414 protein-coding genes, 1 tRNA gene, 2 pseudogenes and 1 riboswitch (2 of these 418 running past the window's edge) are annotated in these 461373 nt (G+C 42.1%); of the genes and pseudogenes, 117 read left to right on the top strand and 300 right to left on the bottom strand.

Annotated elements, in window-relative coordinates; genetic code table 11:
• The 4 genes from ACOAOT_RS03955 to ACOAOT_RS03940 form a co-directional block, all read right to left on the bottom strand.
• On the bottom strand, positions 1-7 hold the 5' end (the start) of the coding sequence (locus ACOAOT_RS03955; protein WP_420215786.1) for a carbohydrate ABC transporter permease. Its footprint begins 845 nt before the window's first position; 7 of the gene's 852 nt are visible here — the first part of the coding sequence; it begins with the start codon at positions 5-7; its stop codon lies off the left edge, out of view.
• Positions 8-12: 5 nt separating this feature from the next.
• Complete coding sequence (locus ACOAOT_RS03950) at positions 13-912, bottom strand: carbohydrate ABC transporter permease (RefSeq protein WP_104436998.1); 900 nt, start codon at positions 910-912, stop codon at positions 13-15.
• Positions 913-917: 5 nt separating this feature from the next.
• The gene (locus ACOAOT_RS03945; protein WP_420215785.1) at positions 918-1586 is read right to left on the bottom strand and encodes a hypothetical protein; all 669 of its coding nucleotides are present in this window, start codon (positions 1584-1586) and stop codon (positions 918-920) included.
• A 91-nt stretch (positions 1587-1677) separates the two neighbouring features.
• On the bottom strand, positions 1678-3054 hold the full coding sequence (locus ACOAOT_RS03940; RefSeq protein WP_420215784.1) for an ABC transporter substrate-binding protein: 1377 nt from the start codon (positions 3052-3054) through the stop codon (positions 1678-1680).
• A gap of 235 nt (positions 3055-3289) precedes the next feature.
• On the opposite strand from ACOAOT_RS03940, the gene ACOAOT_RS03935 reads away from it, so the two are divergent.
• Positions 3290-4156 (top strand): helix-turn-helix domain-containing protein, encoded by an 867-nt coding sequence (locus ACOAOT_RS03935; protein WP_420215783.1) that lies wholly within the window; start codon positions 3290-3292, stop codon positions 4154-4156.
• Positions 4157-4191: 35 nt separating this feature from the next.
• Here ACOAOT_RS03935 and ACOAOT_RS03930 read toward each other — a convergent pair whose 3' ends face one another.
• Complete coding sequence (locus ACOAOT_RS03930; protein ID WP_420216651.1) at positions 4192-5328, bottom strand: glycoside hydrolase family 88/105 protein; 1137 nt, start codon at positions 5326-5328, stop codon at positions 4192-4194.
• A gap of 255 nt (positions 5329-5583) precedes the next feature.
• On the opposite strand from ACOAOT_RS03930, the gene ACOAOT_RS03925 reads away from it, so the two are divergent.
• Positions 5584-6420, top strand: coding sequence for an alpha/beta hydrolase (locus ACOAOT_RS03925; RefSeq protein ID WP_420215782.1), 837 nt, complete (start codon positions 5584-5586; stop codon positions 6418-6420).
• 75 nt (positions 6421-6495) lie between these two features.
• Here the strand turns inward: ACOAOT_RS03925 and pfkA are convergent, their stop codons facing one another.
• The 13 genes from pfkA to ACOAOT_RS03860 all read right to left on the bottom strand — a co-directional run bounded on the left by pfkA (position 6496) and on the right by ACOAOT_RS03860 (position 21846).
• On the bottom strand, positions 6496-7470 hold the full coding sequence (pfkA, locus tag ACOAOT_RS03920) for a 6-phosphofructokinase (protein WP_104437004.1): 975 nt from the start codon (positions 7468-7470) through the stop codon (positions 6496-6498).
• A 65-nt stretch (positions 7471-7535) separates the two neighbouring features.
• Positions 7536-11018, bottom strand: coding sequence for a DNA polymerase III subunit alpha (locus ACOAOT_RS03915; protein ID WP_420215781.1), 3483 nt, complete (start codon positions 11016-11018; stop codon positions 7536-7538).
• 544 nt (positions 11019-11562) lie between these two features.
• Complete coding sequence (locus ACOAOT_RS03910; RefSeq protein WP_104437007.1) at positions 11563-11820, bottom strand: HPr family phosphocarrier protein; 258 nt, start codon at positions 11818-11820, stop codon at positions 11563-11565.
• Between the two features lie 11 nt (positions 11821-11831).
• The gene (gene whiA / locus ACOAOT_RS03905; protein WP_170823282.1) at positions 11832-12818 is read right to left on the bottom strand and encodes a DNA-binding protein WhiA; all 987 of its coding nucleotides are present in this window, start codon (positions 12816-12818) and stop codon (positions 11832-11834) included.
• Between the two features lie 2 nt (positions 12819-12820).
• Positions 12821-13702 carry an RNase adapter RapZ gene (gene rapZ / locus ACOAOT_RS03900; RefSeq protein WP_104437009.1) on the bottom strand — a complete coding sequence of 294 codons (882 nt, stop codon included), beginning with the start codon at positions 13700-13702 and terminating at the stop codon, positions 12821-12823.
• A gap of 19 nt (positions 13703-13721) precedes the next feature.
• Entirely contained in the window at positions 13722-14633 is a 912-nt protein-coding gene (gene murB, locus ACOAOT_RS03895) for a UDP-N-acetylmuramate dehydrogenase (protein WP_420215780.1), read from the bottom strand.
• An 8-nt stretch (positions 14634-14641) separates the two neighbouring features.
• Positions 14642-15574: an HPr(Ser) kinase/phosphatase gene (gene hprK, locus ACOAOT_RS03890; RefSeq protein ID WP_420216650.1), complete on the bottom strand. Its 933-nt coding sequence runs from the start codon at positions 15572-15574 to the stop codon at positions 14642-14644.
• Between the two features lie 70 nt (positions 15575-15644).
• Positions 15645-17516: an excinuclease ABC subunit UvrC gene (gene uvrC, locus ACOAOT_RS03885; protein WP_420215779.1), complete on the bottom strand. Its 1872-nt coding sequence runs from the start codon at positions 17514-17516 to the stop codon at positions 15645-15647.
• Between the two features lie 10 nt (positions 17517-17526).
• On the bottom strand, positions 17527-18048 hold the full coding sequence (locus tag ACOAOT_RS03880; protein WP_420215777.1) for a DUF1653 domain-containing protein: 522 nt from the start codon (positions 18046-18048) through the stop codon (positions 17527-17529).
• An 8-nt stretch (positions 18049-18056) separates the two neighbouring features.
• Positions 18057-19505, bottom strand: coding sequence for a putative glycoside hydrolase (locus ACOAOT_RS03875; protein WP_420216649.1), 1449 nt, complete (start codon positions 19503-19505; stop codon positions 18057-18059).
• 126 nt (positions 19506-19631) lie between these two features.
• A complete protein-coding gene (locus ACOAOT_RS03870) occupies positions 19632-20402 on the bottom strand; it encodes a GNAT family N-acetyltransferase (RefSeq protein ID WP_420215776.1) in 771 nt (256 codons plus the stop codon).
• Positions 20403-20416: 14 nt separating this feature from the next.
• Positions 20417-20974 carry a DNA-3-methyladenine glycosylase I gene (locus ACOAOT_RS03865; RefSeq protein WP_420215775.1) on the bottom strand — a complete coding sequence of 186 codons (558 nt, stop codon included), beginning with the start codon at positions 20972-20974 and terminating at the stop codon, positions 20417-20419.
• Complete coding sequence (locus tag ACOAOT_RS03860; protein ID WP_420215774.1) at positions 20974-21846, bottom strand: methionyl aminopeptidase; 873 nt, start codon at positions 21844-21846, stop codon at positions 20974-20976. Before ACOAOT_RS03860 ends, ACOAOT_RS03865 begins: the two co-directional genes overlap by 1 nt.
• 154 nt (positions 21847-22000) lie before the next feature.
• Between ACOAOT_RS03860 and ACOAOT_RS03855 the strand changes: the two genes are divergently transcribed.
• The 4 genes from ACOAOT_RS03855 to ACOAOT_RS03840 all read left to right on the top strand — a co-directional run bounded on the left by ACOAOT_RS03855 (position 22001) and on the right by ACOAOT_RS03840 (position 25674).
• On the top strand, positions 22001-23479 hold the full coding sequence (locus ACOAOT_RS03855; RefSeq protein WP_420215773.1) for a DUF1846 domain-containing protein: 1479 nt from the start codon (positions 22001-22003) through the stop codon (positions 23477-23479).
• 162 nt (positions 23480-23641) lie between these two features.
• On the top strand, positions 23642-24112 hold the full coding sequence (locus tag ACOAOT_RS03850; protein WP_420215772.1) for a MarR family winged helix-turn-helix transcriptional regulator: 471 nt from the start codon (positions 23642-23644) through the stop codon (positions 24110-24112).
• Positions 24109-24294: a cysteine-rich KTR domain-containing protein gene (locus ACOAOT_RS03845; protein ID WP_420215771.1), complete on the top strand. Its 186-nt coding sequence runs from the start codon at positions 24109-24111 to the stop codon at positions 24292-24294. Before ACOAOT_RS03850 ends, ACOAOT_RS03845 begins: the two co-directional genes overlap by 4 nt.
• A 66-nt stretch (positions 24295-24360) precedes the next feature.
• Positions 24361-25674 carry an MATE family efflux transporter gene (locus ACOAOT_RS03840; RefSeq protein ID WP_420215770.1) on the top strand — a complete coding sequence of 438 codons (1314 nt, stop codon included), beginning with the start codon at positions 24361-24363 and terminating at the stop codon, positions 25672-25674.
• Between the two features lie 106 nt (positions 25675-25780).
• Here the strand turns inward: ACOAOT_RS03840 and ACOAOT_RS03835 are convergent, their stop codons facing one another.
• The gene (locus ACOAOT_RS03835) at positions 25781-34417 is read right to left on the bottom strand and encodes a doubled motif LPXTG anchor domain-containing protein (protein ID WP_420215769.1); all 8637 of its coding nucleotides are present in this window, start codon (positions 34415-34417) and stop codon (positions 25781-25783) included.
• A 391-nt stretch (positions 34418-34808) separates the two neighbouring features.
• Here ACOAOT_RS03835 and ACOAOT_RS03830 point away from each other — a divergent pair, with 391 nt between their 5' ends.
• Positions 34809-35192 (top strand): SRPBCC family protein, encoded by a 384-nt coding sequence (locus ACOAOT_RS03830; protein WP_420215768.1) that lies wholly within the window; start codon positions 34809-34811, stop codon positions 35190-35192.
• 38 nt (positions 35193-35230) lie between these two features.
• On the opposite strand, the gene ACOAOT_RS03825 is transcribed toward ACOAOT_RS03830, so the two are convergent.
• The 7 genes from ACOAOT_RS03825 to ACOAOT_RS03795 form a co-directional block, all read right to left on the bottom strand.
• Positions 35231-35749 (bottom strand): CarD family transcriptional regulator, encoded by a 519-nt coding sequence (locus tag ACOAOT_RS03825; protein ID WP_420215767.1) that lies wholly within the window; start codon positions 35747-35749, stop codon positions 35231-35233.
• A 248-nt stretch (positions 35750-35997) separates the two neighbouring features.
• On the bottom strand, positions 35998-36648 hold the full coding sequence (gene deoC, locus ACOAOT_RS03820; protein WP_420215766.1) for a deoxyribose-phosphate aldolase: 651 nt from the start codon (positions 36646-36648) through the stop codon (positions 35998-36000).
• A 13-nt stretch (positions 36649-36661) separates the two neighbouring features.
• The gene (locus ACOAOT_RS03815) at positions 36662-37990 is read right to left on the bottom strand and encodes a pyrimidine-nucleoside phosphorylase (RefSeq protein ID WP_420215765.1); all 1329 of its coding nucleotides are present in this window, start codon (positions 37988-37990) and stop codon (positions 36662-36664) included.
• A 25-nt stretch (positions 37991-38015) separates the two neighbouring features.
• Positions 38016-38438 (bottom strand): cytidine deaminase, encoded by a 423-nt coding sequence (locus ACOAOT_RS03810; RefSeq protein WP_420216648.1) that lies wholly within the window; start codon positions 38436-38438, stop codon positions 38016-38018.
• Positions 38439-38458: 20 nt separating this feature from the next.
• Entirely contained in the window at positions 38459-39634 is a 1176-nt protein-coding gene (locus ACOAOT_RS03805; RefSeq protein WP_420215764.1) for a phosphopentomutase, read from the bottom strand.
• A gap of 54 nt (positions 39635-39688) precedes the next feature.
• Positions 39689-40024, bottom strand: a complete 336-nt coding sequence (locus ACOAOT_RS03800) for a cyclic-di-AMP receptor (RefSeq protein ID WP_277406626.1) — start codon at positions 40022-40024, stop codon at positions 39689-39691.
• A 114-nt stretch (positions 40025-40138) separates the two neighbouring features.
• Positions 40139-40717 carry an NUDIX hydrolase gene (locus ACOAOT_RS03795; protein WP_420215763.1) on the bottom strand — a complete coding sequence of 193 codons (579 nt, stop codon included), beginning with the start codon at positions 40715-40717 and terminating at the stop codon, positions 40139-40141.
• Between the two features lie 95 nt (positions 40718-40812).
• On the opposite strand from ACOAOT_RS03795, the gene ACOAOT_RS03790 reads away from it, so the two are divergent.
• On the top strand, positions 40813-41406 hold the full coding sequence (locus tag ACOAOT_RS03790; RefSeq protein WP_420215762.1) for a ferritin-like domain-containing protein: 594 nt from the start codon (positions 40813-40815) through the stop codon (positions 41404-41406).
• A gap of 2 nt (positions 41407-41408) precedes the next feature.
• On the opposite strand, the gene ACOAOT_RS03785 is transcribed toward ACOAOT_RS03790, so the two are convergent.
• The 16 genes and pseudogenes from ACOAOT_RS03785 to ACOAOT_RS03710 form a co-directional block, all read right to left on the bottom strand.
• Entirely contained in the window at positions 41409-43337 is a 1929-nt protein-coding gene (locus ACOAOT_RS03785; RefSeq protein ID WP_420215761.1) for an endonuclease MutS2, read from the bottom strand.
• A gap of 294 nt (positions 43338-43631) precedes the next feature.
• Positions 43632-44678 carry an NUDIX domain-containing protein gene (locus ACOAOT_RS03780; RefSeq protein WP_420215760.1) on the bottom strand — a complete coding sequence of 349 codons (1047 nt, stop codon included), beginning with the start codon at positions 44676-44678 and terminating at the stop codon, positions 43632-43634.
• A gap of 13 nt (positions 44679-44691) precedes the next feature.
• Complete coding sequence (locus ACOAOT_RS03775) at positions 44692-45087, bottom strand: ty transcription activator TEC1 (RefSeq protein WP_420215759.1); 396 nt, start codon at positions 45085-45087, stop codon at positions 44692-44694.
• 250 nt (positions 45088-45337) lie between these two features.
• The gene (locus ACOAOT_RS03770) at positions 45338-45967 is read right to left on the bottom strand and encodes a GntR family transcriptional regulator (RefSeq protein ID WP_420215758.1); all 630 of its coding nucleotides are present in this window, start codon (positions 45965-45967) and stop codon (positions 45338-45340) included.
• A 49-nt stretch (positions 45968-46016) separates the two neighbouring features.
• Positions 46017-46811, bottom strand: a complete 795-nt coding sequence (locus ACOAOT_RS03765; protein ID WP_420216647.1) for a carbohydrate ABC transporter permease — start codon at positions 46809-46811, stop codon at positions 46017-46019.
• A gap of 57 nt (positions 46812-46868) precedes the next feature.
• Positions 46869-47738: a carbohydrate ABC transporter permease gene (locus tag ACOAOT_RS03760; RefSeq protein ID WP_420215757.1), complete on the bottom strand. Its 870-nt coding sequence runs from the start codon at positions 47736-47738 to the stop codon at positions 46869-46871.
• Positions 47739-47786: 48 nt separating this feature from the next.
• On the bottom strand, positions 47787-49196 hold the full coding sequence (locus ACOAOT_RS03755) for an ABC transporter substrate-binding protein (protein WP_420215756.1): 1410 nt from the start codon (positions 49194-49196) through the stop codon (positions 47787-47789).
• A gap of 29 nt (positions 49197-49225) precedes the next feature.
• Entirely contained in the window at positions 49226-50185 is a 960-nt protein-coding gene (locus ACOAOT_RS03750) for a uroporphyrinogen decarboxylase family protein (protein ID WP_420215755.1), read from the bottom strand.
• 228 nt (positions 50186-50413) lie between these two features.
• Entirely contained in the window at positions 50414-51166 is a 753-nt protein-coding gene (locus ACOAOT_RS03745; RefSeq protein WP_420215754.1) for a MerR family transcriptional regulator, read from the bottom strand.
• 75 nt (positions 51167-51241) lie between these two features.
• Entirely contained in the window at positions 51242-51718 is a 477-nt protein-coding gene (locus ACOAOT_RS03740) for an LURP-one-related/scramblase family protein (RefSeq protein WP_420215752.1), read from the bottom strand.
• A 34-nt stretch (positions 51719-51752) separates the two neighbouring features.
• Complete coding sequence (locus ACOAOT_RS03735; protein ID WP_420215751.1) at positions 51753-52565, bottom strand: aminoglycoside phosphotransferase family protein; 813 nt, start codon at positions 52563-52565, stop codon at positions 51753-51755.
• The gene (nth, locus tag ACOAOT_RS03730; protein WP_420215749.1) at positions 52549-53172 is read right to left on the bottom strand and encodes an endonuclease III; all 624 of its coding nucleotides are present in this window, start codon (positions 53170-53172) and stop codon (positions 52549-52551) included. Before nth ends, ACOAOT_RS03735 begins: the two co-directional genes overlap by 17 nt.
• A gap of 33 nt (positions 53173-53205) precedes the next feature.
• Positions 53206-54441: pseudogene (locus tag ACOAOT_RS03725) on the bottom strand (endonuclease Q family protein); the annotation flags it as partial.
• A gap of 101 nt (positions 54442-54542) precedes the next feature.
• The gene (locus tag ACOAOT_RS03720) at positions 54543-54959 is read right to left on the bottom strand and encodes a YjdF family protein (RefSeq protein ID WP_420215748.1); all 417 of its coding nucleotides are present in this window, start codon (positions 54957-54959) and stop codon (positions 54543-54545) included.
• A gap of 203 nt (positions 54960-55162) precedes the next feature.
• Entirely contained in the window at positions 55163-55891 is a 729-nt protein-coding gene (locus tag ACOAOT_RS03715) for a DUF554 domain-containing protein (protein ID WP_420215747.1), read from the bottom strand.
• Positions 55892-55932: 41 nt separating this feature from the next.
• The gene (locus tag ACOAOT_RS03710; RefSeq protein WP_420215746.1) at positions 55933-57411 is read right to left on the bottom strand and encodes a UbiD family decarboxylase; all 1479 of its coding nucleotides are present in this window, start codon (positions 57409-57411) and stop codon (positions 55933-55935) included.
• A gap of 130 nt (positions 57412-57541) precedes the next feature.
• On the opposite strand from ACOAOT_RS03710, the gene ACOAOT_RS03705 reads away from it, so the two are divergent.
• Entirely contained in the window at positions 57542-58207 is a 666-nt protein-coding gene (locus tag ACOAOT_RS03705) for a CPBP family intramembrane glutamic endopeptidase (RefSeq protein ID WP_420215745.1), read from the top strand.
• On the opposite strand, the gene ACOAOT_RS03700 is transcribed toward ACOAOT_RS03705, so the two are convergent.
• From ACOAOT_RS03700 to ACOAOT_RS03665, 8 genes are all read right to left on the bottom strand, one after another.
• Positions 58200-59036 carry a MerR family transcriptional regulator gene (locus ACOAOT_RS03700; RefSeq protein WP_420215744.1) on the bottom strand — a complete coding sequence of 279 codons (837 nt, stop codon included), beginning with the start codon at positions 59034-59036 and terminating at the stop codon, positions 58200-58202. The two genes, ACOAOT_RS03705 and ACOAOT_RS03700, sit on opposite strands and share 8 nt — an antisense overlap.
• 18 nt (positions 59037-59054) lie before the next feature.
• Positions 59055-59810: a hypothetical protein gene (locus ACOAOT_RS03695; RefSeq protein ID WP_420215743.1), complete on the bottom strand. Its 756-nt coding sequence runs from the start codon at positions 59808-59810 to the stop codon at positions 59055-59057.
• 297 nt (positions 59811-60107) lie between these two features.
• Positions 60108-61808, bottom strand: a complete 1701-nt coding sequence (locus ACOAOT_RS03690) for an ammonium transporter (RefSeq protein WP_420215742.1) — start codon at positions 61806-61808, stop codon at positions 60108-60110.
• Positions 61809-61812: 4 nt separating this feature from the next.
• Positions 61813-62997 (bottom strand): MalY/PatB family protein, encoded by a 1185-nt coding sequence (locus tag ACOAOT_RS03685; protein WP_420215741.1) that lies wholly within the window; start codon positions 62995-62997, stop codon positions 61813-61815.
• 24 nt (positions 62998-63021) lie between these two features.
• Positions 63022-63777, bottom strand: a complete 756-nt coding sequence (locus ACOAOT_RS03680; RefSeq protein ID WP_420216646.1) for an amino acid ABC transporter ATP-binding protein — start codon at positions 63775-63777, stop codon at positions 63022-63024.
• A 43-nt stretch (positions 63778-63820) separates the two neighbouring features.
• A complete protein-coding gene (locus tag ACOAOT_RS03675) occupies positions 63821-64525 on the bottom strand; it encodes an amino acid ABC transporter permease (protein ID WP_420215740.1) in 705 nt (234 codons plus the stop codon).
• An 18-nt stretch (positions 64526-64543) separates the two neighbouring features.
• Complete coding sequence (locus ACOAOT_RS03670; RefSeq protein WP_420215739.1) at positions 64544-65248, bottom strand: amino acid ABC transporter permease; 705 nt, start codon at positions 65246-65248, stop codon at positions 64544-64546.
• Positions 65249-65277: 29 nt separating this feature from the next.
• Positions 65278-66108 (bottom strand): transporter substrate-binding domain-containing protein, encoded by an 831-nt coding sequence (locus tag ACOAOT_RS03665; protein WP_420215738.1) that lies wholly within the window; start codon positions 66106-66108, stop codon positions 65278-65280.
• 335 nt (positions 66109-66443) lie between these two features.
• On the opposite strand from ACOAOT_RS03665, the gene ACOAOT_RS03660 reads away from it, so the two are divergent.
• The 4 genes from ACOAOT_RS03660 (at position 66444) to ACOAOT_RS03645 (ending at position 69838) form a co-directional block, all read left to right on the top strand.
• Positions 66444-67127 carry a helix-turn-helix transcriptional regulator gene (locus ACOAOT_RS03660; protein WP_420215736.1) on the top strand — a complete coding sequence of 228 codons (684 nt, stop codon included), beginning with the start codon at positions 66444-66446 and terminating at the stop codon, positions 67125-67127.
• A gap of 85 nt (positions 67128-67212) precedes the next feature.
• Positions 67213-68424, top strand: a complete 1212-nt coding sequence (locus ACOAOT_RS03655) for a DUF401 family protein (protein ID WP_420216645.1) — start codon at positions 67213-67215, stop codon at positions 68422-68424.
• 61 nt (positions 68425-68485) lie between these two features.
• On the top strand, positions 68486-68713 hold the full coding sequence (locus tag ACOAOT_RS03650) for a hypothetical protein (RefSeq protein ID WP_420215735.1): 228 nt from the start codon (positions 68486-68488) through the stop codon (positions 68711-68713).
• 114 nt (positions 68714-68827) lie between these two features.
• Positions 68828-69838 (top strand): hypothetical protein, encoded by a 1011-nt coding sequence (locus ACOAOT_RS03645; protein WP_420215734.1) that lies wholly within the window; start codon positions 68828-68830, stop codon positions 69836-69838.
• Between the two features lie 48 nt (positions 69839-69886).
• On the opposite strand, the gene ACOAOT_RS03640 is transcribed toward ACOAOT_RS03645, so the two are convergent.
• Together ACOAOT_RS03640 and ACOAOT_RS03635 are read right to left on the bottom strand one after the other, a co-directional pair.
• Complete coding sequence (locus ACOAOT_RS03640; protein ID WP_420215733.1) at positions 69887-70339, bottom strand: GyrI-like domain-containing protein; 453 nt, start codon at positions 70337-70339, stop codon at positions 69887-69889.
• Between the two features lie 69 nt (positions 70340-70408).
• The gene (locus ACOAOT_RS03635; RefSeq protein ID WP_420215732.1) at positions 70409-71587 is read right to left on the bottom strand and encodes an MFS transporter; all 1179 of its coding nucleotides are present in this window, start codon (positions 71585-71587) and stop codon (positions 70409-70411) included.
• Between the two features lie 116 nt (positions 71588-71703).
• Between ACOAOT_RS03635 and ACOAOT_RS03630 the strand changes: the two genes are divergently transcribed.
• A complete protein-coding gene (locus tag ACOAOT_RS03630; protein ID WP_420215731.1) occupies positions 71704-72714 on the top strand; it encodes an AraC family transcriptional regulator in 1011 nt (336 codons plus the stop codon).
• Positions 72715-72885: 171 nt separating this feature from the next.
• Here ACOAOT_RS03630 and ACOAOT_RS03625 read toward each other — a convergent pair whose 3' ends face one another.
• Genes ACOAOT_RS03625 through ACOAOT_RS03615 form a run of 3 tightly spaced genes read right to left on the bottom strand, consistent with a single transcriptional unit; the run spans position 72886 to position 74755 of the window.
• Positions 72886-73533 (bottom strand): ABC-2 transporter permease, encoded by a 648-nt coding sequence (locus tag ACOAOT_RS03625; protein ID WP_420215730.1) that lies wholly within the window; start codon positions 73531-73533, stop codon positions 72886-72888.
• Positions 73530-74378 carry an ABC transporter ATP-binding protein gene (locus ACOAOT_RS03620; RefSeq protein WP_420216644.1) on the bottom strand — a complete coding sequence of 283 codons (849 nt, stop codon included), beginning with the start codon at positions 74376-74378 and terminating at the stop codon, positions 73530-73532. The genes ACOAOT_RS03625 and ACOAOT_RS03620 overlap by 4 nt, the downstream gene beginning before the upstream one ends.
• 5 nt (positions 74379-74383) lie before the next feature.
• The gene (locus tag ACOAOT_RS03615) at positions 74384-74755 is read right to left on the bottom strand and encodes a GntR family transcriptional regulator (protein ID WP_170822140.1); all 372 of its coding nucleotides are present in this window, start codon (positions 74753-74755) and stop codon (positions 74384-74386) included.
• 184 nt (positions 74756-74939) lie between these two features.
• On the opposite strand from ACOAOT_RS03615, the gene ACOAOT_RS03610 reads away from it, so the two are divergent.
• Complete coding sequence (locus ACOAOT_RS03610) at positions 74940-75440, top strand: GNAT family N-acetyltransferase (RefSeq protein WP_420215729.1); 501 nt, start codon at positions 74940-74942, stop codon at positions 75438-75440.
• Between the two features lie 95 nt (positions 75441-75535).
• Here ACOAOT_RS03610 and ACOAOT_RS03605 read toward each other — a convergent pair whose 3' ends face one another.
• The 8 genes from ACOAOT_RS03605 to ACOAOT_RS03570 form a co-directional block, all read right to left on the bottom strand.
• A complete protein-coding gene (locus ACOAOT_RS03605; RefSeq protein WP_420215728.1) occupies positions 75536-77212 on the bottom strand; it encodes a methyl-accepting chemotaxis protein in 1677 nt (558 codons plus the stop codon).
• 134 nt (positions 77213-77346) lie between these two features.
• Complete coding sequence (locus tag ACOAOT_RS03600) at positions 77347-78240, bottom strand: tocopherol cyclase family protein (protein WP_420215727.1); 894 nt, start codon at positions 78238-78240, stop codon at positions 77347-77349.
• Positions 78241-78314: 74 nt separating this feature from the next.
• Positions 78315-79352: a TRAP transporter substrate-binding protein gene (locus tag ACOAOT_RS03595; RefSeq protein ID WP_420215726.1), complete on the bottom strand. Its 1038-nt coding sequence runs from the start codon at positions 79350-79352 to the stop codon at positions 78315-78317.
• A gap of 69 nt (positions 79353-79421) precedes the next feature.
• A complete protein-coding gene (locus ACOAOT_RS03590) occupies positions 79422-80504 on the bottom strand; it encodes an ABC transporter substrate-binding protein (RefSeq protein ID WP_420215724.1) in 1083 nt (360 codons plus the stop codon).
• Positions 80505-80537: 33 nt separating this feature from the next.
• Positions 80538-81587: an ABC transporter permease gene (locus tag ACOAOT_RS03585; RefSeq protein WP_420215722.1), complete on the bottom strand. Its 1050-nt coding sequence runs from the start codon at positions 81585-81587 to the stop codon at positions 80538-80540.
• Positions 81588-81589: 2 nt separating this feature from the next.
• Positions 81590-83131: a sugar ABC transporter ATP-binding protein gene (locus ACOAOT_RS03580; RefSeq protein WP_420215721.1), complete on the bottom strand. Its 1542-nt coding sequence runs from the start codon at positions 83129-83131 to the stop codon at positions 81590-81592.
• 180 nt (positions 83132-83311) lie between these two features.
• Positions 83312-84121, bottom strand: coding sequence for a response regulator transcription factor (locus ACOAOT_RS03575; protein ID WP_420215720.1), 810 nt, complete (start codon positions 84119-84121; stop codon positions 83312-83314).
• Positions 84122-84128: 7 nt separating this feature from the next.
• The gene (locus tag ACOAOT_RS03570) at positions 84129-85610 is read right to left on the bottom strand and encodes a sensor histidine kinase (RefSeq protein WP_420215719.1); all 1482 of its coding nucleotides are present in this window, start codon (positions 85608-85610) and stop codon (positions 84129-84131) included.
• Between the two features lie 266 nt (positions 85611-85876).
• Here ACOAOT_RS03570 and ACOAOT_RS03565 point away from each other — a divergent pair, with 266 nt between their 5' ends.
• The gene (locus ACOAOT_RS03565; RefSeq protein ID WP_420215718.1) at positions 85877-86428 is read left to right on the top strand and encodes an ECF transporter S component; all 552 of its coding nucleotides are present in this window, start codon (positions 85877-85879) and stop codon (positions 86426-86428) included.
• A gap of 56 nt (positions 86429-86484) precedes the next feature.
• Here the strand turns inward: ACOAOT_RS03565 and ACOAOT_RS03560 are convergent, their stop codons facing one another.
• The 8 genes from ACOAOT_RS03560 to ACOAOT_RS03525 all read right to left on the bottom strand — a co-directional run bounded on the left by ACOAOT_RS03560 (position 86485) and on the right by ACOAOT_RS03525 (position 93286).
• Positions 86485-87441, bottom strand: coding sequence for an L-lactate dehydrogenase (locus tag ACOAOT_RS03560; RefSeq protein ID WP_349671604.1), 957 nt, complete (start codon positions 87439-87441; stop codon positions 86485-86487).
• 91 nt (positions 87442-87532) lie between these two features.
• Entirely contained in the window at positions 87533-88366 is an 834-nt protein-coding gene (locus tag ACOAOT_RS03555; protein WP_420215717.1) for a methyl-accepting chemotaxis protein, read from the bottom strand.
• A 148-nt stretch (positions 88367-88514) separates the two neighbouring features.
• Positions 88515-89273 (bottom strand): acyl-CoA dehydratase activase, encoded by a 759-nt coding sequence (locus ACOAOT_RS03550; protein ID WP_420215716.1) that lies wholly within the window; start codon positions 89271-89273, stop codon positions 88515-88517.
• Between the two features lie 3 nt (positions 89274-89276).
• Complete coding sequence (locus ACOAOT_RS03545; protein ID WP_420216643.1) at positions 89277-90431, bottom strand: double-cubane-cluster-containing anaerobic reductase; 1155 nt, start codon at positions 90429-90431, stop codon at positions 89277-89279.
• Positions 90432-90533: 102 nt separating this feature from the next.
• Entirely contained in the window at positions 90534-90989 is a 456-nt protein-coding gene (gene def, locus ACOAOT_RS03540) for a peptide deformylase (protein WP_420215715.1), read from the bottom strand.
• Positions 90964-91224, bottom strand: coding sequence for a helix-turn-helix transcriptional regulator (locus tag ACOAOT_RS03535; protein WP_420215714.1), 261 nt, complete (start codon positions 91222-91224; stop codon positions 90964-90966). Before ACOAOT_RS03535 ends, def begins: the two co-directional genes overlap by 26 nt.
• A 151-nt stretch (positions 91225-91375) precedes the next feature.
• Entirely contained in the window at positions 91376-91900 is a 525-nt protein-coding gene (locus ACOAOT_RS03530) for a PTS sugar transporter subunit IIA (protein ID WP_420215713.1), read from the bottom strand.
• A gap of 27 nt (positions 91901-91927) precedes the next feature.
• Positions 91928-93286 carry a PTS transporter subunit EIIC gene (locus tag ACOAOT_RS03525; protein ID WP_420215712.1) on the bottom strand — a complete coding sequence of 453 codons (1359 nt, stop codon included), beginning with the start codon at positions 93284-93286 and terminating at the stop codon, positions 91928-91930.
• A gap of 261 nt (positions 93287-93547) precedes the next feature.
• On the opposite strand from ACOAOT_RS03525, the gene ACOAOT_RS03520 reads away from it, so the two are divergent.
• Together ACOAOT_RS03520 and ACOAOT_RS03515 are read left to right on the top strand one after the other, a co-directional pair.
• A complete protein-coding gene (locus tag ACOAOT_RS03520; protein ID WP_420215711.1) occupies positions 93548-94747 on the top strand; it encodes an enolase C-terminal domain-like protein in 1200 nt (399 codons plus the stop codon).
• A gap of 26 nt (positions 94748-94773) precedes the next feature.
• On the top strand, positions 94774-95502 hold the full coding sequence (locus ACOAOT_RS03515; protein ID WP_420215710.1) for a GntR family transcriptional regulator: 729 nt from the start codon (positions 94774-94776) through the stop codon (positions 95500-95502).
• Between the two features lie 5 nt (positions 95503-95507).
• Here the strand turns inward: ACOAOT_RS03515 and ACOAOT_RS03510 are convergent, their stop codons facing one another.
• Positions 95508-95984: a VOC family protein gene (locus tag ACOAOT_RS03510; protein WP_420215709.1), complete on the bottom strand. Its 477-nt coding sequence runs from the start codon at positions 95982-95984 to the stop codon at positions 95508-95510.
• Between the two features lie 248 nt (positions 95985-96232).
• Between ACOAOT_RS03510 and ACOAOT_RS03505 the strand changes: the two genes are divergently transcribed.
• Entirely contained in the window at positions 96233-97279 is a 1047-nt protein-coding gene (locus tag ACOAOT_RS03505) for a PocR ligand-binding domain-containing protein (protein ID WP_420215708.1), read from the top strand.
• Between the two features lie 60 nt (positions 97280-97339).
• On the opposite strand, the gene ACOAOT_RS03500 is transcribed toward ACOAOT_RS03505, so the two are convergent.
• From ACOAOT_RS03500 to ACOAOT_RS03475, 6 genes are all read right to left on the bottom strand, one after another.
• Positions 97340-98278: an ArsR/SmtB family transcription factor gene (locus ACOAOT_RS03500; protein WP_420215707.1), complete on the bottom strand. Its 939-nt coding sequence runs from the start codon at positions 98276-98278 to the stop codon at positions 97340-97342.
• 117 nt (positions 98279-98395) lie between these two features.
• Entirely contained in the window at positions 98396-100018 is a 1623-nt protein-coding gene (locus ACOAOT_RS03495; protein ID WP_420215706.1) for a glycoside hydrolase family 43 protein, read from the bottom strand.
• 4 nt (positions 100019-100022) lie between these two features.
• Complete coding sequence (locus tag ACOAOT_RS03490) at positions 100023-100868, bottom strand: carbohydrate ABC transporter permease (protein ID WP_420215705.1); 846 nt, start codon at positions 100866-100868, stop codon at positions 100023-100025.
• A gap of 2 nt (positions 100869-100870) precedes the next feature.
• Positions 100871-101767: a carbohydrate ABC transporter permease gene (locus ACOAOT_RS03485; RefSeq protein WP_420215704.1), complete on the bottom strand. Its 897-nt coding sequence runs from the start codon at positions 101765-101767 to the stop codon at positions 100871-100873.
• 32 nt (positions 101768-101799) lie between these two features.
• On the bottom strand, positions 101800-103176 hold the full coding sequence (locus ACOAOT_RS03480) for an ABC transporter substrate-binding protein (protein ID WP_420215703.1): 1377 nt from the start codon (positions 103174-103176) through the stop codon (positions 101800-101802).
• Positions 103177-103238: 62 nt separating this feature from the next.
• The gene (locus ACOAOT_RS03475; RefSeq protein ID WP_420215701.1) at positions 103239-104207 is read right to left on the bottom strand and encodes a glycoside hydrolase family 43 protein; all 969 of its coding nucleotides are present in this window, start codon (positions 104205-104207) and stop codon (positions 103239-103241) included.
• 284 nt (positions 104208-104491) lie between these two features.
• Between ACOAOT_RS03475 and ACOAOT_RS03470 the strand changes: the two genes are divergently transcribed.
• Positions 104492-106132, top strand: a complete 1641-nt coding sequence (locus ACOAOT_RS03470) for a putative polysaccharide biosynthesis protein (protein ID WP_420215700.1) — start codon at positions 104492-104494, stop codon at positions 106130-106132.
• Positions 106133-106184: 52 nt separating this feature from the next.
• Here ACOAOT_RS03470 and ACOAOT_RS03465 read toward each other — a convergent pair whose 3' ends face one another.
• The 5 genes from ACOAOT_RS03465 to ACOAOT_RS03445 form a co-directional block, all read right to left on the bottom strand.
• Positions 106185-107276 carry a glycosyltransferase family 2 protein gene (locus ACOAOT_RS03465; protein WP_420215699.1) on the bottom strand — a complete coding sequence of 364 codons (1092 nt, stop codon included), beginning with the start codon at positions 107274-107276 and terminating at the stop codon, positions 106185-106187.
• Between the two features lie 133 nt (positions 107277-107409).
• Entirely contained in the window at positions 107410-108306 is an 897-nt protein-coding gene (locus tag ACOAOT_RS03460; protein WP_420215698.1) for an AraC family transcriptional regulator, read from the bottom strand.
• Positions 108307-108585: 279 nt separating this feature from the next.
• The gene (locus ACOAOT_RS03455; RefSeq protein WP_420215697.1) at positions 108586-110229 is read right to left on the bottom strand and encodes a toll/interleukin-1 receptor domain-containing protein; all 1644 of its coding nucleotides are present in this window, start codon (positions 110227-110229) and stop codon (positions 108586-108588) included.
• Between the two features lie 22 nt (positions 110230-110251).
• On the bottom strand, positions 110252-110941 hold the full coding sequence (locus tag ACOAOT_RS03450) for a hypothetical protein (RefSeq protein ID WP_420215696.1): 690 nt from the start codon (positions 110939-110941) through the stop codon (positions 110252-110254).
• Positions 110942-110971: 30 nt separating this feature from the next.
• On the bottom strand, positions 110972-112114 hold the full coding sequence (locus ACOAOT_RS03445; protein WP_420215695.1) for an SPFH domain-containing protein: 1143 nt from the start codon (positions 112112-112114) through the stop codon (positions 110972-110974).
• A gap of 393 nt (positions 112115-112507) precedes the next feature.
• Between ACOAOT_RS03445 and ACOAOT_RS03440 the strand changes: the two genes are divergently transcribed.
• On the top strand, positions 112508-113668 hold the full coding sequence (locus tag ACOAOT_RS03440) for an endo-1,4-beta-xylanase (protein WP_420215694.1): 1161 nt from the start codon (positions 112508-112510) through the stop codon (positions 113666-113668).
• Between the two features lie 92 nt (positions 113669-113760).
• Here ACOAOT_RS03440 and ACOAOT_RS03435 read toward each other — a convergent pair whose 3' ends face one another.
• From ACOAOT_RS03435 to ACOAOT_RS03420, 4 genes are all read right to left on the bottom strand, one after another.
• Positions 113761-115221, bottom strand: coding sequence for an ABC transporter ATP-binding protein (locus tag ACOAOT_RS03435; protein WP_420215693.1), 1461 nt, complete (start codon positions 115219-115221; stop codon positions 113761-113763).
• Positions 115218-115904, bottom strand: coding sequence for an energy-coupling factor transporter transmembrane component T (locus ACOAOT_RS03430; protein ID WP_420215692.1), 687 nt, complete (start codon positions 115902-115904; stop codon positions 115218-115220). Before ACOAOT_RS03430 ends, ACOAOT_RS03435 begins: the two co-directional genes overlap by 4 nt.
• Positions 115901-116515: an MptD family putative ECF transporter S component gene (locus ACOAOT_RS03425; protein ID WP_420215691.1), complete on the bottom strand. Its 615-nt coding sequence runs from the start codon at positions 116513-116515 to the stop codon at positions 115901-115903. The genes ACOAOT_RS03430 and ACOAOT_RS03425 overlap by 4 nt, the downstream gene beginning before the upstream one ends.
• Positions 116516-116717: 202 nt before the next feature.
• Positions 116718-117725 carry a helix-turn-helix domain-containing protein gene (locus ACOAOT_RS03420; RefSeq protein WP_420215690.1) on the bottom strand — a complete coding sequence of 336 codons (1008 nt, stop codon included), beginning with the start codon at positions 117723-117725 and terminating at the stop codon, positions 116718-116720.
• A gap of 236 nt (positions 117726-117961) precedes the next feature.
• Here ACOAOT_RS03420 and ACOAOT_RS03415 point away from each other — a divergent pair, with 236 nt between their 5' ends.
• Entirely contained in the window at positions 117962-118750 is a 789-nt protein-coding gene (locus ACOAOT_RS03415) for an alpha/beta fold hydrolase (RefSeq protein WP_420215689.1), read from the top strand.
• 119 nt (positions 118751-118869) lie between these two features.
• On the opposite strand, the gene ACOAOT_RS03410 is transcribed toward ACOAOT_RS03415, so the two are convergent.
• From ACOAOT_RS03410 to ACOAOT_RS03400, 3 genes are all read right to left on the bottom strand, one after another.
• Positions 118870-121512: a glycoside hydrolase family 9 protein gene (locus ACOAOT_RS03410; protein ID WP_420215688.1), complete on the bottom strand. Its 2643-nt coding sequence runs from the start codon at positions 121510-121512 to the stop codon at positions 118870-118872.
• Between the two features lie 143 nt (positions 121513-121655).
• Positions 121656-124301, bottom strand: a complete 2646-nt coding sequence (locus ACOAOT_RS03405) for a glycoside hydrolase family 48 protein (protein ID WP_420215687.1) — start codon at positions 124299-124301, stop codon at positions 121656-121658.
• 822 nt (positions 124302-125123) lie between these two features.
• Positions 125124-125795 (bottom strand): DUF5680 domain-containing protein, encoded by a 672-nt coding sequence (locus tag ACOAOT_RS03400; protein ID WP_420215685.1) that lies wholly within the window; start codon positions 125793-125795, stop codon positions 125124-125126.
• A gap of 527 nt (positions 125796-126322) precedes the next feature.
• On the opposite strand from ACOAOT_RS03400, the gene ACOAOT_RS03395 reads away from it, so the two are divergent.
• Positions 126323-126910 carry a helix-turn-helix domain-containing protein gene (locus tag ACOAOT_RS03395; protein ID WP_420215684.1) on the top strand — a complete coding sequence of 196 codons (588 nt, stop codon included), beginning with the start codon at positions 126323-126325 and terminating at the stop codon, positions 126908-126910.
• Positions 126911-127349: 439 nt separating this feature from the next.
• Here the strand turns inward: ACOAOT_RS03395 and ACOAOT_RS03390 are convergent, their stop codons facing one another.
• The 7 genes from ACOAOT_RS03390 to ACOAOT_RS03360 form a co-directional block, all read right to left on the bottom strand.
• Positions 127350-128690: an MFS transporter gene (locus ACOAOT_RS03390; RefSeq protein ID WP_420215683.1), complete on the bottom strand. Its 1341-nt coding sequence runs from the start codon at positions 128688-128690 to the stop codon at positions 127350-127352.
• A 17-nt stretch (positions 128691-128707) separates the two neighbouring features.
• On the bottom strand, positions 128708-130774 hold the full coding sequence (locus tag ACOAOT_RS03385) for a beta-glucosidase (RefSeq protein ID WP_420215682.1): 2067 nt from the start codon (positions 130772-130774) through the stop codon (positions 128708-128710).
• A 14-nt stretch (positions 130775-130788) separates the two neighbouring features.
• Positions 130789-131709 (bottom strand): AraC family transcriptional regulator, encoded by a 921-nt coding sequence (locus tag ACOAOT_RS03380; protein ID WP_420215681.1) that lies wholly within the window; start codon positions 131707-131709, stop codon positions 130789-130791.
• Between the two features lie 325 nt (positions 131710-132034).
• Positions 132035-132775 carry a hypothetical protein gene (locus ACOAOT_RS03375; RefSeq protein ID WP_420215680.1) on the bottom strand — a complete coding sequence of 247 codons (741 nt, stop codon included), beginning with the start codon at positions 132773-132775 and terminating at the stop codon, positions 132035-132037.
• A 41-nt stretch (positions 132776-132816) separates the two neighbouring features.
• Positions 132817-133488: a DUF5680 domain-containing protein gene (locus tag ACOAOT_RS03370; protein ID WP_420215679.1), complete on the bottom strand. Its 672-nt coding sequence runs from the start codon at positions 133486-133488 to the stop codon at positions 132817-132819.
• Between the two features lie 5 nt (positions 133489-133493).
• Complete coding sequence (locus ACOAOT_RS03365) at positions 133494-133676, bottom strand: hypothetical protein (protein ID WP_420215678.1); 183 nt, start codon at positions 133674-133676, stop codon at positions 133494-133496.
• A gap of 139 nt (positions 133677-133815) precedes the next feature.
• Positions 133816-134442, bottom strand: a complete 627-nt coding sequence (locus ACOAOT_RS03360) for a hypothetical protein (protein ID WP_420215677.1) — start codon at positions 134440-134442, stop codon at positions 133816-133818.
• Positions 134443-134918: 476 nt separating this feature from the next.
• On the opposite strand from ACOAOT_RS03360, the gene tnpA reads away from it, so the two are divergent.
• The 3 genes from tnpA to tnpC all read left to right on the top strand — a co-directional run bounded on the left by tnpA (position 134919) and on the right by tnpC (position 137291).
• Positions 134919-135254 carry an IS66 family insertion sequence element accessory protein TnpA gene (tnpA, locus tag ACOAOT_RS03355; protein ID WP_420215676.1) on the top strand — a complete coding sequence of 112 codons (336 nt, stop codon included), beginning with the start codon at positions 134919-134921 and terminating at the stop codon, positions 135252-135254.
• A 14-nt stretch (positions 135255-135268) separates the two neighbouring features.
• Positions 135269-135601, top strand: a complete 333-nt coding sequence (tnpB, locus tag ACOAOT_RS03350) for an IS66 family insertion sequence element accessory protein TnpB (protein ID WP_197029642.1) — start codon at positions 135269-135271, stop codon at positions 135599-135601.
• Positions 135602-135695: 94 nt separating this feature from the next.
• Positions 135696-137291, top strand: a complete 1596-nt coding sequence (gene tnpC, locus ACOAOT_RS03345; RefSeq protein ID WP_420215675.1) for an IS66 family transposase — start codon at positions 135696-135698, stop codon at positions 137289-137291.
• A gap of 237 nt (positions 137292-137528) precedes the next feature.
• Here tnpC and ACOAOT_RS03340 read toward each other — a convergent pair whose 3' ends face one another.
• From ACOAOT_RS03340 to ACOAOT_RS03320, 5 genes are all read right to left on the bottom strand, one after another.
• Positions 137529-140081, bottom strand: a complete 2553-nt coding sequence (locus ACOAOT_RS03340; RefSeq protein WP_420215674.1) for a DEAD/DEAH box helicase — start codon at positions 140079-140081, stop codon at positions 137529-137531.
• On the bottom strand, positions 140078-140986 hold the full coding sequence (locus ACOAOT_RS03335; RefSeq protein ID WP_420215673.1) for a HamA C-terminal domain-containing protein: 909 nt from the start codon (positions 140984-140986) through the stop codon (positions 140078-140080). The genes ACOAOT_RS03340 and ACOAOT_RS03335 overlap by 4 nt, the downstream gene beginning before the upstream one ends.
• A gap of 19 nt (positions 140987-141005) precedes the next feature.
• Positions 141006-141407, bottom strand: a complete 402-nt coding sequence (locus tag ACOAOT_RS03330) for a hypothetical protein (RefSeq protein WP_420215672.1) — start codon at positions 141405-141407, stop codon at positions 141006-141008.
• A gap of 292 nt (positions 141408-141699) precedes the next feature.
• Entirely contained in the window at positions 141700-143097 is a 1398-nt protein-coding gene (locus ACOAOT_RS03325) for a hypothetical protein (protein WP_420215671.1), read from the bottom strand.
• Positions 143098-143261: 164 nt separating this feature from the next.
• Positions 143262-143624, bottom strand: coding sequence for a hypothetical protein (locus ACOAOT_RS03320; protein WP_420215670.1), 363 nt, complete (start codon positions 143622-143624; stop codon positions 143262-143264).
• Positions 143625-143711: 87 nt separating this feature from the next.
• Here ACOAOT_RS03320 and ACOAOT_RS03315 point away from each other — a divergent pair, with 87 nt between their 5' ends.
• Entirely contained in the window at positions 143712-144251 is a 540-nt protein-coding gene (locus tag ACOAOT_RS03315) for a tyrosine-type recombinase/integrase (protein WP_420215669.1), read from the top strand.
• Positions 144252-144351: 100 nt separating this feature from the next.
• On the opposite strand, the gene guaA is transcribed toward ACOAOT_RS03315, so the two are convergent.
• Positions 144352-145893 carry a glutamine-hydrolyzing GMP synthase gene (gene guaA / locus ACOAOT_RS03310; RefSeq protein WP_420215668.1) on the bottom strand — a complete coding sequence of 514 codons (1542 nt, stop codon included), beginning with the start codon at positions 145891-145893 and terminating at the stop codon, positions 144352-144354.
• Between the two features lie 287 nt (positions 145894-146180).
• The gene (gene uvrA / locus ACOAOT_RS03305; RefSeq protein WP_420215667.1) at positions 146181-149009 is read right to left on the bottom strand and encodes an excinuclease ABC subunit UvrA; all 2829 of its coding nucleotides are present in this window, start codon (positions 149007-149009) and stop codon (positions 146181-146183) included.
• Positions 149010-149291: 282 nt separating this feature from the next.
• Here uvrA and ACOAOT_RS03300 point away from each other — a divergent pair, with 282 nt between their 5' ends.
• Entirely contained in the window at positions 149292-151265 is a 1974-nt protein-coding gene (locus tag ACOAOT_RS03300; protein ID WP_420215666.1) for a YARHG domain-containing protein, read from the top strand.
• 71 nt (positions 151266-151336) lie between these two features.
• Here the strand turns inward: ACOAOT_RS03300 and ACOAOT_RS03295 are convergent, their stop codons facing one another.
• From ACOAOT_RS03295 to ACOAOT_RS03260, 8 genes are all read right to left on the bottom strand, one after another.
• Positions 151337-154726 carry an ATP-binding protein gene (locus ACOAOT_RS03295; protein WP_420215665.1) on the bottom strand — a complete coding sequence of 1130 codons (3390 nt, stop codon included), beginning with the start codon at positions 154724-154726 and terminating at the stop codon, positions 151337-151339.
• Positions 154707-155357, bottom strand: coding sequence for a DUF4194 domain-containing protein (locus tag ACOAOT_RS03290; RefSeq protein WP_349671644.1), 651 nt, complete (start codon positions 155355-155357; stop codon positions 154707-154709). Before ACOAOT_RS03290 ends, ACOAOT_RS03295 begins: the two co-directional genes overlap by 20 nt.
• Entirely contained in the window at positions 155354-156715 is a 1362-nt protein-coding gene (locus ACOAOT_RS03285) for a Wadjet anti-phage system protein JetA family protein (protein ID WP_104435585.1), read from the bottom strand. Before ACOAOT_RS03285 ends, ACOAOT_RS03290 begins: the two co-directional genes overlap by 4 nt.
• 184 nt (positions 156716-156899) lie before the next feature.
• Entirely contained in the window at positions 156900-158885 is a 1986-nt protein-coding gene (gene ftsH, locus ACOAOT_RS03280; protein WP_420215664.1) for an ATP-dependent zinc metalloprotease FtsH, read from the bottom strand.
• A 142-nt stretch (positions 158886-159027) separates the two neighbouring features.
• Positions 159028-160008 carry an ABC transporter permease gene (locus ACOAOT_RS03275; RefSeq protein WP_420215663.1) on the bottom strand — a complete coding sequence of 327 codons (981 nt, stop codon included), beginning with the start codon at positions 160006-160008 and terminating at the stop codon, positions 159028-159030.
• A 15-nt stretch (positions 160009-160023) separates the two neighbouring features.
• Positions 160024-161127, bottom strand: coding sequence for an ABC transporter permease (locus ACOAOT_RS03270; RefSeq protein WP_420215662.1), 1104 nt, complete (start codon positions 161125-161127; stop codon positions 160024-160026).
• Positions 161124-162653, bottom strand: coding sequence for an ABC transporter ATP-binding protein (locus tag ACOAOT_RS03265; RefSeq protein WP_420215661.1), 1530 nt, complete (start codon positions 162651-162653; stop codon positions 161124-161126). The genes ACOAOT_RS03270 and ACOAOT_RS03265 overlap by 4 nt, the downstream gene beginning before the upstream one ends.
• A gap of 107 nt (positions 162654-162760) precedes the next feature.
• Positions 162761-164038, bottom strand: coding sequence for a BMP family ABC transporter substrate-binding protein (locus ACOAOT_RS03260; RefSeq protein WP_420215660.1), 1278 nt, complete (start codon positions 164036-164038; stop codon positions 162761-162763).
• Positions 164039-164382: 344 nt separating this feature from the next.
• Between ACOAOT_RS03260 and pyrG the strand changes: the two genes are divergently transcribed.
• The 6 genes from pyrG to ACOAOT_RS03230 all read left to right on the top strand — a co-directional run bounded on the left by pyrG (position 164383) and on the right by ACOAOT_RS03230 (position 171196).
• Positions 164383-165984: a CTP synthase gene (gene pyrG, locus ACOAOT_RS03255; protein WP_420215659.1), complete on the top strand. Its 1602-nt coding sequence runs from the start codon at positions 164383-164385 to the stop codon at positions 165982-165984.
• Between the two features lie 348 nt (positions 165985-166332).
• Positions 166333-167511, top strand: coding sequence for an ABC transporter substrate-binding protein (locus tag ACOAOT_RS03250; protein WP_420215658.1), 1179 nt, complete (start codon positions 166333-166335; stop codon positions 167509-167511).
• A gap of 126 nt (positions 167512-167637) precedes the next feature.
• Positions 167638-168519, top strand: coding sequence for a branched-chain amino acid ABC transporter permease (locus ACOAOT_RS03245; RefSeq protein ID WP_420215657.1), 882 nt, complete (start codon positions 167638-167640; stop codon positions 168517-168519).
• 10 nt (positions 168520-168529) lie between these two features.
• On the top strand, positions 168530-169633 hold the full coding sequence (locus tag ACOAOT_RS03240) for a branched-chain amino acid ABC transporter permease (RefSeq protein WP_420215656.1): 1104 nt from the start codon (positions 168530-168532) through the stop codon (positions 169631-169633).
• Positions 169633-170499, top strand: coding sequence for an ABC transporter ATP-binding protein (locus ACOAOT_RS03235; protein WP_420215655.1), 867 nt, complete (start codon positions 169633-169635; stop codon positions 170497-170499). The genes ACOAOT_RS03240 and ACOAOT_RS03235 overlap by 1 nt, the downstream gene beginning before the upstream one ends.
• Positions 170486-171196, top strand: a complete 711-nt coding sequence (locus tag ACOAOT_RS03230) for an ABC transporter ATP-binding protein (RefSeq protein ID WP_420215654.1) — start codon at positions 170486-170488, stop codon at positions 171194-171196. The genes ACOAOT_RS03235 and ACOAOT_RS03230 overlap by 14 nt, the downstream gene beginning before the upstream one ends.
• 51 nt (positions 171197-171247) lie before the next feature.
• On the opposite strand, the gene ACOAOT_RS03225 is transcribed toward ACOAOT_RS03230, so the two are convergent.
• The 10 genes and pseudogenes from ACOAOT_RS03225 to rimP all read right to left on the bottom strand — a co-directional run bounded on the left by ACOAOT_RS03225 (position 171248) and on the right by rimP (position 181154).
• Positions 171248-172294 carry a C40 family peptidase gene (locus tag ACOAOT_RS03225; protein WP_420215653.1) on the bottom strand — a complete coding sequence of 349 codons (1047 nt, stop codon included), beginning with the start codon at positions 172292-172294 and terminating at the stop codon, positions 171248-171250.
• Between the two features lie 58 nt (positions 172295-172352).
• On the bottom strand, positions 172353-173309 hold the full coding sequence (gene ribF, locus ACOAOT_RS03220) for a riboflavin biosynthesis protein RibF (protein WP_420216642.1): 957 nt from the start codon (positions 173307-173309) through the stop codon (positions 172353-172355).
• Positions 173309-174214: a tRNA pseudouridine(55) synthase TruB gene (gene truB, locus ACOAOT_RS03215; protein WP_420215652.1), complete on the bottom strand. Its 906-nt coding sequence runs from the start codon at positions 174212-174214 to the stop codon at positions 173309-173311. The genes ribF and truB overlap by 1 nt, the downstream gene beginning before the upstream one ends.
• A 12-nt stretch (positions 174215-174226) precedes the next feature.
• Complete coding sequence (locus tag ACOAOT_RS03210; protein WP_420215651.1) at positions 174227-175177, bottom strand: DHH family phosphoesterase; 951 nt, start codon at positions 175175-175177, stop codon at positions 174227-174229.
• A 12-nt stretch (positions 175178-175189) separates the two neighbouring features.
• The gene (gene rbfA, locus ACOAOT_RS03205) at positions 175190-175552 is read right to left on the bottom strand and encodes a 30S ribosome-binding factor RbfA (protein WP_104435676.1); all 363 of its coding nucleotides are present in this window, start codon (positions 175550-175552) and stop codon (positions 175190-175192) included.
• Between the two features lie 87 nt (positions 175553-175639).
• On the bottom strand, positions 175640-178828 hold the full coding sequence (gene infB / locus ACOAOT_RS03200; protein WP_420215650.1) for a translation initiation factor IF-2: 3189 nt from the start codon (positions 178826-178828) through the stop codon (positions 175640-175642).
• 52 nt (positions 178829-178880) lie between these two features.
• Positions 178881-179213, bottom strand: a pseudogene (locus ACOAOT_RS03195) (L7Ae/L30e/S12e/Gadd45 family ribosomal protein); the annotation flags it as partial.
• Complete coding sequence (gene rnpM, locus ACOAOT_RS03190) at positions 179206-179475, bottom strand: RNase P modulator RnpM (protein ID WP_104435550.1); 270 nt, start codon at positions 179473-179475, stop codon at positions 179206-179208. The gene rnpM and the pseudogene ACOAOT_RS03195, both read right to left, overlap by 8 nt.
• Before the next feature lie 21 nt (positions 179476-179496).
• Positions 179497-180657, bottom strand: a complete 1161-nt coding sequence (gene nusA, locus ACOAOT_RS03185) for a transcription termination factor NusA (protein WP_104435547.1) — start codon at positions 180655-180657, stop codon at positions 179497-179499.
• A gap of 29 nt (positions 180658-180686) precedes the next feature.
• Entirely contained in the window at positions 180687-181154 is a 468-nt protein-coding gene (gene rimP, locus ACOAOT_RS03180; protein ID WP_420215649.1) for a ribosome maturation factor RimP, read from the bottom strand.
• A 266-nt stretch (positions 181155-181420) separates the two neighbouring features.
• Between rimP and ACOAOT_RS03175 the strand changes: the two genes are divergently transcribed.
• On the top strand, positions 181421-182188 hold the full coding sequence (locus ACOAOT_RS03175) for an ABC transporter ATP-binding protein (RefSeq protein WP_104435543.1): 768 nt from the start codon (positions 181421-181423) through the stop codon (positions 182186-182188).
• Entirely contained in the window at positions 182181-182978 is a 798-nt protein-coding gene (locus tag ACOAOT_RS03170) for an ABC transporter permease (protein WP_104435541.1), read from the top strand. The genes ACOAOT_RS03175 and ACOAOT_RS03170 overlap by 8 nt, the downstream gene beginning before the upstream one ends.
• 67 nt (positions 182979-183045) lie before the next feature.
• On the opposite strand, the gene ACOAOT_RS03165 is transcribed toward ACOAOT_RS03170, so the two are convergent.
• From ACOAOT_RS03165 to ACOAOT_RS03150, 4 genes are all read right to left on the bottom strand, one after another.
• Positions 183046-183663, bottom strand: coding sequence for a helix-turn-helix domain-containing protein (locus ACOAOT_RS03165; RefSeq protein ID WP_420215648.1), 618 nt, complete (start codon positions 183661-183663; stop codon positions 183046-183048).
• 140 nt (positions 183664-183803) lie between these two features.
• Positions 183804-184820 carry a pirin family protein gene (locus ACOAOT_RS03160; RefSeq protein ID WP_420215647.1) on the bottom strand — a complete coding sequence of 339 codons (1017 nt, stop codon included), beginning with the start codon at positions 184818-184820 and terminating at the stop codon, positions 183804-183806.
• Positions 184795-185274, bottom strand: a complete 480-nt coding sequence (locus ACOAOT_RS03155) for a MarR family winged helix-turn-helix transcriptional regulator (protein ID WP_288827731.1) — start codon at positions 185272-185274, stop codon at positions 184795-184797. The genes ACOAOT_RS03160 and ACOAOT_RS03155 overlap by 26 nt, the downstream gene beginning before the upstream one ends.
• Positions 185275-185690: 416 nt before the next feature.
• Positions 185691-185852, bottom strand: coding sequence for a hypothetical protein (locus tag ACOAOT_RS03150; protein ID WP_420215645.1), 162 nt, complete (start codon positions 185850-185852; stop codon positions 185691-185693).
• A gap of 504 nt (positions 185853-186356) precedes the next feature.
• Between ACOAOT_RS03150 and ACOAOT_RS03145 the strand changes: the two genes are divergently transcribed.
• Complete coding sequence (locus ACOAOT_RS03145) at positions 186357-187718, top strand: MATE family efflux transporter (RefSeq protein ID WP_420215644.1); 1362 nt, start codon at positions 186357-186359, stop codon at positions 187716-187718.
• A 74-nt stretch (positions 187719-187792) separates the two neighbouring features.
• Here the strand turns inward: ACOAOT_RS03145 and ACOAOT_RS03140 are convergent, their stop codons facing one another.
• The 8 genes from ACOAOT_RS03140 to ACOAOT_RS03105 form a co-directional block, all read right to left on the bottom strand.
• On the bottom strand, positions 187793-188149 hold the full coding sequence (locus ACOAOT_RS03140) for a hypothetical protein (protein WP_420215643.1): 357 nt from the start codon (positions 188147-188149) through the stop codon (positions 187793-187795).
• A 7-nt stretch (positions 188150-188156) separates the two neighbouring features.
• Positions 188157-189122 carry an ABC transporter ATP-binding protein gene (locus tag ACOAOT_RS03135; RefSeq protein WP_420215642.1) on the bottom strand — a complete coding sequence of 322 codons (966 nt, stop codon included), beginning with the start codon at positions 189120-189122 and terminating at the stop codon, positions 188157-188159.
• 1 nt (position 189123) lies between these two features.
• Entirely contained in the window at positions 189124-190194 is a 1071-nt protein-coding gene (locus ACOAOT_RS03130; RefSeq protein ID WP_420215641.1) for an ABC transporter ATP-binding protein, read from the bottom strand.
• A gap of 12 nt (positions 190195-190206) precedes the next feature.
• Positions 190207-191124 carry an ABC transporter permease gene (locus ACOAOT_RS03125; protein ID WP_104435513.1) on the bottom strand — a complete coding sequence of 306 codons (918 nt, stop codon included), beginning with the start codon at positions 191122-191124 and terminating at the stop codon, positions 190207-190209.
• 17 nt (positions 191125-191141) lie between these two features.
• Positions 191142-192101 carry an ABC transporter permease gene (locus ACOAOT_RS03120; RefSeq protein ID WP_104435511.1) on the bottom strand — a complete coding sequence of 320 codons (960 nt, stop codon included), beginning with the start codon at positions 192099-192101 and terminating at the stop codon, positions 191142-191144.
• An 82-nt stretch (positions 192102-192183) separates the two neighbouring features.
• A complete protein-coding gene (locus ACOAOT_RS03115) occupies positions 192184-193926 on the bottom strand; it encodes a peptide ABC transporter substrate-binding protein (protein ID WP_420215640.1) in 1743 nt (580 codons plus the stop codon).
• Positions 193927-194108: 182 nt separating this feature from the next.
• Positions 194109-195782: a M3 family oligoendopeptidase gene (locus ACOAOT_RS03110; RefSeq protein WP_420215639.1), complete on the bottom strand. Its 1674-nt coding sequence runs from the start codon at positions 195780-195782 to the stop codon at positions 194109-194111.
• A gap of 1 nt (position 195783) precedes the next feature.
• Complete coding sequence (locus ACOAOT_RS03105) at positions 195784-196896, bottom strand: ArsR/SmtB family transcription factor (protein ID WP_420215638.1); 1113 nt, start codon at positions 196894-196896, stop codon at positions 195784-195786.
• 215 nt (positions 196897-197111) lie between these two features.
• On the opposite strand from ACOAOT_RS03105, the gene ACOAOT_RS03100 reads away from it, so the two are divergent.
• Positions 197112-197669, top strand: a complete 558-nt coding sequence (locus ACOAOT_RS03100) for a GNAT family N-acetyltransferase (RefSeq protein WP_420215637.1) — start codon at positions 197112-197114, stop codon at positions 197667-197669.
• Between the two features lie 99 nt (positions 197670-197768).
• On the opposite strand, the gene ACOAOT_RS03095 is transcribed toward ACOAOT_RS03100, so the two are convergent.
• The 4 genes from ACOAOT_RS03095 to ACOAOT_RS03080 form a co-directional block, all read right to left on the bottom strand.
• Positions 197769-198608 carry a MerR family transcriptional regulator gene (locus ACOAOT_RS03095; protein WP_420215636.1) on the bottom strand — a complete coding sequence of 280 codons (840 nt, stop codon included), beginning with the start codon at positions 198606-198608 and terminating at the stop codon, positions 197769-197771.
• 18 nt (positions 198609-198626) lie between these two features.
• The gene (locus tag ACOAOT_RS03090; RefSeq protein WP_420215635.1) at positions 198627-199973 is read right to left on the bottom strand and encodes an MATE family efflux transporter; all 1347 of its coding nucleotides are present in this window, start codon (positions 199971-199973) and stop codon (positions 198627-198629) included.
• A 112-nt stretch (positions 199974-200085) separates the two neighbouring features.
• Complete coding sequence (locus ACOAOT_RS03085; RefSeq protein WP_420215634.1) at positions 200086-201555, bottom strand: glycoside hydrolase family 1 protein; 1470 nt, start codon at positions 201553-201555, stop codon at positions 200086-200088.
• A 41-nt stretch (positions 201556-201596) separates the two neighbouring features.
• A complete protein-coding gene (locus tag ACOAOT_RS03080; protein WP_420215633.1) occupies positions 201597-202991 on the bottom strand; it encodes a PTS transporter subunit EIIC in 1395 nt (464 codons plus the stop codon).
• A 215-nt stretch (positions 202992-203206) separates the two neighbouring features.
• Between ACOAOT_RS03080 and ACOAOT_RS03075 the strand changes: the two genes are divergently transcribed.
• Together ACOAOT_RS03075 and ACOAOT_RS03070 are read left to right on the top strand one after the other, a co-directional pair.
• Positions 203207-204040 (top strand): MurR/RpiR family transcriptional regulator, encoded by an 834-nt coding sequence (locus tag ACOAOT_RS03075; protein ID WP_420215631.1) that lies wholly within the window; start codon positions 203207-203209, stop codon positions 204038-204040.
• 55 nt (positions 204041-204095) lie between these two features.
• Positions 204096-204476 carry a cupin domain-containing protein gene (locus ACOAOT_RS03070; RefSeq protein ID WP_420215630.1) on the top strand — a complete coding sequence of 127 codons (381 nt, stop codon included), beginning with the start codon at positions 204096-204098 and terminating at the stop codon, positions 204474-204476.
• A 73-nt stretch (positions 204477-204549) separates the two neighbouring features.
• Here ACOAOT_RS03070 and ACOAOT_RS03065 read toward each other — a convergent pair whose 3' ends face one another.
• A complete protein-coding gene (locus ACOAOT_RS03065; RefSeq protein WP_420215629.1) occupies positions 204550-206544 on the bottom strand; it encodes an oxidoreductase in 1995 nt (664 codons plus the stop codon).
• 238 nt (positions 206545-206782) lie between these two features.
• Here ACOAOT_RS03065 and ACOAOT_RS03060 point away from each other — a divergent pair, with 238 nt between their 5' ends.
• Positions 206783-208345: a PucR family transcriptional regulator gene (locus tag ACOAOT_RS03060; RefSeq protein ID WP_420215628.1), complete on the top strand. Its 1563-nt coding sequence runs from the start codon at positions 206783-206785 to the stop codon at positions 208343-208345.
• 45 nt (positions 208346-208390) lie between these two features.
• Here ACOAOT_RS03060 and citC read toward each other — a convergent pair whose 3' ends face one another.
• The 8 genes from citC to ACOAOT_RS03020 are packed head-to-tail and all read right to left on the bottom strand — an operon-like array spanning position 208391 to position 217834.
• Positions 208391-209386 (bottom strand): [citrate (pro-3S)-lyase] ligase, encoded by a 996-nt coding sequence (gene citC / locus ACOAOT_RS03055; protein ID WP_420215627.1) that lies wholly within the window; start codon positions 209384-209386, stop codon positions 208391-208393.
• 11 nt (positions 209387-209397) lie between these two features.
• Positions 209398-210288 carry a triphosphoribosyl-dephospho-CoA synthase CitG gene (citG, locus tag ACOAOT_RS03050; RefSeq protein WP_420215626.1) on the bottom strand — a complete coding sequence of 297 codons (891 nt, stop codon included), beginning with the start codon at positions 210286-210288 and terminating at the stop codon, positions 209398-209400.
• Complete coding sequence (citF, locus tag ACOAOT_RS03045) at positions 210289-211851, bottom strand: citrate lyase subunit alpha (RefSeq protein WP_420215625.1); 1563 nt, start codon at positions 211849-211851, stop codon at positions 210289-210291.
• A gap of 1 nt (position 211852) precedes the next feature.
• Positions 211853-212755, bottom strand: coding sequence for an aldolase/citrate lyase family protein (locus ACOAOT_RS03040; RefSeq protein ID WP_420215624.1), 903 nt, complete (start codon positions 212753-212755; stop codon positions 211853-211855).
• Complete coding sequence (gene citD, locus ACOAOT_RS03035) at positions 212752-213051, bottom strand: citrate lyase acyl carrier protein (protein ID WP_420215623.1); 300 nt, start codon at positions 213049-213051, stop codon at positions 212752-212754. Before citD ends, ACOAOT_RS03040 begins: the two co-directional genes overlap by 4 nt.
• Positions 213052-213064: 13 nt before the next feature.
• Positions 213065-215353 (bottom strand): hydratase, encoded by a 2289-nt coding sequence (locus tag ACOAOT_RS03030; protein ID WP_420215622.1) that lies wholly within the window; start codon positions 215351-215353, stop codon positions 213065-213067.
• Between the two features lie 49 nt (positions 215354-215402).
• Positions 215403-216545, bottom strand: a complete 1143-nt coding sequence (locus ACOAOT_RS03025) for a 2-methylaconitate cis-trans isomerase PrpF family protein (protein ID WP_420215621.1) — start codon at positions 216543-216545, stop codon at positions 215403-215405.
• A gap of 14 nt (positions 216546-216559) precedes the next feature.
• Positions 216560-217834 (bottom strand): SLC13 family permease, encoded by a 1275-nt coding sequence (locus tag ACOAOT_RS03020; protein ID WP_420215620.1) that lies wholly within the window; start codon positions 217832-217834, stop codon positions 216560-216562.
• A gap of 192 nt (positions 217835-218026) precedes the next feature.
• Between ACOAOT_RS03020 and ACOAOT_RS03015 the strand changes: the two genes are divergently transcribed.
• Positions 218027-218935 (top strand): LysR family transcriptional regulator, encoded by a 909-nt coding sequence (locus ACOAOT_RS03015; protein ID WP_420215619.1) that lies wholly within the window; start codon positions 218027-218029, stop codon positions 218933-218935.
• A gap of 62 nt (positions 218936-218997) precedes the next feature.
• Here the strand turns inward: ACOAOT_RS03015 and ACOAOT_RS03010 are convergent, their stop codons facing one another.
• The 8 genes from ACOAOT_RS03010 to ACOAOT_RS02975 form a co-directional block, all read right to left on the bottom strand.
• Positions 218998-219573, bottom strand: a complete 576-nt coding sequence (locus ACOAOT_RS03010) for a nitroreductase family protein (protein WP_420215618.1) — start codon at positions 219571-219573, stop codon at positions 218998-219000.
• Positions 219574-219727: 154 nt separating this feature from the next.
• Positions 219728-221260, bottom strand: a complete 1533-nt coding sequence (locus tag ACOAOT_RS03005) for an ABC-F family ATP-binding cassette domain-containing protein (RefSeq protein ID WP_420215617.1) — start codon at positions 221258-221260, stop codon at positions 219728-219730.
• Between the two features lie 396 nt (positions 221261-221656).
• The gene (locus ACOAOT_RS03000; RefSeq protein ID WP_420215616.1) at positions 221657-222844 is read right to left on the bottom strand and encodes an MFS transporter; all 1188 of its coding nucleotides are present in this window, start codon (positions 222842-222844) and stop codon (positions 221657-221659) included.
• A 13-nt stretch (positions 222845-222857) separates the two neighbouring features.
• Complete coding sequence (locus ACOAOT_RS02995; protein ID WP_420215615.1) at positions 222858-224069, bottom strand: HD-GYP domain-containing protein; 1212 nt, start codon at positions 224067-224069, stop codon at positions 222858-222860.
• A 94-nt stretch (positions 224070-224163) separates the two neighbouring features.
• Positions 224164-224973 carry an ABC transporter ATP-binding protein gene (locus ACOAOT_RS02990; RefSeq protein WP_420215614.1) on the bottom strand — a complete coding sequence of 270 codons (810 nt, stop codon included), beginning with the start codon at positions 224971-224973 and terminating at the stop codon, positions 224164-224166.
• Positions 224974-224986: 13 nt separating this feature from the next.
• Positions 224987-226012 (bottom strand): FecCD family ABC transporter permease, encoded by a 1026-nt coding sequence (locus ACOAOT_RS02985; protein WP_420215613.1) that lies wholly within the window; start codon positions 226010-226012, stop codon positions 224987-224989.
• Positions 226009-227022 carry a FecCD family ABC transporter permease gene (locus ACOAOT_RS02980; RefSeq protein ID WP_420215612.1) on the bottom strand — a complete coding sequence of 338 codons (1014 nt, stop codon included), beginning with the start codon at positions 227020-227022 and terminating at the stop codon, positions 226009-226011. Before ACOAOT_RS02980 ends, ACOAOT_RS02985 begins: the two co-directional genes overlap by 4 nt.
• 19 nt (positions 227023-227041) lie before the next feature.
• On the bottom strand, positions 227042-228010 hold the full coding sequence (locus ACOAOT_RS02975; RefSeq protein ID WP_420215611.1) for an ABC transporter substrate-binding protein: 969 nt from the start codon (positions 228008-228010) through the stop codon (positions 227042-227044).
• A gap of 228 nt (positions 228011-228238) precedes the next feature.
• On the opposite strand from ACOAOT_RS02975, the gene ACOAOT_RS02970 reads away from it, so the two are divergent.
• Together ACOAOT_RS02970 and ACOAOT_RS02965 are read left to right on the top strand one after the other, a co-directional pair.
• Positions 228239-228688: a MarR family winged helix-turn-helix transcriptional regulator gene (locus ACOAOT_RS02970; protein WP_420215610.1), complete on the top strand. Its 450-nt coding sequence runs from the start codon at positions 228239-228241 to the stop codon at positions 228686-228688.
• 78 nt (positions 228689-228766) lie between these two features.
• Positions 228767-229465, top strand: coding sequence for a DUF4386 family protein (locus ACOAOT_RS02965; protein WP_420215609.1), 699 nt, complete (start codon positions 228767-228769; stop codon positions 229463-229465).
• A 151-nt stretch (positions 229466-229616) separates the two neighbouring features.
• Here ACOAOT_RS02965 and ACOAOT_RS02960 read toward each other — a convergent pair whose 3' ends face one another.
• Genes ACOAOT_RS02960 through ACOAOT_RS02925 form a run of 8 tightly spaced genes read right to left on the bottom strand, consistent with a single transcriptional unit; the run spans position 229617 to position 236287 of the window.
• The gene (locus ACOAOT_RS02960) at positions 229617-230504 is read right to left on the bottom strand and encodes a TIGR03943 family putative permease subunit (RefSeq protein WP_420215608.1); all 888 of its coding nucleotides are present in this window, start codon (positions 230502-230504) and stop codon (positions 229617-229619) included.
• Positions 230501-232045 (bottom strand): permease, encoded by a 1545-nt coding sequence (locus ACOAOT_RS02955; protein ID WP_420215607.1) that lies wholly within the window; start codon positions 232043-232045, stop codon positions 230501-230503. Before ACOAOT_RS02955 ends, ACOAOT_RS02960 begins: the two co-directional genes overlap by 4 nt.
• Positions 232046-232049: 4 nt before the next feature.
• On the bottom strand, positions 232050-233012 hold the full coding sequence (locus ACOAOT_RS02950; protein ID WP_420215606.1) for a CobW family GTP-binding protein: 963 nt from the start codon (positions 233010-233012) through the stop codon (positions 232050-232052).
• A gap of 21 nt (positions 233013-233033) precedes the next feature.
• On the bottom strand, positions 233034-233840 hold the full coding sequence (locus ACOAOT_RS02945) for a metal ABC transporter permease (protein ID WP_420215605.1): 807 nt from the start codon (positions 233838-233840) through the stop codon (positions 233034-233036).
• Positions 233827-234534, bottom strand: a complete 708-nt coding sequence (locus ACOAOT_RS02940; RefSeq protein WP_420215604.1) for a metal ABC transporter ATP-binding protein — start codon at positions 234532-234534, stop codon at positions 233827-233829. The genes ACOAOT_RS02945 and ACOAOT_RS02940 overlap by 14 nt, the downstream gene beginning before the upstream one ends.
• A gap of 19 nt (positions 234535-234553) precedes the next feature.
• Positions 234554-235486 carry a metal ABC transporter substrate-binding protein gene (locus ACOAOT_RS02935; protein ID WP_420215603.1) on the bottom strand — a complete coding sequence of 311 codons (933 nt, stop codon included), beginning with the start codon at positions 235484-235486 and terminating at the stop codon, positions 234554-234556.
• 56 nt (positions 235487-235542) lie between these two features.
• A complete protein-coding gene (locus ACOAOT_RS02930; protein WP_420215602.1) occupies positions 235543-235854 on the bottom strand; it encodes an AraC family transcriptional regulator in 312 nt (103 codons plus the stop codon).
• A 25-nt stretch (positions 235855-235879) separates the two neighbouring features.
• A complete protein-coding gene (locus ACOAOT_RS02925) occupies positions 235880-236287 on the bottom strand; it encodes a Fur family transcriptional regulator (protein ID WP_420215601.1) in 408 nt (135 codons plus the stop codon).
• Positions 236288-236496: 209 nt separating this feature from the next.
• Here ACOAOT_RS02925 and ACOAOT_RS02920 point away from each other — a divergent pair, with 209 nt between their 5' ends.
• A complete protein-coding gene (locus tag ACOAOT_RS02920) occupies positions 236497-238305 on the top strand; it encodes an aminotransferase class I/II-fold pyridoxal phosphate-dependent enzyme (protein ID WP_420215600.1) in 1809 nt (602 codons plus the stop codon).
• Between the two features lie 18 nt (positions 238306-238323).
• Positions 238324-238905, top strand: a complete 582-nt coding sequence (locus ACOAOT_RS02915; protein ID WP_420215599.1) for a class I SAM-dependent methyltransferase — start codon at positions 238324-238326, stop codon at positions 238903-238905.
• 69 nt (positions 238906-238974) lie between these two features.
• Here the strand turns inward: ACOAOT_RS02915 and aspS are convergent, their stop codons facing one another.
• The 3 genes from aspS to ACOAOT_RS02900 all read right to left on the bottom strand — a co-directional run bounded on the left by aspS (position 238975) and on the right by ACOAOT_RS02900 (position 241095).
• On the bottom strand, positions 238975-240300 hold the full coding sequence (aspS, locus tag ACOAOT_RS02910; protein ID WP_420215598.1) for an aspartate--tRNA(Asn) ligase: 1326 nt from the start codon (positions 240298-240300) through the stop codon (positions 238975-238977).
• Positions 240297-240479 (bottom strand): hypothetical protein, encoded by a 183-nt coding sequence (locus ACOAOT_RS02905; protein ID WP_420215597.1) that lies wholly within the window; start codon positions 240477-240479, stop codon positions 240297-240299. Before ACOAOT_RS02905 ends, aspS begins: the two co-directional genes overlap by 4 nt.
• 163 nt (positions 240480-240642) lie before the next feature.
• Positions 240643-241095, bottom strand: a complete 453-nt coding sequence (locus ACOAOT_RS02900; protein ID WP_420215596.1) for an NUDIX hydrolase — start codon at positions 241093-241095, stop codon at positions 240643-240645.
• 465 nt (positions 241096-241560) lie between these two features.
• Between ACOAOT_RS02900 and ACOAOT_RS02895 the strand changes: the two genes are divergently transcribed.
• The gene (locus tag ACOAOT_RS02895) at positions 241561-242745 is read left to right on the top strand and encodes a tyrosine-type recombinase/integrase (RefSeq protein WP_420215595.1); all 1185 of its coding nucleotides are present in this window, start codon (positions 241561-241563) and stop codon (positions 242743-242745) included.
• A gap of 177 nt (positions 242746-242922) precedes the next feature.
• Positions 242923-244674 carry a methyl-accepting chemotaxis protein gene (locus ACOAOT_RS02890; RefSeq protein WP_420215594.1) on the top strand — a complete coding sequence of 584 codons (1752 nt, stop codon included), beginning with the start codon at positions 242923-242925 and terminating at the stop codon, positions 244672-244674.
• A 57-nt stretch (positions 244675-244731) separates the two neighbouring features.
• Here the strand turns inward: ACOAOT_RS02890 and abc-f are convergent, their stop codons facing one another.
• From abc-f to ACOAOT_RS02875, 3 genes are all read right to left on the bottom strand, one after another.
• Positions 244732-246612 carry a ribosomal protection-like ABC-F family protein gene (gene abc-f / locus ACOAOT_RS02885; RefSeq protein ID WP_420215593.1) on the bottom strand — a complete coding sequence of 627 codons (1881 nt, stop codon included), beginning with the start codon at positions 246610-246612 and terminating at the stop codon, positions 244732-244734.
• A gap of 70 nt (positions 246613-246682) precedes the next feature.
• Positions 246683-247984: a DUF1576 domain-containing protein gene (locus ACOAOT_RS02880; RefSeq protein WP_420215592.1), complete on the bottom strand. Its 1302-nt coding sequence runs from the start codon at positions 247982-247984 to the stop codon at positions 246683-246685.
• A gap of 109 nt (positions 247985-248093) precedes the next feature.
• Positions 248094-250697: a cation-translocating P-type ATPase gene (locus ACOAOT_RS02875; protein ID WP_420215591.1), complete on the bottom strand. Its 2604-nt coding sequence runs from the start codon at positions 250695-250697 to the stop codon at positions 248094-248096.
• 654 nt (positions 250698-251351) lie between these two features.
• Here ACOAOT_RS02875 and ACOAOT_RS02870 point away from each other — a divergent pair.
• Both ACOAOT_RS02870 and ACOAOT_RS02865 read left to right on the top strand, forming a co-directional pair.
• Positions 251352-251990, top strand: coding sequence for a glycoside hydrolase family 11 protein (locus ACOAOT_RS02870; protein WP_420215590.1), 639 nt, complete (start codon positions 251352-251354; stop codon positions 251988-251990).
• Between the two features lie 108 nt (positions 251991-252098).
• Entirely contained in the window at positions 252099-252932 is an 834-nt protein-coding gene (locus tag ACOAOT_RS02865) for a formylglycine-generating enzyme family protein (RefSeq protein WP_420215589.1), read from the top strand.
• Positions 252933-252959: 27 nt separating this feature from the next.
• Here the strand turns inward: ACOAOT_RS02865 and ACOAOT_RS02860 are convergent, their stop codons facing one another.
• The 5 genes from ACOAOT_RS02860 to ACOAOT_RS02840 all read right to left on the bottom strand — a co-directional run bounded on the left by ACOAOT_RS02860 (position 252960) and on the right by ACOAOT_RS02840 (position 256888).
• Positions 252960-253652 (bottom strand): aspartate/glutamate racemase family protein, encoded by a 693-nt coding sequence (locus ACOAOT_RS02860; protein ID WP_420215588.1) that lies wholly within the window; start codon positions 253650-253652, stop codon positions 252960-252962.
• Positions 253653-253667: 15 nt separating this feature from the next.
• Complete coding sequence (locus ACOAOT_RS02855) at positions 253668-254609, bottom strand: VOC family protein (RefSeq protein ID WP_420215587.1); 942 nt, start codon at positions 254607-254609, stop codon at positions 253668-253670.
• Between the two features lie 20 nt (positions 254610-254629).
• Positions 254630-255013 carry an SdpI family protein gene (locus tag ACOAOT_RS02850; RefSeq protein ID WP_420215586.1) on the bottom strand — a complete coding sequence of 128 codons (384 nt, stop codon included), beginning with the start codon at positions 255011-255013 and terminating at the stop codon, positions 254630-254632.
• A gap of 27 nt (positions 255014-255040) precedes the next feature.
• Positions 255041-255793, bottom strand: coding sequence for a DUF3784 domain-containing protein (locus tag ACOAOT_RS02845; protein ID WP_420215585.1), 753 nt, complete (start codon positions 255791-255793; stop codon positions 255041-255043).
• A 168-nt stretch (positions 255794-255961) separates the two neighbouring features.
• Positions 255962-256888 (bottom strand): hypothetical protein, encoded by a 927-nt coding sequence (locus ACOAOT_RS02840; RefSeq protein WP_420215584.1) that lies wholly within the window; start codon positions 256886-256888, stop codon positions 255962-255964.
• A 316-nt stretch (positions 256889-257204) separates the two neighbouring features.
• On the opposite strand from ACOAOT_RS02840, the gene ACOAOT_RS02835 reads away from it, so the two are divergent.
• Together ACOAOT_RS02835 and ACOAOT_RS02830 are read left to right on the top strand one after the other, a co-directional pair.
• The gene (locus ACOAOT_RS02835) at positions 257205-258608 is read left to right on the top strand and encodes an AAA family ATPase (protein WP_420215583.1); all 1404 of its coding nucleotides are present in this window, start codon (positions 257205-257207) and stop codon (positions 258606-258608) included.
• A complete protein-coding gene (locus tag ACOAOT_RS02830; RefSeq protein ID WP_420215582.1) occupies positions 258592-259293 on the top strand; it encodes a hypothetical protein in 702 nt (233 codons plus the stop codon). Before ACOAOT_RS02835 ends, ACOAOT_RS02830 begins: the two co-directional genes overlap by 17 nt.
• A gap of 51 nt (positions 259294-259344) precedes the next feature.
• On the opposite strand, the gene ACOAOT_RS02825 is transcribed toward ACOAOT_RS02830, so the two are convergent.
• From ACOAOT_RS02825 to ACOAOT_RS02790, 8 genes are all read right to left on the bottom strand, one after another.
• Positions 259345-261483 (bottom strand): polyribonucleotide nucleotidyltransferase, encoded by a 2139-nt coding sequence (locus ACOAOT_RS02825; protein WP_420215581.1) that lies wholly within the window; start codon positions 261481-261483, stop codon positions 259345-259347.
• 195 nt (positions 261484-261678) lie between these two features.
• Positions 261679-261945, bottom strand: a complete 267-nt coding sequence (rpsO, locus tag ACOAOT_RS02820; RefSeq protein ID WP_104435364.1) for a 30S ribosomal protein S15 — start codon at positions 261943-261945, stop codon at positions 261679-261681.
• A gap of 188 nt (positions 261946-262133) precedes the next feature.
• Positions 262134-263474 (bottom strand): amidohydrolase, encoded by a 1341-nt coding sequence (locus tag ACOAOT_RS02815; protein ID WP_420215580.1) that lies wholly within the window; start codon positions 263472-263474, stop codon positions 262134-262136.
• A gap of 5 nt (positions 263475-263479) precedes the next feature.
• Entirely contained in the window at positions 263480-265192 is a 1713-nt protein-coding gene (locus ACOAOT_RS02810) for an adenine deaminase C-terminal domain-containing protein (RefSeq protein WP_420215579.1), read from the bottom strand.
• An 11-nt stretch (positions 265193-265203) separates the two neighbouring features.
• On the bottom strand, positions 265204-266310 hold the full coding sequence (locus ACOAOT_RS02805; protein WP_420215578.1) for an ABC transporter substrate-binding protein: 1107 nt from the start codon (positions 266308-266310) through the stop codon (positions 265204-265206).
• 46 nt (positions 266311-266356) lie between these two features.
• Positions 266357-267394, bottom strand: coding sequence for an ABC transporter ATP-binding protein (locus ACOAOT_RS02800; RefSeq protein WP_420215577.1), 1038 nt, complete (start codon positions 267392-267394; stop codon positions 266357-266359).
• 12 nt (positions 267395-267406) lie between these two features.
• Positions 267407-268189: an ABC transporter permease gene (locus tag ACOAOT_RS02795; protein WP_420215576.1), complete on the bottom strand. Its 783-nt coding sequence runs from the start codon at positions 268187-268189 to the stop codon at positions 267407-267409.
• Complete coding sequence (locus ACOAOT_RS02790) at positions 268182-269015, bottom strand: ABC transporter permease (protein WP_420215575.1); 834 nt, start codon at positions 269013-269015, stop codon at positions 268182-268184. The genes ACOAOT_RS02795 and ACOAOT_RS02790 overlap by 8 nt, the downstream gene beginning before the upstream one ends.
• A 181-nt stretch (positions 269016-269196) precedes the next feature.
• Between ACOAOT_RS02790 and ACOAOT_RS02785 the strand changes: the two genes are divergently transcribed.
• Entirely contained in the window at positions 269197-270141 is a 945-nt protein-coding gene (locus ACOAOT_RS02785) for a LysR family transcriptional regulator (protein WP_420215574.1), read from the top strand.
• 37 nt (positions 270142-270178) lie between these two features.
• On the opposite strand, the gene ACOAOT_RS02780 is transcribed toward ACOAOT_RS02785, so the two are convergent.
• From ACOAOT_RS02780 to ACOAOT_RS02765, 4 genes are all read right to left on the bottom strand, one after another.
• Complete coding sequence (locus tag ACOAOT_RS02780; protein WP_420215573.1) at positions 270179-270661, bottom strand: hypothetical protein; 483 nt, start codon at positions 270659-270661, stop codon at positions 270179-270181.
• A 29-nt stretch (positions 270662-270690) separates the two neighbouring features.
• Entirely contained in the window at positions 270691-271533 is an 843-nt protein-coding gene (locus ACOAOT_RS02775; RefSeq protein WP_420215572.1) for an SGNH/GDSL hydrolase family protein, read from the bottom strand.
• Positions 271534-271740: 207 nt separating this feature from the next.
• Complete coding sequence (locus ACOAOT_RS02770) at positions 271741-274164, bottom strand: flavocytochrome c (protein ID WP_420215571.1); 2424 nt, start codon at positions 274162-274164, stop codon at positions 271741-271743.
• Positions 274165-274178: 14 nt separating this feature from the next.
• On the bottom strand, positions 274179-274778 hold the full coding sequence (locus ACOAOT_RS02765; RefSeq protein ID WP_420215570.1) for an NADPH-dependent FMN reductase: 600 nt from the start codon (positions 274776-274778) through the stop codon (positions 274179-274181).
• Between the two features lie 173 nt (positions 274779-274951).
• On the opposite strand from ACOAOT_RS02765, the gene ACOAOT_RS02760 reads away from it, so the two are divergent.
• The 9 genes from ACOAOT_RS02760 to ACOAOT_RS02720 all read left to right on the top strand — a co-directional run bounded on the left by ACOAOT_RS02760 (position 274952) and on the right by ACOAOT_RS02720 (position 285546).
• Positions 274952-275890 (top strand): LysR substrate-binding domain-containing protein, encoded by a 939-nt coding sequence (locus ACOAOT_RS02760; RefSeq protein WP_420215569.1) that lies wholly within the window; start codon positions 274952-274954, stop codon positions 275888-275890.
• Position 275891: 1 nt separating this feature from the next.
• On the top strand, positions 275892-276830 hold the full coding sequence (locus ACOAOT_RS02755; RefSeq protein ID WP_420215568.1) for an FAD:protein FMN transferase: 939 nt from the start codon (positions 275892-275894) through the stop codon (positions 276828-276830).
• 139 nt (positions 276831-276969) lie between these two features.
• Positions 276970-278406, top strand: coding sequence for a methyltransferase (locus ACOAOT_RS02750; RefSeq protein ID WP_420215567.1), 1437 nt, complete (start codon positions 276970-276972; stop codon positions 278404-278406).
• A 21-nt stretch (positions 278407-278427) separates the two neighbouring features.
• Positions 278428-279444: a saccharopine dehydrogenase NADP-binding domain-containing protein gene (locus ACOAOT_RS02745; protein WP_420215566.1), complete on the top strand. Its 1017-nt coding sequence runs from the start codon at positions 278428-278430 to the stop codon at positions 279442-279444.
• Positions 279445-279560: 116 nt separating this feature from the next.
• Complete coding sequence (locus ACOAOT_RS02740) at positions 279561-280484, top strand: ketopantoate reductase family protein (RefSeq protein ID WP_420215565.1); 924 nt, start codon at positions 279561-279563, stop codon at positions 280482-280484.
• 28 nt (positions 280485-280512) lie between these two features.
• A complete protein-coding gene (locus ACOAOT_RS02735) occupies positions 280513-281217 on the top strand; it encodes a response regulator transcription factor (protein WP_420215564.1) in 705 nt (234 codons plus the stop codon).
• The gene (locus ACOAOT_RS02730; protein WP_420215563.1) at positions 281214-282437 is read left to right on the top strand and encodes a sensor histidine kinase; all 1224 of its coding nucleotides are present in this window, start codon (positions 281214-281216) and stop codon (positions 282435-282437) included. The genes ACOAOT_RS02735 and ACOAOT_RS02730 overlap by 4 nt, the downstream gene beginning before the upstream one ends.
• 69 nt (positions 282438-282506) lie before the next feature.
• Positions 282507-283202, top strand: a complete 696-nt coding sequence (locus tag ACOAOT_RS02725; protein WP_420215562.1) for an ABC transporter ATP-binding protein — start codon at positions 282507-282509, stop codon at positions 283200-283202.
• A complete protein-coding gene (locus tag ACOAOT_RS02720; RefSeq protein WP_420215561.1) occupies positions 283186-285546 on the top strand; it encodes an ABC transporter permease in 2361 nt (786 codons plus the stop codon). The genes ACOAOT_RS02725 and ACOAOT_RS02720 overlap by 17 nt, the downstream gene beginning before the upstream one ends.
• 102 nt (positions 285547-285648) lie before the next feature.
• Here ACOAOT_RS02720 and ACOAOT_RS02715 read toward each other — a convergent pair whose 3' ends face one another.
• From ACOAOT_RS02715 to ACOAOT_RS02655, 13 genes are all read right to left on the bottom strand, one after another.
• On the bottom strand, positions 285649-286008 hold the full coding sequence (locus ACOAOT_RS02715; RefSeq protein ID WP_420215560.1) for a cupin domain-containing protein: 360 nt from the start codon (positions 286006-286008) through the stop codon (positions 285649-285651).
• A gap of 206 nt (positions 286009-286214) precedes the next feature.
• Positions 286215-287306: a DUF871 domain-containing protein gene (locus tag ACOAOT_RS02710; RefSeq protein WP_420215559.1), complete on the bottom strand. Its 1092-nt coding sequence runs from the start codon at positions 287304-287306 to the stop codon at positions 286215-286217.
• Between the two features lie 27 nt (positions 287307-287333).
• Complete coding sequence (larE, locus tag ACOAOT_RS02705; RefSeq protein ID WP_420215557.1) at positions 287334-288155, bottom strand: ATP-dependent sacrificial sulfur transferase LarE; 822 nt, start codon at positions 288153-288155, stop codon at positions 287334-287336.
• 6 nt (positions 288156-288161) lie between these two features.
• A complete protein-coding gene (gene larC, locus ACOAOT_RS02700) occupies positions 288162-289478 on the bottom strand; it encodes a nickel pincer cofactor biosynthesis protein LarC (RefSeq protein WP_420215555.1) in 1317 nt (438 codons plus the stop codon).
• Between the two features lies 1 nt (position 289479).
• On the bottom strand, positions 289480-290223 hold the full coding sequence (gene larB / locus ACOAOT_RS02695; RefSeq protein WP_420215554.1) for a nickel pincer cofactor biosynthesis protein LarB: 744 nt from the start codon (positions 290221-290223) through the stop codon (positions 289480-289482).
• Between the two features lie 35 nt (positions 290224-290258).
• Positions 290259-290777 (bottom strand): GNAT family N-acetyltransferase, encoded by a 519-nt coding sequence (locus ACOAOT_RS02690; RefSeq protein ID WP_420215552.1) that lies wholly within the window; start codon positions 290775-290777, stop codon positions 290259-290261.
• A 14-nt stretch (positions 290778-290791) separates the two neighbouring features.
• Positions 290792-290968: a hypothetical protein gene (locus ACOAOT_RS02685; protein WP_420215551.1), complete on the bottom strand. Its 177-nt coding sequence runs from the start codon at positions 290966-290968 to the stop codon at positions 290792-290794.
• Between the two features lie 71 nt (positions 290969-291039).
• On the bottom strand, positions 291040-291708 hold the full coding sequence (locus ACOAOT_RS02680; protein ID WP_420215549.1) for an exonuclease domain-containing protein: 669 nt from the start codon (positions 291706-291708) through the stop codon (positions 291040-291042).
• Positions 291709-292194: 486 nt separating this feature from the next.
• Positions 292195-293037 carry a carbohydrate ABC transporter permease gene (locus ACOAOT_RS02675; RefSeq protein WP_420215548.1) on the bottom strand — a complete coding sequence of 281 codons (843 nt, stop codon included), beginning with the start codon at positions 293035-293037 and terminating at the stop codon, positions 292195-292197.
• Between the two features lies 1 nt (position 293038).
• The gene (locus ACOAOT_RS02670; protein ID WP_420215547.1) at positions 293039-293923 is read right to left on the bottom strand and encodes a carbohydrate ABC transporter permease; all 885 of its coding nucleotides are present in this window, start codon (positions 293921-293923) and stop codon (positions 293039-293041) included.
• 71 nt (positions 293924-293994) lie between these two features.
• Positions 293995-294774, bottom strand: a complete 780-nt coding sequence (locus tag ACOAOT_RS02665; protein ID WP_420215546.1) for an extracellular solute-binding protein — start codon at positions 294772-294774, stop codon at positions 293995-293997.
• A gap of 43 nt (positions 294775-294817) precedes the next feature.
• Positions 294818-295360, bottom strand: a complete 543-nt coding sequence (locus ACOAOT_RS02660) for an ABC transporter substrate-binding protein (protein ID WP_420215545.1) — start codon at positions 295358-295360, stop codon at positions 294818-294820.
• 375 nt (positions 295361-295735) lie between these two features.
• Positions 295736-296776 carry a LacI family DNA-binding transcriptional regulator gene (locus ACOAOT_RS02655; RefSeq protein ID WP_420215544.1) on the bottom strand — a complete coding sequence of 347 codons (1041 nt, stop codon included), beginning with the start codon at positions 296774-296776 and terminating at the stop codon, positions 295736-295738.
• A gap of 189 nt (positions 296777-296965) precedes the next feature.
• Here ACOAOT_RS02655 and ACOAOT_RS02650 point away from each other — a divergent pair, with 189 nt between their 5' ends.
• Entirely contained in the window at positions 296966-297622 is a 657-nt protein-coding gene (locus ACOAOT_RS02650; protein ID WP_420215543.1) for a DUF6709 family protein, read from the top strand.
• 186 nt (positions 297623-297808) lie between these two features.
• Here the strand turns inward: ACOAOT_RS02650 and ACOAOT_RS02645 are convergent, their stop codons facing one another.
• Positions 297809-298252: a LytTR family transcriptional regulator DNA-binding domain-containing protein gene (locus ACOAOT_RS02645; protein WP_420215542.1), complete on the bottom strand. Its 444-nt coding sequence runs from the start codon at positions 298250-298252 to the stop codon at positions 297809-297811.
• A gap of 161 nt (positions 298253-298413) precedes the next feature.
• Between ACOAOT_RS02645 and ACOAOT_RS02640 the strand changes: the two genes are divergently transcribed.
• Positions 298414-298620 carry a hypothetical protein gene (locus tag ACOAOT_RS02640; protein WP_420215541.1) on the top strand — a complete coding sequence of 69 codons (207 nt, stop codon included), beginning with the start codon at positions 298414-298416 and terminating at the stop codon, positions 298618-298620.
• A 54-nt stretch (positions 298621-298674) separates the two neighbouring features.
• Here the strand turns inward: ACOAOT_RS02640 and ACOAOT_RS02635 are convergent, their stop codons facing one another.
• The 6 genes from ACOAOT_RS02635 to ACOAOT_RS02610 all read right to left on the bottom strand — a co-directional run bounded on the left by ACOAOT_RS02635 (position 298675) and on the right by ACOAOT_RS02610 (position 305726).
• A complete protein-coding gene (locus ACOAOT_RS02635) occupies positions 298675-299601 on the bottom strand; it encodes a TRAP transporter substrate-binding protein (RefSeq protein WP_420216641.1) in 927 nt (308 codons plus the stop codon).
• 278 nt (positions 299602-299879) lie between these two features.
• Positions 299880-300680, bottom strand: coding sequence for a response regulator transcription factor (locus ACOAOT_RS02630; RefSeq protein WP_420215540.1), 801 nt, complete (start codon positions 300678-300680; stop codon positions 299880-299882).
• Between the two features lie 14 nt (positions 300681-300694).
• Entirely contained in the window at positions 300695-302206 is a 1512-nt protein-coding gene (locus ACOAOT_RS02625) for a sensor histidine kinase (protein WP_420215539.1), read from the bottom strand.
• Positions 302207-302392: 186 nt separating this feature from the next.
• Complete coding sequence (locus tag ACOAOT_RS02620) at positions 302393-304447, bottom strand: methyl-accepting chemotaxis protein (RefSeq protein ID WP_420215538.1); 2055 nt, start codon at positions 304445-304447, stop codon at positions 302393-302395.
• A gap of 236 nt (positions 304448-304683) precedes the next feature.
• Positions 304684-305019 (bottom strand): branched-chain amino acid transporter permease, encoded by a 336-nt coding sequence (locus tag ACOAOT_RS02615; RefSeq protein ID WP_420215537.1) that lies wholly within the window; start codon positions 305017-305019, stop codon positions 304684-304686.
• Complete coding sequence (locus ACOAOT_RS02610) at positions 305016-305726, bottom strand: AzlC family ABC transporter permease (protein WP_420215536.1); 711 nt, start codon at positions 305724-305726, stop codon at positions 305016-305018. The genes ACOAOT_RS02615 and ACOAOT_RS02610 overlap by 4 nt, the downstream gene beginning before the upstream one ends.
• Before the next feature lie 96 nt (positions 305727-305822).
• Here ACOAOT_RS02610 and ACOAOT_RS02605 point away from each other — a divergent pair, with 96 nt between their 5' ends.
• Positions 305823-306737, top strand: coding sequence for a radical SAM protein (locus ACOAOT_RS02605; protein ID WP_420215535.1), 915 nt, complete (start codon positions 305823-305825; stop codon positions 306735-306737).
• Positions 306738-307333: 596 nt separating this feature from the next.
• Here the strand turns inward: ACOAOT_RS02605 and ACOAOT_RS02600 are convergent.
• The 6 genes from ACOAOT_RS02600 to ACOAOT_RS02575 all read right to left on the bottom strand — a co-directional run bounded on the left by ACOAOT_RS02600 (position 307334) and on the right by ACOAOT_RS02575 (position 316658).
• Positions 307334-309493, bottom strand: a complete 2160-nt coding sequence (locus ACOAOT_RS02600; protein ID WP_420215534.1) for a methyl-accepting chemotaxis protein — start codon at positions 309491-309493, stop codon at positions 307334-307336.
• Between the two features lie 132 nt (positions 309494-309625).
• Positions 309626-311782 (bottom strand): 1,3-beta-galactosyl-N-acetylhexosamine phosphorylase, encoded by a 2157-nt coding sequence (gene gnpA, locus ACOAOT_RS02595; RefSeq protein WP_420215533.1) that lies wholly within the window; start codon positions 311780-311782, stop codon positions 309626-309628.
• On the bottom strand, positions 311775-312992 hold the full coding sequence (locus tag ACOAOT_RS02590) for a rhamnogalacturonan acetylesterase (RefSeq protein WP_420215532.1): 1218 nt from the start codon (positions 312990-312992) through the stop codon (positions 311775-311777). Before ACOAOT_RS02590 ends, gnpA begins: the two co-directional genes overlap by 8 nt.
• 82 nt (positions 312993-313074) lie before the next feature.
• Complete coding sequence (locus tag ACOAOT_RS02585; RefSeq protein ID WP_420215531.1) at positions 313075-314748, bottom strand: extracellular solute-binding protein; 1674 nt, start codon at positions 314746-314748, stop codon at positions 313075-313077.
• Positions 314749-314780: 32 nt separating this feature from the next.
• Positions 314781-315689, bottom strand: coding sequence for a carbohydrate ABC transporter permease (locus ACOAOT_RS02580; RefSeq protein ID WP_420215530.1), 909 nt, complete (start codon positions 315687-315689; stop codon positions 314781-314783).
• Positions 315690-315701: 12 nt separating this feature from the next.
• Positions 315702-316658, bottom strand: a complete 957-nt coding sequence (locus ACOAOT_RS02575) for an ABC transporter permease (protein ID WP_420215529.1) — start codon at positions 316656-316658, stop codon at positions 315702-315704.
• 285 nt (positions 316659-316943) lie between these two features.
• Between ACOAOT_RS02575 and ACOAOT_RS02570 the strand changes: the two genes are divergently transcribed.
• Positions 316944-317891 (top strand): helix-turn-helix domain-containing protein, encoded by a 948-nt coding sequence (locus ACOAOT_RS02570; RefSeq protein WP_420215528.1) that lies wholly within the window; start codon positions 316944-316946, stop codon positions 317889-317891.
• Here the strand turns inward: ACOAOT_RS02570 and ACOAOT_RS02565 are convergent, their stop codons facing one another.
• Positions 317892-318665: a hypothetical protein gene (locus ACOAOT_RS02565; RefSeq protein ID WP_420215527.1), complete on the bottom strand. Its 774-nt coding sequence runs from the start codon at positions 318663-318665 to the stop codon at positions 317892-317894. It lies immediately after the preceding gene.
• Complete coding sequence (locus tag ACOAOT_RS02560) at positions 318658-319275, bottom strand: RNA polymerase sigma factor (protein WP_420215526.1); 618 nt, start codon at positions 319273-319275, stop codon at positions 318658-318660. The genes ACOAOT_RS02565 and ACOAOT_RS02560 overlap by 8 nt, the downstream gene beginning before the upstream one ends.
• A gap of 167 nt (positions 319276-319442) precedes the next feature.
• Between ACOAOT_RS02560 and ACOAOT_RS02555 the strand changes: the two genes are divergently transcribed.
• The 5 genes from ACOAOT_RS02555 to ACOAOT_RS02535 all read left to right on the top strand — a co-directional run bounded on the left by ACOAOT_RS02555 (position 319443) and on the right by ACOAOT_RS02535 (position 325072).
• Complete coding sequence (locus ACOAOT_RS02555) at positions 319443-320129, top strand: response regulator (protein ID WP_420215525.1); 687 nt, start codon at positions 319443-319445, stop codon at positions 320127-320129.
• A complete protein-coding gene (locus ACOAOT_RS02550) occupies positions 320116-321105 on the top strand; it encodes a sensor histidine kinase (RefSeq protein WP_420215524.1) in 990 nt (329 codons plus the stop codon). The genes ACOAOT_RS02555 and ACOAOT_RS02550 overlap by 14 nt, the downstream gene beginning before the upstream one ends.
• 82 nt (positions 321106-321187) lie before the next feature.
• Positions 321188-321874: an ABC transporter ATP-binding protein gene (locus tag ACOAOT_RS02545; protein WP_420215523.1), complete on the top strand. Its 687-nt coding sequence runs from the start codon at positions 321188-321190 to the stop codon at positions 321872-321874.
• Entirely contained in the window at positions 321871-324453 is a 2583-nt protein-coding gene (locus ACOAOT_RS02540) for an ABC transporter permease (protein WP_420215522.1), read from the top strand. Before ACOAOT_RS02545 ends, ACOAOT_RS02540 begins: the two co-directional genes overlap by 4 nt.
• 115 nt (positions 324454-324568) lie before the next feature.
• Complete coding sequence (locus ACOAOT_RS02535; RefSeq protein ID WP_420215521.1) at positions 324569-325072, top strand: GNAT family N-acetyltransferase; 504 nt, start codon at positions 324569-324571, stop codon at positions 325070-325072.
• Between the two features lie 96 nt (positions 325073-325168).
• On the opposite strand, the gene ftsH (ACOAOT_RS02530) is transcribed toward ACOAOT_RS02535, so the two are convergent.
• From ftsH (ACOAOT_RS02530) to hemA, 7 genes are all read right to left on the bottom strand, one after another.
• On the bottom strand, positions 325169-327037 hold the full coding sequence (ftsH, locus tag ACOAOT_RS02530; RefSeq protein ID WP_420215520.1) for an ATP-dependent zinc metalloprotease FtsH: 1869 nt from the start codon (positions 327035-327037) through the stop codon (positions 325169-325171).
• Entirely contained in the window at positions 327021-327563 is a 543-nt protein-coding gene (bilS, locus tag ACOAOT_RS02525) for a flavodoxin family protein BilS (protein WP_420215519.1), read from the bottom strand. Before bilS ends, ftsH (ACOAOT_RS02530) begins: the two co-directional genes overlap by 17 nt.
• Before the next feature lie 173 nt (positions 327564-327736).
• The gene (hemL, locus tag ACOAOT_RS02520; protein WP_420215518.1) at positions 327737-329011 is read right to left on the bottom strand and encodes a glutamate-1-semialdehyde 2,1-aminomutase; all 1275 of its coding nucleotides are present in this window, start codon (positions 329009-329011) and stop codon (positions 327737-327739) included.
• A gap of 6 nt (positions 329012-329017) precedes the next feature.
• Positions 329018-330535, bottom strand: a complete 1518-nt coding sequence (gene cobA / locus ACOAOT_RS02515) for a uroporphyrinogen-III C-methyltransferase (protein WP_420215517.1) — start codon at positions 330533-330535, stop codon at positions 329018-329020.
• 18 nt (positions 330536-330553) lie between these two features.
• Positions 330554-331453 (bottom strand): hydroxymethylbilane synthase, encoded by a 900-nt coding sequence (gene hemC / locus ACOAOT_RS02510; protein WP_420215516.1) that lies wholly within the window; start codon positions 331451-331453, stop codon positions 330554-330556.
• Entirely contained in the window at positions 331443-332084 is a 642-nt protein-coding gene (locus ACOAOT_RS02505) for a precorrin-2 dehydrogenase/sirohydrochlorin ferrochelatase family protein (RefSeq protein ID WP_420215515.1), read from the bottom strand. Before ACOAOT_RS02505 ends, hemC begins: the two co-directional genes overlap by 11 nt.
• A gap of 2 nt (positions 332085-332086) precedes the next feature.
• Positions 332087-333238 (bottom strand): glutamyl-tRNA reductase, encoded by a 1152-nt coding sequence (gene hemA, locus ACOAOT_RS02500; protein WP_420215514.1) that lies wholly within the window; start codon positions 333236-333238, stop codon positions 332087-332089.
• A gap of 167 nt (positions 333239-333405) precedes the next feature.
• Here hemA and ACOAOT_RS02495 point away from each other — a divergent pair, with 167 nt between their 5' ends.
• On the top strand, positions 333406-333900 hold the full coding sequence (locus tag ACOAOT_RS02495; RefSeq protein ID WP_420215513.1) for a GNAT family N-acetyltransferase: 495 nt from the start codon (positions 333406-333408) through the stop codon (positions 333898-333900).
• A gap of 86 nt (positions 333901-333986) precedes the next feature.
• Here the strand turns inward: ACOAOT_RS02495 and ACOAOT_RS02490 are convergent, their stop codons facing one another.
• From ACOAOT_RS02490 to ACOAOT_RS02475, 4 genes are all read right to left on the bottom strand, one after another.
• A complete protein-coding gene (locus tag ACOAOT_RS02490; protein WP_420215512.1) occupies positions 333987-339344 on the bottom strand; it encodes an S-layer homology domain-containing protein in 5358 nt (1785 codons plus the stop codon).
• Positions 339345-339764: 420 nt separating this feature from the next.
• Positions 339765-340499 (bottom strand): amino acid ABC transporter ATP-binding protein, encoded by a 735-nt coding sequence (locus ACOAOT_RS02485; RefSeq protein WP_420216640.1) that lies wholly within the window; start codon positions 340497-340499, stop codon positions 339765-339767.
• A gap of 4 nt (positions 340500-340503) precedes the next feature.
• A complete protein-coding gene (locus tag ACOAOT_RS02480) occupies positions 340504-341196 on the bottom strand; it encodes an amino acid ABC transporter permease (protein WP_420215511.1) in 693 nt (230 codons plus the stop codon).
• An 18-nt stretch (positions 341197-341214) separates the two neighbouring features.
• Positions 341215-342057 (bottom strand): transporter substrate-binding domain-containing protein, encoded by an 843-nt coding sequence (locus ACOAOT_RS02475; RefSeq protein ID WP_420215510.1) that lies wholly within the window; start codon positions 342055-342057, stop codon positions 341215-341217.
• A 181-nt stretch (positions 342058-342238) separates the two neighbouring features.
• On the opposite strand from ACOAOT_RS02475, the gene ACOAOT_RS02470 reads away from it, so the two are divergent.
• Positions 342239-343015: a TMEM164 family acyltransferase gene (locus tag ACOAOT_RS02470; protein WP_420215509.1), complete on the top strand. Its 777-nt coding sequence runs from the start codon at positions 342239-342241 to the stop codon at positions 343013-343015.
• Positions 343016-343059: 44 nt separating this feature from the next.
• Entirely contained in the window at positions 343060-343494 is a 435-nt protein-coding gene (locus ACOAOT_RS02465) for a C-GCAxxG-C-C family protein (protein ID WP_420215507.1), read from the top strand.
• A gap of 10 nt (positions 343495-343504) precedes the next feature.
• Here ACOAOT_RS02465 and ACOAOT_RS02460 read toward each other — a convergent pair whose 3' ends face one another.
• The 6 genes from ACOAOT_RS02460 to ACOAOT_RS02435 form a co-directional block, all read right to left on the bottom strand.
• Positions 343505-344842: a glycoside hydrolase family 30 protein gene (locus ACOAOT_RS02460; RefSeq protein WP_420215506.1), complete on the bottom strand. Its 1338-nt coding sequence runs from the start codon at positions 344840-344842 to the stop codon at positions 343505-343507.
• A 15-nt stretch (positions 344843-344857) separates the two neighbouring features.
• A complete protein-coding gene (locus ACOAOT_RS02455) occupies positions 344858-345646 on the bottom strand; it encodes a carbohydrate ABC transporter permease (RefSeq protein WP_420216639.1) in 789 nt (262 codons plus the stop codon).
• Positions 345647-345713: 67 nt separating this feature from the next.
• Positions 345714-346586 (bottom strand): carbohydrate ABC transporter permease, encoded by an 873-nt coding sequence (locus ACOAOT_RS02450; RefSeq protein WP_420215505.1) that lies wholly within the window; start codon positions 346584-346586, stop codon positions 345714-345716.
• 69 nt (positions 346587-346655) lie between these two features.
• Positions 346656-348017, bottom strand: a complete 1362-nt coding sequence (locus tag ACOAOT_RS02445) for an ABC transporter substrate-binding protein (RefSeq protein ID WP_420215504.1) — start codon at positions 348015-348017, stop codon at positions 346656-346658.
• A gap of 248 nt (positions 348018-348265) precedes the next feature.
• Positions 348266-348553: a Dabb family protein gene (locus tag ACOAOT_RS02440; RefSeq protein ID WP_420215503.1), complete on the bottom strand. Its 288-nt coding sequence runs from the start codon at positions 348551-348553 to the stop codon at positions 348266-348268.
• A 31-nt stretch (positions 348554-348584) separates the two neighbouring features.
• The gene (locus ACOAOT_RS02435; protein WP_420215502.1) at positions 348585-349268 is read right to left on the bottom strand and encodes a nitroreductase; all 684 of its coding nucleotides are present in this window, start codon (positions 349266-349268) and stop codon (positions 348585-348587) included.
• A 134-nt stretch (positions 349269-349402) separates the two neighbouring features.
• Between ACOAOT_RS02435 and ACOAOT_RS02430 the strand changes: the two genes are divergently transcribed.
• Entirely contained in the window at positions 349403-350020 is a 618-nt protein-coding gene (locus ACOAOT_RS02430; RefSeq protein WP_420215501.1) for a TetR/AcrR family transcriptional regulator C-terminal domain-containing protein, read from the top strand.
• A gap of 11 nt (positions 350021-350031) precedes the next feature.
• On the opposite strand, the gene ACOAOT_RS02425 is transcribed toward ACOAOT_RS02430, so the two are convergent.
• From ACOAOT_RS02425 to ACOAOT_RS02405, 5 genes are all read right to left on the bottom strand, one after another.
• Positions 350032-351768 carry a sensor histidine kinase gene (locus ACOAOT_RS02425; RefSeq protein ID WP_420215500.1) on the bottom strand — a complete coding sequence of 579 codons (1737 nt, stop codon included), beginning with the start codon at positions 351766-351768 and terminating at the stop codon, positions 350032-350034.
• Complete coding sequence (locus ACOAOT_RS02420; RefSeq protein ID WP_420215499.1) at positions 351765-352595, bottom strand: response regulator transcription factor; 831 nt, start codon at positions 352593-352595, stop codon at positions 351765-351767. The genes ACOAOT_RS02425 and ACOAOT_RS02420 overlap by 4 nt, the downstream gene beginning before the upstream one ends.
• 24 nt (positions 352596-352619) lie before the next feature.
• Positions 352620-353351, bottom strand: coding sequence for a peptidoglycan recognition protein family protein (locus ACOAOT_RS02415; protein ID WP_420215498.1), 732 nt, complete (start codon positions 353349-353351; stop codon positions 352620-352622).
• A 67-nt stretch (positions 353352-353418) separates the two neighbouring features.
• Entirely contained in the window at positions 353419-355014 is a 1596-nt protein-coding gene (locus ACOAOT_RS02410) for a ClC family H(+)/Cl(-) exchange transporter (protein ID WP_420215497.1), read from the bottom strand.
• Between the two features lie 178 nt (positions 355015-355192).
• Entirely contained in the window at positions 355193-355414 is a 222-nt protein-coding gene (locus ACOAOT_RS02405) for an HPr family phosphocarrier protein (protein ID WP_420215496.1), read from the bottom strand.
• A 205-nt stretch (positions 355415-355619) separates the two neighbouring features.
• Between ACOAOT_RS02405 and ACOAOT_RS02400 the strand changes: the two genes are divergently transcribed.
• A tRNA-Ser gene (locus tag ACOAOT_RS02400) sits at positions 355620-355705 on the top strand.
• A 98-nt stretch (positions 355706-355803) separates the two neighbouring features.
• Here the strand turns inward: ACOAOT_RS02400 and ACOAOT_RS02395 are convergent.
• Positions 355804-357033, bottom strand: a complete 1230-nt coding sequence (locus ACOAOT_RS02395) for an ATP-binding protein (protein WP_420215495.1) — start codon at positions 357031-357033, stop codon at positions 355804-355806.
• 352 nt (positions 357034-357385) lie between these two features.
• Between ACOAOT_RS02395 and ACOAOT_RS02390 the strand changes: the two genes are divergently transcribed.
• Positions 357386-357970: a GNAT family N-acetyltransferase gene (locus ACOAOT_RS02390; RefSeq protein ID WP_420215494.1), complete on the top strand. Its 585-nt coding sequence runs from the start codon at positions 357386-357388 to the stop codon at positions 357968-357970.
• A 141-nt stretch (positions 357971-358111) separates the two neighbouring features.
• Here the strand turns inward: ACOAOT_RS02390 and catA are convergent, their stop codons facing one another.
• Together catA and ACOAOT_RS02380 are read right to left on the bottom strand one after the other, a co-directional pair.
• The gene (gene catA / locus ACOAOT_RS02385) at positions 358112-358768 is read right to left on the bottom strand and encodes a type A chloramphenicol O-acetyltransferase (protein ID WP_420215493.1); all 657 of its coding nucleotides are present in this window, start codon (positions 358766-358768) and stop codon (positions 358112-358114) included.
• A gap of 186 nt (positions 358769-358954) precedes the next feature.
• Positions 358955-359812 carry an effector binding domain-containing protein gene (locus ACOAOT_RS02380; RefSeq protein WP_420215492.1) on the bottom strand — a complete coding sequence of 286 codons (858 nt, stop codon included), beginning with the start codon at positions 359810-359812 and terminating at the stop codon, positions 358955-358957.
• A 308-nt stretch (positions 359813-360120) separates the two neighbouring features.
• Between ACOAOT_RS02380 and ACOAOT_RS02375 the strand changes: the two genes are divergently transcribed.
• From ACOAOT_RS02375 to ACOAOT_RS02360, 4 genes are all read left to right on the top strand, one after another.
• The gene (locus tag ACOAOT_RS02375; protein WP_420215491.1) at positions 360121-360657 is read left to right on the top strand and encodes a GNAT family N-acetyltransferase; all 537 of its coding nucleotides are present in this window, start codon (positions 360121-360123) and stop codon (positions 360655-360657) included.
• 66 nt (positions 360658-360723) lie between these two features.
• Entirely contained in the window at positions 360724-362634 is a 1911-nt protein-coding gene (gene cooS, locus ACOAOT_RS02370) for an anaerobic carbon-monoxide dehydrogenase catalytic subunit (protein ID WP_420215490.1), read from the top strand.
• 401 nt (positions 362635-363035) lie between these two features.
• On the top strand, positions 363036-363689 hold the full coding sequence (locus ACOAOT_RS02365; RefSeq protein WP_420215489.1) for a hypothetical protein: 654 nt from the start codon (positions 363036-363038) through the stop codon (positions 363687-363689).
• A gap of 432 nt (positions 363690-364121) precedes the next feature.
• Complete coding sequence (locus ACOAOT_RS02360; RefSeq protein ID WP_420215488.1) at positions 364122-365219, top strand: SLC13 family permease; 1098 nt, start codon at positions 364122-364124, stop codon at positions 365217-365219.
• A 48-nt stretch (positions 365220-365267) separates the two neighbouring features.
• On the opposite strand, the gene ACOAOT_RS02355 is transcribed toward ACOAOT_RS02360, so the two are convergent.
• Positions 365268-365528, bottom strand: a complete 261-nt coding sequence (locus ACOAOT_RS02355; RefSeq protein WP_420215487.1) for a hypothetical protein — start codon at positions 365526-365528, stop codon at positions 365268-365270.
• A 112-nt stretch (positions 365529-365640) separates the two neighbouring features.
• Positions 365641-366459: a MerR family transcriptional regulator gene (locus ACOAOT_RS02350; protein WP_420215486.1), complete on the bottom strand. Its 819-nt coding sequence runs from the start codon at positions 366457-366459 to the stop codon at positions 365641-365643.
• A 147-nt stretch (positions 366460-366606) separates the two neighbouring features.
• Here ACOAOT_RS02350 and ACOAOT_RS02345 point away from each other — a divergent pair, with 147 nt between their 5' ends.
• Both ACOAOT_RS02345 and ACOAOT_RS02340 read left to right on the top strand, forming a co-directional pair.
• Entirely contained in the window at positions 366607-366918 is a 312-nt protein-coding gene (locus ACOAOT_RS02345; protein WP_104435183.1) for a YbjQ family protein, read from the top strand.
• A 35-nt stretch (positions 366919-366953) separates the two neighbouring features.
• A complete protein-coding gene (locus ACOAOT_RS02340) occupies positions 366954-367163 on the top strand; it encodes a hypothetical protein (protein ID WP_420215485.1) in 210 nt (69 codons plus the stop codon).
• Positions 367164-367204: 41 nt separating this feature from the next.
• Here ACOAOT_RS02340 and ACOAOT_RS02335 read toward each other — a convergent pair whose 3' ends face one another.
• The gene (locus ACOAOT_RS02335; protein ID WP_420215484.1) at positions 367205-367789 is read right to left on the bottom strand and encodes a helix-turn-helix domain-containing protein; all 585 of its coding nucleotides are present in this window, start codon (positions 367787-367789) and stop codon (positions 367205-367207) included.
• Between the two features lie 207 nt (positions 367790-367996).
• Here ACOAOT_RS02335 and ACOAOT_RS02330 point away from each other — a divergent pair, with 207 nt between their 5' ends.
• Positions 367997-368422: an ester cyclase gene (locus ACOAOT_RS02330; RefSeq protein ID WP_420215483.1), complete on the top strand. Its 426-nt coding sequence runs from the start codon at positions 367997-367999 to the stop codon at positions 368420-368422.
• A gap of 48 nt (positions 368423-368470) precedes the next feature.
• Here ACOAOT_RS02330 and ACOAOT_RS02325 read toward each other — a convergent pair whose 3' ends face one another.
• Positions 368471-369889: a LysM peptidoglycan-binding domain-containing protein gene (locus ACOAOT_RS02325; protein WP_420215482.1), complete on the bottom strand. Its 1419-nt coding sequence runs from the start codon at positions 369887-369889 to the stop codon at positions 368471-368473.
• Between the two features lie 284 nt (positions 369890-370173).
• Here ACOAOT_RS02325 and ACOAOT_RS02320 point away from each other — a divergent pair, with 284 nt between their 5' ends.
• The 5 genes from ACOAOT_RS02320 (at position 370174) to ACOAOT_RS02300 (ending at position 377434) form a co-directional block, all read left to right on the top strand.
• Entirely contained in the window at positions 370174-372711 is a 2538-nt protein-coding gene (locus tag ACOAOT_RS02320; protein WP_420215481.1) for a PAS domain S-box protein, read from the top strand.
• A 154-nt stretch (positions 372712-372865) separates the two neighbouring features.
• Entirely contained in the window at positions 372866-373339 is a 474-nt protein-coding gene (locus ACOAOT_RS02315) for a glutathione peroxidase (RefSeq protein ID WP_420215480.1), read from the top strand.
• A gap of 50 nt (positions 373340-373389) precedes the next feature.
• On the top strand, positions 373390-374139 hold the full coding sequence (locus ACOAOT_RS02310; protein ID WP_420215479.1) for an MBL fold metallo-hydrolase: 750 nt from the start codon (positions 373390-373392) through the stop codon (positions 374137-374139).
• Positions 374140-374206: 67 nt separating this feature from the next.
• Positions 374207-375571, top strand: coding sequence for an FAD-binding oxidoreductase (locus ACOAOT_RS02305; RefSeq protein ID WP_420215478.1), 1365 nt, complete (start codon positions 374207-374209; stop codon positions 375569-375571).
• A 180-nt stretch (positions 375572-375751) separates the two neighbouring features.
• Positions 375752-377434 (top strand): methyl-accepting chemotaxis protein, encoded by a 1683-nt coding sequence (locus tag ACOAOT_RS02300; protein WP_420215477.1) that lies wholly within the window; start codon positions 375752-375754, stop codon positions 377432-377434.
• A 47-nt stretch (positions 377435-377481) separates the two neighbouring features.
• Here ACOAOT_RS02300 and ACOAOT_RS02295 read toward each other — a convergent pair whose 3' ends face one another.
• Complete coding sequence (locus ACOAOT_RS02295) at positions 377482-377922, bottom strand: MarR family winged helix-turn-helix transcriptional regulator (RefSeq protein WP_420215476.1); 441 nt, start codon at positions 377920-377922, stop codon at positions 377482-377484.
• Positions 377923-377957: 35 nt separating this feature from the next.
• Positions 377958-378503 carry a glutathione peroxidase gene (locus ACOAOT_RS02290; RefSeq protein ID WP_420215475.1) on the bottom strand — a complete coding sequence of 182 codons (546 nt, stop codon included), beginning with the start codon at positions 378501-378503 and terminating at the stop codon, positions 377958-377960.
• Between the two features lie 193 nt (positions 378504-378696).
• Between ACOAOT_RS02290 and ACOAOT_RS02285 the strand changes: the two genes are divergently transcribed.
• The 7 genes from ACOAOT_RS02285 (at position 378697) to ACOAOT_RS02255 (ending at position 384532) form a co-directional block, all read left to right on the top strand.
• Positions 378697-379146, top strand: a complete 450-nt coding sequence (locus tag ACOAOT_RS02285; protein WP_420215474.1) for a MarR family winged helix-turn-helix transcriptional regulator — start codon at positions 378697-378699, stop codon at positions 379144-379146.
• 13 nt (positions 379147-379159) lie between these two features.
• On the top strand, positions 379160-379666 hold the full coding sequence (locus ACOAOT_RS02280; protein WP_420215473.1) for a nitroreductase family protein: 507 nt from the start codon (positions 379160-379162) through the stop codon (positions 379664-379666).
• A 20-nt stretch (positions 379667-379686) separates the two neighbouring features.
• Positions 379687-379977: a putative quinol monooxygenase gene (locus ACOAOT_RS02275; RefSeq protein WP_420215471.1), complete on the top strand. Its 291-nt coding sequence runs from the start codon at positions 379687-379689 to the stop codon at positions 379975-379977.
• Between the two features lie 18 nt (positions 379978-379995).
• Positions 379996-380838 (top strand): nitroreductase family protein, encoded by an 843-nt coding sequence (locus ACOAOT_RS02270; RefSeq protein ID WP_420215470.1) that lies wholly within the window; start codon positions 379996-379998, stop codon positions 380836-380838.
• A gap of 19 nt (positions 380839-380857) precedes the next feature.
• Positions 380858-381385: a flavodoxin family protein gene (locus ACOAOT_RS02265; RefSeq protein ID WP_420215469.1), complete on the top strand. Its 528-nt coding sequence runs from the start codon at positions 380858-380860 to the stop codon at positions 381383-381385.
• A gap of 135 nt (positions 381386-381520) precedes the next feature.
• The gene (locus ACOAOT_RS02260; RefSeq protein ID WP_420215468.1) at positions 381521-383977 is read left to right on the top strand and encodes a DsrE/DsrF/DrsH-like family protein; all 2457 of its coding nucleotides are present in this window, start codon (positions 381521-381523) and stop codon (positions 383975-383977) included.
• A 132-nt stretch (positions 383978-384109) separates the two neighbouring features.
• Positions 384110-384532 carry a DUF134 domain-containing protein gene (locus ACOAOT_RS02255; protein WP_420215467.1) on the top strand — a complete coding sequence of 141 codons (423 nt, stop codon included), beginning with the start codon at positions 384110-384112 and terminating at the stop codon, positions 384530-384532.
• Positions 384533-384588: 56 nt separating this feature from the next.
• On the opposite strand, the gene ACOAOT_RS02250 is transcribed toward ACOAOT_RS02255, so the two are convergent.
• The 3 genes from ACOAOT_RS02250 to ACOAOT_RS02240 all read right to left on the bottom strand — a co-directional run bounded on the left by ACOAOT_RS02250 (position 384589) and on the right by ACOAOT_RS02240 (position 388586).
• Positions 384589-386439 carry a sensor domain-containing diguanylate cyclase gene (locus ACOAOT_RS02250; RefSeq protein ID WP_420215466.1) on the bottom strand — a complete coding sequence of 617 codons (1851 nt, stop codon included), beginning with the start codon at positions 386437-386439 and terminating at the stop codon, positions 384589-384591.
• Positions 386440-386559: 120 nt separating this feature from the next.
• Positions 386560-387207, bottom strand: coding sequence for a cytidylate kinase-like family protein (locus ACOAOT_RS02245; protein WP_420215465.1), 648 nt, complete (start codon positions 387205-387207; stop codon positions 386560-386562).
• Between the two features lie 83 nt (positions 387208-387290).
• Entirely contained in the window at positions 387291-388586 is a 1296-nt protein-coding gene (locus ACOAOT_RS02240) for a galactokinase (protein ID WP_420215464.1), read from the bottom strand.
• Between the two features lie 170 nt (positions 388587-388756).
• Here ACOAOT_RS02240 and mnmL point away from each other — a divergent pair, with 170 nt between their 5' ends.
• Positions 388757-389701: a tRNA modification radical SAM protein MnmL/YtqA gene (gene mnmL / locus ACOAOT_RS02235; RefSeq protein ID WP_420215463.1), complete on the top strand. Its 945-nt coding sequence runs from the start codon at positions 388757-388759 to the stop codon at positions 389699-389701.
• Between the two features lies 1 nt (position 389702).
• Here the strand turns inward: mnmL and ACOAOT_RS02230 are convergent, their stop codons facing one another.
• The 4 genes from ACOAOT_RS02230 to ACOAOT_RS02215 all read right to left on the bottom strand — a co-directional run bounded on the left by ACOAOT_RS02230 (position 389703) and on the right by ACOAOT_RS02215 (position 394905).
• Positions 389703-390920, bottom strand: a complete 1218-nt coding sequence (locus tag ACOAOT_RS02230; protein ID WP_420215462.1) for a CapA family protein — start codon at positions 390918-390920, stop codon at positions 389703-389705.
• A gap of 310 nt (positions 390921-391230) precedes the next feature.
• Positions 391231-392073 carry a DegV family protein gene (locus ACOAOT_RS02225; RefSeq protein WP_420215461.1) on the bottom strand — a complete coding sequence of 281 codons (843 nt, stop codon included), beginning with the start codon at positions 392071-392073 and terminating at the stop codon, positions 391231-391233.
• Positions 392074-392254: 181 nt separating this feature from the next.
• Entirely contained in the window at positions 392255-394258 is a 2004-nt protein-coding gene (gene htpG, locus ACOAOT_RS02220; RefSeq protein WP_420215459.1) for a molecular chaperone HtpG, read from the bottom strand.
• Positions 394259-394407: 149 nt separating this feature from the next.
• On the bottom strand, positions 394408-394905 hold the full coding sequence (locus ACOAOT_RS02215) for a DUF5721 family protein (RefSeq protein ID WP_420215458.1): 498 nt from the start codon (positions 394903-394905) through the stop codon (positions 394408-394410).
• 176 nt (positions 394906-395081) lie between these two features.
• Between ACOAOT_RS02215 and ACOAOT_RS02210 the strand changes: the two genes are divergently transcribed.
• The gene (locus tag ACOAOT_RS02210) at positions 395082-396368 is read left to right on the top strand and encodes a M18 family aminopeptidase (protein WP_420215457.1); all 1287 of its coding nucleotides are present in this window, start codon (positions 395082-395084) and stop codon (positions 396366-396368) included.
• A 74-nt stretch (positions 396369-396442) separates the two neighbouring features.
• On the opposite strand, the gene ACOAOT_RS02205 is transcribed toward ACOAOT_RS02210, so the two are convergent.
• The 9 genes from ACOAOT_RS02205 to spo0A form a co-directional block, all read right to left on the bottom strand.
• Entirely contained in the window at positions 396443-396694 is a 252-nt protein-coding gene (locus ACOAOT_RS02205) for a hypothetical protein (protein WP_420215456.1), read from the bottom strand.
• 28 nt (positions 396695-396722) lie between these two features.
• Positions 396723-397694 (bottom strand): peptidylprolyl isomerase, encoded by a 972-nt coding sequence (locus tag ACOAOT_RS02200; protein WP_420215455.1) that lies wholly within the window; start codon positions 397692-397694, stop codon positions 396723-396725.
• Positions 397695-397709: 15 nt separating this feature from the next.
• A complete protein-coding gene (locus ACOAOT_RS02195; RefSeq protein WP_420215454.1) occupies positions 397710-398495 on the bottom strand; it encodes an HAD family hydrolase in 786 nt (261 codons plus the stop codon).
• Positions 398492-399088: a Maf family protein gene (locus ACOAOT_RS02190; protein ID WP_420215453.1), complete on the bottom strand. Its 597-nt coding sequence runs from the start codon at positions 399086-399088 to the stop codon at positions 398492-398494. The genes ACOAOT_RS02195 and ACOAOT_RS02190 overlap by 4 nt, the downstream gene beginning before the upstream one ends.
• A 79-nt stretch (positions 399089-399167) precedes the next feature.
• Positions 399168-399725 (bottom strand): putative ABC transporter permease, encoded by a 558-nt coding sequence (locus tag ACOAOT_RS02185; RefSeq protein ID WP_420215452.1) that lies wholly within the window; start codon positions 399723-399725, stop codon positions 399168-399170.
• Between the two features lie 111 nt (positions 399726-399836).
• Entirely contained in the window at positions 399837-400295 is a 459-nt protein-coding gene (locus ACOAOT_RS02180) for a divergent PAP2 family protein (protein ID WP_420215451.1), read from the bottom strand.
• A 13-nt stretch (positions 400296-400308) separates the two neighbouring features.
• A complete protein-coding gene (locus tag ACOAOT_RS02175; RefSeq protein ID WP_420215450.1) occupies positions 400309-400878 on the bottom strand; it encodes an HD domain-containing protein in 570 nt (189 codons plus the stop codon).
• Positions 400879-400917: 39 nt separating this feature from the next.
• Positions 400918-402363, bottom strand: coding sequence for a glycogen synthase GlgA (gene glgA / locus ACOAOT_RS02170; RefSeq protein ID WP_420215449.1), 1446 nt, complete (start codon positions 402361-402363; stop codon positions 400918-400920).
• A gap of 98 nt (positions 402364-402461) precedes the next feature.
• Complete coding sequence (spo0A, locus tag ACOAOT_RS02165) at positions 402462-403268, bottom strand: sporulation transcription factor Spo0A (protein ID WP_314461473.1); 807 nt, start codon at positions 403266-403268, stop codon at positions 402462-402464.
• A 475-nt stretch (positions 403269-403743) separates the two neighbouring features.
• On the opposite strand from spo0A, the gene ACOAOT_RS02160 reads away from it, so the two are divergent.
• A complete protein-coding gene (locus ACOAOT_RS02160) occupies positions 403744-405654 on the top strand; it encodes an OPT family oligopeptide transporter (protein WP_420215448.1) in 1911 nt (636 codons plus the stop codon).
• Positions 405651-406001, top strand: a complete 351-nt coding sequence (locus tag ACOAOT_RS02155) for a PqqD family protein (protein WP_420215447.1) — start codon at positions 405651-405653, stop codon at positions 405999-406001. Before ACOAOT_RS02160 ends, ACOAOT_RS02155 begins: the two co-directional genes overlap by 4 nt.
• 70 nt (positions 406002-406071) lie before the next feature.
• On the opposite strand, the gene spoIVB is transcribed toward ACOAOT_RS02155, so the two are convergent.
• From spoIVB to ACOAOT_RS02045, 22 genes are all read right to left on the bottom strand, one after another.
• The gene (gene spoIVB / locus ACOAOT_RS02150) at positions 406072-407346 is read right to left on the bottom strand and encodes a SpoIVB peptidase (protein WP_420215446.1); all 1275 of its coding nucleotides are present in this window, start codon (positions 407344-407346) and stop codon (positions 406072-406074) included.
• 125 nt (positions 407347-407471) lie between these two features.
• Positions 407472-409142, bottom strand: a complete 1671-nt coding sequence (gene recN / locus ACOAOT_RS02145) for a DNA repair protein RecN (protein ID WP_420215445.1) — start codon at positions 409140-409142, stop codon at positions 407472-407474.
• 12 nt (positions 409143-409154) lie between these two features.
• Positions 409155-409604, bottom strand: a complete 450-nt coding sequence (gene argR, locus ACOAOT_RS02140; protein ID WP_420215444.1) for an arginine repressor — start codon at positions 409602-409604, stop codon at positions 409155-409157.
• Positions 409605-409616: 12 nt separating this feature from the next.
• Positions 409617-410474, bottom strand: coding sequence for an NAD(+)/NADH kinase (locus ACOAOT_RS02135; protein ID WP_420215443.1), 858 nt, complete (start codon positions 410472-410474; stop codon positions 409617-409619).
• Between the two features lie 10 nt (positions 410475-410484).
• Complete coding sequence (locus tag ACOAOT_RS02130) at positions 410485-411300, bottom strand: TlyA family RNA methyltransferase (protein WP_420215442.1); 816 nt, start codon at positions 411298-411300, stop codon at positions 410485-410487.
• 1 nt (position 411301) lies between these two features.
• Positions 411302-413203: a 1-deoxy-D-xylulose-5-phosphate synthase gene (gene dxs / locus ACOAOT_RS02125; protein WP_420215441.1), complete on the bottom strand. Its 1902-nt coding sequence runs from the start codon at positions 413201-413203 to the stop codon at positions 411302-411304.
• A gap of 13 nt (positions 413204-413216) precedes the next feature.
• A complete protein-coding gene (locus ACOAOT_RS02120; RefSeq protein ID WP_420216638.1) occupies positions 413217-414104 on the bottom strand; it encodes a polyprenyl synthetase family protein in 888 nt (295 codons plus the stop codon).
• Positions 414094-414306, bottom strand: coding sequence for an exodeoxyribonuclease VII small subunit (gene xseB, locus ACOAOT_RS02115; RefSeq protein ID WP_104435056.1), 213 nt, complete (start codon positions 414304-414306; stop codon positions 414094-414096). Before xseB ends, ACOAOT_RS02120 begins: the two co-directional genes overlap by 11 nt.
• A gap of 14 nt (positions 414307-414320) precedes the next feature.
• On the bottom strand, positions 414321-415607 hold the full coding sequence (gene xseA, locus ACOAOT_RS02110; protein WP_420215440.1) for an exodeoxyribonuclease VII large subunit: 1287 nt from the start codon (positions 415605-415607) through the stop codon (positions 414321-414323).
• A gap of 2 nt (positions 415608-415609) precedes the next feature.
• Entirely contained in the window at positions 415610-416053 is a 444-nt protein-coding gene (gene nusB / locus ACOAOT_RS02105) for a transcription antitermination factor NusB (protein WP_420215439.1), read from the bottom strand.
• Positions 416054-416156: 103 nt separating this feature from the next.
• Complete coding sequence (locus ACOAOT_RS02100) at positions 416157-417584, bottom strand: sensor domain-containing diguanylate cyclase (protein ID WP_420215438.1); 1428 nt, start codon at positions 417582-417584, stop codon at positions 416157-416159.
• 155 nt (positions 417585-417739) lie between these two features.
• Positions 417740-418168, bottom strand: coding sequence for an Asp23/Gls24 family envelope stress response protein (locus ACOAOT_RS02095; protein ID WP_420216637.1), 429 nt, complete (start codon positions 418166-418168; stop codon positions 417740-417742).
• Positions 418169-418202: 34 nt separating this feature from the next.
• The gene (locus ACOAOT_RS02090) at positions 418203-419060 is read right to left on the bottom strand and encodes a SpoIIIAH-like family protein (protein ID WP_420215437.1); all 858 of its coding nucleotides are present in this window, start codon (positions 419058-419060) and stop codon (positions 418203-418205) included.
• 15 nt (positions 419061-419075) lie between these two features.
• Positions 419076-419708 (bottom strand): SpoIIIAG-related protein, encoded by a 633-nt coding sequence (locus ACOAOT_RS02085; RefSeq protein ID WP_420215436.1) that lies wholly within the window; start codon positions 419706-419708, stop codon positions 419076-419078.
• Positions 419662-420339: a stage III sporulation protein AF gene (locus ACOAOT_RS02080; protein WP_420215435.1), complete on the bottom strand. Its 678-nt coding sequence runs from the start codon at positions 420337-420339 to the stop codon at positions 419662-419664. Before ACOAOT_RS02080 ends, ACOAOT_RS02085 begins: the two co-directional genes overlap by 47 nt.
• A gap of 5 nt (positions 420340-420344) precedes the next feature.
• Positions 420345-421520, bottom strand: a complete 1176-nt coding sequence (locus ACOAOT_RS02075; RefSeq protein WP_420215434.1) for a stage III sporulation protein AE — start codon at positions 421518-421520, stop codon at positions 420345-420347.
• 14 nt (positions 421521-421534) lie between these two features.
• Positions 421535-421921, bottom strand: coding sequence for a stage III sporulation protein AD (spoIIIAD, locus tag ACOAOT_RS02070; RefSeq protein ID WP_420215433.1), 387 nt, complete (start codon positions 421919-421921; stop codon positions 421535-421537).
• Positions 421922-421929: 8 nt separating this feature from the next.
• The gene (spoIIIAC, locus tag ACOAOT_RS02065) at positions 421930-422124 is read right to left on the bottom strand and encodes a stage III sporulation protein AC (RefSeq protein ID WP_013273849.1); all 195 of its coding nucleotides are present in this window, start codon (positions 422122-422124) and stop codon (positions 421930-421932) included.
• A 10-nt stretch (positions 422125-422134) separates the two neighbouring features.
• Entirely contained in the window at positions 422135-422665 is a 531-nt protein-coding gene (locus ACOAOT_RS02060; protein WP_420215432.1) for a stage III sporulation protein AB, read from the bottom strand.
• Entirely contained in the window at positions 422658-423665 is a 1008-nt protein-coding gene (spoIIIAA, locus tag ACOAOT_RS02055) for a stage III sporulation protein AA (protein ID WP_420215431.1), read from the bottom strand. Before spoIIIAA ends, ACOAOT_RS02060 begins: the two co-directional genes overlap by 8 nt.
• A 120-nt stretch (positions 423666-423785) precedes the next feature.
• Positions 423786-425816 carry a methyl-accepting chemotaxis protein gene (locus ACOAOT_RS02050; protein WP_420215430.1) on the bottom strand — a complete coding sequence of 677 codons (2031 nt, stop codon included), beginning with the start codon at positions 425814-425816 and terminating at the stop codon, positions 423786-423788.
• A 16-nt stretch (positions 425817-425832) separates the two neighbouring features.
• The gene (locus tag ACOAOT_RS02045) at positions 425833-427125 is read right to left on the bottom strand and encodes a hypothetical protein (RefSeq protein ID WP_420215429.1); all 1293 of its coding nucleotides are present in this window, start codon (positions 427123-427125) and stop codon (positions 425833-425835) included.
• A 249-nt stretch (positions 427126-427374) separates the two neighbouring features.
• Between ACOAOT_RS02045 and ACOAOT_RS02040 the strand changes: the two genes are divergently transcribed.
• On the top strand, positions 427375-427773 hold the full coding sequence (locus tag ACOAOT_RS02040; protein ID WP_420215428.1) for a PaaI family thioesterase: 399 nt from the start codon (positions 427375-427377) through the stop codon (positions 427771-427773).
• Between the two features lie 47 nt (positions 427774-427820).
• Here ACOAOT_RS02040 and ACOAOT_RS02035 read toward each other — a convergent pair whose 3' ends face one another.
• From ACOAOT_RS02035 to ACOAOT_RS02005, 7 genes are all read right to left on the bottom strand, one after another.
• On the bottom strand, positions 427821-428354 hold the full coding sequence (locus tag ACOAOT_RS02035; protein WP_420215427.1) for a C40 family peptidase: 534 nt from the start codon (positions 428352-428354) through the stop codon (positions 427821-427823).
• A gap of 20 nt (positions 428355-428374) precedes the next feature.
• Positions 428375-428950 (bottom strand): DUF3877 family protein, encoded by a 576-nt coding sequence (locus ACOAOT_RS02030; RefSeq protein WP_420215426.1) that lies wholly within the window; start codon positions 428948-428950, stop codon positions 428375-428377.
• The gene (locus tag ACOAOT_RS02025; protein WP_420215425.1) at positions 428943-429878 is read right to left on the bottom strand and encodes a M14 family metallopeptidase; all 936 of its coding nucleotides are present in this window, start codon (positions 429876-429878) and stop codon (positions 428943-428945) included. The genes ACOAOT_RS02030 and ACOAOT_RS02025 overlap by 8 nt, the downstream gene beginning before the upstream one ends.
• Positions 429875-430813, bottom strand: a complete 939-nt coding sequence (locus ACOAOT_RS02020) for a M14 family metallopeptidase (protein ID WP_420215424.1) — start codon at positions 430811-430813, stop codon at positions 429875-429877. Before ACOAOT_RS02020 ends, ACOAOT_RS02025 begins: the two co-directional genes overlap by 4 nt.
• Positions 430814-430871: 58 nt before the next feature.
• Positions 430872-431486, bottom strand: coding sequence for a DUF1062 domain-containing protein (locus ACOAOT_RS02015; RefSeq protein WP_420215423.1), 615 nt, complete (start codon positions 431484-431486; stop codon positions 430872-430874).
• Positions 431487-431590: 104 nt separating this feature from the next.
• Positions 431591-431884 carry a CD3324 family protein gene (locus tag ACOAOT_RS02010; protein WP_420215422.1) on the bottom strand — a complete coding sequence of 98 codons (294 nt, stop codon included), beginning with the start codon at positions 431882-431884 and terminating at the stop codon, positions 431591-431593.
• Positions 431885-432102: 218 nt separating this feature from the next.
• Positions 432103-432762 (bottom strand): pentapeptide repeat-containing protein, encoded by a 660-nt coding sequence (locus ACOAOT_RS02005; protein WP_420215421.1) that lies wholly within the window; start codon positions 432760-432762, stop codon positions 432103-432105.
• Between the two features lie 221 nt (positions 432763-432983).
• On the opposite strand from ACOAOT_RS02005, the gene ACOAOT_RS02000 reads away from it, so the two are divergent.
• From ACOAOT_RS02000 to ACOAOT_RS01965, 8 genes are all read left to right on the top strand, one after another.
• Positions 432984-434168, top strand: coding sequence for an acyl-CoA dehydrogenase family protein (locus tag ACOAOT_RS02000; protein ID WP_420215420.1), 1185 nt, complete (start codon positions 432984-432986; stop codon positions 434166-434168).
• Positions 434169-434244: 76 nt separating this feature from the next.
• Positions 434245-435468 carry a CaiB/BaiF CoA transferase family protein gene (locus ACOAOT_RS01995; protein WP_420215419.1) on the top strand — a complete coding sequence of 408 codons (1224 nt, stop codon included), beginning with the start codon at positions 434245-434247 and terminating at the stop codon, positions 435466-435468.
• 28 nt (positions 435469-435496) lie between these two features.
• Entirely contained in the window at positions 435497-436639 is a 1143-nt protein-coding gene (locus ACOAOT_RS01990) for an acyl-CoA dehydrogenase family protein (RefSeq protein WP_420215418.1), read from the top strand.
• Positions 436640-436653: 14 nt separating this feature from the next.
• On the top strand, positions 436654-437442 hold the full coding sequence (locus ACOAOT_RS01985; RefSeq protein WP_420215417.1) for an electron transfer flavoprotein subunit beta/FixA family protein: 789 nt from the start codon (positions 436654-436656) through the stop codon (positions 437440-437442).
• A 16-nt stretch (positions 437443-437458) separates the two neighbouring features.
• Positions 437459-438469, top strand: coding sequence for an electron transfer flavoprotein subunit alpha/FixB family protein (locus ACOAOT_RS01980; RefSeq protein WP_420215416.1), 1011 nt, complete (start codon positions 437459-437461; stop codon positions 438467-438469).
• A gap of 41 nt (positions 438470-438510) precedes the next feature.
• Positions 438511-440145, top strand: coding sequence for a medium-chain fatty-acid--CoA ligase (fadK, locus tag ACOAOT_RS01975; RefSeq protein ID WP_420215415.1), 1635 nt, complete (start codon positions 438511-438513; stop codon positions 440143-440145).
• Positions 440146-440151: 6 nt separating this feature from the next.
• Positions 440152-440706: a hypothetical protein gene (locus ACOAOT_RS01970; RefSeq protein ID WP_420215414.1), complete on the top strand. Its 555-nt coding sequence runs from the start codon at positions 440152-440154 to the stop codon at positions 440704-440706.
• A gap of 49 nt (positions 440707-440755) precedes the next feature.
• Positions 440756-442054 carry a GntP family permease gene (locus ACOAOT_RS01965; RefSeq protein WP_349669593.1) on the top strand — a complete coding sequence of 433 codons (1299 nt, stop codon included), beginning with the start codon at positions 440756-440758 and terminating at the stop codon, positions 442052-442054.
• A gap of 73 nt (positions 442055-442127) precedes the next feature.
• Here the strand turns inward: ACOAOT_RS01965 and ACOAOT_RS01960 are convergent, their stop codons facing one another.
• Together ACOAOT_RS01960 and ACOAOT_RS01955 are read right to left on the bottom strand one after the other, a co-directional pair.
• Positions 442128-442328: a hypothetical protein gene (locus ACOAOT_RS01960; protein ID WP_420215413.1), complete on the bottom strand. Its 201-nt coding sequence runs from the start codon at positions 442326-442328 to the stop codon at positions 442128-442130.
• Between the two features lie 126 nt (positions 442329-442454).
• Complete coding sequence (locus ACOAOT_RS01955) at positions 442455-443339, bottom strand: LysR family transcriptional regulator (protein WP_420215412.1); 885 nt, start codon at positions 443337-443339, stop codon at positions 442455-442457.
• Between the two features lie 380 nt (positions 443340-443719).
• Here ACOAOT_RS01955 and ACOAOT_RS01950 point away from each other — a divergent pair, with 380 nt between their 5' ends.
• Entirely contained in the window at positions 443720-444694 is a 975-nt protein-coding gene (locus ACOAOT_RS01950; RefSeq protein WP_420215411.1) for a serine hydrolase domain-containing protein, read from the top strand.
• Positions 444695-444778: 84 nt separating this feature from the next.
• Here ACOAOT_RS01950 and rlmH read toward each other — a convergent pair whose 3' ends face one another.
• The 6 genes from rlmH to ACOAOT_RS01920 all read right to left on the bottom strand — a co-directional run bounded on the left by rlmH (position 444779) and on the right by ACOAOT_RS01920 (position 450126).
• On the bottom strand, positions 444779-445258 hold the full coding sequence (rlmH, locus tag ACOAOT_RS01945; RefSeq protein ID WP_420215410.1) for a 23S rRNA (pseudouridine(1915)-N(3))-methyltransferase RlmH: 480 nt from the start codon (positions 445256-445258) through the stop codon (positions 444779-444781).
• Positions 445259-445269: 11 nt separating this feature from the next.
• Positions 445270-446298: an alpha/beta hydrolase gene (locus ACOAOT_RS01940; RefSeq protein WP_420215409.1), complete on the bottom strand. Its 1029-nt coding sequence runs from the start codon at positions 446296-446298 to the stop codon at positions 445270-445272.
• A gap of 29 nt (positions 446299-446327) precedes the next feature.
• Positions 446328-448184 carry a DUF6320 domain-containing protein gene (locus tag ACOAOT_RS01935; RefSeq protein WP_420215408.1) on the bottom strand — a complete coding sequence of 619 codons (1857 nt, stop codon included), beginning with the start codon at positions 448182-448184 and terminating at the stop codon, positions 446328-446330.
• A gap of 72 nt (positions 448185-448256) precedes the next feature.
• On the bottom strand, positions 448257-448955 hold the full coding sequence (locus tag ACOAOT_RS01930) for a response regulator transcription factor (protein WP_170820179.1): 699 nt from the start codon (positions 448953-448955) through the stop codon (positions 448257-448259).
• Between the two features lie 20 nt (positions 448956-448975).
• Entirely contained in the window at positions 448976-449599 is a 624-nt protein-coding gene (locus ACOAOT_RS01925; RefSeq protein ID WP_420215407.1) for a helix-hairpin-helix domain-containing protein, read from the bottom strand.
• Between the two features lie 101 nt (positions 449600-449700).
• The gene (locus tag ACOAOT_RS01920; RefSeq protein WP_420215406.1) at positions 449701-450126 is read right to left on the bottom strand and encodes a DMT family transporter; all 426 of its coding nucleotides are present in this window, start codon (positions 450124-450126) and stop codon (positions 449701-449703) included.
• 160 nt (positions 450127-450286) lie between these two features.
• A riboswitch (TPP riboswitch) is annotated at positions 450287-450385 on the top strand.
• Between the two features lie 29 nt (positions 450386-450414).
• Between ACOAOT_RS01920 and thiT the strand changes: the two genes are divergently transcribed.
• On the top strand, positions 450415-451086 hold the full coding sequence (thiT, locus tag ACOAOT_RS01915) for an energy-coupled thiamine transporter ThiT (RefSeq protein WP_420215405.1): 672 nt from the start codon (positions 450415-450417) through the stop codon (positions 451084-451086).
• 58 nt (positions 451087-451144) lie between these two features.
• Here thiT and ACOAOT_RS01910 read toward each other — a convergent pair whose 3' ends face one another.
• Positions 451145-451525 (bottom strand): hypothetical protein, encoded by a 381-nt coding sequence (locus tag ACOAOT_RS01910; protein ID WP_420215404.1) that lies wholly within the window; start codon positions 451523-451525, stop codon positions 451145-451147.
• A 148-nt stretch (positions 451526-451673) separates the two neighbouring features.
• A complete protein-coding gene (locus ACOAOT_RS01905) occupies positions 451674-454319 on the bottom strand; it encodes a cation-translocating P-type ATPase (RefSeq protein ID WP_420215403.1) in 2646 nt (881 codons plus the stop codon).
• Between the two features lie 296 nt (positions 454320-454615).
• Here ACOAOT_RS01905 and ACOAOT_RS01900 point away from each other — a divergent pair, with 296 nt between their 5' ends.
• The 6 genes from ACOAOT_RS01900 to ACOAOT_RS01875 all read left to right on the top strand — a co-directional run.
• Positions 454616-455863, top strand: a complete 1248-nt coding sequence (locus ACOAOT_RS01900; RefSeq protein ID WP_420215402.1) for a four-carbon acid sugar kinase family protein — start codon at positions 454616-454618, stop codon at positions 455861-455863.
• A gap of 58 nt (positions 455864-455921) precedes the next feature.
• Entirely contained in the window at positions 455922-457082 is a 1161-nt protein-coding gene (locus ACOAOT_RS01895) for a sialidase family protein (protein WP_420215401.1), read from the top strand.
• Between the two features lie 21 nt (positions 457083-457103).
• The gene (locus tag ACOAOT_RS01890; RefSeq protein WP_420215400.1) at positions 457104-458264 is read left to right on the top strand and encodes an iron-containing alcohol dehydrogenase; all 1161 of its coding nucleotides are present in this window, start codon (positions 457104-457106) and stop codon (positions 458262-458264) included.
• Positions 458265-458282: 18 nt separating this feature from the next.
• The gene (dapA, locus tag ACOAOT_RS01885) at positions 458283-459191 is read left to right on the top strand and encodes a 4-hydroxy-tetrahydrodipicolinate synthase (RefSeq protein ID WP_420215399.1); all 909 of its coding nucleotides are present in this window, start codon (positions 458283-458285) and stop codon (positions 459189-459191) included.
• A 1-nt stretch (position 459192) separates the two neighbouring features.
• Positions 459193-460287: a PdxA family dehydrogenase gene (locus ACOAOT_RS01880; RefSeq protein ID WP_420215398.1), complete on the top strand. Its 1095-nt coding sequence runs from the start codon at positions 459193-459195 to the stop codon at positions 460285-460287.
• A 63-nt stretch (positions 460288-460350) separates the two neighbouring features.
• On the top strand, positions 460351-461373 hold the 5' portion of the coding sequence (locus tag ACOAOT_RS01875) for an SLC13 family permease (protein WP_420215396.1). 258 nt of this gene lie beyond the right edge of the window; 1023 of the gene's 1281 nt are visible here — the first part of the coding sequence; the start codon lies at positions 460351-460353; its stop codon lies off the right edge, out of view.

Below are 461373 nucleotides of genomic sequence, written 5' to 3'. Positions count from 1 at the left end.
TCGTCATGTCATCTACCTCCCGTCTTCATCTGAGTAATATACCCATTTCTTCTGGCTAACAAATGCAACTGCCGTAAATGTCATGACAATCAGGAACAGAATCCATGCCTGGGCACTTGCGATACCCATCTTATGACGAAGGAACGCATTGTTGTAAATAAGAATGGAAATCAGTGTTGTTGCACCGTTTGGTCCGCCCTTTGTTACAAGGAAAGGTCCGTTGAATTCCTGGAAAGCCTGACATAACTGAGTGATCAGGTTGTAGAAAATAACCGGTGTGATTAACGGAACTGTAATTTTAAAGAACTGAGTCCATTTTCCTGCTCCGTCAATGGATGCAGCCTCGTATAAATCTTCCGATACACCTTTTAATGCTGCAAGGAAAATTACCATGGCTGAACCGAACTGCCATACTCGTAACATGATGATAACGAATAAAGCACCGTTGGCAGATGCCATCCAGTTGATTTTTTCTCCGCCAAATGCAACGACTACTGCATTGATCAGACCATCTGTATTAAATACAGCTCTCCACAAGATGGCAATGGCGATGGAACCACCAAGAATAGAGGGAATATAATAAGCAGTTCTGAAAAAATTAACTCCCTTTAATTTAAAGTTCAGAATATAAGCGATAAATAATGCGAAGGTCAGCTTTAAAGGAACGTCAAAAATCGCATATTTAAAAGTTACCATAAATGCTCTTGTAATATCAGAATCCGTAAAAATCTTATTATAGTTCATCATACCTGTTTTCGTTACGCCATTAAACAGATCGTAATTTGTAAAGCTATAGTACAATGAAGAAGCGAATGGATAAACTTTAAAAAGTATAAATCCAATCAGCCACGGCAGGACAAAGAAGAATCCCGCATTATCAGCCAGGAACTTACGTATACCCTTTGACTTCATACTGCTTATACCTCCTGTTTGTTAAAAATTATATGCTGCGCACAGATCATATCTTTTAAACCTGTACATGTATTATTATCAATCCCCGCAATATTTCTCCATACAAGTTCCCCGAAATTACCGTATTTCTCTTTTTGAAGCACGCCAATGTTGCATGCTTTCAGAATGGAATAACCAATTTCCATAATTTCAGAAGAATTGGGGAGGTCTTTCATCTTCTCCTTGATTATAACCTTAAACAAATCCCTTAATTCCCTATAATATTCATAAATTTCTTCCGACATCTGAGCAATCGTATCGATCAGTGACACCAGATCATATCCCGTAAACTGCTGTTTATCCCGAAACATGGCCGCAATCTCATTATAATGCTCTTTTCTTTTATATCTTGTGTCATACGCTGTTATAAACGGCATAAGCTCCAAAGTCCACTCCGGGGTTTTCATGACATCTTCTATCTTTTGACTGTAACTCTCATTACCGGTTTGTTCCAAAGCGAAAAAATAAGCGGAATAATCCTGTGCCGGCAGACTTCCTGCCGTCCCTTCCGGGGCTTCCATACAGCTTAACTGATCCATAACAAATTCTTTGAACGCATCGTCTTTCGTTGCTTCAAACATTTGTACTGCTCCCATGAGCTGGTATGGTTTTAATGTCTCATTTCTGCATTCCATGACGTTTTGTCTGCCCTTTTCTTTATGGGAGCCGCCATAGGACTATGGCGGCTCGTATGAAATATGAATATCTTATCGTTTTAAAAGACAATTAGTTCTCAAGTGTATCAGTAACACCCTTGATCAGTTCTTTTGCAGCTGCAGCAGAATCCAGCTCTTTGGAGCTTAATTTGCCGAATACTTTGTAGTATACGCCGTCTGGGTTAGCCTTTAAGTCATTGTGCTCAAATTTGGCATCCAGAGTGAACTTGCTGTAATTCATAACTTTTGTATTTGCTTCAATGGTAAGAGGATCGCCAAGCTTGTTATCCTGAAGGATCTTTAAGCCTGCTGCAGAACAAGGAATTCCTCTTTCTGTAGAACCGATCTTAACGCCTTCTGGATCATTTAACAGGAAGTTGATCAGCATAGCTGCTTCCTTTGGATGTTTGGAGTTTGCACCAATAGCAAATGCCATGGAGATCTTTGTAAATCCACCGTTGTTGTCGCCCATCTTGATGAACTCGCCAACTACGAATTCCTGACCAGGTTTGTTTACGCTGCCTTCAAGAGCTTTTTTGAACTTGGAAGCTGAGGAATCCCACTCAAAGATACCAGCATACTTTCCATCGATCCATTTTGCATTCTTGTCAAGAGAGTCAGCCATATCGCCGCTGATAGTAGCAAGAGTAGGAATTACATGCTTGTCTTCCAGCCCTGTGATAAAGTCCATACCATCTTTTACTTCTTCTTCTGTGTAGTTGATTGCACCATCTTCTACCCAGTTTTTGCCATACTTGGATTCCAGATAGTAAACCATAAGGATCATACGGTCATACTCGCCAAGTGCAAGTGGATACATATCAGGATCTTTTGCCTTAAATGCTTCACCAGCTTTGTATAAGGAATCAAGATCAGTAGGAAGTGCAACACCAACCTCATCAAATGCAGACTTGTTCCAGTAGAACAGACGGCCTGTTAAAGAAATCGGAACTGCCATTAATTTATTATCTACCTTGCAAAGATCAAGGCTCTCTGGTGTGAACTGCTTTAAATCAAGAACATCGGAGTAATCTTCCAGGTTTGCAAAAGATTTTCCGCCCTGGCTGTAGGATTCAATCCAGTTCCAGTTGATCTGCATAACATCAGCAGCATTGCCGCCTAAGATGTTTAAGGACTGTTTCTCTTCCCAGCCGTTCCATGCACCGTATTCAGGAGTTACAGTGATGTTCGGATATTTTGCCTGGAAAGCTTTGATTGCTTCCTCAGTTGCTGCATGTCTTGTGTCGCCACCCCACCATGAAAATTTCAGTTCTACTGGTTCTGTAGAAGTTGTAGCTCCAGCAGTTGTTGTTTCAGCCGCTGCTGTAGTTGTTTCTGCAGGTGCAGCAGTTGTTGTTTCAGCAGTTTTGCCTGACCCGCATGCAGATAGAGACATTGCCATAACAGTCGCTAACCCCATTGCTGTCCACTGTTTGATTTTTCTCATCTTTTTCTCTCTCCTTTTTCTCTCCCTCATAAATGAGTTCTTTAAAAGTTCCATGTAAATGTTTTCGCATTTTCAATATAGAAATATGTACTTTTGCGTAAGCGCTTACACAACACTTTTTTATTATTATAACACCTATGTCCTTATAATTCATTTCAAATTCGGCACAAAACATTGCATATTTTGACATCCTATGTTATTATTTTAGTAGTATTAGCCAAGGAGAATGCAAATAATGAAAGTACTTACTTCATATTCGGAAGGAATTGACCGGTGTTTTGAAAGCCATTACTTTTCCATTGCACATCTGCACAAGGAAAGCAGTGTTTTAAGCATGCACAGCCACCGGTGCTGTGAGTTCTACTTTTCCATTAGCGGCGGACGTACCTTTTTAATTGAAGATAACAATTACCGCATAGAGCCTGGCGATTTATTTATGATTAATCCCCGGGAGAAGCATCAGATTCTTCAGATGGATTCGTCCATTCCCCATGAACGGTATGCTGTTTTTATTGATCCGGAGTATTTAAAGACTATTTCCACTGATTATACGGATTTAACCTACTGTTTCACCCACCGGCCGGATAACTTTTCCCACAGAATCCACTTAAGCCAGGGTCAGCAGCGGCGGTTTACCTACTATTTTAATAAGATGGCAGTAGAGGAGGGGTTCGGACACGATGTGGAAGAACGCTCTGCTTTTGCAGAGTTTATGGTGTTTTTAACAAAATGTGCCACAGAAGCGGATCTGGGAGAACAGTCAGAAGAACAGAGACAGTATTTTAACAGCAAGGTGGCAGATATTATTACCTATATCCACCATAACATTGATTCTTCCTTAAGCATCGGGGAGATTGCCGCCCATTTTTATTTAAGCACCTCGTACCTTTGCAGACTCTTTAAAAAAGGGACAGGTACTACTATCAACTCCTATATTACCACCAGAAGAATCGAACTGGCACAGACGCTTTTAGCAGGCGGATACAGTGTCAATGAAGTATACAGCATGTGCGGCTTTAATGATTACAGCAATTTCTTTAAAGCCTTTACAAAGAAAACAGGAATTTCACCGAAGAAATTCGCACAAAACAGTTTAAGTTAAAAGGGAATGAGGCCTGCCTCATTCCCTTTTCTTTTCTATGACTGATATTCCCATCCGCACCGCTTCATCTCTGTATATGCAAGAAGGAATGGTCCTACACCCTTTGCATCATCTTTTACAACTGGCTCAGACATATAGTACTGGAAGGTTCCGTCTCTTCTGTCTTTTCCGCCCAGACCTGCCACCAGACAGATTCCGCCTAAGCTCATATTTCCTTCTTCCATATGAAGATAGGTTTTGCAGATCCCTTCAAATGCTTTTTTTCCGTATTCTGCATAGGACCCAGGCAGATAGCCAAGGCGCACGCCTTTTAAGATGGCATAGGAAAAGATTGCGCTTCCGCTGGTTTCCAGATAGTTTTTATCCATTCCTCCCAGATTGACCACCTGATACCACATGCCGCTTGGGTCCTGATATTTTAACATGGCATCAATCAGGGACTGGAATGCTTCCTTCATCTGGTGCAGTTCGTCCTGCTCCTTGTGATTATCTTTGTCCATGGTATCAAGAAGGGCCATGGAGTACCAGCCCAGTGCTCTCAGCCAGAAATTCTGGGAAAGTCCTGTGACTTTATCACACCAGAACATCTCTCTGGAGGAATCATAGGCATGATAGTAAAGTCCTGTTTCACTGTCTTGCATATGTTTTGTTATATTGGCAAACTGGCTGTAAATATCTTCGCATTTCTTTCTGTCATTGAAGCGGGCCTCATATTCCATATAAAATGGCTGGCACATATAAAGACCGTCGAGCCACACCTGGTTGGGATATATATTTTTATGCCAGAAATTTCCCTCTTTTGTTCTTGGCATCTTCTCAATCTGGCTGTAAACCAGATCAATTGCCTTTCTGTACTTTTCCTTGCCAGTCAGATCGTAAAGTTCAAACAGGGTTTTTCCTGCATTTACATTATCAATATTCAGCTCTTCTACATCATAGCCCTCTATGGATCCGTCTTCCTTTACACGGTAATCAATAAACGTATCTGCAAATTCCAGATATTTCGAATCCTTTGTAATGGAATACATCTCCAGGATTGCCTTAATCATGCAGCCGTCAATGTAATTCCATCCGGCTTTCTCTCCCTGAAGAATCTTTTCAATATTCCAGACCGGACGATCCGGAGTACTTTTTTCCATTAGTTCATTGATATATCGCTCAATTACATCCATGTTTCGTTTCCTCTCTTTGTTCATGATCAATTTCTCTTTGTCCATAAAACCCCTGTTTTTTATCATAGCATGGTTTTTCTGACTTGTCACGGATGAGATTGGCAGGTAATCAATGACTGTACAATATCCATAATTTAACCTGCCATTTTTTATGAACTTTTTATCTTACTTCTATTAAAACTTATGATAAGATAATCTGGATTACATCAGTTTCAGATAACGAGAAGCAGTTTAGAAAAGGGAGCATTACATATCATGAAGCAGTTTACAGAACCGATTCGTATTACCAAAAAGCAGACCGGCAAAGAAAAAGTGACCGCTGCCGCATCTTTAAACGCCTACCTCTTAGACCCTGTCTCTGTTGCTCCAAAACGTCTGCGTCCGGCAGTGATTATCTGCCCGGGAGGCGGTTATGAGCACTTATCGGACCGGGAAGGAGAACCCATTGCCATGCAGTTTCTATCCATGGGCTACCATGCATTTGTTCTTAATTACAGCATAGCTCCGGAGGAATTTCCTTATCCACAGATGGAGCTGGCTAAATCCCTCTCAATGGTTCGTTTCCATGCAGATGAATGGCTGATCGATCCTGAAAAGATTATCGTCTGCGGTTTCTCAGCTGGAGGCCATCTTGCCTGTAGCCTGGGGGCATTCTGGAATCAGGAGTTCTTATACGGACCGTTGGAACTTACTCCGGAAGAAATTAAACCAAATGGCATGATACTGGCATATCCGGTGATTTCTTCCGGTCCTTCCTGCCACCAGGGTTCTTTCCTTAATTTATTAGGAGCCGATTGGGCAGACGAAGCTGCGCGCCGCCTGGTTTCTCTTGAGCATCAGGTAGGTTCCCACACTCCGCCTGTGTTCCTTTGGCATACCTCTACTGACGATGCCGTACCGGTAAAAAACAGTTACTTATTGGCTGATGCACTGACGGAGCACGGTGTCAGCGTGGAGATGCATATCTACCCTGCAGGCTGCCACGGACTGTCTTTGGCAAACAGGGAAGTTTCCGGGGAGGATGGCCGCTGTATCGTTCCACAGTGCCAGAACTGGATCTCTCTTGCTAAAACCTGGCTGGAACATCTGTAGGCATCAAAAAGGCGGGGCAATCGGAGTATTCCTACTTCCGGCTGTCCCGCCTGTTCTATCAATTAACTGTTCTTATTAACGAACCAGCATCTTACTGATCTGATACTGATCTTCCGGAATATCCTTGGTCATAGCCAGTGCTTCCTGAATATCGAAATCAACGAATTCTCCGTGCTTATATCCTACAACACGGTTACTCTTTCCTTCGCAAAGCAGTTCTACCGCTCTTGCTCCCATGATGGAAGCATACACACGGTCTTTACAGGTAGGTGCTCCGCCTCTTTGCATATGGCCCAGAATGGTTGCTCTCGTCTCAATACCGGTAGCAGCTTCAATTCTCTTTGCCATGGAGGAGGAATGACCGATTCCTTCTGCATTGATAATAATATGATGCTTCTTTCCCCGCTTTCTGTTCTCGATGATGCGGTTAATCAATGCCTGCTCATCTCCGTCATACCGCTCTGGCAAAAGGATGTCCTCTGCTCCGTTTGCAAAGCCGCACCAAAGTGCAATGTATCCGGCATTTCTTCCCATTACTTCAATAATACTGCAGCGCTCGTGGGAAGTAGATGTATCACGAACCTTATCAATGGCTTCCATGGCAGTGTTCACTGCAGTATCAAAGCCAATGGTATAATCCGTACATGCGATATCTAAATCAATGGTTCCAGGAAGTCCGATGGTGTTAATACCAAGTGCAGAAAGCTTACCGGCACCGCGGAACGAACCGTCTCCACCGATGACTACCATTCCGTCAATGTTGTGTTTTTTACAGATCTCAGCACCCTTTTGCTGGCCTGCAGCTGTGGTAAATTCCTGGCATCTGGCTGTATAAAGAATCGTTCCACCCCTATGAATGATGTCTGATACACTGGTGCTGTTCATATCAACAATCTCTTCCTGCAGAAGGCCCGCGTATCCCCTCATAATTCCCTTTACTACCAATCCTTTATGGATTGCAGTTCTGACAACGGCACGGATCGCAGCATTCATACCTGGTGCGTCGCCGCCGCTGGTTAATACGCCAATGGTTTTCACTTGTTTTGCCATAGTAACTTCCTCCTGATTCACGGATATCTGTTTTTGTAAGTTTTACATTTCGTACACGTTGTATTCTAATTCATTTTGCCAATCTTTTCAAGTTTTTTTTCTACAAGTCTGACATTTATTTCACCAAGTTTTTTGGTTAAAATATCAATAAGTCCATCAGAAGCATTCACATTCCAGTTGGCCGGGAGCACTTTCTTTGCCCGTTCCCGCTCCAGATAGATGATTACGGAATCACTGCCCTCAGATTCCCGCAACAGTTCAAGAACCTCCCGCTCCGATTCTACATAAGTATCCTTGTCAGGGAATTTCAGCCACAGTTCTTTTGGCACCGCCGAAAATGGAATGACTCTCTCACAGATCAGCTTTCCAACCGGATCATCTCCAACGGAAGCTCTGCCCTGGATAAACACCTTGGAATCCTCCACAAACAGCTCTCTCTTGCTTTCATAATCCTTTGGAAATACAATGACCTCTACAGATCCCACCAGATCTTCCAGGGTCAGGAATGCCATCATCTTGTTGTTTCTGGTAGTTTTTACGTTTTTGCCTGTAATCATACCACCAATGGTTACATAGGCACCGTCCTGAACGTTGGTCTTCTGGGTTTCCTCGTCTACGATAAAATCCACAGTCACTGCTGTAATGTGATTTCTCCAGGTCTCCTCATATGCTTCCAGCGGATGGCCGCTTACATAGATGCCAAGAGTCTCCTTTTCAAATGCAAGAAGATCTTCCTTCCCAAACTCACCCACATCAGGAAATGTGATCTGATAGTTGCTTTTCTCTTCCTCACCTGCAAGATCAAACAGTGTAATCTGCCCTTCCATGGTATTCTTTCGTTCCTTGCTCCTCTGATCAAGAAGCTCCGGCGCGATTAAAAGCTTCTGCTTTCTGGTACCGGGAAGAGTGTCAAGAGCTCCTGACTTGATGAAATTCTCAAGGGTTCGCTTATTGACTTCTTTGTTGCTCATTCGGTCGATAAAGTCTTCCATATCGTGATAGAGTCCGTTTGTTATCCTCTCTGCCACAATCTGCTCCACCACGGATTTGCCCACGCTTTTAATAGCAGAAAGGCCATAGCGAATGGACTTGCCTGAAACGGAAAATCCGCTTTCTCCCTCATTGATATCCGGCGGAAGTATGGAAATCCCCATCTGCCTGCAGCTTAGGATATACTCTGAAACCTTAGACACGTTGTCCATAACAGAGGTTAAAAGTGCTGCCATAAACTCCTGGGGATAATAGTATTTTAAAAATGCAGTCTGATAGGATACGACTGCATAAGCAGCTGCATGAGATTTATTAAATGCATATTTGGCAAAATCAATCATCTCATCATAGATCTGATTGGCAGTCTTTTCATCCACTCCATTGGCTATACAGCCGGTTACCCCTTCTTCCGTATTACCATATACGAAATTCTGGCGTTCCTTCTCCATAACATAAGTTTTCTTCTTAGACATGGCACGGCGCACCAGATCGCTTCGGCCCATGGTATATCCGGCAAGGTCGCGGACGATCTGCATAACCTGCTCCTGATATACGATACATCCATGGGTGGGACCCAGTATGTGCTCCAGCTGAGGACAGTCATAGGTGATGGAATTCCGGTCATTCTTGCCCTTTAAATACTTGGGAATAAAATCCATGGGGCCGGGACGGTAAAGAGAAATACCGGCGATAATATCTTCCAGACTCTCCGGCTTTAACTCCTTCATGAAACTCTTCATGCCGGAACTTTCCAGCTGGAATACCCCGTCGTCCTTTCCGGAACCGATGGAATCAAGCACAGCCTTGTCATTGTAATCAATCTGGTCCATATCAAGGACAAGATCCCGGTTCTTCTTTATTGCTTCCACTGCATTCTGAATTACCGTAAGGGTTCTAAGCCCCAGGAAGTCCATCTTTAAAAGTCCCAGCTCTTCCAGTGTAGTCATGGTAAACTGGGTGGTTATGGTTCCGTCCGCCGCTTTTGACAAAGGAACGTATTCATCTACGGAAGTACGGCTGATTACCACTCCAGCCGCATGCATGGAGGTATGTCTTGACAGTCCTTCCAGACGCATGGACATATCAATTAAGTATTTTACTTCGGGGTCATCGTTATAGGCGCTACGCAGGTCAGGGCTTTGTTTCAGCGCCTTTTCCAGTGTCATGCCTAGATCACCCGGTATCATCTTGGCAATGGCGTCACAGCGGGCGTAAGGCATATCCAGCACCCTTCCTACGTCTCTCACCACACCCTTCGCTGCCAGGGTACCAAAGGTAACGATCTGAACCACCTGGTCCTTGCCGTATTTCTCCACTACATAGTCAATGACTTCCTGCCTGCGTTCAAAGCAGAAATCCACGTCAATATCGGGCATGGAGACTCGTTCCGGATTTAAGAAACGCTCAAAAAGAAGGTTGTACCGAATGGGATCTATGTCCGTGATCCCGAGACAGTAGGAGACGATACTTCCTGCAGCAGATCCTCTTCCCGGACCAACCATGATATTCTGGGATCTGGCATAATGAATGAAATCCCATACAATCAGGAAGTAGTCCACATATCCCATGGTATGAATCACATCCAGCTCATATGTGAGGCGATCCTTTAAAGTCCCGTCATCATCGGGATAGTGGCGTAAAAAGCCCTCGGTACAAAGTTTATTTAAATAAGTCCAGGAGTCATAGCCTTCCGGTACATCGTACTTTGGCAGCTTGGTAACTCCGAACTCAATCTCAATATTACACCGCTGTGCAATCTTATGGGTGTTCTCCACCGCCTGGGTTGCATAAGAGAAAAGCTTCTTCATCTCTTCTTCGGATTTGCAGTAATACTGGCCGCCCTCGTAGCGCATCCGGTTTTCGTCTGTCACCTTCTTACCGGTCTGAATGCACAGCAGGATATCGTGGGGTGTTGCATCCTCTGCATAGGTATAATGAATATCATTGGTAGCCACCAACTCAATTCCGGTCTCCGCGCTCATCCGCACCAGTTCATGATTCACAGTCTTCTGCATGGGAATGCCATGATCCTGAAGCTCAAGGAAGAAATTGCCTTCTCCGAAGATCTCCTGATAATGAAGAGCCGCTTCCTTTCCCTTTTCATACTGGCCTCTGCCAATATAGCGCTGCACCTCACCTGCCAGGCAGGCACTGAGAGCGATTACACCCTCATGATATTCTTTTAATATCTCGTAATCCACTCTTGGTTTATAATAAAATCCATCTACAAATCCTTTGGAAACAATCTTCATTAAATTCTGATAGCCCTGATTGTTCTCAGCCAGAAGTACCAGATGGTAGTACCGGTCTTCCCCGCCTGCAAGCTCTCTGTCAAATCTGGAACCGGATGTCACGTACACCTCACAGCCGATTATTGGCTTGATGCCGGCTTCCCTGGCAGCTCTGTAAAAATCAATCACGCCATACATGACGCCATGGTCTGTGATTGCCATACTGTCCATTCCCAGTTCTTTCGCTCTGGCAGTCAGTTCCTTAATTTTGCAGGACCCATCAAGCAGGCTGTATTCTGTATGGACATGCAAATGTGTAAATGCCATCTGTCGTTTCTCCTTCTATCCTCATTTCTTCTATTATAACATAAAAAGACAGCCCCTGAAAATAATTTGCTTTAAAATAAAAGGAATGAAAATGATACATGGTATCTTTAAAACTCCTTCTGACAGCAGTGGAAGGACGGGGCATAGATTACTCTTCTTCCTCCCTCTACCTCACTTCTCCGATTTTGTGACCTTCTCTATCCCAATTTGAGGCATTTCAGCGGCCGGTTCTTTGTTTATGACCCGCCGTTTCTTCACTTGCGGGGCAAGGGTAAAATCTTATTCCTAAAAATTCCCTATTCCTTCTATTTTATGATTCCTTCTATTCCATTTGAGGCATAGCAACAGATAGGTCTCAGCCTATGCCTCTAAATAAGGATACTCAACGCCAACGCTGCCAAACCCTGTTTCGCTTAACCATAGCAGAAATCTTATATTTGTGCGCAAAAGTCTCAGCAACTAAAAAGGGAGATATATAAGAGGCGGAGCTTCCATTGTCAGGCAATGGCAGTCTCCGCCTCAAAAACACGTTATATTCCAGTTATTATTCCTGATTGCTTAAGTATTTCTCAATCTCACTGACCGCATGCTCTTCATCAGTTCCATCTGCTGTAATTGTAATCTGCTCTCCTGCAGCAAGGCCGAGAGTCATCATACCCATAATACTTTTGGCATTCACTCTTTTTGATTCGATTTCAACATAAATGTTGCTTTCATACTGGCTGGCAACCTGAACCAGCATAGCGACTGGTCTCGCCTCCAAACCTGATGCAAGTTCCACGGTGACTGTTTTTCTTACCATAATTATCCTCCTCATTCCTCTGAACGGGTCTGTTCCGTTCCGCTGCCCACGCCTGTCCCGCGCAGCCGCCCTGCCAAATCACAAAGCTTTCTAAGTCGGTGGTTCACTCCTGATTTACCAACAGGAGGGTCCAGAGCTTCTCCAAGCTCTTTTAATGTTGCGTCCGGCCTCTCCAGTCTTTCTCTGGCAATCTCCATTAAATTGTCAGGAAGATTATCAAGTCCGATTGTATCTCTGATATATTCTATATCTTCTATCTGCTTTACCGCAGCTGATACCGTTTTATTAATATTTGCAGTCTCACAGTTGACCTGTCTGTTCACGCTGTTGCGCATATCCTTTAAGATCCTGATGTTCTCAAGCTCCATTAAAGCAACCGGGGCCTCCATAACGTTTAAAATATCAACAATCTGGCTTCCCTCTTTGATATAGACAACAAAATAACGCTTTCTCTTAACTATCTTTGCATCAAGTTCAAACGTTGCAATAATCGATTTCAACTGCTCTGCTTTTTCTTCTGTGGCACATACGATTTCATAATGGTAGAACTTCTCCGGATCACTTAAGGATCCTGACGAGAGAAATGCACCCCGTATAAATGCTCTCCTGCAGCATGACTGCTGGATCACCACGTTCTTTACTACACTAAGATTCTCTCCTACTTCTCCGTTCTCGTCAAGGAGTTTGGTTGCATGAAGTACCCGAATGGCATCTTCATGTTCTCTTATCGTTACCGTATAGGTACGGTTTTTATTCAAGTAGGCATTTCTTCTAATAGAGACATCAGTACTTATATTAAATGTTTTTTTCAATAATGTAAAGTACTTTCTTGCAACTGCTACATTTTCTGTATGGATTTTAATCGTATAGCGGTCATCTTCCGATATGATTATCTTGCCGCAAAGGCTGATGATCGCAGCCATTTCTGCGATCTGACAGTGTCTTGCCGGGCTGATCTGCCTGGAAAGCTCTTCTTTTAATTTGGAAGAAAATGACATATCTAGACCACCCTTTTTCCTGTATTATCCTTCTCTATATCCCGGTGCTCGATCTTAATTCCGAACTCAGCCCTGGACTTAAACTTTTCGTAAACCGCCTTGGCAACGGTTACGGAACGGTGCTTACCGCCGGTACAGCCAATGGCTATTACCAGCTGATTCTTTCCTTCCAGAACATAGTTTGGAAGCAGAAACTCCAGCATATCATAAAGCTTGTTCAAAAACAGATCAGCGGTTCCATGCTGCATCACATAGTCCCGCACTTCTTTTTCTTCCCCTGTCCTGTTTCGTAGTTCTTCTACATAATAGGGATTGGGCAGAAACCTTACATCAAATACCAGATCTGCATCCGATGGAATTCCATATTTAAATCCAAAGGAGAGGATGGTAATGTATAAATTCCGGTAAGATTCATGTTTCATGAAAATCTTTTCCAGTTCCTGCCTCAGCTCTTTAGTGAGAAGCTTGCTGGTATCGATGATATAATCAGCCTCTTCCTTTAGAAAAGCAAGCTTCCCACGCTCTTTTTCAATTCCGCTGTCGATTCTGCCGCCTGCTGCCAGTGGGTGGGCTCTTCTGGTTTCTTTATACCGTTTAATCAGTATTTCATCTCCGGCATCCAGGAAAAGAATCTCAAAAGGAACCCGGTTTCTGGACCATTCATCAAAGATCCTGTTTAAAACCGATAAATCCTCCCCGCTTCTGATATCAATACCCAAAGCAGCGTTCTGGATTCCTTCCGGATTTTTAGAGGTCAGCTCCGCAAACGTCTCAATCAGGGGGATGGGTAGATTATCCACACAGTAGAATCCCATATCCTCCAGCATCTTGAGCGCCTGTGTCTTCCCTGCGCCTGACATGCCTGTCACAATTACAAGCCTCACTGTATACTCCTTTGCACCGTTAAAACTTTCCCAGTGTCTTTACTTCCATCTCAAGCATTACTCCGGTTTTTTCGTATACCCTGTTCTTTATCTCTTCACATAAGGCTATGATGTCTGCCGCAGTTGCCTGATTCTTATTAATCACGAATCCGCAGTGTTTTTCTGAAACCTGGGCACCTCCTACGGAAAATCCCCGAAGTCCTGCGTCTTCGATCAGCTTCCCGGCAAAATGTCCTTCCGGGCGTTTAAAGGTACTTCCCGCACTTGGAAATTCCAAGGGCTGTTTTTCTTTTCTTCTGCGTGCCAGCTCATCCATTCGTTCTTTGATCGAAACAGGATCGCCTTCTTTTAAGCGAATGTTTGCTTCCACCACCACATACTGCTTTGGTATAATGCAGCTGGTCCGGTATCCCAGAGAAAGCTCGCTGGCGGGAATCTCTATAATATCGCCATCCCCTGTTACTACTTTTACACTGCGAAGCACCTCTTTCATTTCCGAACCATATGCACCGGCATTCATGACTACAGCTCCCCCCAGTGTTCCCGGTATTCCGGCAGCAAACTCAAAGCCTGTCAGTGATGCCTTATATGCCTCTTGTGCAATTCTCGCCAGAGAAAGTCCTGCTCCGGCTTTTATCATCCCCGTCTCCTGATTCACATGACAGCCGTTAAAACTGTCCATAGAGATAACCACCCCGTCAAAACCCTGATCCCCCACCAGAAGATTACTTCCATTACCTAAAATGAAGTATGTTTCATTCTCCTGCTTACAAGTCTTAATGACTGCAGCAAGTTCCTTTTCATCTCCAGGAGTTACAAAGCAGGTTGCCGGTCCCCCAACCCGGAAGGATGTATGTCTTTTCATCTCTTCCCCTGCTTTTATATGGTCTTTATCGGCTGCACCAAGAAGTTTTTCATAAATTCCAGTCATCAGACACCTCAATCATCCTGTTTTCTTGATAAGTTTGCCTGGACGCGGTTGTATAATTCCTGTGCCGCGTTGTACCCCATCTTCTTCTGTCTGTAATTGACGGCAGCTGATTCAACGATAATGGCCAGATTACGGCCCGGACGAACGGGAATGGAATGGCATACTACCTGATTGCCTAAGAACTCCGTGTAATTGTCCTCGATCCCCAGTCTGTCGTACTCTTTATCCTTATCCCAGTCTTCCAGCTTAATCACCATATCAATTGCCTGTGTATCCTTTACACTCTCTACACCGAACAATGTCTTCACATCGATAATTCCGATTCCTCGTAATTCGATAAAATGTCTTGTGATCTCCGGCGCGCTTCCGATTAAGGTATCATCACTCACCTTGCGGATCTCAACCACATCATCGGTTACAAGACGGTGGCCTCTCTTAATCAGTTCCAGAGCTGCCTCGCTTTTACCGATGCCGCTCTCTCCCATAATCAGCACTCCCTCACCAAATACGTCAACTAAAACGCCGTGAATGCTGATACATGGCGCCAGCTTTACCTTCAGCCAGCGTATTACCTCTGCCATTAAATCAGACGTGGTTTTATCTGAAACCAGGCAGGGGATTCCGTAATGATTGCAAAGTGCCAGCATATCCTCATCGGGATTCTGGCTGCGGCTGTATACCAGACATGGAATCTGATAGGAAAGCAGCTTATCGTACATCTCCATCTTTCTTTCATAATTCATCTGGTTTATATATTCCTGCTCTACGTATCCGATAATCTGAACCCGTTCATTGTCAAAGTGATCAAAAAAACCGGTCAGCTGAAGAGCCGGACGGTTTACATCCGGATGGCTGAGCACAATTTTCTCCGCATCGATCTCCGGCGTCATATTCCGGAGATTCATTTTTTCAATCAGATCTGTGATTGCTACTCCATGCATGGTGAAATGCTCCTTTTCATCTGTTTTTTTCATACTAACACAGATTTCGTGTTTTGAAAAGCAGTGGATACTAATTATGAAAGAATTCATACACGCTTTTAGCTGAACGGGAATTCATGCCTTCCGTGGCTTCCAGCTCTTCCAGTGTGGCTTCTTTCACGGCTTCCAGCCCCTTAAACCGGCGCATCAAAGCCTTTCTCCGCCCCGGGCCGATATTAGGAATATCATCAAGAATTGATTTTACCTGCCCTTTGCTTCTTAAACTTCTGTGATACTCAATGGCAAACCGGTGGGCTTCATCCTGAATTCTTGTGATCAGTTTAAACCCTTCCGAATGCCGGTCAATGGGAATTTCCACATTGTTATAGTACAGTCCCCTGGTCCGGTGATTGTCATCTTTTACCATTCCGCATACAGGAATGGCAAGCCCCAGCTGCTCTATGACCTCCAGAGCGATGTTCACCTGGCCTTTTCCTCCATCCATCATGATTAAATCAGGGAAACGGGTAAAGCTTCCAAGTTCTTCCTCCACGCCCTTCTCCCTTAAGCTTTCCGCTTCCTGTAACCCATGGGAAAATCTTCTGGTCAGAACCTCATTCATGGAAGCATAGTCATTGGCTCCCTTTACCCATTTTATCTTGAATTTCCTGTAATCATTCCGCTTGGGTCTGCCGTTTTCGTAAACGATCATGGACCCTACCGACTCAAAACCGCTTATATTGGAAATATCAAATGCCTCAATCCGTTTTACACCAGTAAGACCCAGCAGGCTTCCTACCTCATTCATGGCACCGACGGTACGAAGCTCCTCCCGCTTGATCTTTTCTTTATCCTGGGAGAGCACCAGAGCCGCATTTCTCTCCGCCAGCTCCACAAGACGTTCCTTCTGCCCCTTTTTCGGTATAATGAGTTTTACTTTCTGTCCCCGTTTGGCAGACAGCCACTCTCCAATTACCTCTTCTTCCTCAAGCTGGGTCTGAACCCATATCTCTCTTGGAATAAAGGGAGTTCCGGAATAGAACTGTTTTACAAAGCTGGTTAAAATCTGGCCGTTGTCTTCTGCAGTCGCCACATTCACATGGAAATGCTCTCTTCCGATCAGCTTTCCCTCACGCACAAAAAAGACCTGGACCACAGCATCTTTTTCATCTTTTGCCATGGCGATAATATCCCGGTCTTCCATACCGCTGTCTGTGATCTTCTGTTTTTGGGCAATCTGTTTTACACTGGTTAATAAATCTCTGTATTCAATGGCTTTTTCAAAATCCATCTCATCGGATGCGGCCTGCATCTTTTCTTCCAGCATGGCAATGACAGGCGCGTATTTGCCTCCAAGAAAATCAAGAACTAAACCGATGGATTTCCCATAGTCTTCCTGGCTGATATATCCCTGGCAGGGCGCCTGACACTGTTTGATATGATAGTTTAAGCAGGGTCTTTCTTTCCCGATATCTCTGGGCAGATTCCGGTTGCAGGTCCTGATCTGATACAGCTTGTGAATCAGTTCAATGGTATCCTTTACCGCTCCTGCACTGGTATAGGGACCAAAATATCTGCTTTTATCCTTTTTCATATCTCTGGAAAACAGGACTCTTGGAAATTCCTCGTACATGGTAACCTTAATGTAAGGATAAGTTTTATCATCCTTTAACATGGTGTTATAACGGGGGCGGTGCTCCTTGATTAAATTACATTCCAATACAAGTGCTTCCAGTTCCGAGTCTGTTATAATGTATTCAAAACGGGCGATTCTCGATACCATCTGTTCGATCTTTGCCGTTTTATTTCTGCTGCTTTGAAAATACTGCCTGACCCTGTTTTTTAAGCTGATGGCTTTTCCAACATAGATAATTTCGTCCCGCCTGTCGTGCATGATATACACACCAGGCTGGGACGGCAGTTTTTTTAATTCTTCTTCTATATTAAATTCGATGTGGTCCACCTGGTACGAATCACCTCAATCTTGTTCCGTCGTATTTGATCTGCAGTTCCAGATAACGCTCTACTGCGTAGTATTTTTCTTCCGGCTCCGAATCCACTCTTCCAATCTCCATGATTTCACAGATTGCAAGGAGTTCTTCCGCCGTAAATTTGTCTTTATAGGTTCTTAAGACCTCCAGCTTCTCATGATACGTCTCTGCGTCAAGAAATGCAAGCAGATTTTTATTGGGACCGTGGTGTTCTTCTTTCTTTCCCTCTTCTTTTTGTTCCGCCTCCGGCTGGTCCTTAGAATTGGAATCCTTTAAATCCACCCGCTCAAACCGGTACTTTTGAAGAACATCCGGATATTTTTCATGATCCACCTCGCTGATAAACATGGAGAGAGGACGTACATAAACATCAAAGGTTCCGTACAGAGCCTGATAAACTACCATCTTTTCTCTGGTCTCGGAATGAATCGCAACTGCTACAACCTGATACATCTTATCCTTAAAATGTCTGTAAAATTCTCCTGGTCTTGGTGTTCTCTCCATGGCTTTCCTCACTTTTCATTTCTTAAACCGCCTGTGGTCACGATCACAACAGGTGGCTTATTCCTTTTTTCTTTTTTTTCTGAAGCTTCGTCGGACTCCAGCTGCCGCCTGGTTGTCTCTTCTTCCACTGCACCTTCCAGACTCTTCTCCGCCTCACTCTGTACTTTGACTGGAGCCTGTGTGGTTTTAGCCGCAGCAGCTTTTGATTCTTCCTCTTTTGTGGCTCTTTGCTGTGCAATCCTGGCAGCTTCCTTTTTTGCCTCTTCCTCAGATAACAGCGCATCCCAGGTATAACGGTTAGAGGCACTCCAAAGAATCCATTCATCGTAGCCCGCATCGTAAACCGCCTGGATCTGTTCTCTGACTTCTTTCTTTCCATATGAAATATGGTGATCCAGATAAGAAGCGGTAAAGTCCTGAAGCCAGGGACGTACTACCGCCTGGTTACCTGCCTCTCCACGGGTCTTTTCCAAATCTGATTTAGAAAGCTTTAAGGCTGCGCGAATGGTCTTGTAAGGTTCTGTATCCGGATGATCGATTCCGAAATTACCGTCGCCGTAGTGGGACGGATAGATCATCGGGCAGATATAATCCAGATGGTTTGCCATATCACTGTAAACCTGTCCCACTGCCTGGGCATCCACATTGCTGCCGATTATGGTTCCGAACACATCGGCTGAAACCGTGATATTCCTGGCAGAGAGTTTCCCATAGGCGTACTGAATAAATTCTGTTATTATATCGGTTTTCGAACGTCCTTGGGTCTCATCCTCATCAAAAACCACCTGCTTCATGGAGCTGTCCGTAGCAAACCGGATGTAGTCAAACTGTACTTCGTCAAAGCCTGCTCTGGAAGCGGCTTCTCCCACTTCCACAAGATAATCCCAGACTTCAGTGCGGTATGGATTCACCCACGCAAGTCCCTTATTATCCCTGTGCAGACTTCCGTCCTTGTTTTTTAAGCTCCATTCCGGTTTCTGCTCCGCCAGATAGGGATCACGAAATGCGACCACCCTTGCAATGGTATAGATGCCTTTTGCTTTTAACTGTGCCATCATGGCAGGCATATCCTGAATATACTTTTTCTCCGCTCCGATTTCCTTCACTGTGGGAGCACCGTCCATTGCAAACGTAATTCTGCCGTCATCATTCTTAACATCGATTACCACTGCATTGATTTCTGTACCCTCAATCTTGTCAAGAATAGCCTGAAAGCCCTCAGATCCGGCCATATATCCAGAGATATAGATTCCCTTTACCTTCACTGGGGTTTTCTTCGGAAGTACTGACACAGGAAGAGTCTCCTCCTGCTTGTCCGACTCACTGCTCTCACTGGAATCGTCAGTTGCCTCGTCACTGGAAGGACTGTTCTTCTCAGTCTCAGGGATACCTTTATATCTGCTGCATCCGGACGCTACTAATGAGCATACAATTACTGCTAAAAGCCATCGTTTCATCATTTCACTTTCACTTTCTTTATGGTCTTCAGTGTTTTATTGTAATAATTATTTAACATTTTACCACATTTTGTAAAATTTTCCAAATAAAAATTAATATTCCGGATACAGCCTTTGCTTCATAATTTAAAAACCAGTGATTTCATAAACCGGATACTCCCGGTCAAAATGATATCCAAGTTTTTGGGAAAGTGCCACAGAACCTGGGTTTTGGGCATCCCAGCTTGGATAAAGTCCTCTTTTTAAGCATTCCAGGATCAGCTTTGCTCCGCAGGCCAATGCCAGCCCCTGGCGCCTGCAATCTTTTCTGGTATCAATCTCAATTTCAATACCGCCCTGGTAAACCGTGTAGGAGGAAGCACCGGAAACCACCTGATCTCCCAAAAGAGCTGCCACTCCAATTCCCCTTTTTTTATAATCTTCATAGTCTGCAAACTGGGAGCACAGATCTTTGGACCAGTTGTGCTCCATTACCTGACCATAAATCTCTTCATCTATCAGGCGAAGGGTAAATTGGGGTGAAAGACTTTCCACAGCTCTTGTTAATACCTCTTTATCAAAAACATCCGGTTCTTTCCTGATTGCATAACGGATCCGTCTTGTGGCAGATGATTTCCATACTGTCTCGATGGCTTGGGACCATGCCTCATCTTTGGGAACCATAATGATAAAATCAGAATTCCTTCCTGATGGTTTATTTCTAATTAATTCTTCGTCTGGCTTCCCGGAAAAAAAGCAGAAATCCCCAATTACAAGCTGGGCTGACTGGGGGGCTTTCTCCTGGTCAGCAAAGGCCCTGCCCATTACATTTTGCAGGCAGGACCAGATCAGTGTTTCCTCCCAACCGGTAAACAGAGGTTCCAGAATGGATTTGTCCTCAATTTCTATCACTCCCATAGTTTCTCCTCGTCTTATGAATGCTGTCTGCAGACACACCCCAGTTCGTGGTCGTTGACCACCCCTACTGCCTGCAGATAGGAATAAATGGTTACAGATCCCACAAAAGACATTCCTCTTTTTTTCAGATCTTTGGATATCTGATCCGACAGGTCTGTTTTTACCTGGAAATTATCATCCTGATTTACAATGATCGTTCCGCCTGTAAATCCCCACAGATAGTTTGAAAAGGAACCGAATTCCTTTTGTATCTCCATGAATATGCGGGTGTTTTTCACTGCCGCCTCAACTTTTTTTCTGTTTCTGATAATTCCGGGGTTGTTCATAAGCTCATTTAGCTTTTCTTCCTTATATGCCACAACCTTCTCCGGATCAAATCCGTCAAATGCTTCCCGAAACGCTTCCCGCTTATTTAACACGGTAATCCAGGAAAGCCCTGCCTGAAAGGTCTCTAACAGAAACATCTCATATAATTTTTCATCGTCATAAACAGGGACTCCCCACTCCTCATCATGATATTTTACGTAAATGGGCAGTGATTCATTTACCCAAAAGCAGCGTTTTTTATCCATTATCTGGCAAGCACCTCCGGTCCATCTTCTGTAATTAATACGGTATATTCCCATTGGGCAGACAGGCTTCCATCCTTTGTGTAAATGGTCCAGCCATCGTTATCATCCTGAACTACATCAGGCTTTCCTGCATTGACCATAGGCTCAATGGTAAAAATCATTCCAGGTACTAAAAGCATATCCGTTCCCCTGGTTCCGATATGGCTGACCCATGGTTCTTCATGAAATTCCAGACCTACTCCATGTCCGCCGATTTCTCTTACTACGGTAAACCCATTGGCATAAATGTATTCTGAGATTACGGCTCCGATATCCCCTAAATGTCCCCAGGCTCTGGCTTCCTTTAATGCAAGATCCACACTTTCCTTTGTTACACGGACCAGCTTTTCGGCTTCCGCAGACACCGTTCCCATGCAGTACATTCTGGAAGCATCTGCGTAATAGCCATCCACAATGGTGGTCACATCCACGTTAATGATGTCACCTTCTTTTAAAATTCTTTTTGGATCAGGAATTCCATGGCAGACTACTTCGTTGATTGAGGTGCAGACACTTTTAGGATATCCTTCAAAATTAAGGGGTGCCGGGATTCCACCCAGACGGAGGGTGGTTTCGTGAACCAGGGTATTTAAATCCTCTGTACTGATTCCTGGACGGATCTTCTCACCAACCAGATCAAGAATCTGATTGTTAATAACACCGGCGTGGCGTATGCCTTCAATCTGGGCAGGTGTCTTTATCATGGAGTGATCCGGTACCTCATCTCCCATGATTTCATAATTTTCAAGCTTTCTGTCAAATTCCAGATGACAGGTTTTATATTTCTTTCCGCTGCCACACCAGCAGGGGTCGTTTCTTCCTATTTTAAACATATTTCTCCTCCTTCTTACTACAACGTTTTAACACGTTTAGAGCCTGTTGTAAAGTGTTTCGGCCAAATATGGACAGATAAAAGCCATGGTATTTTCCGTTCTTCTATGTTACAATCTTAAGTATTGTAAAAATGAACGCGTTACGGAGGGACAAATGAAACCAGGATTTGATAACAACAAGTATTTAACCATGCAGTCAGAGCACATTAAGGAGCGGATCAGCCAGTTCGGGGACAAGCTCTATCTGGAATTCGGAGGAAAGTTATTTGATGACTACCATGCTTCCAGAGTGCTTCCAGGATTTGAGCCGGACAGCAAGCTTCGTATGCTGATGCAGCTTGCTGATCAGGCAGAAATTGTAATCGCCATCAGCGCTGCTGACATTGAAAAGAACAAGATCCGCCACGATCTTGGCATTACATACGATGTGGATGTATTCCGTCTCATTCAGTCCTTTACGGACAAGGGACTTTATGTGGGAAGTGTTGTTATTACCCAGTACTCCGGTCAGAAAGCAGCAGACGTATTTAAGGGAAAGCTGGAATCAATGGGAATTAAGGTGTACCGCCATTATATCATTGACGGCTATCCTGCCAACATTTCCTTAATTGTCAGTGATGAGGGTTATGGCAGAAATGACTATATTGAAACCTCCAAGCCCCTGGTGATCATCACTGCACCGGGACCTGGCAGCGGAAAGATGGCCACCTGTTTATCCCAGCTTTATCACGAAAACAAGAGAGGCGTAAAGGCTGGTTATGCCAAGTTTGAAACCTTCCCTATCTGGAATATTCCGTTAAAGCATCCGGTGAATCTTGCTTATGAAGCAGCTACTGCTGATTTAAATGATGTGAATATGATTGATCCCTTCCATTTGGAAGCTTATGGGTTAACTACTGTAAATTATAACCGGGATGTGGAAATTTTTCCGGTATTAAGTGCAATCTTTGAGGGAATTTATGGAGAATGTCCTTACAAATCACCTACAGACATGGGTGTGAATATGGCCGGACATTGTATCGTAGATGATGAAATCTGCAAGGAAGCATCACGCCAGGAAATTATCAGACGTTATTATCAGGCATTATCCCGTCTGGCAAAAGACATGGGATCCAAGGATGAGGTATATAAAATCGAACTGTTGATGAAGCAGGCCAAGATTAATACGGAGATGCGAAAAACCGTAGGCGCTGCCAATGAGCTGGCCCAGAAAAACGGTTCTCCTGCTGCTGCACTTTTGCTGGGTGACGAAACCATAGTAACGGGAAAAACCACCAATCTGCTGGGAGCCTCTGCTGCTCTTTTGCTGAATGCAGTCAAGGTTCTGGGAAATATCCCTCACGATGTCCATTTGATTTCTCCTTCCGCCATTGAACCGATTCAGAAATTAAAGGTTAAATATCTGGGAAGCAAAAACCCCAGACTTCATACCGATGAAGTGCTGATCGCCCTGTCCGCTTCTGCCGCCACAGATGTGAATGCACAGATTGCATTAGAGCAGCTTCCCCGGTTAAAAGGCACGGATGCCCACACGTCTGTCCTGCTCTCTGATGTAGATGTGAAAACCTTTAAAAGATTAGGAATCCACCTTACCTGCGAGCCGATCTATGAACAGAAAAAAATATATCATTAAAAGTCCGGAATGATAAACGTACGGGCGGTTGAACCAGTTGTTTCAGAAACTGGCTCAGCCGCCCGTTTCTGGTGTTAGTCTGTTAATTGAAGCCCCTTGACAAAATCCGATTTGGGATTTATAATAAAACCGAAATCGGATTTTATCAAGGAGGAAGTCACCATGAAGAACAATTTTCACGAACAGTACGCCGAATTAACCCGGCAAGAAAGAAAAGCTGATGAATTATATCATCGAATAGCAACACAAATAGGGCTGTCCAATTCAGCGTTTTGGACGTTGTTTTGCCTTTGTGAGGAAGATGAAACCTACACGCAAAACACCCTTGCTGAAACTCTTGGTATTCCAAAACAAACACTCAACTCAACTGTCAACGGCCTTATGCAGAACGGGTATATTTTACTTGAAAAAATGTCAGGTGCGCGCAACAGTAAGTCTATCCATTTAACAGAGAAAGGGCGCAGCTTTTGCAAACGCTTTATTCTTCCTACTCGCAATGCGGAGGAAAGTGCGCTTATGAGAATGACTGAAATCGAAATAGAAAGCTATCTTGTTTTATCTCGAAAGCAAATAAGCTTTTTGCACGAGGAACTTAATGCCTTTCTCGAAGCCATAAGGAGTGAACAGCAATGAAAGAAGAATGGGTTTTATGCCCACAATGTCAAAGTAAAACCAGGTTAAAAATACGGGAGAACACCGAGCTTAAATGGTTCCCTCTGTTTTGTCCGAAGTGTAAGCAAGAAACATTAATAGATGTCAAACAATTTTATGTTACAATTATCAAAGAGCCAGACGCAAAGACGCAGAGCCGATAACGCAAGAAGTTGCCGTTATCGGCTTTTTATTCTATATTGAGAAGACGTGAAGGAGAACACAGAGTTATGTTATCACCCCAATTAAAAAATGTTTTAAAAATTGTTATACCAACGGTTTTTAGCCAATGTGCAATTTTTCTTTTTACTATTATTGATGGTATTTTTGTAGGGCGCGGCGTTGGCACAGACGCTTTGGGCGCTGTTAATATGGCACTGCCCTTTATGATGATTATTGCTGCTGCTTATTTGCTGACAACAATAGGCGGCGTTACGATTGTCGCTATACGAATAGGGCGTAAAGACGTTAGTGGTGCGAATCAGGCATTCATGCATGCATTATGCCTGACCGCACTATTATCCGCGATATTTATGATTATCGGCACCGTATTTAATGAGGTGCTTGTAATGGCGTTAGGTGCTGCCGGCGTGTACCACGATATGGTATCTGAATATATTTTTTGGTGCAGTATCTTTACTATTCCCTCCGCTATGTCAATCACATTGCAAGGTTTTGGTAGAAATGATAATGCGCCCATACTGGTCATGGTTGCTACCATTGCAAGTACCGTATGTAATATCTTTCTTGACTGGCTCTTTGTATTCCCTCTGCAAAAAGGGCTTGCGGGAGCTGCCATCGCAACTGGCATTTCTCAACTACTGTCCTTTCTTATTATTGCAATGCACTTCATTTGGAAGCGTGGTGATTTGAGAATTGGGAAGTTTAAAGTAGAAGGAGCTTTGGTAAAGAAAGTGCTGACCCGCGGTCTGCCGGAAATGCTTTCACAACTGGCTACCCCGATTATGACGATATGTATGAACGCTGTGGTTTTAAGATATATCGGCAACAACGGAATCAATGCATATTCTGTCATAAGCTATATTTCCGCTTTCACCTTTGCCGTTATCCTTGGCGTTGCAGAGGGGATGCAGCCTTTGTTTGGTCATAGCTTTGGTGAGCAGAATGAGCAAGATTTAAAATACTATTTCCGTGTTGGTCGTATTCTCAGCTTTGTCGGAAGCTTACTCGTGTACATTGTGACGTTTTTTGTTGGAGCGAATATATGCAAACTATTTGGTGCGGATGCCGCCGCAACAGAAGTTGCGGTAGAAACACTGCCAAAATACGGTTGGGTATTTCTCTTTGCGGCACTTAATACCATAAATGGTGCCTATCTCTACTCCACTAAGAGAACCAAAGAGTCCGTTTTGTTAAATGTACTGCGCGGATTTGTGATTATACCTGCCTGCGTTTGGAGTATTTCTATCATTTCCAATGGTACACTGATATGGTTTACGGTTGGTATTGGGGAAGTGCTTTCCCTCCTGGTTGGAGCAGTAATAGTCAAACGTTCTGAACGAAACGGTTTGAGATTTAGTTAAGGGTTTACTGAGTATATAGTGGTCCACTGTTTTGCATAAAAAAGCTGTCTGGAGAGCCAATAAAAAATGACTTTCCAGGCAGCCTTCTGCTACTTTGGTCTTACTCTTATCTTTCGTCCCTGCGCCTATGGCTGATTGCCAGGTAGGCTGCCAATAAGATTCCAGATACAATTGCTGCAACGCCCTGAACAGGCGCCCTGTCACCAGTCTTTGGAAGTCCGGCTAAGGGGATGTTGCCGTCGTCAATGGACACAAGGTTGGTTTGTTCCGGCAGGTCTGCTAAAGGAACTGGTACTGGCTCAATGGTAACAGTTGTATCACCAGGGCCTCCTGCCTGACGGGTACCGGTTGCTCTGGGGCCGCCTCCGGAGCTGCCTCCGCTGCTTCCGCCACTGCTACCACCGCCGTTGTAAGTCCACAATGCTGTATAAACTACATTTTCTGATACAGTCTTTGCGATTTCTTTATTCCAGCCAATAAAACTGTAGTTACCGTTTGCTGTAGTCTGCCCTTCAAATGCAGGAACCGCATCTCCATAGCTGAGACCTGTGTTAGTTTGTGCATTAAATGACCCATGCTCTCCTGGATTATAGGTTATTGCAAACTGCTGCTTAAAGTAAACCCGGAGAACCATACCGCCATCGCCTTTGACTGCTGCCTCAAATACATTGGCTGCATTTGAATCAAGTATATACCCGGTTGATGCTGTCTTATCAGAATCGGTTACGGCTGCCAGCGCATCCGTTGTTCCTGCTCTCAATGAAGAGTTGTTCGCCTTCTCCGGATACTTTCCTTTACTCTCGTAATAGAATTCCACTGTATATTTTGTGCTGGTTGAAGAAATCCATTGTGCTACATAAGTGTTGTCGGTTTTAACAACAGGTTCAAGCTTGGGACTCCAGCCTGCGAATACATATCCTGGCTTCCCTGTAGGCGTACCATCATATTCTGGAGTTACTGTGTTGTAATCCAGACCTTCTGCTTTTTGAATCTTAAAGGTTCCCTGGATACCAGGATCATAAGTGACTGTGAACTGCTGTTTGAAGTAAATCTTAAGAACCAGACTTCCGTCTCCGGCAATTGCTCCACTCAATACATTTTCTTTGCCTTCGTCAAACACGTAACCTGGTTTCTTTATTTGCCTGTCGTCAGCTGTCACCTCAGCCTTAGATTCCGTATCCCCATCTCTGGTATACGAATACGTTGGCTGCTCTGCATATTCTCCATTTTCCTGATAATACAGGTCTACCATATAATGAACCTGCACCGGATTATAATAAACATTTATTACATTGTTTTCTCCGGTTATAACCGTAGGCAGTTCTGGACTGTATGGTTTATCTGATAATTTATAGCCAACCTTATCTTTTAATGGTACTTGAGTTACAGTTGGATCAGCTACCAATACCTTTTGATCTTCTGCTGCCCCTGCATCCTCAGTATTATTATAGAAATATTTGATTTTGTAATTCAGGGTCTGATTCTCATCTACTTCATAATATACTGTTTTTTCGTTGGGGCCTGCTGCTGTAATTGACATGCTTTCCGGCTGGTCGGCCATCAGCTTATACCCGGTTGTGGTCGTAGGCTCATTGACCCACTCAAACACTCCTATCGGTCTGCTTCCTGTCCTGGCATCAAGACCTGGTACCTCTTTTTCAGTATCTTTGATATAATAATTTACCTTATAACTGAATTTCTGGTCCACATCAACATCAAACTTGGCGTAGAAAGTGGCACCGTTTACCCAGCTGGTTGCTGGACGTTCCGGTTTATACTCAGCGGAATCAGATAAAATTTTAGTACACGCTTCATCTTCATACCACCCGCTAAATTTATATCCTTTATTGGGGGTTGCTGTAGAACCTTTAGAATCCCCAATGTCTGGATTTAAATTCTCACTGGCTGGAGACACATAGCCTGCCCCAACTGACTTGTAATTAATTTTAATATCATCTTTTAATTTCCATTGTGCCACATATGTGGTGTCCGCGTTGACAACAGATTCAATTTCTGGATTCCAACCTGTAAATTCATATCCCGGCTTACCTGCTGGCGTTCCGCTAAATCCCGGTGTTGTTGCATTATAATCCAGGCCAGCCGCTTTCTGAATATTAAAGTTGCCTTGGGTTCCTGGATCATAAGTGACTGTGAACTGCTGTTTAAAGTAAGCCTTAAGCACCAGGCTTCCATTTCCAGCTACCACTCCATCCAACACATTTTCTTTGGCTGATTCATCAAACACATATCCTGGATCCTTTGGTATCCTGTCATCTGCCGATACCTCAGCCTTAGATTCCGTATAGCCGCTTCTGCTAAATAAATAGGTTGGCTCCTTATCATACTTTCCATTTACCTGATAATACAGATTTACAGCATAATCTACCTGTGCTGGAACATAATAAACATTAATTACATTGTTTTCTCTTGTTATAATCGCAGGTAGTTCTGGATTATATGGTGCAGTTGACAATTCATAGCCAACCTTACCCTTTAATGGTACTTGATTTACAGTCGATTCAGCTACTAATACTTTTAGGTTTTCCTCTGCTACACCATCCTCTTTATTATTATAAAAATATTTAACCTTGTAATCCAGTTTCTGATCCTTATCTACTTCATAATACACATTCGCTGTATTCGGACCATCTACTGTAATTATCATATTGTCCGGCTGTCCAGCCACTATCTTATAACCTGTTGTTGTCTTAGGCTCATTAGCCCACTGGAACGGTCCTATAGATCTTGTTCCTGTCATGGCTTTAAGCCCCGGTACCTCTTTTTCAGTATCTTTGATATAGTAATTTACCTGATAGCCGAACTTCTGATCCTCATCAACTACAAATTTTGCATAGAAAGTGGTACCGTTTACCCAGCCGCCAGCCGGTCGCTCCGGTGCATACTTACCGGAAGTGGATACAAGTTCTTTACAATCTTTATCTTTATACCAGCCACTAAGTTTATAACCCTTGTTTGCGGTTGCAGTAGAACCTTTAGAATCTCCAATGTCTGGGTTTAAATTTTCGCTCACAGGAGATACAGAACCAGGTCCAACTGGCTGGTAATTTATTTTAATATCTCCTTTTAACCTCCATTGTGCCACATATATGGTGTCTGCTTTAACAAAAGGTTTAATTGTCGGGCTCCAACCTGCAAATTCATATCCTGGCTTACCTGTTGGAATTCCGTTAAATATAGGAGTATTCGCGTTGTAATCCAGACCTTCCGCTTTTTGAATCACAAAGTTGCCCTGGGTTCCTGGAGCATAAGTGACTGTGAACTGCTGTTTGAAGTAAGCCTTAAGCACCAGACTTCCATTTCCAGCTACAGTTCCAGACAGCACATTATCTTTGTATGATTCATCAAACACATATCCTGGCCTTTTTGTTTTCCTGTCATCAGCCGTCACCTCAGCCTTAGATTCCGTCAGACCGCTTTTAATATACGAATAGGCGGGCTCTTTCACATACTTTCCATCTACCTGATAATATAAGTTTACAACGTATTTAACCTCAACAGGAACATAATAAACGTTTATTGTATTATTTTTAGTGGTAATGGTAGTTGGCAGACCTGGATTATATGGCCTATCTGACAATTTATATCCAACCTTATCCTTTAATGGTACTTGTTTTACAATTGGATCGGCTACTAATATTTTTAGGTTTTCCTCTGCTGCACCATCCTCTTTATTGTTATAAAAATATTTAACTTTGTAATTAAGTTTCTGATCCTTATCTATTTCATAATACACATTTACTGTATTTGGATCATCTGCTTTAATCATCATGCTATCCGGCTGCCCAGCCACCAGTTTATAACCGGTTGCTGTCTTTGACTCATTGGTCCACATAAACTTTCCTATGGGTTTGCTTCCTGTCCTGGCATTAAGTCCTGGCACCTCTTTTTCAGTACCTTTGATATAGTAATTTACCTGATAGCTGAACTTCTGCGCTTCATCAACTACAAAATTTGCATAGAAAGTGGTGCCATTTATCCAGCCGCCTGCCGGTCGCCCCGGTGTATACTTAACGGAAGTGGATACAGGTACCGTACACTCTTTATCACTATACCAGCCAATAAGTTTATAACCCTTGTTTGCGGTTGCAGTAGAACCTTTAGAAACTCCAATGTCTGGGTTTAAATTTTCGCTCATAGGAGATACAGAACCAGGTCCAACTGGTTGGAAATTAATTTTAATATCTTCTTTTAATTTCCATTGTGCCACATATATGGCGTCTGCTTTGACAGCCGGTTCAACAGTTGGACTCCAACCTGTAAATTCATACCCTGGCTTACCTGCAGGCGTTCCGTTAAATTTTGGAGTTGTTGCGTTGTATTCCAGGTCTTCCGCTTTCTGAATCTCAAAATTCCCCTGGGTTCCTGGAGCATAAGTGACTGTGAATTGCTGTTTGAAGTAGGCCTTAAGCACCAGACTCCCATCTCCAGCGACGGTTCCACTTAGCACATTTTCTTTGGCTGATTCATCAAACACATATCCTGTTTTCTTTGATTTTCTATCAGCATCAGTCACCTCAGCCTTAGATTCCGTCAAACCACTTCTGGTATCCGAAAAGGTTGGCTCCTTGGCGTACTCTCCGTTTACCTGATAATACAGGTTCACAACATAACTAACCTGGTCTGGAACATAATAAACGCTTATTGTATTATTTACAGTGGTGATGGCGGTTGGTAGTGCTGGATTCGTAACTGATAATTTGTATCCAGCCTTCTCCTTTAATGGTACTTGTTTTACAATTGGATCGGCTACTAATATCTTTAAGTTTACCTCAGCTCCACGATCTTCTTTATTATTATAAAAATACTTAATCGTGTAATTAAGTTTCTGATCCTCATCTACTTCATAATAGACATTTACTATATTTGGACCAGCTGCTGTAACTATCATGCTTTCCGGCTGCCCCGCCGCCAGTTTATAACCGGTTGCTGTCTTAGCATCATTTTTCCACTTATACTCTCCTATGGGTCTGCTTCCTGTTATGGCATTAAGTCCTGGTACCTCTTTTTCGGTATCTTTGATATAGTAATTTACTTGATAGCTGAACGTCTGAGCGTTATCAACCTCAAACTTTGCATAAAAAGTTGTATCATTTACCCAGCCGCCAACCGGTCGTTCCGGTTTGAAATTAACGGAAGTAGATATAAGATCCTTGCACCCTGCATCACGATACCAGCCACTAAGTTTGTATCCCCTGTTTGGAGATGCAGCAGCACCTTTTGAATTTCCAATGTCCGGGTTTAAATTTTCACTGGAAGGAGATACATTTCCACCGCCCACTGCCCGATAATTAATCTGGACACTGTTTTTTAATTTCCATTGTGCATATAAAGTTACTGTGTTTGCCGCTGCAGAATGATTTGCAATGATAAATTCCTGTGTAAGATTAAATGAATTTCCTTCATCAAAAGCTACACCGCTTCCATCAGACCTGGTATTCCATCCATTAAATACATATCCTTCTTTCTTTAATGGAATCCAGTTTCCACCTTCATATCCGCCTGCCATTGCTACAGTAACATTCGTGTTCAGTGTATACTTTTGACCATCTGGAGTTAAGCCGCCAGTGTTACCATTTCCGGCATAGTCGACGTAAAAGCTCTTATTATTTCTAATGATACCATCTACATGCCAGCCTTCCGTTCCACAAGCTGATGATTCATATTTTATTACATACCATTCGATATACTCATTACTTTTAAGATGATTTGATTCCCAGTCATCAACAACCTGATAAAACTTATCATTTAAATTTGCCTGAACATTGTCTTTTCCAGTTACTGTTATTAAAGGGTTGATATAGTTTAACAGATTATCACCATATCCTATGGTTTTATATGATGACCCGCTATCTTTATAAATGAATTCATAGTCGCGGTTCGCCTGGTTTCTCGGTTCTGACGGCAAATCTCCGCCATCTTTTAAAACTGCGACCCATAATCGTCCTTTTGCATCCCCTTTATCCTGTGCCCAAACCGCATATAAGGTTTTAGTCTTAGCAGGTTCATTCTCTTTTATTGTGAATGTCTCTGTATAAACTTCATTATACCCTGCATTGCCCTTGGCAGTTATTTTACCTCCGTCTGGCGACTCACTCCAGCCCATAAACCGGTAATTGGCTCTCGTAAAGTTGGTGCCATCTGGTAAATCAATCACTTCTCCTGCTTTTACATTCTTAGTGGGTGCCGTTCCCTTACCACCATTGGGATCAAACTGGACTGTGATACCCTTCTGGGAATACCATAAATAGATATCATTGTTGTCTACTTCTTTCCACTTAGATGATGAGTTTTCATACATTAAACTGTACCAGATAAACCCGCCATATTCGAGAGACTGGACTACCTCCCCTCTCATGTAGTCGCTTCCAATTGTAGCTTTTTCAAAAGTGTATCCGTTTACGTCAGGTGCAATATCTTTTATAGATACAGTTGTATTAGTATCTAAAGCTTCGCGGCGGGCAGAATTTGTTCCAATCGGCACTGCTATTCCATTGTCGTATTTAACAATATTTAGCAGAACAGTTTGACCATAATACTTTCCGAATACGATTGTATAAGTTGAAAAATGCTCCGCTTCAAACGAAATTTCTTTAATTCCCTTATTTTCCAGTACATTTAATTCCTCTGAAACGGGCTCCACAGAAGACACATCTGCCGCTGTCACCTTCGCCTGTGGTTCATCTTCCTTAGTTGTGGCAACATAAACTACCTCAACCGTATTCGCTTCCTTGCTGTGATTCTCCATTGGAGTTCCGGAAAACGTCACTTGAACAGAACCATTCCAGATCTGATTATCCAGTTTGTTGCCATTGCGGTCAAGAAGATCAATGTTATAAGATAAAGAGCTGATTACTTCTTTCGCCTCTCCATCCTCTTTTGACTGAGCCTCAACCTTCTCTTTTACTGCCGCCCCAATACCGCTAACAACGACTGCTGATGCTTTTACGCCTGAGGGTAATACCCCCTCCGGTGCATGCAAACGAATAATAGTTCCATCTTCCATAACAAGTTGGGAAGAAAATTCCGGATGTTCTCCAGTCTCAGTCATATGAACTTCTACTTCCTGATCCTCATATATCTCTGGAACCGAATACCAGGTGGTCTGTGAACCATCCGTATTGTCTGTTGCAGAATCAGAATTTAATATTTGTCCGTTCGCCGTTACACTCTCAATTGCATATCCAATCTGATTCTTAACCCCAAAGGTCAGCTCCTGACCTTCCTCAACTCCTCTTGGCCCTTCGATGATACGGGCACTGGCTTCCGGATTAATTGTATATGAGATCTTATAGCCATCATAGTCTTCCAGGGCTTTTAACTGATTGATTGTAACCGTATATGCCTTAGCCGTGGAGCAGTATCCCATTCCCACCAAATCGGCTGTTCCGGCTGGAGATGCCTTAGTTTCTGAGGGTGGCGTCTCTGGTATCGGCTTGCTTTCTGATGGAGAAGCCGTTCCGGTAGTTGTATTGGTCGTACCCCCTGCTGTGTTCTTACCAGCAGATGAAGTCTGGCTCTCTGCAGGAGCCTGGGTGGTTTCCGCCTGGGTGGTTTCAATCTGAGACGTTTCCGCCTGGGTTGATTCAGCCTTTTGGGACTCAGCCTGTGTTGTCTCAACCTGTTTTGTCTCGCCCTGTGTTGTCTCGACCTGTGTTGTCTCGACCTGTGTTGTCTCGGCCTGTGTCATTTCAGCCTTGGTTGACGCCTCTGTTTCCTTTGATTCTCTCACATTCTCCGGATCAACAGCTGCTGTCTCCTCACTGACTTCTGAAGCTTTTGTTGCCTCACCATTTTCTTTGACAGCAACTATCGGTGCATTGTGGCGAATAATAGAAGCCACTGGCTCAGAGACTTTGCTCTCAGGAACCGTAATCTCTTCCGGCTCAGCTGCTTCTTTGACTGTTTCCTCTGCCGGAGACTCAGTCTGGCTTTCTGCCGGATCAGCTATGGTCTCCTCTGGCAGTTGTGCAGGGATTTCCGGTGGGGCTATTGTGGTTTCCTCCGGCGCTGATGTGACCTCCTCCGGTGCTGATACAGTCTCTTCTGCTGCCGTAGTTTCCTTTACAGGTGCAGTCTCAACTACTTTCCCAGCTTCTGCAGGAGTCGCTGTTTCCGGAACCTTTGTTTCTCCGGTTACAGTTGGTTGTTCTGGCTTTGTAACAACATTTACTTCCTCTTTACCAAATGCTGATTCATAACTCCTTACCGTAATGCGGTTGGTCTTTTTTACCTTTTCGGCGCCGTCATCCATCCTGGTAATTTCTGTGGAACAGCTAATGGTATTTTCTCCGTTATTTACGTACAAGAAAACAATTTCTTCATCGCCGGTTACCATATACATGTCATCAGCATTTTCCGGTATGCGGACAAACACACGTAACTGTGCATCCATACCTTCGCCCTCAACTTCAGGAAAGGCTTCGTAAATCTTACCTTTTCCAAAAAAGAGTTCCTTAAATTCCGCAATCTTACCATTAGTGAAATCCAGATCCTCTGCTGTCACCTCATCCCCATTGACAATCGCATCTTCAATGGCTTTAATAAGCTGCGATCCCCCCATTGAGAAAGTAACGGACTCCGATGAACTGGCTGCATACACCTGATTTGTGTCTGCACCTACATTGGCCAGAATCATGGCCGCAGCAAGCAAAAATGCCAGTACTCGTTTTTGAAAACAGTATAATGTCCGTGACGGTATCCTAGATCTTTTTCTTTTTTTCATACATACACATTTCTCCTCTCATAATATTTTCCCATAATAAGGATAAAATGCCGCGTTACTGCATAAGTATATGAAACGGCATTTTTCCATTGTGGTATGTTCTAAAAAACATATTTTGTAATATTATATGATAGGAATGTCAAATTTAATCCAACTTTGTACAAGGAATGCTAAATAATGCTATATTTTCCATGTACTTTTTATTTGTCTGCATTGTTAAGGGTATGGGTTCATAAAAAAGGACAAGACAGATCCCAAACCCCTCCCCTGGAATCTTTCAGTTTTGACAATGGTAACAAATGATTTGCTTGTATCCATTTCATCTCTATGGTAAACTTTTTAAGAAGTGAATTTTTATAACAAGAAGGTGGAAAAGATAAAGAAGTCTACTATGATAGCAAATTTTTGTAATCCTATCGAAACCGTCTGGAACATTGTTACTGACAATACAGCGTATGCCTGGCGTAGTGATGTAGTAAGAATAGAAGTATCTGATGATGGCAATAACTTTACTGAATTTACGAAAGGTGGATTTGAAACTAAATTTACCATTACGTTGAAAAATCCATATGAACGCTATGAATTTGATATGAAAAACAAGAATATGAACGGACATTGGACTGGGATTTTTTCAAAAGACGGATCTGGCACAAAGATTGAATTTACAGAAGAAATTGAAGTCTCAAATCCCATTATGAATTTATTTGTAAAGTCATATCTTAAAAAACAACAAGAAACCTATGTTATAGATTTGAGAAAATCATTGGGCGAATAAAATGAAAACGTCCTCCCAGTCAAACGGGAGGACGCTCTTTAATTTGTTACATCTGTAAAGACACGGCTCATTACCATATCCTTTATTCCATCTTTATCCACTTCCAAAGCTGCTGCCAGCTCACCATATAAAAGATCCTCTGCCTTATTAAAATAGAAATCATCCTTTGCAGTGTTCTTTTTGCCTTCTGCAAGTCTCTTTCTTTTTTTCAAATACAGTGTCTTTACAATCTGCATCCAGCCGGCACATTCACATTTTAGCATGATGGCTTTAAAAATGCATTCCCGTTCTCTTTCATCCAACACCCAGATTGCTTCAATGCTGGGGATCTGATCGATGAGATCCATTGCTTCCTCCCTGGTAGCAGCGGCTCTGATAGCTGTTTTTCGGTTATCAACAGGTGTGTAAACGGCACTTTGGTGCTCCTCGTAAAGAGGCTTCAAGGTGTAATAGGTCCTCTCCTCATCTGCCTCATACATACGCAGATTCCCGATTTCCTTTACCTCACAGATCCCATGGCTGCCGAATACTACTAAATCATTTACCTGAAACATCATTCATTCCTCCTGTCAGAATACCAACACACTGTTACAATAAAAATTCAAACGCTATACTACTAGTGTAACACTTTTTCAAGTATTTTGTCAGTGTTTTTTGAATTTACCCCTATTTTTGTGAAATATAACCAAGGGTACCCCCTGCGTTATTTGTGCATTTCACTAATTTATCAGAAAATAAGCACCCAAAACTGTCTGTATTTTTTTACTGTCAGATAGTTTTGGGTGCTTCTCCTATTCACGATTCTCTATTTCTTCTGGGCTGCCAGCTTTACAGCTGCACTTGCTCCCACGCGATGACATCCTGCCTCAATAAAGGCTCTTAAATCTTCCAGCGTCCGGACACCACCGGCTGCTTTAATCTTTACATCTGGTCCGATGTGCTTTTTAAATAACTCAATATCTTCCAAAGTCGCTCCGCCAGTTCCAAATCCGGTGGAAGTCTTGATATAATCGGCTCCAGCTGCAGTCACAGCCTTGCACATGGCAATCTTTTCTTCCTCTGTTAAATAGCACGCTTCTATAATCACTTTTAAAACCTGATCGCCAGCGGCTTTCTTCAGTTCTGCTATCTCTTCTTCTACCTTCTTATAATCGCCATTCTTCACATCACTGATATTGACTACCATGTCAACCTCTACAGCTCCGTCTTCAATGGCCTTTTTCGTCTCCAAAACCTTGGATTCTGTTACGGAATATCCAAGAGGAAATCCGACTACGGTACAAATTGCAAGCGTAGGGAATTCCTTGTGTACCCGGCTGATATAGCAGGGGGGAATGCAGACAGTCGCTGTTTTATATTCCACCGCCTCCTTGCACAGTTCTTCAATATCTTCCCATGTGGCAAATGCTTTTAACTGGGTATGATCTACATAACTTAACATTTCTAAATCGGTCATTGTTTTATCCTTTCTATCCTATCAGGTTCTTCACGCCTTCTCTGGTGACTCTGGCATAAATCAGAGGCTCTTCCTCCGGTTTGCCATCGGCAATGGTGACTGCTTTTAAGAATTCCTCTTCTGCGGCATCAAATAATTCCTGCGTTGAGGTGTAGAGCACGGCAATGGTTTCACCTTCCTCCACTTCCTGACCCACCTTTTTCTTCAGAGCAATACCAGCTGTATAATCGATGAGACTTTCCTTGGTAACTCTTCCTGCTCCCAGCATGGATGAAGCAATTCCGCACTGCTCCGTGTTCATATGCACCAGATATCCCTTCTTCACAGCCTTAACTTCTCTTTCATAAGGCGCTTTTGCAAAGAGAGAGGGATCCAAGATCACAGATGGATCTCCGCCCTGTGCCTTTACCATGGCTGCCAGTCGGTTTAAGGCACTTCCGTCCGCTATGGCTTTCTCTGCCAAGGCAAAACATTCTTCTGCGGTTCCCTTACCAGCCAGCCAGAGCATTCCGGAAGCCAGATTTAAGCATACCTCCGTCAGATCCTTTGGTCCTCTGCCCTTTAAGGTTTCTACTGCTTCTATTACCTCCAGGCTGTTGCCGATTAAATTGCCCAGCGGAATATCCATATTGGTAATGAGAGCCATGGTCTTCTTTCCTGCATGTTCTCCGATTGCCACCATCTTCTCTGCCAGAGTGACAGAGTCCTGAAGCGTCTTCATAAATGCACCGCTTCCGGTTTTTACATCAAGAAGGATACAGTCACTTCCTGCTGCCAGCTTCTTGCTCATAATGGAGGCCGCAATCAGTGGAATGCTTTCCACGGTTGCAGTCACATCTCTGAGGGCGTACAGCTTTTTATCTCCAGGTGCCAGATTGCCAGACTGTCCGATGACAGACAAACCTGTGGTATTGACAACTTCGAAAAATTCTTCCTCCGTCAGTGTAGTTCTCATGCCCGGAATGGATTCCAGCTTATCCACAGTCCCGCCTGTATGGCCAAGTCCTCTGCCGGACATCTTTGCCACCTTAACGCCGCAGGCCGCTACAATGGGAGCCACCACCAGAGTGGTTTTATCACCAACACCACCAGTGGAGTGCTTATCCACCTTGATCCCCTGAATGGGAGTTAAATCCACCATATCGCCGGAATGAGCCACTGCATCCGTAAGGATTGCTGTTTCCGTATCGCTCATCCCTTTAAAATAAATTGCCATCAGCATGGCTGACATCTGATAGTCAGGGATCTCTCCGATTACATAGCCATCTATCATGGAACGGATCTCTTCCTCTGTCAGAGTTTCACCATTACGCTTTTTTGCAATTAAATCATACATCCTCATATTACTTAAAACCTCCCTCATTTTTTCAGTCGGAATTTAAATCCTTCTTTGTAAATCCCAGGGGAAGCAGTTCTTTTAATGTATAAATAACAGTCTCATCTTCTGCTGCCAGGATTATCTGGAATTCTTCCGGGTCACAAAATTCTGCCATTACCTGACGACAGACTCCGCAGGGAGCGCAGATGCCTCCCTTTTCCCCCTTTTTATTTCCTACAATGGCAATGGCATCAAATTCCGTCACGCCCTCAGATACTGCTTTAAAAAATGCCGTGCGCTCCGCACAGTTGGTGGGTGAAAAAGATGCATTCTCGATGTTGCACCCAAGATACACAGTTCCGTTCTTCGCAAGAAGTGCAGCACCTACCATAAAACCGGAATAAGGAACATAAGCCCTTTTCTGTGCACGATAAGCTTCCTCTTTCAGCAGCCTGACCGTCGTATCATTCAGCTTCAATCAAACACCTCCTGTTATTTTGCTACTTCACCTAAAAAGCTGGTTCCTGCAATCTCACCCTTTAATCCGAACAAATCCAGTACCGTCGCTGCGATATCAGCAAAGGTATCTCTTGTTCCAATGGAAACTCCGGCTTTAATTCCCTGTCCGTATATTAACATAGGGGTATATTCTCTGGAATGATCGGTGCTTGGAGTTCCAGGATCACAGCCATGATCCGCTGTAATAATTAAAACATCATCCGGTCTCATGGCTTCCATAAACTGGCCAAGCTGAACATCAAATTCAGTGGCTGCTCTTGCATAGCCCTTTACGTCGTTACGATGACCGTAAACCATATCAAAATCCACCAGATTGACAAAGCAAAGGCCATGGAAATCATCCTGCTGTGCTTTTAAGGTCTGAATCATACCATCGTTATTGTTAATGATGGATGTGGTTTTCTGAATGCTTTTTCCCGCAAAAATATCGTAAATTTTTCCCACTCCGATGGTATCAAGACCTGCTTCATTCAGACAGTCAAGCATGGTTTTTGCTGGCGGAAGAAGGGAAAAGTCATGGCGGTGGGGCGTTCTTTTATAATCAGGATATTCGCCGGCAAAAGGTCTGGCAATCACTCTGCCTACACCGTGTTTTCCTGTTAAAATTTCTCTGGCGATCCTGCAGTAACGGTACAGTTCTTCCAACGGCACCACTTCCTCATGGGCAGCGATCTGAAATACACTGTCTGCAGAAGTATAAACAATTAAATCTCCTGTCTCTACATGCTGTTTTCCAAAATCCCGGATTACATCTGTGCCGGAATAAGGTTTATTACAGAGAATTCCTCTTCCTGTCTGCTTCTTAAATTCATCTAAAATCTCATCAGGGAAGCCTTCCGGATAGGTTGGAAGAGGCTCCTCGGAAATAATTCCTGCAATCTCCCAGTGGCCAATGGTGGTATCCTTACCCTGGGACCGCTCGGTCATTCTTCCATAGGAGCCTGCTGGTTCTTTCTCTTTCTCACCGGCTGTTACACCGTCAATATTAAACATACCAAGTTTTTTTAAGTTCGGCGTATCAAACTCCTCTGCTTTTGCGATTGATCCAAGGGTGTTGCTTCCCTCATCGTGGAACTTAGCCGCATCGGGAGCTTCGCCGATTCCGAAACTGTCCAGTACAATGATAAATACTCGTTTGGTTTCTGACATATTCATTCCTCCTGTTACGAAAAGGGATTGCTGTGCAATCCCTTTGTCACTACATCAAATTTTCTCAAAACGCTCTACATCTGTAACAAATATGGTAGCCCCGCCTAGTTCGACTGTCATGGGCATCATCATATATCCCGCCGAAACGGACGCGATATTCGGTGCAGGAACGTTGCATGTAATTTTCTGGCGCTTTCCGCAGGTATCCTTGATCAGATTAATGACTTCTTCTACCTGTCCGTCATCAGTACCGATCATCAATGTTGAGTTGCCTTTTTTTAAGAAACCGCCTGTTGTGGCAAGTTTTGTGACACTGAACTGGTGCTCATTCAGAACGTCGGTCACCCGGTTTCCATCATCGGAACTGACGATTGCATAAACAATTTTCATATCTAACACCTCGCTGTCTTATTTGGCAAAACTTCATCCATTCAGATACCATTATTATAAATCATAATCTCCAAAATAGAAACAGCTAATCATAAAATAAATGCCAATTTTCTGTTAAATTTTCAGTTTTTCCATCTTTTCTATCAGCTTTTTGTAAATACGTTCTTTCATCCAGGGCTCATTTACCGCTTCCAGACAGTCATTTAATGAAAACCAGCCCACTTTACTGTTCTCGTCTTCTTTATTTCTGATCTCCTCCCTGTCATCACCTTTCAGTAAATAAGTCACGTTTAAATGCAGATGGGAAGGGACGTATAACCCCTTCTTTTCGTGACCATCTACGGTTAAAACTTCAAGAGAAAATATCTGGTCCATTACCGGTGTCACTGTTTTAATTCCTGTTTCTTCCCTGGCTTCTCTCATGGCAACAGACAAAAGGTCCTTTTCCCCGTCTGCGTGACCACCGGTCCACGCCCAGGAATGATAAATATTATGATATGCCATTAAAACACGGTCCATGGTCTGGTTTACCACCCAGCCGGAAGCAGAGATATGAGCTTCCTCATTTTCCCGGAAGAAAATACGATCTCCTTCAGATAAGCATTTAAGAATCAGCTTTTTGTCCGCTTCCTCCTGTTTATTTAAGGGCACAAATTCTTCCAGTTCTTTTTTTAACGTTCTTTCGTCCTTCATACAATCACTGCCTCTCTTTTTCCTTTGCTTATTTCAGTCATACTCCCTCTGTCTGATGATATATTTAAATAGAACTACTCTATGGGAGGTAAGAAATGGATCTTTCCGCACTTGTTTTTTCTGACAAATCCCCCTGGCCTGATGTTGAAATCGTAACTGCTAATGAACTTTATGCCACAGCCATGCTTTCCAACATCGGTGCCTGTAATTCGGAAATGTCCGCAATCAGCTTATACGTCTACAACAGCATGATTACGAAACGGTATTTTTACGATATTGCAGAATGTTTTCACAGAATCAGTGTAGTAGAAATGCACCATCTCAATATTTTCGGTGAGCTTTGTATTATGCTGGGAGCAGATCCACGGCTCTGGAGCTGGCAAAACGGCCGCATGAGATACTGGACTCCTGCCTGCAACCGTTATCCCACCAATATCAGCGCTCTTGTCGCCAATTCCTTAAACGGCGAACTGGAGGCAATCAGGAAATACCAGCAGCAGTGCCTGTGGATTAACGACTTCCGCATCAAAGCCATCTTAAACCGGATTATAGCAGATGAATTATGCCATGTACAGATTTTCCGCCTGATTCTCGCCGAACTAAACGATGATCCGTTTGAGCTGCCATACGAATACAGAGTCTGTGAAGAGGACCGCAAGAAACCCTGCGATCCCCCAAAACCATGCTGAAATCATAACTTAGGGAGGGTCTCATCCGCAGCTTTTCGGATCTCCAGACCTTCCTGATATCCCTTTTCCATCTTATGTCTTGCTTTCCTGTTTTCCACGGTATCAAACAGAATGGAAAAATCATAATCTTCCGGGTACAGCTGTTCTGCCGAAACCAAAAGTTTCAGCCGTTTATGGTTAATCCAGATTTTTTTATCCGGCATCTGAACCCGTACTACGCCTTTATCATTGACCGTGGTGCAGACAATCCCTATTTTCTTGTCTGGTAGAGTCATCACACTGTCTCCAAGAGTGAATTTTGTCTGCATTGCGATCTGATTCTCTGTTACTTTCTTTATTTTTTCAATTCTGGGACTACCCGGTCTTTTCTCTGCTTCTCCGTAATTTCCAGACTCTGATTCTGTCTCCGGTAACCCGTAGGCATACTGCTCAGCCCGTCTGATCATACGCTCCGGCATTCCCAGTCTGCCTGCAATATAAAGCGCACAGCTTTCTCCTGCTTCTCCGATTTCCAGTCTGTACAACGGTCTTAAGGATTCCCGGTCAAATGCCATGCGGGCATTGGTGATTCCCTCCGCTTCTTTTGCGTAGGTTTTTACTTCCGGATAATGAGTGGTGGCTAAAAACAGACAGCCGCATCTTCTTAATTCCTCCAGTATGGAGATGGCGATTCCCATACCTTCTGCAGGATCTGTTCCGGAACCCAGCTCATCCAGTATGACAAGGCTTTCCCGGTCTGCCTTACTAAGAATATCCAGTACATTTACAATGTGGGAGGAAAATGTGGATAAGTTTTCTGTAATATTCTGTCCGTCTCCGATGTCACAGAGCACCTGGTTAAACAGGCTGATCTGACCTTCTTTGCATGGGATATGAAGTCCGCACTGAGCCATGAGGGAGAACAGACCTACGGTCTTAATGGAGACAGTCTTGCCTCCTGTATTTGGTCCAGTTATGACAATTCCTCTTCCGTTTTTCCCAAGTTCAAAGTTTAAAGGAACTACCTGTTCCGGATTCATAAACGGGTGGCGCCCCTCAGTGATCTGTATGATACGCTCTGTGGAAATCTCCGGCTCCACTCCCTTCATATCTGCACTGAGCTTTCCCTTGGCAAAAAGAAAATCCAGTTTTTCCAGGACCTTCCTATTCTCTGTGAGGACCGGCAGCTGCTCTTCTACCTGAGCAGTAAGGGTATAAAGAATTCTCCTGGTTTCATTCTCCTCTTCGATTCTTAAACTCTCCAGCTCTCCATTTAACGCAGCGATGGCAGAGGGCTCTATAAATAGTGTGGAACCGGTGGAGGACTGGTCGATCACACTGCCTGGTACTGCCGGCTTATACTCCTTTTTCACTGGGAGACATACTTTGCCGTTTCTGATGGTGATATATGAATCTGAAAAGAACTTTTTATTGGTTCTCAGCATGGATTCCGCCTTGGTCCTCAGTTTCTCTTCCATTCGTACGATTTCCTGACGGACGTTTCTTAAATACTTGCTGGCTGAGTCATCCACCCGTTTGTTTCTGATGCTTTCAAACAGTTCCTTTGCCAGACTCTCCAGGGGATCTAAGTTTTCTTCATAATAGGCAAGGCTCAGCTCTAAATATTTGCATCGGTTCAAGAAATCCTTATACCGTTTTACGCCTGTAAGCATAGTTCCCACTGATTCCAGATCCTCTGGCATCAGAATGCCCTCCTGCATCACTGATTGAAAAATAGCTGTCATACCGTTCATGGCTACTGCGGGAGGCTGACCCATTCGGTCCAGGATCATTCTTGCCTGTGTGGTATCCCGGAGATTTTTCCTTACTTCTGCTTCTTTTAACTCAGGAGTTAAATTCCTGATCCGCTCTTTTGCGCCTTCTGTAAGTGCCAGTTCTTCCAGTTTCTCTATAATCCGGTTAAATTCTAATATTTGAAATGTGTGATTCATGTTATTCTCCTGTCTTATCTTTTTTAAATGATAAAAGATTCATGGAGCGATCAGTCAGACCAGTTCTGATACACAAAAAAGACCTGCAAGACTACAAATCCCAGTCTTACAGGTCTAAAATCCTGTCAGTCAGTTTTGTATCTTCATGGGCTAAACAGGTACACAAAACAAAGGAATGCAAAGACTGCCTTCCTGTCCGGGTTTCCTGTTCACATTATGATTCTGATTTACGCTCCATGATTTGACACAATTAACATAAACACACTTCCTACTTTCTTTAATGCTTCTACTATATCATAAATGCTGTTGTCCGGTCAATCCCTTTTTATGGTACCAGCGGGCAAGCATATGAAGTTCCTTTTCATTTAAACAGTTGACTAAAGTTCCATCTTTCATCCGGTTCAGACATTCCTCATAATCCATCCAGAGTACTGATTCCACCTCTTCCTTCTGAAGTACAAGCTGACGTTCATCCACCGTTTTTTCATAAACATAGACATGACTGATTTCATGATTACGAAACGGCCGTCCGTAAAATACAGCGTCTTCCTGTTCCTCATGAAGCCCTACATAGGTGAGTTCTTCTGGAGCAGCATCAATTCCAAGTTCTTCTGACAGTTCCCTGACAGCCGATAAAAGAAAATCATCACCTGCCGGAATATGTCCTGCAGAAGATATATCATAACAGCCAGGATAGGCATCCTTACCTGCACTGCGTTTTTGTAAAAGTAAGTCAAATCCGCTTTTCTCATTGGGTCTTACTACCCATACGTGGGAAGTTCCATGAAGCATACCGTCACGGTGCATCATAAAGCGTGCACGTACTTTACCGGTAGTGCAGCCATTCAAATCCCGTTCTTCTAAAAGCTCTAACGGTGACCCGTTTAATACAGCAGCCTCTAAACGATCTTTGCAATACTGCAGTTTCAGTGAAAAAAATGGAATCTCATCCTTTAGCAGTTCAAAAAAGATCCGGTCTCCCTCCCATATGGGAAGGCTGTCAATTTTTTCTACCGACACCCATTCAAGAACTCCCTCCTGACAATCGGTAAGTGAACCTTCATAACTGTCAGCTGTATATAAAAACATATATTCATCAGGATACTGATCTGACACAAAAGTGATAAACCCTCTGAGTCGATAAGACAGTAGCGTCAGGCCGGTTTCTTCCTTTACTTCTCTTAAAAGACAATCCTCCGGGCTTTCCCCTTCTTCCAGATGGCCTCCGACTCCCAGCCATTTATCCTGATTGATATCATTTTTCTTCTTAATGCGGTGAAGCATGAGATATTGGTCTTCTTTTTCAATGTAGCAAAGGGTAGTTAAGCTATGACGCTCCATGTGGGTTTTCTCCTTACTTCTTCTCTGTTAAAACTGCATTCTCATTGATGGAAGCGGCCGTCTCCGGTATCTCTTCTATGGAGTTGCGTACCTCCACCTGCACCACACAGTTGGTTTTCTTTCCATCGTAAATTACCGGGACCCGGTATGTACCTGCTTTATTCCAGTCGCACTGGCTGACATCAAAGGTGAAGCCGGAAAGTTCGTAGTTATCCTTATTAAAATACCGTTCTGCCTGCAAATCCGGCGCTGTTCCAAGAACGGTTTTAGCGTAATATGTAGTCATGGTATTGTCATCGAAGATCGGCTCTGCTCTACCCTTTAAGGTCTGGAACAATAAGACAAGAACCAGTACTAAAACGATAGTCCCGAACAATGTTAAGTGTAAGTGAAATTTCCTTTGCTTCATCTAGGCCTCCATACTCATATCTATTTTTTACCTGCGACAGCCTTCAGGAAACCTTTGCTTCATGAAAAAAGCTGCGTTTAAGGCAGCGCAGTCCTATATTATCTTACCATATAATTTCCATCCTGACATCTATTGAATTATTACAATTTCATAAATTTATCGTAAAGAAGTTATTTTCGTGTCACTGTGTTGTGGTAAAGCAAAAAACTCCCCGTCGGTAGTGATAACCGGTGAGGAGTCATAATTCAAATCAAAGTATTTTATTTTTCATTAATTCGATATCATATACAAGAATTTCCTTCGCACGCTCAAAATCCCCGTCTTCAATGGCTTTTACAAGCTTAAAATGATCGTAATCGCTATCCTCTTTGTTCTCCCATACTTTTATAAAATACTGATTGGCAATCAGGGTACATAAGCGTAAGGAATCATTTAATGACTTCTGTAAATACCGGTTCCCACAAAATCCGCAAAGAGCTTTGTGAAATTTCTGATTCTGATCCCAGTGAGCTCTAATATCCTGGCATTCAATAATTTTAGCTGCTTCTTCATTGAGTTCACGGAGTTCATTTAACTGTGCCTCCGATATCTTATCAAAACACCGTTCCAGTGCTCCCACCTCGATTATCTTCCGAAATTCTATGGTTTCAACAATTTCACCTGGGGTGATTAAAGACAGCTGATATCCAAACCGGGGGATATTATTAAGCACACCTTCACCGCACAGCTGAACCAGTGCTTCTCTGACAGGTGTCTTGCTTACCTGATATTTATCTATTAAATTCTTCTCGTTAATAATCTCGTTGGCCTGGTACACACCGTCCAGAATATCCTTTAATATTCCCTCATATACCTGGGTTTTTATCGACTGTCCCTGCATTTTGTTCTATTTCCTTTCCCTTCGCTTCAAAATACAAATGCTTACCCGCTCACCCCTTTACAGCACCAGCCATTGCACCAGCCTTTTGTAAAGTCTGCAGTAATAAATATAGCACAACAATTGGTATAATTACAAGTGTCGTTCCGGAAAGAATAACAGGCCAGGGAGTAGAAAGGCCTTCACTGACCGGAAGCAGCGAAATGGTTACCATGAGAGTATATTTAACCTGCTTTCTTAAATAAAGGACCGGCCAGAAAAAATCATTCCACCTTGCAATTAAAGTAACTGCCGCCCAGGAGGCCAGAGCAGGCTTGATAACCGGAAGAATAATCTTAATAAAGATCATAAAATCCTTACACCCATCTATTTTCGCAGCTTCCACCAATTCATCGGGTACGTCACAGATATACTGGTGCATATAAAAAATACCCACTGCAGTTGCAATCCGGGGAATTACCAGAGACCACAGACTGTTGATTAAATTCAGTTTTTTCATAATTACAAACAATGGAACTGCCCCTGTCTCAGGCGGCACAAGCATTGTTGCTATCACAAAATAAAACAGAAAATCCCTGCCTGGAAACTTGTATTTTGCAAAAGCAAAACCAGCTAGCGAACAAAAGAAAAGGGAGGTTACCGTACCCATAATTGTGGTGAAGATACTGTTAAAAGCATTTTGTAAAACAGGTATGGTTTCAAACAGGCGTCTGTAATTTTCAAACGTAGGGTCAGATACCCATATGGAATGTATTCCGCTCATTGTTTCGGAGGACGGTTTGAGTGAAATCAGGCACATCCACAATATAGGCATGATGCATAAGAATGATATGATAATCAGTATCATATGGATGAGAAATGATACTGTTGTTTGTTTTCTTCTATATACCATGTTTTTATTCTCCTATATTTTTTCCTGTTTTCTTCGGGCTATGAGCTGCACCACAGAGATAGCCGCCAGGATCAGAATGAGAATTACACCGATTGCAGACGCGTATCCCATATTAAAGATATTGAATCCTGACTCATACATATATTGGAACAGTGAAGTATTTGATGTTCCCGGTCCTGGCAGGATATAGGATTCATTAAAGAGTTTCCAGCTGTCAACTGTCAGGGTAATGGAACAGAAAAACAAAATGTTTCCCAAAGATGGCAGTGTAATGCAGCAAAACTGCTTCCACATATTAGCACCATCAACGGTTGCCGCTTCATAATAGTCTCTTGGAATATTTAAAAGACCAGAAAATATGATCATGGTAAACCATGGAGTATTTCTCCACACATTTAAAATAATAACTGGAATCTTTGAAAACATTGTGCTGGTAAGCCAGGGAACCTTTCCTATTCCCATGGCTTTCAGCACTTCGTTAATCAAACCGGCATTCTCGTCAAAGAGCATCCGGAAAATCAAACCCATGGCTATGGCCGCACAGATATTGGGCAGAAATGTGACCGTCTTAAAAAAGGTACTTCCTTTTAAATGCCCGTAATTTAACAGACTTGCGATGGCTACAGCCAGAAACATGATAATAATCAAACCGGAAATCCAGTACACCACAGTATTTTCAAGGGCTGCCCAGAACATATTATCAATGAAGAGCTTTTTATAATTTTCTAACCCGCAAAACTCCGGTGCACCGATTCCTTTCCAGTTGGTAAGGCTGATGTAGAATGTCCAGACTGTGGGGATCAGCTGGAACATCAAAAATAAAAGAAAAAACGGCAGGATAAACAGGTATGGAATTTTATTTTTCCTTATGATCTGCAGCATACTGATTCTCCTTCACTTTCTGGGGAGAGAGAAACTCCCCCCATTCATTTACTTCATTATCTTTGCCTGTCCGATTTTAGCCTTTAGGTTTTTATCCATATTCGCAATTGCCTGTTCCATCGTCTGGTTGCCTGCAACATAGGTTTCTAATTCTGCTGATATGATCTCATCTGCTTCTGCATCCTGTGGTGTAATAACTAAATTGGCAGCACCATTTTCAAGACACTTTCCTTCCATTTCCCTGAAAGACTGTCCTCCGTAGTAGTCAGACGGTGCTTTCCAGAAATCATCCTGAAGCAGTTTTAAACTAATGGGATTGGCATAAGGTGCATTCTGTTTTTCCATGGATTTTACCCAGGTATTTCTGGACTCTGCATCGAACTGGAAATCATGCCACAGCTGTTCCAGCAGGCCGGCATATACATTGTCACCTTTGTTAACAATACAAAAATAAGAAGATACAGGTGCGCCCGCTTTTCCCACTGATTCAAATTCCGGAGATGCCATTACTCTCCATTTTCCAGAAGTGGCTTGGCAGTTCTTTCTTAAGAATTCATCCCAGAAAGCACCGATGTAAAAGGTTGCCACCTGTCCATTATTGATGGCATCATATAATGCAGGCTCCATAATTTCTGATTTTAGCAGAAGTCCCTGCTGATACATGGTGTCCAACGTTCCAAGTGCAAGCTTGGTTCCCTCATCCTGGCCGATCACAACATTTCCTGATTCATCCCAGATTTTAGCGTTTGCCTGGGGCATTAAGCCTCTTCTTCCCCAGTATCTCCATGTTTTGCTTCCGGGGCTGATATAGGACAAGTAAACAGTACCGTTGCTTTTTTCCTTTAGGAGTTTGCCAGCTTCCATGTAACCGTCGAAGGTGCTCATCATGGCAGGATCAATTCCGTACTTATCAAAAATTTCCTTATTGTAGAACAACACATTCGGTCTCACTGACTCGGGCAATCCGTAAGTATGTCCATTTACCGTTGCATCATTGGCAGCACCGTCAACCAGATCTTTTAGATAAGGCTGCAAAAAATCTGTTTCATCCTTCAGTAATCCGCCCTGTGATAATTCCATGATGTTAACGGGGTCTAAATAAGTCGCATCTGGCAGATCATCCACCGCTCCTGATAAAGCAGTCATAGTGATCTTCTCACGGCTCTTGGCATGCCCTTCAGTCTGAACGATGCTGATTTTTACATCCGGCGCAATGTCTTTGTGCCGTTCCAGCCATGCATCAAAATATTCCTGAAGATATTGGGGCTGTCCGGTTCCGTAAATGGTGATTGTACCCGACGGATATACCGTTTCCTTGGAAGCAGCTTCTGTTCCTGCCTCCGTCTTCTTGGTTTCCTGTGCCTTCTCTTCTTTTGGAGCATTGCTTCCGCCACAGCCTGCAAGTATTGACAGAACCATGGTACCTGTTAATAGTGCTGCAATCATTTTCTTTCGCATAACAAACCCTCCCAAATTGTTAGTTTTTTCTACACTTCTCTGGCTGCAACTGTAATTGCTTTGATTCTTTCATAAGGTATCTCAGTTGGTAATGTACAGTCTGCCCCCAGTATAAATGCCGTCTTTCCATATTCCCTTATTACATTCTTTGCTTCTGCCTTCAGCTCTTCTATGGTACCCTCAACCATAACTCCACTTCTGTTTTTCAATCCCCCCATTACAGTTGTACCCGGAAATAACTCTCTTCCCTGCTCCAGACTGAAATCAGTTTCATAAACTCCCCAGTTTACTACATCTGCCAGTTCGTTGTAGGATGCATAACGGATCATGTTTAAATGATCCTTACACATATGAAGAAAATTAATACCTCCTGCCTCCTTTGAAGCCTTGAGAATCTGCTTGTCAAATGGTTGGATAAACTCTGCAAATTCTTCATCTGTAAAATAATGTCGTTCTCCTCCTAATGCTGCATAATAAATACCATCTAATCCCAAATCATGATACTTAACTGCCAACTGGCATAATACATCTGTAATTCTTTTAAAAGCTTGTACCACCGGCGCAGGATTTTCTCTTAAATGGGTACAAATTAATTCTCTCGTCTTCTCATATCCATATCGGCTTTCGTTGGGGTGAATCGCAGAGGCACAGATTCCATGAAGCGTGCCCAGTGAAAAAGCTTCCCCATCCGCCTTCTCCATTATTCTTTTTACCAGTTCTATCTGTTTTAGCATAAATGTATCATTCATGGAAAAAACCGGAATCTGATTCCAGTCATCTGGTGTTTTAATTACACCTGCGTCAGGAATGAGGTTTTCATTCATAATTTTAATGATGTCAGTATCTGTTTCTGTAAAGTACTTCAGATGAGATGAAATCCCTCTTTCTCCATGTTCTTCTCCTGCCGGAAAATGCAGAGAAAAGCCGGTAGGTACATGATCCACCTCATTTCCCTGAATTGCCGCAACTACACGTTCTCTTTTTTTCATCTAGATTTCCCTAGCCTTTCTTCTGTTCATATTACTGATAATACCAGTAATGCTACCAGTTGTCAATAGATGCTCTTATTTATCTATATTTTCGGTATTAACCACAATATCCTCTTGTGTTTTTGTTTATATTGCACAATATTTTCACTATTTTTTTTTAAGTATAAGGGTAAAAAAAACACCGCTTTCCCTTTTTTTAATACAGGAAAAGCGGTGTTTCATCTCTTGTTATTTAATTGTTTTTCTGCTTTCAGCATAATATGCCATAGCTTCACTTAAAAATACTGATAACCCTTGTGCATACTGATCTATATTCTGAGTAAAGCGTGAATCTGATATATAAAGCTGTCCCAGCCCTGCAAAGGCTTCCAAAGAATAGGTAACACCAAAATTTTCATTGAAAAACCGGAACATATTGTTTATTGCAGCTTGAACCGCTTCTGATTCAGGTGGTTTTCTGCAAAGCTTTGCCAGCTCACGAAACATCTGATCCATATTTTCAAATACCTGATTTTGTTCCTCTTCCGTCAGGGATCCCAGCTTTTCATTGCTTTTGTCCACAGCTTCATTTCCCCAAAGGCGTCTGGCCTCTTCTTCATAGGGGTTATTTTGTTTCCCCAGACCGTAAAATTTTTCCGACTGCGTCATTGTCTTATCTCCCTTCCATGTTTTAATCGTCCGATCAAGAGTTTTCAGCATGATATTGATACGCTCCCGTTCCTGCAGCAGGCAGTCCCTTTGCAGTACAAAAGCTTTTTCCCTGTCAAAACCGGGATTCGCAAGAAAAACCTTGATTTCAGCAAGAGAAAATCCACATTCCCTGAAAAATAAAATCTGCTGCAGCTGATCTAAATTTTCATCGGAATAATTCCTGTAACCGTTATCCGGATCACGGTTTGGGCACAGCAAACCAATCTTATCATAGTGCTGCAGCGTTCGCACACTGACTCCGGTTATACCGGCTGCTTCCCTGGTATTCATAACAGATTCCTCCTGACAATTATTATCATAGAGTATGACGCAGCGTAGTAGTCAATTCTTTTTTATAATATTTTTTCAACTATTATTCTGACTGCATTTAACAGCATCAATGGCAAGTACCACCATCAATGATAACAAAGCATTCCGTTCTTCCTCTACATCAATAATATACGTATCCGTAAAGCGGAGCAGCTGTTTTTCTATCTGCGCTACAACACGACCCTCTCCTGAATATATGGAATAATCCCATTCAAAAAAATCGCCTTTTACTTCCCAGCCATTGCAGTCGATGTGAAAGGACGGTCTGAAAAAAGTAAACTCCTTTGTTATTGTGCCTACTGTCTCACCGTTTATAATAATATAAAACCGGGGAAGAAACGTAAATATCTGCTCTTTTAAAGTAGCCAGATGACTCCCGTTTCTATCATAGATTTCCAGCTTGTGCCCCCAGGCAGGTTTTCCGCTGACTGTGAAAACGCAGCCGCCTTCTTCATTATAAATATCATAACTGTCAAACCAGGAAAAAAAGCGTTGTTTAAACATTAACCTCATTGTCTATTCTCCTTTTATACTTTCTCAATCCCTACTATATCCAATCAGCCATATTCTCTTTTATAAACGCTATCTCACGGATATAAAACTGCTGATGTCCTGATTCTTTCATTTTAATAAACGGCTCACTTCCTTTTTTGCATTCCTCATCAAAAAGCAATACAAGATCCTGTAGCCGTTGAATCAGAGTCTGCAAAACCTCTAAGGTATTCTTCATGCCATAGCTGTCAAGAAATTCATGAAGCAGAAGTTTCCTCTCCAGACGGTCTGTTGATTTGCTGTAACTGCGATATTGTCTTATATTTATATCATATACTTCTTCACTAAGAGACACAAAACGGTAAGCTGCATAAGCAACATCCCAGATCCTTGGAGCGGGGCATGCGGTATCAAAATCAATTAACCCTACGGGCTTTAAATCTTGAAATGTAACATTATACGGTGCAAAATCGTTATGGCAGATCACTTCTTTCTGTAATTCGCCTTTATATTCTAAAAACCAGATATCATCCGGATTCTGTATAAAATCAACAGTTCCATTGTGGAATTTTCTAAGCATTTCCGCTGCCAGCCGAACCGTTGTAATTTTCTTACTGATCTCGTTTTGTATGGGATAATCATCAATTGTTTCACCCTCTACAAAGCTTAACATCTCCATATTATTCTTATTCATTCCAAGAAAGCGAGGTGTAAACCCGATGCCCTTTTCTTCCAGATGCAATAACAGTCTGTGAACGGATTTACTTTGTGGCTTTAAGTCTCTGTAAACCACCTTGCCATCACTGAATACTTCTGAAACATTTCCCTTTTTCAAAGCGATCTTTTCATGATTAAATTCTTCTCTCACACCAATCCCCCAAAATACATTCTTCGCACTTGGCCTTTCTGGCTGTGCAGGCCTCTCTTCCATGATAAATCAGCTGAAAGTTAATCCGGTTCCAGTGTTCCTCAGGTAATACCTTTTGAAGTTCCTGTTCCACAATTACCGGATTTTTCCCCTCTGCCCAGCCTAGCCGCCTGGATATCCGGAAAACATGGGTATCTACCGTAACTCCCGGAATTTCATACGCATCGGCAAGAAACAAAGTGGCTGTTTTCCGCCCCACTCCCGCCAGTTTTAACAGTTCCTCTATTTCTGATGGAACCTCACCATCATATTCATTTACAATCTGAGCACAGCATTTTTTTAAATTCTTCGCTTTATTCTTATAAAGACCGATGGAACGGATGGAAGCCTCTATCTCCTCCAGAGGCGAATCTGCCAGCTGGGCAGCAGTCTGAAACCGCCTGCAAAAGTCAGGCAGTACCTCTTCTACCTGCTTATCTGTACTCTGTGCACTAAGCATAATCCCTGCAAGCAGCTGCCAGGGCTGATCATGATAAAAACCTTCTTTTGTAACTCCGTATACGTCATCCAGCTTTTTAAGAATTGCGCCAATGTTATCTTCTGTCATCAGTTATAGTCCTTTCCTCTTTTTTCCAGGGGAAATTTCATCAGGATCAAACAGCTTTATGATTCCGTATTCCCCGTCATAACCTGGTATTCGTTCCACTTTTCCTTCCCGCAGCCGGCTCACCCCTTCTGCGATCATGGGATCTGATCTCTTTTTGATGTCTTCCAGGGGAACCTCTCTTAATATATCAAATTCTGATCCCAGCCCACGCAGCAGTTCAAAGTACTGATTTTGAACCTTTTTACTGGCTGCAGAATAGCCAAGGCAGGCAGCGATCACCTCCGGCAGCGGAACCAGGCTCTCAAACGGCTTTCCCTGGGGTAACACAAAGCCCTCACCCCGGTCAGACAGCTGCTTAATCCGGTTAGATACTCCCATGGTCAGTTTCCCGCCACACACCGGACACCTGCCGGAATGCGCTTCTGCTTCGGAAGGTGAAAAGCAGATCCCGCATTTTCTGTGACCGTCGTGGTGGTATTTTCCTTCTTCGGGGAAGAATTCTATGGTTCCCATTAATCCACTGCCACTGGTTAAAGCATGAGAAATTCCGTCAAAGGACAGTTCGATGTCCAAAAGGCTGGCTTCTCTGCCAAGCTTTGCAGGAGAATGGGCATCGGAGTTGGAGATCAGCTGAAAACGGTCCAGCGCCGATATACTCCAGATCATGGAGGGATCGGAAGAAAGTCCGGTTTCCAATGTATGGATATGAGGAGTCAGATCTTCAAAACACTCTTCTATGGTATCAAAGCCGGAACATGCCCCGAACAGGGAGAAATGAGGGGTCCAGATATGTGCGGGGATATAAACCGCTCTGGGATCTGCTTCCAGCATCATTTCCAGAAGATCGTGGCAGTCAAGACCTAAGATGGGTCTGCCGTCCGAACGGATATTGCCCACAGCCTCAAGTTTACTGGAGAGCTGCTCTGCCGCATGAAGTCCTGGCAGAAGAAGAAGGCTGTGTACCTTTCTCGTCTTTCCGTTCTTTTTATAAATGGAACTGATTTCTCCGGAAATAACAAAGCGGGGAATCAGGGAACCGAAGGTGTTTTCTCCCTCCAGACGATACTCTTCCTTTAACACATAAAGCCCTTCCTCTGCCGGAATCAGTTTCTCTTTTAACTCATCTCTCCATGCCGGATGAGTAAAATCACCGGTGCCAAGAATCCCGATTCCTTTTCGTCTCGCCCAGAGATCCAGCTGCTCCGGTGTACAGTCCTTACTGGTTGCCATGGAATACCTGGAGTGGATATGTAAATCTGCTATGTACATTCTTTCACCTGCTTTTGTCAGTATAGAATCGATTATACCCTGCTTCCCAGCCCCATGCAAGAAGCAATCTCTTCCTGATTTTTTCCATAGAGAAAGGGGCATTATCTGCCCCTGTGCTTCTCCTTTTTCTTTTGCTGTTTCTGTTCAAACTTTTGCTGTGCTTTTGCCTCCCTTACTTCCCGGGATAAAAGCTTCCGCTCCAGTTTTCCTTCTTCCTGCTGCAATTTCAGCGCCTGCTGGGATTTTGTACTGATTCCTGTGTTTTGGATCTGCCTGCGGACTTCCCGCAAAATCCGTTTTGGATTCTTACTACTTACTTTTACAGCAGCTTCAACAGCCGGACTAAACCTCAGCCTGTAGTAATTCTTAAGAAGGAACTCATTTACCTCATAATCCCTGGGCTCTGGGCCGAATGTAACTTTGCTTACAAACAGTTTTCCATCCACTTCCCGCTCCAGAATACCTACCCAAAAGGGCTCCTCAAAAAATACTGAAAATTCAACCGAAACCTTGTCCATAACAATTCCTCCTATTCTTGTTTACACAAAGAACGGACGACCAGGAGGAGGGCTACTTAGAAACGGAGGTAAACCGTTTCCGTCCGGACTACCAACCGGATCTCCATGACAGATGCCATGGGCTGTGTTTTTATCTTTGCTTTTTTAATTATATCATTTCTGTGAAGATAACATCAAGTATTATCCGTTTCTTCTCCCAGGACTTATAACAGACTCAAAATTACATGAGACCAGAAATAGGAAAACGGCATGACAAGTACCATGGCAGGCAGCATATTTGCTATGGGAAATGATTTGATCCCTGAAATTCGAAGGCCGGTAGCCAGCATTAAAATGCCGCCGCATGCGGTAAAATCGTTTAGCATTTCCTTTGTTGTCATCGGCATGATGAAAGAAGCGCTGAGAAACAAAGTCAAAAGTACAATAAACTGTGGAACACATACGGTGCACGTAATAAATCCAAGGCTTGCTGCAAAAATTCCTGCTGTAAAAAAGTCAAGAATGGACTTGGAGAACAGAATCGTATGATCCCCAGTCATTCCCGCCTGCAACGCACCAAATATACCGGTTCCGCTTGCGCAAAACAGGACGACGATGCTGACAAGTCTCTGCATAAACTCCTCCTGGCTTAACCCGGTCCCTTTTCCGGAAAACATTTTTGAAATAGGAGCCTGCACCTTCTGGGCTGCAGCTGTAATGCCCCATTCCAGATGAATCAGTTCACCAATTGCAGTTCCAATGATTACCGCAAACACAACGGCAGGAAGATAAGTCAGTTTTACGATTGAAGCGATTCCCATGGACATGGAAGCGACTCCGAAGATCAACGTGAGGTTATCACGAAGATGACCAGGTATTTTATTTCCTAATAAAGCTCCGGCAGCGCCGCCTGTCAGCACTGCCAGACTGTTAACAATTACTCCGATTGGCATATGTATCCCTCTTATGTATTTAGTAAAAATCCAGTAACTAACTAGTTAATATCCGGTACCCAGCGGGACGGATCTACATCCATAAACTTCGCTCGTTTGAAACGGCTCTTCTGGTCAAATGGAACGGTACAGTCAAAAATGGTTTTGCAGGCAATTCCATGATCTCTGATGGAAGGTGAGATTGAGGGATCGTTGGAGGGATCCAGTGGATGACAGCGTACTCCAGGAATACATACAATGCCGGAATCTCCCTGCATACGGGTATTCATCGCCCAGATAACATCATTGATATCAAAGGGATCCACATCCTCATCAACAAGAAAAACATGCTTTAATTCACTGAATGCTGAGAACGCAAGCAGTGCCGCCTGTCGTTGTCTTCCTTCATCACTGGGAATCTTTTTACAAAACTGAAGAACAGCCATATATTTACCGCCGCCGCTTGACGCACAGTATACATTTAACAGCTTACCAGGCATGGCCTTTTCCACCATCTGAAGAATGCTGGCTTCTGTTGGTATTCCGGCCATGCTTACATGCTCCTCGCTAGGTCCGATACAGGTCTGCATGATAGGATTGATTCTGTGAGTGACTGCCTTTACCTTAATAACAGGAAGTTCCGGGTTGGCAGGACCTGTATAACCAGGAAATTCCGGCATGGCTTTTCCTGTGTTGGTATTCTGATCCTCTCTTACCCGTACTCCGGGGAGCAGTTCACCTTCTATTACATATTCTGCATTGGCAATGCATTTTTCATCTATGGTAATACAGGGTGTCAGTTCCACCGGCTCCTTGCGGATCGCTCCGGCAATCTCCAGCTCATTAAATCCCAGTGGTGTTGTAGGCGGTTCAAAACAGGAAGCGATTTCAATGGCAGGGTCCACACCGATGCTGATGGAAATGGGAAGGGGTTTGCCTGCTGCCTCTGCCTTCTCACGGAAAACGTTTAAATGTCTGGCACCCGGTACGAAGTACATGGAAATCTCGTCCTTACTCTGAATGCACAGGCGGTGAATGGTAACATCAGAAATCTTTGTTTCCGGATCTGAAGCGTAGCACATTCCCAATGTAATATAAGGTCCTGCGTCTTCTTCTGTGTTGGTTGGAGCTGGAACCAATTTACGTAAATCGAAATCAGGGTCGGTGGCATAATGAACCACTTCCTGGCATTTTGCCTCTTTCTGATCAATAACCACTGGTTTTATGGGATGATTTACCGCATCGTTCAACATATGACCCAGGCGCTCCGGCGCTTCATGAAACAGATATCCCACTCGTTTTCTGCTTGCCAGTAAACCAATTGCCACTCTTGCTCCTTCATGACCTGTTACCTGATTAAATACCATAGCGGGGCCTTCTTTCGTGGGTCGCATAACTGTGCCTCCGGCACCCACATGGCGGTAAACGCCGGAAAGTTGGGCATGAGGATGAACTTCAACATCTGTTTCAATGAGCTGCCCCGGAATTGATGCTAAAAGTTCTAAGGCTGAACGTAAATCATTTACTTTTATTTCTGACATAATAAATCCCCCTTCTTTTTGATAATAGCCTGTTAAATTAACTATGCACTATATTGTGGCTATACAGTCAAGTGGATTTATACTATAATTGGACATATAAATTTAAATAATAATGACAGCGTGAGGAAATATGATGAAAACTATGAGTAAAAAGCAATGGGTTCTGATTGGGAGTGCCCCCTTTCTTTGCATTTCCATGTTATTATTGATCCCTTATCTAACCGTTAAAGTAGGAAAAACAGCCGGATACGTCACAGGATTTTGTATCTACTGGTTTCTCTTCTGCCTGCCTGTTTCTGCATATTGTTCTGGTGGTTTCAACAGGTTGAAAGAGATTTACCGTCAAAAATCAAATATAACATCAAGAATGAAAACTATTTATTATTTTTTAGCATTAATCCCCTGTATTGCCACCTTTTTTGCAGTATTTAAAAACATTGCTCCAATAGCCGGTTTTCAGGTTTTAATCCTTGCTCTTTTATTTGGAATGATAAACGGGACATTAGAAGAGATGTTCTGGAGGGGGATTTTTAATAAGATTTTTGATGATCATATGATTTGGGCTTATCTTTACCCATCGTTATTTTTTGGAATGTGGCATATTGCATTATACTTAGCAAAGGGTATCGTATACCAGGGCGGAGGTGGTTCCCTGGTTGGAGGTTCTCTTTTCATGGGACTCTTATGGGGGCTTGCTGCCTATAAAACAAAATCTGTTAAAATTGTGACAGCAGCCCATATTATAACTAATTTTTTTGCTTTTACAGGTCTTATTTATCAGAACTGGTTTATGTAAGGGGTACTTTTTTCTTTACAGGAATCTGCAGACAGCAGTAATCCACCTCATGTTCCGAATTATAAAATGTGGTATCCAACAGGCATAGATCCAGTGCATCACCAATGATTTCGTATCCCTGAGACATTACCCATTCTTTGAGACTAAAAAAATAATCTTTATAATATGGAAAGGCGTATTTATACATGCAGGCATAGGTACCTCCCGGAATCTCCTCAATACCCGGAAGATTATTCTCCTGTTCCGGGACCACCACGAAAATTCCTGCTTCTCTGTATAGATCCTCGGATTCAAACTGGCTGCACCTGATCAGAGTTCCAAACCCGCTGGACGGTACCATACCCCAGTCAAAAATCTGATTCCACGCTTTCATCAAGGTAAGATGAAGAACATTTTTACACGGTTCCCCGTGAAAGGGCACAAAAAGAACCTTTCTTGGGCCAATCTCCTTTATATGGGGAGTATTAATGGGATGTTCTTCATGAAGCGCTTCATAAAACCGGATTCTGTGCTCCAGATGATTCTTCGTTTTATTCAGTTCCTGTATTTGCTTTTCTACTGATTCTTTCTGCAATTCCAGAAGATTAATTACGGTATCCGGATTGCGGTTTTCAAAGCTTTTCTTAATATCTTCCAGCTTCACTCCAAGCTTTTTTAACAGACAGATTTCCCTTAAAACAGGGATCTGAAAAACACTGTAAAACCGGTAACCATGTTCATTGATGGAAACAGGCTTTAAAAGCCCGATATGATCATAATAAATAAGCGTCTGACGGGTAAGGTGATGCAGTTTCGCCATCTCACTGATTGTGACAATTTCATCTCCCATAATGCGCTCCCCCCTCTATTACAATGAATCAATTATTAAGGAATCCAGCTTGTCCACACCATCCTTCCATGCCATGGAAATATCATTATGTAAGGATAAGGAAGGGCCTGACTTGGAGTAAAAATTCAGGGTACAGGTAAAATGTGTTCTGCAATTATGCATGACCCACCTGCATTTATGGCTGTTTCCCAGCACTCTGCCATAAAACGCGGATAATTCCAAAATCGTATTGCGGCATTGTTCAAAGGATTCTCCCTGCTTTTCCAAAATAATTTTCTTTATTATCTGAATCGCATCTTCCGCTTTCATTTGAGATATATTCAGCTGATTCTCTGTTAAAAATTTTTCAGCCAGCAAATCGTGTTCTTTAAACAGCCTGAAATCATCTTCTTCCCTGAAATAATCATTTTCCAATGGCGGTTTGGAAATCTTCTTAAAAAAATCCCGTCCATATTGTTTCAATAGATCCGCATATGCTTCAATAGCAAGCTTATATTCTTTTAAAGTTGCACATGGTAAGCCATTCTCACTGCTGTCTGGCACAATATCCCCAATCCCATAACTGCTGCATCTGCCTGAATAAGAGTTAATGACCATAAACAGCCTCTTATCCCATCCCCTGGTGTAAAACTCAACGACCAGCCTAGCTGTCTCACCCTTACTGTTTTTAAATTTTCTTATGAACCAGCAGCTATTTATATTTTCACCAGAGACAAATCCCATGGGTATTAAAACATTTCCGATAATCTCTCTTGTTATTTCCTTTTTAGTCATAAATATATTCTCCTTTGAAATAAGCAAAACAGCGCAAGTATACGTTTAGAGAATGTTACTTTGGCTTTTATTATATAATACTTATCCTGGCAAACACAAGGGAATGCCGTTGAAAAAGTTACAATTATTAATAATTATATCCTTTAAGCTTATACCATGTTTCCTGCAAATACTCAACCAATAGGACGAAATTATACAAGTTAGGTTCCAAAATTAGCATGATGGTACGAAAAAAGGAGCCTGGGGGGTTGAAAAATATCCATACCCTCAGGCTCCTACAATATTACAATTTGATATTTATATATCGTCCACTCCCTGCATGGCATCGTAACCTGTCTCACCGGTTCGAACCTTTACCGCATCCCGTACATCGTAGATAAATATCTTTCCATCTCCAATATGTCCGGTATAAAGTACCTTTCTGGCAGTCTTTACCACTTCCTCCACAGGAACCTTGGCAACAACAATTTCAACCTGTACTTTGGGCAGAAGCATCATATCCACAGGAATTCCCCTGTAATACTCTGCTGCACCTTTTTGCATTCCGCAGCCAAGAACCTGTGTCACTGTCATACCAGTTACTCCGATTTCATTCATGGCAGATTTCAGTTCTTCAAACTTAGACTGTTTTGCCAGAATTTCAACCTTAGTCAGTACGGACTTCGAATTGCCTGCCGGGGAAAAATCTGCAGATTTCACAGGAATGGCTTCTTCCACAGGGACATCCTGTCTGACTGCGTGAATACCAGCCACACTTTCCACCCGGCTCCCCAGATCTTCCATGGGCACAACAGGCAGAAAGTCTGCATAGGCATTTGCAAGTCCATGCTCTGTACTGTCCAGACCTTCAATTTCCTCTCTGGAGGTAACCCGCAGGCCGATGGTCTGGTCAATTATTTTAAATACTGCAAACATTACAATTCCAACCCATGCCGCTACGGAAATAACTCCGAGAAGCTGAATTCCAAGAAGCTTTACGCCTCCACCATACAAAAGACCACCCTCTTTTGCAAAAATTCCTACCAGAATAGTACCCAGCGCTCCGCATACGCCATGCACGCCGATTGCTCCTACCGGATCATCAATCTTTAATCTGGAGTCAATGAACTCGATTGACAGCACCACAGTCAGTCCTGTACAGATTCCAATGATAGCCGCCCCTCCCGGAGTCACGGTATCACATCCGGCTGTTATGCCCACAAGACCTGCAAGGGTGCCGTTTAAAGTCATGGAAACATCCGGCTTTTTATAACGGATCCAGGTAAATATCATGGTGGTACAGGTGGATACTGCAGCTGCCAGATTGGTTGTCATAAAAATTCTTCCAGCTGCTTCAATGCTATCCCCTTCCATGGATACGGTGGATGCGCCGTTAAACCCGAACCAGCAGAACCATAAGATGAAAACGCCAAGAGCTCCCAGTGTAATGCTGTGTCCCAGTATGGCCTTGGGCTTTCCATCCTTTGTGTATTTACCGATTCTCGGGCCAAGAAGATAAGCCCCCAGAAAGGCCGCTACGCCGCCCACCATATGTACCGCTGTTGAACCTGCAAAATCGTGGAATCCTAAAGATGACAGCCAGCCTCCTCCCCAGATCCAATGACCCGATACCGGATAAACCACACAGGATATGACTGCACTGTAAACACAGTAGGCGGAGAATTTCGTCCTCTCTGCCATGGCTCCCGACACAATTGTGGCTGCCGTGGCACAAAATACAGTCTGGAATATTACAAAGGACCAGAGAGAAACACCGGAGGGAAGGATCTTGCTGTAATCGCCGTGTATGAAAAAATCAATTCCTCCTCCAAACATAATTCCAAATCCAACAAACCAGTAAATGGGGGTTCCGATGCAGAAATCCATCAGATTTTTCATGATAATATTTCCGGAATTCTTCGCTCTGGTAAATCCTGCCTCTACCATGGCGAAACCTGCCTGCATAAAAAATACCAGCGCAGCTCCAAACAAAACCCAGATTGTATTGACCGCTGACATATGACTACCTCCGTTCCTTATATCGATTTACCGCCTCCAAAAGCCGTTCCATTGCTTCTTTTAAGACCCATAAAGGACAAGCTATATTAATCCGTTCAAATCCTCTTCCACCCTCTCCGAAGATATATCCCTCGTCTAAGAACAGCTGAGCTTCCATCTGCATGAATTTTTCCAGCTCCTGATAATCCATACCCAGTTTATTAAAATCCAGCCACTGCAGATAGGTTCCCTGAAGATCGTAAACCTTTACCTCCGGCAGATTGTCTGCAACGAATTTCTCAACGAATTTCTTATTTTCCTCCAGGTGCAATAGCAGTTCCTCAAGCCATGACTCACACTGGGTATAGGCAATCTCACATGCCTGATAGCCCATTAAATTTAAAGAATGATAACCTCTTGCAGCAGTCACCTTTTCCCGCATTTCCTCATTGGCAATAAAATGATTGGAGGTCTGAAATCCTGCCAGATTAAAGGTTTTGCTGGGAGCTGTGGAAATGACACAGTTATTTACATATTTGTCTTCCAGCGTTCCCATGGAGATATGGTGGTAACCTGGAAGAATCAGATCAAAATGGATTTCATCAGAAATGATAAAAACTCCGTTTCTTAGACAAATATCCGCGATCTTTGTAAGCTCCTCCTCTGTCCATATCCGGCCTATGGGATTATGGGGACTGCATAATATAAGAAGCGTTACATCTTTTCTCGCCGCTTTTTCCTCGAAATCGGCAAAATTGATCTCATAAGTATCCCCGGTATTAATTAGTTCTGTGGTTACCAGCGTCCGTTTATTGTTCTCCACTGACATGCGGAATGGATAGTAGACCGGAGTCATAATTAAAACTGCATCTTCCGGCTTGGTAAATGCCGCCACCATCTGGCCCAGGCCAGGCACCACTCCTGCTGTCTCCACAATCCATTCCCGTTTGGGAGAAAAACCATGACGTTTTTCCATCCACCCGATTACGCTTTCATAATAGGCATCCGTAGCTCCTGTATATCCAAGGATGGACTTGTCTAAATAGGCTTTTAATCCTTCAATGATTTCCGGTGGATTTTTCCACTCCATATCAGCTACGGAAAGAGGCACCACATTGTCCTTCACATCCGGATTTTTCACCTTCATATCATTCCATTTAAATGAACCTGCCTGGTCTCTTCTTACCAGGGTTTCAAAATCATAATGCATTTGGCTTCCTCCGTTTTGCTTTTCTTATTCTTCCCCTGCAGCCTGGGGATCTGTAATCCGCTTTAAAAACTGCTGTGTTCTTGGTTCTTTTGGATTCACCAGAATTTCAGAGGGTTTTCCTTCCTCAACAATGCTGCCGCCTTCCATAAATATGATTCTTGATGCCACCTCTCTGGCAAATGAGATTTCGTGTGTTACAACGATCATGGTAATTCCTGTCTGTGCCACCGTTTTAATGGTGTTTAAAACCTCTCCCACCAGCTCCGGATCCAATGCAGAGGTAGGTTCGTCAAACAGAATTACATCCGGATCCAGAATCAGCGCCCTTGCGATACCGGCCCTCTGCTGCTGACCGCCGGATAACTGGGAAGGATAAAAATCACACCGTTCTGACAATCCCACTTTAGCCAGGATGTCACGGCTCATTTTTTCCGCATCTGTCTTTGCTATTTTCTTAACTGTCACCAGGCCTTCCATAACATTTTCCAGAATGGTTTTATTCTGAAATAAGTTATAGTTCTGAAATACCATAGCAGTCTTTCTTCTCAGCTCAATGACCTGGGTTTTGGAATGCTTTTTGCAGTCTAGGCAAAAGCCATTTACGGTTACACTGCCGTCATCTGCACTGTCTAAGAAATTGACCGTACGAAGGAGTGTTGTTTTACCGGAACCGCTGGGTCCCAGAATTACCACAACTTCCCCTTTTTCAATGTTTAAATTTACTCCCTTTAAAATGTGGTTTTTCCCAAATGACTTATGGATATTATTCAGTTCCACCATATTTGCCATAATATCTGCTCCTTCCTCATATTCGTGTCCCCGCTCAGGCAGATGCGCCTGCCCGGAACTTTTTAAGCCGGTCCTCACAGATGCGGAATAATTTATTCAGTACAAAGCTGATTGCTTCATAAATCAGTGTTGTCATGATATAGGCTTCAATGAAATTAAGTGCCGGCATAGCCAGTAAGTTTGCAGTTGCTGTTATCTCATAAACCCCTACATAATAAGCCAGAGACGTTCCCTTCACCAGTCCCACAAATATGCCGCCTAAGTTTGGAATGGCAATGGCAAGCGCCTGGGGAAAGATAATCCGGATCAGCGCCTGGGTTCTGGTCATTCCCACACTGAATGCTGCTTCCATCTGCCCCTCATCAACGGCTGATAACGCAGAGCGGAATATTTCCGAGGAATAGGCCGCCTGGTCAAGAGCCAGGGCGATGATTGCATATACGATGGGGGGAACTGCATTGATATCAATGGTAATTCCGATGCTCAGACCATAGCTGTATAGAAGAATGGGCAGTGCATAGTAAGAGATGTATAATAAAATCACCATGGGCACGCCTCTCATAAAGGAAACGAACACAGCTGAAAACTGGGATAAAACCGGAACCCTGTGTTTTCTGATCAACGCGATGAAAAGACCAAGCAGCCAGCCTGCAGCAGCCGATACAAGAGACATGAAGAGCGTGATGGGAACTGCAAGCATGATCTTTGGCAGCGCTTCTATGATAAATTTAAAATCCATCCTGTTTTCCTCTTTTCTTTAACTTGTCGCCTTTTTCCGGCCCTTTGTATAGATTTTTTCTGTGAATTTGCTGCAATACTCCAGGATAATGCAGGCTGCCCAGAATATAATTCCCGTTGCTATGTAAACTTCCAGACGGTTTGCTCCATAGCTGGCGGAACTGATGGCTCTTGCTTTTCCCATTAAATCAATGACACCGATTGCAAACGCCAGTGAGGTATCCTTAAACAGCATGATGATGTTATTTCCAAGGGCAGGAATTGCAATGCCAAAGGCCTGTGGGAAAATGATCCGGCGAAACGCTGTAAACTCCTTCATTCCCACACTGTAGGCTGCCTCCCTCTGCCCCTTATCCACTGCCAGATAAGAGGCTCTCATCATCTCCGCCATGTTGGCGGAGCTGCTGAGGGAAAGACATGCCACAATAAACACGGTCTTACTGACTCCTGTTAAATCAACTCCAACACTCTGAGCAAGCTGGGGAAGACCCAGATAGATTAAAAATATCAAAACAAGAGTGGGAATTCCTCTCATAAATGCGATATAACCGTTTGCAATGGCTTTTGGCCACTTTCTTTTACCAATTCCGGCTGCAGTGACGAGAGCTCCAAGTGCCAGGCTGATTAAAAGCGATATCAGGAGAATCTCCATGGTAACAGGAAAAGCCCTTAATACATTGGGAATATAGCCCGGAATTGTCTCCGGTTTAAATGTGTTCTCCAAATTCTTTTCCCTCCATTTCTACAATCCGTTTATTTTACTGTTGTGCTGACCATATCTGCATATTTTGAAAATACATCCTGACCAAGATACTCGGAGGCGATCTTTGATAAGGTTCCGTCCTTTACCATATCTTTTAATGCCCCGTCAATGGCAGTATTTAAATCATCTTTTCCTTTTGCACACATGATGTAGGTATCTTCTACCATAACGACATCGGTGAGGGACAGATTATCAAGCTTTAATTCCTTTTGTACACTGTCATAAGTGGACTGATAGGTAAGGCTTGCATCTACCTGACCATTGGCAACCTGCTTAAAGCCGTCTGCTGTTGACAAGTCACTGACTGCGTTGATTTTCAGTTCCTTTCCCGGGTGGCTTTCATTGTAAGCCATCAGCATGGAATATTCGTAGCTGGTAGGTGACTGGTTAATGGATTTTCCTGCCATATCAGCCAGTGTCTTGATTCCGCTGTCCTTTTTCACACATAAGGACATGGGGGAGAGACAGTAATACTGCTCCGGAAATAAGTATTTCTCTTTTCTCGCATCGCTCTTTACAAGCTGGTGAGAAAGTACATCCAGTGCGCCTGAGTCAATGGAAACGATGAGGGTGTTAAAATCCATTGCCTGAATATCAAATTCATATTTGTCAAGACGCTTATCAATTTCCTTTAATACTGCCACGTCATATCCCACCGGCTCCCCCTTATCGTCCAGTGAGCAATATGGCGGCATGGCATTACCAGTACCTACCTTTACTTTTGTGACTCCTGAACTCTGGGTTTTTCCGCATGCGGTCATAGACACCGCCAGTGTAAGAACCATAACCGAACAAACTGCATTTTTCATAATCTTCTTCATTTTTTTCTCCTCCTGCATCTGTCATCGTCGATTGAACAACAAAAAAGGCGCCTGCTTTTATGCAAACGCCTTTGTCTACCTTCCGTTCCCCTTCCTGACGGCTGTGGAACTGTTAGGCAAAGTATATTCCATCGTTTTGCCTTTGTCAATATTTTTTTATCAGGATAATAATGTTTTATTATTTTCACAAAAGCCAGTTGTCCATTTCTGACTTTCAGTACATTTTTCACAAATATTCAAGATTGACAGATAATTCAAGGACAAGGATTTACATATCAGGCTTTTTTGTTATATAATAATCTAAAATTTATCAAACCATAAGGGGGCCATACTCGATGAGTGATATCATGAAGCACTACGAAGTGCTGACTAATTTTCTGGGAAATGTACTAAGTGACAATTATGAAATTGCACTTCTGGATTTAAGAGAAGGGAAACGCTGCATCACAGCCATAGCCAACGGACAAAACAGCGGCAGAACCGTTGGGGCTCCTTTAACGGACCTGGCTCTTAAAATCATAAAAGAAGGAATCTGGAAAAAAGAGCCGTATCTGCTTAATTACAGCGGACTGACCAAAGACAAGAGACCCTTGATCTCCTCCACCTTTTTTATTAAAGAGGGACAGGAGCTTTTAGGCATGCTCTGCCTGAACGTAGATACCCAGATTTATCAGCAGCTGTGCCAGTCCATCTTAAAGCTTGGGGGATTGTCCATTGATTCTCCCTCCAGCAAGATCATTGACCTGCCTGTGGAACACACCGAAACCTTCACCAACGACATCGGTGATATCATTGCCAGTGCCATGCCGGATTACATCATGGAAAACCGCATACCTGCAGACCGCCTTACCCAGGATGAGAAGATTACCATCGTAAAGCAGTTAAACGAAAAAGGAGTTTTTATGATTAAAGGTGCTGTCAGCGAAGCAGCCTTAAAACTTAACTGCTCCGATGCCACCATTTACCGGTATTTAAGCAAAATAAGCAAGCAGGAGCAAAAAAAACAGATTGACATTTAAAAAAAATGGTGCTAAACTCCCTGATAATATTTTATTGCAATAATAATTTTTTATCACACAACAGGGAGGAAATACAATGGTATCAATGGAGCTGGTCAAACTTTTACTGGTCTTTCTAGTCATTTTAGTGCTGCTCTGGCTGAAAAGGCCCTTATGGCAGGCAATCGCATGCAGCATCCTGCTTTCGTTTTTTATTTTTGGAATCCCGGTTTCTAATGTCTGTTCCATTCTCACCCGGGCCATATTTTCCAAGAGCACTGCAACCATTTTATTAAGCTTTTATACCATTACGTTCTTACAGCGAATGCTGGAAAAGCGTAATCTTTTAATGACGGCAGAATCCTCATTAAACCATCTGTTCCGCAACCGGCGGATCACCACCATACTGGCTCCTATTTTCATCGGTCTTCTTCCTTCTGCAGGGGCAGTTTATATCTGCGGATCGATTGTGGATTCTTCCTGCGGGGATTATTTAAGTAAAGAGGATAAAACCTTTGTCACCAGCTATTACCGTCATATTCCGGAGAGCTTTCTTCCCACTTACTCATCTATTTTAATCGCACTGGGACTGGCAGGCGTTGAGACAGGAGACTTTCTTCTGTCCATGCTTCCGGCTGTGGGAATCCTGGTTTTTCTGGGCTATATTTTTTATTTGAGAAAAATTCCAAGAGAAATTGTAAATGATCAGGGAATGACAAAAAAGGCGGCATTTGGACAGCTTATCAATAGTCTGTGGACCATTGCTGCTGCAATCCTTCTTATCATTGCATTTCATCTTGAGGTATACATAGCAACCCCGCTTGTTATTGTCTCCGCGTTTTTCTTTTACCGCTTTTCTTTACGGGAAATCAGGCCGTTTTTTCTTTCTGCGCTGGAGCCTAAAATCATTGTAAATACCCTTCTGATCATGATTTTTAAAGAAGTTCTCACCTATACGGACGTGATTTCAAAACTTCCCGGTCTCTTTCGTTCTCTTCCCATACCGACTTATCTTGCTTTTGCACTGATCTTCTTCTTTGGTTCCATTGTTGGCGGGTCAACAGCAATTATAGTGCTTTGCCTTCCTTTGGCCTTCGCGGCCATACCAGATGGAGGAGCTGCACTGATGATGCTTTTAATGTCCTCCTCCTACTGTGCCATGCAGGTATCTCCCACCCATGTCTGCCTTGCGCTGGTAACGGAATATTTCCACACAGGAATGGGGGATTTGTTAAAACGGACACTTCCGGTGATCCTGATTTTCTTTCTGCTGATCCTCCTTTATTACCAGGTGCTGACTGCTCTCTCCCTGATTTGACTCACCACCCATTTTATGCTAGGATGTGCTTATCAATTTAGAATCAGAAAGGATTTACCATATGAACCTCATGAATCTTATGCAGTTAAAAGAGGCCTGGAATATATTTAAAGAGAACCACCCGAAATTCCCCTTATTCTTAAAAGCAGCTTCGGAAAGTGCTCTAAAGGAAGGCTCCATGATAGAAATTCATGTCACATCTCCGGAAGGGAAAACACTGACTACCAACATGAAGCTGAAAGCCTCCGATCTGGAGCTGATCGAGCAGTTGAAATCATCCTTGAAATAACAGACATCTTCTACTCTCCCGAAAAAAGTTGTTGTTACTGGAAAGTTATGGTAGAATACTTTCAGGCCATGAAACATCTATTGTTTCAATGGCAAAACAGGAGGAGTAAAAGGCATGAAAAAACTAATCAAAGTATTTATTGCTGCCTCACTTCTGTCAATCTCTGTTGCATCTACCGCAATGGCAGGAACCTGGAAACAGGGTTCCGATGGCTGGCGGTGGAAGGAAGACGATCATACCTATACAGCATCTGCCTGGAAGTGGATCGATTCGGATAAAGACGGAATGGCAGAGTGCTACTATTTTAATGAAGACGGAATCCTGGTAACCAATACCATGACTCCTGATGGCCGTACTGTGAATGAAGACGGCGCATGGACTGAGGATGGCATCGTACGCTTAAGAGCCGCCAACCCTTCCGTTGCCGTTCAGATGAAGAAAAAGGGAGCTCTTCTTTACCAGGATGCAGACAGGAAAAGTTCTTCTTTACCAGGGCAGGATATCAACGCTGATATTGCCATGAATTTATATTACGACTGGCTGCAGATTCCTGTTATTATGAATATGCAGATGAAATACCACGATATCAACACTCCCAGTATGGAGTTTTTATCCAACAGCACGGTAAAGACTCTGGGCATGGAAAAGGTTGAGAGCTCCTTTTATACCGGGGGCTGTTATTACTCCAATTCCAAAGACAGCGGAAAGTTTAAGATGAAAATCGGATATGAGGATATGACAAAACATCTCACTCTTGGAGGTCTTACCGGACAGTTTTGGGGATTTTTAGACAACGTACAGATTGCACAGGATCAGGACGGTAATAGTGTCATGTTTTATACCACTGAGGCAGACGGTCTGGAACAGTATTTAACCAAATTTTATGATAAAGTATGGCCTACACTTTCGGATTCGGATTACAAAATTACTGGCGTGACTGGAAAAGCAATTATCAATCCGGAAGGATACTTTACCAAAGAACAGATTCTGATCTCCATGACTATTAACGAGGATGGAGATACCATGGGACTGGATATGAGTGTGGATCTGGATTATAAAAATCCAGGGCAGACGGTAGCAATCGCCTTTCCTTCCACGGACGGGTTTGAGGAAGTGGTGTATTAAAAAAGCGGAGGAAGCAGTTCATCTTAAACGAACTGCTTCCTCCGTTTTCTATTTTTTTAAGCCAATATAAACATGTACCCGGACATGCCCCTCTTTTAAAGTTTCATACTCTTCAAAGTCACATATAAAAGATCTGGGCAGGTTCATATTCCACAACTGCTGCCACACTTTTGCAACTGCATCCTTACCTTCTCCCTCTGCAATAAATTTCGCATAGGTTCCCGCCGGTATAATTTTAATAGTTATCCCGTTTGGCTGTCCATCCTTTTTCTCCACTTCACAGGCAGCCAGTACGCTGTAATCCTCGGTTTCTCTTCCCTCGTACTCCGTATAAATGCCCAATGTCTTCTCATTAACTTTATACATGACTGAAGGATAAATTCCCATAAACTGATCCCACAAACCGCTGATCACATTTCCCATATCCGGTGCGAAATTATTAGTCCTGGCTAACAGACCAGCCACCATCATCTCTTTTAATTCCACTAACTCATACTTCATTTAATTTTCCTCTTTTCTACTTTATGAAGAAAATTATAACAAAGATAACATGACAGCTGACTGTCATTATTAATTCCTTTTCACCGCAAAAAACCGGATAAGAACAATTACCAGAATAAACGGAAAGATAATGGCTGAAAAAATTCCGATTTTTAAATTGCTGCCGAACCAACCAGATACGATCCCAACAAGGGTAGGTCCTCCCGAGCATCCCAGATCACCCGCCAGCGCCAGGAATGCAAACATGGCAGTGCCTCCGCCCCGGATAGACGCAGCGGCCAGACTAAACGTTCCCGGCCACATGATTCCTACTGAAAAGCCGCAAATTCCGCATCCAATCAGTCCCAGCACCGGATAAGGAGCACAGGTGATCAGAAGATACGACCCCATGCAAAGAACACCGCTGGCAGCCATAACCTTTTTTAGTTCCCATCGTTCTCCATACTGTCCATAGACAGCTCTTGATATCCCCATCATAAGTGCAAACAGCATAGGGCCGGCCAGATCTCCAATGGTCTTTGTTACACCCAGCCCCTCTTCTGCAAATGCAGATGCCCACTGGCTGACTGCCTGCTCACTTGCTCCCGAGCAGACCATAAGAAGCAAAAAGACCCAGAACAGCTTATTTCCAATCAATGCGGCAAAAGACATTCCCCCCTCCTCTTTTGAAAGAGAAGCAATGGGCACACGGAAAAATAAAACCATGCATACAGCCGGTACAGCCGCCCAGAAAACCGCCAGTATTTTCCAGTTCTCAATTCCCAATACCCAGAAAAATAATGTGGATATCAGAACAACTCCCACATGTCCCCAGCAATAGAAGGAATGGAGCATGCTCATGGCCTTTTCTTTATTATCTGTGGGACAGGCTTCCACAATGGGACTGACAAGAACTTCCAAAAGCCCGCCGCCAATGGCATAGATAATAACTGCCAGTAACAGCCCCACCCAGGAAACAGAAACAATTCCCGGCAAAACGGTGAGAAGAATCAGCCCTGCTGCCGCCATAAGGTGTGCGGTAATCATGGAAATCCGGTATCCCACCCGATCTATTACCGCTGCAGATAAAAGATCCACCAGCAGCTGAACACCAAAATTTACGGTAACAAGAAGTGTAATTCTGGATAGTGATATTCCATACTCCCATTGAAAATGCAAAAATAAAAGCGGCACAAAATTATTGACAATCGCCTGAACAATATAGCTTAGAAAGCAGGCATAAACAGTACTTTTATAATTTTCCTTCACGTAATCGGCCCTCCCCTGTAATATGATTTTATTATACTGCAGTTGGGAATTCAATTCTTGCAATTTACCGCCAGCTTATGGTACAATTTAGCCGATCACAAAAAGGAGAACGCTCTATGCAAAGCACAAAAATACTGACCGACGAATCCATGATGGAGCTGGTCTCCCATGGTTTTGCAGACTTTCCGTTTCAATACTACTACGAAGATGTTGGAAAGTTTGACAACCGCTGCATTGACTGGCACTGGCACCGGGAATTTGAACTGGTATCTGTGACCGAAGGAATGGTACATTGTTCCATCGGAAACATTCATTACATACTGGAACCCGGCGACGGTGTCTTTATTAATTCCGGTGTTATGCACCGCTTTTTATCAACCGGAACAGCAATTATACCAAACGTACTGTTTGCTCCGGAATTCATAGCCGTGGAAGGAAGCTCTATTTACGAAAAATTCATTGCTCCCTTTTTATTTTCCGGCATATCCCACTTTGTATTAAGGGGGAGAAATCCATGGCAGAGCCATTTACTTTCCATTCTGTCTGACTTATACAAAGTATGCGAAGATCAGACAGCGACCTGGGAGCTTCATGCACATGCACTGGTCTGCCAGATCTGGTCCATCCTGTTTTTACACAGGGACGAATTTGCCACCATGGAAAACGCAGGCGTCAACCGCCTTTCCCAGGCCCGTTTTAAACGGATGACCCGTTTTATTGAGCAGAACTATGAAAAGAGACTGACTCTGGAAGACATCGCCCAATCGGTGGGAGTCAGCAAAAGAGAGGCACTCCGCTGTTTCCAGTGTTCCGTACCTCTCTCTCCAATTGAATATTTAAATAAATACCGGTTAAATCAGGCCAAAACCCTGCTTCTTCACACAGACCGTTCCATTACGGATATCGCAGAAAGCACCGGTTTTGAAAGTACCAGCTATTTCGACCGGCTATACAAACGGGAATATCACATGACCCCCGGCCGCCACAGATCCGCTTTTGTGCAGGCAAATACCAAAAAAAATGATACCGGTCAGGCTTCTTCCAAAAAGAACGCCGAGAAAAAAGAGCAGGAAATACAACAGAACCAGGATAAAACAGATTTCACCTGCCAACCGGTATCTGACTAATCGGATTCCTTTTGCCCATTTATAAAAATAATAGGATATTAAGCCAATTCCCATGGATCCGACCAAAATCGGCATCCATGCCATAAAGAGAAGAATAAGATTCATTGTACTACGCTCCGGTACTTTCTCCTCTTATCTTCCCCTTTTTATGCCTTAATAATCCAGTTTCTGTCAGAATTGCTTTTTCTTCATGATATTGACAGAAATGAGATAAGATCCAAAAACTGCTGCCAGACTGATAAGCGGCACAGCTGCCATCACCAGTCCTGGTGATAATGATGTTGCAGCGGTTGATAAAAAATCCAGTTGAAGTGTCTTTGCCGCCCTTATCATAACGAAACCAGCGGCAAAGATCGCTCCAATGATACAAATCAAAACTATTCTTCCCTTTTCTGCACCGAATTTCAGCTGCACAGGAACAACAATTGATAAAAACAGGAGCGAGATAAAAAGATACAAAAACGCCGTACCCACAAGTTCCACTGTGCCTGCTCTTCCCCTTACAAGATTCATGACAACTGCAAATATGGTCACCACAATCCAGGCAAAGCTTCCCGTCACAAGACCAAATACATATTTCTCAGCCGCATATTGATTTCTGGTAATTGGAAGGGTGAATAAAAAAGCATATCCATTGTCAAATTCGTCGTAACTGATGGAACTGAGTGTAAACAAAGAAAAAATCATAGTCACATAATTAATCACAAAAACAGAATTAAAATCTGCCAAAAGCATTCCTGCTGACATCAGGAAGAAGAGCAGGAAAAAACGCTGCTGGTTTTTCAACAAAAGTAAATCTTTTATCAACAACCCTTTCATAACCGTTCCCCCCTTATCATCATGGTAATCACTTCATCAACACTTCCCTTTTCCATTACAATTTCCGGCTGGCTTTCCCGGTAAAATCCGATTTTATCGGTAAGAAGACGAAATCCGTAAGCTTCTTTTTTCCTTCGGAGAATATATCTTTTATCCAGCTTCTGTTCTTGTTCTTCTGTTACTTTCAAAAGACCATAACTTCCCAAAAGTACATCCGTCTCTTCATGCAAAACAATATTTCCATGATCAATCAGATAAAGATCATCACAAAGCTGCTCTAAATCCGTTGAAATATGGGAACTGATTAAAATAGACCGGTCTCCCGGCTCCATATACTCCCGAATAGAATCAAGCAGTTCCTCTCTGGCAAGAACATCAAGTCCTGCAGTAGGTTCATCCAGTATAAGCAGTTTGGCCTCATGAGACATGGCAGCCAATACTCTCACTCTGGCCTTCATTCCTGCAGAAAGATCCTTTCCCCTCTTATTCAGGGGCAGGCCAGATTCTCTGCATTTTTTCAAAAACCCGTCCTGATCAAACAACTGGTACATGTTTTTCATAATTTTAGCAATATCCCGAATTGTTAGATACCCACTGAATCCAGAGTCTGCCAGAACCACTCCTATATCCTGTCTGTCCTTGAGGGACAACTGACTGAACGGCTTGTCAAATATCTTCACTTCCCCCTGATCTAAGGTAATAAGCCCCAGAGCCGACTTAAACAACGTGGTTTTTCCGGCACCATTGGTTCCAATCAGTCCGGTTATATATCCTGGCTGCAGTTTAAGAGAACAGTTCAGTGTAAAATCTCCATACGTTTTCTGAATACTTTCCATTTCTAACAACATCATTAATCCTCCAAAATCAAATAAAACAAATCCGTCAGTTCCTCATCCTTCATTCCGCAGCTTCTGCCCTTACGGATTGCCGACTCCAGTTCGGCCTCAACCTCTTTTTTCTTTTCTTCCAGCATAAATTCCTGGCTGGCATAAGCGATAAAGCTTCCTTTTCCATGAACAGTAACAATAAAACCCTCCTGTTCCAGAATGTCATATGACTTTTTAACTGTTAAAGCACTGATGCGCAGTTCTTTTGCCAGAGTACGCACCGACGGCAGATTTTCTCCTTCTTTTAACGTTCCCTGCATAACACCGCACTTAATCTGCTCCGTAATCTGGTCATACAGGGGCTGCATGGATGAATTATTTATTATTATTTTCATTTCACCCCTCCTTGATAAACAGTATATAACAGTACATTACTGTTGTCAACTGTTATATACTGTTTATTACGTTTGAAATATATTTATAAAATAGATTATTTATCCAGCGGATACTTAAGATGTGTGTAGTTTAGTAAATTATGCTATAATAAGTTTCGTTAAACCCAAGGAGGAGAAAATATAAATGAATCTATGTATCAGCAAAATTACAGAAGAAGAAATTGAATTATTACTTGAGCTATTACGTGAAAAAGCAGATTGGCTTATTAAAATCGGAAAGCCTATGTGGAATCCTGAATACTTATCTAAGGAGGAATTTTTAAAGAAATATATTAACTGTGAAATGTTTATTGCACAGGACGATAAAGAGGTAATAGGCGGATTTGTATTAGTGGAGAGTGACCCCTCATTTTGGGATAATGATGAAAATAATGATTCTGCATATTATATACATAAACTTGTAATCAAAGATGGCTATACAGGAAAAGGATATGCAAAAGAGGTTATAGAATTAATTAAGAAACACTCAATATCCCAGTGTAAAAATTACCTTAGACTTGATTGTTATGGAGACAGAGAATATTTAAATAAGCTATATAGTGAATGTGGGTTTACTTTAAAACGAGAAATTCACGTAGAAGATGGTTTAAATGCCTGCTTATATGAATTATCACTTGAAAAATAGGATGAAAAACCAAAATAAAAAAAGAATACACAGGCTGTGAGGTGCGCTGTACCCCCTTCCTGTGTATCCTTTTTTCTAAAATAACTTTATGTATTTCAGATTTTCAGCTGAAACTGGCCGATTAAATCCTTCAGATTTTGCGCCTGCCCTGCAAGTTCCACGCTGGAGGCGGAATTCTCTTCTGCAGAAGCAGCATTGTTATCTACTTCCATAGAGATTTTTCCAATTCCCTGTTCAATCATTTTTACGGAATCCGCCTGATCTAAGGAAGCCTGCGCAATACTGCGTACTTTATCCATGATCTGGCTGCTTTCTTTTGCCACACCGTTTAAATTACCGGCTGCCCGGTCCGCTATAACAGTTCCTTCTTCCACCGCCTTTAACGATGCCTCGATTAAGTCGGAGGAATTCTTTGCGGCCTCTTTACTCTGACTTGCTAAAAGACTGACCTGACCGGCTACCACAGCAAACCCTTTTCCTGCTTCTCCGGCTCTTGCCGCTTCGATTGAGGCGTTTAATGCCAGAAGATTGGTCTGCATGGCAATATCATCAATGGTTACAATCATCTTGCTGATTTCCTGAGATGTCTTCTTAATGGTGCTCATGGCAGAAACCATTTCCTGCATATTCTGATTTTCTGTTGAAATATCCCGGGTAATCCGTTCCATCTCCAACTGAATCGCATTGGTCAGCTTGGCATTTTCATCAATCTGCTCTGTAATATGAGTCACTGACTCGGACAATCTTCCTGCAATCCCTGCCTGGTTTTCGGCCCCGACTGCCAGAAAACGGGCTGATTCGGAGATCTGGCTGGAACCGTCTGATACCTGATTGGCTGCCTCATTAATTTCTTCAAAACTTCTTGAAATCTTTTCTGTGAAACAATGAAGAGAGGATTCAATATTTTTAAAATCCCCGATGAATTCACTGTTAAAATCTACATTGAAATTACCGCCAGCCATCTGTTCCATGGCACAATCAATTTCCATAATATAGCTGCGGATCTTTTCCATGGATTCCCGTAAGCTCATAGCTGCCTGACCGATTTCATCTTCTGATTCGTAAGCAATGGCCGTATGTAAATTACCTTTGGCAAACTCTCCTGCTGCATCCTGTATCTCTTTTAATGGAACAGCAATGGACTTGGTCAGACGTTTTCCCATGAGAAGCGCAATCATCAGAGAGATCAGGGAGAAAAATGCCAGAAATGCGGTGGCAGCATTCTCAACTCTCTGACTGTTTGTATATTTTGCAAGAGCTGCTTCATCCGCCTGGGAACCGGTTTTATCCAGTGCATCCGCCAGTACTTCCGAAACATCATTAAAAGTAGTCTGATAATACTCCACGGCTCCTTTTGTATCTCCCTTTTCCAGCATAGAAAGCAGAACACCCGTATCTTTCTGGAAATCGTCAAATGCCTGGTCCAATGTTTCTCCTGACTGTTTATCCTTCAGATTCTCTTTGATAACAGCAATATATTTTACAATTTTCTCGAATCTTCCTTCTATTTCTTTCTTTTGCTCTGCAGTAACAGAAGCATCTTCCCGAATGGCAGCCCAAAGAATTCGTTTATTAATGGTCTGTACATCCTTACGGATTTCCATCTGTTTTTTGGTTGTTTCATATTGGATCCTGTAAAATGTTGACATGTTGTTCCCAATGCTGCGAAAACTAATCAGCGAAAATACTGAAGAAAGAAAAATAATAAAAACCAGAATTGCAAATACCCGTTTCAGCCTTGTTGAAATACTTAATCTTCCTGATTTTTTCATCTCTAGTCCCCACTTTCGATTTGTTATTGTATTTCTAATTCCATTATAACAATCAGACTTCTCAATGCCAACTTAATATTTGTTTAGATAAATAGCAGTAATCTTAACAAATATTAAGATTACTGCTATTTTAATTATGAATCGTATTCAAAACTAACCGAATTACTGGAGAGATCAAATATCATGTTCTCCCCTTTATACAGCAAAAACCTTCCACGAAGCAGATGCTCTTCCTTAATAAAGCGGCTCATCTCTCCCTGAACTGGCGCCCGCAGTTTATGAGCAAACCGCTTCTCATCCTTTCTGCTCTGATTGGAAAGAAATACTTTCAAAACACAGGCTCCCTGTTTTATAATGACTGCCGTCTCCCGTTTGCTGACCACTCTGGCTCCCAGGTAAGTAGCAAACCGGTATTCTTTTCCCTGATACATGACCACACAGATACAGCCCTCAAACCGGAGTCCCAGCCATGGGATTTTGGCAATGGAAACCATGACGGAGGCATTTTCAGAAAATGCATTGCACTGAATCCAGAGGTAGCTCTCGGGAAATGATATCCCTCTGTCTCCTTCTATATATCCCATTCCTCCAGCAAAGTCCACTACCTCCCCGTTTAGTTTCACCTTTCCGGACAGTCTGTGGGACATACTGATGATCTCATGTTTGCATTCCATAAAAGGCATATACTGAAACGGGCCCATAATGGAATACCGGATCGGGGTAATGGGTCCAAATCGGACAATTCCTTTTAATGAAATGTCCTCGGTCTTTATATCCAGCCTGACGCCCCTGCGGGAAAAGATATTATTACCCAGTATAATCCTTTTTTGATTCCAGTCAATAAAAAAATCCTCTTCTTTAAATTCCAGCCAGCAGGCGTTTTCATTCCATATGACCTGTAAAAATGGAAGGCGTTTTCCTGTTCCATCTCTTATAAGCCCTGGAATCAGCGCCAGAACGGTGTTTCCACACTGCATCTTAAAATACCAGCCAATAAAGAATTTCCCTTTGGTTTTCCCTTCTGCCATTTACCAGAACCCTCCTGTATCCATTATTTAATCATATGGTTGCCAGGATTGGGAAAACGTAGTCAGGAAATATATTACTGTACCTGGGCTATCCGGTTTACCACATCAATATAGTCCTTACAGTAGGTCTGATAAACAGTCATCACGGCACTGCGGAAACGGACCAGCTCCGCCGGACTTAACTCTGTTACGATACAACCGGCTTTAATCAGACGATCCCTTACATTCTGCTCCCTTTGGGTAAAGATCTGGCGCTCATACGTTGCAGATTCTTCCCCGCACTGTTTGATTATTTCCCGGTCTTTCTCGCTTAACCGGTCCCAGGTTGCCTGGGAAGCAAGCTGAAGTTCCGGTATGCGGCTGTGAGCATCAAGGGTAATGTATTTTGCCACCTCGTAGTGATTCATGGTTTCATAGGAAGGCCAGTTATTTTCTGCGCCGTCAATATAACCGGTTTCTAACGCTGCATACACATCGGAGTATGCCAGTGGAACCGCTTTCGCTCCCAATGCCTCTACTACGGCTGCCATCATATCCGACTTTGCAACCCGGATTCTCATCTTTCTGATGTCCTCCACCCGCTCAATGGGACGTTTGGTATTATAAAAATGTCTGGCACCCGCATCATACCAGGATAAGGCAATCACGCCGCTGCCTTTTAGTTCATTCATAAACTCGTCTCCGATTGCGCCGTCAAGAACCTTCCACATATGAGTTTCATCCCGGTAAAGATAAGGCAGCTGCAATACGTTGAATTTGGGATTTACATCCGTAAGGGTCATAATGGATACGCGGGCAAAATCAATTCCCCCATACTGAACCTGCTCCGCGATCTCATTTTCATTTCCCATTTCCCCTCCGGAAAAGACTTTTATCTTAATTCGTCCTTCCGTCCTTTCCCATACCAGCTCCGCAAACTTTTTGGCACCCTGCGTTGTGGGATAATCATCCGGCTGATTATCGGCATAGGTAAATACATATTCCGGAGTTTGTTCTCCGGAAGAAAAAAGAGATTCTGACGTATTTTCTTTATGAAAGAAACCATAAGAAGCTATAAAGACCGCTCCTGTCAGAAGGATTGCTCCCCCAATTTTTATTATACGTTTGTTCATTCCTGTACCCCCAAAACGCCTCCCCTGATTCCAGGGGAAGCGTCTGACATTTTATATAGTATGAACTGATTAAGGATTAATGATACTCTGAATTTCCTTATCATCCACATTTGTTTTATCCACCAGAATAACTCCGGTATCAACAGTTTTATCTTTAATTTCACCGCCATCGGCAATCTGAAGAGCAGTTTTAACACCGTCATAGCCCATGTAGAACTGGCGCTGAACAACAGAAGCTACATCGAACTTTCCGCTGCGGATCATAGTCTCGATCTCTGCAGAGAAATCGAATCCAACCATGGAGATATCGTCGCGACCGGTTTCTGTTAAACCAGTTACAAAGCCTACAGTAGAACCATTGTTAGGACCAAATACTCCCTTTAAGTTCGGATAGGTTGTAATGAAGTCCTGGCAGAAACCAACTGCCTTGCTGATGTCACCGTCATTTACCTTAATATCGTTGTTTAAAACTTTCCATGACTCAGGTGCATTAGCTTCCCAATATTCATTGAAGCCTTTTACACGGTCATTGATTGTCTGGGAACCAGTGGAACCAACCTGAATTGCAATCTGTGCCTCTTCTGTCTCAGAAATTCCCCTGTTCTTTAAGCGGGCGATCAGTTCGTCAGCTGCTGTTTTTCCAGCTTCCACGTTATTTGTTAACAGAGCGGCACTGTAGTTATCGCTCTTAATTACGGTATCCACCAATACAACCGGAGTTCCTGATTTGTACGCTTCTGTAATTGGTGCATCTAAGGAAACGCTGTCAAGTGGAGCGATTACGATTCCATCCGCCTGAGCAGATACTGCATTCTGAAGAAGGGTAAGCTGTCCTTCAATATCGGATTCCAGAGCAGTTCCGACTACGACTACATTACAGCCTAATTCCTTGCCTGCCTGCTCCGCTCCAGCCTGAAGAACGCTCCAGTACTGGTTTCCAAGTACCTTTACAATTACGTAAATGGTCTTTTCACCGGATTTTTTATCTGTCTTTGCTGCCTCTGTGGTCTTATCTCCAGCTGCTGCTGTGGTAGCTTCACCTGCTGCAGTCGTTGCTGCTGTTCCGCTTGAAGATGTACTGCCGCAGCCTGCAAGGCCTGTTACTGCCATAGCTGCCGCTAATACAACTGCTGCTAATTTACTCTTTCTCATTTTCTTTTCCTCCTGAATTATATAGTTTTTTATTTATTTTTTCAAGCCAAAAAACCGCTTGAGTGCCCCTAAGTCACCGCTCTTCTTTGCTGTCTGGGAAGCAACTGCAATCAACAGGATAATTCCTACAATCATCTGCTGCCAGAAGGAGTTGACACCGTTTAAGTTCAGTCCGTTCCGGATTACACCCATCATCAGAGCTCCGATTACTGTATTTAAAACAGTTCCTTCTCCACCTGAGATGGCGATTCCACCAAGTACGGAAGCGGCAATTGCCTCCATCTCATATCCGTTACCAGCGGTTGGCTGTGCACTGGAAAGTCTTGATGCTACCAGGATACCGCAGATTGCAGCAGATAAACCGGAGATGCAGTATGCAAACATACGTGTTTTTACTGCATTGATACCGGAAAGCTTAGCTGCCTCAAGGTTGGAACCGCAGGCATAAATCTGACGTCCGATGCGCATTTTAGCCAGTACTACTCCAAGAATTAATGCATAAACCAGAGTGATAATAACGCTGTATGGAAGACCGGTTCCGCCGATTCTTCCGCCTCCCAGAACATAGAACTGTTTCTGAACCTGCTCGGAAGGAATATTGGTTGTATAAAGAGGTGCTCCGTTCACCAGTACGTTGGCCATACCACGGTATACCCACTGGGTTGCAAGAGTTGCAACGAACGGCACAACACCAAGTATCTCAATAAAAAATCCATTCATAATACCGGTCATAATACCCATGGTCAGACAGAGTATAATGCACAGCCACAGGGGCAGTCCCTGCATTAAAAGCGCTACCATAATAATTCCGGACAATGCCATGGAAGCACCTGCTGATAAATCGTTTCCGCCGCAGACAAGGCAGAAAGTCAGACCGCAGCCGATGATCGTATAGGTTACAATCTGCTGCAGAAGGTTCTGTAAATTAGCCGGAGCCAGAAACTTTGCCGGCTGAAGAAGTGAAAACAGAACAAACAGTCCGATCAGGATTCCGATTGAAAAGATCGCCCGGCGTGTTGCTGCATCCAGTTTTCCAAATGAGCCGGCTTTCTTCTCCTGTCCCTTTGCTTTTAAGTTCATCATTCTTAATCTCCCTTTCTATTTCCCACACCTAACGTAGGCGCCGGTTTTCCTTCAAGTTTGTTATAGCCAGCTGCCAGATACAAGATCTCTTCCTGGGTGGTTTCTTTCGCATTCAGTTCTCCGTTTATTTCTCCCTGATGAATGACTAATATACGGTCACTCATTCCAAGAATCTCAGGAAGCTCGGAAGAAATCATGATAATGGATACACCCTGGTCGCTTAGCTGGTTAAACAGTTCGTACACCTCATATTTGGCACCAACGTCAATCCCTCTTGTCGGTTCATCTACAATTAAAACTTTAACATCGTTGCACAGCCATTTTGCAAGAACTACCTTCTGCTGGTTTCCACCTGATAAGTTCCCGCAAAGCTGATGGACGCTTGGCGTTTTTGTACGAAGACGCTTTACGTATTTCTCAGCATTGATCAGTCCTGCCTTGTCATCGATGAATCCAAAACGGGTGATATTTGGAAGATGAGCCATGTTGGTATTGTATTTGATGTCCAGTCCAAGAGCCAGTCCGTCTCTCTTTCTGTCTTCTGTTGCGTAACCGATTCCATGCTTGATTGCCTGTATAACAGAATTAACCTTAATCGGCTTTCCTTCCATAATCAGCTCCATGGAATCCGGCTGGTCCGCTCCGAAGATGCAGCGCATCAGCTCCGTTCTTCCTGCTCCTACCAGACCAGAGATTCCAAGAATCTCGCCTTTTCTTACACATAAATAATCAGCATTGACTTTGGTTCCTCTTTTGACATTTTTTGCCTCCAGAACAATATCGCCGATTTTTCTTGTATGCTTGGGATATTTATCATCCAGGGAACGACCAACGATCATATTAACCAGTTCGTCCATGGTGATTTCGTTTAAGTTTCTGGTTCCGATATACTGACCGTCACGGATAATGGTAACCCGTTCACAAATCTGATTTAACTCCGCCATACGGTGGGAAATATACACCATTCCAACTCCCTTTTCCTTCAGACGTCTGATAATGCCAAACAGCTGGTCGATCTCTTTTTCAGTCAGGGTTGCTGTCGGCTCATCAAGAACCAGTATTTTTGAATTGAAGCTGATCGCTTTTGCAATTTCCACCATCTGCTGCTTGGCGATGCTTAAGCTGCCTACCATTGCATAGGTGTTTATATCAATCCCAAGATCATCGAGAATCTTCTGAGCCTCCTCGTGCATCTTTTTGTCATCAATAAAGATTCCTTTTTTGTGGGCTCTGCCAATGAAAATATTATCTGCAACACTTAAATGACCACACATATTTAATTCCTGCATGATAATACTTACTCCAAGATCATGGGCTTTGGCCACAGAATCAATGACTACTTTCTCCCCTTCGATAAAGATTTCTCCTTCATCAGCCCGGTGAACACCGGACAATATCTTCATCAGGGTGGATTTTCCAGCACCGTTTTCACCTACCAGTCCCAGAACTTCTCCCTTATTTACAGACAGACTTACTTTATCGAGAGCTTTGACTCCAGGAAAGCTTTTGCTGATTCCGTCCATTCGAAACAATTCCTGTCCCATGCCATATCCTCCTCTCTGGTTTCTACACACTTTTTGTGCCTGGGATTATTATACGGGTGGTCCACCCCTGGATTCTATCGTAACATTTTAGCTTTCATAGAAAATTTTTATCTTTTTTTGTAAATGAGCACAAAAAAACACCTGTCCCATTTCAAAGACAAGCGTTTTTTTACCAATTGTTTAAGATTGAAGTTCTTTTAATTTGTTCATTCTGTACTCAGATGGATTTAAACCTTCCAGACGTTTAAAGACCTTCGTAAAGTAATTATTATCCGTATACCCCACTCTGACACCGATTTCCTTTACATTGACATTGGGCTGCTCCAGCATCTTTTTCGCTTCCCCCACCCGGTATTCTGCCAGGTAAGAGGTAAAGCTCTGACCAAACTGCTGCTTGAACATCTTGCAGAAATAAGGCTCTGAATAGCCAATTGCCCGGGCTGTCTCACTCATGGAGATCTCATTCATAAAATTGGATTTAATATACTCCATAACCATGGATGCCATAACGGACAGGCGGCTGCTGTTTAAATCCGTTTCCTCTTCCATCAGTTCTTTCTGTTCCTCAGCCTCATTTTGTATTGTCTGTATTGCTTTTATGCCATGCCCATTCCAGTCATCAGTTACCCGAAGGGCCTCTTCCACCACACTGATTACCTCTTTCTGGGAATATGGTTTCAGTATATATTCCATGGCTCTGATGGAAATCGCCTTTTTTGCATAATCAAACCGGTCATAAGCCGTTAAAAAGATCAGACAGCACCTGGAATTTTCTTTTCGCATAATTTCTGCAGCCTGGATCCCATTCATTCCCGGCATGCCAATATCCAGAATAATGATCTGTATGTCCTCTTTTCGAAATAGTTCCACCGCTTCTATGCCATTTCTTGCTTCATAGATCATGCAGTCCTCTCCGAATTTTTTTTGGAGCATTTTTTTAAGCACCATCCGCTCAATCATTTCATCTTCCACAATCATCAGCCGATACATCGTTTGTTCACCCCTTTTTTCCTCCAAAAACAATGATTACCTCTGTTCCCTGATCCAATGTGCTGTCAATCGTCACTTTTCCATATTCATAGTACGAGGAAATTCTTCTGTATATATTTCCAAGCCCAATCCCCAGACCTGTACCTTCTGTCTCAATGGCATTGCGAATCCCTGCCAGCTTCACCGGATCCATGCCCTTGCCTGTATCAGAAACCAATATATGCAGCAGTTCCTTCTGCTTTCTGATACTGATAAATATACTCCCCCCGTTTTCCTTTTCCGATATCCCATGTATGACTGCATTCTCAAGCAAAGGCTGCAGAATAAAAACTGGTACTTCCTCCTTATAGAGTTCTTCCTCACAGTCAATATTCCAGGTCAGCCTGTCTCCGAACCTCATTTTTTGAATATACATATAATCCCTTGCCACCTTCAGTTCCTGCTCCAAAGGTTCAAACGCATTGGCAGTCCGTAAGCTGTAGCGCAAAAGGTTACCGATGGAAACCAGCATCTCTTCCGTAACGGGCGCCTCTTCCATCTGAGCCATTCGTGTGATCATATTAAGAGTATTAAATAAAAAATGAGGATTCAGCTGGCTCTTAATCAGCTGAAGCTGTGCCATGGAAAAACGTTTTTCCAAATCTGCCCGTTCCAGCTCGTGCTTATAGAGCTTTTCTTCAATCTGGCGCTTTTCTTCTGTTGCTGAGATAAAATTCTTTGTGGAATGTTTCATTTTGTTAAATGCATGAACCAGCCTGCCAATCTCATCTGTTCCTTCCCAGACCACATCCGGAGAAGAAAAGTCATTCTTTTCAATTCTCCCGGAGACCGTAGCAAGCTGCATCATGATCTTTACAATATTCCCAGTAAAAAACCGGATAAATACGACCAGAATTAAAAATGCAGTTAAACTGATTGCAACCAGCAGATAGGGCATTCGTTTCAGCACAGGAACCCGATTCTCATAATAGTCGTTACCGCTCATCAGAACAACTTTCGTCAGCCGGGAAGCGTATTGATCCAGATATTTCTGCATACTATAAACCTTATAGAGTTCCCGGATATAATCCGGATCCCCCTGTTTCATGGCTAAAACCTTATCCTTCTGCTTTTCATAAGTATCGTATCCGTTTATAATGTTCCAGGTCACGCCGTACCGGTCTTCTCCGATTTTTTCATACTCATAAGGCAGGCTGCTTAAGTATGCTTTGGTGTCCTGGCAGATTCTTTGATAGATCTCCAGATTTTCCATGGTTCTGCTGGAAATCAGACTGGCAAATATTCCCCGTTCCTGGACCATTGATTCCTGAAATTTATAACAAGCCAGATTATCGTCCATAATGCCTCTTGCATCGTCGATAAAAATATAGGCAACCTTTAAATTAATAAAAATGGAAAAGCCCATGATAATTCCCACGCTTCCGATCGCCATATATAGCTTTCTGTTCAGCGTCATCTGATACCAACGGGCAAGCAGCCTTTTTCCCACCTGATTCTCCCTCCAATTACTTTTTTATGCAATAATGCTAATTAATCTTATATGCTTTGCTATATTATGTCAATATTATTCGAAAACCATTTGCACAGCGCTCTAAAACTTACCTTCTCACTGTTCAGTTGAGGAAATCATTTTATTTGGCTCAACTGGTATGCATGATTTTGCTTAAATTGGCTATTTAAAAAACTCCAGTTTTTCTATATGATAGGTTTTAACAAAAAACATCAATTATTTTTATAGGAAAGGATGAGGGTACTATGAATCAGAAAAGAACAAAAAAGATAGTATTTGGATCTTTAATGGCAGCACTTACTACGGTAGCTACCATGGTAATACATATCCCAACCGCTACCAATGGTTATATTCATCTGGGGGATGGAATGGTTTTACTAAGCGGTATCCTTCTTGGTCCTCTGACAGGCGCTGTTGCAGGTGGGATTGGTTCCATGATGGCAGATTTGATTTCAGGTTACGTATTTTATGCACCGGCTACCTTTCTCATTAAAGCACTGGCTGCCTTTAGCGGGGGATATTTGTACCAGAGATTTACACGCAGCTGCCAAAAAGCGCAGTTTCGACTGATCCCCTTTCTGTTTGCAGGCATTGTGTCCAGTATTCTCATCACAGGGGGGTATTTTGCTTACGAACTGATAGTATATAACCAGTCGGCTGCCCTTATTAATGTTCCATTTAATCTGGTTCAGAATCTATTCAGCCTGATTGTATCCGGTGCCCTGCTTCCTTTTCTTCTGCGCAATTACGAAATCAGGAGCCTGAGTCTGGAAACAGATACAGACGGCATCCAATAAAAAAAGCCTGTCACCATGATATTTCACAGTGACAGGCTTTAACGTTCCCATTATTTTTAGTCCGGGGTATGCATTTTTCCAGTATATTCCCGAAGTATTTCAACGGACTGATGAAACTTATTCAGTTCCTCATCTGTCATATGGATCTCCAGTATATCTGCGGCACCCGTGCGGTTTAAAATAGTGGGCACTCCGGCAAATACACCGGTTTCCCCATACTCCCCTTCCAGCAGGGTGGATACAGGAATGATACGGTTTTCATCGTAAAGAATCGCCTTAATGATACCGGCACAGGCTGTGGCAATCCCATAATAGGTAGTTCCCTTTCTGTTGTAAATCTCCCAGCCTTCTCTAGTCGTCTTTTTAACGATCTCATCTAAGTCCACATCTCCAACCAGATCCTTATTATCCTGAATAATATCATTGAAGGATTTGCCTGCCACCGTTACAGTAGACCAGGGTACCATCTGGGAATCACCATGTTCTCCCATGGAATAGGCATAGACACTTCTTGGGTCTACGTTTACAAGCTCTGCTATAAAGTTCTGAAGTCTGGACGTATCCAGGGAGCTTCCCGTACCGATTACCTGATTCTTTGGCAGACCGGACAGTTTATACACATAATGGGCAATGATATCAACCGGATTGGATACGACTATGAAAATCCCGTCAAAGCCGCTTGCCATAACTGGATCAACTATGGTTTTTACAATCTTTGCACTGACCTCCAGTGTATCCAGCCTGGTCTGTCCTTTTTGTGGCGGTGCTCCCGCCGTGATCACGATAATATCCACGTCTGAACAGTCTGCATAGCTGGCTGTACGCACTTTTACATTACGGTCCAGATATTTGATCGTATCCCTTAAATCAAGTACCTCTCCCAAGGCTCTTTCTTCGTTGATATCAATCATTAAAATTTCATCACATACTCCCTGGGTTACCAGGCTGAATGCGGTTGAGGACCCTACCAGTCCGCATCCCACTACAGCCACTTTAGATGTTTTGATCTTCATGTTTTATTCCCTTTCCTGATGTTCAAAAATTTTTAAAACATAAGAATAGAGATAGTGCCTCCCTTGGCTCTATCCCTATCTCATCAGCGGCTTACAGATGCTCCAAAAGTGTTTCCAGCTGCTTTGCCGTTCCGTTTAATTCCTCAATGGAATTTAGTATTTTTGAAAATTCTTCCGTTTCTTTTGTAAAAATTACATTGGATTCTGTTATCCGGGTGTTAATTGCAGTAATGGATGCATTAATGCTTTTCAGCACACCGTCGATCTGCCCAATGGATTCGCTGGTAGATGCTGACATCTTTCTGATCTCTCCTGCTACTACAGAAAAGCCTCTTCCTGCTTCTCCTGCACGGGCTGCCTCAATGGCTGCATTCAGTCCCAGTAAATTGGACTGGGTTGCAACATCCTTTACAAAATCCAGTATGGAATCTGTATTCTTTGTGCTTTCATTGGCTTCCTTCACCTTAACAGAGATCTCGCCGTTCATCTCCCTGAGTTGTCCAATTCCCTGACTCACTCCGTTGGTTGACTGAGAAATCTGGTTTGCACCAGCACTCAGCTTGTTAATCAGACTGATTAAGTTATTCCTCTTTTCCAGGCTTCTTCCCAATGTCAGGACACCAATTACCTTGTTTCTTTCTGTAATGGGTACTGCGTAGGATTTAAACGGAATGCCATAGACCGCGGCGGGTACATCTTTAATGATAACCCTGCCTAAATCCAGTGCCTCTCTGATTGCACCTCCAGCAGGTACAACGTCACCGGGATTGACATGAAATTTTAAATTTCTGCCATTCCAGACATGAATAAACTTCTCTGAATCGGTTAAGGCAAATGATACATCATCATCAAATAAATTCATCAAATATGGTATAACAGAGTAAAATGAATCCAGTATTTCGTTACCAGTCACTGAACTGCCCATCTTTCGTAATCCCCCTTTTTTAGGAAATCATCCGGTACCTGTCTGTGGGAGCACAGATCAATGATTTCAGACACATTTCTATTTTAATACATTCCAAGTTTTCTGTCAATGTAACCAAATGAAAGCTTATTAAATTTTATATTCAAATTCACCAATTCTTACGTGCAGCCCCGATTGCTCCTGCAAACCTGGATAATTCAGAGGTAATAACCGGTAGTTGAAACTGCTCCTCCAGGGCCATTTTTAATCCTTCCAGTTCTGCCAGTCCTCCTGTCAGAAGAACAGGAGATTCCATCTCAACTCTGGCTGCAAGCGCTGCCGTTCTGGCCGCCACTGAATTCACGATACCGCCAGCCACTTCCTCCCGGCTTTTTCCACCTGCCAGAAGGGATACGATTTCCGAATCAGCAAACACTGCACACATACTGCTGATAGCGCAGCTTCTTCCTTCCTTTAGAAGAGCTGCAAATCCCGACAGATCAACTCCCATTCGATGAGCCGACATCTCCAGAAACCGTCCGGTTCCAGCCGCGCATTTATCGTTCATCTGAAATGACTGCACCTTGCCGTCTCTGACGGAAATTACTTTGGAATCCTGCCCACCGATGTCAACCACTGTACGGACACCTGGAAGAATATAATCTGCCCCCAGTGCATGACAGGTAATTTCTGTTACCGCCCTGTGTGCAAAATCAATTCCCACTCTTCCATATCCGGTAGCAGTAATAAGCAGTTCTTCTCCCTCTGCTCCTGCTTTTACAATCAATTCGTCAAGTATGGCTTTTGCTGTCTCTTTTGGGTTCCAACCCGTGGGTTTTACTGCAGCGGCTTTTACCGTTCCATCCCACAAAAGAATTCCTTTGCAGGCTGCTGAACCGCAGTCAATTCCTAAACTCACCTGTCCCATATCTTAAAGCATCTCCACAAAAGCGCCTGCCCGGGTAGAAAGCTGCCCGATATCCGCAGTGCTGTAATCCGTCTCCAGCTGCAGGTAAGGGATGTTTTTCTCCTGCATAAACAATTTAACGGAATGTGCCTCCACGGCATAAGGGTGGCAGGCCTGGAGCGTCATCTCAACCACTCCGTCAATGTGAAACTGCTCACAGAGGCGCTCTAAAAGTTCAAACCGGTTTGTATCCGGCGTCATGACTGCACAGCCAATCTGCAGATAGTGATCTGCAAGGTTGGTTAGTGGATCTCCCTCTTCCCTGCACTGTCTGTCCATCTGTTTTGCACCGGTACAGTTTTCAAATACCACGACTACTCCACCAGCTTCTTCAATCACCCGTACTACTTTTTCCGTCACACCACCGATGGGGCACCCGGTAACCAGAATGCGGGGAGCACTGGCAGGAACTGGTCTTTCTCCTGCATCATAAGCCTGTCTGATTCCGGCAATGGCGTTCTCGATTTCCCTTATTTTCTCTTCCCAGTTAAATTTAAACTGGGAACCAAACAGGATCTGAAGCTGTCGCATTCCTGTTAAAGGAGGAGGTGTCATTGTGCTTAACTCATAGAGTTCTTTTAACAGCTTTCTCTCCATATTTCGTCTTCGAATCGCATCCTGAAGCATCTCATCTGTAATGGTGACATGAAAATCCTTTTCCACCCGTTCCTTTAACCGGACCAGTTCTTCTCTCCAGAGGGCCTTTGCCTGGGGCGTGTTCTGCCGTTTGGGCAGCTCCAGAATATGTACATTTTTGATCTTGCCAAGAAGTTCATACATTTTTACTTTTCCATCACAGGTGGTTTCTCCCACCACCAGATCAGAGAAGTACATATACGGGCACTTATCCGTAACGGCAAAGCCGTAGCTGGACTTGATCAGGGGACATAAATTGCTGGGGAGATCCTTTTCCGCTTCAGGAATCGTCTCGTCGCTGGTTGCACATAAGCCTACTGTAACAAGCCCTGCAGCCATAAATATTTCCTGGGGGGTATAGGTGCAAAACTGACCTACCACTCCGGTGCCACTGTCCTTTAATTCCTTCATAGCCAGAAATCCATCCTGTCTGGCTTTTGCAAAGCTGTCAAATATCCGGGGTAACTGGGTTTTTAATTCCACCATAATTTCTCTCCATTTCGACACGTATTGTATGTATAATCATACACTAAGACACATAAAATGAAAACACCCATCTTTCGACAGGTATCCATTCCTAAGATTCTAAAGTTCAATTTCTTCTATGGCTTTATCCAGAAATATGATTCCGTCCAGATGCTCCAGTTCATGACAGAAGCATTTTGCCAGCTCATCTTCCCCTGTGATCATGATCTCTTTCCCGTTCTCATCCAGTGCCTCAATGGTAACTTTTTGCGGACGGATGGTCTTTACAAAACGATCGGGAAAGCTAAGACAACCCTCGATGCATTCCTGCTCTCCGCTGCATCCAATAATTCTTGGATTAACAAGCTTTAACAGGCAGTCACAGTAATCAATTACTACCAGCCGCTTGCAGATCCCTACCTGATTGGCCGCAATGGCGGCTCCGTTCTCCGTATGATGCAGGGTTTCCAGCATATCATCCAGGTTTTGCCTGATTTTGTCGTCTATGACCGTTACTTCTTTACAGCGTTTCCGAAGGAGCTCATCCTCATTATACCGCAGCTTCCTGACAGCCATTCTTATCCCTCCTGCTTTTATCTGCTCTGGATTTCCGTTCACTTTCCTCAAACAGAAATACATCCTCAATGGGACGTTCAAATACACTGGCAATATCATAAGCCAGCCAGATGGAAGGCTCAAACTTTTCTGTTTCAATTGCATTGATTGCCTGCCTGGAGGTACCGACCATCTCGCCAAGCTGTTCCTGGGTAAGCCCTTTTTCCTCTCTCAACTGTTTGATCCGATTTTTCATATTGTCCCTTTCTATTGTCATGTTAACATTACATTTAGTATATAACGTTTCTATTGTAATGTCAACCTTACACACAAGGAATCATATATAAAAAATCTTGCAGATACTGAGCAAAACGCCGTTCCTGCAAGATTTTTTACTGTTCTATATTCTAGGTATGATTCTGAAATGAGTACAGAAGATCCAGTGGCTTTACATAACCCAGTGTGGGATCTGTCATCGTTCCCAGTGCTGAACCATTGGAAACAAGTACTACTACTGTAACCGGGTATCCTTGTTCCTGTATCCATTTCCGTTTAAATTCTATCAATAACTCCCCTGCTTTAATGCGGTCTCCCTCTTTTACAAATGCTTTAAAGCCCTTTCCTTCAAGTTCTACGGTATTAATACCTATGTGAATCAATACTTCCATTCCATCATCGGTCTGGATGCCCAATGCATGCCCGGTTGGAAAAACAGCAGCCACTACTCCTTCTACGGGAGCATATACCTGATCTGCCACTGGCTGGATTCCAACACCATTTCCCATAATTCCTTCCGAAAACACTGGATCTTCCACTTCTTTTAAAGGAATGACAACTCCCTTCACCGGGCTGTAAACCGTCAGTTTCTCACATACAATCTTTTTTTCACATTCTCTGTTTTTTTCTCTTTCACCAAATAACCGATGTAACAAAATAGGTCTTCCTCCCTTAGTATTTAATTATTTCGTATCCATTTTTACTACAAATAAGTATGACAAGAAGAACGAAAGTCCAAATGCTATGATCCATCCCATTGCTGCATAAACAAAGTACGGTCCGATATAAGCTGGGATACTGAACACGCTGGACGTAATATATCCGTATAACCTTACACCAAATGCACCAATAAATGCACTTCCCACACAGCTTGCAATGGTAGCTGCTAAAAATCCTTTTTTATATTTTGTTAATATACCAAAGAGTGCCGGTTCCGTAATACCCAGAATCCCGGATAACACAGCTGATAAAACAATGGATTTATCCCGCTGGGTTGTCTCTTTGAAATAACATCCACATGCAGCACCTACGATAGAAAGGTTTGCAATGAACATCATCGGCATCAGCATATCCCACCCTTTTGTTGCAAAATTCTCCAAAGCAATGGGCGTCATGGCATGGTGCATACCAACCAGAATGGATACCGGACGGATAAGCCCCATAACGAAGCCTGCGAAAATCGGAGAAATACCAAACAGGAAATCAAGCATTCCAGCAAGTCCTTTTCCCATATAGATACCAATGGGACCGATTACAGTCAGGGTGAAAAATCCGGAAATTAATAAGGTTAAGGTAGGAGTGACAACCGTTCTGGCCGCTTCCGGCACCACTTTATCCACCCATTTGTAAATGTAGCTTAAGGCAAAGACTCCGAAAATAATGGGAATTACGGAGCCGGAATAATTAAATACCGGAACCGGAATTACTCCCGCAAATAAAAAGCTGCTGATTTCTTTTGCCTTAGCGGCGTCAACCATGGTAGGATACATGATAATAGAAGCAATTGCTGCTGCCAGATATTGGTTTGTCTGAAATTTCTTAGCTGCAGACACTGCGATAAAAAATGGCAGAAACGTAAATACACCGCTGGCCAGCATGTCAATAATCTTATAAGTATCTGTAGTATTGGTAATGACTCCCAACGCAACAAGACCGCCGATCAGTCCTTTAATCATACCCGCTCCTGCTATGGCAGGTACAATGGGGCCGAATACGCCTGAAACCATATCCATGAACCATGTTATAAAATCTTTCTTCTGCTTTTCTTCTCTTTTAACCGGTGTCTCGCCTTCGTTTAGCTGAAGCATTTCCATCAGGATCTCATAATATTTATGTACACTGGTCCCGATCACGATCTGAAGCTGGTCCTTGGCAAACTGAATCCCCATAACACCTTCTAAATTCTTTATCTCTTCCTGTTTAATCAGATCTTTATTCTTTAAATCAAAGCGGAGCCGGGTCATACAATGCCATGCATTGATTATGTTTTCTTTCCCACCCACATATTCTATAATTTTAGCTGCAACTTCCTGCTTTTCCATTTTTCAATGGTACCTCCTTCAGTTTTTGATGTTTTAGGCACGTGCTTTGTGGTCTAAATATAGCATAGGCGTATTTTTTTGTAAACCGCTCCATTTTTCGGTTTGCATTGTATAAAATCCTTGTAAATAAAGGGTTTATTTGACTTATTATTTCAAATTGGACTGTTTATTTTGGCGTTTCTGCAAATCAAAAAGCCAGGTTGACATCACCCTGTGCCTGTGATTAAATTAGACTCATACAAAACAAAAGGAGTATCTGACATGAGACAAACCATTATCACAGACATCCGCTGCTTTATTACTAATCCGGAGCGGCATAATCTGGTAGCTGTAAAAGTTATGACAGACCGGGGCGTTTACGGAGTAGGCTGCGGAACCTTTCAGCAACGGCCGCTGGCAGTAAAATCTGCTGTGGAGGATTATTTAAAGCCCATCCTGATCGGCCGGGATGCCAATGATATAGAGGATCTCTGGAATCTGATGATGGTCAATTCCTATTGGAGAAACGGACCTGTCTTAAATAATGCCATATCAGGCATTGACATGGCGCTCTGGGATATCAAGGGAAAACTTGCTGATATGCCGTTATATCAGCTTTTAGGCGGAAAATCCCGCACTGCCATCCCCGCCTATACCCATGCAGTTGCAGATTCCATGGAAGAGTTATATCAGGAGATTGAACGAATCCGCGCAGAAGGGTATCAGCATATCCGGTGCCAGCTTGGATTTTATGGAGGAATACCAGACGATCTTAAGACTCCTTTAAACCCGGTTTCCGGCACTTATTTTAATCAGGATGACTATATGCATAACACAGTCACCATGTTTTCAAAGCTTCGAGAACGTTATGGCAGGGACTTCCATATTCTTCATGATGTCCATGAACGTCTCTATCCAAACCAGGCCATTCAATTTGCCAAGGAACTGGAACAATATCACCCCTATTACATTGAAGATCTTCTTCCACCGGACCAGAATGAATGGCTGTCCCAGTTACGAAGCCAGTCCTCCGTCCCTGTTGCAACCGGGGAACTATTTAATAATCCCATGGAATGGAAACATCTGATCATCAACCGTCAGATTGATTTTCTTCGCTGCCATGTGTCACAGCTTGGGGGTATTACTCCCGCTCTCAAACTGGCTGCACTTTGTGAAGCCTTTGGTGTCCGGATTGCATGGCACACTCCCTCCGATATCACTCCCATTGGGATTGCTGTAAACACTCACTTAAACATCCATCTGCACAATGCTGCAATTCAGGAAGACATTGAGTTAAAGGACAAGATAAAAGCCGTGTTCCCTGGCTATCATGAGTCCCAGGGCGGATATTTCTATCCCATCGAACGTCCGGGCATTGGTGTGGATATTAACGAAGAGGAGTTATCCCGCTATCCGGTTGTCTATCGTCCCCATGAATGGACCCAGAGCCGGATTCCGGACGGCACTCTTATCACTCCGTAATAACTGCGCTCTATGGAGGTGTGACTATGAGCTCCAGAAAAACAGAATTTATTGTAATAGATTTAGTCAGTAAAATATATCAGCAAAAGTTCTGGAATAACAAACTCCCCACCCAGAGGGATCTGGCATCTGCTTATCAGGTGTCCCGTTTTACCATACAAAAAGCCCTAAAGCGTCTGGAAAGCATCGGTCTGATCTCTGTTATTCAGGGAGATGGCATCTATGTCCGGGCCCGGGCTCTGGGCAATCCTCTGGTATATAACTCCATGATTGAAGTTCCCTATCAGGAGCTTCAGTCTAAAATGCTTTACTTAAAAAAGATTATTCCCGACCCAAAGCTGATCAGTATCTTTAATCTAAACCAGAACGAGGAAGTCTGGGAATACAAACGGTTACGTATTGTCCGATATGAAATAACCCAGATTGAAACCGGCTGGATTCCCTGCCGTCTGTTCCCGGAACTGAGCAGGGAAATCATTGAAGATTCCATACAAAATCATGCATTAAAAAACAAGTACCAGATCTCCCATTTCATGACCAATTATCAACCCGATTCCCTGACAAAAGAAGAAGCAGAGTTATTGGGCTGTAAAAAAGGAACTCCGGCGATGGAAATTACATCACGCGGAGTTCTAAAGGATGGAACCATATTTGTATACAGTAAAATCTGTGCCATCCATTATGAATGTACTTATATTATACCATTTAATAAAGAAGTATATCTGTCCCGAAGGAAAAAAGGGAAGCAGAAATAACTGGTTTAACGGCTATTTCCATGATTGCCTGTCTCCAGTATTGCAGAAATGGGCAGTCTGGTTTTCGCAGCCGTTTCCTCAGCAGTCATTCCCGAACCCAGCAGTCTGGCTATCACACCAGACTGAGCTTCTCCTATCTCCAGTATATGATGGTCCGGATCAAAAATCCGGACCGTTTTCTGTCCCCAGTCCCGCTCAAAACATGGATTCAGATATTCAATGGCATAGCTGGAATTCTCCAGCCTGCCAAGAAAACGTTCCATATCATATTCTTCAAAATAAAGAGCACTGTCAAGTCCACCAAATTGCACCCCGTTTCCAACTCCGCTCTCCCAGGCAGATTTCTCCTGCAAAACCAGCCCTTCTGTAAGAATCACATTCTCTCCAAAATCCGTTACAACAGAAAGACCAAACAACTCTTTATAGAAGGTCTTGGATATTTCTATATCTTTGACAGTCAAGAGTACATTCTTCAGTTTCATATTCCCACTCCTTTTTCATTCTTTTATTTCATTATACCATCACTTACAGCAAGTACAAAATACATATAAAAGCAGTAGGTTAAATTAAATATATTCCCCATACAATTCTTCCAAATGAGAACCACAATCAATAAAAAACTCCTAAATTATATATACAAATTACGATTTAAGTGGTAAAATTTATGTAAAATCATTCGACATATTTCAACACAATGTATTAAATTTCAACATTTATGGAGGACATGTATATGAATATGAATCATGAGGAAAATGTTTATAAAACACTTTCAGAGATCAATCTGTCAGATGTCATGGAGATCAGTCTGCTGCAGAAGTTCCTTGATAATTTTGCAGTTAGTATGAATCTGGCCAGTGTTGCGGTGGACCGGGAGGGAAATCCTGTTACAAATCCAAGCTCCTATACCAGAATCTGCGCAAATTACACCCATTCAACAAAAACCGGAGACGACCGGTGTGCTGCATCCCATAAAAGAGGCGGTCAGGAAGCAGCCAGAACAGGAAGACCCTACATCTTTAAATGCCATTCAGGACTGATCGATTTTGCAGCTCCAATCATGGTGGAAGGGGAATTAATTGGAACAATTCTCGGCGGACAGACCTTAAGCGGCAGGCCAAATGAAGATGAATTCCGCCGGGTTGCAAGAGAAATCGGAGTCAATGAAGATCAATACATAAATGCCCTTCATGAAGTGAAGGTTACCTCAGAAAAAAGCATACAGGCAGCCGCAGAAGTACTTTTTATCGTTGCTAACTCACTTTCCCAGATCGGGTATCAGAAATACAAATTAAAAACAATGAGCAAAGATCTGGTAGATCAGTTTACCGTAATCGAGGCAACCATGGAAGAGCTTGCCTCCTCCTCCATACAGGTTAATGAAAATCAGAATGAACTGAACAAGGAGATCTTAAATGTAAAACAGATATCCGAGGAGATCAACGTCATTCTAAACTCCATTAAGAGCATTGCAGATCAGACCAAGCTGTTAGGACTGAATGCTTCCATTGAAGCAGCACGGGCCGGTGAGGCTGGTAAAGGCTTTGCAGTGGTTGCCACAGAGATACAAAAGCTTTCCCAGAATTCAAAAGATACTGCAACAAAGGTGGTACAGCTGACCGAAGACGTACAGAAATCAATCACAAAGACATTGCAGTTTTCCAATTCAACCATGAAAAATACGGAACAGCAGTCATCAGGCATCGAGGAAACCACTGCAAGTATTGAAGAGGTTTTAGCTTTAACAAATGAATTGAATAAAATGGCGAATGCGAAATAAAAAATACCGGGAAATGATATCCTTGAGAATCATTTCCCGGTATTTTTTACGTTTCCTACATTAATCTTCCCGTTTTCCTTTTATCGGACTATAGTGAACCCGGACTTTAATATCCTGGTTATAGTTACCGAAGCTGCTGCCAAATATGGTTAATCCGCCTGCATTTACTGCGTCTTCCTTTACCTGGAATTTTAATTTGATGGGGCTGCGTTTATCCAGTTTAAAATCATCAATGGTAACGGAAGATATCTTTAAACCATCAATAAAGGTTCCATATTGATTGACCACAATCATCTTAAGCAGACCATACTGATTCCAGTTGGGGAACCACCAGTCCGGTGTGAAAATTCCCGGAACATCACCGAAATCCCCTGGACTGGTCCACGTTCCCAGTTCCACATTGTTGATGCTGATGGTAATATCGGAAGGCCAGTCATTGTTAACTCCAGGCGCTTCACTCCCGATTTCCACAGAAAATGTAATCTGATCTATTTTTTGAAGAGGTGGTAACAGATTAGGAATTACATATTCAACGTATCCTTTGGTAAACCAGACAATGTCCGCCTGATACCGGTCCGGGTGAGCAAAATAACGGGGATCGTCTACCTCTCCAATAATTGCCTGGCTGCTGGCCAGACCGCATGTGGGCAAAACCTCATAATCCGTAAAATATCCCACTTTAATATCCGTGGTGTAGGTGTTTTTTCCATCGTCACTTTGTTTTGGAGCAATATCGACCAACAATTTATCTACATTTACACGGCATATTTTCTGGTTCCCGTGACCATTGTGCTCTGAAATCACACAAATCAGTCCACAGTCTTCCAGTTTCTTAATATGACTGGTCAAAGCTCCATTGGTCACCCCTAAACTGGAGGCCAGCTCATTCATGTTCAACTCGGTGTGCTCAATTAGAAGCTTTATAATATTAATTCTTAATTCCGATCCCAGAGCCACAAATATCTTCAGCCCTTCCTCAACACTCTTAATATGCAGCATAGCAAATCCTTTCACGCAGATGGGCAGTATACTATGAAAATCTTCTCTTTATTCTAACTATCATCATACATGAATTCTTGTTTTCATACAATACTGTTTTTTAATGAACCCAACGGCTCACTTTACCCTGCTGGCCCATATACTGGTGTTATTATCCCCAATGGCAGTAAAAGTCATCACCTGCTCAGAATCCATTTTTTCGTTATGCTGTTTAAAGAATACGCCGTGATACTCCGTATTGTCCATTCTAAGGGTGATGTAATCATACCGGTCTCCTTTTGTCTTTTCCCACGTTCCTTCCCTGTCACCTTCAATTTTCCCGTCTTTCAATAAAAGAATGGATTCCGGGCTGCTAAGACTGGGGGAGGTATCCGAACCATGATTAATAAATTCATATCTGCCCGTAATCTCACTATTCCGGTAATGCCCCGCCGATTCATTCCGGTTTTCAAATACAGCCGTCACCGGCCAGCCCTTCTGATTAAGAAATTGCTGGTGAACCCGGACTTCATGATACTCGGTACCCTGATCAAATCTCTGATGGTAAATCAGATAATGCTGTCCGTCTTCGTCAATGAATGCTGAGTTGTGACCGGCCGCTTTATATCCCACACTGGCTCCGGAAAACTTATAATTACCAATCAGCTTAATGCCGTAAGAATCATTGTTTCTATAACTGTCCGCCGCATGATTGCCTGCCGCATCCAGATAAGGCCCCGTGACCTCCTTTGACCGAAACAGGCGTATGTTGTATCCGCCATTGGCTGTCAACGCTCCATATGTCTCATATAAATAATAATATCCGGCAGCAGCATCATAGACAATATAGGGTCCTTCTCCTGACTGATGATTTCCTCCTGCAAGGTGGATACCAAAATACCGGTCAACATAATTTCCGCTTATTGAGTCCTGAAAATCCGTTCCTGGGTATATTACATCTCCTGTCTCTCTGTCCAGTTCCAGCAAATAGATTCCGCCGGACCAGGAACCATAAACCATATAGAGCCTTTGACCCTGTTTGTCAAAAAACAGTGCCGGATCAATGGTGTTTGGACAATAGTTGTGATTCCACTCTTCCCCAGTAAACCACTTTGGGTTTAATCCATCTTTCAATTTTCCCGAATCAATCAGCTTTTTAATATGTATGGCATCCGTATCCCACCGGGTATTTCTCTGACTTTTCCCGTCTGGCTTTCCGTTTTTCGTAAAACCGGAATAGACAACTGTACTGACATAGGTATAGGGTCCTTCTATATCCTGTGATACTGCATAACCAATACAGGAGCGGCGCCATGTGGAGGAGGCGCTGTAATAAATCATATAGGCCCCTTTTGTACCATCACCGTTTTTATAATAGGGATTCCAGATCACATCCGGCGCCCATACGGCATATTTCCCACCTGAGCAGTCTCCATCATCGTAACCTGCCCAGCGAAAAGATTCTGCCAGGTTCTCTTTTACATTACCAAAAATCCAGTTATTGGTAACATTATCATAATCCCCACCCAGAGATCTCCAGTCCACCAGATCTTTTGATTTTGCGCCTGCCAAATGAGAACCAAATATATAATATTCTCCGTTTTTAGCCTTTACTATGGATGGATCGTGGACTGATACCCGATCAGGTAATTTACTTCTTCCCCCTGCAAAGGCAGCGATTCCCCCGGATACCAGCAGAACCATAACCAAAACTGCAACTCCATATTTAACTGCTTTTATACGTTTTATTCCTCCGCCCATTTCTTCACCCCTTTACTGCTCCAGCTGTCATACCTTCAATAAAATAATTCTGAAAGCATAAGAATACGATCAATACCGGTAAAATTGCAAACATGGATCCTGCAATTAATAAATCATAATTATTGCCGTAAGGGGTCAGCAAAGTATTCAGGCCAATTGGCAATGTGAATTGATTGGAGCTCCGGTAAACCATCATGGGCCAGAGCATATTATTCCATGATCCCATCGCACATAAAATCCCCATGGCCGCAAATGCAGGTTTGGTTAAGGGCATCATGATCTTCACACAGATTCCAAACTCTGTGGCTCCATCGATCCTTCCAGCATCCAGCAGTTCCTTTGGCAGAGAAACCATATACTGACGGAAGAAAAAGATGGTAGATGCACTGCATAACCCGGGCAGAATTACGCCGGCAGTGGTATCAATCAGTTTTAAATCGATCATCTCCTGATACAGAGGCAGCATCAAAATCTCAAACGGGACCATCATGGTTGCAATTACCAGAAAGAACAACACATTCTTCAGCCTATAGTTATACATGGTCAGTCCATAAGCTACAAAATAGCAGATAATCAGCGTCAGTACTACGGAAAGCAGCGTCAGTACCATGCTATTTTTAAACCACATAAAATACTTTTTTGAATCCGCATTCCAGGAAAAAAGATAAGTGTAATTGCTAAATGACATTGTGGAAAAATCCAGATTAATGCTGAGTCCGCGGCGGATCAATTCTCTTCCCGGCCGGAAAGAAGCCAGAAAGCCTGCCATTACAGGAAACAGTACCAATAGGCTGAGGAATGCGAAGGCTGCCGTTGACACTGCTGAAAGGAGTTTTTTCTTATTATTCATAATTAATTTTCCTCCTTTTTAAAAGTTCCGTTAAGAATCAGCTGAACCACATTTATAATGAGTGCCATTCCAAGGAGAGTCAGACCCACAGCTGAGGCATATCCCATCTGATTCTTTTCAATTCCCCTTTTATAAAGATATCCCACAATGGTCAGCCCAATGTTTTTTGGCGAAGAATTACCTGCCCACAGCATAAAGCTCTCCAAAAACATGGACAGTCCGGCATAAACACTGATGGTCAGTACGTAAATCGAGGTGGGTCTCAGCAAGGGAATGGTAATATAACGGAATTTGTTCCATGCTGATGCACCGTCTATGGAGGCTGATTCATACAGGGTGGTATCAATGCTTTTAAGCCCAGACAGAAAATACAGCATATTTACACCGGTCCACCTCCAGCAGCATAGGGTTAAGAGTGCGCACATGGCGAATCCTTTTTCTTTCAGCCATGGAATGGGAGCCTTTCCCAGAACGTTTAAAAAGACATTCATCTGACCCGTAGGAAGTTCGGAAAACATCAGGCGGAATAAAGTACCTGAAATCACCACAGATGTCAGGGCTGGTAAATATAATGCCCCTTTCCATAATCCTTTTGCCTTTACCAGATTGCTGTCCATTAGAACAGCAAACAACATTGGAAATGGAATCAATAATGCAATAGAAAAAAACATATAAGTAAGACTGTTTCTGATTGCTGTGTGAAACGTAGTATCTTTCAACAGCTTCTCATAATTTGTAAGACCGATCCATTCAATCTGACCCGGAAGAATACTCTGAAAACTCATTTTAACCGTGCTGAACAGAGGATAAATCCAAAACACAGTAAAACTCAATAAAAATGGCAGCACAAATAGAAATGGAGCTGCTTTTTGCGAATAGAAAATCCGTTTTATTTTCATTCAACCCCCTCCAATGGTGAAGCGTAGCAGAACTACTGCTCCAATTCCAGATAATCCTGGGCTTCCTTTAAAGCCTCATCCACATCCTTACCGTCTTGTAAAACCTGGTTTAAAGTCGTTGTACAGAAATAATCATTAATTGCAGGAGTCATCTTTGTAATACTTAAGGTATTGATTTCTGATTTAACCTCATTTAAAACATCAAAGGGATTTGTCTTAAAAAAGCTGATATATTGATTGGATGAATCATTGGTTACTGTAGCATCTGTCCATAAGTCTGTATTGCATACATCAAATCCCAGCTGCTCCCAGATCTGGCGGCTTCCTTCTGAAGAGCACTTGGCATATGTAATAAAGTCTGCTGCCAGCTTTGGATCTGAAGACTGTTTCGTCACCACAGTTCCTGTCCCTCCAATTCCTACAGACCGGTTCTGACCTTCTTCAAATACCGGCAATGGAGCCAGTGCGATCTTCCCTTTCATCTCGGGCATATAATTAACAAAGCGGCTCATAAACCATAATGCCTTGGGAAAAGAAGCAATATTACCATCCAGGATATTCTGGAACCCCTCTTCCAAATCCACAATACCAGCTGGTGAGACCATGGCAATCCCGTCTTTTAACCAGGCCTGCTGCATGGTAAGCATATTTTTCACAGATTCAAGCTCCACATTCAGGGTGCCGTCCTTACCAGCTGCCCAGTCTTCCCCATATTCAGACATGGCAACTGTCAACCAGTCAACGCCCCCAGTATCCACACTGGTCAGCTTCACCTTTCCATCTGACGCCTCTTTTAATTTTCTTCCGGCCTCGGTGTAATCGTCCCATGTCTTGATTTTGGTATAATCAATTCCATACTGATCCAGTATTTCTGTATTGTAATACATAACCGTAGCTCCTACATGGGTAGGCGCGCCATAGTAATTACCATCTTTTGAATAAACATCTAATCTGGAAGGTACCAGATCATTCTGATACGGCTTGATTGCATCATTTAATGGATAAAGCTGTACATCCCCCTGAAGAAAATTTGGAAACTGACCGATCTCCACATCACAGAGATCCGGCGCTCCCTGTCCGGTCTGTAATGCCATAATCAGTTTATTATGCATATCGGAAAACGGATAAGTCGTAAAGGTTACCTGAATCTGACGGTCAGGATTCTCTTTATTCCAACGTTCCACCATATCTGCGTAAAATGTGTTATGCAGTTCAGCAAATGACCACATATTAAGGTGTGTGCCGGAATCCGGCCCAACTGTATTCACCACTTCTTTGTTCTCTTCTGATGCTGATTCCTGTACATCGGTATTTGCTTTTGGATCTGATCCTGCTTTGTTACTGCATCCAGATAAAATCATAGCTACCGTTACGGCACCAGCCAGGAAAACAGTTAAATTACGTTTCATATCGTTTCTCCTTTACATTATATTGAATTATTTTAGTTTTATCTAAACATTTTGACAAAAAATTACACCCCGAAGGAAAACACTGGTTCCCCCTCTTCACTCCATTTCACTTTCATGATCATTGTATGCCGGTTGGGATCATAAAGAGGGTTTCCACCTATATCACCATATTCTCTCCCATGATAGATGCAATAATCAGTGACATTATCTTCTGCTTTTACAAAAGAATTATGACCAGGTCCATAGATGTGCTTTGTTTCGTCCGTTACTAAAACAGGCTTTCGGCATTTCTTCCATGCATGGGGATCCATCACATCACCAGACTCATTAAGGGTTAGCATGCCCATGCAGTAATTCCTTCCCGTATCACTGGCGGAATAAGTCAGATAGATCCGGCCGCCATGCTTTAAAACCGCCGGTCCCTCATTTACCCAGAATCCCCTTCTCTCCCAGTCATAATCCGGTGTTGACAGCAGGATATGTTCTCCCGACAATTTCCAGGGATTCTCCATCTTAGACAGATACAGCTGGGATATCTTTTTACCAGTTCCGGTTTTCTCTGCCCAGACCATGTAGTATTCTTTCTCATGCTGAAAAACAGTTGCATCCAGAGAGAAATCCTGAAATGTGAAAAGATCCTCCTTTGATGCCTGAACCCTGCCTAACTCGTTCCACTTGTCATTTACAGGATCCGAACCCGTACACTGCAGGACATAAGGTCTGATCTTCCACTTGTTCTCTATTTCTCCGGCGGCATAATAGATGTACCAGCAGCCATTTAAATAGTGAATCTCCGGCGCCCATATGTGGAGGCTCTGCTCCCCACTTTCGTGTCTGCACCATATCACATGCTCTTTTGCAGTCTGCAACCCCATAACCGTATCTGCGCTGCGCAAAATAATTCTGTCGTATTCAGGTACTGAGGCAGTAAAATAATAGGTTCCGTCTTCATGTCTGCATATAAACGGATCTGCACGCTGACGTATAAACGGGGTGTTAAACTGAATATCTGATGTATTTGGTCTTTTCATACACTTATATTTGCTCTCCCTTTCTATTTTTGTGTATATTATACAATATATTTTATTTGAGCTCAAGTATCATTTTAGATACACTTGAATTATTTTTACTTTATCTAAATATTCAGAAGAATTTTATTATATGAGGCTGATTGGATTCACAGCGCAAAAGAAAAGGCGGGAATACAGAAATGATATCAGGATTGTAATAACTGCACAATTGATGTAAGATAGTACAGCATCGAAGTTTATCATACAAAGCATTTAAGTAAATATGACAGAGGAATAGAATTAATATGACAAACCAGAAAGAAAACAGAAACAGCATTATTAAGCAGGGCAGTATCTTAGCCGTTGCATCAATTACCGTACGCATAATCGGGTTAATTTACAGAATCCCCATGGCTAATATTATTGGAGAAAAAGCCATGGGCATCTATTCTGCCGCATTTGAAATTTATAATATTATACTTATTTTATCGTCATACAGCATGCCACTGGCTGTCTCAAAATTAATATCGGAAAAGCTGATTCAAAAAAGGTATAAAAACGCCAACATTTATCTTCTCAACTGCTTTGTTTTTTCAATTATTGTAGGGTTAACAGCAAGCCTTTTTCTATATTTAAATGCTTCCTGGATTGAAAGCAGCCTGTTAAACAAATACGCGGGAGTATCCAAATCCCTGAAAATATTAGCTCCTACGATTTTTATCGTTTCCGTGATGGGTGTGTTTCGAGGCTTTTTTCAGGGGAAGAGTACCATGGTTCCTACAGCTGTCTCCCAGGTAATTGAGCAAATCATAAATGCAGTTGTCAGTATCGCAGCTGCCAGTTATTTAATCAGTATAAACAGTTCCTCTCCTGAAGTGGCTGCCTGGGGAGCTGCCGGAGGTACACTGGGAACCTGCATCGGGGCATTATCCGGATTGCTGTTTCTTATCTTTATATTTGTTTTGTATTCTCCCAATATTCGAAAACAGATGAGAAAATATGATGGGGAGCCCACCGACAGTATTAAAATCATATATCAGTCCATTTTTATAACGGTAATCCCCATTATATTAAGCCAGACAGTCTACCAGGTAAATGGCGTCATTGATATATCAATGTTTAATAATATCATGGGGCGGAAAGGTTTTTCTGAAACTGACATCAGTATTCTCCAGGGTAACTACAGCACACTTTATAAGCTGTTAATCAGTGTTCCGATTGCCATCTCCAGTTCCTTTGGGGGTTCCATGATTCCAAGTATTGTAAGCTCGCATACCAATAAAAAGTACCATGAGACCAGGAAGAAGATATCAAGCGCAATCCTTTTTAATATGAATATTGCCTTTCCAAGTGCAATTGGATTAATGGTTCTGGGAAAGCCAGTTTTAAGCATTCTGTTTCCCAGATATAACGTGATATTAGGCGGAAATTTGTTGTTAACCGGTGCAGCCGCCATTCTGTTTTATGCTTATTCAACCATAACCAGTTCCACCTTACAAGGGATTAATAAGATGAAAATTCCAGTTATCAATTCAGCAATAGGCCTGGTCATTCATATCGGCGTGGTCTATCTCTGTTTAAATCATTTTAATCTGGGGATATACTCCTTGATTATTGGAAATATCACTCTTCCTCTCATCGTGATGATTTTAAATAGCCTGGCTTTAAATAAGTATTTAAGTTACAGAGAAAATAAAACCAAGATCTTCCTCAAACCATTTTTATGTTCCGTTATAATGGGAGTGATCTGCTATGCTGTTTATTATGGAATTTATTTCGTTATCAGAATTAATTCTATCTCTGTACTTTTGGCAATCACGGCTTCTGTCTTCGCTTACTTTTATCTGATATTGAAATTCGGCGGAATCAGCGGGGAGGAATTAACGGAATTCCCTGCTGGGCGCACCTTATACCGGGCAGCTGATAAGTTACATTTAATTAAATAACCATCTAAGAAAGCCTCCCATTGAATACCAATGCAGAGGCTTTCTCTATACACTAATTTTTTGTTTTTTCCTGGAACTTCCGCATACGGTCGCAGACCAGCGCATAGTAGAAATACACGGCGAAATACAGTCGTAACTCTATTAGTTTAATCAGGATTTTTTCAGCTGGTGTAAATTCGTTTTTCAACAGATGTTTTTTATTTTGAAATAAGAATTCCTTATTTCTTAGTTTGTATACATTGAAAAGTCCGCCCCAAAAACCGGCTGGATTCTCATGATGGGTTTCGTTTCTTATACTTCTTAGAAATTTCAAATGCAAAGAAGTGCTTAATCTTTCCATATATCTATTTTCATCTTGGAAGAGAACCGCTGCAAATTCCTTTTTAGCTTTGAATACCTCAATTATATTATCCCAGTAATTATTCCAGTATGTAGAACGTTTACTCAAGGAATTAGAAGACATTCTGTTGTAGTGATAGAAGGGTCGATCCATTATGTATAAGCTGTTTGCTCTCATAAAGGACTGAAGAATCATAATCTCATCTTCATGCAGGAAGACGTTTTTATAAAACTTTATGCCATCTATCATTTCTCTTTTAAACAGGCAGCACCAGATATAGCCGGTAGTGATTAACTGGTCTTGCTGTATATCACCATATAGAGGAAGAATGTAGCAATCATATAAATCTGAGATTTGGTACAGACCAGCGGGCAAGGGGAGATTGCATATAGTGGCAACTCCATCCTGACGATGTCTGTAGGCAGAAAAGAATATCAAATCGGCGGATGATCGAATGGCCTCATCATACAGCTTTTCACACATATCCAGTTCACACCAGTCATCACTGTCAACAAAACTGATATATTGACCCGATGCATTTTTTAAACAAACTTCTCTGGTTGCAGATAATCCCTGGTTCTTTTGATGAATTAGCTTGATACGCCTATCCTCTGAGGCATACCGGTCACAAATTTCTCCCGACCCATCGGTTGATCCATCATCTACGATTATTATTTCAATATGATCCAATGTCTGATTGATTAAAGATTGGAAACATCTGTCTATTGTATCCTTCATGTTGTAAACAGCAACCAGAATGCTTATAAGAATTTCTGAATCCTCTACCCCGTTATTTTCCCCCATGATAGCTCCTTCCATGATCACTCATTCCATGATTGATTCGTCCGTTAGCTTAATTTTACAGGTTTTTAAAGATTCAAACCTTAAACAAAATAGGGAGAACGTGTAATATATTCAGAATTTAGTTGAAAACCTATTATTTATTATGTTTCAGGGTCTTTTTACGATACTCGGTTGGGGAACATCCTTTCACTTTGTAAAATGTATGAGAATAGTAATTGGAATCGCCAAACCCTGCCTTCGCAGCAATATCTCCAATGGAATCATTGGAAACCACCAGATCCTTTAAGCTTTTTTCAATCCGATATTCCAATATAAACCGAAAGAGAGGAATCTTCATATACTGCTTAAAAATCCTGCAGCATTCCCCTTTACAGATATGGATATGATCTGCAATCTCTTCCAATGTTATTTTGTGACTGTAATTCTCTTCAATGAATGATAAAATGCTTCTGATTCTTTCATAATTGTGTCGTTCAGGTGATGTGATTGTCTGAGTCGTATCATAGTTTAGATATAACTCTTTCCAAAATTCAAGCAGTTTGATCAGAACGTCTATTTCATAGGTATCCTGTTGTTGCTGATGAATGGTGACAAGTTCATTCAGAATCTTTATGATCTCTTTGTGCCAGGACTTGGTTAAATCAAAATAAACAGAGAACAAAGAAAGATTCTCAATGAACGGGGATACGTATTTTAAGTAGAAAATACTGTTTTCATAAGAATAAATCAATCTGGGATCGAACGTAATTGATACGTACTCGCAATCCATATTTTCGTACATACGGCCTGTATGAAGTACTCCAGTATTACCAAAAAGCGCCTCCCCCTGACAAAGATGAAACTCTTCATTATTGATCTCATATATCATCTGCCCCTGAGTAATCAGGGTTAATTCAATCTCTGGATGCCAATGCCAAAGGAATGAATTTGAGTCATACTTTGATAGCTTTTCATTACTAATTAGTAATGGAAATTGAAAATTCCCATGTTCTTTCAACTCTTTTTGAAATTGATTGGTTAAAATCTGCATATATGTATCCCCCTGGAAATGCAAATCGTATTATATAGATTTATTATATCCCAAGGAATACCAAAGAACAACTTGCCTTTTATACTTGTCAGTATTCTTCCAAGTATAATTTTCTTTCTTCCTTTCTGCTTATGTACAGCCTTTCCTGTCCCCCCCCACCAGGAATGCATCAGGATATGATGTGTGCAGAACTACAGGTTACTGGCGAGATGGAGAAAACCGGAATATTGCTTTTACAGGCAACATTCCGGTTTTTTATGATTTTAGAGTTCTTTACTTCTAGAAATCTTTTCCGTATTGTTTTCTTGTTTGCCGAATACGTTCATATAATTCTATCATCTCTTTTTCAATTTCAGCTTTTTTCCCTCTCTGGAATATATTAAGCTTCATATTAATTGTTTCAAGTTCTTTTATTCGATCCCGAAGGGAGTTCATGACATCTGTAAATTCCTGTTCTAATCGTTGTCTCTCTTCCACTTTTAAACGAGCCTCTTCTTTTTCACGTTCCCTTATAAGGCGCTTTTCATTTGCTAACGCACGACATGAATCCGCCTTATCACCAGAATCTTTATATTCTCCCAGATTTTCAAACACGGAAGCGACTCCTAGATATTCTGTCTCACTCAGAGCAGTCTGCATCTTTAACAATCCCTCTTGATAAATGCCCTCGATCCGCTCATTCTCAATCCGAACCTCTACTTTCCGATTATAATCTTCAAGTATTGCTTTATAACTGTCATTAGCAAATCGAACCGCCTTTTGGTAATCTGGATATTCATTCAGCGATTTGGCATTTAATATAATCTCTTCCGGACTTCGCAGTTTTAACTGAACCAGAAGCTTATATAAATATGTTTGTGAATTTCTTGGCTCTAAATCTAAAATCCGATCACAATACTCAGCCGCTGATTCAAAATCCCCGTCTTCAAGGAAAAGGCTGACACGGTCTAATAACTGAGGTACTCCAGGTGTCATATATGGTACATCTACAGTTCCCGGTGAATGACTGACTGGTTTCTCTGCCGATGCAGACAATACTTTTTTTATTCCCCGTATTAAATCCTGAATAAAACCAATCTTTGTCATATCCTGACTTTGAAGCATAGACAATTCTTCAGGCAAATCGTAGGCATCCATATCGCTGTAGCAGGGAATCAAAAGCCTGCTTCTATCATTCTTTGATAATGCCAGGTAACGACTCCATTCATTTTTAACCCATGTGGCATTAAAATGCTCCTGCTTTGTACCAATCACCACCATCACCTTAGCGCTGTTTAAAGCAGCAAATATGTATGGTTCATACTCCTGCCCCAGTTTATCCTCTAAAGTAATCCGAGCGAAAAACACTTTATATCCCTCGTTTATCAGCTGATAGTAGACATCTTGCGCCATTGAGCTGTCTTTTGTACGGCTTCCACCATCGTTTGTTTCTTTATAACATATAAAAACATCGTACGGTTTTTCCTGCGCGGATATGGTAAGAATACTCTTTTGAATGTCAGCAATACGCTTTGCCTCCGATTCGTACAGATTTTTTGTATATGCATCCTCTGCATTTTCAAGTGCAGAAAGATAATCTATGTCAGTCAGAATGGATTCGTTTTGAACACGATGGCAGGTGGGAATTCGCTCATTGGACTGTGGGTCTTCCACATATTCAATTCCATACTTTGACAATACAAGTCCCCAATGGGCCTCTGCAGATGAAGCATCAATGTTGAGGATGTTCTCATACGCGGATACCGCTCTGTCAAAGTCATTCTGACGCCTGAAATGGTTGGCACGGTTATAAAGGTTGGTTATTTGTTCATCAGCAGCTTTGGGTAAAGTCATTGTGCTGCCGCAATGGTCACAGGTTCCGTATGTTTGATTTGGGGCAGCTTCGATATCGCCGCCACACATTTTACACTTTAATACTGCCATAGTCAGCCTCCTCAAAAATACATTATTTTATTGTTTTGCAGGTTCTGTTACGTTCAGCGACCAGTTGCTGCATCTCACCGCAAATGGTTACGATTGCAGATGAATCAACGGAAGCTGTTGCATCAGTAAGTCCAGCCGCTTTCACTTTGATCTCATTCTCGATTGCTGAAAGCTGCGAGCTACTCATTGGATCACTGTAACGAATTGCTTCCGCAAGGTCTTTCAAAACTTTTTTTGCAGCTTCATCTTCAGTTTTACCAATCAGACTTTCTATATCTGTTTGCAAGGATTTAATGTAAGAAACTTTCTCTTTCACCTTCTCATCGATACGCTCAACCTCATCTATTGCAATGTCGGCTGCAATTAACCCGATGAGGCAGGCACCTAATAAAATCCCATTGAGTATAATCCCATATTGGAAGGGAATCGATGGTAAAGCCATCTCCATCAAACCTAGAATGAGTTGGGCAATCAGATAACTCCATACAAGAGAAAGCAGGGACACCCCGTAGACTTTGCTTTTTAAGCCTTTCCGCCCCAACGTATAAAATCCAACTCCGACAGTCAATAAAATAGCAGCCATAGAAAAGCCGTAACCTGTCCAGAACATTCCTCCCTTACCGTTAGGGAGCAAAAAAGCAATTATGTTGTAAACAGCGAATATAATAAACGTTATTACCAGTGATAGCCCCTTGTTTTTTGAGATATTCATACATCACCCTCCTTATGTATTGCTAGCCATTTACAGACTGTTTAACATTTTTTTCTTTTCTTCATCAAATTCTTCATTAGACAGCATTCCTGCGTCTTTCATTAGTTTCAGCTTCTCCAGTTTTTGTTTAAAAATGGTCATGTCGTCTGAACCTGTCGGTGCTGTAGTGCTGGCCGGCGACTTTAAATCCACAGGGGCAACGGCATCATTGGTTATTCCTGCAACCATTGCACCCATACCTCCGGCAATCCCGCCCATCATTCCAAGCCCAATTCCAGCACTGGAAAAATTACCTGTTCCTTCATTCTGAGCAACCTTTTCAGCCACATCATAAGCCCGTTCAGACTGATAGGTATATCCTTCCTGCGCTCTTTTCTGAGCCATTGCTGCAGATTCAATCACCATTTTCTGCGCACTTGTCTGCTGATCGATAATCCCAACCTGCTGCCTTAACTGTGCATTTGCAACATCCGCATATTGCCGTATGTGAATATCCTGAAATGACTCATAGGCTTTATCTCCATCAGGTTTAACTATGGTTGTGACGAAAAAGCGTTCCAGTGACAGACCATAATCAGCAAAATCAGGAATCAATTGTTTATGTAAATTCGTTGAAAGTTCACCCATATGAGAGTCAACTTCAAAGATACCAAATTCGCTGCTCTGCATCGTCTGGGCCAGATATGGCTTGACTTTTGCCATAAGAAAGACCCGAAACATCTGCGTGAGCCCTGTTTTATCAAGAGATTTTTCTGTTCCAAGAAGTTTCACCAGTAATTTTCTGGAATCTTCGACCCGTAAAGACATCTCACCTGATGCACCGATTTTCAGTGGAAATTTATATGTCGGCTCCATGTATTGAACCTGACTGTCAGTTCCCCATTTAATTGACATTTGTTCCGCTTTATTAATGAAATAGACCTGACAATGAAAAGGCGTCTGTTCATTTGTGGGTTTGCTCAAAAACTTCCTGATCAAAGGAATATTTTGTGTTTCAAGCGTATGTCGACCCGGACCAAATAAGTCCAGTGCCTGACCATTCATGAAAAATATTGCTTCCTGAGATTCATGGACAATCAGCTGTGTCCCTGTATTAAAATCTTCCACACCCGATCTCCAGATAAAGGTGCTGTTATCTCCCTCATACTTGACAATCTTGAATAAATCTGCCATTTTACTGCCTCCCCTATAATGATTTTTGTCTGGGTGAATACTTAGAACTTTTTGTTTACGATATTAAATCATGATATGAATTATAATAGAATTGGTAAATTATTCCTTTATTAGTTATACCTTAAGTTGCTTTATCTTTCAATATATAAGTTAATATCAATATCAACGAAAAAATGACGAACAGTATCGTAATAGTTACATTTTCATGCTTTAGCTTATATATTGTGTTATATTAGTAACACATTAATGAATGTGATATATCAATAAATTATTAAGTAAAAAAGAATCTTTGGAACAAGGTATGAATAAAAAGCAGGTTATAAGAAAGGAGGAGAAAATACCGTTTCAAAGTATCTTTAATAAATAATTAATTATACAAAAGGGGGTAGTTTAATGAAAAGAACATTTACAAAAAGGCTATTAACTGTTATATCTGCAATTGCACTTACCGCTTCATCATTAGGAGTTACCCAGGCAGCAACCGCCGACCAGACTTTGTTAAATACATATGGGACCAAATTCCAGAGGTCAGGAACCTGTGTAACGCTGGCCCAGTTGCAAAACGCTTCCACCTTAAATCTGATCAAGCAAAGGTACAACAGTATCACGCTTGAAAATGAGATGAAACCAGATGCACTGCTTGGCAATTCACCTAATTTGATTTCAGTAGCTGAAGCAAAATCCTTAGGATATTACATTCCCAGCAACTATACAGAGGCTACCGTACCAAGAATCAATTTTAACACGGTAGATAAAGTATTAAAAATCTGCTATGAAAATGGACTGGGGGTTCGCGCCCACACTCTGGTATGGCATGGTCAGACTCCAACCTGGCTGTTCCGCTCAGGCTATAACGCCGGCGCAAATCATGTGGATCAAAACACAATGAATGCACGTATGGAGTTCTATATAAAGACAGTGATGAATCACGTCTATCTGAGTGAATACGGCAGTGTGGTATATGCATGGGATGTTGTAAATGAATATCTGCATTCTCCGGCAAATTCAGATTGGGTTAGAATTTATGGAGGCGTTTCAACAAGTCCGCAATTTGTAAAAACCGCTTTCCGTTTTGCCAATGAAACATTAAGTTATTTTAATCTGACCGATAAGGTGAGCTTATTCTATAATGATTATAACGAGTATATGGAAGCTGACAATATTGTTAAGTTGATTCAGTTTATCAATGCAGAGAAGAAATTATGCAACGGTGTTGGCGGACAGTCTCACCTTGAATCAACGTTCCCAAGTGCTTCCTATTTCAAACAAGCCTATACCAAATTTAAGAATGCTGGGTTAGAGATCCAGATTACAGAATTCGATGCTGGTGCTAACTCTGAATCAGAACAGGCTGCTTATGTATATGACGTTATGAAGGCAGTCTGCGAAGTGAAAAAGGAAGGCGGCAATATTACAGGGTTTACCTGGTGGGGAATGTCAGATGATATCTCCTGGAGAAAAGATAAGAGTCCTCTGCTTTTCTCAAATATTTGGACTCCAAAGGCTTCTTATTATAGAACGCTGGATGCATTTACCGATACATTTAATCGATAAATGATAGTTAATATACCCATACCGCATCATTCATGCTTCTCCATATTAGAAAAAGGGCTGTCTTGCAACAGCCCTTTTTCTTAATTAGCCCCTTAACTTTGGTCTAGCATCAAGTCAAGAAGTGCTTTTTGGTTGCCGTACACGGAAAAATCACTGTGGCATCCGCCTTCTGCCAGCGCCAATACACGATCACAGGTTGAGAGCGCGAATTCATAGTCATGTGTAATAACAAGCAGGGTTTTTCCCTGCCGCGCAAGTTCTATTAGATGGGTGGATATATTTCTCATATTTTCGCCGTCCAAACCACTGGTTGGCTCGTCCAAAATCATGATTTCCGGGTTTATAATATCGGCTACAGCAAGGGTCAATCGCTGCTTTTGACCACCCGATAAAGCCGCTGGGTGCTGCTCACGATATTCCCAAAGTGCATACCGTCTCAAGACGGTTTCTATTTCTTCTTCATCCAACCCCTTCTGATTAAGCTTTAGCTCTTCTGCAACATCCTCACCAAACAGCTGACAATCGGTATTCTGCATGACGTAATATGCAATTTGCCGACGACGGTGTTTCAGCAGTTTTTTCCCGTTATACAGAATGGTTCCACTCTTTTCTTTCAATAAGCCGCATAAAATTTGACCCAGAGTACTTTTCCCCACTCCGTTAGAACCAACCAAAGCTACAATCTCTCCCGGCCGGACTTTAAAAGATAAGTTGGAAAAAATCTGTTTTTTACCATAAGAAAAAGCAAGCTGATCAACTTCCAGAGAAGGATTTATACCCTCCTGCACAACGGGAGGTTTCCCAATGCAAGAGGACAGATTGCCTGTGCGCAGCCCCATTGCCTGGTTTTCTTCTGCTGCCAGGTTTCTTAAGGCTTTGGGTGAAATCTCCTGAATAATATGTCCATCCTGCATGAACAGGAATCGATCAGCCAGCTCCGTCAGGTAATACAGTCTATGTTCCGCGACTACAATCGTAAAACCTCTGCTTTTTAACAGCTGCATCAGCTTCTGTAATTGGCACACAGAAGCCATATCAAGGTTGGCAGAGGGTTCGTCAAACACATAGATCATTGGGGAGACTGCGTAAGCAGACGCAATTGCAAGCTTTTGTTTTTCTCCGCTGGACATGGGATATATTACCCGATTCACCAAACCTTCTCCGCCTACCTTATGGATCGCGTCTGCGATTCTTGTCTCTATGGTATCTCTGTCTACGCCATAATTTTCGCAGCCAAAAGCCAGCTCATCTTCTGTCAGACTGGCAAAGAACTGGCTGCGAGGATCTTGAAAGATAGAGCCTACGTTTTTGCCAATTTCCCAAAGAGGCAGATCATTCACATCTTGTCCATCAATACAGACCGTTCCCTGCTGCACACCCTCATAAAACTTAGTTGCCAGACCATTAATCATTCTGGTGATGGTTGTTTTTCCGCAACCACTTTTTCCCGTCAATACCAGAAATTCACCTTTCCGGATGGACAGGTTCAACTGCTCCACATCTTTTTTTCCATTCTCCGTATAACCATAAGAGACATTTGAAAATGTAATCAACCTTTCAACACCTCCTGCCAAATCAAAAAAACTACCGTGAATGCTGTACCCAGCACACATACAGCAACATCCATTTTACGGAACACGATCTCTCTGCGGCATGTATGCCTTCCCGGATTTGCAATACCTCTTGCCTCAGCGGAGGCCGCCAGTTCCTCCGAAATGCGGGAAGCCCTGAACATCACCGGAACAATTATATATTCCAGTGCCCGAAGCGGTCGTCGAATTGACAACAAACCCCGCAGGCGCAGTGCTGCAAATACGCCTGCAAATTCTCCTTTTACTGTGGGCATGAAGCGAAGCAAAAAGGTGACCGGCAAAGCAAATGTATCCGGAGCATGCATTTTTTTGAATACTGCAACAGCCTCACCAGGCGACATTCCCATGAATGGATGGGACGCCATCAGCATCAGCATAATACGAATAATAATAAACAGAAACATGTCAGGCATCAGTACCGTAATACCCTGTCCAAGAGAAAGATATTTAAGCAGTGCTGCAACCAGTGCTACCCCACTCATTTTCAGTGCCGGCCATACCGCACCCTGTACAATCAAATAAAGTGCTAAAACACCCAAAATTGTATAAATGACAATGTTGCTTGTAATTAAGGCTACAAGCAACATTGTCAGCAGCAATATTACGATTTTGGCCCGGAAATCGAAATAGAGTGCTTTTCTCATTTAATCAGACCACTCTTTCTGAAATGTTTGTTCATCAGCCTGTTGGCAATTATGCAGCCAAGAACCGCCATTATAATTGTTGCAGCACAACTAAGCAGTACCCATGGGATGGAAGTATAAAACTGTGTCTGAACAGCTATTTGCTCTTGACTGACGCCGCTTGCCATATATGCCTGCTTGAAAAACCATATTTCAGCCATGCCATGGGTTGCCCGTACCAGCGAGGTGATCGCCCAACTGATACCGATGCGGGTAATCTTCTTATAGCTGTCCTTCCCCAACATACTGAGTTCTGCAATAATTCCACCAACAATGAACCAGGGAGCCATAAATGGTCCCATCATGAGTGCAGTGAGTAACGCATGAATCAGATTGTAGATCAGTGCAACACCAGGTTTGTGCACCTTCATGCTCATATAAACATAGAACGGTGCTAAAATGAAAGCAACGCATACCGCGTTAAAAATCATGTTGAAAAATAGTGACGCGCCAGTGAGCATAGAAAATGCTATAAACACGACTAGCATAATTGCGCTGAAAATACCAATTGTCGCAAAATCCTTTACTTTGAGTCCGTTTGCATCAATTGACGTTTTTTCTTGATTTGACATAGTAAAGCCTCCATGTATATGTATTTTTTAGTAAAATGCTGAGCGGTTTTAAGTTAGGTAAATCTAACCAGTAACTCCATGAAACCGCTTTGCTTTTATTTTATTGAAATAATGCATTTAGTTCTACCTAAAACGGGATTCTTAACACTCAAAACAGGATAAAAAATCCGCATACTATATGTACGCGGATTTTAGACAGGTTTTAAAAAATGGTTTCGTTTTTAAATGCTTTCATATAATTTCCAGGGTTTGTACCATATTGCTTACGAAATGCAGAAGCAAAGTGGCTGACATTTCCATATCCTGCACGGCAGGCTGCTTCGCTCACGCTGATGTTATTGCTGTCCAGCAATAATTTTGCAAGCTCCAGCTTTCTCTGAATGACATAAGCATGCACTGGCATGGAAAATAACTCTTTAAACCCTTTCTTAAGTTTGTATTCGTTTAACTTTACCAGCCTGGAAAGCTGACGAATGGTGGGTGGATCAAGCAAATTGTTATCCAGTATTTCTTTCGCACTACGGAGGGATTTAACATCGTCAAGTGACAAGCTTAATGATGAAATCGGTTTGTCTATTTGTAATACTGATTCAGAAAAATAAACAGCAAGTAATTCAAGCAGCTTTGCTTCCGTATAGAGCCTTTGTAGTCCGGAATTATACGGGCAATGAAGCAACTGGTGCAAAATCACCTGAATGGATGGGGTAAGCTGGTAGATTTTGCCTGTAATTCCTTTGGTATTCAGACAATCCAAAGTCAATCCGCTGCAATATTCATCCAGAATTTTATGAAGTGTGGGCAGTGGTATTTTTATTTCAACAATATGCATATCCTGTTCAGCGGGGAAAATACAGCGCTTTTTTGTTTCTTTGCTGATACCGATACAGCTTTCTCCTGTCAAAAGATCAAAATTCTTTCTGCTCTCCGGCAATTCCCAATGAATGGATTTACCCATGCAAAACAGAATATCAAAATGGGGATTTTTTGATACACCCCGCAACTCTACAGGAACGTAAAAATTCACATTATAGTCAATCATTTTTATGTCTCTGCTTATGCAAGAGCTTCTTAATACGCCCCTGCCTGTCGGTTCTGGTATATCATATGTCATTTGTCCATGCTCTAAATTATAAGCTAAATTCCACATATCACAAACAGAGCGCTGACGGGTATTGGGGCTATTTGTTTTATATTCATATAATGGGCTCATTGGTTTTCGTTCCTTCCTGAATAGTCAAGACCAAAAGAAATAGGGAGTATGTGTTGTTGGCGCCATTGGTTAGTAGCAGCTAACTAGCATGGTATCATCCCTGCTTATTTCTGTCAATTTACTTTGGGAAAGGCCTGACTGATTTCATGGTGCTATTAAAAGCTGTTATTGAAATTTCTACTGATTTATGATAAATTAGTTAGTATATGCTAACCATTATATAAGGAGACGATGACATGAGTGAAATTTATGTACTTCCAGATGGGATTAAAATAGAATATAAGGTATACGGTCAAAAAGATGGTTATCCTGTTGTGGGGTTTCACGGGCTGGCTGGCTCAGTATATGCTGATGGCACAGACGAATTGCTGGCTGGAGTCCCCATACGATACATTGTTATTGCACGTCCAGGGTATGGACGTTCGGATTTTTTTCTTATGAAAAATATCGCCCAGTGGCCGCAAATTATTAAACCTCTTTTAGAGTATTTAAATGTTACAGTATTTGACGTAGTAGGGATTTCCGCCGGAGCACCTTATGCCTATGCTGCCGCCGCTGCTTTTCCTGACAGGGTAAAAAACGTTTTTATTAATAAAGGCCTTGGTGCTGTTTACAAACCGGAAGTTCTGTCATTATATCCAGAATCTGCCCAAAAGGAGCTTGTTATCTATCAAAAAGAATCTTTAGAGCATATTGCTGACTTGCTCTATAAAACGTATTTTTCTCAGCTGACGGAAGAATATAGGCAACTGCCATATATCAGAGATTCTATGGTTGGTGGCTGTATGGGAATGGCCGCCTGCGGGAAACTGGAATATATGGATTGGGGATTTCGTATAGAAGCTGTGGAACAACCGGTGATGCTTTATCATTGCCGGGATGATCAGGAGGTTCCTTTTGCTATGGCTGAAAAAACAATGGGATACCTGAAACATGGGGAAATGATTGCTCATGACACCGGTGGGCATATGTCAGAAAAACTTATGATGGCTATGATGCAGAAAATCATTTCCATCTACAAATAGCTTATTCATACAGTTGCATCCTTTTAACTTGTTAAGATTACAGGCTGAATCCAGACAAGGAGCGCAAACGGCTGCGCTCCTCTCCTAAAAAAATCACTTCTAAATCTCTGCACTAATAATTACGGTTCTATCCCCCACTGCAGATTTCCGGCCAGGTAAGCGGTTATTTTCTCACAGTCGGCATAGGCAGAGCCGATACCCTGATAGGAATAATCGTCTGTCTGGGTATAATTCGTCCAGTCTGACTTCGAAAACCTTACCTGCAATTCCACGAATTTTCCGGCAGAAAGGGTACCTGATGCTTCGTTAAAGCCAACTTCCAGATAATAATCGGCACCGCTCTTTTCCTCTTTCATTTTCACAAAGGCTCCTGTCACATTGGCGGTTCCCGCGGAAGACCAGTCGCACCATAATTGCTGTTCTTTTTCTCCATCAATGGTGTAATAATATCTTAATTTAACATCAGAAAGATTGACGTCCCCGGTTCCCGTATTATACAGTCTGATTTTTGCTGCAATGCTGCTTACGGTTTCGGCTGTATTCATATTATACGCCTGGACTTTCAAATCTCCTGTTGGAATAACTGAACTATCCGTTATGGTTATTGTAAAAACAGGATCGTTCCCTCCGCTGAAATCAAAGGTTAATCGTAATTTGCCAACTGATTTACCTTCCAGATAGGAACTAAAAATGGTAACAATATGATCGGATACGACATAATCGGTTTCTTTCACCAGCAGATCGGTGCCATTTTTTATATTGTCAAGTGTATTTCCATTGTATATCACGGACACCGATACATCCTCAGGACTGTATTTGTCAAAAGATGAAGTTACCGGACTGATGGAAGAACTGCCTGAGGAACTTCCCGGCTCATTGCCGAATACTTTTACCCCATCGTCATATACCGGAATATAGGTTGTCTTAACCACTTTTCCGGAAGTTACACCGTCTAATCCAGTATAAGAATAATCATTGGTGTGATCCCAGGATGCCATGCTCTCCGGTGCGGCGATTCGAAGCTGGATTTCTTTTTTGTAGGCAGACTGTCCGCCCGGATAAATTTTGACTTTTGTAAAATCAACATTTACATAATAAATATTGTCAGCCTCTGCCCAGGGCAAAAGTCGGGATATTGCTGCTCCCTGGTTATAACTTGCAGTGATTGTAAAATCGTCAGCTGTATAGCCTTTCTTTACAGCTCCTGTTATATCAACAAAATACTTAAATGATAAATGGTCTCCCATCCTTGCAGGCCATCCCGAGCAATTATTTAATATAGCCTTGATCTCTATAAAGTTACTGCCTGAGGCGTTAATTCCGGCTTCCACAAAGTATTCGTCGTTGGTTACTTCTTCGATTGCCTTAAAGTCGGCAATGGGATCACCGCCGTATTCTCCATAAAGTTTTGCAAGTGCTCCCACAAATCCGGCATTATAGTCACAGGCGACCTCATTATTGACATAGTTATTAATATCATCTTTATAACTGTCGTCTTTATCGGGTCCTCCTACCAGAGCCCCGTAAAGGGTATGCCTGTGGTATGCGGGTACGGTCATGCTGTCCGCCCAGGAACTGTGGGCTGTTCTGTGGTGAGGCCTTTTGGGAAAATTTATCCCATAACCAACAACAAAACTGTGGCCGCTGCTTCCCAGAGCATAATCAATCTGCTGTTTGGCAAAGTTCTTGTAGGTTTCCACCTTTTTTGCACTGCAGCCTGACCAGTCAGCATAAACGCTGGCTAAAAAAGCTGTGGTGGTGGCATATCTTAAAGAGCCCCAGGTATCCAGCCAGGCAAGACCCTTTGGCGTATAGGAAATGCGGCTGCCGTTATATCCGGTTGTCCAATAATCCAGATGCATTTCCATACTGTTTCTGTACAACTCTTTTCCGGTTAATTTTGCAAGTAGCAAAGTAGCACCATTATGCACATCATCCCAGCATTGCGCCCATTTATAGGAAATGGTTGTAGATTGAGATTCTGTGCCCCAGTTTGGTACATAGGATTCTGCTTTGTCAAGATAATCGGAATCTTTGGTTGCTATATATAGCCATACACAAGACCAAGACAGTTCGTCGTAGAAACCGCTGCTGGAAGTGTAAAAGCCATTGGCTGCGGTATAACCGCTGTTACTTTTTGTTTTGTCAGCAAATGAAAACAGCTCCTTTGCATGTTGAATACAGGTCTGTGCATAGCTGGAGTCACGATCCGTAAAAATGACTGCTGCTGCCGCCAGAGCTGCCGCTGCCGCTGCTGAAACGGAAGAACCTGGACTGTTAACATCAACCCTGTAGGACGGTCTTCCCATCTGCATTACTTCTGCCGGCCCCCACCAGGAATGATCCGTATTGCCATTTCCCACCTGGTAGTAAAAGACATCTGCCGAAGGGTGGCACTTGATAAGATAATCAGTTACCCATTTGATTTCCTTTAATAAATACTCTAACTGACCACTTTCTTTTAAGGCATCCTCTGCCTCATATACGCTCCAGGCAAGCATGGCGGCTGAATAAGCCATGGGGAGATTAAATTTCACATGATCTCCTGCGTCGTACCAGCCTCCAGTTAAATCGATCCCTGCGTCTGAACCGTCAGACAACCCAGAATCTCCTCTCCAGTTATTTCGGATATCAGAAGGCAGTTTTCCGGAACGTTGGAACTCATAAAACATAATTGCTTTTTGTAATGCTTCTCCGTAATTATAATTTGACTCTTTTTTTGACGGCTGAGCCGCAAGGGTGGTAAATTTTTTTGTACGCATATTTATATCTCCTTATCAATCGTTTCGTACGCTGATCGATTGATGAAACGCATCCTTACGGGTTCTTATTGATAATCCTGACCCAAATCCAGTATTCTGATATTTGGGCCAGAATTTATATATTTTTAAGCTCTACGCTTTTATTACGGCTCTACTCCCCACTTCAGGCTGCCAGAAACATATCCTGTGATTTTTGTCCAGTCTGCATAACTGCTGCCTGATTTTGAAAAGGAATAATCTCCTGTCTGCGTATAACTGCTCCAATCAATTTTATTGAATCGTACCGGTACTTCAATGGACTGACCTTCTGCCAGTTTACCGGCTCCAGCTGTAAATCCGATCTCCAGGTAATAATCTGCACCTGGCTTTGCCTTTGGCATTTTTACAAAGGTACCTGTTACATTACTGCTGCCGACTGTAGACCAGTCACACCAGAAATTCTGGTCCTTTTCTTCGTCTATGGTGTAATAGTATCTGAGTTTCAAATCTGTAAGTGTGATACTGGTTTTTCCGGTGTTGGTGAGTTTAAACTTCGGTACAATTGAACTTACCTGTGGGTTTGTGGAATCATTATACATTTGTACTTGGATGTTTCCGACTGGTATTGAAGAATCTGTTATAGTCAGGACAAGTACCGGGTCAGTTCCTGCGTTGAAGTCGAAGGTGAGTTTTAATTTCCCAACTTCTTTTTCTGCCAGATAGGTTTTTAATAATACAACTGTATTATCGGTTAAGGTGTACTCCACACCCTCTGTTAAATATTTATTTCCCTCTTTAATCCCGATAAAGGTATTTCCGTTTAAGGTAAGAGTGACTTTAATGTCTTTCTGGTTGCCTGCCTTTTTGTCAAATGCTGCTGATGTGGGATCAATGGCAGAGTTGTTTACCGGCTCTCCGCCACCTTCAAACAGCATGGAATATACACCGTTTGCAATGGCTATATCACACTGTGCCCAGAAGCGGTGGTAATTTAATACCGGAGCTGTTCCTCTTTTGTAAGCGTTCTCAACCTTCTGAAAATCAGGATCATCTTTGTATTTAGAGCGGATATCTATAAACTTAACTCCCGATTTAATCTCATCTCCGTTTGGCATGGTTCCTTTCCATCCAGACGGTACATAGACTTCCTGATCAAAGAAGCGGCTGTAGTCATTCCTTTGTTCGGGAACGGAAAGTCCTTTGTCACCTTTGTATAAATTCCACATACGATCTAATAATTCCTTGGCAAGTACTCTGGCCTCATCGTCACCGGAAGCTTTGCTGTAATACAGTAAGGTGTTGGCGAGAGATCCTGACACGCCAAGATCAGTGCCATAGGTGCTTACTTTTACATGGAGATTGGGATTTCCGGTATAGGATCCTGTCCAATTATCAGGCTGGCCGGACCAGTCCAGATTATCAGGAATCGCAAAGGTTCCGTCTGCATTAAGTTTAACAACAGTTTTAATCCATTTAACCCATTTATCCAGTAAGGCTTTTGCCTTTAAATTCTTTGTTTTGTAATAATACTCTGCTACACGCTGCATTGACCATGCCTGGAACCCAAACCACCGGTTGCTTCCCGGATCAGCATATACAGGGTGTTCCTGATAGCCCATTCCATAAAAGGTTGCGGTTCCTGAAGGCCAGCTTTCATAACGGCCTTTATTGGAATTGGAGACACCGCCTGCAATTCCGCCTTCATCGGACTGCAGCCACTGATAGAATTCCAGCTGTCTCTCCAGACTCTTACTCCAGTCGCTTACACCATTGCGGGAAAGTGGTTTGAATTCATCATTCTGTGACAATATCCAGGCTGCCATGGGATTCTGGTAACCAAAATGGCTGTGACTGCAGCCAATGACCCAGGACCAGTTTGCGTTCTCGCCGCCACCCCATGCATAATACCAGCTGAGCAGATAATGAGCTGCATCGTAACCGGTGCCGGCAGCTGTTGATGATCCAATTTTACGGAAGTATTTATCAAACATGGCATACCTTAAATAGTCACCCATTTTGCTTGCCTTGCCAATATAGGTTTCAAGATCCACCCCATATTCACTGGCCCACTGGTCTGCCCAGTATGTCGCCTGTATTGCCCGGGAATCTGCATCGGGTGCATCTGTATACTTGAACTGTTTTGCGTAATTACTGTCTCCTGTAAACAGATCCAGGAATCCGTTTTTACCACCGAAACGCATGTCATCCCAGCACGGCTGAGGAATTGTTTCCCAGGTGGATTCCTCTCTTCCTCTCTGGAAGGTATTGATATAAGACGGTGCAGACTTGCCATCTCCCCGTCTGCCGAAACCATACCAGTTGTCCGCATCTAACAGCCAGTGCATGCCGTAGATAACAGAAGTACCATAGGTTGATTTTAAATCGTTATAGATCGGATCTGTTCCTACCGCTGCGCCAGATTCCAATTTTGCTGGATAAAGACTTGGCAGCTCCCATTCAGGGGCGTAGGTGGCGGGTTTACTGGCGTTGTATCCAGACATACTGCTGTTGGGCTGGTCTTTTTCTGTGGGGATGATATAGGTTTCTGCAATATCCCATGCTTTTTTAAAACCGGAGAAATCACCGGTGAATTTGCCATACATGGCCTCGAGCCAGATATAATAGCTTAGCGTTTCACTGGTTGTTACATGACCGTAGTCAGGAGCTTCTACCATGAGGGTTTCTATGCTGTGATAGGGGACTCCCTGGGGACTGAAATATCCATTTTGGGAATCGTGGAGTATCTCCCATAATTCCAGGAACCTTTTCTGATAAGCACCTGTGGGCTCTTTTAATGATTTTTTTTGCATTTTAAAATAACCTCCTCTTATACTAAAAAATCGACGAATCTTCAAAACGATAAAATACTTAAATTATCCAATGGAATCACTCCTTTCACTGAAAATCATGGTACCTTCCTTTGAGACTCAATGGTTTTTAGCATATGCCACATACAGGTAAATTCCAACGTAAGTTCCGGGATTATATTCGTTGAGTATGATGTTAAAAAGCTTTATTTTTGATTTTGCAAATGCTTTATTTAAATTTGATTTTTAATCTTATAACTTAGTTGAGTATAAAATATAATTTACTTTTATCATATTTTATCCGTAGGAAATCAGAGTCCAAATGGTACCAATCAATGGTATTAAATAAAAATTATTGGACTCAACGAACGGCACTTGTGTTAAAACAACCCTAAGGTAAGTATATGCTGAAGATGTCCTATAAGTGACGAAGACCTTCTGTAGGAATTATTTTCTTTATGAAATGGATGAACTGAATGACGGTAATTCAGGCGGCGGAGAGGGGTATATTTTCTAATTCTTAAGGAGTTTTCCGCCCCTCTGTCTCAACCGTCCCATGGTAAAATCCACTAATGTAGTTGATCCTGTTCCGGTTGTCCGATCCAGTTCTGCTGGAGTCCATTTTAAGTCACCGATCCTTGAAGAAGAGCAAATTAATAGATTATGACGTATTTGGTGATAATTTCAAATTGTCTTGTTACTACTTAAAAAACACAAAAAAGAGAAGCTCAAATTGAACCTCTCTAATTGAATCATTAATCTAATTTAACACTATTGCAGGGGCCTTTACATTATCTTTTTATGAATGGAATATCTGCTACTTCACTATACCAACACACCTCCATGATAAAAGCATTCATAAACTTTTATATTCTGGCAGTAAATCTCTTCATATCCCTGGAACCACTCCATATTCCCAATTACTTTAGTTTTATATGTGTACTCTCCAGATTGAAAGAATTCCGGACCTCTATAAGGTAATTCTCTCGGTGCTGATCCTAATACCTCTTTTAAGAAATCACTGCTAAATCTCTCGTCTAAGTTTCTTCCAAAATAATTCATCGAATAAATTGCTTTTCCCTTTTTCCAGATAGCTTCTTCCCCCGAAAACTTTTCTCCACCTAACCACGTATCATAATATTGGTAATCGCCTTTTGTGTAGGTATAATCGTTTGAACCAGGCCTTGATGCGCCGCAGGGTTCAGCATAGCCTGCGTAAGTGTTTTTGATAGCCTCTAATTTGAAATCTATTAATTCGTCCATATCATTATCATAGGTGATTTCTATAGATTTGCTGCATTCATTGTCTTTGACAAGATAGTCAACCGTTAAATGAAATAATTCACTTAATTGAATTAAATTCATTATGTCCGGGTATACCATGCCACTCTCCCATTTTGTGACTGCCTGACGGGATACATTTAACTTTTCGGCTAATTCTTCCTGGGTGATGCCTTTGGATTTTCGTATGATCTGTAATTTGTCTGAAAATGTCATTTTATTGATCCTCCATTATTATGATTACTTTCTTCTACAGATTACCATGGACAGCAAGACTAGAAAAGCAATGAGGGGTTACATTATAGATACTAATCGTTGCAGTATGGTGTTTTTATTTGTATAGACATACATAAGTATATATAAATATTATTTGAATCAAAGCATAAAATATGTTATAGTAGAATCACAAAAGGAACAACCTCCCACAAGGGGTTGACCCGAATTAGGATAGAAAATCCACCTATAAGATCAATGATCTGACCCAAAAAAGTTAGATGAAAATTAAATTAATCAGCTAATGAGGATTGAAGCCTATATTGTACAGGGCTCAGTCCTTTTAGTTTGCTCGAATTACTGTGAAATTAATTCCACAATATTATCAAATACTGCATTATTTATGATGTAAAACACTTTTTACATGCTGTTTTCCAGTTATGTAAAAGCTCTTTGATAGCATCTTTCTCCTAAATACAATATCATGAACTCAGATCAAGAGAAACTCTGTTAGAAAGGTGGCTTACCTCTTGGAACTAAACACTCAAATAAAGAAATACCGCACTAACATGAATTTAACACAGGAAGAACTGGCTGAAAAAGTATATGTCACCAGACAGACTATTTCTAACTGGGAGAATAATAAAAATTACCCAGATATCCATAGTCTTCTTCTCCTAAGTACATTATTTAACGTATCTCTTGATCAATTAATCAAAGGAGATATAGATATTATGAAAGAAGAAATCAAAAGATCAGAAATTGAAAAACTCAACCACTATGGAAACATTTTCACGCTTCTATTACTGGTAACCATGGTCTCAGCAGTTCCACTCATGATATTTTTAAATTATTATGGTATGATTATTTTTACTATCTTGTTTGCAATAACAATGTATTTTGCTCATAAAGTTGAAAAATGCAAAAAGGACAATGATGTTCAAACCTTTAAAGAGATTTTATCTTTTACAGAAGGCAAGCGTCTTGATGAAATTGAAAAAAATCAGGAAGCTGGAAAGCGTCCTTACCAGAAAATTTTACTTATGTTTGGAAGTGCATTGATTACTTTAGTAGTATATTGTTTACTACTATGGATTCTAAAACCGTATATTGTCTAAATAATTCGTATGTTTAAGCTCTACCAGCGGATTATCCCCAGATATTAGTTCCGATGCATGGTAAGTATCATTATCTATTGCTAAAGGTATTAAAGATGCCTCAACCGATGAATAACCTACCGTTCCAAATGGCACTGATTCTGTTAAATAATAGAGGATTAAGTGATAAAGATTGGTGTGAGCAACACTCCCTTCCAACCAGCACCTTTTATACAAAAATCTCCAGACTGAGAAAAAAGGTCTGTGACATACCTAAGACTGAGAATCAACTCCTGCCAAGGTGGAACGCATCCGATATATGTAGGAAGTATTGATCTGCCCGGTCGTAAAAACGGTGACGGAACAACTGTTAAGGCAGTTGCCCCGTCACCATTGCTTGCACATTCTCAGGCATCTCCAATTGCTTGTCAGACAGCCGAGAAGTCTTGCATAACATTTACTACTCACATGCTTTTGCACGTCTTTTTTCCAAATCTTTTGTTATGATCGGGTATATCTTATCTATGTTAAGGAAGAACAAAACGATAACTCCAAGTATTACCAGGGCTAGCGGAATGTATGCGTACAATGCCTTCATTGCCCAAAGAGCATTATCACTTTGTACACTTGCAGCAGCATCGTATTTTCCAAATGCTAAGATCCATCCTACCATTGCTGTACCTATACCGGTTCCTACTTTCATTCCAAAGCTTGTTGCACTGTAAGTCAGTCCATCGATACGAACATTTGTCTTCCATTCTCCATAGTCTACGACGTCTGCTACAAGAGCAAATAGTCCAGCTGTATGTGGTACACTACCAACCCCCTTTATGACAAGTCCTACCAATACAGCAGTAAGATTCGTTGGCATTGCAATAATGATTACTAATCCGATGATCTGTAATATGTATCCAGACATCAGGCATACCCATTTTCCACACTTTTTCGCAAGTGCCGGGAATATTGGTAATCCAATTAAAATAGGAAACATACCTGCTAAGGTAAGTGTTCCAAAGAAGTCTGCATTACCCAAAACATCTCTTGCATAATAGATACCAATGCCACCTGTTACGCCAATTGCTGCATAGTTCACAACAAACAGCAATGCGGCAAAGATGAAGTATTTATTTTGAAATAATATTTTAACAGATTGACCAAATGTAATATGAGATTGTTCCTTTGTTACAATTGGTACATATCGTTCCTTGGTTCCAAAGAAGGTGATTAGTAACAACACCAATGCAATAATACCAAAAATGACAGACATTCCGCCCCATCCAAATTTAGCTACGAACTTCATAGTCGTGAAAGAAATGAACAGGATTGCTATTAATGTACAGATAAAACGAATGGAACTCATAGTTGTTCGATCATTTTGTTCAGTTGTAATCAGTGATAATAAAGAATTATAAGATAAATTACTTGCGGTATATGCAATGGAGGTTATGAATAAGTAGGTCAAAAATGTATAAATCGTTTTCCCGCTTGTTCCCAAATTTCCTGGTACATTGAATAATAAAATCAGTCCTATTGCCATTGGCAAAGAACTCCATAAAACCCAAGGACGTGCTTTTCCCCATTTTGTATGTGTTCGATCGATAATTGCTCCCATACCAATATCTGTAAATGCATCTAGTATTCTGGTAATTAACATAATCGTTCCAACAACAGCTGCACTTAAGCCAACACTATCCGTATAATATAATACTAAAAATGAACTGATTGTTGTCCAGACAAAATTGCATCCACCGTCCCCAACCCCATATGCCAGTTTTTCTCGAAATGATACCTTTTCTCCCATAGCTGTAATTTCTCCTTCTATAGTATAAATGTTCCACTTAACAAATCTTCATTTGCAGAACTTGTACCAATATAAATCTCATACTCCATGTGCTCGATTTCCATCTTCTCTGTATCCGGATTATACCAACAGAGCTGCTCGATTGGACAATCGATCGTGACTGCCTTTGACTCCCCAGGTCTTAGGCTCACACGCTCGAATCCTCTTAAAATCTTAACAGGTCTGTCTACAGATGAATTCTTAAATCCAACATACATTTGAAGTACCTGAGTTCCATTCACATCCCCTGTATTCGTGATGGAACAGGATGCAGTAACTGTATCCTTCGTTGTGCCAAAGGAAGCGTTACCAAGCGCAAATGATGTATACGATAATCCAAATCCATATGGAACGGATGGCTTAACGCCTTCTTTTTCCAGCTTGGTATAGCCATGGTAATAATCATACCATTGCGATTGTGTATCCCAATCTACCTGTGGAAGATCTGATTCTTTGAATGGAATTACAAAAGGAAGTTTTCCACTTGGATTGACATCGCCAAATAAAATTTCCGCAATTGCAGTTCCGCCTTCCATACCGGCATAGTAAGCCATCAAAACAGCACTCACATCATCTTTCCATTCCTCTATCATAATCATATTGCCACCAATAAGAACTGCAATGGAATTCTGATTGACTGGTCCAACTTCTTTGATCAGCGTAATCTCATCTGCATGCAGACCCAATGAATTTTTACGGTCTCCGCCAATGGCACCTGTATAAGCATCATTCTGATCTTCTGATATATATTCACCCTCATCATCATGATCATAGCCCACTACAAAGACAACGGCATCCGCATCAGCTGCTAATTTCTTTGCATGTGCGATATTTTCACCATTGTAATAGACAACTTCTGCCTTTGGATTTACATTAGCAATCCCCTGTACCGGAGTAACAATATATGCTGGATGCACCTGACTCGAACCATGATCTCCTATGACTTCTTTTTCACCCAATTTTCCTAAGACAACAACTCTTTTTACATTATCTTTATCGAGTGGAAGTACGTTGTTTTCATTCTTAATCAGCGTAATTCCCTCTCTTGCTGATTGCAGTGCCAAAGCAATATGATCTTTGCAGCCAATTACGGATTCATCTATTTTTCCATTATAACTATCTTCAAATGCTAACAGTGTACGAATAATTCTAGTCGCTGCATCATCGATTCTCGACTCCGGAACTTTCCCTGCTCTTACGCTATCTACCAGCTTCTCACCGAAAAATTGTGTACAGCACATTTCCATATCCTGACCACCATTTGCAGCTTCTACCGTATCTTTTACACCCCAGATGAAGTCACTCATTACAAATCCATCAAAGTCCCACTCACCTTTTAATACCTCATTCAGCAAATAATTGTGATGCCCGCATTGTGTTCCCTTATAGAGATTGTAGGAACTCATGACGGAAGCTGCACCCTCATCAATACAGCGTTTGAAATGAGGAAGAAATACTTCTCTTTCTGTTCGCTTATCACAATCAACACTTACCTTAAATCTTGAGATTTCCATCTGATTAAAAGCATAGTGTTTAATGCAGGCGATAACATCTTCTTCCTGCACACCTCTCATCAGTGAACTTCCCATTTCGCCCAGATGAAACGATTCCTCACCATAAGTCTCCTGGCTTCTGCCCCATCCAGGATTATAAGGTAAATTGATACATACTCCAGCAAATAGATTTCCACCAAATGCACGTACTTCACGTCCGATTGCATGTCCTATTTCTTCTTCCAATTTGGTATCAAATGAAGCTCCTCTCAACATGGATACCGGGAAGCAAGTGCTCTTTCCATTTCCGCAAACGACTCCTCTTGGTCCATCGCAAAATAGCATTGGTGGTACGTCAGCTTTTTTTACTCCACCTGCTGGATATGGGATATAGTTGTAATGCTTATTCGCATCTGCTGTCATATCAGCAAGCATTTCCTGTAATGAAACATTGCCTCCCATCAAAGATACTTTTTCCTCAAGGGACAACGAACTTACGATTCTTTGCGCCTGCTCTGTATATGCCAATCGATACTTTTTTGTACATTTCATATTAACCGTCTCCTTTATATGTACTTATTCAATAACTCTGCTGCTTCTTTCTGGCTAAAACTCAGATACCCTTTTACATCAGGATTCTTTTCTAATGTGGTTCCATTCTGTCTGTATTCGTTAGGTGTTACCCCCACTTCCTTTTTGAATACCCGGTAAAAAGTGTTTTCTGATCCAAACCCACACTTATCGGCAATAAAGTTTATGGATTTATCTGAGAATTTTAATAACGGTTTTGCTGCCTCAATCTTGCATGCGGTAATCAGCTCTTTGGTCGATACCCCTACATTACACTTTAAAAACCGGTATACTGTCTTTTCACTAACACCTAATTCCTTGTACAATTCATCAAGCATATTATCCTTCATAAAATTCTCCTGAATGAATTCAATGATCCGCATTAGAAGAACCGGATTCTCATTTTCCTTGGACGTTGCTGCTTTTTGATGAATCTCATATGGTACATATTCAAACAGATCTGCAATCAATTCATAGAGTAATGATTTCATGCGATAGTAGCCTACAATATCACTTCTTTGAAATTCTATCCCAATATTGGCAGCCAGTTGAACAAAAGAACGATACCCATTCTTTGGCTGAAGATCATCCGTTTTGCTATTGAGATAAAAGTGATACGTTTTGTTCATATCTTTGAAATCACTGAACAGACACTGATTCATTTGAATGAACAGACAGAGGTTATCCTCCTGCGTTCTTTGCAATTCATGTATTGCTTTTGAATTAAACAGTATAATGTCACCTGCTTGTAGAATTGCTGGTTTTGGACTTGCGTTCACTGACAAAGTCCCTTTTAGTACTAAAATCAATTCATATTCGTAATGCCAATGAAAACTGGAATGCTCAATACTCGTTACAAATACTTTTGCTGGATACTTTTTACCATGTTCAATTGCTTCAAAAATATAAGATCTCATATTACTCCTTCCAGACATTACGTTTATGCTTGTAAATATTTACGAGTTCATTATATAAAATTTCAAAGGTATCGTGCTCTCAAATTCGTACTTATTACATTTCATTTTTGGACATATTGTGTATTTATAATTTATTTTAGATAAGTTTCCCGTTTTTTTGTATACTATTTTATGATACCGTAGAGCAAATGCGAATTTTTATTGTCTTATTATCTAATTTTGCCCTAAATATATAGCTACGCATAGTACAAACCATATAGATATTGTTGATGAGTATTTTAATATATCTCCTTTTTCAACGTCAGAAATATACTCTACTACAAATTCACCAATAAAAAAATGGGCTGACTATGGAGGAAAAACGCTCACCAATCAAAAGATTATTGGTGAGCGTTTTAGTTATATCAGTATCTTCAAAATTAAAATTAATAGTAGTTGGAATAAATTCTTCTTTTTCATCGTCAAAAATATACTCTATTACAAATTCACCAATAAAAAGAGAAGGGCTGACCTGTGCTTTTGCAAAGACTATAAATGAATTGTCCCGAATTTCATACGTGATTATATTCTCATATGAAACTGTTTCGAAATAATTGGATGAGTTTTTGAGATTCAAATTTGATTCTCTCCATTCATCATTATTTATTTTTATATAAACATTTGGTATTTCGATTTTTGTCAATGCATGTTTACGTATTATATCTAATGGATCTTGATATTTAACTTCTGCCAGCGAATCTATATTAACCAAATGCATTTCTTGCTTATTGAGTTCAGATCCCTCTCCTATGGTACAAATAATTGCAATATATTTATCTTGTATCAAACTAATTGTTGGGTAAAATCCTATCTTGTCAATGCTCTCCCAATCAAAATACTTAACAGTATTATTATATTTTAAGTAAAAACCTTTTAGCATATCCGGATCTGACTTCTCACTATGGTATAAATAAATTCCCTTGTCTTTTAATTCGGCTACTAAATTTTCAGTTTTAAAATCATAGCCTTTTGTGCTTTTAACTGCTAGTGCAGGACTTTTTGGCAGTGCTAATACAGCATTTATCACTATTAATCCTAATATAAAAATGCTTAAAATTTTAAATTTTTTTATACTAATACACCTCCATGATAAAAACATTCATAAACTTTAATATTTTGGCAGTAAATTTCTTCGTAGCCCTGGAACCAGTCCATATCTCCAATTACGTTAGTTTTATATATGTATTCTCCAGATTGATAAAATTCGGGACCTCTATAAGGTAATTCTCTTGTTGCTGATCCTAATACTTTTTTTAAGAAATCACCGCTAAATCTTTCGTCTAAGTTTCTCCCAAAGTAATTCATCGAATAAATTGCTTTTCCCTTTTTCCAGATAGCTTCCTCCCCGGAAAACTTTTCCCCACCTAACCACGTATCATAATATTGGTAATCACCTTTTGTGTAGCTATAATCGTTTGAGCCAGGCCTTGATGAGCCGCAGGATTCAGCATAGCCTGCGTAAGTGTTTTTGATTGCCTCCAACTTAAAATCTATTAGTTCGTCCATGTCATTATCACAGGTGATTTCTAGAGATTTGCTGCATTGATTGTCTTTGACAAGGTAATCAACCGTTATATGGAATAATTCACTTAATTGTATTAGATTCATTATGTCCGGGTATACCATGCCACTCTCCCATTTTGTTACCGCCTGACGGGATACATTTAATTTTTCTGCTAATTCTTCCTGAGTGATACCTTTGGATTTTCGGATAATCTGTAATTTGTCTGAGAATGTCATTTTTATTAATCCTCCATTTCTATGATTACTTTCTTATTCAGAATACCATAAACATCAAGACTGGGAAAGCAATATGGAGTTACATTAAAGATACTAATCGTTGCATTAAATGGTTCTTTTATATCACATATGTAAGGGGTTATAAGTTCCATAAGCTCCTGTGCAATTTCCCTACTCACAACTCTCATCAAGTTGTCATCTTCTTTCTCGCCAGAACTTGTTCCCTCACTTAACCTCCATTATTTCTTATGAGTTCTTGTCACTGCTTCTGTTGCCACTGAAAGATTAACGGTTGTTTAGTTTATTTAAATTCAATTGGATTGTAATTTATATGTTTAATAATTTCTGGAATATTACATTCATACATCCTATCTTTATTAATAATAAAGTCATTGCTGCAGTAATTAATATAATAGGTAGGTAACGCTTCACCTTTTGTGGAATATAAATTAAAAGACACACTATCATACATAAATAGGCTACTAGAAGCAATATATTATCTCTTCCTGTTATATACCATTCCATACACAGTGTTATCATTGGCAAAGCCGCAAGGATATTAGCAATGCTTTTATCTTCCCTTGCATACCAAATAGCATATGCGCAAATTGGTGTAATTAACGATATAATGGTCCATAAAATTATTTGTGATTTCGGAAAGTAACCAAGAAACAAAATTGTATAAGCATAATATGTCAAAATCATTGTGGAAAAAAAACTATATACTCTAAGTGCTGCATGTAATGGTGTATTTGAATAAACAGCCAATAGTGTTGCGACAAATATCCAAATACCAAACCTCCCAAATATATCATCCAATATTGGAAACTCCCCTGTAATCATTGGAACATCCACAAGCTTTGCTACCAGTCCTAAAAATATACCAATTATTGCTGAATAAATAATTGAATGACATTCTATATTTGTCTTATTTTTTCTATATTTACATTGCAATTTTAATCACGCTTCCCTTTAATTTACTCTCCAGATTTATAGATTTCCTGACCTCTTTAAGGTAATCTTCTGGAAGCTGATCCCAGCAAGGACTTCACCGATCTGGTTTTTATCAAGAAGCCAAGATATGTTTTTGGGGGGCTTTCTTAAGAACACTGTTGAAGTTTTGCTAACTCATCATCTGACATGCGCTTGCTGGGACGATTTTCTAGCAAGAACTTCAAATATTCATATAAATTTAAGTCATATGACTTTGCCATTTCTACCGTAAGCGCAACATAATCTACCGTCGTGCTAATTGACTTTTTTTGCTGTAAAATAAGGACAGTTGGAGTAATTCACTCTAAGTTCTGTTCTTGAACAACAAAGGTAGTAGCATTTCATTGCTATTTTACTTCAAACTTTTGTATCATTTTACTCCATATTTTCTTAGAGGATTTTAAAATATGACAAAAGCTTAAAAAGATGAATACTGTATGGATTGCAGCCAGCAGTGCCGCGTAAGCGGCTTATCTGATTACGCCTGGTGCAGTCAGAATGGGATACCTACCAGCTCTTTCTATTACAATATAAAGCGGCTGAGGAAGAAAGCATCTATGATTCCTGACTCTGTTCCAAAAGTTCTAGAGAAAACAGAAGTTGTACCAATTCACTACAACGAACTGCAAGAAACAAAAGTAGTTCTTCCTAAAAAACAAACGGATCGGATTGCAATCCATCTGGAATACAATGGCTTTGTTTTGGCTATCAGTAACAATGCAGATGCCGCCATTATTGCAGCAACATTAAATGCGTTGCGACAACTGTGCTAGGTGATCTCTCCGGCGTGGCAAAGATATTTCTTGTGGCCGGCTACACCGATATGAGGCGTAGCATAGACGGTCTTATGGCAATTGTCCGGGATACCTATGAGTTAGATCCTTTCAGTAATTCCCTTTTTCTTTTCTGCGGAAAAAGATGCGACAGACTGAAGGCATTGCATTTTGACAAAGATGGTTTTGTGTTACTTTATAAACGGTTAGATTCCGGCCGTTTCCAGTGGCCACGTAATTCAGAAGATGTTAGAAATTTGACCAGACAGGAATTTCGTTGGCTTATGGAAGGTCTTTCTATTGAGCAGCCAAAAGCAATTAAACCCGTTGCCAAAAAGCCCTTTTAAGCATCTGATAAAGTACACGCAGAACCGCTTATTTACTGGCTTTGCGGTCCTCTTTGTGGTATAATAAGTATATCATTTAAGGAGGTGCATGGTCATGAAAAAGTCTGTTGAAACCCAAGATCTTAACATGAATCTGCTGGTCAATAATCTGCTCAAACAGCTGGAAGCAAAAGATCATCAGATGGAACAATTAAACCAGACCATTGCAAACCTCACGGAAACAATTAATGAACTGAAACGAAAAATCTTTGGTATTTCCAGTGAGAAATCATCCAACTTACCTTACATTGACGGACAACTCAGCTTGTTCGATCAGTTGGAAATTGATGAACCCGTTCACGAACCGGAAATAATCAATGTGACAGCGCATGAGAAGAAAAAATCCCGTGCTACGCATGATGAACTTACAAAAAATGTACCGATCAGGACCATTGAGCTTTTGCTGGAAGGTGATTCTCGTAACTGCCCTTACTGTTATACTAAAATGGAAGATATCGGCTCCAAGGTTGTTCGTGAAAAGATTCATATCACTCCAGCAAAAGTGGAGCGTGTCCAATACGTACAGCATAGCTATGCATGTCCACAGTGCCGTGAAGATGGTGAGGCAACCATTGAAAAGGCACCTGTGCCAAAGCCACTCATCAATCACAGTATGGCTTCTGCTACAGCGGTCTCTTACATCATGTATCAAAAGTGTACGAACTATCTTCCGTTTTATCGCCAGGAGCAGGATTGGACACAGCTGGGAGTCAAGCTGAATCGTGGAACAATAGCCAGCTGGTTCAATACATGCGCAGAGGAATATCTGGAGCCCGTTTATGAGAGATATCATGAGTATCTTCTTAGGCAGTCCGTCATTCATGCAGACGAGACGACATGCCAGGTTTTGAATGAAGATGGCAAGACTCCAGAATCAAAGTCTTACATATGGTTGTACACCAGCGGTGCATTTGAAGAGCACCGGATTGTGCTTTACGAGTATCAGCCATCAAGGGGCGGCTATCATGCAGCAAAGTTCCTTGCTGATTATCACGGGTTTGTCCACACGGAAGGCTTCAGCGGATACAACCGTTTGAGCGACATTACCCGATGCGGGTGCTGGGCACATCTTCGAAGATATATGTTCGAAGCGATTCCCATGAAGAAGGAATCATGCTCCGAAAAATCGGAAGCCTACATAGGCTATTCTTACTGCAACCAACTCTTTCATATAGAGAAAGAACTGAAAGACTTAGAACCAGAAGAGCGGCAGAAAAAGCGTCTTGAACTGGAGCGACCTGTATTGGATGCATTCTGGAAGTGGGCGAATGGGATAAATGCCCTTGGCGGATCAAAGCTTGCCGAGGCAATTAACTATGCCCAAAACCGAAGATCATATATGGAGAATTACCTCCTTGATGGAAGATGCTCCATTAGTAATAACGCAGCTGAAAGGGCCGTAAAATCATATGTTATGGGAAGAAAAAACTTCCTCTTTCATGACACTGTAAAAGGTGCCAAAGCAAGTGCAATTGTTTACACGCTTGCAGAAACAGCCAAAGCAGATGGATTAAACATCTGTCTTTATCTGGAAACAATTATGACTAAGATGCTGGACTGCAAAAATGAGCCCGATAGTATCATGGAAGAACTAATGCCTTGGTCAGAAGCAATGCAAAAATCCTGTGGCTTGAATAATGGTACCATTTGATTTTTCCAGAGGTGAATAATTCGGAATAATCAATACGCTTCTTGCGCTTACCCCGTAAATATTAGGGATTCCCGAAACTGTTTGTTATTCAAACTCCCTACCAGGAAAGATGTATGTAGTGTTTTCTAATTTGACTTATTATATTTTCATTAAGTTTTTACTCTTATTATATATATTTGGGAAGCTTTTAATATCAATATAATATCAAAAATAAGATGTCCATTTTTCTGAAAACAACTAAATATCTATACCGTAAATTTCAATTAATTCTTTATACTCTAATTTGTATTTTTCTTTATCCATATCTTCTAAAAGTTTATGAACTTTAAGTTCAATCAGATCATCGCCATCATATGATAAAGATTGTTGGTATTCTTGGCTAATTACCATAGCAAGGTGCCTTGGTAAACCAATATTTTGCAAATCAATAATGGTCTTATCAGTAGTCCCATATTCTAGAAATTCTGACCAATCTGCTCCAGCAATTTCAGTTCCGTTTTTAGCTGAAACTAATAGATAATAATTAGCAAAATAATTTTTTAATTTAAATCTTAACATACTATCAATATCCGCAATTAATTCATTAATAACCCAATTAATATGTTCCTTACTTTTTGAATCAAATAAATATTTTTCATTATTATGCCATATCACCCCTCTCTTTTTGTAATAATTTATCATGTTTCCAATAATCATATTTAATGGTTTTGAAGATATCCAAGTATACATAAGAACAGCATAATACTTTAGTTGCTCCTTATCTCTAACTAATGGCTTTCTCCCTTTCGATTCCTCAATATCCCACCTATAATAGTTATACAATTTTTCCAACATGTTTAAACATGTCTGAGATGATAGTTCTTCCACAAACGCTTTTTCTTCGTAGGAAATCTCTTTCCAAATATTATTTTGATAAGAGGGCTTTATATTTGTACTTTGTTCTAATATATTTTCCGGAACTTCATTTATTTTATCTATTTCAGCAAGGATTTTTTTTGCTGTTTTGTCATTCTTTTTCATAAAATTACTTTTTAATATAGAGTCTGCCTTTGTAACTTCTTGATAATAAATAATGTTTGCATAATGATTCCAAACCTCAACTTCACTTCGAGTTGGATTCTTTCTTGTAAAAGGCTTACCTAATAAAGAATTTTCAATATTTTTATAGAAATTATCTTCTCCTTTTAGAAGAGTTGGTGTAACATTTTGTATATTCTTTGTACGAATCATTTCAATGTCTTTACTCTTTGTTCTCCATTTATTGTCTTCCAAACGAACACATATAATATTTCCAGAAAGTTCTTTACTTAACCTACCCGCTCTACCCGCAAGATTCCAAAAATCAATATCCGTGAATTTTCTGGTGCCAATTGTATTATTCAAAATAAAAATATTTTGGGCAGGTAAATTTACCCCTTCCAACAATGTAGATGTACAAAACATATAATCCAATGCTTTATTTTCAAATAATCCCTCGACTTTTTCCCTTACACGTTGAGGTAATTTTCCAAAATGAAACGCTACTCCTCGCTTCAAACAATCTATAAGATAATAATCTTTATGAATATAACTCTCAATTAATTTAACTACTTCCTCAATTCTACTATCATCTCTCATCTGTAGCGTTTTTGAAAACATTAATGCATATTTAATAGTATCCTCAATACTATTGCAATAAATAATATTCTTTTTATTAATTCCTACAACATTTAGCAGTTCATTTAAATTTGAGTAATTACCAAAATCACGAAAATTGTAGTCTTCTTCCGACTCTGTAAACATCATTTCTGTTTTTTCCACAAAATCTATAAAAAACCTATTTTGCGAAACTGGTGCCTCTTTTATTACCATTTGTTCATCTGTACTTTTATCAAATAACTTTAAAAAAATATCGCTATTGGGTATGTTAGGAGAAGCAAAATATAGCTTAATACTTTTTCTCTCTGCCATTGATACTGCTTGATAATACAATGGTGCTCTCGAATCTTTTGTTGCAATAATTTTTTGGGCTTCATCAATGAACAAATAACTGATTGTTGGGTTATTTTTATCAGCTAAATATGCTATCATTCTCTCTGGTGTAAAAACAAAGACGTACTTAGCATTAGCATTTTTATACATTACAGGGACAACTGGATGTGTCATAACATGATAATCATTATGCTTAATTGCTTCTTTTAATCTTTTTGATACTTGATTTATCAATGCACGTGTCGGAACAAGTATAATAATATTATCAATTCCATGTCTTTCCTCAATTATGTTATTTATGAATGCATCCATAATAAAAGATTTTCCAAATGAAGTTGGACCGGAAAAACTATAATGGTTGCTGTCTTTAATCTCCTCAAACAATCTATATTGTGCATCAGTAAACACTTTACTTGTTCCAGGAACCTTTTGAAATTCTTCTTTTAGCGACTTTTCTAAAGCCACTTCTATAGTATCATAATTATCATTAGATTTATTTTCAAGAATCAAATTCAATGAAGGGAAATTCCCTAGTTTTGTCAAAATACTATTTGTCACAAATATAAAATAATCATCGTTATTATAAAATGGATATAGTAAACTTACAATCTTATATGCCAAGCCTCTTCCTGTACTATCAGTATCTCTACTTAATATATCTGCAAATCTAATTAAATCATTAACTTCCTTATCACTAAGTGTCTCAAGCCCTTGCTTTTTAAGAAATGACATTCCATAAATAATTTCAGCCTTTTTTAGCAACCTCTTAAGGTACTCATCTTTAAGTGCGCTTACCACTAATTCTTGAACAAATGTCATGATATCACTTCCTCTAATATCTCTTTTCTATTCTTATCAATTTCAGTAAATGGAACTACATATATGTAAAAATCATGCCCTTGTAATTCATATGAGATAATCTTTTCTTTTATTTCAACTAAGCAAGAATTGACCGCATCTTTTATTCGTTCGTGAATCATAATTCTAAAGTCCGAATTTTTCATTCCTTTTTCTTTTTCCAACACTTCAATCTCAAAACCAACAAAGATACCAAAAGCATCATCAACATAAAAGGAACTGTTTTCACTTGGATAAATTAGTGACCATAAGAATTTTTTTTCATCATCGTTAAATGATTCTTTGGTTAAATTGTCACTTATCAAAGACTTTTCATATTTTATGCCACTCTTAGAATCACCTTTCCCATTTATTTCATTCTTAAACTCATATATTGATTTTAGTGCATTGTCAAATGCACCCCCTATTTTCTGATACATTTTTGATTCTCCAAAAATCAATTGATAATTTCCATCATTTAATTCTAAAAAATGTACTCCATCAGCACCATTGACATATAGACTTGTTGACGTTTTTAGTTCAAGCTTGCTTAAAATCTTAGGGGCATTTAAATGGGATTCCAAAAAACAATATAATAACAATTCGCCCAATTCACCATCATTCTTATTACTTTCTTTAAACTTTTTTCGAGCCTTCTTAGATAATGTACCTGATTTGCCCTGATATTTCTTTTTAATTTCTCTGGACAGCGCATAATCAATAACCGGATCTATTAAAGAACTTTCTAAATTACAATAATTAAATTCATTTGCATTAATTTTTAAAGCATATAGGCATAATCGATCTTTTTTATATTCATCCAATGATGTCTCCATCAGCAAATCAAATGAGCTTAAAAAATCTGTACCATTCATTGAAATATTCAAGGCTCTTTCCTCCTTATTATTAATCTGCGCTTAATATTTTCTCAAAGACCTGAAAATCTTTATCTGAAATTTCAGACGGTGTAATTGCCTTTTTTTCTGTATAAAATTGTCCAGCTACAATTCTTTTTATTCTTTCATCAAAATTATTACTTTTTACATCTTTGAATGCTTCATACACCTGAACTATTTGAAAACACTCCTGTGCAGCTTCATTTAGCCTTGCAAATTTAGATTCTAGAATTAATGTGTCTTTTGGATTATCCATATCGTAAAAATCATCGATATATCCCTTATATCTTGAATATCTTGATAAATCAACTTTCAAGTTTTTATCTTTTATCCATTTGAACACATCATCCAATTGACTCATATAATGTTCAGTATGTGACAACTTATATGTTAGTTTACTTGCACTATTCATTTTTTCACCCTCACCTTAACTAATTTCATGTTGTACATATCATTTGTCTTACAAATTACAAATTACAAATAATATTAATATTATAGCTCTGATAGTAAGGTTTTTCTACAGAAATTAACAAAAAGTTCAAAATATTCCAATTTTTCTTTTGTATATTGTCATATTTTCCATTTTATCTTTTTTTCCTCCACTCCTCATACTACTTATTCACCTCCCTCTGTTCCTTCGGGGTAATAAAAAACTACCGACTAAATTAATAGTTGGTAGTTTTCATTCAAATTAATTATGAGCATTAGGAATCCAATAGTATCTTAACTAATAATTCCCTGACTGATGATGGAAGGTTAAGCGCAGTAAACATTCTCGAAAAAATGCCTTCAACAATAACACTTGTTAAACCAGTTGAATTCTGTAATTCTATACCTTTACCATCTATGCTAAAAATTTTTAATTTGCCTTTAAATTCGGAATTTAATCTTGCTGTCTCTTTTATACTCATCCAACGGTATGTACATTGCTTTTGTTTAAATGTATCAAGCCATTTGTCTATATCTATAGTCATCTTTATAATTTTCCTCCCCAAAATTATATCCAATAAAAAAGAATCTGAGAACGGATGGAGATACAATGGATAGGCTAGTGGATCGAAAAATGCTTGTCTTAAATCCATAATAGGCATTTTTATATTTAATGATTTCGCCCATGAATCAAATATTTCACTAGGGAAAGCGCCTGTTTTGTATACACCAACAAGCAAACAATCTTCTATAACTGATATTGCATATCCTTTTTTATCACATTCTTTCAATAAATTATTAACTATATCAGAAAAATCATTTAATTCAAGAGTTTCTTGAGAAATTTTTATATCTTTACCGGTTAGTAAATCTGTACCTTCCCCTTCATTGATTACTTTTAAAACATCCATATTTCTTTTTAGCTGCTTTATATCCCTAAGAAACTGCTCTTTAAATTTCTCTCCCTCATTATTCAATCTTGAATTTAAATAATATGGGCACATAACCTCCATAGACTCCATAGACTCCATAGACTCCATAGACTCCATAGACTCCATAGACTCCTTCATTAAATTAAATACTTTACCATTAACTTCTCCTTCCTTTAATTCTCCTATTGATAAACCTTTTCCAGGTATAAAAGTTATAACATCTCCTATCTGAATAAATGAAGTCAAGTCACTAATTAAAACAAAGCCATCTGGATTTTTGTTGATACAATTTTTAGCATATCTCAATTCTGAATCTAAATTTGAATCTGTAATATCAATTAACTCTTGACCATAATAGAACCGTCGCAAAGTCGATAAGTCAAAATTAAATAATTGCCATGCAATAGAATCTATAATCTTTCTCAAAACCATTTCTTGGTACTTTAACTCATTTATTGTGCCACTTACAGCTAATGATCTTTTTTTATCTTTATTTTGTCTATAAATTTTCAGATCTGCTTTCATTCTTTTACGTTCATTAATTATATTTTTTAGTAAGAAAATCACATTTCTCTGGGCCAATTCAAATCCTTTATGAACTTTTTGAGTGAATTCACGATTTTTATCTTCTTTTTGAATTATTTCTTGCATATTTCCGCTATAATTTATATGTTGAATTCCATACGCTCGTATATAATTAATCAATACCTTTAATTCTCTCTCAAACTTTTCTTGCTTCATAATTCTCCCCCATTAATAATATTAAATTGTACTATTTTAATTCTTTATACAGCTTAATATTATACTTTTTTTTACCAACTATCAATATAAAGTTATCAATGTACAATGAGTAAACTAAAATCATGTTTACTGGCCTACTGGTTAAATTTCAACAATCCGGTCCGCTAGCCCCTTGCCATTTTTACTGCTAATTTCTTAAGATACTGTTTCTTTCTGGCTTCCCGGCAGTCTTTACAATACAGATTTTCCTTCCTCTCCAAGAATTCTTTTCCGCAACGTTTACAATACTGGAGCCTAATCCGTTGGAAAGACACGCAGCTGTCACAATCCGTTTCACCCGCCATGCAGTAGCCCTTCCAGTGCTGACATAGGTCTTTCTGCCAATAATCGGAATCATCAAAGTTTTGCTTATAATGATTACGAATGATAGCTGCCAGTCTGGTCATTAGTTCCTTGGTCTGTGCTTTCTCTTCTAGGTTCATTAGAAGATATTGTTTAATCTTTCGTTCCGGTCTGCCGATCCCCATGGACCAGATCCGATCATTTCCCGTACCTTGTCCAAATTTTCGGTAATATACATCTGATAAACCCGCCCACGAATAGCTTTTACTGACTTGCTAATAACGTCAGCCATCTGTTCATACTTTTTCCCTGCAATAATCATCTGTCCCAGTACAGCAAAGGTACATGATTTACGGCATAGTCATGTCAGCCTTCTGATAGAAATGGGATTTAATATTATTGTCATATCAAAACGTGTAGGTCACAAAGACGTTTCTGTCACGTTGGATACTTATGGACATCTATACCCAGGTAAAGATAAAGAAGTCGCCCTGGGTCTCCATAGCGCCAATACAAACGGACTTGTCTCTGGTCAAGGAACCATGGAAGCACAACTATACAGTTTGATGACAGAAATAAAATCATCGTTACCTGCTATCAGTACCACTTATGAAAATGACGATATCATTGTATGGGATTGTAGAACAAAAAGGAAAAACATTATTTCTTTTCAAGACTTGCCTACAATGCTAACCCTAAAACCTGACCCGGAAGCAGCATATGAAACAATAATTAATGAAGGTTATCTGGAGCTGACACCTGACACCATACTCTGTTTCTCCAAACGTGGAATGCCTACCCAATACCTATAAAAAGATATCCATTTGACATTCAGGGTGTCATTTGGGTGTCATTTAGCATAAAAAAAGTTCGGGAACCCTTATAAATACTAGGGATTCCCGAAACTGTTTGTTATTCAAACTCAATCGTAGCCGGCGGTTTCCCCGTACAGTCATACAACACCCGGTTCACGCCCTTAACTTCATTTACAATCCTTCTGGTCACAACCCCCAGAACCTCCCAAGGAAGCTCTGCAGATTCCGCAGTCATAAAATCAGAAGTCAACACTGCCCTCAAAGCAATTGCATAATCATAGGTTCTCTCATCGCCCATGCATCCAACCGAACGCATATTAGTAAGTGCAGCAAAGTACTGTCCCAGTCCCTTATCCACGCCTGCCTTAGCAATCTCTTCTCTATAAATCGCATCTGCTTCCTGTACAATCTTCACCTTTTCCGGTGTAACTGCACCAATAATCCTTACACCAAGTCCTGGACCTGGGAATGGCTGGCGATAAACCAGATATTCCGGAATTCCAAGCTCCAGACCAGCTTTGCGGACCTCGTCCTTAAATAAAAGGCGAAGTGGCTCAATAATCTCCTTGAAATCCACATGCTCAGGAAGTCCGCCCACATTATGATGGGACTTGATCACAGCCGACTTACCAAGACCTGACTCAATCACATCAGGATAAATGGTTCCCTGCACAAAATAATCCACTACACCAATCTTCTTCGCTTCATCTTCAAATACACGAATAAATTCTTCCCCAATAATCTTTCGCTTTGTCTCCGGATCTTCCACCCCATTCAGTTTCTCATAGAAACGTTCCTGAGCATTCACCCTGACAAAGTTTAAATCATATGGGCCAGCGGGTCCAAATACCGCCTCAACCTCGTCACCTTCGTTCTTACGAAGCAGACCGTGATCAACGAATACGCAGGTAAGCTGCTTACCAACCGCCTTTGCCAGCATAACCGCTGCCACAGAAGAATCTACACCGCCGGACAACGCACAAAGAACCTTACCATCTCCAACCTTCTCTTTAATGGACTGAATAGAAGTCTCCACAAAAGAATCCATCTTCCAGTCACCAGTACATTTACACACATTGTAAACGAAGTTGGAAAGCATCTTGGTTCCTTCCTGTGTGTGCATAACCTCCGGGTGGAACTGAACAGCGTAAAGCCCCTTCTCTTCACATTCCATTCCCGCAACCGGACATACTGGAGTATGAGCGGTAACAGTGAAGCCTTCTGGTGCTGTCTCTATATAATCCGTATGACTCATCCAGCAGATGGTCTTTGGACTAACATCCTCTAATATTTTGCTGCCAACTACTGTGGTGACTTCCGTCTTACCATACTCGCTGACAGGAGCTGTGGCGACCTTGCCACCAAGCATATGAGCCATTAACTGGGAGCCATAGCAGATTCCAAGGATCGGGATTCCCATTTCAAAGATTTCTTTCTCACAGCGAGGGGATTCTTCCTTGTAAGCACTGTTTGGACCGCCTGTGAAAATGATTCCTTTGGGATTCATTTCCTTAATCTTGTCCAGGGGCAGTGTGTGGGGATGGACCTCACAGTAAACGTTGCATTCTCTGACTCTTCTGGCAATCAGCTGATTGTACTGTCCGCCGAAATCCAGAACGATAATCATTTCTCTCTTCACGGGTATTCCTCCTAATTTAAGCTTCAACAAATAGCACTTTGGATAATATTATATTCTACTTCCAATGGCTTGACAAGCATTTTCTAAGTTTCGCGAAAAAGATGTCGAATCCTACAACCAATGGTTCCTGTCAGCTTGTTTTATTCACTAATCAGACAGAAAAAACGGAAAATGCCGGAAATCCCCGTTTCCCAAACTGTCCCCTGTACATGCATCTTCCCATACAGACGACAGTAAGAGAAACCAGGAAGGAAAATCTCCGGGATCTTCCGTTCATAAATCTTCTTCTACTGCTCTAAATACTTCTTTACATAGTAACCGGTATAAGACTCCGCACACTTCACAACCTCTTCCGGCGTTCCCTGGGCGATAACTGTTCCACCCTTGTCTCCACCTTCCGGACCGATATCAATGAGATAATCGGCTGTCTTTATAACGTCTAAGTTGTGCTCAATCACAACCACTGTATTGCCGCCCTCAGACAGCTTCCTGAGAATCTCAATCAGCTTGTGTACATCTGCAAAGTGAAGTCCGGTGGTCGGCTCGTCCAGAATATAAATAGTCTTGCCAGTTCCCCGCTTACTCAGTTCCGTAGCCAGCTTGATTCTCTGTGCTTCACCACCAGATAACTCCGTCGATGGCTGACCCAGCCGGATATAGGATAATCCCACGTCATTGAGCGTAGATATCTTCCTTGCAATCGTAGGAACATTCTCAAAAAACTTCAGCGCTTCCTCTACCGTCATGTTTAAAACATCATAGATGTTCTTTCCCTTATACTTCACATCTAATGTCTCGCGGTTATACCGCTTTCCACTACAAACCTCACATGGTACATAAACATCAGGAAGGAAATGCATCTCGATCTTGATAATACCATCACCGCTGCAGGCTTCGCATCGTCCGCCTTTCACGTTAAAACTGAATCTACCTTTGGAATACCCCTTTGCCTTTGCATCTGCCGTGGAAGAGAATAAATCACGGATCAGATCAAACACACCAGTATAAGTGGCTGGATTGGATCTCGGTGTTCTTCCAATGGGTGACTGGTCAATCGCAATAATCTTATCCAGCTGTTCTGTACCGATAATCTCCTTATGCTTCCCAGGAATCGTTCTCGCACGGTTTAACTTCTTTGCCAATGCTTTATAAAGAATCTCATTCACCAACGAACTCTTACCAGAACCAGATACACCAGTAACACAGGTCATTACGCCCAGTGGAAAGGTCACATCAATATTCTTTAAATTGTTCTCTCTGGCTCCCTTTACCGTAAGATAGCCGGTAGGCTGTCTCCTCTCTGCTGGAACCGGAATTTTAATTCTACCACTTAAATAAGCGCCGGTAACAGAGTCCTTATTCTTCATGATCTGCTTTGCATTGCCGACAGCGACAACATTACCTCCATGCTCACCAGCTCCCGGTCCAATATCCACGATATAGTCAGCAGCCATCATGGTGTCCTCGTCGTGCTCTACCACAATAACACTGTTACCCAGATCTCTCAGATGTAAAAGCGTCTTCAACAGCTTGTCATTGTCCCTTTGATGAAGCCCGATACTTGGCTCATCTAGAATATATGCCACACCTACCAGACCAGAACCGATCTGGGTAGCCAGTCTGATTCTCTGAGCTTCCCCACCAGATAGAGTTCCTGTAGCACGGGTCAGTGACAGGTAATCCAGACCTACATCGATAAGGAACGAGATTCTCGCCCTGATCTCCTTTAAGATCTGGTCTCCGATTGCATGCTGCATGTCAGTCAGCTGCAGCTCGTCCATAAAATTACGGAAACGGACGATGGACATGTTGGTTGCATCATATATATTCTCATTCCCTACTGTTACAGCCAGGGATTCCTTCTTTAATCGCTTGCCGCCGCAGCCAGGACAGGGTGTAATCCTCATAAATGTCTCATACTCTGCCTTGGAGGATTCGGAATAGGTCTCACGATATCTTCTGGCAACATTCTGTACCAGTCCTTCAAATGCTACATCGTAGACTCCTTCTCCACGCTGTCCCTTGTAGTAGACCTTGACTTCTTTTCCTTTGGTTCCATGGATCAGAATGTCATGAACTTCCTGTGGGTAGTCCTCGAAAGGTGTATCAAGACTGAACTTATATTCTCTGGCAAGAGCATCTAAAACTGCACGGGTATAGCTTCCCTTATCCGTACAGGACTGCCAGCCCAGCACTGTGATGGCACCCTGGTCAATGCTTAAACTCTTATCAGGAATCATTAAATCCTCATCAAACTCCATCTTGTATCCCAGACCGAAACAGTCCGGACAGGCACCAAAGGGGTTATTAAAGGAGAAACTTCTTGGCTCCACTTCATCAATACTGATTCCGCAGTCCGGACAGGAAAAGCTCTGGCTGAAATGAATGGGCTCTCCGTCAATAACATCAACGGTCATCAAACCGCCTGCCAGCTCCATCACGGTCTCAATGGAATCGGTAAGACGCTTAGCGATTCCATCACGGATAGCCAGACGGTCCACAACCACATCGATACTGTGCTTGATGTTCTTGTCCAGCTTAATCTCTTCGGAAAGCTCGTAGAGACTGCCGTCAACACGGACTCTTACGTATCCGCTCTTACGGGCACTCTCCAGAACCTTGGCGTGTTCTCCCTTTCGTCCGCGGACAACCGGAGCCAGCAGCTGGATCTTGGTCCGCTCAGGCAGCTCCATAATCTGATCCACCATCTGGTCAATGGTCTGCTTGCGAATCTCTCTTCCGCACTTGGGACAGTGGGGGATACCGATTCTGGCATAAAGAAGCCTCATATAATCATAAATTTCCGTAACGGTACCGACTGTGGAACGAGGGTTCCTGTTGGTCGACTTCTGGTCAATGGAAATGGCTGGTGACAAGCCTTCAATGCTCTCCACGTCCGGCTTCTCCATCTGACCAAGGAACTGCCGCGCATAGGAGGAAAGAGACTCCATATACCGCCTCTGACCTTCAGCATAAATGGTATCAAAGGCCAGGGAAGACTTCCCGGAACCGCTGAGACCGGTTAATACAACCAGCTCATTCCTGGGAATGTCCAGACTCACGTTCTTTAGGTTGTGCTCATTGGCACCTCTTATCTTAATATACTGTTTTGCCATATTGTACTCCTGTTATATCCTGAAATTTATTAATCTCACAACAATCGAATGCGGACTTATGATATGAAGTCCGCACCTGTAGTTACTCAGCAACCGGTTTTTCCCATTATAGCATAATATGAACCGCATTGCAAACATTTGTTCGATAAATATTTTAATCCTGAATGCTTTTCTTAGAATCCATCCTGCTTTTCTCGTTGGGAAGAAAATTATGGTAAAACTGTCTTTTGAAAAAAAAGCATGGTATAATTATTATAAACCACAAGAGAGGAATGTAGATATATGAAACCACATCCATTGCTTCCAGTTATACTCCTGGCTCTTTCCTTAACTGCATCCGGATGTAGGATGAATTCCCGGTTAGGGGATACCCCTTCCCAGCCGTCTGGATCCACCACGAAACAGGATACTGCAGCACAAGAAGAAAGCAGCACGGAAGCTGTAAAAACAGATACAGAAAATAGCGTCAGTCCGGTAACAGTAAAAACCTGGGCTACGGTTACCAGTGAGAAATATACTGACCACGGAGCCCTGATTTACCGTTGGAACAGCCGGGTTCCGGAGGTAATCATTCCTGATAACCCCACTTCCCAGTATCTCATCAACCGGAACGTTAGAGAAAATGACCAGAACACCAGGCGAAACAATTTTATCAGCGATACCATGGAAATCCCACCAACAGAAGCTGGTAATCCACAGAATAATTACCTTTATACCTTTGATTATCAGGTACTGCGAAATGACGGAAGAATTTTAAGTCTGAAGCAGAACGGAACCGATATCAGGGGAAATGACCGCAATGATACATTTGCCTTTTTAAGTTCTTATGATGTGGAAAATGGAAAGAGGATTACGCTATCTGCTCTTTCCGATGATCCGGATGGGTTAAAGCTGGCACTTGCCCAGGCTGCGGCAGGTCAGGCATCTGCCGACGGCAGTTCAAACACGTCCCTTCTGAACCAGATCATTTCTTCCGACCTCAGTCAATTAGCCCTTTTAAAGGAGGGAATTTTATTATCCTCTCAGTGGAATGTTGGAAAAGCCAGTTCTTCTACCGGTCAGGAAATATTGATCCCTTATGAACAGGTCGGTGATAAACTCAATGATTATGGGAAACAGCTCATGGCAGCTGCTCAAAAATCAAAAGATGAAGCCGCAAATGCCACCACACAAACAGATTATATATTTCCGGGAAGCAGCACAGAATATCTCACAGGAGGAGATTTACTGGAGGCTGATCCATCAATGCTGAGACTTGCAAGAAACGAAATCTACGCCCGCCATGGCAGAAAATTTGATGCAGCAGATCTGCAGGAATATTTCAACGGTAAATCATGGTATCACGCTGAGACGTCTCCCGCTGATTTCAAAGAGGATGTTCTAAATGAGATCGAAAAGAAAAATCTGGAGCTGATTAAGACAGCGGAAAGTCAGCTGCCTGACAAAGAAATCACTGATGAAGGTGTTATCTTGAAACCAGACAAAGATTATCTGCTGGATTTAGATGGTGATGGTGTCTGCGAAACCATTCGCTGGAGCAGCACTGAAGACCAGAAGGATTCTTATGAGAAAAGCCTCAAACTTTCTATTAATGGCAAGAGCCAGACCTCGATTCCTGAAAATGTAAGGGGCAACATCAGTCTGACGGCATTGGACCTTAATAAAAAGGATCAGCAAATCGAGCTTCACCTGGATATATCCCAGGAATCTGATTCCCTTTACTCATACAGCTTCTATCGTTACCAAAACGGCAGTCTGGAGTTGATTGGAGACCTGGCAGGTCCCGTCTGTGAAGGAAAGGGATCCCTTTTCCGTGGGGGAGGTTTAACAGCGGAGGGAGATGGAATTTTAAAAGTATCTGCAGATACTCCATTTATGGGATCTACTCTCCAGTTTGGGTGTTACTTCGTAGATCTGGTTTGGTCCTATGAAGACGGGAAATTAAAAGAAATACCCCAGAATGTTTATTTCAATAAGAATTATGATATGATCACCAACTCGTTTCTTCATCAGAATCCGGAGAATTATTATGTGGTATGTCATACATTTCCTGTCACAACTTCTATGGAAGGAGATACCCCCGCTTTCTCTGTCAGTCCTGGTGAAACAATCTGCCCCATCGGCTGGGCAGTAAAGGACGGACACTCCTATATCCTGGTTATGAACGAGGCCGGAGCCTGGGGATGGGTAAAGGAATCAGCCTGGGATGGGAATCCTGATACAGCATTTTATCTGGCAGTCCCCGCCTGGGGATAACGAAAAAAACACCTTGCATCGGCAAAAAAAGCCGGGCAAGGTGTTATTTCGTTATCTAATCAGGCAAATGACTATTCTTCAGCCACGCCACTTGCATCCTCATCTTCCTCATCAAGTTCCCTCATCAGCTGAGGAAAGCTCTCCCGTTCAAATTCCTGTATGGAGATAGATTTCTTGTTGGGGTTTGCGAAAACAAAGGTCTTGTCTACATTTTCCACATAGTTCTGAATCTTATCATTGGTAGCGCTGATAATAGCCTGGAAACCAAGGCCGCGGATCAGCTCGATACAGCTTGCCACCTTTTCCCCATCCATCTTGGAAAATGCCTCGTCAAGAACTACAAGACGGATGGTTGGGTTTCTCTGAATCTTCTGAGGCACATTAATCCGGTATGCCTGGGCAAAGCTGGCAAGAAGGGCCACGTAAAGGGGATTCTGCCCCTCTCCGCCGGAATTCTTCTTTATCATTTTGCTTAAACGGATCTTAATAACCTCATCCTCATTCTGAATCAGCTGCTGCATATCAAAGTTCAGATAAGTGCGGTAATCCGCATATTTATCCATATTCCGCTTTGCTTCTTCCATCTGCTCCGGAGTTGCATTTTCCGGCGGAATGAAGATATTAATCAGATCATTAATTAATTCCCCGTACTGATTTTCATGTTCCATGGTGAAAAGATTCATCTGATTATCCAGGGAATCCGTCAGCTGGGAAGGGTTGATTTCCAGAGAGTCATCCATGAACATGTCATAGTACCTGCCATCCGGCCCCTTGTTCTTTCCAATGACAAACTGATACTTGTCCTTTCCGAAATCCAGTCTGTTGATAATCCGGTTTAACTCATCCCTTCTCTGCAGCGCATCCCGAATGGCGCTTCGGATCTTAAACATAAAGTCGTCTTTAAAATGAAGGACTGCGGACTTGGCCTGCTCTGCTGCCATGTTTTTATATTCTTCCAGATTTGCGCACTCCATGATCTCCAGAAGACGGTCATATTCCTGATTGTCCTCAGCAGTCAGTGAAAAGTTCCGGTTAGGATACTTACGCACATACTCGCCTCTGGCAGAGACAAGAAGGCGGTACGCCTCTTCCCGGGCTTCCTCTGCTCTCTTTAGAAGAGCAAAGTAGCGGTCCTTCAAACGGTCATAGCGGGGAGTTTCATTGCCCTCCAGAGATGTTTTTAATACTCCCTCCAACTCCTGGTCGGCCTCCAGTGCCCGTTCCTTCGCCACCAGTTCTTCTTCTAACTGAACCGCTTCACGCTGGAACTCTTCTGCCTTTCTCTGAAGGTCTCCCATGAGACGGTCTAACGCCCTTAACTCGGCACGTTTTCCCTCGCAAAGACCTAAAATTGCTTCCCGCTCCTTTTCCCATTCCTCCACATTCTGGGCTTTCAGCTTTTCCAGTTTCTGCTCCAGCTTTCGGATTTCTTTCTCTTTTTCTTTAAACGATGCGATTTCCTGCTGCCACTCTGCATAAACCTCTGTTCCCTCTGTCAAAGCTTCCAGAGAAAGAATGCGGCTGCATTCCCCTATAATCAGTTCCTGCGGCTTCTTCTCCGCCTCCATGGCTTCCAGATTCTTTTCCAGCAGACGGATTCTGCGGCGTACACTGTCCTTGCCGATATAGGCAAATCTGGTGTAATGATCGGGATTTATGTGCTGTAAACGGAAGGTGTGATACAGCATACATTCTGGTGTAATACCGATCCGGCAGCTGCGTAATTCTTCCAGACTTTCGCATTTGATCACCTTTCCAAGAAGCAAATCCAGGTAAGGCTGTAGATAAGACTCTCTTACAATCACTTCTTCCACAAGGGAATTGGTAAGAACCTCATGGGTGCTCTCTCCTGCCTTCTCTGTATCCAGAACTGCCACATGAAAGGCTTCACTCTGATCCAGTTCCTCATAGACTTCCATGGCTGCTTTTGCAAAGGCTGGGGCAACCACCAAAGACAGCTTGTGATTGCCTAAATATCCCTCTGCCGCATTTCTCCATTTCTCATCCCGGATATCCAAAAGATCCGCAAGAACGTGAACCTCCACTGCCTTGCCTGTCTTTTGAAGAAGACGCTGCTGGAGAAATGTTTTCGCCCGCTCCACATGCTTTGGATAAGCCTTGCTTCCAGCTTTTAACTGGGCAAGTTCCTCTCTGGTCTGACGCTCCCGTTTCTTAATCTCTCTCAAAAGGCTTTCCGCCTCTTTTTTTGTATCTTCCGTCTCCTCCTGCATCTGGGCGATGGATTTCTTTAACCTGGCAAGTTTCTCCTCATCAATGGTATTTTTCTCAAATTCCTCAATGTCCCATATGGTCTGGTTGGAGGTGGATTCCTCATCTATCCAGGCATTCAGGCGTTCTGCCGTCTGCTGCCACTTTACCACACTTTTATTTAAATGGTTCACCAGCTCCCTGGCTGACTCCAGCTGATTCTTTAAGTCCTCATATCCGGTGGAAGAAATCTGGCGGAGAAGCTCTTCTCCCTGCTTTGTCAGATCATTAATCTGAACATCCAGTCCCTCTTTCCGCTCTTCCTGACGGGTATACTCCTCCCCGGAAAGGCGGATCTTGTCCTTCAGCGCCTGAATCCGGGTCTGATAGTCCAGAATCTCCATTTTGCGGAAATAATAGGTGTTTGACCGGATGTCTTCATCCTTTTCCAGTACAGAATTGTAGAGGGATCTCATTTCCTTTAAATACCCAATCTCAATAAAGGTATCCTCGATCTTCTTTCTCATCCGCCCATACTGCATGACGCTTTCCTGCATATCCTCAATGTGAATATCCTGTTCCATGCATATATATTCCTTTACGAAATCCTCCAGCCGGATATTCATGCGGAACGGAATTGCACGCTTAAAGAGCAGAGGAAACTTCTCCGAATCCAAGCCCCCCAGATAGACATCATACAGCTGTCTGCGGAACCGTTCGTTATGGGAGGTGGTAAAATACTCATCTTTCTCATAATGAACCTGAAGATAAGAAGTCACTTCTTCAATTGTCATGGTTCTTGTTCCGGTGCGGTATTCATTTTCCCATAACGGGCCTTTGTGCCAGAAAAACTTCCTTGATATGTCATTTGTTGCTGTTTCCACATCAAAGATAATTCCCACACACTGGCATTCCCCGTTGTCTGTGCGCTTTAACTCCAGAGCAATGGTGGTGGAGAAATTCTGGTTCCGCAAATAAGCAAATTCATTATTCTCTCCGATATTAACCATTCCCCGCAGATATTCGATTAGATTCCGGTCCGAATCATCGGCAGCCGCCTTATTAAAGAATCCTCTTCCGTCGGTATTGGCATAAAGCAGGATCTGCATGGCATCAATAACCGTTGATTTTCCGCTGCCGGAATGTCCGGTAAAAAAATTGATTTCTTCATGAAAAGACAGAGTCTTACGGGTAATGTAATGCCAGTTATTTAAAAGTATCCTGGACAATGCCTCAAAATTCTGATTCGTCATCGCTGTCTCCTTCTTCTTCAAATGATTCCAGCAGAGACCTTACGTCATCGCCAAATAAAACTACATTGATGCTGGGATAAATAATCATGCGGTTGTCCCCATCTAAATCTTCCAGTACATCAAGGGGCTCCAGAATCTGATATTTTTTCAGCAGAGCGATGGCACGGCGGATCTCTGTAACAGAAGGCTGCTTTTTGAAAAGCCTGTAATTGCCAAGCTTGTCGTGGATCTCGCTTATGGTGGTATAAACATTGATGCTGGTGGAAACTGCCGCCATCTGCTCATCATAAATTAACTTCAGCACCAGTATGTAAAGGGTAGCAAGCTTTGGCAGCTTTTCTCCCATGGTGTCCTCTCCCTGTATATAGATAAGCCCCAGCTGGCTGTTCTCCAGCACATTAATACCGCTGACTGCTAAATACGCCCGAATAAACTCCAGGTGCTTGTTGCAGACTTTAAATTCCTGGTTATAAATAAACCGGCTGGAACGCTTGTCATAACGGTGTTCCAGAATAAAGGTCTGTTTTAACAGCAGCCGTATGGCATCTCTTAATTCCGCCTTCTCTCCCTGCAAAAGTCCGTCATAATATGGAATCTGGCTGATTGAGCCAGTATATTCTTCATTTGTCATACTTCATTCCTCCTTACAAATACCAGCCGGGGATAACGGTACTTCCCATTATCGACCAGCTCCGGATCCATATCCTCCACTTTATAAAGGCTTTTTCTCCTTATGGAATAATCATAAGCCAGAATCAGCTTTTCAAATTCCTCCGGTGTGCGGATGGTATCTTCCCTGACCTCCATACGCCCATCTACCATGCGGGATTCAATATAGCTTTCAATTTCCTTCCTGCTGTAACGGTTCTTCACCCGGTTTAAATTTAGAATCTCCTCTGCAGTCAGCTCCGTAGGTTCCTCATCCGGCACCAGTGTTTCCTTAAACTCCGTTCTGCTCTTTCTCTTTTTATAAATGGATTTGTCAGAAAGAATTGCCATCTGGGATAAGTTCATACAATTCCCCGCTTTTTCAATGGCTTCTTCCGGATCATCCACAAGAGATAAATGATTTAACAACCGGATCACAAGACCTTTCATGTTATCTTCCTGATTAAGTAGATAATTTAGTCTTGTTACCGTAGCACGGATGTAGCGAGAATGTTCCTTGTCCATATTGGAAATCCGGTGTTCGATGTGATCAAATCCCCGTTCAATCTGATCCAGCTTTTCAGCCACATCTGCGGCAGTCACCCGGTTAGCGCTTCGCCGGCTCATTTCTTCCATCCAACCAATATCGTCCCGCAGACTGCCAATCCACCGTTTAATATCATTTTTATAAAGATAAAAGTTATCCGAAGTCTTCAAAATGTGGTACTTCTTTTTTACGATCTCCTCCACATAACCTTCCAGATGCTCTTTTAACAACTCCCCGTACGCTTTCTGCTCCAATAGACTGGCAAAGAACTTATCCATGTTATGCAGCATATCCTGCAAAGACTTATTGAGTCGTTTCGTATTAACATAAGCCGTATTTAAAAGGCTGATTCCCGCCCTGGGATCATGTTTCAAAGAGAAAAGAATGGCGTAAATGTTCTGAATATAGATCTGTGTCTCATCCTCTTCGTCGCTGGAAAGCTTAAAAAATGCCTCAATCATGACAGCGGCATAATCGGGAATTACGATATTCACCGTCATGGAGGCATAATCATCCACCTTGCGAAGCCAGCCTGCCCTCAAAAGCCAGTTTAATACTCTGGAAGCTGGGGGCAGTAATTCATCTGCCTCATCTTCCAGCTCATCCTGCCAGATCACCAGACGTTTCTGGACAAAATACTCCTCTAAAACCTGCAGGCACACCTCACGGCTTAAAAAATAGTTGCTGTATTCATATTCTTCATTGATTCTTAAAAGAGCTTCTATGTAGGTAGACCGGTTTATGGAACGGAACAGTCCCCAAAAACGGTCCGGTATCTCATTCATCAGTATCATGGTTGTTTTGACTCATCTCCCATCGCTTCGTTATTTCTATAAAAACAGACAGAAAGAAACGGCTATCATCCTACATGACAGCCGTTTGATTCTTCGTTCCTTATTGTATCTGATTCAAGGCTATTGCCTTTATTATACCAAAAATCTCCATTTGTTACAATCAGTTTGTGAAATGGTCAAACCATCATAACTCCGTTTTGTCTTCTATTTCACCACGAAATTCTTCTGTTTTCGCCTTAACTTCTTCTTTCACCCAATCGGTCAGTCCGTCTTTTGGCTCCTCAGATGATTCATCTTCTCCTGACTCTTCGTCTGATTTCACCGGTTCCGGAATTCCTTTTGCTTCACGGAAGATCTTCATGAATTCTTTGCCTGTAATGGTCTCTCTCTCGATTAAGAATTCTGCAATCTGATCCATGATATCACGGTTCTCCATCAGAAGATTCTTAGCTTCTTCATAAGCCTCTTTTAACATCTTCATGACTTCTTCATCGATCTGGGAGGAAGTTGCTTCTGCGCAGTTCATAACCATTCTTCCGCTTAAATACTGATCTTCTTTCGTAGCAAGACCGATCAGTCCGAATTTATCTGACATACCGTACTGGGTAATCATGGCACGGGCAACCTTGGTGGCCTGCTCGATATCATTGGCTGCTCCAGTGGTAATGGAATCAAATACGATCTCCTCTGCCGCACGTCCGGCTAAGTAACCAACCAGCATGGCGTGAAGCTCTTTCTTGGAGTTTAAGAATTTCTCTTCCTCCGGCACATGCATTACATATCCCAGCGCTCCCATGGTTCTTGGAACAATGGTGATCTTCTGCACCGGTTCTGCATCCTTTTGAAGTGCGCTGACTAAGGCATGACCAACTTCATGATAGGATACGATCCGTCTCTCTTCCTTATTAAGAACCCTGTCTTTCTTTTCCTTACCAACCAGGACAACTTCAACTGCTTCAAACAGATCCTTCTGGGATACTGCATGACGTCCGTTCTTTACTGCCAGAATGGCACCTTCATTAATCATGTTGGCAAGATCAGAACCAACAGCACCGGAAGTTGCAAGTGCAATGGCATCCAAATCTACTGTATCATCCAAAAGTACGTCTTTTGCATGAACCTTTAAGATGTCCACACGGCCTTTTAAATCCGGCTTATCTACGATAATCCGGCGGTCAAAACGGCCGGGACGAAGGAGTGCGGGATCCAGGATCTCCGGGCGGTTGGTAGCTGCCAGAACCAGAAGGCCCTTGGAAGAATCGAAACCGTCCATCTCGGAAAGGAGCTGGTTTAAGGTCTGCTCTCTCTCATCGTTGCCGCCGCCAAATCTGGAGTCACGGCTCTTACCGATGGCATCTACCTCATCAATAAATATAATACAGGGAGCGGATTCCTGTGCCTGCTTAAATAAGTCACGGACACGGGAAGCACCAACACCCACAAACATCTCTACAAAATCTGAACCGGAAAGGGAATAGAAAGGAACATGAGCCTCACCTGCAACTGCCTTGGCAAGAAGCGTCTTTCCTGTTCCGGGAGGTCCTACTAAAAGGGCTCCCTTTGGAAGCTTGGCACCGATCTTTGTATATTTTCCGGGATTATGAAGGAAATCAACGATCTCCGTTAAGGATTCCTTGGCTTCATCTTCACCTGCCACATCTTTAAAGGTAATTCCTGTTTCTTTCTGGACGTAGACCTTGGCATTGCTCTTTCCAACGCCCATCAGTCCGCCGCCGCCTACACGGCGCATCATAAAGTTCAGTAAGAAGCCCATTGCTGCAAATAAAAGAAGATAGCTGACAATGGTCTGGATGAAAAAGTTTCCATCCCGGCGCGTCCTTACGGTTTCCACGCCAGCAGTACGAAGACGCTCTGCCAGGTTTAAATCGTTGTCCATTCTTACCGTGTAATAGCTGACACCCGGCTTATATTCCCCCCAGGTCTTCTTGGGAGTAATGGTGATTCTGGTATCCTCGACTATAACCGATTCCACCTGTTTTTCATCTACCATATTCATAAAGATATCATAGCTTAATTCTTTATTCGTCCTCGTCGTTATGGCATTATGCAGATACGAGATGCCTGCTACCGCAATCAGAAACGCTGTAACCCAGATAACGATGGCCTGGGCATTCTTAGGCATTTTGTTATTCTGATTCTTGTTATCCATCTGTGTAAATTCTCCAATCCGGATAGTTTCTACCCATTCTATACCTCTATCATTATATTGTCATTCTCCCCATAAATCAAGAAAAGAATTATAAAATACTTATAAACACGCGGACTGGATGGAATTCACATTTTAAAATTTTTTAACGTTCTTCCCGGAAATAAGCCCGCCCCAGACTAGCCGGTGGCTGATGCTCTCTTTCCTTTCTAAGGCTCGTTATAATTAACACCACAATAGTCACTATATAAGGAAGTGCTTTAAAGATTTCCTGTGTGCTGCGGCTGAGTCCCGGAATGTATAAATAAAGGATGTAAAGACCGCCAAACAGCAGGGAACCCCAGATGGCATTAACCGGTTTCCAGAGAGCGAAAATAACCAGAGCGATGGCAAGCCAGCCTCTGTCTCCGAATCCATTATTTGTCCAGGTTCCGCCGGAATATTCCATAACGAAGTAAAGTCCGCCAAGTCCGCTTAATCCGCCTCCGATACAGGTTGCAAGATAACGGTAAGCAGTTACATGAATTCCTGCTGCATCTGCAGTCGATGGGCTTTCGCCTACTGCTCTTAAATTCAGTCCTTTTCTGGTTTTATTTAGGAAAAAGGAAAGTAAAATTGCTAAAATAATGGCAAGATAGGTTAAAAAGCCATAAGAGAAAAACGCCTGACCGATCACACCCAGTTTGGATAGTCCTGGTACCGGTGTCTTAAAAGCTGCTCCAGTCACTGCAACGGAAATCTGTCCAACTCCGCCAGCAAGCTTAGATAAGGAACCGCCAAAAAAGTTACCGAAGCCCACACCAAACGTGGTCAGTGCAAGACCGGTTACGTTCTGGTTTGCACGAAGAGTAATGGTTAAAATACTGTAAATCAGACCGCCCAGTGCCGCGCATAAAAATGCACATAAAAATGATATAATAACGCCAACCAGACCATTTGGCTGAGCCGTGTTATTTTCATAAAGGAAGGCGCCGATCAGTCCGGCAATTCCTCCCATATACATCATGCCCGGAATTCCAAGATTTAAGTTACCGGATTTTTCCGTAAGAATTTCTCCCAGGGCTCCATAAAGGATTCCGATTCCCTGACCAATGACTTTTTGAATAAATATTACCAAAAATCCCATGAACGTTTCTCCTTCCTATTCTTCTGACCCAGCCTGTTTTGCGCTTCTTATTCTTACTTTATAATCAATAAAAAATTCACAGCCCAGGATGAAGAAGAGAATAATGCCGGTAATTACATCGGCGGCATTTTCATTTAAATTGAACTGGGAAGCAATCTGACCTGCACCCTTTTGCATGAAAACAAGGAAAAAGGATACTAAAATCATGGCAAAGGTATTAAACTTACTCATCCATGATACGATGATGGCAGTGAAGCCTCTGCCTCCTGCTGTACTGGTGGAAATCGTATGGCTGGCTCCGCTTACGATGATAAAGCCTGCAATTCCGCAGACTGCACCGGAAATCGCCATAGTTCTTAAGATTACCTTCTTTACATTAATTCCGGCATATCTGGCAGTGTTGCCGCTTTCGCCCACAACCGCTATTTCATACCCCTGTTTGCTGTATCTTAAATAGATAAACATCGCAATTGTCAGAGCCAGTACAATCACCAGATTCCAGCCGTATTCCAGACCGAACAGCTTGGGAAGCCAGCCTCCCTTTGTTGCGGAATTAATGGTACCTACAGAGTTGGAGCCTTTGGGATTTTCCCAGAAAATGATTCCAAAGGTGACAACCTGCATGGCAACGTAATTCATCATCAGGGTAAACAGTGTTTCGTTGGTATTCCAGTAAGCCTTAAAAAATGCTGGAATGATTGCCCACACCAGGGCTGCCAGCGCGCTTCCTGCTAACATTAAAGGAAATAAAATCACAGGAGGAAGGGTATTTCCCAAATAAATCATCATAGCTGCAGAAGTCACGCCTCCGATGAGTATCTGTCCTTCTGCTCCAATATTCCAGAACCGCATCTTAAATGCAGGTGTGATACCAACTGCAATACAAAGAAGTACCAGCGTATCACGGATAGTCATCCACGCACGCCGCTTCGTTCCCACTGCTCCATCAAAAATTCCTTTATAAACCTCCACCGGATTCAGTCCCGTCAGAGCGATAATAACACCTGCGCAGACAACCAGAGACAGTGCCACGGCAATCAGACGGATCAGCCAGGCCTTCCATGGCTCTATGGCTTCCCGCTTTGTCATCTGAAAAACCGGTTCCCTTCCTTTACTCATCCTTGTGTTCCTCCTGTCTTCATCATCAGTTTTCCGATTTCTTCTTTTGTGGCAGTTCTTCCATCTACAATGCCGCTGATTTCTCCGCCGCACATAACCAGAATCCTGTCACAAAGCTCCATCAATACGTCAAGATCCTCTCCTACGCAGACAACTGCAGTTCCCTGCCTCTTCTGCTCATTGAGAAGATGATAAATGGTGTAAGAGGAGTGAATATCAAGTCCGCGTACCGGATAAGCAACCAGCATAACTGCTGGAGCCAGAGAGATCTCTCTTCCTACTAAAACCTTCTGAACGTTACCACCGGAAAGCTTTCGCACCGGTACAGACGTTCCGGGAGTCGCAATCTCAAGCTCTTCAATCAGACGCTCGGCAAGACCCTTTGGTGCTTTTCTGTCAGCAAAAAACGGTCGGCCCTTCCGGTAGCTTCGAAGCATCATATTGTCTGTCATATCCATGGCTCCCACAAGTCCCATTCCCAGACGGTCCTCGGGAACGAAGGATAAACGGACTCCGATTTTTGCAATCTCTGCAGCTGACATGGAAGTCAGTTCCTTTTCCCCGCCCTCCGGTGGATAATAGGAAATGGAGCCTTCTGCGGAAGGAACCAGGCCAGCAATTGCTTCTAAAAGCTCTCTTTGTCCGCTTCCTGCCACGCCTGCGATTCCAAGGATCTCACCGCTGTTAGCAGTAAAGGAGGCATTGTTTAACGTCTTTACCCCTTCCCTGCTGATACAGGTCAGTCCCTTTACGTTGAGACGCTCCTTGGGGTTTACAGGGTCTGGACGCTCGATGTTTAATCTCACCTTTTTTCCAACCATCATCTCGGTTAAGGATTCTTCTGTGGCATCTTTTGTCTCAATGGTACCGATGTATTGTCCTTTTCTTAAAACAGCCACCCGGTCAGACAGGGAAAGAACCTCGTTGAGTTTATGTGTAATAATGATAATGGAATGACCTGCTTTTTTCATATTGCGCAAAACGGCAAACAGACGGTCAGCTTCCTGAGGGGTTAAAACGGCGGTGGGCTCATCAAGAATTAAAATATCAACTCCGCGGTAAAGCATCTTTACGATTTCAACTGTCTGCTTCTGTGATACGGACATTCGGTAGATCTTCTGGTCTGGATCCAGATCAAATCCATATTTTCCGGTCAGCTCATTGATCTTGTCATTCACTGCTTTCCGGTCCAGAATCTCTTTTCCAGGCAGTCCCAGAATGATGTTCTCTGCTGCAGTAAGCACATCTACCAGTTTGAAATGCTGATGAATCATACCAATTCCCAGATCAAAAGAGTCTTTCGGCGACCGTATGGTGACCTCTTTCCCATGAATCAATATCTGTCCCTCATCCGGATAGTAAATACCCGAAATCATATTCATGAGAGTGGTCTTTCCGCTTCCGTTCTCACCCAGAATAGAGAGAATCTCTCCTTTTTTTAATGACAGGCAGACTTTGTCATTGGCAACTACCTGGCCAAACCGTTTTGTGATATTTTTAAGTTCAATGGCATTATTTTCGTTCACCCGGCTAACCTCCGTTTCATTTTTTCCTCATTTTTCCATTGTCTCATACAACCCAAAAAGCGGGCCAGATAGTCTGGCGCCGCTTTCTGTTTATTTCCGGCGAAATCTTATTTATCAATGGTAGTAATGCCATCAATTAAAATATCAAATGCCGGTGCGGATCCGTGCTCAGATTCATGGAAATAACCATCTTCAATATACTCAACATCGCTTCCGTCTTTTTTATAGGTCTCCAGTTTTTTGCCGCCTACAGTGAAGGTAGAGGTATCGAATACATGAAGAGTTCCTGCCTTGATGGCATCTTCCACTTCTTTTACCTTCTCCTCTGTTCCAGGAGCTACAGCATCTTTGTTCAGTTCTGTAATGGAGTTTGCTCCCTCTTTGTATCCCTGGCACCAGTCAGTCTCAATGGCCTTGCCGTCAATGACACTCTGTACTGCATAGGTTACATATGGGCCCCAGTCGATGGATGCAGAAGTAAGTGCTGTCTTAGGAGCAGTTGCGATCATGGAAATGTTATATCCAACGATTGGAACGCCTGCTGCCTCACATGCAGTAGGAGCACCGGTTGTATCAGCATGCTGGCTGATTAATACGCAGCCGTCAGAGATGAGAGCATCTGCTGCTTCCTTCTCAAGATCAAAGCTTGCCCAGCTGTTTGTATACTTAACTTCCATGGTTGCTTCCGGACATACGGAACGAACACCTAAGAAGAAAGAAGTATAACCACTGATAACCTCAGCGTAAGGATAAGCGCCTACATAACCAACTTTTACTGCATCCTTATTTACTTTGCCGTCTTCTACCATCTTGTTTAACTTAAGACCTGCAACAACACCGGATACATAACGTGATTCATAAACATTAGTAAAGTAGTTGTGCATGTTGCTCAGTCCGCTTGTTGCAGCCTGATAACCGGTTGCATGACAGAACTGTACGTCTGGATACTCTTTTGCAGCTTCCAGCATATAGGATTCATGTCCGAAACTGTTGGCGAAAATGATGTTACAGCCCTGATCAGCAAGATCCATGGCTGCGTCCTTACAGGTTTCATCTTCCGGTACATTCCATTTAATAATGATCTGATCGTCTGATAAACCAAGAGCCTTTTTCATTTCCATGGCTCCCTTGTAATGAGCTGCCGTATAACCCTCATTCTCATCACCAACATAGATAAATCCAACTTTTAAATCTTCTTTGGCAATTCCACCTTTGGCAGCAGCTTCTGTGGTTTCAGCTTTTGACTCTGTCTTGGCAGCTTCTGAAGCCTGTGTCTCTGTTTTCTCTGCTGCAGTAGTTGCTTTCGGAGCAGAACCTCCGCACGCTGACAGGGACAGTGCCATTACACTTACAAGTGCAAGGCCGATCATTTTCCTCAATTTCATAGACTTTTCCTCCTTAAACATCAGCTGGGACCATGAAAAAATGCGTCAGGAAGGACCAATGGCTCACCTGACGCAATTGTCATACCCTTATTTAATGTAAAAATACATTTATTAGTATATCATTATTTTTTCGCTTGTCAATAAGGAACATTAATATCTGGACAAATTTTTATTAACCTCTGAGATGATTTCTTTGACCATTTCAGGACATAATATTCATAGTAAATGTTTCCACTTAATTATCTTAGTTTTTTTAATTTACCACTAGATTTTTTATTAAAAAAGACGTATAATACTTTTTTTGAAATTATCCCCATACCATCACAGAAGGAGGTTACACTGTTATGTCAGTGAAATACGTATTTGTCACCGGAGGCGTTGTATCCGGACTTGGCAAAGGTATTACCGCAGCATCGCTTGGACGATTGTTGAAAGCCAGAGGCTACAAAGTAACAATGCAAAAATTCGATCCTTACATCAACATTGATCCAGGTACTATGAATCCGGTTCAGCATGGAGAAGTCTTCGTTACAGAGGACGGCGCAGAGACAGACCTTGACCTTGGTCATTATGAGCGGTTTATCGACGAAAGCTTAACAAAGAATTCCAATGTTACCACTGGTAAAGTTTATTGGAACGTACTGACCCGTGAACGGCGCGGGGATTTCGGGGGAGGCACCGTACAGGTTATCCCTCACATTACCGACGAAATAAAGAGCCGTTTTCACCGCAACCACAATTCCTCCGATACTGAGATAGCTATTATAGAAGTAGGCGGAACGGTAGGTGACATCGAAAGCCAGCCTTTCTTAGAGGCGATCCGACAATTCCAACACGAAGTAGGCCACGAAAATGCAATCTTAATCCACGTGACCCTGGTTCCATATCTGAAAGTTTCCGGCGAACTGAAAACAAAACCAACCCAGGCCAGTGTAAAAGATTTACAGGGAATGGGTATCCAGCCCGACATCATCGTATGCCGTTCCGAACTGCCCCTTGATGACGGAATCCGTAGTAAAATCGCACAATTCTGTAATGTTCCCAAGACACACGTGATACAAAACCTGGACGTGGAAGTATTATATGAACTCCCTCTTGTAATGGAAGAAGAACATTTGGCTCAGGTTGCATGCGAGAGCTTACATTTACCATGTCCGGAACCTGACTTAAAGGATTGGGCTGCAATGATCGACAACTGGAAGCATCCAGAGCATGAAGTAACCGTAGCTCTTGTAGGAAAATACATCCAGCTTCACGACGCTTATATTTCTGTAGTGGAAGCTTTAAAGCACGGCGGAGTCGAAAGCCGCGCAGACGTTCATATCAAGTGGGTGGATTCAGAGCTTGTTACCGACGAGAACGCTTCCGAATACTTCGGTGACGTAGACGGAATTCTGGTTCCCGGAGGTTTTGGAAGCCGCGGAATCGAAGGTAAGATATCCACAATCCGTTATGCAAGAGAAAATAACGTTCCGTTCCTGGGTCTCTGCCTCGGCATGCAGATGGCAATCGTGGAGTTCGCCCGCCACGTAGTCGGTTTCAGCGATGCCCATTCCGTAGAGCTTGATGAAACTACCACTCATCCGGTCATTCATTTAATGCCAGACCAGAACGGGATTGAAGATATCGGCGGAACTCTCCGCCTTGGTTCCTATCCATGCGTCCTGGACAAGTCATCCAAGTCCTTTGAAGTTTATGGAGAGGAATTAATTCATGAACGTCACAGACACAGATATGAGGTAAATAACGATTACCGTGATGATTTAATCAAAGCAGGTATGAAATTATCCGGTATCTCACCAGATGGACGTATCGTGGAAATGATAGAAATTCCGGAACACCCCTGGTTTATCGCAACTCAGGGACACCCGGAACTGAAGTCAAGACCCAACAGACCTCACCCCCTGTTCAGGGAATTCATTCGTGCTGCTGTTAGTCATAGGTAGAATGTATTCATTATTAATATGGAGTCCGCACTCTCTCACTGAGAGGCGGACTCTTTTTTATTTTACATACAGACACACCTTACTTAGTATAAAGTATATTGCAAATTGCCTGTCCGCCGCTGAAACACCAGTAAACTCCATTATTTCCATGAAGTTACCAGAAGTTGGTACACGCTTCCATTGCTAAGGCTTCATTTTTATTCTGAAAATAAGAATTTACTTTATATTATTATTTTCTTTCATTTTTTTCTTGCACTTTTCTCATCTTCTGCTATAATATAATGCAACGTGTGTCTGCACGGAAGACACTTGTTTTTGCATGAGACACACAAAAAGGAGGATAAAATTATGAAATTGAAAAAAGTATTTGCACTGACTATGGTTGCATGCTTAAGCGCCAGTGTAATCGCCGGATGCAGTTCCAGTCCCCAGTCTGCTAAGGATAACGGTGAGAAGGTAATCAAGATCGGAGTTTTTGAACCAACCACCGGAGAGAACGGCGGCGGCGGTATGCAGGAAGTATTAGGTATGCGTTATGCAAACAAGACTCACCCCACTGTGAAGATCGGCGGAGAGGAATATCAGGTTAAATTAGTGGAAGTTGATAATAAATCTGATAAGACAGAAGCCGTAAATGCAGCGCAGAAGCTTGTCAGCGAAAAAGTATCTGTTGTACTGGGCAGTTATGGTTCCGGTGTATCCATTGCAGCCGGACAGATCTTTGCAGATGCAAAGATTCCTGCAATCGGAGCTTCCTGTACCAATCCTCAGGTTACTCAGGGCAACGATTTCTATTTCCGCGTATGCTTCTTAGATCCGTTCCAGGGAACTGTTATGGCAAACTACGCCAATGACAACGGAGCAAAGAAAGCGGCTGTTATCACCCAGCTTGGCGACGATTATTCCTCCGGACTTGGTTCTTTCTTTAAGACAGCATTTACAAAACTTGGCGGAACCATCGTAAGCGAAGAGCAGTTCCAGACCAATCAGACAGATTTCAAAGCAATTTTAACCAACATTAAGGCACAGAACCCTGACATCATCTTTGCACCATCTTCCATTACAACGGCTCCGCTTATTATCAAGCAGGCCCGCGAGCTTGGAATTACAGCTACCATCGCTGCAGGTGATACATGGGAGAACTCAACCATCATTGAAAATGCAGGCGAATCTGCAAATGGCATCGTACTCTCCACTTTCTTTGATGAAGCAGAACCGGCTAACGATGAAGCAGCTTCTTTCATCTCCGGATTCAAGACATACTTAAAGGAGCAGAAACAGGACGAAATCATTCCTGCAGTTGCAGCTCTTGGATATGACGCTTACTTAAGTGCTCTGAAGGCAATTGAAACCGCTGGCTCCACAGATGGTACTGCAATCCGCGATGCATTAAAGGGTGTTACCATTGACGGTGTTACAGGAACTATTTCCTTTGATGAAAACGGCGATGCAAAGAAAGATATGGCATTTATCAAGACCGTTGAAGACGGCAAGTTCAAATTCTTAACAACAACTACAGTAAAATAAACGCACATACCGCGACAAAGCAGTCACGAACGGATGAGTGGGGACGTATTTCTTTCCCCACTCGTTCCATTTGGAGGCTGATTTTATGCATATTCCATACTAAACAGATAGGAGGCATTTTGCCACATGAGTCTTTCAACCTTCTTACAGCAGTGCCTGACCGGTATCTCCTTAGGCGGTGCTTACGCACTGATTGCCATTGGTTACACACTGGTTTACGGCATCCTGCGGCTCATCAATTTCGCACACGGTGACATCTTTATGATGGCAGGCTATTTTATGATTTTCGCAATGGCAACGTTTCCATGGTATATCGCCATTCCCATCGTTTTACTCATCACCGTCTTTTTAGGTGTTTCCATTGAGCGGGTGGCATACCGTCCTTTACGTACAGCACCAAGAATGTCCGTCATGATTTCTGCAATCGGTGTTTCTTACCTGCTGCAGAACCTGGCTACTTACTTATTTACGGCACTGCCAAAGGGCTATCCGGAAATTCCGTTTTTAAAGAAAATCTTTAAAATTGGCGGCCTTTCCGCATCTTTCGTAACATTTCTCACACCAGTACTTACTTTAATCATTGTATACGCCCTGATCGTTCTCATTAATAAAACAAAAATCGGAATGGCAATGCGTGCCGTTTCCAAGGATTACGATACTGCTTCCTTAATGGGAATCAAGATCAACCGCGTTATCACCTTTACATTTGCCATCGGTTCTCTTTTGGCTGCTGTAGGTTCAATCCTGTATTTTACAGACCGTATGACCGTATTTCCATTCTCCGGCTCTTTACCTGGTCTGAAATGTTTCGTAGCAGCAGTTTTCGGAGGTATTGGAAGCATTCAGGGCGCTGTAATCGGCGGTTTTATCCTGGGACTTGGGGAAACAGCTCTGGTTGCCATGGGTTATTCCACGTTCAGCGACGCATTTACCTTTGTTCTGTTAATCATCATTCTCCTGATCAAGCCTACCGGCCTGTTTGGTGAGAAGACAACCGATAAAGTGTGAGGTGTCATCTATGAAAAAGAAAGCATTTTCCAAAAACAAACTCTATACCCTGATCGCCTTATTGTTCATCATCGGCATCCTGGGCTTTTTACAGGCTAACAGTGCCCAGTACAGCTATCAGATCTCTATATTGGAGCGAAGCGCCATTTATGCAGTGGTAGCTGTTTCCATGAACTTACTCACTGGATTTACTGGTCTCTTCTCCCTTGGTCAGGCAGGTTTTATGGCAATCGGAGCCTATACAGTGGCGATTCTTACCATTCCGGTGGAAACCAGAGCCAGCGTTTATTATGTAGATGGCATTGCTCCTTTCCTGGCAAATCTTCAGTGCCCTTACTGGCTTGCACTGATTATTGCAGGGCTGTTTGCTGCAGGAGTTGCGGCCCTGATCGGCATTCCGGTTCTCCGCTTAAAAAGCGATTATCTGGCAATTGCGACTCTGGGATTTTCCGAGATTATCCGTGCGGTAATCGCAGCACCTCAGTTAAACAAGGTGACAAACGGTTCCTACGGATTAAAGAGCATTCCTGGCTTTCCAAACCTGTTTGTGGCATTCGGACTTTGTGCCCTTTGTATCCTTTTAATGGTTCTTTTGATCAATTCCTCTTACGGCCGGGCATTTAAGGCTCTCCGGGAAGATGAAGTGGCAGCACAGGCCATGGGACTGAATCTGTTCCGTTATAAGGAGCTGGCATTTATTATTTCCTCTTTTTTCACTGGTGTAGGCGGAGGTCTTCTGGCCATCTTCATGCGTTCCATTGAATCCAAGACCTTTTCCATTAACCTGACCTATGATATTCTGCTGATTGTGGTTCTGGGCGGTATCGGCAGCGTTACCGGCAGCGTAATCGGATCTTTCCTGGTTACTGCAGGCAGGGAATGGCTGCGATTCTTTGACAATCCACTTTATATTGCAGGCGTTCAGATTCCACTGTTCCGTTCCGGTTTTCGTATGGTTATCTTCTCCATTCTTCTTATGGCGGTTGTACTCTTCTACCGCAGAGGTATTATGGGAAGCAACGAATTTTCCTGGGATGGACTGTTCCGGCTGATAAAGGGAATCCCTGGCAGATTAAAAAAGAAAAATAAAGCACAGAAGGGAGAAAACGCATAATGTCAGCGACAGCAAAAAACCGTGCAAATGTACTTCATATGCAGGACGTTACCATGCAGTTCGGCGGTGTTGTGGCAGTAAATGGCTTAACTCTCGACGTAAATGAGGGAGAAATCGTTGCTTTAATCGGCCCGAACGGTGCTGGAAAAACCACTGCATTTAACTGCGTGACGGGTATTTATGAGCCCACCTTCGGACAGGTGGATTTTATGGGCGAGACCATTCTCTCCAACACTCCAAAGGGAAAGATGCAGAAAATGTATCTGGGAGAAGTAAAACCAAGACCGCTCTCCATCGTACGCAATACACCGGATGTGATCACGAAAAAGGGAATTGCCCGTACCTTTCAGAATATCAGGCTGTTTGGTCAGCTGACTGTTTTTGACAACGTACTGATTGCAAAGCATATGAGGGCAAAACAGAACGTATTCTCTGCTACTCTTCGCTTAAACAGCAGGGAAGAAGCCAGAATGCGGGAGGAAACCTCTGCTCTCTTAGAAGAACAGAACTTACTTCATTTAAAGGATGAGATTGCCTCTTCTCTTCCTTACGGCCTTCAAAGACGTCTGGAAATTGCCAGAGCCCTTGCTACTGAGCCGAAATTTTTACTTCTTGATGAACCAGCTGCAGGCATGAATCCACAGGAGACCCAGGAGCTGACTGATTTCATCAAACAGATCCGGGATTCCTACCACCTGACTGTATTAATGATTGAACACCATATGGATCTGGTTATGCAGATCTCCGACCGCATCTACGTTCTGGATTTCGGTAAACTGATTGCACAGGGTACACCAGAGGAAATCCAGAATAATGAACGGGTAATTGAAGCATATCTGGGGGTGAGTGACGATGCTGAAGATTGATAACTTAAGAGTAAACTACGGCGGAATTGAAGCCGTAAAAGGAATCTCCTTTGAAGTACCGGACAAAAGCATTGTAACCTTAATCGGTGCAAACGGAGCTGGTAAAAGTACCACTCTCCGCTCCATCGTCGGTCTTGCTAAGCCCTCTGCCGGAAGCAGCATCACGCTGGACGGACAGGAATTAATCGGTATGGATACTCCGGACATTGTTGCAAAGGGAATTGCTCTGGTTCCTGAGGGACGCCGGGTATTTCCGGATATGACAGTTATTGAGAATATTAAAATCGGAGCTTATTTAAGAAATGACAATCTGGACGAGGATATTAACTGGGTCTATGATTTATTTCCACGGCTTAAGGAACGAAGCTGGCAGCTTTCCGGAACCCTTTCCGGAGGGGAGCAGCAGATGCTGGCAGTTGCCAGGGCTCTTATGAGCCACCCAAGAATTCTCATGATGGATGAACCGTCTCTTGGTCTTGCGCCACTGATTGTAAAGGATATCTTCTCAATCATTAAGGAGATCAATAAAAAGGGCGTAACCGTCCTCTTAATCGAGCAGAACGCCAATATGGCGCTTCATACAGCTGATGTAGGATACGTACTGGAAACAGGACGAATTACCATGTCAGGATCTGGTAAAGAGCTTCTTGCAGATGAATCTGTAAAAGCTGCTTATCTGGGAAAAAAGAAAGATTAACAAGAAACGCAGACAGATATCTGACTCATTGTCATACATCTGTCTGCGTTTTTAATTATCGATTACCCGTCGTATGGTAACCGGTCTTCTGTAATCCCAGGAGGAAATTTTAATCCCGCTTCTCCGGTTGGCCGCATGAACAATTTTACCCTGCCCGATATACATGGCAACGTGATCAATTTCCCTGCCGCTGGCATAAAATAAGAGGTCACCCGGTTCCATGCTGGAAGACGGAATCGCCTGTCCCTCGGCAGCCTGCTGCCTGGAGGTACGATCCAGCTGGACGCCTGCCGCATGCTCCATCACATATTGAATGAAGCCAGAGCAGTCAGCGCCTGTGTTGGGGTTTGTTCCGCCCCAGCGGTATGGATTTCCAACGAATTTCACCGCATAGCTTACAACCTGGGTTCGCAGATCCCCATTTTTCTCTGCCTCCGGAATGGTATAGGCAATGGTAGCGTTCTCCGGCGCATAAGCATACGCAATTTGTCCGTTGTATTGAATTTTGGCCCAGCCACCGTTACGGGAAATGTAACGGTACGTTTCGCCCTCATGAATTCTTCCAACAATTTCTGAATTCGTATCAGGCTGTTTGCGGACACGAAGGGTCTCAATGTCTACCCGAAGCATCAGCTGCATATCGTAATATGCGATTGCTCTGGCCTCCTGCCCAGTGGCTAAGTATTTTCCGTATACATAACCGGTTACCTGCCCTGATTTTATTTTATACCAGCCATTCTCTTCCGACAGCACACTGCTGCCTGAGTGGCTTCTTAATTTCCCTACGATTTCCGCATCGTTCTTTGGTTCTTTCCTGATGTTCAAGGAATCCTCCACAACTGCTACTCCAAGGTTGTTAAAAATAGTATTGAAGGTTCCATACCTCACTTTTTCCTGCGTAAGACCGGCCGTGTTTCCCGTCGACTTCTGCTCTCTGGATTGTTGATATTGATCCATATAGACCTCCACGCCCGCTACAGGCGATCCGGTCCTGACGTCAGTCTCTGTTCTTGCGGCCTGTACATCTGCTGTTCCCATCCATACGGTACACCCGCAGGCGATGGCAAAGCCAAGTACTTTCCATGCTTTGTCAGTCATATGCACTTTCCTTCGCAAGTTTTTTAATTGTGAAACGGGCGGTGAAACTGCCCTTTTCCTACTGCAACTGAGTGATTTCTGTTCCAGGCAGGTTCTTCAAATATTCTAATCCCAGTTCCCTGTCTTTTCCTATCTGTTCTTTTAACTGCTCAAGCCCCTCAAATTTCCGTTCCGGACGGATGAAGTGTAAAAGCTGTACCTCTATAGTCTTTCCATAAATATCCTGATTTATACCAAAAATGTAAGTTTCTGCACCTACTGGAGAAATCCCCTCTACTGTGGGTTTTCTTCCAATATTGGTAATTCCGCCGTAATAAGTTCCATCTACGTAAACACGGGACACATAAACGCCAAATACAGGCAGATGTTTTTCCGGAGGAGGAAGGATGTTGGCAGTTGGAAATCCAAGGATGGCTCCGCCAATATGGTTGCCGTGCACCACCTCACCGTGAATGGCATATGGTTCTCCCAGCAGCTCATTGGCTTTTTCCATATTTCCAAGATCCAGCTGCTCTCTGACGTAAGTGCTGCTGATATCCCGGTGCTCGTCCTGCTCTTTTGGAATCACAATCAGTTCATAGCCATACTGGTTTTTTAACTGCTCTAACAGTGCCGCATCTCCCGCACCTTTATATCCGAAGGAGCAGTCAGTCCCCACAACAATGGTTCTGGCATTCATCTGTCCCACCAGAATCTGTTTTACAAATTCTTCTGGCTCCATTCTGGCTGTTTCTTTGGTAAAGGGGTATTCCACCAGATAGTCAATTCCTACTCTCTCCAGATTATTTTTCCGCTCAAGATTGGTGGTAATTACCTTCTGGAGTACTCCGTTTACAAGAGTGCCGGGAGACATGTCAAATGTAAATACTGCCGTCTTGTATCCTGTTTCTTTCTTAATTTCCAGCATTCGCTGCAATAATTTTTTATGGCCTCTGTGACGTCCGTCAAATTTCCCCAGAGTCACTACAGCCGGCTCTTCGATCTGAAACACTCTGGTCCCAGTGATATATTCCATCATCTGCTTCCTCCCAGAAAAACCTTCTGAGGCTTTAAAAGACTTCCTTCCCCATTTGGTTTATAGACTCCGATAAACTCCATGCTGCTGTCATAAACCCGGACAGGACCATCAGAGATCTGGTATTCTCCTTCTGCCTGGTTACGCATAAAAGGATTGCCGTTATGGACCAGTTTATCAAACTCCTCTTTCATCACCAGCTGGGGATAGGAAGAAAACACCTTGTCCACTGCCAGGATGTGCTCTCCCAGGCTGCCATTATCCCGTAACTGTTCGATCTGGGAAAGTGTAAGACTGTCCTCTAACACAAAGTCTGACACTCTGGTTCTTAAAAGGGATTCCATGCATCCGCCGCATCCCAGTTTCTTACCGATATCATAGCAGAGTGTGCGGATATAGGTTCCTTTGGAACAGCTGACTGTAATGGTCACTCTTGGAAGTTCCATCCGTTCGACGCGGATATCAAGAATTTCCACAGGTCTTGCCTTGCGTTCTACTTCTTTTCCCGCTCTTGCCAGTTCATAAAGCTTCTTTCCATCTACCTTTAATGCAGAATACATGGGGGGAACCTGGTCATAATGACCCAGAAAGCTCATAACTGCAGCCTTTACCTCTTCTTCCCCTGCCTCTACAGGATATGTATTTAATACAGTTCCTGTAGTATCCTGGGTATCCGTCTCCATGCCAAGAAGGAGAACTGCCTCATAGGTTTTCGTTTTATCTGTTAACATGTCACACAGTTTGGTTGCTTTACCAAGACAGACAGGAAGTACTCCTTCTGCGTCCGGGTCCAGGGTTCCTGTGTGACCAATTTTTTTCTGTTTTAAAATACCTCTCATTTTCGCCACGACGTCATGAGAGGTAAAGCCTTTTTCTTTATACACATTAATAATACCGTCTGCCATTGCCTGTATCTCCTAATTAAGCTGCTTCGCTATCTGATCCGACAGATTGTTGATCACGTCATGAACACTTCCTGTCATGGTACAGCCGGCTGCTTTTTTATGTCCGCCCCCGCCAAAATAAACGGCAATTTTACTTACATCAAGCTCTGTGGTGGAACGAAGGCTTACCTTATATTCCCTGCATGCTGTTTCATAGATAAAAATGGCACACTCCACACCCTCTGTAATTCTTAGCTGGTCAATGATTCCATCCATATCGGCGCTGCCGACTTCATAAAAATCCATTTCTTTTTTGCTGATGGCACTGAAAATGCATTTGCCGTCATGAAAGGTGATGCTCTCTAATAAAGCTCTCCCTAAAATCTGATTCTGGATATAAGTCTTTCTGTAAAAGCTGTCATCGATAATGCTGGAAAAATTAATTCCTTTTCCCATCATCTTTCCCGCGATTTCCATGGTTTTAGCTGATGTACAGTCATACTTGAAAACACCGGTATCATGAATAATTCCGGTATAGATGCACTCTGCCACTGCTTTGCTGATCCTGCTTTCATCAAGGAGACCATATAAAACTTCACAGGTGGAGCTTGCATCGCCTTTTACTACATTCTCCGTCCCATAACCAATATTGGTTATATGGTGGTCGACACACAGACTCTTTTTCGCTGCGTTTAAGTACTTAACCGCCTCGCCAAAACGAAGCGTGTCACTGCTGTCCAGGCAGATACAAAGATCATAGCTTTCGTCTCTGCTAAAGTCACTGACAATGCGGTCAATATTTTTTAAATATGAAAATTTCACAGATGGTTTCTCTAAATAAACCACTGCATGAATATCCGGATAATTTTCTTCCAGATAATTATAAGCAGCCAGACAGGAACCGATACAGTCCCCATCCGGCCTTACATGGCCAATAATCGCCACATGTTTCACATCTTTGAGAATTGTTTCAAGGAAACTCACAATGGCACCTCCTTACTCTTTGATGTCTTTCGTAACCTCGTCAATGAGTCTGGACATATTCACTCCATATTCAATGGACTGGTCCAGTATAAATTTGATCTCGGGTGTATTACGCAGATTGACTCTCCGGGCAAGCTCCCGGCGAATGTAGCCTTCTGCACTTTTTAGTCCTTCGATGGTTGCTTTTCCTGCTTCTTCGTCGCCCAGAATGCTGATATATGCCTTACAGAATTTTAAATCAGGAGTTACTTCAACCGAAACAACGGTAGTCATTGGGTGAATTCTTGGGTCCTTGATTTCCAGACGGATGATCTGGCTTAATTCCTTCTGTACTTCCATATTAATTCTGGTATTTTTTATACTGTTTTTACGCATCTTATTCCTTTCGCTATCTGCCCGCATATTCAAAAAGACCAGCCCGTCTTAACGGGCTCATCTTTTGAACGTTCCAGGGGATGGTTCCTAGCGAGGAACCTCCACCATGGCATATGCTTCAATCATGTCATCTTCCATAATATCATTAAATTTCTCAAATACAAGACCGCACTCATAACCGGTAGCAACTTCTTTTACATCATCTTTAAATCTCTTTAAGGATGCGAGAGGACCATCATAGATCTTCTCTCCCTGACGGGTGATGCGTACGCTGCAGCCTCTCTGGAATTTACCGTCCATTACGTAAGAACCTGCGATGGTACCAACGCCGGAAGCCTTAAAGGTCTGGCGGACAATGGCGTGACCGATGATCTTCTCTTCGAAGATTGGATCTAACATACCCTTCATAGCGGATTCCACGTCTTCAATGGCCTGATAAATTACCTTGTAGAGTCTTAAATCTACTTTCTCTCTGTCTGCAATTGATTTTGCAGTTACATCAGGTCTTACATTGAAACCGATGATAATCGCATTGGATGCAGATGCCAGAGAAACGTCGGATTCATTGATGGCACCAACACCGCCATGAATCACCTTAACCATAACTTCTTCATTGGACAGCTTCACAAGACTCTGTTTTACTGCTTCTACAGAACCCTGAACATCTGCTTTTACAATGATAGGAAGTTCTTTTACATTACCAGCCTTAATCTGGGTGAACAGATCATCCAGTGACAGCTTCGCTTTTGTATCTTCTAACAGACGGTTCTTTCCTTCAGAGATGAAAGTTTCTGCAAAGTTTCTTGCTTCTTTCTCATTCTCTGTGCTGATGAGGACATCACCTGCACCAGGAACGTCATTTAAGCCTAAAATCTCTACCGGAGTAGATGGACCTGCTTCTTTTACTCTCCGTCCCTTATCATCCATCATGGCGCGGACTTTTCCGTAGCAGGAACCTGCTGTAACTGTGTCGCCTACGCGGAGGGTTCCCTTTTGTACCAGAACGGTAGCAACTGGTCCCTTACCTTTATCAAGCTCAGCCTCAATGATAAGACCTCTTGCATGACGGTTTGGATTGGCTTTTAATTCTTTTACTTCTGCAGTCAGAAGAATCATCTCCAGAAGTTCTTTGATACCTTCTTTAGTATGTGCAGATACAGGAACAAATATCGTACTGCCGCCCCAATCTTCTGGAATCAGTTCGTACTCGGATAACTCCTGTTTCACTTTGTCAATGTTTGCACTTGGCTTATCAATCTTATTGATGGCAACAATGATCTCAACTTCTGCTGCTTTTGCATGGTTGATGGCCTCAATTGTCTGAGGCATTACTCCATCATCTGCTGCTACAACTAAGATAGCAATATCGGTAGACTGGGCACCTCTCATACGCATGGCTGTAAACGCTTCATGGCCGGGTGTGTCGAGGAATGTAATTTTCTGTCCGCTGATATCAACTGTATAAGCACCGATGTGCTGGGTAATACCGCCTGCCTCTCTGGAGGTAACGCTGGTCTGACGGATTGCATCAAGAAGAGAAGTTTTACCGTGGTCTACATGGCCCATAACGCAGACAACCGGTGGTCTTGCTGCCATATCTTCTACGTTTTCTTCTTCCTCTTTCAGAAGCTCTTCAATAACATCGATCTTCACTTCTTTTTCGCAGAGTACTTCATATTCCATAGCGATCTCTTCTGCCTGCTCAAAGTCAATCTCTGTATTGAGGGTAACGATCTTACCCTTTAAAAACAGCTTCTTAACGATGGCAGATGGCTGAAGTTTCATCTTCTCTGCCAGTTCTTTTATGGTTAAAATCTCAGGTACGATAATGGTCTTGATTTCCTCAACCTTAGGCTCTACATGAACCGGAGGCAGAATCGGAGCTTTTCCTGCTTTTCCGCCCTTGGCTGCTGTTCTTCCCTTGCTTGCATCTTCTTTATCTCTCTTATCAAACCTGTCATTCTTGTAGTTATTCTTTGTAGCTCTGTTGCTGGTAGGCTTTGCCTGGATGGGAGTGTCAAAAGACTTTGGTGCTCCGTCTCTGCTGGTACGTGCTCCCTGTGGTCTTGGGCCACGGGTGTTATCGCTGTCCTTGTCATTCTGATAACCGCCCTGACCCTGAGGTCTTCCGTATCCGTAACCGCCCTGACCCTGAGGTCTGTTTCCCTGGTAACCGCCCTGGCCCTGGGGTCTGTTTCCCTGGTAACCACCCTGACCCTGTGGCCTGTTTCCCTGGTAACCGCCCTGACCCTGGGGTCTGTTTCCCTGGTAACCGCCCTGACCCTGTGGTCTTCCGTCACGATTTCCCTGGTAGCCGCCCTGGCCCTGGGGTCTGTTTCCCTGGTAGCCGCCCTGGCCCTGGGGTCTGTTTCCCTGGTAACCGCCCTGACCCTGAGGTCTTCCGTCACGATTTCCCTGGTAACCACCCTGACCCTGAGGTCTGCTTCCCTGGTAACCGCCCTGACCTTCTGGTCTTCCTTCACGGTTTCCCTGGTAGCCGCCCTGGCCTTCTGGTCTTCCTTCACGGTTTCCCTGGTAGCCGCCCTGGCCCTGTGGTCTTCCGTCACGATTTCCCTGGTAGCCGCCCTGACCCTGCGGTCTGTTTCCCTGGTAGCCGCCCTGACCCTGTGGTCTGTTTCCCTGGTAACCGCCCTGACCCTGTGGTCTGTTTCCCTGGTAGCCGCCCTGACCCTGTGGTCTGTTTCCCTGATAGCCGCCCTGGCCCTGAGGTCTTCCTTCACGGTTTCCCTGGTAACCGCCCTGACCCTGCGGTCTGTTTCCCTGGTAGCCACCCTGACCCTGAGGTCTGTCTTCACGGTTTCCCTGGTAGCCGCCCTGACCCTGAGGTCTGTCTTCGCGATTTCCCTGATAGCTTCCCTGTGGTCTGTCTTCACGTGTTACTGTACTATGTTCTCTTACTGTATTCTCTGATGTCTGTTCCGTCTTTTTCTGCATGTCATCTCTCTGTCCCATATTCTGTGCAGGCTTCTGTGCAGGTCTTGATGTACCCTGGCCCTGTGGTTTCATCTGTGCATTCTGCGGTCTGAATACTGCCGCTATTTTTTTCTTTGGTGCTTCGGAATCATCGCCGCCTGGTGTTTCAGTACGTGCAGGTGAAGTTCCCCTTCCTGCGCCTACTTCTTTTTTTACAATTGATGCCTGTTCATCGGTGATGTTTGAAGAGCTTTTTAAATTTATATTATGTTTTTCCAATATATCCAGTATCTCCTTACTCGTGTCTTTTCCCAGTTCTTTTGCCAGATCATAAACTCTCATGCTTTCCTCCATTCTGTGCACATTCTGCAGCACATACTGGTAGATGTGAAGGCTCATTCTCACACTCACTACCTGCATTTGTATTCATTAGTTTCTCGATTGCCTTAGCAAACCCATTATCCACGACAGCAAGAGACGCCCTCATCTCCTTACCCATAGCGTGACCCAGTTCTTCCTTTCTTCCAAAGAAATAAATTGGTACCTTATAGTAAGTACACGTATTGGTAAACATCTTCCTTGTATTGTCTGAGGCTTCCTCAGAAACGATCACTAACGATGCTTTTCCTGCCTTAACGGATTTCTCAGTCATGAACTCTCCGCTTGAAATCTTTCCGGCTTTCGTTGCAAGCCCGATCAGATTCAGAATTTTCTGTCTGTTATCCAAACTGCTCCATCTCCCTTTCCAACGCTTCGTAAACTTCTTTTGGAATCGACATTTTAAAGGAACGCTCCAATCCCTTACTTTTTACCGCTTTTTTGAAGCATTCCATAGAAGGACATAAATAAGCTCCCCGTCCATTCTTACGCCCGGTTCCATCAAGAACAAAGCTGTCTTCCGAAGTTTTTAAAACACGTATCATCTCTTTTTTATTTTTCATCTCACCGCAGCCGATACACTGTCTGAGCGGTACCTTTTTTGTACTCACGTCTCCATCACATCCTAATTATTATTCCTGGTAGCTGTCTTCGGACTCTTCTTCCTGAAATTCACCTTGTAACGCTTCCTCAAAGGAGCTGCTGCCGTTGTTTGCACTGTCCTGATATTCCAGACCAAGTTCTTCAAAAAGACCAAGTTCTCTTGCCTGTGTTTCACTCTTAATATCAATCTTGTAGCCAGTAAGTCTTGCCGCAAGTCTTGCATTCTGACCTTCTTTACCAATTGCCAGTGACAGCTGATAATCCGGTACAATCACCTGTGCCTCTTTGGATACTTCGTCAGCCACAACGCAGATTACCTTTGCAGGGCTGAGTGCATTCTCAATTAAGTAAGCTGGATTGTCATCCCAGTTAATAATATCGATTTTTTCTCCCCTTAACTCGTTTACAATGGAATTCACTCTTGCTCCGTTTAAACCAACGCAGGCACCTACCGGATCAACATTGGTGTCATTGGATTTTACGGCGATCTTGGTTCTGGAGCCGGCTTCTCTTGCGATTGCCTTAATCTCTACCGTTCCATCCTTTACTTCCGTTACTTCAGACTCAAACAGACGTTTTACCAGATCCGGATGAGTTCTTGATACAGAAATTCTCGGTCCCTTGGGTGTATCCTTTACCTCCAGAACAAAAACCTTGATTCGCTCTGTCGCCTTGAATACTTCTCCCTTTACCATCTCCGTTTCATTTAAAATGGCGTCTACCTTGCCTAAGTTGATACTGACGTTTCTTCCCAGATATCTCTGTACAATACCAGTAACGACTTCCCGCTCCTGACAGTACCAGTCATTAAACAGTGATTTTCTGCCTTCTTCGCGGATCTTCTGCAGAATCACATTCTTCGCATTCTGTGTGGCAATTCTTCCAAACTTTTTCGAGTCTATAGGACAATGAATCACATCTCCAAGATCGTATTTGGGATCTGTCATCTTTGCATCTGCCAGGCTGATCTGCAGCAAAGGATCTTCAACTGTCTCCACCACTTCTTTTTCTGCAGAAACGTTAAAATCACAGGTATCGCGGTTGATGCTGACTTTAATATTATCCGCTTTTCCGAAGTGGTTCTTGCAAGCAGTAAGGAGGGAATTCTCTATTGCTTCCAACAGGGTCTCCTTGCTGATACTGTTCTCCTTTTCCAGAATATTCAGTGCTTCTAACAGTTCCTTATTCATTTTTTTATCCTCCTAATATCTCTTACTGTTTAGAAATCAAATGCCAGCCGGATCAGTGCGATCTCCGGTCTGTTGAGCGTAAGCTCTGCTCCATCTTCCTGGGCAATGGTTACAGTGTCCTTGTCAAAGGATAACAGCGTACCAGTAAAGTCCTTTTGTTTGTTCAAAGGCTTATACAGCTTAATATCCACATCTTCTCCGATGCTTCTGTTAAAATCCTTATCTTTTTTTAAGGGTCTGCCAAGTCCCGGGGAACTGACCTCCAGAATGTAGCTGTCTGCAATAAAATCTTTTTCATCCAGCCAGTCTCCCAGCTTTCTGCTTATAATTTCACAGTCATCAACTGTAATTCCGCCTTCTTTATCAATATAAGCCCGTAAATACCAGTTTCCAGCTTCTTTTACATATTCCACGTCAACCAGTTCAAAATTGTTCTCTGTCATAAGGGGCATTAAAAAGCTTTCTGTTTTTGCCTCATACTCTTCTCTTTTAGCCATTTTCTTCCCACCTTTCCAAACAAAATGGAAAGAGTGGACTTCCGCCCACTCTCTATCAGTCAAACATTCTTGTTATCTTGAATAGTATAACACCCTTTTCCTGGCATTGCAAGGGTTTTTCTTGTTTTTTCTGATATTTCCGTCTATTATTTGAATTTCTTAAATTGTTTCGATTACGAGAGAGGACAAAGTTTTCTTCACACTCCCTTTATTTGTACATATTATAACACTATATCAGAGTTAATTCTGTCAAATAAGGAGGACCCATGAAACCAAAACTGGAAGTTTCCGGGCTCAGTTACTCCTATCATTCCCTTGAGGGTGAGACACTGGCCCTTTCCAATATATCCTTTACTGCTGACAACGGGGAATTCCTTGCTGTAGTCGGCCCCTCCGGCTGCGGGAAATCGACCCTGTTATCACTTTTATGCGGACTGCTGATTCCCGATGAGGGCGATATCTTAATCGACGGCGTACCAAAGTCTGAATCAGGCGTTAATATAGGCTACATGCTGCAGCGTGACCATCTCTTTGAGTGGCGCACCATAATGGGAAATGCTGAGCTTGGACTGGAAATTCAGAAGAAACGAAACAGCAGTTCCAGAGAAAAGCTTCATAATATGCTTCATACTTACGGTCTTGGCAGTTTTGAAAATGCAAGACCGTCCGAATTGTCCGGCGGTATGCGCCAGCGTGCTGCTCTGGTCCGCACCCTGGCACTGGAGCCGGACCTTCTATTATTAGATGAACCATTCTCCGCTTTAGACTATCAGACCAGACTCTCCGTCTGTGACGATATCAGTACGATCATAAAGAGTACTCATAAAACTGCTATCCTGATTACCCATGACCTTTCTGAAGCCATCAGTGTGGCAGACCGGGTAATCGTCCTGACAAAGAGACCTGGCAGAATCAAGGCTGTTGTTCCCATCTCCTTTGGCAGTGAGAACATCCGGCCTCTGGACCGCAGAAACATGCCGGAATTCTCCGTTTATTTTAATCAGGTATGGAAGGAGCTGCAAAATCATGATTGAGACACACCCTACGTTAGCTCAGCAGGCATTTATTGAAAAAGAGAAACTGCACCGCAGAAACGTAAGAGTATGGCGCTTCATGCTGCTGGTTCTTCTCCTCTCTGTCTGGGAGCTGTGTGCCAGACTGGGCATCATCAATGACTTTATCTTCAGCTCCCCCTCCAGAGTTACCATCTGCTTTCTTGAAATGGTAAAGGATAAAAGTATCTTCATGCACATCGGAGTCACCGTCATGGAAACACTGGTCAGCTTTGTACTGGTAGTCGTGTGCGGCTTCCTGATTGCCGTTCTCCTCTGGTCCAGCCGCAGCATATCGGAAGTTCTGGAGCCGTATCTGGTGATGTTAAACAGTCTTCCCAAATCAGCCCTTGCCCCTATATTGATTGTATGGCTGGGCAATAACATCAAGACGATTATTGTTGCTTCCATCTCTGTGGCTGTATTTGGGTGCATCATGACACTCCATACTGGATTTTCTCAGACAGATCCGGATAAGATTAAGCTGATTTATTCCCTGGGAGGGAATAAAAAGGATGTGCTGTTAAAGGTGCTGCTTCCGGGATCTGTTCCTCTGATTATCAGTAACATGAAGGTGAATATCGGGCTTTGTCTGGTTGGGGTAATTATCGGTGAGTTCCTGGCGGCAAATAAGGGACTGGGATATCTGATTATTTATGGCAGCCAGGTGTTTAAGATGGATCTGGTGGTAATGTCCATTGTCATTCTGTGTATTGTATCGGCAATTTTGTATCAGGGGATTTCGTTGCTGGAGAAGAAGATTAAGTTTTAATTGTAATGTTATCAAAAAGGAGTATTTACCAAATGGAGAGATTTTCAATTGGCAAATACTCCTAAATTTATTCAGACCATTGCATTTGATTATCCGGAATTCCTAATTCCCTGCAGCGTTCACATACTAACCGTTTTTCTTCCTGATTTCCAATTCTGTAATTTAATATCAGGTTCTTGAAAACGATATACTTAATTCCGTCGGACTTGAAATCTACAAACCAGTTCTCGTTTGATGTATCACCTGATTTCATTACCTTTGAAATTTCTTCGGGAAAATTTTTGAGTTTTGAAGAAAAAAACAATACTGTCCAGTATTTTGTTTTCCCTCCAGTCTTCCATAACTCTACTTTTTTTATTTCCATCAGGTCAAGAATGTTTTCGTCAGTAATACTTTCTTTAATTAAAGCGCCTTCGTATAATCCACTATTATGTTCTATTTCCAGACTCTTTCCACAGTAAGAAACTTCTTTCACCCTATCAATATCAATCTCATCTCTCAACAAAACATCAATGGAAACCTTAAATATTCTGCTTAAAAGAACTATTTTTTCCGTTTCCGGTATGGAAATATCTGATTCCCACTTAGTAATTGCCTGCCGGCTCACATTACATTGCTCCGCTAATTGTTCTTGTGTAAAGCTATTCTCTTTTCGTAAATACTGGATTTTCTCAGATAATTTCATGATAACTCCTTTTTACTACGCAATTAATTTTATAGTTTCATATTAGCAGATACAATATAGAATAGCCATTAACTGGGAAGTTCTTTTACGCAACCAATAGTTACTAAAAATCAGATTTTAACTTTTACATCTGATAATTATTACTTTTTAACCACACTACCATCTGGATAACGGGCAAATCTTCCCATCTCCCTATCATGAACCGGCTCATCATCATGCCATGGCCAGCCTCCGAACTGTGTTCTCTGATAATCCTCATATGCCTTTCGTATTTCCTGTTCGGAGTTCATAACAAACGGTCCAAATTGAGCGACTGGTTCATTAATGGGTTCTCCTTCCAGGAGTAAAAGGTAACTGGTAGTATCTCCATTCACCACCGTAATCTGATCTTCTCCTAAAAGTCTAATGCGGGTGGAAGGATCAATATCCCTGCCATCAATGGTGATGGAACTGCTTCCCTTATAAAAATACAGGTTGCGATTTAAGGTCTTAGAACCTGCAGCGATTTGAAACTCTGCCTCAGGCTCCAGTATGACAAGCTGGATTCCTACATGATTTTCTTCTTTTGCTGCCCATGAATTTTTGGTAGGCTCCATGCTCTTTTTGTCTTCGTATTTACCAGCAATTAAACGGATGGTTGCTGTCTTTCCCTTTTCATTGGTGTGCTTAATTACTGGGATTTCTTCTGCCCAGAGCATCTTATAATCCGGATCTGCGAATTTACTCTTTGCCGGTAAATTCAGCCAGATCTGAAATAGCTCCAGGGGATTTTCCTGATCCTGATGAATCAGCGGGAACATCTCCACATGCTGGCATCCTGCTCCGGTAGTCAGCCACTGAACGTCTCCGTTTCCGTAACGTCCTTCTGCTCCCTTGGAATCAAAGTGGTCAACAATTCCTTCCAGTACAACGGTAACAGTTTCAAAACCACGGTGAGGGTGAACTGGAAATCCCGGAACCTTTTCTCCATGATACATACTAAATCCGTCTTTTCCAGAAAAATCATTGCCCATATTTCTTCCTGCTAACGAAACCGCAGGTCCCTGCACTTCATTCCCTGCCGGGAACTGATCCTTGTGATGCATACATGCCAGAAACGGACTGTCCATTCCCCATTGAAATCCTATTTTTTCAATTGCCTTTATTTTTTTGCTCATTTGATTCACTCCTTGTGTTTATTTTTTTTAACAGATGCACTAACATTTCCTTTTCCTCTTCATTCAGTCCGGTAAAACTCTCTGCTAAATCTTCCACATGCCTGGGGAAGATCTCTTCAATTTTTTCTCTCCCCTTTTGCGTGATTGCAATAATACAGGACCTTTTATCATTTGGATTGGGATGTCTTTCTATCATGGCATCTTTTTCCAGATTGTTAATTACCACCGTCATATTTCCGGAGGTAGAAAGTATACTGTCGATAATCTCGTTAATTGTTAAATCGCCTTTGTGGTACAATGCCTCAAGCACTGCAAACTGCGCTGATGTGAGACCTCCCTGGCTAAAAATGGCACCCGCTCTTCTGTGAAGTGCCTGGGTTGTTCTGCTAAGTCCAATGAATGCTTTTAAATTGGTATCGTTTTCTTTTCCATAAGATATAGTGTTCTTTTTCATGATTAAAATATATCACTAATTAGTGATAATGTCAAGTTTGATTTAAAAATACAATTATGTATGTCTTACATTGTCAATAGGACTTTAATTTTTAATGGAATATAAATCGATTTGATATTGCTTATATAAGATTTACTGATCAAAAGATTTTAATCTAGAGATTTGATTCTGTTTATAATAGACTGCCATTGCATCCTGTCTTTCAAAATCCGTATTACAATAACTTTGTCTTCTTTTACTACAAAAAACAGGAGATATGTACTATACGGCATATAATATACTTCAAGCCCTTGAATCAACTGCTGTTTCCCGATATCTAAATGTGTTCAAAATATACCGTTTTATGTGAACAATATCATCTCTTGCATCAGATGTCAGGCATACTCTATAATTTGTTGAATTTTCCATACGCTCTCCTAAATCGCGTCAATTTCTTTCCATGCTTCTTCAAGCGTATACACGGAACCACGCTCCATACTTTCAATTCCTTTTTCCAGTTCTGACCTTAATGCCTGTATTGCTTCACCCTCTGTGTAATTTATTTTTTCAAATACTTGTACCAGATTAGATTTTGCCATTACTTTGCCTCCTCTCACGTTTTATTTTAATCTTATTATACTTTGAGCCGATATTAAATACAAGACTTGTATTATATGTTTTATCAGGGAATATCTTTATTGTAATATAGGCTGACTCGAAAAAAAGATGTTAAAAATTTAGCTTAAGTTATGAGTATCTTTATTGAGGGCATAGGCAAAGACCTATCTGCTGCTATGCCTCAAATGATATAGAAAGGATTATAAAATCAAAGAAACGGGGCAGGGGGAAGAAAAGTTTTTATCTACGCCACGCAATTTGAATGCGACGGGGAGTAAATAAAGATCCGTTGCTGAAAATACCCCGATTCGTATTCGAAATGATATAAAAATCTAAGAAATGAGGCATAGGGGTGAAAATGAACTATTAATGCCTCATTAGATGACGTTTTCGTTTGACTTTCCAATCCCCCAAGAGTATATTTTAATTTTGTACGGTACTGACCGAAAACTCTACCGCAAATCTACTAAATCAGGTGAACCGACATGAATTCAAACTTTTTAAAGCAAAGCACCGAGCAGCGGCGGGATCTCATTCTCAACGGCTCCGTCTTTGGAACCATTTTATTTCTTTCCATTCCCACCCTGATGATGGGTCTTATCCAATCCGCAATACCAGTTATCGATGGCTTGTTTCTTAACAATCTGGTAGGAACCAATGCGGCAAGTGCCGTCACCTACTGCACCCCGATTGTAAACATGGTCTCTGCCCTGGCCCAGGGAGTGAGCGTGGCTGGAATGGCCATTATCGGCCAGTCCAATGGAAATGGAGATTTTAAAAACAGCCGGAAGATTTCCACTCAGATCATCGTATTTACTTTTTTACTGGGCTTTTTCCTTGCACCAATTTTAGTTGCCTTAGCATTTCCCATATCCGCCCATGTAAATAAAGAAATTTCCCGCAATGTATTTCTTTATCTTGCATTGAACGCCTGTGTGACACCGTTTTCCTTTATGGAATCTATCTATAACTCCATCAAAAATGCCAATGGCAAGCCGGAGGATACATTTGTCCGGATGGTGATCATGCTGATCTTAAAAATTATTTTCAATGCCCTCTTTATTGCAGTTTTCCGCTGGGGTCTTGTAGGCTCTGTCATGGCTTCCCTGGCATCCAACTTTTTAATTACGGGATGGATGTATTTTGAATTGTTCATCAAAAAAACTGGAGAACGTTTTATCCTGACCGGCTTCCGGTTTGACTGGTCCATCATTCATACCTTACTGCGAATTGGCTTTCCTGCCATGCTTTCCAGTCTGATGCTCAACCTGGGCTTCTTCCTGATTAACAATGAAGTGGAAAAATACGGGGCGGTTGTATTAAACGGGCAGGGAATTGCTAATAACATAACCTCCATATGTTTCATACTGCCCTCCTCTTTCGGTTCTGCAGTCACTACCATGGTCAGCATGAATATCGGAGCCAAACAACCGGAGAAGGCAAAAAAAGCCTGTTTCGATGGTTGCATCATAAGTGCCATCACTGCTGCACTTTTAATCGCTCTGGTGGTTCCATTGTCATCAAAGCTTACGGTACTGTTTACCAGAGATGCTTCTGTTCTGGCCGTAGCTAACCAGGCACTTCATATTTATACCTACTCCGTAATCGGCTTTGGTATCTGTATGGTTCAGCAGGGCGCTTTTATCGGCCTGGGGAAAACCCGGATCACGCTCTTTATCAGCCTGCTGCGGGTATGGCTTCTGCGTTACATATTTATATTGGCGACCGAACATGTTCTGGGCTTTTATTCGGTATTCTGGGGGAACCTGTTTTCCAATTATATGGCTGCACTTATTACCACAATCCTCATATTAAGGGTGAAATGGGTATCCGATATAAACTACTGAGAATTAAATAAATAGGTAAAAGGCGCTTTGCAGTATTTATAAAATACCGCAAAGCGCCTTATTAATCCCTTTATTTAATGATTTAACATAAACAATAGCTCATCTATTATGCAACCATATAACAAAATAATAATACTCATAACACTAATGGTTACCCTGTAAGAGAATATTTTAAATCTCTTTTTCCACTCCAACCAGTCTTTTTCATTTTCCCGGTCTTTTCTCAAAATTGACACTGCCCCCATTATGAGTCCTATGCTTCCGGCAGCAAACAAAATTGCCTTCATGCTTTCCAGAGCAGCCATCAGATTTCCTTTTGAGATTACAAAACTGCTTACACCAACAACCACCACTAAAATTCCGCTAATAATACTGCTGTACTTCAGGCATTTATAAAAATCCGATCCCACTGTCTTTAAATGTTCCATCATATTCAACCTATTTATTATATAAGTGACAGGCGACAAAATGTCCCGGTTCTACTTCTGTTAAATTAGGTGCATCACATTTACACTGATCTATCGCTTTCCGGCATCTGCCCTGAAATTTACAGCCTGGCGGTGTGTTAATAGGACTTGGTACATCACCTTCTAACATAATTCTCTGTCTGGAATCCTCAATTTTAGGATCAGCAATGGGAATCGCCGACATTAATGCTTCCGTATAAGGATGGAACGGATGACGGTAAAGTACTTCCGAATCTGCCAGCTCCACAATGGAGCCCAGATACATCACGGCAATACGGTCTGAAATATGCTTTACCATAGCCAGATCATGGGCAATAAACAGATAGGTAAGCTTCATCTCTTTCTGAAATTGAATCAGCATATTGGCGATCTGAGCCTGAATGGATACATCTAGTGCTGAGATAGGCTCGTCACACATAATAAACTTAGGCTCAACAGCAAGTGCTCTTGCAATTCCGATCCTTTGCCTCTGTCCGCCTGAAAATTCATGAATAAAGCGGTTGGCATGTTCCTTATTCAAACCGACTAATTCTAACAGATGAGCAATCTTCTCCTCTTTTTCCTGCTTTGTTTTAGCCAGTTCATGGATTTCAATCCCTTCCCCAATGATTTCCGCAACGGTCATTCTTGGATCTAAAGACGCATAGGGGTCCTGAAAAATGATCTGGACATCTTTGTTAAATGCCTTTTTATCTTTGCCTTTTAATTTATGTACATTTTGTCCCTTATAGTATACTTCTCCATCCGTTGCGCGGTACATTCCAACAACCGTACGGCCACAGGTTGTCTTTCCACAGCCAGATTCGCCTACAAGTCCTAAGGTCTCACCTTCTTTTATGGTGAAAGAAACATCATCTACGGCCTTTAAAAGATCATGCTTTCCCACATTAAAATATTTCTTTAAATGTTTTACTTCTAAAATATCATGACTACTCATTTTATTCACCCTCAACTGCTGCAACACCATTTTCGTTATCAGTTATGATCTTTCTGTCATCGTAGAACATTTTCTTAACAGACTCTGGCACTTCCTGATCATGCAGCCAGCAACGTGTATAATGGCCAGCTTCAAAATCAGTTGTCTCAGGCATCTCTTCCAGGCAGACATTCATACAGTAATTGCAGCGTTTTGCAAATGCACAACCCTTTGGCGGAGAAATAAGATCTGGAGGCGTCCCTTTAATTGTCTGCAACAGCTGTTTATTTGCCCACTCTAATTTTGGAACACTGCCAAGAAGCGCTAAGGTGTATGGATGCTGTGGATTATAGAAAATCTCATCTCTTGACCCGCTTTCAATCACCTGTCCCGCGTACATAACGGCAACTTTATTGGCAGAACCTGCCACAACTCCGAAATCATGGGTAATTAGAATCACTGCCGTATTTCGTTTCTCTTTCAGACTTTTAATAAGCTCCATAATCTGTGCCTGAATCGTCACATCAAGAGCTGTGGTAGGCTCATCTGCAATCAAAATCTTAGGATTACAGGCAATCGCAATGGCAATCATGGCCCTTTGCCGCATACCGCCGGAAAATTCGAATGGATACTGGTCAATTCTCTTTTCAGGATTGGGAATCCCAACTGCTTCTAATAACTGAATTGCTTCCTGTCTGGCTTCTTTTTTACTTATCTTTTTATGCTGTACTATATTTTCAATAATCTGTTTTCCGATTTTCATGGTTGGATTTAACGAAACTAAGGCATCCTGAAAAATCATGGAGCATTCACCGCCGCGGAAGGCTCTTTGCTCCTTTTTATTCATTTCTAATATGTTATTTCCTTCATAGAGAATTTTACTTCCCTTTTTGATTTCACCCTGGGGACCTCTGACAAGAGACATGATCGCTCTGGATGTAACACTTTTACCACAGCCTGATTCTCCGATGATGGCTAACACTTCTCCTGCTTTTACATCAAAGGACACGCCTCTTACAGCCTGCACTTCTCCTGCATAGGTGTGAAAAGAAACTTTTAAATCTTCCACTTTTAATAAGGGTTCCTGACTCATCCTGATTTCCTCCTAGTCTCTAAGCTGTGGATCAAGAGCATCCCTTAAACCGTCGCCTAAAATATTAAATGACAATACAAGTAAACATAAAAGTATACTAGGATATAATAAATGGGTCGGATAAAAAGCCATGGCCTCCTGGCCTGCTGAAAGCAGTGTTCCCAAACTAAATGCAGGGGGCTGAAGACCAATTCCAAGGAAGGAAAGGACAGTTTCGTCAAAAATAATATAAGGAATGGAGGTCGCCAGATCCAGAATTAACAAACTCAGTGTATTGGGAATTAAATGTTTGATAATTACTCTTCCGGACGATGCTCCCAAAGCTGCTGATGCCATGATGTATTCGCTTTCCCGAAGCTTTAAAATCTGACCTCTTACCATACGGGCTGTACTTGTCCAGTTTGTGATACATAATGCAAATAATAAAGGTAAATAACCATTTCCCAGTACAACTAAAATAATTAAAGTAACGATAAGATAAGGGATACTGTTTAATACCTCAACAATACGCATCATAATATCATCTACAAAACCGCCCAGGTATGCCATAACAGCTCCATAAATACAACCGATCAGCACCTTTAGACTTGCTGCAACCACAGCAACAATAATGGAAAATCTCAGACCTTTCCACAAACGGGAAAAAAGGTCTCTTCCTAGATAATCAGTTCCAAGCCAATAGGTACTGTCAGGGGGTAAATTTTTAATTTCGGGCATTAATGTTGTATAATTCTGACCGCTTATGGAAGGTCCGATTACAGACATAACAAAAAGAATGAGGAGTACGCCCATTGATAACATGGCTAATTTATTCTTCTTTAATCTTCGCCACGCATCCTGCCAGTAACTGATATTGGGTCTTACAACCTCATCAGCATCAAACTTAGACTGGTCGGCGAGTTCAAATCTTTTATCTACCATTGAATTCATTTTCTTTCTCCTTTCCGTTATTTCGAAACACCGATTTTAATACGGGGATCCACAATAACATATAAAATATCTGTTACCAGCATTGTTATAACCGTAATAATGGCATAAAATGTTGTCCCAGCCAGGACAATGGGAATATCTCTTCCCTGAACAGCTTCTATATAGTATCGTCCCATACCCGGAATGGAGAAAACGCGTTCAATAAACAGAGAACCAGTTAAAATACCTGCTACTGTAGTAGGAAGTACAGTGATAATTGGAATAAATGAATTACGTATCACATGATTTTTTACAATCTGCAGTTCAGAAAGTCCTTTTGATCTGGCTGTAAGGGTATATTCCTGATTGATACTTTCCAGCATACTGGTTTTGGTAAGTCTTGAATAATAGGCGATAAAACTACAGGAACCGGCAATGGTTGGAAGGATTGTGTATTTCCAGCCTCCGAACCATAATTCTTTTCCTTTTGGCCAGCCAATAATAGGCAATTTCAGGAACGAACCATTTGCACAATATTTTTGAAGCAAAAGTGAGATAACCAGCGAAGGCATGGATACTAAAATCATGGCCCCCACTAAAATCAGCTTGTCCCAGAAAGTTCCCCTCTTCATAGCTGCGATAATTCCCAATAGAATGCCTAACGTCACACCTAATAAAATCTGCTGAACACTGAGCCTGATTGTTACCGGAAGTTTAAGCTTTAAATTCTTGGCAAATGTTTCGCCTGGCCTGATAATGGATTCTCCGAAATCGCCATTGATCAGCAGCCCTTTCATGGTAATTACATAACGCTCTGCAACTGGTTTATCATATCCATATTTTTCTATAATCTTAGTCTGTACCGTTTGGGGTAATTTGGCGATTTTGGAAGTCAGCGCATTTCCAGGGATTGCGGACAGTAAGAAGAAAGTTGCCGTCACTATCAAATACAGGGTAATCAGCATTTCCAATACTCTTCGGATGATGTATTTTACCATTTTCATTCTCCTAATCTATAAAGTATACCACACAGCACACCCCCTGAGGTGATGCGCCATGTGGTATAACCTTTAAATCTATTTATTCTTCCACAATATAAGCATATTTGAATTCATGCTTTCCACCAAAAACAGGGTATTGGAAACCATGAAGGCGATTGCTGATATAACTGTGTTTGTCGCGATAAAGAAGAGGTTTAATTGCTGCATCATCTTTGATCAGAATGCTTTCTGCATCCCCATACAGTTTGATACGTTTATCATTGTCCTGCTCTTTTGATAACTGATCCAGAACCTGATCATATTTCTCACTTGAGTATTTACCGTAGTTACTGCTTCCGCCAGTTCTGAAAATATCAATAAATGTCATGGGATCATTGTAATCTGCTCCCCATACCTGCATACATAAGTCAAATTCACCAGCAACCTGTGCAGCATGTGCAAGACCAAAGTCACCCACAATATTTAAATTTACTTTTACACCTAAATTATCCTGAATCCGCTGAACTACATATTGTTCAATGTCTTTTTCAATGGTTGTTTCGCCATAGCCTAAGAATTGAAGAGTGATCGTGCTTAAATCATCGGTGTCTTTTCCGAGTTCCTTTAATCCTTCATGGAATAATGCCTTTAATTTTTCCGGATTATTCGCATATTCGCTATATTCTTCTTTAATCGGTTCTGTCACTTCCGAACGATATTCTTTGTCTCCGACTTTAATATTCGGTGTTACAAGCCCATAAGCTGCTGTATATCTGCTGTTGTAGACAGAATCAATAAATGTCTGGCTGTCAAATGTATAAGCAACCGCTTTTCTTATTTTTGTATTCTGCATTAAACCGCTTGGACATGATTCCTGTGTATTAAATGCAAAATATTGGGAAGCAACATCTCCATCTGTATAAAGCTGACATTTGCCTTCGCTTGCCGCCTGATCCCATTTTTTCAAATAATCACCGGAAGCTGCTACATAATCTAACTGGCCTGCTTCAAATAACTGGAACTGAGTCGCGGTTTCATCAACCTGCTGCAGATCAACTTCATCTAAGTGAACATTTTCCGCATCCCAATAATCCGGATTTTTTACCAGAACAGTACTCTGATTGGCTGTATATTCCTGTACCATATAAGGTCCGCAGGATAAGGTCTGCATTGCATCGGTACCATATGTATCACCATATTTTTCAATGTTATCTACTCGAATTGGATAAAACACGGTATAAGATAACTTATCAACAAAATAAGGTTCTGGTGCTTCCAGTGTGAACTTTAAAGTGTAATCATCTACTACTTCTACACCCACCTGATCAAAGCCACATTCTTTGTTGTAGTATTTCTCTGCATTTTTAATTGGAAATGCAAAGAAGGAATAGGCACATGCCAAATCAGCATTCAGCACTCTTTCTACCGCATCTTTATACTGGCTGGCAACTACTTCTACCCCGTCTGACCATTTATTTTTTCTTAAATGAAATGTATAGGTAAGACCATCATCTGAAACCTCATACTTTTCACAGCCTGCATTTTCAATCACACCCTTATTCTCTCGGAATAAGCCTTCACAGGTCGCTAAGAAAAATGAACCTGACTCAGAATCTCCTACCTGTGCCGTATCAAAAGTAATTACATTAAATTGCTGACCATGTGCAACCTGTTCGGATGCCAGTGTCTCTCCATTAGGTCCTTTTTTATCACTTTGTGCTGTTTTTTGAGTTTCTGCAGTGTTCCCGCCTGTGGATTTGCCAGATGAACCGCCGCAGCCAGCGAGACTGGAGACAACCAGACCTGATACAATTAACATACTTAAAATTTTTTTTGATTTCATTAATATTCATCCCTTTCGTTTCACTTTTATAATATTTGATGATACATTTATGTAGTCCCATATTGCCTGTTGGCATCTATGGGATTGAATCATCTCTATTAATCTTTTTCATACCAACCCTCCTTAAAAATTTTTATAGATCAAACGATCAGCTGACCGCCTTTCGCATACTATACAGTTATTTAAAGACATAATGCTTCCAGTTTCTCAACGATTCTCTTTACACAGCCATCTTCAAAGGGGCTGTCTAACCCAACCTCTTTCAGCATATTAGTAAAGAAATCACTGGCTGATAAATTACAAAGTTTCAAGTAGCTGTCCCAGGCTTCCTGATAATTTTCATCCATTCTTATTTTGTACTGAAATGCACAAATCTGAGCAATACAGTAATCAATATAATAGAAAGGATCGTCATAGATATGAGGTTGCTTCTGCCAGAAGCCTCCTTTTTCAAAGTAAGGATATCCGGTATAATCAAGATGCGGCCGATATTCCTTTTCAAGCTGAATCCATGCTTCATGCCTTTGAGCAGGAGTCATCTGAGGATTTTCGTAGACAATATGCTGAAATTCGTCCACCATACATCCGTAGGGAATAAATATGGCGGCATCCTCTAAGTGCATGGAACTATAATCATCTGTCCGGCTGCCAAAGAACTGGTTCATAAATGGCGCAGTGAAAAATTCCATGGACATGGAGTGAATCTCTGCTGTTTCCATTGTAATATCCGCATGTTCTTTGATGGGATCTTTTCCTGACAGATATCCCTGGAACGCATGGCCGCATTCATGAGTAATTACGTTGATGTCTCCACTGGTTCCATTGAAATTGGCAAAAATGAAAGGTGCGTTATAAACTGGAAGGTAGGTCATGTATCCCCCTGCCCGCTTTTTCTTTCTACCCAGCACATCGAACAATTCATTCTCGGACATAAAATCAAAAAATTCCTTTGTTTCTTTGGAAAGCTCTCCATACATGTCTTGTGCACTGGCCATAATCTCTTCCGGTGTACCGACTGGTTCCGGATTGCCATTTTCAAAGAAAACGCCTTCATCGATACAGGATAATTTTTCAATTCCTAATCTGTTTCTTCTTTTTTCATGAAGCTTTTCTGCAAATGGTACAAAATATTCCTTTACCTGTTTTCTGAAATTTTCTACCATAGCTTTGTCATAACAATTTCTCCGCACCCGGTCATAACCTAACCCTACGAAATTATCATGGCCTAATTCTTCTGCCTGTTTTGTACGATTTTTGACTAACTTATCATAAATAGAATCCAGTTTGTCTCCGTTGGCTTCAAAAAAGGAACTGTATTTTGTATAAGCTTTCCGGCGTACTTCCCTGTCTTTATGGGTTAAATACTTTCTTAATAACGAAAGGTTGAGAGTTTCCCCCTCCCAGTCAATTTCTGCACTGGCGATTAATTTATCGTATTCGGTTGTCAGTGCATTCTCTTCCTGCTTAAGGGGAATCAGTTTTTTATCAAATGACCTGATATTCAGCTGAATGTTCTTAAATGCAACGGTTCCTATCTTTTCTTCCAGATAATTCCGATAAGGAGATTCATACATCTGCCGCGCATATCTTACATACATATCAATCAGTTCCGGCTCTATTTCATCATAGTAATTCCGTTCTTTTTCATAGAACTCATCTGTCGTATCAATATCATGTCTGATACTTGCCATTATGACCATTGTATCGATTTCATCTTTGAACTCATAATATCTTTTATGAATCTCAAACTGGGCTTCTCCACTGGCTGCAGCTGCGAAATCCTTCATAATTTCTTCAAACCGAAGTTTTTTTTCTTCTAAATCTACTCTTTGATATGGCATATCTTTAAACTTCATTTCAATCCTCCAACAATTTATTTTTCGTTACTTCTAATAAATAATTGACTGCTTCCTTATTCATTTGATAATAGACTTTATTATCTGATTTCTCTATATTAATAAGTCCCAGCTTCATAAGTGTATTCATGTGATGGGAAATGGTAGCCGTGGTAAGCTTTAGTTCTGCCGCAATTTCCTGCCCGTAAGCCTTTTTATTCCGAATAAAACACAATATTTCAAATTTACTGGGATCAGATAATAACTTTAATCCATTGCTCAATTCCTGATTACTCAATTGTCGTTTCGATACTTTATAATTACAGTCAAATAGTATGCCCACATCCAATATATGATAATCCCCCACGTTTTCATCATTACCATAAAAGATAACCCGGTTGCAAGCCATAATCTGTGTCCGTATAAATGTGGGCTTGCTGGGATAACTGTCTTCCTTAATATTATAAAAGCTATTCATTAACTTATAGAAACTGTGCTGTTTGAAATATTCCATCCAATACTGCGTAGCTGTTTCTTTTAATTCCAGCAATATTGTTTCTTGTTTTTTTAATTCTGAAACCGTCTTTTCAAGAATTTCGTAAAGAATTTCCGCATGTTTGCTGGAATGTTCTATTAACTCCAATAATTGCCACTTTTGTGCCGGTTCACATTCCAGATTATTAATCCTGTCTGTAAATGATACTGTTTTATTGTTTTCATAAACATTAGTTCTTAGGTCGACATCATCAAATGATAGTTCTAAGGTATTATCATCTTTTATGGTACTTAGATATTGGTTAATAAAGTGTATTACTTCATTTTTATTGCCGGAAAAAGTGGAATGTCTCACACATTGATATAATATTTTTGCAATACATATATTTTCTGATATAAATGAGCTAAAGTAGAATTTAATAAGAGGATTGTTCACATCCGTTTTTTGTTCAATCTCTTCCTGAATAGACGATAATTTATCTAATTGATAAGAGATAACAGCCTTTTTCTTTTCATCTGTCCGCTTTAACAGATCCATTTTTAAATTCTGATAAGATTTTTTATTGATAATTCGAAATAATAATTCTATACTCTCCATATAGTAGTCAATTTCTTTTATAACCGTACACTCTATGCTCATCCCAAGACCTCATCACTTTAAATTGTCAACTTGATGCCGAAATACAGTTCAATTTTTTTAATTATAACATCAATTAGAAGGTTGTCAATGAATACATTAGATAAACATCAAATATGATACAATAAAGTTAATAAGAGAAAGTTTTTCTTTTTTAATACAAGATATTTTTAAAAAAACTAAGGAAAATAAACAAAGCGAAAGGAAATAATAAAAATATGATAGATAATTTTCATCTAAAATCTCCAATCATAACTGAAAGATTATGTATTAAAAAAATTACTGCAGATGAATTACTGTTGATCAAAGCTGAAACAAACTATGACGAAACAAATAAAATGACTTGCCGGCCTATTATAGAAAGAAAAGGAAATGAGTTGGGTGAATTTTATAATCAAATTATTAAAAAAGAAAATAACCTTATATTTTCCATATGGAGAAAACAGAATGAGGAATTAGTTGGCAAAGTATCGTTTAATGATTACAATCCAAGAAACAGAAGTATGGAGTTAGGATATTATATGATTCCCAGGTTCAGAAAATACGGATATATGAGGGAAGCTCTAAAAAGTCTGTTTGACATTTTGTTTAAAAAAATGGAGTTAAATAAGATATATGCTCAAACTGGCAGTTTTAATATAGAATCTATTCAATTATTGGAGAATATGGGATTTAAGAAAGATGGCGCTTTAAGAAATCATCATGAACTCAATGATATATTTTATGATGACTATATTTATTCAATATTAACTAAAGAATGGAATGATCGTTCCTAACTGGCTTTTCACTGAGGAACTCAGCTGGTATAAAAAGATGGTATCTGAGTTCCGCCAGTTCCGCAAGCATGAATCATAGTAATTTACTGTTTTTTGTACTCATGATTGTGCTTCGCTATGAGAAATTGGTATCTGAATTTCTGTCACAAATTTTTCCGTATCGTCAGTTATCCCGTAATCAATCATTGTAATTTCTTTTGAAAAACCTGAAATACGGAATTTCTGCTCTGATATAAAATCCATTAACCTTTCATAATATACAAAAGCTTCCTTATGACCGCCGCAAAACCGCAGCGTTACACAGGTTTCTTCGGGTACTTCTTCTATTGGTCCTGAATAAGCATCTTCTTTGTCCAACAAAAGAAACACCTTATCGTATCTGTCGTATTCCCCGTTTAACAGCTTTTCCCTGGCAATTCCCACCCCTACTTTTCCGAGAAAAACAACGGTATTTCGCTGATGCTGTTCTAACTGCCGAATGGAAGTTTCTAAATCAAGATAAGAGTTTATGGATAACGTATTTTCAATCCATGCAATCCGTCTGGGTGCAAATTGCCTGATACAAATGGTATCAAACTCAGAGGAAAGGGCATCCTCAATCTGTCTTAGCCTGTTTTCTATTTTTCTCTCAATTATTTTTAATTCCTTTTGCTTGCTGATTACCGTTTCTTTTTGCTGCCTCAGCATAATCTGCATTCGATCAACATTCCGGTTGTTTAAGAAAGCTGCAATTTGTTCCAATGGCATGTCCAGTACACGAAGATAACGAATTGTATTAAGACATTCAAACTGACGAGTACTGTAATAGCGGTAGCCCGTTTCTTTGTCTGTATATTCTGGCTGTAAGAGCCCGGACTTCTCATAATGGCGCAGAGTTCCAACACTTATATGAAACATTTTAGCCACATCACCGATTTGAAATAATCCGCTTTTCTCCATTAAGCTTCTTCTCCATTCTTAAATAGAACCATTTAACTTACCTGTGCGCTTACTCAGCCAGATAAATACACTGATACATATCACAACTGACAGAATTGACCCCACGGGCGCTGCAATTCCCATAGGAAAAAGTGTTTCTGCAAAGTATATTGATGCCAGGTAGGCAAGGGGAATACGGGCGCAGATAATGGAAATAGAATTATGGATAAAAGATATTCCTGACAAACCATATGCACAGAAATACCCGCTGAAACAAAAATGAATTCCTGCAAAAATGCAATCCCAGACATAGCTGCTCATATACTGTCCGCCCAACAATATTACTTTCGTATTATCTGTAAACAATCCTATTACTGATCTGGCAGAAAATTGCATGATAACCGCTGATATGGTACCAAATACTACGGTGATCAGGATTCCAATCCAAAGTGTCTGACGGGCACGATCATGTTTTCCGGCACCTGCATTTTGCGCGGAAAGTACAGATACAGCGGACAACATAGAGGACGGAACCAGGAATAAGATGCCGATTATTTTTTCCACAATTCCTACTGCCGCTGCATCATTTAATCCCCTGTTATTTGCAATTACTGTTATGATAAGAAAAGAGATCTGAATAAATCCATCCTGCAATGCCACTGGAATCCCAACTTTAAGCAGATTAAGAATCACTGCTGTTTTTGGTTTAAGATCCTTCATGGAAAGACTGAAACCCATATTCCGTTTCCGGATAATGATCAGGGAAACAATTACGCTGATTGACTGTGATAAAGTTGTTCCCAGTGCAGCGCCTGCTGCCCCAAGTTTAAATACTCCGATAAAAAGATAATCCAAAACGATGTTGGCCGCACAGGCTATGCCAATAAAATACATCGGACTTTTGGAATCACCCAGCCCCCGGAAAATAGAACTGATAATATTATATCCCGTAATAAACGGAATTCCAATCATACAGATTGTAAGGTATGTAACGGTCTCCCCAAATGCTTCGGGAGGTGTTAACATAGCGGAAGCAATAGGCTTTACTACCATGAGCAGTACAAACATGATTATGACGGACAAAGTCATAAATAAAGCAATTGTATTCCCGATAGCAGAAGATACCTCCTCATGCTTTCCTGCCCCCACTGCCCGTCCAATCAGTACGGTCGCTCCCATTGCCAGACCAACGATCATAACTGTTATCATATGCATAACCTGACTTGCGATGGAAACTGCGGTAATGCTGTCCACTCCGTTAAATTGACCGATGATAAACAGATCTGCCATTCCATACAGGGTCTGGAGAAAATACGACAGCAGGTACGGTAAGGAGAAATATACAACGGTCTTAAATACACTTCCTGTGGTTAAATTCTTTTCCATAAATCAATTGCATCCTTTACTTCATTTGTTTTAGTATATCATAAAGTCTGCAATCGTTGTAGAGTCAACACAAAAACACCATAGCTTTTCAACTACGGTGGTTTTGCAATTCTTATTTCATGTTTTTGCCCCACTCTCTCCCATTGGATTTAATCAGCTTTGAGTACCAATGGAAAGAATCTTTCTTAATACGTTTCATGCTAAGATCCGATACATCCTTGCATTTAACCAGTTCATCATCTGTAGTATCAATGTAAACCAATCCATAACGCTTCTTAATTCCATTACCGGTTGATAATAAATCCGTAAATGACCATGGGTTATATGCAATTACTTCACAGCCATCCTCAATTGCAAGACCCACATGATAGATCTGATCTCTGAGGAATTCAATTCTTTCTGTATCATGCACCTGTCCGTCTGCATCCTTGGTCTCGTTTGCTCCAAATCCATTTTCCGTAATCATCATGGGAAGTCTGTAATGGTTCCAAAGATAACGGAGAGAATATCGCATTGCCTGAGGATCGATTTCCCAATCCCAGTCTGTATATTCCACATATGGGTTGGTACATAACGCATATTCTCCGGGAACATTGGGCCACTGCATCTGACCTTTGATGCCAAACTTATTCAATCCATACTCCTGTCTCTCACTGTCAATTTTTGATTCATATGCAGTATTGCTTCTATAGCAGTTTACAGCTATGAAGTCGATTTTAGCCTTCTTCATCAGCTCTAAGTCTTCTGGACGGATATCTGGATGAATGTCATGGGTTTCCCAGTATTTTTTTACAAAATTACTGTATTCCCCATATACATACGTGTCATTCCAGATCTTCTGGGTTAATTCTTCCGCATTCATGGCAGCGATCTGGTCGCCGGGATTACAGGTCTTTGGATAGATTGGAACATAACCTGGAACAGGCCCTATTTTTCCGCCCTCCACCATTTCATGACAGTGGATGACTGCTTTTGCATGGCAGAGATTCATAATATGGTTAATGTCCCACTTCTCTCTTTCCCAGTCTGTACAGCCCACACTTGTGCCCAGCCAGTGACCATAGCAGATCTGCATATTCTGCTCATTCAGTGACAACCAGTATTTCACTCTGTCTCCGAAATTTTCAAAACAGACTTTACAGAGATGTTCAAATGCATCAATGGTCTTTCTGCTTCTCCAGCCGCCTAATTCCTCATATACCCATACAGGAAGATCATAATGGTAAATGGTCACGATAGGAGTAATGTTATTTTTAATCAGCTCATCAATCAGGTCATTGTAGAATTTAATTCCTTCCGGGTTGACTTTTCCGTCTGAATGAGGAATGATTCTTGACCAGGAAAGGGAAAAACGATAAGAGCTGAACCCGCATTCTGCCATCAGTGCCACATCTTCTTTATATCTATGAAAATGATCCGCTGCGATTGAATTATCCGCATACGGCTTCTTTTTCGTGCTGTTTATATCGATCATGGCGGGAGTTCTTCCGCCCTCTGCAACTCCGCCTTCCACCTGCCATGCAGCGCTTGAAGCACCCCACATAAAGTTTTCGGGGAATTTAGGATCTTCTTTATAATACATGTTGCACCTCCAGTTTTTTCATACATTTTGTCATAAGTTTCTTAGTTGGCCCCTGCCTTTTTTTCCGCTCTTTTCCCCAGCACTAAGGTAATTACAAATGAAACCGTAACTGCAGTCACCATAACAACTAATGAGACAATCAGGTTTTTACCTGTTCCATCCGGGTTGATATAAGCAGGAATTGAAATAAATCCAGGAGTTGACACCACGTACTGGGTCATTCCAAACAAACCTGCTATAAGACCTCCAAGACCACCGCCGATCATTGCACCTAAAAGCGGATATTTTTTTACAAATAATACACCGTATACTCCTGGCTCAGTAATGCCGCACAGGGCGGTAATACCGGCTCCTGTTGCGATACTGCGGGATTCGGCATTCTTTGCGATTAATGCTGCAGCCAGGCAGGCACCGCCAACAGCTACATTAGCCGGAGCCATTCCGGTACAGATTAACGGGTCGGAACCAATTTCAGCTATTAATAAGAAGACTACCGGATACGTTGCGTTGTTCATTCCAAAGAACACCATAAGGGGAGTCGTAATACCAATGATCATAACCGCAATTGCCGGAGCCACTCTGTAAACAGTCAGTACGCCGTCTGCCAGCCAGGTTCCAGCCAGGTTTCCTAAGGGGCCCAGTACAATCAGTGTGACCGGTACCGTAACCAGCATGGTAATAAGTGGTACAAAGATCGTCCGCAGATAAACTGGTATGATCTTCTGTAAATATTTATAAATGACGGACATGAATAAAACGCCAAGAATTACAGGAAATACCGTTGAGTTATATGCGATCTGTGCTACCTTAATGCCGAAGAAGTCAAGAGCTTCTGCATTATTAATGGTGGAATATAACAGGATTGCTCCAAGAAACGCTCCAAGGTATCCGTTGGATTTTAATTTGTTTGCTGCTGAAAAACCGATAAATACCGGCAGGGAATAAAAAGCCGCCTGGTTTACAGCATAGAAAATTTTGTATGCTCCATCTTCAGGAGAGACTCCGAAGAGTGTGGTAAGAAGGGTTAACACTGCCCCCGTAAGACCACCAGCGATCAGTACTGGAATGACCGGAGAAAATGTGCCTCCGATAAATGCCATAATGCCTGCAAAAACATTTCCTCTGCCAGCTTTACCATCCTGCTTAACTGCATTTGAATCCGGAACTTCACCGCCTGTTTTAATGCCTTCACGCTTCTTAAATTCTGCAAAAAGTGCCGGTACATCCTGTCCGATCACAAATTGGTACTCTCCACTCTGTACAATCAGGTTAAGAATGCCCGGGATTTTTTTTGCCTCATCTTTATTCAGTTTTGTCTCATCATGCAGCTGAATGCGCAGACGGGTCATACAGTGTGTAACATTAGCAATGTTTGATTCGCCTCCGCAAGTCTTGATTATATCTGCACATATTTGTACATAATCTTTTTTAGCCATGATTTTTCCCCTCTTCTTATAGTCTGCTTTTTGTTTCACCATACCCTCATTAAACTATTGGATTTACACCAGCGCGCCTTATGTATTTCCATACCCAGATTATATCAGATTTGGACAAAACCGCGGGTTTCAGAATATGAAACCATATTTGAATTTTAATCATTTTACCCTGATTTTATATTGTGTCTCTATTATTTTTGATATATAATCTGGGCATGGATGAAAATAATAAAAAACAGCAAAATGCATTTAGTCTCAAGGGCTTTAGTATTACCTCTTCCCTGCTTGCTATCATTAATAATTCCAACGAAGACGATATTAACTACGTTTTAGCAAATTATCTGTTGGAGCGCATTGATATTCTGGATAAAATCAGCATTTATGATGTGATCGATTACTGTTATGTATCAAGGAGTACAATACACAGATTCGTAAAAAGCATTGGCTTTGAAAGCTTTACACACATGAAGGATAACATCAGACATATGCGGGTTCATTCCAGAGCATTTATTGACTTCGCCAACCAGTCCTCTTTTCATGATTACATCATGACTTCCATGGTTGACATGCTGACGGATATCAATGATACCATCGACCAGCAAAATATTGAACTGCTTGTGGATCTGATCAAAAACAGCCATAATGTTGTTATTTTGAATTATGACACCTCAAGCTCTTCTGCCAAGGAATTTCAGCTGGAGATGACTTCTCTTGGCAGGCTGATTAAGCTTGTCACCAATATATCCGGCAACACCGGAATTCTTCCCGCTCTTACGGAGGATGATCTGCTGATTACCTGCTCTGCATCTGGAAATTATGCCATAGCCACCAAGGATGACGTAAAAGATGTAAAGGCACGTAAATTTCTGATTACATTAAACCACGCAAAACAGTTCGAGGAATATTATGACACCATCATTTTCCTGAGTGACAAGTTTCAATCTTGCGATTACATTTCCAACGGAATGCAAAACGTTTATACCCGGTATGGCATTAACTACTTTTTCGATCTGCTGTTTCACAGATATGTGCAAAAATATATTATATAAGGCCTATACTGAAAAAAGAAATCTCTTTAAAGACAGAGTACAAAGGAGTGTTAATATGAATCTGGAAATTTATGATACTACAGACTCAATCTATGTAGAAAAAGAGAACCACACAAAGGTAAATTATTTTATTTTTGATGAATATGAAATTCATCTCAATACCCTTCCCCCCCATTCCATTCAGGAATGGCACAAACACCATAGCATAGAAGAAGTTATATTTGTAATCTCCGGTAAATTAAAAATTTTGTGGAAAGAAGCAGAACAGACAGAAAGTCGGATTGTTTCAGAAAATTCAATCGTCAGAGTAAAAAATTCCATTCATACACTGGAAAATGAGTCTGATGAGGATGTGCGGTTCCTGGTCTACAGAATGGTGCCTGACGGTGTTGATAAACGCAACATCATAAAAAATGATAAGGAACTCATTCTATAGCAATAAAAATGAGTTTTCACCGAACAGAAATCCATATTGGCTGACTGCACGGTGGAAACTCATTTTCCCCTTTTTAAATATTTGATGCTACCTCAAAGGCATCCCAGATCGCGTACATAATATTGGAGACCTTTCTTGCATCTCCTAATATGTAAAGATCCCTGACTTCATATTTTATTTCATCATAAAGTCTGTTTTCGGAATCATAACCAACTGCAAGCACAACAGAATCCGCGTTTAATTCCTCTTCTCCTGCACCAGTCCCAATTAAAACCCCCTGTTCAGTCGTACAAATTGCTTTGGAACCTGTATAAACGGATATTCCTTTACTTTCTATCAATGATAAAAGCATGCTGATATTGGCAAAACACAGCGGACCATTTAATTTTAATAAACCATCCTGGGCTTCCACAATGGAAACTTCTTTTCCATTATTCTTAAGCCACAGAGCCAGTTCACAACCAACCAGACCTCCGCCCAAAACCACTACGCGGCTGCCCGGATCCCTTGTTCCAAGAAGAACCTCTTCGGCTGTAAATACCTTACTGTCATCACCAAGACCGAATACCTTTGGTCTTGAACCGGTTGCAGCTATGACCGTATCGGGATTGGCTTTGCGAACCATTTCAGGAGTTACCTCTGCATTAAAATAAACCGGTACTGACAGATCTTTTAATGTGTTCTCATACCACTTTGCCAGTGCATGATCATCCTCTTTAAAATCCGGTGTTCCTCCTGGAATTAAATTCCCTCCCAGACGGTCTGTTTTTTCATAGATCATTGGCTGATGGCCTCTTAAACTTAACACCCTGGCAGCTTCGCATCCAGCCACTCCTCCGCCAATAATCATTACCTTTTTCTTTTTCAGAACTGGCTTTAATTCTGTAATCCGTTCTCTTGCGCAGGAAGGGTTGACAGCGCAGTTCAGCCATCCATAATGAACCATGCGGCCGAGGCATCCCTCATGACAGGAAAGGCACGGACGGATCAGTTCTGTCTGACCGAAACGCAGTTTATTTACATAATCAGGATCTGCGAGAAGGGGGCGTCCAAGTCCGATTAAATCGCAGCTTCCGTCTTCAATAGCAGAAAGAGCCAGATCCGGGTTATCCATACGGCCGGCACAGATAACGGGACCATTTACTGCCTCTTTTATGGCTTTTGCATAAGGAATGTAAAGTCCTTTCTTCTGATACATTGGCGGATGATTCCAGAACCACGCATCGTAGCAGCCCACATCCACGTCAAGGGAATCATACCCGTACTGCTCCAACAGCTGCGCCGCTTCAATCCCCTCCGGCAGATCACGGCCCTTTTCTTCAAATACCTCACCGGGAAGAGCACCGACACGCCAGTCTTTTATAAATGATTTAGGACTGTAACGAAGTGTAACTGTGAAATCCTCCCCGCAGGTTTTCTTTATTTCCTCCACGATTTCTCTTGCAAAGCGAAGGCGGTTTTCTAAGCTCCCGCCGTACTCATCCGTTCTGTTATTAAAAAATGAGATGGCAAACTGGTCAAGCAGGTATCCCTCATGAACCGCATGAATCTGAATTCCGTCAAATCCTGCATTTTTAGCAATTGCTGCTCCTTCCCCAAACCGTTTCACAATCCGACGGATTTCCTCTTTTGTCAAAGCTCTGCAAGGGATATCTACCCAGCGGTTCATAATTTCCGAGGCAGATACCGGCTTTGTATCCAAATCAACAGGAGGTGCAACCCGTCCAAAACCAGCACTTAACTGGAGAAATACTTTGGCATCATAAGCATGAATCCGTTCTGTCATTTCTCTTGCAGTCCGGGTAAAATGCACCGGATTAATGGTGGGACAGGGAGTGCTTGGCATGGAGTGATGTTCTGCTTCATTATCAACGAAACATACTCCTGTGATAATAAGCCCTGTTCCGCCCTTAGCCCGCTCTACATAATAATCAATTCCTCTCTGATTAAAGCCTCCCACGGAGTCACCAAGACCCTGGGGACCCATGGGTGCCATAACAAAGCGGTTTTTCAATGTAACATTGCCGATTTTAACCGGTTCAAAAAGTTTTTGGTATTTGTTCTGCATATTTGTCCTCTCCTTTTATTAATACTATGAAAAATAGTATCAAATACAACGGGAAAAGGGTATGTCTGAATCTATAAACTTTTATCTGTTTCTTATCTGAATTACTAAGATTACTTTTGTTTCTTGTAACAATCTCGTCTGCACTTTTTTATTGTATTTAACAATTCATTCTGGAATGGTCATTTAATCGGTGTTATAATATATTACATCACTTATCAACAATGAAAAGAGGGCTCTTATGGCAAAGCATATGAAGAATCTGGCAGATTTTTTAAAGAATTACAGCAGTCATTGTCATATCAAACATGATTCCATTATTAAATCATGTCGTTGTCTGGACGGCTTACCTGTGGCATTCCGCTCAGATATTATTTATATTTCACATGTATCAGACCTGCCTGATTCCATGCCTATCTCTGACACGGTAAATTTTTTACTCGTTGGAGACAAGGATCTGCCCCATTTCTATGAAACCGATAATAAAATAAACTGGATTCTCTGTGATCCGGGTCTGGTTACACTGCAGAAGTTAGTCAACCTCACAGAGGAATTCTTTTTTGAAGAACTGACTCTTTATCAGTACAAGGAAGAAATGATCCGGGCGTTAAATGAACCGGATGCCATGAATAAAATGCTGGAAGTGACTTATAAATATGTTGGAAACCCATTGAGAGTGATTGATTCTGCCCATAATCCGGTGGCTTCCTGCTGGGATGAAGACTGTTTGGATGAGCCCCAGTGGATGGAATACAGAGAAAATCGCAGATTCTCCCAGAAATACAACGATATATGTAACACTGATTACGCCTTCCAGCGCCATATGCTTAACTATTCCACGCCTTATATCATGAATTACCCGGAGATTTATAAACACCGTCAGCGTATCCTGCGCATCAGACAGAGCCATATGAATATCGCTTTTGTCAGTGAATTGGAATACAATCACTCCTTTACTGAATTTAACAGTGAAATACTACAGATCTTCGCCTATTTTGCAGGAATTCTGCTATGCAATAATGCTCACTTTTACTCCTCCTACGATTCACCATTATCGGAAATACTACTCTATGTTTTAAAATCACCGCAGCCCAATCCGGAGAAGGCCAGACAGCTGGTGAAAAAATCCGGTCTTCATTTGAAAAAATATTTATACTTAATTTACATAACAGACAACGACCTCTTTGATTCAAAGGAAAAATTGTTTTATATCTGTACATTGCTGGATAAATTTTTTACCGGGGGTCTGACTCAGATGATCGAAGGTAAAATAATAATTCTCCTGGATTCTGAACAATGCCTAAGGTCTCCTCTTGATGATGAGCGCATGCAGGACTTTCTTCAGATTTTGGAGGCTAATCATATCTTTGCCGGAATAAGCCGCGCCTTTTTGGACCTCTCCCAGACGGTCCATGCCTTCGAACAGGCAAAAAAAGCCCTGGAAATTTCAAGGCAAAAGGAAGATCCGGGTCAATTATTCTTTTATGAAGATTATATTTTAGAGGATCTGGCAGAAACCTACCTGCTTTCCCATTCCCCTGCTCATATGGTTGAGCCGGGTCTTAAGGAGCTGATTGAATATGACAGACTCCATGGAACTGCCTTAATGGATACACTCACCTGCTACCTGGACCTGCAGCTGGATCTGCACGCTGCTTCTGAGCGTATGCACATTCATTTCAATACACTGAAATACCGTATACAAAAAATTAAAGATATCACCGGCCTTGATCTGAGCAAAATTGATATTATTATGAGAATCAGGCTCTCTTTGATTATCATTCAATCTGGTAGTTCCATATAAAAAAGCTGCCGCACCCATTCAACCAGTGCGGCAACTCTCTTATACTTATGAATTTTGTGTCAGATATCTCCATGTTGTTTCCGGCACCAGGTTTTCTGCATCCTGGAACCTGCCTTTTTTAACAGCTTCTCTGACTCTTGAAGCGCTGATCACTTCTTCTCCCTGTATTTTTCGTTCAATCTCTATGACTTGTATTCCATATTCAGGGAGAATCTGTTTCATTGCTGTATTATAAGAACCGGTTACTCTGCATATCGGCTCTGTTCCTACGAAGCGTCTGGTTATCTTAAGGGGTGGAGCGATTATTTCTGCAAACATTTCCAAATCAAATTCACAATTGGCCTTATTTGCAAACGCTTTTTCTTTCAGATAGTAGGTGGGAAAAGTGGCAGCAGAAACCATATAATCAGAAGCCTGATGAACGATGACCCGATTTAAATCTTCCGTTCCCTTTAAAACCATCTGATAACGGTCTTTCGCGCCATAAAAGGTCCGCTTATCCGATAATACAAACACATGCAGATAGTCACACTGTTTCAAAGCTTCTTCGATTAAATACCGGTGTCCCAGTGTAAACGGATTACAGTTGGCTACGATTGCACCAACTATTCTCCCATAATCTTTGGCATCGATTGGTGTTATTTCCTGTATTGCCTGGATAAACTTTTCAAATCCCTGTTTCTCATTCTCCATAAACAATACAGATTTTGTCTGGAACACGGTATAAAATCCTAAGCTCTTAAACATTTCCTCATTCTTTGGTTTTGTATATAGGACAAGCCTGCTTCTTCCATGCTCAAATTCATACTGAACCAGCTGGGAAACCACACTGCCGGATAAGCCTTCTCCAAGATGATGAGGATCTACTGCAATGCACTTTAACACATTCTCTTCCACAGAACCTGCTGCAATGATTTTGTAATCATCGTCAAGTATACATGCACTATATTCAATCCCCTCATCATAGTTAAGATCCTGACTGGCTAAAAATAGTTTTAATTCCTCCAGCGCACGGCCCTGTAATGGTCTTCCTTCCAGCATAATTCACCTGCTCACTTTCCTGCCCACCCATCCTCAATCTCAGATAAAAAGATAGAGGCGGCCAGCAAATCGGCACACCCGCCGCTGCTATAGTTTTTATGAATAAAATAGGTGTCAAGTTTTATTAACTCCTCCATAGCACCCTGAGAATAGGCACCGCCTGTAAGCAAAAATTCCTGAGACAGTTTCTGTACTTCCTTAAGCCCCTCACGCCCGCACCTGGACAGGATATTTCCATCTTCCACCTGACTCATCAGGGTAAACAGCGCCTGGATTTTCACCAGATTCCAATATCGTCCCTCTTTCTTTCCCTGTCTGATAACCGGTAATGCCAGGTTTATGACCGAAGGATAACCATCTGCCGCCTCTCCCCTGATTCCTCTGGAACCATAAGTACATAAATTCTTTTGGCCATGGGTATCTTTACTGTTCTTAAACTGTATGGAGTCAAGTTCATTTAATAAAATATTCCGAACCATTTTTTGTTCCTGCATCATCAGACTGCTTATGGACACCTGACCATACTTTTTAAAACAGCTTCCGGCAGCCGCACATAAGATACCCATGGTAAACACAGCCCCTTTATGGGTATTAACCTGTCCGGTTGCTTCATACATCGCATGTTCTGCCCGTATACCAATCTGACGGATCTTTAAAAAGCAGCCTTCTGGTTTTTCAGACATATGAATTCCTGTTTCAGCAAATTCACGAAAATAAGGCAGCAAAGCATCTGTGCTTCTTTTAAATGTAAGCAGATTCATGTCCCGGTGAGCTCCATTACTGAGCGGATCCACAAGCCCCGGCTTTGGTGCCGTATAAACCTCCTCCAGCAATGCTGATCCTGCCATGTCTCCAATCCGGTGGGCATTAGTACTATATTTCTTCTTATCTGTATCTATCATCTAATTATCTGCGAAAGTATATTCTTTCACCTTGCGCACTACATCTAATATGGTTCCATCCCGGCTTTCGATAATCCCTACAACCTTATCATCAAACACCACTTTCTCCGGCTCTCCAACCATGGAATAGGCGATGTCCCGAAGTTCTTCAATTGTTTTAAAAGGAAGGTCCACTCCTCTCATGGCTTCAATTAAGTCCTTCCGCTTAGGATTGATGGCAATTCCATAATCAGTCACTACTACATCAATACTTTCTCCCGGAGTGGTCACAGCAGTTACTTCCGTGCAGACAGCGGGAATTCTTCCCTGTAACAGGGGAACGATGACGATTGCACATTTGGCACCGGCAGCTGTGTCCGGATGGCCTCCCTGGGCTCCGGTTATCTCTCCGTCTGAGCCAACCACCACGTTACAGTTGAAATTAATATCCACTTCAAGAGCAGCCAGAATAACAAAATCCAGTTTATTTACTACAGCACCTTTATTAAACGGATTTGCATACTCTCCTGCAGAAATACGGAAGTGTTTTAGATCTTTTACTGACTCTACTGCATCAAGATCGAAATCCTGGGTGTCCAAAAGACAGTCTACCTGATCATTTGCCAACAGATCACACATGGGTTTTGTCAGACCGCCTACACCAAAACGCATGCGGATATTGCGTTCCTTCATAATCTTAGAAAGTGAAATGGTAGATGCGATGGAGGCCCCTCCCACTCCGGTCTGATAAGAAAATCCGTCTTTAAAATAAGGAGTATTAACAACAAACTGGGTACAGTAATCCGCCATCATCAGCTTTCTCATATCTGTAGTGGGTTTTGCAGCACCTGTGGCAATCTTATCGGGATTTCCGATGGCATCTACCACGACTACATAATCCACCTTTGTCATGCTGATATGTGCAGGAAAGTTTGGGAAAGGAACCAGGCAGTCGGTAATTGCAACGACCCGGTCAGCATAATCTCCATCTACAAGAGCATAGGAAAGAACACCGCAGTTACTCTTGCCTCCGATTCCACGGCAGTTGCCGTAATCGTCACAGGTGGGTGCACCGATAAATGCGATATCAATTCTGGTTTCTCCGCTTTCAATAGCACGAACCCGGCCTCCATGAGAACGCATGATGGCCAATCCTTTTAACTTTCCGGCGGAAATAGCCTGTCCGATTTTTCCTCTGACACCGGAGGACTGAATATTGGTTATGGTTCCATCTTCTATATATGGAACGATTGGATCGTGAGCCTTACCAAGGGAGCTGGCGCAAATGGTGATATCTTTAATGCCCAGCCGGTGAACTTCTTCCATTACCATATTTACAATGTAGTCACCTTCCCGAAAGTGATGATGGAAACCAAGAGTCATACCATCTTTTATGTTGCATTTAATCAGTGCATCATGAATGCTTTCTACTAATTTACTCCTCGTATTATCACTTACACATCTGGTTACCGGGCCATCTTTTTTATAAGTATATCCGTCTCTGTAGTGAATTCCCTGGAATACTTCCTTTCCAGTGGCTTTTAAGATCTCTTCCGGGATATCTCTTCCTACTGCATTTATCATTTTACAAATCCCCCTTATATACACCCGATGCTTTCGCCATATAAATGGTACGGATCGCACCGTCATAAAATGCAATATCAATCATCTTTCCGTCAACGGTAAATACACCGATTCCCTTTGCCTTCTTATCATCGATTTCCTTGACTACCTTTTCTGCAAAGATAATGTCTTTCATTGTTGGTGTAAATATTTCATGTACAATACTGATCTGTCTTGGATTTATAATTGATTTTCCGTCAAATCCCATTAAATGAATGGATTCAACCTCTTTTCGGAAGCCTTCCATGTCATCTAAATTCGTAAATACAGTATCAAAGCACTGGACACCGGCCGCTCTGGCTGCTATGATCATATGCTGCCTTGCACCCATGAGTTCCACTCCGGTTCCGGTAATGTGTGTCTGCAAATCTTTGGTGTAATCTCCTCCGGAAAGGGCAATTCCAAAAAGTCTTTCTGAGGATTCACAGATTTCAAGAACCTTCATTACTCCTCTGGCGGATTCAATGGCTGCCATAATAAGGGTTCTTCCCTGGGGAATATGGAATTCTTTTTCTGCCGCAGCAACTGCTTCCTCAACCAGCTTCACATCTTCTGCCCGCTCTGTCTTTGGAATTCGGATGGAATCGCATCCACCTGCTACCGCACAGCGGATATCTTCCTTCCAGTAAGGGGTATCCAGGGCATTGATGCGGACCACCCGCTCACACCCATGATAATCAATTTCTTTCAATGCATGATAAAGGGAAAAACGTGCAGCATCCTTTTGGTTTTCGGCCACCGCATCCTCTAAATCCAGCATAATGGAATCAGGTTTATAAATGTAGGGATCTTTGATTAAACCCGGCTTCTGGGCATTTAAAAACATCATGGTTCTTCTCAGTCTTTTCTTCTCCGGATTCATCATCGAACAGCACCTCCCCATGGAAGATGATCAAATTGCCCGACAGAACGGAACAATGCTCCTTCCAGACGCGCTTTTATTGTACAATCCAGTGCTCCCTTGTCTACAATGGAGATTTTCACCTGACTGACTTCCATATTCTTAAGAGTTTCCATTACAACCCTTTTTATCTGATTTCCATACTGGTTGATAACCACACTCTCCAGATTAAATTCTATGCCATTATTACCAGGTTCTACCGTAACCTGGCAGTCGCTGGATTCCAGTGTTCCGGCCATTGCCGGCTGCACGATTTCCATATTGTTCCTCCTCTTATTTCCTTTTTCTGTTGTAATTAATTAAGCTTCCTGCTTTTACAATCTCACGTTCTTCCTGAGTCATGTCCGTGATATATAAATGAATTTCCCTGGCTGAATCTTCTTTTATCACATAGGCTGTGATATCTGACATATTCCCGCTTTCTAATGCAGCACGTACTCCAGGGACAAAAATGTAATCGCCAGTTTCAAATTCCGGTTCGTCCTTCATCTGGAATGGCAGCATTCCCCAGTTCATCACATTGGAACGATAGCGTTTAGTCGCATATTCTCTGGTTATGTTGGCAAGTCCGCCAATGACTCTCTGACAGCTGGCTGCCTGTTCTCTGGCTGAACCATCTCCAGGCTTGATTGCATAAATCATACTTCCAATCTCTGTATCCGATATTTCGATGGTTTCCATACCAGGAATTTTTTTGATTGAATCATAAATCTTTGTAAGCTCCGGATCCAATTCTGCCGGAGACGTTCCTGCAGTTCTTGCTTTTTCCAGACAGTCAACACTTTTGCTTCTTTCCACATAAGCCGGGTCTCTTCTGGATAAGGTAAATTCAGCAAGTCCCAATGGATTGGAGCGGTAAGAAGCGGTTTCACCGGATGGAATCAATTCATCTGTGGTCGTAACCTCATCCATAATCTTAGAACACACTTTTAAAAGAATGTTCTCTGTTAAAGCGCTCATTTCCGGCCAGTCTTTAATATTGGGGCCGCATACCAGTTCTTTCTCTTTTTGTTCCTGATTAAATCCCTGGTATATTCTCTTTTTATATACAGTGCTGTCAAACTGATAATCCGGAATGTTTTCCCAGCAGTCAAACGCTTCTGCCGAAGTAAGCACACCTCCGTTTGCTGCAGTCGCTGCAATGGAACGGGCATCCATCAGTGCAACAGCTGCCATCTGACCGTTTCCAGGCTTGGAACCTTCCCGGTTGGGGAAGTTTCTGGTGGTATGACGGATACTTAAACCATTATGAGCAGGAGTATCACCGGCACCAAAGCATGGACCGCAGAAAGCAGTCTTTAATACAGCTCCTGCCTCCATTAAGTCTGTCACAGCACCTTTTTTCACCAGATCCATGTAAACAGGCTGTGAGGAAGGATAAACGGAAAGTGAGAACTCACCATAGCCGCAGTCTCTTCCCTTTAAAGCATTGGCAGCTTCTATAACATTGGTATAATTGCCTCCGGCACAACCGGCAATAATTCCCTGCTGAACCTGAAGTTTTCCATTAATAATTTTATCGGTCAGAGTAAATGGAGCACGTCCCTTGCTTACTTTCTCTGCCTCTTTTTCTACCAGGCGAAGAATATCGCCCAGATTTTCATTCAGTTCATCAATTTCATAGGTATTGCTTGGGTGGAATGGCAGTGCAATCATAGGTTTCACCGTACTTAAATCCACATAGACACAGCCATCATAATAAGCCTTGTCTGCAGGCTTTAATTCCTGGTAATCTGCCTCTCTGCCATGAACGGTCAAGTAACTTTTTGTATCCTCATCTGTACTCCATATGGAGCTTAAACAGGTAGTTTCCGTTGTCATTACATCAATTCCATTACGGAAGTCCGTGCTCATAGACGCAATTCCTGGTCCCACGAATTCCATTACTTTATTTTTCACATAGCCATTTTTAAATACTGCACCGATAATTGCCAGGGCAATATCCTGTGGACCCACTCCGGGATTTGGCTTTCCCGTCAGGTAGACTGCAATAATATCCGGGTAGGCCAGATCATAGGTATCGGAAAGAAGCTGTTTTACCAGCTCACCGCCACCCTCACCAACTGCCATGGTTCCCAAAGCGCCATAACGGGTATGGGAATCAGAACCTAAAATCATCTGACCGCCGCCTGCATGCATTTCCCTCATATACTGATGAATAACTGCAATATGGGGAGGAACATAGATGCCACCATACTTTTGTGCCGCTGACAAGCCAAAAACATGATCATCTTCATTTATAGTACCGCCAACTGCACACAAAGAATTGTGGCAGTTGGTCAGTACATAAGGAATCGGGAATTTATCCATACCAGATGCTTTGGCGGTCTGGATAACTCCTACAAATGTGAGATCATGGGAGGTCATGGCATCAAATTTAATTTTCAAATGAGACATATCTTCTGAAGTGTTATGGTTCTTTAAAATATGATAGGAGATTGTCCCTTTTTTTGCTTCTTCTTTCTCTGAATCTGTCAGAGCTCCTGATTTAAGGTAATCTTCCTCAGAAACAATTTCCTGACCATGAATCAGATATACGCCGCTGTCATAAAGTTTTACCACATCTAAATCCTCCTGCATTCTAACAATTAAGTTGTTTCATCATTCCCAATCAACAATATGTAAATCCTTCCAGTATCAGATTTGCAGTCCGGAACCCAAATGTATCTTCCACGATTGTTTCATTTCCTTCTACATGGAAATCAACACCTGCTTCTAAAATACCGCCAGCATGACCGATACGGATAAACTTTGTATCTGCTCCCGGTCTTAAAACCTGATTTACTACACTGCCGGGAATAATCGCAGCCGCCGCTGTACACATGGCACCAGTCATAGCGTAGGTGGGATGTGTCTTTTGCATAGACATCATACGGGATAACAGATCAATGCCGTCCCCCTTTATGGTGCTTCCTGAGTTGGTCACATACTCATCCGGTTCTGCCACAAAGGTCATTTTAGGAATTCCGGGCATCTCCCATGCAGATTTCTTATAGTCTGTAATTAATCCCATTTTAACAGCTGCAAGCCCTCTTACTGTCTCTAAAAGATCCAGTTTTTCCTGATCAGAGTCCAGTTCTTTTGGTAGCTCTTTTCCTGTCAGCCCCAAAGCAGAAGCCTTTACAAATACCAAAGGATTGGCTGCATCGACAATGGATACTTCTACCTGCCCGATACCCGGAACCTCCAGCACATCGACTGCATTTCCTGTAGGCAGAAGTTTCCCGGAAACACTTCCTGCAGGATCAAGAAACTTCATTTTAACCGGAGCACCGGTTCCCGGAACCCCGGCGATGGCAAAATCACCATCGTATTTGACTGCTCCGTCCTCTACCTGAACCTCTTCTTCAATAATTTTCCCTGTATTGGTATTGAATACTTTCACAATTGTGACAGGCTCCGTTATTTTTACAAGTCCCTGTTCAACCGCAAAAGGACCGACTCCCGACGAAATGTTGCCGCAGTTTCCTTTATAGCTTACAAGGGGTTTATCTACTGATACCTGCGCAAAGGTATAATCCACGTCTGCATCCTCACGGCTGGATACCCCGATAATTGCAATCTTACTTGTGACGGAAGCTGCACCGCCCAAACCGTTAATCTGCTTGATATCAGGACTTCCCATGATTTTCATGAGAATCTCATCCCTTGCCTGTTCCTCAGAAGGAAGATAATTCTCCAGTATGTACACGCCTTTACTGGTACCTCCCCGCATAATGGAACAGGGAATTCTTCTTCTTTGTCTATCTAACATGATGGTTCCTCCAATTATCCAATAATTCCATAAATTCCGATTGTTGCTAAAATTGCATTTGCGATTACGCAAACAAATGCGATCAAAAACAAACGGCCGAACAGTTTATTCTGCTCCTGATCTTTGTCCTCAGCGTTTGACGCTGTCATATATGCGGCCAGGATCAGTCCGCCTCCGGTAGATGCCGGGCTGAATGCTGCTGATAAGGAAGAGGTGATTACCACACTGGCAAGCTCTGCAAAACCAGCATTGCCGGTTCCTAATGACTGTACAATCGGTCCCAGTGTGGGGATCATGGAAGGCATTACCACACCTGTAGTTGAGCTGAAGAATGATAAAATAGAGGAACTGATTCCAATAATTGGAGCAGCTGTCTTTGGAGTCATGATTGTTAACAGACCTTTGGACATCAGATCCAGTCCGCCCAGTTCAATAACAACGTTCATCAATACACCAACGCCACAGATTAAAATAAGGGTTCCCCATGGTACCTTTACCAACGCTTTCTTTTCATCCGTTACGCCTAAAATTACCAACACTGCTGCAACAAAAAATGAAGCAAGTCCTACGTTAATATTCAGACCGACAACCATGACTACCATAACCAGTACCCCAGTGATTGTGATCCACTGCTGTTTATTAAGATGCTCTTTCACTTTTAATGATATATTTTCTTTTTCCGCAGGTTTAATTTTCCAGATCTTATAATAAACAGAAAAACCTATCATAAGAATGGTTGACCATAAAATGCAGTTCCACATGACTGGAAGTTCAAATCCGGTAAAACCTGCCTCTGTTCCAAGCTTCTCCATCAATACGCCGGGAGGGGTTAATGGGGACAGGGTAAAACCATTGGCTGCCACTTTAGCCGCCAGAGCGAATAACAATGGATTTTCTCCCATGCTGACAGCAACCGTTACAGCAACGACAGTCATTAAGTTTCCTACCGGGATATTACCAGGTCCGATAATTGTCAGAATACCAGATACAAGGAAGATAATGACCGGAACCAGATAGGTTCTCTTTCCTGCAAGTCCGATTCCTTTTTTTGCAACAAATTCCAACGTACCATTCACCTGGGCAACGCTGAACAAAAATGATACACCAACCAGAGTAATAAACAATTTCGCATCAAAACCGGCCAGTACTTTGCTGTCACTTAGGCCCCCCAATCTGGCAAGAATCAACGCTGATCCAATTGCCAGAACACCAATATTGCACTTTTTAACAAACCCAATTGCCACTACTACAAACAAAAATAGAATAGATATAATATCTATGTAGTTCATGCCTGTTCCACCTCATTATTAAATTTTATCTAACGGTTACCATCTCTGAATTATAATTCGATCGATATGGTAAATATAACATTTTCTTAACTATATGTCTAATTCATGTTTTTCATATAAATTATAGTTTCTAACTATAATTTTCTTGTCTTTTTGATTTGCTTCAGGTAAAATGAAGGAAGAGGTGATACCATGGATTTTAAAGATTTGAGTTATGTTTTAGCGGTTGCCAGGTTTCAGAATATAACAAAAGCTGCCAATTCCCTTTATATTTCTCAGCCTACTCTTACCAAGTTCCTGCAAAGTCTGGAAAGCAGCCTTGGACAGAAGCTGTTTAAAAAAATTGGAAACCGTTTCATATTGACCTATGCTGGGGAACGATACGTTAAAAAAGCCGGAGAAATCCTCCAACTGAAAAAAGAGTTGGACAATGAACTTTCCGATATTATTAAGAGCAATATTGGGGTATTAAATATTGCATTTCCAGTTATGCGCGGAACCTATATGCTCCCCTGTACCCTTCCTATCTTCAAGAGTCTGTATCCAAATGTGATTATTAATATAAAGGAGTCCGCTTCAACCACTCTGGAAAGCATGATCCTCTCCGGTGAGACAGATCTGGCTTTTTTCAACAAACCAGTGAAAAGTCCTGAGGTTGATTATGAGGTCATCAGCCATGAAGAAATGCTTCTTGTCATGTCAAAAAGACATCCGCTGGCAGATCAGGGAATCACAAGAAAAGATTGCAATCACCAATGGTTTGACTTAAGTCTTCTGCAGGATGAAATATTAATTCTTCAGGAGACCGATCAGCGTTCCCGTCAGACAATTGAACGTGTCTTTCAGCAGGTTGGCTTCCAGCCTGATAAAATGCTGATTACAAGCAATATCCGGGCAGGGGCAGAGCTGGCTTCCAGAAATTATGGAGTCACTTTTGTCACAGATACCCATCTAAAGCATATGAATTTTCTTGATCAACTGATCTGTTTTTCCTTTGGTACGCCAAATACCATGGTTGACTTTGTAGCTGCTTACCGGAAAGGATCGTATTTGAATTATCACGCAAATGAATATATTAAAATAGTAAAAGACTTCACATAATAGAATCAAAGAATACAAAAAGCTGCCCGGCGAACAAGTGCCGGACAGCTTTTAAGCTATTATTACTTCTTTACAACAACTCTCTTATTAATATCTTCTTTCTCTTTCCCATCTGGTTCTGCGCCGATGCCTCCAAATGGCATCTGACCGATCAGCTTCCAGCCAGCCGGAATGTCAAACAATCTGGCAACTGCTTCATTGATAACCGGATTATAATGCTGAAGAGATGCTCCCACACCCACTTCCCGCAATGCAGTCCAGATATTAGACTGAAGCATACCGTTGGACTGATTCGCCCAAACCGGGAAGTTATCTGCATAGAGAGCAAATTGCTCCTGATAAGACTTTACAAGTTCTTCATCGATAAAATAAAGAATGGTTCCATACCCGTTCTTAAAGGAATCAGTCTTAGTTTTATCCACCTGCCCGCCAAATGCTTCATAGGCACTGTCCCACAGCTGATCCTGCTTCTCTCCTAGTGCAACCACAACTCTGGCACTCTTCATATTGAACGCATCCGGTGTTGCTTCTGTCACCTTTCTGATAATATCCAGTACTTCCTCTTCCGATACAGGAAGCTCACGGTTGATATTATAATAGGTTCTTCTCTTCTCAAGGCTCTGAATAAATGACATCATGTTTGTTCCTCCTTATTTTATATGAAACCACTATGAGAATCATCTCACTTCTCACGTGTTTTATTCATGTAACAATTATTATAGTAAAATACTACCATATTATTCTACGTAAGTCAATATGATTTTAATAAATTATATTTGACAAAATTAATCATTAGTAAAAGCCGATATCGATTACTCTGTCCACCCAATCCCTGTAAAAGGAAATTTCGTGGGAGACCAGCAAAACAGTGCCGGAAAATGCCGATAATGCCTCCTTAAGGGCCAGTTTCGCCTGTACATCCAGATGATTGGTTGGCTCATCCAGAATTAAAAAATTATAAGTTCTTCCTGTCAGCAGACATAGCTTAACTTTTGCCTGTTCCCCTCCGCTTAAGGTTCCCACAGGCTGCAGGGCATGTTTTTTTGATATCCCGTTCTGAGCCAGTTTTTTTCTTACCTCCATTCTCTCCAGCAATGGAAAATGATCCGATACGATTTCTATAGGTGTGAGGCTGTCATTTTCCCATACCTGATCCTGCTCATAATAACCGATGACCGCCTTTTCAGAGAAACAATATTTACCACCTAAGGCAGGAATCTGATTCATCAGGGTTTTTAGCAGCGTAGATTTACCAGCTCCGTTAAATCCCGTTATTACCACCTTTTCCCCTTCTCTCATAGAAAAGTTCACGCAGGATAAAACAGGTGAGCCATATCCTACAGTCAGATTTGATACATTCAGTTTTCCTGCCAAAGGAAGGGTCCCCTGATCAAACCGGAAAAAGGGTCTGATTTCTTTTTGATCCAGTGCCTCCATTCGTTCCAAATGGTCAAGCTGCTTTTGTCTGCCTCTTGCCATTTTCGATTTTCTTCCTGCTATATTTTTACGGATAAATTCTTCTGTCTTTTTAATCTCTTTTTGCTGTGCGCAGTATTGCCTTGTATAATTTTCCCGAAGCTGGACTTTCTTTTTCAAAAATTCTCCGTAAGAGCCAAAATATTTCACTACCCTTTTTTGATCAATATCACAAATCCAGTTTGTTGTTTTGGTCAGAAACCCCTCATCATGAGAGATCACCATAAATGCCTGTTCGATCCCGCTTAAGTAATCCTGAAGCCAGACAATATGATCATGATCCAAAAAATTGGTGGGCTCATCTAAAAGCAAAACATCTGGCTTCTCAATCAGAAGCTTCGCCATAATGACTTTTGCCCTCTGACCACCGCTCATTTCTCCAATCGGACGGTTAAAACCAAGGGAAGAAAGTCCCAGCCCCTGACAAACCAGATCAATCTGTGAATCGATCCGGTAAAAATCACGATGCTCCAATTGTTCCTGGCAGACGGCAGCCGCCTTAAGCGCTCCTTCCTGTCCTCTGGCTGCACGGTCATACAGTTCATTCATCCTTCTCTCCAGAGTATAGAGCTCCTCAAATGCTGTTTTTAAAAATGCTTTCATTGTCATCCCATTGTCCATGCTGGCATATTGGTCCAGATAACCCACTTTTATGCCGGGATACCACACCACTCTGCCCTGATCCGGTATGATCTGTTCTGTACAAATTTTAATCAGGGTACTTTTCCCTGTACCATTCTGCCCTGTAATTCCAATATGTTCTCCTTTATTAAGAACTAAATCTGTTTCATAAAATAACTGATTATCTCCAAATGAGTGAGATAAGCCTGTAATCTCCAATAAACTCACGTCTTACTTCCTTCTTTCCTGTGTTCATTTCAAATACAGACCGTTTTCTCCTTTAATCCTAATATCCTCTCTGCTGAATTAAAATAAAAAAACAGAAGACCTGGATCAAACTTTCTCAGCCTTCTGTTTCAACTTCATACAACAAAAGGCCATGAACAAATAAAACATTGTCCATGACCCTTCACCGCAAAAAGAAGCAGGGAAAACAGGCATCAAAAGAAGAAACAGCCTGTAACGCTGTTCTTATTGCTGCACTGTTTCCCGATGAATCTTATAAGCGTATCAGTAACCGCCATACTCTGTACAATGTTTCACCGGGTTGATTTGTACAGAGCTCATTCGTCTTGTCAATTGATCGCTAATAAAAAAATTCATATCTGCTCTCCTTACCTTTGATTAAATGACTATATCACTATCTTGTTTTTCTGTCAACCCAGACACAGCTCCATCGGACTTTCCTCCTGCAGGGATCAGTTTCCACACAAGTATACTGATAGCAGTCAGAAAAACAGCACAGAGAAAATAGGGCGCCCTTCCCCCAGCAAGCAAAAAAACACTTCCTCCCATAAAAGGACCAATGATTCCGCCTAGGCTGGTGCCAAGCATATACTTTCCATAAAAATCTCCCATTACCTGTTCCGGAACTCCTTGCACAAAAAGTGCATCCAAAGAATAGTCCTGTGCCGTAAGCGCTATCTGATACAAGGTCCAGACAATGGCAAATATCTGCAGATTGGGGCTGAAAACCAGCAGAACCATGAAAACAGCCGCAATCAGAGTAGCGGAAAAAATTGTTTTCTTATAGCCCAGCTTATCTCCAATCTGTCCGATTCTTGGACTTAAAAAGGCAGTAAGTATTACCGGCAACATAAAGACTAATCCAATCGCCTGCATACCCACATGATATGTCTCCATCATATATGGAATCACTAAAACTCCCACCAGGCTGGCTGGTATACAATATAAAAGATTCAACATCCAGATCTTCTGTTCCAGGGGAGTATAGACCACTTTCCCAGTCTGGAAAGCCGGTTCACTTGTATGAGAAGGTTTCTTTATAAATACAAGAACCAGCGAAACAAATGCAAAAGCAGAACTGATTAAAAAGATCTGGCTCCAGCCCTCTAAAAAATCAGTGCGGTTTAGCACATAAAATGTCAGACCTATTCCTATGATTCCGCCCAGCTGCCGATTCCCACTATACCTTCCAAGACCCTTTGCAAAACTTGTTTTCTCAGCTGTAATCAGGCTGATGGCTGAAATTGTCAAGAGAATTCCTGCGGCTCCCTGTACCATTCTTGCGGCCAGTAAGTATCCCAGACCTCTTGTCTGGGAAAGCAAAAAATATGCTATTACGTACAGGAATATGGCACAGCTCAACACCAGGAAACGGCTGTAACGGTCCGAAATCTTCCCAAACAGTAATCTCATTACCAATCCTGAAAACGAATAAACTGAATACAGAATACTTAACTGAAACACCGTATAGCCCAGCTCTCTGGTATAAGCAGGCAGTAGAAAGTCAAAAACCAGACATGGCAAAGAAACCAGAATAATTGATAATGCTACTTTTTCATACTTCATAAACTCCCCTTTGTTAAACAGAACTAAATGCCTGGTCTATATCCTTTGTAATGCCTGAATCCACGAAACCATTGTCCGCCATATCAGAAAGGACCTTAACTGCCTGACTATGAGGCATTCCAGCTCGATAAGGGCGATCCTCCGTAAGCGCCTGGTACACATCAAGGCAGCCCATCATGCGTGAATTAAAATCCAGTTCAACCCCTGTTTTACCAAAGGGATATCCCTTCCCATTCAGCTTTTCATGGTGATTGGCAGCCCATTCTGTGATGTCTTCAAACCCCCTGATGTTCTCAAGTGCGACTCTTGTATAATACACATGTTTTTTTACTGTCTCAAATTCCTCCGGTGTCAGGGCACGGGGAACGTCAAGAATACTGTTTGGCACAGCCAGCTTTCCTAAATCATGCAAATCGGCTGCAATAATCAGCCTGGCCGTCTCCTCCTGATCCTTATTATAATATTCAGCCATTCGGGCCGCTTTTTCTGCCAAACCCTTGGAATGACGTCTGGTGAAACTGGATTTGCAGTCAACGATTCTGGAAAATACTCCAGTAACCTGCCGGATTTTGTCCAGAGATATGTCCATTTCAAAGGACGGAACCACCTCATCAAGCGCCTGCTCAATCCTGTCATTGCTTAGATTTGCCCAGACCGACTGATCTTCCACCATCAACTGAAGAACTTTGGCAAGCCTTGGACAAACCATGCCAGCCTGACAGATGGAAAGCCATTTTAACACTTCTTCATGAGAATAATCTCCGTCTGCAAACTTAAAATAGTTTTCAAAACTGTCAGCCGCAGCAATAATCTGAGAAATGAGCGGTATATCATCTCCTTTTAACCCAAAATACCCATTTCCGTCATAACGCTCATGATGATAGAGAATTACATCCTGCGGTTTTGTCAGAAACGGGTAGTCTTTTATATTCTTTTCCCCAATCATACAATGGCCTCTGGAGCCTTCGAATCTGGTTACTGCATGATCCCATTCCCCTGGAAGATCTTCATAAAGGCTTGATTCACTTAAACCGTTATCATGTAGGATGGAAAGCGCAGCTGCATCATAAATCTCTTCCTCTGATAAATTCATCCTCCTGGCGATGCATACGGTTAAATAAGCTGTTCTCTTTCCATGATTGGACTGCATTCCCAGCCGGTCCTTCTCCATAAAGTCCAATGCAAAGGAGACAGCGATTAAAAAATCATTTAAGCTGAATAGCATATGTTATCAGCTCCTTCCTTATCCAAACCAGTAGATTTACCTGTCTACTGGTAAATTCTGTATAAGTTTATTGTAAATCAGCCTGGGATGTCTGTCAACAGGAATGGGCTGGACCAATGCTCCTTCCTTTGCCATGGGGGATTAATAAAGGTGTTCCAAATATTGGGTCCGTTGAGATCTCACACTCCAGATGAAAGACTTTTCTGACTGTTTCTGCAGTCATAACCTCTTCCGGAGCTCCCTCGGCATATACCCTGCGATTACTTAATGCAACCATGTGATGACCGTAGCGGCAGGAAAGATTTAAATCGTGAAGCACCATAACGATGGTGCGTCCTTCTCTGGCATTCAGGTCATAAAGCAGGTCCAATACCTCAATCTGATGGGCAAGATCCAGATATGTAGTAGGTTCGTCTAAAAGCAGGTACTCTGTTCCCTGGGCAAGAGTCATGGCAATCCAGGCGCGCTGGCGCTGACCGCCAGAGAGAGAATCCACGGTTCTGTCGGCGATACCAGCTACATTGGTATCTTTCATGGCTTTTTGCACCATTTCCTCGTCCTGTCTGGTCCATTGCCCCATAAAATTCTGATGAGGGTATCTGCCCTGTCTTACTAGCTGGGAAACGGTCAGTCCTTCAGGCGCAGTGGGCCCCTGAGGCAATACCGCCAGTTTTTTTGCCACAGCCTTTGTGGACATTTTAAAGATATCCTGTCCGTCCAGAACCACGTTTCCTTTGCCGGGCCTTAACAGGCGGCAGAGGGATTTTAGCAGTGTGGACTTACCGCACCCGTTGCTTCCCACCAGTATGGTGATCTTTCCTTTTGGAATATGTAGATTTAATTGTTCTATAATAAGCTGGTCTCCGTAGGACAGAGATAATTGATTGGTCAATAATTCATTCATGTATTTTCTCCTGTCAATTGGACTGATTGCGGCTGCGGTAAAGCTGGTAAATGAAAAACGGGGCTCCGATTGCGGCAGTAAACACTCCTGCCGGCACATCAACCGGCAGAAATACCGTTCTGGCAACCGTATCGGAAACCAGCAGGATCAAGGCACCGATCAGTGCCGAGGCAGGCAGCAGAAAGATATGCTCTGTCCCCACCAGACGGCGGCCCATATGGGGTGCGATCAGGCCGATAAATCCTATGGCTCCTACCACCGCTGCCGCGCCTCCCGATAAAGCAGCGCTGAGTAAAATGATAACTGCTCTGTGTCTCTGTAAATGAGCTCCCAAACCTGCTGCCACTTCATCTCCCAGCCCCTGCACATCAATATGACGGGAGTAAGCCATGGAAAAGAAAAAGCAAATGGAAAACCAGGTCAGAAGAAGGCGCACATCATTCCAGTCCGCACCATATACACTGCCCACCATCCATAAATAAGCCTTATCCACTGCTGCATTTTTACTTTTAGAAAGCAGCAGGGTGGTCAGAGCGCTTGTTACAGATGAAACACCGATCCCGACCAGTATCAGCCGTATGGGGGTTACTCCTTTTTTAAATGCCAGCACATAGACAAGCACGGCTGCGGCAAGTGCTCCCAAAAATGATGCCAGGGAAAGGTAAACCGTTCCTCCATCCGGAAAATAATTGAGGAACAGAACAGCAAAAAGACTGCCTCCACCAGTGATGCCGATTACATTGGGAGCAGCTAGCGGGTTTCTTATAGTTCCCTGTAGCAGAGTTCCGGAAACTCCAAGTGCTGCTCCTGCAAGAACTGCAGTTGTAGCACGGGGTAGCCGGACAGTCTCCAGAATCATTTTCACCTGGCTGTCAGACTTTCCGAGGATTCCAAGAAGAACCGTGTCAGGAGAAAGAATCAGGGATCCGGCGCAGACGCAGGCTGCATAGGAAACAGCCAGTAATATGGCAAGTGCCAGAAGCTTTCTTTTTGGGGCTGATGCACCTTTTGCAGATGCAGTTTTAGATCGTAATTTCATCGTCTGCCTTTCCCTCCTTTTCTTGCGATATAGATGAAAAATGGCGCACCAATGAGAGCTGTCATAACCCCTACCGGCGCTTCGGAAGGCATGACGATAAATCGGGCCAGTATATCAGCAAATAATAAAAGAGTTGCTCCCAGTACTGCGCTGTAGGGAATAATCCACCTGTGATCCTGCCCCACAAGATTTCTGGACAAATGGGGGACTACCAGACCCACAAAGCTGATGGAGCCTGCTGCCGCCACGGAACTGCCTGCTAATAGTATAATGGAAACCCCCATCATAATTTTGACCAGCAAGGTACGCTGTCCCAGTCCTTTGGCTACGTCATCTCCTGAAGATAAAATATTTACAGGAACCGAAAGCAGCAGGGCCAGAAGCATACCTGCTGCCATGTAGGGAATCACCATTATCTGCTGCTTCATATCACGGCCTGCAATGCCTCCTGCCAGCCAGGATAAGGTGTTGCGGATTCCCGATTCGCTTAAAACCAGGATTCCCTGGGTAAAAGAGGAAAAAAGTGCAGTAATAGCAGATCCGGCCAGCACAATCTTAACAGGTGTCAGACCATCTCTCCCTACCGACCCAAGAACGTATACACAAACGGCAGAAAGAGCCGCGCCTGTAAAAGCTGCCCATAAAACACCTTCCCCCGGCAGATTCCCTGCAAAGGAGGAAGCAAGCACCGCAAAAAATACGGCGCCTGAATTTATCCCCAGAATACTGGGGGAAGCCAGAGGATTTCTGGTCAGTGCCTGTGTCAGCACACCGGAAACCCCTAAACTCCCTCCCACCAGCATGGCTGTGACTGCTCTTGGAAGTCTTGTATGTATAACCAGAATATGCTCCGTTAAACCAGGATCAAAATGAATAAACGCCTGAACCACCTCATGAAGAGCAATGGAATAAGTACCAAGTGATACGCTGGCTCCAAAGCAGAGTACCATTCCTGCAAGAAGTCCGGTTAATACTGCTGTTTTTTGTGTTGTGGTCCGCAGCCAAGCCATATGCCTTTCTCCTTTTCTCTTATTCTACTCCGTAAAATGCATATACTTCCTCAAGCATATGCATGGCTGCCTGAGGGCCGCCGCCGCTGTTCCAGAATACAGAATTAACCGGATATACCTGATTATTTTTTACTGCAGTTAAATTGGACCACAGTGGATTGGAGGTCCATTTATCCCGGTTTGTCACATTTTCCGCCTCATTTAAGTTGGTCTGGTCAAAAATCAGATCCGCCTCCATCTGGGGAATTGCCTCTTCAGACTGAAGCATAACACCCCACTCCTCTTTCTTATGACTTTCCGGACGCTCAATCCCCATGTCATCTAATACCGTAGCAGCAAAGCCTGTATAAACGATTCTTGCATGATCCGCCCGGAAATCAATCACTGCCACCTCGGTATCCTTGATTTTATCTGCTGCCTTTTCCTTGAAATACGCAGTTTTTTCATCCCACTTTGCAAAAAACTCTTCTGCCTTCTCTTCTTTGTTCAGGGCTTTTGCACAGATATTGAGAGTATCCTTCCACTGATACACCTCGTTGACCATGACAGTTGGTGCAATTTCATTGAGCTGGGAATATATTTTTTCGTGGCGGACTTTAGAAGCAATAATTAAATCAGGCTTTAACGCAATTATTTCTTCTAAATTCGGCTGGGTTTCTATTCCTAAATTCACCACTCCATCCATCTGACCCCTTAAGTATTCATAAACCGGCTTTTCCGCCCAGGATTCAACTGCTCCAAGAGGCTTTACGCCAAGAAGCAGGGCACTGTCTGTTGCTCCCTGAAACAGTGTTACAACTCTAAGAGGTGTTCCTTTTATCTCCGTTGTTCCCATGGCATGTTCAATGACTCTGGCAGACTCCCCTGCCGTTGTCTTCGCAGTTACTGTTTCTGTTTTCGTACTCTCCCCACTCTGTCCGGATGCGCCGCATCCAGTTAAGAGAACTGTAAGTACCATGAATCCGGAAAAAAGTTTTATAAGCTTCACTCTTATACACTCCTTTGTTCTTATTGATTTATTTTCTCATTAGTTAGTTTATACTAACTCGCAAAAATACCTGTACAGTCTATCATTGGATGTACCTTCTGTCAACATAAGACAACTGAGATAAAATATCACTTAAATTATTTTTCCGCTTGACTGGTGGATTTATACGTTGTACAATACCTGTGTTTAGTAGCTAAACTTGTATAAAACAGTATAAAGGAGAAAGATATGCCGAAATTATCAAAAACAGATACAGTTATTCATTCGTTCGAAAAAGTAATGAATCAATACATTTTAAGTGAAAAAAAGCCACGTAATTACGGGACGGATCAATTATACCATCGTTCCGAAGTTCATACCATTGATGCGATTGGAAAGCATAACAGCATTAATGTTACAACCCTGGCAAATTACCTGGGTATAACAAAAGGCGCAGTCTCACAGATGATTGATAAACTCATTAAGAAAGGTTTAGTAATCAAAACAGTACTTTCGAAAAGTGATACAGAAGTTGCTTTAAGCTTAACTCTCAAAGGGAAGCAAGTTTATGAAGGACATAACGAATACCATTATGAATTCTATAAAAGGATTGAAAAGGAACTTGCAGACATGAGTGAGCATGACATACAGATTTTTTTAAACATCATGGATAATCTGAGTAAAATTTTAATTGAATAAGAACAGATTAATTTTATCCATTAGTTTAGTAGGTAAACTCATTAAATATTATTGATAATCAGCATTGGAGGTGTCATTATGACAAATATTGTATTTCAAAAAAGTTCTGGAATTTTTATAATAATAGTTGCAATCGGTTTTACATTAAGTCAAATTGGAATAACTAAATTTTTTAACTATCCTGAAATATTAAGACAGCCAGCACAAAATGTATTGCGGGCATACTACGACAAAAAAGGAAAAATAAAGCCATGTTGGGTAATTTTCTCTCTTAGTTCTTTGATGCTAACAGCTATCTCTGGGATATTTTACAGATTGCTAAACACTAATAATACTCCTTATTTGATCATTGGTACATTCTTTGGAACTGCTGCAAGTATTTTTTATGTAATCGGATTGATGAGGTGGGTATTTCTGGCGGATACTATATCCTCAAAATATATGACAGTCAATGCATCAGAAAAAGAGAAAGATAACTTAATTATAATATTTGAAGCATTTCATGTATATTGCGGAAATTCCATTGGAGAAACAATGGGCTTTTTGTGCATGGGGTTATGGATTATTATGGTAGGATTTGCTATAACCGCTACAACAATACTGCCGTGGGAGATAGGTCTTTTATACATAGCCTGCGGTTTTGGTATAGGAATAGCTCCTATGGAATGGACTGGATTCAAAGCAGCAAATAAAATAAATAAAATATCAATGAAGATACTAATGGCCTGCCTGTTAATAACCGGAGCTTTTCTCATAACTAAGCCGTTAAGTTTTTAATTACATAGCTTTGTCCAGCTTAATTTCATGTAGCGATACTTGCAGGTATGCTAAAAAAAGAAATGTCCGTTAGAAATATAGCTATATATCTAACAGAGACATTCCTTTTTTAGCTTCTGATTTATGCGTACCACACATAGATACGATTCTATCAGTAATAAGGATAAACATACTCCTGCTGGGGTTTCTCCGCTACCACCATATTATCTGCATCAATAGTCGGATACCCGTCTTTTACCAACAGCTTTCCTGTCACAGTGACCCAGTCATTCTCCTGAAACTTCAGTCCGCCTGTATCATATGCCATCAGACCCATAGGCGCCATGTCAGCAGAACAGCACCACATAGAAAGACGGACCAGCGCAAATTCATTCTCCTGCCGGTTTTCCAGATCCAGAAATACAAATCCCTTCATGGTAACTGTATATCCCTGGTATTGATCCGCATGCTCTCCCAGCTCTGTCATCCACGCATAATAATCATCATCTGCAATGGTAATCGTTCGTGCTTTCTCATCAAGTCCATTTAATTCAGCTCCTTTTAAAAGCTCCGGCTGCTGACTTTGTGTCTGCTCCTCACCAGCATTCTCACCGTAACCAGCACTATCATCCGGTTCTTCTGCAGCTGTCTCATCTTCATAATAATCAAACCCGTTTGTTGCCTGTTCACCAGTATTTCCGTAATCATCCCCCGCCCCCTGCGCAGAGGACCCGGGTATACTGGAACTGGAATAGTTCTTAATCGCAGCACTCCCTGCCGGTGGTGCCGGAGGCACAGCTAAAACAAGAATGGGAATTCCAAGAACCAGACAGTGAAACAGGCGGGCTTTATATTTAGGGCGGAAAACCCTGAAAGCCCCCATTCCTGCCCACAGTATCATGACAGCGGATAAACCATATAGATAAGGCTTCATTCTCGGAGTCACATAGGATAAATAGGCGCCTGTTACAGTCAGCCGGAACAGAAGAATCCCAAATACCAGATAGCAGACAGATTCTGTCAATGCCTGAATATTCAATCCCTTTCCTCTTAGTTTCATATCCGGATCCCTCCACTTCCAAGTATTGCAAATATACCAACAACACCAAAGCAAATCAGGAACGTTGTAACAAAGAGGCGGACAATAAACTTCTTTTCAAAACCGCCAAGAAGCATGGCTCCATTCTTTAAATCCATCATGGGACCAAACACCAGAAAGCCCATCAGCGCCCCGGCGGGGAAAACACCTGCCATGGTTCTTGCCACAACTGCATCGGAAGAGGAGCACAAGGACAGGATAAATGCCATTGCCATCATAAATGCTACCGATGCCAGGATGGGAATTCCCCCTCCCGACCGGGTCATTCCCGGCCAGACCTCCTGCAGCACAGTGGATACAAAAATTCCCGTAAGCAGATACGTTCCAACTTTGAAAAATTCATTCTGGGCATGACCCATCATCTGAAAGAAACGGGTTGCTTTGCTGTCATCCGATGTAGGAATTTCATAATCTCCGTATCCTTCTCCTCCCTGTATTGCCGGATCTGTCAACAAAACCTTCTGAGGAGGACTGATCAAATATGTCAGGCCAGTCAGCACTGCACATAAAACTCCCAATCCGCATCTTGCTGCAATTATCTTAAGGTTACCATTAAAAGCATACCAGGTAGACAATATTACAACCGGGTTTATCACTGGAGAAACCAGCATAAAAGTAACTGCTGCCGATAATGGAACTCCTTTTTTTACCAGACCTTTAAACACCGGTATGGAAGCGCAGTCGCAAACCGGAAGACAGAACCCTGCCACTATGGCAAACAGCTGTCCGAAAACCACGTTTTTGGGGAATTTACTGCGTATCCAGTCCGCAGATACATAAACCTGTATGGCAGAGGAAAGTAAAACCCCAATCACAAGAAATGGCACTGCCTGTAAAAACACTCCCAAAAACAAGGTAACAAAAGATCCCAGATAAGAATTGGCTGTCAAATAAAAAATGGCTGCAGCAGCGACCAATAACAGCGATATCTGAGATTTTACTTCATACTGAAACATTTTTTTCTTAAAACGATCCCATTTTCCTTCCGTAAATACATGAATGTCAGGATTAATCTGAAAAAGCTCCCGCGCACTTAGCTCTGCCTTCTCCTCTTCCACCCTTAAATACGCCAGATTGCCTGCAGCAATCTGTGACATGGAAATCAATCCGGAATCTGTAATTTTGTGCTTCAGTTCTTTCTCATCTCCTACATAAATAACCTTTTCCACATGGATGGCCGGCTTTAAGTGAAACTGAAGAAACATCTCCTCAAATCGATGAAAATGCTCCATCCCGTTCCACTCAATTAAGATTAACTCTGCCGGATCCTTCTGGATCTCTTCACAAATGGAATCAGCCACAGCGTATGGTGATTCCTCTATTTCCGCCTTAGAATAATAAAGGGAGCGCACTCCTTCCCCTTCGGCAAGGGGTGTGTCTCCCCGCTCAAATTGAATCACCAGGACTTCCTGTTCAGAAAGCTCTTCCCGGATTAACCGGTTTATCAGCGTTGTTTTCCCGGAATCAAGAAATCCTGTGACTACCCACGCAGGTGTTACCATGGTGTCATTCTCCTTTAAACAATGATATAATCTGATCTTCCTTTATTCCCGTCCCTATAAAACACACACTGTTTCCTTCTCCCCGTGAGCTTTGTATCTTAAGCATTCCGGGTATGTAATGAAAAGAAATGCTTCCCGCAGGCCCTTTCACGATCCCTTTTCCTCTCAGAATCATTCCATCAGCCTGACTGGTCACTCTGTTAATTTTCGCCTTCAGTTCCGCCTCTGTGAGGACTTCGTCGCAATCAATACTTACGGATAAAAATATCTCTCTGGTAAAACGAAACAGCGGCCGCACCGCACATTCTCCCTTGCCGCCGGAACGAATCTTCCGGTTAAGCGTTACGGGGTTTTTCATATCTTCCATCAAAGACTCCGTAAGAGATACTCTGTCTCCCTGACGAAATACATCTGCAGGAATCCCATCCCAAAAATCCGCTTCAATTCTGGCCTCAGGATTCAGTTTCCTGATTTTATCCATGGTCTCCTGGATCTCTCCTGTTTTCCCGCTTAAATGGCTTAGAAGAATTAAATCACCGAATTGAATCTGATTGATAAACACTTCTCCATAATTTTCCCTGTATTTATCAAAATTCATCACATCCACCACCGTAATACAGCGACAGATCTTCACCAGATCCTTCCGTTTCATACAGACCTTAATGATATCAGAAAGTCTCCCGGCTCCAGACGGCTCCACTAAAATCACCTCCGGTGCATACTCCTTTACAATCTGTTCCAGGGATCTGTTAAAATCTCCGTTCAGACTGCAGCAGATACAACCTGAGTTTAAACTGGTCACAGTTAAACTGTCACCTTTTAAAAGTTCTGAATCGATTCCGGCGTCGCCGAAATCATTTTCTATCACCACAATCTTCCGGTTTTCAAAAACTGCAGGGACCATAGTCTGAATGAGTGTGGTCTTGCCTGCACCAAGAAAACCGGATATGATATACAAATCTGTCATTTCTCTACTCCTTATCGTGACCTAACCTTTCACTCCAAGCAGCTTTTTTCCAATAAATATAAAGAGAAGGGAAACCACTCCGACTAAAACTATGGTTCCTCCCGGCTTTAATCCCAGATAATAGGCAGCAAAAAGGCCAATTATCATAAATACCACATCAAAACCAATGGCATAAAGGACTGTCTGCCTGTAATTTTTGGAAAACTGCATGGAACAGGCAGTGGGTATCACCATCATGGACGAAACAATTAAGGCTCCTACGGTTCTTGCCGCAATGGAGACCGTAACTGCCGTTAATACGGTAAATATAAAATTCACTATTTTCACAGGAACTCCGGCAAGTCTTGCACTCCTCTCATCAAGAGCAATATAAAACAGTTCTTTATAAAGAAGTACAAACAGCAAAAGCACCGTTAAGGACACTCCGATAACCAGAAACATCTCCATGTCGCTGATTGCCACAATACTGCCAAAGAGAAAGCTGTTAAAGTTGGCAGAATTCTTCACAAAACCAGACAGCACACCTGCCAGACCGATTCCGGCAGACATAATAATGGCGATGGACATCTCCGAATAACGGGGCAGTTTTCTTCGTATCGCCTCGATTCCAAGGGCAGCCATAATGCAGGCTGCCACGGCTCCGGCAACCGGGTTAATTCCCATAATGAGCCCGAAAGCAACTCCTGCCAGAGAGGTATGGGAAAGTGCATCTCCGATCATGGAAAGTCTTTTTAATACAATTACCACACCGATGCAGGGAATCACCATGGCAAGCAGAATTCCCACTACAAAGGCCTTCTGCATAAAGGCATAATTAAATATCTCCATCACAGTCAGCCTCCCCCGTAATTGTTATTTGTCTCATCAAGCCGTTTTCCAGCCGAAAGATGGTATCTGCCAGACCGGCCAGACGCTTCCTGTCGTGTGTTACCATAAAAACAGTCATGTGATCATTGCGATTGAAGTTTTGGATCAGACGGTAAAATTCTTCCGTATTCTTTTCATCCACACCGGTGGTGGGCTCGTCAAGAATTAATAGACGAGGCTTATTAACCAGGGCTCTTGCCAGCAGTACTCTCTGCTGCTGACCGCCTGACAGCTTCCCGATCAGGCGTTTTCTGTATGGTTCCATTCCCACCTCACAAAGAGCTTCTGTCACTTTTTCCTTCTCTTTTTTACCCGGAAAACGAAACAGCCCGATCTGGCTGTATAAATTTGCCTGAATGATCTCTTCAACAGAGGCCGGAAAGTCCTTGTAAGTATCCATTCCATTTTGGGGAACGTATCCCACGTCCTTCCAGTCACTGAACTGGCGGATATCCTTCCCCAGCAGTTTAAAGCTTCCTGCTTCTCCGGTTAAAGACAGCTCGCCTAACAGAATCCGTATCAGTGTACTTTTCCCAGCCCCGTTGTCACCGGTGAGCGCGGCAAAACCGCCTTGGGGAACAGTTAGATCCACTCCGTTTAAAACCCTTGTTCCTCCGTAGGAAAATGTCAGTCCCTTCATTTCAATCGCGTTCACATTTTTACTCCTGTTCTTTTTATTCCAGCGCTTCTTTTAAAACAGTCAGATTCTTCTCCATAACAGAGAAATAATCATCACCATTTTTTAACTGCTCGTCAGTCAGTCCTTCTAAGGGATTTAACACCTCTGTTTTTGCGCCTGTTTCTTTTGCAATGGTCTCTGCCACTTTGGGGCTGACCAGATCTTCAAAGAATATGGTTTTCACCTTGTTTTCTTTTACAAAGTCTATGACTTCCGCCATTCTTGCCGGATCCGGCTCAGAATCCGGTGTCAGTCCCTCAATGCCCATCTGAGTCAGACCATAGGCATTGCAAAGATATCCAAATGCCTCATGGGCAACGACTACGGATTTATTGGGCAGCGGAGATAATGTATCTTTATATTTCTTGTCCAGCTCATCAAATTTGCTGGCATAGGTATCATAATTAGCCTGATAATATGCTTCATTACCCGGATCCGCCTTAACAAAGGCATCCTTAATATTTTCCATCTCTTTCTTTGCATTCACTGGGCTTAACCACACATGAGGATCGAACTCTCCGTGTTCATGTTCCTCACTTTTAGCCTCCTCATGTTCCTCCCCTTTCATTAAGGAGATTCCTGAAGATGCCTCTGTAACAGTCAGATTGTTATTTTTAAGACTCTTTAACACATCATCCACCCAGTGCTCAATTCCAGCTCCGCTGTATACAAATACATCTGCTTTTTCCAGACCAGTGATATCCTTTGTTGCCGGCTCCCAGTCATGAGGCTCTGTTCCTGCTGGAACCATATTTTTAACATCTACTTTATCGCCGCCGATTTTAACGGCAAAATCATACATGGGATAAAAACTGGCCATTACATTCAGCTTTCCGCTGTCATTTGCTTCTTTTTTCTGACCACACCCAGATAACAGCACTGCAGAAGCTGCCGCTGCTAACAAAATTACTTTTGTTGCTTTATTCATGAATAAAATCCTCCGATTTTTCTGTTTACTTCAAATTTCCGTATGGATCAACCGATTCAATTATTCATACGGATCTTTAAATCCACAAGAGAAACCGGACTGAGAAACAATCCTGCCAGATAAGGCAGCATGGAATATTTTATAATTGGTAAGGAAACAGCGGTTACTGCAGCTGTTCCAATCGCTTCAAAAATTACACTGAGTGCCGAAATACATACTTCTATCTCCTGACAGACTCTGCAATGTCTGCCTGTGCAGTCATGGGAAAGATGAGTGAATACAAATATCGACGAGCCCAGGAAAACTACGGTGAGAATCAAAGCTGTCATAAGGGCTGCCCATTGTCTGGGATTTAATCTGCCTTTCATAATAAATCCTTTCTTTTCTGTCAGCTTACTGCTGGCAGCTGCTGCAATAGCCGTAAAGCACCATGTGCTTTTGATCCAGCTTAAATCCATGGTCCTCATGGATATGATGGTAAAACTCATCCAGTCTGGAACATTCTAAAGGAATCATGGAGCCGCATTTTAAACAGACCAGCTTCCCCACATTCCTGTTTATTTCTTCCCCTATATATCGAAACTGAGCCTTGGATCCGTCCACAGAGGGGATCTTTACAACCACGCCATCCTCACATAAACGTTCCAGAGCCCGGTATACGGTAGTCTGTCCAACATGTATTCCGTCACTTTTAAGACGTTCCATAAACTCTTCTACGGTACAGAATATTCCTTTTTGTTTCTTTAAGCAGCTCACAATCATTTCCTGCTGCCTGGTCCGGTATCTTCCACGTTCTGCCATATTCATCCCCTATTTTCGAAATCAGAAATCATTTTCATATTATAGCACTCTCCCTTTAAATGTCAAGGCGAAATTGAAAACCGTTTCCTGTTTCCACTGATAAAATTTTTCTTTTTCCCTGTCTTCACTCTTGACAATTAATTTTTAAACTGCTATTATGTTCATAAATTTAGAAATATTTTACTTTTTGAACAATAAAGGAGGAGCCTATGCAAGCAATCATCCTGGCTGCCGGTATGGGACGGCGACTGAAACAATTAACCGAGCATCAGCCCAAGTGTATGGTACCTGTCAACAAAATTCCACTAATTGAACGTATGTTAAGGCAGCTTGACCAATATGATCTGGAAAAAATCATTCTTGTGACCGGTCACAAGGGGGAACTTCTGCGTTCCTTTGTGGAATCCCTTTCCCTCCGGACACCGGTAGTGTTTATTGACAATCCGGTTTACGAAACCACCAACAACATCTATTCCCTTTATCTGGCCAAAGATTGTCTCCTTGAAGATGACACCATTCTTCTGGAATCAGACTTAATATTTGAACAGGAGGTTTTAACCCAGATCATTAAAGACCCCCGCCCCAATCTGGCTCTGACCGCACCCTTTGAAAGCTGGATGGACGGCACCGTTGTACTGATTGACCAGCAGGACAATATCATGAAGTTCTTAACCAGAAAAGACTTCCGCTTTGAAGACATTCATTCCTACTATAAAACGGTCAATATATACAAATTCAGCCAGAACTTCTCCTCCACCCATTATGTCCCCTTCTTAGAGGCATACAGCAAGGCATTGGGAAATAACGCCTACTATGAGCAGGTACTGAAAGTCATTTCCCTTCTGGATGATCACGATTTAAAAGCTTCCCGTCTGGAAAATGGCTTCTGGTACGAAATTGATGACGAGCAGGACTTAGATATTGCAGAATCCATTTTCACAGACTCCCAAAGCAGACTGCTCCGCCTGTCTGAACGCTACGGGGGGTACTGGCGCTATCCGGGACTGTTGGATTTCTGCTATCTGGTAAATCCCTATTTTCCTAACAGCCGTCTTATGGGAGAGATCAAGGCCAGCTTTGAAATCCTTACTACCAGCTATCCTTCCGGACTCGATATTAACAACCTTCTCGCTGCTAAATCCCTGGGGCTTGATAAAAACCAGGTACTGACAGGAAATGGAGCCACAGAACTGATAAAACCGCTTCTTCGCAGCTTTGAAAAACCAGTGGGAGTTTTACGTCCTTCTTTTTCCGAATACGAAAACTGTGCTGCCTCTGTCATCCCTTATACCGTGTCCTCCAGAGATTTCTCCTATACAGCTGAGGACCTTATGGAGTTTTACAGCGATAAGGAACTATCCGCACTGGTTTTAGTAAATCCGGATAATCCCAGCGGAAACTACATAAAAAAAGAAGACGTTCAAAAACTGGCACATTTTTGCAAGGATCGAAACACTCTGCTGATTTTAGATGAATCCTTTCTGGATTTTTCTGATACAGAAGAGGAACCGTCCTTTATGACACCGGAGATCTTAAACGCCAATCAGAATCTGGTCCTGATAAAAAGTATTTCAAAATCTTATGGTGTACCAGGATTGCGGCTTGGAATCCTGACCTGTGCAGATCCGGATATCATTGCTCTTGTACGAAAGGAGCTCCCCATCTGGAATATTAATTCTCTTGCGGAATATTTTCTTCAGATATTTGAAAAGTATCAGGGGGATTACAGGGATGCCCTAAAACAATTTCAGGAGACAAGAGACGAAATGTACGGTTTACTGGGTTCCATAAGACAGCTGACCCTGTATCCGTCCCAGGCCAACTTTATACTCTGCGAGGTAAAGGACGGCTGCTCTGCTCATCAGATCGCCGAGCTGCTGCTAAACCGTTACAACATTCTTGTAAAGGATCTCTCCCACAAACCAGGTATGGAAGGAAGAGAATGTATCCGGATCGCAGTCAGAACCAAAGAAGATAACAAGCGCCTATGTGACGCACTAAAACATATATTACGATAATATCAGGAGGTAATTAAAATGAACGCACAGGAAACAGCAAACGAAACATGGAAGCAGATCTGGGTAAGAAAAGGAAAAGCAGAGGGAAATGATTTACTCGCCTTTGACGGCTATGAAGCAACTCAGGTAGATATGGAGGAAGTGGCCCGTCAGATTACGAAACGTCTGGATATACAAAAAAATGATAAGGTTTTAGAAGTTGGCTGCGGCGCAGGTGCCCTTGCCCAATACCTGGACTGCGATTACACAGGAATGGATTATTCCCATACACTGGTTAAAAAACACATTGAGATACTGCACAATTCCGTCCTCACCGGAGAAGCTGCCGATTTACCCTTTAAAGATCGTTACTTTGATAAGGTGATCTGTTATGGTGTCTATCTCTATTTTGACAACAAGGAATATGCAAAAAAAGCCACAAGTGAGCTGTTAAGAGTTGCGAAAAAAAGTGTGCTCATTGGCGAACTTCCCATTCGTTCTCACCGCGAGGAACATCTACTGTTTACAAAGGATGAATTTGAAGGCTGGGAAATCAGCGACGGCTTTTATGATCCTTATAGAAATGACCGCTTTAATGCCATTTACCGCTATACCCTATAATTATAGAAGAAACAGTTTCATAAGCCCGCCTGATATGGCGCAGCTTATGAAACTGTAATAAAAAAATTCTTATGGTGTTACTCTGTTTAAATCTCTTGGAAAAAGAGAAGACAGACGTACATTATCCTGATCCAGTAACCTGCTGGTAAAACGTTCCAGCCCAAGTCCCAGGCCTCCATGAGGCGGCATGCCATATTTATGCATCATCAGATAGCTTTCAAATGATTCTGTATTCATTTCCCGCTTCTTCATTTTACTTAACTGCTGCTCATAGTTATGAATTCTCTGTCCGCCTGTGGTAATTTCAAGTCCTTTAAACAGTAAGTCAAAGCTTTCAGTTTCTTCTACATTTTCTATGCTGTCCATGGCGTAAAATGGTCTTTTCCTGCTTGGATAGTGAGTGACAAATACAAAATCGCTCCCTGTTACTTCTTTTATTATCTGGGAAAGTAATTTTTCCTCTTCCGGTTCAAAATCATCAAAATCCAGGATTGGTCTGTTAAATTTTTCGGAAATCAGTTCTTTTGCCTCCATAAATTTGATTGATGGAATTTCCTTAATATAAGGCAGCTTTACATTTAATGTCCGCCGTTCTTCTTCATAATCAGATTCCAGCACCTCTATCACATGACGAAGCATAGCCGTTTCCATTTCCATGATGTCTTCAAAATTTTTAATATATCCCATCTCAAAATCCACACTTGTGTATTCATTGAGATGTCTTGAGGTATCATGCTTTTCAGCCCGGAATACCGGAGCGATTTCAAATACCCGTTCATAAACTCCCACCATCATCTGCTTATAAAACTGAGGACTTTGGGCAAGATATGCCTCCTTGCCAAAATAATCGAAGCGGAAGATATTCGCTCCTCCCTCTGCACCTGCATGAACAATTTTGGGTGAGTGGATTTCTGTAAAATTCTCCTTTTTTAAAAACTCACGGATTCCCAGTGTAATTCCCTCCTGTAATAAAAATATGGCACGTTCTTTTTCATTACGCAGAGTAGCCGGTCTGAAATTAAGAAGATTTTCAAGGGAAGTGTCCACTCGTTTGTTATTAATCACAATGGGACTCTGCTGATCCGGTTTCGACAAGATCTCCACCTGAAGCAGCTGAAGCTCAAAACCTGCTTTCGATCTTTCTTCCGGAATTACCTGAGCGGTTGCAATCACGCAGCTCTCTTCTGTCAATTCATCCAGTTCAAACAAAGAAAATTCATTGCTGTAGATACATTGTACCACATTTCTTTTGGTTCTTAACAGGATAAATGCGAACCCGCTCATTTTTCTTATTTTATAGATACTTCCGTGTATTTTTATCTTTTTATTCAGATGATATGCCAGATCCCCGGCCTCAACTGTTCCTTTTTCAATCATTCCAACAATATTCTTCAATATTTTTTCCTCCAGGATTCATAGAATGCAGCTTCAAACCATCCCATTCCATCCATAAGGACATCATCCATATGTCCCACACGATCACCACCTTTCATGATTGCCCGTATGGGTAAAAAAATAGAACCACACGGATCAGTACTATCCACCAATGCGGTTCCGAATTGTATTCTTTCCACATAGGCACAGCAACGAAAGCGCCTGTACCTATGATGATTCAAAGATACAAGCGCTATCAATCGTCGTCCCTATTCAACATGGAAAATTGTTGATTACGATTCATCATAGCCACCTCTGCAGTTATATTAATAGGTATCAGATTATCACAGATCGTAACACATGTCAAATGCACTGTTCTAAAAATCCCAACTCCAAGGCTTTTTCCATCAGTAATGGCTGAATGTATGAATAGGTCCAATTCTCTGGCATCTGCTTTGTAATAATTACTTCTGCAATTTCATGATGGAGCTCCTCTTCAAAGGAATATATTTCAGCAAAGTAAAGCATACCAAGACTTTCTTCCCTTAAACACTCACCATCTCTTGTCTCACCGCATACAGAATATACACATAATGGAGTAATATCAAATTCCACTGCACCCGTTTCTTCCCAAAGTTCCCTCCTGGCAGTATCTACGATATTCTCAGACTCTTCCCTGTGTCCACCCGGCACTTCATAAGTATCTCTGTCTTTATGTCTGCAAAAAACCCATTTCCCCTGATTTCTGGAAATAATTACGGCAAACTTCAGCTTCTCATCCTCTGCCTCATCATAAAATTTAACCTGCGTCACCATGATTTTCAATATCCTCCCCATATTCCTTCTATTGATTGGATCATACCATGAAATAAATGATTGCAAAAGTAAAAAAATGGTAAAATTTAGATATAGCAAATTTTCAAAAAATCGTTATAATGATATCTGATTATATGATTTGTTCCCATGTAAGTCAGTCTTTGTATACTGATAATGAATATCAATTGAGTATACTAAAACCTATTTTTTACATGTGTTAATTTTGTAAATATATTACTATTTTTAATTAAAAAGGCGCAGTTTAACCAAAACCACGCCACCATTTTCAGACTAATTTCGACACGATCCATTATATAATACGACATTATTGTTTGTCAATACAAACAAAAGCAACATTAAAAATTGAATTTACAGAATCATTAACAAAAAAATTATAGCATTTTTAGTTGAATAAGAACTATTCGCCGTCAAAAAACTCGTCACCCGAAAAGGAGTAATATCAATATGCCTCGCAGAGGAGAAAACATTTATAAACGCAAAGATGGTCGTTGGGAAGGCCGCCAATTAAAGATGGATGGAAAATATCAATATTTTTATGGAAAAAGCTACCGTGAAGTAAAAGATAGTATGAAATCTTATCAGGAGAATGGAAATAAAATTAAAAAAGAGGTGAAAACTCTGGCTAGTGCATCATCACTTTTTGAGTTATGGTTGGACAGCGATCTTTTGAAAAGAGTAAAACCTTCTACTTACGAAAGCTATTACCATTGTGTAACAAAATATATTATTCCTTTTTATACAAGCTGTAATTATTATCAATTTACAGAAGATACAGTTTCAGAATTTGTAAAATTTATGAATGATGATAATTCTATCTCCCAATCTTATAAAAGAAAGATACTGGCAGTCTATAAAACTGCTCTCAGAGAAATATTGAAAAATAATCCTGATTCAATCAAATTATTGAATTACATAAAATTTCCGAAGCCAGAACAAAACGAAGTACAGGTATTTACAATGAAAGAGCAGTGTCTCATCGAAAAAGCTGTTTTAAGCTGTCCAGATAAACGAACATTGGGGATTATCCTGTGTTTTTATTCAGGAATACGTCTGGGGGAACTTTGTGCTTTAAAATGGTGCGATTTCGATTTTGAAAATGAAACCCTGTTTATCAATCGTACGGTTAGCCGGACAAAGAATTTTTCAGATGACGATAATAAAACTTTGCTTTTAATTGGTACCCCAAAAAGCAGAACTTCTTCAAGGAAGATTCCTCTGCCATCATTTCTCATTACTTTATTTAAAGAATATTATCAACGTTCAGGCAAAGAAACATGCTATTTTATGACTGGCAGCGAAATCCCTATTGATCCAAGGGCATTCCAGAAGCTCTATAAAAAAATACTAATAAAAGCAGGTGTGCCAGACCGAAAATTTCATGCCATACGCCATACCTTTGCTACCCGTGCCCTGGAACTCAATGTTGATATTAAAACAATCAGTGATATTTTAGGGCATTCCAATGTTTCCATTACCATGAACATTTATGCTCATTCTTTAATGGAACAGAAAAAAATAGCAATTGACCGATTTAACAATATGCATTTAGCCAGCATGGAAACCGGACAATACGCCGTCATAAACTCCGTCAACGAGAACAAACTTTCCAGTAAAAATGCGGATTTCTAATGAATATGACACAGTTTTGGTTAAACTGCGAAACTTTGTGTCCACAATTTGGATCTATGAATGTATGGGGGGGAAAGACCACATTTTATATTCATAATACATCTGTAAGAATTCATTGGGAGCATACCAGATCAGATCAAACCTTTACTCAAAAGATAAACTCAGGAGGAATTCAGTATGAAGAAATTCAAAGATTTCAGCATTACAAGAAAGCTTCTCACAGCCTTTATCAGTATGATAGGGATCATACTATTTGTGGGAATTGTCGGTATTTTCGGCATGATTCGTATCAATACTATGGATACATATTTATATGAACATCAGACAGCACCATTAAAAGAGCTGATCAATGCCTCAACCAGCTTAAACCAGATACGCGCTGACTCCCGTGGAATGATTGTCTATGCCGGTGATGCAAAAGAATTAGAAACGCTGGAACAAAATTATAATACTCACAAGGAAACGTTTCTAAAAAGCTTTGAAATTTATCAGAATAGTATAACAAATCCGAATACACGTGTTATTGCAGAAGAGTTAAAGAAGCTGTTTACGGACACTTATTCACCAGCCATTGATAAGTCAATCGCCGAGGCAAAAAAAGGTAACAGCAAAGAATCCCTGGCTATCTTAACCGAACAGGAAGATGAAATTGCTAAAATATTTGAAGATTTTAATCAGCTGGTTGAAAATCGTATGGGATCTGCCCAGGATACCAGTCAGAATAACGACAGGACTGCAAGCGCCCTGACTCTCGCTCTTATTGTTATTGTAGCGGCAGGAGCTGGTGCAGCTCTATACTTAAGCTTTAGAATCTCTGCAATGATCAGCAAACCGATCACTCAGGTAGTTGAGGCTGCTAAAAAGATCGCTTTGGGACATGTTGATGTAGATTTAAATGAAATTGATTCCAAGGATGAGACCGGGCAGCTTGCAAGTGCCTTTACTGAAATGATTCATGGAATCCGCAAGCAGGTATTAGTTGCCGAAGAAATCAGCAATGGTGATTTTACGCAGGAAGTTCCTCTTCGTTCCGATGAAGATATTCTGGGCCTTGCTCTTCGTAAGATTGAAAACGATTTAAATAAAACACTACTTCTCATCAGTACCGCTGCAGAGCAGGTCAATACTGGCGCAGAGCAGGTATCTTCCGCTGCACAGGCACTTGCCTCCGGATCCACCGAGCAGGCAGCAACTGTAGAAGAATTGAATGCTTCCATTGCCACCGTGGCAAGACAGGCAGACCAGAACGCAACCAATGTCCGCCTTGCAGCCGGCTATGTACATCAGACCGGTACCGGTGTTCAGGAAAGCAACAGTCACATGCAGAATTTAAATGGTGCCATGGAAAAGATCAGCACCGCTTCCGAGAAAATATCTAATATTACAAAGGTAATTGAAGATATTGCATTCCAGACAAACATTCTCGCTTTAAACGCTGCCATTGAAGCAGCCCGTGCTGGAAATGCTGGAAAAGGCTTTGCTGTGGTAGCCGATGAAGTACGCAATCTTGCCACTAAATCCGCAGAAGCTGCTCAGGAAACCGCCACTCTCATCATGCATTCAGTAGAAGCTGTGTCAGAAGGCGGACATATGGCAAGTGAGGCTGCAAGAATTCTGAAAGAGGTTTCTGAAAAATCCAAGCTGGTAGAACAGGCAATTCAGGAAATCGAAAACGCCTCTGCTCAGCAGGTGATCGCAATTGAAGAGATTAATCAGGGTCTTTCCCAGGTATCCTCCGTTGTCCAGACCAACGCAGCAACTGCAGAAGAAAGCTCTGCATCCAGTGAAGAGCTGGCAGCTCAATCTGTAACACTTCAGCAGGAGGTCAGCAAATTCAGATTAAAAGGTGGCCAGACATTCTCCTCCTATGAATATAAAGAGACATCATACCCAACTGCCAGAAGCATGGACAGTTTCGATAAATATTAATCGTACATATCCAAAGGAGCAGACCAGGATTCCATAGTGATTCCTGACCTGCTCCTTTTAAATTTCCACATCCAATGCTTCTTCAAACCACTCCAGACAAAGTGATGTCCAGGTCTCCCATGCCTCACTCTTCCGTTCCAGTAAGCCCTGGTACAATGCAGCCTCACTCCACTCATCACCTGTCCAGAAATCCGGTGACTCCTGCCAGTCATTGATCAGTTTTTCACAGGCACTGTCTAATTCTTTTACCTTATCTTCTGCCTGTAAAAGCCGCTCTGTCACAAGTCTCATTTTCCAGTCTGAATAAGCCTCCTCACTGGATATTTCCTTCAGCCGGTGCCTTTCCGCTTTTGGAACTGCTCTGATTCCAGCAATCAGAGCCTGCTCCTCCGCTTTAATCTGGGCTGCGATGCCGCCCCCTTTTGCTTTCCTTGTGCGTTCCAGATAATGACCGTAAGAAAATGGATAATAAAAAACCGACTGATCCTCAAAGATCAGCATGGACTCCGCCACCCTGTCCAAAAAATAGCGGTCATGGGATACAAACAAAATGGTTCCGGTATAAGCCTGAAATGCAGATTCTAAGGTTTCCTTCGCCTTGATATCCATATGATTGGTTGGTTCATCCAGTATAAGGAAATTCGGTCTGCTCTGTAAAAGCTCCGCCAGAACAAGCCTGGCTTTTTCACCTCCCGAAAGAACATCCACACGTTTTCCAGCTTCTTTTCCCCCGAATAAATAAGCTCCAAGAATACTTCTTACTTCTTTCTCAGTCATTACAGGAAATAAGTCATGAAAATGTTCTGCTACGGTTTTATCCGATTGGATTTCGGAAGACAGCTGGTCAAAATAGCCGATGGTAATCTGATTTCCCAGGGAATAATCTCCGGACAAACCAGGGATCAGACCAGCGGCAGTTTTTAAAAGAGTACTTTTTCCTGCCCCGTTTGGTCCAAGAATACCAATCTTTTGTCCTCTCCGAATGCGAAATGTAAGTTCTGCAAGAGGTTTCTCATAACCGATTTTTAAATGTTCTGATTCAAATACCCACTTGCTACCTAGAATAGCCGGGGATAGGGGTTCTACAAAAAGAGAGACCTCATCCTCCTCCGGCTTTTCTACCGGTACCAGCCGCTCCGCCGCTTTTCGTTTCGCCCGGGCAAATGCAGCTTTATTGGGTTTGTGTTTAAAACGCTCCACCAGGTCATTTAGCCGTTTCTTCTCTTCCTGCTGCCGCTCATAAGCCTTTGTCTGCAGCCGGATTCTCTTTTTCTTTTCTTCCCTGTACTGGGTGTAGCTGCCTGCATAACGGGTGAGCGTTCTGCCTGACAGTTCATAGATCACAGAAACCGTCTGATCCAGAAAGAAGCGGTCATGGGATACCATAACCACTGCTTTTCCGTAACCATTTAGATATTCTTCCAGCCACTGTATGGTCTGAATATCCAGATGATTAGTAGGCTCGTCCAGTAATAGAATATCGGGTTTTAAAAGAAGATGCCTGATCAGAGCAATTTTAGTCTGTTCTCCTCCCGAAAATTCTGACAGTTTTTTCTTTTTATCTGATTTTTGAAATCCGAATCCAGTAAACAGGATATCGTACTCCCGCTCGTATTCATATCGTTCCTGTGAATACTCATTGGAAAAAGAGCAGGAAGAGAATATCTCTTCCTCCACCGTCCGATCCTTCTCTGTAAATGCCTGCTGCTTTAAATATCCAATGGTTAATTTTCTTGCTGTTGTAATACCGCAGTTCTGACGCTTATCATCCCGGTCCAGCTCCAGTTCTCCTGCAATCAGCTTTAAAAGAGTGGTTTTCCCAGCTCCATTGCTACCAACTACTGCTATTTTTTCACTGCCGCGTATTTCAAAATTTATATGAGACAGAATGACATTTCCGCCTGCCGAAACCGTTCCTTCTGTAATCTGGTACAGCATATTAAAATTCCTCAATTTATCTTTTTGTCTTATTCTATCACATAACCAAAATTATACAAGCACCCAGCCATTAAAGAGAGACATGGGTTTTCGCATGGGCCTTTCTATCCCGGATGGATCTTAGTACAGGTACCAGGAAGGTAGCGATCAGACCTCCTGCAAAGCCATTGTTGTAAAGATTCATCCCACCGTAAACAATCCCTACATTAAGAGCCGCTGAAGAGTGTAAAAATCCGGCAAGAATTCCAGCTCCCACTCCGAATTCACCGGCGATGGGTGCAAGTGTGGTAGAAAGAAGAAGGGCAAGCTGGGCGCTTGGATCTGTAATGCTCCATTTTTTCGTATATCCACCGATAATCACACCGATCATGATTGGAAGGATATTACGGGTGTGCTTCCCGGTTGCACTGAATCCTACGATGGTAAAAATCCCTCCTATGGTGGGACCGTTTAAATCACCCCCTACCGAAATGATGAGAAGTGTGGATACTATTCCGTTAATTCCCATATTAAGAAGCGTAGGCGCAAACCCTTCGGTTTTAACATAATCGGTGCCGCTAATCCCATAAGATTTTAAGATTTCCAAATATCTTTTCCATACCTGGTCGGATAACAGGAATGAAAATAGTATCATTCCGAAAAATAAAAAAATCAAAAGTCTGGTAAACAATAAATTCTGCCCAGTCGACCAGATCAGACGTTCCTCTATCCTGATTCCAAAGGATTTCATCAGAGAAACAATAATCGTGGCAAGGATCCCGCAGGCAAACCCCACATTATAAAGGGAGTAGCCCAAATGGGCATAATGAGTATGGGTAGAAAGAGGCGGAAGCACAAATCCAATGCTCATACCCACAAGAATACTTAAAACCAGCCTGACAACCAGGGGCAGATTACCGATCTGCATAATCTGGGTGATAACCGGAGACAAACAGGTTCCGTAAAACCCTACATAGATATAACGTGTTATGGAAGTTTTATGATAATAAGAATATAAACAGATTCCCATCATAATGGCCCAGATGTTTAAGATATTTTTCCCAAACAGCGAAAAGCCAAACATGAGGAAGCTTGAGGTAATGGTATGACCGCTCATATCCATCCCCAGAAAATATACGATTGCAATGCTTAATAACGTTAATACACCTGCATTAATAAACGCAGCTCCAATGCCACCAATGGCAATGTAATCCGTAATCAGGAAATCCGGCTCCTGTACGATTGTGATGATTCCCCTACAGATTTCATCAAACGGCTGCAGGCATAATCCTGCAACAATAAAATAAATCGGCACCAGGGCAAGAATCTGGAATTTGGTCCGTCTGGATAACGGGCCGTAATTTCTGAATCTCAATGAAGGTTGTCCTGTCATGTCGTTTTGTTTCCCTCTCCTATGTTAAGTTTTCGTTACGAAATCATTTTATCATTTATAAAAAAGAGGTTCAACTCTTTTTTTGAGCCAGAACCTCTTTTTTTCTTCATTATTTTACAATTTCTCTCATCACTTTTGTCAACTGGATCATCACAGTAGGGATGATGGCAAGCCCGTAAACAATACCAACCTGTAATCCACTTAACGGCGATACAGAAAACAGTTTTCCCATGACAGGAACAAACAGTACTACACTCAGTAAAGCAAATCCCAGAACAAAGGCTGCCAGACTGTACCAGTTGCCTTTAAATCCCAGCCGGAAGATGGAATGGCTGCTTCTGCAGTTAAATCCATGGAAAAGCCGTGCCAGAGTCAGTGTAGCAAATGCCATGGTACTGGCAACCGCTGCACCTGACTGTCTTAATCCCAATTGAAACGCGATCATGGTACAGACGGATATGAGCGCTCCCTGGAGCATAACCTTTGTCATAAAATCTTTTGTCAGTATGCTCTCTTTAGGGTCTCTTGGCTTTTGGCTCAGCAGACCGTGCTCAGCCGGCTCCATACCGATTGCAATGGCGGGAAGTGAATCCGTTAACAGGTTAATGAATAATAAATGTACAGGAGCGAATGGGATGGGTAAACCCATAATGGAGGTATAAAGGACTGAGAAAATACCAGCCATATTGCCTGACAACAAAAACTGAATGGCATTCTTAATATTCCGGTATACGTTTCTTCCATTCGCCACAGCTTTTATGATAGTAGCAAAATTATCATCTGATAATATCATGGAAGCGGCATCCTTTGATACTTCCGTACCTGTAATTCCCATGGCAACTCCAATATCTGCCTTCTTAAGTGCTGGAGCATCATTTACCCCGTCACCCGTCATGGAAACGATATTGCCTCTTCGCTGCCATGCATCCACGATCCGGATCTTATTCTCTGGGGAAACCCTTGCGAATACGGAGATGTTTACAATTTTTTCATCCAGCTCCTCATCTGTCATTCCATCCAGTTCCGCACCAGTTACTGCCAGATCTCCCTCTTCATAAATGCCGATCTGTCTGGCAATGGCTGTTGCCGTTATTTTATGATCTCCGGTGATCATGACCGGTCGTATTCCTGCATTTTTAGCATCTGCTACTGCAGCTTTTGATTCTTCTCTGGGCGGGTCCACCATGGAAACAAGACCCAGGAATATAAAGTTGTTTTCAGAGTGGAGGGAAAGTACGTGGGATTCTTCCACTTCTTTGTAACCGAAAGCCAAAACCCGAAGTCCATTTTCAGAAAACAATTGATTCTGTTTTAAAATAGCTTCTTTGTCTGCTTCCGTCAAATCTCTGATTCCCTGAGAAGTACGGATGCTTACTGTCCGGTCTAACAGTACATCAACCGCTCCTTTTGTCAAAATAGTAGGAACGCCGTGGAGCTTGTATTTGGTACTCATCAGCTTACGGTCTGAATCAAAGGGAAGCTCTTCCAGCCTGTGCATGAGATCCCGGATGGTATTGTGGCTGACGGATATTTTACCTGCCATCTCAAGGAGGGCATATTCGGTAGGATCTCCAATTCCTTTGCCGTCAGCAATGGTGGAATCGTTTGTCAGCACTGCATCATAAAGCAGATAACGGTGAAGCTGATTGGTTAATTCCAGTTCCTCTGGTTTAAATATCTGATCATCTAAGTAAATTTCCTGGACAGTCATCTTATTCTGAGTCAGTGTTCCGGTTTTATCAGAACAGATTACAGAAACACAGCCAAGACTTTCCACTGCTTTGAGTTCCTTAATAATCGCATTTTCTTTTGCCATTCGCTGAGTTCCCATGGCCTGAACTATGGTAACAATGGAGCTTAACGCTTCCGGAATCGCTGCAACTGCCAGGGCAACCGCAAACATCATGGAATCAAGAAGAGGCATTTTGCGGTAAAGACTTAATAAGAACACGGCAGCACAGATGACCATAATAACCATGGCAAGGCGGCTGGAAAACTGATCCAGACTGATTTGAAGAGGAGTCTTCTTTTCCTTCGTCGCATTCATCAGACTGGCGATCTTACCGATTTCTGTATTCATACCCGTATCGGTTACAACAACTACCGCTCTGCCGTAGGTTACCAGACTTCCTGAATACACCATATTAGTTCTGTCTGCCAAAGGAACGGAAAGCTCCAATGCCCCGTCTTCTTTATCCACATTGGTGGACTCCCCTGTCAGGGAGCTTTCATTTACCTGGAGAGAATAATTATTTAATATCCTTCCGTCTGCCACCACCATATCACCGGCTTCCAGCATCAGGATATCTCCAGGCACAACTTCTCTGGAAGCAACTTCTGTTTTCTTACCGTCTCTCATGACCCTTGCATTGGGTGAGGATAAGGATTTTAAGCTGGCAAGGGATTTCTGCGCCTTTTCATGCTGGACCGTACCTAAAACAGCATTTAGAATGATAACTGCCATAATTACAATGGTACTTTCCACATTTCCTGACAACATGGAAATAACAGCCGCCGCAATTAATATTACTACCAGCAAATCCTTAAACTGTTCCACAAATACTTCAATGGTACTTTTTTTCTTTCCTTCCTCCAGGACATTCTCACCTTTTTCCTGAAGGAGAGCGGACGCTTTCCCGGAACTCAATCCTTCCTTTTGTGTGTGAAGCTCCTTTAATATCTCATTTTCGCTTTTCTGATACCACTCGTTCAAACTAATCCTCCATTCTGACACCCTTAAGTGCCCCGCATCAAAAATGTGTAACTTCTGTCTGATTATCTCTGGTGTAAAAGAGTAAAAAAAAGACTTCTAATGAGCCCTCTGAAAAATTCAGAACAAGCACATTAAAAGTCTGGTAACCATAATCTGGTACGCACCGCCAGACTGTATTCTTACAGCCAGGATGTTGACGGTACATTTAAACTACTCCCTTTTAACCAATCATTCAATTATAATCAAATACCAAAAGCTTCATGAGTAATGATTATACCCGGGTATGTTTGGTCTGTCAAGTGATTTCATTTTAATATATAGGTATAAGAAATTTTAATTGTCTCTTATACACAAAATCATGTCTAAATATATTAGTTAAATTAACCAAACATTTTATTTTTTATATATTTAAATTTACATTCTGATATTTATCTGATATCATACTTAATATAAAATTATTTTCTATAATATCACACCATTTAAACTAATCTTTTTACATGAATTCACTTACAAGGTTGATTCTCAACCAAAGATAAAATCCACAAAGCAAGGTACTTAAGAAACCGTTTAAAAAAGGAAGGAGGTCTCTGTTAATATTTATATACGTATGTAGGTAAGTGTATCAATCTGTATATGAAACAGGAGGGGTTTTATATGAATGAATTAAGCAAGAAGGTCTTATCGTTAATTACCACTGCAGCCATTTGTTTTTCCGGAATATTTTCTCTTACATCGTTTGCCGCTACGGACTACTGGCAGGATTATACCGACGGAGGCGGAACCGTTAATATGGTAAATGGTTCCGGAGGAAATTTCAGTGTTAACTGGACAAACTGCGGAAACTTCGTGGTTGGAAAAGGATGGGGTGCCGGAACTCCCAACAGAGTTGTCAACTACAATGCCGGTTCATTTTCACCATCAGGCAACAGTTATTTAACGTTTTATGGTTGGACAAGGAATTCCCTGATTGAATATTATGTAGTTGACAGCTGGGGATCCTACAGACCTACCGGAACTTATAAGGGAACCGTAAACAGTGATGGAGCCAATTACGACATCTATACGACCATGCGTTATAACGCTCCTTCCATCGATGGTTATCAGACATTTCCACAGTACTGGAGTGTAAGACAGTCCAAAAGACCTACTGGCGGCAATGCTCAGATCAACTTCGGAAATCACGTAAATGCATGGAGAAGCAAGGGCATGAACTTAGGTAATTCCTGGTCCTATCAGGCCTTTTGTGTAGAAGGATACCAAAGCAGTGGTTATGCAAATGTAACCGTCTGGTAATCCTGTCTGCATCTTTAATAGCCGTTTATTAATAATATATACTTACCTACATACTATGCAAATATTATAGAACCAGATCGGAAAAAAGACTTAGAAAGGGACTTGTCTATGAGAAAAAAGCTGGTCTTACTTTTGATGGCTGTCGCTGTTTTTTCCTGGGGATGCTCCAAAAAGGAACCGGAACAACTTGTACTTGTGGAAGGCGGGACTGCCATTGCAGTCTCAACCGGAACTGCCCAGGAAGCGCCCGCAATTGAGGACTTTTACATAGGGAAATACGAGGTAACCCAAGAGGAATGGACAAAGGTTATGAGAAGTAATCCTTCTGCTTTTAAAGGCCATAATCTGCCTGTTGATTCGGTGAGCTGGTATGACAGTATTGAATATTGCAACAGGAGAAGTGAAAAGGAAGGTCTGATTCCCTATTACAAGATTGAAAAACAAAATCCGGATCCGAAAAACATCTGCGATCATGATGATATCAGATGGACTGTTACAACAGTGGAAGGAGCCAATGGATACCGGCTTCCAACCGAAGCGGAATGGACTTATGCTGCAGGCGGGGGATCAAAAAGTCAGGAATTTATATATAGCGGAAGTTCTGATGAGGAAGAGACCGTATGGTACTGGAGAAATGCGGGAAAAGAGTATTTAAAGGGAGACTGGTACTGGCCTGATATCGAAGCCAATAAAAATCAGACACACCCTGTCGGAAGTAAAAAAGCCAATGAACTGGGGATCTTTGATATGTCCGGGAATGTCCGGGAATGGTGTTTTGACTGGTATCAGGATAATACTATTCCAAATGGATTTTACCGGGTATGGAAAGGAGGCGGCTGGGTGGGCGATGTGACCAGCTGCAGGATATCCTACCGGGGTAAGTTCGAACCAAACGGCAAAGGGGCTGATATGGGCCTTCGTGTATGCAGGGACAGAGGGTAATTCTGTCCCTGTTTTTTATTCCGGCTGCTATTCTTCTAATGACAGCTTTGCCGCTTTTACGGCATGAATTCTGGTTGTATCAAATACAGGCAGATCCGTATCCTCCTGCTTAATTAAAAGCCCTATTTCCGTGCAGCCCAGTATCACACCCTGTGCTCCCCGTTTTTTTAATGCCCCAATAATCTGAAGATACCGTTCCTTTGATGTTTCCAAAATGGAGCCAAGACATAATTCATCATAAATAATGCTGTTTACCACTTCAATCTCCTGTTCATCGGGAATCAGTACAGTAATGCCTGCATTTTCCAGCTTTTCTTTATAAAAATCCTGTGTCATGGTATATTTCGTCCCCAGCAATGCCACTGTGGCGATGTGATTCTGCTTCAATTCTTCCGCTGTCACTTCTGCAATATGTACAATGGGAATGTGAATTCTCTTTTGAATCTGAGGTGCTACTTTATGCATGGTATTGGTTGCAATTACAAGGAAATCAGCTCCTGCTTTTTCAAGAGACTCCGCAGCCGAAGCTAATATATCCCCGCTCTTCTCCCAGTCGCCTTCCGCCTGACAACGCTCAATTTCTGAAAAATCCACACTGTATAATAGAATCTTTGCTGAATGAAGGCCTCCCAGTTCCCGCTTTACCGTTTCATTCATGATCTGGTAATAGGTAACTGTACTTTCCCAACTCATACCTCCTATGATTCCAATTGTTTTCATAATCCATCTCCTCGTTTAAAAGTATTTGCTGTATTCCTCTGTTGGAACAGGATTTTCCAAACCTAATACTCTTGGCCATAAGCCGGTATCTGCAATGATAAATCCCATTACCATGCCCATGTGGGTATGCAAATGCCGAAACTGTGCCAAAACAAGGGTAAACCTGTTGTATTCGCAGTCCCTTGGCATACAGGTTAATTCGTCATCGGTGAGTCTCAGTAGATAATCGGTAAGCTTACAGTTAATCTCTTCAAAATAGTGATTTATTTCCTCTCTTGTAAGCTGTTTAACTGAGATAACATCCAGATTGTTTAAATCTTTCTCATGAATCTCCGGTTCCCCATATTCTTTATCTCTGGGATTGATAAACCACAGATCCAGGGAATGCAGCATATGGTAAATATGTTTCCAGCACGGCATCTTAGCGTATTCCTTATTCCACAATTCATCGGGAACACAATCAATTATATTTTTCACTTCCCATAGGGCACGGCTGGTCTGATCTTTGATTATCTCAGCCAATGCAGTCTCTTTTCTCACTACTCTGTCAGCCATGGGGTGTCCTTCATGAAACTGAACCAGATCCCAGAGATTACCATACAGGTCTTCAAACACAGCCACAATACCATAATCCTGTTCCTTTGGTTCACGGATAAATGTAATTCCACGCTGCTTCATCTCTTCAAAGTCTCTGTAAAAATCATCCGTCCCCAAAAACAGGAATACCCTCCCTCCAGCCTGATTACCGATAAAGGGTTCCTGTATCGGTTTAGAGGCCTTTGCCAGCAGAACCGTAGTTCCATAGGCGCCAGGCGGAGATACCACAACCCAGCGTTTATCCTGTTCCGGCTGGTACGTATCTTCGATCAGATTAAAATGCAGTTTTTTTGTGTAAAAATCAATTGCTTCATCATAATCCTTTACTACCAGCGCAATATGTACCAGTGCCTGAGTCATAATAATATTCTCCTTTGTTTTTAGATCTGTATACGATTTCCGTCTTTATCAAAATTCTTTCTTAATGCGATTTCCGTTGGAATCAGGGTAGCCAGCAGGATAACTGTCTGCACACCTATCACCACGGAACCGATTTCACCTACTGTTTGTATGTCTTTTCCAATGAAAAACAACATTACCAGAGCAGATGGAATCAGCAGACAAAGACCAACGATCTTCCAGTTTTTTCCGCAATGGTGGTGAGCAAATTCCCAGGTGTCTTTGTTTTTCATAGACATGGTAGTTCTGTATCCCACCAGGTGATTTATTTCCTTGGGAGGATTTTTAATAAAAATATAGCCAATCACGATCATAATAAAAGGCAATACCAGATTCATTGCAGTCATAAAAATCCAGAAACCCATATGCGACTCTCCTATCTGTAATACAGACTATTTTAACAGTGACTTTAATTGTGTGTAAAGTGCCTCCGTTTTTTCCCGGCTCTGATCATTTATAATATGCAGTCCTTCTTCAGTTTCTATCAGGATAAAAGGAGGCTTGGAAGCATCGATATATACGTGGGCAGTTTTTCCGTCCGCATCAAACCGGCCTTTTAGGATGGAACCTAAATCAGAACCATTTTTCTTACTTAATCCAAAAGGCATGGTCTCTTCCAGTGTAATAGTTTTTATTCCATCAATGGGAATGGTTTCACCATAAAAGGATGATATTTTCAGGGTATCACCACCGATTGAATATACAGGGGGTAATGAAGCCCGGTACAACGTAATACATACCAAAAGGAGAACTGGAAACATAACAATAAAGATACCGGCAGCTATATACAACGTTTCCTTTTTGCTTTTGCGTATATCTTTCTTATTCTCATATCCCACCTTATAGCACCGGGTGTTGGTAAAATAAAAGGCTATGCCGATATCAGCGATCATGAAGATAAAATAAAAAATAAAATAGGGAGTACGGTAAACGCTGTCTAAGGGAATGAAAAAAAGTCCTGCAGTGGCGAAAAGTATGAGTAACATAGAAACCCCCATCGTCCGGCATAACTTTTGTGCATTATATTTTTCCTTCTCCTCGGGGCTTGACGTATTATACCCGGCAATGAGAAATGAACCACGTCCTGTCAGTAAAACGGCTGACAAAACAAACAACAGTATAAAAATAACCCATACAACAAACATTGCATCAACCTCCTGTCCCCCATGATATTATGTACCTGGTATTTCATTGAAACATTTTAGTCTCTTAATTATCAGGATATTACAAATGGCAGATAAGTTCAAGTCATTTGCCTTCTTTATTTTCATAATTAAAGCCGGGGAGATGTCTCCTCGACTTAATTTATTGATTTATTGAACAGGTTGACACGAATCGACAATATCTATAAACGTTGACTTATTCTTCTTATATAGAGATGGCGAAGTACTCTCAACTATAATAGCAAATTTATCTAAAGCTTTAAACTCTGCTAATGAAATAGCATAATAATATTTAAAACTATCTGTATCGCCGGAATACAGAACAGTTTTAATTCTCCTATCCTCTACAGTCTCATCTTTCATATTTTCAATAAATTGAAAATTATCACATTGAGTCTGCAACTCATCAATATATAAAGATAATGCATCTTCAGGGCTTAAATTATCTGCAAAATCTGCAATATCATAATCCAGAACTCCTGCTATTAGTTGTTCATCATATGTATAGCATTTTAAATCCAAAGATGTGGTATCCGTATCTTGTTTCCAATCATTGGGAAATGTAAATGAAAAATTATCTGTTGTAAAGGTTTTAGACTGTACAATCTGTGAATTGTTTTCATCCTTTACAGAAGAAAGTAATGCGATACCAATAAAAACTGAGGCGAGAAGAACTTCAATTATTAAGGCAATGAAGATACCTAAAACATTAGTACCACCATGTTTTTTTATGTACTGTGTTGCTTCCCATTCTGTCAATTGGCTGGTTTGCGACAGAACTTTTAACTCCATCTTCCTGTAATAAGAATTTGCATAAATACCGACTAATATATGGAGAATCAGTCCGATTCCCGGAAATATCATCCCAAATAAAGAAATTACTCCAAATGCCAAACCCTCAAAATACATTTTTCTGTATACCAGCCAGTATAAAGGGAAAAAGAATGCCGCCCAGTTCCAGCTGCTAAAGTTTTGCTGAATCATTCTGCCACGCCACTGTTTTTCGTAGTATATATAATTCTCTCCTACAAATAATTCAGCTTTCCTTTCATATGCATTCCGTTGTTCTTCTGTCATAAATGCTCCTCCTACAATTTAAGGTAATTGCTTATTAATTACCTAACCATTATACATATAATTGTTACAAAAAAAAGATGTATGTAATAAATAACACGCTGTATGTAATTTTTGGTATAATCTTGTCGTTTTATGATGGTTAATATGATTTATATGGCTGATTCCAATATCATAATATATTTTGCATGTATCATAAGATTTTAATTGTGTAATAATATAAAGTGATACAAATTGTATCGATATTTATTTTTTACATTGAGTTTTCTTTTATTTATGTTACTATAAAATTAATAAAAAATTTTTAGAGGAGGTATCTATGTCAGAAGCAATTGTCCGCATCAGCGAAATCCAGTTAACCGATTTAAAAAATACACATTTTGGAAAGCTTGAGATGCCAGCCTATGCAGAAAAGAACTATTTTTCAGATAAAGCAGATTTGCTTGGTATATATGGACAAAATGGTTCGGGAAAAACTGCCGTAATAGAAGCCATGGACATCATTCAGATGCTTTTAGCTGGAAAATCACTGCCGGAAGACGCGGTTCACTATATATCTGAAGAATCAGGAAGCTGCAGCATCACTGTGAAGTTTCTGATTCGTTTCTCTGACAAGTCCATTCTGGCCGAATATACGGCAGAGTTCATAAGAGGTGACAGTTTTCCCATGGAGATATCGGGAGAGACGTTAAGTACGGCTGTCTGGAATGGAACCCGGTTTGAAAATAAGAAAACTCTAATTGATTATTCCTCCTCATCAGACGGCCCCGTCTTTACGCCCAAATACCGTTATGAAGCCCTGGCTAAAAGCGGGGAAGACATCCGGATTAATTTAAGCGTGGCAAAAAAGCTTGCTCAAAAAAATACCGCTTCCTTTTTATTCAGCCAGGAAAGCAGAAGCATATTTCAGTCAGCACCGGAAGAGGTTACTCAAGATTACATGCCAGTGATAGAAGCTTTATACCAATATGCTTCTTTCAATCTGTTTGTTATCTCAAGCGCTCATTCCGGTTCCATCACCACCAGTTCCAGGCTTCCATTTGCGTTTCGTTTAAACCTGGGAAACCGGATTGCAAAAGGTGATTTAACGATCCGTCTTGATGATCCTTCGGTGATCAGCAAAGACCAGTTTCAGCTTGTTACCCAGATTATTGAAGAAATGAATTCGGTTTTAACCTCACTCATTCCAGGACTGACCATAGGAATTCATAACTTTGGGGAACAGCTTCGGGAAAACGGTACGCCCGGCTACCGGATTCAGCTGATATCAAAACGCGGTGATGTTGTAATCCCCCTTAAATATGAATCCGAAGGAATCATTAAGATTATCTCTGTTCTGAACGTCCTGATGTGCGTCTATAATCATCCTTCCATGTGCCTGATTATCGATGAACTGGATGCTGGAATCTATGAATATCTGTTAGGAGAGATTTTATCTGTATTTGAAAAAGGGGCAAAAGGCCAGCTTATTTTTACGTCACATAATTTAAGGCCGCTGGAGATGATTCACAAACGAAGCATTCTCTTTTCTACTGCTAATCCCTCCAACCGGTATATCCGGCTTCAGAATGTAAAAAGCAACAACAACCTGCGGGACATGTATTTGCGCAGTATCACACTTGGGGGACAGCCTGAAGAGATTTATGAAGAAACAGACAGTGTAGAGATTGGACGCGCATTCCGGCGTGCCGGGAAGGCGGTTTCCTATGATAAACAGGACTAAGAAAGTCATTCTTTTTATTGCAGAAGGACCAACAGACGAAGAAACCTTGTCCCCTGTTTTAAAGAAGATTTTTCAGAAGGAAGACGTCAGGTTTCATATTGTTCATGGGGATTTGACCAGTAACTGGTCGGTAAATGCCCAAAATGCAGTAAAAACAGTGAATCAGCACATTGATATAGAACGAAAACGTTATGGATTCGACAAAAAAGATATATTAAAAGTAATACATCTGGTTGATATGGATGGGGCATTTATCAAGGAGGATCAAGTAATTTATGCAGATCAGTCGGAAATCCTGTATTTTAACGATCACATAGAAACCCGTTCTCCGGAAACTGTAATTAACCGCAATGCAAGAAAATCCCAGATATTATCCCGGCTATCCCTTACTGGAAAAATTGGAGCCATCCCCTACTCTATTTACTACTTCTCCAGAAATCTGGAGCATATCTTTCATAACAGCAAAAAAAATCTGACTGATGAAGAAAAAGTCAATTATGCAGACGCCTTTGCAGATCGTTACTCTTCAAACCCTTCCGCCTTCATCTCATTACTTTCAGGTAATGATTTTACGGTTCCCGGTGATTACAGAGCTACCTGGGAATTCATCAGCCAGGGCAATAATTCTTTAAACCGCCACAGTAACTTTCATCTTCTCTTTCAGGAATTTCCGGAGAATGAATAACAGGCAGCAGACAGATGGATCCTGTCTGCTGCCTGATCTTTTAAACAGCCTTTATTCTGTTACAGTTTCTTCTTTCGCTTCCTTTGGCTCTTCTGCCTTCGCAGTTAAATCGCCTGGCTTCATGCTTAAGTTGATTCTGCCCATCTTATCTACTTCCATAACTTTTACAGTAACCATATCTCCAATGTTTACCACATCTTCAACCTTGGCAACTCTCTTATCGGAAAGCTTGGAAATATGAATCATACCGTCTTTGTTAGGAGCAAGCTCTACAAAGGCACCAAAATTCATAATTCTCACTACTTTACCAGTAAAGATCTGGCCTGCTTCAATATCAGTTACGATGCTCTTGATAATCTGTTTTGCACGGTCGATCATGGCCTGATCGGTTCCGCATACAGAAACACTACCATCATCTGAGATATCGATCTTCACGCCGGTTTCTTCGATAATCTTGTTGATTACCTTGCCCTGCTTGCCCACTACATCACCGATCTTCTGAGGATCAATGGAAATCTGGTCAATCTTAGGAGCATATTTTCCAACTTCCTTACGAGGCTCTGCAATGGCTTTTGCCATAACCTCATCAAGAATGTAAAGTCTGGCTTCTCTTGTGGTGCGGATTGCTTCTTCAATAATTGGTCTTGTTAAACCGTGAATCTTAATATCCATCTGAATGGCAGTGATTCCCTTATGGGTACCACCTACCTTAAAGTCCATATCTCCAAAGAAATCTTCCAGACCCTGAATATCAGTTAAAACTACATAATCATCATCTGTATCTCCAGTAACCAGACCACAGGAAATTCCTGCTACTGCTGACTTAATGGGCACACCTGCTGCCATTAAGGACATGGAGGAAGAACAGATGCTGGCCTGAGAGGTGGAACCGTTGGATTCCATGGTCTCGGAAACAGTACGGATTGCATATGGGAATTCCACTTCTGACGGAAGAACCGGAACAAGGGCTCTTTCTGCCAGTGCACCATGACCGATCTCGCGGCGTCCCGGTCCTCTGGAAGGTCTTGTCTCTCCTACAGAGAAGGACGGGAAATTATAGTGGTGCATATATCTCTTGGAAGTTTCCATATCATCGATGCCGTCCAGTCTCTGGCTTTCAGATAATGGAGCCAGAGTACAGATATTTAAAATCTGAGTCTGTCCACGGGTGAACATGGCAGAACCGTGTACTCTTGGAAGCATATCGATCTCTGCTGCCAGATGACGGATCTGATTCATGGCACGGCCATCCGGACGCTTGTGATCCTTTAAGATCATCTTGCGGACAGTCTTTTTCTGATACTGATAAATGGCTTCTGAAAGTACAGCCAGCCACTCTTCTTTTTCAGCAAAAGCCTCTTCTAACTTCTTGGTGATATTGCGAATGTTCTCTTCTCTGATCTGCTTCTCATCTGTAAAGACTGCAACTTCCATCTCTTCAGGAGTTACGATCTCTTTGATTGCTGCAAATAATTCTTCCGGTACTGCACAGCTGGTATATTCATGCTTTGTTTTTCCGCACTCAGCAACAATGGTATCGATAAACTTAATAATCTCCTGGTTTACCTCATGAGCTTTAAAAATTGCCTGAATCATAACATCTTCCGCAACCTCGTTGGCTCCGGCTTCAATCATAATTACTTTCTCTCTGGTAGAAGCAACAGTAAGAGCCATATCGGAAGCCTGCTTCTGTGCCTGAGTTGGATTGATCACCAATTCTCCGTCAACAAGTCCTACCTGTGTGGAAGAACATGGACCGTCAAATGGAATATCAGAGATGCTGGTTGCAATGGCGGAACCGATCATGGCGGTTAATTCCGGAGAGCAGTCCTGATCAACTGACATAACGATATTATCCAGAGTTACATCATTGCGGTAATCCTTAGGGAACAGCGGTCTCATGGGACGATCAATAACACGTGAGGTTAAAATGGAATTCTCAGAAGCCTTTCCTTCTCTCTTGTTAAAGCCTCCGGGAATCTTTCCGACTGCATATAATTTTTCTTCGTATTCTACACTCAGAGGGAAGAAATCAATTCCGTCTCTGGGCTTATCGGATGCAGTTGCAGTTGCTAATACAACGGTATCTCCATAGTGCATCAATGCTGCACCGTTTGCCTGCTTGGCAACTCTGCCCACTTCAACGGTCAGTGTTCTGCCTGCAAGCTCCATACTGAAACTCTTGTACATACTGGTATCTCCTTAAAAATAAATTTATATTAAACAGTAGAAGATGCCGAAACTACTGATCTGCGCGTAAAAAACATGTTGTTTCAGACCTTATTTTTTACGCGTACATCAGCGGTCTCGGGGGATACTTCTACTTTTAACATCCTTTTCTTAATAGACAGATAGGGTGGAGAAGTTCTCCACCCTAAATGTTTATTATTTTCTGATTCCTAACTTCTCAATTAAAGTACGATATCCTTCAAGATCGGTTTTCTTTAAGTAATCAAGAAGACCTCTTCTCTGTCCAACCATCATCAGAAGACCTCTTCTGGAATGATGATCTTTTGGATTCTGCTGAAGATGATCTGTTAACTCTGTGATTCTCTCTGTCAGAATTGCGATCTGAACTTCCGGTGAACCTGTATCGCCAGGCTTTCTGCCATATTCAGAAATAATAGCTGCTTTCTTTTCCTTTGAAATCATGTTGATTTCCTCCTTAAATTTAAGATTCTCACCTTGTACCAAGCAATGGATGGAGTGTCCGAAATACCGGGTACCGGCGCGTATTCATACTGATATAGTTTACCACAGGGGCATATAGTTGTCAAATACTTATATCCTCTTTTTATATTGTTGCCGGATCTTAAAATCTGATACCAGCTGACCTTAATTTACAGATCCAAATCCCGGTTAAGCTCCATATATTTTCCAAAATCCGTCTGTTTCATTTTATTTAAAAGGCAGTTTCGAATCTCTTCCATGTTGCTTTTTTTCAATCGTTTTCCTTTTACCAGACATTCTCCCGCCACATAAACAGTATCTACATTGGACGGATTGGCGCTGTAAACAAGGGCCGAATAAGGATCATAGACAGGAAACATATTGGCAGAATCCGTCTCTATTACCACCAGATCTGCCTGCTTTCCCGGTTCCAGAGATCCGGTTATGTGATCAAGCCCCAGAGCTTTCGCTCCCTTTATGGTTGCCATCTCAACAATGTCTTTTGCAGGAAATGCACTTCTGTCTTTTGTTTCATTTTTATGAAAATCTGCGCACAGCTTCATCTGGGTCAGTATATCCAGCGTATTTCCGCTTGCGGGGCCGTCTGTTCCAAGTCCAACCGCAATCCCTCTCTCATTCATACCGCTCACCGGAGCAACTCCCTTGGCAGCTTTTGTATTGGACCCGATACAGTGGGCAACGGACGCGTGGTTTTCTTTCAGAAGATCTAAATCCTCTTCTGTCATATGAATGCAATGTGCAGCCAGTGTTTCTTTCCCAAGTACTCCAATGCTGTTTAGGAAACTGACCGGAGTCATGTTTTTCTCTTTTTCAAAATATTCCATCTCATAATCCATTTCCGCCGTATGAAGGGTGAAGGGAACTTCATAGGAAGAATCAATTCTGTATGCCTCTTTTAATAGATCGGGAGAACAGGTGGTGGTACCGTGGGGTGCGATACAGGCGGAAATTCTTGGGTGGTTTTTATATTTTTTAATTAAGTTCTCCCCGTAAGCAATGGCTTTCATCGGATCCTTAAAATCACAGGCTCCCTCATCCATAACGGTCTGCCCGGCGATTGCTCTGAGCCCCATGTCATCCATGGCTTTTGCAGCCTCTTCTTCGTAATAATACATATCCATTACTGTGGTGACACCGGAAAGAAGCATTTCTGCGGCTGCATAGCGGGTAGAGAGATACACCAGTTCTTCATCCATGGATTTTTGTTCCATGGGAATTAAAAAGACCCGGAGACGGTCCTTACAGTCATCTCCAAGCCCCCTAAACGGAATCATTCCCATGTGGGTATGAAGATTTATCATGCCGGGCATTACGATTGCGTTTCTGGCATCCAGTAGTGTTGCATCACAAAGGCCGGCATCTCCCTCTAAGTCTTTCATTTCTCCGGTCATTGTAATCACGTCATCTTCAAACATCACAAAACCCGGATTATAGATTTCCCCTTTTTGATTCATGGTTACTACTGTAGCATTTACGATTACCGTTCTCACACTTTTCAACCTTTTCCTTTTTCATACTCGTATTTTTCAACCAGGGGAATTCCCTGCCTGTCTTTCGTATCAAACAATCCCTTATCACTGAGCTTTAACTCCGGAGAAACCAGCAGAGTCAGGGTTGAAATGGACATGATCACATTGCTGTTTTGATAGCCCATATCTTCGATCTCCCGGCGAACCTTACCCAGATTTTTGGAAAGCTTATAAAGTCCCTCATCAGAGAGGATTCCGCCTACAGGAAGATTGACAAAAGCGGTTACTTCTCCCTCTCTGGCTGTTACATAGCCTCCCTGCATGTGAACCACACGATTCTGCGCCAGAAGCATATCCTTTGGTGAATTTCCAAGAACCAGAAGGTTGTGGCTGTCATGACTCCAGGTGGTTGCCACAGCGCCTGGAAGTTTTAATCCATTCTCTACCAGACCGTAGGAGACATTGCCATTTTTGCCGTATCTTTCGTAAACCACAGCAAGGCACAACCCTGCCTCCTGCCAGCATAGGCAGTGATCTTTTACTGCAATCCTGCGTTTACCATGGCAGATTCTGGTTCCGTACTCCTGTACCTGCATGACTGACACCACTGCCTCTCCGTCCTTTATGTTACAACGGTTTAGTTTAAAGTCTGATTCTAAGGCAATCCGGCATTTTACAGACTGGTAGAACTCATCGGGATATCTGGTTTTATCTTCATTTGAGGGAGACTCATAAAGCTTTCCCTTTTTATAAACTGCCAGAGGATTGAAATGGTGCAGATCTTCTAAAATAATAAAATCAGCCAGTTTTCCAGGTGCTATCATTCCCCGGTCATTTAGTCCCATTCTTCTGGCTGGAGTCAGAGTACTGCAATAAACGGCCCTTTCTGCAGGCATTCCCTGTTCCACTGCCAGGCGAAGAATCCGGTTTAAATGTCCGGTTACCAGATGATCCGGCATGACATCATCTGTCACCAGTGCCACATTTTCATAAAGCTCATGGGACACAACGGCAGATACCACATCATGGGTTAAGGATTTCCCCTGAAGCTCCAGAAACATACCCATATCCGTTTTTTCCAGGACGGACTCCGGCGTCTGCTGGGTATGATCTGCATCCACTCCGGCTCTTATAAAAGCTGCCAGATCCCTTCCTGTAAGAGATGGGCAATGGCCTTCAATCTTAATATCCCGGCTGGCTGTCTGGCATAATTGAATCAGGCGTTTTATTTTTGTATTTTCCGGGGAAATTAAATCCCTGTGATTCATCACTTCTCCCAGGCAGATGACCCGGTCATCTTCTAACAACTTTAAAACCTCTTCTTCTCCCACTACACCGCCGGTTGTCTCATACGCCTCACCTGCTGCCGGAACACTGGAAGGGATGGCATAATAGATATCCAGATCCGTTTTTACTTCCATAAACTGGCTGATACCTTCCATTCCAAATACATTGGCTATTTCATGAGGATCTGCGACTACTGTCGTGACACCCCAGGGAAGAACCGCTCTGGAAAATTCCGCTGGTCCGATCATGGAGCTCTCCATATGCATATGGATATCAATCAATCCCGGTATAATATAGTTATCCTTTACATCTACCACATGGTCTGCCTCATAACAGGAAGCAGGGGAAACGTCATAGAACTTTTCCCCCACCACTGCAATGTCCGCTTTTTCAAAACACTGCCTGTATGTCCGGTAGACCCATCCATTCTGAATCAATAAGTCAACCTTCATATTCTCATTCCTTAGCTGTTAATAATACGGTTCCACTGGTCAATCCAGTCTTTTAAAAGTGGGTTTACAAAGGAATAATCAAGAACCTTTGCATTTTCTGCAGTTTTTCCGTATGTCATATTTTTTGCATTTTCTTCATCAACCGTTACCTGATTGTTGGTTGGTGCCTCATTAAGTGCCTTGGTTGTCTTGTCCTGAAGCTCCTTGCTTAAGCGGTAATTGATATATGCATAAGCCAGTTCTTTGTCCTTGCAGTTCTTGGTAATGCTGATGGTGTTGAAGTTTGCATAAGTTACATCAGGAGTTACATACACCAGATCTGGATTCGCCTGTTTGATGGTCGGAACGCCGAAATCTCCTACAATCGCTGCCTTGATCTCACCAGAGGTAAACATATTGATTAAGTCAGAAGATTTTGCGTAAGTTTTAACCAGGTTAGGCTTTAATTCTTCCAGTGCCTTAAATGCAGCCTCTCCCTTATCTGTTGTGACATCAACACCTGCATGATCGCTTGCCATATAAACCATAGCAGGACCAAAAGTAGTGGTGATATCCGGAATTGCCACACTTCCTTCTAATTCTGCTTTCCAAAGATCATCAAAGCTGTTGATTTCAAATCCAACCGCTTTCGGATCATACATAATGCCAATGCTGTTAATGGTATAAGCAACACCCTGTCCGGAATCTGCCATGGTTTTTGCTGTTCCGATTAAGTTCTTGCTGTTTTCAATCTTGGATAAATCTAAGGTCTCAAATAATCCCTCTTCGATTCCTTTTGCAGTCATTGCCTGGGATAACTCAATTACATCGATAGTGCTCTGAGAATCTGCAGACAGCTTTGTATAGCGCTCATTGGTGCTTCCTGTCTCTGTTACAATTTTGCATCCAAACTCATCTTCAAATGGTTTGTATACTTCTTCTTCCGAAATATCTTCGCTTAATCCGTAAGTGGATAACACCAGCTTCTTATCTCCGCCAGATGCGCTCTTTTCTGCGGCAGTGCTCTGTTCTGCTGTGGTGCCTGTCCCTGCTGTGGTGCTTTCTCCTGTACTCTTAGCAGCGCCGCAGCCTGACAGTGCGATGGCTGCACATAAAGATAATGCCAATACTTTTTTCATAATTTTAATCCTCTCTTTTTATCATTTGCCGGCTTTATTGCCGTTGTTACTTATTTACAAGAATGAGCTTTGACTCAGGAAGATACAGACGAATCGTACTGCCCTCTTCATAAACCTCTTCTGCCGGTCTGCTTACCAGGAACTTGCCTTCCGCTGTCAGCACTTCATACTGATAGCTTTTTCCTAAAAATGTCCGGACGCCTACTGTTCCAGTAAGAACATTCTGTTCTTCCGACTCGCCTGCAATTCTAATATCTTCCGGCCTGATTGTACCTGCCAGAGAATCGCCGTTTCTGTCAGACTCTACTGTAAATACTGTACCAGCCTGGGTTTTATATACATTTCCTTCTCTATTTAACGTTAGGAAATTTTCAAAACCGATAAATCTGGCGACAAATTCCGTTTCCGGTCTCTGATAAATGTTCTCCGGCGTATCAAACTGCTCAATGATTCCCTGATTCATAACCGCTACCTTATCAGAGATGGAGAAACATTCTTCCTGGTCATGGGTGACAAATAAGGTAGTAATTCCAAGCTTTTTCTGAATCCGCTTAATCTCCATACGCATGTTGATCCTAAGCTTTGCATCTAAATTGCTAAGGGGCTCGTCAAGAAGTAAAAGCTTTGGCTCAATTACCAGGGCTCTTGCAAGGGCAACTCTCTGTCTCTGCCCGCCTGACATCTGCTGGGGGAAACGTTTTTCAAATTCTGAAAGACCGCAGACTTCCAAAATATTTTTAACTTTCTCGTCAATCTGCTGTTTATCAAGCTTTCTCATTTTTAAACCAAAAGCAACGTTATCATATACATTTAAATGAGGGAACAGTGCGTAGCTCTGGAACACAATACCAAAGTTCCTTTTATGAACCGGAATCTTTGTTAAGTCTTCCCCGTCCAGGGAAAATACTCCGCTCTCAGGCTCTATAAATCCAGCTACCACACGAAGAGTGGTGGTTTTCCCACACCCGCTGGGACCTAATAATGACACCAGCTCCCCTTCCTTTACTTCCAGATTTAATCCTTTTAACACCTGTTTTTTCTTATCATAACGGACATCAATATCCTTCAGTGTCATATATGCCATATCATATTCCTCCTATTTCGCCAGGGCGGCTATTCCCAGTGTTTTATCTACAATTACCATCATAAGAACTGTAACCGCCATCAATAATACGGATACTGCCGACACCGTAGGGTCATAATTATATTCAATATAATTCATCAAAGTTGCCGGAAAGGTGGATACTCCCGGTCCGGAAAGAAACATGGATACCGGTATGTTATTAAAGGAATTGATAAATGCCAGCATGAAGGCAGCAGAAATTCCGGAGGTAATATTAGGAAGTACAACCCGGAAAAATGCACGGAGTTTTCCGCAGCCCAAGCTCCATGCCGCTTCCTCTGTGGAAAAATCAAACTGCTCAAGGCTGGAACCTACCACCCGGATCACATAGGGCAGGGTTACCATAAAATGTCCGGCTAATAATCCCATAAATACTGGCACTCTCAAAGTTAAAACCAGGAACTGATAAAGGACAAAACCGATTACGATTCCCGGAACTATGGTTGGAGAAAGAAATACAGATTTTATCAGGTTCTTACCCTTTAATCCGGATCTGGCCAGAGCATAGGCTGCTGGTATTCCCACCAGCAGGGCAATGACAGTCGCCAGCATGGCAATCTCAAGACTGGTTAAAAATGAGATACGGAAGGATTTTGTGGTAAATACCTTTACAAACCATTTCACAGAAAAGGATTCGATTGGAAAGGTGATTGCACTGCCCTTGCCAAAAGCGGTAACTGTAATAATAACCAGCGGTAATATTAAAAAGCAAAATACGAGAACGGCAAAAACAGTGAGCATCTTATTTTTACGCATGGTCTCCTCCTCTCTTGTCCAGTCTTGCTGCCAGTGAATTGAATCCTTTGATTACAGCAAGTGTTACAACAATCATGATCAGGGAAATAACGGCTGCGCCATCCCAGTCTCCCACACTCATGGCTCTCTGGTAAATAAATGTGGAAAGTACCATGTTTTTATTTCCGCCTAACAGCTGGGGAGTGGTATAAGCAGTCAAGGTTCCTGTAAAAACTAAGATGCCGCCCACAATGATGCCCGGCAGGCTCATGGGGAAAATCACTTTCATAAAAGCACGGATTCTGTTTGCACCAAGGCTTAAAGCCGCCTCCATCATATCATCACCAATATTCTCCATGACACCAGCCACAGTGACGATCATAAGGGGAAGAAATAAATAAACCGAACCAATAATAATGGCGAAGTCCGTATAAAGCAGCTTAAGGGGTTTTTCCACAATCCCGGCTGTAACCAGTATCCGGTTAATCAGACCGTTGCTCCCTAAAATATTAATCCAGGCAAAGCTTCGGATTACAGAATTGGTCATCATGGGAAATATGGAAACAGACAACAGGATCCCTCTCCATTTTTTCCCGCACCGGCTGATAAAATATGCGGTGGGAACTCCAAGTACCATGCAAAATCCGGTGGTTAAACACGCAACCTTTACCGTTCTTACAAAGATTTTCCAATAATATTCATCCTGGAAAAATGACACGTATGCGCTTAAGGGATACTCTCCTGTATGAAGAGATGGAATCAATACTCTCAAAAGCGGAAGGAACAGACATACTGCCAGAATCACCAGCCCGGGAATTATCATTACAAATGCACTGCGTTTCTTCATTTTAACCTCTCCATGCTTTCAGCACTCCAAACGTTGCTGTTTCTTATAACTACTTATAAGTACAATTAATTTATATCTATACATTTATTATAATTTATGATATACTGTACGTCAAATACATATAATCTATATTTTCTATGCAGTAAAGCTATAGGCAAACAAGAAAAAGGAGAAATCAGCCATGGATTTAAAAGAAGCCAGATACATTCTTGCTATTTCCAGAAATAAAAGCATCAGCAAAGCTGCAGAAACGCTTTTTATTTCCCAGCCGTCCTTAAGCAAATATTTAAAAAATTTAGAGCAGCAGCTTGGAACCCGTTTATTTGACCGGGTGGGAAGCGGTTATTATCCCACTTATATCGGAGAGCGTTACATTCATTATGCGGAAAAGATAGTGGAGTACGGAATGGAATGGAATATTGAATTTGATGATATTATGCACCACAACCACGGTCGCCTAAACATCGCTCTTCCTATCATGCTTGGTAACAGTCTGATTGGCCCCACACTGATGAAATTTCACAGGCTTTATCCAAATGTCACCGTCAATATGATGGAGGAAGTCAATTTTGTAGCCGAACACACCTTGACGGATCATACGGTGGATTTAACCTTTTATAATGTGCATGAGTTTCCTACTGATCTGGATTATCAGATTATTGGGAAAGAGGAAATGATTCTTGTGTTATCTGCTGAGAATCCACTGGCAGAAAAAGCAGTCAAAAAAGAAGGCTTTCAATATCCGTGGATTGATTTAAGCCTTCTGTCCGGGGAATCCTTTATTCTTCTTTATCCTGATCAGAATACGGGAGGAATCGCATTAAAACTCTTTGAAGAATATGATATGGAACCGGAGATCCTACTCCATACCCGTAACAGCGAGATGTCCATCCGTCTTGCCATGGAGGGGCTGGGTGCTGCGTTCGCACCGGAAAGTTATTATCACTATTTAAGAAACAGAGAGCCTTCCTCTTCTGTCTGTCTTTCCGTGGGAAAAACAAGAAACGATAATACACTGATTGCAGCTTATGAGAAAAACCGGTATCTGCCTAAATACGCCAAAGCATTTTTGGATATTCTCACAGACTATTACGAAACGGAGCATGCTGCCTGTTTTCCAAATTAAGTAAAGAAAACGCGTCCGGAAAACCGGACGCGCCTTTTTACATGGTCATCATTGCGACTCCAAATAAAATCATCAAATCAAGCAATAAACAGACACCTGTGACACAGATAGAAAATACAGCCAGATTCTTTTTTTGTGGATTAACGGATCTGCTGATAATCAGAGTGCTTGACAACAAACCGAGACACAGTCCGATTAATCCGCAAAATGCCCAGCCACCTAATGACAGGATTGCAGATAATATGTAAGTCCATTTCGGTATATTTTCGAAAGGAACATAAGGTTCCTTTGAGTTTAGATAAACTCCATCCACAGCCAGGTCAACTTTTCTGCCTATTGCTGTCAGATGGACTGTGGTTCCCTCAAGATTAAGGGGAACATCAAACAGACGTATAAACAGGCTTTTATTCTTAATTGGGGTTGAAACACCGTCTACGACTGCCTTTGCTTTAAAAGCTCCCGGTTTAAATGCAATCTCATGATTCACTCCGTTTACTGTAACATTCCATTTGCTTTTCATACGAATTCTCTCCAATTTTATAATTTATACTATTTGATACCAGCTGCAATCAGCTGTAATTTTCCAGCTGTCTGCTCATCCAGATCCCCAAAGTAGGCAAGCCCCTCCGGTGACTGATTATAAAGAACGTGATATAAAACACAGGCAGAGAGATAAGTGCCTGCTGGTGACGGATGATTTTCATCTTCATCCCATAACTCGATCTCCGGAAACTGGGAGGTACACCTCATAAAAGCGATTCCAGCAGGAGCCAGCATGGCATCCAATTCTTTTGCGATATTGATATAATGGCTGGCTATTTCTGTCTGCATCTCATCCCTGGACTCCCTATATTTAAGCCCTGCCACAAGATCGATTGAGATCCCCTCTTTAAAAGCCCATGTCATGAGAAAAACCGGCTCTCCCTGTGCCTGGCGGATCAGGGAATTAAGGGTTCTGGCCGCTGAATACATGGTTTCTTCTCCCATAGTGGCAATTCCGCTTTGCTCCTGTAAAATTACATAATCCCAGGTGTAATTCTCCAGTGCATCATATACCTGGCTTCCAACTTCATCCTCCCGGTCAGCAAAATATTCCAGACGATAGGAACCTTCTGTCAGTTCATATACATCAGCCATAAATCCACCGCTTTGGCTTAACTGTGTAAACACAGACGGCAGGTCATTGGTATACGTCATACTGTTTCCCAAAAATAAAACCGAAGGCTGGTCTTTTACTGGGTCTGGTTTCTTTAAATCCAGATTTTGAGTGAAATCCATAGGCTGGACTTTCTCTCTTTTCAAGACGCTGGATATCAGTAGGTATCCACCAATTAACAATGCAGCAAATACTGCTAAAACAATGATAACAATCTTTTTTATTGTTGATTTCATACTCCCACTCCTCTTTTTTTCTTTTATTTGTATCGGCACAAATAAGAAATAATATAGGGATTAAGGGAAATTTGTTACTTTTTGTTAACTTTCAACAATTATGTTTTGTTTTTGGTAACCAATTATATGTAGTTATAAAAAGAAAGAGCCGATAACCGCATATTTACTTATGCATGTCATCGGCTCTGGGTCTATACGCCCTTATTATTATTTCATTTCATCCACTGCAGTCTTACCGGCAATTCGTCCAAAGGTAAAGATATCTGTTAATGCGTTGCCGCCAAGACGGTTTCCTGCATGAATACCTCCGGCAACTTCTCCGGCAGCATAAAGATGTTTAATTGGCTGGCCATTTTCATCTAATACATGAGTATTGGTGTCGATCCTAAGACCGCCCATGGTGTGATGAACAGCTGGCTTTCTTGGAGTTGCATAGAACGGTGCTTTCTCCACTTTCAGGCTGAATGTATCCTTATGGAATTCCGGATCAAAGCCCGCATCTACATATGAATTATATTTTACAATGGTCTCTTTAAGAACTTCTGGATCCATACCAACTTTAACTGCCAGTTCTTCGATGGTATCGGCTCTGAATAAAGTACCTGCCTCTACCTGACGGTCTAATTTCTCCTGGCTTGTATTGGCGGCAGTTTTCTTAATTTCATCATCTGCAATCAGATAGAATAAACCGCCCTGTTCAATAGCAGCTTTTGTTAACACATCACGGCCTGAGAACTCATTTACAAAACGTCTTCCGTTTTTATTAACAATTACAAAGTTTTCCGGTGGAACCTGAATACCACTAAACAGCTCACCAGTATCCGGATCGGCAACAGGCATCATCTGGGTAAATCCCATTCCTGTCAGTGCTGCTCCTACTGATTTACCAAGCTGGATTCCATCACCAGTCATAGCAAAGGAGTTGGTGGTTCTTATATTGTCATCGATGGCACTCCAATAGGTATTATATTCCTTTAACATCTTTGTATTGGCACCAAAACCACCGCTTGCAAGTACAACTGCTTTAGCATGAACTGTGATCTTCTGGCCATTGACACCAGTTGCTATAACTCCTGTGATCTCGCCATTTTCTAAAATAAATTCTTTTACAGGACTGTCTGTGATAATCTTTCCTGAGTGCTCCTCCACATATTTTGTGAGAGCAAGGATAAATGCGGTACCATAGCTTTTCACCGGCTTATGGCCACGGCGCCAAAGAGCTCCAACCGGAGCAAATACAACGCTCTTGTCATACTCAACGCCGATCTCTTCCAGCCATTTAACACTTTCTAATGCTCTGTCCGTAAGAATTTTTACCAGGTCGTACTGTCCGTAGATGGTATTGCCTTGTAAGTCGGTACGCTTTCCGCCAAAATAGGTCTGCATTCTGTGAAGAAGAGGAGAATCGAATAAATGACCTTTTCCCGTACCGAATTTTTCCTGGTATTTGGAAAACTCTTCTTTCAGTGCATGGAAATCATCTAAATATTCCGGATGGATCTGGCTCTCATCAGTTGCTAACAATGACTCGATGGTATGTCTTTCTCCCGGATTTTCATCAAACTCTCTCTGCCACTCAGGATCTGCCGCATTAACCGGACCACCGGAACGTATGGTATTACCGCCTACTGCCGGATATTTTTCAAGTACAATTACACTGGAGCCATTCTGTAATGCAGTGGCAGCCGCACTGAGTCCGGCGCCGCCTCCACCAACAACTACTACATCACAAGTATACTCTTCATCTTGTCTGTTCCGGCTGCTGGCAGGTTTTGGACGTCTCTTAAGTATATCAGGGTTGACTCCGGCAAGCTTCACTGCTTTGGCAACACCATCGATTACAGCGTTGCTGGTTTCAGATGCACCAGAGAGCGCATCTACATTCAGAGTCTGTCCTTCAATGATTTTATCCGGTATTCTTACAAATACCACATCTGCGATTCCTTCGGTTTCGCCCTTGGTATCTATATTAATGCTTTCAATTCGTTTTTCGCTGAAGGATACCTTCATAGGAAGATTTCCGCTGTGACCGATTGCGTTTACTTCATATTCGCCAGGAGTAAAGGAAAAATCCTCTTCCTCATTAAGCTGATTTGAAATGGTAGCAAAACGCATAAAGCGAAGGAAACAGATATCAAGGAAATCAATCGTTCCTTCATTAACCAGATCACCGGCTTCATCAAATGCCTTGCTCGCATTTCCCAGTAAGAACTCATAACCTGGCATTACATTTGCATCCACACCTGGTGCATCCAGGATCTGGCGGAGGTGAAGCTGCGCACGGGAAGATCCCTGTGTTCCTAAAGAGGCGCCAACGATCATTACCGGCTTACCTGCAAGTGGATGAAGATCAAAGCTCAGCCACTCAATCAGACTTTTAAGTCCGGAAGGAATGGAATGATTGTATTCTGGAGTAGCCATAATAACACCGTCACACTCTGTGATCTTATTATTAAACATCTGGATCACTTCACCGTAGGACTGGTTATCAGACTGATTAAACATGGGAACATCTGTGATATCAAGTACTTCAATTTCTGCTTTTGACTCAAAATGTTTTTTCATAAACTGAAGGAGTTTACGATTATATGATTTTTTTGCATTCGTTCCAACAATTGCTATAAATTTCATTGATATGAATCCTCCTACTCTTGCCAAGTGAATTTTTTTGCGCTTTTTTTCTGAACTTTTTCTGCCAAAAGTTTCGTTGTGATATCTGTAAACAGAACAAATTCCCTGAAAATTTCATCAAGCTCCGTTAACTTGTCCGGATAGATAAGATCTCCGGCATTATCAAATGCGGCTTGTGATTTTCCTAACAGGAACTCACTGCTTGGCATAATTCTGGCTGCCAGCTCAGGGGAATCAAGAATCTGTCTTAAGTGGGCCTGGGCACGGGAAGAACCAAGTGTACCATGGGAAGCCCCTACAATTAAAACAGGCTTATCCGTAAGCGCCTGACTTGTATAGCTGATCCATTCAAGTGCACTCTTTAAAACGGCTGGTATAGCATGATCATACTCCGGAGTTGCTATAATAACACCGTCTGCATTTAAGATTTTATTGGATAACTCCTCTACCTTTTCAGGAACTTCTAAATCCTCTGGTTCCATAAAGGCTGGTAAATCTTTAATTTCATATAATTCAATCTCCGCCTCACTGGAAAAATGTTTTTGCATAAATTGAAGCAGCATGCGATTAGTTGACACATCTGAATTCGTGCCCACGATTGCTAAATATTTCATAGTAATCTCCTTCCTATCCATTAAGTTCTCACAGTTGTACTTATGTGTTTGATATAATTTTAACACATCGTTCTTATATTATCTAATAGTTATTTATTGAAGTTTGATAACAAATTTGTTATAATCAAAAATAATCAAGAAAAAGCAAATTATTTCTCAAAGAAAGGAATAAAATGTCGAAAATCTCTTCTCAGGAAATTCTGTATTATATTGATGCCATTTTAAAATACAGCAACTATGGCAAGGCTGCTAAGTCTCTTTATATTTCTCAACCTTATCTGACCCAGGTGATTAAGAGGGTGGAAAATGAATTAAACTGCGAACTGATCACACGGAACAAGCTGCCTTATCGGTTAACGGAACAGGGAAAGATCTATTATCAATATCTGACCTCATTAGAAAATAATTATGCAAAGCTGTTAAGGGAAATATCCGATGTTTCAGATATTGACAAAACGATTATAAAAATAGGGATTCTTACCAGCCTCGGTACCTACCTTTTACCTCTTTTTCTGCCGGATTTTCTTACCCTGCATCCAGACTGCAGAATCGAGTTAGTAGAGGACTTTCCAGAAAAAAATGAGAAGCTGATCCAGAACAATGAATTGGATTTCTGGATTGGGCAAAACTCAAGAAATATATCGCCCTACTTAAACTCTGTCAGCTGGGGCAGGCACAGATACCGGGCTGTAATCCCGCGGTGCAGTGATTTGTATCAGGAAGATACAGCCGTCATTGCAGAAGGCAGCATCGACATGAGTAAAATCTTATGTCAGAAACTGGTTCTCACCTCCAAAGGTTCCGCCATCAGAAAACAGATCGATCAATTACTGAACCTTTATAAAGTAGAACCCCGCATCATTATGGAGAGCACAGAGATCAATACGATTCTAAAGCTTGCCACAGGTAATTTAGGAATCACCTTTATTCCTGAAAGCGTCTATGTGAAGGAAAATCCGTCAGAATACAATATCTATCAGATCCCCATTGACGAACTGAGCTTAGACTACTTCATAGCATACCATAATGAAAGAAAACTATCCAACATTGATCATGACCTGATAAATGCCTTTTTGATTCATGGACAGAACAATTCCGATCTGGGAGAATGAAATGACAGAATATACAAAGATTATATATCTTATGGGAACAAAAATTTCCCTTTATATTAAGGGAGAAGAAACTGAAATGCTGGCAGAAAAGGCGGAAGAAATGCTGATCCATTATAATGAGATCTTTAGTGCCAACAGTGATCACTCCCAGCTTGCCATGATTAAAAAAATGGCTGGAATCGCCCCCCAAAAGGTGGATGAAGAGCTGTATGAACTGATAAAAACCGGAAAAAAGCATAGTCTGAATGAGAATTCATTTTTAAACATTGCAATCGGGCCTTTAATAAAGCTATGGAAAATCGGGTTTACCCAGGCGCATGTACCGGATAAAGAATCCATAGAAAAAGTGCTGGAACTATTAAATCCTGAGAATATACAACTGGACGATGATAACAAAACCGTATATCTGCAAAAAAAAGGAATGGAGATCGACCTGGGAGCCGTTGCTAAAGGTTATTTCGCAGATAAAGTCATGGAGTTTTTTAAAGATCATGGCGCGGTTTCAGCTATGGTAGATATGGGCGGCAATGTGCTGGTGCATGGAGACTCCCCCTCTGATGGCAGTGACTGGAACGTGGGAATCCAGAACCCGTTTTTGCCAAGAGGAAATGCGGCTGCACTGGTTAAAATAAGAAATCAGTCTGTTGTAACATCAGGAATTTACGAAAGAGTCCTTGAAAAGGAAGGCAGTAAATACCATCATATTTTTAACAGCAAAACCGGCTATCCTATGGAAAGTAATATTGCTTCTCTGACTGTGGTCGCCGACCGGTCCCTGGACTGTGATATTTATACCACAGAATTGTTTGGACTGGATGCAGTGTCAATCATTCGTAAAATGAATAATATGAAAGATTTAGGTGCTGTTGTAATAACCTTAGACGGAAAATTGGCCTGCACAGAAAATCTTATGGGACAAATTCATCCATTCAGTATGTAACTGAAAGCCCACCAATCGCTTTATCGCCGATGGTGGGCTTTTCATGTGCAAACTAATAATGTTTCATTGACAAACAAACTAATTGTATGCTAGGATAACAATAGTAAGAATAATTATTATAATAAAGGAGAAGTAATTTATGTTTGAAGTAGAAAACAGTCCAAAGCGTTATTATAAAGTCATGCACAATTACCAGGAGGCTCAATTGCTTTTTGCTGCAATACGTTTGAATATTTTTTCCTATCTTGATACGCCTCAGACTGCACAAGCTGTAGCAGAAGCAATTAATTGTGACAAACATCAACTGGAACTCCTGCTGTTATCACTGGTCTCCTGCGGCTTGGTGAATAAACAGGAAGAATATTATAGAAATACACCAGAAACAAGAAACTTTTTATCCCGCAACAGCAATGTGTTTCTTGGTGATACACTCTTATTTCGGGAAAAGATGACCTCTCTTGGACACCTGGAAGAAAAGATAAAGTCAGTATCTTCCATAAATAATGAGACTTATGATTTTTCTGAACTTGCCCGTTTGTCTATTCCTGAAATGTACTCTGGACGTGTACAGGCATTTATAAATGAAGTAAATAAACTGTTTCCTGATCATAATGAGTGTCTCAACATTCTGGATCTGGGAGGCGGAGCAGGTATTCTGGATGTTGAACTGATCAGACATTTCCCAAACAGTAAGGCAACCGTTATGGAAACGCCGGATGTTTCTAAAGTTACAAGGGAGATTGTGGAGAAATATGGGGTACAGCAAAAGGTTCAGGTAATTTCGGGTGATTTCAATCATGACCCTTTAGGCGGACTTTATAATATGATTATTGCCTCAGGCGTTCTGAACTTTGTTGAGGGTGATTTAACTGATTTTATAAGGAAAGTGTCTGATTCATTAGAAGTCGGTGGTTATTTGTTTATTATAGGGCAGTTTGCAGATGAAAAAGATGCTGTTCCTGCAAATATGTTAAGCTGGCTGTCCGGGTTTATGGATGGCATCCCCTTACCTCCTGGAGCTCAGGATATAGAAAAAGCATTACAAACGTGTGGTCTTACTCCAATAAGCAGGGTGAAAGTTGCTATGTTTGAAGGCTACATTTACAAAAAAGAGGAAAAGAATGAATCTGTGAGTTCAAAAGATGTAATCAATTCGTTCATTGAATTAACAGAAAGTATTTCAAACTCTAAAACGAATATTCTTAATTTTGGAAGTGAGGATATGACGTTTCATCGTGGAGAGATTCACATGATTAAAACAATTGGAGATTATCCGGGAATACACAGTGCTGAGCTTGCGAGGAAATATGGTATAACAAGACCGGTTGTTCATAAGACTTTACAGAAATTATCAGAGAGAGATTTAATCGTCAAAAAAGATGATCCGGAAGATAAAAAACGCTATTTACTTTATCTGACGAAAAAGGGAAATGCTGCCTACAGGGCTCATGAAAAATATCATAGCGATAATGATCAATCACTTTTTGATTTTCTCAATGGTACTTCCAGTGAAAATTTAGCAACTATTAAAGGCTTTTTAGAACATGCTATCGGTTTAATACAAAACCACTCATAATCCCAAAAAAGGAGGACGAAAATGAATCCAGATCGTAAAATCATGATTATTGGCGGGCATGGTAAGGTAGGCCAGTCTATTTCGAAAGAACTGAAAAACTACAGTTTGATCCTGGCAGGACGAAACGAAGAGAAAATGAAAAGGTTCATTCAAAAAGAACAGCTAAAAGCAGAAATCTGCGTAATGGATATTCTTAACATTGATTTTGCACTATTACAAAATGTAGGCTGGGTTATTGTTTGTGTCGATCAGGAAAATACTCTGCTGGTAGAATATTGCGATAAAAACGGAATCGATTATATGGATGTCACTGCAAATTCAGAATATATTGATAAGATTCGTAAACTTAAACTTGAGGGCACAAGCAAAATTTTGCTGGGCATTGGCCTTGCTCCTGGACTAACAAACCTTCTGGCGGAAAAATTTGTCCAAATGTATCCCACAGAAAAATATATTGATATACAGCTGATCTTGGGGATGGGCGAGAAACACGGAGATGCTGCCATAAAATGGACTCTGGATAATTTTATAAAAAACTACAATCATCGCATTTATGGATATATGAGACCATTTACTAAAAAAAATAAAATGGAGACCATGCAGAAGCGATTTTATTCGTTTAATTTTAACTTTGTAGACCAGCACATGTTAAATAATAAATATAATGATAAGATATTTACCACTTATCTGGGGTTCGATCAGTCAATTATCACTGTTTTCCTGTATTGGGCAAACAGACTTGGACTTCTCAGATTGTTAAAATATAAAAAAATATATAATATGGCAGAACAATTGCTTCGGAATCCCAAAATTGGTTCAGATATTTTTATCGTGTCTATTCAGTCCGGTAAGAAAAGCCTGTATGCATGGGGACATGATGAAGGAAGATTTACTGGTCTGATTGCTGCTGAATCAGCAAAGCGAATGGCAGATCCCACATTAAGAAAAGGAATTCTGGAAATATCAGATATTATAAATATAGAAGATATCGTAGACAATGATTTGTTTCAGTTAACGATTCAGAAAAAAGCAGAGTAAGTATCTCTGCTTTTTGATTGCCAGATCATGTATCTTCATATTCCAAAAGCAAAACATCTATGATAAGATTAATTTTATAACTTATAATTTGTAATTTAATTCCAGGGAGGGACAACATGAAAAAAGAAATAAAAAAGACTGCTATCATAGGAATGGGTGCACTGGGTATGTTATACGCAAGCCAGATCAGCTCTGCTTTTGGACCTGATTCTGTCTATTTTCTTGCTGACCAGAAACGAATTGAACGCTATCAGAAAATGACTTTTACAATCAATGGGACCCCCTGGTCATTTCCCATGAAAGCGCCTGAAAATGCATGTCCGGCAGATTTGATAATTATAGCGGTGAAATACAATGCCCTGCCATCAGCACTGGATATAATGGCTTCCTCAGTTGGTCCTGATACCACCATAATCTCAGTTATGAACGGAATTGACAGCGAGGCGATAGCAGGCAAATGTTACGGCGATGAAAAAGTACTCTATTGTATCGCCCAGGGAATGGATGCCATGAAATTCGGTACCGATTTAACCTATACCAGGTCCGGAGAATTATGTCTTGGCACCAGAATAAAGGGACAGGAAAATCGGCTCGATGCCTTAACCAGATATTTTGATTCCGCCAGAATCTCCTATCGTACCGAGAGTGATATTTTAAAACGGCTCTGGGGAAAATTCATGTTAAATGTCGGAATCAATCAGACCTGTTTGGCATATGAGGCTAATTATGCCCAGGCTCTTACTCCAGGTACCCCATACGATACATTAGTCGGAGCCATGAGAGAAGTAATATTGCTATCACAAAAAGAAGGCATTACCCTGACAGAAGGTGACCTGGAAGCATACATAGAACTCTTAAAAACTCTTTCACCAGAGGGAGTTCCATCCATGCGTCAGGATGGAATTGCCCACAGACCATCGGAAGTAGAGATGTTTTCAGGCACAGTACGCAGACTTGCAGCTAAACATGGTCTTTCTGTTCCAGTAAATGATATGCTTTATAAAAAAATCAAAGATATGGAATCCACTTATATTTCTTAAATCCAACAAAGAAGCAAAAGGAGAAGGTATGTTGAGCAATCGGATTTTACTTTTAGAAGATGATATCAGTTTAGTCGATGGATTGAACTATTCTTTAAAGCGCAATGGCTTTGATGTTGAACTTGTCCGTACCGTAGAAGAAGCCATAGGCAGCTTATCCAAAATCGATCAATATGACTTACTAATTCTTGATGTGACATTGCCGGATGGAACGGGTTTTGAAGTATGTGAAAAAGTGAGAAAACAGGGATATCAGCTTCCGATTCTGTTTTTAACAGCTTCCGATGAAGAGGTAAATGTCATTCGTGGGCTGGACAGCGGCGGCGATGACTATGTAACAAAACCTTTTAAACTGGGTGAGCTTTGTTCCCGGATTCGGGCCTTACTGCGCCGGGTGGGAAAATCCAGTCAAAATAACCTTACTGTAATAGAATGTGGTGATATTTGGATTGATCTTTTAGGAAGCCGGGTGCTGTTAAATGAAAAAACTCTGGATTTAACCAGCGCAGAATACCGTCTTATCTGTTTATTAGTAAGAAATTCCAACCGTGTCATTACCCGTAATCATATTTTAAATGAACTGTGGGACAATACAGGCGACTTTGTGGACGATAATACTCTTTCCGTTTACGTTCGCCGGCTCCGTGAAAAAATCGAAGCTGATCCTTCCCATCCGGAGCATTTAATCACCATCCGTGGTTTTGGTTATCAGTGGAATGAGGTGTCTGTATGAACCTCTTTCAAGATAAGCAAATCAAACTTTATACTTCCTTTATTTTAACTCTTGTTTTGCTGATTTTTCTTTCTGTCATTGGTTTGAATGCTGTTCAGGTAAAAGCCATGCATGGTCTGTTTCTATCCCACGACAATGCCGTTGTGACCTCACTTTTCCAACAGGGCGTTTCAAAAGATGTAATTGCCAAAGCCATTACCAGTACAACAAGCAGTCAGGAGGGAGCGACTCTGCTTGCTGATATTGGTGTAACAAAGCATACCGCAATCAGATTTCTTCCCTTTATTAATGAGTTTCATAAGATTTCCATGTACTGTATGCTGCTTTTTAGCGTGATTCTATCCTCTTTGCTTTTGGCTGGATCATTTATTTTTTTATGGAAAAGAGAGCAACTTTATCTTCAGGCAGCAAAGGTAATTACCAATTTTACAGAAGGCGATTTTTCTTACCACATGCCGCTAATGAAAGAAGGAACCATATATCGTCTCTTTGCCTGTGTAGATCAGCTTGCTATGATCCTGCAGTCAAAAAACGAAGCCGAAAAGAAAGCGAAAGATTTTTTAAAAAGTACGATTTCAGACATATCACATCAGCTGAAAACACCACTTGCGGCTCTTACTATGTATCATGAAATTATTTCTGAGGAACCGGATCATGTTCAAACCGTAATAGAATACTCCCAAAAAACAGAATTAGCATTAAAACGTATGGAACAACTGATTCAAGTCATGCTGAAAATAACCCGATTAGACGCTGGCAGTATTGTTTTTGAAAAAGAAAGTTGTAGTTTATCGGAATTAATTGCTCAGGCTGTCAGTGAACTGACAACAAGGGCAGCCCGTGAGGGAAAAGAAATTATAGTAGATGAAGTACCGGAAGAAACTCTCATTTGCGATAAGCAGTGGACCAGCGAAGCAATTGGAAATATAGTTAAAAATGCTTTAGATCATACCGATCCGGGAGGAAAAATCCACGTATCCTGGAATCGGACCCCTGCCATGCTTCGCATCATGATTTCAGATAATGGCTCCGGTATTGCACCGGAAGATTTACATCACGTATTCAAACGTTTTTACCGCAGCAAAAAATCTCTGGATACCCAGGGAATCGGTCTGGGCCTGTCACTGGCAAAAGCCATCGTTGAGGGTCAGGGAGGCATCATCTCCGTTCAAAGCGCATTGCAGGAAGGGACAGTTTTTACGCTTTCCTTCCTTACGTAACTGTAAGCTGTTATTCACCCGATTGTAAGATGTACCTGTTATTCTCTTCAGAAAGGAGGTGCAAACAATATGGAGATTTTAAAAGTGCAGCATTTATCAAAAACCTACGGAAAAGGTGAAAATCAGGTAAATGCCTTAAAAGATGTCTCTTTTACATTAGCACAGGGAGAATTTGCTGCAGTAGTTGGAGAATCAGGTTCCGGTAAAAGTACGCTGCTTAATTGTATTGGAGCCCTGGATACCCCTGCTGCCGGGAATATCTATATGGACGGAAATGATTTATTCTCAATGAAAGAAGAACAGCGTACCATTTTCAGGCGGCGTAATATCGGTTTTGTATTTCAGTCGTTCCAGCTTGTTGCAGAATTGAATGTGGAGCAGAATATTATGTTTCCCATTCTTCTGGATTACAGAAAACCCGATCAATCGGCTGTGAATGAAATTTTAGAAGTCTTAGGACTTTTAGAACGCCGCCATCACTTGCCTGGTCAATTATCCGGCGGTCAGCAGCAGCGTGTTGCCATTGGGCGGGCACTGATCACAAGGCCCAAACTGATCCTGGCGGATGAACCCACCGGAAATCTGGACAGCAAAAACAGTCAGGATGTAATTGATTTACTGGTCAGGGCATCCCGCCTTTATCAGCAAACGATTCTGATGATTACACATAACAATCATCTGACCACCTCAGTAGACCGCGTGCTGCGGGTTTCGGATGGTGTTCTGACGGATTTGGGAGGCAAAGAGAATGAAAAGTTATCTTGACCTTGTTCCCATTTCAGCCAAAGTCCATAAAAGGCAGAACAGAATGTCTGTATTCTGCATCGTTTTAGCGGTGTTTCTAGTCACAACTATTTTTGGTATGGCCGACATGTTTATACGCAGCCAGATCATGCAGGCCCGTATTGAGGACGGTAATTGGCATGTGATGATCCGAAACATAAATAAAGAACAAGCCGCCCTCATCTCTGCACGAGCTGAGGTAACCGCATCTTCCTGGTATGGTGTCCTAAATTTCAGGGGCGAACAAGGCTATACTGTATCGGGAAAAAACGTGATTATAGTGGGAAGTGATAGTGACTGGATTACGAAAATGCAAACTCAGGATATTCGGGATGGAGCGTTTCCTCAGAATGACCATGAGGCTATGGTCACCGAAAACGCAAAGACAATGCTTGGCCTGCAAATCGGAGATCCCATTTCAGTCTATGGGCCTGATGGAGCCAGCTATGAATTCACGATCTCTGGATTTACTAAAAATGCTGCAAAAACAATGAAAGAAGACTCCTACGCAGTTTGCCTGACTACCCAGGCATTTCGCTCCTTATATCCTGGAGTCTCAAATGGTCAACCTGCTGAGTATAACAGTATTTTTTTTGTACAGTTCTCTACTCATAGCAATATACGAAGTACAATTGCCGATATGAAATCTCAACTGGGACTTTCGGACCAACAGGTTTCGGAAAATACGAAGCTGTTGGGCTTACTTGGTCAAAGCGGAAATTCTTTTATGATGCAAATCTATAGTTCAGCTTCTGTTTTATTTCTATTAGTTTTGCTGGCCGGCATTATGATGATTGCAAGCAGTCTAAACAGCAATGTGGCACAGCGCACGGAATTTTTTGGAATGATGCGCTGTATCGGTGCCACACCAAAGCAGTTGATGAGATTCGTCCGTAGGGAAGCCCTTGGTTGGTGCAAATTTGCTATACCGCTGGGCATTTCTTCGGGAGCCGTTATTATTTGGATCTTGTGCGCCTTACTACGTTTTCTCAGCCCGGAATACTTTGCCGAAATGCCTGCATTTGGAATAAGCCTGCCCAGTATCATGGCCGGTATCTGTGTAGGTATCCTGACGGTTGTACTGGCGGCTCGTTCACCAGCAAAAAGAGCTGCCAAAGTTTCGCCACTGGCAGCCGTATCCGGAAATGCAAATTCTCTGCAGCCTGTGCGCAAAGCCGCAAATACAACACTATTTAAAATTGATACTGCTCTTGGTTTCCATCATGCGAAAGCAAGTAAAAAGAATTTTGTTTTGATGGTAGGTTCCTTTTCACTGAGTATTACTCTTTTTTTGGCGTTTTCAGTCACAATTGATTTTATGCAGCATTCCCTTACTCCATTAAAGCCGTGGACTCCGGATTTATCTATTGTCAGCACGGATAATACCTGTTCAATTCGTAGTGGCTTATTGAAAAAACTTAAGGAAAATCCGGCAGTTAATCAGGTATACGGGCGAATGTTTGCCTATAACGTACCGGTTACGGTGAATGGTCAGGAAAAAAAGGTGGATTTGATTTCTTATGAGGAAAACCAATTTAGATGGGCTAAGAATTATTTACTGGATGGATCCTTCAATTCCGTCCAACAGAAAAACAATACCGGATTGATTGTTTTTAAACCGCAAAATATCATAAAAACTGGAGATACGGCTACTTTGCACATAGGGGGGCAAACGTCGGATATAGAAATAGTCGGCTCTCTTTCTTCCAGCCCCTTTAACAACGCCCCTGACACTGGAACAATAATCTGTTCTGAAAATACCTTTCGGCAGCTGACCGGCGAAACGGATTATACAATTATCGATTTGAAGTTATCTAAGAACGCGACAGATGCTGATGTTGATGAAATTCACAGAACAGTTGGTATGGATGTCACCTTTTCTGATGAACGCTCCGGTAATCGCAGCGTAATAGGTTCGTATTACTCTTTTGGATTGTTTATCTATGGATTTATGGCTTTGATTGCTTTAATTACCATATTCAATATTGTGAATAGCATTGCCATGAGTGTCTCCTCCCGTATGAAGCAGTATGGTGCATTTCGTGCCATTGGCCTGAGTAACCGCCAGCTGATAAATATGATTGTTGCCGAAGCCTCTGCCTATGCAATTACAGGATGTATCTTGGGCAGCGTTTTCGGGTTAATTCTCAATAAGTTCCTGTACGCAAAACTGGTAACTTCTCACTGGGGCGAACAGTGGAATGTCCCAATTATACAAATGGCTATTATCATGACAATTGTCTTATTATCCGTTATTCTGGCTGTACGAGGTCCAGTAAAACGCATTTGCCATATGTCCATTGCAGATACCATAAGTGCACAATAATAATACGATGAGCCGAACCTCCCATTCGCCACCTGTTAATGGATTTCATTATGAGCAAAAAATAATTTTAAAAGGCAGATTAAACAGAATCTGCCTTATTTATTAAATTCTCTCTAAATCTACAACAGTCTTACTGTTTCTAACGTTGCCAGTATTTAATGTACTTTTAGGTTCAATTAAAAGCACATGAACCTCATTTTCTGCAACAGGCATATGCTCAACACCTTTGGGGATAATAATTGTTTCTCCCTCCTTCAGGCATACATCTTTATCTCTGAATTTTACTGTCAGCACTCCTTTTACCACATAGAACATCTCATCTTCGTTGTCATGGGTATGCCAGGTGAATTCCCCCTTAAATTTAGCTATTTTTACGTATGATTCGTTTAATTCTCCGATAATCCTGGGACTCCAATATTCGTGAAAGAGCTGAAATTTTTCTTCTAAATTAATCTTATCCATTTTTATTTCTCCTTTTATATATTCATTTGCGGAAATATTCGTAATATTTCCGCTTTCCACCCTTTAATTGTCAATGTTGCCGATAAACATGGTTTTCCTGTTCCCATTAATAATCTGCTTTTCGAAAAGATCAAAGAAATGGAGCCATCTTATTCATAAACAACTGCAAGAGTGAAAGATCCGAAAATCTCTCACTCTTGCAGTCATCAGTTATGTATAAATCCGAATTCATATTCAGGCAGCAGACATTCCAACAGAATCCATTCTTCCCGGGGTATTTTCCCTACCAGGTTTCTTTCACCATCATTTGGCATATCCTGAAGCACAATTTGCAGTTCTCCTCTGTAATGTGCCAGATTATCATTTACTGCAACCACATCTCCTTTGTGAAAGAAATCTCCTTCCGATTCTCTGCAAGGGATACTTTTATTCCTATACGCTTCTCTGGGCCAGGACGAACGTATCATATAATCAGATGCATCCCCTCTTGACAGATGTCTGTATTCAAATATAAGCTCTCTTTCAGATTCTGTACAGTCTTTCACTATCTCAATATGAAACGTAATTTTACTACAATCCACTTCAGACATAAGCTTTAACTCTTCTTCTGATGCAAAACAATTACCAATAATTATATCATCAATTATATTAGTGGCTAACAAATGCCTCATTTGCAAATCTATAGAGAGATTGCGGTGAATTTCACAGGTAGGCAGCCCTGCTTTTACCGGCCATGGTCCAAAGGTGTTCTTATTCTGGCTTGAAACAAAAGCTGCAGTCCTGAATCCGCTTTTTTTATATTTCTCAGTTAAATTAATAAAACGTTTCCAACCAAGTCCAGAATATCGTTGCGGATAAAAATTATGACACGTCACAATATTCCAGCGATCAGCGCCCCGCTCCACCAATAAATCCAGATCCATATTGGATGATCCATTAAATTCAATGGGTATCATATAGGGATTCCTGGTAATTGCAATATCTTCCAGATCTCCGAAATGCCCATCCAATCGAATTATATCGACTCCTAAATCAGCAAATGGTTTTATTTCAAAGGGAGTCGCTCCCAGATATTCAAATACTGCCGGATTCGTATCAACGGCAACTTCAAACCCGTATTGGTGTGCAAGTTCCATAAATTCAGCAAACTCTTTTATTATCTCTTCTTTTGATTTTCTAACTGACAGCAAGCAGGTGAAAATTCTATTGAAACCATACCCTGATGCCAGTTTCATGTAGCTTTCTATTTCACTTTTTGTGCTGTGTTCCGGGTAAATTGATATACCTAACTTATGCATACTATCCCCCCTGTAAATAATTTCAAATTATTGAATCCCCACATCCATGCTTCCAGAGCGAAACCCTTCTAAATCCAAAGTAATATAGACAAAGCCAAGTTCTTTTAAATAAGAGATTACAGCATCCCTGTCTTTTAAAACACTGTCAAAAGAATCCTGATCCACTTCAATCCGAACAATATCCTTATGCAGCCGCAGCCGTACGTTCCCCTTAAAACGGGATCGGAGAAATTCCTCCCCCTCACCGATTTTCCCTAAAATATCATAATCTATTTCTGTATTATATGGCAGTCTGGTTGCCATACAGGGAGCAGATGGTCTCTGTGCCACTGAGATTCCATATTCCGCCGCTAATGCCTTTACCTGTGCCTTGGTAATATGAAGTTCTGCCAGAAGACTGATGATTCCCAGTTCTTTTAAAGCCCTGATACCAGGACGGTACACATGCATATCATCTTCATTGGTTCCATCCATAATAACAGAAATATTTCTTTCTCCTGCAAATTCCTTCAGACTTAAAAACAGCTTTTTCTTGCATAAATAGCATCTGTCTACTGGATTGAAACGAATCTCCTCTTGCTCCAGCTCATCTACGGTAATTATTTCGTGAATTCCTCCCAGCTCTTTTGCCACATTGGAAGCAATTTCAAGATCGCATGATGGATGGAGCCTGCTGTCAAATGTAACAGCATACACCTTTTTTCCCGTCTTTTCCACCGCTTTTGCCGCAACTTTCAACAGGAGACTGGAATCAACTCCACCGGAAAAAGCAACACAGATGTCTTCTTTGGCGTACTCCCCCATCGCCTCTTCCAGTTTTACCTTAAGACTTAATAAGTTTTCATCCATGTGATCTTAATCCTCCCTTTGCAGATTCCGGTAAATAGTCTGGTAATCCAATCCGCTCTTTCGGCACAGGGCTTTTACACTCTCATATTCCGGATAATAAAACTCCCTGTCTTTATATTTACACACCTTAATCTCTGCTTCTCCCCACTGTGTCATCACTGTTCTCTTTTGACGAGGCAGAACCGTTCTGTTAACAGGGCATCTTCTTATTCCAATGGTTGTCGTCTGAATAAACAGGATCTCTTCCATGGATTCAATCTGGTTTTTTTTACAGATGACAGAAAGCATATAGGCGGGCCGGTTCTTTTTCATGAAGATTGGTGTATACCAGACATCAGCCGCGCCTGCGTCAAGCAGACACTCCATGGCAAGGCCAAGTGCCTCACCGCTGCTGTCATCAATATTGGACTCCAAAACCCACATCTCGTCTCCCGCCAAATCTTCCTCCTGAGAAAGAATCATGGCACGTAGAACATTAGCCTGCTTAAATTCCTTTTTCCCTGCCCCCATTCCAGTCTTAAGAATCTGACAGGATGACGGCAGTCTGTCCTCTGTTTTTAAAGCCGCCGCAATCGCCGCTCCGGTAGGGGTAACCATCTCTCCCTCATTATCGGTCAGACGCAGTTTCAAACTATATGCCGATGCGATATTCGCTGTGGCTGGTACAGGGACAGGAATCACTCCATGCTGGCAGCGTACGCTTCCAAATCCCTCTGCCAAAGGTGATACAACGATTGCATCCACTCCCAGATTATCTACGCAGACAGCAACACTGATAATGTCAATAATGGAATCAATGGCTCCAACCTCATGAAAATGTACCTCATCCAACGGAATTCCATGAGCTTTGGCCTCTGCCTCCGCTACAATATCGAACATCCGTCTTGCCATAGATTTAACCCGTTCATAGGCTTCCAGACGATCTATAATTTTATATATATCACCTATGTTCCTATGTTCATGAGGAGGATGATTCTCATGACTGTGTTCATGCTCATGGCTGTGTTCATGTTCATGGCTGTGGTCATGTTCATGGCTGTGCTCATGCTCATGGCTGTGTTCATGCTCATGGCTGTGCTCATGTTCATGGCTGTGGTCATGTTCATGGCTATGAACATGCTCCGTCTCCAGATGAACATCAAAATCGTACGCATCAAGTCCACATTTTTTAGTTCTTCCAAAATGAAGGTGGTATCCACTTAAATTAAGGCTATCCAGCGCTTTTTCCAGCACTTCTTTATCCGCGCCCAGATCCAGGAGAGCCCCCACCGTCATATCACCGCTGATTCCTGAATTACATTCCAAATATAATATTTTTTTCATTTTATCTTACCGCCAGTCGATTGATCTGTGTCGCAATGTATCCTGCCCCATACCCATTGTCAATATTTACTACAGAAATGCCATTTGCACAGGAATTAAGCATGGTTAAAAGTGCTGATAATCCATGAAAGCTGGCTCCATACCCAACAGATGTGGGTACGGCTATTACCGGACACTCCGCTATCCCTGCTATGACAGTTCCCAAAGCGCCTTCCATTCCGGCCGCTGCCACGATGCAGTTGGCTTGTCCAATCCGTTCCCGGTTGGACAGCAGGCGGTGTATTCCCGCAACACCCACATCATATATCCGGTCCACGTAAGAACCGAAGTATTCCGCTGTCTGGGCTGCTTCCTCCGCAACCGGTATATCCGCAGTACCGCCCGTGCAGACTGCTATACAGCCGGTTCTTTCTTTATTCTTCCGTTCGACCTTGAGAATTCTTGAAATAGGATCGTAGGTAACTTCAGGAACTGCCTCTTTCACTAACTCAAACTGCTCTTTCGTGGCTCTGGTTCCCAGGACTTCTCCGTCCCGTTCAAAGAATTTTTTGTAGATCTGCACCAGATATTCATCTGGCTTGCCCTGACAGAACACAGTTTCACCAAAGCCTGAGCGGAGAGCCCGGTGATGATCCAGTTTGGCATATCCCAGATCTTCGTAAGGAAGATCCTTTAAGATCTTTTGTGCCTCATCTACCCCCATCTCACCGTTTTTAACCAGGTTAAGCATTTCTTTTATGTCCATCCTTCTCACCTTTCCTCTGCTGTACCTAAATGCGCTTAAAACAGCTTTTTTAACAGTATATCCCGAATGTATCCACCGTATTTCTCTTTGGTGAGAACTACTTCATATCCCTGCTTTATTACATTATTTCTGCTATAGTAATTTTCAGGATGAACGGTACACATCAAATATTTGTAACCCATCTTTTTAAGATCTGCTTCTCCCCGCTGCATCATGGTATACTGAAGCCCATTCCCTCTGTAGGAAGGAAGGATTGCCACCGATTCCATATGTGCCACCTTTTTAAGTTCCTCCTGCGCCAGCCCAATATCTCTGCCTAAATTCTCTTCTTTCATTCCAGGCAGCGCAACAATAAAAACTCCTGCAACTGCGCCGGAATCTTTTTCCACCGCTTTATATCCCAGACCGTTTCCTTCTTTCAGGATTCGGGTTGTATATTCACTGTCATCAGCGACAAACCAGTGCTTGTTATCTATGTCATCCCATACTTTTTCAATGATATCCGCCATCATTTCAGCATCTTCGCCAGATGCCCGCTCAATATTAAATTCCATGTCTCCCCTTTCTGTCAGAGAAGGAGTGTAGATGAAGCTGCCACTTCCGCTGTTACAACCTGTGCTTTCCCTCTGGGAACATCTGTACCATTACTGCCTGTTATGTAACTGTAAACTCCGGCACAAAGCAATACAACAATTAAACAAAGTGCAATGAACATGACTTTATTATATAAATTTTTATCCTCCATACCGCTCCCTCCTTTTTCTGGTACAACAGTCTATGCAGGCTGTCTTCTTTGCATCACACAGTCAGCGTAATTCAGCCATTTCTTGTAAAACGGCACTGAGGATAATTGGAACAGCCGTAAAATACACCAAACTTGCCGTTTCTTTTCTTTAATAAGCCGCCACACTGGGGACAAATGAATTCTTCCCCTGTCCCGGAAAGCTTTCCCATCTGCTCATAGCACTGCTGATTCATCATACAGTCTGAAAGGGCCCGGTGTGCCCCTTCCGTGGGTATATTAAAATGTTCGGAAATGTCCGTAAGCCGGTGGCGATACAACTGGGGCAGACGCTCCTTTGCCATATATAAGGTATCAATATAATCATTGGGTAACGATATTCCCAGAAGTTCTTCCGATACCCGGTATAAAAAAAGCAGATCAAAGGACTGGATATTATGCCCGATTAAAACTTCTCCCTCTATAAAAGAAAGAAATTCCGGCAGAACCTCAGTAAGCCCAGGTGCTTCCTTTACCATCTCATCTGTTATTCCGTTAATTTTTGTTGCACCTGCCGGTATATGAGTCCCAGGATTAATTAACCTGCTGAACTGATCTGTTATCACATGGTTCTTCACTTTCACTGCAGATATCTCTATAATGGAGTCTTCCTGTGTATCCACTCCCGTTGTCTCTAAATCAAATACTACGTAATTTTCTATGTATTGGTTCAAACGTCTGCCTGTCAATTCTATTCCAGCCATAGTTCCCTCCATTTCTATATGTAACAGGACTTAATCCTTTTATCTTTAGTAACATTTCTATTATAACGTCTCCAGATGTGTACATCAAGTTAAAACGAGGAAAACGTTTTCTATGGGATTTGAGAAAGTAAATTTCACTACCACCTAATCATTACTATTTTAAATAGAACGAGGCATTAATAACTTGTTTTTCACCCCTCTGCCACATATTTCAGTTTTCCCAACCTTACCTATTCCTGTTTACGGCATATCAGCAGACGTTTCTTTATCCCTGCCTCGCCGTTATTAACTTGCGAGGCAGGGATGAAAATATTTTCCTTCATATGCCCTTTTTCTTCAATTTTATAATCCGTTTTATACTATTTGAGGCATTACTGTAAAAAATCTTTTTCCATGCCCTCTTACTTTGTAACAGCAAAAATCCCCTGAACATCTCTGTCCTGAGGATTTGGATTCATTGCACCTGGCATATTTGCCAAAATATGGTCATCCTTTTACTGCCCCTGCCATCATTCCTTCAATAAAGTACTTTTGAAATGCAACAAAAAGCAGAAAAATAGGAATGACAGAAAAAACGGAACCCACGATTAAAAGACTGTAATTATCTCCATAAGGATTAATCAGTGTATTTAAGCCTAAGGTCAATGGATATTTATCTGAAGACCGGATTACCAGCAGAGGCCATAGATAATTGTTCCATGCATTCATTCCATTTAAGATTGCCATAGCAGAAAACGCCGGTTTCATAAGCGGAACAATCAGACGGTAAAAGATGCCATACTCCGTAGCACCATCAATTCTCCCGGCTTCCATTAATGACCTTGGAATGCTGAGCAGATACTGGCGAAAGAAAAAAATGGTTGATGCATGAGCCAGGAACGGCAGTACAATGGCTGTATAGCTGTCCATCAGCTTCCATGAGGAAATCTGTTTATAAAGGGGCAGCATAACAACTTCCAGAGGAATGGATAAAATAAGGAGCACCAGGATAAACAGAAACTTTTTTCCTTTAAAATCGTAGGCAGCAAATCCATATCCCACAAAAGAGCTGATCAGTAAAGTGCCCACTACTGTGATCACAGTCAGAGTAATACTGTTGAAAAACCATCTCCAGTAATCATGCTGCCCTGAAAACAGCAGAATATAATTATCCAGATTCATTCTGGAAACGTTTAGATCCAGATTCAGACCATATTGGAGAAGATCGCTTCCTGGTTTAAAGCTGGCGATAAAAAGAACCCAGATGGGAAGAAAAATTCCCACAGCAAGAAGGGTAAAGAAGAAATAAAAGACAATGGTTATTCCACTTTTTTTCATGCTTCTGTTCATATCAGTCCCTCCCCTCTTCAAACGTTCCAGTAACCTTCAACTGAATTAAGTTCACAATCATAACTACAAGAAGTAAAATAAGACCAACTGCGCATGCATAACCCAGCGCCCGTTTTTCCACTCCCTGTCTGTATAAATATCCCACGATTGTAAGCCCGATGTTATTGGGAGAATTGTTTCCTTTAAACAGCATATTGCTCTCTAAGAACATGGAAAGACCGGCATAGATGCTGATGGTAAGCACATAGACGGTGGTAGGCTTTACAAGGGGAACCGAGATTTTAATAAACTGCTGCCAGCCGGACGCACCGTCTATGGAAGCTGCTTCATATAGATCCGTTGGTATGCTCTGTAAGCCTGCCAGAAAATATAAAATATTTACGCCGGTCCATCTCCAGCAAGCCAGGAGAAGAAGGGCAAAAAAGCTTGTGCCTGCCCCTTTTAACCATTTAACCGGACTAACTCCCAGCATTCCCAGCACCTGATTAAACAGTGAGGTCCCAGATTCTCCAAACATCAGCCGGAATATGGTACCTGCAACTACAACCGAGGTAAGAGCCGGTATAAAATACACAGACTTAAAAAACTCCGTCTTTTTAATCCATCTGCTGTTTAACATGGTTGCAAACAGCATGGGAAATGGGATCAGTAATATCAGTGTTCCAGTCATATATTTAAAGCTGTTCCATAATGCTTTTCTAAATATTTTATCCGTTAAAAGTCTGGAATAATTATCGAACCCCACCCACTTGTTTTTTAACACATCCTGAAAGCTTAAAAGTACCCCGTTGCAGATAGGAACTAACCAGAACAACAGCACGGTTATGACAAAAGGGCAGATGAATACATAAGGAGCTATTTTTTTCGAATAGAAGAATTTCTTCATTTTGTCCTCCTTCCAGTAATGATTTCTACACAGCAGCCGCAGGGGTATCACTCCCTGCGGCATTCCTGATCTTATTTTTTAAATTCATTTTTTAAGGTTTCCTGGGAAGAATCAAGGACTTCTTTTACATCTTTCCCATCCTCAAAAATACTGTTTAAGGTTACAGTACACAATTCATTGTTGATAGAAGGATATTTCTCATCGGTATACGCTCTTAACAGTCCGATGCTGTCCTTTGTTTTTAACAGCGTATCAAAGGGGTAATTGGTAAAATACTGAATGAACTGGTTATCGGGATTCTGGGTCAGGGACTTATCCGTCCACACTGCCGTATTAACAGGATCGAATCCAAGCACATTCCATACTTCACGGTTGGAATCCTCGGAAAGCTTGATATAAGCCATAACTTCCGCAGCCAGCTTTGCATTCTTGCCTGATTTTACAATTGCGGTTCCTGTACCGCCTCCGCCGATGGTTGCTACCTCTTTATCATTCTCATTCCAGACAGGCACGGTTGAGATGGCAACCTGTTTCTTTAAGTCTTTCATGTAGTTTACAAATCTGGATGTCTGCCAGAACGGCATGATCTGCACAGCATACTCTCCCGTATTGTAAGAAGGATAAGCCTCTTCATTATCCGGCTGTCCTCCCGGAACAGTTGCAAAAGCTCCAGTTTCCTGCATTCCTTTTATGTATTCCAAAACTTCTGTCAGTTCCTTGCTGTTTAAGTTTAAATTCCCTTTCTCATCAACGTAATCTCCGCCTTTTTGAGCCAGCATCAGGTTAACCATCCAGGAAGCCGATGTCTCCACACAGGAGAAATACTTTCCAGTGGCTTCGTGATATTTCACTCCGGCCTCTTTAAACTGATCCCAGGTCTTGATGTCCTCATAATTAATTCCTGTTTTTTAACAGCTTTTCATTGTAAAATGCCACCGTAGTGCCTACATGGGTGGGAAGACCATATTCCTTTCCATCTTTGGAATAGATTCCAAGACGGGATTTTACAATATTATCGCGGTAAGGATCAATCACATCATTTAGTTCCATTAATCCGATCTTGCCAACCATGAAGGCCGGAAACTTACCAAGCTCAATGTCCACAACATCAGGTGCCCCTTCTCCAGACTCCAATGCAAGAGACAGCTTATTATGCATGTCATCGTATGGCATATTGCTTAACACCAGCTTCACCTTTTTATCAGGGTGTGCCTGATTCCATTTTTCAGCCATGTTGACGTAAAAATCCTGATGCAGTTCAATAAATGTCCATACATTTATGGTGGTAACATCGCTGCCTGCTACCTCCATTGACTTTTTTCCAGCAGAGGCTCCTTTGCTTCCTGCTTCACCCGAGCTGCCCTTAGTGCTACAGCCTGCTGCCAGAATCACTGCCATGGCTGCACATGCAAGAGCCCCCAATACTCTTTTTTTCATGAATGAATCCTCCTTTTTAATTCTTTCTTATCAACACAGATTCTGCCATCTGCATGATTCTAAAAAACTCCCCCCAGGGAGGTACTGCCGGTTTATTAAACGTTTCATATGTTTTTTGAATAATCCGGCCTTTTTTGTGTTTATCTCTGTTCACGATGCTCGATTTTCACTAAAATTCATATATATGATTGCATACTAACACATGAAAAGGGTAATGTAAAGTATTTTTGCATAATTTATCGGTAAATTTAAATCGTTTAACTATGTAATTTTATATAATTTCTTGTTTATTTCTGTCGAATTTTCTTTCCAACGCAAAAAAAGAACGTCCAGCTGTGTTAACGACAGATAAACGTTCTAATAAATACTTAAATTCTAATTGATATTCTTCACTGACTTCCGGATCAGAAGCATGCATTCCACTGCACAAACATTCTCCTCTGTATGTTCCAGCTCTCCCCCATTTAACAGTTCTATCATCCACTCGCTGGCCTTATATCCAATATCATGGAGCGGCAGACTGACCGTTGTCAGAGGAGGATGGTAGTATCCGGAAAGTTCTCTGTCATCATATCCGGCAACGGAGATTTCATTGCCTATGGTCTGTTTTAATTCCTCCACTCTGTCGTAAACCCCGCCTGCCATCAGATCATTCATTGCAAATATGGCAGTAACTCCTTTTTCTAGAAGTTCAGCAGCGCAGCGGTATCCGGACTCTCTTGTCCAGTCTCCCTCTGCCACAAGACCCGGATCGTAAAGAATTTTATTCTGGAATAAAACCTGCTGATATCCTACCAGCCTGGCCTGGGCATGAAGACTGTCCGGCTTTCCGGTTATGACCCCCACCTTTTTGTGACCCTGATCCAGTAGATAGGTTACGATAGCAGCCGCTCCACTGACATCATCTACGACGACTGAAGGGATCTTCCTGCTTTTGGAATACCCGTATGCCATAACTGCAGGGATAGGCAGGTTATCCGGAATACAATGAATTACACGCTCATGAGCAGCCACGTAGATAATTCCCTCTACCTGCTTTTCCATCAGTTTTTTAATTTCCTGCCTGACCAGCTCATAATAATCGTCTTTGTTATAATAAGTATCATTATATTTTTTAAACAGTCTTAAATTAGTTAACAGAATCTGGTATTCCTGCTTCTGACAATAATCCGTGATTCCGTCAATAATATCCGGTATGCTGAATATAGTCATATCTTCCGCAATTACACCGATGCTTCTGGTCTTCTGCATCTTTAAATTTTTTGCTACAATATTGGGCGTATAATTTAGCTGTTCTGCCATTTCCAAAACCAGCTTCCTGGTTTTATCACTGGCACCAGGTTTATTATTCAAAATATTGGAAACTGTAGCCACTGATACGCCGCAGCATTTTGCCAGCTCTTTAATTGTCGCCATTATTTCCTCCAGAGATCTTTTTATTTATTAACTCAGATTTTTAATTAATTGTCAATATAGAAATATTAAACGTTTCATAAAAACAGATATTTATTTTTTTGGTTTCATATATTTATATTTCTTGACATTTATTGTCGCTTTTGTTACCATGGCATTGTATAAACTTATGGAAAAGGAGTTTATGAACCAATGAATAAGATAATGCAGTCTATTAACGGCAGTATTTTAATATTATTTACAGCAGGCATGATTCTCATCCTGCTCTCTTTCTCTGGCTTTATTACATCATTTCTCCCTCCCGTCACCTTTGAAGATCTTCTTGATGGAAGAGAAATCAAAATCGGGAGTCATGTTGAGGGTAATGTGGTCTATGCACTGGACTATTTCGCCTCTGATACCACTTATAAAAAAAACAGTGAGGGAATCATCGTTCCAAAGAAGAACTCTGGAAATTATTATATCATTCCTTTTTATGGCGGTTATCTGGGTCTTAAAACAGACCATGACCAGAATGTATCTTTTGACATACTGACTGATGAAACTTATGCGTTTTTAAAGGGCGGTCAAAAACCAAGGATGGAAATATTTATTGACGGTGAGATCATCCCGATGAAGAAAAAACTGATTCCATATTTTCATAGATACTTAACAGATGCTGGATATAGTGAAGAAGAAATAAAGGCAATGGGATCCCCTTTCTTGATCCAGCCCAGAGCTTTTATCATAAGCCGGATTTTGTTCGCCGCAGGTACTGTATTTCTTTTCTTATCAGTCCTGATTTTCAGAAGGATCTACAGGCGGCTTCGCATTTTAGAAGAATTTTCCAAAGATATGCCGGTAACATAGGAAAAGAAAAGCAGACAGCGAAATCGGCTGAAGTTTCGCTGTCTGCAATTGGATTACGAATAATAGAATCGAATTAGATAGGAACTGCCGATCTTGGAAATATTTGCATTGCATTAACAATAGCACCTGACTACGCTCCTGACAATGGGGTGTGCACTTTTTGCCATTATCATGGCGTTTTCCGTTTTAAATCAATCTATCATTTAATGTTAAATAAGCTCTGTAATTCTTACCAAATTCTTTTCTTCTGCTATGGCTGATATACAAAATATCTCCATTGACCATTTCAACCTCATCTCCCTTTACAGTCTTAATATGCTGCATATTGATGATATCATGGCGGCTGATACGGGTGAACCAGTCTTTGGGAAGTTTTCCTTCCTCTTCATTCAGCCTTGCCTTAATCCGCATTTTTTCGTTTTTTAACACAATGCTTGTCTTTCGATAATAGGATTCCAGATACAAAATCTCCCTCATATTGAAAACATAAGGTTTTCCATTAAAAAAAGCAGTATATTTTAAAAGCTTATTGGGATTCTCCTGCTTTTCGGGATATAATAAAATCATATTATACTCCGTTCCTTCGACAATCATTTTAACCCTTTGATCAATTAAAAAGGCAATTTTCATAAACTTCCCCCTGTAAATCTATTTACGGACAAATCGCCCTTATTTAATAACGTTTGGTCAATATTATAACGCCAATGGATACTTTACGAAACCATGAATATTTACAGTAGATTTTCTCACACTAAAAAGGGATTAACAATCACAAGGAAAGGAGACTTGATATGAAATCAGATAAAAATAAAGACTCTGCCGGGAAGGCGGAACGGGTCACTGCAAAAAACAACTATGACATTGATATTCAGGCCTGTTCCACCACAGATTTAACCGGACTGATACCGGCAGAACCGGCCTCAGATGAAGAACGGGAAGCATACCAGGATCTCTACCCCTATCTTCCCAAAGCAAAGGTGAAAGATAAAAAGCAGTGATTCCCAAAAGGAAAGCCCAGCCGGATATTCAAAAAACATCCGGCCGGGTCATTCTTATTTTCCAGTATCTATAATTGCATCCACAATATCCATATAATCACTGCAGTACTTTTCATACATAGGCTTTACTGCATCCTGAAATTTCTGCTTCTCGCCCGGCGACAGCTCTATAATCTGACACCCTGCCTGGCGGACCTTTTCCTCCGATTTTTTTTCACGTTCTGACCACAGCCTTCTTTCATACTCTGCCGACTCCAATGCACACTCTTTGATTATCTCCTGGTCCGCCGTGGAAAGTTTGTCCCAGGTAGGCTGTGAGCAAAGCTGAAGTTCTGGTACGCGGTTATGTTCGTCAATGGTGTAATACTTTGCCACTTCATAATGACTGGTGGATTCATAGGAAGGCCAGTTATTTTCCGCACCGTTAATTACTCCGGTCTGCAGAGCGGAATAAACTTCAGCATAAGACATAGGTGCAGGACTTGCTCCCAGTGCTTCCACCATCCCAATCATCATCTCTGATTCCTGGACACGGATTTTAAGTCCTTTCATATCTTCCAGCTTCCTGATGGGGTGGACGGAATTATAAAAATTTCTGGCACCGGCATCATACCAGGATAAAGGCACCAGATTGGAACCTTCAAAGGAATTCATGAAATCCTTTCCAATGGCTCCGTCAAGCACCTGCCACATGTGGTCCGCATCCCGATAAAGATAGGGAAGCTGCAGTACGTTTAGCTTTGGAACAAACTCTGCCAGTGGAGACAAGGACATTCTCATAAAATCAATGCCACCAAACTGCAGCTGCTCACATACTGACTTTTCATCTCCCAATACCCCGCCTGCCTGGACATTGATTAAAATTCTTCCATTGGTTTTCTGACTGATCAGTTCTGCAAATTTATATGCTCCCTGGGTTGTTGGATAGTCTTCTGCCTGGTTTTCCGCATAAGTAAATACGTATTCAGGGGTTTCCCACATTCCTTTTCCTGGTGCTTCCACTGCTGATGTACCCTGATTTATATCTGAATCCCCATTCGTAACTGGCTGTTCCGGTCCTATGCAGCCAGAAAGAACTACTGCCATAATAACACCCAGCAATACACCTGGTAGTTCCCTTCTCATAAACCCCGTCCTTCCTTAACGCTGTCATAATAGAATTCTGTCTCTTCTTAACATCCTATTAACATATTTTATTATATCCGGCAGCTTTTCGCAAGGAATCGGTTAAAATTTTATATATTCAACAATATTCGCCCCTATTTTCTGTTGAATATGCTCATACGGTATTCTGTCGGGCTGATACCGGTAACCCTCTTAAATACCTTTGCAAAGTAATTGGAATCATTATATCCTACAGCTTCTCCAATCTCCTTTACATTGACCATGGGCTCTGTCAAAAGCCTTTTTGCAGCTTCTACTCTGCATTCCGTAAGATATGTTGTAAAATTTTTATCGAAACATTGTTTAAACAGTTTACAAAAATATGCTTCTGAATAATTCATCACCCTTGCCACATCCTGCATAGATAAGTCCCTGACATAGTTTTCCTCCATGTATTGCCGTATCGCCTCTGCAACTTTATGAAGCCTTACCTGCCCGTCCCCTGTGTTCAGTTCCGAAGAGGGTTTAAATACAGGCTCCATGATTGTCTGTACTTCCTCCCCCTTTTCTTCCAGCAGAGCCTTATCAGCCAGACGCATGGCTTCATCAAGCACTCCAACTAATTCCTCTTCCTTGCAGGGCTTTAATAAATAGTCAAGAACCCGGATTCCAATGGCCTTCTTGGCGTAAGAAAAATCATCAAAAGCGGTCAGAAAAATAATACTGCAGGAACTTTTGCGCCGCCGCATCTCCGCCGCCGCCTCAATGCCGTTGATCCCCGGCATTTCGATGTCCAGCACCGCAATCTGGATGTCATGCTCATCAAATAATTCCAGTGCCTCTCTTCCATTTGCCGCCTGCCAGATTCTACACTGGTCTCCCAGCTCCCTTGTCAGGGTTTTATAAAGCACCTTTCTTTCTATTAATTCATCATCTGCAATCAGTACCCGATACATATAAGCTCCCTCTGTCACAGTCTGACTGGTATGGTAAGCAGGACCGCCGTTCCATGTCCCTGTCTGCTGTATATCTGAAAATCCCCTCCATCGTACATACGATGAATTCTCTGGTAAATGTTTCCAGCTCCGATTCCTACTCTTGAAGTAGAATGATTTGCCAGGGCTTCTCTTAATTCTCCTAGACTCTCCTCACTCATTCCCACCCCGGTATCTGCAACGGATATCATAATTTTCTGATTTTTTTCCCAGATCCGGATCCTTATATTTCCTCCTTCTTCCTTTTTTGAAATGCCGTGGACCACTGCATTCTCAACAAGAGGCTGAAGCGTAAAGGTAGGAATCATAATCCGGCTGCTGTCCACCAGACACTGGATATCGTAATGGAGCCTGGTGCCAAACCGCATCTGCTGTAAATACATATAGTCACTCACTACCTGAAGCTCCTTTTTTAAGAGCACCTCCGATTCCGGTGTTTTTAAGTTATAACGGAATAAATTGCCCAGGCATTCAATCATACGCTCCGTTGTCCCTGCATCCTCCAGCTTTGCCATACAGGAAATCATGTTTAAAGTATTAAACAGAAAATGGGGATTAATCTGATTTTTTAACAGCTCAAGCTTGGTTGCATCCAGTCTTTTTTCGATCTCCATTTTCTCAATCTCTTCCTTGTGAAGAAGATCTGCCATTTCATTTTTCTCTTTTAATGTGGTAATATACTGACTGGTGGAGTGCTTCATCTTATTAAAGGCACGGACCAGTTCTCCAATTTCATCCTGATTATCAATTTCTACATCCTCATTGCTGAAATCATTTCCCGCAATTTTTCTGGAAATACACGCCAGACGCACCACCGGAACCACCATATCACGGTGCATCATACGGCTTACATAAAAGGTTCCGCTGATGCTAAACACTGCAAGTACCAGAATTATGACCGGAAACCGGTATAAAATGGGTACTTTCGTATGATAGGCATCGGAGCCTTCTCTAAGTGTACTCTGTACTAGGCGTTTGCCGTAGTCCGAAAGATAATCCTGCATTCGATAGATCCGGTACAGTTCATTAATATACTGGGTTATGGAAAAACCGTTTTTATCCTTCCCTAAAAGGAATAAATCTCTCCACTTACTGTAATTTTCATAACCATTCCGAATGGACCAGGTTACGGAATAGCGCTCGGCCCCCACCCGGTCATAATCAAAAGGCAGTTCTAAAACACTGCGTTCTGTCCGGGCACAGGCTGTTTCAAATAATATCCTCCTCTCGTCTGAACGGTCCTTTACATAATCTTTAAATGCCCTTGTTTCCTCCTCCATAGCTGCCTGATAGTCATGGCATCTGGAATTATCCTCAAGAATCTGATTAAAACCATTTAGCGCAAAGTCAAGTATTACAATATTAAATATAATGGAAAGTGCCACGATCAGAATAACCATGGCTGCGATTGTCTTAATCTTCTGCTTTAACGTAAAAGAAAGCCACTTCTCATGCAGCTTTTTTGATCCCCACCGTCCCACTTTCACCGAATTTCCCCTTTCACACTGTCAAAATACCTCTAAAAGTTTTCCGCTTTTATCATTATAGCAGATTTGGACGGTTTGTGCACCTGCCGTTTTCTAACAGCTGACAGCCAAAACGAAACCGCAAAGATACGTAGTTCAGACACGACGTAACTTTGCGGTTATTATGGAATTATTTCCTGTTATTTATTAGTGAAGACGGAACTTACTCATTAACTCCCGTAAATTCTCTGCCTGACCGGAAAGCTCCTCACTGGCTGCAGCACTTTCTTCTGCTGTAGCGGAGTTACTCTGTACTACAGAAGAAATCTGTTCAATTCCAACTGTTACCTGAGTTACTTTATCACTCTGCTCCTGCAGTTCGTTGGCAGACTTTTCAATGGCTGTTACCATATTTCTTGTCTCCATCAGAATGCTGTTTAAGGTCTCTCCTGTTGAAGAAGCAACTCCTGTTCCCTTTTCAACTGCTGTAATGGTATCTGCTACCAGACTTGAAGTGTCTTTTGCAGCATTGGCACTTTTACCTGCCAGATTACGTACTTCATCAGCTACCACAGCAAAGCCTTTTCCTGCTTCTCCTGCTCTTGCCGCCTCAACAGCTGCGTTCAGTGCTAGAATGTTAGTCTGGAAAGCGATATCTTCAATCAGCTTATTGACCTTTTCAATCTCCTTGGATTTCCTGGTGATCTGTTCCATGGACTGCATCATCACCTGCATCTGGGCGTTGCCGTCTTCCATGGCCTTACCAACCTGTCCGGCCTGGCTATTAATGCCTTCCACTGTCTTAGCCGTATTTAAAAGGCTGTTTGATATCTCATTAACAGAAGAAGATAATTCCTCTACGGAAGCAGCCTGTTCCACTGCACCCTGGCTTAAATTCTGTGCACCCTGAGATACCTGGGCACTGCCCTTTGCAACCTCATCTGCAGACATATTGATGGTTTGCATGGTATTTGAAAGCATATCTTCCGCCTTCATTATGGCTTCCTGGATCACAACATAATCGCCATTAAAGTTCATATCCTGGGAACGGCGGAAATCACCGGAAGCAATCTTGTCCATAGATGCCGCAATGGTATTGTTATACACTCTGACACTGGTAACATAATTGCCGATTTCCTCAGCAAGCTGTCCGATCTCATCTTTCCGTTTTACAACCGGAACATCGCTGGTTAAATCTCCATTGGATAAAAGCTTCATTCTGTCTGCAATTGCTGATATGGGACTTGCAATGGAACCTGCAAACCAGAAAGCCAGGAAACAGCCTGCAACAATTGATATAACCAGTAGAATTGCCATACTCAGCACTACAGTATAAATTGAGGTAGTAGTTTCATTAATCGGTGCCACAACTCCAAGTGACCAGCCATCACTGCCACTGATCGGGCTGTAGTAGCAGTATCTGCTTACACCCTTATACTCATATTTTCCGATACCAGTGTTGCCAGATATGATCTTCTGAAACATCTTACCAATAGAGGCGTAAGAAGAATCACTCTTTGATTTTTCAATCATGTTGCTGCGTTCCTGAACAAGATCCGCATTATTACCGCCGATTAAAGTTCCGGTACTGTCTAAAAGAAATGCATTTCCTGTTTTACCAATCTTAAAGTCCTTAATCAGATTGCTCAGCACACTTCCGTCATAGGTACCTACAAGGATTCCGAAATCATAAGGGGTAGCCACCCGGATTACCAGCACATTGTTGCTGTCGTATTCTGTGGTTGAAATTGTGGTCTGTCCGTTTAATGCTTTTGTTATGTAATCCTTACCTGCGAGGCTGTCTCCAATGTGCTCCCCGCTGGCACTGCGGGTTACCACGCCTTCCTTACTGATTACCTCCAGATCCTTATAACCATAAAGGGTACACTGGTTACTTAAGTACTCTGTAACTACTCTGGAGTTAATAGACTTTAAGCTTCCTCCCTGAGCACTGGCTTCAATACTGACCTTCATCTGGTCTAAATTCTGAACAATCAGATTATTTACCAGCTTTCCTGTTGCTTCCAGATCACTCTTTACAACATCTGTAATACCACCAAAACTTACCGTAATACTGACAATCATGTTGGTTACGGAAAGTCCAAGAATAATTGCAATAATAAACATCAGCATCTTCATCTTAAGTGACTTCACAGATAATTTTGCTTTAATTGATGCTCCCGCATTCTTTTTCTTACCCAACCCCATTCCTTTTGCCTTCTGGGTCTTTCGATTCCACTTCTTATCCCCCGGTGTTTTCATAGTCTTATGCTCCTTGTCTCATCTTTGGTAAATGTGAACCATGACATTTCATAAATGGTTTTTTTCATTATACGATATTTTGTAACTATTTGTCAACGTATCCATAAATTGACAATGGGATTTTATTGATCTTTTAATAGACAAGAGTCTATTATCTAAATAAAAAAAGATATCTTACTCCATTTTTCACAAAGAAAAGGAATCAGATATCTTTTTTTAGCCTCCATGCTCCCCGGTTATTTAAAAAAAGTTTGAATCAATACCATATAAAGAGCCGTGCCACCGCCAATACTCAAAAGAGAATTTCCCTTCCATATATGCAGCACAGCTATGACTGCGATGGAAAGTACCTCAGGAAGGCCATAAGGATGGGCCGTGAAAGAAACTCCTCTTAAGCAGTAGACCACTAATAAACCTATGGTAGCATAGGGAAGTGTATTGCCCAGGTAAATCACATATTTTGGTGTTTTCTTTCCTGCAGGGAAAAAGAGAAAAGGCAGAAACCTGGTGAGCACCGTAGCCAGAATCATAGCCAGCGTAATTAGTGCATAACTGATTAAATAATGTTTCACTTTCGTTCCTCCTTATCCTTACTTCTCCAATAACCAATGGTAATAATGGATATAATCACCACCATGGCAGGTACAATAAAAACATCCTTGCCAAAAAGCATAACGCACAAAACAGAAGAAATAACTCCGATACATGCCGGTCCATGATTCTTACGGGATTTCCATTGATCGATAAAAATCACCGTGAACAGGGCAGTCAGGGCAAAATCCATGCCAGCAGTGTCAAATCGGATCATGGTTCCTGCTATGGCGCCTGCAAGCGTTCCAAAAACCCAGTATAGCTGGTCCAATGCCGCAATGAAAAAATAAACCCAGTGTCTGGAAAGATGGTCTGGCACCTGTTCACTGCAAAGAACTGAAAAAGTTTCATCTGTCATGGAAAATATGAGATAGGGTCTGAACCTGCCGGCATCTTTTAACTGATCTACCATTGACAGCCCGTAAAATAAATGTCTGGCATTCAACATCACAGACATGAATAAAGCATACCAGGGATTTACCACTGCTGTAAAAAATGTAATTCCAAGATACTGCAGACTCCCGGCATATACGAATACACTCCATAGGAGTGCCCAGAAAATGCCAAAGCCGTTTACTCTCATTAATATTCCAAAGGCTGCGCCTAATACCAGATACCCCGCCATAACGGGCAATGTTTTGGGGAAGGCATATTTCAATGCTTCCATTTTTTTGTACCGATTCTCCATAATGTATTTCCTGTCGTTTTTGATTGCCTTTTTCCGGCATATTTTTTATTATATTAAGGTACCACTATTAATTTGTCAACAACAGGAGCCTATCATATGAACTTTGACGATATGTATGATTCATGCAGTCTGTGTCCCAGAAGCTGCAACGTTAACCGCCGGCGAAGCGCTGGATACTGCGGCTGTACTAATACTGTCATGGCAGCCCGTGCTGCCCTCCATCACTGGGAAGAACCCTGTATCAGCGGAAGCCGTGGAAGCGGAACTGTCTTTTTTTCGGGCTGCACCCTGCGCTGCTGCTTTTGTCAGAATTACTCCATCAGCCAGGAACATTTTGGAAGAGAACTGACAGTAGAACAGCTTTCTAAGATATTTTTAAAACTTCAGGATGAGGGAGCCCACAACATCAATCTGGTAACTGCCACACAGTACCTTCCGTCTGTGTTGAAAGCCCTTGATCTTGTGAAATCAAAGCTTTCTGTTCCGGTAGTCTATAACTGCGGCGGATATGAATCAGTAGAAGTGATTAAAGCACTGGATGGATATGTGGATATATGGCTTCCTGATTTAAAATATAAAAGCAGCGCACTTTCTGCGCGTTATAGCAATGCAGCCGATTATTTTGAGAAAGCTTCAAAAGCCATAAAACAGATGATCAGCCAGACCGGAACTCCACAGTTTGACCCTTCTGGTGAACTGATGGAAAAGGGTGTGATCATACGCCACATGGTTCTACCGGGAGCCAAAGATGATTCAATGGCTCTGCTTGCCTGGATAAAGGATGAATTGGAAAAAGGTATGTATTATATCAGCCTGTTGAGCCAGTACACTCCGTTCTACAAAAGTGCTCAGTATCCGGAAATCAATCGCAGAATCACTTCTTATGAATATAATAAGGTCCTTAACAAAGCCATTGAACTGGATCTGGTACAGGGATTTATGCAAGAAAAAAGCAGTGCAAAGGAAGAATATACACCGCCATTTGATTTAGAAGGAATTATAGTCGATTAAACAGATAGAAAGGGATACCGATTTTGATTTATTATCGATATCCCTTTCTATATTATCTCGTCCATTGGAATCAATACCTCTTTTCCATCTCATGTTTACTTACAAATTATGTAGGTGTTAAACATGCTCTATATAAATTTTTTACGCTCTCCGTTGCTACAACCAGCTTCTTAATGGATCCATCTTTTGTTTTACTACGAATCATGTATCGCTTCATTCAATCGATTCGTCTCCACTGGTCCTTCACATCGGTAGATTGTGGGGGGCTTTTTGTTTCATTCTTTCAAATGAAACGGATCTGCTCTTTCTGGTGGACTGTACCTCCTTTCATTAGATTTCCTCTTCTTTGTAACTTTGGTTTCCCTTTGTTATGTCATGATTATAGCCGATATTTCGTTATTTGTCAATATACTTTTATTTATTTTATAATTTAATTGTTAATTTTTATATTGTATATAATTATTTAGATTATATATATAATATTTCATATAAAAACAGAATATATTTTTGATTAGATTTATACAATATTTGCTGTTTTCTGTCGAAAAAAAGGAAAACGCAGAGTTGAATGTTAATTATCCCTCTGCGTTTTCCCTTTATTCCGTTCTTAACCGGAATCGTTCCACCAATTCGCGCAATAACTGAGCCTGTCTGGAAAGTTCCTGACTGGAAACAGCACTTTCCTCTGCTGTGGCTGAATTGTTGCGGACTGCTAAAGATATCCGGTCCAGTTCTTTTGTTATCTCTTCTACTGCTCTGGCTTCTTTCCCTGCAGCTGAAGAAATGGAGTCCACTGCTTCCACTGCCATAGCCGAATCCTCTAACACCTTCATCAAAGAGTTGGCAGTTTCATTCAAAAGACTGTTTCCATTCTCAACAGCCGATATAGAACTCTGAATCAGGTCTGTTGTATTCTTTGCAGCCTCTGAGCTCTTGGCAGCCAAGTTTCTTACTTCACCTGCGACCACTGCAAAGCCTTTGCCGAATTCTCCGGCTCTGGCAGCTTCGATGGCTGCATTCAATGCAAGAATATTGGTCTGAAAAGCAATGTCTTCAATAACTTTAATAATTTTTTCTATTTCTCCGGAAGAAACACGTATTTCATCCATGGCTTTTGACAGATTCTGCATGGACATATCACAGTTTACCACTTCGGTCCCGGTCTGCTGAACCTGCATGGAAACATCTCCAGCTTTTTCGGCCAGCTTCTTAATATTTCCAGATACATGATTTACGGATTCTGACAGCAGCTCAATGGTTTTTTCCTGGGCATCTGCTCCATCTGCCAAAACCTTGGACCCCTCTGCTACCTGACCCGAACTTGCAGCTACCTGACCGGCGGACTGATTCACTTCATACATAACCGAATTTAAGTTTAATGTGATTTTTTTTACTGCTTCTTCCAGTTTGAAGAAATCTCCGGACAGCCCCATATCCACATCCAGATCCAGATGATTGTCCGAAATCTCATGAAGAGCTAGGGAAATCCGGTCGATAATTATTTTTAAATTTGATGACATCCGCTCAAAGGACTTCGCTGTCTGACCGATCTCATCTCTTGATTCTACTCCGGAAAATCCGCTTAAATCTCCCTCTGCGATCTGTTCCGCTGCTGCAGATAATTTATGTAAGGGCTTTAACTGTTTCTTTATAACTGCAGTAATCATAAACAAAATTATGATCATGGCTGTCACAGATATGACTGTCATCAGGGTAGCCATACGTTCAGCCTCCCGGTTCATATCACCGGCATTTACCGCTGTAACAGAATACCAGATGGAACCGTTTAATTGGATTGGCTCAAAAAAATAATAGACTTGTCCCTTACGATCCCCATCAATTACGTGAAACGCTTCTCCTGATGAAACTCCTGCTTTTATCCCTTCCTTGCAGGACTGAGTGCTGACAAAATCAGATACATTGGTTCCTGCAAGTTCTTTTCCCGTACTTTCAGATATGATGGTTCCTGCTTCATTCAGAATAAAGGTAAACATACTGGGATAGGAAGTGGCTGTTTTTACCTGGCTGAACCGGTCCAGTCCCACGTCCACAGAAACCACACAAAGCATCCTGTCATTGACACTTACCGGCACTGCCATGGTAATAATCATCTCACCATTTGACTCATAAGGCTCTGTAATGACCCGTTCTCCCGTCTCCAGCACTTTCTGATAATAGTCTTTTGATGAGTAATCTTCATAATTACCACAGCTTGTAACAGTACCATCCTGGCTGGAATAGATTCCGTAGCTTCTGGCAGCCGAACTCAAACCGTACTGCTCAAACAAAATGCTGATTCCTTTAATATCCTCAGAATACATCACAGAAGACCGAATGGTTGAAATCATGTAATCTTCAATTCTCATACCATTGGTATCCAGTGTTACCTTGTCAGATATGCGGCTTTTATAAAACGGTTCTGCCGTATTCCCTGCCTTGATTCTAAGGCTTAACATCAGCTTTCTGTTCTCAGATGAGTTTTCCAGATAAAAAGTAATTCGGTTTGATACCTGATTGGCTGTATCGAAGATCTGCTGGATATCCTTCCCGTTTTCTGATGCCAGGGTTTTCAGTTCCCCAAATGCTGACTGCTGCATCGCACGCTTTGTCATTCGGGAGGTTACCCCGATTAACATACCAAATACAACCACCAGCATGATTCCAGCCATAAATGCAATTCTTGTTGAAAGATGTGTAAATCTACCTCCGTTTCCTAACCGTATTTTTTTCCCCTTTCCTAATCGTTTCCACATCATTGCGTAATCCCCCTTCCGCAGCATGTCTGTATGTCAACCAGATTATACCATATTTATACAATAATTGTAATGTTTTTTTGTTATTTTTCATAACAATTGACCAATTTCATTTGTACTTTTATTTCAATTGGATCACATTACTTTTATTATGGTTTCATAAGGAGCGAGTACAGTTTTTACTACGGAATACTCCGTTTTAACAGATGCAGTCTGGGGGATCTCACTGTTATTGACAATTACAAGTGTCCGGCAATCCGGATACCAGGCACATTCCGTCTCTGGATTATCCGTAAGGTAGTTCTGATCCAGTTTCCTGTTTCTGCTGTAAAGGATGAGATTTAACAGCATTCTTGTATTGATATTATTAAAAGAAAAGCTGCTTAAATAAATTCCGACTCCCGTCCCGAATGGATGATACGTAATGGACGGGACATTATTTTCCTCTGCCAGGACAGAGGTTTCCTGATCCGTTAAGTACAAGCCTTTTTTGCCCTTTATCCGGGCTCCCTTTGGAATCAGTCCGGGAATTGTTTCTATCTTATATTCCATGCGCCCGTGGCATACTCTGGCACCTGTATCCTGATCAATTCCCAGTACCTGTGACATGCGGAAAAAAGTCTGATATCCGTCTGCCGCAGAAGGTTCATTCACTCCCAGAAATACACCTCCATTGTGAACAAACCGGGCTGTTTCATCCACAATCTCATCCTCTTTCCAGGCATCCCCTCCACTCCAGGCAGTCCCGTACGCCCCTGCATTGATAAGAACATCCACATGATTTAATGCCCCATTTTTAATGTCTTCAAAGCTTATAAACTCAACCTGCAATGGAAGCCCCGATAAGGCTTCATTTATGTGGATGAGATCATGCATATAGGTTTCGTGAAAATGTCCCGATAAAGTCCACGACCTTAATTTCCCCCAGGCATGGACAACCGCTGTTTTTATGGGAAGTGTATACACTTCTCCTGCTTCATGCAATCCCTTAAAGGTACGGAATTCATCTGCTATTTTCTCTATACAGCTGCAAAAATCCGGATAATCGGCAGTCAGATGAAGATATCCGCCAAGACCGATCCGGTCAATCTTCTGGCGCAGGAGTGCGCGCCTGACTCTGTTCCAGTATTCGAGGGCATCCTTTGTTGGATTGCCTCCTGGCGCAAATGTAGGCGTTCCGTTTAGCCCCACAGGAAACAGATAGGGGTGAAGCCTCAGCTCGTGGGTTTTAACCGGTACGCCCGCACAAAGTCTTGCCTCATAGCCGGAAAATACACATTTAATAAGTCCGTCAAAACCAAACTCTTTAAACCTGCTGTGATAGGGCTCCAGACCGATCCAGCTGTCATCATAAAAGACGCAGGCCTGCTTTCCAAAGCTGTGAACCAGCTCTACCAGCTGCTTTCCATAATCCACCACAAAGCGGTTAATAAATTCCATGTAATCAAGCTGACGTCTTCCAGGCGGCATATGGGTTACATGAAATTTCCCCTGATTAATAAAGTCCTCGGAAACCAGTCCATAACCGTATTCCTCTTCAAATTCTTTCAGCGCTGCCGGGCTTACCGTAAAATCATAGGAGCCCCAGTCACTGAACAGATTTCGTTTTCTCTCACTGCTTCCCCACATCCAGACAAAGTTGTAAAAGAGAGAGGTAAAACGCACCACTGTTGTGGCAGGATGCTCCTCACACCATATCTTAAGCCACTTGTATAGATAGTTTCTTGTTTCCTCGTGCCTTGGGTCCAGAGGCATCAGGTGTTCTTTCTCCCAGTGATTGGTCACATGATTATACATGGAGATCTCTTCCCATATCCGATACGCCAGAAAATTCACGGTATATTGATGAAAAGGCACAATATCCCTGATTGTCACTGACTGGGTCAGAGGATCATAGCTCCAGGAATCTCTGCTTAACTCGATATTAGACGTTCGGTCATATACCTGCCAGTATTTTATGGATTCAGGGCTTTCATTGATACGAAACTGTTCCTTATAAAAATCTTTCAGCAGAGAAATCTCCAGAGTTTCACCGGTTGCTGATCTTGGCTCTGTGATTAAAAAAGTCTGCTGAAGCTGCTCGGGATAAGCGTTTGCCCATTCATTGTGATCCCGAATCAGACAGATTGTGGAGTAAATTCCATATCCTGCATTGATCAGCTCATCAGAAAGTACCGTTCCATCACTGTCACGTATCATATCTGCGCCCCAGCGTTTTGCAAGCTGCAGGGTTAATTCTTCATAGCCGGATTCTCCGGGAAGGGTAAAACTTCCTTTTTCTGTCTCACTCATAAATGTTCTCCTCTTTATTTATTAATAACCGGACATTCCCTTTTGGGGGCTCCCATACAGGAATTTTCTTTTCGCCCGATGATATCACACCTGATTTGATTAATCCCTTCCATACAAAGCCAGCCATTTTCCACGCACCGTAATCATTGGTATGCGTATAATCTGAGGGATAAAACCATTGTCCAGACTGGTGAAGACCATGTTCTTTTATAAATTCCATACTCATCTCATGGAGATCCACTACTGGTACTTCCATATTTTTTGAAAGCTCTATAACCTCTTTTCCATATTCTTTTAATCGGTCGTCGTAAATTTTTCCATTTTCCAGCCAGCTGTTTCTGGCAAGGGGTGTGATGAATACGGGAATGACTCCCTTTTTCCGGATTTCTCCCATATACCGGATCAGGTTATTCCGGTAACCCTCTGCTGCCCCCAGATGATCAAGTTTCTGGTCATTATGACCAAACTGAAACAGGCAGATGTCTCCTTCACTGATATTCTCCATCAGAATCTTATAATGCTCCTCTGTCCGGAAGCTTTCTGTAGTAAGACCGGAGTGTGCATGATTGGAAACCGCATAAGCGCCGTTTAGAAATGCTGGAAGCATCTGACCCCAGCCCCCATAACTCTCTGCAGGTTTATAAGGATAATCGGCAGTCTGATCAGTCACAGTAGAATCACCCGCCAGATAGATCGTCCTTCCCTTCCATTTTTTTATGTCCAGCTTTTTTAAACGGACTGACCGGCTGATTACCGTCACTTTTACAGCCCCATCCCGAAACCGTTCGGTTTCTCCTCTAGGTATAAAATCCGTAATGGTAACAGGAAAGGATTGACACCATTCTTCCTGGGCTTTTAAGCTGCCCCGCCAGACCAGCTGCCTCCTGCCCACAAACAAGAGTACCTCTTTTTCCTCTTCCTCCGAATAAAGGGTAATCGTCATGAGATATTTTCCCTGCTGCTTTACATCTGCCTGGAACGATAAGGGGAAAAATGCTGCTTTGGAATCAACATAGCAGCCATTCTGATCCTGTTTTACTTCAATTTCCTTCAGAACCTCCGGACCAGGAATAAATCCGGTATTAAGCTCGGGCAGTCTGCATGAATAAGAAAAGCCAAACCCTCCGCCGGATTTATAATACCGGGATGGTTCTACATGAATTCCAGTGGAATTTCTGTCCTCTGTCTCATAAAAAAAATATTGTGTCATAATAACTCCTTTTACCCGCAGATGATTGATCACCCGCTTTTTAAGAAAGGGCTGCTGCCAGATCCGCAACAGCCCCATGTTCTTATTGAGCGATAAAATCACCGGAATCAATCAGCTTCTGTTTTTCATCCAGAATTTCCTGATATCCGTTGTCTAAATATTCTTTACAATACGCTTCATACTTCGCATCCAGTTCCTCCGGTTTGCAGGTAATCATATCTACATAAAATTCCTGCCACATGGCAGTTAAGTCTGCCGCATATTCACCTGTTGATGCAACACTCTTGGTGAAAATCGGACTGATCAGTCCATACTGTTCCACTTCCTTGGCATAATCATAGGATTGTTTCACCAGGTCTTCATATCCAGCCGGAGCTAACATCCTGGTATTGGCTTTCAGATTTTTTGCCTCATCGCCGTAGTCAGTCATCTCAGTAACCAGACACCAGTAATCCTTGTTGTTATTGTTGGACAGCTTGGATTCTCCCTTGAAATCCTTAACAGGTACTGCAATTTTATCGGAATCCAAAGTATAATTGGCGCCCTCCACACCATTTTGTAAATAGAATAGATTTTCAGGCTGGGACATCCAGTTTAAAAACATCCAGACTGCTGCTCTTTGTTTTTCATCTGTTTTAGAGTTGATTCCCATTACCATTCCGTACGGAGGATATTTATAATAATAGGGATGGCTGTCTTTGGGTGACAGGGCTGTAGGATTTAAAACGGAAACTTCTGCACCCGGATCGTTTGCCTTTAAACTGCTTATCACATCTGTGTTTGAAGAAATATAGAAGGAATAGGTTCCTACATTTCCAGCAACAAAGTCGGCTTTCCATGCTGCATCATCCGCATTTAAGTAAAACTCGGGATCAAGGATACCATCATTAAATTCCTGATTCATGGTCTTTAAGTAAGCTTTTGTCGCACTCCAGGTAAGAGGGGCAACATTCAGATCCAGATAAAGATTCAATTCTTTTTTATCTGGTGAAGAGCTGATAAATGGATATTCGTAGGTATAGCTCTTATTCACGATCTGGGCTCCCAGCTTGCCAAGCCCGGCTTCCTTCCACGCTTTGGCTGCCTCCCCAAGTTCCTCTCTTGTGGCAGGTTTTTGTTTTCCAACTTTATCCAGCCAGTCCTGCCGGATAAGAGTCACCCAGTTATAATAAATAGGATTTCTCTGTGCAAAGAAGAATGTATTCTTCCCATCCAGTTTTCCGTATTGACTGATTATTTTTTCTGCATTCTTATAATAGTCGGGTGCATAGTATTTTATTTCATCAAGGTCCAGTTCCTGCATGGCTCCCTCAGAATTGTAGTTTACCGCCTGGGGCATGTCATAATGAAAAATGATATCAGGGGCATTGCCGGCAGCGATCATCTGCATGTAATCTGCAATCTCTTTCTGCCTGTTGATTGCCACGTACTGGACTGTCACGTTGTATTTATCGCCAAATTCCTTTTGAATCCAGTTGGTGTAATAATTATTTGCGGGATCCCAGCCTTCGAACCCTCTGTCATACACAGGGATCTTGATGGTTACCTTCTCTGGAAAGCCCTTGGAATAATCTGTGTAACTTTTTCCCTCCGTTTTTGATGGGGCTTCTGACGCCTGAGCCGTTTCTTCTATTTTTTTCTCTTCCACGGATTCAAACGCATCCTTTTTGGTACTGCATCCGGACATCAGCCCTGCTGTCATTGCAAAAATAGTCCCCCACGCCGCTGCCCTTTTTAAATTCATCCTTTTCCTCATGAATATCCTCCTTTTCTTTCTTACCATTATCATCAGCCTTTTACTGCACCTATCATGGTTCCCTGTACAAAATATTTTTGTATAAAGGGATAGATACAGATAATAGGCAATGTTGCAAAAATAATACAGGAAGCCTTTAAAACCTCCGGATTGGTGATCTGACCTGCCGTTAGTCCTCCCTCTGCTTTAAAGGATTCACTGGCTGCAACCACCAGATAATAAAGTTTTAACTGAAGCGGGCGTAAATCCACCCTTTGCTTGATATAAAACAATGCATCGGAATAAGCATTCCACCGTCCTACCGCGTAAAACAAAGAAATTGTCGCTATAATGGGTTTGGAAAGCGGCACCACAATATAGCTTAAAATTTTAAAATGGCTGGCACCGTCTATTAAGGCTGACTCGATCAGACTGTCTGGTATGGAGGCCTTAAAGTTATTTTTCATAATCAGAAAATTATAGGCTGCAAAAGACAAAGGTAAAATCATGCACCACCAGGTATCCAGCATGTGCAGATCGTTCATCAGTAAGTAATCCGGTATGGTCCCGGCTGTAAAATACATGGTGAACATAATTAAAAATGTCATGATTTTTCTGCCCTTTAGCTGAACCCGGCTTAGAGCGTAGGCAGCGCTTATGGTAAGAAATATCCCGATTGCAGTGAAAGTAACCGTTACGATTACGGAGACATATAAAGATCTTACAATCGATGTATCCTGTAAAACTTTTCTGTAAGCATCAAAATTGATTCCTTTTGGCACCAGAAAGATCTTATTTGCAATTACATATGCTTCTCTGCTGACAGACTTAGCAAATATATGGATGAACGGAAGCAGACACGTCATCGAAATTGCAATGAGCAGGATATGAAAAAATACATCAACCACAAAATCCTTTTTTCTGGTCCTGTTCCATGCCCAGGGCTTTTTATATTGATTCATCGTTTCCCCTCCTTATATCAGACCATCTTCACCCAGCCGTTTGGCTATGAGATCAGCTGCCACCACAAGGGCCAGACCAATTACGGACTGAAAAAGCCCCAGTGCAGTTGCTTCGCTGAATTTTCCGCTCTCAATTCCCCACCGGTACACCAAAACCGGAATGGTAGTGGTATATTGTGTCGCCTTGGCATTGGCCAGAGCAAATACCCGTTCAAAGGATCCACCCATCAGCTTACCAAGATTCATAATCAACAGTGTTACAATGGTGCTTCGTATGCAGGGAAGTGTTACGTGAATACACTGTTTTAGCCTTCCGGCACCATCCACTCTTGCTGCTTCATAAAGCTCAGAATTCACACCGGTGATTGCGGCCAGATAAATAATGGTTCCCCAGCCCATGGACTGCCAAACACCAATGAGCACATAACTGATCAGCCACCAGGTATTCTCCTGTAGAAACGGAACCGGACTGTGACCGGCATTCTTTATGAGAACATTTACCACACCGCTGCTGACTGAGAACATGGAATAACCGATTCCTCCAATAATGACCCAGGACAAAAAATGAGGTAAATACAAAAGTGTCTGCATCATACTTTTAAAGTATCTGTTTTTGATTTCATTGAGGATAAGCGCCAAAATAATCGGCATAGGGAAACCAAATACCAGATCCAGGATATTCAACAACAAAGTGTTGGTTAATGCCTGACCAAAATCCCGTTTTCCAAAAACCTTATGAAAGATGGAAAATCCCACCCAGGAACTTCCGGCATACCCCTTTGCCACCTTGTAATCCTTAAATGCTATGGACAGACCGCTGTATGGCAGGAATTTAAAAACCAGTATGAAAAGCATTGGAAGAACCATAAGTACATATAGCTGCCAGTCCCGCTGTAAATAGCGAAGATACCGATTCTTTTTTTTCTGCTTATTGAAATCATAGCCCGCCTGTATTTCAGATTTCACCATAAAATCCCCCCATCTCCGTAATTTTCTATAACTATATTATAAAAAATGCACAATTTCGTTTCCAATCAAATCAATCTATAAACTATGCATTTTCAATCATTTATAATTATGGGGCAAAAAGAGTTATGGCCTTATTTCACCATTTTGGGGGAATTCTTTCATACTTTATTGGGTTAAGGTCTGATTTGTTATTATATCGGGTAATTATTTGAAGATTATTGATTGAAATAAGAATTAGATATCATGTATAATTATAGGAGTAAAAGAAGGAGGTATCTGGGATAAATGTCTAAAAAGAAAAAGACTGTTATTGAATTCAGGGATTATGATCTACCGGCTCATTTTCCTGTACTTCTTCTGACTGGGGATCATTGGCGCATCTCCGATGTTCCCTCGCGACGGCTTCATATACATAATTGCCTGGAAATCGGGCTGTGCGAGACGGACAGTGGAACCATTAAATTTGAAGATACCATTTATTCCTTTTACGCTGGAGATGTCACTGCCATATCTTGTGACATTCCGCACACCACATTCAGCGCACCCGGAACCAACAGCAAATGGTCTTATTTGTTTGTTGATATGGGCGAACTGCTCCACCCATTTTTTTCTGGTGCAGATCTTCATAATGTTGAACTCTTCTCATTTCTGGATCATCATTTAAATCTGATTATGGGAAAAATAAATTATCCGGTTATTTATTCCATTGTCACTGAAATAATAGAAGAGATGAAAAAACAGGAACGGGGTTATGAGATTGCAGTCCGCGGGCTGTTTCTGGCACTGGCTACCAATCTTATGAGAGCTGCAACCTTAAACCATAAGAAAAAAGACCAGACGCCTGAAAATGCGCTGGTCATTGCTCCGGCTCTGGACTTTATCCGGTATCATTATATGGAAGACTTTCCCATGGAGCAGCTTGCTGACTTATGCAGCCTAAGCCCCGCTCATTTTAGAAGGCTGTTTTCTTCGATTATGGGAAATCGGCCCTTAGAATATTTAAATACCACCCGTATCAGAAAAGCTTCGGATTTACTCCGCATGACTGAGGAATCCGTTTTAAACATTTCTGAGCGGGTGGGGTTTCACTCCATCTCAAGCTTTAACCGGCATTTTCTTGCCATCATGGGAGAGACTCCCAGAGACTGGCGAAAACAAATGTCTATTTTGAAGGACCAGTCTCTGTTTAAATACAATGGCTGGATGTATGCGGAGGTTTTAAAGAATAAATAATTATTTTATATCTATGACTTCCTTTGCCATGGCGGTCAGAGAATTTAATTCCACATTATCAGATGAAAACAGAAGATAATCAATTCCATTCTCTGACCAGGTTACTGATTTAAACAATAATCGTTCTTCCTGATCAGATCCATAGCTGATCGCCAGTTTTCCTTCATCCTGAAGTTTTTTATCTTTCTCAGAAGGCTCCTGCCCCTCTGGAAGAAACAAGTACTGTACTTGTGAGGAATTCAGTTCAACACCCTGATAGACCTCTTTCTGTCCTGGTTCATTTTCTTCGGAGATTTCATCCATGTGCACATGGGCGGTCAGGGTTACCTGCGGATTCTCACCATATTCCGCATATGCTTCTGAATAGGTCATCATCTGATTGTTATTTTCATCCACTCCCTTTACCTTTGAAAGATTGCCATTTGCAAATGCCATACCATTCTTAAAACTATCAGGAAGCTTTGGAGATGCTTTCATTTGAGTTTTAGATAATTCACGTAATTCCACTATGGATTGAGTATTTTTATCATTTTCACTGATAAGGCCTGTGATTTTACCTGCCGCAACTGCCGTAACCGTTCCCAACACGGTAATTACCAATATTGCTGTCAATGCCACTGCAAATTTATTTTTTCGAAATTTCATAAAATTACTCCTTTTATTTAATTTTTTATGGATTTCCAATAGCCGCCGTTCTTCGTCCATATCCGGAGTTATGGAATCCAGTTCTGTATTGATAAAACGTTTTAACTGTTCTTCTGAGGTTCTAGCCATGACAAATCCCCCTTTCCTGTTCTCCTTCCAGGTTGTCTTCCGCTTCCAGAATTCCCTTTAAGAGCTTTCTTGCTTTGAACAGGCGTGATTTCACCGTGCCTTCCATGGTTCCTGTAACCCTGGCAATTTCTTTAGTACTTAGCTCATTGTAATAATATAACAGAATCACTGTACGGTATTTGACATCAAGTTTTCTAAGGGCTTCACGGATCTGCCCAGCTGTTTCAGCTTCTAAAACCACTACCAGGGGACCTTTCCCCCTTTCATCCTCTTCAATCCAATCCCCTCTTATATGATCTTCCTCCTGATCCAGTATCCCTTCAAATGAGAGCTCCGACCTGCTTTTCTTCCTTTTTTCCACCCGCCAGGCAGTTCTCACCAGAATCTGATAGAGCCAGGATTCAAATCGCTCCGGTTCTCGTAATTTGTCTCTGTGAAGAAAGCATTTTACAAAGGTCTCCTGCAGGATGTCCTCACTGTCAGACCGGTTTCCAGTGATAAAATACGCCATACGGTACAGCTTTTTGGAAGAGGAACGGTATAACTCGTCAAATGCAGCTTCGCTTCCGCCAAGCATGAGTTCCACCAAAGCCTTCTTTTCTTCGTTCATAACCTGTTTCCTTTCCTTTTTTAGATGCATCTATATACTTAGAGTCCTAATGACCCGGATTGGTTCATTTTTTTATTTATAAATTATACTTCGGCTTGTAACTGCCAGTCAAAAGAAATATAATAGGGCGTAATAGTGTCAATAATGAAAAATCGGAGGATAGACGAATGCCCCGTATATTTTTAGTGGAAGACGATAAGGCAATCGCTAAAAACCTTATGCTTTTGCTGAGTTCGGAAGGATTTACAGTCACCCATGCTTCTACCCAGGGAGAGGCTCTTGCCGCACTTGTCCAGAATAAATTTGATCTGGCGCTCATTGATATTTCACTGCCTGATGGAAATGGATTTATTGTATGTACACAGATCAGGGAAACCCTTCATATACCTGTAATATTTCTGACAGCCTGCCAGGATGAAGCCAGTGTGGTTACCGGGCTCAATATCGGTGCAGATGACTATATCACAAAACCGTTTCGCCCCCGTGAATTAATCGCACGGATCAGAACTGCCCTGCGTAAAAACGGGCGTACCGGATCTGCGTTTGAGATTGGAGGACTCCATGTGGATACGGCCAGTGGTATTGTAAGAAAAAACGGTATGGAAATCTTTCTGTCTGCTTTGGAATACCGTCTGCTCCTGGTGTTTTTAAACAATCCAAAAAATATTATTACAAGGGGTATGCTGTTAGACGAATTGTGGGACGCTGCGGGCGAATATGTCAATGACAATACACTGACTGTATACATCAAACGATTGCGGCTGAAGATCGGGGACGATCCGGCTAACCCACAGATTATTACGACTGTCCGGGGGACAGGGTATCGATTGGGGGACGGCAATGCTTCGGAATAAGGAGTTTCGGCAGTTTGCCATATTGTTCTCGGTCATGGCGGGCATCACAGTGATTCTGGGATTTGCAATCAGTACTGCAGCAGGAGTTCTTGCAGTCTCTTCTTCTGCTGCCTTTGGTACTGTATTTTTTGCCTTTACAAAAGCCAGATACAAAAATATTGCCCGCATTTCCAATGAAATCGACCTGATACTTCATAATGCTGATCATCTCTATATTGGAGAATTGGACGAGGGGGAGCTTTCCATACTGCGCAGTGAGATAGGTAAAATGACGCTGCGCATCCGGGAGCAGAATGAGGCTTTAAAAACAGAAAAGAAACATCTTGCAGATTCACTGGCGGATATTGCCCACCAGCTGAAAACCCCTCTAACATCTATCAATCTCATTCTGTCATTGCTTGAAAATAACCCGGATGAAGATCAGAGAAAGCGGCTGCTTCGTGAAATGGAAGATTTGCTTGTACGGATGGACTGGCTCATTACCACCCTGTTAAAATTATCCCGTTTAGATGCAGGAATCATAGTATTTCTGCATGATCCTGTAGATGTAAACTCTTTAATCCATGCTGCCGTACACCCTTTTCTCATTCAAATGGAACTGCATCAGATTGATTTGCAAATCAATGTAACAGGCGGGTTCATCATCTATGGGGATTTTAACTGGCTTTTGCAGGCGCTGCAAAACATTTTAAAAAATTGTTTAGAAAGTACTGGCGAAACAGGGAAACTTGAGATTAACGGTACAGATACTCCGCTCTTTACTGAGATTGTAATCCATGACAGCGGGAATGGTTTTAAAGAAGAGGATTTACCCTGTATTTTTGACCGGTTTTACCAGGGGAAAAAACAGAACGCCGGCGGATACGGGATCGGTCTTTCTCTCTGCCAGATGATTATAACCGGACACGAAGGAACCATAACCGCTAAAAACCATCCCCAGGGAGGCGCTGTTTTCACTATTCGTTTACCAAAGTGACGAATCTCTCACCAAAAAGTCACCGGGATGTAAGCAGAAAGTTCTATTCTATGGGTAAGCCATAGGAAAGGAGACTCACAGAATGGAGTTCTTAAAAATCGAAAATCTCTGCAAGGTTTACGGGAAAGGTGACAGTCAGGTTACCGCACTGGATCATGTTTCTCTTACCATTGAAAAAGGGGGATTTACAGCTATTATCGGTTCCTCCGGTTCCGGTAAATCCACATTGCTTCATATCATTGGGGGTGTGGATGTACCCACAAGCGGTAAGATATATTTAGATGGACAGGATGTATACGCCCAGAACAATGAAAAACTGGCTATCTTCCGCAGGCGTCAGGTAGGTCTGATTTATCAGTTTCATAACCTCATTCCTACACTCAATGTGGTGGAGAACATTACACTGCCTGTCCTGATGGATAAACGGTCTGTCAATGAGGAGCGGCTCCATGACCTTCTTCATATGCTTGGACTATGGGACCGCAAAAACCATTTACCCAATCAGCTGTCTGGCGGGCAGCAGCAGCGGGTTTCCATCGGACGCGCCCTGATGAATGCCCCGGCTGTCATGCTTGCCGACGAACCCACCGGCAGTCTGGACAGCCGCAATGGGCATGAAATTATAAAACTGCTGAAAGAAAGCAATAAAAAGTATGGGCAGACATTGATACTTGTCACACACGACGAAAATATCGCATTGCAGGCAGATCGTATTATCGGGATATCTGACGGCAAGGTAACACGGGATCAAAGGGTGGTGCAGCCATGAATATATTAAACAAAGCCACTCTGCAAAGCATGAAAAAGAACCGTACCAGAACGATTGTTACGATTATCGGAGTTGTTTTATCCACTGCCATGATTACGGGAGTCGCCGCCTTTAGCACTTCTCTTCTTCAATTTCTCATAAGAAGTTCCATTGTAAAACATGGAAACTGGCATGTTGAATTTTCTGATGTAGATTCTACTTTTATACAGGAACGGGCTGACGATAAAGAAATTAGCGGCATTGCAACAGTGGAAAATATGGGTTACGCTGTGCTGAAAGGAGCAAAGACTCCGGAAAAGCCCTATCTTTTTATTGCAGGATTCAGTGACCAGGCATTTCATACGTTACCCATAAACCTGATCTCCGGCAGACTTCCCGAAAACAGCGGAGAGGTTCTGGTTCCGGCACACGTTGCTGAAAAAGGAGGTGTCCGGTTCCGGGTTGGGGATAGGATTTCCCTTGAAATAGGAGACCGCGTGGATGGAAGCAGGAATCTCAGCCAGCACACCCCCTATCATTCAGGAACTGGGGGAGAAACCCTGGTGCCCAGATCAAAGAAAACCTATCGGGTTGTGGGAATCTGCCAGCGTCCGGGATTCGAAGAGCATTCCGCTCCGGGATACACCCTGATAACGAAAGCAGACGGCAAAGAGAACACAGACAGATTCAGCCTGTTTGTAACACTGAAAAACCCGCGCCAAGTGAAAGCTTATGTAAGCGACAAAGCCGGAAAACAAGATTACTTATTAAATGATTATATTCTGCGTTTCATGGGCATATCGGAAAACCGGCTGATCATCACACTTCTATATACAGTTGGGGGAATTCTGGTTGCTATTATAATGACTGGATCGGTTCTTCTTATCTATAACTCCTTTCAAATCTCCCTGAATGAACGTACACACCAGTTTGGGATTTTTGCGTCGGTGGGGGCAACTGAAAAACAACTTCGAAATTCAGTTCTCTTTGAAGGTCTTTGCATCGGTGCCGTCGGTATTCCCATTGGCATTCTTACAGGAATTGGCAGTATTGGTTTGATCCTTCCCATTGTCGCAGGGAAATTTAAAAATATCCTTTACAGCACTGTACCTCTGACCTTGTGGGTATCCGCTGCTTCAATCGCTGCCTCCGCTGCTGTCAGTCTGATAACCATCCTGATTTCAGCCTATATTCCAGCGAGAAAAGCGGCAGGATCTTCCGTAATGGAGAATATTCTTCAGACGAATGAGGTGAAAATCCATTCAAAAGATGTAAAAATATCAAAACTATCCAGTCGCATTTACGGACTGGAAGGTACTCTGGCTCTCAAAAATTTCAAAAGGAACAAAAAACGCTATCGCAGCATTGTGCTTTCTCTTGTTCTAAGCGTCGTACTATTCGTATCAGGCAATGCCTTTGGATCAACTCTGAAACGTCTTCTGCAGCAGTTTATGGTGGATGTTGACTATGACATTCTGTTTGACGTTCAGGAAATGAATGACAGCGAAATGCTTCCCCTTTACAACAGACTAAAGACTGCTGACGGTGTTTATGAAAGCACCTATCAGGTCATCTGCCCTTATTCCTGCACTGTCAGAGCTGGTGATCTTTCGGATCAGTACCGTCAATATAAAGGTTATACCAATCCAGATGAAATGGTTCATATTCCATTGGATCTTCAGTTCATCGCAGACAGCAAATATCTGGATTTTATTCACCAGTCAGGTTTATCCGAAGAAGAATATACCGGACCAAACGGGAAAATGATCGCCATTGCAAAACAGCGGAATGTCAGATCAAACCAACCAGATGAGGTGTTTGATCTTTTTACAAGCCGTTCCATGATCCTTCCGATTACCGCCGGCACAGAAGGTAACCAGAAAACAGAACAGAATCTGGATATAGACACTACGTTTGTTGATACCTACCCCATTGATCCGCCACCAAAACAATCATCTCAGTCTCAAAAAGATTTCTGTGTTTTTATGGTGATAGCGCCTTATTCACTTAAAGAGAAATTTATAATCCCGGATAGTCCATTAGCCATAGGCATGAACTTTCAATCGAAGACTCCCTCACAGTCAGTGGCGGAAATGGAAACAATTATACAAAGTGAGGGAATTACGTCTCAATACCATTTATACAATGCATATGAAATACTTGAGCAATTTCACAGCCTTACATTTGTCACGGACGTATTTACGTATGTTTTTGTCATTATGATTTCACTGATAGCCATAGCCAATGTGTTCAACACTATCTCCACAAATATCAGGCTGCGCAGACGGGAACTGGCCATGCTGCGCTCAATTGGAATGTCAGAGCGGTCTTTTAATAAAATGATGGTATTTGAATGCATCTTTTATGGCATACGGGCCCTTTTACTGGGACTTCCAATGGCTGGATTTCTATCCTGGCTGATTTACAAAGGATTTGTAATCGCAGAACGGACGGAGAATTTTAAGTTTGTATTTCCTTTCAGCAGTATGGTAATCAGTGCATTTAGCGTACTCTTTATCGTATTCCTTACTATGTTATATGCCATAGGGAAGATAAAAAAAGAGAACATTATTGATGCACTTCGAAATGATATGACTTAATAGATTATATAAGGATACCCTCTGTTGACCATTTGAAGAATATATTGATTGTGAATACGTTAGATGGTATTCTATACATGAAGTTTAATAATCATAGTCATAGGAGGGTAAAGGTATGGAATGTAGTATTCGCAAGTGGAAAACAGAGGACTCGACAGCCCTTGCAGAAGTTTTGAATAACAAAAAAATTCTTGATAATCTAAGAGATTTGCCATATCCATACACGGAAAAAGATGCTGAAGATTTCATTCAAGCAACGCTCCAGGCTGATGAAAATAAAACCTATATCTTTGCAATCACTGTTGAAGATATTCCAATTGGAAGTATCGGGGTATACCGCAAAGATAATATCCACAGTCAGACTGCGGAACTGGGTTATTATATTGCAGAGAGTTTTTGGGGACGAGGAGTTGGAACCAACGCGGTTAAGCAAACCTGTAAATACATTTTTGAACATACCGATATCATACGAATTTTTGCAGAGCCCTTTGCTTACAATACTGCATCCTGCCGAATTCTTGAAAAAAACGGATTTTTATGTGAAGGTGTGCTTAGAAGCAATGCTGTTAAAAACGGGCAGATTATTGATATGAAAATGTATTCTCTAATCAGACCCTGATTACAGGTTGTTTCCATTGAATGGGTTAAATAATCAGGGAGTGTTGCAAATCTGCAACACTCCCTCTGTCTCTCTTCTATCAGATCAATCATGGATTTATAAGCTTTTTACAGCTTCTCTTTTAAATATCTCCATAAACTCCTCTCCGCTAATGGTTTCCCGTTCCAACAGATATTCAGCTATTTCATGGAGCTTGTTCAGATTGCTCTTTAGTATCTCATAAGCCTTCTGGTGCTGCTGCCGCACAATTCCAATCACCGCTTCATCAATCCGCTTTGCAGTGTCTGGGGAACAGGCAAGAGATGTGTCACCGCCAAGATACTGGTTGGTTACTGTCTCAAGTGCAACCATATCAAATTCATCGGTCATACCGTAACGGGTGACCATCGCCCTGGCTATTCTTGTGGCCTGTTCAATGTCGTTGGATGCACCACTTGTAACTGTCTGGAAAATCAGCTCCTCTGCTGCCCTTCCTCCGGTAAATGTAGCAATTTTATTAAGCGCGGCTTCCTTTGTCAGCAGATGGCGTTCTTCTTCATCAACCTGCATGGTATATCCAAGAGCTCCAGATGTTCTGGGAATAATAGTAATCTTATGCACAGGTGCAGAGTGGGTCTGGGACGCGGCAACCAGGGCATGCCCTACTTCGTGGTAAGCTATGATCTTCTTTTCTTCCACATTGACGGAGGCATCCTTTTTCTGATATCCGGCAATAACCACTTCCACACTTTCTTCTAAATCGATCTGAGTCACTGTTTTTCTTCCCATACGCACGGCTCTTAATGCAGCCTCATTAATCATATTGGCCAGTTCCGCTCCGCTTGCCCCTGAAGTTGCAAGTGCAATTGCGTGAAAATCCACGTCATCAGACAGCTTTACATTTTTTCCATGTACCTTTAAAATGGCTTCCCTGCCATTTAAATCCGGCAATTCAACCGGGATCCGGCGGTCAAAACGGCCGGGACGTAACAGTGCTTTGTCTAAGGAATCTGGACGGTTGGTAGCTGCCAGAATCACAACTCCTTTTTTACCGTCAAATCCATCCATCTCAGCCAGAAGCTGATTTAAGGTCTGTTCTCTCTCATCGTTGCCGGAGAATCCACCGCCGTCACGCTTCTTTCCAATGGTATCAATCTCATCAATAAATACGATACAGGGAGCCTTTTCATTGGCCTGTTTAAATAAATCCCTGACTTTCGCAGCACCCATACCTACAAACATCTCCACAAATTCAGAACCGGATATGGAGAAAAACGGAACATGGGCTTCTCCTGCTACCGCTTTGGCAAGAAGGGTCTTACCGGTTCCGGGAGGGCCCACAAGCAGGGCTCCTTTTGGAAGTGAGGCTCCGATGGAGGCATATTTACCTGGATTATGAAGAAAATCTACAATTTCCTTTAATGCATCCTTGGCTTCTTCCTGTCCTGCTACATCAGTGAAATTCTTTCCGGTTTCAGATTCTGCATAAATCTTCGGATTGGACTTACCAAATGACATGGTATTTCCACCCATCTTCTTCTGCATCTGTCCGGATAAAAAGTTACCCAGAAATACAAAAATCAGAATGGGAACGATCCAGGTTAAGAGAATGGAAATTAAGGGCGACATCTGCTGTACAATGGTTTTTTCAAACTCAACATTATGGGAAATCAGCCGTTCTGTCAAAGTCTCATCCGGCCAGATACCTGTCTTGTAAACAGCGTAGACCGGTTTTCCTTCCCAGTCCTTCTTTCCTGTATCAGATTTAAACTGAATCTCCGTTTCCGTTTTGGCAACTGCCTGAATCTTGCCCTGATCCACCATCTCTAAAAAGGTACTGTAGGGGACCTCCGTCACAGCTTTCGACTGAAGCCACGGTACAGCCAGGGCATTAAATATAATCATCAGGACCAATACAATCATGTAATAATAAATAAATGGTTTTTTATGGTTCTTTCCAGAACCTCCATCATCTTTTAATCCCATCTTGCTCCTCCTTTTTCCTTTGAATCCGGTTTAACACCGATTCTGTAAACATACCTGCCTGGTCTAAATCTTCTTTATTGGGATGGAGCATGGCATCTTCATATGCTAAAATCATCTCCCTGATCTGGGGAGTATTAAGCTGAGCCTGCATCTGTCTGCATTTCTCCAGTACTTTTGGTCCCATCTTACCTCCGCATAAATAGCAGCCAAGGTATTCATTATCTTCCGGCAGAAAAACAGAAACCTGATTTTCCACCTGCTTTAAATATTCTTTATTTTCAAATATTCCGCAGGTACCAAACAAAGCGATCTGTTTGCCATGGAGGTCGGAGAGGAAATCAATTACTTCTGTTGTACAAATTCCCCTGTTGTTCCAGAATCCTACAAAATACGTATCTGCTTCTTCTCCATGGTATTCCTCCAGATTAACAATATCCTTCGATTTACCCGGAAGCGCTTCGAATATCTTCATGGCTACCTTCTGAGTATTTCCGGTTTTACTTGTATACACAACTAAATAGTCCATATATTTCGCCTCCTCTACCAATAAAATATACCAAATCAAAACATTTATCAATAGATTCAAGTAAATGTTAATACAATTTATGGTTCTTTTAGAATTTATACTTCTTCTTTTATAACAATAAAAAAAGAGGATGGTACAGATAAATTTCTGCAACATCCTCAATGGATTTCTGATTATAAATTTGCCGCCGCTTCTTTCATAATTCTCTTCGTCTGTTCAATATCTTCCTGGGAATGAGCTGCTGACAAAAACAGAATTTCAAACTGGGAAGGAGCTGTGTAGATGCCATGCTCAAGGAGATAGTGAAAATACTTTGCATACTTCCGGGTATCGGATTTTAAAGCAGACTCAAAATCCACCACCGGATGCTCAGCAAAAAATACGCTGAATAAGGACCCTGCCTGGTTCACCTGTGCGTCTGGAAGAACCTCCTTTAAAGTCTGCACCAGGGCATCCGCTTTTTTCTCCAGGGAGGAATAAATATCCGTCCTGTCCATCAGAGCTTTTATTGTTGCAATTCCTGCCGCAGTTGCAATGGGGTTCCCGGATAATGTTCCAGCCTGATAAACTTTCCCAAGAGGCGATACAACTTCCATGATTTCTCTGCGTCCGCCGTAGACACCCATGGGCATGCCGCCTCCTGCAATCTTACCAAGAGTGGTCAGATCCGGTTTTACCTGATAATATTCCTGAGCTCCCCCAAGAGCCATACGAAAACCTGTGATTACCTCATCAAAGATTAAAAGGGCTCCATACCTGGTTGTAATGTCTCTTAAAAACGCAAGGAAGCCTGGTTTTGGAGCTACCAGTCCCATATTTGCTGCCACAGGTTCTACCACAATGGCTGCAATCTCTCCGGGATACTGACGAAACAGTTCTTCCACTGTATCTTCCTGATTATAACCGGCTAACAGCGTGTGTTTCGTATAGGATTCAGGCACTCCAGCGCTGTCCGGTGCGCTGCCTGTCAGAGCTCCGGAACCCGCCTTTACTAAAAGACCGTCAGAATGTCCGTGATAGCAGCCCTTAAATTTAATAATTTTATCTCTCCCTGTAAAGCCTCTTGCTGCGCGGATGGCACTCATGACAGCTTCCGTTCCGGAGCTGACCATTCGCATCATTTCCATGGAGGGAATACATTCTGTAATCAGTTTTCCAAGTTCCAGCTCTCTTCTCGTAGGTGCACCATAGGATAAGCCGGAAAGGCATGCCTCTCTCACCGCTTCTACCACTGGCTGATATCCATGTCCCAGAATACAGGGTCCCCAGGAATTCACATAATCAATGTATTCGTTCCCATCTTCATCATAGATACGGGATCCTTCCGCTTTTTTTATAAATACAGGAACTCCCCCCACAGAGCCAAACGCTCTTACAGGGCTGTTGACCCCGCCTGGGAAATAGTTTCCGGATTCTTCAAATAGTTTTTTTGACTCTTCTGTGTTCATTATAATTTACTCCTTTTCTTTACACCAGTCCTGACAAATGATTTCTGCCAGCCCTGATACGCTGTAAACCGGTGCAATTAAATCAGCTTCTCTTCCATACCGGGAAAGTGCTTTTGCTGTGATATCACCGATGCAGACTACCTTTAAACCGGAAAGCAGACCGAGGATTTTCTCTCTTTCCCCCTGAAAAAATGCATCTACGCCGGAAGCACTGGCAAAAGTCAGATAATGAAGAGGGGGCAATACATTCTCCAGTCCATCCTGTTCCCTTTTTTTTAACGCCACATCATATAAAACAATATCATCGTAACAGAACCCTGACTCGTCAAGAACCCTGTTCAGTTCCGGCGACCCGCCCGATGATCTGGGTATGAGCAGCCGGTCTTCTTTTGACAGCAGGGTTTTTAAACCATTGGCAAGATCTGTTACCTGATAGCGTTCAGGAATATAATCGGCATGAAAGCCAAACTTAACCAGTTCATTTTCCGTGCCTTTTCCTACCACTGCAAATCTTATGGATCCCAGTGAGCGCAAATCATAACCGCCTTCGAAAAGACCGGTGAAAAATTCTCTTACTGCATTGGCGCTGGTAAATATAAGCCAGGAGTAGGTTTTTAGCCTTTGATATGCTTCATTCATGGCTTCCCCTGACCGATCAGAGTCTATGGATAAAGTCAATACACTGTCTGTCATTCCTCCAAGCTCTGCAAGTTCCTGATGAAGTCTTCCGGTAAATGATTCAGTTCCGGTAATACCAATCCTGCATCCCTTCAGAGGCAGATTCAGGGTAGAAGAAAAATCCAGGGCTGCCACGTCTCCTGCCACAATGATGGCAGGACTTTTAATCTCTGCCTGTTTTGCTCTGCTCTCAATATCGTTCAAAGTCCCACGGATGATTCTCTGCTCCGGAAGGGTTCCGTTTTCAATCACAGCAGCTGGTGTATCTTCCGGCTTTCCATTTTTAATAAGACCATTAGCAATCAGGGAAAGATTGGAAAGTCCCATTAAAAAAACCAGAGTTCCGGAGAGTTTGGCAAAGGAATCGAAATCAGGCGGAAGGGTTCCATTCTCAGAGAGGGTATGTCCTGTCATTACATGAAAGCTGCGGCTCACTGCCCTGTGAGTCACCGGAATTCCTGCCATGGAAAGCGCTGCCACTGCAGAGGTTACCCCAGGTACTACTTCAAAGGGGATTCCTGCCTCAGTCAGCGCCATGACCTCTTCTCCACCCCGTCCAAAAACAAAGGGATCTCCTCCCTTTAAACGAACCACATTTAACCCTTCCCCTGCCAGCTCCACTAAGAGCCGGTTAATCTCTTCCTGCTTCATGGAATGGGCGCCTGCCCGCTTTCCTACATAGATCTTTCTGCAATGGTCCGGTACCTCATCGAGGAAATAATCCGAAGCAAGGGAGTCATAAACCAGCGCATCGCAGCTGCCAAGCCGCTTCAATCCTTTTTGGGTGATGAGACCGGGATCCCCCGGCCCAGCACCGACTAAGTATACCACTCCATTTTTCTTCATGACATCCTCCATTTTTAATTAAAGTGTCTTTGCAGCTTCTTCCGCCAGGCTGTCCAGTTCCTCTGTTTTACCCTTAAGATGGATTCTTTTTATCTGGCTGTCTCTGCTTCTGATTCCAAAGACCTCAAACTGTCCTTCCTCGATGCGGGAATAGACCCCCACCGGCTCATGACATCCTGCATTTAATAGCTTTAATATCTTTCGTTCCAGAGTTAGACATAGCCTGGCTTCTTTATTTTCAATTGGCCATATCTCCGGCCAGTTTTCCATTCCAATTCTTCCTTCTACCGCCAGTATTCCCTGTCCTCCGGCGGGAATCATGGTCTCACAGTCGAAGTAATGGTAATCAAAGGCTGGATCTGACTGAATATTCAGACGGTTCAATCCTGCTGCTGCAAGAATGATTCCATCAAAATCCCCATCAGCCAGCCGTTTTAAACGTGTCTGCACATTCCCTCTTAAATTCTCACAGCGGACCGGAATTTCTTTCCATAAGGTTCTTCCGATCTCTTCGATCTGAATCCTTCTTCTTAAGCTGGAAGTGCCAATCACAATCTCTTCCCTTTTATTTAGGTCAGTGCCTTTTAAGGTTATGAGTACATCTCTTGGATCCTCACGGGCGGGGACTGCCACAATTCCAAGACCTCCTTTTAGATCCATGGGAAGATCCTTTGCGCTATGGACAGCTAAATCAATCTCTCCCCGTAAAATTGCATCTTCAAACTCTGTTACAAACACTCCTTTTCCGCCAAACTCCAAAAGCGGCTTATTGAGAATCCGGTCTCCTTCTGTCTGCCTTTTCATCAGCTGCACGGTAAGTCCGGGAGTAACCTTTATCAAAGCATCGGAGACCAGCTGGGTCTGTGCCACAGCAAGTGCACTTTTTCTGGTTCCAATGCGTATTGTATCAATCTTCATGTTCCCCAAGTTTCCTTTCTATCAGCTCTATGGCCTGTTCTCTGGTAAATACTCCGCCCTGCCTGATTCCTTCTTTTACCATAATTTTAAAGATCTCAGTCCGGACCGGAAGGTAAGGTACTCTTTCCTTTACCAGTTCCCGGTAGGTACCAAGCTGGCCAGCCAGCATACCAAATCCTTTGGGAATTGCTTCTTTAAAGCGTTTTTTTAAATACTGGGCAATGGTGGGAGAACTGCCTCCTGTGGATATTCCCACAACGATATCCTCTTCTTTAATCAGTGCAGGGAATATAAAACTGCATTCTTCCTGTACATCCACCACATTCACTGGAATTTTCTGCTGTCTGCAGATGACAGATATGTGCCTGTTCAGTTCTTCGTCTGATGTTGCGGCAATTACAAAATCGGCCTGTTCAATATCCGTATCTTCAAAGCCCCGCCTGATGAGAGTCATGGTCTTATCACATTCGGCAGCAAGTTGTTCCATCTGAGGAATCATCTCGAAACCAACCACCGTAATTTCAGGTCCGAAGTCCTTTAACACAAGTGCTTTTCTGTAAGCAACCATTCCACCGCCTACTATCAGGCACGTTTTCCCTTCAAGCTCTACAAAAAACGGAAAATAAGCCATTGTCACTCCTCTCTCATCCAGTCCTTTAACCCATCTAAAGTCCGAAGCACAACCTTTAAGTCCTCACTGGTAACATGATCCCGGATGCGGTATAAAAGGGTATCAAGCCGCTTGCCGGACAACGCTTCTTTTAATTCATCCATTTGGGAAATATAAGGATGAAACAAAATTTCCTTTAATGCCCCGTCAAGTTCTTCTTCCATAATCTCTCTGGCGCAGTCCAGTTCTTTCAGCTTAATCTGGGTATTGTTCTTAGATAGTGTTTCAAAATAGTCAATATCATATAATGTAAGTCCGGGATACTCTCTGATCTCAGGGTCCATATCAACAGGTACGGCTACATCAATAAAAAGCCGTTTCTTATCCGAATTCATACATTTTTCCAGTTCTTCTCTGGTTATGGTATAGTGAGGTCCTAAAGTTGCACTGATCACCACATCCATATCATTCATATATTGGTAGCGTTCTTTGTAATCCACTTCCCTGATCCGGTCGCTGTCCACCTTTAATAGCAGATCTGAGGAGTGGGTTCTAACTGTTCCTGTTACACGGATGCCGGGCTTACTTAGCAGATTCTTGGTTATGGTTCCCCCCATTTTCCCAGTCATTCCAATTACCATAACATCTTTATACTCTCCCTCATTGTTGAAATGAAATACTTCATTTGCCACAAGAGTTGCAATGGAAAGAGGGGTTCTGGATAGTCTGGTATCTGTTTTAATCCGCTTTGCCGCAGCCATCGCTTTCTGAAACAGCACATTCAGTTCGTAATCCGCAGCTCCTGATTCTTTGGAATACTGATAAGCTTCCCGAACCTGTCCCAGAATCTCATCTTCCCCTAAAACCATGGAATCGAAACCACAGGCAACCTTAAATAAATGCCGGATGGCACTCTCTTCCTGATAGACATTTAAATATTTAATTAATTCTCCCAGACGAACGTCTTTTATACCGGCGGCTTCCCTCTGGAGTTCTCCAATGGCATATTTTGATCCGGAAACATAGATCTCACTGCGGTTACAGGTGCAAAGCACGACGACGCCTGTTATGGAGTCCTTACTCATCAGTCTTTCTATTAATTCAGCCTTTTCTTTGGTGCTGAAGGCTAATTTTTCTCTGATATTTACCGGAGCCATTTTGTAACTCACACTCATACAATACATGTTCTTTCCAGCTTTCTTCTCTAAACCTCGTAATCAAAACCACCTTCCTATTCTACCACAACCCCAAACTGAGGGCAATGGAGTGTTAAAACTCCAATTGCATTTTTTCAGATGCCATGTATAATAAGAGAAATACTTTTGAATGGGGGAATAATCAGATGCAGATAAGAACAGTCACACCAGAAGACTCTGAACTTCTGGTAAAAATGCTGAAACAGCTGGATACGGAAACCAGTTTCATGATGTATGAACCTGGAGAACGGACTGCAACAGCCGATGATATGAAGCATAGAATTGAGCAGTGGGAAAGATCCGGGTCCCTTTTTCTATTACTGGAAAACGAAGGGGAATTAGCCGGTTTTATTTCTGCTTTAAGGGGAGAACCGCGAAGGATCCGCCACAGTGCCTATCTGGTTATAGGAATCTTAAAAGACTACAGAGGTCACGGATACGGGACAATGCTTTTTCAAAAAATGGAACAATGGGCCAGCGAAAATGGCATAACAAGACTGGAACTGACCGTTATGGCTGAAAATGAACAGGCACGCCATTTGTATGAAAAAATGGGATTTATCATAGAAGGGAAAAAAGAACGTTCCATGATTGTAGATGGCAGATCGGTTGATGAATATTATATGGCAAAACTTTTGTAATAAAAAATCCCCCTGATTGGAAAAACGCAGATAAAAAAGCGATTTTTTTATAATCAGGGGGATTTTTATTACTATTTACTTATCTGTTATTCTGTTTTCATAACTCCATTTTCATCTACATCATGTCCGTCAATTCTAGTGCCTATTGCAAGGATACCATCGGCATAGAAGTAATATTTCTTACCATTTGTATCCAGCCAACCAGTATATGCTTTTCCATCCTCATAGTAGAGATTCTGGCCGCCATCATTGCGTGCCCAGCCCTGTGCACTGGAAGGATCTATGGTGAGCTTTGCCAGACGATAAAGCATCATGCTGGCTTGAGCCCGGGTGACGTTGTTCTTTGGATTAAAGTTATTATTCTTTTCGCCCATTATCACGCCCACCTGCTGCATGGAAGTAACAGCTTTTTTGTATACACTGTCAATGCCTGCGTTATCATCATAGTTAATTGCATCTCTGGTAATGGATAGCGGACAACTCATGACTGCTTTCGTATAATTTTGTAAAATAAGAGCCATTTCCTCTCTGGTTACAGGCTGATCTGGTAAAAACTCTCCGTTTCCAGAAGCTTTTATAATACCTTTTTTATTCGCCCAGTCTGCGTAAGATGCTGCATTGTTGTCAGAACTTACATCTGTAAAACTGTTGGCCTGATAAAGTCCTGGGTCGACATTTGCCAGCCTGCCAAGTGCTGTGACAAGGATTCCACGGGTAATGTTATCATCCGGTGAAAATACGGTGTCAGAGGTACCGGTAATCAGTCCCCGTCCGTCCGCATAATCCATTGCTTCTTTTGCCCAATGAGCGGAGATGTCAGTGAAACGATTGCCCTGGGTATAGCCCACTCCGCCTGCCTGGAACTGATTGGAGGTAAAGATTATACTCTTTGTATTAGCGTCATATGCAGAGTTTGTAATACGGGCTGCATTTCCCTGTTCGTCAACCGATACTGCGTAAAGATATCCTGAATCTTCTTTGTCCGGAGTGTATGGAATTGAGTAAATGGCACTTCCATTTCCAATTGATTTAATCTCCATATGATTGCCGTCTTTGTTATATCCGGCTGTTACGCGGTATACTGGTCTGTTCATAATAATTGTCTGGGCGTTGCGGTCACGTCTGGTTTCGGGAGTCATGGTAATGGTAACGTCTCCCGTACTCTGGACACGTAGATTTCTCAGTGCCTCCAAATCCAGATTTAAGGCTATCATACCGCTCCTTAGCTCAAACTGTCTGATGTATTTCTCTGTCAGGATCTTTAATATGTACTGTGGGATAACAAATCCAACAACCTTCTGATCTCCTAAATCTTTTACAGTCAGAGAAATACCGATACCGTTTGCTGTCTTTCCTTTTGCTTTTGCTTCTTCCCATGCCCTGGTTGCAGCATCTAAAACAGCTTTTTCTGTAATTGCTGCATAAGCCTCTCCATTCTCTGAATGAGTAACTGAAATATCTTCCCTACCCATAACCGGCTGGCCTGGCCATCTGCTGCAAACTGCTTTTGATGTTTCTGAATTGCTGTCACTTCCTGGGTTTCCTCCTGTGCCGCTCTCAGTGTAACTGATTGCATAGGTTGAAAAGCTCTTAGTATAAATGGTAATTGTATCTGTTGCTGCGACAAAATATTCTCCGTTTTCATCCGGACTGCCGTTTTGAAGGGTCTGTGGGATTCCATTATGAACCCTGTGTACTTTTATCCCTGATTTTCCTCTCAGATTTTCAGGCATTGGAAATACGATTTCAATAATCTCAGGCAGATTTCCCAGCCTCTCGGGTGTACCTGGTATGCTGTTTTCTGTCCGTGTTTTAAATGCGGACAGGTCCAGGTAGAGCCCTATGGTACTTCCACCGGCCGTATTTAATATCTTATCTGCATCATCTTTAATTTCTTCTTTTTGTTTTAGATCTGCCACCAGTTTGATTTCCACTTTGTTGCCGGAAATCTGTGCAAAATCCTTATCTTCCTGGGTAAATTGTTCCTCTAAGTTACCCACCACAATATCAGGAGTTCCGGCTTTTACTTCTACAATACTGTTGGTCGTACCTGACGGCATTTTAATCGGTTCGCTCAGTACATAATCTTCATTGTCAACCACAACGAGAACTGTCACAACTTTACCTTCTTTCGTTACCTGCAGATTATAGGTACCGTTTGGTATACCGTTGATTGTAAAATTACCAGTTTCGTCCGTTGAAGTGGTTCCTACCTGGCGGTTTCCTTTTTTTAATACAAGGAACGCACCGGGTACGGGATTGCCGTTTTCCTCAACTACTTTTCCAGAAACTTTAAAAGTGCCTTCCACAACTGCTTTTGGTGTTACCGGGGCAGATGGTGCAGAGTCTATTCCTGTTCCTGCCGAATTGACAGCTTTGACAGTGAAGGTGTAGGAAACTCCATTTGTCAGACCTGTTACTGTAATTGGACTGGACGATCCACTGGTTACCACGCCGCCCGGATTGGAAGTCACTATGTAAGACAGAATGGAGCTTCCACCGTTATTTGCTGGCGGATTGAAGCTTACAACTGCATTTCTATCACCGGCAACTGCTGTAACATTTAAGGGTGCCCCAGGCACAGTCAGTGTAGGTGTTTGGGTAAGGGTCACTTCTTTTACTGATCCGTCATTTCCATCTATATCTGCACTTTTACTTGCATAACCAGATGATGATACCGTCTGTGATCCTGCCGGAAGCCACAGAGAGGCTACGCCATCGTCCTTTGTTACAGCTCTGTAAGTGTATCTTCCTGGTGTTCCGTTTACTTCTGAGGAAATAACAGTCTCAGCTGCAGGGCTGACTACCGCTTTCATACGGTATACGTTATCACCGCCCTCTGCATTCATAATCGTACGGGAGGTCCCGGATTCCATTGAAATCAGATCAATATTTCCGGTAGAAATGTATATTTTTCTTCCCATTACAGAATCCCGGGTTGCGGATGCCCCCCGGCCGCCGCGAATATAGATATCTCCTGCATCTTTTGAAATGCTGACAGTTCCCCGGTCAGCATTTGATGCTTCACTGCTTCCGTAAGCACGCAGTCCAACACCACCGACTCCGGTAGTTCCGTTACCTCCTATGGCAGTAACATCAGCTCCATCACCAATATTTATTAGTCCGGTATGTGTATAAACGGCGTGGGAACCGTTGACCTGGCCATTGCCGCCTATGGCGGTTACTGAAGCCTGGGAGATGTTTATGTTACCCGAATAGCTGTACAATCCAAGAGAACTGTTTGTTTTACCGTTACCAGCAATGGCGGTTACGGTTCCTCCAGTTATATCCACATCTTTGTAATTGGTAGCAATTGCTGTTCCGGCAGGAGAATCCTGACTGTCACCGCCCATTGCTGTTACGGTTCCTCCAGATATATTTACATTCTGCTCATAAGCATATATTCCATATCCACCCAGAGCTTTTTTGCTGTATCCGCCTTCTGCAGTTACAGTTCCTCCGGTGATGTCCAATTGGCTCATTGCATCGATTCCTCTTCCGGCAGGGGTGTTTTCCGAATCACCTCCGGTTGCGGTTACCGTACCATCCTCAATGAGGATATTTCCGCCCTTGGAATGATTATTGGCAGGGAAGGAAGCCTGAATACCATGTCCAGAAGTCCAGTTACTGGCTGCGGTTGAATCTCCTCCAGTTGCTGTAACCACCGAATTCCCAATCCGGATCGTTCCCCAGCCAACTCTGATGCCGGTTCCCCCGTTATTATTCTCACCATCTCCTCCTGTTGCATTAACCGTTACGCCTCCGTCAATGGTAAGCCTGGCACCGGAATTGCTGGCATAAGTATAACCTTCCATATCAATTCCCTGACCTGCGGTAAGATTGCTGTCGGTAGTGCTGCCGCCGGTTACATTTAATGTACCACTACCAGTAATGGACAAATCCTGGTCGTGTATGGAGCGAATACCACTTCCCCAGCTGGAACCGGTTAAATTACAGGTTCCACTTACATTAATATTCATCTGATCCGTTTCGCCATCAGTTTTATTAAGGATCATTGCAGAGCTTTCCACTCCCGCTTTATCAGGCGCAGTAATCGTAAGGTCTATCAGATTCAGCGTAATATCATTATAGACTTCTATATAAGTCTTATCACAGGGAATATCATTTCCATCAATTGTCACTGTGGATAAATCCTCAGATCGGACGTCAATTCTGATAATAGCTGTGGGAGATTTTAAAATACTAAGTGTATCATTGGTTCCTGACAGTATAATTGTCTGATCTGATCCGGTCCACATATAGCTGTTGGCACCAATTTTATAATCAGGATCTGATGGCATCACCCCTACTCCGGTTACCAGGCATGTTGCATTTATCGGTCCGGAGAGGTAAGTCGTTGTCAGTGATTCTGTAGTCTGACCGCTGGTTATTCCGCTTCCGCTCCACGCATAAGCATACCCTGCAGCACCAACTCCGGCTGCTGTAATCGTAACAACGGTTCCTCTTATAACCTTTGCACCGTTGGCAATGGTTGTCCCTCCAGCAGTCGCATTAATACTGCTTCCCGTTGCTGTTCCGGCATAGGATGCCGAAAAACTGACTGTATAATAATCAAGATATACATACTTTGTTGCATTACTTATTTCAATAATCTGGTTTGTATCCTTACCGTCTACATAGACATTATATGTACCATTTGCAGCTGTGGTTTCATACGAACCAGTTCCCGTTTTAGGAACCTCAGTAGTGGTCTGTAAATTTCTTAATTCCACCGCTCCTGCCATATCGGAGAGAGTGTTATCAATATAAGTTTTTATTATTACAGGATACTTTGATCCAGCAGGTGTAACGGTAAAACTTAATTCAGTACTTCCAAGTACGTCGTTGCCGTCCAATACTGTTACAGTAGCCGTATAAATACCAACTGAAAGCCCGGTTTTTGGCGATACGTTAAAATAATCAGATTCATTTTCCCCAATGCTGGGAAGAGAGGTTTTGGTAACATTATAATCATCTTTGTTACTTCCGGTTAATACGATATCCAGAATTCCAGTGGAAACCGCTCCGTTGTTCTTAATACGTATCTGATTGGGTGCTATCGAACTATAGCCTACATCCGCAGCAATAAATGTATATGAAGATTGTCCCAGATACTCAATATCAGGTACCAGACCTGCCATCAATGCCTGAGCCGGCGTTGCTTCTTCAAACTCAAAAGGCATTGCAGCTGGTTCTGTAATTGTTTCCGGTTCTGCAAGCTCTTCCGGTTCTGCGGTTGTTTCCTGCGGTGCTTCTGTCTGTGGTTCTTCCGTCTCCGGCTCTTCTTCCGCTTCAGACGGTGTTGCTGATTCATAATCCTCATTTTGTGTGGTAAAACTTTCCGATGTCTGGCCAGGATTCCCTTCCTCTGCCACTACCGATATCGGCGTCAGACCAACGACCATGCATATTATAAGAAATATGCTTATTATTCTCCTCATCATACGTTTTCTCCCATTTTTTCTTACAGAGATACGGAGTTATGTCCGGTCCTTCTCACTGGCTTCCCTGCTTTGAAACGTGATAGAACCATTATTCATCCTTCTAGTTGTTTGGCCGCAATGTCTTGATTGATAGCTTATAATTGATCTTAGCGTTCAACTCCCTTCAAAAATAGTGTAATTTAAAAAAATCAGCAATCCTGACTAAATTTTAGCCTAGTGGTCTCTGATAATTCAACATAAAAACAAATAATTCGACATTTTTTTGTAGTATATCATATGTTTTTGGAAAATAATAGATGTAATTTTTTATACTGCAGAATATTTTTAACATTTAGATTTGTTAAGCAAAAATGTCACTGATTCAGTAACAAATCAGTGACATTTTAAGATATTTTTATAAGTTTTGAAACTATAATACCACTAAAGTACTTTACTTAAGAACAGTTTCAGCCTGTCATTCTTTGGATCAGCAAAAAATTCTCCAGGTTCGTTCTCTTCCAGGAAGTAACCGCCGTCCATAAACATAACTCTGGTCGCTACCTCTCTGGCAAATCCCATCTCATGGGTAACAACCACCATGGTCATCTTTTCTTCTGCCAGTTCCCGCATAACGGTTAACACTTCTCCTACCATTTCAGGGTCAAGTGCAGAAGTCGGTTCGTCAAACAGCATCACATCCGGATTCATACACAAAGCGCGCACAATGGCAATTCTCTGCTTTTGACCGCCGGAGAGCTGGTTAGGATAGGCATCCGCACGGTCTGCCAGACCTACCTTATGAAGAAGCTTTAAAGCCTGTTCTTTCGCTTCTTTCTCACTTTTTCCCTGCAGCTTAACCGGTGCAATTGTTAAGTTCTTTAAAATCGTCATATGAGGGAATAAGTTAAACTGCTGGAATACCATTCCCATCTTTTGACGGTGCTTGTCAATATCAGTCTTTTTATCCACGATATCTGCGCCTTCAAAAAGAATATGGCCGCCACTGGGCTCTTCCAGTCTGTTTAAGCAACGCAGGAATGTACTTTTTCCTGAACCCGAGGGTCCGATCACGCACACCACATCACCTTTGTAAATATCAACGGAAATGTCTTTTAACACTTCCATATCGCCAAATTTTTTTCCCAGATTCTGTACCTGAATCAGAGGTTTTTCCATATTATTAATGCTCACTTCTCTGCAGCCTCCTCTCCAGTACCCTTACCAGCCGTGAAAACACCATAACCATAACCAGATAAATGACTGCCACTGCAATGAGAGGCATGAATGCAGAATAGGTGCGGCTCTTAATAATATCTCCGCCTTTCGTTAAATCCTGCAGTCCTATGTAACCTGCTACTGAGGTTTCCTTTAACAGCACGATAAACTCATTGGCCAGAGTCGGAACTACATTTTTAAATGCCTGGGGCATAATAATAAACCACATGGTCTGGGCATAGTTAAAGCCCAGACTCCTTCCTGCTTCAAACTGCCCCTTTTCAATGCTGCTGATACCACTTCGGAAGATTTCAGCCACGTAGGCACCGGAGTTGATTCCGAATGCTACAACCGCAGTAAATACCTGTCCCGGATCATGAAAGGAAAAGATCACAAAATACATGATCATGAGCTGAACTACTACCGGTGTTCCGCGGATTACCGTAAGATAAACCCCGCAGATCCAGTTCAGTACTTTCAGCTTATGTGTATTTTCATAAGTAGACCGAATCACTGCAACTAAAAATCCCAGCAATATTCCGATTAAGACTGCAAAAAACGTGATTTTTAACGTATTCTGCAATCCGTCGGCAATGTATTTCCAACGGTCGTCTACGATAAAATTCTGATAGAAATCATCTCTTAGCTTTTCCCACATGGCACTCTTCCTTTATTCTTATTTTGCTGTGATGTATTTATCCACAATCTTCTGAAGTTCGCCGGAATCTTTTAATTCCTTGATTGCAGCATTCATCTTCTCTAACAGTTCTGTATTTCCTTTTTTAATAGCAATTGCGTATTCTTCTTCTGTAAATGCTTCATCAAGAATCTTTAAGCCTGCATTCTCTTTTACAAATACTTTTGCTGGTTCACGGTCAATGACTACGGCATCTATTTTTCCCTGGGTAAGAGCCATAACTGCTTCCATTCCCTTGTTATAACGATTGATATTGGCGTCTTTAATGTCACCTGCATAAATATCACCAGTTGTTCCAGTCTGAACGCCGATCTTCTTGCCGTCTAAATCTGCTGGTACTTTAATCTCACTGCCATCTTTTACAATAATAACCTGAGCTGCCTGTGCATAGGTATCAGTAAAGTCCACATTCTTTTTACGATCTTCATTTACAGTCATACCAGCAGCAGTAAAATCTGCTTTGCCGGACTGAACAGCAGGGATGAGGGAATCAAATGCCATATCCTGAATCTCCAGTTCCATGCCCATCTTATCAGCAATGGCTTTTGCGATATCTGCATCAATACCTACGATATCATTGTTATCATGATATTCGTAAGGAGGGAACTCTGCATTGGTTACCATAACAAGCTTACCGCCTGCTGCTGAGCTTTCTGCTCCTGCTTTTGTTGTTTCTTCTGCTGCTTTTGTTGTCTCAGCTCCAGCTTTTGTTGTCTCTGCTCCTGCTGCCTTTGTTGTCTCTGTTTTTGCTGTCCCGCCACATGCGGTTAATACTGCTGCCATACATAATGCTACTGCAACTGCAATTTTATTTTTCTTCATAATGATTCCTCCTCTTATACACAAATCTGCATAATTATAAAATAAGTATCAGTTATACATTATATAGCATTTTCGGAATTAATCAAGTACTTAGAAGGAAGATTGTTCAATTGCCTTGCATGTTTTTTTGCCATCCATTATAATATACCTGATTAATAATCAGGGAAGAAAGGGAACCGATATGAAGGATATCCTTATAAAAACGGCATGGCCTATGACACCGCCTGCCCCCTACTCGTTTTTTCACCTTTTTTTTGTCTCTGCAGGGCTCATTTTCGTAGTTTTTCTGTCCTATTACACCACAAGAAAAATAAAGAACAACCAGATACCCGGACTTTTATTTCTCTGCGGCATTGTACTTGCAGCCTCGGAATGCTATAAACAGTTATTCTTATATTATGTGGTGAATGACCAGACTTACAACTGGTGGTATTTTCCATTTCAGTTGTGCAGCCTTCCTATGTATTTCTGTCTGGTGCTGCCATTTGTGCCTTCTGCGGGAAAGAAGACGGTGCTCTATACTTTTATGCAGGATTTTAATCTCCTTGGCGGAATTATGGCACTGGCTGAACCGTCAGGATTATTTCATCCTTACTGGGTACTGACTATACACGGCCTGATCTGGCACCTGCTGCTGATTTATATCGGCCTGGTAATTGCCTTTTCCCGCTGTTCTGATACAACCACAAGAGGATTTATCCGGACACTGCCATTATTCTTTGTCTGTTGTATTGTAGCATCGATCATTAACCGGACAGCTAAGCCTTTGGGCCAGGCAGATATGTTTTATATTTCACCTTATTATCCATCTGCACAGATTGTATTTCATGATATTGCCATAAAATATGGAATTTCCATCGGGAATGCCCTCTATCTGGCAGTTACCTGCCTGGGTGGATTTATTTTTCACTTTATATTTGGGAAATTTCATCTTTATTCTTCCCGGCAGACTGTCTGACCAGGAGTAACATTAATTTAATCATTCATCAGGAGGAATGACACATGACTGAACCAATGACTGACAGAGCAAAGAAGGCTCTGGAAAAACACGCAGAGGGTTACAATTGCGCGCAGGCTGTTTCCTGCGTATTCTGTGATAAAACCGGTGTGGATGAAGCAACTATGTTCCGTTTCACAGAAGGTATGGGACTTGGAATGGGAGGAATGGAAGGGACATGCGGAGCCATCGGTGCTGCTGCCGTTTTGTCAGGTTTAAAAAACAGTACGGCTCAGCTTGATAAACCAAACTCCAAGAGGGTTTCTTATGAAGCCTCCAGAGCATGTCTTCAAAGCTTTAAAGAACAGAATGGAAGTGTTGTATGTAAAGATTTAAAAGGGGTTGAAACCGGAAAGGTTCTTCGCCCCTGCAACGACTGCATCGCTGATGCAGTCATGATAATTGAACAGACAATATTTAAAGAAGAATCGGAAAATTAATCCGATTCTTCTATTCTTTTATTACCGCTGTTATAATGGAGGAAGCCTTCGCTGTATATTTTACCAGCTTTCCGGATATTCGAAGTGCATAGGGCAGATCACTGCTGCTTCTGTTCAAAATAATTACTGCAATGGAATGATCCGGATTTTCCCAGGCCGTTACATCAAGGAAAGACGTATAACAGGTAGCTGCAATTCTCACTGCACCGGGCTGAATAAAATGGGTAAAATGCCAGTAATAGCGGAGTACGAACCTCTCTTCCAGTTTTTTGGTCTCTTCATGATAAAGGAATGGTGCGTCACAGTAATTTCCGGTATGATTCGGTCCTCCTTTTTCGTCAAGCAGAACGTTCCAGTCGTAAAATCCGCTCATTCCATGATTTAAATTGCCAATCATATCATGGGCCAGCCTTCCGGCATTAACGGACTGGTCTTCTTTTCCAAATTTAGAGAACTCCAGACAGCTTTCGGATAAGATCAGCTTTTTATCCGGGTATTTCTCGTGAATCAGTGACAGGGCATCAAAATGATCTCCGCTGTACCAGTGAAACGCCACGCCTGCAACCAGTTCTTCCGTCTTGTCACTCATTACTTCACAGGCTCGTTCAAATGCCCGTTCTTTATTGTGATCCCATATAAACAATTCTATATGGCTTAAATTGTTTTTCCCCATCTCCGGCACCAGGAAATCTCTGATAAAACCTCGTTCCTCGCTGGCAGAGTAAACACAGGAATCCCATGGCTGTACTGCTTTGGGTTCATTTTGTATGGAAAGTCTCTGAATGTGATAGCCCCTGTCCGTATATTCTTTGATATAACGGCATAAATATCTGGCCCACCGGCTGTAAAACTCTTTCTTCAGGGCTCCGCCTTCTTTCCGGTTTAAATTGGTTTTCATATAGGCGGGGGGAGACCACGGGGAAAGCATAATCGGCAGTTTTCGTTTGCAGTATGCCTCTGCCCGGTCCAAAAGAGGGAGAATGTACTGCTCTACATCCTGAAAACTGAAATGTTCAAAATCCTCATCCTCTTCCTTATCATCTGCTGCATACATATGGGTGGAAAAATCACAGCTGTCCACTGGAATCCGAACCATTTGGTAATTCATCTGCTCTGGTGAAAAATACTTCCCAATCAGTTCATCCTGCTGTTCTTTGCTCATTTTTGCAAATACGGATCCTGCTGCATCGGTAAACGCGCCTCCAAATCCTTCCATGGTCTGATAACCCATGTGAGGATAAAGATTAATCACCTCATTTTCCGTTCCATCATCAGGAAGAAATTCCCCATCCGTTTCTTCCTGCAAAAGCATTGCATCTCCAAACGTCAGATACTGATGTATATTCAAAGCCATACCTCCTTCTTATCCCTTAACTGCTCCAAGTGCTACCCCTTTTGTAATGTGCTTATTTAAAATAATATAAATAATTAATGCCGGTGCTGCAGATAAGGCCATTACCGCAAACTGAACTGCGTAATTGGATGAATACTGCCCTGTAAATTCCAGAATGGCAAAGGGAAGTGTCTTCCATTTTTTACTGCTTAAATAGGTAATTGCCAGCATAAATTCATTCCAGTTGTTTAAATAGGTCATAATTGAAACTGTAACGATTGAGGATTTCATAAGCGGGAAAATAATAATGGTGAGAATGCGGTAAATTCCACAACCATCAATTAAAGCAGCCTCTTCCAACTCTTTGGGAATGGAACTCATGAAACTGGTGGTGAGGAAAAACCCCTGAGGCAGGGAAAATGCCACGTAGGGAATGAGCAGCGCCCATATGGTATCTGTAATCCCCAGTTTGTCGTAAATTACGTAATTGGGAAGCAGGGTTGCATGAACCGGAATCATCATACCCATAACCATTAAAATGGAAGCTGCTTGCTTTAACTTCCACTCCATTCTGCTGCAGGCAAATGCCGCCATAATGGAGATAATCAGAACAAGTACCACCGCCAGTGTATTGATTAACAGGCTGTTTTTCAAATAATGGAGAAAATTTCCGTTTGTAAAAGCCAGAACATAATTTACCCATTGAATTTTTTTCGGCCATACCAGAATCCCATTTGTAAACAGTTCATTGCTATTGCAGAGAGAAAAGTCAATCAGCCAGATTAACGGAAACATCTGGATTCCGGCTATGATTGTCATAACCGTGATGGTCAGCACTCTTCCCGGATTATTTCTGGTTGTTGCTATCGCTGATTTATCCATATGGCTATTCCTCTCTTTCTGCAAATATACGGTTAAGTGCAACAGTGGATATCAGACAGATCACAATAAACATTACACTGATGGAATTTCCATAACCGTATTTATAGGACTGAAACGCCTGTTTGTATAAGTAACTTGCCATAAACTGAGTCTCATTGCCGGGACCTCCTGCCGTGAGTAAATATACGGTCTCCATCTGTTTTAATGCTGCGATTACCGCCATGGTCACATTCACCTGAATGACCGGCTTCATTAAAGGCAGAGTGATATGAAAGAAAATATCCCTTCCATTTGCCCCGTCAATGGAGGCTGCCTCATACATAACGGGATCTATATTTTTAACGCCTGTATAATAAATCAGCATTCCCCAGCCAAATCCGTGCCAGATTAAGACCACCAGTACCGACCAGATTGCGTTGCCGGAGCCTAAGAGATTAAGCTGACCCGTAAATCCCAAGTTCTTTAACACCTTCGCAACCAGGCCGAAGTTGGGATTATAGATAAATTTCCACAGGTAAGCAATTACTGCAACAGAAATTACATTTGGGATAAAGAAAATACAGCGAAACAGTCCCTCTGCCTTTCCCTGGAGCTTATCTAACTTAATAGCCGTCAGCATGGCAAGAGGATGCTGGATACAGATGAAGCCAATGGCTAAAAACAGGGAATTGCGAAGTGCTGTCCAGAATACGGAATCCTGAAACAGGGTTTTGTAGTTATCAAGCCCGATAAAGCTGCTTTTTCCAATTCCTGAGTAGTCGGTAAAACCATAGTACACACTTAAAAGAATGGGTGCCAGAATGGCAGCTGCAAATACAAAGAGCCCGGGAGCCATCAAAGAAAAGATGACTTTCTTATTGCTGTATAATTTATGCATATTTTTTCCTCACTTTTTGTAAGACAAAGGGAGCTGTTGCTGCAGCCCCCTTATGTGAAAACCGAAGTTCTATTTCTTCATTGCACCTGCCAGTTTATCTGTAAAATCCTTTGCTGTAAGCTGACCGATGGCAAATTCAACAGAGGCATCCTCACTGACTGTTTTAAACTGGTTGGTTCCCAGATCGTTAAATGTTACTCCGGAAATGCTTGTTGCGTGATTTACCTTATCTACAAACTCCAGCTGCAGCGCAGTTTCTTTGCCTGTTAAATACTGTGAGAAATTCTGGGCTGACATACATACTCCCTTTTCCCAGCAAAGCTTGGACCAGTTTTCAGGCTGATACATATAGTTTAACAGCTTGATGGCTTCCGCCTTAACCTTTGAGTTGGCTGTTACTGCGTGACCGCCGCCATTCCATGCTGTAAGATCGGTTTTTGTGCCCTTTCCGCCTTCTACTGCCGGCATATTGAATACGCCAATGTTATTTCTGATCTCTTCCGGAATATTTTCATTGGTTGCCATGGACATTTCCCAGCTTCCCATGTAATACATGGCTGCCTGGCCATTGGTGAATAAATTCATGCTGGTGGCATAATCGGTTGTCTCAAATCCTGTCTGGAAGATGCCTGCATCAATGGATTTTTTCAGCTGATCCAGAGATTTTGTCCATGCTTCATTGGAATAATCACCAGTTTTTACTGCTTCTCTGATTTCCTTGGAAGATGAGCTGCCGTTATACTGCTGATACAATGCGTTGATATAGATGGAAAGAGGCCATTTGTCAGAACCATCCATGGATACCGGAATTACGCCTGCTGACTTAAATGTATTAACAGCTGCCAGTAAATCATCATAGGTCTCAGGAACCTTTACTCCATATTTTTCAAACATGGACTTGTTGTAATAAAATGCCATTACGTCGGTATTTCTTGCAAGTCCATATAATTTTCCATCCTTGCTGAATCCGTCCAGAGCACCCTGGATAAATCCATAATCCTTATAATCTGCAGGATTTAATTCTGCCAGAAGTCCGGCATCAATCACTTCATCAAGAAATGACGGCTGCCCCCATGCATTTACTAAATCCGGCATATCTGAACCTGATGCATATGCTTTGAATTTGGTTTTATAGCTTTCGTCGTCCAGCGCTTCCACCTGGATCTTTACATTGGGATTCTTCTCCATGTACTGGTCAAACAGCATCTGTTCAATCAGACCCTGACCGCTGGTACGGTCTGGTAAGTTGGAAAACACCTTGATTACCACATCTTTGCCCGCTGCAGCCTGACTGCTTTCCTTACCGGTTTCCTTACTGCTCTCCTGACCTGCCTTGGTGTCCTCCGTTTTTGTTTTACCACTTCCGCAGCCTGCTAAAGCAATGGCCGCTGCCGCTGCACATAACAACATTCCGATTTGTCTTTTTTTCATAGCCCTCTCCAATCTGCCGTCATAAAACGGCAAAATATCATTCTGGTTGCCAATATTACTTATCATTCCCCATCAGCGCTGATTTCTGTTTATTATTATAGCAATTTATAGTTGTGGTTTATACATACTAATTTAATGAAAATGTTTAAAAAATTAATCTCAACTACCATTTATACGAAAAAAAGAACAAGACTGAAAAACACTGTTTTCATCCTTGTTCTTTAATTGTTATATCAGATTATGTAAATTTATGATTCGTAGCAGACAGATGCTACAGTCTCTATTAGATGCTGAATACTTTGGTATGCATCAATATGATCAGGGTGTGTTATATAAGCATTCATATCCTCCAATGTTGCAAATTTTGTAATCAGCAAAACATCATATGATACTTCTTTATTAAGAATATCTGTTTCAACCTGCACTTCTATAAGAACCTCTATTTTTCCCTGCATACTTAATAAAGCTGCTTTTGTTTTCTCAATATTTTCATTGTTACGCTCTTTCAATTTGATGAGTAGATTATTTGTTATCATCTTATTAACCTCATTTCTATATTTCAGTCAACTATTTTGTTATAATTTTTAAATATTTGTCCAGATCCATCTGGATAGCATCCGGCTTATTTACAAAATGATCCGGATCTCTATAACCCATGTAAATTCCCAATACAATATTTGTGTTTTCTGGAATACCAAGTTCCTCATGCAGCAGGTCTCCAAACATAACAGGGCTGTATGCAGCCATTGTATCAATGCCTCGTTCCGTAGCTGCAAGCATCAATGTCTGGCCAAATGCGCCCAGATCATAGTATGAATATTCTGACAGACTCTTATTCAGGCATAGGTAAACACAAGTTGGTGCATCAAAATGCGTCAGGAACAGTCCCGATAAAATCTGTCCATATTCCTCCTTTGTAACACCCATTACATTTAAGCGGTTCTCTTTCCAGATTGCCATGTTCTCAACACACAAAGGGGCTTCTTTCCAATCATCAAATCCCGGACCGGGAATATCGGAACGATCAAAATGTTCTGGGATACCTTTTAAGGTCTCTGCCTTCCACGCCTCTTTTAAATTTTTCATTTTTTCACCAGTTACAACATATACCTCCCATGGCTGGCTGCTGCTCCAGGACGGTGAATGACCTGCTATTTCGATAAGTTCTCTAATTGTCTCTTCCGCAATCTGACGATCCGCAAGAAATGCCCTTGTAGATCTTCTGGTAAAAATCCCTTCTTTTACATTCATAATAAACCTCCAGCTATTTTGGCTATAATTTTTTTCTTGCTTACAATTATAGGGTATGTTAAGCTTAAAATGAATTTACAATATTCCCATTTTGTAAATCCAATGTTTACTTTTATTTCCCCTGAGGTGTAACTATGAAAAAAAATGATACAAAGAATCAGCTTTTAAACACCGTAGAATTACTGATGAACAAAAAAACAATTGAAAGGATCTCAGTCAATGAGATTGCAGCCACAAGTTTATTAACAAGGCAGACTTTTTATTTCCATTTTATTGATAAATATGATGCTGTAAACACCATTTATCTTAATGATTTTAAAGATGGAATTGCACGTTTTGCAAAAGAAGAATTAACTTGTGAGGGAACGATGATTCATATTTTAAGTATGATGAAACAAAAAAAGGATTTTTATAGCAATGCGTTTAAAAGCCGCGGTCAAAACTCGTTGATGGATTTTATGATTCATTTTAATTTTCAGTTTCACTGCATTCTGCACTGCCAATTACGTAAAGTCAAATCTCTTGATGATTCAACAATCTCTCTCATTAAATTTTGGTCTTATGGAGCATCCTCATTTACCGCAAACTGGGCATTAGAAGGGATGAAGATCCCAGAAGCAGAGCTGGCAAATTTTCTTGAAGATCAAATCCCGGAAAATATTCATATCGATGCCTCTTTGCTGACTTCAAAAGAATGGAACAAAATTCAAACGGAACTGGATACAATTAAGGATACTGGCAGTTTGCTATAACTTTGATACTATTAATTATCATTCTGTTCCTTTAAAACAGCTGGAATGTGTATGGTCATTCTGGTTCCGGCTCCCAGCACGCTTTGTATCAGAAGACCATAATCCTGACCGTAAATCATCTGGATTCTGCGATTGACATTGACAACTCCAATGGAAGTATGACCTCTCTTTTTCATGGAGTAATCCTCGGACAGGATTTGGGATATGGCTTCTTCCGTCATGCCCACGCCATCATCTTCCACCTGAATATACAAATCATCACCCTCTAACCAGGCCGCAATCACAATATGTCCTTTGTCCAGCTTTTCTTCAATTCCGTGTACGATGGCATTTTCCAGAATGGGCTGTATTAAAAGGCGGGGGATAGAAAGATCCATCAGGCTCTCATCAATTTTAATGACTGCCTCCATCTTATCCTGGTAACGGTAATTCTGAATCGCCAGATAGTCCTCTAAATTCTTAACTTCTTCCCTAATGCGGACGAATGACTTCTTTTCCAGAGAATAACGCATCATATTGCCCAATGCTGCCACCATATCTCCGATATCATCTGCGTGACGTATTCGCGCCATCCAGTTAATAGTGTCCAGGGTATTATAGAGAAAATGAGGATTAATCTGCATCTGAAGAGATTTCATCTGGGCTTCCTGTTTCATAACCTTCTGCTCATAGACCGTACTGACCAGACTATTCATATCGTTTACCATCTGATTAAAGGTATGGCTCAGCCGTCCGATCTCATCTTCGGAATTCACTTCGCAGTTTATATTAAAATCTCCCTGACCGAAATTCTCCATGGCCTTTGTCAGCTCCCGAAGAGGTTTTGTCATATTCCTGGATACCAGGGCAGAGATGAGGGCTGCCAGACAAGCAGTTATGGCGGTGACCAGTATGACGATGTTCTTTAGTTTTGTCACATCCCGCAGGTAATAATCTCTTGGTATGGCAAGCATCATGTGCCAGCCATTTGAGATAGGGGCACTGTTGTAAATGCTGTAATTCTGATCTCCGATTTTTACATCCCGGTAGAATGCCTCATTCTTCCCGAGGCAGTTAATATAAGGTTCTTTCAGCATTTCTCCGGAAAGTTCCTTGGAACTGGCTGCCAGAATGCGCCCTTCCTCATTGACGAGAAAAACATTGCCTCCCTGGGACAGATCGATATCAGAAATAATATCATTTAAACTTTTCTCATTCACATCAAGGGCGACATATCCAAGGGATTTTTTAGAAGGAAAACCGTACAGCTTTTTCATCAGCACAATATGCCCGTTTTTTACTTCCCAGTACTGATTCTCGTCCTTGATATATTCCATGATATCCAGGGGAGTCCCGATGCGTATTTTCGTATAGGTGTACTCCCTGTCTGAGTCAGACCGGATGCTGATTGCGTTAATCTCCTGCCGCAGCAGGGCATAGGAAGAAAGGATCTCCCGGATATTGCTGTGGAGACGGTAATAAGCCAGTCTGTCGTCTGCCAGCTCCTGCTCCGACTTTAAAGAACTTTGTATGGTATCATTTCCATTGATATAAAATGCGACATTTTCAATAGCAGTCACTGTGCTTTCAATTTTCGAAAGTGTGACTGATGCAAGATTTTTTAAGTAATCATTGGTTTTATCAGCCAGCATTCTTCTTGCATAGGAAAATTCCAGATATGAAAGAAAAATAACAGGCACAAGTATGAGAGTGAGAAAAAGAAACATCAGCTTACTGTGGAAATTTAGTTTACGATACCATCTTTTCATAACTGGGCTGTCTCCGTAAATTTCTGAAAGGGATTAACTGCATGGCTTCCCGATTTTCGGTATTCATACGGTGTCATACCGTAGTTCTTCTTAAATATCTGTCCGAAATACCGTTCATCTGAGATACCGATTTTACTGCAGATTTCTCCGTTTTTCAGCTTGGTTTCCGTAAGATATTTTGCGGCATAATACATCCTCACGGAAGTGAGAATCTCAAGAAATGTATATCCTGTTTCTTTTTTTATATAATGGCTCATGTAAACAGTGGTAAAGTGAAATTCTTCGGAAAGAACGGATAAGCTTAACTCTCTGTCATAATTTTCATAGATATATTTAATGATTTTCCCGATCCGCTCTTCTTCTGCTTCCAGAATCTCTTCTGTGGGCTTAACAAGAGCAGAGTATCCCTGAATTTTTGATTCCAGCTCTTCCAGCTTTATTTTCGTCTTTTTTTCCTGATTAAATTTCTCACATGCATTTTTCACACATGCCATGATTTCGTCTGGTGTGGAGGGCTTTAAGATATAGTCAGATACTCCAAGTGAAATGGCTTCTCTTGCGTACTCAAACTCACCGTATCCCGTCAGAAGAATGACTTTTGCATCCGGATAATTCTGCAGGGTACGTTTTGCCAGTTCGATTCCAGATAGCCCGGGCATTCGGATGTCAGTAAGTAAAATATCGATCTCCTGACTGTCGATCCACTCTTCCGCCTCAATGCCGTCTTTTAAAATCCCCACAACCTCAATGTCATTTTCCTTCCAGGGCAGCATTCCAAGTCCCTGTCTGATAATGGCTTCATCGTCAACAATCAATAATCGGTACATTGCAATCCCCCATTGCCTGTAGTTTTACTCCTCTTTAATACCCTTTCTCTCTGTTTTTACATCTTGTAAGAACTGCTTCCATGCATCTTCATGGGCCACAAAATATCTGGGACAATCCTTGCCGGTGGCATCATAATGCCGGATTACATCCTTTTCCGTCAATCCCAGTTCTTTGCACAAAAGAGCCGTAAATTTCACCAAAGAAGCATAAGTCTGGTCATTAAATTTACCGGTTTCATCGGGATGACAGCATTCTATGGAAACTGTATCCTTATTCTTCTCCTTTGAGGTTGCGTAGGCCACCTCGTAGATGGGGATTTCCTGAACAATCTCCCCTTCCAGGCCGATAATAAAGTGACTGCTTGCCGAGATCTTTTTCTCCCCTGTCTGATCCTTTAAGCTGGCAAAATAATCCCGGTTCTGCTTTGCAGTTGTACCGGGGTTGGCAACATAGTGAATTACAATTCCGTTTATCCGTTTCATACTGGTTCCCGGTCTTGAATAAGGATTGAATTCCAGAAAGTCCTGCTGGACGTAATCTGGCATGGTAATAGACCTGATATCCACATAGTTTCTTCCAAAAAGAGAAATTAATCCCCATAGAACGCAGGCTAACAATCCGGTCCATATAACTAACCGCAGGAATATGTAAAAGAATGCTCTTTTTTTCTTCTTTTTCTTTTGCTTATACCGGCGTTCTCTTGACCTGCGCCGGCGTTCCAGTTCATCCATTCTATCTTTTGTCTGATTATTCATGGCTTAAACTCCTGACTGCCTTTTCTACCAGTTTACGTCTATTCCAAAGAAAAAGTCAACCAAAATGTCAGGAATGTGATTGGATTACCGATTCCATCTTCACGGTCTCACACACATTTTGAAGAACTTCATGAAGCTTACCCTGAGCTGACTCATCACAGAGTATGACCATCTTATCTCCAGCCAGAAATTTTGTTTCCCCTCTTGGAACAAACTCCGCTTCTCCCCTCAAAAGAGAAATAAGAAGACAGGTCCGCGGCCACTGTATTTCGGAAACCTTCTTTCCCTCCGCCTCACTGCCATGAAAAATCATCCCTTCCACCAGCACCTTTTCTCCGGTGAGGGAAGTATCTCTGTCAGGATTTAATTTCCGTAAAAGCCTGTGAAGCAGCTGATCGTAAACAGGAGCGCACCGTACCATATCCGGGATTACATAAGCGATCAGGGAAACAAGGGAAAGAGCAAGTAAATGGGTAAAGCTTCCAGTCATTTCGCTAATTAGAATGATACCGGTTATGGGCGCCCTTACAATGGCGGAGAAATAACCTGCCATTCCAAGGATAATGAAATTACCCAGAAGATACTGAAGGGAATCTGTCATCATTCCCACTGCACTGCAATAGAGGCTTCCGATCACTGCGCCAAGCACCAGAAGGGGCAGAAAGATTCCGCCCGGAGCACCAGATCCGAAGCTTAAGATGGAAAATGCAAATTTTAAAAACAGCAATAGGCACAGAGCTCCAAACATCATCTCTCCTGAGGTCAGTACTTCTACCAGTGAATGACCTCCGCCCAGTACTGCAGGATAATACAGACCGAAAACTCCAGCCAATAAAAACGGGATCATTAACCGTACAAACTGATTAGGAATTTTCTGATACAGATCCTGAGTTTTTGAAAGGGTTGTATTATATACCACACCCATTACTCCGATAATTACGCCGAATGCGATTACATATCCGTAGTGATGAAGAGGAATCATTTTCGTGATCTGAAGATCAAATATAGGCTTTAATCCAAATACATTACGGGAAACAAAATCCGCAGTGATGGAGGACGCCATGGTAGATAAGAGAATTTCCGGAGAAAAATGTTTATGTATTTCTTCCAGAGAGAATAAAACTCCGGCAATGGGCGCATTGAAAGCAGCAGAAAGACCTGCACTTGCACCGCATGTGATTAAAAGCTTCTCTTCTGTCTTAGATCTTTTTGAAATCCTGGAAATACCTTTTGCTGTCATTGCTCCAAGCTGAATACTGGGGCCTTCCCGTCCAAGGGAAAGACCAAATCCAAGAGACACCAGTCCACCGGCAAGCTTGGCAAGAAGGGTTTTCCACCAACAGGGATCCAGCTCTCCAATCATCTCCCCTTCTACCTGTGGGATACCGCTCCCGGAAATCAAAGACTCCCATTTTAACATAAGTGTCACAAAAAGCGCCCCTGCAGTAAGAGCCAGAAACCAGATGACAACCAGCAGCGGTTTCCCCTTCACCGCATTCAACACCCATCTAAGCAACTCATCTCCATAGCTGAGCAAATATCGAAAAAATACAACTACGGAACCGGCTATGGCTCCTGTTAAAATTCCTTCGAGTATCAATTCATAACGAAAACTGCGGTAACGGTTAATTGTCTTTTGTGCCGTATGACCTTCGGTCTGCATCAATCTTCCTCCTGTAAATCATTTTTTATTTGTTTCTTAACATACAATATAAAATTATAGCTCCTGAAATTGCTGATTGCAAGGAAAAATCCGGGATAACATAAAAATAAGCCCGTCTCTTTCCCTGCCCTGGTGAGGAAAAAGACCGGCTTCTTCTTATTATTGTATTTTATTCTGTTCACGCTGCATAATCCACTAACTGCTCCGGGCAGAATGCTTCATTATAACAGACAATCTCCACCTGTATTCCAATTCCGATAATCATAACTCCCATCAGTGATTTCCCGTCAATCACCAGATGATTGGAAAAGACTTTTATTTCAAAATTGCACCGCTCCGCCTTTACCACAAAAGCCACCAGTTCCTCTACTGTGGAAAATGTATGCTTGATCTTTCTCACTTCAGACACCATCTTTCTTCTACCCTTTATTCATGATTTTCACTAAATAATCTGGTTTTTCAGCTACAATCATGTGCATTTTATCTATTTAATCCTATTATTTCCACTGAGTGAGGGGTTATACGGGAAAAGTGTATTTTTTTTAAGGAAAAGACTACCCAAATTTTGAAATATCGTGTATAATTGTGTCGTTGTGTTTTCAAATGGAAGCGTATCGAAGTGGTCATAACGAGCCGCACTCGAAATGCGGTTGTCCGCAAGGGCACGTGGGTTCGAATCCCACCGCTTCCGTCATGGAGAAAGCCTGAAACCATGCGGTTTACAGGCTTTCTCATTTTTTTCGTCTTGCATCTCTCCTAATTTGAGGGGGAGATGCATTTACTATCTATTTATATCCCCCAAATCGGCACAATTAAATTCTGGCTATCAAACGCCGATAGTCGGTCTGTTGTACAAAGAACTGCTCCTATCCCACGCTCCAGAGAAGCCTTATCAATCACCCTGAATACTCGAGTGAGCTGGCTTTGGGGCGTGGCTGTTTTTTTAATCTCCATAGGATATAGCTTACCGCTGTCTTCCAGCAGAATATCTATCTCCTTGGTATCCTTGTCACGATAGTAATAAATGAAAGCTTCTCGACCGCAATTCTGATGGCTCTTGACAATCTCGGACACTACAAAATTTTCAAGAATCGCACCGCTCATGGCACCACTCATCAGGGTATCGCTGTCGCTCCATTTGGTCAGGTACGCCACCAAGCCACAGTCATAGAAATAAAGCTTTGGCTTTGTCACCATGCGCTTTAACATATTGTTGGAATAAGGGTGGAGATAAAATACAATTCCCAGCCGCTCCAAAATCCCAAGCCAGTTTTTAGCGGTAACCTGGTCAATACTGGCAGCATCAGAGATAGTCTTATAATTCACCATCTGTCCGCACAGAGCGGCGGCTGATGTAATAAAATCCATAAATTTAAGTGAATCAATGGCACCAGATATTTCTTTTACATCCCTGTCAATATAGGTGCTGATATAACTGGAATAAACTGCCCGGTAATCATTATACTGTCCGCTGATGAGAGCAGGCATCCCACCTCTAAAAATACGCTCATAAAGTGCAGGAGTATCAACAGGAGTCCGCCCTTTTATCCGCTGTGATAGCTGTTCTAAATCCAGCACAAAAGGTGCTGAAGCAACCCCATAGATTTCAGCCTGTGACATGGGTGCCATATGGAGCAGGCAAACCCGCCCAGCCAGAGATTCCTGTATTCCCTCCATCAGTTTGAACACCTGCGAACCTGTCAGCCAGAAATCACCTGCACGATGATTTTGGTCAACATGTATTTTAATATAGGAAAACAGCTCGGGTGCATACTGCACTTCATCGATAAATACCGGTGGCTTATGAATTTGCAGGAACATCTTCGGGTCATTCTTTGCCATTTGACGCTCTGTTAAATCATCCAGCGTAACATATTCACGCCCTAAGTTCTCCTCTTCAGCCAGCTTTTGCAGCATGGTTGTTTTGCCGACCTGCCTAGGACCGGTAAGCAGTAAAGCAGGAAATTCTTTGGAAAGGCGGAGAAAGGTATCCTCCATTGCTCTGTGTATATAGTTCATAAAATCACCTCTTCGGCTAAAATTTTTATTTATTATATTATAGCCGATACAATCTACATGGTCAATGAATTTCGGCTATTATATGGATCAGTTATATTCTAGACGAATTGCAGGAATATATACCATTGAAAAAAGAGTTACCAGCATTTCAATGCTGAGAGCTCCTTTCTATATTCTGACTATGCAGATACTCTAACCTCAGCTTAGCGTATTTATCAAGTGCCTTAATACGATCCGCATTACTTGATTACTTGGCTAAACTGCTGGCATTATTGTGTTTTATAACAATATCTGGTATATTTGTTTAACGGTATAATTGTCTGTTTATAATAAGATGGAGGATGAAACAAACATGAAATTAGAACCAAATTTTCTGCAGAAACCAACTTTACAGGGTGAAAAAGTTATTCTTCGCCCATTCCAGATTGATGATATTGACACCATGCTTGATATTTTATCCGATTATGAAGTAAAAAAACTCACGGGTTCTGTCTGTAATGATAAAGAAGCCTATACCCCATCATCGGAAGAAGAATTAGAGAAAACCAGGCATTGGTACCGCACCCGGAATGAGCAGGAAAATCGTCTTGATCTGGCCATTGTAGATAAGAAAACAAACAAAGTTGTTGGAGAAGTTGTCTTTAACGATTATAATGACAGTTCCAACAAGGTTAATTTTCGAATTCTTATCGGACCAGACGGAAGAAATAAAGGCTTGGGAAGTGAAGCCACCTCGCTTTTTCTTGAGTATGGATTTAATACCCTCAAACTTCATAAAATAGGACTTCATGTGTTCAGCTTCAATCCACGCGGCGAGCATGTTTACATAAAAAATGGTTTTGTCTTAGAGGGTATTTTAAGGGAAGATTTCAGATATGAAGAAGAGTATATTGACACTAAGGTGTATGGCCTCCTCTCATCTGAATTCCATGCATAGGAGCGATTACCTGAGGAATCGCTGGGGCCGCAGACTAAGAGATGTGCTGGTTTGGTCGGGTTATAGTAGAAAGGGGTAAACTGTACTTTAACACCAAGTACAGTTTACCCCTTTCGATTTACCACCGCTGCTGGTATAACATTACTTATAAAGCCAATCGTTATAGTTATTTGCTAAATCCTGCAATGAATTGGTAAATCTTCCTACATGAAATCCGTCGCATACTGAGTGATGTACCTGGACTGATAATGGCATCAGTACCTTATTATCCTGCTCGATAAACTTACCAATAGTAAATATGGGGGGCAGGTAACTTCCATCTGTGTATAGATTTAAGTTAAATCCTGTAAAACTCGTCCAGGGCAAACTTGATATATTGAACGTATTGAGTGGTTGATCTGGTTTGGGCATCAGATTTTCAGCACTTGAATAACAGTCAATATCAGATATGCAGTTTTCATAAAACTGTATAAACGAATGGCTGTGAATCGTCCATATGCTGGAAAACAATTCTTTTTCTTTATTGAATATGGTGTAGCTTGGATTAAGTTCATCCCAATAGCCTAAATTACCGTCAGTATCAATATTCATACGAAACTCCTGATACTGATTGACAACAGTGGTAAGCATAAATATCTGAGCTGGATATATCTTTTTGTTCATGCTTTTTAATGCTGTTCTAACACCAGTTATATCAATGTTACAAGTTACGCTATAGGTGCAGCACACCTTGTGCATATAGTGATTGTAATATTCCTTACGCGCCCAATTATTTATGTCAATTAAATTAAAACTCATAATAATTCTCCTGGTTTTCAATTATTTTACGTTCAAAAGCTTATGCTATGCACGATAAAGAAATTGTTGATACCATTGTTTATGCATCCCTTTCTGATTATACTGTAATAATGTATTATAACACATTTTTAAATAAAGGGAATTTGAATACTTACATCTGTCCCTTTATTTTTAACACTCTTTATTTTATTTTCTTCGCACAGGAATCCAGATTTCACAATAATAGTTCTCAGCCTGGGCTCCATTGGAATACTCTCCTGGATCATCATACATTTCAATATGATACCCTAATGCTATCTCATAGTCCTTGCAGTTAGGTAACCACTCAGCGAATATTCTTCCGTGAACCTCCTGCAAAGACTTGGGATTTGCACCTTTACAGGCAAAAACCGCCCACATAGATTCCGGAATAACCCTTGTGACAAAACCTTCTGGTATTTCCGCTGATGGATTATAATTATCCCCAATCAAATATTCAAACTCATTTCCCTCCATCCGTTCATCAATGGATATCCCGTACGCACTGCAAACCTTATGATTTTTCCCTGTTTCATAGTACTCTCTCCACATTTTTGGAATCTCAGTCTCCGCTCCATCATACTGAAATACTTTTGAGACTCCAATCATAGTAAACTGGTCTTTTTCTACAATTTTGTAATCCATGGTATAACCTCCTTCTAATGACAGTCTGATTTTAAGCGCAGCAAAGGATTTTATCATTGCCTCGCCTTTACGTACAGAAGCAGGTGTAGCACCATGAAACCTGGTAAAAGCTCTGGTAAAGCCATCCGGTGAATCATATCCGTATTGAAGTGCAATATCGATGATTTTTCTGTCAGTGGAAATTAACTCCATGCCAGCTATCGCAAGTCTCCGTTTCTTAATATACTCTCCAACCGTAAAACCGCAAAGCATGGCAAATCCTTTTTGAAAATAGTAGGGTGATACCATAGCCTCTTTTGAAATATCTTTGATTGTGAGTTCTTCCGTAATATGATCTTCAATATAACTGATTGCTTTACTGATACATTCACTCCACTCCATGTAAAACACCTCCTGTCTGTAACTCTATCTTACATTTTAAAGAGGGGATTTTCCCGATTTTTAGTGCTTTGTTTTGTTAGTCTCCTAATGTTTTAATTATATCAAAGCATAAACACTCTGGCTAGCCGAAGCAAAAACAATCAAAATAGAAAATACAAGACTTTTTATCTTTTCTATGATAAACTCTCCATATAAGTTTACTTGTCAGAGGACTTATAATCATCATGATTATTTAAGTGGGATAAGATCTAAAAAGATCTTGTCCCATTTTTTTCTGACTGAATATGAAATAACGGAGGACAAAAGAAATGTATATAGAAACAAACAGACTGATTATCCGGAACTTTAAAGATAAGGACGCAGCAGGTTTATACGAATACCTTGCCGCACCACCCGTACATTGCTTTTACAGCGAAAAAGTAAACTCTTACGAAGAAGCTGTAAAAAAAGTAAAAGAAAAACAGAATGGTGATGGTCATGGAGACTGCTACGCCGTATGTCTGCGTGATACGGATTTTATCATTGGAGAAATATTTACAATGAAAGAACATCCGGACACATACAGCATTGGTTGGAATTTCAATCTGAAATATGGCAGAAAAGGTTATGCAAAGGAAGCCGCCGAGGCAGTTATAAGCAATCTATTTGAAAATGATGCAAGAAGAATCTATGCATACGCAGAAGATGATAATCTCCCCTCCCAAAAACTTTGTGAACGCCTTGGAATGAGGCGGGAAGGTTTATTTATTGAATTTATTTCATTTATAAACAATCCCGACGGAACACCCCTTTATGAAAACACATATCAGTATGCTGTTTTAAAGAAAGAATGGAATAATAAATAACAGAAGACTGAATTGATTTTTCTGAAAGCTGACATACTACCTTTGATTAAAAGAATGGAGGTCACTATGTCAGAAGCAGTTTTAGAAAAACCAAAGGATCGTGTCAGTTATCACGATTCCGTTGAAGAAATGCTGGTAAGGATCAGAGATGACGGTTTATCCAGCGTATTTTCAAGATTTGATGAGCAGGAAAAGATACGGTGCAAATTTTGTCTCCAGGGTCTGAGCTGTCAGCTATGTACCAACGGTCCCTGCCGGATTAACGAACAGAAAGGTCCTGAAAAGGGCGCCTGCGGAATCGGCCCCGACGCCATGGCAATGAGAAATCTCCTTATGAGAAACATTATGGGAGCTGCTACTTATGCCCACCATGCCTATGAAGCATTTCGGACACTGAAAGAAACGGGAAAGGGTAATACAACCTTTCAGATTACTGATACGGAAAAACTAAAATGGATGTGCGAAAAAACAGGAATTGACACCAATCAGTCAATCAATGAGATGGCAACCTGTCTTGCGGAGCTGTTAGACCGGGAAATGAAAGTAAACCCGGATCAGCACAGCATCATGGTGGAGGCATTTGCTCCGAAAAAACGAAAAAAAATATGGCATGATCTAAACATTTATCCTTCTGGAATTGAGCATGAAGTGCAAAACAGTATTGCAAGCTGCCTGACCAATGTGGATGGAGACTATGTCTCTCTTGCAAAAAAGGCATTGCGGCTGGGGTTATCTACCATCTATACTGCCCAGATTGGTCTTGAAATGACCCAGGACATTTTATTTGGAACTCCTAAACCTCATGAAGTTGATGTGGATATGGGTATTATGGACCCGGATTATGTGAACATTGCCTTTAACGGCCATCAGCCCTGGATCGGAGCTGCTGCCCTTATGAAAGCGAAAACAAAGGAATTTCAGGATCTGGCAAAGCAGTGCGGTGCAAAAGGAATCCACATCGTAGGATCCATTGAAACGGGACAGGAACTGCTCCAGAGATTTGAAATGGATGATGTTTTTGTTGGACTGATGGGAAACTGGCTGGCAATTGAACCGTTCCTGGCTACCGGTACCGTGGATGCCTTTGTCATGGAGGAAAACTGCTCTCCGCCTGCTATTGATCAATATGCAGAAAAATACCAGGTTGCCCTTGTCAGTGTCAGCACCATCATCGGTGTCCCCGGAACGGAACATGAGATGCCTTACTATCCTCAAAAAGCGGAAGAAATGGCGGATAAATGCATTCATATCGCAATTGAGAACTTCAAGAAAAGACATGGTAAAATAAAACCCATGGTTCCCAGGCATGTACAGAAAGCAATTGCCGGCTTCTCAACCGAAGCCGTACTGAATGCAATCGGAAATGATTTAAAGAATCTTGTAGATGTTATTGCAAAAGGACAGCTCAAAGGAATTGTAGCGCTGGCAAACTGCTCAACCTTAAGAAACGGTCCACAGGACTGGAATACTGTAAACCTGGCAAAACAGCTGATTAAGAGAGATATTCTGGTTGTCGCCGGCGGCTGCGGAAATCATGGTTTAGAGGTGGCCGGTATGTGTAATCTGGATGCCATAAACCAGGCCGGAGACGGCTTAAAAGCAGTCTGCAGTGCTCTGAAAATCCCACCGGTATTAAGCTTTGGAACCTGTACGGATACGGGAAGAATCTCCATGCTGGTAACAGCCCTGGCTGACTTTCTGGATGCAGATATCTCCGATCTTCCCATTGCTGTTACGGCACCGGAATGGATGGAACAGAAAGCTACTATAGACGGTATATTTGCCGTTGCTTACGGTGCCTTCACCCATCTATCACCGACTCCCTTTATCACTGGTGCACCCAAGCTTGTAAAACTGCTCACAGAGGATGTGGAAAGTCTCACAGGCGGAAAGGTGGCTTTGGGAGATGATCCTGTGGAAGTGGCGGAAAAGATTGAAAGCCACATCATGAAAAAAAGAAAAGCTATGGGTCTGTAATAATTTAATTAAACCGCGTTACTCCTCATGATGATCAGACAGGAATAACGCGGTTTCAATTAATCTACGATAAACATGATAAAAAAACATTACTTAAAAAACTTTTTTGTAGCCTTCGCTTTCTATTTAATAATAAATTATTTTGAAATTTAAAATTGTATATAATTTGGTTTAGGTTAATTTTATGATTAAGTGCAAATATTGGAGTTAAACATGTATAATTTTGGCACTTGGGTTGTACATATTATATTTATATGTTATAAAAAAAATGTCATTACAACAAATTATAGAAAGAGGTGATACCATTGTTTAAATTTTATTTCAATTAGATAACCAAAAAATTAATGAATATTTCGTGCCTGTTCGGAATTATTCCACAAAAAAATAATGGGGGAAAAAATATGAGAAGATTTAAACAGCTTATTACTATGCTTTTATCAGTAATCATGTTATTAAATAGTTCAGCATTAACTTTTGCAGGAACAACAGATATTTCGAGTAGTGAAAAAACTCTTTTTGAAGAACAAATTAAAGAAGTTCAAGATTATATGGCTGAGCATCAAGTCGGTATAACTTTGGATGAACAAGTACAAACCTTCAATATTCCGTTATCAAACGGTGAAAAAGCAACAGTAAAAATCACTTTAACCAGACCTGGATATTCCTTAGCTTCAAGTGTTCATACTGCAAAATTAGGAACATGGAATATTGATTATGATGCTAAAATACCACATTCCGGATCAATAAAATTGCGAGGTACAATGAAGGTTACGCATGTACCTGATATGAGTTCATCTAGTTTGGACTGTCCTAAATTTAGCATAACAGGGTCTTCTATTTCAGCAGTGCCTCCTCAAGGTTATTCAATTACTGATAAAGGTTCAAGTTATAAAACATTGCAAACTAATCATGAATATAAAATAAATGGTTATGTTACATATAGTTTTGGTGGAAAATTTACGTCAAATTATTATGTAAGTATGCAATTATATTGTAAAACCAATTCAGGAAGCGAACGTAATAAAATATATGTTGATACAAATTTAAGCGTATAGTTAATCTATACTTATTTAAAATACAGGGTACCATTAACAGGCATGGTACTCTTTAATTTATTAATTAATTTGGGTTTTGGGAGGTGATGACTATGGAGTACATGGCACTTTTAGCGGCTATATTTGCAGTGTTCTTTAAAATATTAGAATTTGTTGCATTAATTTGTATAATTATTTGCTGTACAAAATATATTAAAAACCATAGAAATAAATAAAACAGTATCTATTACTTAAGAAATCGCGTAATTCTTCCCATACCTAAAATGGGATTGTAGTATAGAGTAGGAAAAAGCCCTGAGGTATGGCGCTTTTTAGAATAAAGAAATATATAAAATGCCATTCCCAGCAAATCAACGATTGAAGTAGAAGTATTTATGATATATAATAGCACGGAAGTATGATTACTACCCTTTCTACTACTGGAGAAACTTTATGAAACAATTTATTCAAAAAGAACCTGTTCTGACAGCAGCTTCAATTCTTGCTCTTATTTCAGTCTTTTTTATCCCCCCGGATTTGGCCTATCTAAATTATATTGATTTTAAGACACTGCTCTGCCTGTTCTGCCTCATGACCTCACTGAAAGGGATTGAGCGGGAAGGATTATTAAACGCGGTCTCCATAAAGCTGTCATCAGGAATGAAAGATCTAAAACCGCTGATTTTACTCCTTGTTTTTACCAGTTTCTTTGCATCCATGTTTATGACAAATGACGTTGCTTTAATCGCTCTGGTCCCTATCACCTTGTCTGTACTCTCCCTGTGCGGTCAGGAACGCCATACTGCCCTCGTTGTAGTCTTGCAGACAATTGCCGCAAACATTGGTTCCAGCTTTACGCCGATCGGGAATCCCCAGAACCTTTATCTGTTTACCCGGTATGAGTTTAGTCTGCATTCGTTTCTAAAAGTGACTTTTCCTTTTGTATTATTCGGAGGAATTCTGCTTTTACTGGTGTGCTTTTTTATTCCACGCTATTCCATCAGCCAGCAGACAACCACAGTTCCTGCTATACGAAAAAAACTGGTTTTAGCCTATGGCGCCATGTTCTTACTGGCGGTGGCTGCGGTGCTGCGGTTCATTCCTTATCAGGCTGCTGCCCTGATCATTCTGGCTGCTACAGCAATTCTTGACAGACGTACGCTTTATCAGGTTGATTATTTCCTTCTTCTTACGTTTGCTGCAATTTTTATATTTGTGGGAAACTTGGCAAGGATCGACTGGGTTTTTCAGACCGTTTCAGGTTTAATCAGAAAGGATACCATGGTGACGGCTGCTTTATTAAGCCAGTTTATCAGCAATGTTCCTGCAGCCGTTATGCTGTCAGGGTTTACAAATAATGCTCCCAGTCTGCTTACCGGCGTAAATGTAGGAGGTATGGGCACTCTGATCGCCTCGATGGCAAGTGTTATTTCCTATAAACTGTTTGCTGCTGCCTATCCCAAAAAAACTTTATCTTTTTTAGGTATCTTTACCGTTCTCAATCTTGTTTTTCTCATTGCCCTGCTATTGTTTGAAGCAGTCCTTATGTAAAATTAATAACAGCCAGTGGCTTATGTAGTCACTGGCTGTTTTGATATTTTATTTTAACTGGGAAAGGATGTAGGCCGCCTTCTCCTGATCTTTCTTGTATACAAAAAGTCTGTAAAAATCTTTTACATTTCCGGTCCTTCCTAAGATTGGATTCCTTCCATTTAAGTTATTCATGGATAAGCGCAGGCTGTTATTGGTGGTTTCAGTCATATAATAAATATTACTTTCTCTCAGCATATTTTTTACATGATATAGCTTTTCAAGATCCTGTGTATTGTATATCTCTGTTAATTTCCTACTAAACAGCATATTCTTGACCTTTCCTTTCCAATCATCTCAGGAACCGTTTTTTTGTTTCATTCTTTTTTATTATAACAAAATCGGTTGTCTGTTACAAGCAGACAACCGATTTTTATGCTATTTATATTTTTTTAACCGGATAACAAACTTCGGTTACCAATTCCTCCGGATTTTGGCTCTGAGCAGGACTGACATGATAGATGCAAAACATGGGTCCGTTAAATTCATATTCGTTGTCCCTGACCCAGTTTGCCACTTCCAGATTCACATCAGTTATCTGATCGTAGCTTCCTTTGTATACCGCTGATGCTATTTCCACCTCAGGTACTGTTTTAAATACTACGTGCTCCGTATTTTCATAAGTGCCTTTTACAGAAATCTGAATCTCTACATCCACATCACCATCTCTAAAATCACGATCATGAAATACCGCCAGAGAGTAAGCGGGATCACACATCTGTAAGTTTCTGTCATGGGTCTCTTCTCCAAGCCTCTTCCACAGCAGTCCTTCCTGATTATAAGCTGGAATAATCTCTCTTACACTGGCCACATATCTTTGGGGCATGGTTTTTAATGCTACGCTATAATTCATTGCCAAAACATCCTTTCTCAGCCTTTGAATGGCTGCATCAAGGAGCTTAAGCCGTTGTCCGCTTTCTTTCATTTCTTCCAGGACTTCCACTCTACGGACCTCTAAAAATTTTGCAAGTTCTCCGGGATCATCATAGCTTTTTAACAACTCCCCAATCGCGGCAAGGCTGAATCCCATATCTTTTAAGGAATTAATCCTGACCGCTTTTAAGAGCTGGTCCTCGCTGTAATAGCGGTATCCGGTAAAATGGTCGGTGCTCCTTGGCGTCATCAGTCCGATCTCGTCGTAGTGGCGGAGCATTCGGATACTGATTCTTGACAGTTTAGAAAAATCTCCTATTTTCAGCATGCTTTTTACCTCACATATATGTTTTTTTCGAGCTCACATTTAGTATAGAGTATACCATAATGTGAGAGTCAAGCAACAAATCAAGAATACATATTTTTCAATCTTTATGTTAAAACTGTTTTTTATAGAGAAAGGAGCGTGATTTAAATGCTTTTAGTCACTACGGATTATATTCCAGGAAAAGAACTGACACTTTTAGGTATGGTAAAAGGCAGCACAATACAGTCAAAAAATTTGGGGAAAGATATTTCTCAGGGGCTTAAGACCTTAGTTGGGGGAGAATTAAAGGCGTATACGGAAATGATGGATGAGGCAAGAGAGCTTGCAACCAAACGTATGGTACAGGAAGGTGAAGCTATGAATGCAGAAGCCATTGTCAATATTCGTTACGCCTCATCCTCCGTTATGCAGGGGGCAGCTGAAATTCTTGCTTACGGAACTGCTGCCATATTTAAATAACTGATACAGAAAGAGTCGTTATTGGGGGGGACAACATGAGAAAATTTGCAAAGAACCTTCTGTTTATTTTAGGGTTATTGTTTCTGATTCTTTTTTTCGTTTTGATGTTTTACGAATACTGCCAGCTTAAAAACAGGCTGTTACTTGTTCCAGATATAATATTTGCCAGTTTTATCTTTTCCGGTGTATTATTTTTAATTCCCGGAATTTCCTGCATGGCCGCTTCGTATATGCTAAAAACGTAATAGTTCAAAAAAACATCGTTTCTTTCGAAGCGATGTTTTTTTTATAAAAGCTGGTAAATCAGACCATGCTTTGTGCTGTACCAGATCAGCATTCCATGTCCCCTTCTTGGTAGACGAACATTAAAATCCCATTCCGGATATTGCTTAATTACTGATATGCGGTCTCCCGATGCAAAGGCCAGAAAGGAGATGTAGTGCTCTTTATTCATAGGATGGGCGCTGGTGATAAACCAGTCATCTTCAATCACAGTTACGGATAACTTTTCCCCTTCCTCTGCTTTTTTCGGTTCCAGTGCAGTAAGCTTTCTTTTGCAGCAGGAAATCTCCGGATCTCCAGTGGAAAAGCTGATGCTTTTGCAGGTGGGACAGACATAGTATTTGATCTGCTTCATATTTCCTCCTGTTATGTCATTGGGTGTTAAATCCCCATTCAGCAAATTTTGTATATCAACTCCAAAAAGTCTGGATAGTTCTGAAATAAGTGAAATGTCTGGAAGACCTTTGCCTCTCTCCCATTTGGATACTGTTTTATCACTGATATGCATCTTATCTGCTAGCTGCTTCTGTGTCATACCATGCTCACTGCGAAGCATTCGAATTAAGGTTCCTACCGTACTGTCAGGCATGGGTGTCCCTCCTTTCCCTGTATAATAGCTCAATCCTTAGTATGTGCTTATTTTTATTATTGTAACTGACTAAATAACTTTTTTCAATCTACGTTTCGTAGAGTAAAAAGGCAGACCGAACAGCATTATGGACTATCTCCTGCTTGTTGCTTTTTATTATAATGTGCAGTATACTGAGCAAATACATCTTTAAACGGAGGTTATTAAATGACACCAGAACAAATAGTAAGAAAATTCTTTGAAGAAGTTCGTTCAGGGAATAATCCTGACTACGCGGAAAAATTAATGGCAGAACAAGTATTGGCACATCAGATTATATCAGAGAAAGAACAGACAGTTTTAAGATCACCAAAAGATTATGCGGACCATGTAAGAGAAATGATCACAGCCTATGATAAATTTTCATTGGAAATACAGGAATTTTTAGTACAGGGTAATAAAGTATATGTTCGTTGGAGACAGGTGGGAAAGCATATCGGAGAAGTAAACGGCTATGCACCTACAGATCTACCGATTATTGAGATAGCCAGCGCCGTATATCGAATAGATAATGAAAAAATTTCAGAATATTGGATTCAGATTGACAGAGCAGGAATTGAAAAACAGTTGGAATCTAATAAAAATAAAAAGTAGTTTAGTAAAAAGGCAGCCCGTTTTAATACACCGGACTGCCTTTCATTTTTATCTGAAATACTGAGGAAACTGACTCACAATTCCTTTGGTCATCATATCGGCCATTTCCAGTGCACCACGTTCTATATCTGCAAAAACGTTAATACTGTCTTCAAAATTCTGGGACATTGTGGCATCAATCTCTTCCTTGGTCAGATTCATGTATTCGCTAAACATTCTCTGTAAGTCTGCAGCCGCCCAGTTTGGATTAATGGAGGTCAGGAAAGAAATCATCTGAACAGCATTGTTGTTTATCTGATTCTCTGCATCTGCTGCTGCCTGCGTGTTGCCATCTCTTATTGCCATTACATAATTAGTGACCAGGGTCAGATGATTGGTCAGGAGATCTGCAAATTTTTTGGCATTTTCATCCCCATAAAATGTTTTGAGGGCCATCTGGAAATCTTGCGGGTTTTCCATCAGACGATTCATTACATACTCCGCATCTGATAGATTCCACAGTTCACTCTGATTTGCCATTCTAAGCCAATATACCTGTTGAAGCCACAAAAACCTTAAGTAATTGCCTAAATTCTGCTCAGCTTTGCTGACCCACATGTACGTAGGAAGCTGGGGTTCTGGACTGGGCTGGGGCTGGGGACTGGGCTGCGGACGGTTTCTAGGAATGCAGATCACCTGCCCTACAAACAGATTGGTGGGATTTACTCCCGGATTTGCAGCCATAATTGCTTCTACAGTGGTATTGTAACGTTGGGACAAAAGCCAGAGTGTATCACCCGCTTCAATGGTATAGGAACGGGTCCCCTGGGGACAAATCGGATACTCAGTTTCAGTCCTTTGCTGCATGGTATTGTCCATGGACTGCGCCCATGGCGGAAGATTCCGGAACTTATATCCTGCAGGAATCCAGATTACCTGGCCAATCATTAAATTACCAGGTTTGATACCTGGATTTAATGCCATTATGGCTTCAACATTGGTACAATATTTCTTCGCCAGAAGCCAGAGGGTATCCCCTTTCTTAATGGTATAGGCACGTAAACCTACCGGGCAGCGGGTTGTGTTTCCAGAAACAGCCTCACTTCTTAATGGATTTGTCGACATTTGGGTAGTGTTGCCAGGTGCGGTCTGTGGCTGGGCTGGCTGGGCTGGCTGGACTGGCTGAGTCGATTGAGTTGGCTGGGTTGGCTGAGTCGGCTGGGTCGTTTGAGCCGGTTGAGCTGGCTGGGTTGACTGGGCCGGCTGAGTCGGCTGAGCTGGTTGGGTTGGCTGGGTCTGTGGCTGGGAGGTTCTGTTTCCTGATGGAATACAGATCATCTGACCAACCTGAAGATTGCCAGGATTAATGCCAGGATTTGCTGCCATAATCGCTTCAACGGTAGTGTAGTGACGTCTGGATATCAGCCAAAGTGTATCGCCGGATTGTATTGTATAGGAAAACAATCCTTCGGGGCAAGAAGTCATCATAATACTGCCTTTCAATTAAACAATTTGTCTTATTTTATGATGAAAAAACCGGAAAAGTACCTGTCAACCTAATAAAAATATAATTTTTTATAATTTATCATCATAATAACCCCTTTGCTAACCCCACGATTTTCACACACACTTACAGTTAGCAATATAATATTGTACATGCACATTGTTTCAATTCCTTTTTAATTGCAATTGCAACAAACATCTGATATTATTTTATTACAAATATTTACTAAATATGACAATATTTTCAACAAGGCAAAGGGGGTCCCATTATGATAAAAGAACCTTTCGATCAGGCTTTCATGCAGCTGCCGTTGGGCTATGCCCGCCATACCATTATTTTCAAAGAGGATTCACAAATAAGGGATTATATTCTTACCAAAGCGAATGATACATTTTTTCGCTATCTGGGTTTAAAAAAAGAAGATGCCCTGTTAAAAAGCATGTCAATGATTCTTCCTTCTTTATCTGACCAACCAGCCTGGCTTGAATTTTACAAAGATCCGGATCAATGGAATCAAACTTCCTTTATGGAGGCAGGAAATCATTTTTATAAGATTACTGTAAGCTATCCAGATCCCAACACTCTGATTACAATTTTTGATGAAGTAACTGAATTGGTCAGCGAGCTTCAAAGGGTAAAGAAAACAAATGAAAAACTGGTACGGGATATTGATATCTTTTTTGAGAGCACCCAGGATGGATTATTTCTCGTCACATACCAGGACGGTGAATTCCGTTATATAAAAAACAATGCGGTTCACCAGCAGCTGACGGGTGTTAAAACCCCGCTCCTTGGTAAAACCCCGGTGGAAGTACTGGGCGAAAAGGTGGGATCTGCTTTAAGAGAAGGATATGAACGGTGCATGGCATCCGGGGAGGGTATGATGTATGAAGAAACCGTTGATTTCCCCGAGGGCACCAGAGACTGGCTTGTACGCCTGACTCCTGTTATGGAAGACGGGAAGATCTCCTATATCATTGGCTCACGCCTTGATATCACCGAGCTGAAGCGGCTGAAACAGGAACGGGAACAGCTTTTAAAAAATTACAACTCCATGTTTACGGAGCATTCTGCTGTTATGCTGATTATTGAAGCCTCAACGGGTAAAATACTGGAGGCCAACCCTCAGGCCTGCCGTTTTTATGGTTATAGCGAAGAAGAGATGCTTCGTATGAGTATTGATGAAATTAATGCATTATCAGACCATGCCACCAAACAGATGCGTATCCAGGCATTTAACAGAGAACAGCAGTATTTTCTGTTTCCCCATCGTCTGAAAAACGGCGAAATTAAAATGGTGGATGTGTACTCCAGCCCTGTCACTTATGGAGATGAGACAAGACTCTATTCCATTATTTTTGATGTGTCAGACAGGGAACAGTTTAGAGACGATCTTTACCGGGAAAAAGAGATGTTAAGCGTTACCCTAAATTCCATAGGGGATGGGGTGGTGACAACGGATTTAGATGGAAAAGTCACTTACTTAAATCAGGCAGCCGAGGAAATTACCGGCTGGAACAGTAAGGATGCCTGCTCCAAATCTTTTATGGAAATCTTTGATCTGCGCAATGAAACAACCGGAAAGATTGTACCAAATCCCATTACTGCAGTACTGGAAACCGGCATGATTGTAGGGCTTGCAAACCATACCGTTCTGTTAAATAAAAGCGGGGATTTAATTCCCATTGCGGACAGTGCCGCACCCATACGTGATGAGAACGGGCATGTATACGGTGTGGTTATGGTATTTAGGGACGTCAGTCAGGAGAAACGGCAGCAGGAACGAATCCTTTATTTAAGCTATCATGACCCGCTGACCCAGATATTTAACCGCAGATATATGGAAGAAGAATTAGAACGTATGGATCAGACTTCCCAGCTTCCAATTGCAGTTATCATGGGGGATGTGAACGGGCTCAAAGTCATTAATGATGTATTCGGACACAGAACCGGAGATCAGTTATTAAAAGAGGTTGCCAAAACCCTTCAATATACCCTTAAAAACATGGGCATTGCTGCCCGTTGGGGGGGAGATGAATTCCTGGTTCTTCTTCCTCATACAGATCACCAAAAGGCTCAGGATTTAATTGGGCGGCTGGAAGAGGCCTTTAGAAAAAGCAGCAGTCTCCCGCTGGAGGTAAGTGTGGCTCTGGGATTTGATGTAAAAGAAGACATATCCCAGTCATTAAACCAGTCCCTGCAAAAAGCAGAAGAAAAAATGTATCATAAGAAGCTTTTAGAAGGAAAGAGCTACCGTAACAGCATTATTACCACACTTCTTGCCACTCTTTATGAAAAGAGCATGGAAACCGAGGAGCATGCTGTAAGATTAGAAACCTACTGTATGGCAATTGCAGAAAAGCTGAATCTGTCTTCAGAGGATAAAAATGAATTATCTCTTCTGGCAATCCTGCACGATATTGGCAAGGTAGGTGTCAATATCGAAACCTTAAACAAACCAGGACCTTTAAATGACGACGAATGGAAAGAAATGATGCGCCATCCGGAAATCGGCTACCGCATTGCCCAGAACACCCCTGAGCTTTCCACTGTATCAGAATACATTCTCTCTCATCACGAACGATGGGATGGAACGGGTTACCCAAGAGGTCTGAAGGGAACCGATATTCCTCTTCTCTGCCGGATCCTTGCAGTCGCTGATGCCTATGACGCCATGACCAATAACCGCTCATACCGGAAAGCTCTGGATTGCCAGACTGCGATGGACGAAATCGGCCGTTGCTCCGGAACACAGTTTGATCCATTTATTGTTACTATTTTTTTAAGCCTGAATCAGGTTTTTTAAGCAAAAGTAAAGACAGACGCATATGACCATGTCTGATTCATTTCATGGTTATATATGCGTCTTTTTATTTTTCAAAAAAACTATTGACATTTCAAATTTAATTGTGTACAATCTAATTTAGTAAAACAAATAAATCAAATGCGAGGTGGCAGATATGAATTTATATGATATCACAGTTACAGACAGAAAAGGCAACCCTGTTACTCTGTCCCAGTACAAAGGAAAAACACTGCTGATTGTTAACACTGCAACAGGCTGTGGGTTTACGCCTCAATATGAAGGCTTAGAGGCACTTTATCGTAAATACAGAGACCAGGGCTTTGAAATTCTTGATTTTCCATGCAACCAGTTTGGTCACCAGGCTCCGGGAACAGAGGAAGAGATTCACCAGTTTTGTACGATGAACTATGAGGTATCTTTTCCCCAGTTTGCAAAGATCGAGGTCAATGGTCCCTCAGAATCCCCGTTATATTCTTATTTAAAATCACAGCAGTCGGGAATTCTGGGTTCTAATATAAAGTGGAATTTTACGAAATTCCTGGTTGATAAGAATGGATCTGTAACGAAGCGCTACGCTCCTACCGATAAACCGGAGAAATTGGAAAAAGATATACTCGCACTTTTATAACAAATGCGGATTAAATAAAGAGCCAGACAGGCAGGAAAGGAAGTATTCACATGGAAATTAAAGCGGTTAAATTATATGAGGGCGGTTTTATGACACAACCATTCGCACTGGGAGGCGGAGTCAGTGAACCGATTTTTGATGAAACAAGGACCTATGAATCCAGTCTCCAGAATTATCTCATTGATACAGGGAGGGAAGTCATCTTAATTGATACTGGCATCCCGAAAGAGGCTCCCGACACCCCTGCAAAAGAGGGGCAGAAAATCTATCAGGGGAAACGGATTCATGATTATGTAACCGCTCTCTCCCATTTAGGCTACAAGCCAGAGGATGTAACCCGGATTCTTCTGACTCACAAGCATCCCGATCATTCCGGCGAGCTTAGAAGCTTTCCTAACGCAAAAATCTACCTTTCCAAAGCAGAGGCAGAAGCTTTAAAGTTAAGCGGAGACAATATTGTCCCTGTGGAGTTTAAAGATGGAGCCTACCATAACTTTGAAGCAAGTGAAAAGATCACAGATGGTATTTATTTCCTTCCTGCACCTGGACATACAAAAGGCAACAGCATTGTAATTGCAGAAAATGACGGATTGTTTTATCTCATACACGGGGACATTACTTATACCGATGCCGCCCTGATCGAAAACCGCCTGTCTGTGGTTTTTGAAGATCTTGAAGCTGCAAGAGAGACTCTGACAAAGGTTCGCTCCTTTATCAGTCAGAATCCAACGGTCTATTTATCTACCCATACACCAGAGGGTCTGTCCAATTTAAATGAGAAAAAGATCATGAAGCTTTAGAATCTCCTCTCCGGCACCAATTGCCTCCTTCCTTAATACCATGGTAGTAAGAAAGGAGGCAATCACTATGAGCACCTGCAGTTTTGACGGTCTGACCGGCCGTGTGGTAACTCCAGATGATCCTTTCTATCATGAGGCCAGACAAGTCTATAACCGGGCTGTCAACCGGTTTCCTCTGGCCATTGTTTACTGCCGGAATAGTTCCGAAGTCAGCAATGCGGTGTTATGGGCCAGAAAACGGGATATCTGTCTTCGCATTCGAAGCGGAGGCCACAATTATGAAGGATATTCTACAGGCAATGATGTACTTGATATTGATCTTAGTGAAATGAATCACATTTCAATTGATGAGGAGAACCGCACTCTTACTGTAGAGGGCGGTGTAAATAACAGACAGCTTTACGAATTTGTATCTTTAAGAGGATATCCGTTTCCTGGCGGTACCTGCCCCTCAGTGGGAGTCACTGGTTATGTCATGGGGGGCGGCTGGGGACTCTCCTGCCGTTATCTGGGACTAGGATGTGACAGCCTTTTGAATTTTACCATGGTTAATTCAGAAGGCAGTTTCATCACTGCCAGTTCGGAAGAAAATCCGGATCTGTTCTGGGCGTGCAGAGGCGGTGGTGGCGGCAATTATGGAATTATTGTCTCCATGACCTTCCTGCTTCCCAAAAAGATTGATAAAATTACTCTGGTTGAAATCATGTATCCCGTTGCCGACCAGGAAAAGCAGGCTTACTTTCTTCTTGCCTGGCAGGAATGGCTGGAACACGCTGATCCACGAATTACACTGGTTGGCAGAATTTTTAATTCACAGGAAGAAGGTCTCTCCATTCTATCCAGAGGCTTTTTCTATGGACCACCGGAGGCTGCTCTTGGAAGCATCGCCCCCCTTCTGGAACTTGGCGGGGTGAAGTACCGTTTAAAATACGTGACGTTTTTAGAAGCAGTTACTATAATCGGAAGCTTTTATCCTCCTTTTGAAGCCTTTTTATCCGCAAGCGGTTTCGTGAAAAGAGAGCTGACCGAATGTGAATGTCTGAAACTGGCAGGGCTTATTAACAAACGCCCTACAGGGTCCATTTACACCGGACTTTCTCTCTACGCACTGGGCGGCAGGGTTTCCGAAGTATCAACAGATTCCACTGCTTTTTATTATAGAGATGCCAGATACATCACCTGGCTCAATACGGTTTTTGAAAACAGCAAAGGGGAAAATGCCCTGTGGGTGGCACGCCAGTCTGGTTACCTGTCTTCTGTCACAACCGGCTCTTATGTAAACTTCCCATATGAAGGACTCCCCTGTTATCTGGAAGAATATTATGGCTGCCATGTCTGCAGATTAAAAAAGGTGAGAAAAGAATACGACCCCTGCAAGATTTTCACCTATCCACAGGCAATTGGCAGTTCCTGCCGCTGTTCCCAACTATAGGGTGACAGGAAAAGCACAGACGCCCCTTAAGGCAATCCACCGGAAGGGCGTCTGTTCTCATGAATCTGATTGTGTTTTTTCTTATGATCAGATATAATACTGATACAATTTAATAATATTTACTGCTATACCTCTGTTTTGACCCTATACAAATTCGTGCCAAAAAAGGAGATATTACAAATGAAAAATTTCAAAGACTACCCCATTTCTAAAAAGCTACTGACAGGATTTCTTTCAGTAGCTCTCATCACATTGCTGGTAGGCATTGTAGGACTTGCCAGTATGCTGTTTATAAACAGCAAGGATACTTATATGTATCGTTCAAAGACAGCCCCTCTTGACGATATGTTCCACACAATGGAAAGTCTGTATCAGATCAGAACCGATTCCAAAGATATTATAAGCAATGCCGGTAATAAAGAACGGATTGGAGAACTGGAAAAATCCTACGCTCAGGAAAAGGAACAGTTTTTAAACCACTCTGCAGTTTATAAAGCTTCCATACCCGCAGGCTCTCAGTCCATGACTTTATTTGAAGAGGCAGTTTCTCTCTTCTCCAGCTCCTATGACCCTGCCATGACAAAATCCATTGAATTTGCAAAAGCCGGAAAAAAAGAGGAAGCAGAGAAAGCCATGACCGATCAGCAGGACAGCATACAGAAAGTATATGATAACTTCGATGCTATCATTGATCAGCGTATGAGTGAAACAAAGGAGCTTAGTGACTTAAATGAGCTCGTTGCGCTCATTTCCACAGTGGTTCTTGTTCTCTTAATCATCTGCGGTGTTTCAGCCGCTGTCTTACTGGGAGTTAGAATTTCCACAATGATCAGCAGACCAATTAAACAGGTGGTAAAAGCAGCGGAGCTGATTTCTCTTGGTTATATAGATGTTGACTTAGCCGACCTTGATTCCAAGGATGAAACCGGTCAGCTGGCTGATGCATTTTCTAAAATGCTGGAAGGAATTAAGGATCAGGCCAGATCCGCCACTGCTATCAGCAACGGTGATTTCACAAGCGTCATTCCCCTTCGCTCGGATGCCGATGTGTTAGGGCTGGCTCTTCAGAAAATTGAACGGGATTTAAATCAGGCACTCCTTATCGTCCACGACGCAGCTGACCAGGTTAACAGCGGCGCCGGACAGGTGTCTTCTGCTTCCCAGTCACTTGCTTCCGGAACTACAGAACAGGCTGCTGCCATAGAAGAGCTGACTGCATCCATTGCCACAGTAGCAAAACAGGCACAGCAGAATTCAGAAAATATGCAGATTGCAGCCGGATATGTGGCCGCAGCTGACACAGGTGTTAAAAAAAGCAATGAACATATGAACAGACTGAATGTATCTATGAAAGAAATCAGCACTTCATCGGAAAAAATCTCCAGCATCACCAAGGTTATTGAGGACATTGCGTTCCAGACCAACATACTGGCACTGAATGCAGCAGTAGAATCTGCTCGGGCCGGCAGTGCCGGAAAAGGCTTCGCTGTTGTTGCAGATGAAGTAAGAAACCTGGCTGCCAAATCTGCGGAAGCCGCAAAGCAGACTGCTGCATTAATTGAGAATTCCGCAATCAGCGTCTCGGAAGGTGAGAAACTGGCAAAAGAAGCCTCTGATATACTCCTTGAAGTAGGGGAAAAGGCAAGACTTGCAGAAGTATCCATCAGAGAAGTGGAATCCACGTCATCAGTCCAGGTGGCTTCCATGGAGGAAATCAATCAGGGCATCAATCAGGTATCTGCCGTAATTCAAAGTAATGCAGCCACAGCAGAAGAAAGTTCTGCTTCCAGTGAAGAGCTTGCTGCACAGGCGCATGCCTTAAAGCAGGAAGTTGGAAGATTCAGGCTGTCACACAACAGCTAAGTTAAAAAGACTCAGGAATGGCTTCACGGCCTTCCTGAGTCTTTTTTTTATTCCAGATGTTTCATTGTATTACCAAGTATCTTGTATAAAAGATGGTAAAGTTCTTTCGCTTCTTCCTGGTTAAGAGGGACACACTGAGAGATCCGTTCTGGTATGGTTACCGCCTGCTCTTTTAACTGCTCGCCCTTCTCAGTCAGTTCTACAATGACACTGCGCTCATCTTCCTTGTCCCTGTTGCGGGTCAAAAGGCCTCCGGCTTCCATCTTCTTTAGCAGGGGAGTGAGCGTACCGCTATCCAGATAAAGGGTCTCACCCAATTGCTTTACAGTGACTTTCTTCCTGTCCCATAACACCATCATGGCAATATACTGGGTATAGGTTAAGTCAATCTCATCGAGAAACGGCTTATAAAGCCTGACAATTTCCCGGGCGGAGGCATAAAGCGGAAAGCAAAGCTGGTTCTCTATTTTTAATCTGTCATAATTCATCACGTTTCTCCGTTCTCCTGCTGTCCTGTATTTTATTACAGCAATTCTTTTATGCTTTCTTCCACCAGCTTCATATCAGCAGTTGGTTCAAATCTTCTCACTACATTCCCATCTCTGTCAACAAGAAACTTTGTGAAATTCCACTTAATAGCCGGCTCATTCTTATAATTGGGATTTGCCTTCTCAAACATCTCTTCCAGCACACTGGTCAGCTTGTGCTCCGGATCAAAGCCATCAAACCCTTTTTCCTTCACCAGATACTGATACAGTGGAATCGCATTCTCACCATTTACATCAATCTTTGAGAACTGTGGAAATGTTACGCCAAAACGTCCGGTACAGAACGTATGAATCTCCTCATCATCTCCAGGTGCCTGATTGCCAAACTGATTGCATGGGAAATCAAGAATTTCCAGACCGCTGTCCTTGTACTCTGAATAAATTGCCTGAAGATCGGTATAATGAGGAGTGAATCCACAGGCTGTTGCTGTGTTCACAATAAGAAGTACCTTTCCTTTGTAATCAGATAACTTTTTATCCTCTCCGGACATAGTTTTTACAGTAAAATCATAAACAGACATTGTAATACCTCCTTGTATCTATAATAAAAGATTATTTTTTAAGTTGCTTTTATTATAAAATACTTCTGTTGTCCTGTCAATAGTTTTGTAACATTTAATTGCAACAAATTAATTTGGTCTATTTGTATTTTTTTGTTGACAGTAAAATTTCATAGTGGTATCATTTGTATGTACAAACAAGAGAGGTGATGTTTTGAACAAAAATAACACAACAGAGGAACAGGCCTGCTCTCTTAACAGCTGCCTGTTTTTTACCACAGTAAAGCTTTCCAGAGTGTTTGGCAAGATTGCAGAGGAAGCTTTTTCAAAAACCGGACTCTCTCCCAGTCATGCTCTTTTGCTTTATCTGGTTAACCAGAAAGAAGAGATACTTCAGAAGGAGCTGGGGGAAACGCTTCATTTAACACCTTCCACCATCACCCGGCTGATTGAAAAGCTGGAACACAAAAGTCTTGTTTCCAAACGATGTGAGGGAAAGTCCGTAATTTTAAGCACTACGCCCCAGGGTCTTGCACTTCAGAAAAACATTATGGAATCCTGGAATTTTCTTCATGAGCAGTATCATGGGATTCTGACAGAAGAAGAGACAGCTCAGTTTCTGACCCTCAGTAAAAAACTGCTGGGTAAACTTGAAAACAATTAAGGAGGATTTTTTTATGCAGGAGATTTTTAACAGACGGAGTATCCGTAAATTTACCACTGATGCCGTAGAACCGGAGAAGATTGACAGAATTTTGCGTGCAGCCATGCAGGCGCCTTCAGCAGCCAACCAGCAGCCATGGGAATTTATTGTGGTAGAGGACAAAGAGAATTTAAAGAAACTGGCTGACGTATCTCCCTATGCAAAACCAGTGGCAGGATCAGCGGTTACCATCGCTCTTCTGGGAAATGAAAATGAATTTAAGGTTCCAAAGGGCTGGGAAGAAGATTTAGGTGCAGCTTCCCAGAATATACTGTTAGAGGCTGTTCACTTAGGACTGGGAGCCGTCTGGCTGGGTGTGGCCACTTCTGATGTGGTGACTGAACAGGTACGCAGTTTCTTTCAGCTTCCGGACCATATCAAACCCTTCGGACTGATTGCCATTGGTTATCCCGATGGACAGAAAAATGAATTTACAGACCGGTATAAAGCAGAACGCGTACATTATGAAAAATGGGCATAAACAAAGGAGAATAAAATAAAATGATTAAGGTTGTTGCAAAAAATTATATTAAAGAAGATAAAATCAATGCATTTATTGAAGTCGCCACACAGCTTGTAAAGCAGACCAGAGAAAAGGATGCCGGCTGTATCCGGTACGAGCTGGTTCAGGACGTAAAAGATCCCCATATTTTAACCATGCTGGAAGAATGGGAAGATCAGGCCAGTCTGGCTGCTCACGGAGCATCTGAACATTTTAAAGATGCCATTGGTGCCATGAAAGAATTGGTTGAAAAACCAGGAGACAGTAATTTTTATAAAACTCTTATATAAAAGAAAGGACAAAATCCTATGAAACCTGTTTTTCCCGTGGAAAAAACCATCAGGGAGCGCAGCAGTATCAGGTCCTATGAGCCCCGCTCTCTCTCACCAAAGGAAACAGAACTGTTCCATGATTTTATTAAGACTTTAAACAATCCATTCTCTGTGGACGTAAGCTTCCGTATTCTGGAAAGCAGTGACGCATTGAAAGGAGAAAAACTTGGCACCTACGGAGTCATTAAAGGTGCCAGGAACTTTATTGGCGCCTCTGTACCGGATAGTGATCTGGCACTGGAGGCACTGGGATATTCTATGGAACATTTAGTTCTCTACGCCGTAGCACTTGGATATGGTACGTGCTGGCTGGGAGGTACCTTTGATAAAAGCGCCTTCTCACATGCCATGGAATTGAAAGACGGAGATTTATTTCCGGTTATTTCCCCCCTTGGATATCCCACTGGTAAAAAAAGACCAATAGAGTCGATCATAAAGTGGACCGCCAAATCTGACCAGCGAAAAGACTGGAATGAGCTTTTCTTTAAGGATGATTTTTCCTCTCCTCTGGCAAAATCCGATGCGGGAGATTTTGCTTTTGCCCTGGAAATGACAAGACTGGCACCCTCCGCTGTAAATAAACAGCCCTGGAGAGTTGTAAAAAGTCAGAACGCCTATCATTTCTACGAAGCAAAGACATTAAAGGAAGGGAAGAGCTCTGTTGATATCCAGCGAGTTGATGTAGGAATTGCTGCCTGCCATTTTGGTCTGGCTGCTGCAGAGAAGAAGCTTCCAGGTGAATTTAAAAAGCTTCCTGTTCCAGAAATAAAAACTTCTTCTGAAATGAAATACTTATTTTCCTGGGTTCTTCATTCATAAAAAACGGAGGTAGGTTAGTTTGAACATATTAGTAGTCACAGGTAGTCCAAGAAAAAACGGCAATACAGAAATTATGGCGTCTGCTTTTGCAAAATCAGCAAGAGAGGCTGGCCATGAAGTTACTGTCAAAGAGTTAAGCACCTTAAAGGTTGAACCATGTCTGGCATGCACCTATTGCTTTACTCATGACGGAGTATGTATTCAGAATGATGATATGAACAGCATCTTAACAGATTTAAGTCAGGCAGACATGCTGGTACTGGCTTCCCCCGTGTACTGGTTTGATGTATCCGCACAGACAAAGTGCTTCATTGACCGAATGTACGCATTTGCAAAAAAAGGATTTCATATCAAATCCATTGCCATGCTTTTAAATTCCGGAGCTGACGGAGTATACGACGCAGCAAAAACCCAGTTAAATTCCATTTGCTCTTATTTGAAATGGGAAAACAAAGGGGTAATCACCATATCAGGTATGGCTGAAAAAGGAAGCATGCTTAAATCAGAAAAATTAGACCAGGTTCGGGATTTTGCAGCCAGCCTGTAGATGACAGCCAGATGGACCAATATTATTTTATGTGACTCTGTCACAGACATTTTTCTTCTGACGTCCTATACTGAGAGTGTCAAAAACATAACAAGCTTATTTTAATGAAATTTTTCATATATCAGGAGGCGCACCATGAAGAAAACTGTTATAATCGGCGGAGTCGCAGGCGGAGCCAGCTGTGCAGCCAGACTCAGGAGACTGGATGAAGATGCTCAGATACTCATTCTGGAGCGGGGTGAGTATATTTCCTATGCAAACTGTGGTCTTCCTTACCACGTAGGTGATGTAATCAAATCCAGAGATGCTCTGCTTTTACAGACGCCGGAAGCCATGAGAAAGAAATACGGAGTTGATGTCAGAGTAAAAAATGAAGTAACAGCCATAGACAGGGAAAACAAAAAAATAACGGTCCGGAAACTGGAAACAGGGGAATCCTATGAGGAATCCTATGATACTCTGGTCATTTCCACAGGTTCCTCTCCTGTCCGCCCGCCTATTAAAGGAATTGAATCTTCCAGAATTCAGACTCTGTGGACTGTTCCGGATACCGACCGCATCCGTGGTCTTATTAAAGAAAAAGGGATTAAAACTGCTGCGGTTATCGGCGGAGGCTTTATCGGACTTGAGATGGCTGAAAATCTTCGTCATGCCGGTCTTAGCGTATCTCTCATCGAAATGCAGGATCAGGTACTGGCACCCATCGATTTTGAGATGGCTCAGCTGCTTCATGAAAACATCGTCCAGAACCAGGTCTCCCTTTATCTTGGAGACGGAGTTTCATCTTTTGCTGATGAGAACGACTCTGTGTCTATTACCTTAAAAAGCGGTAAGATCTTAAAAGCAGAACTGGTGATTCTTTCTATTGGCGTACGTCCAAACAGCGAACTGGCTAAATCCTGCGGTCTGGCTGTCAATGAGCGGGGCGGAATTATTGTTGATGATACCTTAAAAACCTCAGATCCTGATATCTATGCTGTGGGTGATGTGATCGAAGTCAGCGATTTCACCTTCGGAGATGCTGCCATGGTGCCTCTTGCAGGCCCTGCCAATAAGCAGGGACGTATTGCTGCTAATAACATTGCTGGCGGAAAAGAAACTTATAAAAAAACCCAGGGAACCTCTGTTGCAAAAGTATTTGATTTAACTGCTGCTTCAACTGGTGCCAATGAAAAAGCACTGATAAAACGAGGTTTGAAAAAGGGAACTGATTATGAAAGTATCATCATTACCCAGAATTCTCATGCCGGTTATTACCCCGGAGCAGTTCCCCTCACATTGAAACTTTTATTCTCCATGGATGGAAAGACCATTTACGGTGCCCAGATTGTGGGTATGGATGGCGTAGATAAGCGGATCGATACACTTGCCGTTTCCATACGCCTTGGAGCTACAATTGAAGATTTAAAATATCTGGAATTGGCTTATGCACCTCCATTTTCTTCTGCCAAGGATCCGGTTAATATGGCGGGATTTACCGCTGAGAATCTTCTGGAAGGAAGAGTTTCCTTTGCTTCCTGGGATTCACCGGATAAAAATACAGGTGCACAGCTGCTGGATGTCAGAGAGGATGCAGAGCTGATGGCTTTTGCACTGCCCCAGGCGAAGCACATTCCACTGGGACAGCTCAGAGACCGGTTAAAAGAACTGGATCCTACCAAAGAAATCATCACCTTCTGTGCCATTGGAGTCCGTGCCTATAATGCAGCACGTATTCTGATGCAGAACGGGTTCGCTCATGTAAAGATCTATCCGGGCGGAGTAAGATTTTATCAGTCCACCCACTACCAAAATGACACCACCCCAAAAATTACCACGCCGGTCTCATTTTCAGATAACGGTCAGATGGATACGAAGGACATTCCCACAGCAGCCATGCGTCTGGATTGCAGCGGTATGCAGTGCCCCGGTCCCATCATGAAGGTTTTTGAAACCATGAAAGACATGAAGGAAGGTTCGGTTATGGAAGTCTCCGCTTCTGATCCAGGTTTTGCCAGAGATATCGGAGCATGGTGCCGCAGAACAGGCCACACCCTTTTATCCAATGAACGGCGGGATAATGATTATGTGGCACTGGTTAAAAAAAGCTCCCCTTCCCCTTCAGCCCCACAAAAAGAGGCTGCTGACGGAAAGACGCTGATCGTATTTTCCGGAGACTTAGATAAAGTTCTTGCCAGCTTTATCATCGCCAACGGTGCAGCTGCCATGGGAAGGCCGGTTACCATGTTCTTCACATTCTGGGGACTGAATGCCTTAAGAAAAGAAGAGAAACAACCGGTTAAGAAAACTCTGGTAGAGTCCATGTTCGGAGTTATGCTCCCCCGGGGAAGCAAAAAACTGAAACTGTCTAAGATGAATATGGGCGGAATGGGAACTGCCATGATGAAAAAAATCATGAATGACAAAAATGTAGATTCCCTGGAAACCCTGATAAAGAAAGCCATGAAAGCAGGCGTTCGTATTGTTGCCTGTACCATGAGCATGGATGTAATGGGAATTCGTCCGGAAGAACTGATTGATGGTGTAGAACTGGGTGGCGTAGGTGCCTATCTGGGAGACGCAGAAGAATCCAATGTAAACTTATTTATCTAATATAAAAGCGGAATCGGAACATTATTTTCTGATTCCGCTTTTCATTTAATATGCTCCTTTCTCAGCTGTATGATTGACATTTTATTCAACTACAGATATACTAACCTTATTTGAAATGAGGTGACAGATAAGATGGCCAGACCCGTAAAACAGCGACGTGTATGTGAAATGCCAGAAACAATGGAATTTGCCCCCTGCAACAAAGAAAAACTTATGACCATAGAGATGTCTGTGGATGAATACGAAGTGATCCGCTTAATTGATCATCTGAAGCTTACCCAGAATGAATGCTCCCAACAGATGAGTGTGGCGAGAACGACGGTACAGGCAATCTATGACAGCGCCAGAAGCAAGCTTGCAGATGCTCTTGTTAATGGGAAGAAGCTGGTTATTCAGGGAGGGAATTATACTTTATGCCCGGAATCCAGATACTGCTGCGGGAAAAACTGTTCCCAGAAGAGAGGTCTGCTTGGACATTGCACAGATCAGAGCAGGGCAGATATCTGCTGTGGAAAAAACCAGTTCTGCAAAAAAGGAAACGGATCTACCGATTAAATAAGAATAAAAACCGGAATCAGACAGTCCAAAACTCTGGCCAGCTGGTTCCGGTTTTATAGATGCTCTTTTCCTTCACCTTTATAAAAAGCGTATCCTCTTTTGCTGTTTTGTTTTATGTAGTACATTGCCTTATCTGCAGCATTATATAATTCTTCATAGCTGCTTCCGTCCTTTGGTGCAATGGCAATTCCGATGCTTGCGGTAACACGGATCACAGTATAATATCCCTCTTCTGTATGATCCATAAGATCAAGAATGGACTCTGCCATATCAGTGATCCGTAAGTCATCCCAGTTCTCCGTAATAAAGACTACAAACTCGTCTCCGCCCACTCTCGCCACGATTCCGTCTTTTCCCACCAGTTTTTCCAGAGATTCCGCTACTCTTGTTAAAACGTGGTCTCCTGCAGCATGTCCGCAGGTATCATTGATCTCCTTAAAATTATCCAGATCTATCATGAAAAAGATACCACTGCACAACAGTGAAAGCTTGCCATCAATAATCTGCTCTCCCGAACGGTTATATACTCCCGTTAAGGGGTCTTTTCTTGCGCGGTTTATGAGCATCTCTTCTCTTCCCAGCTGGTCGGTAATATCCTCCAGCTTTCCAACCATTCGGGATTTGCAGCCTTCCTGTCCGGGAAGAATCTTATACTGACAGCTAAACCACCGGTATTCTCCTGATTGCCCTTTTAACCGGATTCTGCAATACCTTACCTCATCCGGCTTACTTCCTAATAGCGCCCAGCGAAGACGTTCCCCCTTCTGCCAGTCCTCCGGATGCATTAAATATTCCCCCCGGTTCAGTCTTAGAACCCCTCTTGCCTTTAACTTTTCCAGGAACAGTTTTCTTCTGGCATTGGAAGTAAATTCAATGGTATCTGTTTCATAATCATACTCGTAAAGCAGCGTATCGGTAAATTGGGATAGAACCGAATAACGCTGGGACTCCAGCTGAAGCTTCTGGTTCTGTCTGTAAAACAAAAGGAATATCCAGCTGCATCCTGCAATTGTCAGCAGGATCAGCAAAATTGCCGTACCGAAAAACATACCAAATACATATTCTGACTGCAGCATAATATCCGGAGATCGGACATAGTTAATCAGACTCCAGTCATTGATCCCTACCTTCATTGCCGAAATATAATAGTTCTTCCCGTTCATGGCAACAGAGGTAGTGAATGAATCTTCGGTTTCTATCTGGCTTTTAATGAATTTGACACTCTGGTTTTGTGCTTCGTTGGCATTGACGTTGGAAAACAGATTACTGCCGCGTATTAACTGATCACTATTGCAATAAAGAATGCTGCCATCCGATTTAATGATCTGCGAATGGATCTTTTTAAAGGGCATATGATCTTTAGCAATTTCTTCAAACTTCTCCGTTTTAAAGGTGAAAAATAAAACTCCTGCCACTGTACCATTGGCTGTAAGCGGCTCAGCTACTAAAAATATGCATCCGTTTCCATTTTCCATAGGACACAAAATATCCAGTACATCTGTTTTATTGTTTATAACCTGTTCAAAAATCCTTCGTTTTCCTTCTCCGGATATTATTTCTTTCCAATTGCTGCATGAGACATATTCCAGTTGATAATCCGGATTTTCCCCCTCCATTTTTGTCAGGTAATGATTCATCCATTGATCTTCCGGAGACAGACTGGCCGCCTCTATCATACTTTCCATGCCGTATTTTATAGTTCCTGCATCATCGGCTAACTTTAAAATCTGATTTTTTTGTGTGTCTGTAAAGGAAGTAAGACTTGAATAAATCAACTGATTGAATTCCTGATTCAGCTTTTCCTGCTGACTGGATAAGAAAATAAAAGCAAGGACCAACAAAATAAGAACACTGAACATGCTCGCGATCACAGACGTAATCCTGGAGTCTTTTCCGTAGTTCATATAAGTGATCTCCGTTCTGAAAACACGTTTTCTGAAAAAAGCCAGTGGAAACTTTTCCAACCGGCTTTTCTCACTTCTAATATTCATTATATCTCTGCATCAAAGGATTTACAATATGTTTCAGGCTTCAATTCCTCTTAATTTTATATAATCTTTAATCAGCCCGGCCGTTTGTTCCAGATCAATCCGGCTTGTGTTAATAATGAGATCATAATTGTTCCAGTCTTCCCAGTTTTCACCGGTATAGTAGCGGTAATATTCTTTCCGTTCCCTGTTAACCTTCTTTACCCGCTTAGCGGCTTCCTTCTCATCAATCTTATCAACTTCCATGGTTCTCTGGATCAGTGTAGGTGTATCTGCATAGACAAAGATCTTCACAAGCCCAGGAACATTCTCTTCCTCACGGCTTAAAATATAATCCGCGCATCTTCCGGCGATAATACAGGATTCCTCTTTCGCCAGTTCCTTAATAACCTGTGACTGGAAACGGAATAAATTCTCCGGTTTTACAATGTCCGCATCTGTGGAGGGCTTGCCAAGCTGCGGTTTTAATCCGCTGACAATCCGGTATAACAGATTATTGCCGGCTTTTTCATCTGCAAGGCGGAAAAAGACTTCTCCAACCGCACTTTGTTCCGATGTGATCGTCAGAATCTCCTCATCATAAAAATGAATTCCCAACTCCTCTGCAAGAGCTTTTCCCACAATACGTCCACCGCTTCCGTACTGCCTTCCTATGGTGATGATCAGATTACTTTTTTCTTTCATAATGCCTGCCTCCTTTTCCCTTACATGATATGTGAAGGTTTTCTTGCTTCTATTGTACTCTATTATGGCAGGATTTACAATTATTATTGCTCTGCAACTGCATTAAAACAGATGGAACCATAAGGTCTGATGCTCATACGGTAAGCATTGCCTTCTCCCAGAGCCGTTTCCATATAGGAGATGTATTCCTCTGTGATTTCATTGGGAAGAACAGCCATAATAACCCCTGCAAATCCGCCTCCATGAATCCGGCATGCTCCCTGCTTTTTATTAGCAATAAATAATTCCGTAAGAGCAAGAGCAACCGTAATTCCCTGTTCCTGGAAACTGGTATTGGTAAAGCAGTTCTGAAGCCATTTCCAGGAGGAATTTCCAGAAGCAGTAATATTTAAAAGGAACTCGTCAAATCTTCCTTCTTTTAAAGCAGTCACTTCTGCATCCACACGCTTATTTTCTTCAAAGAAATGAAGAGCCCGGAGTACAGAACGGTCTCCTGCATATTCCCGAACCGCACTTAACTGACCAATCACATCTTCTTCTGTTATATCTGCACAGACTTCTTTTCCAAAAAACTCTGCCACCTTCTTCATCTCTGCAGGTACGGACGAATAATCGGCGCTTAAATCCGCATGTCCCTTCCCTGTATTGACAATAATCAGGCTGTGGTTCTGGGAAGCGAAATCAAAATCAATCTGCTCCACTGCAGGCTTTATAGGATCCTTAAAATCAATGGTAATCAGGCCGCCAACAGCACATGCCATCTGGTCAAGGAGACCGGAAGCCTTGTCCCAATAGACGTTTTCCGCATATCTTCCGATATGTGCATAAGCCACTGTATCCATGCGGCTGTCATTAAAAAATGTGTTCAGGATCGAACAGAGAAGCATCTCAAAGGAAGCGGATGAGCTGACACCTGCCGCACTGATTACATTGCTGGTTATATAGGCATTAAAACCACCAATCTCATAGCCTTTTTCTAAAAATCCCTTTAACAGACCCTTTACCAAATCAATGGTACCGGCTTTTTTATCACTTGGCGCCAGATCCTCAAGATCTATGGTAAAGCTCTGGTTATAAGTCACACTGACAATATTAATCAGGTTACTGTTATTTTTCGCTGCCACACCTACACAGTCCAGGTTAATGCTTCCTGCCAGAACTTTCCCGTGATTATGATCGGTATGATTCCCGCTGATCTCTGTACGCCCAGGTGATGTAAATAAAAGAACATCTTCTTCCGGAAAATGATTTTTAAAGTCCTTTACCAGGTTCTGATATCTTAAAATATTCTCTCCTGCCGCTTTTTCGCCATACAAAGCAGTCATTAATTTTCCTGCCTTTTCGGATTCTAAAAAACGGATTGTTTCATCTGTTTTCATGCTGAAAAATCTCCTTTTCCCCATTCATTGGCATACAAACGCCATTATCTCGAGTATAACATAAGTGCCAAAGTTTTCACAATATAATATTTTACGAAAAGCTATAAAATAATTTGACTTCCATCTATCTCTCTTCTATAATGAAACAATCAAAAAAACAGGAGGTCACCATGTTCTGGAATGACAAGCCTTACCACGCCTTAGATTATGAACTGAAAATGCAGTATGGACAGAAAGTCTATAAGCTTGCACTGGATGGCGGTATGACCTGCCCTAACCGGGATGGCTTACTGGGAACAGGTGGCTGTATTTTCTGCAGCGGAGGCGGCTCCGGGGAATTTGCAGAAGCCAAAGGGCTTCATACTTCTGTAGCAGAACAGATTCAATCCGCCAAGAAACGGGTGTCTCTTAAGATGAACGGGGAAAACGGCCTCTATATCGCTTATTTTCAATCCTACACCAACACTTACGCGCCAGTATCCTATTTGCGTGAACTCTTTACACAGGCTATTTCCCAGCCTGATGTAGTTGTTTTATCCATTGCCACAAGACCTGACTGTCTTCCTCCTGATGTTATTTTTTTGTTAAAGGAATTAAACCGCATAAAACCGGTGTGGGTGGAACTGGGGCTCCAGACGATTCATGAATCCACAGCCGAGTTCATTCGGAGAGGGTATCCACTGTCCGACTTTTATCATGCATGGCAGAATTTAAAAGAAGCGGGAATCACGGTGATCGCCCATGTTATTTTAGGACTTCCCGGAGAATCAAAGGATATGATTTTTGAGACAATCCGCTATCTGGGGCGTTTAGGTGATCACGGAATTGACGGAATCAAACTGCAGCTTCTTCACATACTGGAAGGAACTGACCTGGCGGATCTTTACAGGAAGGGAACTGTACCGGTGTATTCACTTTTAGAATATACGGATCTTGTCATAGACTGTCTCTCACTTCTGCCTCCATCTGTGGTCATTCACCGGGTGAGCGGAGATGGTCCCAAGGAACTTCTGCTGGCCCCTTTGTGGAGCGGTAACAAGCGTCTGGTACTGAATACCCTGACAAAGCGTTTAAAAGAACGAGGCATCTGTCAGGGTGACAGATACCTCGTATGAATTAATTGCCATTATTGTGAATAACACCATTGTCATCGATTGTAATTCCAAAAGACAGATTTTGAAAATACTGATAAAATCCGTTTACCTCTTCCGGCTTTGTCAGTGTTTTCGTAAATCCTGCACCTGAGGTTCCGGGAACAAGAGAAAGAGTTGTGGTATTGTCCTCAAAATTTACATCTGCCCTCATAAGGGCAGTCTTTGGAATGCTGCTGCCAAAGATAAAATTACCCAGACTGTAGCAAATTGGCTTTCCCTTGTAATATTCCACTCCCTGAAGAACATGGGGATGGCTGCCCACAACCAGATCTGCACCTGCATCAATCAGCTGCTGTCCCAGCTGCCGCTGATATTCTTTTGGCTTTTCTTCCCGCTCCACTCCCCAGTGAACATAGACCACCACGTAGTCACATATACTTCTGGCATTACGGATTTCCTCAAGAAGTATGGTTGGATCGTATCCACTTACCATACCTGGTTTTTTGCTGTTGGCCACCCAGTTGGGATCGGGATAAACTCTTGATGCGGCAAGAAATCCGAAGGTTTTTCCATTTACCTCCATGGTCTCAAGCTGTTTTGCACGGTTCATATCAGGACCTGCGCCCACATAGCGGATTCCTGCTCCATCTAACGCCGTACAGGTATCTAAAAGTGCATCCGTTCCGTAATCCAGTGTATGATTGTTGGCGATTGTTACGATATCCACACCAATTTCATTCATCATTAAAACCCGGTCCGGATTTAAACGAAATGTGAACTGCTTGTCCGGTGCTGCCGATCCCCGGTTGCTGAATGGAAATTCCTGATTGGCCATAAAGATATCCGCCTTGCTGATTTCTCCCCGCATTCCCTCATCAAGCACGCCATTAATACCGCCATTTTTATCATATGCTGTCGTAACATGAGTAGAAAGTAATATATCTCCTGCAAAAAGGAGATGTACCACTGGATTTTTCTCCTGATTTGGAATGGATTCTTTGGATTCTTTTGTATCTTCCGTCACAGTCAGAACTTCCTGACTGCTGCTTTCTTCCCGTGCACTCTTGGTATCCTGCTGGGTAACAGAAGACGTATTCGTAACTTCTGCTTCTTTACTGACTGTTTCTTTTGTTCCCTGTCTCTGCTTCCATTCTGTTCCTCCAATCCACCCCGCCAGCACGACGAACAGCAATACGGGAAGGATAATCAGAAACTTCATGGTTCCATTGGTCTTCTTCATTTACTCCTCCAGATTGTTAATAATTTCCACATACTTTTCGCTGGTTCATAACCTTTTCCACAATTATTGATCTTTTTTCCCCATATACGACGGAACAACTCACTTTTCCACAGTATTTTGTGGATGATTCATAACAGATCCCTTATCTATTATCTGGGATTAATTCCCATTTTTACATCTTACACTGGTTCCATGTTTTTGTCAAATCAGGGGATTAAGCAAAAAAAGCCGGTTTTGCAGAAAGGATACACGAATCCTATTCTCTGCAAAACCGGCTTTTTTCCTATATATGAACGTTGTCACACCTGACTTATAATGTCATAATAATTCCGCCGTCATTGGCATATACTGTGGCTACACCTGCTGTTTCCGTAATCATTATGTCCTTAAATGGGCCTCTTTTCAACATCTCCTGCTTTACAAACTCCGCCCGCTCCGGATTATTGCAATGAGCGATTGCCAGTACCTTGTTCCTGGTATCTCCGGCTTCCTTTATGGCAATATCAGCCATACGGGTCAATGCTTTGTTGATTCCCCTGGCCTGATCCAGCTTAATGATCACGCCAGATTCAGCTCCCATAACAGGCTTAATATTAAGCGCAGTAGCAAAAAATGCCTGCAGACCGGTAAGACGTCCGTTCTTTCTTAACGTATCAAGGCTTTCCAGCACAAAGTAGGTTCTCATGCTCTTTATATAGGCTCTCACTTTATCCTCAATCTCTTCGAAAGGAAGAGATGCCTGGCAAAGAGACTGAATGTAAACAGCAATATTAAGCTGTCCGCAGGAAGCAGAATCGGATCCCAATACGGCAATCTTCTTGCTGCCTTTTCCATGTTCCTCTTCGTACAGCTTTTTACCCAGTACTGCACTGTTATAGCTTCCGCTTAAATGCTCGGAAAGAGTAATAACAAAGACTTGGTCCTCTTCACACTCGAATGCCTCTTTATATAATTCAGGAGACGGACATGCTGTCTTTGGAGATTCACTGCTGCTTTTTACCAGCTCAAGAAACCTCTTCTGATCAAATGTCTCGTCATCAATTATCTGTGTATTACCGACCTGTAAAATTAACGGAATGATCTGAAAGTGGGGATCTTTCTTCAGATCCGGCGTCAGGTCCGTACAACTGTCCCCAATGATTTTATAGCTCATATCTATATTCTTCCTCCTGGCACGAAACTTATCATGTAGTATTCATTACTATATATTATAGAGAAACAAAGTTGGTCTGTCAATAGAATAAATATGAAAAAAATGGATGTCAAAAACAGCCACCTCCATTTGAAAGGCCTTCTGTTTTTGACATCCCTTTTATCTGCTGTATTAAAAATTCTTATACTTCTGCCATTACTAACATCAGCTCATTGCTTCTTGCAATAAAGCCTGTCATACGCTCCGGTGTGAGAGATCCGTGGCTTAACGCTGCCAGATCGTAAAGCTGCTCACAGATTGCGTTGGTATGAGCACCATCTTTATGTCCTAATACATACTGAACCAGTTTGTTGTTATAGTTAAGAACCAGAGTTTCGCCGCCTGCTCCAAACATAGAAGCATCCATACCAGGCATAGTGTACATCTTCATCATTTCCTGCATACGTCTTGACTCTTCAGAAACAGTTATCATGGAAGAAACGTTATCATTCTTTAACTTTTCAACCTTTACCTCTAAATTCTCTTTATTTAAAGCCTTACGGAACAGTTCAGTCAAAGCTTCCACATCAGCCTTCATGGCTTCTTTGTCCTCTTCTGTTACTTCTTCTTTAAAAGTATCGGATAAATCGGAGTTAATACATAAGAATTTCACATTCTCATTCTTCTGCTCTAAATATCCCACAAACGGATTATCAATATTCTCTGTTAAATAAACCGCATCAAGTCCTGCTTCTTTAAAGAGGTTGATATACTGGCTCTGTTCTTTTTCATTGGTTATATAGAATACTTTGTTCTCATGTTTTTCCTTATTCTCTTCCAGACATTCTGCCAGTGTTAAATACTTGCCTTCCAGATTCTTAAAGAGAATGGAATCATTGATCTTTTCTGCAAACTTCTCATCTTTTAAGCAGCCGAATTTGATAAATGGATTAATATCTGCCCAGTATTTATCATAATTCTCACGATCTGTCTTAAACATTCCAGTCAGCTTATCTGCAACCTTCTTTGTAATATAATCTGAGATCTTCTTAACAAAACCGTCATTTTGCAGCGCACTTCTGGATACATTCAGAGGAAGATCCGGACAGTCGATAACACCCTTTAAGAGCATTAAGAATTCCGGTATTACTTCTTTAATATTATCTGCGATAAACACCTGGTTGTTGTACAGCTTAATGGTTCCTTCCAGGGTGTCATAGTTTAAGTTCAGTTTTGGGAAATAGAGAATTCCCTTTAAGTTAAACGGATAATCCATGTTTAAATGAATCCAGAATAATGGCTCCTTATAATCATGGAATACCTTGCGGTAAAAGCCCTTGTAATCCTCTTCGGAACAGTCATTTGGATGCTTATTCCACAGAGGGTTGGTATCATTGACTGCCACCGGACGCTTATTAATCTTATATTTTTCTTTGGCAGGAGAAACTTCCACTATTTCTTTTTCGCCGTTTTCTTTTTCTATTTCTTCTGTTTTGGCTTCCTCCACAATGGTCTCAACCACAGTATCCTTCTCAGTCAGTTCTTCCTTTTCAATGGTCTCATACTGAGGCTCAGCTGTTACATTGGATAAGTAGATGGCAACTGGCATAAAGGAACAATATTTTTCTAAAACCTCTCTTGCTCTGTATTCGTTACAGAACTCCAGACAGTCTTCATTGAGATAAAGCTTAATGGTCGTACCAGCTTCTTCTTTATCCCCTTCTTCCATCTCATACTCTGTACCGCCGTCAGACTCCCAGTGAACGGGTGCTGCGCCTTCTTTGTAGGACTTTGTATCGATGGTTACTTTATCTGCAACCATAAAAGCAGAGTAAAAACCAAGTCCGAAATGTCCAATAATCTGATCTTCATTGGTCTTGTCCTTATATTTTTCAAGGAAATCCTTTGCTCCGGAAAATGCGATCTGATTGATATACTCATCAACCTCTTCCATGGTCATACCAATACCGTTATCTTTAAAGGTAATCGTCTTTTCATTGGAATCTGTGATTACTTCAATCTTGAACTCCAGATCATCCGGCTTCTGCCACTCTCCCATAACATCAAGCTTTTTCAGCTTTGTGATGGCATCGCTTCCATTGGATACCAATTCACGGTAGAAAATATCATGGTCTGAGTACAACCATTTTTTAATAATCGGGAAAATATTTTCGCTGTTGATTGTCAAACTTCCTGTTTTTGCCATATCAGAACACTCCTTACTCTCTTATTCTATTTTTGTTCCATGACCATCATGGAATTTTTACAATTTATACCTGCAAAGAGTATTTTAATACGCAGAAATGGAATTGTCAATAGAAAATCAGCACTCAAACCGTTTGAGTGCTGATAATGTCATTCTTCCAGATAAACAATCCGGTTTTGCTTTAAAAACTCCTTAAATTCCTGGTCCCATTCCTGATCTAACGTCTTGTCCAGAGTAAAAACAGATACTGAGGTACCTGTCACACAGGTCAGTCGTTCTTCCTCGTATCTGATATTGATATACAGTCCTTTGACCTCATTGGAAGTGAAAGGAATCCTTCGTTGGGAAAGAAAACGCTCCGTATCCTCTTTGGGCATCTGCATTACAATCTTAAAACTTCCAGGCAGCCGTTTGCCCTTGATCAGCGAAAAACAAAAGGGCTTCATCATGGCCCAGGTGGACAGCTCTCCTAAGTCCAGGGCTTCCTTCTCCTCTGCAGTATAATAGCCAGACCGTATGGCTCCGTCAATGGTAAATGTATTAAAGGTAGTGATTGAAGCCTCTTTAACAAGAAAACGGTCAAAAACTTCTCCTACAAACAACTTTGTGGTAAAAGGTTTCAGCTCTTCTATATTCAACGCAATCATGGTTTCATTCTCCCCATCCGTATTTTCTCCGTTAACTATACAACGGAAACTCTTCCAATGTCAACGTAGGATTTCTCACACTCTCCCGGTATTCCAAACCTCTGTCTTCTATGCTATAATGAAATCAACGGTTTTATACAATAAACCAATTGAATATCAGAAAAGAGGATAATGATATGAATCATATGAAACAGCTGGAAGAACTGATCGCCGCATCCGTTTCTCCCTATCACTGCATACTGGCAGCTGCCGGCCAGCTCACTGCCAATGGTTTTAAAGAACTGCCTTTAGCGGAGTCCTGGGAAGTAAAACAGGGAGGCTCCTACTTTATAAACGCATTTGATTCCACCTTAATCGCATTTACAGTCGGCAACGAGTTGGGAGATACACCCAGACTTAAACTGGCGGCGTCTCATACGGACTGGCCTTGTTTAAAGGTAAAGCCTTCTCCAGAAGTAACCTCTCTGGAATATGGAAAGTTAAATGTGGAAGTTTATGGCGGTCCACTTTTAGGCACATGGTTTGACCGTCCTCTATCCATGGCAGGTAAAGTCAGTGTAACAGGGGACACGCTTATGAATCCCAGAACCATCTTTGTGGACTTTTCCCGTCCTGTTCTTACCATTCCAAACCTTGCTATCCATATGAACCGCAATGCCAATGAAGGAGTTCCCTTAAATGCACAGGTGGACATGCTTCCTTTAATTGCCCGGGTCACTGATGAGTTAAGCAAAGAAAGCTTTTTTATTGATGCGCTTGCAAAAGAAGCAGGGGTAAAGAAAGAAGATATTCTGGATTATGAGATCTATATCTATAATTATGAGTCCGGAACCACTCTTGGTTTGCTAAACGAATTTTATTCCGCTCCCAGACTTGATAATATTACCTCTGTTTCTGCATGCTTAAGCGGTATTCTTTCTGATACACATGAGAGTGGAATCCACGCCATTGCCCTGTATGACAACGAAGAGATCGGAAGCCACACAAAACAGGGGGCTGCTTCTGCACTGACTGAACATATTCTGGAAAAGATATACGCCTCCCTTGGATATGGCAGAACCGATTTTTTAAATGCTTTATTAAGCGGATTTCTTCTTTCCATGGATGTGGCTCATGCCATTCATCCAAACCACGGAGAGAAATGTGATATTAAGAACCAGATCATGATGGGAGACGGAGTAGCCATCAAACTGGCGGCAAGTCAGGCCTATGCAACCGATGCCACCAGCACAGGCGTGATCGAAGGCATCTGCCGCTCCTTAGATATCCCTTATAAGAAGTTCTCAAACCGTTCCGATGTAAAAGGCGGATCCACTCTGGGAAGCATTTCTTCTGCTTTGCTGACCATGCGCACAGTGGATGTAGGTGTTCCCATGCTGGCCATGCATTCTGCCAGAGAGCTTATGGGTGTTAAGGATCAGGAAGCACTGGTAAGACTTGCAGAAGCATTTTTCAAAGCTTAAATAAATTCTATAAAAAATACGTCTTGACCGGATTCAATTCCGTTTCAAGGCGTATTCTTATTACATCCAATTATCTAATCTCTTTGCATCCGGTTAGGCAGCTGCCCCATGGTTTCCGGTAATACCTCTCTGCTGGATTCCAGGGTTTCAGGAGAAGTTTTATCCCCCTGAATATACCGGTACCCAAACATCCCTCCTGCAGTCAGTACAACCAAAAGCAGAAAGAAACATAACAATATGATAACTCTTATAAACGGTTCCGGTCCGCGTCTTCCCTTCCGCCTGCGGCTGCGTTTCTTACCCCTGAGAATCTCTTCCTGCTTCATTGGTATTCTACTCTTCCTTCCTTATAAGTCAATTAGTAAAATATTTTTTATAAATTTCAAAAAAGCTGGTGGTTGTTGTTTTATCATCTTTGGAAAATGTGAGATCCTTCCAGATGTTATTGCCAAAGGTAACGGGGTTATCCTGTTTAAACTGGGCATAAATCTGGTCAAACGCTTCTTTTTTCCGGCTGGTATATAAGCCGGATTTTCGTTCCTGGGTAGCTGCTTCATCGTAATCACTGACGCACCGGATAATATAGTATTTACCCTGACTCTCTGTCACCTGGCTGATTTCACCTTCAGCCAGACCAAAGGCTGCATCTTCTAAAGCCCCTGTGTGTTCCCCTCTACCCATCTTACGTTCCACTATTCCATTTTCCGAGTATTCTCTGGCAATTGCAGAAAAATCAGCTCCCTGCTCCTTTATCTTTAAAAGGACTTCTTCTGCCGCAGCTTTGTCAGACATTACGATCTCTTCCACATCAATAACCTTGGCCTCACTGTCACTGATCTCCAGATTCATATCCCTGGTCAGCTCCACAACAACTTTATTGGACAGGTAATACTCCTCATACATAAATCTCACATCTGACTGGCTCACTCCCATATAAGCAATATCGTCGGGAGTCAGCGAATTATAATATTCCTCCGAAGCCTTGCGCATCTCCTCCTTCTCACCGCTGGTCAGGGTCACACCCTTACTTTCGGCAAGAAGATTCATCATCTTCATCTCCTGAAGAAATTCTCTTACCTGATCCATAAGATAGGTTTCAAATGTTTGTCCGCCGGGAAGCTCCACCCCCCAGATCTGGCTGGTGTAAAGCTGTTGATATTTATTCCTCTCAGTCGCCAGTATAATCATAGACTGTGGAAGCGTGTATAGCTTTGTTTCCTTGATTTCCGATACAAGGGGGATCTCCGTCTTGCAGCCGGAAAGCATGGCGGATACTGCCGCCGCAATTATAAGGAGTCTTCCCCAGTATCTGCGTAGATTTTTCATACGCACCCCTCTTTCTTATAAAAGCAGCTTCAATATTTTTAATACGCCCTGATTCAAATTGGTATCGGTCTGAAACCGTGCTGCCTCTTTTACTTCTTTTCTGGCATTGCCAACAGCAAAGCTGTAGTATGCCTGATTTAACATCTCAATATCATTTAGCTGATCGCCAAATGCCATGGTCTCTTCTGGTGTGATGGACAGACTTTCCTGAAGAAGCTTTACCGCCTCACCTTTGTTAGTCCCTGGTCTCATACAATCCATCCACATATCTCCGGCTATGGTAATCTTTAACCGGTCCCTGTATTTTTCTCTTAACTGTCTGGTATGGCTTTCTACATCTGTTTTCCTGTAGACACTGATTTTAATAAATTCAGACTCAACTTTTGTTAAGTCCTCTACCATTTCCACGCGGAATTTATAGCTGTTAACCATCCAGTCAATAAAATCCCTGTCTTTCGTCTCCATATACACCACATCAGGACCGCTGAGCATAACCTCAAGTCCTTCTGTCTTCCTCACATCTTCCACCATATCCATGGCAGTCTTACGTTCAATTGGATTCAGAAACAGATTTCTGCCGTGACAGCCTATGTAAGCACCGTTATCAGAAAGATAGAATATTTTTTCTTTCACCGGATCAAAGATGGATTCAATGCTGACCCATTGCCTTCCGCTTGCTGCGGCAAACTGAATGCCCTTTGCCCGTAACTTTAATATTACCTCATGAAGCTCAGCCGGAACTTCATATCCTCCGTCTGGCACAAGTGTTCCGTCAATATCCGATGCAATCAGTTTTATCATGCTTTTTCCTCCTGCTCACAGATCTGCTTTAGTTCCTGATAGACTCGTCCCACAGGCAATCCTACTACATTACTGTAATCTCCGTCAATCCCTTTGATAAAAGCTGCAAACCGGCCCTGGATTCCATAAGCACCGGCCTTATCCATAGGCTCCTCATCTTCTGCATATAAGCGGATCTCTTCCGGAGTCATAGGGTATACATGAACATCGGTCCGTTCTGCAAAACTGCGGACTGTAGTTCCATTCGTTCCACAGCAAATCAAAGTCACACCGGTAAAGACCTGATGGGTTTTTCCCTGAAAGGATTCAATCATCTCATATGCTTCCTGATGACTCCCCGGTTTTCCAAGAATCCTACCTTCTGCCGCCACTACAGTATCAGCTCCGATTACAATTGTACCAGGCTGCTGATGTCTTGCCACATCTTCTGCTTTTTGCAAAGACAGCTCCATCACCGCATCTTCAGGAACCCTGGTAGTAATCACCTCAACAACTGTACTTGGTTCTATCACAGGATTCAGACTGATCTGGTTTAAAAGTTCTCTTCTTCTTGGTGATGCCGAAGCAAGCACAATCTTATAATCTTTTATCATTGGTGCCCTCTCTCTTCTATTATAATTCCTGACTCATGAAATTGCAAACAGGCGGGACCCGTTACGAATCCCGCCAACTTTAATATACTTTCAGGCGTCCCACTAAGGACGACTCATCTTCTTCACAGTCTGCTTTCAGCTGCATCCTCATGGTATATACAAAATCGGTTGCATAAAAAACCAACAAAAATATACCAGTAATACGTTGAAAATCATCTGGAATAAAACCTGCAGCCTGATTCACAAATCCACTGAGGAAGCGGAAATAAAAGATTCCTAAAAACCCCCAGGCAATGCTGCTCTCCAGACAGATAATTCCTTTGTAGTTAAATGGCTTCCTGCTATAATCCCACCAGAATGATCCGAACAGCTTAATCATCATATAAGCCGTAACAAGCTCCATGAAAGTTGCCATCACCATAGAGGCGAAATACAGGCGCACCGGACTGTCAATGAAAGGGCTTAAAAGCACGGTGGCCCCAACAGATCCAAATCCATATATGATGCAGAACGGTCCGTGTCCAAATCCACGATTAAAAACCGGTCTTTTGTTTTCATAGCTAAGTACAGCGCATTCAAGAAGATAACCCAGAAAGCTGAATAGGAAAAAACAGTTTATCCTATGATAAATTGACATATCCAATTTGCCTCCAAAATTAACAATTTTTTAACTTGTTAAAGTATAATATGGATATCTAAAGAAATCAAGGGTTATTTTCTTACGATTCCCCAAAATTTTTCTTTTTTATTAATAATATTGCGCTATAAAAACTGCAAGTAAAATGCCAAGTATGGCTCCTGCTCCAACCTGCAGAGGACTATGTCCTACATATTCCTTTAATTTTTCCTGTAGAATCTCGCCATTCAGCTTCAGGGGATTTTCTAAGAGAATGCTGTTTAAAAGCTTTGCCTGCTTTCCTGTTTCTCTTCGTACTCCCATAGCATCATACATCACAATCATGGAGAGTACAAAGCTGATTGCAAACTCAAAAGAACCGACGCCATAACGATAGCTGGCGGCGGTTGTCAATGCACAAACCGTAGAGGAGTGGGAACTAGGCATACCGCCGGATCCCACAAGCCTCTCCGGATTAAAACTTTTATTAAGAGCCAGGTCAATCAGTGTTTTTAACACCTGCGCCACCAGCCAGCCGGTAACAGCAGTCACTAAGACCTGATTCTTTAGAATCACTTCCCAAAATTCCATGGTTTCCTCCATCTTATGCCGCGCTCTTCCTGCCAAAACCGTACAATATCCAACGCTTAATCCTTGCAGTAGTTTCCACCAGACCACATAATTTATCTGCATAAATTATTACCATTCCGCCTTTGGTTTTGGGGGGAACGGGTGTAAGAGGCCACATATGCCGCAGGATCATGTCCTTCTCATTCTCAGTTAAATCGAAATGCTTCACTGCATTCTTTAAAGCAGCCCTTGGATGAGTAAAGCCATGGAAACGTTCCCCGGTTTCTCTGGCATGAGTATGCCAGTCATAGAGAAAGAAATCATGAAGCAGTCCTGCCCTGGCTGCTTCTTTATATTCCCAACCTAATTTTCTGCATATGCAGTAGCTTAAATAGGACACCTTAATGCAATGAGCCTTGCAGGTAGTATCTCCATGCTGCATATAATGATCCATGGACTGGAATACCTTGTGGTCTAAAATATCCTTTACACATGCAAGGTATTCCAAATCCATATTATAGTCTTCCCGTTCCACCCAGGTGGCATCTTCTGCCCACTTTATGGCTTCCTGCTCTTCCTCTGGGGTTAAATACAAGTTTTTCATGGTTATTCTGTCGCTTCCTTCTTCATAGTGTGGACCGGCTTAACAGCCAGTCAGCCAGTCATATAATTCCTGATACTTCATGGCTGAAGTTTTCCAGGAATAATCCTTCGACATAGCCCGGTCGATAATTTTGTTCCACTCACGTCTCTTATCATAATAAATGCGCTGTGCATAGCGGACGGCACCAAGCATCTCATGAGCATTATAGTTGGCAAAGGAAAATCCCGTACCCGTACTCTCATACTCATTATAGGATTCTACCGTGTCTTTTAAACCTCCGGTTTCCCGGACAACAGGTACAGTGCCGTATCTGAGTGCCATCAGCTGGCTTAAACCACAGGGTTCAAACAAAGACGGCATCAGGAATGCATCACAGGCAGCATAAATTTTATGAGACATAGCCTCCGAATAATAAATATTGGCAGAAACCTTATCCGGATACTTCCATGCATAATGGCGGAACATATTTTCATACCGCTCTTCTCCGGTACCAAGAATAACCAGCTGGATATTGTCCTGACATAACTCATCCATTACACACTGGACTAAATCAAGTCCCTTCTGGTCAGTCAGTCTGGAAACGATTCCAATCATAAACTTACTTTCATCCTGCGCCAAAGAAAGTTCCTTTTGAAGCGCAGCTTTATTTTTTTCTTTCTCCTTGCGGAAATTACGCAGATTATAGTTTTCTACAATATACGAATCCGTCTCAGGATCAAACTCGTCATAATCAATTCCGTTTACAATTCCTCTTAAACTGCCTTCTCTGGCCCGCATCAGACCGTCAAGACCTTCCCCATAGAAAGGCATCTTTATCTCCTGAGCATAGGTCTCGCTGACTGTTGTGATGGCATCTGCATAGACTATGCCACCCTTTAATAAATTTCCATCCTTGTAGGCTTCCAGTTTATCGGGTGTAAAATAATAATCAGGCAGACAGGTCAGTGCCTGTATGGTCTTTACATCCCACACGCCCTGGAATTTTAAATTGTGAATGGTAATTACCGACTTCATGTTCCGGAAGAAATCTCCTTCACGAAAACGGTCCTTTAACAGAACAGGTATTAAACCGGTCTGCCAGTCATGGCAATGAACCACATCCGGCTGAAATCCGATTACCGGAAGAGAAGATAAGGCGGCTCTTGAAAAAAAGCAAAACTTTTCTAAATCGTGATACCAGTCTCCGTATGGCTTCGGCCCCTGGTAATAGCCTTCATTATCAATGAAATAGAAGGTGATTCCGTCCCAGACACACTGAAGAATCCCAACATATCTGCTTTGCCCCAGATAATCCATGTAGAAATGATCCACATATGTCATCTGGTTTCTCAATTCTTCTTTGATACAGAGGTATTTGGGAATCATAACCCGCACATCATAATACTCCTGATCAAAGCACTTGGGAAGGGATCCCACTACATCTGCAAGACCACCTGTTTTAACAAAAGGTACTGCCTCCGATGCAACGAACAAAATCTTCTTCATCCAAAAACCTCCCTTATCCTTATCCCTTCCGGGCATTGTCTGTTATGCTATAGTATACTGCATTTTCAGAAAATAAGGAAGTATCTTTCCCTTAAGTTTTATGAAAGTTTTTTGTAATCAAGCCTTATTTTATCAGCAATGAGTGCAATAAACTCGGAATTGGTTGGTTTTCCTTTTCCTGTACTCACGGTATATCCAAACAGCTCGTTGATGGTATCCATCTTTCCACGGCTCCAGGCCACTTCAATGGCATGGCGGATGGCACGCTCCACACGGCTGGGTGTCGTCTGATGTTTCTTTGCAATGGAAGGATAAAGAATCTTAGTCACAGAGGTAAGCATCTCCTGATCCTGTACCGATATGACAATGGCATCCCTTAAATACTGATATCCCTTAATATGCGCCGGAATTCCGATCTCATGAAGCATCTGTGTTACATCATTTTCTAAATTCTGCTCCATATATTCTGTCTTGTTGACATAAGGTTTCACCTTTTTCATACCCTGAAGACTGGGCACTTTCGTCTTTCTCTGCCCTACTCTTCGCACCTTATCGACGATAACTTCCTTGTTAAACGGCTTCATTATGTAATAATTCGCCCCCATTCGGAAAGCATCTTCGGTAATATTCTCACTTCCTGCGGCGGTTACCATAATAAATGAGGGAATCTTTGTCACAGCACCGTTTCCTCTTACCCGCTCCATTACTGTAATTCCGTCCATTCTCGGCATAATCACATCCAATAAGACAACATCCGGATTTGTTTTGAGGATCATGTTATAAGCATCTTCGCCGTTATCCGCTCTTCCCACTACATGAAAATCCTCCTCTCCTTCCAGTATATCATTCAGCAGATTTAAGGTCTGCAGGTTATCATCTGCAATAGCGATACTGATTTCTGACATATTGATACTCTCCTCCTGATTCTTCGTAATAAATGAAAACTAGTGTATAGCCATTATAATCTTGCCCTAGCTTATGCCGCAACGTGATTCTATCGCATTATTCGACAGGAAAAACGTTTATTTTATCGAATATGGGATTCTGTCCAAACTGTCCCACTGTCGAATGAAGAAAAGGTCTTGCCCGGTCTGAATCCACGTTTCCCCCTTTTTTTTACCGGTGTTGAAAATTGAAACTACTTGTCGTCAAAAAAACGTCAAAAACAATGCTACTATCTCTTATACTAACACATAAGAAATGGGATGGAAAGCTTTTCACAGAGATTAGATATATTTTTATCAATGATAATTTAAGCATTATGCTGATAAAATTATTATTTTATTTTTTTTTATTATTAAAAAAGTACAATAATACTTGCCCCATCTTAAATAAATGGATATAATTGGTACTGTATAAAAATTTTAGGGGGAAATACAAATGAAAGAACAAAACGATTTCAGACCGTACATACCGGCTGAAAAGGTCACACCGGAATTTACTGTTACCTCTATTGTTCTGGGTATCATTCTGGCTGTTGTCTTCGGTGCTGCTAATGCCTATCTGGGTCTCCGTGTTGGTATGACCATCTCCGCATCAATACCTGCCGCAGTCATCTCCATGGGTGTGATCCGAGTCATGATGAAGAAAAACTCCATACTGGAAAGCAACATCGTTCAAACAGTGGGATCTGCAGGAGAATCTCTGGCTGCAGGAGCTATCTTTACACTGCCTGCTCTTTTTTTATGGGCAGCAGAAGGGAAAATGGAAACACCTAGTATTCTGGAAATCACACTGATCTCCCTCATCGGGGGTATTCTGGGTGTCCTTTTCATGGTTCCACTTCGAAATGCATTGATTGTAAAGGAACACGGGATTCTTCCTTATCCGGAAGGAACCGCGTGTGCAGAGGTTCTTTTAGCCGGTGAAGAGGGTGGTGCCAATGCTTCCACCGTATTTGCCGGAATGGGTTTTGCCGCTGTATTTAAGTTTATCATTGATGGTATCAAACTGGTTCCAGGGGAAGTTTCCTTCCGGGTGAAGGGTTATGCAGGTGAGATTGGAACACAGATTTATCCGGCTGTCATGAGCGTAGGATATATCTGCGGACCAAGGATATCTTCCTATATGTTTGCGGGAGGTATTATCAGCTGGCTGGTATTTATCCCTGCAATTGTTCTTTTTGGAGCCGATTTAACCCTGTATCCCGGTACTGTTCCCATTGGTGAACTGTTTGCTGCCAAAGGAGCCGGCGGCATCTGGGGAACTTACATCCGTTATATTGGTGCAGGAGCTCTTGCAGCAGGCGGTATTATCAGCCTTGTAAAATCTCTTCCATTAATTATTCGCACATTCCGTGATGCCATTCAGGGACTTGGTCAGAACAATGCAGGCAGCGGACTTCGTACGGAACAGGATTTAAGCTTTCAGACAATTCTTGGAGGTATCGCCATCCTTACCATTATTGTCTGGCTGGTTCCGGTTATTCCGGTAAGTCTGGTAGGAGCCATCCTTGTTGTAATCTTTGGATTTTTCTTTGCCACTGTATCTTCCAGAATGGTAGGTCTGGTAGGAAGCAGCAATAACCCGGTATCGGGTATGGCAATTGCAACGCTTCTCATCGCCACCATCACATTAAAAGCCACCGGGGATGGCGGAATCCATGGAATGAAAGGCGCAATTGCCATCGGTTCCATCATCTGCATCGTCGCTGCGATTGCTGGTGATACCTCCCAGGACTTAAAGACAGGTTATCTGCTTGGAGCTACTCCGAAAAAGCAGCAGATTGGTGAGCTGATCGGTGTGGTTGCTGCTGCCTTTGCCATTGGCGGGGTTTTATACCTGTTGAATGCAGCATGGGGCTTTGGCTCTGAACAGCTGGGTGCACCTCAGGCAATGCTGATGAAGATGATCATTGAGGGTGTTATGGATAACAATCTTCCATGGGGGCTGGTATTTATGGGAGTCTTCTTAGCCGCGGCTGTGGAAATCCTGGGAATTCCCGTTCTTCCTTTCGCCATTGGCGTGTATCTTCCTGTCCAGTTAAATGCATGCATTATGGTAGGCGGACTGGTACGCTTATACTTTGACAGAATGAAAAAAGAAGACAAGAAAGAAAAAGATCAGTTAATCAGCGACGGAATGCTTTACTGTTCCGGAATGATTGCAGGTGAAGGCCTGGTAGGTATCCTGCTTGCGCTTTTAGCAGTATTTGGTTTGGACAAGGCTCTGGATCTGTCCTCAAAACTAAATCTTCCTTCTTTTGTTTTGGATTTTGGAAGTCTGATTTTATTTGCGCTTGTCATTTTAAGCCTGCTTAAATTTACAATCTGGAAGAAAGTGAAGAAATGAGTCAGACAGATAAAAAAAGCGAAAACTATTTAGACCGGATTCCCATTCGGACAGAACATATTCACTGGTCTGTTGAAGAAAGCGGACTGGTGACACTGGACGTGGAAAACAAAGGCGTCTTTCACCGGTTTGCCCAGAGATTTTTTCATAAACCCAAAGTAAGCCACATTCATCTGGATCCAATGGGAAGCTTTGTATGGTGTCTCATCGATGGCAGCAGGGATATCCTTAGCCTTTCTGCTTTAGTAAAGGAACAGTTTGGAGAGGATGCATCTCCTCTATACGAACGTCTATCCAAGTACTTCCATATCCTGAACAGTTATGGATTTATTACCTTTAAAAATTAAACAGGAAAAGAAAAGGACGGCACCGTAAGGCTACTTACGATTCTGTCCTTTTATTTCCTGGCAAAAATTATCAATGATTGATCATATTTTCGATAAAGATACCGTAGCCTCTTGTTGAGTCCTGGATAAAAACATGGGTAACAGCTCCTATCAGCTTTCCGTCCTGTAAGATCGGACTACCGGACATACCCTGAACAATTCCCCCGGTCAATGCCAGAAGATCGGGGTCTGTGACTTTAATTACCATTCCCTTGCTTTTATGAGTGGTGGAGTAATCAACCCGCTGGATTTCTATTTCGTAATCACGCACTTTTCCAGAAACATCACTTCGTATATAGGCTTTCCCCTTCTTCACATCCTGCCGGTAACCGATGGGTACGGCATCCTGAGAGACTCCCTGCTTAAAGCGGTCATTTACTGTACCGAAAATACCTTCTTCTGTATTTTCTTTAATCGTTCCCAAATTAGATCCAGGACCATAATAGATGATTCCGCTCATGACACCTGGTTTCCCAAAGGTTCCTTTTTCGATTCCCAGAATTGCTGTTTCATAGAGAGAACCGTCTGTAATCTGGACTACATTTCCGGTATCACTGTCACTGATTCCGTGGCCCAGTGCACCAAATTGTCCGTTCATATCCACATAGGTCATGGTTCCTATTCCCTGAGTGTCGTCACGAACCCAGACTCCCAGTTTATAGGATCCGTCCTCTGTTTCTATGGGATTCATCTTAATGTCAATGTTATCATCGCCTCTTCTGACCTTTAAAACAGCTTCCGATGCGCCTATTTTATTCAGCTCATTCATCAGTGTTTCCTTGTCACTAAGTGGGATTCCATTAATTGATTCCAGATAATCCCCTGATTGTAAAACTCCAAATGCAGGCTCTACAACCATTCCATCTTTTTTCGTTACGTCTCCTGTACCGATTACCATGACTCCATTTGATTTTAAATAAATTCCAACTGGAGTACCGCAAGGAACAGCGTATTTGGTATCAACTACATTTACCTGAATATCTTTTAACTGTATCCAGCCGAACAGCTTTAATCCCAGCTTATAGCTTCCCAGATTCTTGGAATACACGGAAAACGGCTGATTCACCTGTAAGTGAATTTGATCGGAAGGAATGTTGGAACCATTATTTAGTACCACTTCCTCGCTGTCGGAATGCAGCGTCACATCAAAAGGCATGGAGAAATGAAACTGTTCTTCTTCTGCTGCAACGATGTTCAATTTGTCCGGAATGACCCGTTTCATATAGAACCAGGTAAATCCGATACAAAAGATCAGGCTGATCCAGAACGCCCTTACAATTAGTTTATGAAATTTCTTTTTTGCCATCTCACATACCTCCTTAGAAGAATAAAGGAGACAATTTTTTGACTCCTCTCATAGTATGTGAGAATTCGTTAAAAACACTCTGTCATATTTTAGTTGAATTCATTTAATTTTGGTGTTTGGACCAGTTATGACTTTTTTAACTTTTTTTCGGCCGCTAGACGCTTCATCTCTCTGGCATTTACTTTTACAGCATCCGTGATCTCTGCTCCGCCAAGGAGCCTTGCAAGTTCTTCCACAATTTCCTCATCCTGCAGTGCCTGGATTCCTGTGGTGGTTTTTCCAGCCTCTGCCGATTTTTTAATTTCAAAATGAGCATCTGCCATGGCTGCAATCTGGGGCAGATGAGTGATACAGATTACCTGATGATTGGCTGCTATATAAGAAAGCTTTTCTGAAACCTTCTGTGCGGTTCTTCCGCTGATACCGGTATCAATTTCATCAAAAATCAGGGTTGGAATATCGTCGGAATCAGCCAGAACAGTTTTGATTGCCAGCATGATTCTTGACATCTCACCGCCAGAAGCCACGGATTTTAAAGGCTTTAAGGCCTCCCCGGGATTGGCAGAAATCATAAATTCTGCTTCATCAAAACCGTTTGCTGTATAATGATCCAGTCTGCTGAATTCCATATCAAAATTAACATCAATAAAATTCAAATCATGTAGGCCTTCTTTGATTTTTTCCGTCAGTTCTTTTGCAGTTTCTTTCCTCATACAGGATAATTGTCCGCATATATCTTCTAATTTATCCTCAGTCAGATGAATCTCTTTTTCTGTTAGCTGCTTTAAACGGTCATAATCTTCCAGTTCACCCAGCCTGATTTTCTTTTCTTCCAGATTTTTGAAAATCACGTCAACACCTTTTCCATACTTTGCTTCCAGATTATGAATTAAGTCAAGACGCTCCTCCATTTTCTGGTAATCTTCTTCATCAAAAGATAAGTCCTCCAGATAAGAGGTGATTTCATGATTAATATCGCTTAAAATGGAGTCCACATCAAAAAGCTGGTCTCTGATGGTAAGCAGGCGTTCATCATAAACAGCCGCTGACTCCACCTCTTTTAAAGCACGCCCTGTGACATCGGAATTGACTGCATCATAAGCCACAGAAAGACTTTCCATAATTTTTTTTCCATGAAGAAACAGACGGTACTTTGAGGATAGTTCTTCCTCTTCTCCCTCTCTTAACCCTGCATTCTCAATCTCTTCTATCTCATAGCGGATAAAATCCATCTCCCGCAGTCTGGTATCCTCATCAAGCTGAAATGACGCAAGCCTTTCCTTTAACCGGACGTATTCTCTGTAGGTCTTAGCAATATTCATTTTTAGCTCGTGGGACTTTTTCTCCTGGTAACGGTCCAGGATCTCCAGATGTACTGATTTGTAGAGTAAAGACTGATGTTCATGCTGTCCATGAATATCGATGAGAAGACCGGTGATATCCCGCAGTTTCCCTGCGGTCACTGTTTCATCATTAATTTTGCTGAAACTTTTAGACGGCATGATTTTTTTAGAAATAATAACGATGCCGTCCTGGTCGGGAAATACATCCATTTCTTTTAACAGATGGATCTTTCTTTCATCGCTGACGGTAAAGATCAGCTCTATGTAAGCGTATTCTGCCCCGTTTCTGATCATATCCTTTGGTACCTTGCCTCCTAAGGCAATGGTTACCGAGCCGATAATTATGGATTTTCCAGCACCTGTCTCACCAGTTAAGACATTCAGTCCCTCTTTAAACTCCACATCGGCTTTTTCAATTAATGCTAAGTTCTTTACGTGTAATTCTGAAAGCATGGCTCGCCTCCTTTATCCCGTAATGAGTTTTTTCAGTTTGTCCATCATGAGTATGGTGTCGTCTACAGTTCTGATGGCACACATGATGGTATCGTCTCCTGCAATACAGCCTACCATTTCATTAAAATGAAGGGCATCTAACGCTGCTGCCACTGCCATGGCCATTCCGGATACAGTCTTGATTACCAGTATATTCTGTGCCATATCCATGGATAAATAACCATCTCTTAAAATCCGGATGTATTTATCGCTGAATGATCCCTGATTCTGAAGTACCATATAACGCTGTTTCCCTGATTCTGACTGCACCTTTGTCAGCTTTAACTCCCTGATATCTCTGGATACAGTCGCCTGTGTTACTGCAAAACCAGCCTGATTTAAATAATCCGCCAGCTCTTCCTGGGTTTCAATTTCATACTTTCCAATCAGTTCTACTATTTTACTATGTCTTTCCAGTTTCATCGTGTCACCTCCTTATATACCCGCCATCTTGTTTCGAAGATTATCTAAAAATGATAAATTTTTTAATTTGACTAATATAGTCTTGATCTGGGCACGCTCTATATCAATCCAGTCCCCAGGTAAAAGACTGACTGCCGAATCTCCGTCAAATACCGCTGCCTGGCTGATTCCTTCCTGTCCTACAATCTCAATTCTGATTTTGTCTTCTGCAGAAAGCACAATACTTCTGGCATTGAGGGCGTGGGAACAGATGGGTGTAAGCACCAGCATCTTGGAATCAGGAACTATAATCGGCCCGCCTGCCGACAAATTATAGGCAGTAGAGCCTGTGGGCGTAGCTGCTATCAGCCCGTCCGCTCTGTACTCCGTTAAGAATTCCCCGTTTACATATACTTTAAACTGAAGCATCTTTAAGTATTCGCCCCGTGTTATGACGATTTCATTTAAAGCGATATCCCGGTAAATCTCTTTTCCGTCCCTGAATGCACTTCCGCTTAGCATCATCCGCTCTTCCAGCTTATAGTCATCGTAAAACAGGGCTGACAGCGCTGATTCAATGTCTTCTGTTCTGGAAACCTGGGTTAAATACCCCAGAGTCCCTCTGTTAATTCCAAGAATGGGTAAATTGCGTCCGGATAAATCTCTGGCTGCCTGAATTAATGTACCGTCTCCCCCCAGAGTAATCACGCATTCCGTTTCCTTTGGTACCATGGCTGAGTCAGTGTAATGCTTTCCTGCCTGCCAATCTACCTTTTCTCCTCTGCCGATCAGGCAGACTGCTCCCCTTGCAGTGAGAAATTCCCGGATCTGCTCCGCGGTTTCACGGGCTCCTTTTTTATCCGGATTCATGATTACGTAAAAATGTTTCATTTCAGACTCCTTATTTGCCTTCGCTTAAGTCTTTGTGAGCTTCTTCCACCACTTTTTCCGGATTCACACTGTAATCAGGAAAGCTCTCCCCAGCGGGATGATTTTTTAAATGAAGCAGATATTCTATATTCCCTTCCGGACCCTTAATAGGAGAAAACTCCAGGTGCAGAATTTCAAATCCAATGCTGATTGCATAAGAGATCACGGACTGGATTACTTCCAGATGAACCGATTTTTCTCTTACCACGCCCTTTTTGCCCACCTTTTCACGGCCTGCTTCAAACTGAGGCTTAATCAGACATACGATCTCTCCGTCTTCTGACAAAAGGTTTTTAACCGGCAGAAGAACTTTAGTAAGGGATATAAATGATACATCAATGGATGAAAATTCAATCCGGTCCTTAATATCCTCTGGCGTCACATAACGGATGTTGGTCTTTTCCATACAGACCACCCGTTCATCGTTTCGAAGCTTCCACGCAAGCTGCCCATGTCCCACGTCAACCGCATAGACTTTCACCCCGCCGTTTTGCAGCATGCAGTCCGTAAATCCTCCGGTAGAAGAGCCTACATCCATGCAGACCTTTCCCTCCAGCGTAACGTCAAAATGGGTCATGGCTTTTTCAAGCTTTAATCCGCCCCGGCTTACATATTTTAAAGTGCTGCCTCTTACCTCAATGAGTGCAGTTTCTTCAAATGTGGAACCTGCTTTGTCCTCTTTATCACCGTCCACGTATACGATTCCGGACATGATGATGGCTTTCGCCTTTTCCCTGGACTCTGCATGTCCCTGTTTTACTAATAGCACATCCAACCGTTCTTTCATTTTACTTCATCTTATCCTTCCATTCCCTGTTCTGCCGCTCCATATCCAGGTATTCCTTTTTCATGCGCCAGATTATGGAATCACTGTCAATTCCAAGTCCTTTTCGAAGCAGAGAAACGTTGCCGTGCTCCACATATGCATCCGGCAGGGCAATGTTTAGTACCTTTACTTTTGGATAGTGTTCATGAATATAACCATTGATCAGGCTTCCATACCCGCCCTGAAGAACATTCTCCTCCATGGTCACAATCAGCCAGTGATTTTTTGCCAGGTGATCAATCAGTTTTTTATCAAAAGGCTTAATAAAGCGCCCATTGGCAAGAGTACAGTTCCAGCCTTCCGCTTTCAATTTCTGCCTTACATGCTCTCCTGTACTTACCATGCTGCCTACTGCCAGAAGGGCAATGTCCGTCTCTTCATAAATGATTTCGCCTTTCCCGTATTCAATGGGTGCTTTGAATTCTTCCAGCCCCTGATAGGCTTCCCCTCTGGGATAGCGTACCGCAATGGGACTGTCAAGGGAAAATGCGAACTCCAGTCCGTTTGCCAGCTCCCAGTCATTTTTCGGTGCAAAAATGCTCATATTGGGTATGGCACTTAAAAAGGACAGATCAAAAATCCCCTGATGGGTCTCTCCATCGCTGCCAACCAGTCCTGCCCGGTCAACTGCGAATACAACAGGAAGATTCTGAATACACACATCATGAAGTACCTGATCAAACCCTCTCTGCAAAAAAGAGGAATAAACAGCCACTACCGGTTTCAGACCGCCTGCTGCCATTCCTGCCGCCGAAGTCACTGCATGCTCTTCTGCAATCCCCACATCAAAAAAGCGGTCCGGATACAGGTTTGAGAACCGTTTCAATCCGGTTCCATCCGGCATCGCAGCGGTTACCGCCACAATTTTCTTATCATCTTTTGCCAGACGGCAGATTGTTTTAGAAAACACATCTGTATAGCTTAAATTCTTCTTTTCTTTTTTAGGCTTGCCAGTCAGGATATCAAAGGGATCCACTCCGTGAAACTTGGACGGATTTTTTTCTGCCGGAGCATATCCTTTTCCCTTTTTGGTAATCACATGAACCAGTACGGTATGGTCAAGTTTCTTCGCCTCTTTCAGGGTTCTTGTCAGAGCCTTTAAATTATGGCCGTCTACCGGCCCTAAATAGGTAATACCCATATTTTCAAACAGCATTCCCGGAATCAGAAGCTGCTTAATGCCATTTTTAGTCCGGCTGATCTTCTCAATCAGAGGTTCTCCGATAACCGGAATCCTTGAAAGCGTATTGGTAACATGTTTCTTTAAATCCAGATATCCATTCCCGGTCCGTATACTGTTTAGATAGGAGGACATGCCGCCTACATTTTCAGAAATAGACATATTATTGTCATTGAGAATAATAACGAAATTTTTCTTCATCTGGGCTGCATTATTCAGTGCTTCATATGCCATGCCTCCCGTCAGGGAACCGTCACCGATGACTGATACCACAAAATGACCTTCCCCCAGCACATCTCTTGCCTGGGCAAGTCCCAGTCCGGCAGAAATAGAAGTAGAACTGTGCCCGGTATCAAAGGCATCACAGGGGCTTTCCTTTCTCTTTGGAAAACCACTCATGCCGCCGTACTGGCGCAGTTCATCAAATTCCATCCTTCTTCCGCTTAAGATCTTATGGGTATAGGACTGATGCCCTACATCCCAGACAATCTTGTCCATTGGCAGATCAAAAGCAAGATAAATTGCCATGGTCAGCTCCACAACTCCTAAATTGGAGGCCAGATGACCGCCTGTGGTACTTATCTTTTCTATTAAAAAATCACGGATTTCCTGGCTTAATATGGTCAGCTCCTGTTTGGAGAATTTCTTTATATCGTCAGGTCCGTTAATCAGTTCCAGCATCATAATTTTTAATCCTTTATTTTTCCCGGTTAACCAGCATCCGGATCAGTTCTTCCAGAAAGCGGTTCTCTCCCGGCAGCTTTTGAAGGCAGGCAACTGCTTCTTTCGAAATTCTCTCCACAGCCATCTTCGCCTGTTCCATTCCCTCCAATGTTACATAAGTGGTTTTATTATTTTTTTCATCGCTGAATACGGGTTTTCCCAATACTTCGGCATTGCTTGTAACATCAAGAATATCATCCTGAATCTGAAAAGCAAGTCCGATTTTAGATGCCATCTCTTCCACTGCCTTTAACTCGTCTTCACTGGCTCCGCCAAGGAGTGCTCCGATCATCATGGACGCCTCTAAAAGCGCTCCGGTCTTTAACCGGTAGATAAAGTCCAGCTTGTCCACTGGAATCGGCTTTCCAGCCAGCTCCACGTCTACCGTCTGGCCGCCTATCATACCGAATATACCTGTCTTTTGGGCAAGAATACCCATAGCCCTGGCGACCCGGTCCGGCCTGTCCGAAAAATTAAGTGCCTTCGCTGCCGTCTCCATGGAATAAATCAAAAGACCGTCACCTGCCAGCACCGCCATATCATATCCAAATTTCACCCAGGCAGTGGGAAGTCCTCTGCGAAGGGTATCATTATCCATACAGGGAAGATCATCGTGAATCAGAGAAGAGGTATGAATCATCTCTATGGCTGCCATAAAAGGATCTATCTCTTTTCCCATACCTCCAAAAAGGCGGTATGTCTCCCTCATCAGCATAGGACGCAGCCGCTTTCCGCCTGCCCGCATACTGTAATCCATTGCCTCAAGAACAGTGCTCTGATGTCCCTCTACAGCCGGAAGGAAACTTTCCACAATCTCCCACACATCTTTGGTCCGTTTCAGCAACTCATCCTCAAAGTTCATGTTCTTCACCATTTTCCTCCAGTACAATTATCTTTTTTTCCACTTTATCTATTTTATCATTGCAGGACTTAACAAGTTTCATACCTGTCTCGTAATATTCAAAGGATTCCTCTAAGGAGCTCTCTCCGCTTTCCAGCTTTTTGATCAGCTCCTCTAAGTCCTTTAAGGTCTCTTCAATGGTTCTTTCTTTTTTTACTGCCATAAGCCTGTATCTCCTTATTTTTCTGCCTCTGACCCTGTTAGTGGCTCCACTCCTGATACCAGAGTATGGATAGTTCCATCCCGCAATTTAAGACCAAGAGCATCTCCGGCCTTTACCTGCATGACAGAATCAATCCTGTGATTCCCTGAATCAGTGATAAAACCGTAGCCGCCGCCTATTTTTGCCAGCGGGGAACAGGCATGAAGGCGTCCGGCAAGAAGTTCCAGCCTGTGCCTGTCTCTTAAAGTCTGCTTCTCCATCAGCTGACTCATCTTAGCTGCGGATTCGTCAAGCTGCCTGCGCTCCGCCTCTATCTGCTTTAAAAGCAGACGTTTCAGCTTCTCTTCCAGATCATGAAGACGCTGGCGCTGTTCACGAATACTTCGCTTTGGATCAAAGTATTTTAGCTTTAATCCATATTGGTTCACAGAGAAACGATACCGCTCCAGCTTTCGCTCCATCATGGTTTTTAACGTATACCGAATGCTCTCTGTCTGTTCTTTAAACTGTTTATAATCAAATACTGCCAGCTCCGCAGCTGCCGAAGGGGTGGGTGCACGCATGTCCGCAACATAATCTGCGATAGTCACATCGGTTTCATGACCGACTGCAGAAATCACCGGTACGGAGCAGTTAAAGATTGCTCTGGCAACCGCTTCTTCATTAAAAGCCCATAAGTCTTCAATGGAGCCGCCCCCTCTTCCCACAATGAGAACATCAAGTCCCATCTGGTCTAAGGTCTCAATTCCTTTTACAATACTTTCTGCAGCACCGCTTCCCTGCACAAGAGCGGGGTAAAGATAGAGCTGCACAAAGGGGTTCCGCCTGGCGGATATATTCATAATATCCCGGATGGCAGCGCCTGTGGGGGCAGTTACCACACCCACACGCCTTGCATATCCTGGAATTTCTTTCTTGTATTCAGGGGAAAACATCCCCATCTCTTCCAATTCATTACGAAGCTTTAAAAAACGTTCGAATAAATCTCCCATTCCCTCTTTCGTAATTTCCTGGGCGTAAAGCTGATATCTTCCGTCTCTTTCATAAACCTCAACGCTTCCCTTTGCAACGATCTGCTGTCCTTCTTCCAGATGAAAGGAAAGACCTTTTCTGGATCCGGCAAACATCACTGCCGAAATAGAAGAGGCTTTGTCTTTTAAGGTAAAATAGATATGACCGGAAGTATGATATTTGCAGTTGGACACTTCCCCTTTGATGGAAATCCGGTTCAGTGCAAAATCCTGGGCAAACATGTTTTTAATATAAGCATTAATCTGGGTTACGGAATAGACACCTGCCATACTTACACCAGCTTTGCAAGAACTCCGTTAATGAAAGCCGGAGCTTCGTTTCCGCCGTATTTTTTACCCAGTTCTACTGCTTCGTTGATGGCTACCTTTTCCGGCACCTCATCATCGAATAAGATTTCATAAAGAGCGAGGCGGAGAATGGTTAATTCCGCTCTTCCCATACGTTTTGTCTTCCAGCCTTCGGCTACTTCATTGATTTTTTCATCCAGTTCCGGAATTTTATTCATAATTGCTTCTGTCTTTTCTTTTAAGAAAGCAGAATTCTCTTCACTCATATCCACATCATGAACGATCTCTTCTACACCTTCCGTATTAAGATCATCCTCTTTTGGTTCCTCAAAATATTGATTAATCTGCCAAATCTTCTCCTCTGCGGGGTGAAAATCAGCGCAGAAAAGCATCTTAAAGCAGTGTTCACGCATTTTACTTCTGGTCATTTACCATGGTCCTCCTATTGGTGATTTAACTGGACGTTTGGAATTATTATACCTTAACAGGGTTTTTTATACAATAGAAACTTTTGCGCGCCTGTATGGAATGTTAATTGGTAACAGCATACTGGTTTTTTCCTTTTCCCTTTGCCTCGTATAATGCCTGATCTGCCCTTCTTAAGATGGCATCGTATTCAGTTTCATTCTCTCCAATCAAAGTAATTCCAATACTGGCATGTACCTTTCCTGAGACATGAAATGCATTAATAATACGCTGGGCAATTGCTTCGGGCTGTTTCCTTCCTCTCATTCCATAAAGCCAGATACAGAATTCATCTCCTCCGAACCGGACAATTACATCCTCCTGCCTGGTGCAGGCACTTAATATCTGTCCCGCCTGAACGAGAACCAGATCCCCTTTATGGTGACCAAAGGTATCGTTTATCTTCTTAAAATCATCGATGTCAAGGAACATGCATGCATAAAAGCGGTTTTTTCCGCCGGCTTTTAATCCATGCTCCACCAGTTTTCTTGCTGTTTCTCTGGTATAAACTCCTGTTAAATAATCCTTCTGCAGTCTCTTTTCTTCTTTTTTTCTGGTGTGAACAATTAAAAGGATCAGGATCACTCCGCAAAACAAAAGGAAGGTGGATCCTGCTATAAATTTTGCAGAAAGGGATTTAATCTTATGAAACGTATTCTCATATCCTTCTGTCTCCACAACGGTCGCCATATACCAGTCATTGATTCCCATAGGCTGGTAGTAAAGAAGGCGGCGGTAATCATTTTCATAATAAGTAATATAACCGGACAGCCCCTGGCTGATTCCGGCTTCCATCTCCGAAAATGTCTCACCCGTTCCAAATTTCCTTGTTTTAAGCATCTCAAACAGAGAAATCTGATTTTCACACGCCGTGCAGGAAATCAAAATCTCTCCATCTTTTTGAAATATCATATTGGCACCGTAGCGGCTTAAATCCGTATCGCTTAAATACTGTTTCAGCCTATCGGAAGACAACTCCAGACACGCCGCACCCTTAACTACACCGTCTCTGATAATGGGGACGGTTAAAATGATACTGTCCTGGCCCTTAAAGCTTTCTTTCAATAATCCGGATATATTCTTTTCACCGTCTAACGCTTTTTTAAAATAGTCACGGGAAGAAATGTCCTGGGTTTCACGATTTCCATAATATAGAGTACCTGACGTATCTGCAACACCAAACCGGGAATCTTCTTTTTCGTAATCCTGTACCTGCTGCCACCATTGTTCGTTGCCTGAGCCATCCGGCAGATCACAGTAGAATGCAAACAATTCCAGCCATTCGAATCTGGTCTGTATCATGGATTCTATATAATTCAGTGCTTTATCATTCTCCTGCTTTAAATCTCTGTGAGTCTGCTGAAACAGACTCTGCTCCACTTCGTGAAAATAATAGAAATTTAAAACACAAATTCCGATAATCACAGATATCACAAGACTTGCCAGGATCAGCAAACCCGGCGGATAATGCCCCCCGTTTCTACGATTCATCATATTTAAAAACACCTGTCCTTAAGAATCTTTCGATTCACAATATCGTCCATTATAAATCCTGTCCTATATCATTACAAGGATAATTTCATCTTTTCTATAAAAAAAACAGCGGGAATGAACCGTATGACCGGTTATTCCCGCTGTAAATTATAAAATTATTTGTTCTCATCCATTGCAACACCGGCAATCCGGATGTTCACATCAAGAACGGAAAGTCCAGTCATGTTCTCAATGGCATTCTGCACCTTTTCCTGAACTTTTTCACTGACGGTTGGGATACTGTAACCATATTTTATGTTTAAGGACAAATCTACGGAAACATGTTCCTCTGTCAGTTCCACTTTGACACCTTTGGATAAGTTTTTCATGCCCAGCTTCGCCACCAGTTCGTTGGTGATGTTGCCTGCCATGGAATCCACTCCATCTACTTCCGTCGCAGCAAGACCTGCGATAATCGCGACTACATCATCTGCGATCTGAACTTCGCCGATTTTATCTTTTTCATATACTTTATGAGTATTTCTGTTTTCCAATTCTGCCACTTCGATTCCCTCCTGTTTAGTATTTCTGGGTTCTGAAATCATTATAGCAAAATTGTCAACTGTTTGCAAAGGCTTTTTACTCTTCCAGTTTCATGAGGGTAATAACGATACTCTCTGCTCCCACTTCAGTTTTTCTCTTTACAATATCTTCAATCTGGGCACGCTGGGGATCTGTAATGCTGGCGGCATTGATGACAACATCAACTTTTCCATTTGAAATGCTGACAACGGGATCTGCAAATCCTTTTGCAAGAAGAAGGGTTTCTGCTGCATTCTCCTTCTCGGCAATGGCTGTCATATCAACCATCTGCTGAATTGCCTGCTGTTTGGCAGCCTCTTCAATGTTTGGATTGTTGATTAAGTTCATCAGAGTTTCTTTATTTCTGGCCCTTACCTGTTCTCTGTTTAACTGCACGCTTGATATGTAATCTGCGACGTTCATACCGCTGGTTAAAACAGCCTCACCAGGATTGTCAAGACCGGTATCAGCTGCCTGTGTTTCACCTTCTGCAAGGCTGGCTGCTGCCTGGGTCTCACCTGCTGCAAGACTTTGAGCTGTTTCATCCCCAGCTGCTACCTGGGTACTTCCGGCCGCTGTCTTATCTGCGCTGCCCGCAGAATCGGCTGCTGCCAGTTTGTCAATATCTGCGGCATCCTGATCCAGACTGGCGATATCCTTGCTGGAATCACTGCCATTTAATGCCTGGTTCTCTGCTAAAATGTCTTCTTCGGAAATGTCTGTCATTCCGGCTTCATACACATCGGTTCCGGAGGCTGCATCCTGCTTTCCGGCATAATTTAAATATCCGGCGGCAGCGATCATGACTGCCAGAGTTGTAATAATAATCTGGTTTCTTCGGAACAGTTTCTTCATATCCATTTTCTTTGGGGTTTTCGGGACATTGGGTTCATTGCTTGTTTTCCAACTTTTCATACCTGACACTCCTTTTTATTCCACCCTCTTTAATACTTTTATTTTATGTGGGGGCAGGTTAAATAATGCTTCCATGGCACTGGAAATTTCAGCTTTTACCGTAGGACTGCCTCCGCCCTGGGCACTGATAATAATTCCTTCTATTTCAGGACGTATTTCTTTCTCCACAATGGGAGCCGTATTTTCTCCCTGGCCGGTAAGAATGGTACTCTCTTTTAATTCTGCGCTTGTAATCTTTCTCGACCCTCCTGATGTGTCATTTTCTTCGGTGGTGGAATTTGAGTTATCTTTATCCACTCTCAGTACCTTTTCCCCTGAAGATTTTACTACAATGAGCACATCAACCTGACCGACTCCATCCACGGTTTTTAATATTTTTTTCACCCTGGCTTCCAGTTCTTCTTCATAAGTGCGGTCAGCGGAAACGGAAGCGGCAGCATCTCCGTCTGCAGGCTGTGTTACAATTCCCTGCTGTAAAGTGGATTGCTTATTATTTTCTTTCTGCGCAGTCTTTTCCACTTTCTTTGCAATTCCGGGACCAGAAGGAAATGTAAGGATCAGGATTATCATTCCAACCGCCAGCAGGATTAACAATTTATCCTTACCCATCTTCCATTTGAATTTCAATATCCTGTTCCTCCAATCCATAATATTCCGCAATCCTCCTTCTAAGACCAGATAGACTGGAATTTTCTTTCTGCTCTTCTTTTTTTCCATCTTCCGGCTTTATTTCAGCACTTTGATCCGATTCTTTCCCAGTTATTCTAATATTTTTTATTTCCTCAACCTTCTTAACAGGATCCATTTTACTGCCAACAGAAGCTGCTTCCTCCGCCTGCATTTCCTCTTTTCCAGAGGAGAGTACAAGGGAAACCTTTACCACATGACCGAACCGGTCACTGGACTGATCACTGTTAATTTCTGCATTGGTTTCTTTGCAGGAAAAACCTGCTGTCTGCGCCATGGTCTCCAAATCAGTTCCCACTGCTTTTTCGTAACCGGAAATCATTCGTTTCAGTCTTGATTCCTCCATTTTTGAAACTTTCCCGGTTAACTCACCTGCTTCCTTTTTAAGGCTTATTGCTTCAAATGAGTAGGCCAGTTTATCATCCAGTCTTAATCCGCCTGTAACGGGCTTTAACACAAGAAGAATCAGCACCATACCGGCAAAGAATTTGACGTATTTTTCATACTTTTTATTTGGCAGAAGATTTTCTACCACAGTGATAAAGATCAGATAATAAGTGATATTTCTGATCCATTCATATAATTGATCCATGCCACTCACCCGGAATAATAGGTTACATTGGTAGAAGCACACACAAGTGCTATGGTGACGATAAATAAAATCATGCAGGATATAGCCACGGACAAAAGCATTTTATGTCCCTTTGCCATATCGGAAATGCAGGATATAATCCGTTTATCACAGACTGGCTGCAAAAGGGCTGCCACACATTGATAAAATAACATTAAGATAACAAGCTTTAGAATGGGAACGATGGTAAGAATAATGAGAATCAGGATACCGGCTGCTCCTATGGTATTCTTAATCAGTACACCAGAGCCTAATACCATCTGGGCCACAGAGCTGACCCCCTGTCCAATACCTGGAATCGCGCCCACCAGCTTCTGCAGGGCTCCTGTCTTTAAGGAATCCACATAAGGAAGCACCATGGACTGGATCATCTGAAACCCCAGGACCAGTCCGATTAAAGTTTTTAAGCTCCAGGAAACCACCTGCTCTAACAGTTCAGTCAGCTTTGATAACATATCCTCTTTTGCAATATGACCTGCCATAACCAGAAGGGCGTATACACGGATCAGTGATAGCAGTACCGTTCCTAAAAGCCACTGGGAAGCAGATAAGATAACCAGGGTAAACTCATAAGATGCCACTGCGGTAGCACTGCTTCCCGCAAATGCCGCCGCCAGAAAATACGCAGGCATCAGCACTCTCATAAATCCCAGTATCTGGTTAACCACGCCGCTTACAATGGAAATGCTGGTAAAAAAGCTGGCTGCCAGATAGGTAAACAGTAATAAATAAGTAACAAAAAAACCTGTTTCGGAGATCTGACTTCCTGTAAATACACTGGAAAAATTAGAAAAGACAGCCCCGATAATGCCAAGTACAAGAATCTGTCCCATCATATGCCCGCTGCTTTCGATTTCGCCCATCAGCATTTTTTTAAGCGCTTTTCCAGTCTGGCTGAGTACATCATTTAACTTCCCATCCATAAGACTTTTCATTAAATCCTGAAAGGAAAGATTAAGCCCCTGATTATCATTTCTCTGATCCAGAAATTTCTGAATATCAGACAGATCATACTGATCCAGATCAAGCCCCTGGGTGACCTCTGTTTCCTGCTCTTTTGCCGGAGCCTCCGCTCCCCAGGAGATGCTGGCGGGAAAAAGAAAACAAAGAAGACACAGAAAAAATAAAAACCTCCTTTTCATGTTCCTTCCTCCTGTCATGATAAAAATACCTGAAGTGTTTCAATCAGTGCCAGAAGAATTGGCATACTGACCGCCAGCACGGAAAGCTTTCCAAATATCTCTATCTGCGTTCCCACTGCACCGTAGCCTGCATCTTTACAGATTCCCGATGCAAACTCTGCAATATAGGTAATTCCTATCATCTTTACCAGGGTGGAAAGATAGACGCTGTTAATTTTTATGTAGGACTGGATTTCTTTCATGGTATCAAGAATTGTGCTAAGCTTTCCTACCCCATAAAAAAAGATAAAAAACCCTGCTGCAAGGACCAGAAGAGTTCCGTATTCCCCCTTCATTCCTTTTAGGGAAACTGCCAGAAGCACTGCCACAATCCCCACAACAGCTATGGAAACAACCGTCATATTCTCACCTACAATGCAAACAGATTTTTAATGGATTCAAACAGCTGATAAATGTAAGGTACCAGCCAGAACAGCACAAGAATGAGCCCTGCCAGGCTTGTTAAAAATGCCTGTTCTTCCCGTCCGCTGTGTTTTAATACCTGGCAGATGACGGAAACCAGAATTCCCACTGCTGCAATTTTAAATATCAAATTGACTCCCATGCTATCCTCCTTAATACATTACAATGGTCAGGAATAAACCTCCCATGATGCCAAGGCTTGTATAAAGCCGGCTTTTTTCCTGTTTATGATTTCTTAGATAATCAATTGACAGATCCAGCTGTTCCAGATAAAGAAGGATTGTCCTCTCCTGCATTCCGGTGTCCAAATATCCCAGATGTTCCCCAAGGCCCTTTAAATTCTGCTTATCCTCACTGGAAAGACACACCTCTTTTGGAAGACCGTCAATTTCTTCCTGCCAGATACCGTAAAAGCTTTCCCCTCTTTGCCCCATCAATCGTTCGGACACCTTTAAAAACAAATCTCCCATCTGCCCTCCTGCTTTCCTGCCTGTCCGCTCAAAGGCTTCTGCCAGGGGAGAATTGGCATAGACGATTTCCCCTTTTAAGAGAAATATCATTTTCCTTAAATGTTCCACTGTTTTTAAATGCTCATTCCACTGGGATGCCATATAAAAACCAAGACCGGAGCAGGATACGATTACAAGGGCTGCCCCTGCCAGCCTCAAACATGTATTACCCATAAGCCCTGCTCTCCTGCCTGTCCGGCCGGACCCCTGTCCCAAATATATTTGCCTGATACAACTGGGTTCCTCTGGAATCAAAGATCTGATCAATGTTTCCGATTCTGCCTAAATTGTTTAAGACGATATACCGTTCAAAAATCCGTTCCTCCAAAAGACTTCTCAGCACCGGCTTCTGTCTTAAATCTTCTATGGAGCTGCCGTGTACCGTTGCGATGAGTTTGCATCCGCAGTTCATTACGTATTCGATGGCATCTAAGTCTTCCCTGCTTCCCACCTCATCCACTGCAATCACTCTGGGAGACATGGTGCGGATTAACATCATCATCCCCTTTGCTTTTGGACAGCAGTCTAAAATATCAGTGCGGATTCCCAGATCATTTTGTGGCGCTCCCTGGTAACAGGCTCCGATCTCAGACCGTTCATCTACTACTCCCACGTTCATGCCTTCAAACTCTCTGGATCCATCTGATATCTGCCGGATCAAATCCCGAAGAAGTGTGGTCTTTCCGCATCTGGGCGGAGAAATAATCAGGGTATGGCAGACCTCTCTTTGATTTTTATAGACAAAAGGCAGTATGGGAGAAGCACAGCCCTTTACCTGATGGGAAAGGCGGATATTAATAAAAGATATGTATTTCATGGTTTTTATCCCGGACTCATCGAGGATTGTCTTGCCTGCAATCCCGATTCTATGCCCCCCTTGTACAGTAAGGAAGCCCTGCTTTAATTCTTCTTCAAATGCATACAGGGAGTAGTTGCTCATATACTCCATGGTTTCCTTCAATTCGTTTTTTGTAATGTGATAGGCTTCTTCCAGTTTTTTGCTGATATCCCCTGATCCGGTTAAATAATACTCTTCGTTTCTGTACACCAGCATAAGAGGGGCAGCCACACGGAGCCTTATTTCCTGGACTTCGTCGAAATTTAAGGCTACCTTGTTTAAGATTTCTCTTACGTTTTTAGAAAACAGATTGATCAGCTCGTCTTTTCTCTCCACTCTCATCCCTCCTCTTACCTCAATATATGAAAAGTGGGACAAATTATGACTTAAAAAAAGTCCGTTCTTTGCGTCATCATACTGACGTAAAAAACGGACTTCCTGTGGACTCTGTTATTTTTACATGCTGTCTCTCAGTTTAAAAGTCTCCACTTCCTGTTTCAGTGCCTGAGCCAGGGAATCCAGCTCCTCACTGGAAGCAGAGCTTTCCTCGGCCGTAGCAGCATTATTTTGTACCACAGTGGATACCTGGGACAGTCCCTGGTTAATCTCTTCCATTGCCTGAACCTGGGCTTCGGAAGCCAGGGCAATCTCATGAATAATGTCATCAACCAGACCAGCTTTTTCTTCCACTGTTTTTAAAATTCCCGCAGACTGGTCAGCCAGTTTTCCTCCTTCTGAAATAGTAGCTACGGAATAACCGATTAAATCTGCTGTCTGCTTGGCTGCTTCTGCAGATTTGGCTGCTAAATTACGTACTTCATCTGCCACCACTGCAAATCCCTTTCCAGCTTCTCCAGCACGGGCCGATTCCACGGCAGCGTTTAAAGCCAGAATATTGGTCTGAAATGCAATATCCTCAATTACCTTTGTAATGTTTTTAATCTTTTCGGAAGCTGCACCGATTTCTTTCATGGAACGGTCCAGCTGATCCATACATTCATTGCCTTCCCTGACTCCTGTTACAGCTTCCTTTACAAATCTGGTGGCATTCTCTACCCGTTTCGCATTTTCCTCTGCCTGGCTGGATACATTGGAGATGGCAGCATTTAACTCTTCCACAGTGGCAGCCTGCTCGGTAGCTCCCGTAGCAAGAGACTGGGAAGCACTGGATATCTGCCTTGAACCTTCTGCTACCTGATCAGAGGATACACGGATGTTTCCTAAAACTGAATTGAGATTTAAAATAATTCCTCTTAAGGAATCCTTGATCTGAACGAAATCCCCTTTGTAATCCTGGTTTACACTGACGGTACAGTCTCCTCTTTCCAGGCTGGACAGAATGACTGATATTTCATTAATATAACTGTTTAACGTGGCAACTGTACCTGTAAATGATTTGGAAAGGGTTTCCAGCTCATTGCCTGAATTGATCTGGGGCACTGGAGAATGAAGATCTCCTTCTTCCAGAAGCCGGATCCGGTTAACCAGATTTAAAATAGGTTCAACAATGGGTTTTGCAATCCGGAATGCAACTACAAATGACAGAAGGATCATAATCATGGTGATAATCATGGTATTAATAATGGAGGACCGAAAACTTGACATCATCTCCGATTCCTTTGTAACTACACCGATTGACCAGCCGTCTGTCCCCTTTATGGGAGTATAACCAGTGGTCATATTCACCCCTTTGAAATTAACCGTCTGTATTCCTGTCTTCCCCGCTATCATGTCCTTCATTTCATCGGATGTACCCTGATAGTTTTTATCTGTTTTGGCTATTTCAATATAGTTAGTCTGATCTTTTACCCGGTCTCTGTTTTTGTGGGCGATAATCTTTCCTTCTTTATCAATAATAAATCCGTAGCCGGACTCACCAACCTCCACACCATCAATCATTGTGCTGAAGGTATCTGAATCCAGTGTTGCAATGACAATTCCATTATAATTATCACTTTTTACCTTTGCAGATACTATTAATACAGTTTTACCCGTTACTTTGCTTACAATGGTAGAGGATATGTATGTATTTCCCGCAATAGACTGTTTAAAATACTCCCGTTCGCTGGCGTCCCCACCATCGCTGGTTTTTCCGTCTGCACCCGCAATGGAAAGCGTTGCAAATCCGTTATCTTTTGCAATTTCAGCCAGTAACTGGGTCCTCTGATCCTTACTTAAGGATGAATCCGTAATTTCCGGATTCTGTGCAATAAATTCAATTCTTGCTCTGTAAAGATCTATGGAATTCTCCACTGACTGGCTGTAGGCAGTGGCACATTCCGTCAGACGAAGTTCAATGTTCTTCTTGGCATCCCGGTAAAACATCATACCGTTAATCAATCCGTAGATGGCTGATATGGTAACTGCCATACCAATGATTCCATAAAGAAGCCTCTTTTTTATGGACTTATTTTCCATTTTTTCTGTAATCTTTCTGCCTACTGAGTTCTTTTGTTTCCATGCTTTCCTGTTTTCTTTTTCCATCATATTGCCCCTTCTCATTTTATTCTTTCGAGTAATCGCCATCCCGCCAGCCAACTATTACATTCATGACGGTGGGAATGATGAGTGTAAATAAATTAATATAGGATACCAGCGTAAGTCCTTTGGAAACAAGGCTGGTAAGCCCCACCTGTGAGACACCCCAGGTAATAATAATATAAAACAAAGTGAGCAAAGCTCCTCTTTTGTTTCTTTTTGCTTCTGCTGTCTGGGCATTCTCTCCTGTTTTTTTCTGATACCAGTTGATCACGCGGTCATTAAATCCCTGAGCATAGTTAATTGCTGTGGAAATGGTGGCAAAAAAGATGGAAATGGTAATGAGAGTCAGTAAAACCGCTTTCACCTGCTCTCCTCCAAATCCGTTTTGCACCACCAAAATGGTGTACACCGCTTTTCCCGCTTTCCAGCCTTCTAATACCTCAGAATAATTAGCAGCTAAATTGACCACGGTGATTTCAAGGAAAATCCAGTTTAAAATAACAGACAGAACCACAGACCAGCGCAAAGTACTTTTATTTTTAAACAGCTGCGCGTGATTTACATAAGCTCCGAATCCGCCAAGATTCTGACCGGAAAATATGTAGGCCCAGCATAACGCTGTCAGAAGGTAACTTAAAAAGCTTCCTGCCCCCGATGCAATTCCCTGATTAAAGGATTCTCCCATTACTCCCAGTTCTCTTGTCAGCCTGCCGCTGCTGATATTGTAAATAAGATTGGGAACGTGAATTGCCAGTAAAGTGACAAAGATCACTGCACTCATGAAAACGGCATTTTTTCTTACAAGACCGGCTCCTTTCATGCAAAGTAAAAACATAATAATTCCGACTGCAAAGGTAGTAATCAGGTAAGGCATTCCCGAAAGCTCTGCTAACGCTGATCCGGAAGAGGAGTAGGCAAGAGCCATGCATACGATTAAAAGCCAGTTAAAGTTAAACTCGTATACAAGCTGCATTGGTTTTGCAAACCTGCCTCCCAGAAAACGGGAACCGTATTTCTTTAAAAACTGACCATAGTCAAAGGTTTTAAAATCCATCGCAAACTTCATAAAAAAATAGATAATAAAACAGTTGATTGCCGCTACCACAAGGGGCATGAACAGGCAGAAATAAGGCTGTGTTACTTTAGGCAGCATCCCGTAAAATCCCGTATTCATAAAAAAATAGGACCAGGGTGTTGAACCGGCGGCAAATCCGCCCCCGCACTGGGAACTAAATGCTATGGAAACAAATACAACTACCGTCTTCCAGTCTACTGCACTGGTTTGATTTCTGTTACCTGCAACTCCGGTGCTCATAATACCATCCTCCTTTATGACGACCCAGTACCCCTCTCCCCATGAAAGTCGAACTATGTCGTATTTTTAACAATATAGTCATATTATAAGACATGTACGAAATAACATCCAATCGATCCCTCCTATGTATAACAGTGGATTAATAGTTTTTGACCATATATTTATTTACCGCTTGTACGGTAGTAAAAAAGTATGATATATTGCAGAAAGTACGAAAATTCTTTTTATAAAGAAGAGGAGGAAGACCAAATGCGTGAAGAAATTATGGAAGGAATCCGGCGTCACATCCTCCCTTTAAGCGGTGTGGAGAAAGCCGAACTTTTAGAGGTATGGCCCGGTCACTCGAAAATTACTTTAGAAATTACAGAAGGTGCCTTAAATCTATATGGAAATCTTCATGGAGGCTTTATTTTCACCCTTTGTGATATTACATCTGGTATGGCTGCCTATGCTTACGAGTACGCCAATGTTACACAGCATGGAAATATTGATTTTTTAAAAGGAATCAGCTCCGGTCAGATCTTTGTGGAGGCAAACGCCATTCATAAAGGAAGACGGTCGGTGGTAAACAGAGTGGAAGTCACATCTTCCGATGGAATGCTTCTGGCTGCCGGTTCCTTTACCATGTATCTGCTTTCAGCACTTTAGGCAAAAAAAAACGTATGAGGTTTTATCCTCAATACGTTTTCTCTCTACTAGTTTAAAATTCTTCTCACCGACTGAATCGGCTGAAAATCCACATTGGATATCTTAATTCCATCCTCGGGACCGCTGGCGTGAATCAGCTGGCCATTGCCTGCATAAATCCCGATATGGCCTATGTATGAGATAAGATCTCCCGGTCTGGCATTTTCAATACCGCCTGCATCCACTCCTGCAGCTGCCTGATCCTGGGAGGTTCTTGGCAGATTGATTCCGAAATTTTTATATACACTCTGTACAAAACCGGAACAGTCTGCACCCTCAGTCAGGCTTGTCCCTCCATACCGGTAAGGGTTACCTAAAAATTGTCTTGCAAAGGACACCACCTGATCTCCTGCTGCTGACTGGTTTGGTGAAGAGGGTCCGTTTATTCTGGCCCCCGGTCCATTTACAGTATTTATGATAAGGGGTTCTATCAGCGGTATGGGTTCATTTGCTGAAACAGTGTCAGCCTTTGCCGGAAAGCTGACTGATCCTGCGATTAGAATCCCTGTAAACAAGACTGCAATTAATGTTTTCTTATGCATGGTTTCTCCTCCTGTGAATTTTAGAATCCCATATCTTTCACGTCTTCTGACAGAAATCTGTGGTATGTCCCATGATTATCATGGAATTTAATAAAATAACGGTATGAATCCCTGGCAGGGTCTTCGAAATACAAAATATAATCGCATTCTTCCCCGTCGCAGCTTTCGCAGATATATCTGCCGTCTGAATATCTGGAGAATACGTTTTTAATATCTTTAAGCTGTACACCAGGCTTTTCAATAATCTTAATAAATTCTTCTAAAAACCCACTCTTCTCTTCCTGTTCCCATACATATTGTGCCCCTTTTGGGGGAATGAGAAAGCAGAACCGGTCCTGACTTTTCGTAATTTTTATTTCTCCCAGCCGGTCTTTTACATAAGCTTTAAATTCTTTCAGTGCTGTTTTTATTTCATCATCTGAATCCCCTGATTTCAGGATATTAAGCAATGCTTTTTCAGGATAATAAAACCGGATTACTTCCTTTTCATATCCCAGTTTCATCTGTACTTCCATGATTGAATTAATGAGCATACGCTCCAGAGCAGCAACCTGCATGTCCGCTCTCCTTTCCATTCTTACCGGCACATTATTCATGAAGCCGCCTTATGATTTTAAAAATAATACCCCCCTCAGTAACGAATGGCTGGGAATGGGAAAAAAATACGATTCCTTCCGTAGGCGCAAGAATCTGGCTTATAATCTCACCTTCATAGGGATCCAGGATATCTGCCAGAATCTCCCCCCTGCTTACTTCCTCGCCTGGCTTTACGTGGGGACGGTAAATGCCGGCACAGTCTGTCCTGACACTGGATAAATCGCTTTCGTGAAGAACGGTTGCAATATAGCCGCTGTGACTGGTGTAACGCACCATTCCCATACGGGTTAAAAACCGCAGCACAGAAGCCACTGCCATACGGGCAGAGGGTTCGTCAATCTGATCCGTTCCGCTGGTATAAATGGAGAATGCGCTGGTATTCTTTAACTGCCAGTTATAATTCAGTGTTGCCTTATCAAATGGCTTGGCATCCCGGACCACCACATAGGGAAGCCCAAAGAGATTTGCAAGACTGGGGTTTTGAAATCCGGTATCCATCATACGCACATGTGGTACGAAATTACCAGGTATATAAAAACTGGTAAACTGAATTCCATAGCTGTATTCTTTCACTGCATCGAAGATGCCTGCTGCAATCCGTTTCGTCGTTTCTCCGCTTCCATCTCCCGGATACATGCGGTTAATGTCCGAATCATCGGTAGGCCAGAACCGTTTGCCAACATTCAATGAGGCTGTATTCACTGTGGGAATCACCATAATCTCATTGCCTTTAATGATGGCTCCCCGCTCTTCTAACTCTTTCAGCTGTCGGATTAACTGGGAACAGATATAAAGCTGCTGTACCTCGTTGCCTCTGCATGCGCCTACAATACAGGCCGACTTTTCCCCTTTGCCAAAATGATAGCCATACAGATTCATATCATCTCTGTAAAGATTCTTCAGTGTGAAAATGGTTTCTTTTCTCATGCCTGCTCCCCTCCTAACACCCGCGCCAGCAAAGATCCTGCCGATACCACCGGATATTCCCTGAGGGTAAATACCAGACCATCAATGGGAGAAACCACTTCCTCCAGAATTGTTCCCGTTAAAGGATTTAAGATCTGCCCTATGGGCTGGTTTTCTCTCACGATACCAAGATGCTCCACCAGGGGCATAAATATTCCCGGGCTTTCTGAATGCAAAAGTCCAAGCTTCCGATTATAGGAAATCATGGGTTCTTTGGGAACTACGGTTTCTCCGGTCCAGATTCCCAGTTCCTTCATCAGGCAGAGGATGCCTTCTGTCAGCTGCTTTCCATAAGTTTTAGTAATCCGCATTCCCACTCCCATCTCAACTACAAAGGTAGGAACTCCAATGCTGTTTAATCCGTGGGACAGGGTGGAATCCAGCACTACGGCATTCTCATAAACCCAGACCAGATCCACATTCATCAGCTTTGCGTAGCCGATCAGCTTGTCTGCATAGGCTTCGCTCATACGGATCTGGGGAATCTCTCTTAAAAAGATATTACTGGCATGTAAATCCACACAGAAATCAGAACCGGAGATGTCTGCCATGATCTCAGAAGCAATATGTTCTGATACAGCTCCCTCCTCATCACCTGGAAAAATCCGGTTCATATCAATGTCATACCCGGGCAGGCCTCTGGTAATGGAATCGATTCCAAGTGGGTTAAGTGCCGGATATATATCAACAATTCCTTTTAAATGATCCTTATTTTCTCTGATAATACGGTTAATTTCATAACATACAAACTGGCCTTCCAGCTCGTCCCCATGAACGCCGGTGACAATACTGATCCGCTTTTCTTTACCGGTTACCGTCTCTGGTACCAATCGGTTTTTATATATATTCCAGCTTTCTCCTACAGGCAAACCTACGGATGCAACTGTTCTTATCATATTTCTCATCACCCTTGTTCTTATACTTTATTACATTATAAGAATAAATCAGCATGATTCAAACGTCAAGTAATTCCTGCCTGTTGGACTCTTCCTTTTTTATCTGAATTAACATTCCATCCATAACTCTTGCCCCCGGCATAAGAACTTCCTCTTCTGATGTCACCAGCCCGTCATCAAACCATTTTTTAATCTGACTTCTGGAAACTTTAAGCTCACCTGCAAGCAGAACATCTGCCCTGAGTTTCAATGCCGACGGATTTTTTATCTGTATTTCCAGAGAATATTCTTTGTTTCCTGGTGTGGTAGTGGGGGTCTTCAGGATATGATACCCAGATTTTGCTTCCACGATTTCCGCTTTGTTTTTTATAAACAGTTCTCTGTTACTTCCATAACTGGCAGCCAGCTGTGGGCTGTTGCTTAAAAAGCCTTTATATTCTTCTTTATCTATATTCTCTGGGTTTGCCCGCTCAATAATGGTCATATTCCAGGAAGTGTCACAATGACTGCAGCGATAGATTAACCATATGTCAAGCAGTTTTCCATTGGCATTTACCCTGAATTTCCCGCTGTTTTGAAATTCTGTTTTTCCTTTGCATTTTGGACACCTTCTTATGACAGTGGACAGCTGATCGGGAACAATCAGCCATAGTTTCCGTAAATTACGATTCATATCTTCCTCCATATTGTCGTCTTTACGGATAACTCTACTATGAACGAAGCCGCCTTCCCACCTCACTCTCGATTATGAAATAAAAAAAAGGCAGTGTATCATCGTTATAATGACACACTGCCTGTATCTACTTTCTTCTCCTGGAGTACGATCCTTTGAATGCTCTTCTCTGACAGATAATAGCGTTCTGCCAGAACCTTTACACAAAATCCGGATACATAATCTATATAGATGGAGCGATCCCTGCGTTTCCGCTCTTCTCTCGCTCCGGTTCCTTCTCCCCAGGTCCTTTTGTTTTCCTGTTTTCTGGGGATATAGACATACTCCCCGTCAATATAATTCTGAATCAGCTCCACCAGCTCTTCTGGCAGAATTTCATTGGCTCTCTGATAGCGCATCGCTGCCTCCTAAACAATTTTCTGTCCGGATTAGCAAAGGCTATACAATTACTTATTATTTCACTGCATAACCCGTGCTATGCAGTCTTTGAGGGTTCCATCATAAATAACCCGCCTCCTTTTCAACACTCATTCACCCGCTGTATCGTTAATATTTTACCACAAAATCATGGGAAATAATACCTTATAATTAATATAGAATTAAAAATGATCACTCCTTAGCTCTTTACAACCACCCCTAAGTATTTCGCCAGTTCTGCCGCCTGATATAAATCCACCACTGCCCCTTTTAGTTCCCTGCACTCATCGGAGAGAACAAGACCTTGAATGGAACAGGTAGTAAAATTCATCCCTTTCAACATCGTCTTAAAAAAGCTGGCATTATCTAAGTTGACCTGATTCCACAACAAGTCCTTCATTCGGCACTGGGTAAGAAATACTCCCTCTAACTGGGAGCCGGTAAGGTTAATGTGTTCCATCTTGGAACTGTCAAAATTGGCATAGCGGAAATTACAGTCTGTTATTCTGGTATGTAGTATGGTACTGCCGCAAAACCTGGCGCCCACTCCTTTGGAAGAAATAAATTCTGTCCGGTTAAAATAGCAGTCTTCCAGACCGCAGTTGGATAAATTACAGGAACGGAAAACAACATCTGTAAATTCCCCTTTTTCAAAAGAACAGTCCTGAAACAGGCAGTTTTCAAAAACGGAAGCGGAAAACTGCATACGGGAAATATCCTTCCCACTCATACGGACGTTTCGGATTATGGCATCCCGAATTTCTTCTTCCCTCTCTATTTTTCTAACTAATTCCTCTTCTTCAATGAGAATCAGTTCCTCTTCCCCTGAAAGAATCGGCGCAAGCAGCTTGTCTTTCATCTTTCCATACTCCTTTATATTCTTATTGCTTTTATTATGCCACACAGCTTTCGTCTGGACAATCATAAAAAACAAAATTCAAAATTCATGCATAGGCACTGGCTATCAATGCTTGAAAAAAGGCCGAACAGAGCCGATTGGATTTTTACAGATACAACGCTTATAATAAAAACAGCAAGATTGTTAAAAAAATAATTATTTATAACCAGGAGGAAGGAACTATGAGTAAATTATCCAAAGAAGAATTCAAGTCCTATTTAATGCAAATCCGAGAGCTGGCGGAAGGACCGTTAGAAGAGATCCAGAAGGAAGTCGAGGTTACCAATAAATTTCCAAAAGAGTTCTACGATCTTTCAATTAAAAATGATTTATACCGCTGCGCTCTGCCAGTAGAATACGGCGGCTACGGTCTGTCCGAGCTTGAGATCTTACAGGTACAGGAAGAATTCTCCAGAGGACCAGGCGGAATGAGAATGCATCTTCACTATGCAATGGATTTAAACTGGAGAATCCTTGATGATTACGGCAGCAAGGAACTGAAAGATGAATACATGAACAAGTTCCAGGATAAATCTGTATTCACCTGCTTTGCTCTGACAGAAGCAGCCGGCGGTACCGGAGCTGATTTACATACCCTGGCAGTAAAAGACGGCGATTCCTACGTATTAAACGGTGAAAAAACATTAATCTCCCATACCGACTGCTGCGAATTCGCTTATGTAATTGCAGTTACCAATCCTGATTCAAAGAAAGATGACAGACTTTCCGCATTCTTTGTTCCAATGGATGCTCCGGGATTTGAAGTAATCAACATGCCTCATATGATGGGCTGCCGCGGAGCTGGACACGGAGAACTGAAATTTACAGACTGCAAGATTGACAAGAAGTATTTATTAGGAAAAGAAGGTCAGGGTCTTGAAATTGCCATGCATTCCTTATCTGTATCCCGTGCCCATATCGCAGCAAGTAACTTAGGTATGGCTCAGAGAATGCTGGAACTTTCCTTACAGTATGCAAATGACCGTGTAACATTTGGAAAACCAATCGGAACCCGTCAGGCAATCCGTTGCAAAATAGCTGATATGTCCATGATGGTTCATGCACTGCGCTGCATGGTTTACGATTTTGCTAAATCCTATGAAGAGAATCCTACCGGCGAGTACATTGAAGAGAAAGCAGCAATGTGCAAGCTGTACAGCATTGATACCACAAGAAAAGTCAGTGATGAGATGTTAGAGATCTTCGGCGGAGTAGGATACTTTGAAGACTGCAAATACGGTCCAGTAGAACGTCTCTACCGTGACTGCCGCGCAATGTGGCTGGAAGAAGGCGCTCCTACCGTTCAGCGCATCACCATTTCCAGAAATACCATTAAACATGGCGCAAAAATGGAATACATCATCTAACAGGAATTCACCTTGGGGTCATCCGGTTCCGTATGGGCCTGATGACCCCAGGTTTTTGTAAAGGAGGAGGATCCGTATGAAACCTTTAGAGGGAGTAAAAGTAGTAGATTTAACCACATATCTTGCAGCCCCTACCACAGTCCGCGTTCTGGGAGAATGGGGCGCCGACTGCATTAAAATCGAGTCCGCCAAGGGTGATCCTGCAAGAACACAGGGCGCAGTATTTAATATGCCCTACGAAGATGATGAAAACCTGGCATTTGATGTTGCCAACATGAACAAACGCTTTATCACCCTGGATTTAAAGTCCGAGAAGGGTCTGGAAATCGCATACAAACTCATTGGAGAAGCAGATGTCTTTGTCACCAATACCAGAACAAAATCTTTGACAAAACTGGGGCTTGACTATGAAACATTAAGCAAACGTTTCCCGAAGCTGGTTTTTGCTCAGGTCTTAGGTTATGGGGAGAACGGTCCGGAAAAAGATTCTGCGGGATTTGATGTTACCTGCTACATGGCCAGGGGCGGCGTGTTCGGAACTACCGTAAACAAAGGGGATGCTCCCATGATCCCAACCAATGGCTTTGGCGACTTTCAGGTTTCCTTAAGCCTTGCTTCCGGGATCTGTGCTGCACTTTATGCACGGGAAAAATCAGGAAAAGGCGATAAGATCACGGTCTCCCTCCACCATGCCGCAGTTTACGCACTGAGCACAGGAGTAATTTCTGCCCAGTACGGCAATCAGTATCCAAAAAGCAGAAAAGAAGTTCCCAATCCATTTAATAACGTATACCGCACCAGCGACCAGAAATGGGTGGTAATCTGCTGTCCGGAATATGACCGTGACTATGAGAAGATTATGACACTGTTAGATAGGCCGGATATGGTCGGAAACTCCCGTTACATGAGATGTGCTGACGTAAATGCAGGTCATTTAAACCATGAGGTCATTGATGTTCTTGATGCCGCCATTGGCAAACTCACAAGAAAAGATTTAATGAGCATGTTTAAGGCCAACGACTTAGCCTGCGAAGCTGCCTATGAACCTCTTGATATGTACGAGGATGAACAGGTCTGGGCCAATCACATTATTGCAAAGATCCCATATCCCTCCGGTGAACGCTATCTTCCCACTAACCCGGTAAACTTTGGTTCTGTCGGAGAACCGGAGTATCGGATCGGCGGCTCTCAGGGTGCTCATACGGTTGAGATCCTTGATCATCTGGGATACAGCCAGAATGAAATAGGGGAGATTCTTAGCTCCGGCGCAGCCACCGGGGAAACAAAGCTGAAAAAATAACCACGATAGAATGGAAAGGTGAGATGACATGAGTTTACTATACACCGAAGAACAAAAAGAACTTCTTGCTCTCGTACGAGAAATGGCTGAAAACGAAATCAAGCCTTACGTAAAAGAAGCAGATGAGAAGGGTGAATGTCCAAGAGAACTCTTTAAATGGGGTTTTGATATGGGACTTCACATGCTGGAAATTCCAGAGGAATACGGCGGAACCGGCTTAAGCTATGAAACCACTGCCATGATATTTGAAGAGCTGGCAAAAGTAGATGCAGGCTATGCAATCACCTTTGTAACCACCTTTGTTGCCTTAAGAAATGTAATTCTTGCAGGAACCAAGGAGCAGGGACAGTATTTTGCTGACAAAATCAGACCAGGATCATTTGCAGGATTTGCCTTAACCGAGCCCAATGCAGGCTCTGATCCGGCCGCCATGCGTTCCACCGCAGTCTTAGATGGGGATGAATACATCTTAAACGGAACAAAAACCTTTATTACAAACGGAGCTCTCTCCGATGTATTTGTAGGATTTTTCAAAACCAGCCCGGCTGCCGGACACAAGGGAATTTCCGCCTTTATTATTGATGCGGATGCACCTGGCGTTACCGTTGGTGCCCATGAAAATAAGATGGGACTTCGTCTTTCCAATACCACTGACTTAATCTTTGAAAATGTGCGGGTAAAAGCTTCTGCTATGGTTGGACCGGAAGGCTCCGGCTTTAAGCTGGCTTTAAATGCACTGAACTTATCCCGTGCATTCGTGGCAACCCTGGCAGTGGGAATTATGCAGAGAGCCCTTGATGAATCCGTAAAATATGCAAAAGAACGTAAACAGTTCGGGACCCCCATCATTAAGTTCCAGATGGTTCAGGCTCTGCTTGCGGATATGGCAATCAAGGTTGAAGCATCCCGGTGTCTGGTTAATAACACCATGCGCATGATGGACCAGGGAATCATGGTTCAGAAGGAAGGTTCCATCTGCAAAACCTTTGTCTCCGACTGTGCACAGGAGGTTACCTCCAATGCAGTACAGATCTTCGGCGGATACGGATACAGCAAAGAATATCCCGTAGAAAAGCTGATGAGAGACTGCAAAGTGTTCCAGATTTTTGAAGGCGCCAACCAGATCCAGCGTATGACCATTGCGAATGTGCTGGATAAGGAATACAGATAGGAGGAGATAACAGGATGAATATCGTTGTTTGCATCAAACAGGTTCCGGATACAACAGAGATTAAAATCGATCCGGTAAAAAACACCCTGATCCGTACAGGTGTACCAAGTATCATGAATCCATTTGACAAAAATGCCTTAGAAACAGGGCTTACTTTAAAGGACCGCTACGGCGGAAAAGTGACTGTGATCTCCATGGGACCTCCTCAGGCAAAGGCTGTATTAAGAGAAGCTCTTTCCATGGGAGCTGATGAAGCTTATCTGGTGACTGACCGTGCATTTGGCGGTTCCGATACCTATGCCACCAGCTATATCCTGTCACAGGCCATTAAAAAGCTTGGTAACTTCGATGTGATTCTGGGCGGAAAACAGGCGATAGACGGGGATACAGGTCAGACTGCCCCCAGTATTGCAGAACACCTTGGCGCTGCAAGACTTACTTATATTCTGGATTTAGAGGCAGACGGGGATAAGGTAATTGCCAGACGGCAGGTGGAGGAAGGAATCGAAGTAATCGAGGCCCGCTTCCCCATTCTTTGTACTGCTACAAAGGAAAGCAACAAACCCAGATATGCTACCATAAAGAGAAAAATCGCCTCTTTAAAAGCAGAGATACCGGAAATCACCCTGGCTGACTTACCAGATGCGGATGTGTCAAAAATGGGACTCAAAGGCTCTCCCACCAAGGTAAAAGCTACTTTCACACCAAAACGGACCGCCTGCGGCGTGACCATAGAGGGAACTACTCCCGGTGAAATTGCTAACGCACTGATCGGCAAGCTGGCCGACGGGAAAATACTGTAAAAGGAGGCCGAAGAAAATGAGTTTTGAAGCATGGAAGGATGTATGGGTATTTGTTGAATGTTTTAAAGACCAGCCAAAAAGCGTGGGACTGGAACTTTTAGGCCAGGGCAGAAAACTGGCAGAAGGATTAAAACAGGATCTTTGTGCAGTAGTAATCGGAAAAGATACCAAAGAGGCTGTAAAAGCCGCCGGAGAATATGGTGCAGATAAAATTTATGTGGTTGAGGGAGCGGAATACGAAGATTACTCTGCCGATGCCTATGGAAATGTATTTTTAAAACTATGTGAAAAGTATCAGCCCAACACGATCTTAGTTGGTGCAACTGTAAACGGCAGAGACCTTGGATCCAAAATCGCTGTAAGCCTGCGTACCGGTCTGACTGCAGACTGTACCGCCCTCAGCGTTGATGAGGAAACCGGCAATGTTGTCTGGGAGCGCCCTGCTTTCGGAGGCAATTTATATGCTCAGATTCTTTGCAGTGAAACCAGACCTCAGATGGGTACCTGCAGACCGGGAGCATTTAAAAAACCGGAAAAGAATCCGGATAATAAACCGGTTGTGATCCGGGAAGAAATCTCCACTCCGGCCCAGGAGATCCGGACTAAGGTAATTGACTTTATAAAAGCCTGTGAAGACAATGACATTCGGCTTGATGAGGCTGAAATTATCGTTTCCGGCGGCCGGGGTATGAAATCTGCCGAGAACTTTTCTGTATTAAAGGAATTGGCTGATGCACTTTGCGGTACCGTGGGGTGTTCCCGCGCTGCTGTTGATGCGGGCTGGATGCCTCAGAGCAAGCAGGTCGGACAGACAGGCGCTACCGTTTCCCCTAAAATATATTTTGCCTGTGGTATTTCAGGCGCAGTGCAGCATGTAGCCGGAATGAGTGAGTCAGGAACCATCATTGCCATTAACAAGGATGAAACCGCTCCTATTTTCGAGGTTGCGGACTATTGCATCGTTGGCGATTTATTTGAAGTGGTTCCTGCTCTTGTCAAAGAGCTGAAGGCGAGGCAGCAGGGTTAACCATATCATACCTCTGCTCTTCATTTCCAAGGAGAAGGGTTATGCTTGAAGAAATAAAAATAAATCCTGATTTAAAGCTTCAGTATTTGCAGAATGGATACTGGTCGGACCGTACACTCGCTGACTGCTTTCATGAGTCAGTGAGAAAATATCCGGACCGGGAATATGTAGTTGATGACAGAGGATGCCGATATACATACAGGCAGATGGATGAGGCCGCTTCTAAAGTGGCGGCCTTTCTCCGTTCCCAGGGAATCGGCCCCGGCGATGTGGTTTCCTATCAGATTCCCATCTGGAGCGAATTCGCAGTGATCACCATTGCCTGCTTTAAGGCGGGTGCTGCAGCCCACCCCATTGCCATGTCATACGAGGAAAAAGAACTGGTCCGCTGCTTAAATCTAACCCAGGCAAAAGCTTACTTTGCTCCCACTTGCTTTCACAAGACCGATTATGAGGAAATGATTCAATCAGCACTTCCTCACATTAACAGCCTTCGTGCAGTGGTTTTGCTGGATCAGACCAGGGAGATGAAAAGCAGTTGTTATTCCTGGAAGAATATTCTAAAAGATTACGAACCATTAAGGCTGGAGGATTGTGCCCGGCAGACTGGGCAGGATATTGCCGCCATTCTTGGAACCTCCGGAACTACCTGCGGATCAAAGGGTGTGATTTTAACTCATGATAACATCCGTTACAGTGAGGAAACCTTTAACCGGGAGCTGGGGATCTCAATGGACGACATCATGTTTATGCCTGCCCCTCTCAATCATGCAACCGGTTTTCACCATGGGATTATTGCTCCCATGCTCTCAGGTGGGAAGGTGGTTTTACAGCAAAAATACTGCTGCCGGGAAGCCATTGATTTAATGAACCTGGAGGCCTGTACTTATTCCATGGGCGCCACTCCTTTTATCTATGATATTTTAAGGGATTTGGAGACCAACGGAGGTGCAATCCCCTCTCTTAAATTCTATTTATGCGGCGGCGCACCTGTTCCGGGCTATATGGTACAAAAAGCCTGGGATTATGGGATACTTCTTTGTGAGGTATATGGTTCTACGGAGAGTGTTCCCCATGTTTTTGTCAGACCCTGTGACGCATTAAGGCTGAATGGAACTACTTCAGGAAAGCCACTGGAGGGAGTTGAAATCCGTGTAGTGGATGAAAACGGTGCAGATGTTCCTTTTGGTACTGCAGGAGAAGAATTGTCAAGAGGTCCCAATGTATTTGTGGGATATTTAAAAAACCGCGGAATTACCGATGAAGTCCTCGACGATGACGGCTGGTTTCACAGCGGAGATCTCTGCGTTATGGATGAAGACGGAAACATACGGATTATTGGAAGAAAGAAAGATATGATCGTCCGTGGCGGTGAAAATTTAAATTCCAATGAAATCAATGATAATTTAGAAGGCTGTCCCGGAATTCTGGACCATACCGTCATTGGTATGCCAGACGAACGTCTGGGGGAACGGATCTGTGCCTTTGTGGTTGTTGCAAAAGGGTTTGAAAATCTCTCTCTGACAGATGTAATCGATTATTTAAAAGAACACCGCATATCCAAACGCTTCTGGCCGGAACGTCTGGAAATAATTAAACGAATTCCCCACACAGGAAGCGGAAAAGTAAAAAAATATCTGCTGCGGGAAGAGCTGTTAAAACGGATGAAGGGGTGACAGGTTATGATTCAACAAACATTCGGACCAAGAAGATGCCGTGACACAAGAAAACCTCCGGCTAACCAGTGTCCGGAAGTAACCTTTTACCGATGTGAAACATGCGGCGGACTGTTTCCCGCCATTGCTGTACCTCCCCCTGGTGAAGTGGAAATTATATGCTGTGGTTCCAAAGCAGTCCATTTAATACCGGAATCACCAGACCTGGTAAACGATAAAATTCACTTAAACTATCGAATCACCGGCGGCTACAATGACAACGCCGTGGAAGTGTTCTGGGAAGCATTAAAGCCGGAATATATGCCGGAGTGGATGTATTTAAAAACCTTTACCGGGGGGTATTTAAAATATTTACCTAAGACAAAGCGTCCTCCTCTTGTTTTTTCCCTGGCAGACACCGATGCCTTTGCCTATTGTGATGAAGACCCATGCCTGGAATGCGTCTTCCGCTGTAAACGTGGATTTGTAATCTATTCTTTTTCCAGGGAAACAGGGCTGACTGCGATTCCGCTTGATAAAATGACGGCACAGTGGCAGTCCGGTGCAAATGAGAAAGCTTAATGAAGAGTTTTCCTGACTGACAGACTATATAAATATTGGAGGGAACATTATGTTAGCTACAATTGGTCTTATTATTGCCATTGCACTTTTAGTTGTAATGATTATCAAGGGCATCGATATGATAACAGCGACGGTGATCACGGCAGCCATTATTCTGGTCACAAGCGGACTGGATCTTAAGGAAGGGTTTCTGACCACATTTTCCGGCGGTGCCGGCGGCTTTGTAGCCTCCTGGTTTCTGATCCTGGGGCTAGGCGGAGTCTTTGGCCAGCTTGTTTTAGAAACAGGTCTGGCAACAAAAATCGCCCAGACACTGACAAAGAAGCTGGGAACGAAAATGGTAGGTCTGGTCATCCTGATCTGTACATTTTTCATCACTCTGCTTGGTATCAACGGTTATATTATGGTATTTGTCCTTTACCCCATTGCCGATAACCTTTTATATGAAAATAAAATGGACCGGCGGGTGCTTCCCTTCCTTCTTCTTGGCGGCGGCGCTTCTGCCAACGGTTTTGCCTATTCCTTAGATATCTGCAATGTACTGCCAAGTAAATATTTAAATACCTCCCTTGGATCAGCGCCTCTTCTTTCCTTTGTATTTACTGCGATCCTTGCTGTTTCTTATTTCCTGTATTTTAATTATGCCCAAAAGCAGAGTCTGAAAAACAACACACCGGAACAGCTTCTTGCCATGTATAAGACACAGCAGACCGCCGTTTCCGAAGAGGAGCTTCCCGGAATTTTCATGTCCGTTCTTCCTTTTGTCCTTGTTTTAGGCTGTGTAGTTGCAACCTCCAGCTGGGGGACTTCCCCAAGCATTATGTTCTCTCTGGTAATTGGTATCCTGTTAATTATCTGCACCCAGTTAAAACGGATTAAGAACATGAAAACCTCCATTAAGACTGGAAGCAGCTCCGGCTTAAACTCCATGCTTACGGTTGCTGCAGTTATGGGTCTTTCCAAGGTTTTAGGCGCTTCTCCTGCATTCCAGCAGCTGCAGCAGGCAGTGCTTGCCATGAATATGCCCGCATATCTGAAAGCATTTTTCGGCACAACGGTGCTGACCGGACTGACCGGTTCCGCAATTTCAGGTGAAACCATCTTCATGGAGAGCTTTGGTAAAGCATTTGTTGATATGGGAGTCAATGTTGCTGCTCTTCACCGCATTGTAACAGAATCTGCCTTGATTTTAAATAAACTGCCCAACTCCTCCGTTGCAATCCTCACCATGTCCATATGCGGATGCAGCTTAAAGGAAAGCTATAAACATATTATTTTAGGAACCATGATCCCTGCTTTTATTGCCGGACTGGTAATTGCACTTATGGCGACTGCAGGTATTGTATAATCTGTTTTGGATCAATCGTCTATGATATAGAAACAGCGGTATGCGCTTTTGGCAGCATACCGCTGTTTTATGTTTAATCCTTTTTATAAGTGTTTAAAAACGTCTGAAAAAACTGAAGAAATCCATCTTCTACTGCAACTGTATCAAGTTCGTTTTTATCCAGATCATAATAGTACTTACCAGTTTTTATATCAACAGACAGGCTATCCAGCGGAAAGCCCTTCCGTCTCATGTTATGAGGTTTTGATTTCATAAAAAATGGTTCACTGGCCATACTCTCTTCCATCGCCTGATAAATATGCTGATCATCCACAACAAGACAGATGGCATTGCTGATAATTTAGCTGGATTTCCAGTTCCATATATTAATCTCATATTCTGCTCCATCCTGTCTGCCCGGTTACGGCAGATTCATCTCATGCGCTACAATGAAATCTGCAAATGCTTCCACAGAGGAGGAAACGAAATTCTTTCTGCTGAATGTCATATAAATCAGGCGGGTATCCTTTGGTACATCTGACAGAGGAATCAGTACCAGGTTATCAAATTGTTTTAAAAAGGGAGTGCGGGCAACGATAGCTGCCAGATTTGACTCTGATATCACACCTCCGATGGAAATTTCGTCATCATAAGAAAACGTTGCCTCCACCTCATGCTGCTGCAAAAGATTTCTGACTACCTTTCCGATAGGTATGCAATCACGATATGTAGTAAGATTATAGTTCTTTAATTCGCTTAAACATAATTCTTTTCTTCCTGCAAGGGGATGGGCGTCGTTAACGATCAAAACCAGCTCCTGTGCCATAATGGGAACAAATAAAAGATCAGGTTCCTCTTCCACCATGGAGCAAAAACCCAGGTCATATTTACCGGCTGCTACCCCATGAGCGACCTCAATAGACATCCCCTGGAATATATTAAATTTCGCCTGAGGATTCTTTTTCATGTAATTTTGTATTGCTGTTGGAAGAAAATCACCTAATAAAGTGGGGATACAGCCTACATCAATGGTACCTCCCAGCTGACCGGAATGCATCTTCATTGTGGCAATCCCCCGTTCCAGTTCGTTTAGCGCCTGGGATACATGGATATAAAATTCTTCTCCGTATTTTGTCAGTGTTACATTACGTCCTTTTTTCTGAAACAAGGATATTCCAAGCTCACTTTCCAGTGAAGCGATGGAGTCACTTAACGAGGGCTGAGCGATGTAAAGTTCTTTTGCGGCTTTCGTATAATGCTGTAATTCTGCTAATTTTATGAAATAATATAACTGCGGCAAATTCATACTGATCCCCCTATATTTTATTTAAAATCCAACGGCTTTATCTATCTATATTATACAAAAAACGACAAGATTTGACAACTGTTTGTGTGAATTATATTCAGTATTTTTACACTTATTTAGGCGATATAATTTATAACACTAGAGAAAAAAACTTATTGAAAAATTAACATAATAATTAGCTCAACTTTCATGTTGCACTATTCGCAGATTATTATATTTATAATCTATAACTTTACAAAATAAGAGGCAATTATTTTATGTAATTATATGCGATAATTTTAAATAAATGTTATAATGACTTATAACTATGTGATTGTTTGTTACTCACTTGTAACCTCAGTTTAAATACATTTATAATTTATTATAAAAGGAGAAATAAAATGAGACCATTATATTATCCAACAAAATGTTGGAAGAAAGAAAGTTCTGAACATAATATTAATGTAGAAATTATACATACTTTAAATAATATGATTGAAAAAGACTTTTCTCATTTAAAAAGTGTTCTCATTGTAAAAAACGGTTCAATTATCTACGAAAAATATCTAAATAGTTATTCACAAGATACTCTCTACGAAACGGCATGTATGTCTAAAAGTTTTTTATCTGCTGTAATTGGTACCGCAATTCAAAATAAGCTTATAAAAAATCTTGATACAAAAGTGGTTGATATTTTCTCAAAAGATGTTCCCGAAAACATTGATAAAAACTTTTATAAAATAACAATAAAACATCTTTTAACAAAAACATCAGGAATAAAATGGCCAGGTCCTAATTATCAATTTCCAGAGAATGAACAATTTAATGATATAAGACTTCCATTTTCGTTAAAAATAGAGGATGAACCTGGAAAAGTCTTTAAATATAAGCCTGACCCTCATATTTTAATTTATGTTATAGAAAAGCTTTCAGGAATGGACTTTGTTTCTTATGTTGATAACAACTTGTTTTCCAAATTAGGTATTAAGGATTATCTCTGGAATACTAATTTCTATAAAGATGGATTTTTGTCACTGAAAACAAGAGATATTGCAAAATTAGGATATTTATATTTAAATAATGGTTTGTGGGAAAATCAACAACTTATTTCCTCAGAATATATACAAGAATCAACAAGTGAGCATGTACATGGTAATTTTCCTGAAAGCAATTCCTACGGCTATTTATGGCGGGTAAATGATATTGAAAATCATAAAGCTTTTCATGCAGGTGGATTTGGCGGTCAAGCTCTTTATGTAATACCTGACTTGCAGGTAATTTTTGTAATTACATCTAATACAGATAAACCACATCAAGAAAACAAATTACTTGCGCAGGAGTTTATAAAGAGAATAACATTAGACAATGTTAGATAATATCATGATTTTCTAAAGTAAAATTAATGTTTGAGCCTGATCTTCTTTTAAATCAGGCTTTAACATTAAAGAAAAATTTTGTGCCTATTTGTGATACGGTTCCCCATTGATAATCCGATAACTCCGATAAATCTGTTCCAGCAAAATCACCCGCATCAACTGATGGGGAAACGTCATATTAGAAAAGCTCAGCTTGTAATCAGCCCGCTTTAATACAGCGTCCGCAAGCCCAAGGGAACCGCCGATAATAAATACAATCTGGCTTACCCCGCCCACTCCAAGAGCCGCTATTTTTTCTGACAGCTTCACCGAATCCGGGGTATCTCCGTCAATGGCCAGGGCGATCACATAGGCGCCTTCCTTTATGGAAAGAAGAATTCTCTCGCCTTCCTTCTCCTTAATCTGCCGCTCCACCGTCTCGCTGGCATGGTCGGGTGTCTTTTCATCTACCACCTGAATCATTTCAAGCTTGCAGTAGCGGCTCAGTCTCTTGCTGTATTCGGCTATGGCGTCAGTATAAAACTTTTCTTTTATCTTCCCCACAGTCACCAATGTGATCTTCATTCGTATCTCCTCTATCCATTCAATTCTTTCTTCATCATGGCAATTAAAAATTCAGTAATATCTCGTGCAGACCGTTTTTGCCCTGTCTTCACTTTACGGACAACTTTTCCTTCCGGTTTTACACTGATATGATAAACCACCCGTAAGAATTCTTCCGCTTCCTCCCAGGCTTCCCGGCTCTCAGGAATTAGATCCAGCCCCATCTGGAATACATGAAACATTCCTTCAAAAACGGATATCCGGCATTTCACCCCAGCTTTTTTTAACTTCTGCCCAACCATCAGGGTGTCGCTTAACAATACCTCGTAATTTCCAACCTGCATCAGTACGGGAGGGAATCCGCTAAAGTCTCCGAACAGCGGCGAGATATACGGTTCCATGGGATCTGACTCTCCGATATACGTAGAATCATAAAGCATATTATGGGTGGAATTGCCAAAAAGGGGATCCAGCTCATAATTAGCCTGATAGCTTTCCCCGCTATTTGTTAAATCCGTCCAGGCAGACATGGTGAGAAAGCCTCCCGGAAGAGGCAGGTGATTGTCCTTTAAATATAGGCCCAATGCAAGGCCTAAACCTCCGCCAGCTGAATCTCCTGCTATTACAATATTTTCAGGGGCATACCCCTTCTCCTGTAAAAGCCACTGGTAAGCCGAAACGGCATCCTGTAACGCAGCCGGATAGGGATCTTCCGGAGCTACCCGGTAATCCGGAGTCAGAACATCTCCTCCATAACTGATCTTGGAATACCGGACTGCAAATCTCCGGTAAATATTCTTCATGGGGCCGATATAACCGCCACCGTGAAGCTGAAGAATCACGCGACCTGTTACCACTCCAACAGGTCTTAAATATTCCATCTTTAAATCACATTTTTCTATAATTTCATATTCATATCCAGCCGGACATACCCAGGCCGGTTCCACTGGATTCTTTCTCAGTTCACCACTCTGGAATGGCTGTTTAAACGAAGTTTCCATCACATTCTGCATCATATCTCTCACCAGATTTCCCATCACACTCACTTTTTTTCTTCTCATATGTCTACCTCCTTTCCAGACAGCACGTTCTATATATGAAATCGTCTGATCAGCTCATTCTTTACTCTCCGGTCTCCCAAAGCAATGGTGACTGCAAGAATTATCACGGTCACCACCACTGTCACAATGGACAGAAGCGGTCTGGTAATCAGCCCTGCTGCCCATAGAATTAACGGAATAAAGCTGAATACAGTAACTGCAATCTGATACATGAAATAGCTTTGCCAATTCATTCGGTTAACAAGAATTAAAAATACCACCGCCAGGTCAGCAAATAATATGGTGCTTGGTATCCCATAGTTTACAGACCAGCCGCTGTACCCTGTCACATGATCAATCGCAACCCATACGATCTCTGCCGCTATGGTCTGCATCACCACTTTTCCCGCCAGATTGGAATGGCGCATAAAGGAATACCGGACTGTCATGACGGAGTAAGCCATTAAGGCAATTGCGATCACTGACCATATGGAACCAGAATAGGTAGCAAGGTTAATAATTCCAAGTATCACCGCGGCAAAAATCATGATGCCGTAAAAGATATTGGCAATCTTTTTCATCCGTTCCTTGTCATACCGGATCTGGGGATACTGCCCCTTATCATCTCTGTGATCCGGCACACCATTGCTTTCCAGTTCAACCGGAATCCCTTCTTTTCTTAGAAAACCGAAAAAGGTATCCGCAAGCCTTGTATCCTGAAAAACAGAGCTGAAGGTAACAATAACCTCATCTCCATAGGAACATACCCCGCATTTCATAGGCTGTCTGCGTGAAACCCCGATCATCATGGTAAAGCGTTCTATCTCATCTGCATATTCTTCATCCATCTCAATGGGACCGATGTTTGACAATGTCATGGTATATGCCCCATTGTTCCTCCAGAATATCAGATTTAAAGCAAGCCATTTTATTACAAGAGGAGTAATGCGCAGATACCACTTCTTCTCGCTGGAAACATTATAGGAAATGGTCTCCTCCATCTTCTCTTTTGTAATCTTTTCATCCATCTGGGTACAGACCACCTGTAGTATCTCCTCAAAGGTATGATTCTCTCCGGAAGAAAGAAATTCCACTAAAGTCACAGCAAAAAAATTCGCCATTGTCTCAGAACCGAAAAAATTCCTTAGATTAATGGGAATGCTGATTCCAATGGATTGATCAGATGGCTTCTTTTTTAAATACTCCTGATAAATAGACCAGATCAGCCCAGCAGTTAAAAAACGGGTAATACTGACGCCATAGCCCTTGCTTACAGCCTTGATCTCTTTTAAACCGATATAGCCGTGAAGAATATTCTCCTCATCCAATGAGAGCAGCTCCCCGGTGATATGATAGGCTTTTGCAGAACTGTATTTTTGTTTCCGGATCTTTCTATAGTTACGGACGTAACTGTCCTCCACATTCATGGAAACATCGGAAGAAATCTTCTGGGGGGCTCTGTGACCTGTTCTTGAATCCTTTACCAGATCCAGGTAGCGGTAAACCAGTGCCTTTAAAAAATTAACTGCACCCAGTCCATCTGTGACAGCATGAAATACTTCCAGATTGATCCGGCTTCCAAAATAAGTGACCCGGAATAAAAAAAGCTGGTTGCTGTGAGGGTCAATATACTTACAGGGATAAGTTGTCTCCCGTTCAATGACCGGCATCCGGCTGTTGTGTTCAAAATAATACCAGAAAAAGCCTCTCCTCAGTTTCACGGAAAATCCTTCAAACTGTGGCAGAACTTCCTCTAACGCTCTTTGTAAGGTTCCAGGTACCACTTCACTTTTTAGCTGGGCACTGATCCGGAACACATTGCTTAAATTTTCATCGGCTATGACAGGAAAAATCTTTGCCGTATTGTCAAGCCTTCTCCATCGTTCACCCTGCGGGCTTTTTTTCATCGTTTCGGCACTCCTTAATTTAAGAAAAGGCGGATCTCTCCAGTCTCCCGGCAGAAATCCTCCTTTTTTTCACTAGACGCGGAAATAATATCCTACGCCCCATTTCGTATGCACATATTTGGGATCGCTGGGGCTGGGCTCAATTTTCTCCCTCAGACGCCTTACATGAACATCTACAGTACGGACATCGCCTGTGTCCATCGCCTTATTCCCCCAAACGTAAGTAAGCAGCTGTTCTCTGCTGTAAACTTTGCTGGGATTGCAGGTTAAAAGCTCCAGAAGATCGAATTCTTTTGCTGTTAAATTGATCTCTTTTTCTGCAATAAAGACCCTTCTGGCATCCCGATCCAGCTTTAAATCACCGGCTGTCACCAGATGGCTGTCTTCCTTTTTATCCCGTCTCCCCTTCTTGGCGTTTCTACGCATAATTGCCTTAATTCTTGCTTTTACTTCCAGAATGTTAAAGGGCTTCGTAATGTAATCATCAGCTCCATACTCAAGCCCCAGAATCTTATCCATATCGTTGCCCTTGGCTGTCAGCATAATGATGGGCATCTCAGAAAATTCCCGGATGGCCTGACAAACCTCATATCCATCAAACTTTGGAAGCATGACATCCAAAAGCACTACATCGTATTCCTTCTGTTTTGCCAGATTAATGGCTTCCTCACCATCATAGGCACAGTCCACTTCCATACCGTCCTGCTCCAGACTGAATCTCATTCCCTTTACAATCAGTTTTTCGTCATCTACTACTAAAACACTTGCCATTTTGCACCTCTGTCTTCTATTTAAACCGTGATATCGTCTTTTATCTTCTGAAAGGCTGCCTCCTTGATCCCTGATATCTTCATAATGTCTTCAATCTTCTGAAATCCACCGTGACTCTCCCTGTAACGAATGATGTCATCCGCCTTCGCCTCTCCCACTCCTCTTAAGGTCATGAGCTGGTCCTTGTCAGCCGTGTTAAGATTCACTTTACGTCTGCCTTCCGATGAACCTGGTCCGGAAGATAACGCCTGGTCCAAAAGCACTTTGGCTTCTTCCTTGTCCGGCACTTTAAGCTTCATCCCGTCTTTGACCGGTTCCGCCATGTTTAGCGAATCAGCTGCTGCATTCTCCGTAAAACCTCCGGCTACTGCCACAGCCTGAAAGATACGGCTTCCCTCCTCCAGCTCATAGACGCCTGGAAAAGCCACCTCTCCGCATATATGTACATAGCAAATACGTATCGGTTCTTTTGATGTTTCTTTTAAATCCCCGGCTAACGTTTCCTCTTGTGACGATGCAGGTGTCTCCTGAATGGAAACAAACCCTTCTTCCCGGTATTTATGATTTCTGTTTAAGCCATAGCAAATACTGCATATAATTACGCAGAAAGCTATGGCTGCGATCTTAATCCTATGATAGTTCATGGAATCCTCCCTTTACAAAATTTTGTAAAAAAGGATCCCATCCTCAGCCCTTGTACCTATTCTACCTAAAGAAATAAGTAAATACAAGCACTATTTCCAAATTAGTTAAAGATTATAATGCCTATGATGGCTACAACTGCTCCAATCAGTTTTTTCCACTCAAATCCAACTTTTTCTACGCCAAATAAACCAAATACCTCCACTGCATAAGCCACCACGATCTGGGACAATACTATCACCAGTGCTGCTTTTGCCGGACCTAACGTCCCCATACTTTTCACAACTGTGTAAGTAATAAATGCACCGATAATGCCTCCGATCAGCATGTATTTGGGGTGAACCGAAAGAAGGGCTGAAATATCGTCCCTCCCTGAGAAATACCATAAAATGAGGCAGGTCAAAAAAGCAGTCAGCTGGACCCAGCCTGTGGAAACCCACATGCTTGTCTGCTTGGACACTCCCGTATTTAATACTCCCTGTATGCTCATAAGCGCTCCTGATATCAGGGCAATGATAAAGCCTGTCATAGATACAACCTCCGCATCTGTATTTTTTAATTGAAAAAATGCAATGATGCACTGCTTTACTAGGTTGTGCTTAATTTACTTTTTTATACTTATTTTACAGGCTTAAATATCTTGACATTCCCTTTTATTTCAGTTATACTCACACCGAAATGAAAAAATTATGACACGCTGGGGGAGCCTTAGGCTGAGAATGGTATTTACCTGACCCTTACTACTTGAACCGGATAATGCCGGCGGAAGGAAGCAATAGTAGTAGTCCCCTCCTGTGCATACGAAGGAGGTTTTTTTATGTCATTTTTTCTAACCTATTCTCAGGAATCCGGAGAATACCTTTTAAAGCCAGCCGGTTACGGACTGGTGATTGCAGCACTTTTAATAATTTTACTGGGGATTCATCTGCTTACTGGCAAAACACTTCCTACCAGACAGCTGAAAACCCGCCAGATGGTAACCTGCGCAGGTGCGATGGCACTGGCTATGGTGGCTTCTTTCATCAAATTTGCCTCACTTCCGTTCGGAGGTTCCATCACATTGTTTTCCATGCTGTTTATCTGTCTGATCGGCTATATCTACGGCGTTAAAGCCGGAATCATGACAGGAGTGGCATACGGAATTCTTCAGTTTATTATGGGGCCATATATTTACGCTCCTGTTCAGGTTCTCCTGGACTATCCCATAGCATTTGGCTGTCTGGGCCTTTCCGGATTGTTTCATAACAAAAAATACGGACTGATTCCAGGATATATCACAGGTGTTTTAGGCAGATATATCTGCCATGTTATTTCCGGTTACATATTCTTTGCTTCCTATGCGCCGGAAGGCATGAACCCGCTTTTATATACCTTTGGATATAACGCTACCTATATTATTCCTGAAATGGTTGTAACTATCGTAATATTATATCTGCCACCGGTCATCGAAGCCATCACCCAGATGAAACGCCAGGCAGTAAACGGTTAAAACAGATAGTAGTCCGGCATAGATCTATATCTATCCGGGCTACTATTTTATTTGTATCCTACCAATAATACTTTTGAAAAGAATCAAGTACACTTATCTGGGATTTTGCAAAAGAATCATCACGAAGCCGTTTACTTTCCATATTGGGTCTGGAATAATCCGTTTTAATATCTGTATTTTCATTCTGATTATAAGCATTCAGCGCTTTATCCACTCCATTCATGAAAGCACTCCATTTTTTTTCAGACATATTATTATTGCCTTCACGGTCATTTTCTAAATCCTCATTAATCTTTTTCTTGATTTTTTTCTCCCAATTTAATACTTCCTTTCTGAATACCTCAGCCATATTTATTTCTGCGCCATCATTATATTTTGTTCTCACATTTTTTGATGCTGTGTCGGTATGGCAGTATTTATTTAACCCGGTTATTTCCATAAAATTTTCCTCCTAAACAGAAACTAATTGAGTTTTTCTACTTTTATTATCGGCTGAAATTAAGCAAATATAAATACAACCCAGGCTGCACCGGGCACAATTCAGGCAAAAAATACCGCCCCCCGGGACGGTATTTTTCATAATCACATTATTTCTTTTTATGCTTTAGCAGCTTGGTGATTTCCACAATGGGAATGATGGAAACGGAAATCAATACCGCCACAAGATATTCCACCAATGAAATATGTTCAAAGGAAAACGCTTCCCGTAAAAACGGAACATAAATGACAGCGGTTGTCAGAACGAAGGATACTGCCAATGATGCGGTCAAAAAGTTATTCCGCGATTTTAAATGAAAGATGGAATCCTTTCTGGAACGCATATTAAAGGAGTGAAACATCTCAAGCAGGGACAGGGCTAAAAACGCCATCGTCATACCATCGGAACTCTCCGCAATTTCCCATACTCCGCTTTCCATATAATGTCCGATAAAGTACGCCGCCAGAGTGAGGATGGCAATTACCATACCCTGAAATGCCGTTTCGGCTCCTATTCCATCGGAAAATACACCATCTTTGGGGCTTCTGGGATCCCGCTTCATAATATCGCCTTCTTCTGCTTCCATACCAAGACCAATGGCAGGGAAACAGTCTGTAATCAGATTGATCCACAACAAATGCACCGGCTTTAAAATAGTAAATCCTAAAAGACTGGCCACAAATACGGCAATTACCTCTGCAAGATTTGAGGAAAGTAAAAACTGGATCGCTTTACGGATATTGTCGTAAATACGGCGGCCCTCTGCTACTGCAGCTACGATGGTTGCAAAATTGTCATCAGCAAGTACCATATCTGCAACATCCTTAGTCACATCTGTTCCGGTAATTCCCATTCCTACCCCAATATCAGCTTCTTTAATAGAAGGAGCATCGTTCACTCCGTCTCCTGTCATGGCGGTTACTTTGGAAAGCTTCTTCCATATCTTAACAATACGAACTTTATGTTCGGGCTGAACTCTTGCATAAACAGAAAAATTCTGTATGGTCTGTTCCAGTTCTTTATCGGAGATCTTCTGAAGTTGGGCACCGGTAATTGCCATGCTTTCATTTTCAAGAATTCCAAGCTCTTTTGCTATGGCAACTGCGGTATCCTTATGGTCCCCAGTGATCATGATCGGACGGATCCCTGCTTCCTGGCACTCTGTAATGGCTGCTTTTACTTCCGGGCGAACCGGATCAATCATTCCGGACAATCCCAGATACACCAGTTCTTTTTCCAGAATATCCGGTTCCATAGCAGCCGGAGCGCTGTCCCACTCTCTCATGGAACCGCACAAAACCCTGAGCGCCTTATCAGCCATGCTCTTATTGGTTTTTAAAATGGCTTCGCGTATTTCATCTGTCATTTCTGCAATGCCAGCCCCTGTATAAACTTTGGTGCATCGCTTTAAAACCTCATCAGGAGCTCCTTTTGTAAACTGTATTACAGTGCCGTCTGCTTTTTTATGAACCGTTGACATCATTTTTCTGACAGAATCAAAGGGCGCTTCCCCAATTCTTACATATAACCTGGATAACTCTGTCTTTGACAAACTGTTTTTAAATGCATCGTTAACCAGGGCACATTCCGTAGGTTCTCCCACTGCCTGTGAACTGTCCAGATCCAGTTGTGCGTCACAGCAAAGTGACATGGCAGTCATCAAAAGAGTTTCATCAGATGCAGAATGCTCCACAACCGTCATTTTGTTTTGTGTTAAGGTTCCTGTCTTATCTGAACAGATAATCTGGGTACACCCCAGGGTTTCCACTGCCGTCAGTCTTCTGATAATGGCATGTTTCTTTGACATCTTAGTCACACCAATGGAAAGCAGAATGGTAACAACGGCTGCCAGACCTTCCGGAATAGCGGCTACTGCCAGAGAAACAGCAATCATAAAGGTATCAATAATCTGCTCTAAATGAATTCCGCCTCCAGATATGCCAATTCTTATTAAATCTATGGCGAACATAAGAGCGCAGATTCCAAGAACCATAATGGACAGTACTTTGGAAAGCTGGTCTAATTTAATCTGCAGCGGGGTTTCTTCCTCTTTCGCTGTGTTGAGTGCATCGGCAATATGCCCGATTTCAGTCTCCATGCCAGTGTAACATACCACAGCCTTACCTCTTCCATACACAATGGTAGAACCAGTATAAACCATGTTCTTTCTGTCTGCCAGCCCAACCTCTCCTGATCCGCCTGAAACGGCTTCCATCATCTTAGATACGGATACGGATTCTCCGGTCAGCGCCGCTTCCTCCACCTTTAAGCTGGCAGATTCCAAGACTCTGGAATCTGCAGGTACGCTGTCCCCTGCCTCTAAAAGAATAATGTCACCAGGAACCAGTTCTTCGGAACGGACAATGAGAAGCTTGTCATTTCGGATTACCTTTGACGTGGCTGCCGCCATCTCCTGCAAGGATTCGATTGCAGATTCTGCTTTTGACTGCTGATAAACACCGAGAACGGCATTGATGATAACTACAGAAATAATAATAAGGGTATCAATCATGCTTTCCCCTGCATAAATCGAAGTTACTCCTGAAATAACTGCTGCAACAATCAGAACAATTGTCATAAAGTTAGCAAGTTCTTTTAAAAATTTTTCGATCAGGCTGGGCTTTTTCCCTTCCTTTAGTTTGTTAAGCCCATACGTTAACCTTCTCTCTTCCACTGAAGCATCCGAAAGTCCCTGAAGCGATGTCTCCAACTGGCTTAAAACATCTGTTGATTCCATTAAGTATTCTTTTCGCATAGTTCTTCTCCCGTAAATAATATGAATGGCATGTTCTTGTTGTCGTTCCAAATCGTTCATATTTGGAACAATTTGTTTATAATTCATTATACCATATTTCACTTTTCTTTGAAAGCAATAAAATTAATTTGTGTATTTTATACAAAAACCTTTAACTCGTTTCTATGATGTGTTTCATATATGAACTAAAACAATGATTTAATTGGTTGGTGAACCTATCCCCGTATGGTATCATGTTTTTAAGATATAAGGGCGTTTATTAAAACCTGATAAAAGCAGATGGAAAAGGGAATTACATGATTAAATTATTAATAATATCAGATGATTTTACGGGCGCACTGGATACCAGTGTCCAGTTATCAGCAAGTGGTGCAACTGCGTATGTTACCTTAGATTGTAAGTTTAATACGTCAGATTTCAGCCCTGAAACTGATGTCCTGGTGGTTGATGCCGAAACCCGTCACTTAAACCAGAAAGACGCCTATGAAGCTGTGTTTTCCATAACGGAGCACGCACGAAAAGCTGGAATTCCTTATGTATATAAAAAAACGGATTCCGTTCTTCGTGGAAATATCGGAGCAGAGCTTTCTGCTGTACTAAAAGCTGGTGGACAGAAGCGGATCCATTTTATTCCCGCTTATCCCCAGATGAACCGCACAACCAGAAAGGGAATCCACTACGCTGACAACATTCCTATTGATAAAAGCATTTTTGGAAAAGATCCCTTTGAACCTGTTTTATATTCTGACATTACACAGATTATCCGGTCCCAGACAGATATCACTTCTTTCATTATAGAAGATCCCCGACAGGACTGGAGCCAGTATGAAGGAATCCTGATTCATGATTCACAGTCAGCAGACGATCTGGAGCAGATTGCACAGAAGCTGAAAGAGAAAGGGGAAATACATCTGCTGGCTGGCTGTGCAGGCTTCGCGTCGCTGCTCCCCACCCTGACAGGGCTTTGCGGGAGCAAACCTCAAATACCGGAAATATCTCCTCATTTGCTCATCGCATGCGGCAGCATTCATCCGGTGTCTCTGGCCCAATGCAGCTATGCTGTAAGAAATGGAGCTCCTCATTACCATCTGACTCCGGAAGAAAAACTGAGTCCTTCCTGGGCAAATGGAGATTCGGCGTGCAGCCTGGTGTCTCATGTGCTTCAATCCTGTGAGGAATCACCTGTGGTTATTTTAAATGCCAACGGACCGGACGAGCCTGAGAAGACCTACGCATATGCAAAAGAAAAAGGGATTGAACTTTCACAGATCAGAGAAAATGTGGTCGCTGTAATGGCACAGCTGATCGAAGGTTTGATTGATCGTGGAGTAAACGCTACTGTTTTTCTCATGGGTGGAGATCTTCTATACCAGTTTGTAAGACAGACTGGCATAAACGTTATTTCACCTGTCTGTGAGGTTGAACAGGGTGTTGTACTCTCAGAAGTCCTCTACAAGGGAAAAAGAATTAATATCATATCAAAGTCAGGTGGTTTCGGCAGGGAATCTCTCTTTATGGATCTGTCAGACCGGTTTCAAATTTAAATCAGTGTATCCGGCAATGAAATATTGCCTTAAAAAATACAAATCAGGAGGATAAAACATGCAATACGCGAAATTACCTGGCCTGACCTGGGACGGCACTATTTACCAAAATGATGATATGGGAATTCTGGAAGCACTCCTTCCTACCGGTGGATATCCCACCGCCCATGCTCCGGCAATGCTTGAACTGCCTGACGGCGATCTGCTGTGCTGCTGGTTTGCAGGCACCTACGAAGGCAGCGCTGATATCCATATTATCTGCTCACTTCTTCCTAAAGACGGAGCAGCATGGCTTCCGCCTGTGGATATCTCCGGTGACCCTGACCGCAGTGAGCAGAACCCCTCTTTATTCTACGGTCCTGATCATGCTGTATGGGCGATGTACACCGCCCAGATGGATCGCCAGGAAGGCAAAGACAACATGCAGTATACAGCCGTAGTGCGCTGCCAGAAGAGTACGGATGGGGGCAGAACATGGGGACCCTTTGAAACAGTGTTTCCCGAAGAAGGAACCTTTTGCCGCCAGCCGATTCAGATCCTTTCATCTGGACGGTGGATTTTCGCCAACTGGCTGTGCACAGATTCGAAAGACGGGCTTTCCGGAGATCCCACCGCTTTGCGCATCTCTGATGACGAAGGAAAGACGTGGCGCATGGTGATGATACCTAAAAGCAACGGTCATGTTCATGCCAATGTCATAGAGCTGGAAAACGGACATCTGGTTGCTTTTATGCGTAACCGTGAAGCTTACCGCATTCACCGCAGTGAGTCCTTTGACTGGGGCGAGACCTGGAGCGAGCCGGCTCCCACTCCTCTTCCAAACAACAACTCCAGTATCAGTGCAGTGAAACTGCAAAGCGGACGCATTGCCATTGCCTACAACCCCACCTGCACACCCGATCCCCAGCCTGGTAAGGCTGCATGGCCTGGTCTTCGCTGCCCGGTTGCGGTTGCACTCACTGAGGATGGGGGGCTGACTTTCCCCATCATCCGCTATATGGAACGGGGTGAAGGCTACATGGGTGAGGAAAATAAAACCAATAACCGGCAGTACGAATATCCCTATCTGATGCAGTCAGCTGATGGGGCGCTCCATCTGTCCTATGCCTCCCACACCCGTGCCGGAGTGAAATACCTTCGATTCACCGAGCAGGATGTTCTGGGACAAAAGAGAGAGCGGGTTGGTCTCTATAACCCAACTGCTGCCCAGAGCCATTAATACCACAGAGAGGATTTAAAAATGCTGAAAACCTATAACATTAAAATGCCCCACGCCGTATATGGCGGAGAAAACGCCATGGAATGCATCACCACCATCTTAAAGAACCAAAAGGTGAATCGGGTTGCCATGTTTACAGATAAAGGGATCGAGGAATCTGGCCTGTTTTCCCTGCCTGAGGAAGCAGTAAAAGCTGCAGGAGCCCATTACTTTGTCCTTGATGAACTCCCTCCTGAACCGACTTATACCGCAGTTCAAAAGCTGGTAGACCAGTTTAAAGCCAGCAAAGCGGATATGATCGTAGCATGCGGCGGTGGCAGCGTCATGGACGCAGCCAAGCTGGCAAGTATCCTTGTCACCGACGAGTACGGTGTGAAGGAACTGTTAGACGATCCGGGCCGCGCACAAAAGTGCGTTCCCATTATTCTGATTCCCACCACTGCAGGTACTGGAGCAGAGGTTACCCCCAATGCCATCGTTGCCGTTCCGGAAAAGGAATTAAAGGTGGGGATCGTCAATGAGAACATGATCGCTGACTATGTGATACTGGATGCCAGAATGATCAAGAACGTGCCCCGCAAGATTGCAGCAGCTACGGGTGTAGATGCTCTGGCCCACTGCATTGAGTGCTTTACCAGCAATAAAGCAAATCCATTCAGCGATTTGTACGCACTTGAGGGTCTGGATCTGATTCTTAATAACATCATACATGCATGTGACAATTCCGAGGCAATGGAAGCAAAAAACAGGATGGAGATTGCCGCCTATTACGGCGGACTGGCTATTACTGCCTCCGGGACGACTGCCGTACACGCATTAAGCTATCCCCTTGGAGGTAAGTACCACATCCCACACGGCGTTTCCAACGCAATGTTACTGGCTCCCGTCATGGAATTCAATGAACCGGTATGCCGTGAGAAATTTGCTGCAGTTTATGACCGGTGTGTTCACACCCAGAAAAACTGCCAGACAGCGGAAGAAAAAAGTGCTTATGTGCTTGCGTGGATGGAGAAAATCGTAAAAGACTTAGAAATTCCCACCAGCTTAAAAGAGTTTGGAGTACCCGCCGAAGACTTAGACGGACTGGTAGAAGCCGGTATGCAGGTAACACGCCTTCTGGTAAACAATATGCGGGAAGTTACACCTGCTGATGCCAGGTCACTGTATGAGAAAATTATTTAATCAGAGGAGATTATTATCATGAAGAACGTCGAATTAAAAGGCATTATCCCACCAATTCTAACCCCTATGAATGCCGATGAATCCCTTAATCTGGAGGAGCTGCGTAACCAGATTGAACGAATGCTGGAGGGCGGTGTACACGGTATATTCCCATTTGGAACCAACGGAGAAGGTTATATCCTAAATGAAAAAGAAAAAATTGAAGTGCTTGAGGCTGCCATCGATCAGGTAAAACATCGTGTTCCGGTATATGCAGGTACAGGCTGTATTTCCACATCTGATACCATTCGTGTCAGCCGGAAAGCTCAGGAACTTGGGGCTGATGTGCTGTCCATTATCACGCCCAGCTTTGCTCTTGCTTCCCAAAAAGAGCTCTACGATCATTACGTGGAAATTGCAAAACATGTAGACATCCCAATTGTACTGTACAACATCCCGGCACGTACAGGCAATAAATTGCTTCCTGAGACCGTTGCAAAGCTGGCGAAAGATGTAGACCTTATTATGGGTGCCAAAGATTCCAGCGGTGACTGGGATAACTTACTTGCCTATATTAACCTTACAAAAGACTTAGATAAAGATTTCCGTGTGTTATCCGGTAATGATTCCCTTATCCTTCCCTGCCTTGAAGCAGGCGGTGCCGGCGGTATTGCCGGATGTGCCAACGTATATCCACATGTTCTTGCATCTATTTATGAGCTGTTTCAGGCCGGTAAACCGGATGAGGCCAAGGCTGCTCAGGACTCCATTGCCTCATTCCGTGCTGTATTCAAATATGGCAACCCTAATACGGTTGTTAAGAAGGCTGTTTCTCTGCTTGGCTATCCGGTAGGCGACTGCCGCCGTCCTTTTAACTATCTATGCGAGGAAGGAATTGACGCACTAAAACAGGTTTTAAAGGAAAATGCCGACAGAGGGATGTGCTGATATGAATAATCAAACGAGACCTATTATTGGAATTTCCATGGGTGATCCCTTTGGAAATGGCCCGGAGATTACGGTTCGGGCATTGGCAGATGAAAAACTCTATGAGCGCTGTAAACCTTTGATAGTAGGGGATGAAACTTCCATAAGTTACGCTTTGAAGGTGGCTGAAAAAGTTCATGGCATTCACCTGGAACTGAATGTTATCTCTTCTCCCGCTGAAGGCAGATACACCTATGGCACCATTGATCTGATGGATTTGAAACTGATACCTGCAGATGCTATTCCGGATACCTCCGGACTGAATGAACCAAAACCATTTGGCGTAGGTGCCTGTGCACTGGGTGGCGAGGCAGCCTTCCAGTATGTAGTAAAAGTGATTCAGCTGGCTATGGAGCGCCAGATTGACGCTACCGTTACCAACGCCCTTAGTAAAGAAGCCATAAACATGGCAGGTCATCATTATTCCGGTCATACCGAGATTTATGCTGATTATACGAATACACCAAAGTACACCATGATGCTGGCTCACGGGGACCTGCGGGTAGTCCATGTTTCCACTCATGTATCGTTGCGGGAAGCTTGTGATCGTGTTAAAAAAGACCGTGTTCTGGATTGCATTCGAATTGCCAACGAGGGCTGCAAAGCCCTGGGAATAAAAGAACCCAAAATCGGAGTAGCAGGGTTAAATCCCCACTGTGGTGAGAACGGCATGTTTGGCTGGGAGGAAGTCGAAGAAATCCAGCCTGCCATTGATGCAGCCATGGCTGAGGGAATTGTTATTCCGGAAAAGAAGCCCACCCCTCCCGATACCATATTTTCTAAAGCACTGGGCGGCTGGTACGATATTGTTGTCGCCATGTACCATGATCAGGGTCATATTCCCCTAAAGGTAAAAGGGTTTGTTTATAACCGTGAAGAAAAACACTGGGAAGCGGTTGAAGGTGTTAACGTGACTCTCGGACTGCCTATTATTCGTGCCAGTGTAGACCATGGAACCGGCATCGATCTTGCTGGCAGCGGCCGCTCCAGTGAGCTGAGTCTGGTCAATGCAATTGATTACGCCATCCTTATGGTTCATGCCAGAAAAGAATCCTGAAATTGATAACTTGCACCCTACTGCCAATTAATATAGCTTTATATAAGAGAGGAGTCCAAACAAATGACTATCCCAATGATTATTGCTCTTGCTATCACAATTCTCATGATTATTTTGATCATGACAGACAAACTTCCATTCGGTGCACCTCCAATACTTGCCTGTCTTCTAATGGTTCTTTTTGGCATAACCGATATCAAGACTGCTTTTGGCGGTTTTTCTAACGCTACCATTATTATGCTTGCCTCTTTCATGGCAATCGTGGCCGCTCTTCAAAAGACAAGCCTGATTGGCGCTTTCAGAAAAACAATTATGAATATGGCTAACAAAGGCGGATACAAGGCATATATCATGTTGTTTATTATCGTCATGCTGGCCAGCAGTATCTTTGGAACAGGTTCCACTGCATTCTATGTTCTTACTTTAGGTATTTTATCTACAATACAGTACTCAGACAAATTACCTCGTGGCAAGGTGATCGCTGCTGCTGGTTTCGCAGCTAACCACCCACTGATCCCGGTTAATGTTACATTACAATATGGCATTGTGATTGCTGTATTAGCGGCTGCCAAATCCGGTATTACCAGTGTTTCCTTAGCAAAATTCTCTATTGTAAATCTGATTCTTTCCCTGGCTTATGTGGCATGGGCTCTAATTGGTTATAAAGTTCTGCCCAGTAAAAATGTGGAAGATACAGAAACCGGCACAGATAAATCCAAGGATATTGTTTACGATTTACCAAAATGGAAAGAAAATGCAACCTATGCAGCCTTTATCGCAGCTGTTATCGGTATGATTCTTCAAAGTAAAGTAGGCGATGCCGGATATATGATTCCTGGTTTATCCGCAGGTCTGGTTTTAGTAATCGGTGTTCTGAATTTTGATGAAATTCGTAATAACATTGGAGCTCCAATTATTTTAATGTCAGCTGGTGTTATTGGTGTTGCTGATGCTCTTGGCGGTACCGGATTAACTGCTTTAGTTGGTGAAACGGTAGCTAATATGCTTGGAACAAATATCAATCCGTTCGTTCTTATTTTTGTATTCTGTATGTTAACAAGTGTACTTGCAACCCTTACAGGATCC

Source organism: Lacrimispora struthionigena (assembly GCF_048627165.1).
Lineage (GTDB): Bacteria > Bacillota > Clostridia > Lachnospirales > Lachnospiraceae > Lacrimispora.
This window is presented reverse-complemented; position numbering and strand designations above follow the sequence as displayed.

Bases quoted from the DNA above. Each gene is read 5' to 3' on its own strand.
- ACOAOT_RS03950 (WP_104436998.1), bottom strand. From the start codon at position 912: ATGAAGTCAAAGGGTATACGTAAGTTCCTGGCTGATAATGCGGGATTC.
- ACOAOT_RS03945 (WP_420215785.1), bottom strand. From the start codon at position 1,586: ATGGAATGCAGAAATGAGACATTAAAACCATACCAGCTCATGGGAGCA.
- ACOAOT_RS03940 (WP_420215784.1), bottom strand. From the start codon at position 3,054: ATGAGAAAAATCAAACAGTGGACAGCAATGGGGTTAGCGACTGTTATG.
- ACOAOT_RS03935 (WP_420215783.1), top strand. From the start codon at position 3,290: ATGAAAGTACTTACTTCATATTCGGAAGGAATTGACCGGTGTTTTGAA.
- ACOAOT_RS03930 (WP_420216651.1), bottom strand. From the start codon at position 5,328: ATGGATGTAATTGAGCGATATATCAATGAACTAATGGAAAAAAGTACT.
- ACOAOT_RS03925 (WP_420215782.1), top strand. From the start codon at position 5,584: ATGAAGCAGTTTACAGAACCGATTCGTATTACCAAAAAGCAGACCGGC.
- pfkA (WP_104437004.1), bottom strand. From the start codon at position 7,470: ATGGCAAAACAAGTGAAAACCATTGGCGTATTAACCAGCGGCGGCGAC.
- ACOAOT_RS03915 (WP_420215781.1), bottom strand. From the start codon at position 11,018: ATGGCATTTACACATTTGCATGTCCATACAGAATACAGCCTGCTTGAT.
- ACOAOT_RS03910 (WP_104437007.1), bottom strand. From the start codon at position 11,820: ATGGTAAGAAAAACAGTCACCGTGGAACTTGCATCAGGTTTGGAGGCG.
- whiA (WP_170823282.1), bottom strand. From the start codon at position 12,818: ATGTCATTTTCTTCCAAATTAAAAGAAGAGCTTTCCAGGCAGATCAGC.
- murB (WP_420215780.1), bottom strand. From the start codon at position 14,633: ATGACTGGAATTTATGAAAAACTTCTTGGTGCAGCCGATAAAGACCAT.
- hprK (WP_420216650.1), bottom strand. From the start codon at position 15,574: ATGCATGGAGTAGCAATCACAGATCTGATTGAAAAAATGAATCTCCGG.
- ACOAOT_RS03880 (WP_420215777.1), bottom strand. From the start codon at position 18,048: ATGGAGAGAACACCAAGACCAGGAGAATTTTACAGACATTTTAAGGAT.
- ACOAOT_RS03875 (WP_420216649.1), bottom strand. From the start codon at position 19,505: ATGAAACGATGGCTTTTAGCAGTAATTGTATGCTCATTAGTAGCGTCC.
- ACOAOT_RS03870 (WP_420215776.1), bottom strand. From the start codon at position 20,402: ATGGGAGTGATAGAAATTGAGGACAAATCCATTCTGGAACCTCTGTTT.
- ACOAOT_RS03865 (WP_420215775.1), bottom strand. From the start codon at position 20,974: ATGGATAAAAAACGCTGCTTTTGGGTAAATGAATCACTGCCCATTTAC.
- ACOAOT_RS03860 (WP_420215774.1), bottom strand. From the start codon at position 21,846: ATGTTTAAAATAGGAAGAAACGACCCCTGCTGGTGTGGCAGCGGAAAG.
- ACOAOT_RS03855 (WP_420215773.1), top strand. From the start codon at position 22,001: ATGAAACCAGGATTTGATAACAACAAGTATTTAACCATGCAGTCAGAG.
- ACOAOT_RS03850 (WP_420215772.1), top strand. From the start codon at position 23,642: ATGAAGAACAATTTTCACGAACAGTACGCCGAATTAACCCGGCAAGAA.
- ACOAOT_RS03845 (WP_420215771.1), top strand. From the start codon at position 24,109: ATGAAAGAAGAATGGGTTTTATGCCCACAATGTCAAAGTAAAACCAGG.
- ACOAOT_RS03840 (WP_420215770.1), top strand. From the start codon at position 24,361: ATGTTATCACCCCAATTAAAAAATGTTTTAAAAATTGTTATACCAACG.
- ACOAOT_RS03835 (WP_420215769.1), bottom strand. From the start codon at position 34,417: ATGAAAAAAAGAAAAAGATCTAGGATACCGTCACGGACATTATACTGT.
- ACOAOT_RS03830 (WP_420215768.1), top strand. From the start codon at position 34,809: ATGATAGCAAATTTTTGTAATCCTATCGAAACCGTCTGGAACATTGTT.
- ACOAOT_RS03825 (WP_420215767.1), bottom strand. From the start codon at position 35,749: ATGATGTTTCAGGTAAATGATTTAGTAGTATTCGGCAGCCATGGGATC.
- deoC (WP_420215766.1), bottom strand. From the start codon at position 36,648: ATGACCGATTTAGAAATGTTAAGTTATGTAGATCATACCCAGTTAAAA.
- ACOAOT_RS03815 (WP_420215765.1), bottom strand. From the start codon at position 37,990: ATGAGGATGTATGATTTAATTGCAAAAAAGCGTAATGGTGAAACTCTG.
- ACOAOT_RS03805 (WP_420215764.1), bottom strand. From the start codon at position 39,634: ATGTCAGAAACCAAACGAGTATTTATCATTGTACTGGACAGTTTCGGA.
- ACOAOT_RS03800 (WP_277406626.1), bottom strand. From the start codon at position 40,024: ATGAAAATTGTTTATGCAATCGTCAGTTCCGATGATGGAAACCGGGTG.
- ACOAOT_RS03795 (WP_420215763.1), bottom strand. From the start codon at position 40,717: ATGAAGGACGAAAGAACGTTAAAAAAAGAACTGGAAGAATTTGTGCCC.
- ACOAOT_RS03790 (WP_420215762.1), top strand. From the start codon at position 40,813: ATGGATCTTTCCGCACTTGTTTTTTCTGACAAATCCCCCTGGCCTGAT.
- ACOAOT_RS03785 (WP_420215761.1), bottom strand. From the start codon at position 43,337: ATGAATCACACATTTCAAATATTAGAATTTAACCGGATTATAGAGAAA.
- ACOAOT_RS03780 (WP_420215760.1), bottom strand. From the start codon at position 44,678: ATGGAGCGTCATAGCTTAACTACCCTTTGCTACATTGAAAAAGAAGAC.
- ACOAOT_RS03775 (WP_420215759.1), bottom strand. From the start codon at position 45,087: ATGAAGCAAAGGAAATTTCACTTACACTTAACATTGTTCGGGACTATC.
- ACOAOT_RS03770 (WP_420215758.1), bottom strand. From the start codon at position 45,967: ATGCAGGGACAGTCGATAAAAACCCAGGTATATGAGGGAATATTAAAG.
- ACOAOT_RS03765 (WP_420216647.1), bottom strand. From the start codon at position 46,811: ATGATACTGATTATCATATCATTCTTATGCATCATGCCTATATTGTGG.
- ACOAOT_RS03760 (WP_420215757.1), bottom strand. From the start codon at position 47,738: ATGCTGCAGATCATAAGGAAAAATAAAATTCCATACCTGTTTATCCTG.
- ACOAOT_RS03755 (WP_420215756.1), bottom strand. From the start codon at position 49,196: ATGCGAAAGAAAATGATTGCAGCACTATTAACAGGTACCATGGTTCTG.
- ACOAOT_RS03750 (WP_420215755.1), bottom strand. From the start codon at position 50,185: ATGAAAAAAAGAGAACGTGTAGTTGCGGCAATTCAGGGAAATGAGGTG.
- ACOAOT_RS03745 (WP_420215754.1), bottom strand. From the start codon at position 51,166: ATGAATACCAGGGAAGCAGCCGGTATAACCGGAGTCAGTGTGCGAACG.
- ACOAOT_RS03740 (WP_420215752.1), bottom strand. From the start codon at position 51,718: ATGAGGTTAATGTTTAAACAACGCTTTTTTTCCTGGTTTGACAGTTAT.
- nth (WP_420215749.1), bottom strand. From the start codon at position 53,172: ATGACAGAAGATAACATTGGCGCAATTCTTAAAAAGCTGGATGACGTA.
- ACOAOT_RS03720 (WP_420215748.1), bottom strand. From the start codon at position 54,959: ATGGACAAGGTTTCGGTTGAATTTTCAGTATTTTTTGAGGAGCCCTTT.
- ACOAOT_RS03715 (WP_420215747.1), bottom strand. From the start codon at position 55,891: ATGCCAATCGGAGTAATTGTTAACAGTCTGGCAGTGCTGACAGGCGGC.
- ACOAOT_RS03710 (WP_420215746.1), bottom strand. From the start codon at position 57,411: ATGTCAGAAATAAAAGTAAATGATTTACGTTCAGCCTTAGAACTTTTA.
- ACOAOT_RS03705 (WP_420215745.1), top strand. From the start codon at position 57,542: ATGATGAAAACTATGAGTAAAAAGCAATGGGTTCTGATTGGGAGTGCC.
- ACOAOT_RS03700 (WP_420215744.1), bottom strand. From the start codon at position 59,036: ATGGGAGATGAAATTGTCACAATCAGTGAGATGGCGAAACTGCATCAC.
- ACOAOT_RS03695 (WP_420215743.1), bottom strand. From the start codon at position 59,810: ATGACTAAAAAGGAAATAACAAGAGAGATTATCGGAAATGTTTTAATA.
- ACOAOT_RS03690 (WP_420215742.1), bottom strand. From the start codon at position 61,808: ATGTCAGCGGTCAATACAATCTGGGTTTTGTTTGGAGCTGCGCTGGTA.
- ACOAOT_RS03685 (WP_420215741.1), bottom strand. From the start codon at position 62,997: ATGCATTATGATTTTGAAACCCTGGTAAGAAGAGACCAGGCAGGTTCA.
- ACOAOT_RS03680 (WP_420216646.1), bottom strand. From the start codon at position 63,777: ATGGTGGAACTGAATAATATCCATAAGTCATTTGGGAAAAACCACATT.
- ACOAOT_RS03675 (WP_420215740.1), bottom strand. From the start codon at position 64,525: ATGGATTTTAAATTTATCATAGAAGCGCTGCCAAAGATCATGCTTGCA.
- ACOAOT_RS03665 (WP_420215738.1), bottom strand. From the start codon at position 66,108: ATGAAGAAGATTATGAAAAATGCAGTTTGTTCGGTTATGGTTCTTACA.
- ACOAOT_RS03660 (WP_420215736.1), top strand. From the start codon at position 66,444: ATGAGTGATATCATGAAGCACTACGAAGTGCTGACTAATTTTCTGGGA.
- ACOAOT_RS03655 (WP_420216645.1), top strand. From the start codon at position 67,213: ATGGAGCTGGTCAAACTTTTACTGGTCTTTCTAGTCATTTTAGTGCTG.
- ACOAOT_RS03650 (WP_420215735.1), top strand. From the start codon at position 68,486: ATGAACCTCATGAATCTTATGCAGTTAAAAGAGGCCTGGAATATATTT.
- ACOAOT_RS03645 (WP_420215734.1), top strand. From the start codon at position 68,828: ATGAAAAAACTAATCAAAGTATTTATTGCTGCCTCACTTCTGTCAATC.
- ACOAOT_RS03640 (WP_420215733.1), bottom strand. From the start codon at position 70,339: ATGAAGTATGAGTTAGTGGAATTAAAAGAGATGATGGTGGCTGGTCTG.
- ACOAOT_RS03630 (WP_420215731.1), top strand. From the start codon at position 71,704: ATGCAAAGCACAAAAATACTGACCGACGAATCCATGATGGAGCTGGTC.
- ACOAOT_RS03625 (WP_420215730.1), bottom strand. From the start codon at position 73,533: ATGAAAGGGTTGTTGATAAAAGATTTACTTTTGTTGAAAAACCAGCAG.
- ACOAOT_RS03615 (WP_170822140.1), bottom strand. From the start codon at position 74,755: ATGAAAATAATAATAAATAATTCATCCATGCAGCCCCTGTATGACCAG.
- ACOAOT_RS03610 (WP_420215729.1), top strand. From the start codon at position 74,940: ATGAATCTATGTATCAGCAAAATTACAGAAGAAGAAATTGAATTATTA.
- ACOAOT_RS03605 (WP_420215728.1), bottom strand. From the start codon at position 77,212: ATGAAAAAATCAGGAAGATTAAGTATTTCAACAAGGCTGAAACGGGTA.
- ACOAOT_RS03600 (WP_420215727.1), bottom strand. From the start codon at position 78,240: ATGGCAGAAGGGAAAACCAAAGGGAAATTCTTTATTGGCTGGTATTTT.
- ACOAOT_RS03595 (WP_420215726.1), bottom strand. From the start codon at position 79,352: ATGAACAAACGTATAATAAAAATTGGGGGAGCAATCCTTCTGACAGGA.
- ACOAOT_RS03590 (WP_420215724.1), bottom strand. From the start codon at position 80,504: ATGAGAAAGAGTAAATTAGCAGCAGTTGTATTAGCGGCAGCTATGGCA.
- ACOAOT_RS03585 (WP_420215722.1), bottom strand. From the start codon at position 81,587: ATGATGAACTTAAAAGCAAAGGGACAGGAGAAGAAAGCCGGCTCATTT.
- ACOAOT_RS03580 (WP_420215721.1), bottom strand. From the start codon at position 83,131: ATGGGACAGGAATTGTTTCGAATGGACGGAATCAGCAAAAGCTTTCCT.
- ACOAOT_RS03575 (WP_420215720.1), bottom strand. From the start codon at position 84,121: ATGTATCGGCTGATGATTGTGGAAGATGAAATGATTGAGCGGATGGTG.
- ACOAOT_RS03565 (WP_420215718.1), top strand. From the start codon at position 85,877: ATGAATCAGAAAAGAACAAAAAAGATAGTATTTGGATCTTTAATGGCA.
- ACOAOT_RS03560 (WP_349671604.1), bottom strand. From the start codon at position 87,441: ATGAAGATCAAAACATCTAAAGTGGCTGTAGTGGGATGCGGACTGGTA.
- ACOAOT_RS03555 (WP_420215717.1), bottom strand. From the start codon at position 88,366: ATGGGCAGTTCAGTGACTGGTAACGAAATACTGGATTCATTTTACTCT.
- ACOAOT_RS03550 (WP_420215716.1), bottom strand. From the start codon at position 89,273: ATGGGACAGGTGAGTTTAGGAATTGACTGCGGTTCAGCAGCCTGCAAA.
- def (WP_420215715.1), bottom strand. From the start codon at position 90,989: ATGGCTGTCAGGAAGCTGCGGTATAATGAGGATGAGCTCCTTCGGAAA.
- ACOAOT_RS03535 (WP_420215714.1), bottom strand. From the start codon at position 91,224: ATGAAAAATCGGATCAAACAGTTGAGAGAGGAAAAAGGGCTTACCCAG.
- ACOAOT_RS03525 (WP_420215712.1), bottom strand. From the start codon at position 93,286: ATGGAAAAGCAGGAAGTTGCAGCTAAAATTATAGAATATGTGGGTGGG.
- ACOAOT_RS03520 (WP_420215711.1), top strand. From the start codon at position 93,548: ATGAGACAAACCATTATCACAGACATCCGCTGCTTTATTACTAATCCG.
- ACOAOT_RS03515 (WP_420215710.1), top strand. From the start codon at position 94,774: ATGAGCTCCAGAAAAACAGAATTTATTGTAATAGATTTAGTCAGTAAA.
- ACOAOT_RS03510 (WP_420215709.1), bottom strand. From the start codon at position 95,984: ATGAAACTGAAGAATGTACTCTTGACTGTCAAAGATATAGAAATATCC.
- ACOAOT_RS03505 (WP_420215708.1), top strand. From the start codon at position 96,233: ATGAATATGAATCATGAGGAAAATGTTTATAAAACACTTTCAGAGATC.
- ACOAOT_RS03500 (WP_420215707.1), bottom strand. From the start codon at position 98,278: ATGCTGCATATTAAGAGTGTTGAGGAAGGGCTGAAGATATTTGTGGCT.
- ACOAOT_RS03495 (WP_420215706.1), bottom strand. From the start codon at position 100,018: ATGGGCGGAGGAATAAAACGTATAAAAGCAGTTAAATATGGAGTTGCA.
- ACOAOT_RS03490 (WP_420215705.1), bottom strand. From the start codon at position 100,868: ATGAATAATAAGAAAAAACTCCTTTCAGCAGTGTCAACGGCAGCCTTC.
- ACOAOT_RS03485 (WP_420215704.1), bottom strand. From the start codon at position 101,767: ATGAAAATAAAACGGATTTTCTATTCGCAAAAAGCAGCTCCATTTCTA.
- ACOAOT_RS03480 (WP_420215703.1), bottom strand. From the start codon at position 103,176: ATGAAACGTAATTTAACTGTTTTCCTGGCTGGTGCCGTAACGGTAGCT.
- ACOAOT_RS03475 (WP_420215701.1), bottom strand. From the start codon at position 104,207: ATGAAAAGACCAAATACATCAGATATTCAGTTTAACACCCCGTTTATA.
- ACOAOT_RS03470 (WP_420215700.1), top strand. From the start codon at position 104,492: ATGACAAACCAGAAAGAAAACAGAAACAGCATTATTAAGCAGGGCAGT.
- ACOAOT_RS03465 (WP_420215699.1), bottom strand. From the start codon at position 107,276: ATGGGGGAAAATAACGGGGTAGAGGATTCAGAAATTCTTATAAGCATT.
- ACOAOT_RS03460 (WP_420215698.1), bottom strand. From the start codon at position 108,306: ATGCAGATTTTAACCAATCAATTTCAAAAAGAGTTGAAAGAACATGGG.
- ACOAOT_RS03455 (WP_420215697.1), bottom strand. From the start codon at position 110,229: ATGGCAGTATTAAAGTGTAAAATGTGTGGCGGCGATATCGAAGCTGCC.
- ACOAOT_RS03450 (WP_420215696.1), bottom strand. From the start codon at position 110,941: ATGAATATCTCAAAAAACAAGGGGCTATCACTGGTAATAACGTTTATT.
- ACOAOT_RS03445 (WP_420215695.1), bottom strand. From the start codon at position 112,114: ATGGCAGATTTATTCAAGATTGTCAAGTATGAGGGAGATAACAGCACC.
- ACOAOT_RS03440 (WP_420215694.1), top strand. From the start codon at position 112,508: ATGAAAAGAACATTTACAAAAAGGCTATTAACTGTTATATCTGCAATT.
- ACOAOT_RS03430 (WP_420215692.1), bottom strand. From the start codon at position 115,904: ATGAGAAAAGCACTCTATTTCGATTTCCGGGCCAAAATCGTAATATTG.
- ACOAOT_RS03425 (WP_420215691.1), bottom strand. From the start codon at position 116,515: ATGTCAAATCAAGAAAAAACGTCAATTGATGCAAACGGACTCAAAGTA.
- ACOAOT_RS03420 (WP_420215690.1), bottom strand. From the start codon at position 117,725: ATGAGCCCATTATATGAATATAAAACAAATAGCCCCAATACCCGTCAG.
- ACOAOT_RS03415 (WP_420215689.1), top strand. From the start codon at position 117,962: ATGAGTGAAATTTATGTACTTCCAGATGGGATTAAAATAGAATATAAG.
- ACOAOT_RS03410 (WP_420215688.1), bottom strand. From the start codon at position 121,512: ATGCGTACAAAAAAATTTACCACCCTTGCGGCTCAGCCGTCAAAAAAA.
- ACOAOT_RS03405 (WP_420215687.1), bottom strand. From the start codon at position 124,301: ATGCAAAAAAAATCATTAAAAGAGCCCACAGGTGCTTATCAGAAAAGG.
- ACOAOT_RS03400 (WP_420215685.1), bottom strand. From the start codon at position 125,795: ATGACATTTTCAGACAAATTACAGATCATACGAAAATCCAAAGGCATC.
- ACOAOT_RS03390 (WP_420215683.1), bottom strand. From the start codon at position 128,690: ATGGGAGAAAAGGTATCATTTCGAGAAAAACTGGCATATGGGGTTGGG.
- ACOAOT_RS03385 (WP_420215682.1), bottom strand. From the start codon at position 130,774: ATGAAATGTACAAAAAAGTATCGATTGGCATATACAGAGCAGGCGCAA.
- ACOAOT_RS03380 (WP_420215681.1), bottom strand. From the start codon at position 131,709: ATGAGATCTTATATTTTTGAAGCAATTGAACATGGTAAAAAGTATCCA.
- ACOAOT_RS03370 (WP_420215679.1), bottom strand. From the start codon at position 133,488: ATGACATTCTCAGACAAATTACAGATTATCCGAAAATCCAAAGGTATC.
- ACOAOT_RS03365 (WP_420215678.1), bottom strand. From the start codon at position 133,676: ATGAGAGTTGTGAGTAGGGAAATTGCACAGGAGCTTATGGAACTTATA.
- tnpA (WP_420215676.1), top strand. From the start codon at position 134,919: ATGGATTGCAGCCAGCAGTGCCGCGTAAGCGGCTTATCTGATTACGCC.
- tnpC (WP_420215675.1), top strand. From the start codon at position 135,696: ATGAAAAAGTCTGTTGAAACCCAAGATCTTAACATGAATCTGCTGGTC.
- ACOAOT_RS03340 (WP_420215674.1), bottom strand. From the start codon at position 140,081: ATGACATTTGTTCAAGAATTAGTGGTAAGCGCACTTAAAGATGAGTAC.
- ACOAOT_RS03330 (WP_420215672.1), bottom strand. From the start codon at position 141,407: ATGAATAGTGCAAGTAAACTAACATATAAGTTGTCACATACTGAACAT.
- ACOAOT_RS03325 (WP_420215671.1), bottom strand. From the start codon at position 143,097: ATGAAGCAAGAAAAGTTTGAGAGAGAATTAAAGGTATTGATTAATTAT.
- ACOAOT_RS03320 (WP_420215670.1), bottom strand. From the start codon at position 143,624: ATGGGGATCGGCAGACCGGAACGAAAGATTAAACAATATCTTCTAATG.
- uvrA (WP_420215667.1), bottom strand. From the start codon at position 149,009: ATGGCAAAACAGTATATTAAGATAAGAGGTGCCAATGAGCACAACCTA.
- ACOAOT_RS03300 (WP_420215666.1), top strand. From the start codon at position 149,292: ATGAAACCACATCCATTGCTTCCAGTTATACTCCTGGCTCTTTCCTTA.
- ACOAOT_RS03295 (WP_420215665.1), bottom strand. From the start codon at position 154,726: ATGACGAATCAGAATTTTGAGGCATTGTCCAGGATACTTTTAAATAAC.
- ACOAOT_RS03290 (WP_349671644.1), bottom strand. From the start codon at position 155,357: ATGACAAATGAAGAATATACTGGCTCAATCAGCCAGATTCCATATTAT.
- ACOAOT_RS03285 (WP_104435585.1), bottom strand. From the start codon at position 156,715: ATGATACTGATGAATGAGATACCGGACCGTTTTTGGGGACTGTTCCGT.
- ftsH (WP_420215664.1), bottom strand. From the start codon at position 158,885: ATGGATAACAAGAATCAGAATAACAAAATGCCTAAGAATGCCCAGGCC.
- ACOAOT_RS03275 (WP_420215663.1), bottom strand. From the start codon at position 160,008: ATGGGATTTTTGGTAATATTTATTCAAAAAGTCATTGGTCAGGGAATC.
- ACOAOT_RS03270 (WP_420215662.1), bottom strand. From the start codon at position 161,127: ATGAGTAAAGGAAGGGAACCGGTTTTTCAGATGACAAAGCGGGAAGCC.
- ACOAOT_RS03260 (WP_420215660.1), bottom strand. From the start codon at position 164,038: ATGAAATTGAGGAAAATGATCGGCCTTGCACTTGTAAGTGTAATGGCA.
- pyrG (WP_420215659.1), top strand. From the start codon at position 164,383: ATGTCAGTGAAATACGTATTTGTCACCGGAGGCGTTGTATCCGGACTT.
- ACOAOT_RS03250 (WP_420215658.1), top strand. From the start codon at position 166,333: ATGAAATTGAAAAAAGTATTTGCACTGACTATGGTTGCATGCTTAAGC.
- ACOAOT_RS03245 (WP_420215657.1), top strand. From the start codon at position 167,638: ATGAGTCTTTCAACCTTCTTACAGCAGTGCCTGACCGGTATCTCCTTA.
- ACOAOT_RS03240 (WP_420215656.1), top strand. From the start codon at position 168,530: ATGAAAAAGAAAGCATTTTCCAAAAACAAACTCTATACCCTGATCGCC.
- ACOAOT_RS03235 (WP_420215655.1), top strand. From the start codon at position 169,633: ATGTCAGCGACAGCAAAAAACCGTGCAAATGTACTTCATATGCAGGAC.
- ACOAOT_RS03230 (WP_420215654.1), top strand. From the start codon at position 170,486: ATGCTGAAGATTGATAACTTAAGAGTAAACTACGGCGGAATTGAAGCC.
- ACOAOT_RS03225 (WP_420215653.1), bottom strand. From the start codon at position 172,294: ATGACTGACAAAGCATGGAAAGTACTTGGCTTTGCCATCGCCTGCGGG.
- ribF (WP_420216642.1), bottom strand. From the start codon at position 173,309: ATGGAATATATCACTGGGACCAGAGTGTTTCAGATCGAAGAGCCGGCT.
- truB (WP_420215652.1), bottom strand. From the start codon at position 174,214: ATGGCAGACGGTATTATTAATGTGTATAAAGAAAAAGGCTTTACCTCT.
- rbfA (WP_104435676.1), bottom strand. From the start codon at position 175,552: ATGCGTAAAAACAGTATAAAAAATACCAGAATTAATATGGAAGTACAG.
- infB (WP_420215650.1), bottom strand. From the start codon at position 178,828: ATGAGAGTTTATGATCTGGCAAAAGAACTGGGAAAAGACACGAGTAAG.
- nusA (WP_104435547.1), bottom strand. From the start codon at position 180,657: ATGAATAAGGAACTGTTAGAAGCACTGAATATTCTGGAAAAGGAGAAC.
- rimP (WP_420215649.1), bottom strand. From the start codon at position 181,154: ATGGCTAAAAGAGAAGAGTATGAGGCAAAAACAGAAAGCTTTTTAATG.
- ACOAOT_RS03175 (WP_104435543.1), top strand. From the start codon at position 181,421: ATGAAACCAAAACTGGAAGTTTCCGGGCTCAGTTACTCCTATCATTCC.
- ACOAOT_RS03170 (WP_104435541.1), top strand. From the start codon at position 182,181: ATGATTGAGACACACCCTACGTTAGCTCAGCAGGCATTTATTGAAAAA.
- ACOAOT_RS03165 (WP_420215648.1), bottom strand. From the start codon at position 183,663: ATGAAATTATCTGAGAAAATCCAGTATTTACGAAAAGAGAATAGCTTT.
- ACOAOT_RS03160 (WP_420215647.1), bottom strand. From the start codon at position 184,820: ATGAGCAAAAAAATAAAGGCAATTGAAAAAATAGGATTTCAATGGGGA.
- ACOAOT_RS03155 (WP_288827731.1), bottom strand. From the start codon at position 185,274: ATGAAAAAGAACACTATATCTTATGGAAAAGAAAACGATACCAATTTA.
- ACOAOT_RS03150 (WP_420215645.1), bottom strand. From the start codon at position 185,852: ATGGCAAAATCTAATCTGGTACAAGTATTTGAAAAAATAAATTACACA.
- ACOAOT_RS03145 (WP_420215644.1), top strand. From the start codon at position 186,357: ATGAATTCAAACTTTTTAAAGCAAAGCACCGAGCAGCGGCGGGATCTC.
- ACOAOT_RS03140 (WP_420215643.1), bottom strand. From the start codon at position 188,149: ATGATGGAACATTTAAAGACAGTGGGATCGGATTTTTATAAATGCCTG.
- ACOAOT_RS03135 (WP_420215642.1), bottom strand. From the start codon at position 189,122: ATGAGTAGTCATGATATTTTAGAAGTAAAACATTTAAAGAAATATTTT.
- ACOAOT_RS03130 (WP_420215641.1), bottom strand. From the start codon at position 190,194: ATGAGTCAGGAACCCTTATTAAAAGTGGAAGATTTAAAAGTTTCTTTT.
- ACOAOT_RS03125 (WP_104435513.1), bottom strand. From the start codon at position 191,124: ATGAATTCAATGGTAGATAAAAGATTTGAACTCGCCGACCAGTCTAAG.
- ACOAOT_RS03120 (WP_104435511.1), bottom strand. From the start codon at position 192,101: ATGGTAAAATACATCATCCGAAGAGTATTGGAAATGCTGATTACCCTG.
- ACOAOT_RS03115 (WP_420215640.1), bottom strand. From the start codon at position 193,926: ATGAAATCAAAAAAAATTTTAAGTATGTTAATTGTATCAGGTCTGGTT.
- ACOAOT_RS03110 (WP_420215639.1), bottom strand. From the start codon at position 195,782: ATGAAGTTTAAAGATATGCCATATCAAAGAGTAGATTTAGAAGAAAAA.
- ACOAOT_RS03105 (WP_420215638.1), bottom strand. From the start codon at position 196,896: ATGAGCATAGAGTGTACGGTTATAAAAGAAATTGACTACTATATGGAG.
- ACOAOT_RS03100 (WP_420215637.1), top strand. From the start codon at position 197,112: ATGATAGATAATTTTCATCTAAAATCTCCAATCATAACTGAAAGATTA.
- ACOAOT_RS03095 (WP_420215636.1), bottom strand. From the start codon at position 198,608: ATGGAGAAAAGCGGATTATTTCAAATCGGTGATGTGGCTAAAATGTTT.
- ACOAOT_RS03090 (WP_420215635.1), bottom strand. From the start codon at position 199,973: ATGGAAAAGAATTTAACCACAGGAAGTGTATTTAAGACCGTTGTATAT.
- ACOAOT_RS03085 (WP_420215634.1), bottom strand. From the start codon at position 201,555: ATGTATTATAAAGAAGATCCTAAATTCCCCGAAAACTTTATGTGGGGT.
- ACOAOT_RS03080 (WP_420215633.1), bottom strand. From the start codon at position 202,991: ATGGCTAAAAAAGATTATGTACAAATATGTGCAGATATAATCAAGACT.
- ACOAOT_RS03075 (WP_420215631.1), top strand. From the start codon at position 203,207: ATGGATGAAAATAATAAAAAACAGCAAAATGCATTTAGTCTCAAGGGC.
- ACOAOT_RS03070 (WP_420215630.1), top strand. From the start codon at position 204,096: ATGAATCTGGAAATTTATGATACTACAGACTCAATCTATGTAGAAAAA.
- ACOAOT_RS03065 (WP_420215629.1), bottom strand. From the start codon at position 206,544: ATGCAGAACAAATACCAAAAACTTTTTGAACCGGTTAAAATCGGCAAT.
- ACOAOT_RS03060 (WP_420215628.1), top strand. From the start codon at position 206,783: ATGGCAAAGCATATGAAGAATCTGGCAGATTTTTTAAAGAATTACAGC.
- citC (WP_420215627.1), bottom strand. From the start codon at position 209,386: ATGCTGGAAGGAAGACCATTACAGGGCCGTGCGCTGGAGGAATTAAAA.
- citG (WP_420215626.1), bottom strand. From the start codon at position 210,288: ATGATAGATACAGATAAGAAGAAATATAGTACTAATGCCCACCGGATT.
- citF (WP_420215625.1), bottom strand. From the start codon at position 211,851: ATGATAAATGCAGTAGGAAGAGATATCCCGGAAGAGATCTTAAAAGCC.
- ACOAOT_RS03040 (WP_420215624.1), bottom strand. From the start codon at position 212,755: ATGATGAATCCGGAGAAGAAAAGACTGAGAAGAACCATGATGTTTTTA.
- citD (WP_420215623.1), bottom strand. From the start codon at position 213,051: ATGGAAATCGTGCAGCCGGCAATGGCCGGAACACTGGAATCCAGCGAC.
- ACOAOT_RS03025 (WP_420215621.1), bottom strand. From the start codon at position 216,545: ATGTTAGATAGACAAAGAAGAAGAATTCCCTGTTCCATTATGCGGGGA.
- ACOAOT_RS03020 (WP_420215620.1), bottom strand. From the start codon at position 217,834: ATGAACTACATAGATATTATATCTATTCTATTTTTGTTTGTAGTAGTG.
- ACOAOT_RS03015 (WP_420215619.1), top strand. From the start codon at position 218,027: ATGGATTTTAAAGATTTGAGTTATGTTTTAGCGGTTGCCAGGTTTCAG.
- ACOAOT_RS03010 (WP_420215618.1), bottom strand. From the start codon at position 219,573: ATGATGTCATTTATTCAGAGCCTTGAGAAGAGAAGAACCTATTATAAT.
- ACOAOT_RS03000 (WP_420215616.1), bottom strand. From the start codon at position 222,844: ATGAAGTATGAAAAAGTAGCATTATCAATTATTCTGGTTTCTTTGCCA.
- ACOAOT_RS02995 (WP_420215615.1), bottom strand. From the start codon at position 224,069: ATGCTATTCAGCTTAAATGATTTTTTAATCGCTGTCTCCTTTGCATTG.
- ACOAOT_RS02990 (WP_420215614.1), bottom strand. From the start codon at position 224,973: ATGAATGAATTATTGACCAATCAATTATCTCTGTCCTACGGAGACCAG.
- ACOAOT_RS02985 (WP_420215613.1), bottom strand. From the start codon at position 226,012: ATGAAATTACGATCTAAAACTGCATCTGCAAAAGGTGCATCAGCCCCA.
- ACOAOT_RS02980 (WP_420215612.1), bottom strand. From the start codon at position 227,022: ATGGCTTGGCTGCGGACCACAACACAAAAAACAGCAGTATTAACCGGA.
- ACOAOT_RS02970 (WP_420215610.1), top strand. From the start codon at position 228,239: ATGCCGAAATTATCAAAAACAGATACAGTTATTCATTCGTTCGAAAAA.
- ACOAOT_RS02965 (WP_420215609.1), top strand. From the start codon at position 228,767: ATGACAAATATTGTATTTCAAAAAAGTTCTGGAATTTTTATAATAATA.
- ACOAOT_RS02960 (WP_420215608.1), bottom strand. From the start codon at position 230,504: ATGAAACTAAGAGGAAAGGGATTGAATATTCAGGCATTGACAGAATCT.
- ACOAOT_RS02955 (WP_420215607.1), bottom strand. From the start codon at position 232,045: ATGGTAACACCTGCGTGGGTAGTCACAGGATTTCTTGATTCCGGGAAA.
- ACOAOT_RS02950 (WP_420215606.1), bottom strand. From the start codon at position 233,012: ATGACAGATTTGTATATCATATCCGGTTTTCTTGGTGCAGGCAAGACC.
- ACOAOT_RS02945 (WP_420215605.1), bottom strand. From the start codon at position 233,840: ATGGAGATATTTAATTATGCCTTTATGCAGAAGGCCTTTGTAGTGGGA.
- ACOAOT_RS02935 (WP_420215603.1), bottom strand. From the start codon at position 235,486: ATGAATAAAGCAACAAAAGTAATTTTGTTAGCAGCGGCAGCTTCTGCA.
- ACOAOT_RS02930 (WP_420215602.1), bottom strand. From the start codon at position 235,854: ATGAAAGGCAGATTAAATCCCAGACAATGGGCAGCCCTTATGACAGCT.
- ACOAOT_RS02925 (WP_420215601.1), bottom strand. From the start codon at position 236,287: ATGGCAGAACGTGGAAGATACCGGACCAGGCAGCAGGAAATGATTGTG.
- ACOAOT_RS02920 (WP_420215600.1), top strand. From the start codon at position 236,497: ATGCAAGCAATCATCCTGGCTGCCGGTATGGGACGGCGACTGAAACAA.
- ACOAOT_RS02915 (WP_420215599.1), top strand. From the start codon at position 238,324: ATGAACGCACAGGAAACAGCAAACGAAACATGGAAGCAGATCTGGGTA.
- ACOAOT_RS02900 (WP_420215596.1), bottom strand. From the start codon at position 241,095: ATGGTGACGCAGGTTAAATTTTATGATGAGGCAGAGGATGAGAAGCTG.
- ACOAOT_RS02895 (WP_420215595.1), top strand. From the start codon at position 241,561: ATGCCTCGCAGAGGAGAAAACATTTATAAACGCAAAGATGGTCGTTGG.
- ACOAOT_RS02890 (WP_420215594.1), top strand. From the start codon at position 242,923: ATGAAGAAATTCAAAGATTTCAGCATTACAAGAAAGCTTCTCACAGCC.
- abc-f (WP_420215593.1), bottom strand. From the start codon at position 246,612: ATGCTGTACCAGATTACAGAAGGAACGGTTTCGGCAGGCGGAAATGTC.
- ACOAOT_RS02880 (WP_420215592.1), bottom strand. From the start codon at position 247,984: ATGACAGGACAACCTTCATTGAGATTCAGAAATTACGGCCCGTTATCC.
- ACOAOT_RS02870 (WP_420215590.1), top strand. From the start codon at position 251,352: ATGAATGAATTAAGCAAGAAGGTCTTATCGTTAATTACCACTGCAGCC.
- ACOAOT_RS02865 (WP_420215589.1), top strand. From the start codon at position 252,099: ATGAGAAAAAAGCTGGTCTTACTTTTGATGGCTGTCGCTGTTTTTTCC.
- ACOAOT_RS02860 (WP_420215588.1), bottom strand. From the start codon at position 253,652: ATGAAAACAATTGGAATCATAGGAGGTATGAGTTGGGAAAGTACAGTT.
- ACOAOT_RS02855 (WP_420215587.1), bottom strand. From the start codon at position 254,609: ATGACTCAGGCACTGGTACATATTGCGCTGGTAGTAAAGGATTATGAT.
- ACOAOT_RS02850 (WP_420215586.1), bottom strand. From the start codon at position 255,013: ATGGGTTTCTGGATTTTTATGACTGCAATGAATCTGGTATTGCCTTTT.
- ACOAOT_RS02845 (WP_420215585.1), bottom strand. From the start codon at position 255,793: ATGTTTGTTGTATGGGTTATTTTTATACTGTTGTTTGTTTTGTCAGCC.
- ACOAOT_RS02840 (WP_420215584.1), bottom strand. From the start codon at position 256,888: ATGACAGAAGAACAACGGAATGCATATGAAAGGAAAGCTGAATTATTT.
- ACOAOT_RS02835 (WP_420215583.1), top strand. From the start codon at position 257,205: ATGTCAGAAGCAATTGTCCGCATCAGCGAAATCCAGTTAACCGATTTA.
- ACOAOT_RS02830 (WP_420215582.1), top strand. From the start codon at position 258,592: ATGATAAACAGGACTAAGAAAGTCATTCTTTTTATTGCAGAAGGACCA.
- ACOAOT_RS02825 (WP_420215581.1), bottom strand. From the start codon at position 261,483: ATGTACAAGAGTTTCAGTATGGAGCTTGCAGGCAGAACACTGACCGTT.
- rpsO (WP_104435364.1), bottom strand. From the start codon at position 261,945: ATGATTTCAAAGGAAAAGAAAGCAGCTATTATTTCTGAATATGGCAGA.
- ACOAOT_RS02810 (WP_420215579.1), bottom strand. From the start codon at position 265,192: ATGAAGGTTGACTTATTGATTCAGAATGGATGGGTCTACCGGACATAC.
- ACOAOT_RS02805 (WP_420215578.1), bottom strand. From the start codon at position 266,310: ATGAAAAAAGTATTGGCATTATCTTTATGTGCAGCCATCGCACTGTCA.
- ACOAOT_RS02800 (WP_420215577.1), bottom strand. From the start codon at position 267,394: ATGGCATATATGACACTGAAGGATATTGATGTCCGTTATGATAAGAAA.
- ACOAOT_RS02795 (WP_420215576.1), bottom strand. From the start codon at position 268,189: ATGCGTAAAAATAAGATGCTCACTGTTTTTGCCGTTCTCGTATTTTGC.
- ACOAOT_RS02790 (WP_420215575.1), bottom strand. From the start codon at position 269,015: ATGAAGAAACGCAGTGCATTTGTAATGATAATTCCCGGGCTGGTGATT.
- ACOAOT_RS02785 (WP_420215574.1), top strand. From the start codon at position 269,197: ATGGATTTAAAAGAAGCCAGATACATTCTTGCTATTTCCAGAAATAAA.
- ACOAOT_RS02780 (WP_420215573.1), bottom strand. From the start codon at position 270,661: ATGAAAAGCAAATGGAATGTTACAGTAAACGGAGTGAATCATGAGATT.
- ACOAOT_RS02775 (WP_420215572.1), bottom strand. From the start codon at position 271,533: ATGAAATCAACAATAAAAAAGATTGTTATCATTGTTTTAGCAGTATTT.
- ACOAOT_RS02770 (WP_420215571.1), bottom strand. From the start codon at position 274,164: ATGAAATTTATAGCAATTGTTGGAACGAATGCAAAAAAATCATATAAT.
- ACOAOT_RS02765 (WP_420215570.1), bottom strand. From the start codon at position 274,778: ATGAAATATTTAGCAATCGTGGGCACGAATTCAGATGTGTCAACTAAT.
- ACOAOT_RS02760 (WP_420215569.1), top strand. From the start codon at position 274,952: ATGTCGAAAATCTCTTCTCAGGAAATTCTGTATTATATTGATGCCATT.
- ACOAOT_RS02755 (WP_420215568.1), top strand. From the start codon at position 275,892: ATGACAGAATATACAAAGATTATATATCTTATGGGAACAAAAATTTCC.
- ACOAOT_RS02750 (WP_420215567.1), top strand. From the start codon at position 276,970: ATGTTTGAAGTAGAAAACAGTCCAAAGCGTTATTATAAAGTCATGCAC.
- ACOAOT_RS02745 (WP_420215566.1), top strand. From the start codon at position 278,428: ATGAATCCAGATCGTAAAATCATGATTATTGGCGGGCATGGTAAGGTA.
- ACOAOT_RS02740 (WP_420215565.1), top strand. From the start codon at position 279,561: ATGAAAAAAGAAATAAAAAAGACTGCTATCATAGGAATGGGTGCACTG.
- ACOAOT_RS02735 (WP_420215564.1), top strand. From the start codon at position 280,513: ATGTTGAGCAATCGGATTTTACTTTTAGAAGATGATATCAGTTTAGTC.
- ACOAOT_RS02730 (WP_420215563.1), top strand. From the start codon at position 281,214: ATGAACCTCTTTCAAGATAAGCAAATCAAACTTTATACTTCCTTTATT.
- ACOAOT_RS02725 (WP_420215562.1), top strand. From the start codon at position 282,507: ATGGAGATTTTAAAAGTGCAGCATTTATCAAAAACCTACGGAAAAGGT.
- ACOAOT_RS02720 (WP_420215561.1), top strand. From the start codon at position 283,186: ATGAAAAGTTATCTTGACCTTGTTCCCATTTCAGCCAAAGTCCATAAA.
- ACOAOT_RS02715 (WP_420215560.1), bottom strand. From the start codon at position 286,008: ATGGATAAGATTAATTTAGAAGAAAAATTTCAGCTCTTTCACGAATAT.
- ACOAOT_RS02710 (WP_420215559.1), bottom strand. From the start codon at position 287,306: ATGCATAAGTTAGGTATATCAATTTACCCGGAACACAGCACAAAAAGT.
- larE (WP_420215557.1), bottom strand. From the start codon at position 288,155: ATGGATGAAAACTTATTAAGTCTTAAGGTAAAACTGGAAGAGGCGATG.
- larC (WP_420215555.1), bottom strand. From the start codon at position 289,478: ATGAAAAAAATATTATATTTGGAATGTAATTCAGGAATCAGCGGTGAT.
- larB (WP_420215554.1), bottom strand. From the start codon at position 290,223: ATGGACATAAAAGAAATGCTTAACCTGGTTAAAAACGGTGAGATGGGG.
- ACOAOT_RS02690 (WP_420215552.1), bottom strand. From the start codon at position 290,777: ATGGAATTTAATATTGAGCGGGCATCTGGCGAAGATGCTGAAATGATG.
- ACOAOT_RS02685 (WP_420215551.1), bottom strand. From the start codon at position 290,968: ATGGAGGATAAAAATTTATATAATAAAGTCATGTTCATTGCACTTTGT.
- ACOAOT_RS02680 (WP_420215549.1), bottom strand. From the start codon at position 291,708: ATGGCTGGAATAGAATTGACAGGCAGACGTTTGAACCAATACATAGAA.
- ACOAOT_RS02675 (WP_420215548.1), bottom strand. From the start codon at position 293,037: ATGAACAGAAGCATGAAAAAAAGTGGAATAACCATTGTCTTTTATTTC.
- ACOAOT_RS02670 (WP_420215547.1), bottom strand. From the start codon at position 293,923: ATGAAGAAATTCTTCTATTCGAAAAAAATAGCTCCTTATGTATTCATC.
- ACOAOT_RS02660 (WP_420215545.1), bottom strand. From the start codon at position 295,360: ATGAAAAAAAGAGTATTGGGGGCTCTTGCATGTGCAGCCATGGCAGTG.
- ACOAOT_RS02655 (WP_420215544.1), bottom strand. From the start codon at position 296,776: ATGGCGACAATTAAAGAGCTGGCAAAATGCTGCGGCGTATCAGTGGCT.
- ACOAOT_RS02650 (WP_420215543.1), top strand. From the start codon at position 296,966: ATGAATAAGATAATGCAGTCTATTAACGGCAGTATTTTAATATTATTT.
- ACOAOT_RS02645 (WP_420215542.1), bottom strand. From the start codon at position 298,252: ATGAAAATTGCCTTTTTAATTGATCAAAGGGTTAAAATGATTGTCGAA.
- ACOAOT_RS02640 (WP_420215541.1), top strand. From the start codon at position 298,414: ATGAAATCAGATAAAAATAAAGACTCTGCCGGGAAGGCGGAACGGGTC.
- ACOAOT_RS02635 (WP_420216641.1), bottom strand. From the start codon at position 299,601: ATGTGGGAAACCCCTGAATACGTATTTACTTATGCGGAAAACCAGGCA.
- ACOAOT_RS02630 (WP_420215540.1), bottom strand. From the start codon at position 300,680: ATGTATCGGGTACTGATTGCAGATGATGAATTAATAGAAAGAAAGGTG.
- ACOAOT_RS02620 (WP_420215538.1), bottom strand. From the start codon at position 304,447: ATGAAAACACCGGGGGATAAGAAGTGGAATCGAAAGACCCAGAAGGCA.
- ACOAOT_RS02610 (WP_420215536.1), bottom strand. From the start codon at position 305,726: ATGGAGAATCGGTACAAAAAAATGGAAGCATTGAAATATGCCTTCCCC.
- ACOAOT_RS02605 (WP_420215535.1), top strand. From the start codon at position 305,823: ATGAACTTTGACGATATGTATGATTCATGCAGTCTGTGTCCCAGAAGC.
- ACOAOT_RS02600 (WP_420215534.1), bottom strand. From the start codon at position 309,493: ATGATGTGGAAACGATTAGGAAAGGGGAAAAAAATACGGTTAGGAAAC.
- gnpA (WP_420215533.1), bottom strand. From the start codon at position 311,782: ATGAGTGAGACAGAAAAAGGAAGTTTTACCCTTCCCGGAGAATCCGGC.
- ACOAOT_RS02590 (WP_420215532.1), bottom strand. From the start codon at position 312,992: ATGACACAATATTTTTTTTATGAGACAGAGGACAGAAATTCCACTGGA.
- ACOAOT_RS02585 (WP_420215531.1), bottom strand. From the start codon at position 314,748: ATGAGGAAAAGGATGAATTTAAAAAGGGCAGCGGCGTGGGGGACTATT.
- ACOAOT_RS02580 (WP_420215530.1), bottom strand. From the start codon at position 315,689: ATGAATCAATATAAAAAGCCCTGGGCATGGAACAGGACCAGAAAAAAG.
- ACOAOT_RS02575 (WP_420215529.1), bottom strand. From the start codon at position 316,658: ATGGTGAAATCTGAAATACAGGCGGGCTATGATTTCAATAAGCAGAAA.
- ACOAOT_RS02570 (WP_420215528.1), top strand. From the start codon at position 316,944: ATGTCTAAAAAGAAAAAGACTGTTATTGAATTCAGGGATTATGATCTA.
- ACOAOT_RS02565 (WP_420215527.1), bottom strand. From the start codon at position 318,665: ATGGCTAGAACCTCAGAAGAACAGTTAAAACGTTTTATCAATACAGAA.
- ACOAOT_RS02560 (WP_420215526.1), bottom strand. From the start codon at position 319,275: ATGAACGAAGAAAAGAAGGCTTTGGTGGAACTCATGCTTGGCGGAAGC.
- ACOAOT_RS02555 (WP_420215525.1), top strand. From the start codon at position 319,443: ATGCCCCGTATATTTTTAGTGGAAGACGATAAGGCAATCGCTAAAAAC.
- ACOAOT_RS02550 (WP_420215524.1), top strand. From the start codon at position 320,116: ATGCTTCGGAATAAGGAGTTTCGGCAGTTTGCCATATTGTTCTCGGTC.
- ACOAOT_RS02545 (WP_420215523.1), top strand. From the start codon at position 321,188: ATGGAGTTCTTAAAAATCGAAAATCTCTGCAAGGTTTACGGGAAAGGT.
- ACOAOT_RS02540 (WP_420215522.1), top strand. From the start codon at position 321,871: ATGAATATATTAAACAAAGCCACTCTGCAAAGCATGAAAAAGAACCGT.
- ACOAOT_RS02535 (WP_420215521.1), top strand. From the start codon at position 324,569: ATGGAATGTAGTATTCGCAAGTGGAAAACAGAGGACTCGACAGCCCTT.
- ftsH (WP_420215520.1), bottom strand. From the start codon at position 327,037: ATGGGATTAAAAGATGATGGAGGTTCTGGAAAGAACCATAAAAAACCA.
- bilS (WP_420215519.1), bottom strand. From the start codon at position 327,563: ATGGACTATTTAGTTGTGTATACAAGTAAAACCGGAAATACTCAGAAG.
- hemL (WP_420215518.1), bottom strand. From the start codon at position 329,011: ATGAACACAGAAGAGTCAAAAAAACTATTTGAAGAATCCGGAAACTAT.
- cobA (WP_420215517.1), bottom strand. From the start codon at position 330,535: ATGAAGAAAAATGGAGTGGTATACTTAGTCGGTGCTGGGCCGGGGGAT.
- hemC (WP_420215516.1), bottom strand. From the start codon at position 331,453: ATGAAGATTGATACAATACGCATTGGAACCAGAAAAAGTGCACTTGCT.
- ACOAOT_RS02505 (WP_420215515.1), bottom strand. From the start codon at position 332,084: ATGGCTTATTTTCCGTTTTTTGTAGAGCTTGAAGGGAAAACGTGCCTG.
- hemA (WP_420215514.1), bottom strand. From the start codon at position 333,238: ATGAGTGTGAGTTACAAAATGGCTCCGGTAAATATCAGAGAAAAATTA.
- ACOAOT_RS02495 (WP_420215513.1), top strand. From the start codon at position 333,406: ATGCAGATAAGAACAGTCACACCAGAAGACTCTGAACTTCTGGTAAAA.
- ACOAOT_RS02490 (WP_420215512.1), bottom strand. From the start codon at position 339,344: ATGATGAGGAGAATAATAAGCATATTTCTTATAATATGCATGGTCGTT.
- ACOAOT_RS02485 (WP_420216640.1), bottom strand. From the start codon at position 340,499: ATGGAAAAACCTCTGATTCAGGTACAGAATCTGGGAAAAAAATTTGGC.
- ACOAOT_RS02480 (WP_420215511.1), bottom strand. From the start codon at position 341,196: ATGTGGGAAAAGCTAAGAGATGATTTCTATCAGAATTTTATCGTAGAC.
- ACOAOT_RS02475 (WP_420215510.1), bottom strand. From the start codon at position 342,057: ATGAAGAAAAATAAAATTGCAGTTGCAGTAGCATTATGTATGGCAGCA.
- ACOAOT_RS02470 (WP_420215509.1), top strand. From the start codon at position 342,239: ATGAAGGATATCCTTATAAAAACGGCATGGCCTATGACACCGCCTGCC.
- ACOAOT_RS02465 (WP_420215507.1), top strand. From the start codon at position 343,060: ATGACTGAACCAATGACTGACAGAGCAAAGAAGGCTCTGGAAAAACAC.
- ACOAOT_RS02455 (WP_420216639.1), bottom strand. From the start codon at position 345,646: ATGACAATCATAGCCGGAATCCAGATGTTTCCGTTAATCTGGCTGATT.
- ACOAOT_RS02450 (WP_420215505.1), bottom strand. From the start codon at position 346,586: ATGCATAAATTATACAGCAATAAGAAAGTCATCTTTTCTTTGATGGCT.
- ACOAOT_RS02445 (WP_420215504.1), bottom strand. From the start codon at position 348,017: ATGAAAAAAAGACAAATCGGAATGTTGTTATGTGCAGCGGCAGCGGCC.
- ACOAOT_RS02440 (WP_420215503.1), bottom strand. From the start codon at position 348,553: ATGATAACAAATAATCTACTCATCAAATTGAAAGAGCGTAACAATGAA.
- ACOAOT_RS02435 (WP_420215502.1), bottom strand. From the start codon at position 349,268: ATGAATGTAAAAGAAGGGATTTTTACCAGAAGATCTACAAGGGCATTT.
- ACOAOT_RS02430 (WP_420215501.1), top strand. From the start codon at position 349,403: ATGAAAAAAAATGATACAAAGAATCAGCTTTTAAACACCGTAGAATTA.
- ACOAOT_RS02425 (WP_420215500.1), bottom strand. From the start codon at position 351,768: ATGAAAAGATGGTATCGTAAACTAAATTTCCACAGTAAGCTGATGTTT.
- ACOAOT_RS02420 (WP_420215499.1), bottom strand. From the start codon at position 352,595: ATGTACCGATTATTGATTGTTGACGATGAAGCCATTATCAGACAGGGA.
- ACOAOT_RS02415 (WP_420215498.1), bottom strand. From the start codon at position 353,351: ATGAATAATCAGACAAAAGATAGAATGGATGAACTGGAACGCCGGCGC.
- ACOAOT_RS02410 (WP_420215497.1), bottom strand. From the start codon at position 355,014: ATGCAGACCGAAGGTCATACGGCACAAAAGACAATTAACCGTTACCGC.
- ACOAOT_RS02395 (WP_420215495.1), bottom strand. From the start codon at position 357,033: ATGAACTATATACACAGAGCAATGGAGGATACCTTTCTCCGCCTTTCC.
- ACOAOT_RS02390 (WP_420215494.1), top strand. From the start codon at position 357,386: ATGAAATTAGAACCAAATTTTCTGCAGAAACCAACTTTACAGGGTGAA.
- catA (WP_420215493.1), bottom strand. From the start codon at position 358,768: ATGAGTTTTAATTTAATTGACATAAATAATTGGGCGCGTAAGGAATAT.
- ACOAOT_RS02380 (WP_420215492.1), bottom strand. From the start codon at position 359,812: ATGGAGTGGAGTGAATGTATCAGTAAAGCAATCAGTTATATTGAAGAT.
- ACOAOT_RS02375 (WP_420215491.1), top strand. From the start codon at position 360,121: ATGTATATAGAAACAAACAGACTGATTATCCGGAACTTTAAAGATAAG.
- cooS (WP_420215490.1), top strand. From the start codon at position 360,724: ATGTCAGAAGCAGTTTTAGAAAAACCAAAGGATCGTGTCAGTTATCAC.
- ACOAOT_RS02365 (WP_420215489.1), top strand. From the start codon at position 363,036: ATGAGAAGATTTAAACAGCTTATTACTATGCTTTTATCAGTAATCATG.
- ACOAOT_RS02360 (WP_420215488.1), top strand. From the start codon at position 364,122: ATGAAACAATTTATTCAAAAAGAACCTGTTCTGACAGCAGCTTCAATT.
- ACOAOT_RS02355 (WP_420215487.1), bottom strand. From the start codon at position 365,528: ATGCTGTTTAGTAGGAAATTAACAGAGATATACAATACACAGGATCTT.
- ACOAOT_RS02350 (WP_420215486.1), bottom strand. From the start codon at position 366,459: ATGCTGAAAATAGGAGATTTTTCTAAACTGTCAAGAATCAGTATCCGA.
- ACOAOT_RS02345 (WP_104435183.1), top strand. From the start codon at position 366,607: ATGCTTTTAGTCACTACGGATTATATTCCAGGAAAAGAACTGACACTT.
- ACOAOT_RS02340 (WP_420215485.1), top strand. From the start codon at position 366,954: ATGAGAAAATTTGCAAAGAACCTTCTGTTTATTTTAGGGTTATTGTTT.
- ACOAOT_RS02335 (WP_420215484.1), bottom strand. From the start codon at position 367,789: ATGCCTGACAGTACGGTAGGAACCTTAATTCGAATGCTTCGCAGTGAG.
- ACOAOT_RS02330 (WP_420215483.1), top strand. From the start codon at position 367,997: ATGACACCAGAACAAATAGTAAGAAAATTCTTTGAAGAAGTTCGTTCA.
- ACOAOT_RS02325 (WP_420215482.1), bottom strand. From the start codon at position 369,889: ATGATGACTTCTTGCCCCGAAGGATTGTTTTCCTATACAATACAATCC.
- ACOAOT_RS02320 (WP_420215481.1), top strand. From the start codon at position 370,174: ATGATAAAAGAACCTTTCGATCAGGCTTTCATGCAGCTGCCGTTGGGC.
- ACOAOT_RS02315 (WP_420215480.1), top strand. From the start codon at position 372,866: ATGAATTTATATGATATCACAGTTACAGACAGAAAAGGCAACCCTGTT.
- ACOAOT_RS02310 (WP_420215479.1), top strand. From the start codon at position 373,390: ATGGAAATTAAAGCGGTTAAATTATATGAGGGCGGTTTTATGACACAA.
- ACOAOT_RS02305 (WP_420215478.1), top strand. From the start codon at position 374,207: ATGAGCACCTGCAGTTTTGACGGTCTGACCGGCCGTGTGGTAACTCCA.
- ACOAOT_RS02300 (WP_420215477.1), top strand. From the start codon at position 375,752: ATGAAAAATTTCAAAGACTACCCCATTTCTAAAAAGCTACTGACAGGA.
- ACOAOT_RS02295 (WP_420215476.1), bottom strand. From the start codon at position 377,922: ATGAATTATGACAGATTAAAAATAGAGAACCAGCTTTGCTTTCCGCTT.
- ACOAOT_RS02290 (WP_420215475.1), bottom strand. From the start codon at position 378,503: ATGTCTGTTTATGATTTTACTGTAAAAACTATGTCCGGAGAGGATAAA.
- ACOAOT_RS02280 (WP_420215473.1), top strand. From the start codon at position 379,160: ATGCAGGAGATTTTTAACAGACGGAGTATCCGTAAATTTACCACTGAT.
- ACOAOT_RS02275 (WP_420215471.1), top strand. From the start codon at position 379,687: ATGATTAAGGTTGTTGCAAAAAATTATATTAAAGAAGATAAAATCAAT.
- ACOAOT_RS02270 (WP_420215470.1), top strand. From the start codon at position 379,996: ATGAAACCTGTTTTTCCCGTGGAAAAAACCATCAGGGAGCGCAGCAGT.
- ACOAOT_RS02260 (WP_420215468.1), top strand. From the start codon at position 381,521: ATGAAGAAAACTGTTATAATCGGCGGAGTCGCAGGCGGAGCCAGCTGT.
- ACOAOT_RS02255 (WP_420215467.1), top strand. From the start codon at position 384,110: ATGGCCAGACCCGTAAAACAGCGACGTGTATGTGAAATGCCAGAAACA.
- ACOAOT_RS02250 (WP_420215466.1), bottom strand. From the start codon at position 386,439: ATGAACTACGGAAAAGACTCCAGGATTACGTCTGTGATCGCGAGCATG.
- ACOAOT_RS02245 (WP_420215465.1), bottom strand. From the start codon at position 387,207: ATGAAAGAAAAAAGTAATCTGATCATCACCATAGGAAGGCAGTACGGA.
- ACOAOT_RS02240 (WP_420215464.1), bottom strand. From the start codon at position 388,586: ATGAAAACAGATGAAACAATCCGTTTTTTAGAATCCGAAAAGGCAGGA.
- mnmL (WP_420215463.1), top strand. From the start codon at position 388,757: ATGTTCTGGAATGACAAGCCTTACCACGCCTTAGATTATGAACTGAAA.
- ACOAOT_RS02230 (WP_420215462.1), bottom strand. From the start codon at position 390,920: ATGAAGAAGACCAATGGAACCATGAAGTTTCTGATTATCCTTCCCGTA.
- ACOAOT_RS02225 (WP_420215461.1), bottom strand. From the start codon at position 392,073: ATGAGCTATAAAATCATTGGGGACAGTTGTACGGACCTGACGCCGGAT.
- htpG (WP_420215459.1), bottom strand. From the start codon at position 394,258: ATGGCAAAAACAGGAAGTTTGACAATCAACAGCGAAAATATTTTCCCG.
- ACOAOT_RS02215 (WP_420215458.1), bottom strand. From the start codon at position 394,905: ATGATTGCGTTGAATATAGAAGAGCTGAAACCTTTTACCACAAAGTTG.
- ACOAOT_RS02210 (WP_420215457.1), top strand. From the start codon at position 395,082: ATGAATCATATGAAACAGCTGGAAGAACTGATCGCCGCATCCGTTTCT.
- ACOAOT_RS02205 (WP_420215456.1), bottom strand. From the start codon at position 396,694: ATGAAGCAGGAAGAGATTCTCAGGGGTAAGAAACGCAGCCGCAGGCGG.
- ACOAOT_RS02200 (WP_420215455.1), bottom strand. From the start codon at position 397,694: ATGAAAAATCTACGCAGATACTGGGGAAGACTCCTTATAATTGCGGCG.
- ACOAOT_RS02195 (WP_420215454.1), bottom strand. From the start codon at position 398,495: ATGATAAAACTGATTGCATCGGATATTGACGGAACACTTGTGCCAGAC.
- ACOAOT_RS02190 (WP_420215453.1), bottom strand. From the start codon at position 399,088: ATGATAAAAGATTATAAGATTGTGCTTGCTTCGGCATCACCAAGAAGA.
- ACOAOT_RS02185 (WP_420215452.1), bottom strand. From the start codon at position 399,725: ATGTCAATTTATCATAGGATAAACTGTTTTTTCCTATTCAGCTTTCTG.
- ACOAOT_RS02180 (WP_420215451.1), bottom strand. From the start codon at position 400,295: ATGGAATTTTGGGAAGTGATTCTAAAGAATCAGGTCTTAGTGACTGCT.
- ACOAOT_RS02175 (WP_420215450.1), bottom strand. From the start codon at position 400,878: ATGAAAAACTTGTATTTAACCCCAGAGGAAGAGCAGGAAGCCATAAAG.
- glgA (WP_420215449.1), bottom strand. From the start codon at position 402,363: ATGAAGAAGATTTTGTTCGTTGCATCGGAGGCAGTACCTTTTGTTAAA.
- spo0A (WP_314461473.1), bottom strand. From the start codon at position 403,268: ATGTCAGAAATCAGTATCGCTATTGCAGATGATAACCTGCAGACCTTA.
- ACOAOT_RS02160 (WP_420215448.1), top strand. From the start codon at position 403,744: ATGAAAGAACAAAACGATTTCAGACCGTACATACCGGCTGAAAAGGTC.
- ACOAOT_RS02155 (WP_420215447.1), top strand. From the start codon at position 405,651: ATGAGTCAGACAGATAAAAAAAGCGAAAACTATTTAGACCGGATTCCC.
- spoIVB (WP_420215446.1), bottom strand. From the start codon at position 407,346: ATGGCAAAAAAGAAATTTCATAAACTAATTGTAAGGGCGTTCTGGATC.
- recN (WP_420215445.1), bottom strand. From the start codon at position 409,142: ATGCTTTCAGAATTACACGTAAAGAACTTAGCATTAATTGAAAAAGCC.
- argR (WP_420215444.1), bottom strand. From the start codon at position 409,604: ATGAAACTGGAAAGACATAGTAAAATAGTAGAACTGATTGGAAAGTAT.
- ACOAOT_RS02135 (WP_420215443.1), bottom strand. From the start codon at position 410,474: ATGAAACATTTTTACGTAATCATGAATCCGGATAAAAAAGGAGCCCGT.
- ACOAOT_RS02130 (WP_420215442.1), bottom strand. From the start codon at position 411,300: ATGAAAGAACGGTTGGATGTGCTATTAGTAAAACAGGGACATGCAGAG.
- dxs (WP_420215441.1), bottom strand. From the start codon at position 413,203: ATGATGCTGGAACTGATTAACGGACCTGACGATATAAAGAAATTCTCC.
- ACOAOT_RS02120 (WP_420216638.1), bottom strand. From the start codon at position 414,104: ATGAACTTTGAGGATGAGTTGCTGAAACGGACCAAAGATGTGTGGGAG.
- xseB (WP_104435056.1), bottom strand. From the start codon at position 414,306: ATGGCAGTAAAAAAAGAAAGAACCATTGAAGAGACCTTAAAGGACTTA.
- xseA (WP_420215440.1), bottom strand. From the start codon at position 415,607: ATGGCAGGTGTCTATTCCGTAACCCAGATTAATGCTTATATTAAAAAC.
- nusB (WP_420215439.1), bottom strand. From the start codon at position 416,053: ATGACCAGAAGTAAAATGCGTGAACACTGCTTTAAGATGCTTTTCTGC.
- ACOAOT_RS02100 (WP_420215438.1), bottom strand. From the start codon at position 417,584: ATGATGAATCGTAGAAACGGGGGGCATTATCCGCCGGGTTTGCTGATC.
- ACOAOT_RS02095 (WP_420216637.1), bottom strand. From the start codon at position 418,168: ATGATTTCAGAACCCAGAAATACTAAACAGGAGGGAATCGAAGTGGCA.
- ACOAOT_RS02090 (WP_420215437.1), bottom strand. From the start codon at position 419,060: ATGAAAAGTTGGAAAACAAGCAATGAACCCAATGTCCCGAAAACCCCA.
- ACOAOT_RS02085 (WP_420215436.1), bottom strand. From the start codon at position 419,708: ATGGATTGGAGGAACAGGATATTGAAATTCAAATGGAAGATGGGTAAG.
- ACOAOT_RS02080 (WP_420215435.1), bottom strand. From the start codon at position 420,339: ATGGATCAATTATATGAATGGATCAGAAATATCACTTATTATCTGATC.
- ACOAOT_RS02075 (WP_420215434.1), bottom strand. From the start codon at position 421,520: ATGAAAAGGAGGTTTTTATTTTTTCTGTGTCTTCTTTGTTTTCTTTTT.
- spoIIIAD (WP_420215433.1), bottom strand. From the start codon at position 421,921: ATGACGGTTGTTTCCATAGCTGTTGTGGGGATTGTGGCAGTGCTTCTG.
- spoIIIAC (WP_013273849.1), bottom strand. From the start codon at position 422,124: ATGGGAGTCAATTTGATATTTAAAATTGCAGCAGTGGGAATTCTGGTT.
- ACOAOT_RS02060 (WP_420215432.1), bottom strand. From the start codon at position 422,665: ATGGGTAATACATGTTTGAGGCTGGCAGGGGCAGCCCTTGTAATCGTA.
- ACOAOT_RS02050 (WP_420215430.1), bottom strand. From the start codon at position 425,816: ATGATGGAAAAAGAAAACAGGAAAGCATGGAAACAAAAGAACTCAGTA.
- ACOAOT_RS02045 (WP_420215429.1), bottom strand. From the start codon at position 427,125: ATGAGCACCGGAGTTGCAGGTAACAGAAATCAAACCAGTGCAGTAGAC.
- ACOAOT_RS02040 (WP_420215428.1), top strand. From the start codon at position 427,375: ATGCGTGAAGAAATTATGGAAGGAATCCGGCGTCACATCCTCCCTTTA.
- ACOAOT_RS02035 (WP_420215427.1), bottom strand. From the start codon at position 428,354: ATGCATAAGAAAACATTAATTGCAGTCTTGTTTACAGGGATTCTAATC.
- ACOAOT_RS02030 (WP_420215426.1), bottom strand. From the start codon at position 428,950: ATGAATAATGTGCCGGTAAGAATGGAAAGGAGAGCGGACATGCAGGTT.
- ACOAOT_RS02025 (WP_420215425.1), bottom strand. From the start codon at position 429,878: ATGAGAAAAGAAACCATTTTCACACTGAAGAATCTTTACAGAGATGAT.
- ACOAOT_RS02020 (WP_420215424.1), bottom strand. From the start codon at position 430,813: ATGATAAGAACAGTTGCATCCGTAGGTTTGCCTGTAGGAGAAAGCTGG.
- ACOAOT_RS02015 (WP_420215423.1), bottom strand. From the start codon at position 431,486: ATGAATCGTAATTTACGGAAACTATGGCTGATTGTTCCCGATCAGCTG.
- ACOAOT_RS02010 (WP_420215422.1), bottom strand. From the start codon at position 431,884: ATGCGCTATCAGAGAGCCAATGAAATTCTGCCAGAAGAGCTGGTGGAG.
- ACOAOT_RS02005 (WP_420215421.1), bottom strand. From the start codon at position 432,762: ATGAAAGACAAGCTGCTTGCGCCGATTCTTTCAGGGGAAGAGGAACTG.
- ACOAOT_RS02000 (WP_420215420.1), top strand. From the start codon at position 432,984: ATGAGTAAATTATCCAAAGAAGAATTCAAGTCCTATTTAATGCAAATC.
- ACOAOT_RS01995 (WP_420215419.1), top strand. From the start codon at position 434,245: ATGAAACCTTTAGAGGGAGTAAAAGTAGTAGATTTAACCACATATCTT.
- ACOAOT_RS01990 (WP_420215418.1), top strand. From the start codon at position 435,497: ATGAGTTTACTATACACCGAAGAACAAAAAGAACTTCTTGCTCTCGTA.
- ACOAOT_RS01985 (WP_420215417.1), top strand. From the start codon at position 436,654: ATGAATATCGTTGTTTGCATCAAACAGGTTCCGGATACAACAGAGATT.
- ACOAOT_RS01980 (WP_420215416.1), top strand. From the start codon at position 437,459: ATGAGTTTTGAAGCATGGAAGGATGTATGGGTATTTGTTGAATGTTTT.
- fadK (WP_420215415.1), top strand. From the start codon at position 438,511: ATGCTTGAAGAAATAAAAATAAATCCTGATTTAAAGCTTCAGTATTTG.
- ACOAOT_RS01970 (WP_420215414.1), top strand. From the start codon at position 440,152: ATGATTCAACAAACATTCGGACCAAGAAGATGCCGTGACACAAGAAAA.
- ACOAOT_RS01965 (WP_349669593.1), top strand. From the start codon at position 440,756: ATGTTAGCTACAATTGGTCTTATTATTGCCATTGCACTTTTAGTTGTA.
- ACOAOT_RS01960 (WP_420215413.1), bottom strand. From the start codon at position 442,328: ATGGCCAGTGAACCATTTTTTATGAAATCAAAACCTCATAACATGAGA.
- ACOAOT_RS01955 (WP_420215412.1), bottom strand. From the start codon at position 443,339: ATGAATTTGCCGCAGTTATATTATTTCATAAAATTAGCAGAATTACAG.
- ACOAOT_RS01950 (WP_420215411.1), top strand. From the start codon at position 443,720: ATGAGACCATTATATTATCCAACAAAATGTTGGAAGAAAGAAAGTTCT.
- rlmH (WP_420215410.1), bottom strand. From the start codon at position 445,258: ATGAAGATCACATTGGTGACTGTGGGGAAGATAAAAGAAAAGTTTTAT.
- ACOAOT_RS01940 (WP_420215409.1), bottom strand. From the start codon at position 446,298: ATGAGAAGAAAAAAAGTGAGTGTGATGGGAAATCTGGTGAGAGATATG.
- ACOAOT_RS01935 (WP_420215408.1), bottom strand. From the start codon at position 448,184: ATGAAAAAAAGCCCGCAGGGTGAACGATGGAGAAGGCTTGACAATACG.
- ACOAOT_RS01930 (WP_170820179.1), bottom strand. From the start codon at position 448,955: ATGGCAAGTGTTTTAGTAGTAGATGACGAAAAACTGATTGTAAAGGGA.
- ACOAOT_RS01925 (WP_420215407.1), bottom strand. From the start codon at position 449,599: ATGAACTATCATAGGATTAAGATCGCAGCCATAGCTTTCTGCGTAATT.
- ACOAOT_RS01920 (WP_420215406.1), bottom strand. From the start codon at position 450,126: ATGACAGGCTTTATCATTGCCCTGATATCAGGAGCGCTTATGAGCATA.
- thiT (WP_420215405.1), top strand. From the start codon at position 450,415: ATGTCATTTTTTCTAACCTATTCTCAGGAATCCGGAGAATACCTTTTA.
- ACOAOT_RS01910 (WP_420215404.1), bottom strand. From the start codon at position 451,525: ATGGAAATAACCGGGTTAAATAAATACTGCCATACCGACACAGCATCA.
- ACOAOT_RS01905 (WP_420215403.1), bottom strand. From the start codon at position 454,319: ATGCGAAAAGAATACTTAATGGAATCAACAGATGTTTTAAGCCAGTTG.
- ACOAOT_RS01900 (WP_420215402.1), top strand. From the start codon at position 454,616: ATGATTAAATTATTAATAATATCAGATGATTTTACGGGCGCACTGGAT.
- ACOAOT_RS01895 (WP_420215401.1), top strand. From the start codon at position 455,922: ATGCAATACGCGAAATTACCTGGCCTGACCTGGGACGGCACTATTTAC.
- ACOAOT_RS01890 (WP_420215400.1), top strand. From the start codon at position 457,104: ATGCTGAAAACCTATAACATTAAAATGCCCCACGCCGTATATGGCGGA.
- dapA (WP_420215399.1), top strand. From the start codon at position 458,283: ATGAAGAACGTCGAATTAAAAGGCATTATCCCACCAATTCTAACCCCT.
- ACOAOT_RS01880 (WP_420215398.1), top strand. From the start codon at position 459,193: ATGAATAATCAAACGAGACCTATTATTGGAATTTCCATGGGTGATCCC.